The organism is Moritella sp. 28 (assembly GCF_018219435.1).
Taxonomy (GTDB): domain Bacteria; phylum Pseudomonadota; class Gammaproteobacteria; order Enterobacterales; family Moritellaceae; genus Moritella.
Genome location: NZ_CP056121.1, coordinates 3,632,302 through 4,093,674, shown reverse-complemented (window position 1 = coordinate 4,093,674; position 461,373 = coordinate 3,632,302). Strand labels below are relative to the sequence as shown.

Below are 461,373 nucleotides of genomic sequence, written 5' to 3'. Positions count from 1 at the left end.
CCTTAGACAGGCTTGGGGATAATCAATGCTTTGATCTCCCTTTAATTCTACACGATGCGCGTTCTTATACTCATCAGCATTAGCTGTTCCAGTATACAGTGCCAAAGTGACTAAGGCTGAGGTAGTTATAATGTTTTTTTTCACAATTTCTCCTGATGTTAAATTAGTTAATGGGGTTTGGTAGCAGAGTTGTTTGCATGCCTTAGCCATTGTTATTGCAGTTGAATTCGGAGAGAAATTAACAGTATTTATCGTTTGCTTGGAGTTGAATAAGCGATTAATCCTTTAAATAGAGGATTAATCAGTTCATTGTGAAGATGTTACCACTTAGTGGGTAGTTGTGGTTGGGTGATTATCCTGTTTAAAAGAAGCGTACTACGCAAGAAATATTTTAAATTCAGTTGAGTTGTCACGATGAAAAATTAAGTCCTCCTTATATAAGTACAATTTGGTTGAATTGATTCTGGGGGCCGATATATGAAAATAGTGTTAAGAAGGAAAGCGCATGAAATTTAATTTAGATCCTCTGCAGTGTAATGATTTTTTCATGGATGTAAGGGAAGGAGAGTTAATATTATTTTCTGAAGGGGTTGGGTGGCTATCATCAGCAAGGGGATTTTTTGAGTCGACCTTGATGTAATCGATATTGCCTTTCACGCGTAATTACGAGTGAAGGGCAATATTATGCGTGACGACTCGAGTATTTCCCTCGATAGATTTAACTAACTAAGTCGAGTAATTGAGTTGTACTGTCCACGTTACAGTAACCAAAATTCAATGCCGCCATAAATGCGCTATGAACATGGATTGCAGGGACGGTGACACCATTAAATTCAAGATCCAGCGTTGCACAAGCATCATGAGCGACATGACATTCATATCCAAGGTCAACAGCGGCACGGGTCACAGCATCGATACACATATGACTCATTGCACCCACAATAATCAGCTTCTCAACGTTAAGTTCTTTCAAGATATTATTTAATTCAGTGTCACGAAAACTGTTTATTTGATGCTTCAAAATTACGGATTCCCCTTCTATTGGCGCGACACTCGTATGAATTTTTGCACCTTCAGATTCTGGTAGAAAAAAGGGTGCATCATTTGAAGGGAATTCATGACGGACATGAATGACAGGCAAGCTTTGTTTACGGAATGCAGCTAATAAAGTCGCGGCATTAGATGCTGCAGTTTCAGTACCAGATAGTGCCCATTTAGCATCTGCATATGTTGAGTAATAGTCATTTTGAAAATCAATTAATAATAATGCTGTGTTAGACATAATAAGCTCTCTTGTGTTGTTTCGACGTTTTGTTAAGGCTATTATGCAAAATATAAATCAACGACACCTATGGCGTTATTGCCACAAAGTAGGGCAAAAGTGACAAGTAGTATCCGTATTGTAATTATCGACTACCCTAATGCATTGCAGAGTGCAGTTCATGGCCTTAAAGAACTATTTTTAATCGCGAATAAAATAATCATAGATAGTCAGTTTGATATGCAATTTACTGTGAGTGTTGTTCAGTCTGATAGCGAGTTAGGTCGTGATCGTCAAAGTGATATTGTGATCCTTCCTCCGAATTTGGATGGTCATTATTACCGTGCACCTAAACCAGAAGTATTGCAATTTCTGCATGATGCCCACAATAAGGGGGCTATATTATGCAGTGCTTGTGCTGGGGCATTTATACTGGCCAAAACGGGATTGTTAGATAACAGACCTGCGACGACGCACTGGCAGTTAGCCGAAGAGTTTAATTTTCTGTACCCTAAAATATCTCTTAACGTCGAGAGCTTGCTTATTAATGATGGGGACATCATTACGGCGGGCGGTCTTATGTCATGGATTGACTTAGGATTAGAGATAGTGGCACAATTTACTCGGCCACACATAATGCGAACACTTGGGAAATATCTTATTGTAGATACAGGGAAAAGAGAGCAGCGTTATTATGGTAGCTTTACGCCAAAATTTAATCATGGAAATCAACGGATTCTACAAGTACAACACTATATTCAAGCAAACTATAATCAATCATTAAATATTTCTTTGTTAGCGGGTTTAGCCTGTATGACTGAGCGAACATTTCTACGCCAATTTACTAATGCTACAAGCTTAAAGCCGATTAAATATATTCAAAAAGTGAGAGTTCAAAAAGCATGTGAGCTACTAGAGTCTACAACTCAAAGCTTTGAGCAGATTGCTCTGAATATAGGATACGATGATGTAAATAGTTTCCGTAAAGTGTTTATGACCATTATTGGGTTAAGTCCGTCGGCATTTAAAGCGAGATTTGTTTGACTCTATTCTGTGGATAAACGAATAAAGATCAGCGACGACTTTGTTGATGCTTGTAGCATGTTGGGCGAAATATGATATATAGAGAGATGGTGTAAGAGAGTCCTAGTGTCACGAGGGTCCCTAACTGTAATGTAAGGAAAAGCCATGACATAGGAGCATTCAGAGATAAGATAATGTAGACACAGTAGGTCGCGATCAATATATTTATTGCAGCGTAGATTTTGATATGTTTTTTTGTCCAAGATGAATTCGAAATCAACATACCTGCACTAACACAAGCTGTTAGCATCTCGTTAGTGAAGCCTTGTTCAACTTGAGAGACTAGCACCAAGGCACTAGAGAGAAACAAGAATAAGATATGGTGTATGTAGATAAGCAGATTACGCCGTAGGATCTTAAAGTCCATAAGCATGAAAATATTGCTTGATAATATCAGTCCATAGAGTACTTCGATGCTAGGAATTATCTGGCTGATAATCAGAACGAACGCTATCCAGAAATGAAGGACCAATGAAATAAATCGAACTCGTTTTAATGTCATAACCACTCGATGTATTAATGGTCGTTTGATTTCGCATTAGCTTAGCATGGTGTGAGCCAATATTATCCCAGTGATCCTTATATGTTTCTTATATATTTCTTATGCATTTCTTATGCATTTATTAATTGTGTATATCTCAAGATGCATCAACACCGAGTGTCTGTACTTCTGTAATTGCGGCTTTTATCTTGAGTTCAATAATCAGAAAAATACTATCGTCATTCAAGTTTGATTCAATGATTAGAATATCACTGCTTAGAAAGTCAACGGCATTTTTTACCCCTGATATTTTTTCCATTACTCCTCGGAAGTCTGTGCCCAGTAATTGACTGGCTGATTGCATTGTTTTTAGTGCGCGAATTTGATTGTTTAATGCATTGATTTGGCTTTCGTAATCGTTAACATCAGATTTCCATTTTAAATATAATCCGAGTGCAGTTGCTAAACCGATTAGACCGAAAGGACCTAAAGCGAGAAGATAATAATACTTCTTCTTTGTGGCCTCTTCTTTATCTTTAGCATAGTCTCGTTGCCCCTGTAATTTAAACATCTGTGTTGTTAAGTCAGACTCGATGGTTGCTAGTCGATTAAAATAGCTAAGTATTTGCAATGACGCTGTTTGTATTTGGTTAGTGGTTTCGTTTACGTCGGACTGTAATGTTATCGTTTCGTGTTTAACATTCTCTATTGCAGTCTGTATACTTGGTAACGATTGATTGTTCGCAAGCATGGCATCTATTTCATTTAGCTCGGGAACGGACTTTTTGACAAAGCTAATAATGGTATGTTGTGTGGTTTGAACTGTCGATAGTATCGATGAAATAAGGGTTATTGATTCTGCCTGTATTTTCTGGGCCGCGGATGGCAAGCCAGAAAGGTGTGAAATTTGTTTTTCAGTAGCCTGCAAGTTTGCAATTGCTTGTGATAAATAACCATTCATTTGTGAACCTCCTGTGTTTTATGGTCGCCACAAAACACGTGATCAATAGGAATTTGAATTATTTTATGAAGTATGGGGGAATGTACTTTTATTATTCGGATGAAGTTAGCATGCACCTACACTTGTAGGAACATGCTCAATTATTTATGCCGCGAGCGCTTCTGCAGCCTCAACGATTGCTTCACCTACTGTTTGCCCTGGTTTGGCTACGATAATGGTTACGCCAGCCATCTGTCCTTTTATGGTATCAATATCCTTAAGCACTATTTTTATTATGCCGTTAGTTGCGGTCAACATCATTTCGCGCACGATACCAGTACTTATGATCCCTAATTGTAAATCACTAATCATACTGCCTAGATCACTCGCTAGGGATCCCCAAGCATTTTTCATTTGAGTTGCGGCAGTAACCGCATTGTTAACTTGGTTTACTAGGCTTTGATAACTACTACTAATCCCCGAGGCTAATTTAACCTCTGCTTCAAGCATTGATTCTTCTCTTAATAAGCGGGCTTTTTCATCATTCAGGTTTTTCAATGTGATCGCAGCAGCTACCTCGCCACCTATACCTCCTGTTACCATTCCGATACCACCTACCACTAGCGGAGTGGTGGTTCCTGCCGTGACAAAGTCAGCAACACCGCCAACGACGATCATAAAAACACCGCCAGCAATAGTAAGACCACTCACGGCGATACCTGCAATTGCGCCATCTATTTTTCCTTGGATATTATCTAATTGTTTTTGATCTGACGCTAAGACACCATTATCTCCGTTAACAGCGGTATTAAGATTACCGACAGTTTTTGAAAAAGATTGGGAATCATGACTCAGATCCTTGGTTAATCCTTCCAGTGATGTTTTCACCCCATTTGCATCTTTCTGGTATTCTGCCGCTTTCACTTTGAGTACCGTGAGGAGCTCTACCCATTGCTCTTCTGTTGACCCTTCAGGCAATATTGTTGGAACTGCATTGTGTAGCGTGTAGTAATTATCAATATTGGCTATGTTCTTAATAATATTTGGTTGTATATTGTTTAAATAATTGGCTGCGTGGCCTTGGGCTGTTGCCAGTCCATCATTAATTTGTTTTTCGTAGAGCGCTAAATTTTGATTACCTGAAAAATCGACGCTTGGTTGCTCGTTAACGCTATTCGCATAGGTTTGGATGATAAGGGACTGGGCTGATTGCCCTTTGTTCGCTTTGTCTATATGACTTGCTGCGACACTTGGATTGCTTTTTTCGACACTTGGATTGCTTGTTACGACATTGAGATTAGACATATCAAATTCCTCTAGTAGCCTCGTATAGTGAATGGCTAGAGTTTCCTGAGGCCATTGGAAACTTAACCGTTGATTATCGTTGTGCGATATAAAAACTCTATTTTTCGTGGTGTTAATAACACTACACCCACTAACTATTTGAATGATATATTTATTTTGAATTCACATTAAAATTGGTTTATTAAACTGGATTTAACCGAGTTCCAAGTATTTGTGATCACTTATTCTCGCGCTTAGTGGTGTATAACTCCTCCAACCTCTTGGTTGATATCATTGGTTTTACGGTGCAAGCTAAAATAGTTTACCCAGAAATTGGGGCGAGTAGATATTTGGTTATCAGATGAAATATTTGATAAATAGAGAATGTTCGGTCTGGCAGGTAAATCCTTATAATAAAAAAGTCCTGCAATGAATGCAGGACTTTTTTATCCACTACGAGAATTAGAAATTTAGTATTGTGTCTAATAATTTTAAGAGTTCATTAATTAATTCAAGCATGCTTTTTCCGTTTAAGGCATTACGGCTTATGGGCGAGGATTCTAGCATGTGTCGTTATTCTGCCGCTATTTTTAATTAATTTGGGTTAGGGTGCACGGTTCGTTAAGATAAATTACTATTTTTCTTGTAGTTAATTTAAAAACTAATAGTATCAACGAAGTATGGTTTATCTGTCGCGAAGGTAGCCCCCTTTTTTAAATACATAGGAAGTAAATAATGACTAAATTAGCAGTGATTTTATCTGGATCGGGTGTTTATGATGGCTCAGAAATAAATGAAGCCGTTTTAACTTTATTGTCTATTGAAGAGTCTGGCTCGACTTACCAGTGCTTTGCACCAGATATGGAACAAATGCATGTCGTTAATCACTTAACTGGCGAAGTGATGGTTAATGAAAGTCGTAATGTATTAGTTGAGTCGGCAAGAATTACAAGGGGGGATGTAAAACCTATTACAGAATTAAATGCGATTGATTTTGACGGGTTAATCGTTGTAGGTGGTTTTGGTGCAGCTAAAAATTTAAGTGATTTTGCAATTAAAGGCGCAGAATTTTCAGCAATTAATGAGTTCATTAAAGTTGCCACTGACTTTAAAAACGCACAAAAAGTTGTTGGCTATATGTGTATAGCACCAATGCTACTGACTGCAGTATATGATGATATTACCCTAACGATAGGTAATGATGCTGATACCGCAAAAACACTTGAAGGACTTGGTGCTAAACACGAAGTGAAAGATGTGACCAGTGTTTCTATTGATATTGAGAATCGAGTTGTAACAACGCCAGCTTATATGCTTGCGAATAGTCTTTTAGAGGCAAGAGTAGGGATTAAAAATTTAGTTGATTCTGTTGTGTCGTTAAGTCAGTAATTAAAGTTTCCATTGTGTGATATAGATGGAAATAATTAACGCCGTAATCCTAAACTACGGCGTTAATCTATACCACTACACAATATTCAGTAATAGGGTATCGTTCCCACTCTCATCGTAAGTAACCTTTGTTTGCAATATTGAACTTGAACCCCCTAAGAGGTTAGAAAGCATATAACAGAGTCATATTCGTTTCAGTATCTGTGCTTTCTTTATCGTCGAGAGGGGAATCGTTATAACGCACAATAACGGCAAATTTCATTGCTAATGCGCCAATAATATTTGCTGTAATTGATGTTTCAGAGCGCCCTTCGAAATCTTCGCCATGCTCGACAACAAACATCTGCTTAAACTTAGAGCTTTTAGATATCTTAGTTTCAAAGTTCATTACTCCATGCGCAATCCAGCTGTCTTCAGTATCATAGCCGGCTTCAGCTGCACTCTCACTGTCTAAACGTTTATATTTATAACCAGGACCGACTTCAATATTAAGCTGAGTCTTGCCATTATCAATAAACTTATGGCCGTAACCGGAAGAAGCTGTTGAGGTAGATCTAAAACCGGTGAAGGGGTCTATTTCATGGTTTGCGGTCACAAATATATAGCTTAAATTGGATAATTTATAGTTGCCCTGGATCCGGCCAAAATAACGTTTTCCTGTGACTTCACCTGTATCCTCTTTGTATAAAGCTTCAATTAAATACTGATTTTCCCAGTTATCGAGTTCGTGCTTCATATCTAAACGGCCTTTTATTGAGGTCGTTTCTGTATTACCTGTGGTTAACGTCGCTCCTAGCTCTGCATCTCCACCAAAGACCTTGTTTTCCCCGACGAGACCTGTATTGGCTTGAGCTGAAAAAGGTGCCGCCATTAAAATAGCAGATGCTATCAAAATCTTTTTCATTGTGGTTTTACTCCGAAAGATAAAATCCCTTAAACCTTAGTTTGGTAAGTTTTTAATTATTTGTTTTTAATTATTTGTTTTTAATTTTGTTATCAGCGCTCGTAATCGTAATCGGTGAGATTAGATGGTGTATTTAGACGATAATCAACACAACCAAATATCTTTTCTGCAGTGGATGTACGGCCAATGATCACGGTAGTAATTAGTATTAATACCGATGGTAACAACCAACTTGCATTGGCATTATAAAGCGGCAGATACCGAACAAATAATGCATTAAATTCGAGAGGCATTTTACCCAAAATATTGATCGCATCTAGGGTGCCAAACAGGGTTGCAGTGATTAACATACCGCTGTGGGTAAGGCGTGATACTGTGAATATCGACGCAGTAAAAGAGGCCAATGTTAGTGCGATAGCAATCGGACATAATACTAAAATAGCAGGTAGACTAACTTTTAGGATTTCGTCTAGACCAAAGTTCGCAATAACACCAGTAAGCACGACAATGATTGCTGCTGTGAAACCAAAATGGGCTTTAAAGGTATCTTGGTAATATTCAGCACAGGCATTGGTTAAGCCTACCGTCGTCGTTAAACAGGCCATGATAATAATTGCGGCAAGTAAGTACTGACCATATTGACCAAATGCCTCTGCTACATAGCGCGTTAGAATAACGCTACCATTCATGCCGTGTTCTGCAATCGTGGCTGATGTTGCCCCAACATAGCCCATCACGATATAACAAGCACTCATTAAAACAGCATATATACCTGCAACCTTAATTGAGCTAGATGCAATATCTTGCTGGCTAGTGATCCCTTTTGCTTTGATTGCCTGGATTATAACCCAACCAAAACCCACTGCAGCAATTGCATCCATAGTCATATAGCCTTGAATGAGACCGCTAGTGACAGCGCTATGTTGATAATCGCCATACGGGGTAGTAGGCAGACCTAAAGGATGAATAAATGCGCTGAAACCTAATCCACACAGAAGTAAGATTAAGGCTGGTGTTATTATTTTTCCGATATAGGTAACAATATTGCCTGGCTTGAAGGCAAGTAATAAGGTAATAGCAGAAAAGATGATAGAAAATAGGAGAAGATGGTCGCTTTCTAAAAATGGTTTTATGCCCATCTCATAGGCAACTGTGACCGCTCTTGGCATGCCAAAAGCTGGGCCAATTGCGGTGAATAGTAACACCCAAAAAGTTGCCCCTAACCAGTTAGGTAGCGCTTTGGTTAGGTTACGAATATTACCAATACGCCCTAAAACAATGATAGTAAATGTGGGTAACCCAACGGCCGTGAGTAAAAATCCCCCCATTGCAGAAGATAATGATGTGCCAGCATTAAGTCCCATCGCTGGTGGAAAGATCAAGTTACCAGCACCGAGAAAGAGTGCGAAGGTCATAAGACCGATGACGAAAATGTCTTGAGTTTTCAAACGTTATACCTGCAAATTTTTGACGTTCTAGATAACCATCGGCAGTGTTTACACAATGGGCTATACGTCTGTGATTGAGTTTGATTCCGCAGATTTGCTGAAAAGAAGATATGTAATTTGATCGTATCCCCCGTCAGCTAGGCTGACGGAAGTTTACCCGCCAGCCTAGTAAATAATCACTAGGATAATAGCGGTAATAATTCGTTTTAGTTGTTTTATAGCCATAGTCGACGAGTCGGCCCAGCCATGTGTTACTTGGGTCGATGCTAAGTTTTTTTTAATTGTATGTTCAAACAAGTCTGAGTACATAACTTAACAACTTCTAATATGCTATCGAATTAATGTTATAACATATACAGAAAACGTAGAGTTGTATATAAGCTTTCATCATAATTTTGTTAAACGCCGTAATCCAAAGGACGACGGCGTTAATTTATACCATTACACAATATTCAGTAACAGATTATTTACCTTGGCTGAATAACCAGAGGTGCAAAGGTCGCCCTTGCATTACCTCCTGAACCATAGTGGTTTGTGTATGTTTCACCTTCTTGTAAGGTGTAATACGCATCCACAAAATCATCGTCATTAGTAAACCAAGCATCAGGTAACGCTTTGATTATTCCGTTAGTAATCGTGGCTATAATAGCAAAGCCTTGTACTTCAGGATCTGGGATCGATTTTAAAATTGTCTCGGCAGCAGATACAAGCAGTGTCGCAAGCTCTTTGTAATTAGTACCGTCATCATGCTCCATCAATATAATATCAGCTGCAGCCCAACGATAGCGCTCCCAATGAATGACGACTTGATTTGGGTAGTATTCTTTCTCTGCATAATCAAGATAAGGCATTTCAATGATATCAAGCACTGGCTCATCGCGGGTTGGGTTAACGCCATTCACTATCGCGTATACCTCAGCAGCACCTGATATCCAAGGTTCCTGATCGTCCTGTAAGCTTATCTGCTTAATTAAGGTCGTCGATATCGGCTTATCTCCAGATTTAGACGCGCTTCGCAGAGGATAGGCCGACTTGAGTTGTTTTTCTGAATTTGTGTTTTGAGCTAAGATCTCGCGCATTACCGCTAGCCCTTCACGTATCGTTTGTTGTTTATCTAATTCAACCACGAAAACTGGTCTGTCTGGCAGCTGATACACATCTAGCAGCTGAATATCACCATTTAGATCATAGGCTTCAATATTAGCCCAGTCTTTATCATTTCCTTCTGGCTCGAAGGCAAATAATGGTGATACGCCTTGCCGCCAGTCGCTCAGCATACTTGCATCTGCGAGACGAAATTGAACCAAGTTAGGATTATCACTGCCCTTAAAAGCAGATTTATTCAGCGCTTTATTCGATAAACCTTTTGCCGAACGAATTGCTTGCTCACTTTTATGTAATGCCTGAGTTGCAACCCCACTAGATTGCAATACTTGCTCCGCATTGACCGTTAAATTATATCGATTGATGTCAGATTGTAGAGTCGGCAAGACTTGAGTGTATTGTCGACTCAGCTCCAATGCTATTTCACGTTTAGCACTAGTAACACTGATACCGTAGTCTGGTCGCTTCTGAACTATTTGCTTTGTATCGCCAAGTTTTGCTGCAGAAACAAAAGAGGAATTAATTAAAGTGAAAGGCGCTACTATGATCAGCATCGCTAAAGTCATTTTTTTCATACAATGTCCTTATTAATTGTTACTCATTTAAACTACTTTTGAGTTCATCGCGAATCGTATTGATAACGATTATCACTGTCAAAGACTTTGTTTCAACTATGTTGATCTAGATTGTTTTTTCTGTATTTTGGACTTTTTAGTGTGATTAAAGTCTGTATTCACTTATGAGTACCTCTGGTTTGTATCCTTATATTTATACGCACTTTATAAATATAATTCCATAGCAAAAAATAAATGCCGAATAATAAATAGCGTTCATCTTATAGGCGGAAATATGAATAAAAACATTATTATTTGTTTAGATTATTCATGGAGCAAACCAGGCGCTAAGTTGGTATAGATTTACCAAGGACACAACCTGAACGATTGGGTTTAGGCGTATCAAAACGCTGTTATTGCAATTCATTGTGCATACAAATACTTACAAACTAATGATGGAGTTGCCCTCATTTAATCATTAAAATCGCCTACCTCAAAAATATGGGTGCATCGCTGCCCGTGTTAGAAAATACCAAAAGAGTTAATTATGTTGAAGAGAATTCTCGTTACTTTATGTGCTTTATCCCTTGTTGCTTGTGGCGGCGGTGGAGGTGGTGGAGGTACGATGACTGAATCCAAGAAATCGGAAAATCCAGAAGCAATAAATGTGTCATTCCAAAATTTAAACGGGGATGTGATTGAGCTTGGTGATGAATTGAAGGGAGCGTACACATTTTTTTCTGCAAGTATGCCTGTTGAAAAAGACGCATCGGATATATTTTGGGAGATAGGCGGTAACTTCGTGCATAGAGGTGAGCGCTACCGTATTCCAATGGATAGCAATTATGTCGGCCTTGAAATACGTTTTTGCGTTAACCCGATCAACCAAGGGGATCGTTTAAAAGGCAATAAGACCTGTTCAACACCATTACTTATCGATAGTAAATATGTACCAATGACGCCTAGAGTCTCAATTCCTAATGCAGTAACCAATAATACAGTTGGAGCGCCGCTTAATGTGTGGGTGTTTGATAGTAGTGATTATTCAACGTCGATTCAGTGGTACCGCAATGACAAACCTATTTTAGGCATAACGCAAAAGGAATACCTATTAACGAGAGATGATGAAGGTCAGGTAATTTCAGTTTGCGTGTTCGATAAAAAAACAAAAATTAAGTTAGCTTGCTCAAGTAAAACTAATACTATCCAACCTCAGTCTGGTGAGCAACCAGACGTTGATTTGACGCCGCTACCTCGTGATATTGAAGTAGGACAAAACTTATATTTAAATTATGATTTTTCAGACCGTGATGGTGATAAAGAAGATACCAGTAAAGTATCGTTTAGTTGGTATCAAAACGGAACTCGCATTGCCGCTACTCGCTCGTTAACGCTTAAAGAAAGCATGGTCGGAATTAAGATCAAGGGTTGTGTGACAGCGTATGCTCAAACTGGGTGGCCTAAAAACAGCGCTCAAACGTGTACACCTGAGGAAACTGTTTGGGCAGTGAAAGACTCAAAGCCACGTGCAATGGATGTGGCTATAGAGGGGCTGCGTTTTGGTGGTCATACCCTATCTGGTCAATACAAATATTTTGATTTAAATAATGATCCTCAAACCAGTAGTCAGTATGAATGGAGCATTATTAAAAATAGCATTGATACCCTTGTTAGCCGAGATCAGAATTACACTCTGGCAATGAGCGATGAAGGTAAAGATAATCAAATTCGCTTCTGTGTTACTCCTGTAAATGCAAAAGAGCAGGGGGACACTGAGTGTGTTACTCAAGATATAGCCTGGTTTGAAGGGCATGGTGAATTTAAAGAAGGCGGTATTATTACGCCTGAATTAGTTGGTTATCCTGATTTTTCACTCTCATATTGGAAATCAGCTTCAACAATGGTTCCGATGATTATTGCATTAGATTTTACAGATAATAAAGTGAAACCCTTGGCTGTGGATGACGCGAGTCCTAGTTTTAATAATTTCTATCCAATATCGCTGTGCGTTTCTGTTGATGAGGAAATTGAAAATAAAGATGATATTTGTCGAGAAATGACGGTGAATGATAAGCTAAAAGGTGGGATGGTTTTTGATTTGAAAGATACTCGTCGTGTAGGCATGAATTACAAGCGTGAAGTTTATGCTAGGGTAGCAGGTAAAGATTATCGCATTCGCCGTCCGTATACATGGACAGAGTTTAAGGAATTGAATTTAGGCAGCGAACCTGGATTCGATTCTGCTGAACCAAGTATTCTCCGAGAAGGACTTGGTACGGTAGAAGGCGTTAAAATGACGCCGATACAAGCTAACGATTTTTGTTTACGTACTTATGGTGCTCCAGGGCTGATTAGCTCCGATATTAATTTTAGTGACGGTACTATACCTGGGGGTAAACATCATTGGCCTCTTTACCTAACGATTCAAGGGTATGTTACAAAAGAGTCTGATGGAATATATGTTGTTGATTCGAATAAGTACATCCCCGCGGACATGAATAGAAAATATGCTTTTACATGCTTGACGTTGTAGATTAGTCTTTATTAAAATCGTTGCCTACTCTATCTTTTCACTCTTGTAGGCAACGTGTTGTGGCTAAGTCAAACGAGCCACAAGTTCACGTATCGTTGGTCGTATGTATTATGCTGTTGCTATCGAGCCATTGCTGGTTTGGGGTATAATTGTGTAACCAATTTGGGAACTCAGTGGCTGGCATAGGTCGGGCAATGCCATAACCCTGCGCCGCATAACATCCCATTTTTAGCAACATCAAACCGTGTTCCGTTGTTTCAACACCTTCTGCAATAACTTCGCGATTAAAGGAATCTGCTAGCGCCAGCACGCCATTAATAATGGCATAATCATCAGGGTCGTCGAGCATGTTTTTGACAAAATTCTGGTCGATTTTGATCGTATTAGCAGGCAAGTTTTTTAGGTGAGTCAGTGAGGAATAACCCGTACCAAAATCATCCAGAGCGATATTAACGCCTAATATATCCTGACAGGTATTGAGAATGTTACGGATTGTATTGAGGTCCCCCAGTGCGCTGCTTTCCAATATTTCTAATTGTAAATATTTGGAGTTTAAATTGGGGTGGCTTGCTAACGCATTTTCAAGTTGAGTCAAGAATGTGGATGAGAGCAAGTGATAGGACGCGATATTGACACTCACCTCAATAAAAATACGTTGTTTTTGCCATGCCACAATTTGTTTTAATGCTTCATTAATAACCCAATCTCCGATCCGGTTCTCTAATTTAGACCCTTCAATGATCGGTAAAAATTCAAGCGGTGGGATCAATCCTTTCTCAGGATGCAACCATCGAATTAACGCTTCAACACCAAATACTTCTCCGGTATTCATATTGATTTTGGGTTGGTAATACAAAACAAGTTCATTATTTGAGAAGGCTTGCTGTATCTCATCAAGTTGCAGGTGTTTTTGAATGGTCAGTTGATCGTGCTCGGGATTAAACAGATGGAAGCGATTTTTTCCGGCTAACTTTGCTTGATACATCGAATAGTCAGCGTGACGTAATAAAGTATCCAAATCGGCATCATCACTTGGATATAGCGTGACTCCAATCGAGACACTGATATTAAAAGTATGTCCAGCGATGATATAAGGGAGGGCAAGAAAATAATTAATCCGTTGCAGTATCTCGTTACAGTGATCAGATGATTCTATATCACCCAGCAGCAAGACAAATTCATCACCTCCCTGGCGTGACGCGGTATCTTCATCTCTGATATTGGTTTTGAGACGTTGGGCGACGGCGATGAGTAATTGATCGCCTATGTCATGGCCATAGCTATCATTGACGGGTTTGAAATTGTCCAAATCGAGAAAACAAACACCGAGCATAGTGTCAGTTTGTTTACTGTGGATGATGCTAGACCTAAAACGGTCAGCAAGCAGTGAGCGGTTAGGTAACTTGGTGAGCATGTCATAATGCGCCATCAATTCCAGCTTTTGTTGCTGTTGCTTAATCTCGGTTATATCAGAAAATAAACCCACGTAGTGTAACGTCTCATCATCATCATTCGTGAGGGAAGAAATAGACAGTCGCGCCGCAAAGAGTTCGCCGTTTTTCTTTTTATTCCAGACTTCACCATACCAGTGGCCTTGCTCAATGAGGTTATGCCACATTTCAATAAAGAAAGCAGGACTTTGCTTGTCAGAAGACAGGATATTCGGGGTTTGACCTAATACTTCGTGGCGGCTGTAACCAGTGGTTCGAGTGAAAGCTGGGTTGATATCAATAATTTTACCCGTCGAATCAGTAATCATCAGCCCTTCATTGGTATCGCTAAATACACGGGAAGAAAGCCTGATCTTTTTATCCGACAGATTTCGTTCAATCGCGATCACACTGAGCTGAACTGCGAATTCGAGCAGTTTGAAATCGTGTTCTGTTGGCGTACTTGGCTTACGTTGGTAAATTGCAAAGGTACCAAGCAGTTGGTTGTTTGACCCGATAATCGGTTCAGACCAACAAGCGGCTAGTTGAGCGTTGGCTGCTAACGCTTTAAAATCAGCCCAATAGGGATGAGTTTGGATATCCTCTACAATCACTCTTTTTTTGGTGAATGCTGCAGTACCACAACTGCCGACGCTATCTCCTATTTCAATGCCATTAACGGCTTCACTGTAATCATCTGGAATGCGGGACGATGAAAATCCAGCATTAAGATGCGTACCTTGTGCATTTGCCAGTAGCACAGAACACAGTGTTCCCGTTTGCTCTTGTTCGATAAAATTAACGATATGTTCCAAAATGATGTTTAATGGTTCGCCTTTTAATAATTTTTCTAACACGGCACTGCGTGCATTATCACGTAGCTCTATGTGTTTTCGCTGCGATATATTGGTATGAACGCCTGTGCATCTGATCGGTTTTTGATGTGTATTCCTCTCTGTAAACTCACCGAAGGTGTGGATCCATAACCAGTTTCCATCTTTGTTTTTTCTTCGGTATTCAAGTTCAAATGGAATGCCGGTTACTAAGGCTTTTTGATATCGATTGGACGCAGATTGAAGATCATCAGGATGAATTTTTTCTCGCCATTGCGCCAAGGTCGATTGAATATTGGCTGGCGTGTACTCTGACAGTTGTTCGTATTGGCCGCCAAATAAAATTTCACCGCTCTGTACGTTTAGCTCAAACCAAACTTGACCTGCTGACGTTAGCGCCAAGTTTAAGCGTTGTAAATTATCGCCCAATTCTTTAGTACGTGCCGCGACAATATTTTTAAGCGACGCTTGGCTATGCTTTATACGCATGATTAATATGGCGAAAAAGGTGGTTAAAATCGTAAATATCACGCCGAACAGAGACATTACGACAATCGACGTGAAGTGAACCCAGCCATTGATGGGGGAGACTTTTAACATCCAAGTTACGTTGGCAATGTTGATACTATTTGCGACAGGATTCGCTAATAGTGGTTCTGGTGAGTGCGATAAAATTTGAATTTTTTCGGTGTCTGGATGTATATGAGATAACTGATATGCGAACCCAGCCTCTACCAGTGCTGGTAGGTCTGCAATTTCAAATACGTCTGGAAAGTGCATTAAAACAGTCACGAAACCCCAAAAATACGCTTCACCGTTTGGGCGGTCTAAATAGATAGGTAACCGTCCAACGGCTCCATCCCCTCCTTGGATTAAATTAGAAGGTCCAGCTAGGGTCAATTTACCGCTATCTCTGGCAGCAAAAGCCTCTTTATTCCGACTCGGGGAGCTGAGTAAGTTATACCCAATCGCTTGTTCATTCCCTGTTAACGGCGCGATATATTGGATAATACCATCAGGAGCAAGTTGGAGTGCCGCGATGCCAGGATAGAAAGGCAATATTTCAGTTGCGAACCGAGTAAAGTCAGCTTCATCAACATGTTTATTTTGGATCAAGGCTGCAAGTGGGAATGTGGCAGATAATACCTGATTGATATGACCCTCAATGATACTGGCATAACTGCTCGATAAGTTTTGAGCGGATAAGCGTTGTTGCTGATGTTTGTAACTATGAATTGCGTAAATCGTAATAATAGATAGCGCGATTGAGACGGCAAAGATAAGTTGTATGATTAGTGATGTTTTTATTTCTTTCCACATTTTATTATTTAAGGCGCGCAACGCCAGTCCTTGCTCTATGGTTACAGAAAATTATGCTCCTATTCTTTCCCTTTCTACACGGATATTGTCAGTTTTAATTGCGTTTCTTGTCTAATTTTATCGGAGACCGTTTGTTATTAATACCATGATGACGCTGAGGATTGTAGAGGTATTCAATATCATTAAAGATATTTGAGTTGAAACTTTTGGTTTTAAACTGTTTTATGTCGTTTGTTTAACGGCTTAGGGTTTGAATTCATTCTGTTTACCATTGATAGAGTATGAGAGTAATGTTAAGTGAATTCACACTATTGATTGAGTTTCAAATGATTGTAATAGGATCTAGGTTGTAAAATTCTTGAAGGTTGTGTGACTAATGTCACTTACAATCTAAATCTAGCGATGCTTTATGTAATGATATGAAAATAAAGTATATTCCAGACTGTTATTTAATAATTAATTATTATTATAAATAAATATTTGAAAAAATATAATTCGATTATATAAAATAGTTGTCAAGGGAGGCGTTTCACTGAAAGCCCCCTTTACAGCACTTTTACTTATTTTGTATTGCTTCTTTTGGAGGATATATTATGAACACAATCGATTTAACCCCTCTTTACCGCAGCACTATTGGTTTTGACCGATTAGCACCTTTGTTTAGTCGCGTATTGGGTGCTGATAATACTGTACCAACTTATCCACCTTACAATATTGAGATTCTCGACGAAAATAAATATGCGATTACAGTCGCAGCTGCTGGATTTTCTGAGAGCGAACTCGATATCAATGTAGAAAAAGGTCTCCTTACTATTTCCGGAAATAAAGTAGATAAAGAGGAACATAAATACCTTTATCAAGGCATTGCTAATAAGGCATTTAAACGTAAGTTTGATCTTACTGATTACGTAGAAGTAACAAGTGCCAATCTTGAGCACGGGTTATTAACTATTCACTTGGTTAAAGAAATTCCTGAGGCTATGAAACCTAAACATATTGCCATAAACCAAGAAGAAAAAGTAATAGAACATCAATCTGAGGAAAATGTGAAAATTAAAGCTGAAAAAACGGTTTAATTTAGCATAAGGGCTACGTAGTGGCCCTTTTTCCCCTCGTTTTTACCTTGATAAGGGAACTGATAATGAACGTAAAATTTTTTGCTAGCTTATTAATTATTTTTTGTGGCCTTTTCACACAAGTAACTGTCGCAGCACTCCCGAATGTTGATGCCAATGGCTCGGCACTACCTTCGTTAGCACCTATGTTAAAAAAGATTAACCCAGCAGTGGTAAATATTTCAACGTTTTCAACGCAACAAGACAGCTACAATCCATTATTAAATGATCCTTTTTTTAAACGGTTTTTTAATATACCTAAGCAAAATAAGTACCAAGCGCAACCAAAAAAGCGTCAACAAAGTGCGGGTTCTGGTGTGATTGTAGATGCTAAAAATGGCACCGTGATGACTAATTATCATGTTATTAAAGGTGCTGATGACGTACAGGTATCTTTGATCGATGGCCGGAGTTTTCACGCGAAGGTGGTTGGTTCCGATCCTGATTTAGATATTGCAATTCTATCTATTAAATCGGATAACCTTGTAGAGGTTAATATTAGTGATTCAAGAGAGCTCGAAGTCGGAGATTTTGTTGCGGCTATAGGAAATCCGTTTGGTTTAGGTCAGACAGTAACAACGGGGGTTGTAAGTGCACTTGGTCGAAGTGGCTTAGGTATCGAGGGCTATGAAAATTTCATTCAAACTGATGCGTCAATAAATCCAGGTAATTCTGGTGGTGCTTTGGTTAATTTAGCTGGTGAACTTGTGGGCATTAATACCGCAATTATTGCGCCTGCTGGTGGTAACATAGGTATAGGATTCGCGATTCCTGTCAATATGGCCAAGGTGAGTATGGAACAGATATTAGCGCATGGTGAAGTTAAACGAGGTGAAATTGGTATTGGTATTCAAGATCTTACCGAGGACTTACGTGACGTATTTGAATTAAGAAATGGACAATCAGGTGTATTGCTCACCAATGTCATAGAAGACTCACCAGCTTACGACGCGGGGTTAAAATCTGGAGATGTGATATTAGCTGTTGATGGTGATAATACTAAATCGACTGCTCAATTACGTAGTCAAATTGGCATGAAAATTATTGGGGATAGAGTAAAGCTAACTATATTGCGTGATGGCGTTCAAAAAGAGATCAAGGTAAAAGTTGGTAAACCTAGTTCGATGTTAGCAAGTAATGTTATATCACATCGTTTATTAGCTGGCGCACAATTTGAAAATAACTCGAGTGGCAAAGGTGTTTTGGTCAATAGCGTATTGCTTGGCTCACCTGCTGCCTACAGTGGTCTGCGTCCAAATGATATTATTGTTGGAGCAAATAAGCGTAAAGTTTACGACATTGAATCTTTTCAAAAATCACTAAAGCTAAGCGATTCATCAATGCTATTACAGATAAAAAGAAATGGTGTGTCGCTGTTTATTGTACTCCGTTGATAAATAACCAAAAGCGCCTATTTACGGCGCTTTTTTACAATAACATCGGATATAATAAATGCTGTGTGATAATTATTTAGTCTCTTGTTATACAGGCTCTGGCCCTAAACGTAGACGCGCTTCATAGTCGTCGTAATAATCGTTCTCTGCTAATAAAACAGTTAGCCTGTCTAAAGTGAAATCCTGATTGCTTATGCCATTTTCTAAGCGTTGTAAGCAATGACCAATGGCAGTTTGCTCGTCTTGCTCTAAATATTCACGGCAAAAATACAGTGGCGGCAGGCCATAAGCAAATGAGGTTAATTGGGCAATGTGCATCGCATCGAGTTGCTGCGTTAATTGTGCGAGTGAAATATTAGCAGTTGATTGATTTTCTTGACAGGTATTAGACATTGAAAGCGCTCGTATAAGAAAGACCTAAACAGTCTACAGTAAATCTATTTATTACTGTAGCGTATCTGTCGGTTTAGTCTGTTCGAGGCCTTTTCTACATAAGTTCATTGGGTAATACTCGCTATACTGCTTACCCTAAGCACATTCTTTTTCTTCTGGTGTTGGAATTAACACATAAATCATCGAGACAAGGATAAATGTTGCAAAAGTATACGCTTTTATTTGACCATTCCATTGATTTGCCCACGTCGAAAACCATTCACCACCGTTAACTGCAAAGCCTAGGTACCAGAGTGAAATGGCCACTGAACCACCAAATAAGAAGCATGCTTGACCCTGTGAAAATTCTGCTTTATTGATATTTTTGGCCATTACGATGCCTCCGATCAAACCAAAGATACCAGCCAATAGCTCAGCAATAATAATAACGACATAGCTGATGAGGTGAAAGGTTGGATTCGTTACAGTGCGATATTCAACGGCATTGGCGTCAAACATCGAATCCATCATCAAAGCATGCTGCACAAATTGATAATTAGCGTTGAAATCAAGCATATTATCGATACCGACAAGCAGGCATAAAAGACTAATAGACATACTAATAATTACTTTAGAAATTCGGTGAACGAGGGCGAGATTCATCATGGTATTAAACTCCTATAGGTCGTGGCGGTGAAATGAATTTATATTTCATACTATGCTTAATCGGTATTCTAACGATAATAATTAGTAAAATAGCCCTATTCACCAAAAGACAGCATTTACGGTGCGGTGCAAACCATGAGTATGTCACTGGGCGAACACAAGACTGCACTAAACAAATGGTGAGGAACCTGCAAACAGGTTCTCGTAGTGCAATTTCAACCATGGACATTTGTGCTGAAACCAGCGCTAGCACAGTGACGAAGTCACAACATGCATCCGAGGCCTTGGCTCAAATTGTGACTGCGCTAGAAACCATTTCATCAATGAGCCATGAAATCGCGACCGCAGCAGCAGAGCAAAGAGTGGTGGGCGAAGATATTGCGATGCAGGTGAATATGATTGAAGAAAGTAGCTGTAAACTATCAAGTACTGTTTCTAGTGGTGAGTAAAGCGCGGAAATATTAGTGAAACTAACGGATGATTTAGCCAGTTGGTTGAATAAATTCCAAGTGAAATAAGAAACTGGTTAAATGAGAGGGGCATAAAAACGATTATGCCCAATGGTTGTAACTTATTGCTTATCCAACATCTATCATTTGAAATCCATTAGTGATGTTATTCTTACTCATAACATAACAATAGGCTACCCCTACACTACGCTCAAGCAGCCCACCAGTTTTTATACCATAGCACACCTCTTGAAGGTTAAACGTTGGTATATTGTAATCGATATTGAGATCAAACGAGGCGGATATCACTCCGCTTAATGGACTAAGATCAAAACCGTAAACGTAATCCACCGTAGTTCCACCAACATCCTCAGGGGGATTACGGTTAAATCCGAACCACATGCCACCACTGACACCAGCATGCAAACCTATACCAGCGCCAACTTCAATAATCCATCGGCATTCAGTGAAATCCATTGCCAACGCTAATCCATAGCTGACCCCTATAACTTCGCCAACAACCTGTGATACATCTATCTCTCCTCCCAACAGGAATGTGGCGTATTGTCTTTTTCTGTAGACGTCAATAACACCTTTCAGCGGGTTCAGTAACTCGATAAGCCTAGCAAGGTCACCACCAAGTAGGGGTTCAAGCCCTTCCTCGCCGGCCATCATTCTTGCCTTTGTAGTTAAGACATCAGTAAGTACCGCATCAGCCCCATTTGCCATTAATTCGGGCAACTTTGACATGGCAAGTTGGTCCAATTCAGCATCTGATGGTTCTCTCCGAGCCATTACCTCCTCATGAGTTAATTTGCGCTGCTCACTAGCAATGTCTTTTGCCATTGTGAGCGCTTTCTCTAGATGGGGAGCAACGCTAAATTTTAATTCATATTCAGCTGAAAATGTTTCAAATATCGCCATACTCCAAGCATGTTCAGGGTTGATAGTCACAGTACCAAGGTCATCATCAGAAGTGATCATATCTTCATTAATAAGACGAATCTCAGCTTGATCTACAAATATCATTTCGTAATCTAATGTGGTGTGTAATCCAGTATTTAAACTGCCTTCATGAAATTTAGTCCACGGACCGTTATCGAGTCTAGATTCGAGTCTGTAATTGTCGTAACCCACATAATTATCGGTGTGGATACATCTTAACTCTGTAAGGTGAACTTGATTTACTATAGGCATTTATTAATCCAAATTGTAGTTAAAGTGGGGATGATAGGTGTTACCATTGTGTTAACACCTTGTTATCACTATATTACATGGGAAGGAGTGAATGCAACCGATACTATATAAAATGGGATAGACTCGTTTAACTGAAGAAGGCTTTAATTATTTAGATGCTGGTGGTCGTGTGACTCTTACTTCAGCCTTGTTGCACTTGTTATCGACCAACAGGTGCGGCTTATTCTACCGCGCCTCATAAATTCGATGATCCCTTAAGCGAAACTGCTGTGGTGTTAGGCCAAAGCGGTCTTTAAATGCTTTTATATAAGAGGAGTCATTGTGATAGCCCACCTGATGCGCCACGTTTTGTATTGAAAGTCCTGACTCTAGCAGAGGCAGTGACTGGATCAGGCGTAAATGTTGTCGCCACAAAGCAAACGAGGTATTGAACTCTTTAGCAAATATGCGAGAAAGCGTTCGTTCAGATGCTCCAACTATTTCCCCCCATTTTGATAATGTTAAATCGAGATCTGGTTTTTCAGTCAATGCCTCAAAGATCATCTTTATTCTTCGGTCTTTTGGAACTAATAATTTAAATTTGAAAGATTCACTTGTATGGATTTGGTCATACAGCACCTCAATTAAACGTAACGTATTACCATGAGATGTAGTAGTCCGCTCTGCTTGGTATTGCAGTTTAATCATTAATATCAATTCTTTGAGAAAAGGCGTCATCGAAACCTGCTTAAGTCGCTGCTCATTATTTATCTTTTCACGCTGACTATATTCTGGGTTGATATACAGACCAATAAACGTGGTATTGGTTATGGCAATTGATTCATGGCAGACACCAGCTGGAATAAAGATCGCAGTGGTATGGGGGACAAGGAACTGACATTGATCCGTTTCTGTTTGTATTAATCCTTGGATTGGAAATATAAGCTGGTGCCAGGTGTGATGATGTAGCTTGTCAACAAAGCCCTTATGCATTTCGATTGTTTTGACCAGCGCGAGGGCCTGATGATTTTGTTCTATTAACGTGTTCGCAGATAGTACTTGTCGGTTTGGCATGGTTATGTGTCTCAGTGGCCTTATCCAGTCATCATGGGGTGAGTGTAACATAAAGCCAATATTCAGAATCATTATAGAGGAAATATGAGAATTCATTTTATTGAACATGAATCTTACGAAGGGCCGGGGTATTTCATTGAGTGGGCACATCTAAATAACTATCAAGTCAGCTTCACTCGCGTTTACTTAAGTGAAGCATTAGTTTATGAAGATGAAGCATTTGATCTTCTTGTTATATTGGGCGGGCCGCAGAACCCTCGCACCCGCAAAGAGGAGTGTCCGCACTTTGATAGTCTTGGCGAGCAAGCATTCATTAAACAGGCAATCGCGAATAACAAAGCCGTTATTGGAGTTTGCTTGGGGGCGCAGTTAATTGGTGAAGCCTTAGGCGCTGCGTACCAAACAAGCCCTGAGCAAGAGATTGGTTACTTTCCTATTGTGATGACAGAGCATGGGCACATCGATTCCAAATTAGCAGAGTTTGATTTAGCAGAGGTTGTGGGTCATTGGCATAATGACATGCCGGGATTGACAAGTGACAGTGTGGTATTGGCGGTAAGTAAAGGATGTCCACGACAAATCGTGCGGTATTCAACGTTAGTTTATGGCTTTCAGTGTCACCTTGAGTTTATAAGTGAGCAGTTGCCTCCTTTGATTGAGCATGATCAGTTAGCATTTAATTCTGACTCAAGAGGTCAGTATATTCAAGATCCGAGTTCGATCCTTAAACATTCGACAGCACGCATGAATCAATTATTGGGTGGTTTTTTGGATAAATTAGTGCAGGCTTATCGTGATGGTTGATAACTGTTATTACGACACCATATCCGAGCCAGAATAGATAGCTTGCCCCGAGTAGTCTAATTACCTCAAATATAAATTCTGATTGCGTTGCCACAAACTTCTGCAAATTGTAGCGAGAGAACTCGACGAAATTACCGCTGTTCTGATAATCGGGGCACTAAGTAGTGCCCTGATTATGATTTACTTAAGTCGTATTTGTGATAAAGCCTTAAATAGCGCTTGTTTGTCTGCATCAGTCAAATAACGAGAATCTAGCGTGACTTTAAATGTTTCCCAGTCTTGTGCTGTAAATTTACCGCCTTCATTTAAATATAAAGCCAGTTTTGTATTGATTTCTTTCCCCAGTTTGATCAGTGCTGGTCTAATGACCGTTTTTAGATCTCGAGGTGTGTTGCTGGTGGTTTGACTTAATAAATCAGCGCGGTATCTATATTGAATGGCTTTTGCCGCCGAGATTTGGGTTTGGAAAAAACCAACCACGCTTTGTTTATCTAAGCCTACTTTTTCTGCTGATTTACTCGCTTTATCGATGACCACTTTCTCGCGTTCAATGTCTTCAATAGGTTTATTGTTATTTGCTTTATATAAGGCAACATCTTCCATGTAGCTCAATCGTTGATTTAGGGTTGAGAACAGTTCTGATGGTGTTGGTGTTGCGAATGCGCTGAATGAAAGTAGCGTGATCGCTATTAGTGTAAATCCTTTTAGCATTTAAGCCTCTTAATTGATTGATATTATGGGCATTCTAAGTCTGATTAAAATAAATGCAAGCTTATGTTTGTTTTACAGGGATGGCAATTCAATCTGGTTATCTCGTTGGGAGAATCATAGTATTTTATTTTTAACGGTATATGCGATTGTCGCAGCTCTTTAATTAAGCTCCCTTCTTGTTATATTTATGCTTATATTAATGTAATGTGAATACTTCCTCTATGGTCTACTCAAATTGTGGTATTAATTGTTTTATAATTACACTGTTATCATTATGTGCTTATTAAATATCATATAAATGCAATTTAAACATTGCGTTGTTTGCTTTATTAGAGAGATAATCTGAAGAAGGTTAATTGTTGATTTAATGTCGTTTAATTGATTCTACATAGATTATGTTTATTTCATTTTAACCACTTGAGTTATGGCTATAAAGGTTCTGCCATTTTCGCTGAATCAAAGAATATAGGTATTATATGCTAGACATTGTAATCATTGAGGATGATCTTCAGTTACGAGAAATGTTGTGTTATTTTCTTTCTGAAATAGAAGGTTATGATATCGACTGCCTTGATACTGGTGATGGTGCTGTAGAATTCATAATTGAAAAAAAACCCAAACTCGTACTCCTAGATATACAGCTTCCACATACTTCAGGATTAAGCGTACTCAAAGCGTTAAAAGATCTGGAATTTGAAGCGCCAATAGTAATGATGACCGCCAACGATACAGAGTTAACAGAGACAAACTCTCTACTTTTAGGGGCAAATGATTACGTCACTAAGCCGATCAGAACGAAAGTGTTAAGTGAAAGAATTAAGCGTCAACTAGACCTATACTTGGTTGAAAAGCAAGTTGACGAACAACAAGAAGAAAATTTAAGCCGTGATCAGTTTTATCTAAGTGCCCTGCATTCGAGTGTGTTTTACAATCAAATTCAGATTAAACTGATTCCCTCGGAATATGAATTATTAGAAATATTGTCAGATGCGGAACAGCCTATATCTGTCGCTGTATTATTCGAAAAAATTCATGGTTTTAGTTATCACGAAGAAGACCGTTCTATATATATGCGTATCTCTTCGTTGAGAAAGAAATTTGCTATACAACTACCGGGTATTGAGTTGATAAAAAATCGACGTTCAAAAGGTTTCTTTCTTTCTTACCCTATGATAAAGCGATGAAAACATTCATTACCCAAGTCTTTACCTCCGTGATATTGGGCTATATTGTCAGTTCAATTATTTCTGATATTTTCATCAACCCTCAAAAGGAAGCGCTTGAAGACCAGCTAAACCTTAATCGTGTCGAAATGGTGATAGAGGGTTTGGAAAACCATGACAACCATACTCATACCGATGCGGCTGTCTGGCAGTTTCAATGTAATATAGACTCTAATTACGCTGCAGATTTACCTTTGGACAACTTGCATTCGATTACAAGCAGTCATGATGATGTTAAGTTTATTCGAGCGACGTTTGATAGTGAAGCCTACGCGAATGCGCCTGTGGTAAAGGAACTAAAAACCATTGAATTAATAGATGATGCAATTCAAATTTTATGCACCTTGATGATTTTGTTGATATCGCTTCGAGCGTGGAGTAATGGGATCATGTCTCTTCACTTCTTATCCGAGAGCTATTCTGAGGGGAAGTTTAAGACCCGAGTGGAAGAAACTGGGCCTGAGTCGATTCGGAGTTTGATACGAAATCAACACAAGATGGCGAGTGCGATTGATGAACTGATTATTAAACAAAAAATGCTTTATGCAACACTACCACACGATATAAGAACCCCCTTAGCCGCTATTCAGCTAACCAGCGATATACTGGTGTCGAATAAAGGTAACAATGAATTTCTTTTAGAGCGTTTGGGTACGCAAGTCTGTAGCCTAAATACGCTGTGTGAAAGCAGTCTCCACCTCTTTAAACTGTTGAACAAAGAAGTGGTGTTGTGCCAAGAGAAAATCAATTTGGTTGATGTTTTGGAATCAACAATTTCAACGCTGGGAGGACATAAAAACTTCGAGTTAGTTAACTGTTCTAAAACAATCCAAAGTGATGCCAAGCTGCTTAAAATTCTATTTTTAAATATCTTATCTAATGCCGAACGTTATGCAAATGAAACGATTCTAATTTCACTTACATCCTACCCTAATGTGGATGTTGTGAAAATTAAGGACGATGGTAAGGGCTTTACAGAAAAAACAATATCAGCCGTTAATAACGGGGATATTGCTAATATTTTAAGTAAAGATGGATTTGGCATAGGCTTGGTTTTAATATTTGAATTAACGAAGCTGTTGAACGGGCAGGTCTTTCTTCATAATAATAGCGATGGTGGACAGGTTACACTGGTAATGAGCCACTAAACGGTTATCTCTCTGAATAATACGATCTCCCCCCTTTTTTTATAAATTAGGGGGAGATATCTTCGCGTAATACTCTATTTTTAACTCATGAATGCTTCAAATCGGTCAGATATTTAATTGTTTCTGATAGCTCAGCAATAGACTTATGTGGGCGCATATTTACTTGGTATGTACCATTTACAATGATGCTTGGAATTTGCATGATTGTGGCTTGTGCAGTCAATTTTTCTGAACGAGCCAGCTGTGTATTAACTTTCGCTTGCTGTTCTTCTGTTAGTTGACTGATAGGGTTAAGTTGGTAACGAGTAAACAGGTTCGCTACCGAGCTACCTTTAATTGGTGCTGATGCTTGAACAATTAAAAAGAGTTCGCGGATAAAATTCTCTGGAAGATTTTTATTTTGAACTGTCGCAGAGTAATACAGTGTTGCTGCGGATCGCGTTACATCATCAAATACGACATGTGTTTTATATATATGCTGCTGGCTCTGCTTACTGATATTAGGCAGCATCATACTTAACTTCCAACAAGGCCGACAAGTTAAAGAAAAAAACTTTTCAACGCCAAGGCTTTCTTCATAAAAATCATTTTTGATTTTATCGTAATGCTTACCTTTAATCGCTTCTGCATAAGCAATCGTATTCTGAGACAGTAGTAATGCGATGAACATTGATTTTAGTATTAAATAAACCCGTTTCATTATTTCTCCTAGCGTTGTTAATCGTGGATACCTTCTAAAGTGTAAGTAACCGGTAACTGCCAGTCTTTAAGGGAGTGTAAGCTGCGTTGCTTGTTAACAGTTTAAACTCCCTTGGTTTTCCTTAGTGTGTATTTTTTTCGTTATTTGATTAAATAGAATGAACTTAATCGAAGAGATCAAATTTAGATTCTCTGTATCAATTTCATTCACTATTAAGGTCGAAAATCATGATCACTAAATTATATGTAAAATCAGCTATTGCACTTAACGAGTTCAAAAAAGATCAACGTGGTGTTACCGCTATCGAATACGCAATTATTGGTGTAGCTATCTCATCTATCGTATTAGCTGTATTCAATGGTTCTTTGCGTACTGCACTGACTGACGCAATAACTACAATTACGACCAATATTTCATCAGCTAATACACCTAACTCATAAGTTATTTGATGGCATCTTATTTGTGGCTATTTTTAGCCACATTGTCCGTATTTATCTGTATTTCAGATTTTAAAATAAGGCACATATCTAATTTTAATTGCGTGTGCATATTTGTATTGTGCTTGCTGATTTTTATTAATAACTACGATTATTTGAGCATCATTAATTCAAGCTTGGTTTTAATCTGTGGGTTCATGCTCAATCGATTCAATATGATGGGTGGCGGAGATGCAAAACTACTGTTTGCTTTCTCAATTGCAATTTCCCCAAGTTATTTACTCTTGACCATTATGGTCATTGTTTTTATTGGTGGTTTACAAGCTGCAATACTCATTCTTTTTTCTTGGTACAAGAAAGAACCTTATACACGCGGTGTACCTTATGGTTTCGCTATTTGTGTAGGAGCTTTATTTGGTATCGCTGCATCAATTTAGGAACGCTGTGTGAAGTCTAAACTCATTTTAAGCCTTGCTATCGGGTTAATTATCATCGGTTTATATGGTATTGCTGGTAGCTTAAGTCGTCCGGAAACCAATATTCCCGTTATCGAAGCATTAGTCCAAGACACAGATGTCGAAAAGCTAAAGACCTGGTGGTTAAAAAACGATGTTGAGCGTGGTGACATTGTAAAGCGTAGTGATTTTGAAATTCGGTATTTACCCGAAGCAGAAGCGAATAAAAATGGGGTTGATACCGAGATGAGTATCAATTTTTCGTCTGGTGCTGTTTATAGTCAGAAGCTCAGTAAAAGTACCTTGTTATTTCCTGACATGCTGGTATCTCCACAAGACCAAGGATACATCGAGCTAGTGTTAGCTCCAGACCGTGTCCCTTATGTATTACGTGTACCAGCTGAAGCTGTTGTTGGCGGTGTCATTCGTCATGGCATGCGTGTGGATTTGGTAGCGCTAACATTACCGCAGTCACGTATGAGCATCGAATTCGGCGCTGCTGCATCAAAGACGGCAAGAATGATCGGTGTTAATCCGGTGCTTTTAAACATCAAAATTCTTAAAGTTGTAGAGCAAGTGCTTACCGACAACAGCGAGTTAGAAGATGTACCTGCCAATGTTGACATCATATTAGAATTGACAAGAAAGCAAGTTGCTAAGGTTACCGTTGCGAAGCGAATTGCTGAAATAGAGGTACATAAATCAATCGGGGATTATACTGCCGGTGATCTAAAGGCGGATGCTGGTGATGTATTACCAGATTTCAAATCCGTTACTGAGATGCGTGCTAATCATGTGGTAATAAAATAAATGAAAAATATAAAATTAAATATGCAGCTTCTATTTAGAATATTGACCGCATTATGCTTATTCACACTGCCTAACCTTGCTTATGCGGAAAAATGGATTTATATCGATAATGGTGATGCGCATACAGTAACAACTAAGCGTGAAATTGGCACTATATTTGTTAGCGATCCAAGTGTGGCTGATTACCAAGTTATTGATAAGAACAAAGCCATTATTTATGCCAAAAAACGTAGTCAAACACATCTTGTTATTTTTGACGAAGATGGAGAAATCATACTTAATTACAAAATAGTGGTTGCTCGTAATCTTGCCAGTATCAGAAACAAAATTCGTAAATTATTTCCTACGCAAAAGGTGACATTGACTAATGTGGATACACAGGTGTTGGTGCGAGGCATTGTCTCTTCTCAGGACGTGTCAGATAAGATTCTGAACCTTGTATCAAAGTCAATAAATGCACCTAATAGTGGAAATATAGCGGTATACGATACGCAGAATAAAATAAAGAAAAAAACGTACCCAGGTCTATTGAATGAACTTGAGTTGGCGGTAACCAAACAAGTAAATGTTAAGTTATCGATTGCAGAAGTTTCACATACTTTCCTTGAACATATCGGTGTCGAATATGGCTCAATATTAAATGCAAATTTCACGGCTGGCGAATTTGTTAAAAACTTAACCACAGGGGCTAGTAGCGATATTGTTTCTTGGCTTTCTGCGAGTGGAAATGACTCGTTGGGACAAATATTAGCTGAGCCTAATTTATCTGTGATTTCTGGTGAGTCTGCTGAATTTCTAGTCGGTGGTGAGCTACCTGTGATTTTCTATCAAGATGGTGGAACGAGAGTCACATATAAAGAATATGGCATCAAACTCACTGTCTCTGCTGAAGTACTGCAAGACAGTAAAATCAGACTATCTCTTGAGCCTGAAGTTAGTAATTTAGATACTCAGTTTGCTGATACTACATATGATTTACCTGCACTTAAAACACGTAAAGCAAGCACTACTGTTGAATTAGGCGATGGCCAGAGCTTTTTACTTGGTGGACTGATGAGCACTGAAGATAAAGAAGTATTAAAAAAAGTGCCTTTGCTTGCAGAGATCCCGCTATTAGGTGCGCTATTTAGGAAGACGGAGACAGAGCGTAATAAAACGGAACTCGTTATTGTTGCGACTGTTAATCTTGTTAAGCCTATCAGCGCAGAGCAAATTCAACTTCCGACGATGCGTAGAACTACAACCCTAAGCCGTTTCTTTGCTGTGGAGCAGGAATTTTCGGTTGAGAGTGCTAAATGGACTAAAGAGTTGTTGTCAAACGGAGGGTTTAAACTATGAAACATATTAAGGTATTGATTATTAGTAGTATCTTGTTTTTGACAGCTTGCGCTGACCGCGCCGATGTTACGAGTGGTATTGGCGTCGATATCACACCAATACATTATTCATTGTCGCTAAACTTGAACAAAAGTAAAAGTCTAGATGCAAAAAAGAGACTTGATTCGTTCCTTGTCGAGCAAAAAGATAACATCTTGTTTGGTCACATACAAATGTATGTCAGTAATAATACCGCGTACAAATTTGCTAAAAAAGTTGAATCTAAATTGCATGCACAAGGTATAGAGGCCTCTATGATAAGCATTGCCCGTGTTAAGCAGCCTATCAAGCAGCGTTTTGATTATGTTATTAGGGTAACGCGGCATCAAGTGACAGTACCCATTTGTCGTCCTGACCAATTAGGTGATTTTAATCATAATCAATTAGGTTGTACGGTCGATTCTATGCGTTGGCAGTTAATGAGTAATCCCGAAAATATGTTGAATCAATTTGAAATGGATACTCGTCCATCAAAGGCTTTGTAATGCTTGATATTGTAGATCTACTCAAATCAAAAAATGATGAAAAGGTAAAACATGAAGATACTTTTTCGGCGGTTTTATTTAACCAAACGGTAGAGTGTAAAGAGTTAGTAGAAGAAGCCTTTCGTTTTGAAGGTATTACTACGCCAGCGAGTATCGAGAATACCGATGAAAATATTCGTCGCCATGTCAGAGAATCCTCTATAGAAGTGGTGCTGGTTGATCTTAACCGAAGTCAAAATGTCACTAAAGATATGGAAAGGATCTCACACCTACTACCCAATCATGCCTCTGTTATTGTAATTGGTAGTGAGGATGCGATATCGACAATCCGAAATCTAAAGCAGATGGGGTTTTATTATTTATTTTGGCCAATTACGAAAGTTGAGCTTGTCGACTTTGTAAAACATGTTTATGAAAATCGTAAAAAACAAGCTGGGCTTGGCAAGAATAGAATCGCTAAAAAAGTGGCAGTTTGGGGCTCTAAAGGTGGTTTAGGGACGACCTTGTTAACCAGTGAAATTGGTTTAATCCTAAGTGACTTAAAAAATAGTTCATGCGTGATCGTCGATCATAATTTTTCTGGTGGTGATATTGATATATTTTTAGGTATTCCTGACTTTGAAAAAAGAATGGTTCAGAAAGGAGGGATGACGGCTGGAATGGACTTTAGTTATGCAACAAGCATGACGAGAAAAGTTAACGATATGCTGTCGGTATTATCTATTGAATCCGCCGAGCTGAATGAACTTGAGTTGAAAGAATATATTCGTATCTTTGCAACCGAATTAGCAAAACAGAACAACTTTATTCTAGAAGATCTTTCACGTTCAGTTAATAGTAAAAAGGATCTGCTTTATGTATCTCAGGAATGTGACATCTTTGTTTTAGTTATTGAACCAAGCGTGGCGAGTGTTAGAGAGGCCTGCCGTCTTATTTCTGAATTAGACAGAATTGGTTCACCACTGCGGTGTATTTTAGTGATGAATTACACCCGACCTGAAATGTCAGCCAGTATCAGCAGAGCGGAGGTCGAGAAGTGTTTAGGCCAAAAAATTGATATTGTATGTGGTTTTGATAAAAGTGCAGCGAAGGACATTATTGAAGGTAAGCATATTTATCAACTCAACAGCGCCTTGTCTAGTAATATCCATAAATTAACTGGATTGATCCTTGGTCAAGAGAGTCGTGTCACTAAACCCTTTTCAATTAAGCAGTTATTTAAGGGTCGAACGTAATGGAAATGTCTGTTTATGCCCGTTTGAGGTTACAAATTTTCGATGCGCTTGAAGTTGAAGCGGTTAATAGCCTTACTAAAGAGCAACTAGCAAAGCAGTTGTCGGGTGCTATTGATTTGCTGGCTGAACGACAAGGATTAGCAATAACTGTATTGATTCGAGCTGAATTTGTTAAAAACTTAATCGATGAGATTCATGGCTTAGGTCCTTTGCAATCTCTGATGGATGACGAGAGTATCAGTGACATTATGATCAATGGTGCGAACCAGGTTTATATTGAACGAAATGGCTTAGTTGAGCGTTCTGCAGCGTCATTTATTGACGAGGCACAGCTACTTCAAATCGCAAAACGTATTGCCAGCAGGGTGGGAAGACGTGTTGATGAATCACAGCCAACTTGCGATGCGCGTTTAGCTGATGGCAGCCGTGTGAATATTGTTATTCCCCCTGTGGCGATTGATGGTACATCTATATCAATTCGTAAATTTAAAAAAAGCAGTATTGGTTTAGAAAAACTAGCCGAATTTGGTGCTATGTCACCAGAAATGGCGCAATTACTGATGATCGCGGCACACTGTCGTTTGAATATTCTGATTTCAGGTGGTACGGGGTCGGGTAAAACCACGATGCTGAATGCACTTTCGCAGTTTATTTCTGAAAATGAACGAATAGTGACAATTGAAGATGCAGCCGAGCTTAAGCTTCAACAGCCTCATGTTGTAAGACTTGAAACAAGAACCGCTGGTATTGAAGGCAATGGTGCGATTACACAGCGTGACCTCGTGATTAACTCACTGCGTATGAGACCTGACCGGATCATTGTCGGCGAATGTCGTGGTAGCGAAGCGTTTGAAATGCTGCAAGCGATGAATACGGGACATGACGGCTCAATGTCGACACTACACGCGAATACGCCAAGAGACGCACTTGCACGTGTAGAAGCCATGGTTATGATGGCGACCAATAATTTACCACTTGAAGCAATTAGAAGAACGATTGTGAGCGCTGTCGATTTGGTTATTCAAATTAGCCGTTTGCATGACGGTAGCCGAAAAGTAATGAGTATTACTGAAGTTGTCGGTTTAGAAGGCAGTAATGTGGTGCTCGAAGAGATATTTCGTTTCCAACCTCAAGCTTCGCAGGGGCCGGGCGGAAAGGTGAGTGGTAACTTCATTACTGCTGGTTTGATGCAGCGTTCTGTATTGATGGAAAAGGCGCGCTTTTTTGGCCTTGAGGATAAATTATCTGCTGCATTTAGAGTCGGAGACCCCGTATTTAGAGCAGGGGAAACGGCATGATAGCCAGTTTATGTCTTTGTTTAGGTGGTATTTTAGTGCTAGTCGCATTGAAACCTAACCAGAAAAATAAACAAAAATACCTAGCGCATATAAATCGTTCTGTGCTGGTTAGCTCTATGGACGAAAATCAACAAGCATTAAATTTTAGCTCGCTGACAGCACTGGACTGGAAACAAAAGACAGTAAGGCTGGTGAATAACCTAAAGCGTTATCTTGGACAAGCTGCACCTCTAAAAGCAGCTTTGTTTATGATTATTATCATCGTTTTATCACTGTTTGTGAACAAAGGTTTTTTCCGAGTACACTGGCTATTTGTTTCTGTACCTATGTTAATAGTCTCTGTTGTTGTTGGTTATTCATGGCTTGCAAATCGGGCTAAGAAAAACTTTGAGGCTTCTTTTCCCGATGCGCTCAATATGCTCGCAAGTGCTGTGAGTGCTGGTGAAAGTATTATGCACGCGATTATTTTTGTTGGCCAATCGCTAGACAATGATGTCGGTCGAGAGTTTAAATTGATGGGGGAGCGACTCCAGCTGGGTGAAACACCTGATAAGGTTTTCCAAAAGTCTTGTGTACGCTATCCATATCCAACTTTCCAGTTTTTTGTCATTACATTGCGTGCAAATATGCAGCGTGGTGGTCAACTTAAAGAGATTATAACGCGACTTAATCGTTTAATTTTTGATTCGAACGCGATAGAAAAAAAGAAATATGCAATGACATCGGAGGCGAGGGCTTCCGCTAAAATTGTCGGCGCTATTCCATTTATATTCCTGTTTATCTTGCAATATTTAAGCCCTGAAAACTTTGAGTTTGTGATGTTTAGTGACTCAGGTAAACCAATTCTTTATTACGTATTGGTGAGCGAACTTATCGGTATGTCCATCATTTGGTCATTAATGAAAGGGGTGAAATAATGCTTAGCAGTCAAAATGAGTTGTTCTTATTACTGATATTAATCACGTCTGGCGTGGGCTTACTTGGTTTTTATACGTTTGTTTTGTGGAGGCGTAGCAGCAAGCTGTCGAAGCTTAACTTTGCTAAATCAGATGAAGGGGACATACCCTATATTAAAAAGGCTGAAGCTCAGATTCAAAAGGCACTTAATGATCGTAAAAAAACCACTAAAAATGCATTTGAGGCTGCAGGTTTTTATCATATTTCTTGGGCTGAGCATTATCTTAAGATCAAGTATGCTTTGCTTGTTATTGGTTTGTGCGGGTATTACTTTTTATCATTAAACCAGTCGATAGAGATGACTCAACATGTGGTATTTATTGCTGTATGGGTGCTGATATGTGTGGTTATACCCGATATATATATTGATTATAGAACGAAGCAGCTACGTCATAAAATTGCAAACAAGTTACCTTACTTATTAGACCTCATGGCTGTTTGTATACAAACAGGTATGACTATTGAGTCTTCTATGCGCTATTTATCTAAGGAGATGGCTGCATTCGACAGAGATATCAGCTATTTCCTTGATAAAACAAATGATCGTTCAAAGATTGTAAGTTTAGAAAAAGCATTAGATGAGCTGTATGAGTTAGTACCAAGCAATGAAATGCGCAGCTTTGTCGTCACCCTTAAACAGAGTCTTAGATATGGCACGTCTATATACAGTATTTTAACGACGCTGGCGAAAGACATACGTGAACTGCAAATGTTAGGCATGGAAGAGAAAATTGGTAAGTTGGCTGCAAAAATGTCAATCCCATTGATTTTATTTATTATGGTTCCGATTGTTATCTTAATCGCGGCCCCGGGTATTATGAGGTTAGTGCAAAGTGTATAGATATTTGACTTTTATATTGATACTGCTCGTTTCAGGTTGTGCCGCTAATAACAATGATTCGATCTCCAATTCACTCGATTTTTATGAACAAACTCAAAATAATCACAAAATGATTGAGCTATATAAGGCCGAGTTAAAGGCGGAAGAGAATGACATGCTCAGAACGAAGTTGGCGAATGCTTACTTATCGATTGATGACTATGAATCAAGCTTGTTTACGTTAGCGCCTTTATTGAAACAAGGTGAAGTCTCTATCGATATATTAGAGATAAAGGCAAAAGCATTATATAAAAGTGAAAATTTTGATAATGCATTACGTACATGTGAAGAAATAATAGAGAAAGTTGGCGTAAACCCTGAGATTGAAAACTTAATGGGGCTGATTTATGCCGAGAATAATAATTATGCGCAAGCAAGAATTTATTTTAATCGTGCGAGAGCACATTTTCATGACGATATTATTATTCAAAACAACTTAGCTGTTTTAGATTTACTTGAAGGAAATCCACAGGCTTCAATTACACGTTTAATGCCACTTTATACTAAAGATCCAAGTGATATTAAAATAAAGGCTAACTTGATCATTGCTTTCTCTCAAATTAATGATGTGAATGCTGTTAGAAGTATTTTAACTTCAAGTTATTCGCAAGATGAAATAGACGACATCGTCACCGCATTAATCGAACTGAAACCCCTACCGTGAGACCTCTATATGAATAAAGCATTAAGGACCCAGAATGGCGTAGCGACCATAGAGTTTGTTCTCGGGCTATTTCCATTTTGGTTATTAGTTTGTGTTTGGGTTGAAATGAGCTACGTGTCTTATATATCTGGATTAACCGACTTAGCATTGGCTGAATCTTCTCGGTCGGTGAAGAAAGATGAAGATGGCTATATGAATCAGTTTCGGCAAAGTATAAAAAGCAATAACACCCTCTGGTCGCAATTTCTAGATACGAGTAAGTTTAAAGTGTCTGTTCACTATATTGCTAGTTTGAGAGAGCTTAAGAATATCACGTCGGTTTGCGAACCAGGTGAAGATGAATTTAAAGAATGTGGTATCGAGGTGAATAGTGCCATTGCAATATACCGAGTCGAATATAACTATAACCCGATGTTTAACTATTTTTTAAGTGATGATCAACTCTTAGTTCGAGAATCAATTGTGATACAGGAATATGAGCGCGATGAATTTAAATTATAAACAAAAAGGTAATTTCACCGTTGAATTTGCAATTGTTGGTGTCGCTTTTTCCTTCCTTATTATATTTAGTGCTGATGTGATCGTTAAATTATCGCTGAAGGGAAAGCTTGACCGATTAAGTTATTCTGTGGCCAACATTCTTAAAGAGCGTACCCAGTTCTACAACGACAGTTACACACTATCAGAGGCTGAAACCAGTACTCTAAATACGATTGCAAAGCAAAGTATGCGCAGAACCTCACAGAATTTTGATGGCAAGCGATGGGGTATGCATATAGAAGCGTTGCAATTTAACAGTCGGGATGAGTCGGTTGTTGTTTCATTTCCTGAAGGAACTCAACCAATTACGCCGAGTATCGGCATGGATTCTCTGAGAAACTTGGCTGTGATGACGAGTTGGGGACGCAGAGCGAGCATATACCGGGTTACCATGGTTTACAGAACTGAAAACTGGTTTGGGGCGTTGATAGGTGAAGAGTTTAATACCGTATCATCTAGCGCAATAATGATAGGCCGATAATGATGAAAGCATATTATAAGCGCCAACAAGGGCATGCAGCATTACTGTTTGTAATGATAGTTCCTGTTTTGTTTGGTATTTTTGCTCTGGCGACTGACGGGGTGCGTGCTTTACAGAGTAAAGCACGGTTAGGGGATGCCGCGGAAGTTGCTATTTTAACAATCGCAGCAAAAAATGCTGATAACACTGATGTAGATTTTGATGGTGCTGGTTCAAAAGTAAATAGGGATATCGCTACTCGTGTTATTTCAAACTATTTTTATAATCAGGATACGATATTACCCCAAGACCTAAAAATTAGTAAATTAGCATGTAATGATATACCCGAATGTCTTGCAGGGTTAAGAAAAGGGGAGAACCGTTTTAACGAGTACCGTATCGAGGCTAAAACGAAACTCAATACATGGTTTCCTGGTAATGAATCTATTGTCGGCTTTGGTGATACGTTTACAGTTGGGCATGCAGCAAAAGCGCGGAAGTATGTGAATAAAACCGTTGATGTTGTGTTCGTTGCCGATTTTTCAGGGTCTATGAACTATCGTTGGAACGGCAGAGTAAAGATTGATACGCTTAAAAACGTCATGGGAAATATTGTAAAGGAAGTTGAAAAGTTTGATGAAGTTACTGACGGAAATAATATGGTCGGTATTGTCCCTTTTAATTGGTATACCACGGATGAGAAAGGACATAGTTTGCAAAATGCTGGTCTTTATCCGGATGTGACTATAAGGGAACTTTGGCATAAGGGGATCTATAAGAGTAGGCGTTACGATGATCGCTCATCTTTTCACGATATCCCATTAACCAATAACTATAAAAATTTTATTCACCAATTCAATAGTTTTCGTGCACATCATGGTACGGCTTCTTTCGAAGGAATTATTAGTGGTGCTCAGATGTTAAATGACGAGGGTAAGAATGCAAGACGATTACTCATCGTTCTTTCAGATGGAGACGATGGACATAAAACAGCTGTTCATAGGGCCTTAAATGATAGGGGCTATTGCAAACAAATAAAGCAGAGGCTTTCGGAAGGAAAAAACGAGAAGGGAGAAAGTCATACGGCTAAGTTGGCTGTTATTGGTTTTGGTTATCCACTAAGTGATAACGTAGAGCTAGCGAGGTGTGTCGGCATTGATAATGTTTATAAAGCCGAAAATGAACAAGAAATATTAGATAAGATCCTAGAGCTAATATCTGAAGAAATCGGTCATCTAAAGTAACTGTGAATGAATGGGAATATATGAAATCTAAAATAGTGTTGTCGTTATTAATATTATCAGCTTGTACAAGTGCCTATGCAAAGGCAATGAAACAAAACGAATTTATCTCTTACTGCTCTAGTGAGCAGCTAGAATATCAACTAGGTGTTCACATGGGCGAGGTAAATACGGTCCACGAAAAGCAAGGTCAAATGATGTTAGTTAAGGCTAGCAGCGAGACTGACTATGTGTTGAAACGCATGAAAGAGAGCTTCCGTGATTCGGGCTTAAAAGAAGAGTGCGCTGAATATTTATATAGAAATAGTGGTCTTAATTTTACTGAGGGTAGTGGCGATATTTTTGCTCGAGTTAACTTTTCTTTTGATGAAGACAAGTTAACAGGCGAAAGTCGACACATTTTAAATGAGTTAGCGAGTAGCCTGAAAGACTCAAATACTGGTTTACAATTGACTGGTCATACCGACTCTATCGGTAGGGACATCTATAACTATGAACTCGGTATAAAGCGTTCTGAAAGCGTGAAGACATACCTGATCGAAAATAGTGTTAATTCTCAGGGGATATTGCTAGATTCAAAAGGTGAAAAAAAGCCTGAATTTAACAATGATACTTCAGAGGGGCGTGAAAAAAATAGGCGCGTAGATATTGAGTTAACAGAACTCTAACTGCGGTTAATAAGAGTTGTGCTTGTATTGACGCAACTCAGTTTTATCTTTATTAACACTCGACAGGCTCGGGTTTACTTGGGTTTACTTACATTTACTTAAGATTACTTAAGTTTACTTAAAGTTTGAAAGGGTTAATCTCGATATACTCATAGACTTGGTCTAGTAAGTTAAGAGTAGTGGAGAGTGAAACCCTTATGATGAAGTCGATTTCTTTTATATTCAAGCAACATTACTTTTTCCCACTATTCTTTCTTATCTTTATAACTCCCTCTTATGCTACTTGTAGCACCAAACATGCTGTAACAGGTATGCTTCCTTATCAGAATGAAGCAATCAAAATTGGTGTTGTAAGCGGTAGCCTATACGCAAGAAAAATTGCGAATGGCGATTTTGCCTATAAAATTATAGAAAAACCACTAAAAAGCTGTTTAGGCGTTGAGACCCTCATTATTCAAAAGCCCCTAGCTGAATTGCTTGCATTGGCTAAGAGTGGGAAAGTAGATCTGATTTTTGATCTTGCTAAGAGTAAAGAACGAAATCAATATTTAGACTATTCAATAAGTGTTAGCGATGAAGCTCCCTATATAGTAAGCAGTAACTCGTTAACGAATAGCCTGAAATCAGGTCAGTCAATAGCGACACTTAAAGGTTCTGCTTGGATTGAAATGACCAAAGTTTTTTTAGAATCAATAGGGTTTGAAAATAATATAAAGCTAGTGGGATCTATTTCTGATTTGAACAAAGAACCGTTGTTTGTGTCGGGTAGTTCTCATATTACAAATTACCACGGTTTTAAAATGCCGATATCGGAAATTATGGGCAGCCATATTGCGGTTATAAAAAGCAAAAGTGACATATTATTGCCAGTGATAAATGAGATTATCGAAGGTATCGATAAAACTCAATTGGAGAAAGAAATTATCGGCTTTAATAATCAGTATTTGTCATTGTCGAATGCAACGTTACAGAATGGTAATGATATCAATGTATTAATGGATTTTCACTTATTTCCTTTTTATGCCGATAAATATAACAACCTGTTGATATTCAACAAGTATAAAAATCTTGCCGATGAGATCTATGGCATTAATCTTATTGATCAAGATTGCCATGATGATAACTGCTTTAAATTATATGGCGATGACGTAAAGATGGCTATATACGATAAAGAGAAATTGAGCGATAGGTGGCCCACTAATAGTTTAGGGTTAGTTCGTATTGTACTGTTCAAAAACACTGACATTAATGATGTAAAACGAATTGGTATAATGAAAGAGATGCCAAGTGACCTGCGTTCTCCGTCAAAAAAATATATAGAGTTTTTACATCAAGAAGAAATGGTCGAATACTTTATGCAAGGTGGTATTGATGCATTTATTTCGACAAATTTAGATGGGAAGCTGTTACTCGCGCAGAACCCAGGGTTAAACTTTACTGAAGAACAGTTGAGTTTTAAATCTGTTGTATTTTTAGTACCTAAAGAGCATCCAGACAGCAAAGCCTTACTGTCAATCCTAAATTCACTCATCGAGATATCCAATAACACAGGGTATGTTGCAGTCGATAAACATGCTAGAGAGCTTACTTTACAGTCTGTCATTGACGGTAAAAAGGAATTGAGATTAAGAGATTTTTATTCTTATATAATATTATCTATAATTTTCGTTGTTTATCTTTATTTTGTTTATAAAAAAGTGACTGTTGACCCCCTCACAAAACTATTAAATTCGAGCTTGATGAAAAAGTATCATAAGAAAAAAAGTTATAATTATATCACTTATATTAGTATATCGAATTTAGAAAGTATTAAGAAAGTAGAAGGCGTTGAATATGCTAATAACGTAATTAAGACTTTCTCAAGCATTCTTGTAAATAGTTTTCCTAAGGTTGATAAAATATTCAGGCTTTATGGTGATCACTTTGTTGTCTTTTCAAAAAATAGCTCAGTAGAAATTCTCGAATACAGATTGGGGATATTGAAGAATAACTCAGAGAAGCAAAAGGTGATATTTAATTGTGGTGTAAAAAAAATGACCTGCGATATTAAATTAGACCTGATAGCAAGTACTGAAGCTATGTATGCTAACTCTCTTAATGATGGCGCTTTATTTTATTCTTACGAAAATTCAAAAGAAGTACAAGATTACATCAATAAAAATGTAATTAAAGAGGTTATTACTCAAGCGTTAAAATACAAAAGTTTTAGTGTTAACTTTCAGCCTAAATTCGATCTGAAATTAGGTGTTATATACGGTGCTGAAGCCCTCGCTCGCCTCTATGTAAATGGACAGCATTACTCTCCCGCGGTATTTGTAAATTATTTAGAAAAATGCGGAAGAGTACCAGAGTTAGATTATCTGATTTTAGAAAAAACGATAGATTTCATTAAGATAAATAACATTTATGATGTTGTTTTTTCGGTTAATGTGAGTTCTGAAAGTATAGCTTGTGAGACGTTTAAGAAAAAATTCAGAGCGATATTGACTGAAAATGACATGATCAAAAATTTGGAACTAGAAATTATTGAATCAATAGCATCAGAGCATAAAAATGCGGTTATTAGTTTTATTACAGAAATAAGAAATGATTTTGGTGTGCAAATTTCATTAGATGATTTCACTACCGGTAACTCATCGATGATCCTGCTCAGTGAGTTCAGGTTTGACTGTATTAAATTAGATCGAAGTTTGTTTAATGCAATGCATAACAATGACAAGTTCAAGAGGTCGGTTAAAAATTTAATTAAAGAAATAAGAAATTTTAGTGATGATATTGTGTTTGAAGGGATAGAGAATGAGGAGGATGAGTCGCTTGTTATTGAACTTGGCGTAAATAAAGTACAGGGATGGAAGTACTCAAAGCCTATAAGCCCTAGTGATTTTATGATTATGATAATTGGCGAAAATGCTAACTTATAATCAATACCGAGACAACAGTAATGATGAAAAATAACCATGTTTAATAGAATGATTAATAACACTTTTGAAGAATTGTCAAAAAATATATACTTACGAGGACTGTGTAATACGTTTATTATGTTGTTACCAATTCCAGTTATTTCAGCATTATGTGAAGTTTTATCGTCTTTTTTTGCGGGGGGGGAATTTCATCGGTTTAGCTTGTTTATGGAACTTGTTTCCGAAAGTACACGCTCGCTATATCCAGTATTATTATTGACTTATTTTTCTTTATTTCTTTCTAAAAAAGAAGGTGTATCGCGCATTTTGGTAATCACTTCATCTTTAGTGATCGTTTTAATTATATGTAAAACGTGTAAAGTGATAGACAGCACTGCGTTGCTTAATATGAATATCCCATTTTTTATGGCCGTATTAATTCCAGTATTTGTTTCTAAACTTATCTTTTATATTCAGAGCAAAAAATGGTTTATGCGCTCTGAACTACCCTCAGTGATAGATCAGTCGATAAACCTTGTTGGCATCACTTTATTAGTGATTGTCATCATAGGGCTTCCTGCATTCTACTTGTCTTGTTTCGTGATGACTGAAACAGTGAATTGGTTTATTCATTATGATATTAACCCTATATTTAATGCGCTTATATTAGAAACAAGTCGGAATCTGCTTTGGTTCATTGGCATGAATGGCCATGCTGTACTTTCTGGTTCTTCTGCAGGTCTTGATTGCAGCCATTCGGTAGCGATTACTGACATTCAATGCCATTCTGTGCATATTGTGAATAGCCTTTTTTTGACCGCTTATGCGTCGATAGGTGGTGCTGGAAATTCGTTGAGTTTAGTTATCTGTATGTTATTAACAAAAAATAAAGGTTATCGTCGACTTGGTGCTGTGTCATTAATATTTAGTTTTTTTAATATTAATGAATTAGTGATATATGGCTTACCTGTCATGTTTAATCCAATTTTAATCATTCCCTTTATTATGGTTCCCATATTATCTCTGTCTCTTGCCTATTTAGTGACGACACTAGGTTTAGTCACTCCTGTTACGATTCCAATTAGTTGGATGACACCGACATTATTCAGTGGCTATTTATCTACAGATGGTGATATGAACGCAGTCGTGTTACAAGCGGTCATTGTCATTCTCGGTATTTTTATCTACTACCCATTTTTTCGTCGGATGGATAGTATAAAAATGGCAAATATTGTGTATTCCAAGTCTATTTCGGATAACTATTTTGATTATGATAAATCGGACGAAAGTAAATCGATAGGTGGCATGTTACCAGCAATGAATCAGAATATTCTCGCTCAGAATCGTATTAATAAACTGCAAAGGAGTGGGGACTTTGTATTATTTTATCAGCCTCAATATAATTTTATCACTAAAAATATTGTGTCTATCGAGGCATTGATTCGACATAGAGATCGTCAGGGTAAAATAACACCACCAATATTTATAGATGATTTTAATAAAGTGGGATTGGCTTCAGTACTCGACTTTTGGGTATTGCATCGGGCATTGACTGAAACCGCGACGATCATTAAGGAATTTGGCATTACAGTTTCAATTAATGTATCACCAGTGACATTTATTCGAAAAGATTTTTTTTATGCTGTAAAAGAAGAAATTGAAAAGGTGGAAGTCCCTTTTTCTAGCATCATTTTAGAAATAACCGAAGATGTATTGATTAAAGATGAGTTTAATACAGCTAAAACGATTAAAAAGTTTAGAGCTTTGGGGGTTAAAATTGCTTTAGACGATTTTGGTTCTGGTTATTCATCATTAGGTTATTTGTCTAAATACAAATTTGATATCGTTAAGATTGATCGCACGCTAACAATGAATACTTATAATAAAATAGGGGCGGAACTGTTCTCGTTAACATGCCAGATTGTAAGAACGCTAGGCGCCAAAATAGTTGTCGAAGGTGTTGAAAAACAATGTGAAGTTGAATTGATGAAAAAAGAACAGATTAATACTGCACAAGGATTCTTTTTTTCGAGACCAAAGCCAATAGAAAAGATAGATTTTACTGAAAATGTGCAGTTATAAATTTAATTTGGATGTATTATGAAAAATTTACTTTTTGTATTTTTAACTTTGTTAATAGAGGTTAATTGTGCTTATGCAAAAAGAGAAACCTATGATGTGGGTATTGTTAAACGAGACAAGATTAGTGCGTTTGTTTTCCAAAAAATATCAGATGAATTATTGATTGATTTTGATTTTCATTATTATGAAAGCTACGATGATATATTGTATTTGTTGAATACAGAGTATTTGGATTTTACTGCCGATATTACATATACATCTGAAAGATCGTCTTTTCTGGATTTTACTGCCCCTGTGCATACCGATTTATCGTACATTTTCACAAAAAATAAATTTAATAAATCAACTGTTAATAAATTTTTAACACCCAGTGGGTCAACATATCATGATTTTCTAAAATTACAGTTTTATAACAAGTCTTTTGCTACTTATCAGGATATTGATTCTGCATTTGATTACCTTCAGCATAACGATGTAGACGTCGTTATTGGCAATTCAGGGATGCTTGAACTTGCACTTAAAAAAGGTTTTAAAGCAGAGAGAGTATCAAGTGTTTTTGATATGACTCCCGTTTCGATTGCGACTAAACATGGAAAAAATGCCGATCTACTTGATGAGATTAACCGTCTGCTCAGTGAAAATAAGCTACAGCATCAGGTCGCGAATATTATTAATAAAAATGAGCACAATGTTAGACTAAAGTCGCTACGACAAAAGGTTACGAGTAGTAGTGTGGATACCAATCATGTCATTCAATTCAAAGTCGAAGATTTAGAAGAAGATGGAAGTGCACCAATCAATGGGTTGAGTCTTTCTCTTGTTAGGAGAGTTTGTTTTATACTCGGGTTTAAGTGCCAATTAGTGAATGGCGTTGATGAACCCTGGGCAGATATTTATAACGACTTAGATAAAAAATCAATTGATATGGTAGGGGCGATGACTATTACTGATTCTCGTAAAGAAAAATTCTATTTTAGTGAACCCTATTACAAACCTCATTTACTATTGATCAGTCGTGCTGGTTACAAAATAAATCAATATCATCAACTATCTGAATTAGTTGGTGAGCGGATAGGCGTTGTAGAGGCTGATTACTTCGACGATGTTATTACACAGCGATTACCTAAAAAACCTTTATCTAGATTTTCAAGCCAAGATAAGATGGTTGAAGCTTTACTTAATGGAGATGTAGATTACGTCCCAATAGGGGAAGGTAATTTCAATAAATTAATGACAACAGAGCGTAGAATTCTACCTGTATCTCAGGCTAAATCTATATCTACCGAAATCTCCACGGGTGTATCTATGGCCTTTCAACGTACAGCGCTGGGGAAAGATTACGCGATGCTGTTTTCTGAAGCGCTTCCTCTCGTTAATGTGAAGCACATAGTCAACTTTCATGGATTACAGCCTGATTGGAAATCTGCTTTGTTAGCAGAAAAAAAATATATTCGGTTTACTCAGGTTTCTTTTACTTGCGTTGTTATGTTCTTACTTTTATTTACCTATTATTTATATATTCAAACTACGACAGATTTGTTATCTAAACTAGGTAACCGACGAGCACTGACTCGTAGGTTCAAATCTGGGGTTAAAAGTGAGTGTGTTTTTGTCTATATGGATATTAATAATTTCAAAAGTATTAACGATAATTATGGTCATCATGTAGGAGACTTGGTGCTTGTCGCACTTGCTCAGCATATTCAACGTTATTGGCCAGGAAAAGCATATCGTATTGGCGGGGACGAGTTTGTACTTACCCTCAATAAAATAGTACCTGAAGTCTCTGACTCATTTACGCGTTTACAGCGATTCAGTTTCAGTATTAAAGAAACGGGTGAAAAGCTTGATGTCTCTGTATCTTCTGGTATCTCATTGAGGCGTGAGAGAACGATATCATTGCAGGCGTTATTACGCGATATAGATCATAAAATGTATAATAATAAAACATCAAAGCAGAATTAGTTAGTTTTTGTTATCGATTTAAATTAACTATTTAACGTCGGTAGTTCGTATATATTGATGAATGTGCTCCTAATAAATAATAAATAATAAATAAATAATAAAGATATAATAAAAACACATATAAATGGGTGTTTTTATAAGTGTATAATATATACGGACATTAATAATTATGCTCGAATATAAATATAACTATAGGTGTTTATTTAAAATGGAAGAAAAAGATAATAATGACTCTACATTTATTTCTTCAGTAGATATATGCATAATAAAAGAAATCGGAAGTATATGTTAGACATTGTGATCGTAGATGATGACCCGCAGTTTCGAGAAATGTTGTATTATTTTCTTTCTGAAATAGAAGGTTATAATATCGATTTTTTTGATACTGGTGATGGTGCTGTGGAGTTTATTATTGAAGCTCAGCCTAAACTTACTCTTTTAGGTATACAGCTTCCACATACTTCAGGCTTAAGTATACTTAAAACTTTAAAAGAGCAGTTTTTTGATGGCCCAATCATCATGGTGACTGCCTACGATACTGAGTTAGCTGAAATAAACTCACTTGCTTTAGGGGCTGATGATTACATTACTAAACCGGTTCGCATTAATGTTTTAAGCGAAAGAATAAAGCGCCAACTAAGACTGTATCATTTAGCATTAGGTTGATGCTCACACATCTTATATTTCCACGTTTATAGAAATATCCTTGACATAATTTACTTTCAAGTCTATATTTCCAATATTCTAGAAATATAGAGATTTGAGTTATGTTTAACATTACACAAGAAATGGTGATGGATACCTTAGGAATGTTTGGCTTCTTAGCCGCAGAGTTAACGGTACTTTTTTTACTTATTAGTTATGCAGTGGGTGTATTGCAAGAATATATTCCGCCAGCCAAGATCCAAAGTCTCTTGAGTGGTAAGTACGGCAAGGGCTATATCCTTGCTGGTTTGCTAGGGGCTATCACGCCGTTCTGCTCATGCTCAACAATTCCTTTTTTGAAAGGTTTGTTACGTGCTAAAGCTGGGTTCGGTACTATGATGGTGTTCTTGTTTGCCAGTCCGCTATTAAACCCCATTATTATCGGCCTGTTTGCTGCCACTTTTGGTATTAAAGTTACAGTTTTTTACTTTACCATCGCAATGGGGGTATCCGTTATTGCGGGTTATACCTTGGAAAAACTCGGTTTTGAAAAATATGTCAAGCCACAAGCGTATATTGAACCTGCACTTGTAGGAAAGTCGCAAGGGTGTGCATCTACCTGTGGCGGAAAACAAGCACCGATAAGCAAGTGGAAGAAAATTTGGCTAACTACATGGACTGACTTTAAGAAGGTATTACCTTATTTAATCGGTGGCATCGCACTGGGTTCAATAATTTATGGTTTTATGCCGACAGAATTTGTGGCTAGTATTGCTAGTGAAGATAATCCATTTGCAATTCCTGTTGCAGCCGTCATTGGTATTCCACTGTATATTCGTGCGGAAGCTGTAATTCCATTAAGTGCAGCGTTAGCAGCAAAAGGCATGAGTCTAGGTGCGGTAATGGCGTTAATTATTGGTAGTGCTGGCGCGAGTTTAACGGAAGTTATTTTACTTAAATCTATCTTTAAAAACCAGATGATCGCCGCATTCTTATTCGTGATTTTAGGGATGGCTGTAGGAGCTGGCTTCCTTTACCAATTCATTTTTTAACCTGTATTTTAATAAAGTGGGCGGCACTAGTTATGTTATAGTGCCAACCGTTTAAAATTTAGCAGAGACAAAAAATGGATTTTATTCATTCACAAAGAAATAACGGTTTTACACTCATAGAATTAGTTATTACTATTATTGTTCTTGGCGTACTTGCAGCCGCTGCGATCCCTCGTTTTATTGATTTACGTGGCGATGCGAAAAAAGCTGCGGTTGAAAGCTTTTACGGTAGCCTTCAGGAAACAGTAAAGCTACTGCATATGAAAGCGCAAATTAAAGATATATTGGGTGATAATGAAACAATCAAAACTGAGTATGGTAATTATCAGTTTTATCGTGGATACCCGGAAACTAAAAGTGAAGCCACAACGCCAAACCTTTACTTTATTGAAACCTTTCTTGCGTTAGGAACTCCTGACCACGTAACTAAAAATAATACGACAAGAACAGCGATTCATGCTGACGTTAGCGTATATGAAGACAATGGTCATTCGCGTATCGGTTATGGCACGGGTAATTTAATGAATGATCTTTGTTATGCAGAGTACCGTCATACCAGTTCAATTCAAGAATTTACCGTTACAACGAGTGGCTGCTAATTTTCAGAACTAACAACTTGTTATGAATTGATGCAGCAATCGGTATGGTCAACGAGCACACCACCGATTGCTTCCGTTATCACGACGTTAAAGCACCAACCAAGGTTAGCATCAGCTAGATGTGATCGCTTGAGTGATGATCTTGGGTTTACCTGCTTGTGTAGCCAAGCCTGTCCATATAATACTCATGCTAGCTGTGATAATTAATGGTATATCCCAGCTTCCAGTCATTTCATGCAGTGAACCAAAAATTATTGGGCTAGTTGCTGCAAATAGGTAACCTATACACTGCGCCATCCCCGACAATGCAGCGGCTTGATGCGCATCATGGGTCCGTAGACCTACAAATGATAAACCGAGAATAAAACCACCCCCACAGCTAAAACCAAACATCATCACCCAGATAATAGCGTATTGGGGCATCATGAGTAATCCAACAATACCAATGAATGCGAGAATCGTCATTGTTAAGCTAAGTGAGCGTTTATCTTTTAGTTTTGCCATTAATGGGATCAGTACGATAGCGGGTACTGCAGTTGCGAGTTGCAGGATACCGTGGATATAACCCGCTTGATGTTCAGAGTAGCCATTATCAATCAAAATACTGGGTAGCCAGGCGATAAAGGCATACATAATAAATGAGTTCAAAGCCAAGAACCCTGAAACTTGCCACGCTTCCGCAGAGCGCCACAGGTAGCTATGACTGTCAATTTCGGGGGTATCAAGGGTTGGTCTAGTGTGGCTGCTCATTTGTGGTAACCAAATCAACATGGTTACCACCGGAAGTATAATTGTACCAGCTAATGCGAATGCCCAACTTGGGATGACGGTAACATTAAGTGTATCAGCCAGATGAAGCATCGGGATTGTTGTACTAGAACTGATACTTGCGCCAACGCCCATCACCAATACGTAAATAGCGGTTAATGTGGGTACTTTATTAGGAAAGTCGCGTTTTAACAGGCTAGGTAAGAGTACATTACCTATCGCAATGCCGATACCGATGACACAAGTTCCTAAGTACAGGGTGAGCGTTGAGCCTGCAGAGCGAATGATAATACCGCTGGTGATGGCGAGTAGTGCTAGCATTAATGATGGTTCGAGTCCTATCTTGCGTGCTAACCCCGATGATATCGGTGAAAAAATAGCAAAGGCGAGCAATGGTAATGTGGTTAGCATACCTGCCTGTGTTGCGGATAAAGCAAGATCGTTAGAGATGAACTCTAAAATTGGTCCAATGCCGGTTATTGGGCCTCGGAGGTTACTGGAAATCAGTAAAATACCGATAATAACCAGTACGGGATGAACAATATTACGTGTATTCTTATGTGACATATTTCTGTCCTCTTGAAGCTATGCCACTATATTATCTCTATTCAATCATGCTGAATTTGTGTACATTGACATTTTATTGCTAAATTCGGACAGTATATGGCGTTACCTAATATCGCTTTAGATTTTGATTCAGACAGATACGTAGAAAGTGTCAATGCATTACGTACTTCAAGTTTTGAACGTGGTCAGGAAATGCCAGTTCATCAACACGTGAAGTGTCAGTTAGTGATGCCGTTGACAGGCTTTGTCCGTTGCTCAATTGCGGACGCTATATGGATGGTTCCTGCAAATTGCGCCGTATGGATCCCAAGCCAAGTGCTACACAGTAATCATATCTCGTTAAGTTCAGATGTTTGTATGTTATTTGTTGATCCTGATATTCCCGGCATACCCGATAAAAGTTGCACACTATCGATCTCTCCGTTACTACGCGAACTTATTATTAGCTTGGCAAGTAAGAATCAGGACTATGCATCTGATGACGCGACCGTGAGACTCACGCAAGTATTGATTGATGAACTGATCTGTATGCCGAAAGAGCACTTTGATTTTCCTATCCCCGCAGAACCGAGACTTAATAAGATTGCTCATCTGTTATTGGCTAATCCCGCGGATCGTAAAACAGTAGGGGAGTGGGCGTCGTTATTTGCAATGAGTGAAAGAACATTTTCTCGATTGGTGAAGAAAGAGGTCGGCATGACGTTTGGGCGTTGGCGTGGGCAACTTCATCTGGTCATGGCATTGCAAAAATTATCCTCAAATGAATCGGTACAGCGGGTATCAGAAGATTTAGGCTATGAGTCGGTCAGTGCCTTTATTACCTTTTTTAAGAAGACGTTAGGCAGACCACCGAAGCAATATATGAGACAGTCAGTTTAAATATGAAGGACTGGAAAGGGTAAACGATTATCGTAGTCACTGTTTAGCTTTAATGATTAAGGCTTATTTCAATAAGCCTTAATCTGGTTCAAGAGTTTGTTATTAATAATTATTTTTTAAATACCAGATTAATATTTAATGGAATGATATCAGAAAGGGCAAGACCACCGACCGTAGCTGAAAGCTTGGTTAAGTTTTCTGTTGGGATACTAAAATCACTGGCTCTCACGATAACGGGGGCGTACGAACTGACAGTGATGGCATTCTTGGTTTTAGTTATGATAACAGGAAAGTTAAATGTCTTTGTCTTACCGTAGAAAGAAACAGCGGCAGGTACAATCGCTTTTCCGATATCTTGCTTAAAAGTGGCTAATTCAAATTGTCCGTTAATCGCAATGGTTGGATTTATTGCAGAGTTAAAGAATAGTGAATTAAGGCGATCATTACGGATTGAAACACCAGTATCTACATTTACTACTGGCACTTTAACTTCAAATTTACCGCGTTCATCCAAGCTGCCTGTTAGTCCACTGATGGTTGCTGGTTCAACCACAAATTGTTTTTTAATCGTGGCAAAACTTACCGATGATAAGTCACTCACTACATTAAATGTGTCTGCGGCAAATGACTGAAATGAAAGCAATATGAAGGTTAAGAATATTTTAATTTTCATGTTTATGTTCCTTAATTAACATTATTAAAACCCTGAGTGTACAATGAAAGGTATAGTAAAGTCGTCGACCATTAAATAATAGGTAGCTTGGTCTCTATCGTTGACGGTATTTTAGGCATTTCATCCACGACCAAAACTGGAACAATATTTATTAGCTTCGACTTTTCGATATTAGTATATCCTTAACGTCTTACCATAACATCAGTCGATATTTTTGAGTAATATCACATGGTTATCTTTATATTGTGAACACTGTCAATTATATTCATGAAAGCAATATGGTTTTATTATGCTCTTATTGGTAATTTGTCTTTGTTCATTAAATGGGCATGGCTATCGAACAATCTTTTTAATTTTGGGGTTATGATGTTTTTGCAATATGGCCGTTTTGGATCGCTGTAGTAATAGTTTTGAATGGATTCGTCAGACAGTTTGAATTGGTTAAATGTATAAGCGCGAGTGATTAATGGCGTGTCAAATTCATCTTGGAGTAATGCGAGGTTGTGTTTTATTTCGGTCATTTGGTAGGGTTCCATTGCATATACAGCACTCCGGTATTTAGCTCGCATCGAATGGATTTTGGTACTGCTGTGAGTATGTAAGTGAATGGCAATTATATTTTTTAAGCTGATGACTTCGGGCATGTAAGTAACAATAATCCCTTCTGAAAACCAGTCGTGTTCACCAACGGAAGACAGCCAACCTTGTTCTACTTTTGTCACTCCGTGCAAAGATAAAAAGATAGCCTCTGTACACCAATAACATGTGCCACTGAGACCGATTGTTTTAATTGTATTATCCATCATCCTTCCTTGTTTAATCTTGTCTATATAACAAACCCTGTGGTTAATTGAATGCGAAACAAGGTTTAAACCCATTTAATTATGGACCATATAAATGTGACGGAATAAGGTTTTACTCAATTAGTTTTTATAAATCTGATTGCTCTGTCTCGAAATGGAGTAACATGAAACTGATCTCTGGATTTGAGGACGTTGTCTGAAAAATAAAATCTACGTTATGATGGTTAGTTGATGATCTTATATGGCGAGTGCTCTTTTGAATAACTACAAATTATTACCGGCGTTAATTGCGATATTACAAACGCGTAACCTGACCGAGTCTGCACGACAGCTCAATGTCACTCAATCGGCAATGAGCAAAGCCTTAATGCAAATTCGCGCGGCGTTTCATGACAAGATCGTGATCAGAGAGGGCAATCAGTTTGTATTGACACGTAAGGGCGAAGCGTTAAAAGCGCAATTACCCGTATTGATGCAGACGTTAGATAATTTGTATTTACCGAGTGAGATGGATCCAAGCCGATGCCAACGTCAATTTACCTTAGCTTCTAGTGATTATGTTGCGCAAGCGATCTTACCGTCAATATGTTGTGAGCTTGCTCTCAATGCCGCTAGTGCTAGTGTTGAATATCAATTGTGGCATAAAGACAAGTTAACCGAGTTGGCTGACATGCCGCTGGATCTGGTGAGCACGATTACGGATTTTGTGCCTGAGAACTTACATGGAAAAAGTATTGGTGAAGATCAGCTGGTGGTTGTATGTCGCCGTCAGCACCCTTTGTGTTTGAGTGATGAGTTATCGGTGACTGAGTATATCAATGCGAAGCATGTACTGATCAGTGGTGGTGGCGATAAAGACAGCCCCGTTGATTTAGCCTTGTCGACATTGGGTGAGCAGCGCCTGGTTTTTGCATCAGTACCCTTCTTTCAATCGGCGATTGAGCTGTTATTAAAAACTGATACCTTATTGACGACGCCACTACACATTGCGGCTGATTTTGCACAAACATACGATCTTCGGGTCATGCGACTGCCTATTACGCTTAAACCGCAGCAATATTACCTGTTATGGCATGCGAAACACCATCAAGATCCTGAGCATACTTGGTTCAGAGAATTATGTTTTCCCTTCTTAAACAAGCATCTTGAGCGTACCAAAATCATAGGTATGAAATTACTTCATGCTAATAAGTCGTAAACGCAATTTTAACTCATGCTTTGGCTGTATTAATATGAGGGTAGATAAGGGCAATTGATTATCCTTATATAACAATATAATAAACGAGGAGTTGGAATGGAATTAACTGCGTGGATGTCTTTAGCGCTGATCTGCATGATGGGGGCGATGACGCCGGGTCCGAGTCTGGCGGTGGTGTTAAAGCATACTATCTCGGGTGGTCGTGTTAATGGTGTTGCAGCCAGTATTGCTCATGGTGTGGGTGTTGGTGTGTATGCCACGTTAACAGTGGTCGGTTTGGCTATTGTGATCCAACAAACACCGTGGTTATTTAATGTGATCAAATATGCGGGCGTTGCCATGCTACTGCGCTTGGCTTACAAAGCGCTAACCTCAAAACCTACATTGGATGATGTGGATCAGCAAGAGGAAGCGGTGACCTTAAAAGAGAGTATTGTACAAGGCTTTATGATCGCGTTTCTTAATCCTAAATTAGCGATTTTCTTTTTGGCCTTGTTCGGTCAATTTGTCGAAGCGGATGCGGGTTGGTTACAAAACCTGATCATGGTGGGTACGGTATTTAGTATTGATACCTTGTGGTATTGCATCATTGCGATTGTATTATCGCAATCATCATTACTCGCTAAATTAAAAAATAATGTGCACAGGATTGATAAGGTCACTGGTGTGGTCTTACTGGCTGTCGCAGCTAGAGTCGCAATCTAGGCTTTATATAGAAATATAGAAATATAGAAATATAGAAATATAGAAACAAAAAAGCACCACAATTTTTCCTGTCAATAACAGTCGTTGTGGTGCTTTTAGGTATTTTAGGGTATTAAAACCGTCTGTATAATTACGCTGTTAAGGTTACTTTACCAACCGCTTTTCCTGATCCTAAGTGATTGTGCAACGTCCCAAATTGAATAGTCGATTTCATCAATAATTGGCAAAGATACTTTCGCCTATTTCAGCAATTGCTTTATTAAGTTGACTGATTGATTTTCCTGTTTGACCCAGATAGATAGTTATGATTAGTGGTTGGCGTTTACTTGACCAAACTGCCGCTGTAATGCCTCTTGAACCATGATTACCGTCGTATCCAGACCTATCGGCAATAGACCATTGCGTTGGTAAGACTACCCGTAGAAGTGAATCCGATACTTTATTATTCATCATCCATTGTTTTAATTTTTGTGTTGATTGTGTCGAGAGTGCACCGTGGTAGAGTAGTGCTGAAAGCGTGCTAGCCATAGCATTTGGGGTTGTTGTATCACGAATCTCATTAATATCTACGTTATTAAGAAAAGGTTCGATACGATCTAATCGGGTCGTTTGGTCGTTAAGCCCGCGTATGAATGATGTTAGCGCTTGAGGGCCTCCAATATGACTTAGGATTATGTTTGCGGCGGTATTATCACTGGTTAACATAGTTGCTGCGCAGATCTCGTCTAATGTCATGGTTTTACCGACCATCGTTTTGGTGATCGGCGCATAAGATAAAATATCAGATTGCTTGATAGTGACAGGAGTATTGATATTTATTTTTCCATTATCTGCGTCATTGAGTAATTTGGCACAAGCTAATGTTTTGAATGTACTCATTAACGGAAAACGTTTGTTACCATTGTAATGCCATTGCTGGCCTGTTTTGAGGTCGAGTACAGAAATACCAATACCTGAGCTATTTTTTGCATTTCCGATCAATTGCTGTTCCACTTTTTTTATAGTAGATAGTGATACGGTAATAGGGTTATCTGACGTGATTAAGGTTGCTGAAATTGCAGGTATTGAGGTAAACAGTATACTGATGAAGATAACACTATTTAAAAATGTACTAAAAATATGTCGAGAGTTCAAACTAATATCCTCTGATTTATGAATGTATAACGATATTATAAAGTATAAAAGTGGCAATGATGTGCCGAATTATGTCAGATTGTGTCAATTTTATGATTGATGTACGGTGTTGAATCACATTACACGGTTAGAGTGGTTTTATTGAAATTGAGTGAACTGCGAGACACAAATTTAAGTGCAAAGACTAAGCTCACCATCATGGTATAAATAATACTTGTCGCAGCAAGCACCGGCCACCATCCTCCGATTTGCCAACAGTAAATAAGAATAAAGCCACCAATACTACCGCCTGAATAGTACATGACAAGGTATAGCGCGGTTGCGGTTGATTTACCTTGTGTCGCACTGCGGCCAATATGGCTGTAAGCGAGAGCATGAATAAAGAATGCGCCAGCGCTTAATACTAATAAACCGATAATGATTGTCAGCATCGTTTGCTGCGATAGGATGATGAGCCCGACTAGGCTAATGCCGATCCCGAGTAATAGCCCGCTGAATAGACTATGTGCGTGCATCCAGCGTCCACTTAATTTTGCTGATAATGTGCCGCTGAGGTAACACAAGAACAGCAGTGATAATAAGCTGGCAGGTAAAGATATGGGCGCGGCAGATAACTTGAATCCCATCACTGAAAAAATATTAATGAATACCGAAAAGTTGAGCCCTCCAATCAACATTGCAAAAATCAGATTCGGGTTTTTAACATGCCTGACGATTTGTACTACATGATGCAGTAACCTACCTTGTCGGCCGATAAAGTGGCGTTGTTTTAATATCAGCGGAAATATAATGAGCAGTGCTATACCACTGAGTATCGACATCACAAGCATCGTCCACTGTATACCAATTGCATCGGTCATGACGCCGCCATATATGCGGCCAATAATACCACCTAACGTATTGGCACTGATGTAACCGCCAATTGCGATCAACATTGCTGGTGGCTCTAATTCTTCAGCCATATATGCCACTGCCACGGCAATAAATCCTGCCAGTGCAATGCCAAGCAATGCACGCAGTAATATTAATGTGTGTAGATCTGCGCTAATAAACATTAAAAAGTTAATACAGGGGATCAGTATTAAACTGCAACGCATAATCGGTCTGCGGCCAATTATTTCAGATAAGATTGCCCAAGGCAGTAAGGACAAAGCGATCGCTAAGGTGGTGCTAGAGAATAACCAGTTAACTTGTAATTCAGTGGCGTTAAACTTGACCATGAAATACGGCAGTAGCGGCTGAAAATAATATAAATTGCAAAACACCAGAAATGAGCCTAGTCCAAGCCCTAAGGTTACTTTTTTATAGTCTTGAGAATGCAGTGCAATCATTCATTAATCCTGCTGATAACTAAGGTAAATAGTTAAGGGAGTAGCATGATCTGCTTTATTAGGGTCATGCGGTACTAACAATGCTTATAGACTAGCGATCTAATGCTAATATGAAAAATATATAAATATCATGGAAGGTATCTATTTTAGTTATGCTTAATTCTAAAATACTGCATTATTTTGCCACGATTGTTGCACTGGGCAGTTATACCAAGGCGGCCGGACACTTGGGCATTGCTCAATCTGCGCTGAGTATTGCGATGCGTAAATTTGAAGATCAAATAGGTATGCCATTATTGATCCGCAGTAGTAAAGACACGTAGAACCAAAGCTAAGTTTCATGTTAATAATACTCCGCTATTGTGACGTTGCATTATCAATATATCGCTTCACTTCGTCAACCTTGTGTACCCAGTCGTAGGTACGTAAAGCATCATAGTCAATAGGATAATCCTTCATTTAAAGAGCTAATCGCTTATTTAACTTCAGGTTCACGAATGTCCTGATAGTGTAATTAATCTTATTTACTCGTTGAGGCTAGGTATTAATTTACCACTCCAAGTACCAGTCGATGAAAAATTAAAGGGAAGTTATAATGAAAAAGTTACAAATTATCAACCAGAAGGTTATTAAGTCAGGTTTTGCACTCTCGTTAATCGGCGCCAGTATCTTATTACCGGCCCAGGCGGAAGTTATCGTGGAACCAGTGGATTATGATACGGTTATTGGTGTAAATGGTCAGTTTATTGATCTGGACTCTGGTAAATTTTTACTATATCAGGAAGAGTGGTTTAAAATTCAGAGTTATGTTGAGGAAGCACTGCGTTTACCGATAACAAAAATATCGATGATAAATGCTTTTGGCATCCCGAAGGATGTTTCATTCAACACTTTTCAGGCGTTACTTGATGAGTATATTAAGGTTAATGCCACTGCCGATTCTTGGAACCGGAAGATTTATCCGAATATGGTCAGCCTCGCATTGAAGTTAAGTAACTATGCTGATGTCCATAGCCTGTTTATGGTGCCGCTGGTCAACTCCTTGGCTGCGATGCAGGATGCCGTTGATAATAAAAATTATGTTGAGGCTGAAAATAAGCGGGCGGTCGCGATTGCCCTGCTTAATATTCTGAAATCTTATGCTGAAACGCGCCAAACGGATACCGAGCAGGCCGAAGAGGATTTACTGGACTTTGCTGCTAAAATTGCCATGCAAAGCGGGCAGTTAAATACTTTGCGTTCTACCCATGCCGAATACTTAGAAGACGACGGTAGTGATCTTAAACAGCAGATTTCCGAAATTCAGACGCGTGTTGAGCAGCTGAATGCCGAATACGATAAATATGTTACTATTGCATCTACCACGGTAACATATGCTTGGGTGCCGTTTTACGGTATTTTTGCTGCAGTACCAGTTGCGGGTATTTATGGCGATAAGGCGGAAAGGGCACGTAAGGAACGTAACCAGTTAAAAGACGACATTAAGACGCTTCAAGAGAAGCTGAGTTACCGGGAAAAAATCTATATTTCTTACCAAGAGTCATATAATAACATGATTAATATAGAAAATAAGATCCGCGTTGCTATTCCTCATGTCAGTAAGCTAAAAGGACACTGGCAGGGAATTAATGCCGATTTTAACACTATGTTAGATTTGATAAGTTCTACTGAAGGTCCAAATGGTTTAGGTAATGCTACGGCGCTTGTTGCTAGCTTAACCGCCAATGCGTCAGTTGGCCAAATCCAGATAGAATGGCAAGAAATTTCTGACAAGGCGGCCAAGTTTGCGCAAAATGCCTACATAGTTGTTGGCGACGAACCATTGTAATTTATAAGCTTACAGCCATTGGGTGCCTATTAATTTGGGCGCCCGGTGGCGATATCAAATCAAAAAGTGCTTATTTTTTCCAGAGCAATAGCCCGTTTGCCATTATCTTTTAAAACTAATCGAGCCGGCGGAGGTTTTAACTCTAGAGTATCTACTTTAGGGCTTTTGCTTTGACCACGCGAAAGAGATTTTATTATGTTTAAATCATTTTTACCCTCAACGCTCGTTATTTCATGCCTGCTTTCTTATCATGTAGAAGCTACCGACTGGACCGAATTATATGGATTGAGCGAGCCCGCCAACTTGCCCCAGACATTTTTTACTAAAAACGAAGAGATTTCATCTACTGCTATGCTGGCTGCAGATCTGTATATCGATCTAACGCAAACTTTAGGTAATGCGCAAATTGGATCAAAAAAACCGACGACAATTGTTATTGTCGCCGATACTGTTGAAGTGTCAGACAACTTTGTCTTAACCCTAAAAAATCAGTCTTTGTTTATTTTTGCTAGGCGTATTATTGGCAGTGGCCGAGGTACCATTAGTCTAGATAGTAAAGGCACTGAACTGATCGGTGTTTTTGCCGAAGAAGTCAGTGCTAATCTCAGCGCACTGGTTGTATATTCTGATGGTCGTTATGAGCTGGATGCGATCGAAAGTAATAAAAGTGGTAGTGGTCAGTTGATCAGTCTTTATTCAGACAGGCACCAGGTGCAAACAGTTAGCGGTGATATCAGCGGATATCTACAGCAAAATCTAGAAGGACATCAGCAAGTCTTTGAAAAGGCATTTGATATGGCGGCGTCTGTATATGATCAAGATCCTACTTTGAGCATTGCCATGTTAACTTGGTTGGAAAAAACCTTACGTGCAGCACCTACGGTAATGGCAGAGCACCCTTTTATTGCCAATTTGTATCTGCAAAGTGTGAACCTGAAACAATTTACCGAATTTGCAAACAAAGCGAATAATTACGTGCCTTATCTGGATGCAAGCCTTTACCAGAACACCTATGCTGGTTATCTCGATACCATGGTCGATTATCAGACACAATTCGAACGTTTCTCTGATCAAAACAAAACAGCACAGGAGCGAAAAAATGCTGCAGGCTTAATGTCAGCCAATCTTGATGATGCTATCGCCGCTGAAACAGAAATTGTCGATCTAGTCCGTGATAAAATTACTAAAATAGAAAGTTCACGTTCCTCGATTGAGAAGCTGTTTTCCGCTCAAAAATCCAGTGTATTTCGTGCTAGATCTAATTTTTTGGTCGGCTTAGAAAACTGGAAGACGAAGCAAGAGTTATTGGTCGCATTAGAAGTATTTACTGCAGTGGCTACTCTGGGTTCAGCTGTTGCGGGATCTTTTGTGGGCTCTGCTGAGGGTCTAAATGCGCTAGCGAAAGATATTCCCGATACCGCTTATGAGCTGACAGAGTTGGCAATTAAGATCAAAACCGTAGCGGGTGTGCTGGAGAAAGTCACCAGTGCGGTCAAAGGCATGGCGGACCTGACCACTACCATCAAGCGTGATCTGAAATACGATAAAATTGCACAAAGATTTGAAGGTTTAAGTTTTGATATTCCGTCTTTGCATGAAAGTAATAATGCTTGGGAAATCTTGTTGATTGATGTCAGAACCCAGCTACGTTGGGCTGATAGTTTAGGTGTTGTCGGCGCTGCCAGTTATCTGGCTGAGCTGGAAAAACTAATCGTGTACGGTAAGTCTATCAATGCAGTTCAAATAGAGCTTGTACAGGAGCAATCTCGTATGGTTGAGCTGTTGATCGCTTCTGAAGTCAATACAAACCAAGTAATGCGTATCGAAGACCTTATCGCCGATATTGAAACTGATTCGCTAGTCTTGGCGGAGCTTGAAACGAAATTTTATCGCTCGTTAAACAGTTTAAAACGACCTATGTTTATTGCTTTGGCCAATTATGAAGCAGCATTTAATTACTGGGGACTTACATCAAGTAAGGTGACACCGTCGTTAAATAAAAGCTATCTAAATTACAAGCTGGATCTGGCAACCTTAAATGATGAATATACCAATGCTTTAAACAGCTTTTCACCTTCACCACAGGATTTCTACATCAATAGCATCGAAATTACCGATGAGCAGCAAATTGCTGATTTTGCCGCCGACGGCGCTTTGAGCGTTAATATTGCTCAAGACCATCCTGCTTTCAGTTTATTTGAACGTGTTCGTCTGGATACTGTGCGCGTGATCCTTCAAGGTGAAGCATTACCGACTTCACAGGATTATTTTATTGATATCAGAAGTAATGGCGAATATCAGGATCGCTGGCAGAACAATCAATTTACCTTTAATGCCAATCCATTATATCGCTTGTTCGGCTATCAGCTAGACAACGGCGCTGTCGATGATACCCAATTCAGTATCATTTCCGACGGCAGTGTGGCGGATAAGTTCGAATTTGCATATTTCGAGCCGACACCGTTTTCAACCTGGTCGTTTAAACTGCGCAATGCGCAAAATTTTGATTTAAGTAAAGTGCAAAGCATCCGCTTGGAGTTTTCGGGCAATGCTATTCCTAAAATGTAAGAGTCTGGGCAACAGCAGGTTCTATATTGCCCCGCATATTTATCAACCAGAAGGTTATTAAGTCAGGTTTTGCACTCTCGTTAATCGGCGCCAGTATCTTATTACCGGCCCAGGCGGAAGTTATCGTGGAACCAGTGGATTATGATACGGTTATTGGTGTAAACGGTCAGTCTATTGATCTGGACTCAGATAAATTTATTTTCAGCGACTGTGGTTGGACCTAAATGGGTATCATAAGTATGGATTTTAACTAACCCACTAACGGGAGAAGAGCCAATGAAATGTATAGTGATAGATGCGATGAATACACTTATACATTAGAACCCCCCTTTAATTTACTAATGTTTTATAAAACACAAGGTATGAGCGGCTGAAAATAATATAAATTGCAAAACACCAGAAATGAGCCTAGTCCAAGCCCTAAGGTTACTTTTTTATAGTCTTGAGAATGCAGTGCAATCATTCATTAATCCTGTGTATAACGAATATAATAGGGGAACAGGTAGCATGATCTACTTTATTGTGGTCATGCCGTGCTAACAATGCTTATAGACTAACGTTCTAATGCTAATATGAAAAATATATAAATATCATGGAAGGTATCTATTTTAGTTATGCTTAATTCTAAAATACTGCATTATTTTGTCACGATTGTTGCACTGGGCAGTTATACCAAGGCGGCAGAGCGTCTTGGTATTGCGCAGTCTGCGCTGAGTATTGCGATGCGTAAATTTGAAGATCAAATCGGTATGCCATTATTGATTCGCAGCAGTAAAGGTGTAGTCGTGACCAAAGAAGGGGAAGTTCTGCTTGCACACAGCAAGGGTATTCTTGCTCGTATTACTGATGCTGAAACCGCGTTACATGATCTACGGGGTTTAGATCAAGGGGAGGTTAACATTGGTATTCCGGGGATGATGGGCTCGTATTTCTTTCCCGAGATCTTAATGGCCTTTAAGTTTAAGTACCCGAATTTAAACTTAAGCATTATGGAAGGTGGCACGCAAACGATTAAAGAAAAGTTACTCTCGGGTGAGTTAGATCTTGGGGTGATTGTCGATGATCATATCCCTGACAGCTTACAAGTTCAGCGTTTTGTTCGTCCACAAATGGTCGCGGCAGTCGGCAGGAACCATGCCTTAGCAAATGCGAAGTCAGTAACTTATGCAGACTTTTTCACTCACGAATTAGTGATGTTTAAGGCCGGATATTTTCATCGCGAAGTGATTGATGGCCTGTGTAAGGCGAATAATATGACCGCCAATTACTCCTTTGAAACAAACTTGATCACCATGATCCTCAATATCGTTAAAAATGAATTTGCCATTACCGCGCTGCTTGAGTTAGTCACAGATCAAGAAGCGGATGTTAAAGGCATACCGTTTGATCCGCCTATTTATTTGGATCTGGCACTCGCGTGGCGTAAAGATGGGTATTTGTCTTTGGCTAATAGACGCTTTGTTGAATTTACCCTTGCGCAGGTGAGTGAATAGAAAATCTTTAATAGCCCATTTTTATATGCAGGTCTATTGACTGTGGTATTAAGTTTAAAGATAAAGAATACGTTAGCTGTGGTTTTTATAGGTATGTGTGCTTTCATGATACTTAGATTTACGCTATAAAGTAGTAAAGGGAGAAATATGCAGATCACGACTCAACGTTTAAGTATGTGTCAAATAACGGAACAAGATTGGCCGTTATTTTTACGTTTACATACAGAATCGCGTGTGATTGAAAAATGTTTTGATCAACCAAGTGACGATGATATTCGTGTTAAATTTGAATCACGTTTACCTAATTGGTCTGTTACTTCTGGTGCTTGGTTATGTTTGGTGATCACCGATGTTGAAACCAATACGGCAGTTGGTATCACGGGTTTTGATTATGATGGCCGATCTGCAGAAGTCGGTTATCTGTTATTACCGGAATACTTTGGTCTGGGTTATGCCACTGAGTCATTACTTGGCGTTATCGCTTGGGCAATGCGAGTGCACCTTATCTCAGTCTTTCAAGGTATCGTGACTGAAGGTAATGTTGTTTCAGAAAAGGTGTTGGCGAAGTGTGGTTTTAAGCTTGATGAAGTGATACCACAAGCATATAGCATAGGTGGTGTTTTATATGCAGATTGGATTTATAAACTAAATACAAGTTCACAAGCTTAATGTTGTGAACTTGTATCTAGCTGTTGAGTATGTTTTTAGCTAGTTTGCTCGTTTTTTATTATTGGATTCACCAGCCAAGGCGCTAAATTTGTCGCCATGGTTATTTCAGAGTCATCTAACCATTGGTATCGTTTAGTGTACATTTTACGTTTGGTTTTTTTCAATGTCAGTGGGTCTTTTCGTGGCGTAGACACAGACAAACCAAAAAAGTATGGGTCTATTTTTGTTGCTTCAAATTCGTCCCACAAGCCATCATAATCAAAGGTTATTACTTTTCTTTTCGAGATAATATAATTCAGTGCTTGATAGACATGACCTTTATTAGAAATAGCTTTGACTTCACTAATACCTAAAATACGTGCCAACATTAATGCCATTTCAACTAATAATGATTTGGTGCGTAATCCGTGTAATGATTTAGTTAGTTCTTTAATTAGCGCATGACGGTTTTCTATTTCCTCACTAGCACCTTGCAATGCCCCAATGTGCATTGTTTTAGTATGGGTACCGGAAATGTTACATGTTAAAGTATAAATATTTTGATATTTTTCGTTAACCAAACGAATACCAAGGCCACCTTCACGGCTAGACCCTTGATATAACATAACGTAATATTTCTGTCCGCTTAAACTTTCAAAATCTAAGATGCTAATACCTTTACTTGAAACCACAGTACTCGCGTGTGTGCCAAAAGTATCATCAATAAACAGATAATGTTCGGTTAAATATTTAATTCGTTCTGTACTTGACCAGTTAGCGCATATGTAGGGCTTTAGCGGCTTTTCCATGATTCTAGGGTTGTTTTTAAATACTGGTTTTAAATTATCTCGGGAAAAAAGATCTGCCATCGCATTGACTGATTTACCGTTTTTTAACGCCCAAAAAGAGAACCTGACTTTTTTTTGTATTTTTTTAATCCCTTTTGCATTCGGGTAAATCTGATCGGCTAATTCAAAGATGTTAATTGTAGACATCGATTTTTATTCCTAGTTGGGCTGTTATTTATACTTTAAAGTGAGGTTTATTACATTGTTCAGTATTAATGTCTTACGATATTAATACCTGATATGTAGAATTTATATGGAATCTAGCGCTACATTGATTTCATTTAACCTTCCCGTTATTCAGAGTTATTATACTAAAAGTGGTATTTTTAGCTAAGTGTAATTTTGTATGTTTTTGTAAATTTGAGGTCGCCTGTGCTTAATACATCCGAAAAACAGATGGAAACTAACTTTTAGTTATGTTTTTTCACTATAGAGTAGCCGTCACAATAAATATTTATAAAAGTATGGTTACGACAATGGGTGTGACATACAAATTGATGATGTGGAGAGCAAAAGATGAGAACAAGATTAGACCGTATTAGACATGCGATTTTATTTGAGATAATTGGCCTAGTTGTGATTATGGGTATATTAAGTCAACTCGGTTTTGATCTTGGTCATGTCGGTGCTATGGGCGTATTATTCTCGGTTGTGGCGACGGGCTGGAACTATGTATACAACATTGGTTTTGATAAATACATGTTGAAAAAAATGGGTTCAGTAACGAAAACAACCCTGATCCGTATTGTACATAGCATCGGTTTTGAAGGCGGTTTACTGTTTTTAACTATCCCGTTTATAGCGTGGTTTTTAGACTTAAGCTTATGGGATGCGTTTGTGCTTGATATCGGCATGGTTGTTTTCTATTTGTTTTACGCTTATGGCTATAACTTAGCGTACGATAAGCTATTTCCAGTGCGGCCTACCGCGGGATAATGGCACTAAAGTACATTTTAAACCTGACGAGAATGATGTTTACTTCACTTATGTTAAAAACATCTTGACCAAAATATGTAGAACGCTTAGTGTTATAGCTGTCTGGAAGTCCAGCTGTTCGGCCATCCATGGTGATTGTTGAATATAATTATGACCACGGTTGTCGAATATGAGGGAAAAATATGTCAAATGCCAAGATAAAAAATATCACTACAGCGGCAGTGAGAGCAGGAATAAATACAGATGAGCATCATGGTGCTGTCGTTGCTCCCATTCATTTATCAAGCACTTATTCATTAAAAGGTTTTAATGATAAACGTACGTTTGACTACTCTCGTACGGGAAATCCAACCAGAGCAACATTCGCACAAGCCGTTGCTGATTTGGAGCAAGGTAGCGTAGGTATTGTTACCAGTACTGGTATGTCAGCTGTGCATCTTCTATGTCAATTGTTGTCCACTGATGACTTAGTGGTTATTCCTCATGATTGTTATGGCGGTAGTTTCCGTTTATTTACTCATTTAGCTAAACGTGGTCAATTTAAACTCATTGTTGTTGACCAGAATGATCAAGCCGCATTGGCCCAAGCGTTAGTTGGAAAACCTAAGTTGGTGCTACTGGAAAGCCCAAGCAATCCATTGCTACGCTTAGTCGATATTGAGACTGTTACTAAAGCGTGTCACGAGGTTGGTGCCTTGGTTGCGGTTGATAACACTTTCCTTTCTCCTGCATTACAACAACCGTTAGGACTCGGTGCAGATATTGTTTTTCACTCTACGACTAAATACATTAATGGCCACAGTGATGTGGTTGGTGGTGTTTTAGTGACTAAAGAACAAGCCCTTGGTGAAGAGCTAGCTTGGTGGGCAAACTGTATTGGTATTACAGGTAGCGCTTTTGATAGCTTTTTAGCGTTACGAGGGCTAAAAACGTTACCTATTCGGATGAAACAACACCAAGAAAATGCTTTGCAAGTGGCGAGTTTTTTAAAATCTCATCATGCTATTGATACCGTGTATTTTCCTGGTTTTGAAGATCATCCTGGTCATGATATCGCTAAAAAGCAGCAGGCGGGTTTTGGCGCGATGCTCAGTTTTAATGTTAAAGGTGGCGAAGCGGCAGTGAAAAAATTATTTGCTAATCTAGAGTTGTTTACGTTAGCGCAGTCATTAGGTGGCGTAGAAAGTCTTATTTCTCATCCTGCAACCATGACTCATGCTGGTATGGAAGAAAGCGCTCGTCTTGTTGCTGGTATTACAAATTCGCTAGTAAGAATTTCTGTTGGTATTGAAGATATAGATGATATTTTAGCTGACTTAGCAAATGGTTTAGCTAAGAGTCAACAATAGTAGATAGTAGATAGTAGATAGTAGATAGTAGATAGGGTGATAACAATCACTCTATCTTATTGTGGGTCGTGCTGGATAGAAAATAGGATATAATGCCTACCTCTTATCTTTATAATAGAAACCCGCATGACACAACCAACCACCATGACCTTCTTTGAACGCTTTGAAACAGATATTCTTAGCGGTAAAAAAACCATTACCATTCGTGATGCATCTGAAAATAACTATGTCCCGGGTTCGATAGTGACTGTTTCTACGTTAGAAGGTGGACGTGAGTTTTGCCAACTATCTATTATCTCAGTAGAGCCTATTTTATTTACCGCGTTATCTGATTTTCATGCCGAGCAAGAAAACATGACATTAGCTGTGCTGAAAGCTGTGATCCAAGATATTTACCCGGGCATTGAACAGTTATATGTGGTGTCTTATAAGCTTGTTGCAAAGTCAGCTTTCGATGCAGACGCGGTGCCGATGACGTAAGCACCACCCCATTGGTGTTGTACTTGGTATACCGACATAATAAATTCCTTTTAATGATGAGATCTTACACTAATCTGCTGGTTTTATATTATCTATTGATACTTAAAATCGCGTTGATTATTACTGCTGAACAAGGATAATAGCGCTCTTTATCTGATATAGAATTTAGTTTAATGCGCCTTGATAAATTTGTTTGTAAAAGTACTGAGTTAAGCCGAAACGAAGCAACTTCGATGATAAGTGCTGGTTGTGTCGAGGTTAATAACGCAGTCATTTGTGATGTGACAACGCAGGTGCATGAAAACAATTATATTAGTTTAAATGGTAAGGCGCTGATAGCAAGAGCGTCCCGCTATATCCTCATGCACAAACCGGCTGATACCATTTGCTCTAATATCGATGAAGCTTACCCGTCATTATTTAATTATATCGATGTCGCTAACGCATCCGAATTACATGTAGCAGGGCGCTTAGATGCCGATACGACGGGGCTAGTACTGGTCACTGATGATGGGCGTTGGTCATTTAATATCATTACCCCAACCAAGCATTGTCAAAAGGTCTATCGTGTAGGCTTATCTCGACCGATTAGCGATGATGTTGCGGTTAAATTTGCTTATGGTGTGCAATTACAAGGCGAGCAGCAATTAACACGTCCGGCTATTTTAGAGGTTGTATCACCGAAAGAAGTATTATTGACAATTACCGAAGGTAAATTTCATCAAGTGAAGCGCATGTTTGCAGCTGTAGGGAATCGGGTGGTGAGCTTACACCGCGAAAAAATAGGTGCGATACAGTTGGATGTAGAAGTTGGGCTGTGGCGTTATTTAACCGATGATGAAGTGAATTCATTTACCTGTTGATGTCCTAACGTCTAGATAAATAAGCCTAAAGCGTTGCAGCTGGGACGATGACGAACGCCATTTTAGCTATGTCATTGCTCACTCTGAATATGATTTAGAGTATTATGTTTCAAATCAAACAATCAATAGAGTAAAGTTGATATGATTGGTACAATTAAAGCGTAAATATCTTTTATGCGATGGTATTAAGGCTTTTCTCTGTGTACACCGAACAATTTATGATGTTGCTGGCGGTATTTGAGCGCGCAGCACTGATGCTCATGGCATTATTTTTTTTAACACGCACCAATTTATTCCAACATATTGTTATCAAAACCCGACGACACCCCGTTGAAACAGCCCTCATCTCGATACTTTTCATTCTATTTGCTGTCTTTAGTAACTACACGGGTGTCAATGTTGAAGGGTCTCTTATCAATGTGCGCATTATTGCCGTCTTATCTGGTGGGATCATTTTTGGTCCTTGGGTGGCTATTCCTGCGGGCATTATTTCAGGTTTACACCGCTATATTATCGACATGGACGGACCAACATCATTAGCTTGTTTAATTTCCAGTACGATTGCGGGATTATTAGCAACTTGGATCCATTTTCGATGCCACAAAAAATCTTACGCAAAATGGGGCATTATTGTCGGTATGCTCTGCGAAACTTTAACCATGATTTTAATTGTGACCCTATCTGAAGATAAGGAACTCGCGTACACGATTGTTGAACACATTAGCGTGCCGATGATCGGTGGTGCTGTATGTATTGGGCTTATTATCAAATTGGTTCAAGATTTAGATGACGAAAAAGATTTAATCGCCGCTAAACAAGCAAAACTTGCCCTCGATATCGCCAATAAAACATTACCTTATTTTCGCAATAATCACCGCGACTCATTGATCAAAGTATGCAGTATTATTCGTAAAGAAACGAATGCAGACGCCGTCGCCATTACCGATGTAAAAGACGTATTGGCTTATGTTGGTGTTGGTCAAAAAAACTATTTGGATACTTACCACAAGATCAGTGAAATGACCCAGCAGGCGGTTAATACGGGCGAACAAATAATTAGTAATAATCTTAATGTACACGGCTTTCATTCGCTGTTAATTATCCCATTGTGGGAAAGCGGCGTAGTTAGCGGTACGTTTAAAATATTCTATCGCCAACCACACCGTATTCGACCGTCATTACGTGAAATGACCATCGGCTTATCGCAATTGATCTCCACTCAAATGGAAGTTTCACGTCTTGAGCAGTTGAAAACCATGACGAGTAAAGCAGAGCTTTCTGCATTACAAAGTAAAATTAACCCACACTTTTTGTTCAATACTTTGAATGCTATTTCCACGCTAGTACGTATTAATCCCGATAAAGCCCGTCAATTGATTGCCAATTTAGCCGATTTTCTACGTTATAACCTAGAACGTAATAATGACTTGATCGATATCCAAGAAGAATTACAACAAGTAAGGGATTATGTCGCTATTGAGCAAGCTCGATTTGGTGACAAGCTCGAAGTTATATTTGATGTTGATGATGTGCACCCAACTATTCCTTGTTTATTGATTCAACCCTTGGTAGAGAATGCAATTCAGCATGGAATTCAACCTTCTTGCCAGCCCGGTAAAGTCAATATTTCGGTAAAGCGAGATGCGCAGCGCTTCAAAATCACTATTCAAAATACTGGGATGGGAATTAGCCAGCACGTTATTGATAAGCTCTATAACGGCACGATGGAAAGCCATCATATTGGTTTAATGAATGTGCATCAGCGGATCTTATTATTATATGGTGAGGGTTTGTATATTAAACGTCTTGGGCAAGGTACTGAAATCGTATTTTACGTCAACGAATTGAAATAAAAGGTAACTGCATGTTGAAAGCCCTGATCGTCGAAGATGAATATTTAGCAAGGGAAGAGCTGACGTATTTAATTGAACGCTATAGTAATATCGAGATTCTTGCTACCTTTTATGATGGTTTAGAAGCCTTTAAGTATCTGCAAACTAATAAGGTCGATATCGCTTTCTTAGACATTAATGTACCATCAATTGATGGTATGTTACTCGCACGTAATATCCATCAATTTTCTGAAAAACCGCATATTGTGTTTACCACCGCTTATAAAGAATTTGCAGTGGATGCATTTGAACTAGAGGCCTTTGATTACTTATTAAAACCACTGAATGAAAAGCGTATTATTGGGCTATTAGCCAAGTTAGAAGCAACTCACCAATGCCAAGCCATCCAGCCTGAAGACGTCAGAGCTAAAACGATTAATTTGATTAAGGATAACCGTATTTTCGTTACCGCCATCGATGATATTTATTATGCGGTGGCTAATGAGAAGGTGACTAATGTGTTTACTAAAGAGGATGCTTTTATTGTCCCTTTTACCATGAGCGAATTAATTAATCGTTTACCTGAACAGCGCTTTTTTCGCTGTCATCGTTCTTACTGTGTAAACATAGATAAAATTCAGGAGATCATCCCTTGGCTGAATTGTACCTATCAACTCAAAGTACGTGACATCGGCAGTGAAATACCTGTCAGTCGCAGTAATATAAAAGAATTTCGTGAATTAATGAAATTGTAATTCATACCGTTATATTGCACTTCATACCGTACTTATTGCATCTCATTTTTTATTGTTTTCCGCCTATTGTTATCTCCTGCGGACCCCGTATTTTAGTGGCTTAACAAGGTGATCAATACTGTCGCCTTCATGCTTTTCAATTCGTTGGAGATTTACCTATGACGACTCAAATATCAAACCGAGATCGACTATTTACCTTGCTTGGCACTATCATCACCCAATTTGCGTTAGGGTCGGTGTATACGTGGAGTTTATTTAATTCACAATTGGCAGACAAGTTATCTGTGCCGGTTAGCCGCGTGGCTTTTTCTTTTGGTATTTTAAGTTTATCGTTAGCCATAGCATCATCATTATCAGGCAAACTGCAAGAACGTTTCGGTGTGCGTAAAGTGACTATTTGCGCGGGTTTATTACTGGGTGCGAGCTTATCGCTAACCGCCTATGCTTCGAACCTGATCTTGCTGTATGTATTCGCAGGTTTGTTAGTGGGCTTTGCCGATGGTACAGGTTACCTGATGACTCTATCTAATTGTGTGAAACTCTTTCCCGAGCGTAAAGGTTTGGTCTCTGCGTGTGCCATTGGTGCATACGGTTTAGGCAGTCTTGGTTTTAAATATATTAATATGTATTTCTTAACCAATAGTGGATTAGAAAGTACCTTTAATACTTGGGGGCTAATTGCCATGGTTATGGTTATTATTGGTGGTCTAATGATGAAAGACGCACCCAAGCAAGAACCACAAATGGCAGCTGCAACGCCTGTTCGTGATTACACCCTCGGAGAGGCTGTGAAAAGCTCACAGTTTTGGATGCTGGCATTGGTGTTTTTAACAGTTTGCATGAGTGGTTTGTATGTTATTGGTGTCGCTAAAGATATCGGCGAGGGTTATGAGCATTTACCTATGGCGGTTGCTGCCAGTTCGGTTGCGATTATTGCTATTGCTAATCTAAGTGGTCGTTTAGTACTAGGGGTGCTTTCAGATAGTGTTAGTCGTATTAAAGTGATCGCAATTGCACTGTTTATCTGCTTAGCTGGCGTATCTGCATTACTTTTTGCTGAGCAAAGTATGTTCAGTTTCTACTTTGCCTTGGTATGTATCGCTTTTAGTTTTGGTGGCACGATCACCGTGTTCCCATCATTGATCAGTGATTTCTTTGGCTTAAACAATCTGACAAAAAACTATGGCTTAATTTACCTTGGTTTTGGTATTGGTAGTATTATTGGTTCTATCGTCGCATCAGTGTTCGGTGGATTTTCGGCAACCTTCTATCTTATGTTAGGGCTATTAGTCATCTCGCTTATTATTACGCTCACGATCAAGTTGCCGGGCTCACAGCCAACCAGTCCTCTTCGCTCTCCAGCCTAGCCAGGTAAGGTTTAGTACGTCGCGAGCGCTGCATGAACGTTGACTATTTTAAGAGCGATATAATACGTGGTTTGTTATTGCAAATGAGATGTATTACTATTGAAGGGTCGTTATTATTAGGGTGTTATATGTCTACTTTTTCTCTGTTATGTTCTCCATCAGCACGTGTATTCAAAAATTATAAACGTAGTTTCATGAGCGTAGTACTTACTTCCGCACTTGTAGGTTGTGCGACTTCCCCATCCTTAAAAGAGACTGAACAAACTATTAACCCATCGGAAGTGACTACTTACTTCGGGTATGGCTTACAGTCTCCCTCTGGTCAGGATATTAACTTGAAACGCTTTGTTGCTGACATCCAAGGTGCCGATGTTGTGCTGGTGGGTGAATGGCATACTCATGCTGGTATTCATCGTTTTCAAACGGAATTATTACAAAGCATGATTGCGGAGAACGACAATGTAACGCTGTCGATGGAGCAGTTTACCCGTGATAAACAAGCTATTGTTAATGCTTATTTAGCGGGTGAAATAGGGGAGGGAACGTTAATAAAACAGGGTAATGCATGGCCAAATTATACCAGTGATTATCGTCCGTTAGTGGAGTTAGCCAAAGCCAATAAAATTGATATTATCGCGGCAAATGCACCTAAAAATATCATTCGTTGTATCGCCAAAGAAGGCATCAGTTATGTTGATAAATTACCAGTGGATGAACGTACTTGGTTAGCCGCGAATATTAATATCCAAGACTCGCCGTACAAAAACCATTTTATGGCGTCGATGCACCATGGTGATGAAAGTCAAAATGAGAACAAGTTTGCCTCACAAGTGACGTGGGATGAAACCATGGCGGAGAGTATTGTTAACTATTTAGCGCTTAATCCGAATAAACAAGTGATGCATATCGCGGGTAAATTCCATACCGAGAATGGTCTGGGAACGGCTGCGAGTATTCTTGCGCGTGCACCTGAATTAAAAGTGGTAATTGTCACCCCGGTTGATGTAAATGCTGATAACACCCTTACAGAACAAGCGACAAGTGATTATCGCCTGCAGGTTATTGCGCCACCCAAACAATTCGTGAAAGAAGCGAACATGATGGCGTCATTCAAAGGCTTATCTAAGCGTAATGATAAGTTAACGTGTATTGAATAAATGCGTTTAAAAGTATTTTTAACTGGTTTTAGTGATCGAGTAGGAAGGTGACTCCTGCTTGATACAGCGTGCTAAAATAGCGATAACAATAAAACCAAATACTAATCGTCCCCATAAAATAGACATTACATCTGCACCTAGTAGTAAGATCAAGAGCGTATCTTCAATTATACTGTGCGTTAAGCCTAAAAAGCAGACGGCGAGAAAAATATCACGTTTACTTATTTTTCCTGTACGCGCTTCATCAATTAATAACCCCGCACCAAAGCTTAATCCAAGCACTAAGCCAATCACACAGACATTGGTTGTTTCTTTACCTATGGTTAATGCTTTTAAAAATGGTGACAGCAGCGTTTGTATGAGTTTTTCGATCCCACACCATTTTAATAAGCGCAGTAAAATTATCAGTGCTGCAATGATGAAGAAGATAGAGGCAAGCATGGTTAATTGGGCTATCGCCCAATCCGGTATACTTGAAGATGCAGGGGTGGGTTGCCAAACGATGACAGCTGGTTGTTGCTGCCAATCCCCGAACTGATAAATTTGATTCGCGATCATACCAAGTATAAATCCACCACCTATACGTAACGGCAGGGTGATACGCCAAGACACACCTGATAACTTAGCAACAGCACCTTCGACGGGCAATGCGTGTGCGAGTAACATCATGATGCCAAGGACTGAGACCTGGGCGACGCTCAACGAACTATCACCCGCTAACTCAAAGAATACTGCCATGCCGGTATAGATATTGGTGAGCATTGCGGTCGCCCATACCAGCCCCATTTCGTCTGGCAAGCCTACTAGGTTCATGAAAGGAGATAAGAATGCTGCCAGCCATTGTGTGCCGCCAACAAGATCGAATCCTTTGACGATAATAAGTGCAGGAACCATGACTTTGAGCAGTGTTAGATACACACGCCAGACATCGAGTAATAATAATTTTAAGGTTGTTAACATGTGATGGCCTCCATGGCTGCGAAATAAATACCTGTTTGATGTCACTTATTATATTCAAGTAGATAGAAATAGTTTCAATGTTAACGTACAAATGTTTGTATAAATTTCTTATTTAACTTGGTTTGGTTAATTATGTTTCTTGATCGGCTTGATAAAGCGATATTACATCAGTTACAGCAAGATGCTTCGGTGAGTAATTTGCAGTTAGCATCACTCGTGGGTCTTTCTCCACCCGCTTGTTTTAAACGAGTGAAAAAATTAAAAAACGAAGGTGTTATTGCCAGTCAAGTAGTACTGCTTGACCAAGATAAGCTGGGTGCGTGTTTGCATATGATTGTAAATGTGGAGATGGAGCGAGATAGATTAGACTTGAATGATGGCTTTATTAAACATATCCGCACCGCTCCTGAAGTCAGAGAGTGTTATCAAGTCACTGGCGAAATTGATTTTGTGTTATTGGTGACGGTTGAAAATATGCAGCAGTATGACGACTTCTGCCGACGTTACTTATACAGCGAGCCGAATATGAAAAACTTTAAAACGCAGATATCGATGAACCGCCTCAAATACGATACCCGCGCCGTCATTCCTGATTAGCAGATTTAAGCGATTAAGATACCTATGCTAATACTTGTTTAATAAACATTGCCATATTATCTATGGTCTTTTGCAGGTGGGCTTGATGAGTAAAACCACTTTTAACTCTTGGTTTTAAATCATGATCGCCGTCTTCTAGCCATAACCATTCGATGTTATCTGGTAGGCCATAACTCGCTACTTCTTCTTTTGTGCCTAACTTGTCTCGCTCACCCTGAGCAATAAAAACCGCTTGTTTAATAAGTGGGAAATGTTCGGTACGTAGTGATTCTGGTTTATTCGCTGGATGGAAAGGAAAACCTAAACAGGCGATGCCTTTTACTTTTGAATTTACGGTCAACGCATCTGTCGTCGGATCGGATGCCACTAAACTTGCCATGCGTCCACCCATCGATTTACCCCCAATAACCATAGGTTGGTCAATGCTGGTAATAAGCTGTTGGTACTGGGCGATTAATTTAGGTGCACGTTCTGGTGGTCGGCGAGTACCGTTATCAACGCGTTGTTGCATATAAGGAAAGTTGAAACGAGCAACAAGAATACCGTGTAAGGCTAATCCTTTGGCGATTGCTTCCATAAAGTCAGCAGTAGCAGGCGCGCCAGCACCGTGAGCGAATACAAATAGTGGGCCATCAACAGGGCCGTTATAAATGAGTTCCATGATCTTCCTATGCCGTGAGTAGTATCTATGCGCGTTAACGCATTAAAAGACCATTATACGGTATGCATTGAAGCCTCGGCCAAATTTTTAGAATATTCTCGTTTTAAAGGCAATGATTTATCAACCCCTGTACCTGACTCAGACTTTAAAGGCTTACGGGCGGGTGATCGTTGGTGTTTGTGTGCGGCACGTTGGTTACAGGCGTTAGAAGATAATATGGCGTTACTTAAACCCTATGCAATGGATTTGAGTTAGTGTATTAATTCGGCCCTTTGTTGGTCTAGCTTGGCAACCCCCATATGTTTCTGCTAATATCGAAATATATGTTGTTAGGGGTTAGGCGGAGATAAAAATGGATATTGATATTATTGCGAAAGCACTGAAAGAACTTGGGCATCCAACACGATTAAGTATTTTTAAAAGCGTTATCCGTGCGGGTTATCAGGGGATCGCCGTTGGGGGGTTACAAACGCAACTATCAATTCCAGGATCGACATTATCACATCACATCTCTAGTTTAGCGTCAGCTGGATTACTCTCACAGCGTCGTGAAGGACGAATCTTGTACTGCGTGGCTGAATATGAAAAATTACAAGCTGTGATTGGTTTTTTACAAGATGAGTGCTGTATTGATGAAGTGAAGAACAATGCTGCAGAATCTGAACAGTAATTATTTATCACCTTTGACGAAAAACACTGTCCTTTAGGGCGGTGATGTAAGTCATTATTGCGTAGCAATAAGCACTTTTTTTTGTTATTAATATTGACATATTTGCACATAGAGTCTAAGTTTAGAACTTAGTGCTGTGTATATATACAGTCATGTAAGGTGCTGAAAATTGAAACTTATTGCGTATAAATACAGGTTCTACCCAAACAATGAGCAGGTAACAATACTTGCTCATACATTTGGTTGTGTTCGTTTCGCTTACAATTCAGCGCTTGGCTTCTCTAAAGCGCAATACGAATTGGGTAATAAAACCAATTATAACGATTGGAGTAAAAACCTCACTCAGCTTAAAAAGAATCCCAACTTTTCATGGTTGAAAGCTGTTTCTAGCGTGCCATTGCAACAATCACTAAAGCATCTCGATAAAGGCTTTAAGTCATTTTTTAAATCAGGTTTTGGTTATCCTAAGTTTAAACATAAACACGGTAATCAATCTGCTAGCTATATGAGTAACGGCTTCAAATGGAGCGCGGACAAGCAATTACTAATACTCGCCAAAATGAAGCAAGCATTAAAGATTAAATGGTCACGGCCGTTTACTGGTACACCCAGCTCATTAACGGTATCAAAGACAACATCAGGTAAATATTTTGTATCAATGCTTGTAAAAGAAGATGTTAAGCAGCTACCAGTCGTGAATAAGACCGTCGGTGTTGATGTCGGTATTAAAGACTTAGCGATTTGTTCGGACGGAACAAAGTTCAATAATCCACGATTAACCAATAAATACGCGAAAAAACTCGCCAAGGCATCACGCAGATTAGCCAAAATGAAAAAAGGCTCTAACAACTTCAATAAACAAAAATTGACCCTTGCTAAGATTCACGAAAAGATAGCAAATTGCCGTAAAGACTTTACCCATAAAATGACGACGACACTTATAAACGAAAACCAAGTGATAGGGATCGAGTCATTGAAAGTCAAAAATATGGTTAAGAACCGTAAGCTATCTAAACATATCCACGATGCTAATTTCGGTGAAATAGTAAGGCAATTAGAATATAAAGCGGATTGGTACGGGCGTAAAGTATCAGCTATTAGCCAGTGGTTCCCATCGTCAAAGATGTGTAATGAATGTGGCTCGCTGTATTCAGGTGAGTGGTCATTAGCGATAAGAAACTGGTCTTGTTCGTGTGGTGCAACTCATGACAGAGATCATAACGCTGCTATCAATATTCACAATGAAGGGTTGAGGATAGCAGCTTAAATAATTTGTGGCGGTAGGTAGTACCGACACATTAAATGCTTGTAAGAGGTTTTAGAAGTCTAAAGTGATTTAATATCACAATGCTTAAACCGTTGACGACAAGAATCACCTTGCTTTAGCTGGGTGAGCTTCAACATTGATATTCGTTCCGTAACTTAATATGAATACGGAACGCTATCTCGCGTAGAACCTACCTCTATGACTTAAATCATTCTTTTTAAAATACGCCTGCCCATCATTTCATGCTTTATTAACGCGGCTAAGTGACACACGACAAATACCGCTAATAATCGGCAGGTGTACAAATGCATCGTTTCAAAAAAATGAATACTGCTTTGCTGTTGCAGTAGCTGCGGGATGGTAAATAATTGAAACACAGTCACATCATGACCCATCATCAATACACCACTTACTAGAACCAATGAAACCAGTACATACAGTAAGGTATGTCCGACGTGGGCGAGTTTGACTTCTAATGTCGACATCGCGGGGTGTGCTTGGGGCGTACCCTGTTTTATTCGGTGGTAAATACGCCAGCAGAATAGTGGAATAAATACCGTTGTTATCGACACGTTGAAAATTAAAATTTGGGATTTAATATGTGTTTCTAGCTCGAAAAAGGCGATATATAACCCCGATATACTTGCCCATAAGATAACGAGAGCTGAAATCCAATGAAGATATTTCGCGGTTATATCAAATTTCTGGGTGAGTTTACTCATCTGCTTTCCTTCTTTTGACACGAAAAAAAACAGCGCAAATATGATTTACGCTGTTTTTCAAGTTATCCTTTTTTGAAAGGATAATGTGTTAACGACTTGTGTATGAGGGCTTATTCACAAGGGTTAACTTGGTGCTATGCACACGGTCCGACTAATACCCAGCCTGAATACTGTGCATCTGGTGCTTTGCCGCTATCTGTCCAACGTTCTGCACGGTAAACATTACCTTGGTAAGAGACTTCGTTACCTGGTTTGTATTGCTTGCTGATATCAATTGCTTGAATATCTTGGCAGTCGCCAGGGATGTCAGCATCAAGGATTTTGAAGCTATTTGACACTTGTAGCGATAGATTGCTGTTATCGTTTGAGTTGGCTATTGAGACCAGTTTAAACGTGCCAGCAGTTGCATTCTTGAGTGATATTGTAAAGTGCTCAACCGTGTCATTAACATTCTTAGATTTTGATGCGATGGCTGTGTTATTTGCATCAAAGATAGTATTGGTGACATTTAAGTTACCGACAGCTTCAATGCTAAACGTGACATCAACAGTATTGTTGTCAATTATATATTCATCTTCTAGACCTAAAACGGTAATGCTGTCATCAACAGGTACGTCACCTTTAATGATATCAACTTCAACAGAGCTAAGGTTAGAGCCCGCTTTTAAGTAGATAGGGTTATTACCGTAAATAGGGGTAAATATATCGTTGTCACTTTTCGCACCCGCTTGCGCATCGGTTTGATTAGCATTAATTGCAGTGGCCAGGTTGTAAGACCACGTATTTTTTTTACCATTGGCAGTGGAGTTAATTTCAATGATGGTTTGAGTGGTGAATGAACCTACCGATGAATCAAAGAAGCGGGCTTTTACTTTATCACCTACGGCTAAGTCTTCTTGTGGTACAATTGTGGTGCTTTGCTCCCAAGCATCGGGTGGTGGTGGTGGGGTTACACCGTCTTCAAATTCCACATCGATAACATCATAGAACGCATTCGCGGTATCGTCGATCGTCCAGACGGAAAGGATCACCTGATAGCCACTACGTTCTGGTACGTTACAGCTGTGTGCCTTGCCTAAATTTTTCAGTGGTTGTTGACCATCCATATCAATCACACAGAAAGGATTGGCTAAGTCAAAAGATGCGCGGGTTAGTGGTGCGTTTTGGTCCCAATCAGGTTTGGTGATGTAATAAACATAATTGGTGGTTTTATGATTAGCTGTGCTAAACCAGCGGAAGTCATTTAAGCCCGCTTGGATCTTAGTTTTATACCATTTATTTGATGATTGCAGATCAAGTACATCAAATGACCCGCCTTTTTGTGCAGATGCTATCTTACCGTCTACAGGACCTTTAGTTGGAAAGCCTTTTGGCGCTTCTAAGCTTTGTCTATCGTATGAAGCATTTACACAATCATTTTTAGCTCCATTGTCTGCATGACATAAATTAACGCGAGAAGGAAATGCACCTGCTACATACCCGTGTGCAATAGCGAATGTTGGTGCTAAAGCTGCGGATACTGCTAAGGCACTGAGTGACGTTAATATTATTCTTCTCATATGAGACTCCATGTTCATCAATTAAAAATGCGCAGGTATAGAGCATATGTGATGCCCGATTGTTGCGTGGTGTAGCATAACGAGTAGTTATATCTACCACCAGAGTAATATTTTATATATATGTATAAACATATGCCTAGTTGAGATGTCAATATCTATGCATGCTTCGCATGTAGGCATTTATTAAAATAAAATTAAAATTATTACTGTGGAATTAGTGCATACATGAGCATATATTTATAAATCTATTGTTTGGTGGCATTTTTATTTTTAACTTGGTGACGTTGAATAATGAAAGTAATTAGGTTTGTTATAACGGCATTCGATATAATTGGAAGTGAAGATGGTATATAAAATATACTCTTATCAAAAAGCTGTAATAATGAGGGTATTCTCAAGTTTTTTAAGGAAAGTGCGCACAGAACATGACCTTTCCCAAGAGGGCTTACGTGCCTTATTAAATGAGAGAAGCCATTCCTTTGATAGCTTAGATACTATCTCAATCAGTCGTTGGGAACGTGGTATCAACACACCTTCTTTAACGAAACAGTCAGAAATAGCAGAGATATTTGATGATGATCTGTTTAATATCTACAGTTCAAATGCAGACTTTGTAGAAGAATGTTCATCTTTTATTCAACTTTCGTCTTGCGTCAAGAATGATAAAGTTACTCACCCTTATTATAAGAATGAGCAATACTATACTCAATCAATGCGACCTGAGCATGCTGATTTTGAGTCGATGTTAGAGCTTTGTTTGGTGTATGAGGGGAATCCCCGCTTATTTCCAACACGTCAAAAAATTACGACTACAGAGTCGCTAAAACCACTCACTTTAGTAGCTGCTTTTTGTAGTTTGAACCAGTTAGTTGGACATTGCTTATTTTGCAAGGTAACCACGAAAGCATTATTTGAATTTATGAATAGCAGCATAGATATTCTGGAATTACTGAATATTGCGAAACAAGACCGGGCGAATGTATTGGTTGTACTCTCTTCTTTTGGTGTATCCCCACAAATTGATAATCATATGATGTCTGTCTACCTTAATCAGCTAGCGACAGATAAAGCGATTGAATATTTAAGTTTTAGTACTTGTGATAGCAAATTGAAACAAAAATTGATGCAGATGAAAATCCCTATGTTTAAAGTCAAACCAATTGAACACCAATCTAAAATCATTCAGAATTATTCGTTTATTATGAGTCGTTCTGAAGTCATGGCAAACCGAAATATGCTGATGCTTTCAGTTATACCAACACGAAAAATACAACCTACGAATGTCGGTATATAGCGGAGTAATTATGAATATTTTGATTGTCGATGACCAAAAATTTATCCGAGAAGCGATTAAAGCCGATCTTGTTGAGACTAGCGTCGAGCATGATCTTCAGATGTTTGAAGCTGAAGATGCAAATCAAGGTATTGAAACCATTGTTGCTACAGAAGGCAATATTGATTTACTGATCTTGGATTTAAAAATGGATAACAGCGATGGAATGGAGGTAATTAACTTCTTATCTGTGCATGCATGTTATTCCAATATACCACTTGCTGTCATTAGCTCTTCGGATAAACGGACTCTCGGGTTAGTCGGTAGTATTGTTAGTCGCTTGAAACTGAATTTAGTTGGGGTTTTTGAAAAACCGATTAATGTGGGCTTTATTTTAGCGCAAGCGACACGCTTACAAAATAAGTATGGCAATGAAATAGGAGTTAAATCACCTGAAAGTGTATCTGGTTATGATATAGATAAGCTGCTTGAAGATGAACAAATATTACTTTGTTTTCAACCTCAAGTGGATATGAAAAGTAAATGTATCATCGGCTTTGAAGTGTTAGCCAGAATGTACGATGAGAATGGTTATATTTATCCTGATACGTTTTTACCCTTGATTGATAAGGCTGGGCTTAATGTCGAATTTTCGATGATGATTATCGCCAAAGCATTCAAATTCTGGGAAAATGAAACGGGCGTTACTAACTATAGGTTATCGATTAATGTCACTGCTGAAGATTTGATTTGTGATAGCTTGATTGATTACATCATTAGTTATAAGAAGGCTCACACCCACATTAACTTAATCTTAGAGCTTACCGAGTCACAGAAAGTGATTAATCAAGCCTGTGTATTAAATTCGATCGCGCGACTGATTATTAATGATATCGGTATTTCACTTGATGATTTTGGTAAGAGTTATTCGACTTATGAACGTTTAGATACTATTCCTTTTAATGAAATTAAAATTGATCGCTCTTTTGTGTGTGATATTGATACAAACAAACAGCATCTCCTCATTGTTGAGTCCACGATCGCCTTAGCTAAAAAAATGTCTGTGAGTGTTGTAGCTGAAGGCATTGAGACTGAAAGTGTACTTAATATTTTAGATGAGCTTGGTTGCGATATTGGACAAGGATATTTATATAGCCCGCCAATTGAAGGCCGCTATTTAAAAGCTTGGGTTAATCGTTACGTGCATAAGGATACTGCTATTAATGAACATTGATATTAGTGACAGCCTACGTCACTTTTTTTGGGGGTATAGTGAAGCAAGACGCTTGCCTTTATACCGAGCATTGGTCGAAGAGTTGGTTAATATTCACCATCAAACGGCCTTAGTTGACAATGATGATAAGCTTAATGCACTAAAGCATCAGCTTAAGGGAATATGCCGCTATCTATCTCTTGCTCTTGATGAACAGATAAATATGATGGCTACTCTTGGGCAGTTACATTGTCTTGCTGACAACATTCACGGGCAAGTTGCAGCGATTGAAGATGAATTATAAGTTTAATATTCACATTTATATTTGTGTTTGTGTTTTATTTACTACGGTACTTGTTACTTCATTTGTCAGTTATAGTTTAGATGAATCTAAACATAACCATGATAAAAAAGTGGCAACGCTAATGGCATTTAGTCAAGAAAAGCATTTACAACATAAACTTATTATTAATGCGATTAAATCTTTTTTTAAATCATCTGTAAGGGTAAAAAAAAACGAGTTTTCTATTTTTACCCGAGAATTGTTGGGCACAAGAGAAGCGCTGATTTTTACCTTAACACCTGAGATGACGCTAGGTTATATTTCGGATGAAAAGTTTGTACCTGAATTGGAACAATTAAAAACCACTTTAGATGAACATGGCAAGCTTAGAGGGGAACTTGATAACTATGAATTGATCGGTGTGAATATTAATGATCCTCATATGCCGTATTTATTTTATGCTACACCAATAAAGCGTCTGTTATTTAACATCAATAAATTGAACGATACTTGTTTGCAATATTCGTCATCACAAGGATATGTTAAGAATCAAAGCTGTATGATGCAATCAACAAGTATGATATCTGAATTGTTTAGTCATAATACCAAACTGAAAATTAGTCTCCCAGAGTATGACTTTTATTATACGCTAAGTATCGGTTCGAGGGCGTCATCGCCAATGATCATTGAGTTTGTTTGCGTAATATTATCCTTGATATTTATCTGTTCGCTTATTTTTGTGTTGTTGTATTTTAAATTAGAGAATAAGCGTTTATTTAAACGTATTACGAGAGAAAATAAACTAAATGTCGCGATGGTATCAAGTATTAATCATGAAATTAGAACACCGATTAATGCGTTATTAGGCTATAGCCAGATGCTAAGAGATATGCCTCAGATCAGTGATGAACATAGTGTACTTATTGATAAGATGCAGTGGTCGGCTAATTTACTGTATTCAGTAGCAGAAAGCACCTTGAATTACAGTAAGTCAACTGCAGGGGCTCTAGTATTAAATAACGCTCCGATTAATACCTTACAATACATAGGTAACATCCAAGATTATTATAACAAGTTGAGTATTCCTGTCGGTAAAACATTAGATTTTCATGTTAGTGATAAGTTACCTGCAGTAATCAGTGTTGATAGTTCTAAACTATTTCAAGTTATCACTAACATGATTAATAACGCATTGAAATACAGTACGGGTAAGGCTGTACGCTGCCATATTGATGTTTGTCAGCGTGCAGGGTTTAACGAGGAGTCAATAATTCGAGGTCATTATGTACGTATTTTGATCCAAGACTCTGGGCTTGGCATGTCAACATTAACCAAAGAATTACTTATTAATCCTTTCAGTGTGGATACTGAGTCGAAATTCAAACATGTCTCGAGTATTGGGTTAGGACTTTATACCTGTAACCAATTATTAGCTCAAGTTGGTGGCAAGTTAAGGCTGCACAGTGTTAAAAATGAAGGTTCTAAAATCATGCTGCATTTTCCATGTCAGTTTGATTCATCAAGATTATCGCTGCGATTGAATCCGATAGATTACCGTGATGTGCGTATTTTAATTGTCGACGATAACCGCTTTAATCTGGAAGTATGCAATGCGATGCTGGCAGAAAAGCAGTTTAATACTGTTTGCGCGAATAACTCTGAAGTGGCGTTAACCCAATTTGTGAATGCAGAACCCGATGTTGTGATTGTTGATTATCAGTTAGATGAGATGAATGGCTTGGAATTGATTGCCAAAATGAAATGTATTCAAGCGAATGCGCAAACCCAATATTTTATCTTATCGGCTAATGATAAAAATGAGATAGTCGATAGTGAATTTCACTCCGATATTTATTTTATGCAAAAGCCGTTTAATACTGCGATATTTTTAAGTCGCTTGGGACGAGATAATTAATTCGCTTTTGTGGGGTGGTGTTTTACATCTTTCCACAAGCGCTAGTCATCGGTATTATACGGTGTTATTGAACGCATTAATTTCTGATTATCCCTAGGTGAAGCAATGGCTAAATACAAACCCGTCACTAAAATGCAAACATATGGCATTCATTCTCAATGGCAGAGCAAATCAAAAGACTTACCGAGTATTCAGCAGTTCACGACAAATATTCCTGCCGAAATTGATATTGAGTTTGGCTTTATCGTGAATATTAAAAAAGCCCGTGGTGCTAAGATCCGCTTTTGTATTACTCACCCTGGTATTTTAGATGCTGAAGGCAATGTGCGTATGCCATTTACTGGGGAGGTTCATGTGACGAATAACGATTGGCAATTTTACTTAGGTGATACAGTGTGGCAGCCGATTGCTGATAAATGTGGTGACTGGCGGATGACGATTGAACTCGATAATAAAATTTTAGCCGATAAAACTTTTAATATATCGCTGGAACACTGTTAAAATTCAACCTTCATTATTATGTATAACCAACAAAGGCAGTAACTGTGGACGTTTTTATTTCCAAAAAAATTGATGACTCAGCGTTAAGATCTCATCCGTGGACGAATATGGTATCGGATGAGTCGAGTGTATACATGGATTTTAAACGACAGCCTAAGTTGATCCGTAGTGCATTAGAAGATCTGCTGCCATTTAATACATGGGACTTTGTTGAACAGTTTTATAGCTTAATTGAGTGGGTAAATGGTTCAAGCTCGCTATTGGAAAGTAACGATTGTGTGTTTAATGCGGTAGAAGATAACCGAGATCAACAATATCTATATGCGAAAAAATGCAGCGCACGGTTAATGATCTTGTTTCGAGATATTCCCGAAAACTGTCAGGAAAAAAGCATTAATTGGTTAATGAATAATATTCAATCAATGGCATCGTCGATGAAACCGGGCTTCAACACTGGTGCGATTGGTTTATCGCAATCACCAACATGTTATTTAGCACTCGGTGATAAACCAGATAGTGGTGGCATGGGTCATCAAGTGACGCTAAACTTTTTTGCTTACGGCAATAATGAACAGGATTGTTATGAGAGCATGAAAGACGTATTAAAGATTGCCCAACATGCTCTATTACGTGTGAATATGCGTATTAAAAACGGCGAAGTGGATGCGCTTTACCGTTAAATATCACGCTTAAAATTTACGGCGTATTATGTTGGCAACTGAGTTAAATCAACACGTAATAAGCAGTTAAACTCCTTGCCAAAATCAACTGATACACGGGCGTGTACAGCGCCTTGTTTATCGGCAAATTCTTGTTCTCCTTCAATGGCAAATACGCCTTCATGCCAAATATCGGCATGTATATAGGCGCCGCGTTCACCACTGAAATAAAAACACACAAAATCTTGTGGTTTCACGTCATCGCCAGGCAGTGCTAGTGGCACTAAGAATGGCTGGTTAGATTTAGGATAAAACATCTGACCACCATCGGGGTGATAGTTGGCGTGCCATAAGATCAGCTGGCTTGGTTTGTCATTATGCGTATCTACAGCTATTTCTGGGCGTTGGTTATAACCGATAATATAATGGCCATCGACGGCTTTATTACGACCAAATAAGTAATCACCTTTCCAGGTACTAATAAAGGTCCCTTCAGTCACCCCACCTTCATCACCTGTATCTTCATCGACTTTTCGCCAACCTTGGGCTGGCCAGCGTGTGATCTCGATGTCAAAAGACTCAGGGTTGTCGACAAAAAAACCATAACCTTTTAGGCTTTCTGCAGTGGCTTCAATAATAGGAATATCCAATAAAGTCAGATCTGACGCGATATCAGGGTTGAGATAATTTGGAACGGTGTTTGAAACAGTCGATGTCATGTTAGTGCTCTATTTTAGTTGAATACACCATTAAACTAGCATCTGATTATTTAATTTTAATGACAAAATTTCATATTATCGAAATAATAACGGCATAAAACTGTCACATACCCAGTCTAGAATGTGCGTCATAAATACTTATCTATTGTGTAGAAAGTTATCAATTAATTTATCAATAAAGGATGTTATTGATGCACATTTTTAAACAGTCAATACTCACTGCAGCCATCATTTTAGGTGCTTCTTCTCCAGCGTTTGCGAAAGAGGAACTGACCGTTTATACCTCTTTTGAAACTGACCTTTTAGCCTTATTCAAAAATACTTTTGAAGAAACTCATCCCGATATCGATATTAAATGGGTACGAGATTCAACGGGGGTGATGACGGCGAAATTATTAGCTGAAGGTCAAAATGCGAAAGCGGATGTTGTGTGGGGACTGGCGGGTTCATCATTAGCATTACTTAAAGATAACGGGATTGTTAAACCTTATACCCCAGCTAATCTTGATGGTTTAAAAACGAGCATGATTGACCCAGAAGAAAACAAAGCCTGGTTTGGTAATGACGCCTTCTTTAATACTGTTTGCTTTAATACCATTGTTGCTAAGCAACTTGGTTTACCAAAACCGAAAACCTGGGAAGACTTATTAGATCCTGTCTACAAAGGTCACATCGTGATGCCTAATCCAGGTTCATCGGGTACCGGTTATACCCAAGTAATAGCCTGGTTACAAGGGATGGGCGAGCAACAGGGTTGGCAGTATATGGAGCAGTTGGATAAAAATATTGCGCATTATACCCATTCAGGTTCTAAACCTTGTGTTCAGTCGGCAATGGGGGAAACTGTGATCGGTATATCTGCGGCGATTCGAGGTTCGAAGTTGAAATCTCAAGGCGCACCGATTGACTTAATTTTACCTAAGGGCATAGGCTGGGATACGGAGTCTGTTGGCCTAGTAAATGCTAATTCTGACGCGGCTAAGAAGCTGGTGGATTGGTCGTTATCACTGGATGCGAACAAAATGTACAACACGATTTATCCTGTAGTTGGTCATAAAGACGTGAATGGCGCTGTTGCAAACTATCCAAACGTAGAGGATGCAATCGTCGATATGGACTTTGGTAAAATGGCTAATGATCGTAGCGCGGTACTCACTAAGTGGTCTGATAAATTTAATAATAAATCAGAATCGAAAGGATAATTTAACGCTATTTTTTATAGTTTCAATTCAACTCACTATTTTAGTTAAATCGGTGCAGTAAGAGATTATGATGATCTTATTGCATTGGTGTTTTTGATAACAGGATTTGTCTATGTTTACACTACGCGCTTCTCACCTTATTTATAATAATCAGCCTTTTCATTATTTTTGGTTAAAAGATAATTGTCGTTGTAACGACTGTTTACATTCGTCTGGGCAACGCTTGCAAGAAATCCTTGATTTAGATTTAGCGATAAAACCCGAAGTGGTTACTATTGAAAATGATAATTTAGTGATCACTTGGCAAGATGGACATTGCAGTCATTACAGTCAAGACTTCTTAGACAGTATGCAGAGTTGTGAGAACAAGGGGGTTGACGTCGATCATCGGGTATTGTGGGATGGGCAGTTAGCCGCATCAGACATCACCTTTAGCTATCCAGACGTACTGAGTCGTAATACGATTAAACGTGACTGGTTACGTGCTGTGGATCAATTCGGCTTGGCATTTTTACAAGATGTCCCAAATACCGATAAACAGCTATTTGAGGTCGTAAAGCAGTTCGGTTTTGTGAGAGACACCAATTACGGCAGCCATTTCGAAGTTATCTCTGAAGAAAATCCGGTTAATTTAGCCTATACCCCAAAACCATTAAGCCTGCATACCGACAATGCTTATCGCCATCCAGTACCGACATTACAGTTATTACATTGCTTAGTGAGCGCTGAACAGGGCGGAATAACCGCGTTAACGGATGGCTTTTATGCGGCGCAATTATTACAGCAACGTTATCCACAGCAGTATGAGTTATTAACCTCGACGCCAGTGACTTATCGCTTTAAGAATGATGAGACGCATCTTGAACATACCGGTTATATCATTGAGTTAAACAATAGTGGTCAACTCGAGCGTATCCGTTTAAATAACCGCTCCATCCAAGCGATCAAATTACCGTTTGTTGAGATGGCTGCATTTTATGAAGCATATCAAAACTTCAGCCGGATCTTACACAGTGAAGAGTGTAAGTTCTCGTGTACTCTACAACCGGGCGAACTGATGATCTTTAATAATGAGCGTATTTTACATGGCCGAGAAGTAGCGGCCGAAGGGGCGCGTCATCTACAAGGCTGTTACGCCGACATTGATTCTTTAAAAAGTACCTTAGCGGTACTTGAGACTAAGTTAGAGACGACGTTAGAAATTCAATTAGAGTCTAACGTGGAGATTAAATGATGGATATTATTGCGTTTATTAAACAGCAGTTCGAAGAAAATGGTCACGTTGCTTATGGTGAGCATATTTCCATGGGTGAGCATATGCTGCAGTCAGCCTATTACGCGGAGCAAAAAAATAGTAGCGATGCGATCATTACGGCGGCGTTATTACATGATTTCGGTCATTTGATCTTAGAACTACCAGAAGATATTACCGAAAACGGTATTGATGGTTATCATGAGGATGTTGGGGCTAAATTCTTAGCGCCGTATTTTCCGAAAAAAATTATTGATGGTATTGCACTACATGTGCAAGCAAAGCGTTATATGTGCGCTGTAAAACCCAAATATCATGGTCAATTGAGCCAAGCATCGCAAGATACACTTGCCGTACAAGGCGGTCCTATGAATCTTAAAGAGATTGCTGACTTCGAACAAGAGCCATTTTATAAAGATGCATTACAAGTACGTTTATTTGATGACCTTGGTAAAAATATTGAATTAGAACATCCTGACTTAACGCATTACTTACGTATTGCCGCGCAGTTTGTCGTGTAAATAATAAGTAAAGCCTTCGTTTTTTTATAAGATGATTTTAAAAAATCGAGGGTTTTGTATCTATGCTAGTGGCTTCTACGTGTCACATTATCTCTATAGCATAGGTAATGATATTTAGGCTAATGAATAAACTGACAAAATTTACACTCGCTGACCTCAATCTCCTCATTTTCTCCATATTTTCCTGCCTATTTTACGGTATTATACGATATCAAAATTTTAGACGCGCTATTCATGGATGAAAGCTGCCACGCTCATTTTTATAGAAGAGATATAATGTATAAACGTACTTCCCTTACGATAATTAGCGCTCTTATTTTTAGCTTCGTTAGCTATACGGCTCCCGTTCATGCCAAAGGTGGCAATGCTGGAAAAGGTGCTGAACGTGTGGTTTCTGTATATACGGATACCGTGCAATATCATGAAGTTTCACAATCAATTTCATTGATTGGTAAATTACAGTCAGATCAATTTGTTAGTGTGGCACCTGAAGTGGCAGGTAAAGTCGACAGTATTAAGATTCGAGCCAATCAAACGGTGGAAGTCGGGCAGCTGTTAGTGCAACTCGATGACAGTAAAGCACAAGCTGCATTGATGGAGGCAAACGCTTATTATACTGATGAAAAACGTAAGCTAAATGAATATTCAACACTGGTAAAAAGTAACGCTATCACGCAAACCGAAGTGTATGCACAAACGGCATTAGTGGCTATTGCAAAGGCGCGTTTAGCGGCAGCACAAGCGAATGTGGATGATCATTATTTAACAGCACCTTTCGCTGGTACGGTTGGTTTGTTAGATTTTAGCCGAGGAAAAATGGTGTCGGTTGGCACCGAACTATTAACATTGGATGACTTATCGACGATGCAACTGGATCTTGCAGTGCCTGAGCGTTATTTATCGCAATTATCAACAGGCATGGTCGTTACCGCAACAAGTCGGGCATGGTCTGGCAGCAGCTTTAAAGGTGAAGTGGTTGCTATCGATTCACGGATTAACGCCGAAACATTAAATCTGCGCGTTCGGGTAAATTTTGAGAATAAAGATAATCGTCTTAAACCGGGCATGATGATGTCATCAAGTGTGGTTTTCCCCGCAATTAATGAACCAATCATTCCAGTACAAGCGTTGGAGTATTCGGGTACTAAGCGCTTTGTGTATGTGGTTGGTGAAGATGCGCGAGTGACGCGTACCCAAGTATCGTTAGGTGCACGTATTGTTGATCAAGTACTGATTGAAAGTGGTTTAGAAATTGGTGATCGTATCGTTGTTCAAGGCTTAGTTAATATGCGCAATGGGCTGAAAGTGAATGATTTGACTGGCCAACAGGAGACTAACTAATGTGGTTGTCTGATACGTCAGTTAAACGACCGGTCGTCGCTATTGTATTAAGCTTATTGCTTTGTGTTTTTGGTGCTGTGTCGTTTAGTAAACTTGCGGTACGTGAAATGCCGGATGTTGAAAGCCCTGTTGTGAGCGTAATGACGCGTTATGAAGGTGCTGCTGCATCCATTATGGAAAGCCAGGTCACGTCTGTCATTGAAGATCAAATTACCGGCATTAGTGGTATAGATGAAGTAAGGTCAGTAACCCGTAATGGTATGTCGCGTATTACTGTTACCTTTGATTTGGGGTGGAACTTGACAGAAGGCGTCAGTGATATTCGTGATGCGGTTGCGAAAGCGCAGCGCAGCCTGCCAAATGAAGCGGATGACCCCATCGTATCGAAAGATAATGGCAATGGTGAACCCTCAGTTTATATCAATTTAAACTCAACGGAAATGGATAGAACTCAGCTGACGGATTACGCTCAGCGGGTATTAGAAGATCGTTTTAGCTTGATTTCTGGTGTGAGTTCGGTCGGTTTATCGGGTGGGTTATATCAGGTTATGTACGTTAAGTTGTTCCCTGATTTAATGGCTGGCCGAGCAGTAACAACCAGTGATATCGTCACTGCATTGAAAACTGAAAATGTCGAAAATCCAGGTGGTGAAGTACGTAATGATACCACGGTAATGTCAGTGCGTACGGCGCGATTATATGCGAAACCACAAGACTTTGAGTACCTTGTAGTACGTACTGCAAGTGACGGTTCACCTGTTTATTTACGCGATGTGGCACAAGTCTATGTCGGGGCCCAGAATGAAAGCTCGTCATTTAAAAGTAATGGTATCGTTAATCTTAGTTTAGGCATTGTCGCGCAATCGGATGCGAACCCACTCGATGTTGCGAAAGCAGTGCATGCGGAAGTTGATAAGATGCAAAGCTTCTTACCGAAAGGCATGAGCTTAGCGGTTGATTACGATTCAACGGTGTTTATTGACCAATCTATTTCGGAAGTGTACAGCACGCTATTCATCACGGGTGGTTTAGTTGTACTCGTCTTATACATCTTTATTGGTCAGGCGCGCGCTACCTTGATCCCCGCGGTTACCGTACCAGTATCGTTAATCTCGTCATTTATTGCTGCTTATTATTTTGGTTTTTCGATTAACTTAATTACCTTAATGGCACTTATTCTATCGATTGGTCTAGTTGTGGATGATGCTATTGTCGTGATCGAGAATATTTTCCATCACATTGAGCAAGGTGAGAAGCCACTGCTCGCTGCTTATAAAGGTACGCGAGAAGTTGGTTTTGCGGTAGTCGCTACGACAATGGTATTGGTGATGGTGTTCCTGCCTATCTCTTTTATGGATGGTATGGTGGGCCTGTTATTTACTGAATTTTCGGTATTGTTAGCAATGTCAGTGATTTTCTCTTCATTGATTGCACTGACACTAACGCCGGTACTTGCCAGCAAAATGTTAAAAACAGAACAAAAAACTAGCCGCTTTAGTTTATGGATGGAAGGATTATTCGAACGGTTAGAAAACGGTTATCGCGGTATTGTTGTTAAGGCTATTAAATATCGTTTGGCAGCGCCTGTGGTTATTATCGCTTGTGTTGCTGGCAGCTTTTTCTTGATGAAGCAAGTACCGTCACAGCTATCACCGCAAGAAGATCGCGGTGTATTATTTGCGTTTGTCAAAGGTGCGGAAGGTACGAGCTTTAACCGTATGACTGAAAACATGGATATTGTTGAAGCGCGCTTATTACCTTTAGTGGGGCAAGGTGTTATCAAATCCTTTAGCACGGAGGCGCCTGCATTTGGTGGCCGTGCCGGGGATCAAACCGGTTTTGTGATCATTATTCTTGAAGATTGGGCTGATCGTAGTGTCAGTGCTGGTGAAGCATTAGGCATGGTGGCAAAAGCGTTAAAAGATATTCCCGATGTGATGGTTCGTCCAATAATGCCTGGTTTCCGTGGCGGTTCGAGTGACCCAGTGCAATACGTACTCGGTGGTTCTGATTATTCGGAATTAGAAAAGTGGGCGGAATTACTAAAACAAAAAGCCGAGGATGCAGGTGTATTGGTTGGTGGAGACCTAGATTATTCTGAAAAAACCCCTGAGCTGGTGGTGAGTATTGATAAAGAGCGGGCTGGAGAACTTGGTATCAGCGTTGATGAAGTATCAACAACGTTAGAAATAATGCTTGGTGGTCGTAGTCAAACCAGTTATATCGAACGTGGTGAAGAGTATGATGTTTACCTGCGTGGTGATGAAAACAGCTTTAACAACGTCAACGATCTAAGCCAAATTTATATTCGTAGTGCCAATGGTGATCTGATTACGCTGGATACCATTACTACAATCGAAGAAGTGGCTTCAGCAAGTCGTTTATCACATAGCAATAAACAAAAATCTATTACCTTAAGCGGCAGTTTGGGTGACGGCTATACCTTAGGTGAAGTATTGGATTTCTTGGATGCACAAGCGATAGAATCATTACCGAGTGATATCTCCATTGCTTATTCTGGTGAATCAAAAGACTTTAAAGAAAACCAAAGTAGTATCTTAATTGTATTTGGTTTAGCTCTGCTGGTTGCTTATTTAGTATTAGCGGCGCAGTTTGAAAGCTTTATTAATCCGATGGTGGTGATGTTCACCGTGCCGATGGGGGTACTGGGTGGTTTCTTAGGCCTGTATTTCATGGGCGTTGGCCTGAATATTTACAGTCAGATTGGTATGATCATGTTAATTGGTATGGTGACGAAGAACGGTATCCTAATCGTTGAATTTGCCAACCAGCTACGTGACCGCGGCGTCGCTCTAGAGCAAGCCATTGTTGATGCGTCTGCACGTCGTTTACGTCCAATTCTAATGACGGCATTCACAACGTTAGCAGGCTCAATCCCATTAATATTATCCAGCGGGGCGGGTGCAGAAAGTCGTGTTGCTGTAGGTACTGTCGTGTTCTTTGGGATGGCGTTTGCGACCTTAGTAACCTTATTGGTTATTCCGGCAATGTATCGCTTGATTTCGGGAACAACGCATTCTCCGGGTCATGTTGAAGCTATGTTAGAGGCGGAATTAGCTGAGCAATCAGAAAAATTACGATCAGAACAATCAGCTAGACAAGTAAAAGGTGTGCATGTAGTGAAAGATGTTGCTTAACTATTCGTTGTAGATCTAATTGACGTTAATACTGACGATAAGGGCAAGCATAATCGATATTATGTTTGCCCTTTTTTGTGTTTAGTCGGCATGACCAAATAAAAATTCTTCTTTGTTTTCCAACCATTGTGGGTATTTTGCCATTGCTTTGGCAAATCGTTGATCTTGTAAATGTTGATTAAGCCAATTACGTAAATGTGGCAAGGGCGCTTGCAGATACCACTGGCGATCTACACGAGCAAATTGGCGGATCAGTGGTAAAATAGCGTAATCAGCTAAACTGACTTTCTCGCTCATTAAATAATGATGCTGACTGAGGCGTAATTCGAGCATAGTTACATAGTCAGCACATTGGTTTCGTAATTCAGCTTCATTATCTTCATGATAACGTACTGCATATTTGTATTTACTTAAGGCTGAAGTAAATACAGTATCGTGAATGTCAATTAGCGCTAACATTGCTGGATAAGCTTCTGGATCTTCACTGTGTAGTAAGTTCAATGGATCACTTTGATGTAGTGCCCAAATCATGATATCTAAACTTTCGTCAATTACACTACCGTCATCGAGTACTAATACCGGTACTGTTGCTTTAGGTGAAACCGCTAACATTTCTGTGGGTTTATTTTTCATGACCACGGCGCGTAACATGACAGGCTGCTGGGCGAGTAATAAGCCCAGTCGTGCGCGCATCGCATAAGGACAGTTTTGTAGTGAGTATAAAATTGGCAGTGACATTGACATTCCCTTCGTTCTCGTCACCGTATATTGATATCTAATGACGAAATTATTATTAGAAATCGATAGTAACGTATTCTCGATGGATGTCTAAATATACAGTATCACTTTAACTCAGTTAATTTTTAGCAATAAAAAAGCGAACCCTTAGATCCGCTTCGTCGTTTAAGATGCTGATAGCACTTCGTCATGATGCTGTTTTAATTGCTGATACAACACATCTTTTAACTTGGCTCGTCGTAATTTTAACTGTGTCATATGTCCATCATCAGTGGGGCTGCCATCCATTTCCAACTGGCGAATATCATAATCTAATAGGTGGTATTGCTTTGATTTCTCTCTGAATGTTTCATTTTTATAATTCAAATAAACGATATCTTGTTTTAATTCTGGAAAGTCAAAGATAAGTGCATGATTCTCATTTAGCATAAGGTTTCCTCAAGAATAAAAATAAACGACTTTCATAACTATAGCATTACTATGTACTGTAAACATCGACCTAATCACGTTTTTATAATTTACTAAGCATGTCAGTTTGACTTGATTTTGTAATTTTGAACAAATCTTATTTTTGCTGCTTAGCAGAGGCTTTTGATGATATTAGTTTGATCTTATCGACAAAAAGGTATGAATTGATGATGATATTTTTATAATTCTGTATAATTAATTTAAATCGCCTGATTATTGCTGCTTTGTTGGTGGAAAATATCCTTTTCGATTGGCTTTTTATGTTCGACGTTATGCCCCCTTTAATACTCCTGATAGGCTTGAGACATGCTTAATTATAGTAAAATAAATCAGATGTTTAACCAAGAAGAAGAGACTACGATTCATCTTGAGATGCTTTACAATATCGCGATTAATAATTATCAGGGACTATCTCGATTCTCAATTATTTTGATTAAAGACAATCAAGCCTCCAATTATTTTGTCCGTGATAGACTTGTAGCCGATTGTAATGGTGAAATTTTTACTCAAAAAGTAAATAAAGGGACCAGTCTTCCCAAAATGATAAAGTTAAATTCAGAACGTGTAGTGAACGATCTATCCAGTCTAAAATTAAATGCAAGAACCCTTTATTTATTAGAAAATGGTCATCGTAGTAGTTTTTCTTATCCCTTGGTGTTCAAGGGGCGTCCGATTGCTATTGTATTTTTTAATGCCTCAGAGCTTAATTTCTTTGCAGAAAATTCAGTACAGCAAGACATGTTATTTTTATCTATGCTCATTCGTTCTATCATGGTACGTCAATTTGAGAAAAAACAATTTATTAGTATTTCACTCGCGATCGCATTAGATATGGGTCATGCCAAAGATCCTGAAACAAAAGGGCACCTACATAGGATGGAGCGTTATAGCTCAAAACTTGCTTCTCTCTTAAGTAAAGAAAAAGGTATTTCCCATGAGTTTATTCGTTGTATCGAATCGTATGCGGCTTTTCATGATATAGGTAAATATAAGATCCCAGATGAGATTTTATTTAGTAGTACGATCTTTACCCCAGAAGAACGTAAAATCATGAATCAGCATTGTAGGCATGGGGTTGATATTATTAATGGTGTGCTTGGGTATTTTCCTGAGAATCTACGGCATGTTGAAGAATATCGTTTTTTAAAAAATATTATTCTTCACCATCATGAACATTTTAATGGTAATGGTTATCCGATGGGATTAAAAGGGGATGCTATTCCGTTAGAAGCTCGGATAGTAATGGTCGCAGATGTGTTTGATGCGTTATTAAGTAAACGTTTATATAAACAGGCTTGGAGCATTGATGATGTTGTTACCTATATGAAAGATAACTCAGGCATTATGTTTGACCCTGATTGCATCAATTCTTTAATCTCTAATCTACCTGAATTTATTGAAATTTATGAAGCTTATGCTGATTAAATTGAGGGCTAATATCTGCTATTGCAGGCCCTTGTAAACTATTCTGGTAGCCATCGTTCGTTAAATGTAATGGAAAGTGTAATTCTTGTTGGTTATGCCTCGCTATAATAGAAATTGAATCCGCTTGTAGTAGTGCTTTCAGCATTTCAGGTGGAATTTCTGCAAGTATTAAGTCATGAATATCATAATGTGTTTTACTCATACCGAATTCTTCTTGTAACGCATTCAGTTCAATTTCGGTTAAAACTTGATTGTCGGTATTTAATTTTGATTCATTAATTGGTTTTTTCATCGCATAACCTCGTAAGAAATAATCACTGTTACGGGACTAACGCAGTCATGATAGTCGTTTAACTAGACTACATTTAGTGTAATGTACGATAGCTCTATAGTAAGTCAGTCATTATTGTTAAAAGTTCGGTATTTTTTAATATTTAAACTTAAATTGTGAACAAGCTAATTGTGATTTTGTTTATTTGCTAAATGTTCAATTTTTATGAACGATAGGTTAATTTCATTCTAATGTTTTTAACTTATAGAGCAGGTTATACTATTGGCTCTTAGAAAGAGAGAGTCCAACATGTTCAAATTCGTTACCAATTCGTCATTTAAAAAAACAGACCTATTGTTTATCACTATCGGTTTATTGTGTCTAACACCGCTTATATCATCACCCGTGGCTTTAATATTGGGTTTTATGCTGGCCACGTTAGGTCTTGTTCCTCAAGGTATCAATTTAAGTGTCATCACTAAAAAAACACTGGCTTATTCTATTGTCGGTTTAGGTTTCGGTATTAACTTAGAAGACGCGATAATTGCGACGAAAGATGGGATTGGCATTATCGTTACGTCTATCTTCTTTACCTTAATATTAGGTTGGTTTTTAACTAAAGCGCTTAAAATTGAAAAAAAAACCGGTTATTTAATTTCTGCGGGTACAGCAATCTGTGGGGGGAGCGCGATTGCTGCTGTGGCGCCAGCCATTAATGCTAAAAATGATCAGACCTCGCTGGCATTAGCGACAGTATTTATTCTTAACTCTGTGGCATTATTCTTATTTCCTGTTATTGGTCATCTACTGGACATGAGTCAGCATGCATTTGGGGTATGGAGTGCGATTGCTATTCACGATACGTCATCTGTTGTCGGTGCAGCTTCAGCTTATGGTGATGAAGCATTATTAACGGCTACCACATTAAAATTGGCCCGCGCTTTATGGATCGTACCTGTGGCGTTTATTAGTGCCTTATTATTTAAAGGTGACAGTAAAAAATTAACAATTCCGTTTTTCATCTTATTCTATTGTTTTGCTATTTTTATTGCGTACGTATTGCCGGACTATCAGGTGTTTTATCAAGGTATTTTCAGTGTTTCTAAACACGTATTAGTCATGTGTTTGTTCTTGATAGGTGCGGGTATCACGGTACAAAAAATAAGAGATGCAGGTGTAAAACCATTATTGTTAGGTGTGTTACTTTGGATTGCTATTAGTGTCAGTTCACTGGTTTATATTTTGTTTTTTATGTAGTCGTATTGTTATAGATAGATAGATAGATAGATAGATAGATAGATAAAGCGTTTAAAAGAGAGGTTCTACCACCTCTCTTTTTTATGTGTTTGCTTTTTTTTCTGCTTTCTTTTTCCTTAATAGATAGGTTATCAATAATGAAAATGCGGTGAGATCTAATGCTGATGATATTAATCCACTCGTGAAAACGGACAATAGTATAGATAAACATACCAGTAGTATTATGAGTTTGTTGATAAGCATATTGGCTCCTTGCGATTACTTGTATTTGTATTATTGAAGTAATAAGAGCAAAATGGGAAATACCGTAAATTTATATCTAATAACTAATAACAATTCTTCGTGTATTCAACACGTTGTTTTCATACTTCTTGCACTATTCTTATGATGCTCAATTTACATTTGTGAGGTCGGTAATGAAGGAAATACCACATGGTTTAATTAAGGGTGAGGTTACTGGGCGTATTAATTGGACTGATAGCGAATTCAGTTTACAAGTCACCGCCGAAATATCTCGTTATACCGCAGGCCAATTTACTAAGCTAGCACTGTTCGATGAGGCTGGAGAATGGATTCGTCGGGCTTATTCATTTGTTAACTCACCTAATCAGGCGCAGGGTCAACAGGTGATGGAATTTTTGATTATCACTGTGCCTGATGGGAAATTATCGCCACGCTTAGATAAGTTACAGGTAGGCGATGAAGTATATGTAGGGAAAAATCCTGCCGGATTTATGACCTTGGATGAGATCCCGCGTTATACGAAAGATCTATGGTTGTTGTCGACTGGCACTGCGATTGGCCCTTTCCTATCATTACTTGATGAAATGGATACTCAGCAGCGTTTTGATAATGTGGTATTGGTGCATGCCGTGAGAACGTCTGTCGAGTTAGTTTATCAGGATAAAATTCGGCTACTTGAAGCGCGATATCAGGGTAAGTTTCATTATGTACCAGTCGTGTCTCGAGAAAATAGGAAAGAAACATTACGCGGTCGGATCCCTGCCTTACTGGAGACCGGTGAGTTGGAAAAAGTAGCGGGTGTACCATTGACTCCGGAACGTAGTTTTTTCTATTTATGTGGTAATCCGAGTATGGTTAAGGACACGAGTGAGGTGTTAAAGCAGCTCGACTATCAAAAACACTCACGTCGCAGTTCCGGTCACTTTAGTTCAGAGAACTATTGGTAGTTACTTTCTCGTCCTTTTTTCGTATGTTGTAAAGCGGCTTGTTGCTTTAACCAGACCTTAAAACATTCAATTGCGGGCGAGTGATGATGTTGGATCAAATAATATCCAGCTTGTGCATCGATAGGACTGAAGGGCGAGGCTAAACCAGCTTTGGCTAGACCCGCTGTGGTTAAATCATTATCAAGCAGTGCGCAGCGGGCTAATGCAACACCTAACCCAGCGGCTGCGGCTGCAATTGCCATATCTGTACGATTAAAATAATGCCCGTGTTTACTGAGCACATTCTTTCCTGTGTTTGCTTGTTTTGTTTTTGGCGTTTCGAGAGACATTTGCTGTAACCAAAATTTCCATTCAGCGTTTTTATCGGCATGCTGCCAAGGCATCGCATCATGTAAGAGCGTAATCGTTTTCCAGAAATTACAGCTGTCACTATCGTTAATTTGGTTATTATTCGCCATATCCCAATTAAATTTTTCCATATATTGCGGGCTCATCACAGGCAATAACTGCTCTGCCAATAACAATTCAGCGTTAATCTTCTTATCACTCGATTGATAGGGGCTTTGGCCATAATCAATTGCCAGATCAAAATTAGTATCGGTATGATCCACTAGTGCTCCTTCGGCAAAGGTATGGATCTTAATATCTGGGTATTGCTGATAGAAATCTTGTAAGCGGGGGACTAACCATTTATATGCAAAAGAGGGGGTGAGTTTAAGATGCACCTCACCTGCATGGCGATTAACTTGTTGTAACTGGCTAATGACATCGCCAATATCCGTTAAGCTTTGTTCGACGACTTGATGTAATTGATATCCTGCTGAAGTTAAACGAATACCACGAGAATGGCGTTCAAATAGGGTCAATTTAAGGTTTTGTTCCAACTGTTTTATTTGCTGGCTAATGGCACCAGTCGTTATATGGAGTTTTTCAGCGGCTTGAGTAAAACTATTGCAACTGGCCGTCGCCGTAAATGTCGCTAAACCGGATAATAGATTATCGTTAATTTTTATCATCAATGGCTCCAATCTCGATTTTGCGTTTAGTTTATCTAAAGGCTGATGTTAATACTTATGGATTGTTAAGTAAATGTAACCTCCTTATGCTAGCCGTATTATTTATTGGTGATGGTCGGTATAACATGAAAGTGATGGTATTAGGTTGTGGGGTTATTGGATTAACGTCGGCGTGGTATCTGGCAGAAGCGGGTCATGAGGTGACCGTCATTGACCGTCAGGCAAAGGGGGCTGAGGAAACCAGTTTTGCTAATGCCGGGCAGATTTCTTATGGTTATTCTTCGCCTTGGGCTGCACCAGGCATTCCGGTGAAAGCCATTAAATGGTTGGCACAAAAACACGCGCCATTAAAAATAAAACCAGGACTATCACCTGATTTGTATTTATGGGCAGCAAAAATGTTAGCTAACTGTAATCAGCAGCGCTATGAAATAAATAAAGCGCGGATGCTACGTATTGCTAATTACAGTCGGGACTGTTTGATTGAGTTACGTCAGCAGCAAGATATTCACTATGAAGGTCGGCAAAAGGGTACCCTGCAGGTATTTCGTCATGAATCCCAGTTATCAGGGATAGCGAAAGACATTAAAGTATTGGCGGATAGCGGGACTTCATATGAAGCGCTAGATGTTGCGGGCTGTATCGCGGTCGAACCTGGATTAGCTGGCGTTAAAGATAAAATTGTGGGCGGATTACGTTTACCCGATGATGAAACTGGTGATTGTTATCAGTTCTGTCAGCAGCTTACGGCATTAGCACAAGCGGCGGGTGTTAAATTTAAATTTGGGGTAACCGTTAATAAGCTCAATCAAAATGACGGCAAAATCAGCTCGGTGGATACCAGTGTCGGGGAATTAACTGCGGATGCCTATGTCGTCGCGATGGGCAGTTATTCATCTGCATTATTATCATCAACGCTGTCACCTTTCGGGTTAGCCCTGCCTATTTATCCGGTAAAAGGCTATTCGTTGACTGTGCCTGTTGTTGATAGTGCGCAAGCACCAGTATCAACCGTCATGGATGAAACCTATAAAGTAGCGATGACGCGCTTTGATCAACGTATTCGAGTTGCTGGAACGGCAGAGTTAGCCGGTTATAATTTAGATTTGACGGCTTCTCGTAAAGAGACCATCGCGATGGTTATCAAGGATTTATTTCCCAATGCTGGCGACATGAGCAAAGCTGAGTTCTGGACCGGATTGCGACCAATGACACCTGATGGCACACCTATTATTGGCAAAACGCCTGTGGCTAATTTATTCACTAATTGTGGCCATGGTACATTGGGTTGGACCATGGCATGTGGCTCCGCTCGTTATCTTGCTGATGTAGTCAGTGGGGTCACGCCAGATATCGATAGCCGTGATTTGGATGTTTACCGTTATGGTCATTAATGCTACCTAAACAAGGTGACATGATGACTTGCTAAAAATTGAGAACCCATTTCATAACCCATTTGATAATCGGCTGCTAATGCTTCATCACTGCTCCCTAAAATTCGACTTTCTAAAGCTTCGGGTGGGGCGATTTCGATGATCTTGGCATCTTCTGGTGGACTATGTATAAAGTCGATAGCTTCACTATATGAATTCTCATGGCCGGTAATAATATCCAGTACTTTCGGACAGCGTTGTGAACTGCATACCCAAGATTTCAGCTTATGTGCCCACGGTGAACGCGTATTATGGTGTGCAGGTACGGTGCGGATCACTATTATTTTTTTAGCGCCGCGATGATATGCTTCTTGAATTGGAATTGGCAGTGATACACCCCCATCGACGTAATGTTCATCGCCAATTGCGACGCCTTTTTTATATAAATAAGGTAATGCACTCGATGCTTTTAACATGGTAAGCCAATTGTCAGCGGTGGGCTCAAAAAAAGTAGGACTGAACCCACTGATGTTAGTTGCAGAAAAGAGCAGTTGACGGTTTTTTAGTTGTGCTTGTGCGCAATCCATATTGAGTTGGTGATCCGCATCATTAACCTTGTCAAAATACCAATCTAGGTTAACCGTATTGCGTCCCATCAGCGTTCGTTTCATATTAAAGAATTCAGGATGCTTGGATAGTTGCATGATTGAGCGTTTAGCATGCCCAGATTGTCTGGTCATGTAGCTTGATAAATTTTGAGCGCCAGCAGAAGTACCAATCAATAATGCGAACGGATTAAAATCTTGCGCTAACCAGCTGTCTAATACTCCGGCTGTGAAAATACCGCGTTGACCACCACCTTCAACTACCAGTGCCGCGTCTTTAATCGGTACGCTAGCGTTGCAACTGGCAATATTAATTAAGGTATTTTGGGTTATGCAGTTCATATTCAAGTCCTAAAGAAGGTAAGAGCTAAATTTATCGTATATATTAACATTTGTTAAATCGATTGAATGTTTCTAATTGATAGTATTTGGTTATCAATGGATTTTGTATCCTGGTTGTTTTCTGTTTTAAAATCTAAATTACTACCTTTTGAGTAATTATTTTAAATGCTGTTTTCTCATGCTTTTCTCATGCTTTGTCGATACTTTCGGTTTGCAGAAATAACGGCCTTTAGAATTTTTAAGTACAGTGTTATGCCATCCTTAAACATTGAAATTAAAAATAAAAACGATTGTTTATATGTGGTTACGTCTTTTTATGGTTTTTTTCATTAACTTTTTACTTTCGTATTTTAAATTTTCGCTGTATTTGATTGATGAATTAATTATCTTTTAAATTCACACTTCACCAATATAAATACTAAATCGACCCTTACTCCTAATACTCAACTTGGTACTTTATTAATACTTCCCTTTTTGTCAGATAGTGCAAAGTAATTGATGCGAGTCGCAAATATTTAGCTTAATAAACGGTTTATATTTGTTTCGAATAATCTGGTTGGAGAAGTTATATGTCTAAAATTAACAATGAAATAATTGTAAAAAATAGATTTATTCAAGGTGCGGTAGTGATTTCTGCGCTGTCATTTCAACCATTTGTGAATGCGCAGGTAAGCGCTCAGCTCGATCCCTCCCCGCAGGTATGTTTCTATGAACATGATGATTTTGCGGGTCAGAAAAATTGTTTTGATTCTACACAGCATACGGTTGGCAGTGAAAATGATACTTGGTCATCGGTAAAAGTCCCAAGCGGATCGTTGTTGACACTGTTTGAACATGATGACTATGGCGGTAAGCAATGGACACTATATCCAGGTGAATATACGAGCCTTTCAAGCCATAACTTTAACGATATAGTCTCTTCATTTAGCATTGACCCATTAGTTTGTTTTTATGGGAATGCGGACTTCCAAGGTACTCCATCTTGCTATAGCGCAAGCCATCAATCTATCGGTAAAGCGAATGACTCTTGGTCTTCGGTCACTGTCCCTGCAGGTTATAAATTGACGATTTATCAAGATGATCATTACAACGGTAGTCGTATCGAGATTAATGATGCTGGGCAGTCGCGTTTAGCCAATATTAACTTTGATAATAAAGTGTCTTCATTTTCACTGACCAAAGCAGATAAAACTTTTAACGAATATAGTTGGGTTGGCGCTCATAATGCGCATGCTTCGCAAAGCTATGTATTTGAAATCGGTTATATGAATCAATGGCTCGATATACCGGAGCAACTACGTGACCATAATGTGCGTTCATTATTAATTGATATTCGTTATGAAGATGGTCGCGTTGAGTTAACGCATGATACTGATAATGCTGGTGAGTTCATCGATAGAATGAATGATGAGATTGTTCCATTTTTGAAAGCGAACCCTGATGTGGTGCTTACTTTTGATGTTGAGGTGACGAATAACGTCTTAACGAAAGAGCAGCTGCAAGCGGCGATGGATAAAATGCCTGAATTCACTGCGATGATGTTTGATCCGAGAGACCCTGTGTGGGACGGTAAGCAAGAATGGCCGACATTAGAAGAGATGGCTGCTGCTAATCAGCGAATCATCTTCTACATAGATAAGTATGATGTGTCGGGTGATTATGGCGATTATTACGTGCTATATAGAAAAGATGTCACCATGGAGAACATGTGGGCTGTCACTGATTATGATAGTTGTGAAGAACGACATAAATACGGTGTGCCAACAGTTAATATACTGGGACATAAAACGTGGTCAAGATTATTCAGTATGAATCATTTTCCTAAGGTTCCTTTTTCTTGGGGCGCTGGATCGGATAATAACTGGGATGGACTTTATCCAAGAATTATTGATACATGCATGCCTGCCACCCTGCTAGACAAAAAGCCTAACTTTATCGCAGTTGATTTTATTGAGAAGGGCGATGTACAGGAAATAACGGAAGTGCTGAATGAAGGCGGGGTAATTTTTTATGAAGGTAATGGTGCTACACAGAATATAGTTTGCGGTATAGGCGGGGAGCAAACTCGCTATATTTCAAGTGGTCAGCACGGTTGTGAAAATGATGAAGCACGCTCTGCTAAACTCGTTGATGTACAGGCTGGCACCACGATAGTCGTGTACGACAGTCCTTCTGGTAATACTAATGATGACTATACGGTTATTCAGGTTAAGCATAACTTGTCTGAATATGTCATCAATTCATTCGAAAATAATGTCAGTAACGCAGCGATTAGCCAGTGGGCATTTCATAATAACGGATTAGATGGAAAGATTTCTTATTTTGAAGTGTTTAAGCCTGGTGATTATGAAACTACGCCTGAAATAATGCTTTATGAAGGGAATAACGCGACGCAAAATATCGTCTGTACATTGAATGTGTATGACCGTGAGTTTAATTTTAAGAAGTCAGGAAGTTGTGATAATGATGAAACGCGTTCAGCTAAATTAGTTGGTGTGAGTGCGGGAACACAGTTCACCGTTTATGATTCTCCAAATGGCGACAGAGGTGATGATTATACTCAGATAACGGTATTACAAGATATCTTAGGAACTTATGATATAGACAGTTATGAGCACAGTTATAGTGATGACTATGTACGTGTTAATTTCCATCGCCATAATGGCTTAGATGGCAAGGTATCTCGTATCAAGATCAGTGCACCATAAAGTGTGATTATAATAACCATAACTACTTTGTTATGAGCAAAAAAATAGCCCTTGTTAGGGCTGTTTTTACATATGGTTTTTTTATTTCATTGTTGGTTAGTTTAGGTAATCTTGCTGGTCTACGCTGTTTACTAACAACTCAGGTTTGATTTTTTGTAAACTCGCCGTAATAATTTGGCGTACACGTTCTCGAGACATAAATAGGCGCTCACCAATGGCGTGTAGTGTTTGTGGCTCTTCTCTACCTAGACCAAACCTTAGCTCGATGATCTCTCTATCACGGTCACATAAATGGCTTAATACTTCAGTTAAATAACTAGAAGTATCGGTATTTTCTACCTCATCATTGGGTTTACAAATAGAGCTGTCTTCAATCAGGTCAACGAGCGCAGTACTTGAGTCATTTTGGGTTTCAATGGTCCTATCTAAGCTCGCTTCTGTAAAATAATAAGCGAGCACACCAACAACGTCTTCAAACTCGATTTCGAGATTTACTGCAATTTTTCGTAGATCCTGATTACATTTCAGATCAAGTGATTCTTCACGAGCATTTTTTAAAATACGTTTGTAAGATTTACCTATATGGATAGGCACGCGGATGGTACGTGATTGATTCATGATGAAACGTTCAATGTTGTTCTTGATCCACCATACTGCATAAGTTGAAAAGCGAAATCCTTTTGTTGCATCAAACTTTTCGACGGCGTGGATTAATCCGGTATTACCTTCTTGAATGATGTCAACAAGTGACAATGACGTATGCTGATAACGTTTTGCAATATTGATTACTAATCGCAAATTAGATTGGATCATACGTTGACGTGCTTTTTGATCTCCTTCATGGACGGAAATAGCGGTATCGTATTCTTCTTCCTTGGTAAGTAAGGTGCTGTTTTTATTTACTTGTTGCATGTAAAGATCTAATGCGTTTGATTCGTTAAATAATTCCATTTTTTAACCCTCAACGTATTTTATTAGCGATACTCACTTATCCCTGTAAAAAATACGTAACTCTATGACAGATGAAGAAATTTATTTTCGTGACAGACTGTCTAATTATAATCTGCCAAATTTGAAAATATAGATAGTGATATGAATAAAAAAAGGGTCATATTGTGGATAGGTTAAAAGAACGGAACAAATAGGAGTGATGTCTGACCAGTTTTTTAGTAATTACTATCTATAATTAAGTATTTGAAATTAAATAAATTATTATATGGTCATCTGACTAATTAACATCCCTATTTACGCAGGTTGTACACTCAGGGCGGCTAGGAAGGAACCCTAATCAATCTAAGCTCCGAGATTAAGATTGAATAGGCTAGTATTTGAAAAAGTGCAACTTACATATGTGCTTTACGTTCTTCTTCGCATTCATACGAAGCCATTTCGAATATACGACATACCCAAGGTCTGTTTTCATAGATACTACACATCAAGGTGTCTCTATCGAGTGCAGCACACCAGCCATCATGGCTTTGCGCCATTACTTCACTTCCCCATTCATCTGTTGAAATGTAGCGTTTTGGCACACCAGTATCGGTTAAAATCATGACTTCTAAGCGACAACAGCAGGCTTCACAGTTAGAGCAAGTTATTTCGGTCGTTGGGAGGTTTGTTACTTCAATCGTCATTATTATGCCTTTTCTACCGGTTTAATACGGTTGTTAACAAACTCATGGGCTGAGGTTGCAATATCTGCACCTTCAGATCGTCGACCTAGATTGGCAGCTGCAATTAAGGTTGCGCCTGAACCGAAAAAGGGATCAATAACCAGATCGTCAACGCTTGAACTTTGGGTAATAAGTTTTTCAATTAATGGCACAGGTTTTTCGGTTGGATAGCCACGCCAAACCCGTTTTTCTTGCAACACATCAGGCATGCCTAAATCATGTAATTTACGTTTGCCTTTTTCGAAAAACAAAATGAATTCATAACGTGCACGATAATGGTAACCCATGCCAATTGCACATTTGTCCCAGACAATTGGTTTCCAAAACTTAAACCCGAAATCTTCAGCGATCGGTTTAATCACAAACATTGTTTCTTGATCGCAAAATAAATAAAAATGGCTGTTTTTTTTCAAGACGCGATAAATCTGTTCAATCAATGCAGGGAAATCACTGTTCGGGAAAATGCTAAACCATTGATTACTTGAGCCTGCGCTGTTTTTTAAACGCGTCGTGGTACCAATCTTTCGGTGTTTTTCTAAGGATTCATAAGGGGGATCTGTGATGACTAAATCAATACTTTCACTAGGAAGCGTTTTTAACCAGTCTACGGCATCAAGTTTATGTAGCTTCATTTATGTTATTTCAATCTTTTCGCAGTTATCTGCATGGCTTAGGGCGGCTATGTTATCAGGTAACGGCTGCAAACAGTAGTATTGCGTGTGTTATATCGAATAGACATATAAAGAGAGAGGGGTTAATCGAAAGGCATACCCCCAAGTAGCATGACGCGTATTTTGGGGATATGGATTCGGGCTATAGTGCCCTAGGTATTATTCTTCGCCGTAATCTAAATCTTCGTCTTCTTCATTGATCACGCGAATGCCATCTTTAACCAAAACTTCGACATAGAAAGATGCATCTTTGCTTAGGTCACCGCTATCAATAGATTTATTGATTTCAGACAGGTGAATAACCTGCGCTTCTTGTTCTGTTACACCATACTTACAATCAAAGTCCCAGTAATCGACACCTTTAGGTAGAACTTTATTACGTTCTCTTTTAATGTATTTTCTGATTTCGCTTTTGATAGATTCAACTTGGCGAGCTGGAACAATTTTTGGGTGGTTTAATACAAACGTTTTTTTCATCTTTACCCTTTAAGGAATTACGGAATATTTCATAACATAGGTTAATTATATCAGGGAAAGGAATAAATGTGGCAAACAGTACACTTTGTCTGCACTTTTAATCGGGTTAAGTTTTCTTGTGACGAATAATCGTGGAGTTGATTATGAAGTATGGTTTCTTAATTATCTTATTTCTCCTTACTTTTTCTGTTCAGGCAAGTTATTGCAGTGGCCGGAATTGGCGGGATGCTTATCAATTTTATACACATAATATCGACCTACTTAACTACCATATTGATCGCTATAATATATTGTTGGACAAACAATATTCGGTTAATGAAGATGATGAAAAATATACTTATTTGATTGTCAAACTATCGGTAGAAGAATTAGATAAACTCAGTATCGATGTCGAAATTTTAGAGACCAAATTTAATAAGGTAAAGCACCTGTGGCAACTGATCAGTGAACACTGCTTGCATGATGATGAGCTAGATTATAATAATATGGCGATTAAAAATGCACGAGGGGCAGATATTGGCCGACAAGAAGTGAATGATTTATTAGCTCGAATTAAATTTTTAAGACAGCGGTTTCGTTTATCGGCTCAATGAATGTTAGAAGTAATATTACTGAACATGAAACGAGGTCAATGACCTCGTTTCATGTATTTGTAAGAGACTATTTTTCAGCGACTTTGTCTGCGCGATATTCGAGGTAAAACTCCTTCATCCTTTCGTAAGGGTCAATGTAAGCTTGTTTAAAGGCTTCATAATCTCCAAGACTAAAGTATGTTGCATTTACCTTATCTACACCTTGAACAGCAAATGACAGTTTGTCAGGTTGTAAATAGGATAGTGGACTAAGGAAGTAATCCGCGCCACGCCCAACTGTATCTCTTAGGGTTGATGGGCCAAAAATTGGCCACACAATATAGGGACCATTGCCTATGCCGTATTTACCTAAGGTTAACCCCATATCTTGATTATTTGGTTGCCAATCCAAATAATCTGCAGCTGGGTCCATTACTCCTAACAAACCAACTGTCGAGTTAACAACAAAACGTCCTAGCTCAGTACCTGAGGATTTAATATCACCTTGGAATAGACTGCTGGTAAATCTGATCGGCATGGTTATATTGTGAAAGAAGTTGGCAACACCGACACGAAAAAACTGAGGCGTAATTGCCTTATAACCGATTGCCGTCGGACGCATTACCCAAAAATAAAGCTTATCATTAACATAGAACATGGTCTTGTTAAAGTAGTAGAAGGGATCTGAAACCTTATTGCTGTCATCTATCTCAGCGGGACTATCATCATCAAATGGGTCATCATCAAATGGGTCATCATCCTCTTCTGTAAATGGATCATCACCATCATCTTCTTCTGTAAACAGTCCATCATCTTCAATATAATCAGGTGTTGAACTTACGACAGTCGGGATAGATTGACTTTGTGGTAATTCGGAGTGAACTTCAGCGCTTTCTTTATTATTGCTTTTAGTTGTTGTACAACCGCTCATCACTAAGATGAGCAGTAATAACGGCACTGTAAAGAAACTGGAAAACTGATTATTCTGCATTACTTTCCGTATGAGCTAGGTTTTTTTCATTAAGTAATGTGAGTAATTCATCGGGTGTCTTTTTCAGTAATAATGCTGAATATTCCTTACGAAATGAATTAACTAAACTTCTGCCTTCCACTTTAATATCATAGATACGCCATTCATGATTTTTAAAGCGTAGTGAATAATCGATAGCTGTTTTGCTATTAATTAAGCTGTTTACACGAGCGCGTTGCATATTACGGATCGGTTTCATTGCAGATGAATCTGTGAGTGAAACTGTAAACTTACTGTCATTGTTTAGTCTGTCTAAGTATAAGTTACCAAGATGGATAGTAAAGGCGTCAGTAAACTGTTCTTGCTGGCTTTCTGTAAAACGACGATCGCTGTAATCACCAAGAGGGCGAGTCGAATCAGCTGCAAATTTCCCTAACGTCAACTCCGAGATTAATGTAAAGTCAAAATAAGTGGTCAAAACTGGCCATAATTTTTTACGTTTGACTTCAGTTGTGAGACTTGGATCATTAATAATCGTTAAGGATTTTTGCATTGCTCCATCGATTAATGCGGTTGCTTGGCTGATATTTGCAACGTGTGCGCGCACTGTACTTGTAAATAGTAGCAATGTTGAAATAGATAAAACGATTATTCTTTTCATGTGATTTCTCATAATGAAGTTGTTTGACATACTGTTACTCATCTTTGATATCATTATTTACTGTCGCCACTAAATATGTATTTACTAATAAGGTCTTCAATATCAAGCGCAGATTCTGTTTCTTCAATGCTATCACCTTCTTCTAGCAGTTCATCACTACCACCCGGGGTAAGGGATAAGTATCTGTCACCGAGTAATCCCGCTGTTTTTACCGATGCCATGACATCGACCGAGAGATTTATGCGCTTTTCAATTTTTAGTTTTACACGTGCTATTTTGATATTTGGTAGCAATATAATATCTTCAACTTGACCGATTCTCACACCTGCCATTTCGATATTAGCGCCACCTTTCAGGCCTGTCGCAGAATTAAAGTCTGCATACACACTATAGTAGTTATCACCTAACAGCTCCATTTTTCCGAGTTTAATAGTCAGGTAGCCGACGCAAAGTATACCTATCAGTACAAATATACCAACAGAGGTTTCGATGGATGATTTTTTCATAATAGTTCCAATTAAATAGGTTGATCGATTTTGAGTCACGATGACTCGTGGCCATGGACAAATTCTGAAATAACAGGGCTTTCATCATTGTTTAGTTGTTCAGGAGTACCTTGAAAAATAATGTCACCTTCATTAAGCACTGCAATGCGTTGAGAAATTGTAAATATCTCAGGAATTTCGTGGCTTACAATGATTCCGGTAAATCCGAGCTTACGTTGATAGTCTGCAATCATTTTATGTACTGCTTTTTTACGTATTGGATCTAACCCTGTCGTTGGTTCATCAAATAAGATAATTTCAGGTTCTGTGACGAGTGCGCGCGCTAGAGCGACCCTTTTCCGCATACCACCTGATAGCTGCCCTGGGTATTGTTGTTCTGTACCTAAGATATCTAGCTGTGTCATACGTTTTTCAACACGCTGTTGTATTTCTATTTTATTTAATTTACTTGCTTCTCGTAAGGGGAGAGCAATATTGTCATATACCGTCATTGAGTCAAACAGCGCAGAATCTTGAAACATGTAACTGAATTTTTTCTTTAAGTTATGTTGTTCTGTTTTTGCATGTTCGGATAAACTCTTACCATTGAATAATATTGAGCCAGAGTCAGGAGTCAATAAGCCGATAATATGTTTGAGTAAAACACTTTTCCCTTCACCACTTTTACCTATGATCGTCGTTATCTCGCCTTTAAAAACACTGAGGTTGATATTATTTAATACTTGAGTGCCATCAAATGCTTTACTGACATTACAAAATTGAATAAGTGGAATATTCATAGTTTTCCTATAATAAGACAGACGTTAAAATATAATCAATAACAAGCACGAGAATACTTGCTTGTACAACTGCTGTTGTTGTTGAAAATCCAACGCCTTTTGCGCCAAAGTTATTACGGCGAGTGTGGGTGTAATAACCGTGATAGCAGCATACCGTTATTACAGTAATAGAGAAAAATAATGATTTAATAAAACCTTCAATAACATCAGCCATGAGGACGCTGTTTTCTACACGATAGAAGTAAATCGCAGGATTAATACCTAATAATTGAGATCCAGTAAGGTAGCCGCCAAAAATGCCCACTGTATCGAAAATAGCGGTTAATAATGGAAAACTAATGAGTGCTGCAATGATGCGAGGGCTAACTAGAAATCGAATTGGGTCAATGGTCATCGTTTTAAGCGCATCGATTTGTTCTGAAATTCGCATAATTCCAATTTCTGCAGTCATTGCTGATCCTGCACGGCCGATAATCATTATTGCGGTCAACACGGGACCTAATTCACGAATAAGGGTAAGTGCGACAGCAGAACCTAATAAACCAGTCGAGCCAAATTGAGATAGGGTGTAATAGCCTTGTAACCCGAGCACCATTCCGGTAAACAGACCCGTTACACAAATAACAACAATTGACTTTGCTCCAATAAAGTAGAGTTGTTCAAGCACTCTTCGCCATTGCCAAGGACGAGAAAACATATGTGTTATCCCATGCAACAGAAATAGTGCTGCTTTACCAAAGCGTTGGAGTAAAGTCATGACTGCACGACCAAGTTGGGCTAATGGGCTAGTCAAAAAGATAGCTCGAGACATGCATATTCCTTAAGATATTTAGAGCCTGTTTGACGTTTATATTAATGATTGTCATCAAATCAGGGAATTTAAAATAGTATCAAATATTTAATCTGTCAAAAACGAACTGAAAAAGCGATCTAATTATTATTAATATGGGCACTCATTCAGATTTTATATTTTATATAATTTATTTTAGTTAATTTCATCGCAAATATATGACGGTGTACTATATTTGTAATTAGGTCGACTGGATATTTTATTCCTACTACCTTTGCAATATGTGAATAACGTGCATGGCAGATACGTGTAATTAAGATGAGTAACGTACGTGACAGGTACGACTTAGTAAAGTACGTAAGTGTAAGTAAATGTAGGTAAGAGTAAGTAAGTGTAAGTGTAAGTGTAAGTGAAGGCAAGTGTAAAGTAAGACAAATAACGTATGTGCAAGGTACGTGTAAGTGAAAGTAAGGTTAATAACGTATGTGAGAGGTACGTGTAAGTAAAAATGAAGACGAATAACGTATGTGAAAGGTACGTGTAAGTGAAAGCAAGTAAAAATGAAGACGAATAACGTATGTGAAAGGTACGTGTAGTGAAAGAAAGTGTAAATGAAGACGAATAACGTATGTAAAAGGTACGTGTAAGTGAAAGCAAGTGTAAATGAAGACGAATAACGTATGTGAAAGGTACGTGTAAGTGAAAGAAAGTGTAAGTGAAGACGAATAACGTATGTGACAGGTACGAGTAAGTGAAAGAAAGTGTAAATGAAGACGAATAACGTATGTGACAGGTACGTGTAAGTGAAAGAAAGTGTAAGGAAGTCTGTAAGTGAAGAAAGCAAGTAAATGTAAGAAGAAAAGTATTGCGAAGATAGAAGTAAGTATTTCAGTCGACCTTCTTTTCCAATATATGTAAGTCAGGCTAACAACCTGACTTTTTTTTTGCCTAAAATTCATACCCCATTGCCCTCAGCTAAATGATAATACCAATCAATGGTATAGGCCTGTCATACATATAGGTGTTATAACGTGATGATAGATTTGTCTTGGGTAGTTAGAGTATGGGCTGTTTAGGGTCTATGAAGTGTATATAAAGGGAGTAGCGAAGGGGTTAACATCCCGATATTAAAGTATATCGGGAATTAAAGTTGATAATGTCAGTTGATGTAATTAAACGTTTACTAGCATATCAATAAAGTTACGGCGTTCTGTTACTGTTGCAAGTTGAGCTGTTTTCTCACCTTGTGAATCAGTAAATGCTACTCGGTTTTTGTGAACTGAAATCGAGTGTACCGGTTGTTTAATTTGGATCTGTGTACCATTAAAAATAATAGTCATAATAAAACTCACTATATAAGGCGTAGCTTAAAGCTATCGCATAATTTGTAATAAGCTTCATTACCGTATAACGATAATATTCTGAAATCTAACTATTTTTATTATTTATAAATAGTTGATTTAGTAAGAAGTGTTTACAGCACGCAACATTTGCTGTATTTCGTTGTTCAATAATTTAGCTTTGTATGTTGGATTTTTTAATCTGGCTTACGGAGATTTTCTAGGTAAGGCTTAATCGTTGATTTTTAATTCGAGGATTGTTATTAAATAAATCTGAGCCGATAGTAACAGCGGATTTTATTAGTAGCAAGTTTATTTTTACTTATTTTTATTTATTGTGTAGGTAAATCACACTTTCAGCTATCATACCCCCCATACTGATTAAGATAACATGATGTTTTACTGATTGTTTATTTTTTAATCCACCTATGTAATTTATTGTAACGGCTAGCCGTTGGAGAAAAATATCATGAAGTACCAATGGATCTTGTTTGATGCCGATGAAACCTTATTCCATTTTGATGCGTTTAAAGGGTTGAAACTGATGTTTTCTCGTTTTGGTATTGATTTTAGTAGTGATGATTTTAGTCATTATCAGACAGTTAATTTACCTTTGTGGGTTGATTACCAAGATGGTCGAATCACAGCAACACAATTGCAAAATAAACGCTTTCAATTATGGGCGGATAAACTGAAGGTGACAACCCAAACTTTAAACAGTGCATTTATGACTGCAATGGCTGACATATGCAGTTTACTACCCGGTGCTCAAGCGCTTATTTCGGCATTAACTGGGAAAGTAAATATGGGTATTATTACCAATGGATTTACAGAACTACAGCATGTGCGTTTAGAAAAAACCGGTTTAAAAGATGTATTCGCACCACTTATTATCTCTGAGCAAGTGGGTATCGCTAAACCCGATATCGGTATATTTGAATATGCGTTAAGCCACATGGGTGACATACAGCGTGAGCAAGTGTTGATGGTTGGCGATAATCCGCATTCTGACATTTTAGGTGGGATAAATGCAGGTTTTGATACTTGTTGGCTTAATAGTGAGAATGCTGTATTACCGGATGGTATCAAGCCTAGTTATCAAGTTACGTCATTAATACAGCTGCAATCATTGCTATTAGCCGCTTAATTCGATTGTAGGCATCAAATGTTTATATTTTACGGAATGTTGCCGATATGCTTTTAGTCATCAATTTAAAATTTACTATTTAAAGTTTAATTTATTTATAGGGAAAGAAAATACATGTTTAAAGTTTCAACGCTTGCAAGCATACCGTTACTTATTGTTGCGCCAACACTGATGGCAGAACCTTTTGACCATAATAATGCGCAGCTAAGTTACCGATCTGGGCATTGGGCTGTAAATGTTGAACGTGCTATTACAGAGCGCTTTTATATGGCAGGTTTTTATCATCACACAGATGATATTGAACTAAATCCAGGTGTAAAAGCCAAAGCGAAAATACTTGGTGCAGGTTTAATGACATCAACAAATGCCGGCCATATGACAGAATTTTATGCCGGTGCGAATTTAATCCAAAGTTCAATAAGGGTATGGAAAAATGATACTCAGTCGCAAGATTCAAATTTTTACCCAAGTGTTATTGCGGGTGTAAAACTTTCTTCTAGCCCTAAATTTGAAGCTGACTTTAATGTTAATCGCGCGTTCAATGGTACAGAAGTGACATATGGTTACCTTGATTCTACGTCTTACACCCTAGGTGCTAAGTACTTTATCGATCAATCAATGGCGTTAGGTTTATCTTATGTGTGGACTCAAGATAAACCTAACGGTAAAGCAAGCAATTGGGATAATATTGGTGCGTCGTTTAGCTTATATTTTGAATAATACTAACGTGTAATAACAATTATATCCCTGTATGAAAAGACGAACATGAGGTTCGTCTTTTTTATGGTTCATTGGTAATTATTGCACTAATGAATAAAAGATCGCAGAGATAGAAATAATACCAATGAGTGTAATAAATATATTACTTAATGCCCCTGAATACTGGCGCATTGCTGGTACTTTGTGGATGGCATACATAGGCATAATAAAGAGTAATAACGCAATAATTGGTCCGCCTAGGCTTTCAATCATGTGTAAGATATTTGGATTAATAGTTGCTACTGCCCAGGCTGTTACCAGCATGAATACGGTCGTGAAGCTATTTAATACTTTCTTACTCACTTCCTTACCTTGAGTACGTGCTGCTTTAACAATTAAACCATTAAGGCCTTCACTTGCGCCAATGTAATGACCTAAGAATGATTTAGTAATAGCAATAATAGCCACGATTGGTGCCGCATAAGCAATAACAGGTGTATCAAAGTGGTTAGCCAAATACGTTAGAATTGATACGTTCATTTCTTTTGCTTCGGCAAGGTTGGCGGGTGTTAAACTTAGCACACAGCTAAATACGAAGAACATCACAGTGACTACCATCATTACATGTGCACAGAGTAAGATACGTGAGCATTTTTCCTCAGCCTCATCACCATACTCATTTTTCTTAGCCACGGCAAATGAAGAGATCACTGGTGAGTGATTAAAAGAGAAAACCATGACGGGTAAAATTAACCAAATAGCCATTATCACTGAGTTTATGCCTCTGTTGCTAGGCACCACTTGTTCGAATATTGCCGTATTCCAATAAGGGATAAGATAGAAAGCTAACATTAATAATACCGCAACAAATGGGAATACTAAGACACTCATCGTTTTAATGATTAACTGTTCACCCAATCGTACAATCGCAATTAAGCTAAGGATAAGTGCTAAGGCTAAAATAGCACGTGGTGGTGGCTGAATGTGCAGTTGGTTGAGCATGAAATCTTGTACTGTATTTGTGAGAGCGACACTGTAAACAAGTAGAATTGGGTAGATGGCAAAAAAATATAACAAAGTGATGAGCTTACCCATACCCGCGCCAAAATGCTCTTCAACAACTTCGGTTATATCAGCACTCGGTTTCGAACTTGATAGTACAAATCGAGTCATGCCTCTATGCGCAAAAAAGGTCATTGGTAATGCTAATACTGCCATGACTAATAGCGGGATCAAACCGCCAACGCCTGCAGTAATAGGAAGGAATAGGGTTCCTGCACCAACGGCGGTACCATATAACCCGAGCACCCACACAATGTCGCTTTTACTCCATGTTGAATGTGGCTTTGTTGTTGTATTTGCAGTCGAAATATTTGCTGTTAACGTATCCATTATGGATACCTCCTGTAAAAAACTGAATTTACAAAGAGTTATAGTCATCATTCTTCCGTGCTTCACCGTTACGGTGAACAAATGCACCACAATATACTTATTTGGTGCACCTCTATTTAAATACCTACTTAGTACTATAAACCCTGTTCTCAACTCCAAGTTATAAAAAATAGTTTAATCCGTCAAATAATTTTTAACGTCAAAGTGCAGGTGTGGATATGATAACTAAATAGTGTGATCCGACACTTGTTATGGGGGAGGGAGAAGAGTAATAATGATTATTAATTAATCATAAAATAGTTAAATAAGTTTAGATTGTGAAATGTACTGATATCAATGGCATAAAATAAATGCTCAATGGTTTCACCCGGAAATCGAGCATTATGATGCGTTAATTGCTACAATTGAGTCGCTATTGTTGATTTAAGCAAAGCATATTATCAATAGGTTGTGGCTCTCCAATGCCGTAGCCTTGTGCGAAATCGATACCAATAGCTTCAATTTTTTGTTTTATAGCATCATTTTCGACAAATTCCGCGACAGTTTTTAACTTCATTAAATGTCCTATTTCATTAATCGATTTTACCATTGCAGCGTCTATTGGATTAGTTAAAATATCTTTAATAAAGATACCATCAATCTTTAATGTGTTAACTGGTAGGTTTTTTAGATAAGCAAACGAAGATAAACCACTACCAAAATCATCCAGTGCGAATTGGCAGCCAAACTCACTTAAGGTATTGATGAATACTGTTGCGTTGGTAAGGTTACTAATTGCGGCTGTTTCGGTAATTTCAAACATGAACTGTTGAGGAGTTAAACCTGCTTGGGTTATATTCCGCATAATATGCTGCAATAGTTCATCATCGCCGAGTGAAGTGCCTGATAAATTAATACTAATATGGTCAAAAATATCCAATTGTTGGCTATGTTCTCGCATCCAATCTAATGTGTGATCAAATACCCAACGATCAATTGGTTGCGATAAGTTATAGCGCTCTGCGATAGGTAAAAATATGCCGGGCGCAATGATCTTGCCGTCTTTAGCTTGCATACGTAGTAGCACTTCAAAAACATGTTTATGTTCAGGATCGGATAATGCAACGATAGGCTGAGCGTAGAGTTCAAATCGGTCTTCATTAAGTGCTTCTTTTATCTCGTTTACCCAGCGGAACTCACCGTCACGAGTAGTAAGTAATTCATCATTATGGTGATAAGTATGTACTCGGTTTCGTCCTAAATCTTTAGCGGCGTAACAGGCTAAATCTGCATGAATAAGTACTTCGCTCGTGTTACCTGAATTACGGCTTATTTCTGCAACACCAATACTGACACCGATACTAAAACAACTTTTTTTCCATATGAATTGGAATTTTTTGACTTTTTCTAAGATTTCATTTGCGGCGGAAACCGCTTCAGTAAGTTGGCAGTTGCGCATTAATATGGCAAATTCGTCGCCGCCTAGTCGGGCTAATATATCGTTTGGTTTTAAGTTGTCGTCAATTAATCCTGCTACTTGGCGTAATAACTCGTCACCTGCAGCATGGCCACACGTATCATTAATTATTTTAAACTGGTCTAAGTCTAAAAAGAATAATACGTGGGTAAGTTGACTGCCTTGTGCGCTGCAAACAGCATCGGTTAATTGATGTTCGAATTCATAACGGTTAATTAATCCTGTTAGCATATCGTGTTTTGCTTGATAGGCTATTTGTTTAGCTATGATCCGAGATTCGGTAATATCTACTTGAATACCAATAAAATGGGTTATTTCGTCGTTAGCATTAGTCATTGGAATTATGGTGACTTTAGCCCAGTATAATTCACCATTTTTACGCTGGTTGTGAACTTCCTCAGACCATTCATTACCACTTGAAATACGGCTCCAGAGCGCCTTGTAAGTAGTATTGGTGGTTTCTATCGAACGGAAGAAATTGGCTTTCTCACCGATCGACTCTTTTGATGAATAGCCTGTGATTTGTGTAAATCGAGGGTTGACGTATTCAATAATCCCGTTGGTATTAGTGATCAGGATACCGTCTAAACTGCACTCAACGACTCGTGATAATTTTTGTAAATTAGACGTGTTTTGTTGTTGTAAGGTGATATCGTCACAAACCCCTACGCCACCATCTATCTCACCAGTACTTGAATACAATGGGACTAAATCAACTTCTAAGTAGGACTTTTTACGGTGTGATATTGAAATATATTCGCCTTCGAAAGTACTTATTTGTCCTTTCAATGAGGATTTCATTGCAGTGGCGAAAGGGGGATTTTTGATATTACTCAACATGTTGAAGCCAATCAGTCCATCTTTGTTCGCCCCAAATATTTTTTCAAAATGCCGGTTGGTTTTTAATAAGATCCCTTGTTTATTGTAATGGAAAATACCGACTGGAGAATGTTCAAAAATAGAGTTTAACTTTGCTTCACTTTGTACTAATTCAGCCGTTCTTTGCGCGATCTTATGACGTAGTTTTTTTAATTGTTGGCGATAGGTAATGGCCTGTATAAAAAATAGAGAAAATACAGAAAAAATAAAAAGAGCAGAGATTAGCATTATCTTATTAAAGTGTTGATTGAGTTGAAAAGAAATCGTATCAATAGTGATGTCAGCCGCCGCAATATAAACACTTCCGTCTGCGGCATAAATGGGAATGAAAATACTACGAAATCGACCCCATTTATCTTGGTATTCAATTAAGCGGGGTTGTTGATCGGTAAAAATATTATAAAGCTGGGTGTCTGCATCATTGTAAGCGGTTAAGAATTCGATATCATTGCTATCAAAACCATCGTCATCAATATTTGTGGTGCTTGCTGAAGTAAATAGGATCTGATTATCGCGCAGGATAAGCGTATATAAGTTGGATATATTTATATTTTTAGCGTAATTGGATAAGACAGTTCTGTTTATGCTATTTAGTTGCGTTGAATTTTTATCATAGGCCATTTTTTTTTGATGGAAATTGGCTGGCAATAATGAAGAGATCGTTAGGGCTGCCGTTTTTAATTTTAAATCAAGGGCTGTGTAAATGTGATTTTTCTCTTGGAGATAGCTATAAGTTGCCAAGCTAATAATAGATAAAATATAGAGTGTAATCGAAACATAAATCCGCTTATTTAATTCAAAATGCTGCATTTTTAGTGAACTATCTATGGTTGACGACTTTTAAATATGCCTGTTTTGAATATTGATTGCAACACGTTGACTGATTTTTTATACCTCTTAGGGTATAACTTTAAATTCTAGCACTTAGGTATAGCTATTGGTATGGGGAGTGTACGATTAATCGTGTGCAGGTTATATTTATCATTGACTTAGTGATTTAATTTACTCGATAAACATTAAGGACTTTACATAAATAAATAGTATATTTATATACTGTATTAATCGCACCTGTTTAGATTAAAATACCGCTCTAGGTCGTTTGGTTGATATTATCATCTGTACGTTCGACTTTCATGCAAATATTAAAGTGTCAGAAGTAAACGTTGAAAATGATAATACTTATCATTAGAATTCGTTTTTTTGCAGCGCGAATAAAGCTGACTCAATTCTGAGGGTAAATTTACGTGAAAAATATTAACTGGAAACGTCTTAATCGAAACACACATTATTGGGGGTCGATAATAATTGCGATTCCAGTGCTAATTATTATAATTAGCGGTATCTTGCTACTCATCCGATCTGAATTTTCCTGGATACAACCTACAACGATGAAAGGAATTGGCACAGAGCCTAAGCTCTCTTTTGAACAAATATTTGATATTGCATCCCAGGTACCAAACTCAGATATACACAGCTGGAAAGATATAAGTAAATTGGATGTCAAACCATCTAAAGGTATTGTTAAAGTAAGAGCTAAAAATAATATCGAAATTCAAATCGATAATACCAGCGGTCAGGTTTTACAGGTCGCTTATCGCCGTGTTGGAATTATCCAAGAATTACATGAAGGATCATTTTTTAATAAGCATATGCCATTATGGGTGTTTTTACCTGCAGCCTTTATTTTATTCATATTATGGGTAACAGGTATGTATATGTTCTTACGGCCTTATATTTTAAAACGAAAAAATAATAAGAAAAAAATAGTCTGCGAAAGTAAGAGTAGCTTACCAACTAATTAAGACAAGTACCAAATCTCAGCGCTGTATATCGACCGCGATGCAGACTAAAATATACTTAGCATATAAGTTTTAACGTTAATGTGCTTTTTTTGTTTTATTTCCTTTACATTTCGTAGGCTTAGGTAAGAATGTTACTTCTATTTCTTTTAGTCGTGGGAGTAACATGAATTTATTTTTTAGAATGTTGATTATTATTTTTCGTGCCCGTAAGCTGGATGCGGTGGCGCTTGTGAATAAACGCAGTGACGGCTTTCGGGTGTGGTTACATGATCTCGGCTGGCGCGACCATTTACCTAATTACCGTGTATTTAGTTTTATGGAATTAGGTCGTTTTGGTATCTGGCACTCTTCTCGACTCGCGTTATCTGGGCGTTATGGCTTACGCATGATTGCTGCACAAGATTTTATTTATCTAAAACCAATTCGTCCGTTTCAAGCGTTTACGATGACGACTGAAATTTTAAGTTGTGATGAAAAATATTTCTATTATCAGCACCAGTTCTTTTGTAACGACAAGCTCGTGGGTATTGGTTTAATCAAAGAAGCTGCATTGAAATCAGGAAAACCTGTTACACCACAATCATTGTTAATGGCTGATGCAGAACTTAACGGTTCGGTTATCAAGAATGTGGGAAATACAGAATTACACCCTATTGTCGAAAGTTGGCTGACGATGCAGCAAGCCATAAAAGAAAACAGCTAGATAACGACGTCATACTTTGCGGGCAAAAAAAGACCGAAGCGATGACTTCGGTCTTTTTATATCTGGATACTCGTTAATTACACCGTATACAGGGCAATGGATTGATCTAATGTTTTAGCCTGATTAGCGATGTCACTGGCTGCTTGTGCATTTTCATGGGCGATATGGGAATTTTGACTGGTAATATCTCGTATTGACGTTACGTTACGGCCAATTTCATCGGATACGACCGTCTGTTGCTCAACGGCGGTGGCAATCTGAGTGCTGGTATCCATGATGAGTTGCATATCAGACATTATTTGGCCAATCTTCGACTCTGCACTGTCAGCTTGTTCGACGCTTAATTCACCTTGTTCGTGGCAGCGGCTAATATGTACAACTACCTGACCCGTTTGCTCTTGTAACGTGGCAATAATGCTGGTGATCTCTTCTGTAGATTGACGTGTTCGAAGGGCGAGTGAGCGAACTTCATCTGCCACAACCGCAAAACCACGGCCTTGGTCGCCTGCTCTTGCCGCTTCAATTGCTGCATTTAGAGCAAGTAGATTAGTTTGTTCTGCAATTGAGCGGATCACATCAAGCACTGAGCCAATATTGTCGGACAGTGTTGATAAATTTGCGACTTCATTACTGGTTTTAGATAAGTCATCAGATAAAACACGTATACGATTCTTTGTTGCACTCACTTCTGATAAACCTTCTTGAGCGCCATTGTAACTGTTATCAGCATTGCTGGCGGCACTCTCTGTATTACCTGCTATTTCTTTGATTGTCGAACTCATCTCGGTGATTGCGGTTGCGACTGCATCGGTCTCGGCTTGTTGGCGGCTAATTGCTGTATCAGAATCCACACTACGGCCCTGTAACTGACTTGATGCCGAGCCTAGTTCATGTACAGCTTCTTTTACGTTGCTAACGAGTTCACGGAGATTGGTTAATAAGTAATTAAAATTACTTGCCATATGTGACAATTCATCATTGCCTTGTTCATCTGCAACTGCTGTTAAGTCATGACTTTTCGCTATCGTGGCCATCAAACTACTTAAGCTTTGTATGCGGCGTTGGATAGAGTTACTAATTAACCAAGACAGTGTAATGAGCGCTATTATCACGGCTAATACAGCCACAAGAATGATCGTTATAGTTTGTTGCTGTTGCTTGGCTATCTCGTCATTTAATTGTTGGCTGACATCTTTAAAAGTACGTTCAACTTGATGTGAATACCCTCGCATTTCGCCGCGTAATCCAACTTCGGGTGTATCACCTATCGTTTTGTATTGCTCTATGATTTTAGCCATCGTTGCGCGAAAATCGGTATAGCTGCTACCAAAATCAAGTGCAAGCTGTTGATCATAAAGTGTAAACTTAGCTTGATATTCTAGGTAATATTCATGATTTCCGAGTAATGCGAACATTTTTGCTGTTTGTGCAAGATCGGTCGTAATGAGAAGATTACGGTTATATCGATCTGCTGTTTGCAGTAAACGTTTATAGCTATTATTGAGGCGCTTTAGTAATCCTTGCTCAGGGGTAAGGCCAAGGGCTTGGTAATTATTGACCAGTGCAATCATACTGAGATTATAATCTTGCATTGATGCAGGTAAGGTTGCAACACTTGGCACTATAATATTAAGTGATGTAAGCTCTTTTTCTAGTTCGCTTAATTTCGTTTGAAATAATGCGTAGTTAGCTTTAAATTTGTCGAGATATTTGGTGTCTCGTCGCAGTAAAAAATCTTTTTCATTGCGGCGTAAATTTAATAGCGTAACTTCGAGTTGTTTTACATCGGTTGCGGCATTGTTAATATTCGTAACTTGTTTATTGGCAACCCAAGACATTCCAAGTACCAATAAGAGTGCACTTACCGAAATACCAGTAAGACCTAATAATTTATCTCTGATTTTCATCTTTTACGACATCCTAGCTGATTAACATTACCGATTTTACGGCTTACTCTAAGTTTCGGCTTGATGTGTAATAACTTTAAGGATAAATGGGGGTAAACAATACTATTTTCATTCTGTTGACATAAACATTTTTAAAATTAGTTTGTGATACATAAATCAATTTTAATTAATTTATGTATCTTGATATTGTCTGTTATTTTTAAGTTGACGGCGTATTCCTTTCGAGTGTTACTTATAGGTATTAATTTGGAGACTAAATGCAAAGTATTAATCTTCTGTATTAAACTCCAGTTCGAATAAACACGTTTCTAAGCCTGCTGGTAAATTCAATAAAAGTCGATCGGTATTAAGTTCAAACTCTATGTCGCTAAACTGTATTGCATCTAAAATACTAAGCTGCTCGGAAAATAGCAGTAATCCTGTGCTAACAAGAATAGCGTAATAGCATTGTCGTGACGCCGAGTCTTCTGTTTCCATTATGGTTTTAAATGTTTCTAAAAAAAGTATCAATATTTGTTCTTGTGTTTGATTACGATAAGACTCTTCAAGTTGAATTAATTGAGAGTAGGTGAGTGTAAACTGATGATTAAAGTTACGCATATTAATGCACACGCTATCTTCTTTCTTATTATCATTGAAATTCACGAATCGGGCTAAATTATCGCTTTTTATATCAATAAGAAAGCTCACATTAATATCGTTATACATTGATTTTTTGATCGCCTCAACACTAATACCTTCTTCGTGTAGCGCGCTAATATGATAGTTTAATATCGCTTTTATTAGTTCATCTTTACTTATACCTGCATGCAGCATTTGCTGATAAGTATCAGTAAGGTGGATACCTGCAATATCAGAAGATTGATTTTGATAAGCTGTGCTGCTGATAAAAGATGCGATCACTTGATTTGAAAATTCAAAGTCAAAGCCATTTAAATGAATATACATATCAACTCCTTATTAGCATTCGCTAAATCGGGGAGGAACAACGCAGTTGCTATAAGTATAACGGGTTATATTTGCTTAGTAAGGCAGATTAAGTATTGTCAGTATTTTAAGGTAAGTATAGTAAATCGCGGGAAATGGCGAGGAAGAATGGCTGTTTTTTTAGATAAATATAAAGAGTTGAGCAGAGAAAGTAAAAATTTCTCTGCCTCAACATAGCGTTAATAAGTTAACGTTATTTTAATTTTAGTGGCAGTGTTTCAAATTGAATGCCTGACCAGCCTGTGCGCATGAAATAACGGATGTTGGCATGATCATCACCCTCTGGATTATTTAATACGTCATCACGGTAATAAGTACCGAAACATTCTAACATTTGTTGTTTAGTGAATTTATTTAAACGACCTAATGCGAACAATTTGCATGAAGCTATATTTTCAGTAGCGTCGTTTTCTAGGTAGCCATTGTAAAATTTAGTGGGAGTGAAATCATAGCTTGCATCAATAACAGCGATGACATCGTCGAACTGAATAGTAGTTGGCTGTGCCGCTAGTTTATTTAAAAAGTCATTTAACATGGAGTGTCCCATTAATTTAAAGTATTTGCTATCTTTGCCTAATTTATCATAAATGTTAGTTAAATGAGTGATAATTTACCAATTAGTTTCAATGTTCACCTACTTATTCAATAAATGAGGGATGATATAGTACGCTTTCTCACTCAAATTGTGATTTTTTCGTGATAAGTTAAACCTAGTATTTGATGTATGCTTTACTTAGAAATAAGTGGTAATAAAAGGAATGATTATGGTCATAGATCCTGTAGAGCAATTTAGAACGGTGATTAAAGGAAACATAGAAGGTGTCGATCAAGGGGTTGCTTTACTAACCTCTATGACAAATGAGCAGTATTGCATGCGCGCCAAGCCTTATGTTAATAGTTGTATTGGTGAACATTTACGTCATGTATTAGACCTGTATTATGCGTTAAAAGAACACGTTGGGATTATTAATTATGATGTTCGTCGTCGTGGCGCATTAGTGGAATCTTGTCGTGTGACGGGATTATGTGAATTAAAGCAAATCAAGACGTGGCTACTCTCATTGCAGCCAAGCATGATGAATAATAAAATGATTATGTCGACAGAAATTTCTGTGGTTGATACGTTAGTTACACAAGTCGAGACATCATTAATTCGTGAACTTATATTTGTGAGTTCGCATGCTGTTCACCATTACGCATTGATGGATATATCTGCTAAATTGTGTGATTTTGATACACCTGATAATATGGGTATAGCACCTGCGACGCTCACGGCATTAAGGAATGATTCATCATGTGTACAGTAAGCTGGTTGTTGGCAAATGATGGCTATCAAGTTTTTTTTAACCGAGATGAACAAAAAGGTCGGGCATTAGCCTATTTCCCCAAATATTTTAATGAACGAGGGGTTAAATATTTAATGCCAGTGGATCCGGTCGGCGGCGGTACTTGGATTGCAATTAACCAAGCTGGCTTATCAATATGTTTACTTAATTATTACCAAAAAAATACCCACCGGAAAGATTTGATTAGCCGTGGTTTATTAGTTAAATCATTAATCAGTCATACATCCTTACCCAAGATCCGTTACGCACTCAGTAAATTGCCTTTACAGCGCTACGCTGCCTTTACGTTACTTGTGTTTCCGAGTCATCTTACAGCGCAAACTGGCGATGTTTACGCAGTACGTTGGGATGGTCATACGTTAACAACGGTTACTGCGGTATCGCCAATGATATCGTCATCAGTTGCATTGGCAGAAGTGACTAATTATCGCGAAGATCATCACAATTCTATTTTATTGCAGCATCAGGTCTTATTTTCAGGTGATGGTTGTAATGATGAGCTGGAAATTAAAAACACGCCTGATTTGTTAGAGCCGGATTGTGTAGAAGAGAATATTATTGAGTTGACGAACCTACGCCGTATCGAAGATAAAAACAGTTTAGCGCTGACTCGATTTCATGCCAGCCATGAACCCACACCGTCTTATTTATCTGTCTGTATGCACCGCGATGATGCTCACACTGTTAGTTTTACCCACCTTATCGCCACGCGTAAGCAACTTAAAATGAACTACGTATGTGGTTGTCCGTGCTCATCTAAGCAACATCAGTCTTATGCTTTGTATCCACAGCGAGAAGCTTACGTCGACGTTATTTAATATCGTAAGTTGGTTATACGCCGTAAACCGCTTAGGGTAATACGGCGTTATTGCTGATAGGCTTACTACTTTGCTGATAGAGCATATAAATAGCAATTAATGGTAATACTCCCCAGTAGACGTAGTTAAGGCTAACGGTAGTTACGTTAGACATAACGGTTAATCCTGTAAAAAACATCACAATGCCAAGCTGAGAATAGAGGCTCTTGCTGACTAAATACTGGTAATTAGCTTGTTGTTTCGCCTTATCATAAAAACGTTTATTGAAATATAAACGAAACAATGCAGTAGCAAATGCCACACTGAGTAAGCCTAACCCAATTGTAAAACTGCTCCAATCAGGAGAGATCCAACCGCGGACTAACCAACCACAAAAATAAAGTAATGTCGCGACTTGATATAGTCGGTATTGTGGCTGTTTGTCGATGGTATTTTTGATGAAATAAAAGATTAATCCCAAGGCTAAAGACAGTGCAATGACAGTTAAACTAAATTGACTGGTATCACTGTTGGTTAAATGATAAATACTCAGCACCCATAAATAGCTTTCGAGATACAAAAAAGGCCCATCAACAAGAAACACGATTTTATCACGGGTACTAATCACTGATTTAGCCTGAATATGATCACTACGCTCGTAAACAAATGTCTGCGTTGCGAGTGATTTTATAGTCATGATACAGAAACCGAGCGCTGCCATTATGCTTAACGACAATATAACCCAAGGTTGTGTTTGCATAAAATAGCCGCCAAACAAGATCCCCAGTTTTAAACTGAATCCTAATATTAGCTGTAAATTACCAAACAGTCGCCCGGTATTACTACTATTACGATTACGATTACGATTACCATTACCATTACCACTAGCACCACTGATGCTATTAAAAAGGATTCGTTGTAACATCCAATAGCTACAATTAAATAAGCCGTTGAGTAAGCCAAGTATGATTAAGTTAATGTTTGCTATATGAAAGAGCGCGACATAAATAAGCCCGATTTCTAAGGCGAACGATAAGATGATTAATGTGCGCCAGTAACCTCGGATGAATAATTGATGCCAGCCCCATAATGCCATAACGAACCCCGCGCCAGTCCAAGCGATAAATTCAGTGAGTGGTGCGAGTTCTTGATATTGCAGCCAAATCAGAATGGGAAGGAAGAAGGGCAGTAATCCGATCACAAAACTGTGAGTGGCTGAAAATAAAGTAAAGTGGCTGGCAGGTGTCAGCGTCGATATTGAGCGAGACATTAGAATATGTCTGCTTGTTGATTTTTTACTATCGTAATTAAACCAAGATGCTCAGAAAGATCGTCAGCTTGGCCATAACGTGGATAGTTATGCATGTTCAGATAAGGACGCGAATTTACTTCGAGGAAGATCAGTTTTTGATTGCGGGCATCATGTTCAATACCTTGCTCCATTATCACATCAATACCAAGAATTTCGGCGTCAAACAGAGCTAATACTTTGGCAAATAATTCATTATTGTATGCAGGGATAAGATCGCGCTGTATGGTTTCCACAACACCACCGGGTGCTAATGAAATACGATAAAATAAATCAATTTGTTGCTCTGTATCTGGAATCGACGATAAGGTCAAACCTTGTTTCGCCAGATAATGGATGGTTTGTTGACCCAGCGAAATAGGGTTGTTACACGGATATAGCCCCATTTTTTCACGTACATTATTTTCTGTATGAATCAAGGTACTGATTGTGCTGACACCGTCTCCTTTTACAAATGCAGGGTAGCGTTGTAAAACAGAGATAACACCGGATTTAGTCATCACTACGCGATAGTTTTTACCTTGTAAGTACTGTTCTACGACCGTTGTTGGCCACCATAATTTAGCAAAAAAGATAGCGCGCCACAGCTCTTTATAATTAAGGATCGGAAAATGGCTACCACGAGAGAAACCACTTACGTTTGGTTTGATGACTAATGGAAAACCATGTTCTTTGGCAAATTTAACCGCAGTGAAGGGATTGAAAAAGATTGTGCCTTTAGCGTGAGGAATATTACCTTCAGCAAATTTATCACGAGCTTGCTTCTTGGACCGACAACCGCGGCGAACTTCAAGGCTGTTATAATTACTACAACCGCCCATGAACTTGCTACTGATCCACTTGTAGATTACTTGTTTTATTAGTTTCATCTTGATTTAAAATCCTTGTATTACGACCCCGTTTAGCGGCGATCAACTTATTAAAAAAGATACCTTGTGTTACTTTTTTGCCGTTTAGCTGTTGCGCTAATTGAGCAAGAGAATACGTGGTGTTATACAGTAACTGGTATTTCTGTAACCGGGTCAAATTGTGACTTAATAAACTTAATGGCATAGGAACATAGAGATTTACTTCGACTAATTTAAATTGTCGCTGCAGAAGGGAATCTAATGAATCTGCCTTTAAGCTATATCGTGCAATCGTAAAGTCACCCATACGATTTAACTCTTTCCACAAGGCCTGTTGCTCTGTGACGGTGAGCTGGTCTGTAATATCCTGATATTGGGTCTCGGTATTATAAATACCATTAACGGGGAACTTATCAGTGCTGTTGTTAATGACTTGAGTTATCGACATCACCGAAAATTGACCGGTCTTTTGAGGGTCTTTAACAACAAACACTTCAAATTCGATATTGCCTGTTGCTGCTTCTTGAATTAAATAATTCTGAACCTGATAACCAGGGCTTTCTCGTAATGCTTTCAGCTCAGCATAATTACGGATACAGCTGACGCCCGTTGAATTTTGTCCCCATTCTGGTTTTGCGAATACGGGATAGCGCGTCGGAAGTAAATCACTTCTATCAATATACTGATTTAAACGCCATTCCTCAGGGGTGATAGCATCTAAATCTTGCTTCGAAAATATTTTCTTTTGATTATTGAAATATCGAGCATTAAGCTGAAAGTAACGCCATGGAATAGTCAAAAAGCGAAAGCAAAATGCGAGATAATGTAATATTAATAAGCCGCGTATAATCATATGATTACTCTGCTTTGATTAGTTTTAAGTTAATAGCGCATAATACTAAGCCTAAAATTAAGATTGATACGGCAGCCATAAATAATGAGCCGCCATCGCTTTTGCCTTCATGTAATACTTCAACACCCAGCGGGGTAAATAAGTGAAAGAAAACTGCACCAGCCATGATACCGGAAGACGCTAAACCACCCAACACGTGTATTTTTGCACGTAAACGCATGCTATTTTGACCTGATATTTTATCTTTAATCAACAAAACCAAAGGACTTAGCAAAAGTAGACTTGTGGCTAATTCTGCACTACCAACGACAATTGCACCGTATTGCGCAAAAAAAGTACCTAAATCGACAGATAAGGTTGCAGCCATCCATGAACCGATTGTAGAGAAAATATGCTCTGTATCTGGATGACCAGAGAATTTGTACGGGATGGAAGTCAGGAATATTTTAGCGATCCAAAAAACGATAGCCCAGCTTGCGATAATGTAAATACGTTTTTTTGTTAGCATATTAACAATCCTTTTAATTATGTTTAATACTGTCACTCAATTTATGATGATTTAGTTTAATACGTGAGGCCAGTTTTGGTCCGCTTTTACAATAAAGTTTAGTTTGTCTTTTAACCATTGCTGCCTGATATCTGCGTTGTAGTTTAAGTAAAGCTTACCGTTTACAATCGTCCATTGTGTAGGATCTGAAGAGGCGGTGTCATTTTTAGCGACTGCATAGGCACAATAACCGCCATATTGTGGCGCGTATTTTTCTGGTTCTTGTTTGAATAACGCGAGGTGTTGGCTATTACTAAAATACCAATCTTCCCCTTTATATTCGTAAGTGAATTTTTTTAAGCCTTTAACTGCTTTTGATTGGGTGAAATAAGCAACAGTGTCGTAGCCACTTACTGCTTTACTACTAAAATAACCCGTATAGATAGGCGCTTTAGCAAAACTGTTAAACGAGAATATTAGGCTGCTGATAACTAACAATTTAATTATATATCTCATGTCTATTTATCCTACTGCATTAAGTTGATCTAGTCAGGTATCTACTAGGTGTTGTATATACTATAGCGGTAATTAGATTTATAATTATCACGAAGTTATCACAATTTAATAGCAAAACAGCACATTGTGATATTGTAGCTCTGTTAGCATCCACTCTTTATTGTTTATAGTTTTTACCAAAGGTAATTTTATGGATTTTTATACGTTGGCCTTAGGTCTATTTATGCTGTGTCATGGTAGTTATATTTTATTCACGCGCGCTAAAGCAAAACATCAAAAAGCACGTTTAGACTTTATGACCAAAGCATTAGGTCGACCATTTGGTTTTACCATTTATTCGATTATTTATGTCATCTTACCTATTGGTTTTGGTGCATATATCGCGTACGCAGGTTTCAATAATGTGTCCTTGAGCACAATCTTTACTGGTTAATGGCCTGAGGAATACACATGTCTGTACAAGAAAAATCATATAACGTTAATATGTTGAAGCTTGTTAGAGAGGGTCTAACGGCACTTTCTGATGCGCAAGCACAAAAACGTAGCTTACAAAATCCAGTATCAGAAACTCACTTTCTCGGTAATTGGATTATTAGTGCGTTAAAAGAAAAACGTTTTGATATTATCCTCGCGGGTGATTTGAATATTTGGTTGCAAGAAAGCCGTACATTAGGGCCTAAAGCTAATTTTAAGCAGCGTTTTGAAAAAATAGAGCGAGTGTATACACAGATTTGTGAACTGGAATATAAGAATTTAACGCAGTTTATTTTAGAAGATATTTTGACTGAGTTAGATAATGAAGGCTGGTTGATTGAAACTGAAAGTAATGTGACGGATAAGTTTAAATTAAGCTCAAGCGGTGAAAATTCACTGGTTATTTGTGCTGAAGTTTATGATCGTGCTTTCTCTGATACCGATGGTGTATTAGAAAGCCCGCTTTCAGTCTTTATTCGTCATGGCGATCAGGTATTTATTGATAAAATGTTCTCACACGGCTATTTGGTGTTTGGTTCAACAAACCGTTCGATTGTGAAACGCCATAACCGTTATATTCTCCGTCCGTTTAATCACGCTAAAAAGTTAGCTATTTTACCGACACTAGCAGACTAAATTAGCATGATATGCAGGGATGATCTTGATTGATTATCCCTGTGTTATACGTGCTGTTAGTATCTTATTCATGCCCGTATTTTCGCTATTTATACTTTCAGTATCTTCTGGTGTTGTAACCGTTTTAGCAAATTGTTCAGGCAGAGGTTTCAACAAGCTAAATATTTGCGAAAACATGACAATCACAAACGTAATAAATAGATTGAAATGTTGAATACCGGGTAACGGTAATATCACGCTAAATAAAATGAAAATGAGTGCGAATTTACAAGCATGACCGAGGATCATAAAGGTATTAGCGCGCATTATATTGGCTGAGCCAGTATACAAAAATGACAATCGGGTAAAAATATATTGTGGCAGCAAGAAGATCATCCCACCTAACGCTGCGGAACGTGTCGACTTGTGATCTGTACCAAGATAAGTCGCTGAAACAATAAATAATACGAGCAACAACTGACCTAAAATGAGTTTTAGTGCATAACCTCTGATGGCTAATTCATATGCATTATGTGGCATTTACAGCTTACCCCCTATTAGATGAATTACACATAAGCGCTATTTTACCGTTTTCTCGCGAGTTATGCATGAAAATCTTTAGTTTTGAAGTGTAAATATTCTTAAATATACGAGTAACATTTTATCCAACCTCTACTCTTATTAGAAAATAAAGAGCATGCATTTAATGAAAAACAAAATGTACTCGTTGTTATGGTGCATAACTGAATTAGAAATTGTTACTTTAAAATAAATTAAAATGCGTAGTTATAGCCAACCGCAAAACTATCATCACTTGAATCGCCGTCATCTCCGCGATAAATCAGGGTTACATTTTGGCGATCTGTGAACTGGTAACCAAGGGTGAGGTCGTATTTAGCTTTAGCCATTTGTAAGCCGCCATCTGCGATATTATCAGACCAAGATTTACCTTGAATATCCGTGGTATAAGAGTAGCTACCAAGTGCCCACAGTTGGTCGGTGATCGCGTAACGCGCATACACCATACCAGTGATTACCGCTGAGGCAATATCAATACCGTCACTTGACATTGAGTTGTCCATCGGGAAGTGTTCACTGTTGTTTTCTACAAGTACACCGCCGACATACACGATAGGCCAAATGTAGAAACTGTCACCCACAGGAATTGTCATGTTTGGTCCTGTTTGTACAACCGTCATATTGCCAAAGAACGGGTGTTCTGCATTTACCGCATCAATTGACCAACCTAAACCATTTTCGGTGTTAATTGTGCCCCAACGCAGGCGATAAGAGCGGGCACTAACTTCGTCGCGTGTTAGTGGGTTAATTGCGTCAGCATCTTCATTAAGCATATTTTTAGCTTCAAAAATCACCCCTGTTTTTTGTGTCTCTGTGCTTGATAGCATCAGCATGCCTTTAAAGTCTAATCCCGCGGTACCGTAAGCTAGGCCCAGCGTGGTATATACATCGGTTGGATCTGACATGTCGAGTTGGGCACTTGTTTCGGCTGCTATTGCTGGAGACATAAAGGTTAGTACTGCAAGCGTCATGATCGTTTTTTTCATAATTGACTCCGTTCTAGATGAAATATTTATATGATTGAAAGCTATATTTTCTCTATATCGTTAATGGCATGAGATCATGCTGTGACTTTTGTGAGCTGACGTTGTTGCCATTTTTTACTGAAAAATAAGTAAGCATAAATACTATTGATAATGAAACTGGCGGCACCTGCGGCAAGCATTAACTCGTCATTACGTGGCATGACAACAACATTACTTTCAAACATGGCGGGGTTGCTGAAGTAATACATAAATGAACCGGCTAAGGTAAATGCACGGGCTTGTAACCAAGTGCCTTTTTTAATGAATAATGCGGGAATGGTTGCCGATATGAGTACCATCAATTGGGCTGTCGCTGAGCCTGGGAAATTTAAGTAAACAAAAACAATATTCCATACATCATAAGCAATGATCCAGAATGTTGTCATTGCAGGCCAGACCATGTCCCGCTCTTTACTTTTATCTGCTTGGATACTCATCCAGCCACTTAAAGTGATAATCGATAAGATACCGCCAATGGCATTCAGCACATTCGCCGTATTACCCATACTGAAGTCTTGCATGACTGCTTCGGAGATATTAATGGCGAGGAATGCTGCGGCACCAAATTTAGCCCATTTCATGTTACCTATTTTGGTAAAACGGATCAGGGTGAATAATGCAGCCGCACCGACTACCGAATAAAGTTTTACCCATTTAAACCAGTAAGTAACATCGTAGCTAGACCACAGAGGGATAAGTACAACAGGTAAAATAAAGAACAGTAAGTAGTTACTCCAAACTACGCGACGGCATATTTCGTTCAGTAGCATTAGACCAAGTAATACCAAGAGTACGTGCCCGTAGGAGCGGTATTCATACCATTTGTGGATGGTAAATGAATCACCATCTAGGTTAAAGCTAACGCGATCATCAGCGAAGAATGTTAGCGTTGCACCGTCAAAATCTTTAATTTTAGAGTCTTCGTTGCTGCTAATGATGATACGGTTATCTTGCTGCTGCCAAGTTTGCGGTTCGCTGTGGTTAAATCCCCCCGATTGTTTGATTACTTGTACTTGGTTATTATCTGCAAATTCTAAACGATAAAGCATGCTGCCTTCGCCTGGTTTACCATCTCGTGTACCTTGCCAAACCGTATTTTTAATGTCGGTTACGTAGCTTATATCATTATTGGTTGTGGTTGCATTTACGCCGCTAGCACAGAGCATCAGTAGTAATGTACACATTGCCATAAACATAGCGTTAATTCTGTTTGTCATCATCGTGCTCTCTATCATTTAGATTCAGGGACTGCGTCCATCCCATGGACGCGATTTGTTGAGTATTCACATTGATATAATCAAACCCTTATTTGTTTTCCTCTCATTGCAGGATCCAACTCCGTTCCCGCGTATTCGCTTATTAATGGTTGGTTTTTACCACAAGGTGGCTCTCCAGTCGGGTTGTTACGTTTTTTATTGAAGTACCAAATGGCAAATGGAACGTGTAGTGCAAGGTTGATCGCACCCCAGAACCAGAGCACTTGCTCATTGGCCCAGCTTGAAGAGTCCATTACAGGTGTGAAGATATCGGCGTTTGCACGTACTAGGATATGGAAAGCGAGCGTATATACACGTGCTATGATGTATAGCTCTGGGCGACCTTTGATTAGTGGATATAGCTCTGCGGCCATTAAGATACAGAATGAACTCGCAAAGAAACCCGGGTTTTCACCAAATACAAATGCCAGATTCCATGTTGTGTAAAGGAAGTTCCACGCTGCGGTAGAGTAAAATAGCAGGTCGTTAGGTTTATCACGACCGATCACCCAGTACATACGCTGGCCATTTTTGTAACGTGGAAATGGGATCGTAATACACAAGATCACACCACAAATAGCATTAAAGTGATTAGCTGTTGCGAAGTCTTTAACGGTGGCTTCGGCGATATTGAGGAAGAGTACTGCATAGAGCACTTTTAGTACCCAATCCCCTCGGAAGAAGGATAAGAACTTATTTGGATTATCGTGATATAGCCAAGCGATACGTGCACCACCCACCACAATTGCGGTTGGAATCAGCACACTGACAGTTTTAGCCCAGCGGAACCAGCCATCTAAGTTTTCTGCCCATAAGGGCGCGGTTAATAATGAGAGTAACCAAAATGCAGCGGTCAGTTTTGGGGTCCGGCGCATGCCTTCTACCATTAACAGTAGGAATAATATGTAACCACCCATGGATACAATATATTGCCAAGCAGGAATATTCATACTACCTCCAATCAGTTTATAACTTATTAATTAAGGTGTAGAGTAATGGCTCTAACTTGGTTTTATTATAATTATGTAGCGGTGTTTATTAAGCGATATTGATCACGGCCTACAATGTTAATAACCCTAAATGAGTACTGGTTGGCTACTCTGTGGTTCACATCTGATTTATGCTTTTTTTTTGCGATATGGCGCTGTTTTTCTCTTTCTATGTAGGTCAATCATTGATGTATTTACTGGGTGTGAGATACAGATAATAATATGTAATGTAAAGATAATGCTGACCGCTGTTCATTTTGCTAGCATAAAGTAATCATTATCAAGGAACTGATGAAAATGGACATAGAATCGAGTTACAACACTTTTACGTTAACAGTCGAGAATAGCGTTGCGCATTTACAATTTAGTCGACCTGATAAATTGAATTCAATGAATTTGGATTTTTGGCGTGAATTCCCTGCGGCTATCGCGGCACTTTCGATGACAGATGATTTACGTGTGTTGGTTATTTCGGCGCAAGGCCCACATTTTTGTGCTGGTATGGATTTAGAAGTATTCCAGAGCCCTGATAATTTCCCTATAGGTAAAGAGAAAGCCAGAGTCAGTGAAGCGATGCGTCGTTTTATCATGCAGTTGCAGCAAGTATTTACTGATATTGAACAGTTACGTATACCTGTATTAACGGCTATTCAAGGTGGCTGTATTGGTGGTGCTCTGGATCTTATTGCGGCATCAGATATGCGTTATTGCACGCAAGATGCGTTCTTCACGATTAAAGAAGTGGAGTTAGGCATTACCGCTGATCTGGGCACATTACAGCGTTTACCGAGTATTTTACCGCAAGGTATCGTGCGTGAACTCGCGTATACAGGGCGTAATTTTAGTGCCGCAGAAGCGGATAAATTTGGGTTGGTTAATCAGGTATTTGAAACGCAAGAAGCCATGCTAGATGGTGTGTTACAGATCGCTAGTCAAATTGCAGCACATTCACCATTGGCAGTAACAGGCAGCAAAGAGATGCTTAATTACAGCCGCGATCACGGTGTTGATGATAGCTTGAAATACATGGCAACTTGGCAAGCTGGTATGCTGTGTTTAGAAGAAACGATGACGATATTACAAGCCAAAAAACAGCGTGTAAAACCGGAGTTAAAACCATTACGTAAAGTGACTGGGTTGTTTAGCGGTTAAGCGTTAGCGACTGTATCAGAATTTAATCGGTGGTATTTAAATAGCCTCAAAAACTATAATCCATAAGGGATTGGTCTAGAGGCTATTTTGTTGTTGTCTGTTTATTCTTTAATTCTCGATGGTTGGAATTATCGCTGTGTTTTGCGCTAACGAAAACTCAATCAGTTCCAGCATCTTATCTTGGATCATCGGCAGGCTTCTTGCTTCTACGGCTGTCGCTAAAGGTTCGTTAAGTGCTGTGCTATAACTGCGATAACCTTTTCGAATAGGAATCGACATCGACATTGGAATGCCTTGAGCAACACCACCACCAATTAACTCGATTGCTTGTGCTGTAATTAACACGGTTTTAGGATCGTGAATCGGTTGGAAAATAATACCATTCTCATCTGAACGAACCATTATCCCTGATAGATCTGGTCTCCAAGTCTCATCTAATTGTGGCATGAAACGCCATGCACAATGCCAGTCTTGGCATACAGAAGGCCTTTTGGTATAGATTTTACAGCCACCTTTTTCCATCAAATTTTCACAGACTTGATCGGCAGGTTTTTTAAAATGTTCATCATCAATCTGAAGGACAACGCAGCAGGCTGTACACTCTCCACATTCTCGACCAGAAACTAAATGTGACTCGTTATTTTTACTCAATTCTTCCACCTGCATACGACAATTTAAAAATGATTGATATTTCTAGCAGCTCTTATAACTTAACATTCACTGTATTACTACTGTTCTTTGTTGTGTATAGCCCATCAGTCGCTAACCTATTGAAATAGGATAGCCTAATATTGAACAGGGGCAGAATAGGACTGTAAAAGTTTATTGCTTACTGAATTTTAGATACAAAAAAAGATGCGCTAAGCATCTTAATATAAATCTTTTAACAAAGAGAATGGCGGTGACGGAGGCAGTCTCCAGTCGCTCATAAACTACTGATAGATAAAGACTGATGCGTTTGTCATTACTATCGATGGTACATCTAGTGGTACAAAGCGAATTTGTCATGAAATAAAAATAATTTTATTTACAATTTTGATAGTCGACTTATCGCTTAGATACAGTTTATTCTACCATATTACTGCAATAAGCCATATCCGTTTGTCCTATGTTGATTGCTGTGCTTTTTTTAGCATCGTTTCGAACATTATTTGCATATTAAGGAGCAGTATAAGTGCTTGGTTTTGCCAATTTATTTAATAATTCAGCCTGTCGATAATCTGGCATATAACCATAACTATAACTATAGGCGTAGTTAATACGCCTTGATGCTCTAACTTTTGACTCTACGCCTTGTACTCTTCTGGGCTTTGGACTGCATGAGGGGATTTCTGTTCCACCTATATATACATAAGCAACACAGATTTTTTTATTATTATTTTTTGCCTTTTATGTTGATAACTGAGGCTTCTATTTTGATAACTGAAGTTCCTATTTTGATAACTGACTTCGTTTACGCACCAGCCAAATTCCGAACAATTAATAACTTTATTCTTAAAAAACAATGATTTGAAATATTTTGCAGTTACACTCAGAGCCTCTTAAATTTAACAGAACCAGAGGAAGGTACTAAATGCAGGGCTCACATAACTATGACTATTTGAAAGTATTTACCTTGATGCGAGAGTGCCACAGACGTCTTGATGAAACAGAATCACGATTCTTAAATAAGCTCACGGAACAGACGTACAAGCAGACCTATAAGCAAACTGCTTGGCTAGACCGCATGATTCACAAGTATGATGTCAGTGACTTTGATAACGCAGCGACAGACGCAATACTGGCCAGGGGGAAAAGTAAGGGCAAAGGTAAAGCAGCACAAAAGGCCAAGACTAGAAGGCGTGTCGACCCCCTCACTAAAAGCTACGTTAATACATGTCCAGCAACTAACTATGACAGCATCGCTGTAGAGGCGTTGAAGTCGAAGCACTTAGACAAGCTGAATGACTTTGAGAAGAAATTCTTAAATAATCTAATTGAGCAGCCTTTTGGTCAGACACTTAAGCAATCAGCTTGGCTAGACCGTATTTTTAAGAAGTGTGGTGCTAAGCGTGTAGGGACGTCTGAAGGCCATGCTGGGTCTGAGGATATGGAGCCAAAGCAACGGCAGGCAGCTTTAGTTAAATGGCGTAAGGAAAACGGCAAGTCTACACGAGCAGAAGAACGTGCAGCTTATGCCAAGGCCAACCCAAAGAAGAGCAAAAAGAAGAAAGTTAAAGCTAAGGCTAAGGCAAAACCTAAGACTTAGCAGGGGGCTATGCCGTCTAAAACCATGCGTCCGCGTGAATTATAGCTCCCGGTAGCACACGCTTTCATTTCGAAGGCATAAGTGATAGTAAATTTATTGTTACTTATGTCTTATTCCCTTTCAACTACAGGTGATAAGAGTTAACGCGATTCGCTTATTGCGGAGTACTACACCAACGGCACCGTTATTAAATGGGGTTCATCGTACTAATGTTGAATGGAGATGAAAAATCTTTAGAGCACAGGGCTATTAGGGTTATTAAAAGAACTTTAGCTACCCTAGGTATTACTGCAGGTTTAGTAATATTTGTATTTGGTTCTGCATGGGGGTTGCTGTAGCTATACCTGAGTACAAGGCTGAGAAGCAACAAGAACGCTTTGACGTAGTACTAGAAGAGGCATTAGACGGTGGTTGTAGGTTAGTGCATATCAAGACCAGTAGCAGCAGAGTAGAGCAGACGACCTATGCTAAGTCCCAGTGCGAGGATCTTGTTGTCGAATGGGGCGATCAGTAAGGGGATTAACAGACAATATAACAAACAAAAAACAGAGGACTTTAGCCGTTTACGCTCAAAGTTTTTATGCTCAATACAAAAGAAGCTCATAACATTAGCTATTAGCTATTAGCTATGAGCTATGAGCTTCTCTCAAACGAACTACATCGCACGTAAGTCGTTGTATATAAGGACTAGTGGTTTAGTTCTCAGGTTACATCATGCCGCCTGTAAACATTTAATACATTGATTTTAATTGATTTAAATTGACCATTAGAATAAATCCCCCTACCTATACCCTAGGCTTACTGATACTCTGTAATATATGAGTATTACCATCGGCTAGTACAATAACTCTAAGCCATAATGCCCCAAAGTGTATAGTGCTGTAACCCAATCATAATATGCGAATATAGGTTTGTCATAGATTTTCTTAATCCATCCAGAGCATTTACGCTTATCCAACTACCCTTTTTGTGTTTTATACCGTGTTATTTACTTTACTGAAATCTAATCACGTTTTGTCGATCTTGAACGCACGTACGCTTTCTCAATCACGATGGTTTTGTAATTAGTTATAATTAATATAAATTCAAATGGTTATGGGTAAATAGACAAACAGGCCTAATGAAAAGAGAGTGCACGCCATCATACAAATGTTAGTCATACAACTAGGATGTATTATGAATAAAACGATATCTATCATTATTTTAACTTTGATAGCTGGATGCTCGTTTGAAAATCAGCCATTATCTGAGAAAAGCGAATAGATAGCGCTGTTAGTACATTGCCGTCACGGTTGACCGATAAGTATTCTTCAATTGTTCCAAAAACTATTCGTAAACTGGAATATAAAAAGAAAGAAATATCTTTAGTTACTTTCTCTGTAGAAGGATATGACCAAGGGAATAATTTTCAACCGTTTATTGATGTTTTCAAAAATGAATATAAAAAACGTCAGAGCCACCATTTGATTCGTTCGGAGAGCTTATTCGTTTAGTAGTAAAAAATTATGACATCAATATTGAAAGTATTGACTAACAAAGCTAGCCAGAGGGACGCATTCAGCGCCCCTTTGGCTAACATTAACTGTAAAAGGCGACTTTGATGAACCGCCTATATTAAGATCAGAGAGCTAGAGTAAATACAACACTTACTAATACGGTTAAACCTATGTAAAAAGGGAAAATTGTTTTAGTAATGCATGCATCAACAACATGTTTGAATCCTGAGTATTTATTGTTTTCTATTTGGTTGTATCTTGAAATGTATAATGTCATATTTAAGCTAAAATACTCTTCGTTAGTAATCTTATCTTTAGCCACATAGTCATAGATTTTACGATATATTTTTTCTAAACTTAGAAAATAACCATCTAATATCCAGAAAGCTAATAAGGGAACATAGGCAATAAAAAAGAACAGCTTTGCTGTCCCACTTGCAGCTGATAACGCCATAAGTGCAGCAACTAAAGTTATTGTCCAACCTTTTATGGCAAAACTATTGCTTGCCATACGGGTAACTACATTCTGGATTAACTCAAGGTGAGTTCTTTTATCATCTTTGTCATAACTCATGTTATTTCACCTCACTTAAGGTTCTATCTGCATACACTAGTGTATCGCCTTTGATATTGTATAACTCTGTAAGTGCATGATATCCCTTTGAAGAATCATTTAAACTCCACGACTCTATGTTACTTCTATTGATAACTAGTAGCTGTTCTAAATCTAATTTGTAAAATGCGCTGAAGTCACGAGATCCCGCCTTCTCAAGGATCATTTCCATAGCATCTAAAGAACGAGATTCCAAGTTAGTAGATACCCTACGTATTTTAGGGTTTGAGCGTAATAATGTGCTTGTATTTAGCTCATGCATAATCCATGGTGAGGCTGTGTGAGTTTTTGAAGTGAAATTATCACTTTCTGTGGTATCAAGAAGTGAATTGGAACTTTGAATAAACATCAAGCATTCGCACTCATCAAGCATACGAGTTAATGAATTTGCTAACATTAAGTGTACGTGGGAGGTGGTAAAATTACGTTTATCATAATCATACGTTGTTTTACCTACTTGGAGGCAATGTTCTTCATCGATTTTCTTTTGTAGGTCTAAAGCGTAGCCCCAAATATAAGAATCAATAAACGCTTCAATGCCAAAATGGTGCTTTAACCAAATTGCTAGATTAGTTGCAAAGTCTTTATCTGCATGGGAATGTGAAATGAACACATGAGCCCCCTTAACCATTGGGAACCAACTTTGTTGTAATAAATCAGCGTCATAGCCAAAACCATCCACATAAGCTTGCTGTAGCCCCTGCGCAATTGATTTTTGCTTTTTTTCAATAGCTAATTTATGAATTAGGTAATCAAAGGTTGGGACGTCATTTTTTAGTGTATTTATTAGCTCTGACTCATTGAGTCTATATCGTCTAAACATAGTATTCTCCTTGTTAATAATCGTGTTATTGTAGCAGTGAACAAATGCAGCAGTATATGTTAATTACAGTTAACAAAATATTTAAACGGAATTAAAACAGTTGGTTACACTTATCCCCCTCAGTATTGCAACCAACTATTTTGATCCGCTTAATGCGGAGTTAGCTGTCTAAGGAGAGTCATGAGTAACTCAAAGGAATTCGAAATTGCATTATCTTTCGCAGGTGAAGATAGAGAGTATGTGGATCAGGTCGCAAACCTATTAAGAGATTCAGGGGTAAAGGTATTCTATGACCTTTTTGAAGAAGCAAATCTGTGGGGTAAAAATCTTTATGATTACCTGACTGACATATATATGAATAAAGCACTGTATACTATTATGTTTATTTCAGATGATTATTCTAAGAAGTTATGGACGGGACATGAGCGCCAAGCTATGCAAGCTCGTGCATTCCAAGAAAACCAAGAGTATATACTTCCAGTGCGGTTTGATGAAACTCCAATCCCTGGTGTGCTTCCTACAACTGGATACATTGACATTTCTGAAAAATCACCAGAAGAGTTTGTTGAGGTGATTCATAAAAAGTTAGTTAATAGTGGTAAAACAGTCCCAACGCAGAGTGTGCGAAAGTCCCTATTTACTACAAATACTATACCTAAGATTGATCCGTCAGTTTCAAAAATAACTGTAACGTCAACACTTGGAAACCCGATTGAAGGTGCTACTGTCGTAGCGATAGCGGATAATAATACTACCAAGTCTGCGTCGTCTGAAAATAACGGAATAGCTGAGCTAATTATCTCAACAAGACGAAATTATCAACTTATGGTTTCCCATCCTGATTATCCTGGGGCAATTGTTCAATCATGGGATTCTGCAGATGATCTAAAAGTTGTTTTAGCTTCTACTGATAATACAGGATCTGTCATCTGCATGAGTACGGGATATATTCCAGGTCTACAAGGTAGGTTAAATCCCATTTTAGACACAAGTAACCGAACATATTTGTATGCAGATAATATAGCTATTGATGGTGGTAAAAACCAACCAGTTACTTTTTCAATTGATGCTCCATTTGAGCTTGAAGATTGTGACGGTATAATCATGCAGGTAAAAGTTTTACACATACAAGGTAGAACTTCATTACTGCAGTTCGTACATGCCAAGTATGATTGCTAATAAATAAGGACAGAGTTCATGCCAACCTATGATGTGGTAATTTCTTTTGCAGGCGAAGACAGAAAGATTGCAGAAGCTATAGCTTCTAATTTAGTTACTAGAGGTATTAATGTTTTTTACGATGAGTATGAACAAGCAAACCTTTGGGGAAAAGATCTATATGTCCATCTAACAAAAATTTACCGAGATGAATCCAAATACTGCTTAATGCTCATTTCTGAAAACTATGCCAAAAAGCAGTGGACAAACCATGAACGTAAAGCTGCACAAGCAAGAGCATTTCAAGAAAATAGTGAGTATATATTACCTTTACGTCTTGATGATGCTGAAATAGATGGGATATTAGGAACTACAGGCTATATTGACTATCGGCACTGCTCACTAGAGAAAATAATTAGTATGCTTGCAGAAAAAGTCTTCCAATTTAATAAGCTAAATAACATTTATTATGATTTAGTTAGTGCGGAGAGTGTATTTAAAAAATCATTGGATTTTAAAGGCAAACAAGCATTTCAAGATAAAGATATGGTAACAGACTGTCCAACTTGTAATGAGCAACAAACTCTTGCCGAAGCAACCATGTCTTTAGCTGATGACGAAACGTTATACACTTGTAGAAATGGCTGCCAAGCTATTGTTGTAATTAGTCGTCCAGGTATCTCTGCATGGCCTGGAAGAGGATATCGATTAAAAGATTATGTAATTCGTAATGCGCGAGATATTACTATTAAAACGAATAGTATGGGAATGCCAATATTAATACCTGCTTCTAAAGCCGCTTTAATGAAGGCGCAAACGAGCAGCTAAAACAGTTGGCTAGGTTCCGCTTCGCTCCACATTATAGCCAACTTTTTAGTCCGCTTAATGTGGGCGTTAATCTCAGCTTCACCATACTTTCTGTTATGCGAACTGAACCATTTAAAGTGTCAACTTTAAGCTGCTTATGTCCAGCTGTGGCTTAGTCTAATAACGCTAAGCCTCGTTAGTTAGAAAGAGCCTTATAAACGGTTGTGCGAGAACAATTGAGCTGTTTAGCTATTTGAGATTTATTAGTGCCCATTTTTGCAAGTGTACGAATATTTTCATTTAACTCAATATTGACTGGCTTGCCTTTATATTTCCCTTTCTGTTTAGCTATCGCTATACCTTCACGTTGACGTTCAAGCATCATAGAACGCTCAAATTGATAAATCCCTCCTAACATAGTCAACATCAATTGCTGCATTGGGTTATCTTCGCCAGTGAACGTTAGGGATTCTTTGTGGAATATAAGTTTAACGCCTTTATCAGTTAACTCTTTAACAAGTGTGAGAAGGTTTTCGGTATTACGAGCCATTCTACTGATATCATGGACATGAACAGTATCGTCTTTTCTTACAAATTTTATAAGTTCCTTTAGAGCGGGTCGGTTTGTATCTTTACCGCTACACTTATCAGTGAAAGTTTCATCTAGTGGGATTTCATTTAATTGTCGTTCCGTGTTTTGTTCAATTGTCGAAACACGAATATACCCGATTTGTTTACCACTCATATTTATTCCTTTAAAGTGTTCACTTTAAGTCTAAGATATCATAACAATGTGCGTACAGTTAATTAAAAACAACTTAAAATGAACACAATAGCAATTGGTGATGAACGTACACTTTGACTATGATTAAAATGTACATTAAATATTAATATTTTGTGTTACACGGCTAAATCTCAATAATAAGAAAATATACGCATTAATGACCTTAGTGAAAAGCTGGTATCAAATAGAGGGATATCACATAAGTAAAGCATCACTAAGTTCAATCCCTAATTTATCGATACTAATATTGGATATGGAAAGCTGGTATCAACATACGACTGTTTTTTGATACCAGATAATCAGGTCAGTTGGATAGGTTTTATTTTTTCTCCATCATTTCTTGAAACATCATAAATTGCTTAAACTTATCTTCCATATCTGAAGGTACATTTTCAGCTGGCTCGGCTAATTTCCGCAATAGCGCGGCTTGTTTGTAATCTGGCACATCACCATAACTATAAAAAGTCGTTAATACTTTTTCATGCCCTAAATTCTGACTCCATGCTTTAAACTCTTCAGGCGTACGGCAAAGGTTTTCACCTAGCCTTACCAAAGTATTACGGAAACTGTGAGGATTAAAGTAAGGCAAATCAACTGCTTCAAAGGCTTGTTTAAAGACCTTGCGGATTGGATTTGCATTACTCCAATGCTCTTTAAGTAAACCAACAGCTTCAAATTGCTGATTTTTGTTGTGTGCCAACTTAGTTTTTGGAAACAACGGATCACTTTGCTTAAATCCAAGCTCTTTAGTCAAATACTCAATCCATTCAGTCACAATCTTTAATGGCAACTCATCCACAGGAAAAAAGTAAGTAGTGAAGGTTTTACTAAACTTTGTATTTACTTCCCTTGCATCCTGATAAAAGCTTTGTTCGGCAATATCAATGTGTTTAATCTTAGCTGAAGCAACAGCACTGTCTCTTGCGCCAGTTAGGGTAATAAAGGCAACTAAAGCTCTATCACGCTTTTCAATCTCAGTTGAACTAGGCATAGCCTCCAAGGTTTGCATGATCTGCTCCATTGTCGCCACATTCCTTTTACGCTTGGCATTTGCAATGCGAGTATCTTTTTCAGACAAATTGAAATATTCAATATCGCTGTAGTTGATTTTTGCTCGATAGCCTTTTTGTGTTACGAGATATTGGAAAAACATTTTTAAGTGGCGAGTTGCAGTAAGCACCGTTGCCTTACTTAATTTTCCTCCTGTCACAAGTGATTTTTGAGCAAGAAGATGCTTCTTAAACCCAATAGCGTGCTTTGCCTTAAACTTATTGAAATCAAAATAATTCGTATATTCTTCAAAGCGATTAATTGACTTCATTGCACCATCAATTGTCGAATGATCTTGGCGTTTTGCATCTCTCAAATACTTGATGTATTCATGCAGAATTCGAACATTATTCGCGCTACTTTTTTTCATCATCAAATACCATGGTTAAAGGATAATTTAAGAGAGCGTTTTCTCTCAGGTTTAAGTGTTTTTCAGCTATCGGTAATTTCCCTCCGAGTTTGAGCCAAATTTGGTTTACATCACGCCAAGAAGCGAACTTATTTTCTCGGTATCCACACTCGCCACAATGCCCAGTCATTCGAGCCATGCCAGCAGGCATCGCTATAAACCGAAGTGATTCAATACTTGGGTTTGTAGGTTGTTTACATCGAAGACAATACATTTCATCTAGCTCACATTTATGCATGTAAGTTTTGCGTTTCTGTTTTAAATAAATCTTTAAGTCAGCCCCACAAATTAAGAGTGGACGTTTTTCATCTACCACAGGTAAACCAACACGAATCCAATTACGTACAGTTTTGGGGTGAACGCCCAGTGTTTCACTAACATCAATCACGGTATAGCTGCGATGGATTTTGATACGATTAGGATTATTACGACTACTCATGGTTAGCCGCCTTAGATGCTGCGATACAATCTTCAAGCCATTCATTTATATCACTTTCAAGCCAACCTATAGCGCGGCTGCCTAATGAAATACTTTGGGGGAATTCGTCATTACTCATACGTAAGTAAATACTGCTACGTGATAAGCCTGTTTTGTTTTTTACTTCGGGTAAGCGGATGATCTTCTTAGACATCTTAAGTCCTCTTAGTCGCTTGTTGAATGTGACCAAGAGGTTATTAGATTTGCAGTGGGTAAAAACCGAATTTGGATTTAGGAATCCGAATTCGGTTTTAGTAAGGCCGTATTATTTACTTCGAGATTCTATCGCTGGGTCTATTTGTTTTACTATTTTAAGTACAGTGTCAGGGCTAAGAGGAGTCCCTGCTAAACTGGTCATTGCAACTAAAGATGATGTAATACCTCGTTGATTCCAGTCAACTTTAGCTTCTTTACATAATGTTGCTATTAAAACTAGCAGAGAATTTCTTTCGTTGGTAGTTAATGGTTTTTCTTCTTTATGCTCGTCTTCTAAGTACTCGATAAAGTGAGTGATTTCACTACTTCTAACAATCAATACACTACTAACTTCAGACAATTTATGACAAGGTACAAATTCTGAACCGAATTTATTGCGTCTAATATGCGGGGATACAATTGAAGGATCATTTTCCAAAGCCCTCATAGGTTCTTCCGCAATAGCACGTCGCCTTTCTTCTGACTCGTTGTATTTAGGATTAAATATTCTCTCACGATCAAAGTGTTTGTAAAGCTGGCAGGTAACATCATTTTGTTGTAATAAAATGCCATTTTCACTTAGTGTTGTAACCTCAATCCCTGAATTACTTTGTTCAAAATACCCTTTAACTTCCAGAGCCTCTTGACCTTGCATTGTTAAATCCCAAACCCCCTCCATACTGTGAACAGTACGCTCCTTTGTGTCAAAAGTTTGCTGTGCTAGCTGATTTTCAATATCACCAACGTTACACAGTTCTCCCGTTATACCATGAGCACTATTAACAAAATATACGGAAAGCTTTAACTTCCCCTCAAGTGCTGCCAGATATAAATCAGTAACAGTGATAGTTTCTTTAATCTCCCCAGAGATGTGTAGAGCTGCATCATCAAGCGTTAGCCATTTTTTCAAGTTTAATAATTTATTCATTCTTATTATTTTAATCCTTTCAGGTATTAAGTTATCTTTTGAGTTACTTGGTAGACAAGGGCTGATTTCTAAAGTAGATTTTTTATGGTTGAATATTAATTGCTTGAAAACCAAAATCAACGATAATACCTCTAAATTGGGATGATAGACTTTACAGCGTGCTATTTTTAACCATCTTAGATTCAGTCACGAATGAGAGACAATATGAGCTATTACAACCAAAATGCTAAAGAATTTTTCGATGGTACGATCAATGTCAATATGGCAAGTCTATATGGTGAGTTTCTTCCCCTCGTAAAGAAAGGGGGACTGATTCTAGATGCGGGCTGTGGGTCTGGTCGTGATGCGAAAGCGTTTAAGGTGTTAGGTTTTAGAGTTCATGCAATTGATGCAAGTGAAGAGCTTGCCAAATTAGCTGAACAGGTAATCAATCAACCTGTACATGTAACCACATTTCAGCAGTTTAAATCTCAAGAGAGCTTTGATGCAGTTTGGGCGTGTGCATCTTTGTTACACGTCCCTTTTTCTGAGCTTCCAGGCTCTATCCAAAAGCTTTCAACATCATTAAAAAATAATGGCGTATTTTATTGCTCGTTTAAATATGGATATGATGAAATAGAACGTAATGGGCGTAGATTCACGAATTTAAATGAATCTCTGTTACAAACCGTCTTATCTGGTTTGCCACTACGAACAGCTAAAACTTGGCTTACCTCTGATTTGCGTGAGGGCAGGGATAATGAAAAGTGGCTCAATGCTATCTTGATTAAGGGGTAAATATGGATTTTAGCAATGAAGATTTTTTTAAAGGTATCGTACTATTTGGTTTAAATGCTGCCACCTATAAAATGGGGTTAGCTCAAACGTTGATCAAGGCTTCTAGAAACCAGCAAAATGAAATTCAGTGGGGAGATCTATCCGAACACTACTTTGATGTATATTTAAATCGCTTATCAAGTAACCCTATGCCCCAACAAGGTAATCCTAATCGACTGACGAAAATGGAACGTATCGTAAAAGAGCATCAGTTAGGTGTTCTGAGCCGAATCGAAGCGATTCAAAAAGTCGGTGATACGGCTTTTGATGATGTAGTGCCTCGATTCCAGACCATCGGTACAGATAAGCGAATTGTAGCTAACCATTTTTACGAAATAGATACAGGCAAAAGGCTAATTCTAAAAGACTCGCTATTGGATTTAAATGTAAATCAATTAGACATGCTAGATGATGAAATTACGGCTAGGTGGGGGCTATTGGAAGGTGCGTTTAGCATAAACCAAACTGATTTTAAGCTAGCTAATGATATTCGTGAAATTTATCTCAAAGATGGTTATAAAAGAAAAACCCTGACAAATAATATTCCATTTTTATCAGGGTATCAGGGAAATACCTGCTTTTACTGTGCTGAACAGATGGGTAGTGATATCCATGTCGATCATGTTTTACCAAGGCAGGTAGTTAATCATGATGAAATTTGGAATTTGGTACTAGCTCATAGCGACTGTAACCTTTTAAAATCGGATAGGTTAGTGGGTGAGCATTTTATTAGAAAGCTGATTGCTAGAAATGAAAATATTATGGGAAGTAATCACCCGTGGAAGGCTCAAATACAGTTATCTTTAGGTTCAACGCCCAAGCGTAGAGCTAGTGGTTTAAGGCATCATTATGACAATGTAAAAACTGTACTTGGTCGTTATTATTGGGGTGGGGCTGACTCATATAATCCAGAGGCAGACCCGTTTTATAGAAGGTTGATTACTGTCTTAAATAATCGCTAGCACCACCAACATTATTGAGCGCATATTTAAGTGGCTTAGCAATACCTGAACTAATCTATAAGTTGTTAAATTAGCAATATCACTGAATTATTTGTGTCTAATTTCAATCTAACTTGGCCGATTAAATTGAAATTGGACAAAATCTAGATAGAGTTATTGTACCTGACGATAGTCACGGCACTGCAACATTAGTTTTCAACCTTCTTAAACTCTGTTTCTATAAACTGTATCATCCGTTTATCTTTTTTAAACCATTCAGTATAACCATCAAATGAATCTGTAAAAAGATGAGCTAGTTCAGGTTGTTTAAAGCCTCTTAAGTTTAGGCTGTCACCGAATTTATGGGCTTCTCCTTCTAATTTTAAGGCTACAACGCCGTCATCATGCCAATAGCTTTGAATAATCTTAAAGTCATTGAACTTATCATTTCGTCTAAGATCTTTAGCTCGTTGAAGTAAATTATTTGAAATGCCTATTTTTAGCAAAGAACCACAATTAGACTCTAGGATATATAAACAACCAGCACTATTTTTATTATACCCTCTTAAGTAGGAACAGGTCTGGCAACCTTGTAAACCGTGAATATGTTTAGTTGGTGTTTTATAGAAATCTCCATGAATGGGGCAGGTTATTATTAATTTTTTATCCGCACCTGTATAGATCGATTTTGAATAGTCATACATAGCTTTGCCATGAAGTAAGATCGACTCTACTTTAAATTGGCCTGTAGATTTGAACCTGGCTTCACCTTGAACCTTACCGAACGTCATAGATGCACATTTAGGACAACCACTACCGGCACTAAGGTGTGATGCTGCGTGTGGATTAAACTCCCCATGTACTGAACAGATGATAGTAATAGGTTTACTTGAACCAGTAAATATGGCTTTGCTGTAGTCATATTTATTTTTGTGTCGTTCGATAGCTGCAACAATCCACTCTTCCGTAGTGTATTGATGTGACTTACTGCATCGATTGCATCCTACACCTTGAATATGGGCCGAGGGTTTCTTATTAAACTCGCCATGAATAGGGCAGATAATAGTTACTTCTGTTAAAGAGTGCTTATATTTAACTTTCGAATAATCATATTTATCTCCGTGTATGGTTTTAGAGTCTTGAATAAATTGGTTTGTAGATTTGGTCGCATTTTCGAAAGCACATTTTCGACAACCCTTTCCTTTTAGGTGATTGTCAGGTGAGGAAGAGAATTGGCCGTGTTTTGAACAGGTTATTAATAATGGTGTTTTAGCTCTGATGTATACTGAATTTTCATAACTATAGAAGCTATTATGGACAACGTTTGCTTGTTTCACGAAAGTTGAAAGACTTTTACGTTGTTTGTCCGTGCTACAAGCTTTACAGCCTCTTACACCTTTCGTATGTAGGTATGGTTTTTGTTCGAATTCACCGTGCTTAGGACAGATTATTATTCCTTTTGTGGAATGATTAATGAACTCGAATTTACTGTAATCATAGGTGTTATTATGAGTACTATTAGCTGTTTCAATGAATTCTTCGAGCGTGCCGTTTAAGCATGAATTACAGCTGCTCTGTCCTTTTAAGTGGTTTTCTGGTGATTGCTTAAAGGAACTGTTGTGCTTACGACAAATAATAATTCCTCTTGTGTGACTATTAATATATTTAAACTTACTGTAATCGAACTTATTACCATGTTTTTTATGTGCATCCTTAATGAATTCATCAATGCCTTTAGATTGACTAATAGATCGCTTTTCATTAGCGCATTTTTTACAACCTCCACCTTGTAGGTGTGATGAGGGGGTGATCGGAAAGTCGCCATGCTTAGAGCAACTTATAATTACAGTTTTAAGAGTTCCTGAGTATAAAGTGTTTTCATAATTATATTTTTCCCCATGTATTTTCAATGCCTTAAGAACAAATAACTCTTTGTTGTCTGCCTTTGCTCTGCCAATGGTAATCAATGAACACTCTCGGCAGCCTTGTTTGCGAATTACATGATGATAAGGGTCAATATTAAATTCGCCGTGTTCATGGCAAATCACGGTGCTTTTTGTTTTCTTATTGATGTAGATAAATTTAGAGTAATCAAATTTACTGTTGTGGACCTTATTTGCAGCTGGAATAAACCAGTCTGAGCTTTGTGTGTGATGTTCTGATTTTTTTAATGAAGAGCATTGAACACACCCTAAGTTGCCTGCTATGTGGGATGATGGATTTTGCATATATTCGCCGTGCTGACGGCAAATGATAATTACGGCAGTAGATGAGTTAACGTATTTTACTTTACTGTAATTATTCTTATCACCATGAACAGACTTAGCTTTAATAATAAAGGAGTTTGTTGAATTTGCTTTTGATGTTCTTATTCGCTCAAAACCACACTTTTGGCAACCTTCAGCTGATTTTCCTGTGTGCTTTGATGGTTGTTTTAAAAACTTACCATGAGTAGGGCAAATAATGATTACTTTAGTGGAGCTATCAATGTAATCAACAAGACTGTAATCGAATTTATTACCATGTATTCTCTTGGATTTAACAAGGAATATTTCAGATCTTTGTTTTTTTGATAAGGTCATAATGAGTTACTCAATTTGCTATAGGATTAGTATGAAAACTCTTACTTCAATTAAAGGCACTTAAGTTATTACTATTAAAATATTATTTACATGTTTTGTAATACTGGGTGGTTGCTTTTATTCTTGGCAACACGCAGATTTCAACATTTAATTGAAACCTTGTCGTACATATCTAAAACGTGTAAAAATACAATAATTACTTTCAAAACAAATTGTTATAAATAGGTTGGATATGAGCAAAGACGCGATGGACAAATTATCTCCAGGAGATAAGCTGAACAACCAACAATTATGTGAAACGTTTGGCTGCAGCCCACAGGGGGGGATGAGAAAGTCTAACTCGACTAACTCACTTGTTATTGTCTCAAATCATATCAAATCTATTTATGATGATAGGTGGGATGGTGACACTCTGCATTACACCGGTATGGGTACCTCTGGTGATCAAAGTTTGGATTTTGCCCAGAACAAAACGCTCAACCAATCTACGACTAATGGTGTGTCTGTTCACCTTTTCGAAGTATTCCGAGATAAAGAATATACTCATGCTGGAGAGGTTTCTTTGGTAGCAGCCCCTTATGCCGAGCAGCAACCTGATCAGGATGGTTATTCTCGCCGAGTTTATGTTTTCCCTCTACAGCTTAAATCTAGATCTCATTTCGTTATAACCGAAGATAAGCAACATGTTTATGCCGTGAAGCAGAAGAAAGCTAAGCGACTAAGCCTAGAAGAGATAGCTAAGCGGGCTAACGAGTCGACTCGAAAACCGAGTACCTCAAAGCAAGTGACCACAACTTATGAACGTAATCCTTGGGTAGCTGAATATGCGAAAAGGTTAGCTAATGGGATTTGTCAGCTTTGCTATAACCCTGCACCATTTGTTAATAAAAAGGACGAACCCTACCTTGAAACTCACCATGCCGTGTGGCTATCACGAGGCGGAGATGATACACCTGAAAACACAGCCGCCCTTTGCCCTAACTGTCACAAAAAAATGCATGTTCTCGATTTACCAAACGATGTAGCATTGTTAACTAAACGAATTAAAGCCCTTTTGGGAGCATCGAAGTAATATGAAAAAACACATCGAAGTGGTAGCTGCAATTATTCAACGTAGCGGTAAATATCTTGCTGTTCAGCGCGGATCTGCAAAGCTTGATTACATCAGTCACAAGTGGGAGTTCCCTGGTGGGAAAGTGGAAGTGGGTGAATCACTAGAAACAGCAATCGAAAGGGAACTGCAAGAAGAGCTTAAAGTAGCTGTTAGTGGACTTAAATTACTTATTACCGTGAAGCATGAGTACCCAGATTTTCACATCACTATGCATTGCTTTCTTTGCCATTTAGAAACAAAGGATGTAACTCTTACTGAACATATTGATTCTCGATGGCTCAACGATAGCGAACTCTGGGATGTTGATTGGGCTGCTGCAGATATTTCCGCTGTAAAAGCGTTAATTTAAAAAGGGTATCAAATGGATTTGAGTAAAACGGGTTGGGCTGGAACATGGGCTGATTTTTTAGATATATCTAAAGACGGTTTTGTTAATGCTCTAGAAAGCTTCTATGCTGAGCTTCCTTGGACAAAAGAGCTATCACCAAGTCAACTGCATGCCTGGACCATTGAGTATGATGTAATGCAGGCTACGCTAGCTATGGTCACTTCAAATACCGGAATCAATTCAAGTTTATGCTGGGTCGCTTTCGAACAAGAGTTAGTCGGAGAGGGGGGGAAGCGGGCGGCTGATGTGAACATTGTATTGCCTACCGGGGATCTTTTCGTCGTTGAGTTCAAACATAAAGCGGTAGCTAGCCAACAAGAAGTAACGCGTGCATTGTTTGATTTACAAACTATGATCAACTTTCATAGCGAGTCCCATCAATTAACGGGACACTGCTATCTTGCGCTAACCAAGATTGATGCAAATATTTTTGAGCATGATTCTGTAATTTGCGATATGGCGAGCAATAGCATCCTCCCCAAATTAGCAGATGGTCTAGGTACTGCTTTACAGTCGAAGCATCACTATGATGTTAGCAAATGGCAGCATGGCACCTTTAATCGTCAGCCTAGTATTATTCATGGCACCGTTCGCGTGTTTTATGACAATGACATACCTAACCTTAAAACAGAGGCCGGCGAAAATATTGAACAGGCCCGAGAGAACCTAGTTAAGCTATACCAGCATGCAAAGGATAATAATCAGCGTTATGTTGTGGTCATCAATGGACGACCAGGTGCAGGTAAAACACTGTTAGGCATTAGCGCCGTTGCTGACTTAGTGACAAAGTACGGGGCTGAAAACTGTAAACCATTATTTTTATCAGGCAATAAACCTTTGGTACAAGTACTCCAGCACACCTTGGATTACTATGGTGCACTTTCTGGAAAGGAATTGCAGATAGATGGACGAAGTGTTATTCAGCACTTAATTGACTTTAAAAGAGATATTAAGAAAAAAGATATTAACAAAAATAGTCGAGAAGAGAATTTTGTTGTTTTTGATGAAGCACAGCGGGCTTGGGGAACAGTAAGTAGGGGAAGCAATGATTCTGAATTAGATGTGTTTTGTCGTTGGTTAGCGAATAAAAAATTTGGTGTTTTAGTACTGCTGGTGGGTGACGGGCAAGCCATACATAAAAATGAAATGTCTCTTGAAAATATGATGATATCACTAGGCGATGCAATTCGGCCTTTAAGGGATAAGCTCACCCCAATAATGCCTGCAATACATGCTCACTTTGTTGAAGATATAAATCCAAATAAAAGGGATATGTTTTATCTAGAAACGCCAATTAGACAAAACTACACTGACGAGCTTGATCATTGGATTGAAGCTGTACTCAATAGCAACGACCAAAAAGCTGATGAAATAGCAAAACGTATACGGAGCCATTACCCGCTTTATATAACCACCAGCAAAGGAGCGGCTGATGAATATGCTCGAACGCTGCAATTAGCGCTGCATGAAGATAATAAAAAAGTCGATGCGTTTAGAGTAGGTTGGTTGAAATCGAGTAAATCTAATAAAAATGATAGTGAGATAACCGAGCTTAAAGATAACCTTGGTTCGTGGTATGTCGATGCACCAAATTCACCACTATCTTGCTGTCAGCTGCAAACTGCATGTACTGAGTTTTCTTGCCAGGGCTTGGAGCTATCGATTGCTCTTTTAGAGTGGGGGCCGGATCTGCAGTACCGAAACGGAGCATTAAAGTTATCGGAAAACAGGTACTATCGTAGAGATATTGATGATTATACTTATGGCAGCTATCGAGTATTGTTAAGCCGTGGGCGCACTGGCTTAGTTGTGAAGTGCGGTGACCAAGATACTTATCAGTACTTACTTCGTTGTGGGATGGCTGAGTTATGCTAGGGCTTGACCGAGCATACAGTTTCTAACTCATTTCTGGACAGACAGAACCTTATTAGAGTTATTGTGCTAGGTAATACGCATTATATTTTGTAGGGTAAGTGAAGGAGTCTAATTGATGCTATCACTCCGGTTAACTATAAAATGCGTTATTCGCAGTGGTTTTAACTTTTTAGTTTGTGACTAAAATTAGCTATACCGCTAATATATTCTTGTCATTTGAAGATATTAGACATATATTTATCTCGAAAGCGCGAAACAATTTGGCCTCTCTGTCTATAAATTGCGTAGGGACATCACTATTAAGAGAGTGATAGCTGGTGTGAGACCTTTCATAAATTAGCAGCCTTTGGGCTGCTTTTTTGTTGTTGTGTATGACATTCCATATCCATTATCCTTGAGATAAATGCGTCGATATACGGCCTATTTAACCTAAAGGTGATTATGTGCATAACGATGACCGGAATTAAAATTTAAAAACGACTTGTCAAAATCAAGATTTAATTTTCGTACTTAGCTACAGCAGTAAAATACCTTTAATTATAACCGAAAGGCCGTAAATATTAACTCTATCCAAATTTTTAGGAGCTAAAATGAAAGATTATAACTTCCAAATAATGGTAACTGGGATTCAGATCAACACTAATGATGACATGGAACTCATAACGGATCTACTCGCTAGCGCAGGCTGCGATGATTCAGTTATCGGCTCATATAATAAAACACTATACTTGGATTTTGATAGGGAGGCAGACTGTTATGAACAGGCTATCATGTCAGCTATCAAAGACATTGAATCAGTACCAAATTTAAAAGCAGTATCGGTTGATGCGGGTGATTACGTGGATCTGAAGCGGTAGAATTAGCTGATATGACACGCTCAGCATTAAAGTGATTATGCGAATAAGGATGCTAATTACATTACGAAAGGGGGCTCTTCTCTATATTACGTGTTAATTGGATTAAGCCTTGGCTTTTTACCAAACAACTTACCATTTCTTGCATCTATTTCTCTACCTGACATTCCACAGTAAAATAACTCATTGCCATTCCAGATAGCATAAATACCGTCTGAGACCTTGGGTATCTCTTTGTTTGCCCAATCAGAAAACTTAAATCGTTAATAAAATTGCATAAATATCTCAAGTAAGTCGTAGGTATAACAACTCCCACTCAATATTAGCTGGAGCCGTTATAGGTAGTTATAGTTGGCAAGAAGTACAGATTGCTATTAATGATAAAACTCTAAACGGCTTTATGTAACTGAATTTCAGCGGTAACACTCAAGCTTCCCTTCGCACTGTTCTCAATATGATCTGACCACCAGCACATTAACTCAATGCGATGTTTTAAATACTCTGCGCGGTTATAGGCTTTACGTACGGCATTTTTATCAACATGAGCAAGTGCAGCTTCAATCACATCAGGGTTAAATTCCTGTTCATTAAGAGTTGTACTGGCTAATGCCCTGAAACCATGAGCTACTAAGCGGTTTTGATAACCAATGCGGCGTAATACTTTGTTTACCGTTTCCGTATTAATATGCTTTTTAGGCGCGTTGTGTGAGGGAAATAGGTAAGGGCTGTGAGTGCGCTTAAAGTTTTCTAACAGCGTTAATATGTCCAACATCTGGTTAGTTAGCGGTATGGTGTGTTCGCGTTTCATTTTCATTCGTGATGCTGGAATCACCCAAAGCTTGTTTTCTATATCTATCTCTGACCATTCAGCCTTTGCTGCTTCATTTGAACGAGTCATTGTATGTAATTGCCATTCGATTAATGCGCGCGTGATCATCTGCAAATTAGCTCGATTTAGCGTTAGCATTAGTTCAGGTAGTTCTTCAGGCTTGATCGTCGGCATGTGTTCACGTTTAGGTTTTTCAAACGCTGATTTTATGCCGCTTAATGGATTCGCATGGACTAAACCTGTATTGACGGCATAGGTCATAATTTCATTTAAGCGTTGGGCTAATCGTCTTACTGTTTCTAAATTACCAGCTTCGGCTACTTTTTTTAATACTGCTATAACCATGGGCGCAGTTAAGCTTGCGACGGGATATTTACCTAATGTAGGGAATAGGTGTAATTCAAGCGAGCGCCATATATCTTTGGCATAGTCGGTCGTGATTGCCGTTTCTTTTATACCAAACCAATTTTCTGCGACTACTTGAAAGCTATTGTTGTGCTTTTCCTGTTCCTTTAAATGCTCTTGGTCTTTGTAGTCCTTAGGATCAATATCTTGTGCTAACAGCTCACGGTATGTTTTACGTTTATCTCTGGCTTGAGCCAGGGATACTTCAGGATAGATGCCTAACCCTAGGTTGGTTCTTTTTTTCGTAAAGGGTTTCGAGTATTTAAATACCCAAGTTTTAGAGCCTGACGGTTTGATTTTTAGCTGTAGTCCATCGCCATCGGCAAGGATGAATTCTTTCTCGCAAGCCTTGGCCTGCTTGACTTGAGTATTAGTGAGCGGAGTAACTTTTTTAGCCATGATGTACCACCTTGAAAAACGAAGTTCTAAAAACTCGATGTGCCACCAGCTAGATAGAAGTACATAAGAAAAGGATGCTGGTACAAAGGATGGTACTAAAACTTTAGGATTCTGTAAAACGACTTAGGAAGTTAAAAGACGCTAGAGTCTTTGTTAACAGGGGTTGTAGTAGTATTTTGAATGGTTTGAAACGTTCTAAAACAAGAGAATGGCGGTGACGGAGAGATTCGAACTCTCGAAAGGTTGCCCTTTACACGCTTTCCAGGCGTGCTCCTTCAGCCACTCGGACACGTCACCTAATCAGATTGTTATATGGTATATAACGATGCGTACTTTAGGTAATCCTCTCTTAAAGGTCAATAAAAAATTCTTATTAGAGGTTTGATTGCTGCATTACTGAGCATCAGTATTCATATTAAGCATTGTGAGTACGATCAAAAAGTAATCTATAAGTAGCGTATTTCTCTATTTTTTTGTGCGACTACACGAAATTAACTAAAGTTGTTACCAGAAATGACGATATAAACCTTATAATGTTGGTGATGGAACATATCGCTATTCAAATATCATAAGGATTCATGGTCTGATGAAGATTCAATTCTCGAAATCATTGCTGTTGCCTTTTACGCTTGGCATTGCAGCCACAAGTTGTCAGTTATCTGCGACGGAGTTTGATGCTCGCTCATACGCAATGGGCGGCGTTGGTGTTACTACGGCGGATTACGTTACTGCGTCGTTTCACAACCCTGCAATGGCAGCTAAGCATGATGTGCGTGATGACTTTGGCTTATTAGCACCTGTGATTGGTCTTCAAGTCGATGATCCTGATGATTTATATCATGACGCTTCCAATATTTATGATGTTGTTTCTAAGGCTAACTTCCCTGATGATACAGCTGCAATTGATGCTGCGTTAGCGACAATTGCGGGAGATAAAGCCTATGCTGAAGCTGGTTTTGGTTTAGTTGCGTCTGTGCCGACACGCTATTATTCCACCAATGTGTTTCTTAAAGGCTACGCGGATTCTTTCGTCTTCTCTGATGTAGTCGCAGATGATACTGACAATGGTGTTATCGATTCTAAAATGAGTGTGTATGCGATCTCTGTGGTTGAATTCGGAATGACCTTTGCGCGTAAATTCGATACGCGTTATGGCGGCATGCATATCGGCATATCGCCTAAATACAATATTATTTCGACTTATAACTACTCACAAACAATTAATACATTTGATCCAGACAAATACAAAGATGGTGCAACCAGTGATAAGAAAGGCTTCAACCTAGATTTAGGGATGGAAGTTGGTTTGCAGCATGGACTAAGCGTGGGGGCAGCGGTTAAAAACTTAATCCCACAAAAGATCGATTTAAAACCGATGAATGGTTCAAGTGCGAGTTATAACTTAAACCCAATTGTCACTACAGGGTTAAGTTGGAGTCATGACTATCTAACGCTAGCCGTTGATGTTGACGTTAATGCCAAGAAGCGCTATGAAAATATAAACAGCCTATCGGGTGTTCAAGATGATTTTGATAATACCCAAATGCTGAGAATTGGTGGTGAAATTGGCCTACCGTCAGCAATGCAACTGCGTGCTGGTTATGTAAAAGATTTGCAAGACAATAAAAAACAAGTATTTACTGCAGGTATCGGTTTATCTCCCTTTAATGTTTTCCATCTTGATGTTGGTGCCAGTTATGGTGGTGCAAATAAATTTGGCTTAGTCGCACAAACCATGGTGTGGTTTTAAGATCTAATTTTCAGAAACTGTTTAAAAAGCAATAGTAACATTTTAAGTAAAATTTGTAATAGCTCCTATATTTGAATCTAAGTATTGTATTTCAACATAATCTGGGTATTTACTCTAAGCATATAAAAGCTTGAGATATGTCATAAATTTAAGTGACTCTTTATTCTACTATCTTGTGATACGATTTATTATTGAATCTAATACAAGGAGAGTTAGAAGATGCCAAGTAATCAAGCGGCCATACAAGCACCACGCGTAACTGTGGATATTAACGATGATGTCGCCATTGTTACGTTAAATCGAGGCCAAAAGTACAATGCATTAGACATGGATATGTTTTATGCATTAGATAACACAGCAACAGAACTTGCTAATAATAAAGCCATCCGAGCAGTCATTGTACGTGGTGATGGTAAGGTGTTCTGTGCTGGTCTTGATGTCAAAAGTATTATCAAAAATCCCCTCAATCCCGGCAAACTATTAAAACGTGAAGAAGGCGAACTTGCTAATCTGGCGCAAAAGGTCGGTTATCTTTGGCGTCAAATCCCTGTTCCTGTCATTGCTGTCACCCATGGTGTGTGCTTTGGTGGTGGACTGCAAATTGCGTTAGGGGCTGATTTCCGTTATAGCACCGCCGATTGTGAATTTTCTGTGATGGAAATTAAATGGGGACTCATTCCTGATATGAGTGGCATGATCACCATGCGTGAGCTCACCCGTATTGATATAGCCAAAGAGCTTACGATGACAGGGCGTAAGTTTAGCGGTATCGAAGCGGAGAAATATGGTTTGGTGACGCATGTCTGTGATGATCCAATGGCGGCGGCGATGACCTTTGTTGATAGCCTTAAAACGCGCTCTCCAGATGCGATTGTGGCGGCGAAATCATTACTTAATGATTCATGGGCGGCATCAGAACAAGCGGTATTAGTATTGGAAACTCAAACTCAAAGAAAAGTCATGGGAAAGTGGAATCAAATTATTGCAGTGACTCGTAATTTTATCAAAAAATCATTACCCTATAGAAAACGTAGTATTTAACAGGCGGTCTCATAACTATGTCCCAATTGAATATCAAAGCATTATTAGAACCTTCATCTATTGCCGTTATTGGCGCTAAAAATAGCCCAGAAAGTATTGGTTATTGGGTCGTTAAAAATTTAATTGCTAGTCAGTATGACGGTCCTATTATGCCGGTATCATTAAAATCGAACAATGTATGTGGGATTTTAGCGTATGAGAAACCAAGTGAGTTACCTATTGCACCTGATCTTGGCGCGATTTGTACACCGATTCGTTTTGTAACCAAGATCGTAAAAGAACTCGGTGAGGTAGGTTGTAAAGCGGTTATCTTATTTAGTGATGAGCCTTATGAAGGCAATGCCGAAATTTGGGAAAAAATTGGCTTAATCGCGGCAAAATACAATATTCGCGTATTAGGCCCAAGTAGTTTAGGAGTATTAAATCCGCGTCTTAAATTAAATGTCAGCTTGGCTCACGTCGCACCGCCTGCGGGTGATGTAGCGGTTATTTCACAATCCGCGGCGTTTGCTACATCTATGATCGACTGGGCTGAAACGCGTGGTGTAGGCTTCTCTTGTTTCATTTCGATTGGCACCCGTATTGATGTTAATTTTGCCGATTTAATCGATTATCTAAGCCGCGACCGTTTTACTAAATCAATTGCTTTGTATGTCGATAATATTATTGATACACGCCGTTTTATGTCGGCAGCGAGAGCCGCGGCATTTAAAAAACCAATTGTGGTGGTACGTTCAAGTTCAAATGTGAGCGGACCAACGGCGTTATTACAAGACCGACGCAATAAAATATCTTATAACACCGCTTATACAGCCGCATTCCAACGCTCGGGTATGTTACGGGTTAATGATACCTTTGAACTTCTGTCGGCAATCAAAACTATTGCGACGATCAAGCGCTCTGTACGTGGCGATAAAATGTTGATCATCTCGAATGGTGGTTCACCGGCGTATATGGCAACTGATGTACTGATTAAATCTGGTTGTAAGCTGGCTGAATTAAGTTATGAAACCGAGCAGAAATTATTAAAAGCATTACCGGGTAAAATTACCAGCATGAATCCTATTAATATACTCGGTGGCGTTGACGCAGAGGCGTACAGTAAAGTGATCGATATTGTATTAGAAGATGCACAGTACGATGCTTTATTGATTATTCATGCGCCACAGGTGACGGAAGTCTGCCATGTTACCGCCGAAAAATTGATACCACAACTGGTTAAAAATAACAAAAAAGGCCCGATTATATTTACTTCATGGATGGGGGAAACAAGTGGTCGCATTGCCCGCCAGACCTTGATTAAAGCTGGTATTCCGTCGTACGGTACACCAGAAGTGGCTGTGAATGCCTTCAATTATATTGTTAAATTTAGACGTCACCAAAAGCAGCTAATCCAAACCCCTGAAACATTAGCTGATTTGAATCCAGGTTTGATTACTGATGCTAAGGTGATGATCGACAAAGCCATGCGTAAAGGTGTGAAGGAGGTCAACGAAAAAGGTATCACCTTGTTACTCGCCGCATACGGGATTATGTCGGATACGACGCTAACTAAAGATGAAGTGAATAAATTCCGTATTGAAGTTGTCGACGATGCGGCCTTTGGTCCGATTATTTGCTTAGGTGAAGCTGGTGGTAATTGGGATATAGATCAAGATGCGGGGGTTGCGTTACCACCGTTGAATATGGCGTTATCCCGTTATCTTGTGGTGGGCTCCATCAAGCAGGGCATTATCCGTGAGCGTAGTTTATCTGTGCGTTTAAACATGGAAGGCTTGTGTGAAATATTAACCCGAATTTCTCAAATGATTATTGATTTTCCGATGATCAAATCTATTTCGATAGATCCATTAGAATTAGGGCGTAGTGGTTATAACATTAAAGTTGATAAGGTTAATATTGGTTTACGTGGTCGACGTTCACTGCAAAAGTTAGCGATTTTACCGTACCCGAAAGAGCTGGAAAGTATCTACACCATGAAAAATGGTAAAGCGGTGTTATTAAGACCGATCCGTCACGAGGATGAGCCACAACATCAGGCATTTGATTCATCGTTAACCGCAGATGATCGTTACCTACGTTATTTTGGTTCGCGTTCTAAATTCAGTCATTTCGAAATGGCGATGTTAACGCAAATTGATTATGAACGTGAGATGGCATTTATTGCCAGCGCTAAGAATCCAATGGGTCAGCCTGAAACCTTAGGGGTGGTGCAAGCTATCTTTGACTGGGATCGCGGCGAAGCTGAATTTGCTATTTCGGTACGCTCAGATTTGAAAGGGCAGGGCTTAGGTAAAGCACTTATGCTGAAAATCATTGCGTTTTGTCGTCAATTAGGCTTAAAAAATATGGTTGGTTTCACCATGCCAACCAATTCGGGGATGATTAAATTAGCAAAATATTGTGGCTTTAAGGTGACAATGGATTATCGTGAAGGCAACGCAGATTTAAAATTAAAACTAAATGATTAATTTACAACGCATCAACCTCAATTTATTAGTCAGCTTGCAGTACTTGTTACAAGAGCAGCAGGTCACTGCCGCTGCACAGCGTCAATACATTACTCAATCGGCAATGAGTAAAAATCTGGCGAAATTACGTGAGATATTTTCCGATCCGTTATTAATAAAACTGGACAATAAAAGTCAGTTAACCGAAAAAGCCAAGCAATTAAAACCAGTACTGGCACAGATCTTAAATAATATTGATGGCTTGTTAGTGACTGGAGGGTTTGATCCGCTGCAATCTCAGCGTGAGTTTACCATAGCGTCAACCGATTACGTGACCGACTATATACTACCTGCCGCCCTTGCATATTTATATCAACAGGCTCCGAACATTAAACTTAATCTCACCTATTGGGATAAGTTTACGTTAGCGGCGATGGAGCGTGGCGAGATTGATTTAGGGGCAACCATTATTCGACCCGAGCATAAACATCTTTCTTATTTACCGTTAGAAAAAGATAATTACGTGTGTATCATGCGCCAAGGGCATCCATTAGAAAATGAAGTGTTAACATTAGCGAGTTATACCCAATATCCGCATGGCATTATTACCTCGGGCTCAGACAAAGCGGGTGATATTGATGTCGCCTTATCTGCTCAAGGACTGTTTAGAGACGTGGCATTGCGTATTCCTTCTTACTCTTCGGCTTTTAGTATTATCGCTAAAACCGACCATTTATTGACCATACCTAACTCTATTGCAGATAAATTAATCATTGGTGAGCAATTTACGCGAAAAGAATTACCGATCAAATTACCTATTTTACAGGCTGCAATTATATGGCATCCCCGTTTTGACCATGATTTGGCACATAAGTGGCTGCGTGATGAACTACATGCGCAATTAAGCTGCAACATTCCTAGCGGGACTGCGGTAGAGTAGAAGAAGTCATTATATTCATTTCGATTAACGTTCTATGATTACCCTAACGCAATGGAGTGGTAATCATTATGTACGAAATTATAGTGTCTTTATTAGTAGTTAATTTTTTTGGCATGCTCAGTCCAGGCCCTGACATGATGTTAGTGCTAAAATACGGTAGCCTAAACGCTAAACGTGCCGCGTGGTATTGTGTTGGTGGTATTATTTCTGGTTTAGCCGTACACATGATGTTAGGTTTATTTGGTATTTCATTACTGATTTCGAGCCACCCAATGCTGTTCAATGTTGTGCGTTGGTTAGGTGCTGCTTATCTTATTTATATCGGTATTAAATCACTGCGTGCAGGTAAAAGCGACATTGAAGTGGATGCCGGTACATTGAACTATCGTCCAACGAAAGCGTATTTAGACGGTTTGTTGTGTAATTTATTAAATCCGAAGATCTTGATGTTCATGGTGGCGGCATTCAGTCAGGTTATTGCACCTGAAACACCAACATCAGACAAGTTATTAATTAGCTTATCTATATTTTTAGAAACGGCAGTAATGTGGTCGTGTTTCATCATATTGCTGAACCGTGGCGCACTTAAACAAATGCTCAATCGTTATCAAGATAAGATCAATAAAGCCACAGGTGGCCTTTTGATTACCTTGGGTGGTTTCATTGGTTTAAGCAGCTAACAAAAATTGCTTTAAAAAAGGCGCTGTGGGTTAATAACCGACAGCGCCTTTTTGCATTAATGGCGATATAAGCTAGAGTTCAAACACATTACTTTGTTGCTGGAAGGCTTCTACATCTGCAATATAGGTGCCTTCAAGCTTTTCTACATGATCTTCTTCGTATTCATCGTCATGTTTATTTACTTGGTTTATCGTAGACATGATCAAGCGGTCAGAGGTGCGAGATTTTAATTCCACCATAAAGCGAATAAGGTCGATGCGTTCTATTTTTTCTAATTCTTCTGCGATCCTCTCGGATTTATTAAAGGCTTTATCTTTAATACCAATGGCGTGCCACAGACGTTTACTTTTGCTGTTTATGTTGGCATCTGGTTCATGTAATTTAGAGATCAAGCCTTGTTTACTTGATTGCCATTGCTGTTCGGTAAACGAGATCATCCCGAACGGGAAGAAATCAATAAAGTCATTGATCGCATCCAACAGTTTCACTGGTTGAGTATGTGGTGACTGTACATAGAACATCAAACCCGCATGACGATTAAGCGGGATATTACCTGTACCAACGACATAACCCAATTGTTGTTGGGTGCGTAACTCATAGAAGAATTTAGACGACATCACATGATTAGCCAAACTGTAATAAGCGAGCTCTTTTGGTGATATCTCTGATGCTTGGTAATAAACAATCAGCGCGGCATCATTATGTTCAGTAGCAACTTCATGCACCAACGAACCTGTATCGCGAATGTCCACTAATTTACGTATTGTCTCTTTACCGGGAGAGCTAAATGGATGCAATTTATCTCTCACATACTGGCTTATTTCTAGCGCTTGAGATTGATGCCAGTCACCGTGTACGAATACTTCAACACTGATGTTTTGATATACTTTTTCCAAGTACTCAGGTAATTGCTCCTGCTTAATACTCACTAACGCTTTCGCTAAGCGCTCACTCGAGGGATTATTTGGTTGTAGCACCGAGGTGAGCGTTGAAAATAAGCGATTGATTGGTTTTGCTTGTTTCTGATTTTCCCACGAGATAAGCAGCTGATTACGAATACTCGAGAAGGTTTCACTATCAATCATTTGTAAGTGACGATGACCGATGATCAGTTTTAATAATTCGAACTGTTTCTGGGCAAACCCGGCAATGTGTAAGGTAAAGCCGCCTTGGTGCGCATAAATGTGGTAATTAATGCCAGCAATCTCGGCTTGATAAGTCAGGCTGTTTAATTGCTCCATCAAGAGTTCAACCGCTAATCGGGTCATCGCAATATTATGGGTATTGGCAATGGCATATTCACTGTCTATTGAAATGAAGATATTACCCTTAGGTAAATGGAACTGATGTTCTTGCATAAACCAAGTTTTAAAACCTTCACTCTGATCAATTAGCCTTGGTTGCTCAGTTAGGTTGGCTTCATCAAGCGAAAGGGCTTCTAAAGACGAGCTCATGAAGCGGTTTTTTATAGGCAGTGCCAGGCTTTCATCAATCTCTACATTCGCCCAGCGTTGTTGCTGGTAAGGTGTAAAGTCATCGACACGATAAGGGGTATCATACCAAGCGGCTGTTTTATTGGTGTCCAAGTTTGGTGCCGATACCATTAACCGCATATTCGTAGCATTAAACTGCTGTAAAAAGAAACGACAAGCCTCTATATCAAAGCCCGTCATCATGTAATCACCATAAATGACATGTTCAGGTGGATAAATATGTAAGTTTTGCGATAGGTGAGAGACATTTTTTATTGCCGGTATTTTTTCTTGGTAGCGAAATGCTTGCTCTAAGAAATTTTTCTTTTCGTCATAACGCCACGCCTGTAAACCTTGTTCTGCGATCAGTTTGATATATTGTAAACAGAATTCGACAATTTCGGTAATATGCTTAAAGCCATCGCTCGTTAAGCCCATAATGACATTGTAATCTTTAAAGTTAGCACCACTTTGACCACTACCTGCAGATAATGCGGTTACCCAACCTTTGCGTTTTAACAACGACAGTAAACTTCCTTCCGTTTCATCACCAAGTAACTGACTAATGTGACTCAATGGTTTGATTTGGTAGTAGGGCACAATATCACCGAGCGGAAAGCAGATGTATAATTTTTTGTGGCCACTGATCGATTCAACCCAAATGGCTTGTTGTAATTGCGCGTCGGTATATAAAGGGGTCGCTAAAGGGACCGCGTTTATGCCTCGGTTAGGGGTAGCTGAGAACATCTCGTTAAGCATGTGTTCTTGTTTATCGAGTGAAAGTTCGGATTGTATAACTAACTTCATTAAAGAGGCGCAGTAATGTTGTTCGTAAAATCGCAGCAGTTCTTCACGCAGGGTGTAGGTTTCTGTGTCCGCGAGCGTAGAGAGATTACCCACCGAAAATTTGCTAAATGGATGGGTTGGATTGACCGTTTCTTTATGAACTTGATAAAAACGGCGAACATCATCTTTTAGCTTTAGCTTAAATTCTGAATCAACAGCATGGCGTTCTCGGTCTAACAAGTCGGAATTGAAGCTGGGGGCGATAAAAAATTGAGCGAAACGATCCAACGCATTATGGAAATAGCTGTTGTTAATATCAAAGTAATAGTTGGTGTATTCGGTGCCTGTCCACGCGTTGTTGCTGCCACCATGCATGGAAATAAATGACTGGTACTCACCGGGGTTGGGATATTTATCGGTACCGAGAAAAAGCATGTGTTCGAGTAAATGCGCAAGTCCTTCATGTTGCTGGGGATCATCAAAGTGACCCACAGCGACAGACATTGAGGCGGCGGACTTTTTACATTGATCATCTTGGATCAATAATACCGCTAAACCATTTGGGAGCGTGATGTGACGATATTGTTTGGAATCATTAGGGCTAGTAATCAAGGCGAGTGCTCCATGTAATGGCTGCATAGAAAATAAATTAGATCGGCTTCAAAGAATCGCGAATCTAAAATGCAGTAATGAATACTGGGGTATAACCTTATTAACAATATAAAATCGTGCGATGACGATACTATTTGCTAATAATATATAAGTCAGTATGGCGCTAAAATAGCGGTAAGTAATTATTTTTTGAAAAGAATTTCAAAAAATATAAGCTAAACGTGGTTTTTAATATTTTTGTCATAAAGGCGCGTTATCATGCAATCGTTTTTTGGTGCTGTGTTAATATCTATAAGACTTCAATAGATAATGTAGCGTGGTGGTATGAAGATTTATATTATGCGACACGGTCAAGCAGGCTTATATGCAAACAGCGATGCGGAACGTGAGTTAACGGGTACAGGACGACAACAGTCTGTTGATATGGCCAGTTGGTTAAGTGCGATTGAACCAACTTTAGATTGTGTATTACACAGCCCTTATGTACGAGCTGCACAAACTTGGCAAGTTATCGGGAACTTATTTACCGTAAACAGTGTCGAAGTCTGTGACGATATAACCCCATACGGGGATGCAGAGTATATTGCTGATTATGTTCGTGCACTGGTTGAGCAATATAATTACCAAACAATCTTACTGGTTTCGCATTTACCTGTAGTGAGCTATCTCACTTCAGTATTGACAACCGGTAAGCAAATGCCAGCCTTCGCAACATCTGCGATTGCTTGCTTAGAATTAGATGAAAATAGTTGTAATTTGAAGTGGTTAGAAACACCCGCGAGTATAAAGTAACACACTGGTTTTTAATGACGTTTATAATTAGTGCTTACACTTTATACAAGGCTTAATGCAATGTTAAATATCTTTGCATTACCCTATTGTTAGTATATTATGCCGCCATCTGTTTAAGTACTTGGATGGTACTTATATAAGCGTATAAAGGAGTGCTAAATGCGTAGTTTTAAACAGTTTAACTCATTGCGTATCGCAAGATATGTAAAGAGTTTTTTTCATGGAACCCTCTATGTCACAGGTTTGGGATTGTTAGAGTTCCAGCAAGGTTTGTTAATCATGCCGAGCAATGCAGCGAATAATGTTAAAATGCGTATCTCGGAAGTAAATCGTGAAATTAAAGGATTTGCAGTTTAGCAAAGCGCGCTTGAAAGGTTAGTGTTATACACTAACCTTTTTTTGTGCCTGTCTTTTGGTTCAGTTGGATAGCGAGTTTTGCTCTTACCGATAAAGCATTTGATGTTAGGCGATAAACATCGACACATTAAAGCCTACTGTAATAGCTAAGCCAATCAGCATAATAATGATGACATTGTAACGCTTTAGAAAACTAAGCCTTGGGTGCTTTACGTTAAATATTGCAGCTTTGTCAGTCTTTACCCTTATCTCTTCTGCTTTTATTGCGTGTAATCTATTCTCTTCTATCATTGCTTCTTCAAGCTGCGCCAAACGCTCGTTATTTTCTTTTTCTAGCTCTGCAAACCAGAGATCTTGTTTATCGACCACCATTAATTCATTACCTTAAAAAGTCTTCTTTATTAGTCAACTCAACGAGAATTGATATTGCAGCACTGCCACCCCAAGTTTTGGTTGCTTGGTGAAATGCTTCAATATCAGGATGCTGGGCTAACCACATTGGCAATTGACGCTTAAGAATATTTTTGCCATGACCGTGCATGACATTACAACAGCGGATATGCTGTTTACGGCACTCTGCGATTAATGCAGATATTTCTACCTTGGCGATTTCTTGGGTTAAACCATGCAAGTCCAAAAGCAATTCGGGTTCGTAATCACCACGACGTAATTTCTTCAGCTCATAGGGTGAAACGCCATCACGTATATAACGGGTAGGGCCTTCGTCTGCAATGTGGGGCTCAAATTGATCGGAGAAAAAATGTTCACGTTGCGCTGATTCTTGGCGGATTGAATCATTTGCTTGTGTTTTCGGTTTATTAGCCCTGATTTTTGTTTTGCGTATGGTATCCTGTGTCAAAGGTTTTATACCTTTCATACTATCAGAAAAAAGAGCGTGTTCATCTGGTTTCAGCGCGGCTTGCGATACTTTCACTTGCGCAGCTTGTACCTGTTCTTTTGCTACATCTATTTGCAGCAACATCTTTTTTTTCATTTGTTTATTAAACATAATGTTAGTTACCCAAATTCAACTGCTAAGCTCAGTTGATTAAACATTTTGTTATTTTACCAAAATTGGAGTCAATTGTGGACAGGATTTTTATTGACGAAGCAGTCAAAGAGTTAACGACAATACAAGATATCATCCGTTGGGCGGTTAGCCGTTTTAACGATGCGGGTATTTTTTATGGTCACGGTACTGATAACGCGTGGGATGAAGCTGTACAGTTAATCTTACCGACACTACATTTACCATTAGATATTGACCCTCAAATTCGTCATGCGAAACTGCTTACTTCTGAACGCCAAAAATTGGTTGAGCTGATCGTTCGCCGTGTAAACGAGCGTATCCCTGCAGCATATTTGACTAACAAAGCATGGTTTGCTGGTTTAGAGTTCTTCGTTGATGAACGTGTTTTAGTGCCACGCTCACCGTTTGCAGAACTGATCATGAATGGCTTCCAACCTTGGTTAACACACGAACCTATGCGTATCCTTGATATGTGTACGGGCAGTGGTTGTATTGCCATTGCATTGTCACATGCATTCCCAGATTCAGACATTGATGCAGTTGATATTGAACACGGTGCGATTGAAGTTGCCGAAATCAATATTCAAGATCACGGTGTTGAAAATCAAGTAACACCAATTCAATCTGATTTGTTCTCGAACCTAACTGGGTTACGTTACGACATGATCGTATCGAATCCTCCTTATGTTGATCAAGAAGACATTGATAACTTACCAGACGAGTTCAAACACGAACCTGAAATCGGTCTACAGTCTGGTTTTGATGGACTAGAGCTAACGCTTAAAATGCTAGCACAAGCACCTGACATGCTAAACGACGGCGGTTTACTGTTTGTTGAGATTGGTAACAGCATGGTTCACATGCAAGAGAAATTCCCTGAAGTACCATTTACCTGGTTAGAAATGCAAAACGGCGGTCACGGTATCTTCGTGATCAGCAAAGAGCAGATCGAAGATTCAATGGCAGAATTTGCTCCGTTTAAATAAATAGTCGCTCCGTTTAAATAGTCGCCCCGTTTAAATAATGCGGTAACGAACTATTATTGGGTCTTTAACCCATGATAAACCTGTGATCATCTTATGATGATTACAGGTTTTTTTTATTCCTTTTTTAGCTATTTTCTATTGTCGCTAAGCCGCGGGTCTTGTATTCTCAAAGGTATTAGTCGGCATTATATAAAGGAAACGCTGTTATGGCAGGGAATAGTATTGGGCAATTATTTAAGATCTCCACATTCGGAGAAAGCCATGGTCCAGCACTTGGGTGCATCATTGACGGCTGCCCTCCAGGACTTGAAATCTCACTCGAAGATCTGCAGTTTGATCTCGACCGTCGTAAGCCTGGCACATCTCGCTATACCACTCAACGACGTGAAGCGGACGAAGTTCAGATCCTTTCTGGTATTTTTGAAGGTAAAACTACAGGTTGCTCAATTGGCCTGATGATCAAAAATACCGATCAACGTTCACAAGATTATTCAAATATTAAAGATACCTTCCGTCCAGGTCACGCTGATTATACTTATCATCAGAAATTTGGTCATCGCGATTACCGTGGTGGTGGTCGTTCATCGGCGCGTGAAACGGCAATGCGTGTAGCAGCGGGTGCAATTGCGAAGAAATATTTGAAAGAGCAACACGGTATTGTGATTCGTGGTTATTTATCACAACTGGGCCCAATCAAAGCAGAAGCACTGCAATGGGATCAAGTTGAACAAAACCCATTCTTCTTTCCTGATCCAAGCAAATTAGAAGCGCTTGATGAATACATGCGTGGATTGAAAAAATCAGGTAACTCAGTGGGCGCTAAAGTAACTGTGGTTGCTGAAGGTGTTCCTGTCGGTTTAGGTGAGCCGGTATTCGATCGTTTAGATGCTGAAATAGCTCATTCATTAATGAGCATTAATGCCGTGAAAGGTGTTGAGATTGGTGATGGTTTTGGCGTTGTAGAACAGCTTGGTAGTGAGCACCGCGATGAAATGACACCAGAAGATGGTTTCCTTTCTAATCATGCTGGTGGCGTACTGGGTGGCATTTCAAGTGGCCAAGACATCATTGCTCACATTGCGATGAAGCCAACATCAAGTATTACCATTCCCGGTAAATCAATTGATAAGTTTGGTAATGCAATTGAAGTGGTTACCAAAGGTCGCCACGATCCATGTGTGGGTATTCGCGCAGTGCCAATTGCTGAAGCACAACTTGCTATCACGCTAATGGATCACTTGCTAAGACATCGAGCGCAGAATCTACATGTAGTAACAGACACACCAAATATGTAGTTAAGCTCTCCCTTAAAGTAAAAGGGGAGGAGTTAAAATGTTATTATCAAATACCCATCAGCTTAGGTTGATGGGTATTTTTACATTTAATCGGCTACATAATTACGGTCAACAAATTTCACTTAGAATCCATTGTCTAAATGTTTCAATTTTTTTATTATCAATTTGATTTGTAGGTGTTTTTAAATAAAAACCTTCTGTTGTCGGTATCGTTTGCGAAAAGGGGGCTATTAACTCACCTTTATGTATTGATTTTTTTACCAATGAACTACGTCCGAGTGCAATTCCATGACCATATTTTGCCATTTCAAATGCCGATACTAACGTATCAAATGTCATCCCTTTATCAGTATTAATATCATGAAATCCAGTAGCGTTAAGCCAGTGTCCCCAGCCTTCTTCATAACCAATAACATGCAATAAAGAGTGATCATTAAGTTCACTTGGGCATTTAGGGATTGGCATACCACTTAATAATGTGGGGCTACATACTGGTATTAACTCATCCCAAGTCAACCTGTCAGATCTAAAACCGTCCCAATTTCCATGACCGTATCCCACATTAATATCTGAATCTTTATCAAGATCATCGGCCCAAATATTACTCGTAAAACGGATGAGAATATCAGGATGTTGTTCATAAAAGGATGCCATTTTAGGTGCTAACCATTGGCAAAAAAATACGAGGTTAGAACAGACTGTAATTTTTATTTTTTTGCTATCACCAAAAATCTCATTTGTTGTGGCTGCAAGTTTATTAATGGCTTCGCTAACGGGTGGAAAGTATGATTGTCCAGAATCAGTCAATGTTAAACCACGTGGTAAACGTGTAAATAGAGGCATACCTAAATTAGATTCTAAGCATTTTATTTGAGTACTAATTGCAGCTTGAGTTAAATTCAGTTCATTCGCCGCTTGTGTAAAATTCAAATGGCGAGCTGATGCTTCAAAAGAGCGTAACCAGTTTAAAGGTGGGAGATTTTTTTTCATTTTAGAACCATAAATGAGACATGTTGTCGCGAATGTTATCATGCTAAAATTAACTTTTATTAGACTTAGATCTAAGATAAAAACTTATATTAAGAGCATGCTCAACTTAATTTAATTCGGAATGAAAATAAAAAGTTAGATATGTTAATGGGTTAAAATATATTTTTATTGTTCAAATAATCTGTCTGTAGCACTAAACTTTTTTGCGGCTACAGACAAAAGATAAACAGGCTCGAACTTATTATTCGGCTTATTTTAATGTTGGCATTGCGAATTCAACATTTTCGCGCAGACTTGTTGAAGGCCAGCGCTGGGTAATTGTTTTTCGTTTAGTATAGAAACGAACACCATCTGGACCATACGCATGTAAATCACCAAATAAAGAACGTTTCCAACCACCAAAGCTATGATAAGCAACTGGTACAGGTAATGGTACGTTAATACCAACCATACCAACTTGAATATGATCAGAGAAGTAACGTGCAGCTTCACCATCACGCGTGAAGATACAGGTACCGTTACCGTATTCATGAGCATCGATTAACGCCATTGCTTCTTGCATTGTATTAACACGAATAACTTGTAGTACAGGGCCAAATATCTCGTCTCTGTAGCTCAACATATCTGTTGTTACGTTATCAATTAATGTACCGCCAACATAAAAGCCGTCTTCATATCCAACCACTTCAGGATTACGACCATCAACAACAATCGTGGCGCCATCTTTTTCTGCACTATCAATATACGCATTTACTTTTTCTTGATGTGCTTTTGTAATAACAGGGCCAAAATCATTTTTTGGATTGCTATATGGACCTACCTTTAAGTCTTGCATTGCAATCGTCATTTTTTCAACCAACAAGTCACCAGCTGTGTCGCCCACAGCAACAGCAACAGATAATGCCATACAGCGTTCGCCAGATGAACCAAATGCAGCGCCAACAAGCTGATTTACAGCGTTGTCCATGTCAGCATCTGGCATAATGATGGCGTGGTTTTTAGCACCACCAAGTGCTTGACAACGTTTACCATTAGCAGCTGCTGTAGAATAAATATATTCCGCAATCGGTGTTGAGCCTACAAAGCTAACGGCTTGAACACGCTTATCTGTTAATAGTGTATTAACCGCGGTTTTATCACCATTAATGACGTTAAGTACGCCTTTTGGTAAACCCGCGTCTTGTAGTAACTGAGCAATGAATAGTGTTGCGCTCGGGTCGCGTTCAGATGGCTTAAGAATGAATGTGTTACCACACACGATCGCCATTGGAAACATCCAGCAAGGTACCATCACAGGAAAGTTAAATGGTGTTATACCCGTTACCACACCAAGTGGTTGAAATTCGCTCCAGGAATCGATACTTGGTCCTACATTTTTACTAAATTCACCTTTTAGTAGTTCTGGCGCACCACATGCGTATTCCACATTCTCAATACCACGTTGTAATTCACCCATCGCATCATGAGAGATCTTACCGTGTTCTTGGCCGATAAGTTCGCAGATTTTTTCTGCATTCTGTTCCAATAATTCTTTAAATTTAAACATAACACGAGCACGCTTAATAGGTGCCGTATTACGCCATGCAGGGAATGCCGCTTGAGCACTTGTAATCGCAGCTTCAACAGTTGCAACACTGGCAAGATCAATATTCTTTTCTGACCTACCTGTCGATGGGTTGAAGATAGGCTGACTACGTTCACCATCAATAATCATTTCACCGTCAATCAGCTGACCAATAGTTGTTAATTCTGTGATTGTCGCTTGAGATTTATCCATTACTACTTCACTCATGAGAGATCTTCCCTTTTGATAAGCGAATATTCGCTATATTTAAATTAATATAAAATGCTACATGTAAAAGTTGGGTAGTTAATCAACCCAAATCTCTTTATATATCGCAATCATTTCGTCAATGCTTGGAACCCGAGGATTGTTATTTGGTGAGCCTGACGCTAATGCTTGTTTTGCCATTGTAGGCAGCAAATCAAAGTACTTAGCGCCCTCAATACCAAACTCAGCTGGTGTTGGTACGTTAAGCTCAACATTTAGAGCCTTAAGTTCTAGAATCAATTTTTCATTGGCGACATCAGTTGAATCTGTTTCACTTGCAATGCCCATGGCTTTTGCACAATTAGCATAACGTTCTGGTGCTGCAGGAATAGAAAATGCGGTAACTGCAGGTAATAACATCGCATTAGATAAGCCGTGAGGTACATGAAAAGCGGCACCAATGGGACGACTCATGCCATGAACAAGTGCAACCGAAGCATTTGAAAACGCCATGCCAGCAAGCGTAGAACCTAACATAATGTTTTCACGTGCCGTTTTATCATTACCGTCATGATATGTTTTACGTAAATTTGGCGCGATGAGCTTCATCGCTGAGATAGCTTGTGAGTCACTAAACGTATTCGATTTTCTACTTACATAAGCTTCGATCGCATGCGTTAATGCGTCAATGCCGGTATCCGCGGTAATTCGGGCTGGTAATGAGAGGGTTAACTCAAAATCAACCAATGCTGCAACAGGCATGAAACCAACGCCTGCGCATAACATTTTTTCATCATTCTTTTCATCGGTTATAATCGTGAAACATGTACATTCAGTACCAGTGCCAGCGGTCGTTGGAATTGCAATTAGGGGTAATCCTTGCTCGCTAACAACCCTCGGTACTTTATAATCACGCATTTCACCACCAAATTGTGACAAAACAGAGATTGCTTTCGCGCTATCAATCGGACTGCCACCACCCAGTGCGATTAAGCAATCAAAATCACCACTTTTAGCTTTATTGATACCATTTTGAATCGAAGCGACAGTCGGTTCTGGGACTGTATCATCAAAGATTTCAGCGGCTAAATTTGATAATGCTAATGCATTTTTGATTTGAGCTGCATAACCTAATTTGACCATCATTTTATCTGTAATTATCAAGGGTTTCGATACGCCCAAGTTATTTAAAACGTTCACTATATCTTTACTTGCACCAGCGCCAATTTGCATTATGCGTGGTAATATTACTTGTGATGACATGACTATCTTCCTATTTATAATATAGAGGGGAACCAATAACCCCTCGCTATTTGATTGTTATTACTTTAGCTCGGCAAGTGTTGCTGATTCAGTTGGATAATCCTCATGTAATGCACGGATTAAGCCTATAACAGAAAGTATAATAACGAACGAAAATGGTAGTGCGGCCAATACTGATGCGGTTTGCAATGTCTTTAAGCCTCCAGCAAGTAGCAGCACTGCTGCAGATGCGCCTATCGCACAGCCCCAGAAAATGCGGTATCTTGGTAATGGATTTTTTTCACCCATGCACACCAGTGAACAAATAACTAATGTCGCAGAGTCTGCTGAAGTGACAAAATAGGTCACAAGCATTACGACACAAATGACAGCCATTAAGATGGTAATTATTGAGCCTGAATCCATCGCTTCAATTGTTTTAAACAAGGCCATCGTCATGTCAGTGTTTACCGCATCGATAATACCTGCACCTGCTTGTTCTAAATAAAATGCAGTAGAGCCAAATGTGGTGATCCAGAACGCGCCCATTATCGTTGGTGCAACTAAAACTCCCGCTACAAACTCCCGAATCGTACGTCCTTTTGAGATACGAGCGATAAATACACCAACAAATGGTGCCCAAGATAACCACCAACCCCAATAGAAAATTGTCCAATCACCTTGCCAAGAGTCATCTGGATTAGTGTTAACCCAAAAACCAAGTCCGACAACATTTGTTAAATAATCACCAAAATTAAGTACAAATTCACTTAAAATATAAACCGTCGGTCCGAGTATCAAAAATAATACCAGGATGACAATCGTCAGCTTCATATTGATGGTACTAATGACTTTAATACCTTTATCAACACCTAGTAATACCGAGCCGATAGCGACTACTGACACAATGGCGATAATGATGATTTGATTGACTGTCGATACTTCAAAACCAAGTAAATAGCTCATACCCGCATTTATTTGTTGAGCGCCAAGGCCAAGCGATGTTGCAATACCAAATACAGTGCCAAACACGGCTAGATAATCTGCTGTGTGGCCTATTGGGCCATAAATTTTTTCACCAAATATCGGATACAATGCTGAACGTATCGTCAGTGGTAGTCCTTTATTATACGAAAAATAAGATAAGGCTAAGCCAATAAGAGCGAATATAGCCCAGCCATGTAATCCCCAATGGAAAATCGTCACTCGCATCGCAACTTGTTTTGCACCTTCAGGATCTATCGCGGCACTGACAAAGGGGTTTGATTGGTAGTGATATATAGGTTCTGCGATACTCCAGAATAGAATACCAATGGCGATACCAGCACTGAATAGCATCGAAAACCAAGCGAAATCACTATATTCAGGTCTATCAGTCTCTTTGCCTAAGCGTACTTTACCAAAGCGACTGAAAATCAACCAGATTGAGATAAATAAAAATATGCTCATTAAACCAATGTAATACCAGCTTAAATTATCTGTAATAAATTGTTTTGAATTGTTATAAATGGTATTGGCAAAATCTCCACCAACAATTGTAAAAATAATAAAAAATAAAATTAATAGCCCTGATCCAATCATCATGACTGGATTTGAACCTTTAAAAAATCCTTCCTTCGCGATCATATTTTGATGACTCACAAACAGCTCCTTAGATTATGTATCAATATTATTACCTACCAACAATGTCATATATCACCGTATTGTATTTCGGCTTTTAATACGTAATTTACAACAATGAAACCCCTGTCATAAATGTTAATAAAGTGATGCTGAAACTTAATTGCAGGTCATAAATTCAGTGTTTGCATTGTTAAGCAGTTACCTGTGATTGAAAAGTAATTTAAATCACCTCTATGGCCATAGTTTTTTTATAGTTATAAAACAGTTGCTTAGGGGTACCTCGTAGGTGGTACTTTATTGTTTTAAGAAAAATGTCAAAGATTTACAAGTAAGAATATGAGACTTGTCACTTTATTTTTAGCCATAAAAAAAAACACATCTAAGGTTAAATTTTTGTTGCTGGTCTGATTTTTATTTTGCTAATAGTATCCGTTTGAAAGAACACGATATTAATAATTCACATCATAAAATCGAAATTCATATAATTGGAATCTAATCATGACAACTCAAATTCAATTACCACTTAAAGGTATTTCTATTATCGATTTTGGTCAGCAAATAGCTGGCCCAGGTGCTGCAATGATTCTCGCTGACTTAGGCGCAACGGTCATTCACATTGATCCACCGACAGGCCCTCTTTGGGATCACCCTGCCAACGCCATATTGAACCGTAATAAGAGTTGTCTTCGTCTAGACTTGAAAGACCCAACCCAACAGAAAGAAGCGCTGAGCCTAATAGCAAAAGCTGATGTTGTACTAGAAAGCTTTCGCCCTGGTGTAATGAAAAAACTAGGCATCGATTTTGAAACACTACGCCAAGAAAATCCTGCTTTGGTTACATTATCTGTACCTGGGTTTGCAAGTAATGATGAACTGCGTAGTGGCTGGAAAGCAACGGAAGCAATCGTTTCAGCTGCATCCGGTGCGTTTAGTGATATGGGGTATAACCGAGTCTTGATGGGTTTAAATCCAAGTTTTTCTCCATTGCCATTAGGTTCTTCATACGCAACCGTACTTGCCGCAAGCGCTGTTATTTTGGCGCTTTATGCCAGAGAAAAAAGCGGCCGAGGTGATCATATAGAGGTGCCAATTGTTGCAGCGCTAATGGAAGGCTTATCATATAATTCTTATGTTGTTGAAAATTTACCAAATCGTTATAAAACAATGCGTGATCATGAAATTGAATATCGTCAAGCAAACAATATCGAAATGGATTTAAGTTACGAGGACCTTCAAGAGTACTTAGACCCATTTTACCGTACATATTTATGTGCAGATGGCCGCATGTTTTATTGCGTTTGCCCATCACATCGAAATCATGCAAAACGTGCATTAAAGGCATTAGGCATTTATGAAGAACTTATTAGTGATGGTTTACCTGAAGTTGAAAATCTACATTTACCAACAAATGAATGGGATGGAGAAACATCAATCGGTGTTTATCCACTACCTAAAAAATGGGCCGATATTATATCAACAAAAATGAAAGTGGCATTCCTTACAAAGACATCCGAAGAATGGGGGGGGATTTTTGGTGAAGGAAAGATTCCAGGTGCACCACATCGTACCACGCAAGAATGGGTAAACAGTGAACATTGCGAAAAATCAGGTCTTATTGTTAAAGTTGAAGACTCACAGTATGGTTTAATGAAACAGCCAGGCCCAATTGCATGGTTAGAAGAATGTGCAACAGATATGGTCACACCGACAGCACGTATGAATGTGACCGTTGCACGTGCTTTAGATTTATTATCAGTCAACGAAGCTGCGCGTAACTTACCCGAAGCTTCAACAATTGTTAGTCATAAAGGTTGGTTAGACGGTATTAAAATCCTTGATTTAACAAACGTTATTGCAGGACCACATGCTGCGGCATTACTCACACGTTTTGGCGCAGAAGTAACAAAAATTGATACTGTCTCTCCTATGTATGACCCACTGATCGGTACGTTTTTTACTTTCCTAACTAATATGGGTAAAAAGAGCGCGTTAATAGATATAATGTCAAACAAAGGTCGTGAAATATTCAATCGTTTAGTACAAGAAAGTGATATTGTTTTAATTAATGCGCCAAGCAGACAAATGGTACATTTAGGCCTAGATTCAGAAAGCCTATTAGCTATTAATCCAAAAATATTGTTCTGCCGTTTAGATTGTTTAGGTGGTCCATTGGAAGGCCCTAAAACAAACTATATTGGTTACGATGATATTATCCAAGCTAACAGTGGTATCATGAGCAGATTTGGTGGAATAGCAACGCCAGAAGAACATGCTCATCTGGGTACTCTCGATGTTAATTGTGGTTTCGCTGGCGGTTTAGCTATGGCAACATCGTTATTCCATTTACAACGTACTGGTGAAGTAAGCCGTGCAAGAACATCGCTTTCAGCTGTAACAAATTTAGCGCAACTCCCATTTGCTTTTGATTATGAAGGCCGAGCACCATTTAATGAACCGTCTGGTCGTGATGCACTTGGGTATAATGCTTTGTCACACTTCTATAAGACCCTAGACGGTTGGATTTTCATTGACTCTAACATGCAAGAGCAAGATAAATTAGCCACTATCTCAGGTTTAGAAAAACTGACTGATGCTCAAGATAAAAAAGTATTTTTAACAAGCATTTTGGTAACCAAAAAATCTCAAACATGGATCGATGCGCTACACCAGATTGATATTGCAGCCGTCATCCCCCGTAACATTGAAGATTTACGTAAACAATACAGTCGTGAAATTAATGGGACAGCAGGGATAGACAGGGGAAGCTATGCTTTTTCTATCTATCCAAATCACCCTAGTGGCCACAAATTAACACAAGTTGATCATTATGCTATTCGTCCAGTAGAAGCATTTATTAAATCTGTTACTCCAACTGAGAGGTTTGGTCATTCTACACAAGAGGTTTTAGCTGGCGTTGGTTATGATAAAGATGAGATTGCAGCTATGATCGAAGAAGAAATTGCAGGTTTGGGTTGGGGTAAAGAGTTTTTACCAAGTGATGGACTCACTGCAACTGAAAAGGTAGAAATTAGCGAAGCGTTACAACCAGCTTAATTTATTACTAATTACCTATCATTAATTATATTAATGGTAGGTAATTATGACAAAGTAAGAAATTGGAGTCTGTGTGTCAGATAGAAAAAGGCACTGATAATCTCAGTGCCTTCATAAGCTTATTCTAGAAGTAGTCTAGGTTTATTTTGTCGCTGAAGCTAATGTCTGCTTCGCTGTCGTTTCACCTTGTGCTTGCTTCTTTTCAAAGCGAGAGATCCACCACCATGCAATTGCAGAGAACACCATCGTCATGAATACGTTGATAAAGAATGCATTCACTAAATCAACACCTGTTGGGAATGCTGATGCTGTCATACTTACCACAAAGATAACGATAAGAATTGAAACAATAGTCATACCCACTTTACGAGAACCCATGCGGAAATCACGTGGTGTGTCATCGTATTTAAGACGGAAGATGAAGTAAGCAACCATAATAAAGATAGGCGGTAACATCGCTGTACCAGCAGTTAAGTTAATTGCTGTGCTCATCATCTCTTGTACCGATTCAGAACCGAAACCATTAACCACTAACATGATTACCACGAATGCGAACTGCCACCAAGCGGCACGTACTGGTACACCGTGCTCGTTAAGTTCAGTTGTTTTCTCGCCGTATACGCCTTTTGGAATTTCAGAAAAGTGAATTTTAACTGGTGCAGCTGTCCACATCATCATCGAGCCAAACATCGCAATGAACAGAATGATACCAACCAAGCGACCCACTACGTTTTCATTAACATTGAAGTATTGCGCCATACCGGTAAATATTTCAACCATACCGCCAGCATAAGTCAGTGACTCACGTGGAACGAATACGTTTACTAATAGAGAGCCAATTGCATACATAGCACCGATAAGGATACCTGCTGAGATGATCACGCGGATAAACGTTTTCTGACCGCCTTTCACATCTTTCAAATATGCAGCCGCTGTTTCAGCACCTCCTGCAGCTTGGAAGATCCAGCACATAATACCAATCGTTGCCCAGTTGATCGTCGGCGTCATTGCTTCCATCGTAATTGGTTGAGCCGGAACATGGTCACTACCGAGTGCCATTACCGCCCCAACAACATAGATACCAAACAGCGCGAATACACCGTAAGCCACAAGTTCAGAAATTCTACCTAACCAAGATGCACCCTTTGTCGAAATGTGCGTTGCCGCAGCAAACAAAACAATCGAGATAATAGAAGTTACCACTGGAGAGAAATTGTACTCATATCCAAGCATTGCATAAGACGCATAAGCAATTACGTTTGGTAGTAGTGATACAAACCAAAATAGGTTCACAAACCAATACAGGAACGAACCAAGGTAGGCATTCTTTGTGCCTAATGGTTTTTTCAACCAGTCATACATGCCTGATTCTGAATCTTTATTGGCAGATACAAATTCAGAAATAATAAACACGAATGGGATAAAGTAAACCAAGGTAGCCAGTAAAAATATAGGCGCTGAACTTAAGCCTAATTCGATATTATTATTAACAATGTTACGGACATTAAATACCGCCGCGAGAGTCATAGATAACAAAGCGAACTTTCCTATCGTGCCACGTACAGATTGAGACATAATTAACGTATCCTATATTAATTAAATTATTAAGTGATCTTTAGTAAATATCCAATTATTAGCTTTACTAAAAATTACTGTGGTTAAGTCATTAAACAGAAAATAAGCAACAGACCAAATGAGTATAATAGAACATGTCGCTGTGCTTACTTATCTGTGTTTAACAAAGGAAGCACCGATGTCACTGGTGCTTCATAATGTAATTCAACGCCTATAATTGAACTGCAGGTTTTGCTTCTTCAGCAAGTTCTTCGTGTGTCAGTGATTGTTCATACTTGTTGTATTTCCACCACGCGTAGCCAAGGAAAATAACAATCCCGCCAACGTTGTAGAAAATAATAGTCATGATGTCTGCGCCAGTTGGGAAGGTTGAAGCAAAGAACCCAACAGTAAAGATAGCGATAAGTACAGACACAATAGCGATACCGGTAAAGCGAGAACCCATGCGGAAGTCACGCTCGAGGTGATCTAATTTTAAGCGTAGGTTGAGGTAAGCAATCATGATGAACAGAGGTGGTAGCATAGACGCTGCCGCTGTCATGTTGATGATAGTGCTCATTAAGTCTTGCACCGTGTCAGACGCCAATGTTGGGATAAACATCAGTGGGATAACAATTAAGAATTGAATCCATGCTGCGCGTACCGGTACACCTTGTTTGTTGAGTGCCACCGTCTTTTCACCAAAAATACCTTTTGGAATTTCAGAGAAGAAGATTTTCACTGGTGTTGCCGTCCACATTAATAATGAACCCAACATGGCAGTAAACGAGATGATACCAACAAAACGGTTCATCATGATTTCTGGTAAACCGAAGTGTCTTGCAAGGCCTTCAAATACTTGCACAGAGCCGCCGGTAAATTTCAATGCTTCACGTGTCACAAAGACGTTCGCTAAGATAGAACCCACAGAGTAAAGTGCACCAATAAAGATACCTGCAAGGATGATGACTTTAACGAATGACTTGTGGCCGCCTTTAATATCATTCACATAAACAGCAACAGATTCTGCGCCACCTGCAGCCATAAAAATCCAGGTGATCACACCGAGGAATGCCCAGTTAAACGATGGTGTCATCGCTTCAATTGAAATTGGGTCCGCAGGTACAATACCGCCCATTAAAGCGCCAGCTGACAGGATGATGTAAGACAGTGTGAGTAACAGCATGAGTGACGATGTAACGGTCGTAATTGGACCCAGTAATTTGGCTCCGTTATTTGATACGTGTGTTGCAACCGCGAAAAGTAAGGTACTTAAAACCGCCGTTGTCATTGGGGTGAATATATACTCAAACCCTAAGAAGGCATACGACGCGTAAGCAATAATTCTTGGTAACAGTGACGTGAAAAAGAAGAGGTTAACGAACCAATAAGTATAAGCTGAGATGAACGCCCAGCGACCACCTAGCGAACTTTTTACCCAAGAGTAAACACCCGCTTCAGAACTTTTGTTGAGTGACACAAATTCAGCCACAATTAAGCAGAACGGGATAAAATAAAAGATGGTTGCGAGAAAGAACATAGGGGCAGACGATAAGCCTATTTCAATATTATTATTAATAATATTATTGAAGCTAAAAACCGCTGCAAAAGTCATGGACAATAGGGCAAATTTGCCTATCGTGCCTCGTCTAGATGTTGACATAAGGTACTCCGATGTATCGTGTTTCAAATGTAGGTAAGGAGGGATTTGGACGGTTAAGTTCCAATCCCTCTCTCATTTTTAGTTCTGGATACGTGCCCAGACTTTATTATTAAGCTATCTATTTGGTTACTGATGTAACTATTTATCTAGCTATTTATTCAACTACTTATTTAATTATTTATTCAAAAAATAGCCGTCTTCGATTGTGACTTTCAGTACCACTTTTCGCACTGTATTATCACCGTGGAATCGGTACGCTTTTGAGTTATCAAATACAGCGACTTGGCCTTCACAAAGTTGCTGTATTTCACCGTGACCTGTCAGGTATTCACGGTCAGTTTCATCGGAGTAAACTTGCACTAACTCAAGATCAGACTTGTCTGCTATTTCTACCGTTTCACGGCCTGCTAAGTAATAATGCACATCAAAGTAACGACGATTGCCTTCAAAGGTTTCGGTATTACGTGCGATGCCATCTTCAATCATGTACACCAACGAATCGCCGATAGAGTACATCACGCCATCTCTTAGATTGCCGATGTTCTCAATTGCTTCAATGCAGCGATGCCATTTACGGCCATCGCGATATACCACTTTGAATTGGTCTAAATTATCTAAAACGATCATTACTTATCTCCGCCAATAAGAGTGTGTGCTTGAATCGCGTCGTCCGTTGTTGTGAACGTATGATTTGCGAGTGCGCTTGACTTGCAACCACCCTGGTGAAAAGGGACTAGCGTTAATGCGTAGTTAAACTTATCCATGTACACACGGTATGAATCTAATACTTCCGAACCCCAAGAGTTTGACCCTAAGCCCATCAATTTGTGGTCAAGGTTCACGGTAATGTAACCGCTCTTTTCAAGTTCAATCGTGTGTTGTGCTTCATGGATGTTTTGGTTGGTGTAGAACCAAGCACTGAAGTTAATTTCTTGCTCTGGTTTCACAAACAAGCCAGTACCTTGGCGGTTTGCTAATGATGCCCAGCGTACATGTTGGCGGTTGCCGTTGTTTTGTGGGAACGGATAGTTCTCAAACATATCTGCAACTGTCGTTTTGTACACATCAATCATGTTAGCTTGCTGGCTGTCTTGGTAGTTTTCTTCAGGACCGCGACCGTAGTATTGCACTTGGTCGAAGTCATTATTGATGCCTAAATCTAAGCCAAGTACTGGGATAACATGTGGGTATTTACCGTAGCGTTCGCCGGCAAGTTGAATGTTGATTTGGCCTTCTTTATTCACTTCGTACACGTAAGTACAACGCATACCAAAATCAAATACCGGTGGTGCAATAATGCTGGTCACGGTGAAGATCGCTTTACCGTCTATTTCTTCAAGCGCAATTGAACGGAAGTGCTCTTGCATTATGTGCAAGTGAGCAGGTTCCCACAAACCATCGTGTTCTTGTTTGTGGTTATCAACCATAGGTTTGAAGAAATTCAGTTTTGGTGAACTGGCAATCAGCTCTTCGCCGTTAACCAACCATGATGTTAATTTACCGTTCACTTTAGAGAAGTTAACTGCAAAATTTAGCCCTTTAACCACATAATTTAAGCGAGATTCAACTACGTCTAATGCAATGGAATTGCTATTCGCGAATGTAGGTAGTTGTTGGGTGTTCTCTTTTAATTGTATTTGGTAAATTGCGATGTCGTGGTTTGCTTCGCTGTAACGCGTGCGAGAGTCTTTGCGTACCGTGAAATTAATGAATACTTCACGACCATCTAACTCTGGCAGGGTAATTTCAATATCACGGCTGCTGTTTTCTGCTAGTTCGATTACTTTAAATGTAGTGCTTTGTAGTGTTTCACCTTCGGCGCGTATTTCAGCTGTAATGGTGTAATCATCAAGGTTTGAGAACCACAGCTTGTTATCAACAGTGAAAATACCGTTTGTCGCATCTTTCGCGCGGATCTTCACAGGTGCAATTACTTGCTTGTATTCTTTTAACCCCGGACCCGGTGTTTGATCTGAATAAACCAGACCATCCATACAGAAGTTATAGTTATTTGGGTAATCACCGTAATCGCCACCGTATTTCAAAAATTCAGTGCCGCTTTCATCTTTAGCCAGAATTCCGTGGTCACACCATTCCCAAACAAAATGACCTTGAATAGAATCATGTTTGTAGAACACGTTTTGGTATTCCGTCAATCCGCCTGGACCATTACCCATAGCATGCGCATATTCACAAATGATGCGTGGTTTGTTATGTGGGTGTTCACCAAAGGCATTCATTAATTGCGCGCGAGAATACATGGTACTGATGATATCAACCACTTCGGCATCACGGTCTTCTTCATAATGCACTAAGCGTGTGTCATCAATTGCTTTTGCAGCTGCATACATAGCTTTGATGTTACAGCCATAACCAGATTCATTACCCAGCGACCACATGATGATAGAGGCATGGTTTTTTTGAGCATGGATGTGGCGTTCGATACGTTCAACGAATACCAGTTCCCAAGCTGGATCATTAGTGATACGGCTCAAGTCATCCACGTTAGCAAAACCGTGGGTTTCCACATCGGTTTCGGCCATCACGAATAAACCATATACATCACACAGCTCGTAAAAACGGGGATCATTTGGATAATGTGCGGTACGTACTGAGTTGATGTTGTGTTGCTTCATCAAGATGATGTCTTTCTCAACACGATCCATACCGACAGCACGCCCTTTTAGGTGATCGTTATCGTGGCGGTTAACGCCGTGTAACATGACGTATTTGTTATTGATGTAAAACAAACCATCGCGCACTTTAATATCACGGAAACCAACACGCTGCGGGATGATCTCAAGTACCTCGCCTTGTTCGTTTCTTAGTGTCAGTACTAATTGATACAAGTGAGGATTTTCAGCAGTCCAGTGAATAGGGTTAACCAGATCAATGGTAACGTTTACATTTTGAGTCGAAGCAAAATCCAATGACTTGATATTACCTTCTGCCAGCGCTGTTGCATCATCATATAAGGTATATTCGAGTGAATAATTAGCCACTGGATCCGGTGTTAAGTTTTCTAGCACCGCTTTACAAGACAGGGTCGCATTTTGGTAAGTATCATCAAAGTCAGTACAGACGGTAAGATCTTGCACGTGTACTTGTTCTTTACCCACTAAGTAAACATCACGGAAGATACCGCCTGTCCACCACATATCTTGATCTTCAATGTAAGTTGAATCAGCCCATTGCATTACACGCACGGCCAGTAAGTTTTCACCTTGTTGGGAAAATTCTGAGATATCAAATTCAGCCGTTAAGCGACTGCCTTTACTAAAACCAACATAGTGACCGTTAACGTAAACTTCAAAGTAAGTTTCAACGCCATCGAACTTGATGATGGTTTGCTTATTGCTCCATGTATCGCCCAACGTGAATGTACGTTGGTAAGCACCAGTTGGGTTATCACTTGGTACGAAAGGCACATCAATCGGGAATGGGAAACCTTCATCGGTATATTGAAGATCGCCATGGCCTTCCATTTGCCACATATTTGGAACGGTGATCTTGTCCCAGTTGATCATGTACTGAGAATAAAATTCGTCAGGTACAAGCAGCGGATTAGTGAAAAAGTTAAAGTTCCATTGGCCACTTAGAAGTTGATAGTGGCTGCTTAATTCACGTTGGAATGTTCTTGCTGTTTGTACTGAGTCGTATGAGAAAAAGTAAGCACGCGGTGCCATTCTATTTTCATTCAGGCGGAAGAAGTTTTCCCAATTGTTCACGTGTAGCCTCCAAGACGATAGCGATAGTTCTAAAAAATTTAGCAAATTGCTTCTGGTAAAGCATGTTAACTAAAGTTTTAGTAAAACAAAGCGGGGGGTTGTTTTACTTTTAACTGGATCACAGTAGATGCTAATTTTTGTGAGCTAGATAACGTTAACTCAAGGTTGTAATGTAACTAATTTGTATGCTGTAAAGTGAACGGGTAGAGGGAATGTTAAGAAGTCGCTTGAAAGGGGGTAAGAAAGAAGAGGGGGGGGGATAGCAGCATAGCGATATGCTGCTTTGATTTTAGTTCATGCTATTTCTTGGTGGTATCGCGTAAACGTAAGTTACTTGGAATATACGCATTAATCGGGATCACACGTTCATCTCGGCGGCGCTCAATCAATAAATTAACCCCTTGGCTCCCCATTAATTCTGAATGAATACGTACCGTTGATAACGATGGAAAAGTAAATTTAGCGGTCGGAATATCGTTAACACTGATCAAGGCTATGTCGTTAGGTATGGATAGACCTTGCTCATGAATAGCGCGTAATACACCGATGGCGATTGAATCTGACGCGATAAAAAAAGCATTCGGATAATCAGTTTCAAGCATCTTTTTCGCGAGTTTATAACCTGATGAACTTGAGAAGTCACCGCGGTATAAATCTGATTCCAATACGACGCCTTTTAGCTGACCATATTCGCTAAAGGCTTGTTCACGGATATCCGGTGTATCAATATCATCCTGACCACCAATAAAGCCAATGCGGCTATAGCCTTGATTGGTAAAGTGATTAATAACTTGCTTGCTGATTCTAGCTAGGTCGATATCGACAGAGTCAAAGGCTTCTTCATGATCTGTGTAATCAATATAAACAATGTTTTTAGTGAGTTTTTTTATCGCCGTTAGTTGTTCTTTACTTTGACGACCAATTAATAAGATCCCGTCTACTTGCGAGTTCTTAATATTGAGGTTGCTCTCGTAACTGTTGGTCAGGGCTATATCAAACTTATCACATTGAGTTTCTATGCCGTGACGAATAGCCAGGTAATAAGGGTCATTTATTTCAGTATCTTGCTTGTAATTATACAGGGCGAGAAAGTGCAGATGCTCTTTTATTTTCGCAGGTAATGCGCTTGCCAGTTTTCGCGTTGAACTGGTTTTGTATTCCAGCTTTTCTGCTATTTCAAAGATACGTCGTTTGGTTTCTTCTTTTACACTTAATGTTGGATCTTCATTTAATACACGCGATACCGTCGCTAATGAAACCTTAGCTTCGTTGGCTATTTCCTTTAATGTTGCCATTCATCCTCCAGCCCATTCATTATTGTTCTTTTATAGTGGGGTATTTTACGGAATAAATGAAATTTTTGATACCTAAATCTCATTTTTAGTAAAACTTTACTAATCGGCGGTTGTTTTTGTGGAAACGTTTACATTTGATCGGTAGGGTACTCAAATATTTTAGAGAACCACTGACTTCGTGTCTTAAAATTGCGGGAGAATTCGTTGTGAAAATATTGGTAACTGGTGGCATGGGCTATATTGGAAGCCATACATGTGTGCAGATGATTGAAGCAGGCATTGAGCCTATTATTATCGATAATTTAGATAACAGTAAATTGGCGGTACTCGATCGTATTGAAGCATTAACGCAGGTTCGCCCTATTTTTTATCAAGGTGACGTGCGTGACGAAACCTTTCTAGACCAAATTTTCACTGAACATACGATCGCATCGGTTATTCACTTCGCAGGGTTAAAAGCGGTTGGTGAATCAGTGCAAAAACCATTGGAATACTACGATAACAATGTAAATGGTTCACTCGTGTTGGCACGCTCAATGCGTAACGCCAATGTGAAAAGCATCGTATTTAGCTCTTCGGCGACCGTTTATGGTGATCCAGAGGTTGTACCAATTACCGAAGATTCCCCGACAGGTGCGACGACCAACCCTTATGGTCGCAGTAAATTTATGGTCGAGGAATGTTTTTCTGACCTTTTTGATGCTGAAAATGATTGGAGCATTACCTTACTACGCTACTTCAACCCGGTTGGCGCTCATCCGTCTGGCACCATGGGTGAAGATCCGCAAGGGATCCCAAATAACTTAATGCCGTTTATTGCGCAGGTTGCAGTTGGTCGTCGCGAATCATTGTCAGTGTTCGGTGATGATTATTCAACACCGGATGGTACGGGGGTTCGAGATTATATCCACGTTATGGATTTAGCCGATGGTCATATTGCCGCATTAACCGCGGTAGGCCAAAAATCGGGATTACATATTTATAACCTCGGCACAGGTAAAGGTTCAAGTGTATTAGAAATGGTGAATGCGTTTGCACAGGTATCAGGCCAACCAATTCCTTACCAATTATGTCCACGCCGCGCTGGTGACATTGCCGAGTGCTGGGCCAATACAGCAAAAGCCGAACAAGATCTCGGTTGGAAAGCCACGCGCACTGTGATGGAAATGAGTGCTGATACATGGCGCTGGCAGTCAACGAATCAACAAGGATATTAATCTCATGTCTAACTCTAAATATAAGTCGGAATCTAGCCAAGAATTTAATCCAATTGATCATCCACATCGTCGTTATAACCCATTAACGGGTCAGTGGATCTTAGTATCACCACACCGAGCAAAACGTCCGTGGAGTGGTCAAGGTGAAGAACCTGATACAGCCGAGTTATCGACGTATGAAAAAACCTGTTTTTTATGCCCGACTAACAAACGTATTTCCGGTGATGAAAATCCAAACTATGACGGCACATATGTGTTTAGTAATGATTTTGCCGCGCTCATGCCTGATTCACCTGAAGCGCCAAAATCAACTAACCCGTTGTTTAAGACCGAAGGTGTACGTGGGTTAAGCCGCGTTATCTGTTTTTCGCCGGATCACAGTAAAACATTACCAGAACTACCTGTTGAAAAAATCCGCGGTGTTATTGATACCTGGAATGAGCAAATTGAGGAATTAGGTAAAGATTACTTATGGGTGCAAGCGTTCGAGAATAAAGGCGCTGCGATGGGCTGTTCGCAACCGCATCCGCATGGCCAAGTGTGGGCGAATAGCTTTTTACCTAATGAAATTGAGCGTAAAGAAAAACTGCTTAAAGAATACCAGCAAGAGCATGGTTCGAGTTTATTATTTGATTACGTTGAATCAGAGTTAAAAGACGGTGAACGTACTGTCGTTGAAACGGAACATTGGCTTGCTGTTGTACCGTATTGGGCGGCGTGGCCGTTTGAAACCATGCTACTGCCAAAAACACACATTCGTCGTATGAGTGAATTAACAGATGAACAGCGTGATGACTTAGCGTTAGCCATTAAGAAACTCACTTGCCGTTATGACAACCTCTTTCAATGCTCATTCCCTTATTCAATGGGCTGGCATTACGCGCCATTCTTTGAGGAAGGGACGGATATAGAGCATTGGCAATTACATGCACTTTTCTATCCGCCATTACTGCGTTCTGCTTCGGTACGTAAATTCATGGTGGGTTATGAAATGTTAGCTGAAAGTCAGCGTGATTTAACGGCCGAGCAAGCCGCGCAAAAACTGCGTGATGTGAGCGACGTACATTATAAAGAACGTTTATAAACAGCGATGACTGATAGAAAATAGCTGTGATGAAAAACCGCCGTCATAATAAAAAAAGATAGTAAGTAAACTCGGTAAACGCAGTGTGATGATACTGCGCTCGACGAGAAACTCAGACCCCTACAAAGTGTGGAAGGCACCGATGACCAATTTAATTCAAAACGTAAAAAATGCATTCAATTCAGTTCTTAACTACGCACCGACTCATATTGTGCAAGCGCCAGGTCGTGTGAACCTGATTGGAGAACATACCGATTATAACGATGGTTTTGTATTGCCTTGTGCAATCAACTATCAAACCGTGGTGGCCGCTGCAAGCCGTGATGACAATATTGTACGTGTGGTTGCTGTGGATTACGGTAATGAAACGGACGAATTTGATATTACCCAGACTATTATGTTTCAAGACAATAAAATGTGGGCGAATTATATACGTGGTGTAGTGAAGTGTTTGCTTGAACGTGGTTTTGAATTTAAAGGTGCTGACATTGCGGTAACAGGTAATGTGCCACAAGGTGCTGGACTCAGTTCATCAGCTGCGCTGGAAGTGGTTATCGGTCAAACATTTAAAGATCTATATGATTTAAATATCAGCCAAGCAGAAGTTGCGTTAAACGGTCAGCAAGCTGAAAACGAATTTGTTGGTTGTAACTGCGGCATCATGGATCAAATGGTGTCGGCAGAAGGTAATGAAAATCATGCCATGTTACTTGATTGTCGTAGTCTTGAAACTACAGCGGTATCAATGCCAGAAAACATGTCTGTAGTGATCATTAACTCGAATAAAAAACGTGGGCTGGTGGATTCTGAATACAATACTCGCCGTGAACAGTGTGAAGAAGCGGCACGTATATTTGGGGTGAAAGCGTTACGTGATGTGTCTATTGAAATGTTTAATGCTAAAGTGCATGAACTTGATGTCATGGTGGCGAAACGCGCTCGCCACGTGATCACCGAAAATGATCGTACCGTTGAAGCGGCAAGTGTATTGGCTGCAGGTGATATTAAACGCATGGCAGAACTGATGGCTGAATCGCATGCATCAATGCGTGATGATTTTGAGATCACGGTAAAAGAAGTTGATACCTTAGTTAATATCGTGAAAGACGTTGTCGGTATTAATGGTGGTGTGCGTATGACGGGTGGCGGATTTGGCGGTTGTATTGTTGCCTTAGTGCCACCTGCATTACTTGATTCAGTGCGTCGTGCGGTTGAAGAACTGTATGAGCCAGCGACTGGTTTAAAAGAATCCATCTATGTGTGCCAAGCAAAAAATGGTGCAGGCTTAGTCGCAACACTTTAGATCGTGATAATAGGGCATGATGATGAATGAGCAAACAAACTTGTTCGACAGCATGACTGCTGAGGTGGCTGTTGATGGCCGCCCAGCTCAGTTGTTCGAACTGAAAAATAATAACGGTATGGCTATCGTACTCATGGATATCGGTGCTGCGTGGTTAAGCTGCAAAGTACCTGTAGATGGTGAATTGCGAGAAGTATTGCTTGGTCAAAGTCATATGTCAGACTTTCAATTACAGCAAAGTTATATGGGGGTGACCGTGGGGCGAGTAGCTAACCGTATCGCAAAAGGTCAGTTCTCTATTGCTGGGGTTGCGCATCAAGTCGATATTAATCAGGCTGGTAATACCTTGCATGGAGGCACTTATGGATTTGATAAACGCCGATGGATAGCGACGGATAATTCGGAAAAAAACAGTGGGGAAAACAGTGTTGAATTTGAGCTAGTTTCTCCTGATGGTGATCAAGGATTTCCGGGTGAACTCACAGTTAAAGTTAAATATCAGCTGACTGAAGATAATACGGTGGTGCTCAGTTATCACGGGAAAACCAGCAAAGCGACACCAATCAACTTAACCAATCACGCCTACTTTAATTTACTGGGTGCGGATAGTGGGCAATCAGCGTTAACGCATAGCTTAAGCATTAATAGTGGTGTCTTTGTGCCGACGGATGACGTCGGCATTCCGACTGGTGAGTGGCTGAGCGTTCAAGGCAGTCATTTTGATTTCATCACGACGAAGCTTGTTGCTCAAGATTTCATGCTAGATAAACATCAACAAGCAGCAAAAGGTTACGATCACGCGTTTGTGTTAGATAAAAGCTGTTTGCAAGGGGCGTTAGCGGCAAGTTTAACATCGCCAGATAATGTGGTGACTTTAAGTGTGTTTACCACTAAACCAGCGATGCAGCTGTATACCGGAAACTGGTTAGCTGGCACGCCAAATCGTCGTGGAGGCGAGTATCAAGATTACGCAGGTATTGCGCTAGAAACTCAGTTTGTACCTGATGCGGTAAATCATCCGCACTGGGACCATCCCAATGTAGTTCTTCAACCTGAAAAAACGTATCAACACCAGACGCGTTATCAGTTTACTGTATAAAGAGTTGCTCGCTAAGGTCGACATGTCATTTTTAGCTATAAGAATTATTAATTTTATAAAATGTAAGCACAAAAAAACCGGCGAGATGCTCGCCGGTTTCGTTTTGTATTAACTTAAGTACTGTTAATTGCAGTACTTTTCATTACAGTTAACAGCGGTTTAGAATGCGCCGTAGATAACTGAAGTGATAGCTAGTAGACCACAGATAGTAACAAAGATGTTTGCTGCTTTATTGCTAGCATATTTTTGCATCGCTGGAACTTTCTTGATTGCGTACATTGGCATTAGGAACAAAATAGCAGCAATCATTGGTGCGCCGATTGTTTCAATAAGGCCTAGTACACTTGGGTTGATAATCGCTACAACCCATGTAGTCAGTACGATGAATACGATAGAGAATGTACCGATTTTTTTCTCTGATGCTTTCGGCATAACTTGTTTAACTAGACCGTTTAGACCTTCTTGAGCACCTAAGTAGTGACCGAAGTAGCTAGACGTAATCGCTGCGAATGCTACGAAAGGACCAAAGTATTGAATTAATACTGAGTCATGTACGTTTGCAAGGTAAGACAGGATTGAGATGTTTTGTGCCTTCGCTTCTGCTAGTTGCTCTGGTGATAGTGATAACACACAAGAGAATACGAATAGCATAACGAAACCAAGTAGCATTTGACCTGCACGTTTACAGATAAGGTCTGATTTTACTACTGCGTTGTCACCGTAAGTTTCACGTTGTGCTTTAGCAAACTGGCTGATTACTGGTGAATGGTTGAATGAGAACACAATCAGTGGAATCGATAACCAGATAACAGGTAAGAACGAAGATGCTTCAGGAACAACTGTTAACATCGTTGTGTTCCAGCTCGGGATTAAGAATAAAGATAAACCGAACAGGATGAATACTAATGGGTAAACTAATGCTGATGTCGCTTTAAGCATTAACTCTTTACCGAATAGAATCAGTGCAGTCATTGCTAAAATTAGACCACCAGATAGTAACCAACGTGGAATACCGCTTACTTTATCCATAAGTTGAACACCAGCTTCGTTAAGCATCGGTGCACCATCAGCCGCTAGGCGTGGGATTTCAGTGAAGATATCAAGTTGGTGAACAATGAAACTTTCAAATGTATTTGTAATACCAACACCGTAGATTAATACGATAGGGTAGATAGCAAAGAAATAAGCAAACGTAATTAGTTTTGCTGCGCCTTTACCAAAATGTTCTTCAACAACATCTGTAATATCTGAATTTGGATTTTTTGATGATAGAACGAAGCGAGCAAGTGATCTATGCGCGAACCATGTCATTGGGCCTGCAATCAATGCTAGAAATACTAAAGGCCAAAAACCACCTAAACCTGCTTTAATAGGTAAGAATAAAACACCAGCACCTACTGCTGTGCCGAATAGACTTAATACCCATTCTGTGTCTGCTTTGTTCCATTTAGCAGCATTCGTAGTGCCGTTCGTGATTGTTGTAGTGGCTTGTTCTGACATTTCTCTTTCACCTGTAATATTGCGCTGTATCTTAATTGCTGCATAGGATAATGATCTGAATTTTATTTAAAGTGATGCAGATCGCTTTTTTGCCTCGAACCTAAAAAAATACCCGCATTTATCAAAATAATTTGATGTTTTACGTGTTTTTTATTAACCGTTACCGTATTTGTGTGTTTATTGAACTGTTTCTTGTGTTTACTCTGTATTTTTTGATTTTTTAAACTTAATTTAGTTATTTGTGCTTTGGAAGTTGTAAGTTGTGGTTTTATATTTGCTCATATAGTCATCGATAAATAACGTATATAGCTATAAATGGGTAGTTTATAGGTTTTTAACAATTCATTAGCAATTATTTTGTATGTGCAGATCACACTTATATTAAGGGGCTCAAATTAATTTTAGTGCTACTTTTGAGTGTTTCAGGTTAAAAACAATGAAACTGCCTAGTTTTGAATATCCATCTAGTAGTAATTGTGAGTTTTAAGCGGTTATCTCAGCATCTAAAGTGAATAGATGCTGAGATATTAATTAACAGTGTATTCTGCTGTTATTTTTCTGTTGGGTAGATAAAATACCCGCGAGCTGCGTAATGATCAGATAAGTCCCAAATCCCCCACAGTGATTCGGTTACTACGCGAGGCGCGAATATTTCTTGGCTTGCACTGATTGGCTGTAAATGGTCATTTCCTGTTAGTGTGTAATCAAGATATTCTAAATAAGGTTTTTCTGCCCAATAGTTAGTATTGGAATCAAAAGAGAGGTTGTGCCCTTTGTTGTCAGGTTCGGTGGCATTAAGAATATATTCCATTTGATCACGATCGCCGGGTAAGCCTATTTTGTTGACGTTGAAATCACCGGCTAAAATGACGGCTTCGTCAGCAGGGATATTTTGTGCTCGAATAAATGCTCCCATTTCTTCTAGCTGGGCTAAACGCGCAGATCGGTTGCTATCATCATCAGATGATTGGGTGTGAGTTGCAAACAGATGGTAAATGTGACCTTGCTTGTTAATGCGGGCATAAATAACACCACGGGTTGCGGCACACTGAATACCATTACAACTGGTATACTTTAGACTTTTCTCTTCTTCTACAGGCCAAGGCGTTAAAATACGCGTACCTGACAGCATGATTTTTCCTAATTTGAATATTTCGCTGCTGGTAAAACTATATTCTTTACTGAGCTGTTTAAGTAATTTTTTTGTTCTAATTAGATCAAAGACCTCTGTGAGTACCAAGGCATCATAACCGGACATAACTTCTGGCATTTCCGTTAGGCGTGTACCTACTTTTTTAGAACCGAATATTGTGGTCGCCCAAATGTTGTAGCTTAATAAGCTAAATTCATTACCAGGTCCAATAGTAGGTTTCTGATCATGCTGTTGTAATACGTAATTGATTTTGCCACCTTTATTTAGCTTTTCACTATTGAAGGCGATAGTATTTTTTCTGTTGGCAAGTTGGATCTCAAAACGCTGAATTGCGCTGTCCGTTTGTGGTTCGATAGTCAATTCATTACTGTCTAGACCAAAGGCAATCTCACCGCCAGTTACTTTTTGAGTTAAGCTAAAGCTGTAATCTGCGTTACTCAGTGAAATTGCAATATTATCTTCACTGCTTGTTCGGGTTATACCTGCTAGATCCACAGTGCTCAATGGCATCACTTCTGCTGTTAACAATTCGGTATTATTACCTTCTTCAATATACGCATACAGGGTATGTGGCGTGCTATTGGTGAATTGAATAATAGTATGGCGTTCTGTGGGTACTTGGCTCATTGCCATTAAGGCTGGGGTGATCATGTATAGCCCAAGTAAGACTGCTATTTTCCTTAACATAAATATCCTTATTGTTTTTATATTGTATTAAATTAAATACTACCTAGGGGTGAGTATAAATGATTGTTGTACATATTAAGTACGCATAGTAAGCAATTTTGATGATGTTTTGATTAAAGTATTATTTTTTATATTTAAGCGGATTGGTAATAGCTGCCATTTCAGCGATGAATCAATACTGTTCGCGCAATTAAATGTGAACACTTTTGTAAATTGGGGTTTTTAGTTGCTTCTAATTGCTATTTACCTGGAGTTTAACACTGCATTTCAACTACTTCTTGGTTTTTGGTTCCTTTTGTTTTGTCGTTTTTAGGTGTAAATTCTACCTTGAATTTAATTTGGCAAACTTGGTACGGATAAATGGCTGTAATACAGAATAATGATGGTGCATCTCGAGGCCATTTTGGTTCTCGTTTTGGTTTTATAATGGCTGCGGCAGGTTCTGCTGTTGGCATTGGTAATATTTGGGGCTTCCCTACGCAAGCGGCCAGTAATGGCGGCGGTGCATTTTTAATGGTGTATCTGTTTCTGATCTTTGTACTTGGTTACCCTATGTTAGTTGCTGAGCTAATGGTGGGTCGTCACGGTCAAACTAATCCAGCAGATGCGATGGCTAAACTAGGCCGATCTTCTGCAACAAAAATGATTGGTCGTTTGATTGGTCTCGCGTCAATTATCTGTGCTGTGCTGATATTCAGCTTTTATGCCATACTTTCTGGCTGGTTCGTCAGTAACACACTGGCACCGATTGCGGCTATGCTTGGTGCCGAGGAGGCAAGCCGTTGGTTAATCGACTTCTCATTATCTCGTAATATCGTATTTACCTTAGTATTTACATTAATGTCTATTTATGTAATTCAAAAAGGCGTACAAGATGGTATTGAAAAATGGTCAAAGCGTTTAATGCCATTATTATTTGCTATCTTGATTGCGAGCGTGATGTATATCTTGCTCCAACCCGGTGCGAGTGAAGGTGTTGCGGCGTTATTTACGATTGACTTTGAAAAAGTAATGCACTCAGATGTACTCATTGGTGCGCTTGGTCAGACATTCTTCTCGTTATCTATTGGTACGGGGGTGATGATGATTTATGGCTCATACCTTAAACCAAAAGAGAACATCGGTAAGTTAGCGGTACAGGTGACCTTTATGGATACAGGCGTCGCCTTCTTAGCGGCGATGTTAATCCTGCCTGCAATGTATGTAGCTAAGCATAACGGTGTCATTATCTTTGATGCTGACGGAAACTTACTAAGTTCAGATACATTGGTATTTACAGTTCTTCCAGCATTGTTTGCGACGATGGGCGCGGCCGAGCATATTGTGGCTACCATCTTCTTTGCGTTGATGTCAGTAGCTGCATTAACATCGGCAATTTCGGTAGTCGAAGTGCCGACCAGCTATATCGTGGACAAAACAGCCCTGCCACGTAAGAAAGTAACTTGGGTTGTTGGCGTCGGTCTGACAACACTAGCTATGGTTGTTGTGACTAATTTTGATTTGATGTTTGGCTTCATGATCACGCTATCAACCGAAATGATACAACCGCTTATATGTTTAGGTCTGGCTATCTTTACGGGTTGGGTATGGCATCGTAATAGCTTGTTGGCTGAAATTAAAGGTCAAGACGGCGCTGACGTAAATGGTATTTTCTGGAAGGTATGGCCATTGTATGTGAAGTTTGTTTGTCCTGTTTTAATTATGGTATTAATTAGTACATCGCTTTAATGAGACTCTGAGCCTAAATGCGTAACTAGGTTTAGGTTAGATAAAAGCCCAGTAGAGTGATCTACTGGGCTTTTTTGCTTCTAAAATTAAGATGTGGATCACCTTTTTATATCGCGCTGACGGTTTCAACCTCAATTTCATCGCTAAGGACTACTATTCATTGCTAATTGAGCAAAAGTCAGAAGTACGGTATTACCGATAATACTAAAACTTATAACTTGGTAATACGTCACCAATGCAACTTTAAAATACACAGGAAATAATCATGAAAAAGACATTATTAGTAACAGCAATACTAGCTAGTCTTGTTCCGACGGTACAAGCTTCTGTTAATGTATACAAAGATGATGCTCACCTGGTTGATTTGTATGGCCGTGCTTATGCTGCTTATCTTTACCAAGATGGTAAAGGAAAAAAAAGTGATGGTCGCTCAGATAGCTATTTTCGTACTGGTTTTAAGGCCTCTTCAAATTTAACGGAGGATTTAAATGCGCTTGCGCATATTGAGATGCAATTTGAATCCAGAGATAACAGTGACGCTAATTCAACCTCTAAAACGCGTTTGATTTATGCTGGATTAAAAAATGATTGGGGGCAGCTGACCTTTGGTCGTAACTATGCCGCAGATGAAATTATTGCGGATTGGGCTGATGCCGGTACCACTAACTATTCTGGTAATCCCGCACTAGGTAATTTAGGTCGACAAACCAATATTTTAAAACTAGAAACCAAGGTGCTTGATGATGCCCTTAGCTTAGTTGCACATATTCAACCGGAATCCAGTGTTGATGGTAGTAGTGGCAACAATAGTCAATCAAGTTATTCGATTGGTGGTGTTTATGCTTTCGACTTCGGTCTTGAGTTAGGGTCAACCTATACAGGTGTTATGACAAAAGATTATACTGCAGACCCAGATTATGATAGATCCACCTTTCTACTTGCAGCACGTTATAAGTACCAAGGGTTAACTGCCTCTATTGTTGGGGATAGTACCTCTGTTGATACACCAAATAACACATCTGCTAAGAATTCAGATGATTGGACTGCCTATGAGTTATCTCTCGCTTACACCTTGGATAAAATAACAGGCACCTTTACCTATAAACAACGTGATACGGATAATATAAGTAAAAATACCGTTGATGAAACAGCTCTTGGCCTTGCTTATAAGTTTAATCCCAACTTCCGAGTCGTTACTGAATATGCCATTTTAGGTGTTGATGGCGATGAAGATCAGCTGCACGTAGCTGCAAGGTATGACTTCTAGAGCTACGGATTCATTATTATTCACTACTAATAGCAGCAAACTCAGCATTGGTTAGCTGCTTTAGGTCTAACGGGCTTAGTTCGATTTCTAAGCCTCGACGACCTGCACTGACATAAATAGTCTCATGTGTTTCTGCTGAGCTATCAATGACAGTGAGTAAGCGTTTTTTTTGCCCCAAGGGACTAACCCCACCAAGTACGTAACCAGTCGAGCGCATTACATCATTCTTATCTGCCATTATCGCTTTTTTAGCTTTTGCCGCTTTAGCGATGGATTTTAAATTAAGCATTGCCGTTACTGGGACAACTGCAACAACGAGTTTCTTATCTCCGACATCCACCACTAGTGTTTTGAATATGCGTTCGGCGGCGACGGACATTTTCTCCGCCGCTTCTAAACCATAAGACTCTGCATTCGAATCGTGTTTATATTCATGGGTTTTATGGGCTACTTTTGCTTTTTTAGCTAATTTAACTGCTGGTGTCATACTATCTATTCTACCTTATCTATTTCGTTATTTAGCGCTGTTGCAGACTTGTCTCTATTTTTCATCACGTCTGCTAAGCTATCTTCGAGTTGTAAATACAGGTCACGATAAGCGGTATTAAACTTGTCGTCTTCACTGTTATTCAACCAGGTTTGATACAAGGTTGCTTTACTTTGTTTTTCTATTTCTTTAAAGGTGATCTTCAGGTCTTTTGCTTGTTGTTCACTGAAACCCAGGTTAGTCAGCGCGTGTGATCCAAGTATCAAGGCTGAATGGTAGGTCTCACTGACCACATGATCTGCCCCTGCATGACGCAGGGAATAGCCATGTCCACGGTCATAAGCACGCGCTAATATTTTGACTTGTGGATAATGTTGCTTGATGTAACGTACGAGATCAACAGCTCTGACTTTATCATCAATCGCGACGATGAATAAACTGGCGTTCGCGATGCCCGCTGTTTCTAGCAAACTGGGTTGAGTGGCGTCACCAAAATAACTTTTCATCTTAAATGATCGCACTCTTTGGATCATACTGACATCATGATCCAGTACCACTGTTTTAACTCCGTTAGCAACCAACAGGCGATTGACAATTTGGCCGAAACGGCCGATACCTGCCACGATCACATCACCTTGTTCATTGATATCATCGTTTGCTTGTTGATTGGTTTTATCGACGTAGCGGGGCTGGATCACGCGGTCATAAAAGATAAATAACGCGGGTGTTAAGAACATAGATAGGGCAACAGACAGCGATAAGGTCTGTGCTAGATCAATCGGCAGTACGTGGTTGTTCACGGTAAAGCCAATTAATACAAAGCCAAATTCACCCGCTTGCGCCAAGCTGAGGGCTAATAACCAACGGTCACTGCCTTTGATCTTAAAGACCAACGTTAAGATAAATAGCACTAAACCTTTGACCAACATTAACGCGAGTGTAATGGATAAAATGGTACTGGTTTCGTTAAACAAGATATTAAAATCAATACCAGCGCCCACGGTCATAAAAAATAACCCGAGCAACAGGCCTTTAAATGGTTCGATGGTGGCTTCTAGTTGGTGTCTAAATTCACTGGTTGCTAATACTACACCGGCTAAGAATGCGCCCAGAGCTGGGGACAGACCCACTAAGTTCATGATGGCAGCAATACCAATGACAAGCATTAATGAGGTAGCGGTAAAGATTTCTGGTACTTTAGAGCTTGCCACAAATTTAAATAATGGACGACTTAAGTAATGACCGCCGACCACTACGCCGGTGATGGCCACTATGATCACGAGGGCATAATAAATGCCGGAGATATTGGCGACTAAGGATAATTCTTCATGCTGCGTACTGGCTGCTTGTACGGCATGTTGTGCTTGTTCAACCAGTTCAGGAATGGCTAATAATGGGATTAGCGCCAGCATCGGGATCACGGCGATATCTTGAAACAGTAATACCGAGAATGCGGAGCGTGCCCCTTCGGTTTTGGTCAGGCCTTTTTCGTTAAAGGTTTGCAATACGATCGCGGTTGAGGATAGTGAGAATACTAAACCAATCGTGAGGGCAAGTCCCCAGTCTAAATTAAGCGCAAGGCCGATCCCCATTACTGCAGCCGTCGTTAAGCCAACTTGTAAGCCACCTAAACCAATAAGGCGATGACGCATATCCCAGAGCATACGGGGTTCTAATTCTAGGCCAACCAAAAATAGCATCATGACTACACCAAACTCAGCGAAATGCTGAATAGTAGCTGCTTCATTGCCAACTAGCCCTGTCACTGGGCCTATCATAACCCCAGCAATTAAATATCCGAGTACCGAGCCCAGCCCAAGACGTTTGGCAATCGGTACGGCGATAACCGCAGCAAACAGGTAGATGAATGCTTGGATGAAATAACCTGTCATGGTGCTTCCTTGTTCCTTGGTAGGTAATGCGATGAGTGATCTGTAGTATTAAAAAAGCCCTTAGAGCCATTTTATATAACCATCGTATTGCGATAGCATAATAATAGGCATTAAGGGCTTAATTGGTAAAGTGTTATACCCAAGTATCTTGAAGTAGCTTGGGTATATATTTTGTTTATGCTCGACTATTTAATTGTTGCGGCTTTCATTGGCGTCACGAACTCAGCGAGTTCTTGTAGCATTTTCGTATTGTCATTAAGGTTTTTCTCAATGATGTTTACAATCGCAGAACCTGAAATAGCACCCGCAGCACCCGCTGCAACAGCTTGTTTAACTTGTTCTGGTGATGAGATACCAAAACCGAGCAGGCAAGGTGCTGCATTAAACGATTTCAGTTTTGCTAATAATGGACCTACTGGCATTTCAGCTTTGGTTTCTGCCCCTGTGACACCTGCACGGCTAAGTAGGTAAGTATAACCAGAACCTTGCTTTGCCACTTGCTGTAGCGTTGCTTCATCGGCATTTGGCGGTGCGATGTAGATACTTTCGATACCGACTTTATCGCCTGCTTCTTTAAATTGTTGGCCGTATTGTACTGGCACGTCGGCAATCAATAATGAGTCAACGCCAGCAGCAGCAGCTTTAGCCATAAATTTATCGGTACCATTACCGTAAACAAGGTTGGCATACAATAATAAACCAATTGGCATGTGCGGATGTTTAGCACGTATTTCGGTCAGCATTTCAAAACAGGCATCTGGGTTTATACCTGCGTTTAATGCACGAGAGGTGGCTTTTTGGATCGTAGGGCCATCAGCTACCGGATCTGAGAATGGAATACCCAGTTCTAATGCGTCAGCACCAGCTGCTATTAGCGTCTCGATGATCGCCATTGATTGTTCGCGGTTTGGATCGCCAATCGTTACAAATGGAACGAAAGCGCCTTCATTTTTTTCTGCAAGTGCTGCAAAAGCTTGTTGATAACGTCCCATTATAATGCTCCTTCACCTTCTAGAATATCTGCAACGGTAAAGATATCTTTGTCACCACGACCTGATAAGTTAACCACTAAAATTTGTTCTTTATCCATATCCAGTTCCATCATCTGTAGTGCATACGCCAATGCGTGAGATGATTCTAGCGCAGGGATAATACCTTCTTGCGATGATAGTAACTGGAATGCTGTAAGTGCTTCTTCATCTGTTACTGACGGGTATTCAGCACGGCCAGAAGTATATAGGTGTGCGTGCTGCGGACCAACAGATGGAAAATCTAATCCAGCAGATACCGAGTATGATTCTTGGATCTGACCATAGTTATCTTGCATCAATAGTGAATGCATACCAAAGAAAATACCGTTGGTACCTTCGGCAATTGGCGCACCGTGTTCACCTGTCGAAATCCCTTTACCCGCAGGTTCAACACCGTAAAGTTTGACACTTTCTTCTTCGATAAAATCATTGAACATACCAATCGCGTTAGAACCACCACCAACACAAGCAATAACAGCATCGGGTAAGCGACCTTCTGCTTTTAGAATCTGTTGCTTGGCTTCTTCACCGATCATTTTTTGGAATTCACGTACGATAGTTGGGAAAGGATGTGGGCCTGCCGCAGTACCTAGTAGGTAATGAGCATTCTCGTAGTTAGCAGACCAGTCGCGTAATGCTTCGTTACAGGCATCTTTTAATGTGCCTGCGCCAGAGTCAACACCGATAACTTCAGCGCCCATTAACTTCATGCGGAATACGTTTGGCTTTTGGCGTTCCATGTCTTTCACACCCATATAGATGCGACATTTTAGACCCAGCAACGCACACGCTAGTGCTGATGCAGTACCGTGTTGACCTGCACCTGTTTCAGCGATAATTTCAGTTTTACCCATGCGTTTAGCCAGTAGTGCTTGACCCAATACTTGGTTAGTTTTGTGCGCGCCACCGTGTAATAGATCTTCACGTTTTAGGTAAATCTTAGTTTTCGAACCTTTGGTAATGTTACGGCATAGTGTCAACGGCGTTGGACGACCCGCGTATTCATTTAACAGTTGCTGGAACTCTGCTTCGAAGGCAGGATCATTTTGTGAATCGATAAATGCATCTTCTAATTCATCTAATGCAGGTATTAAAATTTGCGATACGTATTGGCCGCCAAATTCGCCAAAAAAGGCATTAAGTTTTGCCATGATAACTTCCTTTAGTAATTTCTAAGCGCGTTAAATGCCGCGATAATTTTGTCTGTATCTTTAATACCGGGTGCTGATTCTAATCCTGAGTTTAGATCCAGCCCTAAGCAACCGAGTTTTGCTGCGTCTTGCACGTTGTCTGGAGTTAATCCTCCGGCCAACATGATTTGACTGCAATCTTCAGATGTTAATAACGACCAATCAAATGGCTGTCCTGTGCCACCTGATTGTCCCGCTACCTTACTATCAACTAAATGACGATCAACCTTGGTCAGACTTAAATCGGGTGCTTGTTCGCTAACCCCGTGTGCTTTCCAAATTTGTATGTCGTTATTGAGTAAGGTTTTTAATATCGCAATGTAGCTTGCATCTTCGCTACCGTGTAATTGTACAGCGGCCAAATCGAGATGATTAGCAAGCTGGGCAACGACGGTTACTTGTTCATTCACAAATACCCCCACGTAAGCCAGTGGTGCTGCTGCAATGACCTCTTGCGCTGTTGCTACGTTAACACAACGTGGTGATTTTGGCGCAAAGATAAGTCCACCATAGATAGCGCCTTGTTCATGTACGACTTTTGCATCTTCTGGGCGGGTAAGACCACAAACTTTATTGTCACCTAAAATTAAACGACGGCAAGCTAAATCGACGTTGTCTTGTGACATTAACGAGCTACCAACTAAGAAGCCGTTTGCGTAGTTCGCTAAATCACGTACTTGTTGGTTATTGTAGATGCCCGATTCTGAAATGATAATACGATCATTTGGGATCTTCGGAGCAATCTCTTTGGTACGGTTTAAGTCAATTGATAAGTCGCGTAGGTTACGGTTATTAATACCGATCACTTTTGCGTCTAGCGCAATCGCACGGACTAATTCTGCTTCATTACTGACTTCGGTAAGCACGCCCATGTTTAAGCTGTGGGCGACTTTAGCTAAGGCAATATATTCAGCGTCATCGAGTACCGATAACATTAACAGCGTTGCATCGGCTTGGTGTAAACGGGCTAAGTAAATCTGATATTCGTCAATGATAAAGTCTTTACAGATCACCGGCTGAGTCACGACATTACGTACTTTAGTGATGTAGTCGAAGTCACCTTGGAAGTATTTCTCATCCGTTAATACAGAGACTGCAGCCGCATAGTTTTTATAGACGCCAGCAATTAAATCTAAATCAAACTCAGGGCGGATTAGCCCTTTTGATGGTGATGCTTTTTTACATTCCAGAATAAACTTGGTTGGTTTACCCGATAACGCGGCATAAAAATCACGATCTGTCGGTACTAAATCAGCAATAAAACTCGCTAATGGTTGACTGGCTTTACGCGCTGCAACCCAAGCCACTTTATCGTCAACAATATTACCGAGAATGGTTTGCTGTAATTCTTGCGTTAACATTTATGTTTCCTTCCTTTCGTTAAACTAAGGCTAAGACCAAGACTAAACTTGTTGACTTTTTACTGCTAGTTGGTGGATCAAGGCTAATGCACGGCCATCATCAATTGCTGTCATTGCTAATTCAGTACCGTGTTTGAAGTCTTTGGCTATTTCAGCAACCACTAATAATGCCGATACGTTGATGGCCACTGCGGCTTTTTGTGCGTCAGTACCGTTACCTGATAGCAGGCGTTCGATAATGACTTTGTTTTCTGCTGCATCACCACCGCGTAGTTTGGCTACGTCATAACGTTCAACACCAAAATCGGCAGGGCTTATTGTGAACTCGGTGATCATGCCATTATTTAACTCGGCAACTTTAGTTTCACCGTGTAGGGCGATTTCATCTAAACCACTGCCGTGAACGACTAACGCACGCTGCACACCTAGTTTATCCATGGTTTCGGCGATTGGGCGAATTAAACATTTATCATACACACCCATTAACTGAACTTGTGGGCGAGTCGGATTCAGCAGTGGGCCTAACACATTAAAGATGGTGCGGGTTTTAAGAGCTTGGCGTACAGGCATCGCATGGCGAATACCTGCGTGGTATTGTGGTGCGAATAAAAAGCAAATACCCAATTCATCAAGGCAGGCTTTTGCTTGCTCTGGGGTTTGGGTTAAATTAATACCAAACGCTTCCAATAAGTCTGACGAGCCCGATTTACTTGATACGCTGCGGTTACCATGTTTAGTCATTTTTAACCCACAAGCAGCAGCGACAAACGCAGCTGTTGTTGAGATATTAATGGTATTCATGTTATCGCCACCTGTCCCACAACAATCGGCATGTAGGCCTTCTACTGCTGGAAAGGGGGTTGCTGCTGCTAATAATGCTTGCGCAGCACCTGCAATCTCATCAGGTTGTTCACCGCGTATTTTTAATGCTGTTAGCACTGACGAAAGTATGATTGGATCCATTTCACCTTGTACTACAGCCGTAAATACCGTTTCTGATTCTTCAAGAGTCAGTACTTGGTTTGCGTATAACTTTTCTAGAATCGCTGTGATTGTTGCTGGTGCCGTGTTTTCCGATACTATTTTTTCCGGTACGATGTTTGATTCTGCCATGACCTACTCCTTAGGGCTTGTGACCTATGCTGTTGCCCATGCTAGGGTGTTTTTTAACAGCTCGGCGCCTTCACTGGTTAATATTGATTCTGGGTGAAATTGAAAACCAATGACTTTATCTTCTGGTTGAATGATTGCCATTGGCATTCCGTTAAATTCTGCATTAACGGTTAAGCTGCTCGGTACTTCAGTTGCGACTAATGAATGATAGCGTGCAACAGGTAAGGGCTGACTCAAACCGGCAAACATTAACTGACCATCATGGTTAATCGATGAGGCTTTACCATGCATGATCTCTTCTGCACGGCCAACTACGCCACCATACTGTTGTACCAGTGCTTGGTGTCCTAAACAAATGCCAATCATTGGATATTGACCGCGACACAAGCGGATCAGTTCCAACAAACAACCGGCTTCTGATGGATTACCAGGGCCCGGCGAAAGCACCACAACGGGGTTGTTTTCACATTGGTCTATTTGCTGTTTAATTGCTTCGGCACTAATACTGTTACGGTAAATTTTAACCTCATGCCCTAGGCTGCGGAATTGATCCACTAGGTTGTAAGTAAAAGAGTCAAAGTTGTCTAATAAAAATAAAGTATTGTTCATGTTGTCTCCGTTACTTAGCGTTGTGAGTTGTTGAGTTAGCTTCTGCCTTCATGATGGCAGCGAATGATGAACCTTGTGCGAGGGCTACGGCGTTTAATACTGCGGCTGCTTTACTGCGGGTCTCTTCGGCTTCGGCTTGTGGGTTTGAATCGTAAACTACCCCCGCACCAGCTTGTACATATGCAGTGCCATCTTTAACAAATGCAGAGCGAATAACAATACAGGTATCCATGGTGCCATCACCCGTAAGGTAACCAACGGCACCGCCATAACTACCACGGCGTTGCTGTTCTACTTGACGAACCAGTTCCGCGGCGCGGATCTTAGGTGCGCCAACTAACGTCCCCATGTTCATGCACGCTTGGTATGCATGTAGGGCATCAAGGTCATTGCGTAGTTTTCCTTTTACACGAGACACTAAGTGCATCACGTGGCTGTAACGATCGACGTTTAATAAGTTAGCCACATAACGTGTACCAGGCTGACTGATACGGGCTACGTCATTACGTGCTAAATCAACCAGCATGATGTGTTCGGCAGTTTCTTTCTTGTCTTGGCGCAATTCTAATTCGATACGGCCATCTAAGTCAGGGCAAATAGAACCATCTGCACGGAAACCACGACGACGAGTACCGGCAATCGGATAAATTTCTACATCATTAGTTTGCGCATCATATTTTAATGCACTTTCTGGAGATGCACCAAATAACACAAAGTCAGAATCGTTTAGGTAAAACATGTACGGACTTGCGTTCGTTTGTTTTAGTTTGGCATAAGCGGCTAACGAATCTGGACAAGGCAAGCTAAAGCAACGTGACGGTACAACTTGGAAAATGTCACCTCTACGGATGTAATCTTTTAAATCTTCAACTGTCGCGCAGAACTCACTGTCACTAATATCGACGTTGAGCATTAGTGCTGCTGCTTTAGAGTCTGGTATTGCTGTTAAGACTGTCGCACATTCTGTTTGGATTCGGGCTAATTTTGCTTCTGTTTCGTTAAGTGCAGTTGCAAAGTACTCACCACCAAAGACACTACCGATTAATTTTGATTGTTGAGTTTGGCGATCAATCACAATTAATGTTTCGGCAATATAGAATACAAAATCAGGACAGATATTGGCGCCATCCGGCACACTTGGTAATTCTTCAACACTGGCAATCATGTCATAAGCAAAACAGCCTCCGAGAAATAATGCTTCATGAAAAGGCGTTTCGGGGATGACACGGTTGATAATAGTGCGTAAAGCGTCGAAAGGTGATGATGACTGTAAGCGGGAATCTTCATCAAGGCTATCGTCAGTCGGGGCGAATATTAAAGCTAGTTTGTTATGACTCAGAGACGTAATGGCATCGTTGCCAAGTTGGGTTTTAAATTCATCGGCTAAGAATGGGAGAAGGTTTTCACCATTCAGGGTTAATGCTGTGAATTCAACGGTACGCCCAAAACAGGCGATTTTAACCGCCGCATCGAGCAAAATTAAACTTTGCAGTGCGGTTTTTGTGACTATATCAGCCGACTCTAATAATAAGCTGTTACCGCTTGGGCGATACATGTGGCGATAGAAGGCAAGGGGATCGTCAATATGAGGGCAATCTTGCTGAATCGAATGTAATTTTCCTGGCGCTAATCGTTGCGTCATCGCACTTTCCTTGCTCTAGTTTGTCTAAATTTCCAATAAAAAAGCCCGCTTCAATGAAACGGGCTTTAATGTTTGTTATTTTTTGTAGATTTACATTTACTGCAGATATCACAAAATCACATGCCCGTTTAGAGAGGGATGTGCCACCACCAACTGATTGTTTGGTTTGTAATATTTTGCATTGCGTTTGAGCCATAAAGTTATCTAAGTAGGTTAAACTTAGGCGTTTAGGGCTATTATTGTCAATACATTTATTAATTTTTGTGTGAAATTGTTAAATAAAACTTATAATAGGGCCTTATTGTGCTTTTTTTTGAATTTTTATCGCTGGATACGCTTTATTTTTATGATATACGATTTACATTCTCATACGACAGCCTCTGACGGTTCTTTAAGTCCAGCTGAACTAGTCCAACGTGCGGTTCTACATCGCGTTGATGTGTTAGCGATTACCGATCACGATACTACGGCTGGCCTCCAAGAAGCCCATGATACGATTGCAGCCAATCAATTACCGCTTACTTTAGTTAATGGTGTTGAAGTTTCAACCAATTGGCAAAACCATGAGATTCATGTGGTTGGCTTAAATGTTGACCTCGAGAACCCTGTGTTGCAGGCATTCTTAGCAGAACAGCGTAATAAGCGTGAAGAGCGCGCGGTTGAAATGGGTAATCGTTTAGCCAAAGCGCGTATTCCAAATGCGTATGAAGGCGCGAAAGCACTTGCTGGCGATGCCAGTATTACTCGCAGTCACTTTGCTAAATATTTAGTTGAGCAAGGCGTTGAAAATACCTTTCAAAATGTATTTAAACGTTTCTTAGCTAAGGGAAAAACTGGCTATGTGCCACCCAACTGGGCAACAATTGAACAAACGATCGAAATAATTCATCAATCTGGTGGGCAAGCTGTACTGGCTCATCCGCTGCAGTATAAACTGTCAACTAAATGGTTTAAAAGATTATTAGCTGCCTTCGAAGAAGCGGGTGGTGATGCTTTAGAAGTGGGACAGCCACAACAAGGTATTACCGAACGTACTCAGTTAGCCAGTTATGGTCGTGATTATAATTTGTCTGGGTCTGTTGGTTCTGATTTTCATCGGCCAAGCAGCTGGACTGAATTAGGTCGAAATTTATATATCCCTAAGGATTGTACCCCAGTGTGGTCGTCTTGGCCTGAAGGTGATGCGAAACTTGCCTCCACTGTGGAGCAAGGCGCTTAAGTTTACCAAGTGGTAATTAAGCTGTGTCAACGATGGTCACTAAACAGTTAAGGAGTAATAATTTATGAGTCAATTTTTCTATATACACCCTGATAACCCGCAAGCGCGTTTAATCAGTCAGGCGGTTGCTATTTTACGCAATGGTGGTGTGATCATCTATCCAACAGATTCTGGCTATGCGCTAGGCTGTCATATTGGTGATAAAATGGCGTTAGAGCGTATTTGTAAAATCCGTAAGTTAGATAAAGAGCATAACTTTACTTTGTTATGCCGTGATTTATCGGAGTTGTCGTTATACGCACGCGTTGATAATCAAGCTTATCGCGCGCTTAAAAATAATACCCCGGGTCCTTTTACGTTTATTTTTAAAGGAACCAAAGAGGTGCCGCGTCGTTTAGTGAATCCTAAGCGTAAAACAATCGGTATTCGTGTGCCAGACAACACAATTGCATTGGCATTATTAGATGCACTCGGTGAACCTATGATGTCGACGTCGTTAATCTTACCGGGTAACGAAGGTGCAGAATTTGATCCAGAAGCGATCCGAGACCAACTTGAAAACCAAGTGGAGCTCATTATCAATGGTGGTTACTTAGGCGAGCAAGCGACAACGGTTATTGATTATTCGGAAGGTGATGCCGTTATTCTTCGTCAAGGTGCCGGTGATGCATCTTCTTTCGTGTAACCTGTGGTAGAGTCTAGCACTGCGATTGCCAAGGTTAATGGCGAGTTATTACGTAAAGTTCCCAAGGATTTGTTTATTCCGCCAGATGCGCTGAGTGTATTCTTAGACGCATTTGAAGGACCGTTAGATTTATTGTTGTATTTAATCAAAAAGCAAAAACTCGATATTTTACAGCTACCGATGCAAAAAATCACCGCGCAATACATGGAATACGTGGATCTGATGACTACGTTGAAAATTGAACTTGCCGGTGAGTATTTGGTCATGGCAGCTTTGTTGGCTGAAATTAAATCACGGTTATTACTCCCTAAACTCGTGGTGGCAGAAGAAGAGTTGGACGATCCGCGTCTCGTGCTGATCCGACAGCTACAAGAATATGAAATCTTTAAGAACGCGGCAGAAAATCTAGATAAGCATCCAAGGATCCAGCGCGATATTTTTGTTGCTAACGCCGAACTGCCAGAAAATATTACGACAACCCCGTTATTAGCTGAAGTATCTCTGCGCGACTTGGCGTATAATCTGCAAAAATTACTCAAGAAAGCAGAACACTTCGAGCATCATCAGATCCAACGTGAAGTATTAACCACGCGTGAAAAGATGACCCATATACTGGCATTACTGCAAGATGGTAAGGTGCGAACTTTCCATCAAGTACTCGATCTTAAAGAAGGTCGACGTGGTATCGTGGTGAGTTTTCTGGCGATCCTTGAGTTACTTAAAGAGTCTTTAATTAGCCTTATCCAGAATAATCCTTTGGGTGAGATATACTTAAGTTTAGCCGAATAAGTATGAGACCTGAGTGTGAATACAACACCTTATAAACAGATTATTGAAGCGGCTATTTTTGTTGCGAAGAAACCGTTATCATTAGCGGCTTTATGCCGTGATGTTCTTGCCGATGAAGGCTTAAGCCGTCAACAAGTGACCGCCTACATTGCCGAGATAAGCGCCGATTATCATGATAAAGGTATCGAGCTGGTGGAAGTAGCCAGTGGTTATCGCTTTCAAGCGCGTTCACATTTAACGCCTTGGTTGCAGCGTATGTTGCAAGATAAGCCCGCGAAATATTCGCGCGCGACATTAGAAACATTAGCACTGATTGCTTATCGTCAACCCGTAAGTCGGGGTGATATTGAAGCAGTTCGTGGGGTTGCTGTGAGTAGCCAAACGATCCATACGCTTGAAGAGCGTGAATGGATCAAAGTGATTGGCCGCAAAGAAGTACCGGGTAGACCGGCTTTATATGCGACAACGACCCAATTTTTGGATTACTTTGCTATTAAAAGTATCCAAGAGTTACCCCCATTGGACGAAGCGTTATTGGCTAAATTAGCCGCCATGGACGAAGAAACATTGTTAGATATTTAACAGTATCAAATAAAAATAACTGTGTTGGGTATCTGAGGATATCTGGCACATACAAAATTTTTTAATTGCGAAATAAGATCGTAACTTAATATTTAGGAAAACTGATGAGTGAAAAGCTACAGAAAGTACTAGCACGTGCTGGTTTAGGTTCCCGTCGTGAGATGGAAGCTGTGATCGCAGAAGGCCGTGTCAGCGTTAATGGTGAGATTGTGACATTGGGTACCCGTGTTGAAGATACGGACAAAGTTCGTTTGGATGGCAATCCGGTACACGTGATCACTGAAGAAGAAAACGTTTGTCGTATTCTTGCATACCATAAGCCTGAAGGTGAGTTATGTACACGTAAAGATCCAGAAGGTCGTAAGACAGTATTCGATCGTCTACCACCATTAAAAAGCGGCCGTTGGATCGCGATTGGTCGTCTAGATATCAATACATCTGGTCTATTGTTATTTACGACAGATGGTGAGCTAGCAAACCGTCTAATGCACCCTAGTCACGAAGTAGAGCGTGAATACTCTTGTCGTATCTTTGGTGAAGTAACACCAAAAATTATTCAAAACCTACGTATGGGTGTTGAATTGGAAGATGGCCCTGCCAAATTCCAAAAGATTAAAGGTGTTGCAGAGGGGACTGGTGGTGAAGGTCTTAACCAATGGTACAACGTATTATTGAGTGAAGGTCGTAACCGTGAAGTACGTCGTTTATGGGAATCTCAAGGTATTCAGGTAAGTCGTCTTATCCGTATCCGTTATGGTTCATTAGTACTTGATCGTCGTTTACCACGTGGCGGTTGGTCTGAACTTGCACTAAACGAAATTAACTACTTACGCGTACTTGTGTCATTACCACCAGAAACGACTGCACGTAACTTAGATCGTAGAGAAACTCGTATTCGTCAAGGCCGTATCCGTCGTTCATTGAAAAATAATGACGCACGTCAAAAGCCGACTAAAAGCGGTCGATTGGGTAAAGAGATCGAAGAAACCAATGAACCTCGTGGTAAAGGTCGTACTAAGCCTACGGGTTCTGGTATACCAATCCACAAAGGTAAGAAAGGCCCTGCTAAACAGCAGCGAGGCCCTAAAGCGAAAAAACGTACTCGTATCTAATAAGACGTTTTTAATTGCAACGCGCTATTTATAACAAAATAGACGTGACTGTATAACGCGTTATCCCTGCCTGCAATCGGCATTGGGTTAACGCGTTTTTTTATGCCTGCGACTGACACTGCTTTATCAGTGACTGTATATCATTGCCACTGGGTTGCTGAAAAGCGTGTAGGCCAAATGCAGGTAATACCGAGAAGATATGATCAAAGATATCTGCTTGTATGTCTTCATAAAAAGCCCAACGTGTTTCATCGGTAAAAATATAGATCTCGATTGGCATGCCTTGTGTCGTAGGTGCTAATTGTCTTACTAATAATGTCATGTCTTTACGTACTTTCGGGTGCTGTTGTAAGTAAGCTAACAAGTATGTGCGGAATGTTCCTATATTGGTCAAACCACGGCCGTTCACCGCTTTCTCGTCTTCATTGAAGTCGAGATTAAAAGTATTGATATCAAAGCTTTTATCCGCAAGGTAGTTTTTTAATAAATGAACCTTACCAAGACGTTGTAACTCATCTTTGGTTAAAAAATTGATGCTTTGAATATCAATAAAGAGGCTACGCTTGATACGGCGGCCGCCTGACTCACTCATACCACGCCAGTTTTTAAACGCGTCAGAGACCAAAGCATAAGCTGGTAGCATGGTAATTGTTTTATCAAAGTTACGTACTTTAACTGTGGTTAACGATACTTCTTCAACCGTACCGTCTGCACCGTATTTATCCATTTGGATCCAATCGCCCTTGGTGACCATCTGGTTCGTGGCTAACTGGATACCGGCGACAAAACCTAAAATGGTATCTTTGAATATCAGCATGATGAAACCAGTCGCTACACCCAAGCCGCTTAAGAAATAAATTGGTGTTTGGTTGGATAAAATAGAGACAGTAATAATGGCTGTTATAAAAAATAAAAACAGTTTAATTAATTGAATAAAGCTAGTGATGGGTAAGCGTTTTGTTGCTTTGTGCTCATCGGCTATTTGTGCAATAGCATTCAATACAGCATAAATCGCGCGTATAAATAAAATCACTAACAGAGCAGTAAGAAGGCGACCAAGAATATCGGAAACAAACGGAGACCATACAGAGAACAGAGGTAGTAGTAGCTCAATAACCAGTAGTGGCACTAATAATGCGAACTTCTCTAAGACACCATGTGCAACAAATTTATCATCCCAAGTCGCTTTGGAGCGAGCTGATATGACTTTCATTGCTTTAATCACGACACGTTTCACTATTACATAAGATATCCCCGCTAGACTCAAACATAATACGAGTAGTATTAGGTTGTAAGTATTTGCCCCTGTATTATTTAACGTATCGCTCTCTGAGAGCCATTGTGAAATCATTAACCTTAGTTCTTTATCCAATGTCATTATCCTACTACGGTAATAAAACGATATGATATTCATTATATTTAGTGATTAGCAATAATTATTATCAAATTCCTCTTCTATCCTGTATTTTTTCATTGATGAAGAACATAAAAATCACCATTAGTTCGCTAAAATTGATATTGCCAATAGCTAAAAACAGTTTTATAACATACATTACACAAGTTTTTATCATTTTGAGAGGGAAGGCACACAACATGGCAATGAAGCTTATTTTAATTATCTTGTTTGGATTAGCACCTGCAACGTTTGCGTTTGCATCAGGTGGCGGTGGAGACATTGTTGATCTTACTGCGTCCAGAATAGGCTATTTTGCTGTAATTATCTTTACCTGCGCATACTTGCTGGTAATGGCGGAAGAGCATTTACATTTACGAAAATCAAAACCTGTCTTGGTGGCAGCAGGTATTATTTGGGCTCTCATTGGTTGGCACTATGCTAGCTTAGGCATGTCAGATGTAGCTGAGGCTGCGTTTAGGCATAATCTGTTAGAGTATGCTGAACTATTGCTGTTCTTACTAGTCGCGATGACTTACATCAATGCGATGGAAGAGCGTCAGTTATTTGATGCACTGCGCAGTTGGATGTTAGGTAAAGGTCTCGATCTGAGGGGCTTATTTTGGCTAACGGGTATTCTCGCATTCTTTATTTCTCCGATTGCCGATAACTTAACCACAGCACTGCTTATGTGTGCGGTGGTAATGAAAGTTGCAGGGGAAGATAAGAAGTTTATTAACCTTGCTTGTATTAATATCGTTGTTGCCGCAAATGCGGGTGGTGCGTTCAGTCCATTTGGTGATATTACAACCCTAATGGTATGGCAAAAGGGCATGGTCGAATTTAATGAATTCGCTGCGTTATTCTTACCATCTGTGGTTAATTTCATCGTACCAGCTACGATAATGACGTTCTTCATTCCTAAAAATGCCAAGTTATCTGGTGTACAAGAAATCGTATATACCAAACGTGGTGCGAAGCGTATCGTCTTGTTATTCCTATTGACAGTTACATCAGCTGTTGCTGCACACAGCGTGTTACACATGCCACCAGTATTAGGCATGATGACTGGCCTGGGTTATCTGCAATTCTTTGGTTACTTCCTGCGTAAAACGCTGCCAATCTCGTTAGAGCGTAAACGTGCAAAAGCAGAACTTGCTAACGACGAAAAAGCCTTGCAACAGCTTGGTGGTGTTGTGCCATTTGACGTATTTAACAAAGTTGCTAAAGCAGAATGGGATACCCTATTATTCTTCTACGGCGTGATCATGTGTGTGGGTGGTCTAGGCTTTATGGGTTACCTCAGCCTAGCTTCTGGCATTATGTATGGCACGTGGGATACGACAATGGCAAACGTGGCTGTTGGTGTCTTGTCGGCGATCGTTGATAATATTCCGGTGATGTTTGCGGTATTAAGCATGGAACCAGATATGTCTTTGGGTCAATGGTTATTAGTGACCTTAACAGCGGGCGTGGGCGGTAGTTTACTGTCTATTGGTTCGGCTGCTGGTGTGGCGCTAATGGGTCAAGCACGTGGACTGTATACTTTTGCAGGTCATCTACGTTGGGCTCCAGTGATTGCACTGGGTTACATAGCTTCTATTTTTTGCCATTTATGGCTGAATGGCGGTTTGTTTTAACTGATTAGTTTTACTTTGGGCATTAATCAAATACATTTATTGTATTGATTAATGCTCATTTCACTTTGTTATACATAAACCATAAAATTAGCGCTATAGCTTATCTGTGTATTTTGCTATAAATGCTTGCAGTTTAGGAATACCGGATTCTCCTATCTGCTCTGATTTCCAACATTGAAAAATAGCTGTTTCATGGTCTGCAATAAGCTGGAATGTTTCGAATTCTTGAGTGGTTTCTATCACCCATAAGCGATATTGACGCTCGTAAGGCTCTACCCAATTAATCAATGTGTCAACGAGTTCTGACCAAGGTAGGTTTATCCAAGCACTGGCATCTTTGATGCCTTTAGCATTCATTAAGCTATCGTTTCGGTCATATTCTATGTTGTTTTTATTCAAGCTTATTTCTAGAAGGTCTGCAGTTAAGCGCTCAACTTGGATTAAGGAGTGCCATAATGCTATTAATGACTTATTTGTATAATTGTTTGCAAAGTGAGTGAAAAAAGAAATACCATAAATTTCGCCTCTGTAAGCACTATGAATACGTTTTTCCATGAATATTCCTTAACGATTAATGACTAAACGATAGTAGTATTTTGCCATCAAAATGAAAGAAATAATAGTGGCTAACTATTCTTATCAATCTCATCTGCTTGCGTTTGTACTGCATATTGTAGTTGCTCTTCTAGTTCATCATGTTCTGGTTTATCCTTGATCGACACACTCAATTCGCTGTCATCGAACACGTCAGAGCATTGTAAGATCTCGACCATATCAGAAGCGATATCAGGAACTGAATCAACCATAGTACTGGCGATATCAACGGCATATTCAGGGATAGTTTCTGCAATTTGAGTGACGTATTCATTGACCGCAGTTTCGATATTAGCTGTGGTATCACCCGGTGCAGCTTGCTCTGCTTCAATGAGGTTAGCTACGTACGCTTCGGCGACCACGTTCGATGATTCTGGTAGCGCTTCTGATACTGCTAAGGCTAACTCGGCAGACTGTTCAGGTGATACGTCTGTTAAACGGCTATACAACTCAGTTGCGGTCTGTTCAGATGCGGCAGCAGCACGATCGACAGGACGCATTTCATCTAACGAATTAGATAGACTGGTCATGTATTGATCTGTCATTTCTAACAATTCTTCTTGGTGATCTTCAACCATATTTTCAGCCGCAACTTCCATTACATCAATACCGTTGTCTGGCATTGAGTTGGCGATGGCAACAATAATATTGGTAAATTGGTCGGGACGTTCGGTGGTGATCCAGTCGACTAATTCTTCAGCTTGTTCAGGCGAGGCATTGGTCAGTGCTTCTGCGATATGAAGACTCATCTCTGGTGCGGCTGCTGTGATGGCGCGATACAGACGGCTAATATCAATTTCGTCAATGGTACTTAATGCTGCGGCTAAGTTCGAGGCATCATTTGGATCGCGCATAGCTAAAGTTTTTGCCATGTTCACGGCGGCGGCCGGATTGTTAGCGGCTAAACTAATCGCCACTTCAACTTCTGACGTTGGTTCAAAAGAAGGTTGTGCATACTGGGTTCGTGGATCCAGTTCTGATGCAACACCTGAGGGGGTTTGCATGATGAAGTTTTCTTGTTCATCGCGTGGTAATGCGGTCTGATTGACCATATTACCAATGATCAAAGCCAGTAATGTCATGGCCGTCATGCTCGTAAATGAAAACAATGCAGCACTGCCAAACATGTTCATGGCGATTGACGCTAGATTGGGACCCAGAATACTACCCAGTGCGTAAATGAGTAGTAAGGATCCCATTGCTGCTAGGATTTGTTCTCTTAATACTTTATCGAAGGTTTCTGACATGCTCATTGGGTAGAGGCAAGCGGTTAGCCCCATCACGATCGCAATCGTTAGCAAGGTGAGATTAAATTGTGATGAACTAATCAGTTGCGGTATTAATAAAGACAATGCTGCAATGGTTAATACCATACCGATCATGGTTTTACGACGGTCAAAATGGTCGGATAAATAGGCGATAGGGTATTGGAAAATGATGGCGCCAAAGATAGATGCCCCCATGAATATGGATAAACTGAAACCTTGAATACCATTATCATTGGCAAAAATAGGCAGCATGTTGACTAAGCCAGCATAAAGAAAACCGCCATAAAAACAGCAGATAACGCCGAGCGGTGACAGCTTCATAATGGTCATTAAGGACATGGACTGACTGTCTTCAATCTGCGGCCCTTGATGCTTACTTATCACCATGGGGGTTATAGAAAGGCTAAATAGAATACCGGATATCACAAACAAGGTGACATCGCTAATCGGTGCCACGTTCAACAAAAATTGACCAGAGAACAGCGCAGACATGATCACCATCTGGTTAATTGATAATATTCGTCCACGGCTTTCTTCTGTAGCGCTATGGCTTAACCAGCTATCGAGTGTGGCATTGGCACAGGCCATACAAAACCCAGTGAGCATACGCATTGCAGCTAACATTAACGGCTCTGGATACAGGCCTGAAAGCAAGATTGCCACCGAAGTTAAGCTACCGCACATGGCAAATATACGAATGTGGCCAACCCGCTGTAATAGTGTTCGACTATAGAGAGCACCTAGTAAGAAGCCCACTGACAGCATAGATAAGATGATACCTATGTTGTCGACGCTGATACCGTCATTTTGCATGCGTACAGGCAATAGAATATTACTTAAGCCATAGCCAAGCATGAGCAAAAAGCCACTGACAAGTAGCAATATGAAAGGTTTCAAGGTCGTGGTCACAAGTGTGTTCTCTTTTCTATTTTATCTAAAATTGTTAATTAGTAATTCCAGTAAGCTTTATAACATATAACTAACAAATGATGGCATCAGATTACGACTTTGTGTAAATATTTTCACGCCTCTAAAAATGCTGTACACTTAACCAGTCTTAAACAACTTTTTCTGGTTAATTTTGTCTGCTACATATCTGGGTTTTTTATTATCGCGCCATAGCCGTGATCGTAATGGTAACAATGAATTAAGCTACTGGTTAGCATCTGAAATGGGTGCGGTTAAACTGATCCCGGCAACTCAGCCGCTGGTGATGTTCATTCCTCAAGATCAACTTACCACAGCATTAGCTTGTTTAAGTGAATTGAATCCACGTTTTACTTATAAAAATCTGAAAATGCGCAGTTTTGATTTAGAATTCATGAGTGCCTTTTATTTCCGGACTTCGCATGATTTTCACCGCGCACAAGAGTTATTAAGACGTAAGCTGGTCACTGTATTAGAAGCCGATATTCGCCCGCCTGAGCGTTACTTAATGGAGCGTTTTATCAAAGGCGCAGTCGAGTTCATGGGCACGCCTGTACAACGTAAAGGCTATGTTGAATTTCAACAAGCGCAGCTTAAACCAGCGGAACTGCCTGATAACTTAGTCGATAAAATAAAACAGATCTCACTGGATATCGAATGTTCAGAACACGGTGAGCTTTACTCTATTGGTTTGTATTCATTAAGCCCAGCCTATTGCCCTGATGGTCAGCCCTTTAAACGGGTATACATGATAGGTGAGCAGCCTGAGCGCGATTTAGCACAAACTCCTGAAAGCGAGCCGTTAATCCATTGGGTTGCCGACGAGAAAAGTTTATTACTGGCGCTGCAAGCCTTTGTGATCAGTTACGATCCCGACATCTTTATTGGTTGGAATGTAATTAACTTTGATTTCCGTTTATTAGCCCAACGTGCCACATTCCATAATCTTAAATTAGCATTGGGTCGAGGTGGGCAAAACCTGCATTGGCGAGATGGCCGTACCCCACAACAACAAGGCTTTCTGACTTTACACGGTCGTGTTGTCGTTGACGGTATTGATAGTCTAAAAACCGCAACTTATAGCTTTCCCAGCTTTAGTTTAGAAAACGTGGCGCAAGAGATACTTGGTGTCGGTAAAGATACTGACGATGTGGATAACCGCATGGAACAGATCAACCACGATTTTTATTTTAACAAGGTCAAGCTAGCGAAATACAACTTGCAAGATTGCGTCTTAGTGTGGGATATTTTTGTTAAAACCCGTTTGTTGGATTTCTTGTTATTACGCTCACAGTTAACCGGTTTAGAGCTAGATCGTAACGGTGGATCGGTATTGGCGTTTACCAACGTATACTTGCCTAAGTTACATCGAGCGGGTTATATCGCGCCAAATCTGCGTGAGAGTGGGGTAATGGCAAGTCCTGGCGGTTATGTGATGGATTCATTTCCTGGCTTGTATGATCATGTCATCGTACTGGATTTTAAAAGTCTGTATCCGTCAATTATTCGCACCTTTAAAATTGATCCGGTAGGGTTACTAGAAGGGGTTCAAAACCCGACTGAGGCGATTCCGGGTTTCCGTGGTGGTTTGTTTGATCGTGAAAAGCATTACCTTCCCGATATTATTACCGAACTGTGGTCGCAGCGCGATCAAGCCAAACTCGATAAAGATGCTGCCCGTTCACAGGCCATTAAAATCTTAATGAATTCGTTTTATGGTGTGTTAGGGTCGGGCGGTTGTCGTTTTTATGATACCCGTTTAGCCTCGTCGATCACCATGCGTGGGCAAGAAATCATGCAGACTACCGCAAAATGGATCGAAGAGCAGGGATATAAGGTGATTTACGGCGATACCGATTCCACCTTTGTATTACTCGATGCCGCCAAGTTTACCGAGGGTGATCGTAGCGAACAAGCCGATCGCATGGGCAAAGAGCTGTCAGAATATATTAACCAGCAGTGGCAACGACACCTACGTGAAGATTACGATATCGACTGTTTCTTAGATATTGAATACGAAGTGCATTATCACAAGTTTTTAATGCCGACTATCCGTGGATTAGATAAAGGCAGTAAAAAGCGCTATGCCGGATTAGTGAATACCAAAGACGGTGAAAAACTGATTTTCAAAGGGCTGGAAACCGTACGTACCGATTGGACTGACTTAGCCAAGATGTTCCAAATGGAGTTATACCATCGGGTATTTCATGGCTTAGCAGTCGAAGATTATGTGCTGGAAATTGTAGAAAGGACCTTAGCTGGTGAATTTAACGATAAGTTGGTTTATCGTAAGCGTTTACGCCAAGAATTGTCTGCTTATGTGAAGAACGTGCCGCCACATGTAAAAGCGGCGCGCGCTGCTGATGAGAAGAATCGCCAATTAGGGCAACCGTTACGTTATCAGCATAAAGCGTGGATCAGTTATGTGTTAACCCTGAGTGGCCCTGAAGCTGTCGAGCATCAACATTCGGTACTTGATTTTGAGCATTACATTGAAAAACAAATTAAACCTATTGCTGATGGTATCTTGCCATTTATTGGCTTGAGTTTTGATTTGATAACCGATCAACAAATGGGATTATTTTAATCCTACCACAACTCCCCCTGACAGTACTTTACCCGCATTTGTGAAACGTATCCTGACATATTAAGACAAACTAGTTTATCTTAATATGTTATGGATTTATCAACATGGGTTATTCAGTCATCAATATTAGTTATGCTCACTATAAATGACGGCTAATTGCTTTGACATAATATCGGCAATCTTAGGTTGTGCAGTGCGGTTAGGGTGAATACCGTCATTCTGCATTAAGCTTGGGTCGATAGCGATCTGCTCCATGAAAAATGGTAACACGGTAATGTCTTTTTCACTGCCAACCTGCGTAAATACATCGGTAAACATTTTGCTGTAGCGTGGACCATAATTAGGTGGAATACGAATATTCATCACATACACAGGAATATTCTGCGCGTGTGCTAGCTCTATCATCTTAGTCAGATTTTTTTTGATTAACTTGGGTGGAAAACCACGTAAACCATCATTAGCACCGAGTTCGATAATCAGTGTATCAATTGATTGCTTAGCTAAAATACCCGGTAACCGAGACAGGCCGCCAGCGGTAGTTTCACCACTGATACTGGCATTGATAATATTATACGGGGCATTTTGCTTTACTAACTGTTGATTAAGCAGGGTTACCCAGCCTTCACTTTGTGTCATACCATAACTGGCACTAAGGCTATCACCCAATAACAAAATTTTATGGTTAGCTGTGGCATGTGCTGCAGGTAACAAGGTAACCATCAATAATAATACTTTAAAGGCATTTTTAAACATGAAGCTAAATTCCGACGTTATATTAAAAGTAAGTGCCTTAACTAAATCAGTTAAAACAGAGGCTAAAACCCTCGATATATTACATCCGATGGATTTAACTGTGGTAGCAGGTGATTCATTAGCGATTGTTGGTGCGTCTGGCTCTGGTAAGTCTACCCTATTGTCTATTATAGCGGGACTCGATTTACCTTCGAGCGGTGAAGTTTTTCTTAAAAATCAGCCATTGCACCAATTCAATGAAGAAAAACGAAGTGCGGTTCGTGCGAAACATGTTGGTTTTATTTTTCAGCAGTTCTTACTTATAAATAGCTTAACAGCATTGGAAAATATCATGTTACCGGCTGAGTTAGCAGGTATGAATAATCCCGAACAATTAGCGCGAGAATTATTAGCTAAAGTTGATTTAACCGACAGAGCCGAACATTACCCGTCACAATTGTCGGGTGGGGAGCAGCAGCGAGTGGCGATTGCCCGTGCCTTTATTTCTAAACCCGACATACTTTTTGCCGATGAGCCTACAGGTAACTTAGACACCAAAACGGGATCACACATTGCTGAGTTGTTGTTTGAAATTAACAAGCAAGAGGGTACCACCTTAATATTAGTCACTCACGACCCTAAATTAGCCGCACGTTGCCAGCGCCAAGTGAGCATGGACAGTGGCGAGTTAACAGAAGCGAATGTTGAGTCTTTAGTTACAGAGCCTTTAGCGACAAAACAGCAGTTAAGTGAGTCGTTATGAGTTATTGGCGAAACCACTCCCTGCGTTTATTAAAACACGAATTAAAACGCGGTGAATTGACCATTATCTTACTGGCGATTGTATTAGCTGTGTCTGCGGTATTTGCTTTATCGGGTTTTTCTAGTCGTGTTAAACAAGCATTAACCGCCGAGAGTAGTACCTTTATTGCAGCGGATCGAGTATTGGATACCGGCAGTGTTATTGATCCTGCGGTATTAGCCAAAGCAACAAGTTTGGCGTTAATCCAAGCTCAACAGATACAAATGTCATCGATGGTATTCACTGATGATCAGATGGCGTTGGCGGCCTTATCGGCGGTATCGGATACCTATCCATTACGCGGTGAATTATTGGTAAGTCCGTCGTTAGATGCCTCACAAGCGGTTGCGGCTAATTCACCGAAATACGGTGAAGCTTGGTTAGAAGCTAAAGGATTAAGACAGTTAGGCATTAAGCTTGGCGATAGCATTGAAGTCGGCGTCATGCGTTTTAAAGTCACTGGGGTGATCACGCAAATACCGGATGCGTCGTTTAGTGTGTTTAGTTCTGGTCCTGTGGTGTTTATTAATACTCAAGATGTACAGCGAACCGAGCTTATTCAACCGGGTAGTCGACTAAGTTATAAATACCTGTTCGCCGGAGAAGCCGACAATATTACCGAATTTGAGCAATGGTTCAAACCACAGTTGACTGATAACCAGCGTTGGTATGATATCAAATCACAAAATTCACCCTTGGCGAGAGCGTTAACTAAAGCGGATAAATACTTGTCATTAGCCAGTATGCTGGGGATTGTTTTAGCCTCTGTTGCAGTTGCGGTTGCAAGCCGTCGTTATAGTCAGCGTCATCAATCTGTGGTGGCGGTGTTCAAAGCCATGGGTGCATCCAAGCGTTATGTGACTAAACTATATTGCCTGCATTGGTCGCTATTGAGTGTACTGAGTATCAGTTTAGGGCTAATTGTGGGTTATCTGATATTGAATATTGGTTTGTATGCCATGCGCGATTATCTTGATACCTCGACCACGGGTAATATGGCGTATCCCTTCTTAGTCGCGATTGTTACGGGCATCATTTGCGCTGTGGCTTTTGCTATCACGCCATTAAGAGAGTTAGTAAATACTTCGCCGATGATCCTGTTACGCGGTCGTGATAGTGGCGCTGAAAATAGTTTGTTGACGAGGTTAATGAGTCCGCTACCTGCGATATTCGCTATTTTTACGCTGCTGTATTTGTTTAGCCAAGATGCAGTGCTGAGTGCGGCGTTATTAATTGGCGGTATGCTGGTGGCATTCGTACTGCTCGTTATTGGTCGTCTGTTTATGTCTGTGGGACGTTCTGCGGGTAGTAAGGCTGGAAAATCTTGGCATTTAGCGTTAGCCAATTTGAAACGTCGTGCTAATGAAAATGCGGTGCAATTGATTAGCTTTACTATCGCTATTCAACTGCTATTGATTATTGTGGTCATGAAGAATGGCCTCATTGATGACTGGCAGAAGCAATTACCGGATAACAGTGCCAATCGATTTTTAGTCAATATTACTGCCAGCCAAGTCGAGCAAGTGGACAATTTTGTTGATGCGTTAGGCATTGAATCCAGCGGTCTATTTCCCGTCGTCCGTGGTCGATTAACCAAAATTAATGATGACCAAGTGACTAAACGTGTGAGTAAGGAAGAAACTAAGTCTGCTGATAATGGCCGCCGTGGTGTGGGTCGAGAGCTAAACCTGACTTGGCGTGATGCGATCCCTTATGAAAATAGTTTAATTGCTGGTAGCTGGTGGCAGCCAGAAGATACCCGCGCGTTAGTGTCTATCGAATCGACATTAGCAGATAAGTTAGATGTCGCTGTCGGGGATAACTTAACGTTCCAATTGGGGAGTGAAGAAGTACAAGTGATGGTGAGCAGTATTCGTAAAGTGAACTGGCAAACGCTGCAGCCTAACTTTTACATGATTTTTAACCAGCATGTGCTATCTGATTTCCCTGTAACTTATATTTCATCGTTATATGTACCAGATGATGCAACTGATGCTTTGCAGGATTTCTTGAGCCAGTATCCGACCATTACCTTAATTGATGTGGACGCTATTATTACCCAGCTAAGAAGTGTGATAGGGCAGGTCTCTATTGCCATTGAGTTTATTCTGGTGCTGGTGGTACTGGCTGGCAGCTTAGTATTAGTGGCGCAGGTACAAGCGAGTATGGAAGAGCGTGAACGTGAACTTGCTATTTTACGTACCCTTGGTGCAAGTGGCCGCTTACTTCGTCATAGTGTGTTATTTGAATTTGTAGCCTTAGGCGCATTAGCTGGATTGATGGCGAGTATTGCCATGGAGCTTGGCGTGTATATTTTACAAAGTCGTATCTTCGAGATGCCAGGGACGTTCCATTTTCAGTATTGGTTGTTAGGGATCGGTGCAGGTGCGGGCTTTGTTGGTCTGATTGGTTTGCTTAGTTGTTGGCGTTTATTAAATATGTCGAGTGTGACGCTAATTAGGCGGACCATGTGATTTGAACTTATTCAACACCGCATCTCAATTTTAACTAGGAAAATGAAATTTAATAAGGAAGTCGTAATGAATAAAACGGTAATTAAATATGGCCTCATATTAGCTGCGCTGGTTAATATTGGTGGAGTACTGACGTTCTCGCAATTGTTTAGTAATACGGCCATTAATGATGCAGACCCTGTTGTGATGTCTAACTTTGGTTTAGTCATGATCATGGTATGGGGACTGGCATATTTTGCTGCCGCGATGACCAAGGGTAATATTCGTTTGTTAGTCTCAGTTTTTGCGATAGAAAAATTGGTATACGTGGGCGCATGGGTGTATTGGCTAAGCACGCATAATTTATTTAGCCTGTATGAAACAGACTTATTTGCCGGTATATTTTATACCATCTACGGCTTAAATGATTTGCTGTTTATGGTGTTCTTTATCAAGGTTGCTATGTATAAAGGCACTGATGTTTAACGATAAATGAGCGTGAGTTGAAGCTAATAATCGTAATGACAGTGCCTTTTTATTTAAAACGATTAACCGACTTGATCTAACTGTGCGTTGCGATAAGTCACAATATCTTCAATCGTTAATACTGGTAAGTCGTGCTTTTCACCAAAAGTAATGATTTCTGGTAAACGTGCCATTGTACCGTCAGGATTGGTTACTTCACATAATACACCTGCAGGTTTTAGCCCCGCGAGTTTCATTAAATCAATGGTCCCTTCGGTATGGCCACGGCGTGTTAATACACCACCTGGTTGTGCGCGTAGCGGGTAAACATGACCTGGACGTGCCAGATCACTTGGCATTGCATCATCGGCAATCGCAGCTTTAATTGTGGTAACGCGATCAGCAGCCGATACGCCTGTTGTTACGCCAACGGCCGCTTCGATACTCACAGTAAACGCAGTACCATACTGGCTTGAGTTGTTCTCAACCATAGGTGCAAGCTCTAAATGTTTAACACGCTCGTCAGGCAGACAAACACAAACAATACCACTGCCTTCTCGGATCAGTAATGCCATTTGTTCATTGGTAAGCGATTCAGCCGCGTACACCATATCGCCTTCATTTTCGCGGTCTTCATCATCAACAACTAAAACCCCTTTGCCTAAACGTAATGCTGTTAGTGCTGTTTCAACACGCGTGATCGCGTTGCCAAAAGGGGAAAGTAAAGACTGATTCATGGTTTAAATCCTTAATATACAACTATATAAAATATTGGGTTCCAGAATCAGGGCGTGCAGAATTAGAGGTGCGTGATTAATCATCTACCAAGGCAGATGTTAACGCATCTTACATTCTCTCTCATCCGGACTTAGCCATACATGATATGTATGTACATTACCGTCGGCTCTGGACTAGGCTATGGGGCATAGCGTTCACCAGATCTGCTGACCCTAAGTGACTTATGTTTATTAAATCAGAAGACTTTATAAACATAAGTCACTTAGGCGCTCGCGGGCTGAAATAGGTGACGAATAAATCGACCGCCTGATTATTACCGCCGGTGGGGAATTACACCCCGCCCTGAGAATTTAATCGATTAATGATCATGTGATCACCGTCGACAAGGTTATGTTGCCTTGATTTGAGATAAATAACAAGTGTTTAAAGTGATGGTTAGTTTAGCGCTTACGTGGGATGATTAGCCGCCTGCGAGTTTTACTGTGTAGCCTTTTTTCTCTAAAAATTCTTTTGCCATGTCACGCTGATCACCTTGGATTTCGATGATGAAATCTTTGACACTGCCACCAACACCGCTTTTCTTTTTCAATTCTTTCGCTAGCGCTTTTAATTCTTTTTCAGGTAATGCTATACCGCTAATCGTCGTCGCGCCTTTACCTTTACGGCCTTTGGTTTCGCGGCGAATACGTACAATACCATCACCTTCAGGTGCCGTTTCAACGTGTTTTTCTTCTTTAATACGGCCGCTTTCGGTTGAGAAAACCATGCGGATATTGTCATCGAAATGCATATCAATACTCATTAACAGTCAATAAAAGGGATTATACCAATCCGAATAAATAGATTATTACTTATTTAACGCATTGGTATCATCAGCAACGCTGAGTAGGAGATTATAGCAAATAAAAGTAAAAATGATAACGCTAGAAATGAGCCCGTCCTAAACTGTATTGGTGAGTTTAAGGCGGATTATTCATTCTGAAATTACGTTAGCTATTATCATATTCATGAATGATATGATTGAGCAGGCTACCTTCCAATAGCGCTTTTCGGACTAACGCTACGCCGGCCATAGAGGGTTCATTTTGAAACTGTGCTTCGTTAATCACTACGTTTGGTACAAAACTACCTAAAGCATGTTGTTGTACACTGTGTTCAATAATCGGGAAGATTAATTCTTTTGCTGCGACAATCTCGCCCTTGATTAACAATTTTTGTGGATTGAACAAGTTAACGATGATTGCGATTGCTTGACCGAGTAATTTACTCACGCGTTGCAATACTTGTATGGCTAATTCGTCACCGCTATTTGCGGCACTACAGATGCCTTCGATAGTTAAGCCTTCGATCGTGAGGCTGGTTTCGTGACCTTGATTAATTAACCCTGTTATCTGTTTAAGGATCGCTTCATTAGAGGCTATCGTTTCTAAACAACCATGGCTGCCACAATGACAAGGTAAACCGAGAGGATCAATGCGAATATGTCCTATTTCACCTACTTGATTATTGTGGTTGGTAAAGATTTTACCGTTATTAATGATACCCGAACCAACACCATCATGAACGGACAGTAACACACTGTCTTGGCAATCTTGCGCTGCACCAAAGTACAACTCAGCTAATGACAGCGATTGGGTGTGGTTGGCAATATACGCGGGAACACTAAACTTTTTGGTGAGTAGGCTTCCGAGTGGAATATCTTTTAGATTGTGTTTTGGTAGATACACTATGGTACCTGATTCACGGTCGATCAAACCGGGTGATGTCACTGCAATGGCGATCAAACGTTGTAAATCAGTATTGATATTAGCGTCGATGAAATCGGCAATCTGTGCTAATAAAAATGGGATCACATTGTTGTCTGGTGCAGTGTCTAAAGCAACACGGTAAGTAGTGAGCTTAGTCCCTGCAATATCATGCAATGCGATGGTTAAATTGTTACGACCAAGTTTACTACTTACAAAGACAAATTTTTCTATCTCGCAGGTCAGTGATATCGCTGGTCGACCACCTGTCGAGGCTTGCTGTGCAATTTCTTTAATTAACCCTGCCGCCATTAATTGACGTGCCATCTTCGTAATACTTGCAGGCGCTAGCTCGCTTAGTTTTGCTAAAGCGACACGTGAAATTTGCTTTTGTTCATCGATAAGGCGATAAACAGAAGCGGTATTTACTTGTTTAATAAATTCAATATTGGCGACTGGGCTATGTTTCATAATTAGAAGCTTTTCACTTTTCCGTTTACAATCGTTTTGATAACGGTGAAGTCGGCATTGAAGGCTGTTAAATTCGCAACTTTGCCTTTTGCAATGCTACCAAGTTTATCTGCTACACCAATTGCTTTTGCTGGGTATAGGTTTGCCATACGCAGTGTTTCTGCCAGCGGTAAGCCAACATATTTCACTGTATTTTCAACTGCTTCGATCATCGTTAATGCTGAACCGCCTAGTGTACCATCGGCACCAACACATTTACCATCACGATAGAACACTTCTGTGCCAACAAAGTCAAAAGATTCGATGTTGGCCCCCGCTGGCGCGACGGCATCAGTCACTAAGACTAATTTTTCGCCCATTAACTTATGGCTCATACGTACATTCGCGTAATCGACATGGTGGCCATCAACGATAATACCGGCGTATACCTCTTTATGATCGTAAATTGCGCCAACAACACCTGGATCACGACCCGTAATTGAGCTCATGGCATTAAACAAATGCGTCGCAAAACGCGCACCAGCTTCAAAACCTTGCATGCATTCGGTGTACGTTGCGTTCGTGTGGCCAACTGATACTAATACGTCTGCAGCGGTTAACTGTGCAATGTGTGCCGCGTCAGTATTTTCTGGCGCTAAGGTTACTTTGCTGATTACTGCACTATTGGTACAGATATGGTCGATCATCGTTTGTTCACTGCGACGAATAAGGTTAATACTGTGAATGCCTTTCTTCGCTGTAGACAGGTAAGGACCTTCTAAATGCAAGCCGAGTGCTTGGTTGCTGTGTTTTTCTAAATACGCCGTCATCGTATCAATCGCAGACTTCATTTCTGTATCGGTAGCCGTGATCAATGTTGGCAAGTAGCTAGTACAGCCAAAGCGCTCGTTGGTTTGTTGCATGATTTCAAGGGTGTTAATACTGATATCCGTATTAAACAATACACCACCGCAACCATTGAGTTGTAAATCAATAAAACCAGCAGTTAAGCTTGCACCGGCAAGGTCAATACGTTCGATATTTGCTGGGCAATCTGCGACAGCAACCAGGTCATGAATGTATTCACCATCGACAATTACACAGTGCTCAGTTAACACACTGTCGTTTGTATAGATAGTGCAATTAGTGAGTGCATACATGGACTTACTCCGTAATAAAGCTTTGAATGTTTTCCGCTTCTAGCTCTTTAAAGTAGCGTACAGTTTTCACTTTTAATTCCATCGTTGCTGGTTCGTCACACGCAATGATTGATTTAGGGTGTAACTGTAGTGCAGAGATTGTCCAAAGGTGGTTAACACTACCTTCGACAGCCGCTTCAAGTGCTTGGGCTTTATTATGACCTGTGATTAACACTAAGATTTCTTGTGAGTCTAATAGTGTGCCTACGCCAACGGTAAGCGCGAGTCTTGGCACTTGGCTAATATCGTTATCGAAGAAACGTGAATTCGCAATACGCGTGTCTTCTGTTAGTGTTTTGATGCGAGTGCGTGAAGCCAGTGATGAAGCTGGTTCGTTAAATGCGATGTGACCATCAACGCCAACGCCACCCATGAATAGGTTAATTTGACCGTAGCTCTTAATTTTGTCTTCATAACGCTGGCATTCAGCATCCAGATCGTCAGCATTACCATTCAGTAAGTTAACGTTTTTATCTTGAATGTTTACGTGATTGAAAAAGTTGCTGTACATGAATGTGCGGTAGCTTTCTGGGTGATCTTTATCTATACCTACATATTCATCCATGTTGAAAGTAACAACGTGTTCAAAGCTAACTTCACCAGTTTGGTGTAACTTGATTAGCTCTTTATAGGTTGTTAGAGGAGTTCCGCCAGTTGGTAGACCTAATACAAACGGCTTGTCTGCAGTTGGGTTGAATGCGTTAATCTTGTTAGCGATGTAAGCAGCGCTCCAGCGACCAACTTGAGCAGGGGTAAGTAAAGGAATTAATCTCATGCGTTACTCTCTATAATTTTTTAATGGTAATTGATACTTTTTTTAAATTGTAAATTAAGTTTTAGGATCCAGCCATCAAAACTTGTCTTTTTATGCTCAAATGGTTGAAATAGATCACAGTGTAATGAATTAAAGGTGAATTACGTTTGTCATTCAATCGTTCTTACTTTACATTACGAAATAAGTTATGGCGTAAGTAAAAAGTCTGTTCTTTTAATGGAACTTGAACAGTTTCATAACAAGAACAAAACATTGATTTGGATTTAAACTTAAATAAGGATAATGGCTGTATGTTTAGCTATTTACAAAAAATCGGTCGAGCACTGATGGTTCCTGTAGCAGTGCTACCTGCTGCTGCTATATTAATGGGTATTGGTTATTGGATTGATCCAGTTGCTTGGGGTGGTGACAATATATTTGCTGCATTCTTTATCAAATCAGGCGGCGCTATTATTGATAATATGGCCCTTCTATTTGCTGTCGGTGTTGCTTACGGCATGTCAAAAGATAAAGACGGTTCAGCGGCACTTGCTGGACTTGTTGGCTTCTTAGTCGTAACCACATTGCTTTCACCGGCTGCAGTAGCTGCAATCCAAGGTGTGGATGTTGATCAAGTTTCCGCTGCATTTGCTAAAATTCAAAACCCGTTTATTGGTATTCTAGTGGGTGTTATTTCAGCTGAATTGTATAACCGTTTCAGTGAAGTTGAATTACCAAAAGCCCTCACGTTCTTCAGTGGTCGTCGTCTTGTTCCTATCGTAACATCTTTTGTTATGATGGGGGCTTCATTCGTGCTTATGTATGTATGGCCAATGATTTTTGATGGTTTAGTGGGTTTCGGTATTGGCATTAAAGATATGGGACCAGCGGGTGCGGGTCTTTATGGGTTCTTTAACCGTCTGCTTATTCCTGTTGGTCTTCACCATGCATTAAGCTCTGTATTCTGGTTTGACGTAGCAGGTATTAACGATATACCTAACTTTTTAGCTGGTTCTAAATCAATTGCAGAAGGCACGGCTGTACCGGGTGTGACAGGCATGTATCAAGCTGGTTTCTTCCCAATCATGATGTTCGGTCTATTAGGTGCTGCATTGGCTTTCATTCATACTGCTAAACCTGAAAATAAAGCAAGCGTTACCTCAATCATGATGGCAGCTGGCTTTGCGGCATTCTTCACGGGCGTAACAGAACCAATTGAATTTTCATTCATGTTTGTTGCTCCTGTACTCTATGTAATACATGCCGTGCTAACGGGTCTCTCGCTATTCATCGCAGCCTCGATGCATTGGATGGCCGGTTTTGGTTTCAGTGCGGGTCTGGTTGACTTAGTATTGTCTTCAGGTAATCCATTAGCAACACAATGGTATATGTTACTTGTTCAAGGTGCTGCATTCTTCGTAATCTACTACGTAACATTCCGTACTATCATTGTTAAGTTTGACCTTAAAACACCGGGTCGTGAAGACGCTGGTGACGAAGCGGCGGCTCCTGCTAAAGCGGGTAAAGCTTCACATGCTGACGTTGCAGGTAAAGTTTTAGAATTGGTAGGCGGCAAAGATAATCTTGTCCATATTGATAATTGTGCGACACGTTTACGTCTTGAAGTTAAAGACTCTGGCCTAGTCAATGATGCTGAACTTAAGCGCCATGTTCCGGGTGTAATCAAGCCAAGTAAAACAGCAGTACAGGTTGTGGTTGGCCCACAGGTTGAGTTTGTTGCGAACGAACTTAAAAAATTAGTGTAATTATTGTTTACGACTTGCTAGTTCGTTATTTTATTCATGGGTTACATGCTATTGATTAACGAATTAGTAATTGTGCTTTAATTTAAGAATCAAGTTTAAAGAAAGTATGGCAGTAAATGTCATGCTTTTTTTTTGCCTCGATTATACTGTCCTATTTTCTGTTATTACGGCCCTTAACTGCACTCCAGATTTTCCTTACCTAACTCTATATAAAAGCCATTTAGCCATTCTATATACTTATAAATTCATTATTGATAGAATTAAATATCAAATATTGCATGTCGATCACCTTTTTTGTGGTTAAATGTAACCAAAGTGTGACGTGTGTTAACTATTCATCAGCAGTAAGGTATAAAATGCGAACTAAAAATCTCATCGAATTAAGCGGTGTCGCTTTTTCTGACTCGGATAAAAATACGTTTAGACGTCGTAAGTTCCGCTGGTTTTATCGCTTGAAGTTTGTATTACAAGCACTTGCATATCGTTCTCATTTCCATAAACTACAAGCGGCAATCAAAGCACCTTACCTTGATTTATTATTAGAACAGCACCCTAAGTATTTACAAAAAATATTTCGTCCTTACGTCGATATCACGAATGGGACTGTTGAACGAATTAATCTGATTTGTGAGCACTATGATTTTATTACTGAACAGTTACCGGAAAAAACGGCTCTCACTATGTACAGTTCAGCGCAAGGGTTAGAAGTCACCCGATTTCTTGTTGGTGAGCAAGAGTATAGTGTTTCACTTGGCTATTGTGCAAAGAATCACAAAGAAGGTGATTTGGGTTTAAAGTTACTCGATGAGACTGGCAACGTTTTCTATGCGCTCACCTTCAGTGTGAGTGATAATATTGGTGAAGGTAGAACGATAATAGTGGGTGGCTTACAAGGCCCTAAGAGTTCGCCAGAAATAAATGAACGTATCAAATACTTTACTAAGCAGCATCACGGGCAAAGACCCAAGGACATGATGATTAAGATGCTTACCATCATTGCCAATGTTTGGGATGTAAAGCGTCTTTTACTGGTCAATAACAAAGCTCATATATACCAATGCAACCGATATAAAAAGAAAACCGTCACTTCTAATTATGATGCGCATTGGGAATCATTGGGTGCCGAAAAATATAATGAAAGCCTTTATGAATTAAGTCCTCTAGAAATACGCAAAAATCTAGAAGACATTAAACGTACTAAACGCGCGATGTACCGTAAACGATACGAATGGCTGGATGCATTAGCGGAAGAAATCGCACGTAAACTGGCACTGTCTAAGGTGATGTAGCCGATAGAATCACTGAACTAAACGTCTTCTAACTAAAATCGAGAGCATATTTGTTATGCTCTCGATTTAGTTTTTTCAACTGTGTCTAATCAGATCTAATACCTGCTGATAAGGATAGGCTTGCAGCGCGGCAAAATTACTGATCTTCTTCGCTTTCATTTTCATAAATAACGGTGTACTTATACCGGATAAGAAACGCGTGATTAATACTGGCGTAGGCTGTTTGTCGCAAGCATTAATAAATGCTTGGCTTAGTTCGACAACGTGCTCTATTGATAGTGGAGGCATGCTGGGTGGTTGCGGCAATTGTGCAATACGCCCCTGACAGACAGAGCAAGTACCGCATTTTTCTGGCGCATTATCATCACCAAAGTAGGTTGATAAACCTTTACTCAAGCATTGTGAACTCTGAATATATTGGCCTACCGCATGCACGCGTTTTATTTCACTTTGTTCTTTATGCAAAAATTGTTGATGCAGAGTTTCGGCTAATTGCTGGCTATCAAAACGAGAATTCAATATCTGATATACATCGGTCATTAGCTTGCTTTCAAGGACAATATTATTGCGTTCATGTAAAAATTCCAGCGCGGTGATCACGCGGCTCCGCTGTTCTTGGTAACCTTCACTCATACGTTCGAAGTTAACCGTTGCCCAAGTTCGTTTCGCTGGTGATGCGTTAAATATTTCTTCAATAAACACGCGTTTTTCATCAGTGAACTGGCTGAGTATTTGCGCCGGTTCTTTCAAAAATTTAAAGCGGTACTCGGCAAAATACGAATACAGAGGCTTGATGATGCCTTGCATTTCTAAATACACCAGTAAGGTTTTTAATGGGGCTTGGCGCAAGTTACTGCTCATCGATAACCCGTATAAAGTATGTTCCCATTCAGTCCCGGTGGCTTGGATCTCGGCAAGTACCGTTTCAATGCCATTGAGCTCGGGTGTATCACCGTAAACGAAGTTTTCGAGAATGCTTTGGTTATCTAGATTCGCTAATACTAAGCATTGTGAATCATTACCGTCACGACCCGCACGGCCAATCTCCTGACTGTAGTTTTCGATGGATTTAGGCAAATCAAAATGCACGACGTTACGGATGTTGCTTTTATCGATACCCATCCCGAAGGCGATGGTTGCAACAATACAGTCGATGCCATTACGCATGAAGTTTTGCTGTACTTCTTCGCGTATCTCGGTGGGCATGCCTGCGTGATAAGCCACGGCTTCAATACCTGTTTGTTGCAGGGCACTGGCTAGTTCTTCTGCGGTTTTTTGCAAGGTGACATAGACAATGGATGCTTGTCCGGCCTTTTTACCTAGCCAGCGAGTTAGCGCATGTAGTTTTTTGTCTTGGGCAATAGGGTGCATTAATAAGCTAAGGTTAGCGCGATGAAAACCAGTTTGTATAATATCTTCTGGCTTGATATTAAACTTAGTTTCCATATCTTTAATCACTGCAGGTGTCGCAGTTGCCGTTAATAATAAAGCTTGTTTAATGTTTAGCTCTTTTTGGTACTGCGGTAGTTTTAAGTAATCGGGGCGGAAGTTGTGTCCCCATTCTGAAATACAGTGGGCTTCATCGATCACCAATAATGAAATTGGTACTTGCTTGATGAATTTACGAAAGCGTTCATTCTTCAAGCGTTCAACCGAAATCATTAAGATCTTTACTTTGCCCTCACGAACTTTTGACATGGTATCTCTGACTTCATCGACTGACATGCTCGAATCAATTTTAGCTGCCGCGACGTTATGTTTCTTTAAAAACAATAGCTGGTCTTGGATTAGGGCTAATAAAGGTGAAATGACCAAGGTTAAATGAGGTAAGTGTAAGGCTGATACCTGATAGCATAATGATTTACCTGAGCCAGTTGGAAAGATTGCTGCACTTGAATTGCCACTGACAATACTGTTAATGACAGCTTCTTGGCCTTCTCTAAATTGATCATAGCCAAAATAGTGTTGTAACGTCTGGTGCAGCATATCTGTCTCTCGTATTATGAAACCAAAGGGCGGTTGAGCAGGGGAGTATATAGTTTTTTGTTGAAAAAGTGATCCTGTAGATGAGGATAAAGCAGTGGCAATGCTATATTTTTAACAGTCAATCACGATATTACAGGGTGTATTATGAAGTATAAGCAACAATTTGGTGCTGATTTAATGTGGCAAGGGCAAGTTAACATGGGCGCAAAATCGGCATTCTAGACTATCCTCAATTAATGTTTTGACACTATTATATGGATTTAATCATGACGTTAACAAAAAAGCTGGCTGCTGAGTTTATAGGCACATTTTGGTTAGTTCTAGGCGGTTGTGGTAGTGCTGTGTTAGCCGCTGCATTTCCAGATGTCGGTATCGGATTATTAGGAGTGTCACTGGCATTTGGTTTGACCGTATTAACCATGGCGTTTGCGATTGGGCATATCTCGGGTTGTCATCTAAACCCTGCTGTTTCAATCGGGCTTTGGTCTGGCGGTCGTTTTTCTGCTGCAGAGCTTGGGCCTTATATTTTTGCGCAAGTATTAGGGGGTATTGCCGGAGCTGCAATCTTATATTTGATCGCAAGTGGTCAAGTTGGTTTTGATGCTTCTGCTGGTTTTGCATCAAACGGTTATGGTGAACATTCACCAGGAGGTTATACGCTAGTGGCGGCATTAGTGACAGAAATCGTCATGACGTTCATGTTCTTAATCATCATCCTGGGGGCAACGGATAAACGTGCGCCACAAGGCTTTGCACCGATTGCAATTGGTCTTGGTTTAACCTTGATCCACTTAATCACTATTCCAGTCACCAATACCTCGGTTAATCCTGCTCGTAGTACTGGTGTCGCGATTTTCCAAGGCGATTGGGCACTGTCGCAGTTATGGTTATTCTGGGTTGCACCGATCGTCGGCGCTATCTTAGCGGGTATTGTGTATCGCTGGTTTGAAAGCGAAGATACAGCTTAGATATCTATTTGGTTTATGCTTTAGCGGATACTGATTTTTTCGCTGTTACTAGTCCTGAAATCACTATGGTGATTAACCCAGCCGTAATGCCCCATAATTCCGAGCCAATATGCCACAAGGTAAAATCAGATGCGGTGACTAAAAAGGTCATTAGTGCCGCTTCTTTATAAGGTGATTCAACAAAAGCTTGTTGCAAACTACTGCCAATTGTAGAGAAGAGGGCTGTCCCGGCTAATGCATATATTAAGGCTGAGGGCATGGCTTGAAATAAGGTCATGAGGCTTAACGCACAAACTCCCATTAACAAATAGAACGCCCCTGCACTCACCGCTGCCCAATAGCGTTTTTTCGGATCTTGGTCTGCTTCTTCTGACATACAGATTGCCGCGGTGATCGCGGCTAAATTAATACCGAAACCACCAAAGGGCGCAATGAGCATATTGGTCATGCCTGTTACCGTCATTAATTTGGATACCGGCGCGTGATAACCATGGGCTTTTAAAATGGCGATGCCGGGCATGTTTTGGGTTGCCATCGTGACCAGAAACAAGGGTAAACCGATATTGATTAGCGCGGCTAAGTTCCATTCAGGTTCAATATAAATAAGTTGTCCGAAACTCCATTCTAAATCTGGTACGATAAAGAATCCTTGCATCGATGCAGACATAATTCCCACAATTAAAACCGCGAGCATGGCAAATCGCGGGATCAATGATTTACTGACTAAGTAGGTAATAAACATGAGACCGACAAGCTGCGGGGACTCGTTCATAACATTAAATACATCGATGCCAAACGACAGTAAGATCCCAGCCAGCATGGCACTGGCGATTTGTAAGGGCACGCGATTCATTAACTTCTCAAATAACCCGGATATACCTGACAGTGCGATTAAGCAGGCTGAGAAAATGAAGGCTGCGATAGCTTCGTTAATGCTAAAGCCTTGGGTACTGGTGATTAATAGTGCTGCACCGGGTGTCGACCATGCGATTAACAAAGGGGTGCGGTAATAGAGTGATAGGCCAATAGAGGAGAGCCCCATACCAAGCCCCAACGCAAAGACCCAACTTGATATCATCACTATGTCTGCACCGAGGTTCGAAGCCGCTTGGTATATTAAAGCGATAGAGCTGGTAAAGCCGATTAAAGAAGCAATAAACCCCATGTTTATTCTATTTAAAATTGTGCTGGTCATTGTCACCGCTTCTCCAATTATCGATTTCGTGATAAAGTCTTTGTGCGCAATAACGCACGCCCCATCTCGATAAAGTAACACTGTATGTTATAACGCACAATGGGTTGTGCTATCACAAAGGACATTATTATCAATATTCATGCATCTTTAGGCTCGCGTCTTAAAACTGCGCGTAGTAACAAAGGCTGGAGTTTAGACAAAACCAGTCAATACACTGGCGTATCAAAAGCCATGCTAGGGCAAATTGAGCGCGGTGAATCAAGTCCAACTGTGGTGCGATTATGGAATATTGCCAATGGTTTTGAGTTACCACTTTCTTACTTTTTGACTGATTTGGCACAAACACAGCCGGCCAATAAACCGATAAATAAATTGGAAAATAGTGAGCAAGATATTCACATAGTGACACTATTCCCTTATGACGCACTGACTAAGATTGAAGTATTCCAGATCACGTTAGATCCCCAACGATCGCATATCTCGGCACCGCATAATACAGGGGTAGTTGAGCATATTATTGCTGTTGACGGTGCGATGGAATACTTCTTAGCGAAGACTCCAGAGGGTACTGAACTGGAATGGCATATTTTGAAGCAAGGAGAGAGTATTAAGTTTAATGCTGACCAGCAGCACGGTTACCGTAATATGACGGGAAAGCCTGTGACAATCCACAATATTATTAGTTATACCCAAGCCTAATTAAACTGAGATGGACCGAACCATAACCGAATGTCCAGCTTCGGACATTTGCCTGCTATCTTGTATCTAAAATATCTTCTTTTCTTCCGCCTAGATCAAGGCCGCTCTCTTTTTTATGCAATATTGTCGGATTTACCTTGTTCGAGGTATTAATAAATCCTAGTATGGAGATATATTAATTATCTAGGGCGAGAGACAAATGTTCACATTAAATGTTGATCCAGACTTACAATTAGCGATTGTGCAGCCTTCATTCGCTCGTCGTTATTTAGATATTGTTACGGCGGAACGTGCGTATTTATCAACATGGTTACCGTGGGCGACTAATGCCGATAATGAAGCCTTCTTTCTTGAGTTTGTCCGTAAATCCTTGCAAGGATATGCAGAAGGTAAGTCGATGAGTTGTGCGTTGGTTTATCAGCATACGGTGGTGGGTAATATCAGTTTTAACCGTATTGATCAGGAGCTTAAAAAAGTTGTAATTGGCTATTGGTTAAGTGAAAAATACCAAGGTATGGGCATAGTGACTAAAGCGGTGAGTTTTTTAATTGAATACGCATTCTCTGAGTTAGGTATGGACAAAGTCGAGATATGTGCCGCTGTCGACAATATCGCAAGTCGTCGAGTATGCGAGCGTTTGAATATGGCGTTAGAAGGCATTATTAGTAACGCTGAAAACGTTAATGGCGAGATAGTCGATCATGCGATTTACGGTATTCACCGTACAGATCTGCGTTAAAATCATCAGATTAATACATGATTAAAGACAGAGACAGAAACAAAAAGAAAGCAAAAGGGACCTAGGTTGAACAATTATTTTGAAAGCCCGTTTGTGGGTAAATCACTAAAAGAACAGGTGACAAACCCAAATATTATTGTTGGTGAACACAGCTATTATTCTGGCTATTATCATAATCATAGCTTTGATGACTGCGCGCGTTATTTATTACCTGATCGCACTGACGTTGATAAGCTAATTATCGGCAGTTACTGTTCTATTGGTTCGGGTGCAGTGTTTATGATGGCAGGTAATCAAGGCCATCAACATCAGTGGGTCAGCACCTTTCCGTTCTTCTATCAAAGTAATGAAAACTTTGCAGATGCAAAAGTCGGCTTTCAACGTGCTGGTGATACTGTGATTGGTAATGACGTTTGGATTGGCTCCGAAGCGATGATCATGAGTGGTGTTAGAGTGGGTGACGGGGCGATTATTGCCAGCCGGGCCGTGGTGACTAAGGACGTTAAACCTTATTCTATCGTCGGCTCAAACCCAGCTAAACACATTCGTTATCGATTTACCGAGCAGAAAATTGCGATATTACTCGAGATCCAATGGTGGACGTGGACGGAAGAACAGCTGAAAGGTGCAATGCCGCTTATGTGTTCAGAAGATATCGACGGATTACACCGTTATTGGCAAAACCAAGTTCGTAGTTAGGGATACTTATTATATGGAGATAACGGAGATATGGAAATAGCAGCTTATTCACCGCAATATTTACCGGCTTTACGTGCGCTTTATATGGCATCAAGGACATCTACTTTTACTTGGCTGGATTGCAGTGGCTATCAGTTAACGGACTTTGATACGGATACTACCGATGAAGCTATTTATTTAGCCGTTACTGGTGATAAGGTTCTGGGGTTTATCAGCGTTGATGAACCGGACAATTTCATCCATCACTTGTTTGTTGCCGATGATGCGCAGGGTATGGGCGTTGGTTCTAAATTACTCACAATGCTGACAGAGCTGAATGGTCGACCGCAGACGTTGAAATGCATGGTCAAGAATGAAAACGCCAAGCAGTTTTATCTTGCTAAAGGGTTTGTTGAGATAGGTAAGGGTACTGGGACTGTGGGAGATTATTTAGTGTTACGAAATAAATAAGCAGGCCATTGACCTGCTTATTCATTATTACTCGTTTAAAGCGAGCTTCTAACTAACACGTTTTTCACTTACTTTATCTACCAGATACAATATCGAGCGATATTCAATACCACTGTGCTCTGATAAACCAATCTCACAAGTACGGCTATTCGAATAACCTTCACTGCAATTACTCGGTACTTGACGTGCTAATGGTGACAAGGCCGATGCGTTAAGCTCTGGCGTAGTAAAGCCTTTATCACCAGCAAAACCACAACATTGAATATCTTCTGGAATAATCACTTGTTGTGCACAAGCACGACTGACTTTTTCCATTACACCCGCTAAACCTTGCTTACGTGAGGTACAGGTAATATGCAACATCACAGGCTCTGGTTGCGGGATAATATCAACATGCTGCATCACGAACTCAGCCACAAAGCGGAATGGTTCATAAATCGAGATGTCTTTGGTCATCAGCTCAATACTGGTACTCGCACACGGGCTAGTATCCATTAATATCGGTAATTTACCTTGCTCTGATGCTTCCCATAATGCGGCTTCTAACTGCGCTGATTTGCTCAAGGCTGTATCCACAAAACCTTTACTCTTATACGGCATACCACAGCATTTTTCTGATAACTTGCTTGGCATAACGACTTCGATACCAGCTTTTTGTAATACAGCTTGCGTCACTTCAGCAAGTGGGCGGTTATCCATGGCATTCTTCGCAGTGCCCATATTACGTGCTGCACAACTTGGAAAGTAGACGACTTTTTTATGCGCCAGACCATCACTTGCTAATAACTTCACTTTACCTGCTGCTTTTGGCATGCTCGGCGTCCATAATGGTACTGCGCCGCCACTGAGTTTACGGGTGGTTTTGGTAACAGTGCGCATTGCCTTGGACCCTAAAACAGTATGAATACCGTTAGCCACACTAAGTCCAGCTTGCGTGGCAGTGGTTAACCCAGCAAAGTGATCGCTACTCCAACGCGCGATAACATTGGCGATTGGGGAATGCTGTTGGCGTAACTTACGGATCAGGTCTCCAGTATTAATATCCACTGGGCAGCGTTCTGCACATAAACCTGTTGCGGCGCAGGTATCAATACCTAAATATTTAAATGACTTCTCTAATTCGGCCAGACGTGCTGGATCGTCTTGGCTGCGTTGTAAGCGGCTGATCTCACGATATACGGTATTACGTTGTCGGGGCGTTAACGATAATTCTCGTGAAGGGCAAACCGGTTCACAGAAACCACATTCAATACACTTATCAATAATATCATCTGCTGCTGGCATGATTTTTAAATCGGTGATGTGGCTGTCTTTATTATCATTTAAGATGACACCAGGGTTTAAAATTCCCGTTTTATCAAAGATGCGTTTGATCTCTTGCATCAAGGCATAACCTTCGCTGCCCCATTCAAGCTCGACATACGGTGCCATATTACGGCCTGTACCGTGCTCGGCTTTTAATGAACCTTGATACTCGACCGCGACTAACTGGGCCACATCGTCCATGAAACCGCTGTAACGATTAATCTCTTTTTCTGTTTCGAATGCTTGGGTAAATACAAAGTGTAAATTACCTGCTAACGCATGACCAAAGATGATTGCTTCATCATAATGGTATTTTTTAAATAGGATCTCTAAGTCACGTACCGCTGCGGCCAATTGTTCAATAGGGAAGGCAACATCTTCGATGATTACGGTTGTACCCACTTCACGTACCGCGCCCACTGCGGGGAATAGCTCTTTACGGATTGCCCATAATTGATTATAGATCTTGGTATCGGTACTAAACTCAACCGCTTCAGTAGGATTGAATTGATTAATCAAAGTGCTGATTTCAGCGATTTGTTGATTTAACGATGTTTCGTTTTCAGCGTGGATTTCAACCAATAATGCCGCGGCTTCGGTATTATGTTCAGCGGCAAGTTGGGTAATAAAGTCTGGCATCCCAGGTTTGTCTGCAACTGAATTTAAGGCGCGGTTATCCATTAACTCTACAGCTGCAATGCTGGTGTTAGCAAGTGCGCTTACGGCTAAACAGGTTTGTTCAATATCGGCAAACAAATACAGACCTGTGGCTTTAAAGCTATGGTCGATCACCGTATTATAAGTAACGTCGGCAATGAAGCCCAATGTGCCTTCCGAGCCAATAAACAAATGCTGTAATATATCAATTGGATCGCTGTAATCGGTTAATGAGTTAAGGCTATAACCAGTGGTGTTTTTAAGGCGATATTTGTGGCTGATCTTGTCTGCCAATGCGGTATTGTCTTTACATGCTTGCGCTAGTTTAGTCAGATCATCAAGCATCTCGCTATGACTCATTTTAAACTGTGCAACACTGTAATTGTCTAAGGTATTCAGTACCGTACCGTCGGCTAGTACAACTGTCATGCCCGCTAAGGTTTGGTAACTGTTTTGCGCAGTACCACAACACATACCTGATGAATTGTTTGCAGCAATACCACCAATTTTACAGGTGTTGATAGAGGCTGGATCTGGACCGATCTTACGTTGGTAAGGGGCTAAGATCTTATTCGCTTCGGCTCCGATAATGCCTGGTTGTAACCAGATCTGTTCGCCGTTGTTTAATACTTTATGTTCGCGCCAATCAGAGGTAAGCATGATCAGTACTGAATCTGACAAGGCTTGTCCTGATAAGCTAGTGCCTGCTGCGCGGAAGGTCACTGGGATCGCCATGTCATAGCAAGTCTTAATTACCAATACCACTTCGTCTAAATTAGCGAGTTGTAAGATCAATTTTGGGATTAAACGATAAAAACTGGCATCCGTACCGTAAGCTAGGGTGAGCGTCGGGTCGGTGATAATACGCTTTTCATCAATGGACTGGCGTAATTTGCTAATCAGTATGTGGTAAGGGTCAGACATTGCAGGCTCCTAATAACGCGGCTATGTTATTTTTATTTTATTGTTAATTTGCCACATTATGTTTGTTTAATTTTGTAATGATGCGGTTTAGACAAATCACTTATGTGATCTTAGATATAGTACCGAACTAACACTGTTTGATATACTAGCCCGATTACACATGACTGTTTCATAAAGTGGACCAATAATGCGAAGTACCGACGATTTTTTAATTTTTTATCACCTAATCGAACAAGGTTCTTTTAGTAAAGCGGCTGATATTGTTGGTTTAACTAAGTCTGTGGTGAGTAAACACATTACCCGTTTAGAAAAAGAAATGGGTGTGCAGCTGATCTTTCGTACCACGCGTAAATTAACGCTAACGGAAGCCGGTAAAGTATTTTTTGAACATGCTAGAACCATTTATCAATCGGTGCAAGGTGCTGTTGATGCCATGAATGGATTAGGGGATAGCTTGTCGGGTTCTATTCGGTTAACTGTACCGACTGTGTCTGGCGAAATTATCTTAGCCGAAGCCATTGCCGATTTTAGTGCCTGTTATCCCGATATTCATGTACATATGGACCTAGATAATAGCTTTGTTGATTTAATTGATAACAACTTTGACTTGGCAATTCGTACTGGCGCATTACAAGATTCGAGCTACATTGCCCGCCGTCTAGTTCAAGCACAATGGGTGATCTGCGCATCACCAGCCTATTTAGCTAAAAATGGCACACCGAAGCGCACTCAAGATTTAGACAAGTATAATTGTTTAGCTTACAGCCATCAGGAAAGTGGCGCTAATGACTGGTTGTTTAAAGGCAGTGAAGCAGACTACAGCGTGAAAATATCAGGTAACTTCAGTACCAATAATTCTGCCGCCTTACGCAAAGCTGCGTTATTTAATTTAGGTTTGATATACGTGCCTAAAGTGCTGGTGGCCGATGATTTACAAGTCGGTACCTTGGTTGAAGTATTGCCAAAACAGGTGGCTAAGTCGTTAGGTATTTATGCGATTTATCCGTATACCAAACTTCAGCCGTTAAAAGTGAAGCTGTTTATTGAGCACATTTATCAGTTTTATCAACGCCAAGCAGATAACTTTAGCTAAGCGTTGACGAACGACCAACAGAATATATGTAAACAAAATATAAGAAAACAGCAAGGATGATAATGATGCTTAAATACAGTGAGATGTTACTTGATCGTGCATCTAATCAACGCAAAAGCCCCGAATGGCTAGCGATCCAAAAGAATAACAATAGCCGTTGGGTATTGACCCATTCTGATCAAAACTATTTTAAGCAAGCGGATAACGCGCCGTTATTTTTAATGCTTGAGGCTGTACAGCACCTTGATTTAGAGGCTGCTGTGTTTTTAGGGGTTGATGAAAATAATGATAATACACCTTATTTTGCGTTGGATTTAACCCATACTGATGACGCGTTATTCGCTCCTTTATTGGTCGAAGGTGAGTTTGGCGACTTGCGTAAAGTTGCGGTGATACTGGATAACCAATCGGCTTCATTATTGGCACTGGCGCGTGGTTTAGGTTTTTGGCATCGTTCGCATTGTTTTTGTGGGCGTTGTGGCAGTGCTAATAAATCGGTATCTGCAGGACATGCACGATTATGTACCAATCCAGATTGTCAGCATCAAACATTTCCACGTACCGATCCTGCGGTGATCATGATTGTGCGAAAGCAGTTTCCTGATGGTATTGAACGTTGCCTGTTAGGCCGCCAAGTCGAATGGCCAGAAGGCGTTTACTCGACCTTGGCGGGTTTTGTTGATCCCGGTGAAACATTAGAAACTGCTGTTGTCAGAGAAGTACAAGAAGAGTCGGGTATTCGCGTTACCAATGTGCAGTACTTAGCCTCACAACCTTGGCCATTTCCATCATCTATTATGCTCGGTTTTATTGCCGATGCCAGCAGTGATGATATTCAGGTTGATAAGCATGAAATAGATGACGCCCGCTGGTTTTCCCGTACTGAATTACAATCGTTTGGTGATTGGGGCGATGATACACCTGGTTTGAAAGTACCAAGAGTTGATTCAATTTCGCGTTATTTAATTGAACATTGGGTTAGTTTAGGGGATTAATTTTTGTCGTGGTGGGTTACTAGCACATAGCCTACGCCGTCTATTCGCGTAATAAGTATTTGAACTGGTTAAAGAATGTAAAGAAGCTTGTGGTCAAATATGACTTAAAGTCATAATTGAGACTGGCAAATTAAAAGAAGCACATTTATTAAACGTGCTAGCGGAATTTGTATCGATCCAGCTGCGAACTAATTGTCGATGCTTCTATTGGTTTCATAGTCTTTACCGTAGAAGAAAATAATAAATCCTTTATGTAAAATCCCACTTATTTGCAGTAAGTGGGATTCTTACTCTCGCTAAAATAATGTATTTCCCTACACGATATGATGGCATTGCAACCATTGTTACTGATTTTATCAAAATACTTTATTTTGATTTCACCCTCAATCAATTCCAATCAATTCTGTGTCGCCTAAGGTCGCCGCTTTTCTCTGAGTCATCCCAGATACTAGGGATGGACGATTATCTGGTATTTTTACGAGTTACGGAGCATTGGGTTAATCCATATACTATCGCAAGCAAGGCTAAATACGCGTGCTATAGCTGAGGGTATTAATGACGCTCATAGATAGCGATGGCGTAAACTTGCTTTTAATCAGCGATTTAAAAAGTTATTTAACTATTGACTAAACAAAATTGGAATTGTTCATGACAAAAATAAATAAAGCATTATCTCTCACATTAGCAGCTATTGTATCTATGCCAACTCTTGCAGAGAGCGTAAATACCGACGATTTTTCTTTTGGAGGACGTGTTGAAGCTAGGGGCGTGCTTGCAGACAGCGATTTTTCAGATGCATCTCGTGTTCGTTTAAACGGTCAAGGTAAACATCAAATCAATGATGATGTAACGGCGGTTGGTAAATTTGAATTTGAATTAACGCAGGATAACGATACCGCTGATACGACAAACCAAACTAAGACTCGTTATTTATACGTTGGTGCCGAAACAGCTTACGGTACAGTAACATACGGTACTCAAGATAATGCTGTTACCTATCTGACTAATTTCACTGATATGGCTGAATTCTTTAGTGGTTATACAAACGAGAACATTACAGCCAGTGGCGACAGAGCAGAAGATACTATTCTTTATAGCGTGACCAAAGGTGATTTTAAATTTAATGCATCAGCTAACCTTAAAGCTACGGAAAATGGCGGTGGTGTGATGGTTGCTTATCAATTACTTCCAAATATTGAAGTGAGTGCTGGTTATGCGGCCACAGAAGGTTTTGAGAAAAATTCATCTAAGATAGTAGGTATTGATGAGACAGAATCATCAGATGTATACATGCTCGGTGCTCGCTATACTAAAGATGGATTTTTACTTGCTGGCTTAGTACAAGGTGGTAGCTATGGTGGTTCTGACTTCAATGCTGTTGATGCATATGCCGCTTATGCATTTGGTGAAAACAATGTGAATGTTTCATATAACTACTACAGTGTCGATGATACAAACGAGTTAGATATTAACTTCGTTGCATTTGAATATGCCCGCTATATTGGTGACGTAGCAGCATATGCGAGTTATAAAGTTGCACTAAATACGGATACTTCAGCTGGACATGGTAATAATAACAGTGCAGATGAATTTGTTCTGGGTGCTCGTTACTCTTTTTAAGCGTGTGATTAATCATTCGCATTAACAGCTTCTGTCGGTTTCTTAGTCTTTACCGGAGAAGAGAATAATAAATCCTTTATGTAAAATCCCGCTTATTTGCAGTAAGTGGGATTTTTTTGATCGTTTAATATCGGTATTACTGTAACATCCCTCCACAACCGAACCCTATAAAGCTGATATTTGGAAGTAGTACTCAAGATATGATCGAGATTGAATATGCTATTGGTGAAATTAAAACGTCGATGTTTGTCGTAGAGGATTACGTTTTATCGCTTGTGACTAAGCAGTGGATAAAAGCGCGAGATCTTAATGTGGGTGACAGCATAGCCGCCTGCGATGGAGCTACTGCTGAGATCGTCCACATCAATAAAACCGAAAATTTACACTCTTGTCCCGATTTAAAAATCATTCACAATCATAATTATTTTGTGACTAAAGGGCGCCTTTCTACGCATGACAAAATCAATGATAATGCTCCAAGCGATCCACTGGAACAAATTCCGTATCAGTTGGCCAATAAGCCTTCTAACTTCCCTGATGGTACACCAACGGGCGAGCATGCTGGACCTTGGGCTGCAGCCAAATATTTAAGCTGCGATACAAGTGAGGACATTATAGGCTGGGGTCGTGCAAGTGATCATATGTGTGCAGAAGATGCGGCATTCCATGATTTAAGGAATAAACTGGATGATGCTATTGAATTAGACCGTAGTAATGTCAGTATTTCACATGCTTACGTGAGAAAGTATACGAAAAAAGGGCGATTCGTGAATACAATGAGCCCTTGTATTCACTGTCGTGACAACTATGGCAGCGCACTCAATGATGTCACTATGGGAACGAGTAATGTCGTTAAAGAGGGGCGAGGGTATTTGGCTCCTTCTCGGATATCTGACTGTTTGCTTACAAAGCCTTACAGTAATTTCCCTCATACCTCTAGATAATAGCGTCATAAAGCAAATTTAAGCGTGTAATTAATCATTCACGTTAACAGCTTCTGTCGGTTTCTTAGTCTTTACCGGAGAAGAAAGTAATAAATCCTTTATGTAAAATCCCGCTTATTTGCAGTAAGTGGGATTTTTTGACCGTTTAATATCGGTATTACTGTAATCCCCCTGCGAACCACTGGAAAAAATTCCGTATCCGTTGGCTAATAAATCTTCCAGTCACCATAAAAGTCGATTGCTTTCATTTGATGGCAAATAACAGGACTTTAAAGGTTGTTTGTAATTATTTTTCTATATAAGTTGGTTTAATGTATTGCGTTGGTATGTCTTATTTATCTTGAAGTTAACTTATTTTAGTTGGCTTATTCTAGGATATCATGACTGCTCGCTTACAAAACTTTACAGTAATTTCCTCATACCTCTAGATAATGGCGCCACAAAGCAAAGGTATAACTTATCTATTTAGCTTTCAACTTTGCAAGGGTTTATCTTATTTTTCGCAATAAGTTTAAATTAAAGCTACAACTAAATTGGAAACTTACTATGAAAAAAATAACGCTATTGATACTAACCATGATATTAGGATTGCAAGGTTGCAACAGTTCATCTGACGGTTCAAATAAAACAAAAAATCCACCTGTTGTGCCAACTAAGCCAACGACTCCGCCTGTGGTTCATATGATAAAACCAAGTGATGTGGCTAATTATATTGATGACTTTAAGTTAGAGCAGCGACGTCTAGAATTGGTTTTTAATAGTGTTACATCAAAGATAACCTATGTTGAAAAGACTAAAGACTCTATCATATTGAAATATGACCAAGGTCTAGCGGTTTTGGGATATGATTCTGACAAGGACAAACTATTACCTTCACTCACACTACTTGAAGGTGATACGTCGGATTTAGATAACTTTAAAAGTACGCGTACATTAACTAGCTCTGATATTAGTGTAGATGGAGATGATCACCTTACTATATACACTGGTACTGTTCAAGATGGCGAAAGTAAAGGCTTATACTCAATTAGTATACAAATTAACGAGTCAATACTCGAAGCAGGTGATAGCAAACTCGTTATTAACGGAAGCAAGGCGACATTATCGGGGACGTTAGGAACATCAACATACATTCAGATACAAAAGATGATTAAGACCACGAGTGTTGATACATTAATACTAAGCAATATCCCTGGCTCAGTTAATGATGCTATTAATATGCACACTGGACGATTAATTCGAAACGCTTCATTGGCCACTGTTATTCCAAAAGATGGTGATGTAAATTCAGGTGGCGTTGATTTATTTGCCGCAGGTATACTACGTGTTTATCAAGACGGCGGTAAAGTTGGCGTACATTCTTGGTGCTGTACTGCCGATGGTAAAGACGCTGGTCAATTAAGTAAAGATGATAAAGCGCATGGCGCGCAGCTTACTTACTTTAGAGAAATGCTAGGTGCTAAGAAAGGCCCTGAGTTTTACTTTTTTACTATTAAGGCTGCTCCCGCTAAAGAGATACATTTAATGACGTCGCAGGAAATGGCGAAATATAATTTAACTATGCCTTAGTCACGCTTAAGCAATAGAGTGCAACCCTCACGAACAAAACCTGGTTACAAAGTATAACCTTATGATTCAACGTTTATTTTAGCGTAAATGTAACGTGCCACCCATTTTCTATATGAACTGTGGTTATTCTGACCTATGTCAGAATAACCATTTTAGCTATTAACTGAAAAAGAAATAGGATTAGCACTGAGCAAGTCGTCAGTCTTAATGCTAAGTCCGAATACTTGCCTATCGCTGTGTCATATTTCCATTCCTGAATCGCTACTATCGTGTAGAAATGATATGTAATAAATAAGAGAATGATAATTTGCGTAGCGATATGGCTAATTTCTAATATTGTATCGGTATTCATCGTGAAGCCTCAATAATTTAGTTTTAACTAAACCTAGCTAACAATGTCGATTTTTAATGGGATAGTACGCTTTCTTTGATAAAAATGTGACTGGATAGGTTCATGATTTTTTGAGATGTGAGCTTTGTGCTAGATACAATATCTCCTTAGGATGTTTGGTGGTAACTACATGCCTTGAATAAACAAAAAACCAACAGCTCTCACTGTTGGTTTTTTATTTAAACATTAATCACGCAGGGCTATTCCTCTGCATGTGACACTTATAAAAATGTGCTCATTACTGCTGCAATCAGTCCGTAGATAATCATTGGAGTCACCGTACGTTTAATGATGTAACCTTCTTTGTTCGAAATACCTAAAATAGTCGATACTGCAATGATGTTGTTAATACAGACCATGTTACCCATAGCGCCACCAACAGATTGCAGTGCCAGTATAGTTGTTTCAGGTAAGCCAACTGTGGTTGCGATTGTTTGCTGAATACCACCAAATGTTAGATTAGATACCGTTGCTGAGCCCGAGAAGAATGCACCCAATGCGCCAAGGTAAGCAGAAGCAAACTGCCAGTTAGTACCCATCAAATCAGAGAACGCCATACCAATGATTAGGATAGGTGAGTTCTCACCGCCAGCCATCATCAGTTTCACCATTATCAATGCACCAATCAAGGTAATGAATGGCATTTTGATACTGCGACCTGTTTCGCTAAATACTTGCTTAACCATGCTGCCTTTAAGCTTAAACAGTGGGATAGAAATCAATACCACTAATAAGAAAGGAACAAGTGCTGGCACATAAAGCGCTTTGTATGCCCAAGCCACGTTAGTTCCTAAAATGTTACTTAGCTTGAAGATTAACGCTTGGCTGATACTAAAGTCACCAAAGTAACCTAACGATACTGATAATGCTTCAGTTGCATCCGTCAGCATTGATTTAATACCAAGCTGCTTAATACGCGTCACAATTAAGATAATAATTAATAGTAGTGTTGGTGTCATGGCTTTGAATATCTCGCCACGGCTCATTGTCGCTAATGTTACCTTGTTGTCACTCTCATTCGCGGCTATTTTACCAAGCCCGATGTTTAACTTCGCTAAACCAACAGAGATAGTCAGACCAATTGCGCCACCCACTAATGCAGGGAATTCATAATTCCATTGTGCGAACAAGAAGTACGGAATAGTACACGACAGGGTACTTAATAGAATGAAGATGTAATTACGACGAATCTCAGTCCAAGACGTGACAAAGCGTAATGCTAATACCGGGATAGCAAAGGCAGCAAAGAAGTGGATAATTGCTGTTTGTTGACCAATTTCTAATAACTGGTTATCGGTTAAGCCTAAGCCTGAGAAACCAAACCAGGTCGGTGTACCAACCGCACCAAATGATACAGGTACCGAGTTCATCACTAGCGCTAACATTGCTACTTGTAATGGTGGGAAACCCAAACCAACTAAGATCGGCGCTGCAATGGCCGCTGGCGTACCAAATCCTGATGCACCTTCAATCATAAAGGCAAACGCCCAACCAATGATCATTAACTGAGCAACTTTATTACGGCTAATGCCTTCTAACCAGCGACTGATCGTATTTTCAGCCCCTGATAGACACATCATGCGGTTCATCAAAATTGCCCCGGCAATAATCGATATTGGGGTAATGGCTGACAAGCTACCAGCGATTACATTTGCCCAGATTAATGTCAGGTCTGTTTGGAAATAAAAGATTTGCAGTGCTGCCACAAAGAACGCCGTTAACGGCAGTGCAATGTACGAGGGTACACCATTATTTTTGGTCATCATCCATATTAGGACTATAATTGGCATCATTGCCAAAATTAGGGATGTCATTGCTACCCACTCCATCTGTGCTCAGGCTATACGTCTATCTATCTTACTTATTATGATAGTTATGCATGAGTCTATTTATTATATTATTTGAATGTATTGTTGATAAAGTACAAGTAAGTAAATGCCTGTGCTTTCCTAAATACCCGTATCGTGTGGGGAATGGATTGTAAGAGCTTAAGCTTCAAACTCCACCCCTCTTTTTAGGTATGTAATTAGGGCTATGGGTAACAAATGTGATATAAATAACAGTGTGTAAAATAATGTAAAGTGTCAATTGTCTTAAAATCAACGGCTTATACTTAGTGGGCTGAGTCGCGGTAAATGATTATAGCGGTATTAGAAACAGTGATTGTCATAATTCACGGTAATAAAAAGACATGTCACTATCGATAAAGTAACCGGTTTACGTGTTTCTTGTGATGTGATAATTTTTTATGGTGAAAATTAACTACAAAAAGTAGGGTTTATAGCTTTGCTCCCATAGTTCCGTTATTTTATTACATGTAAGAATCCTTATTGCCTCTCGCGTGGCAGTCCGTTGCTGCTGACTAATTACACTAAATTGAAAAATGGCTTATTACCGTTAATGTCGAACTTCATTGTTTCCATATGTGATCTAATAATACCTATCATAATTCCTACATTAAAATATAACCGATTGTTTTAAATTAATTTATTTATTCTTACAAAAAATTAAGATCACGCAAATACCGATATTAAGATATTTATTGGCATTAATCACGTTCGTTTTTTGCTGTGCTTGCTTATATCATGCTCCAAAAAATAAGCTCGGTGAGCAAGGTGAGATGATGAAAGTTAATTTTTTTGTAACCTGTCTATGTGATGTCGTTAAGTCAAACGTCGCTAAAAAAACAGTGCTATTACTGGAACAGTTAGGCTGCGAAGTATTGTTTCCTAAAGATCAAGGCTGCTGCGGTCAACCGTCATTAAATAGCGGGTATATCGAATCAAGCAAGCCAGCGATGAAATCATTAATTCGTGCCTTTGAAGGTAACGAGTATCCAATCGTAACACCTGCAGGTTCATGTGCGGCAGCGGTAAAGAAATACCCTGAATATTTAGCGGATGAGCCTGAATGGGCGGCGCGTGCACAAGCTGTATCAGATCGTTTGTTCGAACTGACGCAGTTCATTGTGAATGAACTTAAAGTCGAAAATGTTGGCGCGAAACTACCTGGTCGTGGTGTTTATCATCCGTCTTGCAGTCTTATTCGTAAGTTAGGTGTGCGTGAGGAACCGCTTAAATTACTGGGTAATGTCGAAGGTCTAGAGCTTGTTGCTATTAAAAACCAAGAAACCTGTTGTGGTTTTGGCGGTACCTTCTCAATCAAAATGTCAGAGATTTCTGGTGAAATGGTGAAAGAGAAAGCGACAAACGTAACTGCTGTAACACCTGATTATTTAATTGGTGCTGACGTCAGTTGCTTAATGAACATCGCCGGACGTTTATCACGTGAAGGTAAAACAGTCAAAGTGCTACATATTGTTGATGTGCTAATGAGCAACATTGTTGATAGCCTTACCGTGGAGGTTAACTAACATGTCGATGAAAACCAGTGATGTGATCTTTAAACAGCGTATTAAAGAACAAATGCAAGATGGCTTTATGCGTAAATCGGTGGCTAATGCCCAAGAACGTATGTTTACCAATCGCCAATTAGCGGCAGACAAACTCGGTAACTGGGATGAGTGGCGTGAAAATGGCATGGCGATCCGTAACCATGTATTAGACAACCTTGATTATTACTTACATCAGTTAAGTGAAAACGTGCAAAAGACCGGTGGTCATGTATTTTTTGCCGAAACCTCGCAGCAAGCAACTGACTACATTGAAAATATCATCAAAGAAAAAAACGCGAAGAAAGTTGTTAAATCTAAATCGATGGTGACAGAAGAGATTGGCTTGAACGAAGTCATTCAACGTAATAATTGTGAAGTGATTGAAACAGATTTAGGTGAATACATTTTACAAGTGGATGATTGCGATCCACCGTCACATATTGTTGTGCCTGCGTTACATAAAAACCGCGAACAGATCCGTGATGTATTCGAAGACAAGATAGGCTATAAAGGCAGTTCTGATCCTGAAGAAATGACACGTTTTGTACGTGAACATATCCGTCATGACTTTATCGAAGCCGATATCGGTATTACCGGTTGTAACTTTGCGGTTGCGGAATCGGGTTCAATCAGTTTAGTGACCAATGAAGGTAACGCACGATTAGCGACGTCATTACCAAAAACGCACATTGCGGTAATGGGCATGGAGCGTATTGTCCCGACATTTGAAGAACTCGATATTATGGTGAGCTTGTTATGTCGTAGTGCGGTTGGTCTGCCATTAACCGGTTATGTGACGGCGATTACTGGTCCAAGAGAATCGAATGATATGGATGGTGCTGAAGAGTTCCATTTAGTGATCTTAGATAATGGGCGTTCAGATATTTTAGCGTCAGAGTTTAAAGACATCTTACGTTGTATCCGTTGCGCAGCCTGTGTTAATACATGCCCTGCTTATCGTCATATTGGTGGTCAGTCTTACGGTTCTATCTATTCGGGTCCAATCGGTGCGGTACTATCACCATTACTGGGCGGCTATGAGGATTTCCAAGACTTACCGTATGCGTGTTCGTTATGCCAAGGTTGTAATGATGTGTGTCCGGTTAAGATCCCGTTGTCTGATTTAATCTTAAAACATCGTGAAAAGATGGTGATTAAGAAGATCACACCATTGGCAGAACGATTAACGGTATCTGCATTTAACTACCTGAACTCAAGTCCAAAGTTGTGGAATATGAGCATGAAGATTGGTGGCAAAGTTGCCCCTAAAGTGATCAAGGACGGTAAGTTACCGATTAATGTTGGCGCGATAGCTGACTGGACGGAAGCCCGTGATTTACCACAACCCGATGGTGAGTCATTCCGTAGCTGGTTTGCTAACCGTGATACCGCTGCTGTTACAGGTATAGTTAAAGCAAAAGTTAAAGCTAATAAGAGTGAGAAATAATCATGCAAGGTAAGATACATAACCGCGATACTTTTCTAGGCTCACTGGCTAAAAAACTGGGTCGTGAACTGAATACTCAAGGTGTAGAACGTCCACCATTACCACATCGTCCTCATCATGATGTGATGGCGGGTTTTAGCCAGCAACAACTTGCAGATGTATTTTTAGAATACACCAAGAACAACTTAGGTTCGTTAGGGCTGAGCTGTAACAAAGATGAATTACATGAAACGCTCACTAGCATCTGTACTGGTTTTAGTGCAGGTAAAATTGTGGTATCCGGTGATCGTCGCTTAAGCGAATTACAAGTGACGAATAATCTTAAGCTGCAATTTGATGATGTTTATACTTGGGATACAGACCAAGCGCATGACATTAATATCAAGCAAGCGGAGCAGGCGAAAGTGGGTATCGTATTCGCTGAACAGGCTTTGGCAGAGTCGGGAACTATGGTATTACACAGTGCTGCGTCCCATGGTCGTTCGGTTAGTTTGTTACCAGAAACATCGGTGTTTTTGATACCACAAAGCCAAATTGTGCCGCGCATGACCCAAGCGACTAAGCGTTTACATGATAAGGCGCAGGCAGGGGAACGTTTACCGTCTTGTGTTAACTTTATCTCGGGTCCAAGTTCGACAGCCGATATTGAGTTGATTAAAGTTATTGGTGTGCATGGTCCTATTCATGCTGCGTATGTCGTGATTGCAGATATGTAGTCTAAGTGAAGTTAATGAGGTTGGGTCTATTCAACCTCATTGTATCTATCTACTATCGTTGCATCTATTGAACCTCGTTACATTCATTGACTATCGTCTAATGCTACGATTTAAGTGTATAATTACAGGTTAATCCCCCCAAAAAATTAGCTGAGAATGGCATGCCGCAAATTGATGATTTAGTGTTATTTACCCAAGTAATAGAACAAGGTTCGTTTAGCAAAGTTGCCGAAGCGAACAAGGTCACTAAGTCTGTGGTGAGTAAACGTATCAGTCGATTAGAGGAAGACCTTGGCGTACAGCTAATCTTCCGTACCACGCGTAAACTGACATTAACCGAAGCTGGCGAGATGTTATTTTATCGCGCTAAAGGTATTGCCCAAACCGCGAAGAATGCTTTTGATACCGTGACGAGTTATAGCGAAACCTTAGCGGGTCATATAAAAATGTCAGTGCCCACTATCTCGGGCGAATTATTATTAGCGAGAGCCGTGGCTGAATTTTGTGAAAAACATCCTGGACTCACTGTCGATATGTCGATGAACAATGACTTTGTCGATCTAGTCGCTGATGGCTATGATTTGGTGATCCGTACTGGCCATTTAGAAGACTCAAGCCTGATCGCGCGTCATATCTTTAATTCGCGTTGGATGATCTGCGCCAGCCCTGAATATTTAGCGCAACAAGGTGAGCCCCAATTCCCAGAGCAGTTGGCACCATATAATTGCTTAGGCTATACTTGCCAAACTAGCGGTGCATTTAATTGGTTATTTACTCGTGATGACGCCACGTATAAAGTTAAAGTATCGGGTAATTTTAGTTCTAACAATGCCGTTGCACTTAAGCAAGCGGCGCTGGCAGGGAAGGGTTTGGCTTATCTACCAAAATGTTTGGTCTATAACGAACTTGATAGTGGCAAGTTGGTGGAAGTTTTGTCACAGCAAACAGCGAAGGTAATTGGTATTTATGCAGTGTATCCTTATACCCGTAAACCGGCGAAAAAAGTACAGCTGCTCATTGAGCATATTCGTACTTGTTATCTAGAAATGAAAGAAAACTTTTAAAGTGTTGGTATCGATCCATAATTTATAACGGGTGATCTACATTATAGATCGATGACCTAATCAAAATGGAATAATAGCGTGTGTAATCGCTATACTAAATTTTCCATATTGTTTTTTCTTTGTCTTCTTAGCATGCCCATACTTAGAATCCCCAATCCTAAGAATGCAACCGTTGTTGGTGCTGGTACATTGATGATTTCCTCTACTTTAATATCAACAAAAGCATTGGTAAATGAAGTCGCGGTTAGGCCACCTGCTCTAAGTTGATTTAAATCCCATGCTGCCCCACCAGTATCAAGTGCTAAATTAACGTAATCAGCGATTGAAGAACCTGTACCAGTCGTTGCAGTTGCTCCAGTACAAGTAATAAATCCTCCACTACCATCCGCTTCATAGCCTAGGGTGTTAGTCATACCAAGTGCTGTGTTACCGTTGCCACATTCGAAATTGACATTAATAACAGCGTTAAGTAATGCATTTGCGTTCGCTAGACTCGCTGCTGCATTTGCTACACCGAATGACCCATCACTGTCTTCGTCGGTTACTAATATTATGTTCTTGACTGCACCGCCTGTGAACGTATAACTAGTGAGGGCATAGTCGATTGCTTGGAGACCATCTTCATGAGCACCTGTGAGAACTAACCCGCCCGTTGCTGTATCGAATTGAGCAGCTGAGCCTAATTGACCCCCACCGACGGTATGTTGATGCCCAGCTATAGCGTGACCTCCGCTACCCGATGCACCATAACCTGTTAAGCCATAGCTAGCGCTGAACGGATCACCAGCGGTAGCAGCGAGTAACGCTGCATCTAAACTTGTTATCATCGTTCCTAACCAGGCGTGCTCGGTACTCATTGAACCGGATTCATCTACAACTGCGACAACGTTAGTATTAATTGGTGTTGCCTTTACTGGTGCTATCATCACTGCCATTGTAGATAATACCGCTGTTGATAATATGCTTTTAAATACTTTATTGTGTTTCATGACGCTTGTCCTTGATACCATTTTCATAAAGTTGAAAGTGAATTGAAGACTACTCATACTTAGCATTTAGGAGCGAGCATACCCTATGCCACATTAATTTTTATCTTTCAAATCAGTTGGATAACTTTTGGTTGTAAATCTTTTTTTAATATGTTGTAAAATTTTTCGACAGTCTTTTCGAGGGCTTAATGCTCTAGGTGGTTTATATTTATAAAATGGGTTGGGATTGTTTACGCACTAGCTCGGTTGCAGTCTAGTGAGTCAAATAAACCCTAAAGTAATATTTCCTCTTATTCATTTATGTTTACTAATCAGACTACGTGATTTACGTCACATTAGATGCTATACTCCGCCAACTTAAAATTCAGTAATTTATATTTAGTCCACTTTTTGGACAGGAGCGTTCCCTATCATTAGCACAGCAAATATTACAATGCAGTTCGGTGCCAAGCCACTTTTCGAAAATATCTCAGTTAAGTTCGGTGGCGGTAATCGTTACGGTTTAATCGGTGCTAACGGTTGTGGTAAATCAACATTCATGAAAATCCTAGGTGGCGATTTAGATCAAAGCTCTGGTAACGTGAAGCTTGATGAGAACGAACGCCTAGGTAAATTACGTCAGGATCAATTCGCATTCGAAAACAACACCGTTCTTGATACCGTGATCATGGGTCACGCAGAAATGTGGGCTGTGAAAGAAGAGCGTGACGCAATTTATGCTAACCCAGATATGTCTGAAGCAGACGGTATGCGTGTTGGCGATCTAGAAAGTGAATTTGCAGAGATGGATGGCTACACAGCTGAATCTCGTGCAGGTGAACTACTAATCGGTGTTGGTATCCCAGTAGAACAGCATTACGGCCTAATGAGCGAAGTTGCTCCAGGTTGGAAACTTCGTGTACTACTAGCACAAGCACTATTCTCTGATCCAGATATCTTATTACTTGACGAACCAACGAATAACTTGGATATCGCAACGATTGACTGGTTAGAAGAAACACTAAACGCACGTCAAAGTACAATGGTAATCATTTCGCATGATCGTCATTTCTTAAACAGTGTTTGTACTCACATGGCTGACCTTGATTTCGGTGAACTACGTGTTTACCCTGGTAACTATGATGATTACATGTTTGCTTCTGCGCTAGCACGTGAACAGCTGCTAACAAGTAACTCGAAAAAAGAAGCACAAATGGCAGAGCTTAAAGCATTCGTTGCTCGTTTCTCTGCAAACGCATCAAAAGCAAAACAAGCATCATCACGTGCTAAACGTCTTGATAAAATTGAGCTTGATGAAGTTAAAGTTTCTAGCCGTCAAACACCATTTATTCGTTTTGAGCAAGAAAAACAGCTTTACCGTAATGCACTAGAAGTTCAAGGTCTAACAAAAGGTTTTGAAGAAGGTCCATTATTCTCGAACTTCAAGGGTATGGTTGAAGTTGGCGAACGTATCGCGATTATCGGTACCAATGGTGTTGGTAAAACAACATTAATGCGTACATTAGTAAGCGAATTAACACCAGATGCTGGTGAAGTTAAATGGTCTGAAAACGTAAACATCGCTTATTACGCGCAGGATCACGAAGCATTATTCGAAGAAGATCTAACGCTTATGGAATGGATGAATCAGTGGAAAGAAAAAGGCGATGACGATCAAACTGTTCGTGGTTTCCTAGGTCGTTTACTGTTCTCTAATGATGACATTAGCAAGAAAGTAAGTGTACTATCTGGTGGTGAAAAAGGCCGTATGCTTTACGGTAAACTAATGATGCAACGTCCAAACGTATTATTAATGGATGAACCAACTAACCACATGGATATGGAATCAATCGAAGCATTGAACATGTCTCTTGAGAAATATGAAGGTACTTTACTATTCATCTCTCATGACCGTGAGTTCGTATCTACAGTTGCGACACGTATCTGGGATATCACGCCAAACGGCATCGTTGACTTCGACGGTACTTACGAAGAATATATCGCAAGCAAATAATAATTTGGTAAATTGAACTAGTTTAGTAAACAAATAATTGAGTGAATTATAAAAAGGTTATCGCTGTAAAGTGATGACCTTTTTTTGTATCTGCCAGACCCATTCTAAATAATACTAATTGCAAAATTAACGTATAACGCTTATCAACCGTTCGTCATTAAACGGGGAGTCCTCGGCCAAGTTACTGAAAGTGTTAGCTATGTCGAATGCAGCTGCTGATTTAATTTATGGAATTAGAGATATAATTTCAATTTTCAATGTTAATGTATTGATCGAAAGTGAAACAATAAATCAACATTTGAATTAGTTTATTCAATTCAATTCAATTCAATAAGGTAAAGAATATGATTAAAAGGATTTTAACATTATTTCTAGCTACCAATATGGCATTATTTTGTGCAAATGCCTGGGCAGAAAGCGATATATATTTAACTAATAATACGCTTCAAACAGTAACGTTAAGTATCAAACAAAGTGGCCATCATTTAAATGAAGGTGAGCATTGGAGACAACTCGCATACTCAGTGCCTCCGTTAGCAACCGTTCGCTATTTAAATTTGAATCGTAATCAGGGCATTGTATCGGGTGATGACTATTACTTTGATACAACTGTTACGGCCGAAGATGGTAGCAGTACCACTCTTAAACAAAAATTAATTGGTACTTGGACTTTTAGTAATATTTGGCACGGTGCTAATAATTCCTCTTGGTATGATGATCGGGGTATTTATTCTGTTAACCAAGATTTTATAGGTGAAAATACAACTATCGCTTTTAAGGCAGAGTATGCATCCCCCACTGGGGATGATTTTTATTATATCATTCATCCTAAACAACCAAGTGCATCGCGTGGTTTAAACAATAATCTTAATGTATTGGCTTACAATGTGTGGGCGTTAATACCAGGTTTTGCATCTCATAGCGTACCTGAACGTTTAAATCAGCTTAAACATAAAATAAACGGTTATGATGTCATTATATTTTCTGAATTATTTGACAATAGTAACCGAAAAATATTTTTAGACGGATTAAGGGCTGAGTATCCTTATCAGACTCAAGTCGTTGATAAACCAGGCTTCGAAGATGGTGGTGTATTAATTGTGAGCCGTTGGCCAATTGAAAAAGAAGTGCAAATGACTTTCGATGAATGTGATAAAGAAGATTGTTTGGCTGCAAAAGGGGTTATGTATGCCAAAATTAATAAGGGAGGAAATCCTTACCATGTTTTTGGTAGCCACACTCAGGCATGGGCAAACCAAGACAATCAAGAAACACGTGTTAAGCAATTTACTCAAATGCGTGAATTTATTGATAATCAATATATTAGTGGGGCAGAGCCAGTCATTATTGGGGGCGATCTTAATGTTGATAAGAATAAGTATCCGCATGAATATGACAAGATGTTAAGTATTCTTGGTGCGGAAGAGGTGCTAAGAAACGGTGGCTATGAGTATACCTATGGCGGTACTGTCAATAACTGGGCGAGCGGTGGAAACGAAAATCTAGATTACGTCTTATATTCAAATTCACATTTGGCTCCAGTGTCGTCGTCGTCTAAAGTACTCGTTCCGCGTAGTCTCCATGCGGATGTATTTACAAAGTATGATCTTTCTGATCATTTTGCTATCACAGGTAATTTAACATTCGATACGCCTGAAGGTGATAAAGACACCGCTGATTAGTCCTGCACATTCATGTAATCGATTACTTACTTTTGATAAAAGGCCATCACGTTAAAGAGATGGCCTTCTTTCTTAAACAGTTTTTACTAACGCTTGGTTCAGACGTGTACTTTACTGGCACAAAGCGGCTCAGTATTAAAGATAAACAAGCAATAGCGGCACCTGCGTAAAATACTAATGACGGATCATATAACCAGATCATGCCAAAAATCACCGGGATAACTACGGCAGCAATATGATTAATAGAGAAACTTACGCCCATGCTCCCTGCAATGTCTTTCGGATCAGCGATCTTCTGGAAATAGGTCTTTAATGCAATAGCGACTGCAAAGAACAGGTGATCAATAATATACAGCACGGCGGCAAACTCTGCTGACTCTACTAAGGCGTAACCAATAAACACAAAGATAAGTCCGGTATATTCGAATGTTAATGCGCGACGCTCACCTACACGTCCAATCCATGCGCCGATTTTAGGCCCTAAATATAGATTAATAACATGGTTAAGCATGAATAGCGCGGTGATCTCTGGAACACCGTAACCGAATTTTTCAACCATTAAGAAACCAGCGAAGACGACAAATATTTGTCGGCGAGCACCCGCTAAAAACGTCAGCAAGTAATACAAACTGTAGCGCTTACGCAAAATGAGTTTCTTGTGTTGTACATGCGTGTTTTGGGTTTTAGGCTTATGTGTTGCTAACCATGCAGTGATCGCTAACCCGAGTAATCCAAATGTCACATATACGGTAATATAGTCAGCCTTAAACACACTGAACGCCAACCAGATAGCCGCAAAGGTAAAGAGGGCTGCAAATGATTTCACCGCGAGTAGTCTACCCAATTGCGCAGGTGCTTCGGTTTTACTAAACCATTGCAGACTTAATGATTGGTTGATGGTTTCGTAATAATGGAAGCCCACAGACATAAGTACGGTTGTGGCATATAAGCCATAAACTGAGGGGAAAAATCCCGTTATCGCCACACCAATCGAGAGTAAGGATAAGGCTATAATAGCAAAAACTTGTTCCTTTAATATCAGTAATACAAACGCTGCCGTGAAAGCAAGTAACCCTGGGATCTCGCGTATAGATTGTAAGGTACCGATTTCGGCTCCAGTAAACGCGGCATTCTCTATAGCAAAGTTATTCAGCAGTGCGTTCCACGCCGAAAAGGTCATCGACATGACAATACCAGCAAGGGCGAGAAAGACGAAAGGGCTGTCTTTAGAGAGTGATTTAGGTAATGGCTTCATGATGATTTACTGCTAATTGGCTGAGAGACTGTTAGATTAGCATTGTTATTGTGAAAATAAAAAGACCATCATGTTGAAATTATGGTCTTTTTTAGTGTGATTTTAATTTTCCTTTTTATCTTTCTTTTTAGAACATGTGATGATCAAAAGAATCATATTAGCTCCTTAATAAAAGTGGCTTTCCAGCCACTTTTAATTGAATTACCAGTCAAGGCTGTAGGCAAGACCAAAGACACGTCCAATACCTTTTGCATATTGTGCATCACGGTTTCTGAACTGTGATTCGGCAGTGTAATAATCGTGGTTAAATAAATTTGCCACAGAGAAAGTGACTTGACCTACTGGCATCTGATAACGGCTAACAAAATCAACAACGGTGAAAGATTCTACCTTGCCTTCGGCGTATTGACGTTTAACTTTATCGCTCGGGTCGACATCGGCTGCTGCATTGTTATCTGCAAATTTATCTCGATTTCCTGAATAAAGTACATCTAATTGGTTATACCAATTTTCGCTCGTTTGATTTGATATAAATGCGGTGATTTTAGTGGGAGGAATACGTTCGCCAGTTAGGTAATCGTCATAATCCCCATTGTCTTTAGAGTCTGACTTTCCTTCTTGCCAGCTAAATGTACCGCCAGTGTTCCAGTCATTACTGATGTTGTAATTCAAGGCTAGCTCTATACCATAGATTTTTTCTGGTTCACGTTTAGGGCTGAAATTAGTATCGTTGGCATCACCTACAAAACGTAGGCCTAAATCAGAAGTGTTATAAAATACGGCAATATTCGCATCAATATTTTGCCATTGGCTTTTGCTACCAATTTCATAGTTTTTCACTCGTATTGGTTCAGGGTTTAGTAACGCGACGCTACCTGCACCACCATCACGTAAAATCCTGCCAACATCAGGTAAAGAGAAACCTTCCGAATAAGAAACGTAAACAGAGTGAGTATCGCTAATAAGATAGGTTAAGCCAGCATTATAAGTGGTTGCAGAATAGCTTAAATCACCACCAGTGACTGTATCGCCTTTATTTTTTCCAAAATTCACTTGGAAGGTATCAATATCTAAATCAAAAAGATCATAACGCGCCCCAAAACGTAAGATCCAGTTATCTGTTAGTTGTAAACGTACATTCGCAAAAGGGGAGATAGTTTGTTGTTCGAGATTAGGCGACCAAAGTCGGCCGTCTGTCATATATTGGCCTGCTTTTTCCTGTGCTAAATCAGAGCCCCAAAAAACAGAACCATTAACGAAGCTTTCAAATTCAGTATTTACAGTAAGGCGTAGGCCTAATTTGTCTGAATCGGTTACAGACTGCGCTTTGTTTTTAGTATTGTATTTATTTGTTGCCTTGCTGCCTTGCGCGTACGCCTGCAAGGTTAACTGGCTGCCCATTAGATCATCGTGGTGATATTTACTGTTAACCGACCAATTTTCATTCTCTTGTCCGATCGCATTTTTCTCTGGCCCATCGCCCTGTGTCGCTTTGTCTTTACCGTACTGGCCATTAACCGTGTGATAATTATTTTCTTGTGCTAAGCGTGAGGTGATTACTGATAACTCTACACTTTGATTGTCATCTAGATAATGGACTATTTTCCCGTATAGGTCGTAGTCTTCAGAATCACTGACCCCACCTTGACCATGCGGACTGACTGGGATTGCATCACCTTCTGCATCATAAAATAATCCAGTGCTGGCATACTTTGCTGAAGCAATATAGCTGGTGTCTTCGCTCGCAGCACTAATCTGTTGGAAAATGTCAGCGGATGCGCTTTTACTAAAGTTTTCACTTTGTGCATGTGTTGACACTTTAGTTGTGAAGGCAAGTGCCTCTGATGAGGCTCTACGGGTAATAATATTGATAACACCACCTGCTGCACCTTGGCCGTAAATTCCTGTCGGCCCACGTAATATTTCCACTCGTTCTACCATATCAGGAGAAATATTGACTAAATCTCGTGATGAGCCTCTTAATGAACCTGATTGCGGTACGCCATCAATTAACACTTGTATCTTACGACCACGAATCGTTTGGCTATAATTAGACATACTTTGTGAGCTAGTTGCCATACCGGGGACAGTTTTAGCTAAGATTTCTCCTAAGCTAGTGGCGTTGGATGACAGGCTTTCTATTTGTTCTCGATCAACAATAGTGACTGAATTGGGCAGGGTTAAATTTTGTTCTGGATTGCGGGTGGCCGTAATTACCGTATATCCAAGATTATCTTCTTGTTGGGTAATCGACGTCTCTGCTAAAACTTGTTGACTCATTAACAAAGAAATTACAATGATGTTTAATTTAAAAGGGGTATTTGTTACTAACATTATGTCTCCATACATTTTGTTATACAAGTAGATAATCATTATCTATACACGCTATTACTGTCTTTATTCATCGGGATAATATAACTAAATTTGAGGCATTATAAATACATACGACTCAAATGCAAATCATTATCATTACCATGTGTTGTTTTGTCGAGAGAAAATGGTTATATAAATCACTTAGAGTGAACATTTTGTTTTTTATTACCAATTCTCAACACTTCTTAAGTGTGCTCAATTTTTGATACAGATATTATCCGTTGAATATCATTAAGAAAACCCAGAACTAGACACCGACTTTATAAACAGAAAACGTAAATTTTCTTTCTTTATCAAGTATCTTTCTTGATCATATGTATATGTTTTAATTATCTAATAGTGGTAAATGAAAATTATTTTTATTTGCGTTTACTACTTGGTGGTTATGTAGTAAATTTGCAACGTTTAATTTAAAGGCGCTAGGATAATGAATGTAAGATATGGAAATATGTCGAAGCTAAGTTATTAGCTTGACACTTTAGGTGCGCCATCCAACTTATTGCTTACTTATAGTAATTAATTTAAATAGTTATGCATTCAAATAAAGGGCGATAACGTTAATTAATGAGACGGCTTATTTTGCTGATTTTTTTAGTTTTACCTAATGTAGGTAAGGCTTTTGTGGTTTCAGACCTGAGCGGCAGACAGGTCATATTCGAGCAACTACCAAAGAATATAATTCTTTCTGAAGGGCGTATGATGTACTTGGTGATGGCGCTGCAGCCTCAGAATCCAGGACATAATATTCGCGCTATGGCTGATGATCTGGCTAAAGCCGATCGAGGCACTTGGCAAAAACTCACTGAGTTGTATCCATCATTCCTTAATAAGCCAACTGTGGGGAGATCTAACACTGGTCAATTTGACGTTGAGCAAGCCTTTAGCTTAAATGCAGACTTAGTCATATTTAGTCTTAATTATCGGGAAAGTTTACAGCAATCGGAAACATTAAACCGTCTTGATGCTTTGTCTATACCCTATTTATTTATTGATTATCGCCATGATTTAAGTAGTAACCTTTTACCGAGTATGAATATTCTCGGGAAGGTTTTAGGGCGCCAAGCGCAGGCACAAAAGTTCTCTAGTTTTGTGCAAAAGCAATTGGATATTGTCGAACAAAGGTTAGCGGAAAATAAATATAAGCAACCCCTAGTATTACTTGAACGTGCAGCTGGAATTAATGGTCCGGCTTGTTGCCGCATTTTTGGTCAAGCCAATTTTGGTGCATTTGCCGAGATGGCTGGCGGAAAAAATTGGGGAAGTAGCAAAACCTCGGGTGTTTCCGTGGATTTAAACCCGGAAACCCTGCTGGTAGAAGATTTTGATATCATTATCGCCACAGCAGGTGACTGGACCCATAAAAAACAGAGTATTTCTCCGCCACTGGGTTATTCGGCGCAGCAAGCACTGGTCGACTCAGGTATGCAAGCCTTAGTACAGCGAACTGGTTGGTCACAAATGCCAGTGGTAAAAAATAAACAGGTATATGTAATATGGCATCAATTTTATAATCACCCGGGTTATTTTGTCGCTATTCAGATGATGGCTAAGTGGATGCACCCGAGCTTGTTTACCGATTTGAATCCACAGCAAGTTTGGCAAGAATATCATAAGCAGTTTATGCCATTTCAATCTTCAGGCATTTTTTGGAGTCAATTACCGTGAGCAGTTCTCAGCTTGTTATCACTCAGCAGCATTTTTTCTATCGTCGCCAGCGTTTAATTAAGTCATTTATTTTATTGGCATTAAGTGTTTTATTAGTATTTAGTTTTATTTGGGATTTAAGCTCAGGGCCAAGCAGTTATGGCTTGCTTGAGGTCGGTGCCTGTTTAGTGGACTGCCCAGATCCTAAATTAGATTTAATTCTGTGGCAAATACGCATGCCCATCGCCCTGATTGCTATGTTGGTGGGGGCCATGCTGGCTTGTGCTGGTGCGCAGATGCAAACTATTTTAAATAATCCGTTGGCAGATCCCTTTACCCTCGGGATCTCTGCTGCTGCCGCCTTTGGCGCTGCTTTAACTTTTGTTTTGGATTGGGCTGTGTTGCCTGTTGCTGGCATATACATCGTATCGGTTAATGCGTTTCTATTTGCCATGCTCAGTGCTTTGGTGTTGTTTGCCATCAGTAAGATGCGTGGCGTGGGTTATCAAACCTTGGTATTAGCCGGAATTGCCTTGATGTTTAGCTTTAATTCCTTGTTAGCTTTTTTACAATACATCGCCAGTGAAGATGCCTTACAACAATTGGTCTTTTGGACCTTAGGGTCTCTTGCACGGGCCAGTTTTGAAAAAGTAATGATTTGTCTTGTGGTATTACTCAGTATGTTGACCTTTTTTTTCTGCTACCGAGACCAATTAACTGCGTTACGTTTTGGTGATGAACAAGCCAGGAGTATGGGGGTTAATGTGGATAGGTTACGTTTATTTTCCTTGTTGGCTTGTGCGTTATTAGCCTCGGTTGCCGTGGCATTTGTTGGCACCATAGGTTTTGTTGGTTTAGTGGCCCCTCATATAGCACGTTTATTACTCGGTGAAGACCAACGTTTTTTCCTACCTGGCAGTATTTTAGTTGGGGCGAGTCTATTATCGCTAGCTAGTGTCCTTAGTAAATTAGTAATTAGTGGTGCTTTGTTACCCATAGGTATCACCACATCCTTGATTGGTATTCCTTGTTTCTTCATTTTAATTTTTACAATAAGGCAGAAATAAAAATGGCTTTATCAATGTCAAATATCAACCTTAGTTACGGTAAAAAGAAGGTCTTAAATAACCTTAATATAGCAAGTGTTAACCGAGGCGTATTAACGGCATTAATTGGCGCGAATGGTACGGGGAAATCGAGCTTGTTTCGTTTGATTGCAGGTATTACCAAAAACCGTAGTGGAAAAATAATGCTAGAAGGTCAGGACCTCGATCGAATACCTAGCAAACAGCGTAGTTTAGCGGTTTGTTATGTGCCTCAGCTAACGGATTACCATATTCGCTTGACGGTTTTTGAAGGCTTAATGCTTGCCCTTAATCTAGCATCTGAATCAATAAATCAACAATCGAAAGAGAAAAAAGTCAGTGATATTATGCAGCTTCTTAATATCAGTGATTTAGCGAATCAATTTTTAGCGGATTTAAGTGGTGGTCAAAAACAACTCGTGGGCATTGGTCAGGGCTTGATCCGTAATCCCGATGTATTGCTTTTAGATGAACCTACCAGCGCCTTAGATTTATCGCGGCAGCTGCAGGTAATGATGTTATTAGCTGACTATATAAAACAGCATAATATGCTGTGCATTATAGCCATTCATGACTTAAATTTGGCTAGTCGTTTTTGTCCGCAAATGATAGCGTTGCACCAAGGGGCTTGTTTTGCTCAAGGGCCTACACCAACTACTTTAAATTCTCAGTTAGCTGAGGACATGTTTAATATTAGGTTAAACAAGGTTGCTTCGAACTCAGGCTACGATTTACTCGATGCGCAGTATATCGCTTAGTATTACTTTCATCCTAATTTTAGATCTTTAGTTATTCGTGTGCGTTATTGTGTGGGATGTATTGGCAAGGGTACTTACGGAGACGAATTAAGCTGTGCATTAAGATAAAACACCAGACCTCGCAAGTGTACTTGTGTATCTGGTGCTTATCTCAATATTGATATCCGCTTATTAGATTTATTTAGGGCGCGGATTATCGTGTAGGTGTATGGCGTTCGATTTCTTCTTATTTTTCGTGAACAGCTTTTGTTATTGCTTTAATCTTTTTGCTAATTTCACGGCGCTCTTTAGATAGTTCAGCACCGGTAATGATGTGGTCATCTACACGGTCTTCATAATCTGACTTCATGTTCGCAATGATTTCAACAATCTCTGCTTGAGTCATTTCTGGTGTAAGATAATCAAGTAGATTATCAAGTAGATCGACACGTTTTTGGTTATCACGGATCTTTTTCGCGTTATCGAGGATCTCACGTTTTAGCTTGTTTTTACGACGAGCACTTTTTACTGCATCAAAAGCATTATTCATTTGTACACCCATATTGTATGAAGAGTTATGTAAATTGATGAAAAGCTATTAAAATAAATCCTCTTTAATTTAACAGGATAATGTCCTAAAAGCTCTGTGTTTTTGACCTAATTAGAGTCAACTTTCAAATTTTTGCACTAAATCAAGAATGGTTATTTTATAAACCGCGCAGTTAAAATGCGGCTTGTGTTATTATTACTTGATAACTTATTGAAGGAATTACCATGCAATATCAAGATCTAACTCAGCAGTGGCCTGCATTCTCTAAAGCGATTTTAGCATTCTCACATACACTTGGTTTACTTGAGCAATCAAATTTAAAAACTGATGCGTTATGGTGCGATCATGTCGCACTGCGGGTGAATGATATTGCAACAGCAGAGTCACTACTGGCTGAATTAAAACAACGTGGTAAGGTTATTTCTGACAGCATTATTAACGGTCGACCGATATATATAATAGTATTAGATGAGCCGTTAACGTTAGGTGATTGGCAGATTGATTGTGTCGAACTACCGTTTCCTGCCAAGCATTATCCCCAACAAGGTTGGGAACACATAGAGTTAGTGTTACCGGGTAATGCGACTAATATGGCAGAGTTAGAACTGGCATTACGTTTGATTAATCCAGATATTGATGCCTTATTAGCTAATGACAGCAGTATTAAAATTAAACGCTCAGCCCCACAAGTTGAAGGCGAAACATTAGCAAATCCTACGATTGCATTTAAACAAGGTGATATCTGCATCAAGGTACATAGCGAAGGCATTAAAGCTGTTGTTGCGAGTGAATCTACGGCATAATGTTGTAATTGATAATCATTCGCAACAGCATCAAGGTAAGTGTGGTTTTATATAAATTATGATAGAAGAAAATACTCAATTTAAATCGCAATCTCAGCAAGCACAGCAACAAAACAAAGGTACGCGGATTAGCTGGGGCTTGATCCGTCAACGTGTATTACGCCAAAAGAAACCATTAATTAGTGCCCATATCATTGCCGTTTTTGCCACCTTAGTCAGTGTCCCTATTCCGCTGATGATGCCTTTACTCGTAGATGAAGTATTGTTAGAAAAACCCGGTTCGGCGGTACAGGTAATGCAAAATATGTTCCCTGAATCGTGGTGGGGGCCGCAACTGTATATTCTGGCGATCCTTGGTTTTGTAGTGTTGTTACGCTTGTCCAGTTTAGTCTTGTCGGTATGGCAAGCGAGACAGTTTACGATCATTGGTAAGAATCTAAGTTTTTATATTCGTAATAAATTAATGCACCATTTACCGCTGGTATCCTTAACCGAATATGAAACACAGGGTTCGGGGGGGATCAGCTCTCGTTGTATCACCGATGTTGAAACTATCGATAAATTCTTAGCAGAGACCTTATCTAAGTTTCTAGTCAGTATGCTCACCATTATCGGTACGGCTGCTATCTTGTTATGGATTGATTGGCAGTTAGGTTTAATTATCTTATTGTTGAATCCAGCAGTTATCTATTTTTCTCGTTCGTTTGGTAAGCGGGTTAAAAACTTAAAAACACGTGAAAATGCCGCCTTTGAAGCATTTCAAGAAGCGCTAATTGATACCTTAGATGCAATCCAACAGTTACGTACAGCACAACGTGAGAAGCAATACTTCAGCCGTGTTATTGATGCGGCGAGTGAGTTACGCCATAGCGCGATCCAATCACAATGGAAAACCGATGCGGTTAACCGTTTAAGTTTCACTATCTTCTTAATTGGTTTTGAAGTGTTCCGTGCGATCGCTATGTTGATGGTCGTTTTTGCTGATCTGACTATCGGTCAGATCTTCGCGGTATTTGGTTACCTGTGGTTTATGATGGGACCAGTACAAGAGTTATTAAGTATTCAATATACCTACTTTGCAGCTTCGGCGGCATTGAAACGATTAAATGGTGTGTTTGAGTTAACGCAAGAGCCACAATATTCGTGTGTGGTGGACCCGTTTGCGAGTCAAGATGGGGTTGCTGTAGAATTCAAAGACGTGTGTTTTGCTTACAATAGTGAAAACAAAGTGATTCGTAATGTAAACTTAGTGATCCCGAAAGGTAAAAAAGTCGCGATTGTTGCGGTGAGTGGCGGCGGTAAGTCAACACTGGTGCAGCTGTTATTAGGTTTATATGAGAAACAACAAGGCGAGATCTTAATTAACGATGTGCCGCTAAACCAGATTGGTTATGATAAAGTACGTGAGAATATTGCCACGGTATTACAGCAACCTATCTTGTTTAATACCTCGATACGTGAAAACTTATCTATGGGTAATAGTTTTACCGATGATGAATTATGGCAAGCGCTACAAGTTGCCGAAATGGCAGAAACAATTAAACAACTGGGTCATGGATTAGATACCTTAGTCGGACGTAATGGTGTGCGTCTCTCTGGTGGTCAACGCCAGCGTTTAGCGATTGCGAGAATGGTATTAAGTAAACCACAAATGGTGGTCTTTGATGAAGCAACATCGGCATTAGATACCGAAACCGAAAGTCGTTTACACCATAACCTTAGCGAATTTTTAGAAGACAGAACGACATTAATTATTGCCCATAGACTCAGCGCAATTAAACAAGCTGACTTGATCTATGTGCTCGACGATGGCGAAATAAGCCAGTCAGGACAACATCATGAATTATTACAGGTTGAAGGGCTTTATCAAACATTGTACGGCCGCTTACAATCTACTCATTAACCGTGAGGATAAAAAGAGTATGAAGAAAGAGATAAAAAACACAGATAAAAGCAGTATTAGAGTGACTAAAACTGATGCCGAATGGCAAGCTGAGTTAACGGATGAAGAGTTTCACGTGTGCCGTAAAAAAGGCACAGAGCATCCTTACACGGGTACGCTGTTAAACAATGAGACGGTGGGTGTTTATCACTGTAAATGTTGTGGTAGTGAATTATTTACCAGCGATAGCAAGTTTAATTCGGGTTGCGGTTGGCCAAGCTTTGATAAAGAGATCAAGTCGGGCGCGGTGGTTTATACAGAAGATAATAGTTTAGCCATGCAACGTATTGAAGTGACGTGTAGTCACTGTGACTCTCACTTAGGGCATGTATTCCCCGATGGGCCAACAGAGACGGGTCAACGTTTTTGTATTAACTCAATATCAATGGGTTTTAAAGCCGATAGCAAAGACTAGGTCGTTAAGCTAGATCGCGAAAGCAATCGTCACAAAATAGTCGATGAAGCATATACCCAAGTTGTTGTTAGGTGTTGAACACAATACCATGCAATAATTTGGGTATATTTATATAAAGCCTTAACCGCAGGGATAATCCGTGAGCATCGTTAATAAGCCAGTAGACAGCCATGAACAAACCGGTAGGCTTGATAAGCTGACAAGTATTGATTCACTGAACTGTGATAATCACTATGCGACGTTGCCCGCACATTTTTATAACAAGCAAATGCCAGATGGGATCAGCGACCCGAAAATGGTCAGCCTAAACCCGCAAGTATTAGCCTTGTTAGATTTAGATAATGCTGTTGCTGATAGCGATGCATTACTGCAGCTATGCTCTGGTAATTATCTACCAAGCTGTTTCGACCCCCTGGCAATGAAGTATACCGGTCATCAATTTGGTCACTATAACCCTGATCTTGGTGACGGTCGTGGCTTGCTATTAGCGCAAGTTAAAGGTAATGATGCTCGTGGTGATAGTAACAATCACACGACTTGGGATCTGCATTTAAAAGGTGCAGGCCGAACGCCTTATAGCCGTCAAGGTGATGGTCGCGCTGTATTGCGTTCAAGTATTCGCGAGTATTTATGCAGTGCGGCAATGCAGGGGTTAGGTATTCCAACTACACAAGCATTAAGTGTGGTTGTTGGTAGTGATACGGTGATGCGCGAGCAAGTTGAACAAACCGCCATGGTCGTGCGTGTTGCTGAATCGCATGTGCGTTTTGGTCACTTTGAACATTTTTATTATACCCAGCGTTTAGACGATTTGAAGCTGATGCTGGATTATACCCTGAGCAAGCATTTCCCTGATGCCCTAAATGCAGAAGTACCTTACTTGGCGTTTTATAAGCAAGTGATGACCACTACCGCAGAGTTAATGGCACATTGGCAAGCGGTTGGTTTTGTTCATGGGGTGATGAATACCGATAACATGTCTATCTTAGGGCAAACCTTTGATTATGGTCCGTTTGCGTTTCAGGATAATTTCGATCCCGCTTATGTTTGTAATCACACCGATTATTCGGGTCGTTATGCCTTTAATCAGCAACCACAAGTGGGTTATTGGAATTTAATGGCGTTAGGTCGTGCCCTGACTCCGTTTGTTGATATCGATCCGTTAAATGCAGTGCTACAAACTTATGATGATATATTCTTAGCGAAATTGCGTGAGTTGATGCGTGGAAAACTCGGTTTACAACAAGTGCATGATACGGATGGTGAGTTGATTAAACACTTGTTGGAAATATTGGCCGGTAGCGCAGTGGACTATACCTATTTTTTCCGCCTATTAAGTGATTTTAATAGCGCTGAGGATGTTGATAATAGCCTAATACGCGATCAGTTTGTCGACCGAGAGGCATTTGATGCTTGGGCGGTGAAATATCAGCAGCGTTTAGTCTTAGAATCGAGCGTAGATGAGCTGCGTAAAGTGAGCATGAACCAAGTTAACCCTAAGTATATTTTACGTAATTACTTAGCGCAGCAAGCGATCACGCAAGCAACTGACTACGACTACAGCTTGGTGAATGAGTTACTTGAAGTATTAGCGGATCCGTTTGCCGAACACCCTGAGTTTGAAAAGCTCGCTGCATTACCTCCTGAGTGGGGACGCAAGATGGTACTGAGTTGCTCGTCATAGTTATCCCCTTATTGTTTACGTATTATATTTTCCGGTTTAGTTACCACAAGGATTTAATGATGAATTTAGATAAAGCAAAAAAACGTATTGAAAAGCTAGTTAAAAAAGGCTTTAAAGGTTATCCGTTAGTATCGCTAGCGTACTTTGGTGAAACGAAGGATACTGCAACCGAAGTTGTTGTGACGTTCACGTTAGAAGAGGGCGCGGAACCACAAGCACAAAAATTTGTGAGTAAAAGTGACGCACGAGAAGATGAAACGATTCAATCCGTGCTTGTTAAAACAATCGAACGAACCAATGCGAGTTCTGTTGCGCAAGTCGACGGTGTTTCGATTATTAAATAATGTATTAAGACTACATTAGTAAAACATGAATGTAAAAATGAGGGCCGATCATCAAATTTTCGGCCCTCGGCATATGTACTTATTGTAATACGAGTAATGAGTTAACTAGTTAAGAAAATGGATCACATTAGGGTTTAGCGTTGTTAACAATCGGCCGCCAACGAGTGTATTATCCACTGTATCAATAATATCAACTCCAGGTGTAGCTGGGTTGATCATGCTTAGCCATAAAAAGCCTTTTTTATCTAACCCTAGATAATTGATATGTTCATTACCTGTGCCTGCAACTTCGCTTTTAATAACATCGCCTGTTGTCGGGTTAAATTCATACAGGGTTGAGATTTCACCATACACTGGTGTGAAGACAACTTTACCTGCATAAAAATAACCTTTGTTTGTTGATACTTGTACACTCGCATTGATAAATTTACTTACATTACTGTCAATATCTGCTGCGGTCAAAATAGTACGCAACGCATAGGTACTTGGGTCTATGACTTCAATTCTACTGTTGCTAAGCGTTGTTGAAGCGTAAACATCATGAGTACTGACATAGACTTTACCGTCTGAGCCAGTCGATAGACTATTTTTAAGCGGATTTATCCCTTTAAGTAAAATACCTTTTAGGTTATCACTGGGTGCTGAATTGGTTTCAATTTCGGTATTTGTCGCGACATCAAAAACGGCCACGTATGCTGGATTCGCTGAAAAGTAATCCGATAATCGCTGCATGGTGATAAATAGTTTGCCCTGACTGATGATAGCGGCTGCAGGGCTTGGCGTACCACTGCTATTATCAGCAGGAACATAAGCAGAGAGATCTATTTCATCAATTTTAAAACTAGCGAAGTCTTTTGCATTCGGATTTACAATCCATACTTTTGATGAGCCATAACGGATTAAATAGGCTTTGTTATTATTTGCAAAGACGAGGCTGTAAGGATTACGGCTAATAGAGTCTTTGTTGTCTTGAGTCGTGAATGACCATGCTGGATTATTATAATCTTGAGCGGCGTACTTATCGATTGTATCAATACCGTAACGACCAATATGGTAGATATCACTGTTGTTGGTAGCCAGTGTGTAATCAGATTTAGTCTTACTGTAATAAGGGCTACTCACTTGTTGATTAGCCGAGTCTAAAAACAGTACTTCGGAGCTGATGTAACTCGGATCGACAGTCTGCACGACAGCTGATGCAGCTGGCTTATGAATAACGGGATCTGTGTCAGTGTCAGTATCAGTGTTAGTATCAGTATCAGTATCAGTGTCAGTGTCAGTATTAGTATCAGTATTAGTGTCAGTATTAGTGTCAGTATTAGTGTCAGTATTAGTGTCAGTATTAGTGTCAGTATTAGTGTCAGTATTAGTGTCAGTATTAGTATTAGTATTAGTATTAAGATACGTATTATCACAACCTGACAGTAGTGCGATGCTGACTAACAAGGTGAGTGTAAATAGGTATTTTTTCATTACGGTTAGCATTTATATTTCCTTTATTGCTATTTTAAATTGGATATTTCGACCTTGCGCTGGTCTGTTGGCGAGATCCTGATATTCATCATCGAACAGGTTGTTTATCGCTAGAAGCGAGGTGTAACGTCCCTTTTTCCAACCCAGTTGTAGGTCGGTTGTAAAACGATTAGCAGGGTTTTCAGTATCATTACCGACGCTGTTAAAAACATTCGCACGGTTAAAATACAGCTCATTGTCGATATTGCTATTGAGGTTAACCTGCCAATGTTCTGTGATGGCATAGCCTATACCTGCGCTATATTGCTGATGATAAATACCCGGTAGTCGCTTGTTGTTATAAGCTGTGTATTTTGATTGACTATTACTGTCGATAAGGTTGGCTTGCAGCATCAATGACAGGTCGGTACTGACTCTATAGTTGGCTTGTAACTCTAATCCAGTTAATTCAGCATGACTGACATTAGCGTAGCTACCTACGTTACTTGAGTTGAAAATAGCGACAATAGAATTAACTAATTGTTGATGATAGACAGCACCTGTAAACGACACGTCGGAGTAACTGAGCGTACTGCCCAGTGATAAGGTTTCAGCCTCTTCAGGCTTTAGGCTAGGGTTGCCTTTAAAGCTGCCTCGATCACCAAACATTTCAAATAGAGTTGGGGCTCGAACACCATTACTCCAGGTTAAAAATGCCGAAAAATCAAAACGGTCATCAACGACTGCATTGAATTTATTTGGTTGATAAGTAATACCGAATTCTTGGGTTGTATAATCTTGTTTATCGACGTGCTTAGTGCCGCTTTGATTCAAAACAGAATTTGTATTTTTATCTTGTGATTGGCTGATTAATACATAGGGAATAAGTGCAAGCTGTGTAATTGGCCATTCTAACCGTGAACCATAGTTAAGCTGAAGCTGACTCGCCGTGACATCACAGCTGTTAATCCCGTTACAAGGTGTTATTTTCCCTTTTAAAACCGTCGTAGATTCGAATGTTTGATGGTTGACATTGATAAAGGGAGTCATGGTCAAATCACCGATATTCAGCGTCGGCTTTATACTGGTAAAGCTTTTCACCGTTTGGTAATTTGAACGCTTGTTCATCACGCCTATCGGTTGATCTAAATAGATCTCATCAGTGAATTGTGTGTACGCTTCAAATTCAATCTGTTCTAACCAAACATTGGATGATTGCCAGTTATGTAAATAACCAAATCGCCAACTGTCGCTACTTATTTCACTGGCGTTTTCTGGTGAATTATTTTGATAATTAGCCAACTCTTTACGTTGTTCAGTGTATTGCATATTAAATCGCAATAGGTGCTGGCCGATATAGATCTCACTATTGAGATGCAGCGTATTTTTGCCGTAGGCGTTGTTGGCAAGTTTTTCTTCTGCTGAAACCGAAGGGTTTGTGAAGCTTTGTGGTACCAAGTAGTCGTAATTATTTTCACTTTGTACATGGCTAAATCCCGCGGCAAGGGTGTAGTTGGTAAACCGTTTGTTCGCCGTGATGTTCACTTCTCGGTAGCCAAATGAGCCAGTCGCGAGGCTCATTCGCGCACTGTCTATTTGAGGATTGTAAGTATTAATGCGGATCACGCCACCAATGGGAGTTGATCCTGTGCCTAGTGCCTGACTTTTGCTAATTTCAATACTGTCGATTTGTTCTGTTGGCAGCTGGTTAACATCAAAGCCGCCAAACTGACTATCGTTAATAAGCTGTCCATCGATATATAGCTGCACTTGCTTGCTACTTGAACCGCGGACAGATACGGATGCTGGATTACCTAAGCCACTGATTTGTCGGATCTGAATACCGTTAATTTTTTGGAGTAGATCACCAAGGGTTTGTGATGAGTCAATAAAATCTTCACGATACAAAATCTGATAGTTTGGTGTGTTAAGCGCATTGAGATCCGTTTCTGCTGTCGCGGTTACGACAGTCGTCTCTGTGGTATTCTCTGCCTGTGCAGAGGATAAATGTAGCAGTGATAGGCACGCCGCTAATACGGGTGTTGGTCGTCGAAATAACATGGGTTCCCCAATGATGTTGGGGATGGCAGAATACAAAAAAACCATGTATGTGTTTATTGCCAAAAAGCAAAACAGAATAGGATTTTTCTATTCCGCTATCGCCCTCCGCAATACGGTAATATTTCAATAGGCCGGTATCGGGCTCTCAACATTCGTTGATTACCGTTGCGGGGGCAGCGTTGGTTTCACACCAAACTTCCCGTTTAACTCAATCCTTAATTGCGGTCACACGCTGTTTAATATTGAGCACCTACTGTAAGTCGCGGCACTTTAATGATAAACAATAATAAAAGCAACGCTGTTAACAATATAGATATGCAGTTGCATAAATTTTGTACGACTTATCAAGCACTAAGGTATTTAAAGTCGAATTGGTCATTGTGATCATCGTACTCGGCATCACCTGGGTAATGGTTATTATTAATCGACGGTTACCCTTAAGGCTGGGCTATGCTGTTTGTACCAAATGGTAAATCAGTGAGGGACCAATGTTATGCATTTTATGCATTCAGGGTGAACAATGGAATTGTCGTATACAATGAAGTATCTAGAATTGAAGACGGGTGTTAGTTTTATTCGCGCTATTTCATTTGATGATTTTCTGGTAAAAAATAAAAATAAAAATAAAAATAAAAATAAAAAGGGGAGAAACACATGTGGTTTCTCCCCTTTCGTTTATCTTATACTAACTAACAGCTATTTTGTTAAAAATGAATGCCGTTCTCTAGTGAACTAATACGTGCTAATGACAAGGTATCAATGCCTTTTTCTGCCAGCATTGCTGCGCCACTTTGGAACGACTTTTCGAATAAGATACCGACACCGACTAATTTAGCTGTGGTTTGCTCAAGAATCGCTAGCGTCCCTTCAACCGCATTACCGTGTGCTAATACATCATCAATAAATAATACGCGGTCATTGTCATTAATGTGTTCAACATTGCAGTTCAATTCGTATGAGGTATTTTTAGTAAAGCTGAATACGTTAGTCGTTAGTACATTCTCTGGATCTAACATGCTACGCTTTTTCTTCATGACCACTAATGGCACATTGAGTTTTAAAGCCACCAATGTCGAGATCGCAATACCACCGCTCTCAATCGTTAAAATACGGTCGATCTTAGCATCTTGAAAGTGGATCGCTAATTGTGATGCACACCAGTCTAAAATCTGAATATCGATTTGCTTTGTTAAAAAGCTACTAGCGTCTAGCGCTACGTTCTTTACTGATTTTCCGTGTTCTAAAATCGCTTTTTCTAATAAATTCATGTGTCAGTCCCTAAATTATGAAATTGCTAAATAAACAATAAATAGTAGTGCGAGTGAGTAAATAATCGGGTGAACTTTTTTGCCGTCACCTTGTACTAACATAACGAAACAATAACTGATGAACCCCATTGCCATGCCGTTTGCAGGTGAGAAGGTTAACAAGCTAAATACCATAATAAAGAATACAGGAATTGCTGACTCTTTCTTATCCCAGTTAACGTTTGCCAAATTCTTAATCATATAAATACCGATAACAACCAGTGCAGGTGCCACAATCGCCGAGGTAAAGATTGAGAATACAGGAAATAAGAACATAGATATTAAGAACATCACGGCCACCGTGATCGCACTGATACCTGTTTTAGCCCCCAATGATGACGCGACTGCAGATTCTGAATAAGCGGTAATTGACGTCGTTCCTAATATTGTACCAATGATCGTACCGCCTGAATCAGCCACTAATGCCGATTTCGCGTTTGGTACTTTACCGTCTTTACCGATAATACCTGCATCACGGCCGACACCGACAATCGTACTTAAACCATCGAAAAAATCGACAATAAAGAAGATCACAACTAAGAAAATTAAATCAGTCAGTTTTGGCATTGTTAGTTGTGACAAATCAAAGATAGCACCGAATGTAGGCGCTAAACTTGGCGGTATAGAAAATACTTCAGTTGGTAAGGTAATTAAGTTACTACCCAGGAAGTGGTCGCTTAATAAACTTAAAATTATAGATGAGATGAACGAAATAACAGTCGCGAGTTTCATATCGCGGACTAAACAGCCAATCGCAATAAAGATGCTGAACAGGGCGATAAATACTTTGGGATCGCTAGCATCACCCATACTGACTAAGGTAAACGGGTTACTTACAATGATACCGGCGTTACGTAAACCAAGAAAAGAAACAAATAAGCCCAGACCAACTGCAATACCGAGTTTTAAATCTTCAGGAATCGCATCAATCATCACCTTACGAGCTGGTGTTAAGCTTAAAATTAAATAGAGACAACCAGAAAGGAAAATAGCAAAGAGTGCTTCATGCCAAAGTAACGAGATACCGCCACCGAGTAAGATAGCTTTAAAGAAGCCGTTCATCGACATACCCGGCGCTAACATAATTGGGTATTTAGAAAACGCACCCATAATAAATGTTGCGATAGCTGCAGACAGTGCTGTCGCGGTAAATACCGAGCCTTTGTCTATCCCTTCGATGCTTCCTAAGATTGCCGGATTCACTGCTAAGATATAACTCATCGCTAGAAAGGTAATTAAACCCGCGTAGATTTCATTTTTTACAGTTGCGCCACGCGCAGACAGGAGGAAGTACTTGTCCATTAAACACCCATTACTATTTAGTTGGTTGATTTAAAATGACAATATTCCGAAGTATAAACTTGGGTAGGGGAACCATACCAGAAAAAAGGTACAATTATCCTGCTTCATTGTAGGTCTGAAATTTACGGTTTCAGAGTAGAGACTTAAGGCCCATATTGCCAAAATTATACAACGTCACATTGCTTGCGGGGCATCATAAAGATGTTGACGCAGTTGTCAATTTTTTTGTGCGATGCAATGATTCAAAACAGGCCGGTATCTATGCTATAAACAGCCTGTATTGTTAGGGCGGACTGCTACTTATAGGGCTTTGAAGGGATTTAGGTATATAATGGGATAATATTAAATGTTTTTAATTTAACTGACCTTTTGGTCAATATTCGAACAAGACGATAATATGCTTTATATGTTCATATTTGACTAAATATTGGTGAACTTGTTGTTAATTTGAACTTTATTATGTCCTGAAACGAAAAATGGTGAGCCTAGGCTCACCATATCTATCAACTTAAAAGAACCACTTTAACTTTTAAAAGAATTACTTTTTAAGTTCAGCAATTGCTTTAGTTAATTCGTCAACTTTAGCATTTAGCGTGTCAACTTTAGTGCTATCAACACCAGAGATTTTAGTGAACACTTGGTTTACGCGAGTTTCTAAAACATCTGTAGAGATTTTTTTATCAGATAATTTTGCTTTTGCTGATTCTTCAATCTTAGCGCCTTTAGCAACAAGTTCTTCGAATAATGTTGAAGATTTGTCTGAAACTCTGTTCGCTTCATCAATGCTTTTACCGTATGCACCAAGACCTGCTAGCCAAATATTTTTAGCGATTTCGTCTTTGCTGCTCCAAAGTTTTTTAGCTGTATCAACTACGTTTAATTGTGTCATGGTACTTATCCTTTCTGGGTGCGTTTCGATTTGATGTGGCCAGAATATGGTTTTAAATTAGAAAATGCATACAAATTGTGGATTTACTTTTATGAAAATAAAGATTAATTTAGAATGGTTTTTCAGTCTAATTATGCTCCACTTATTTGGTCGTCACCTGATTTTTGTATTCGTAATTCAAACATGTATTTGTGTGATTATATGTAGGATGAGTGAAAGGGTGATGGGAACGATTTTTTATTCATATAATACTTATCAAGGCTCATAACTTTTGTTTATACATATTGTTAGTTATTAATTGAACAGCTATCTTATTATTAATGACTATTATGCTGTTTTTATGAACCGTTGCATTGTTACAACGAAAATTTAATTATATTCAATTCTGCTTTTTGAGGATGGTGACTATAATTCGGCGACTTAAATTTAATTGAGAGGCTAACAGTGGAATTTCAACAATTAATAAAAGATGGTCTGGCGCTTGTGTCACGGGTAAGACAAGAGATTAGTTTTATCCGTGGATGTAATTATACGCAAGCAAGTTTAGACATCTTACACACAGCTTCTTATAATTTGGCTTCTGCTGAAGATTTACTGAATTATGCCGATGAACTTGCCTTAAAACAGAGCGATGCCGCAGGCGAGAAAGTGTTGATTGCCAGTGATGCGATTAAAAAAGTACAGTCAATGTTATCCCGTAAATTTGATGCAGAACTAGACTGCGAAAGCCAACCTTGGTTTGATGATGTAAGCCGTCATATTGGTATATGCGCTTAACGAAAGATTGTCACATTCAAGTTAAAGTACGCGATCACCGTATCGATAAAAGCCAGTTACATTTTGTTTCTGGCTTTTTTGTGTGCGTCATTCTCCGTTAGTGTGCGCTAGTCACTTAATTTGTGACGCTCGGTTAAACCAAAGTCATCTAAGATGCCATAAAAAGCTGGTAGAATTAAGATCACTAACATGGTGGATGCTAGCAAACCAAAAATCAACGCCACAACCAGTGGAATAATCACCTGAGCTTGGATACTTTGTTCAAGTAATATTGGCATTAAGCCCGCTGCCGTTGTCGCTGTGGTAATTAAGATCGCACGAATACGGTGAGTTGTTGCATGTATTGCTGCTTGTCTAATGTTATTACTCTTGACTAAATCTTCTTTGATAAACTGTACTAACAAGATGGAGTTATTTACGACGATCCCGGCCAATGACGTAAAGCCCAGCATTGACGGCATAGTCAGATCATAATTCAGCATGTAATGACCCCAGAATACCCCAATGAGTGCCAGTGGGATCGCAAGCATAACAATGACAGGTTCAACATAACTGCGGAACTGGAAGCTTAAGATCGCAAAGACCACGAACAGACCGATTGAGAAACTTTTTACCATTGAAGTACCAGTTTCAGCGGTGGATTCAACTTCCCCGCCTAAACGCACTTCAATGCCAGGGTATTTCTGTGTCAGGCTAGGGACGAAATCTTTCTGCATCTGCGTCATGAGTTCTACGGTATTGGCTTTTTCTTTATCAATGTCACCTTTTAACGACATCGTCCGGATATTATTAATACGGTTCAACTGACTGACACCACGGCCCCATTCTACTTTCACAATACTGGCAAGGGGGATTTGGCTACCATCAGCAAGTGTAAAAGGGAAATCTTCATAGTAAGCCAGATCAGAGCGGTAACGCTCGGCCAGCCTCACGTCTAATTCGACATTTTCACTGCCGATTTGTAACTCATCGACGGTGACACCAAAAAATGCCGCGCGCAGTTGTATCGCAATATCCTGCCCAGTGACACCAAACGTTTCAGCGCCAGGCAGCAGTGACATTCTCAGCTCGGGTTTACCATCACGAAGATTGCTGATAATGTTACTCACACCATTAAATTGTGACAGGTATTGTGCCAATTCATTACCTGCATCTTTCAACGTTTGAATACTAGGATGGCTGAGTTCAATATCAATCGCACGCCCCGCTGGTCCGATTGCTGGCTCGCGGACAATCAGGTTTGTCACACCGGGAATCACACCAATCTGTTGTTGCAGTGCAGCTAAATAATCGGCCATACGTGTCGAGCGTTTTTCTGATGTTAGCAGGTCAACAAAGATCGTGGCGACATGTTCACCTGTTTCGCCTGCGTCTGGATTCGCGCCACTTTGTACCGTGATATATTTCAGCAATGGTTCATTATCGGGTTGTTCCCCAAACTGGGAACTGGTGATCTTAATATCTTTGCTGATACGGGTCACCACTTTATCAGTTTTATGGAGAGGGGTGCCGGGCGGCATTAATACGGTGATCTGTACCCAATCACCTTCCACTTCGGGAAAGGCCGAGAAGCGCAACATGCCACTGGATGCCAGTGATATTGTACCGATGAATAAGACTATTATGCCTGCTGTGACCATATAACGACGGTCGACAATGGCACCAATTACTTTAGGTAAAATCGTAAACTGGAAGTATTCGAATTTTCTATTAAAGCGACCTTTAAAACTGCTTTCTGCTACCTTGTCATCGGCATCTTTAATAGATGCGTACAAGTGATGCGGCAAGATTAAAAACGCTTCAACCAAGGATACACTTAAGGTGATAACTAAAGTTATTGGGATAACTTTAAGTACTGCGCCCATGTCCCCTTCAAGAAATGCAAGCGAACCAAAGATCGCGACTGTGGTTAAGAACGATGAAAACACCCCATTTTTAACTCGGTTAACCCCTTTGACTATACCTGCAAGTTTGTCTTCGGTTTTACTGAGTTCATGAGCGATACTTTCGGATAATACAATGGCATCATCCATTAACAGGCCGATAGCCACTAGCAGCGCCACCATTGACATCAGGTTTAAGCTAATGCCCACCAATGACAGTACATACATACTGGCAAGGAAGGAGACTGGTAAGCCCATTGCAACCCAGATGGCGTAGCGCCAAGGGAAAAATAACCACATCACCAAGAATACTAAAATGAACCCCTGCCAACCGTTTGATAACAGAAGATCCAGGCGATCTTTCGCGATCGAGGCAATGTTTTTTGTGAGCGAAAATTCAATATTATCCGGTGTGTTCAGTTTTTCGCTTACAATAAATTGTTGTACTTCTTCAAGTACATCCAGTGAGTCATCGGCTTTCGATTTTTTGATATCGAGCATGGTACCTTCTTTACCATTGACCGATATTTTTGATTCGTCTAGTTCAAAGCGTCGGGTGATTGTAGCTATGTCTTTTAACTGAACTTTACTACCATCTTCATTACTTAAAACAATGATCTCACCCAGTTCGCGTGGGGTATAACGTTGTGCATCGAAACGTAATAAGATTGTGCTGCTAGGGGTATTTAGGTTACCACTGGGCATTTTCACATTTTGTTTGGCGATCTGGTTTGCCACGTCCTGTACTGATACGTTGAGTTGGCGCAGGGCGATTAAATCAAGTTCGACGCGCAGTTGTGGATCAGAGAAACCATTGATCTCAACTTGGGCAATACCTTTTAAGTGTTTTAGACGGCGCTTAACATCTTCTGCATACAGTTTGAGTGCTTGTTTATCCATGTCACTGTAAATAACCAGACTGACCACACTGTCATATGTCAGGAGTTCTTTTACAATGGTCGTTTCTACTTCATCAGGGAACTGGTCAATGGCATCGACTTCGGTTTTAATATCTGAAATAAAGGTTGTGCCATTACCGTCATGGGTCATTTCCGCAGTCGTTACCGCTAAACCTTCACTGGCACTACAGGTGAGTTTTTTGAGGTTGTTTATCCCATCAAGGGCATCTTCCATTGGCAAACAAATTGCCTGTTCTACATCTTCAGGGCTTGCGCCTGGGTAGGGTACAGTAATTTGTGCGATAGTTACTGAAAAGTCGGGAAAGGTTTCACGCTTCATATCTGAAATAGTGATAGCACCGAGCGCTAAAAACATCGCCATAATTAAGTTGGCAGCAGTTGGATGTCTGGTAAAGAATTGGATCATTATTCTTTATCCTCTGTCCACACTGTCGGCGCGAGTTTTAAGCCATTGGCAACAGGGATAATGTCAGATAACACCACCTGTTGACCGGCTTTAAGGCCATCTGCTTTAATGGCGGCGACTTGATCGCGAATAAACAGCACATCAACGGTTTGTAATTGGAGTCTGTTATTTTTATCCACCAGATATAAACGATTATTATGCAGGGCTGCTAATGGCACGGTTAATTGCGGTTGAACTTGGCCATTTACGGTCACTTCAACAAACATACCCGAGATGATCGGACTGTCATTGGGATCATTACGTTTAATGAATTCAAGGACATCAAAGTCAGCTTCAACGACTAAGCCTGCAGTGCCTAAGCGCGAATCAATTTCACCTAGAATTCGGGTTACCTTACCTCGCCAATGGGTTTCTGATGATGAATTACGTAATGTAATATGTGCCGTTAAATTCGCGGTAGCGATATCAGGGACAGCGTTAAGATTATCTAATACCCCCCGGTCTTGTTTTAAGCTGTGTATTAGGCGGCTGAGCTGGCTGGTGGGCATTTTCGCTTCGACTTCTAATTTCGACACGTCATGGGCCAAGATTAGACTGGTGCCAGCAGACACAAATTGTCGCAGTTCGGCGTTAACATCAATAATACGACCGTTAAATGGCATGGTAATGATGGTATTGTCTAAATCCAGTTGTGCTTGTGCGATTTGGATTTGCGCTTGAGCTACTTGTGCTTGTAGTGCTTTTTTACGGGCTGGAAGTTGACTTACTTGTGCTTTTAAATCATTTAATTGTAGTTGGGTATTGTATACGATACGTTCTTGCTGCTCTAAGCTTGACGCCGAGATAGTACCTTTTTTGTTTAGTTTGATATTACGTTGGTATTCTTTTTTTTCCAGCGCAAGGGTTTTGCTTTCGACTTGGTATGAACGCGTTAAGCGCAGTTCTTCAATATCGAGATTTTCAACTTCAGCGTTAATACTGTCTAAGTTCGCGTGTGCAGTTGTTAGATTTAACTTATACGAGGCCGGGTCTAGGCGCAGTAGTTCCACACCTTTATTGATGAACGTACCACGTTGTAATCGTTCGTTTTTGTAAATCAATTTGCCGTTGACTTCGGAGATACCTTGCCACTTGTTTTTCGCGATGACATGACCATAACCTTTTACTGTGGGAGCAATGCTCAGAACTTGGACCTGAGTAGTATAAACACTGTGTGCAGGTTCGAGCGTTTCTAATACAACGTTTTTTTCCATGATGAAGTTATTAATGGCCATGATACCTAGCCCTGCAGCAATGCCGAGTGGTAGCCACAGTAGCTTATACTTCTGCATTGTATTGATCCGTTGTAATTGAATTGATTAACATATTATAGTTCTGTTGGGCGAGATTGTGATAAAACTGCATGTCTAAATCAGTGGGGGTTAATTGTTGTAATAAAGGTTTAAATGCACAAGGGAAGACACATAAACTTAGAATTTGAATCGTTAATAACTCCGGATCTAGTTCCGATTTTATATCACCTTTAGTTTGCAGTTTAGTGAGCATCGTTTTGATTAATTTGAAGGATTGCTGTGGCCCTTCTTGAATAATATGCGCTTTAAGCTGCGGGTTGTCGTTACTGGTCATGTTACGTCTGATGATGTGGTGTAAGCTTTTATTTTCTTGAACCGTCGTATAATAAAGTATAAATATATCATGTAGATTATGTAATGTTGGCTTGGCGACATGCTGTTTGAAAATATCTAATATTGGCTGGCGATATTGCGACATAGCGGCATGAAACAACCCTTCCTTATTTTGGAAGTAATAGCGGATCATCGCTGGAGTCGTATTGGCTGCGATTGCAATTTTTCGGGTACTGATTTGGTTGTATTCATTATCGGCGAATAGCTCAAATGCCACCGTCATTAAATGTTGGCGGACATTGGTGTCGGAAGATTTTGTGGGTCTACCTATGTGACGAATCGGGGGCTTATTTTTACTATCGTTATTATCCATTTCTGCATCACCATTAATTAGTCAGATGGATAATTCTGAACTTGTTTGAATAAATTATCCAGATGATTAATTTCCCATTTTTACCGTTTTGGGTGAATTAGTTCGTTAGCTGGTGATTTTAAGTAAATGCCGAATACGTCGAGATACCAACTTTTCAATACCTGTGCTAATTAATTTTTTATCATCTTTGACGAAAACATTGTCCTTTAGGGCGGTGATATAAGTCATCATTGCGCAGTAATAAGCACCCTGTGCTGTTAGTAATATTGACATATTTGCATATCGAACCTAGGTTTATAACTTAGCCTCTATCTATGTATGGATACCGTTATCTAAGGCGCTGAGAATTGAGACTTATTACGTATAAATACAGGTTCTACCCAAACAATGAGTAGGTGAAATATATGTACGTAATGTTCGTTAACTCACCTGAGGTAAGCTTTAACTTTATGATTTAAAATAACAAATCTTTATTTTAAGAACTGTAATTGTAAAGAAAGTTTAATTACAGTCAACTTCTGTAAAGTAAGGTAATTGTCATTTTACAAAGAGGATCTAGCGAGTTTTTTTTTATTTATTTTAATCTTTATTTTTTATTAGTTTATCTTCCATCAATCCTAAATTTTTGGATTATTAACTACCGAACCTAATATGAGCGCCTCTTGATATGTTTTTTTTTAAGACTAAGCTTTGAAAGTGAAATAACAACTCAAAAACAAATTAGGAAAACTAATGAATATAAGTAAACATACTATAGTCGCTTCATTGCTATCCTCACTTCTTATGGGTTGTGGCGGAAGTGGTGGTGGCGGCGGAAGTAGCACTACAGACTCTGATCGTGTCCTTCAGTATAACTTTGATAATATAGCTTCAGAATTTTTAGGCGCAGATATAGATTATGAGTTGACAACGGGGCTACAATTTAACTCGGGGTGGAATGGAGAGACGGTGAAAGCGTATAACAAGCAAGGAGTTCAAGTTGAATCTTTTAGTATAACTCCAACCATACTAGCGAGTAATACATGTGCTCAAAAACCAGAACCGTTGAATTTAGGTAAACAAGGTGGTCCTCGCTTTAATATATCACCTATTGGTAGTGATGGTTCTCGCCACGTCGTTAACTTTGAGGGCTTACCAAAAAAGTATCAACCTAATTTTACAGATAAATGTGAGTACCAAAATTATAGTCTTCATGGACGGTATATTATCGGAAGTTCAAACGAAAAATTAACTGATCTAGGTGACAAAGAAGAGATAGTAAACCCTACTGATTTGGTGTCTTTAGATGATATGAGCAGATTACTATCTGTTTCTATACCTAATTTGGAAGAACCACTTTCAAAGTACGTGAGCAGAAAAGTAAATATGTCTGATCATGAATTTATTGTCAACAATGATAGTGGTGCTGTAAGAGTATTCGATACTGATCTTAACCAATATGTTAATCTTGACGGTACAAAAGGTAAAAAATGGCAATTTTATGGTAACAACTATCTAATTTCAACATTCATAGGTGGTAGTGTATATGTTTATGACATTAAAAATAAACAACTTATCGATGATGCATCCTTTGAAGTAGCCGTAAATTTTAAGGCTAGCATAAAAGATTTAGCGGATGATAAAATCGTAATTAGTTATGGTATCTTTCCTGATGAAAATAATGTTAAAGGATTACCTTTTAAATTTGTCTACGATAAAGCTAATACTGAGAATAAAGTATATGTACTTAAGCAGGGTGAATGGGTAATAGCTAGTGAAGAAGCTGATCGACTTCCATTATTAACTGTTTATTTTGCAAGTTTAAAAAGTGGTGATGTATCACAATTTGATTATGATTTAACTAATGATAACTTTTATGCAACATATAATCTGAGTGGTGGTGGATTTACAGTTAAGGTTAGTACACTAGAGAAGTTAATAAGTACAGGTAATATAGATGGTATAGCTGATATCAAGATTATTACTGGTTTTCCTGATGAGAAAACAGGTATACAGAAGATTAACGGTAGTGTGGTCGTGAAATCACGGAATGTCGACTATACCTTGAACAAAAGAACGGACACTTTTTACATGATTAAGGATAATGATAAATCTCGTCTTGGTGGTATTAGTACTGACAATATGAAGAGTATTGAAGCTTCATCTCACAATTAAAGATGAAAAGCAAGTAACTGTGTTTCCTACGGTTTAGGAAACACAGTTACTCTTGAAAAGAATATTCAGTCGTTTAAGCACCTAGCCAATCACAAGTTTCGTTTCTGCGTAGCGCAGTTTTTTTGCTCTTGGACTCGCGAGAAAGTAAGCGAGTGTTAATGGCCCCAAGCGTCCCATAAACATCATGAAAATGATAATGAGCTCACCTGATTCGGAAAGGTTGCCTGTTAAACCTCGGGATAAGCCGACGGTACCCAAAGCGGAGACAGCTTCAAAAACAATATCAATCATGGGGGCATCCTCACTGAGTAACAATGCAAAAATGGCTAACCAAGTGACCCCCACCGATATCATCGTCAGCGCCAGTGCTTTACTCACAGTGTCTTTAGCTATTTCACGTTTAAATACATAGATCGATTCATCACGACGTAAATAACTATATGTCGCCATAATCAGTAACATAAAAGTGACTACTTTTATTCCGCTGGCAGTACTTGACGACCCCCCACCAATGAACATTAATACTAGCATTATGGCTGTGGTTGCATCCTCAAGCTGGTCAATCGCTAAGGTATTAAAACCTGCTGTACGAGGACTCACAGCCTGAAACCAAGATGCTAACCACTTTCCCAGTTCGCTGAGTGGCGCTAAGGTATTTGGGTTATTGTATTCAATTAGATAGATGGTAATAACGGCGAACGCATTGATGAATATTGTACCTGTAATCATCATTCGGCTATAAACTGTCAAACGTGACCAGCGTCGGTTACGGCGTAGATCCGTCCAGACTGAAAACCCAAGACCGCCGATAATGAGTAGCCCTGTAATTGTCAGGTTAACAACAGGATCTGCGACATAAGGCATTAAACTATCAGCACTCAAGGCAAAACCAGCATTGTTAAATGCGCTGATAGTATAGAAAAATCCATGGAACAAACTGGTTGTCCAACCCAATTCGCCACTCCAGTATACCGAGAGAATCACCATACCAATCAGTTCTACGAATAATGAAAAAGCCAATACCGACTTGGCTGTGGATGCTAATGTTGAGGTGTCGGTTTGGTTAAAGGCTTCTCTTGCCACTGTGCATTGCAAAAAACCGATTTTTCCACCTAAGGCAATCAGCGTGACAATCGCGAACGTCATTAACCCCAGACCACCACATTGGATCAGTAGCGCAATAATGGTTTGACCAAATGGCGTGAATGCCGTTCCGGTATCAACCACAACCAACCCAGTGACCGTCACTGCTGATGTTGCTGTAAAAAGACTTTGCAACCAAGAAATAGGTTCTATTGTTGCGATCGGTAATTTCAGTAAACAGGTTCCAAGCAGAATTAAAAGTGCAAAACTGCCACTCAAGATGAGCGGTGGTGCGCCAAGTAACTTTTTACCCGCTTTGGGCTTACGCTCAACGGGTGACATTGAAGGGTGCCATAACACCACGTTACACCAACCTTGGAGCTATGCTCTTTAGTTCAGTTCGTGTACCACACAACAATAGCGTGTCATTCACATGCAATACAAAATCATCATGAATGTGAGTGAAAACTTCCTGTTCTCGATTAACTAAAACCGCACGTACATTACTTCGAATATTACCAATCACTTGCGAGATAGGCTTATCATGCAGTGCGGATTTTATGTGAATTTCGACTACATAAAACCCATGGCCGATGGATAGATAGTTATTCACCATTGGGTAATTAAGAGCCTGTGCTACGCGAACCCCCATTTCTTCTTCTGGGTGAATTATCCGTGATACCCCGAGTTTGGACACTATCGTATGGTGTGCTTTGGTACTTGCTTTAACCCAGATGCCTTTTACGCCAAGATTCTTTAATGCGAGTGTGCAAAGCAGGCTGGACTGCATGTCTTTCCCTATTGCAACCAGCACGGCTTCACTGTTTGCGAGGTCTAATTCACTTAGCACACTTTCGTCGGTCGCATCACAGATAACTGCCTGAGTCAGTTCTTCTACGTATTTTTCAACAATTTTCGGGTCTGTGTCGGCCCCTGTTACCGTGTGGCCAAGATGAATTAATTCCAAGCTGGCAGAGATGCCAAATCGCCCCAAACCAATAACTGTAAAATGAGCCATAATGACTGCCTTTTCTATTTTCCAAAAGTGATAAAGAAGCCCCCGAAAGCGCTGCTCGGTATCGTTATGTTAAGTAAATAAAATGAAACGTGTTTAAGGATTAATGAAGCCTAGAATTATCTGATATTAATCGATAACCCAGTCCTGACTCTGTCTTTATGAGTTGTTGTAGATCGGCACTATCGCTGAGTTTTTTACGCAGCTGGCTCACTAAAATTCGCAGATAATGAGTATCAGTGCGATGTGAGTGCCCCCAAATGTCCTCAAGTAACTCCGTTTGCTTCACTAGTTTCCCGGGCTGGTTCATTAGCTTTTCAACGAAAGCAAATTCCTTTTTTGTTAAGGCGACCTCTTTACTGTCCAGCCATACTTGATTAGTGCTTTTCTGTAATTGAAGTCGGTCACTGACGAGTATATCTGAGCAAGACGCTTCATCGACCAAATCACGAACAAGCACTTTAATGCGCACGATCAGTTCTTTAATGCCGAATGGTTTGCTCAAGTAATCATTAGCTCCTGCTTCTAATAGGCGTACTTTTTCTGCTTCCTGATCTCTTGCTGTTAGGATGAGCACAGGTGTTTTAACGGTTTGACGAATAGACTGCAAAAATTGAGTACCATCCCCATCAGGTAGTCCTAGATCAAGCACAATAATATGCGGTTGCTCCCGATGGAAAATATCCAGCGCTGATTTAATCGATGTTGCACCAATATAGTCGAAACCTTCCGCTGCTAATGAGATACGAATAAAAGTATGAATTTGTGGTTCATCATCGACCACCAATACTTTATAAGTCATTTATTGATCCTCTTTAGTGATGGGTAAACGTATACGAATGAGACAGCCATGAGTCACGGGTATCGCTTCAACATTACCGTTATGAGCGGTCAGAATACCCTTAGCGACGGCTAACCCTAGTCCGGTGCCACTATCATTATTTTTGTGCGTATTCTCGCTATAAAACAAGTCAAAAATATGTGCCGCTTGATCAATCGTAATACCGTCGCCTTCATCTTGAATATCTAAAATGACCTCATTACCTACTTGGTAGGCGTTGATATTGACCATGTTGTCTGAAGGGGTGTAACGGAGTGCATTATCTAATACATTAAAGATAGCCTGTTCAATCAAGGAACTACTTATCTGCAACGTGGATAATGGCGTTACTGCGATGAGTTTGATACGTTGTCGTGATTCAGGAAAGCGATCGATAGTTTGGCTAACGACGTTTAAAATGGAATCGGCACTTTTATTGAATCTAAGTGCGCCGTGCTGCAATTTGGTTGCCTGCAGCAGATTTTCTATGTATTGATGCAGTCGATGGCTTTCTGCTGTTGCACTGTCTAACAACTCTATTTTTTCGCTCTCACTGAGTTTTTCCATATACTCTTTTAAGGTCGTTAGTGTACCTATGATAGTCGCTAATGGTGTGCGTAAATCATGTGAAACCGAGAGTAGGATGCTGTTTCTAAGCTGCGCTTGTTTTAACTCATTTTTCTGATGCTGGTAATGATCCGCCAATTGACTTGCTGTCAGTGCGACAATGACAAATACCAGCAGGTTCACTATATCGTCCATATTAAACATCTGTAATGAATAACGCGGAGTCGTGAATAAGAGATTGAAACTCACGGCTTCGAAGATAGCAGCAAAATAAGCAAACTTCGCGTTACATCGTAAGGCTACAATCACCACGGCTAACTGCAAAATAAGTAATACTGCAATCGTTGCACCGAACAGCAGATCAATGATAACGCTACTTAATAGCGCGCTAATTAATATAACGAACGTGAAAAACACGAGGTTAGAACGCCAATACTTGTACATCATACAAACAGGCCATAAAGAATGATTTGTAAATACTGTAGCAAATTAGTGCCAGTTGTTCGCGTAAAGAAAGCGTAAAATTAGTGATTCTTCATGATGTCAATCTGATAGTTAAACACGTGCAATCGTTGTTATTTAATAATTAATTATCGATAATCGATAATTAATTATTGAAATGCACTTATTTCTGCCTTAGTATCCAGTTATCTACTTAACAGGAACACTCATTATGTCCAAGATTCAAAAGCAAAGCCGTCGTGCTCGTATATTTTTTCAAAGCCTTTTTGTTTTCACCCCAATAGCGGTATGTTATTACTGGCTAACGGTTGAAACATCATATGATTTTCTTACATCGTTAGGGGCCATTCAAATCACGCATAACATCGATAGTTACACACAATTACCGCTAACGTTAACAACGCGAATATTAGCCATGATCGCTAGCTTATTTTTATGCAGTATCATTATGTATGCGCTTAAGGTACTGATTAATTTATTTCGTAGCTACGAACGGAATGATATTTTCACACTCGATAATGTGATGAGCTATCAAAAACTAGGCTACAGCTTATTCTATTGGGTTGGTGCTTCTGTCGTTTACGGCACAGTAATGTCGCTTATCTTGTCATTTAATAATCCTCCTGGCGAACGTATGATTTCAGTTGGATTTCTAGGGGTGGATTTTTTAACATTAGTACTTGGCTTTATTATCTTGATTATTTCATGGGTGATGAAGGAAGGTTATATTCTTGCCGCTGAAAATAGCCATACAATTTAAGGAGCCGAGATGACTATTTGTATTAATTTAGATGTAATGATGGCTAAGCGAAAAATGCGCTTAAAAAGCTTGGCTGAAGCTGTTGGTATCACAGAGGCAAACTTGTCGATTTTAAAAAACGGTAAAGCGAAAGCGGTCCGGCTATCAACACTCGACAAGCTTTGTGAAGTACTAGAATGCCAGCCTGGCGACATTCTTGAGTTTGAAGTTAACAAAAGCGATAACGCCAGTTCAGAAACGGTTTAAACCGGAGCTATAGATGACAGTTTTAAAAATGAAAACTAAATTGTGGCTTGGGTTTTATCTATTTATCATAGGTATTCTCGCAGTCGGTATTCATATTCAAATGACCAAAGCAGGAGTTAGTTATCCTCAATGGGAACCGCCTGAGTGGGTACCACTGGCGTTGTTTGTATTGCAAAATATTGGAATACTATGGTTGAGCAAACGAGTTAAAGAGTGGAGAGTATCGCCAAGCTTTATCAAGCAGTGGTCTATGGTTTTTATTACGACGGCGGCTTTGCTGGAACTATTTATACGTTTACCACTAACAGCAGGTTATACAGTTGATCAGCAATATCTGTTTTTATGGGTTTACAGCTATTTACCTGAATTGTTAATTACGTTAATGATTACTGGGGTTATTGTTGCTATTAGTCGAGGGTCAGCACTAAACGGTAAGGTGATTAGTATTTTGTTAGTTATTATTTTTAGTGTACTGGCTTTTTACTTTGCTCTGCCGGTATTAAAAGAAATAACTCAGCCGCTACTTCAATATTTAGCAGAACCAGACCCCGCTGGTGTTTTAGTATCGCCATATCCGTGGCAGGTAGAGGTGATTGCCTCTGTTACTTTTATTGAACCAGTGATGGCATCATTCTTTATTTGTTATTTGATTTATTTGAACCGTTATTTAGGACTCAGTAAATTGATTTTACAGACTATTATCGCGTTAATGGTATTAACGCAGAGTGGTGCAAAATTTGTATTTTATCTGTATTACTCAACTATTGAGTCTTATATTGAGCGTATTTTGAGTATGGGTCAGTTTACCTTGGAGTGGGTATTTATCGGTGTAGCTGTGAGCTCAGCTATTGTGTATTTGACACGTAAACAACGCTTTTCCACTGTTTAAATGGATGATTTGTGGGTGTAACAACCCACAAATTAAGTGTTCATTATAGCCTTATCCCTTCAATAAATTTAAAGCATAGGAATAATGGAGGCGAGTAACAATCCGGCCATGCTGTAGTTGAAGAGCTTTATTCTGTTTGGTGCTTGTAGGCTGGCTTGTAGCTTTTTCCCTGCCGCCGTCCACAGACTAACAGAAGGTAGATTAACAAAAGCAAATATCAAAGATACGATCAAAATATCTTGCTGTGCATTTGATGAGGCATAAACGGTTATTGCGGTTAGTGCCATTGTCCATGCTTTTGGGTTGACCCATTGAAAGCTAGCTGCTGACATAAAACTCATGGGTCTATAGCTAGATACTTCGCTGGTCATGTTTTTACTCTTGGCAATTTTCACGGCTAAATACACAAGATAAATCATACTGACTATACGTAAACCTTGCTGGACCACAGGATAGGCTGTAAATAACCCCATTAGGCCAAAACCAACCAAATAAACCATCAGGCTAAAGCCAAAAGTAATACCCAGCATATGAGGGATAGTACGCATAAAGCCAACGTTCGCGCCAGAGGTCATCAACATAATGTTGTTTGGCCCTGGTGATACGGTTGAAACAAGTGCGAAAGTTATTAGTGCTATAAGTTGTTGATATTCCATATTTATCCATATTGTCGTTTCGATTTGTAGTTGTATTTTAAGCAAATACGAGGTAAATTTTGTGTCTATATTTGCTCTCACTAAAGAAAATTCACAAGGAATGGTCGCTATGGATAGGTTTGACGAAAGAATATTGCGTGAGCTTAAATTGAACGGTAGATTGTCGAATGTAGAGCTTGCAGAAAGGATCGGATTATCGGCTTCTGCGACATTACGCCGTGTGCAAGAGCTAGAACGCAGTGACCTTATTCAAGGCTATCGTGCCGTGCTAAATTCAAAAAAATTGGGTATTGGCTTTATCGCTTATGTTACTATTGGGTTGTCGAGCCACAGTCAAAAATCTCAACGCGGTTTTGAAGAGCAGATCATGGATGTGGAGCAGGTGACTGAGTGCCACAATGTTACTGGCGCCAATGAATATTTACTGCGAGTCGAGACTGCTGATCTGACCGCTTACAAACGTTTTCATTCTGATGTACTCGGCGAGATCCCACAGGTAAATTCAATTACAACGCTGGTGGTGATGGAAACAGCGAAGGACGCACGGGCGTAGTGCGTTGACTGCCGAAAAATTGATGCTGTCTATTGCTAAGGTATTAAGGCGTAAATGATAAACTTAGTTAAACTGCGTCTTTACTTTAAAGTTAAACAAAGTGTATCATAGCGCTGTTTTATTATATGTTTCGTACAATTATACATTTCAAATCCAGGGTACAGAGATGACGCCGCCATAACCTTCAGACTACCTCCTCTATGCAATTTGTATGACTTTTCTGTCTAATATCAGGTTCTTGCACATCGTAAGATTAGTATAAATTGAACTTTATCAGCACGAGCTAGTATGTCTATCGAAGATACTACTGCTAATTGTTGATGCTCTCTATTTCCCTGAAATATTTTAGGCTGCTCAATCAGCTCCCGTGTCTGCGTGACAAATAGCATTATTTAAAGCAGGAGTCCTTCAATCATGGCATCATTGCCATCGCCATTTATCGTTTAAAAGTACACTACATTGAGTGTGGATACCTTCGTGGATGTTTTCTTCTTGGAGGTCATTGACTGTGCCTAAAATAGCATAATCCCCACGATGTAATGGCTTACCTAAACGAAATATCCGTGCATCATCACGTGTTTTCACGTGCCTTGATCAGGATTATTTTAGGAATTTTAATGTCAGGTAATCACCACTACTATTCAGCACACCGTTCCCAAGAAAATCGAGATTACAGTGTTAATAAGGCTAATCCTATTGCGCTTGTTGTCGAGGGGGGTGGTCAAAAAGGTATTTTTACTGCGGGGGTGCTAGATGCTTTTCTTAAAGAAAAATTTAATCCGTTTTCATTATTAATTGGTACCTCGGCAGGCGCATTAAATCTTGCCTCCTATATTTGTGGGCAATATCGGCACGCCTATCGCGTGATTACAGAAGCCACAATGCATAAAAGCTTCTTTAACATGCGTTCTTTTTTATTCGAGAGTAAAGGTATGGATCTTGATTGGTTGATTGAACAAACAAAAACAAAGATACCGCTTGATTGGAATCGTGGTTATGAAAATATGACAAACCGTGTAGTGTTAGTGACGGCTACTCAAGCTGATAATAACCAAGTGGATTATTTTGATTTATTTGGGGCCGGTTGGGAACTGGCATTAAAAGCGAGTTGTTCTATTCCTGGCATTTATAATACGCCAGCTACACTCGATAAATATCATTGGTTAGATGGTGGAGTGCAGGCGCCAATACCGTTAGAAGAGGTGTATCGGCAAGGCTATAAACATATTGTCGTGATTAGAACTGCACCGCCAGAGGTCAAATATGAACATAAACTTTTAGCTAAATTAACACCGTATATTAAAAATTTAAAAGCCAAAGAAATAATGAATAACTTAATCGATCATGAAGAATCGTATCTTAAAGCTCAGATGTTTTTAGAGAGTCCACCTGAAGATGTTTCCATATACGAATTGCATCCAACTCGGTTATTAAAATCAAAATTGATTGGTAGCAAAAAGACATCGCTTGATTATGATTATCAACAAGGGTTTGATTGTGGTCGACAATTTTTAGAATCTTATCAAGGGATTGATATGTATCGATGATGTGTCTAAATCCACTATTCCCTGACTAGGCTAAACATGCCAAAGCGTTATAATAGACTGAAAAATAAGTATTAATCTTGATGTTTGTGTCTTTTAGGCCTAAGTTTTCAACATTTCCTCGCAACCTTCTATTTCCCCTTGTGTTGCATGTGTACATTTTATAAGGTGATAGGTTACTTTGGCGTGTTGAATATCTAGCGTCATCGTGTTTCACGCTACACCTGAATGGATTCAAACGATTTGGAGCTAGCTCTTATTTACATATTAAGGAAGAAAGTGATGATTGATGATTATTGGGAAGCGAGTGACTATGCAAATCATGCTAGCTACGTATCACAGATGAGCCAGCAGGTTATGCAGGACCTAGCACCGAAAAAAGGTGAGAGAATTCTTGATTTAGGCTGTGGTGATGGCGAGTTAGCTAAAGTGATGGTTGATTTAGGCTGTGAAGTCATTGGCGTTGATACGAGTCAAAATTTGATTGATGTTGCTCGTAGCCGAGGAGTTGAAGCTCGTCAAATAGATGCGCAAGCTATTGATTTCGAGTCTACTTTCGATGCGGTATTTTCCAACGCTGCATTACACTGGATGCCTAAACAAGAAGAGTTGATACATCGGGTATATAGGGCGCTTAAACCTGGAGGTCGATTTGTAGTTGAAATGGGCGGGCAAGGAAACATCGCTATATTATGCTCAGCGATGACTGTCGCACTTTCCGAAATAGGTAAAGACTTTTCCTCACGCAACCCTTGGGTTTTTCCTTCACCGGAAGAGCACAAAAAATTATTAACCTCAGCAGGATTTAAGGTAGAAACAATAACGTTGCGTGATAGACCTACATTGTTGCCTACAAATGTGCGAGGCTGGTTTTTGACTTTTACACAGGAAATTCTTAGTGATCTAGGTGAGTCTTCGAGAGCCTCTGTGATTAAGCGAATGGTCGATTTGTGCAGACCTAAACTTTGTGACAGCAATGAGCAATGGACGGCTGATTATAAACGATTGAATTTTGTTGCGATAAAAGAAGGATAGGCGTAAGACGCCAATACGCTTAGCGTTAAAATAAACGTATACCTCAAAGTGCAATACATTCCAGCGATAACGCAGTTAGTCAGGTATAACATTGATTGCCGGCTTTCTTGCCGTGTGTCTTCAGCATCACTTCTATAGGCGAGTTTTAGCCTCGCCTTCCACCCAGTACTACGCCTCTTCACAACATGTAACTTATTATTTATCGTTTTTTATTAATGTTTTATGGGAAATGGTCGATACGCTGCATTGTGTCATTGATGGATTATTCAGAATATTCTCATTGTTAGGAAGTAATAAATAGAGAATGAAGGACGTAACGAAGAGTATGAGGTTAATTTAAAGCATATTCTAAGTTTGTTAGACACTACTGCAGTTAATTTTATGGATGTAAATTATCTCAGCAGTTAATCTCTGATCTATCTAATTGTGGAATAAAAACAATGATAAAAAATTTAGGATTTAAAAGGCTCATCATATTGTCGGTAGTTATTTTACTGACCGCTATTTTACTTGTTTCGAATATAATTTCTTATAATATAATTAAATCTAAAACAATTGAAGATGTGAACCTGCTGTCGAGTTCAATCGTAAGCTACGAAGCTAAAAAAATTGAAGATTGGTTTACAACAAAAACGGATGCGCTTAATGCTATGTCCCAAAAATATAAGTCAAATAGCCTTGGTGATGATTACGTCACAATTGCGCGACTTATAAAAGAAACCAGTGGTTTTGCTAGCGTCTTTTTCTCATTTGATGACGGTGTCACGTATTCTACAGCTCAAAATTCAGACTGGGTTAATGGCGTTGCGATTATAGAACGTTACGATGCGCGTAAACGCCCTTGGTATACCAAAGGTAAGAACACAGCAACGCTAGACGTGACGGATGTTTATAATGCTAGGAGTACTGGTCTTCCGGTTATTTCAGTCGTACGTAATATCGGTAATGGTGTGCTGTTAGGTAATATTGGTTTAGAAATTCTTGAAAAAACCGTTAAAAATGTTAATTACCCTGGCTCTGTGACTGCTATTATGGATAGCGATGGTAAGGCATTAGCATCCAATTCACTTACATTGAAAACGGGTGTTAATTTTTCTGATATCGGTATGGGTGATGTTAAAACCGGTATGCTAAGCGAAAGAGCACATACTACCGCTTATACTTTAGGTGGTGTCGATAAGTTAGCTTTTACTCAAGAAATCACACTTACTAATGGTAAGCGATGGTACTTATTTATTGGTGTTGATAAGTCTGTCGCTTATGCTGAAGTTGATGAGGCGTTAGAAAGTGCGATTGTGGTCTCTGCTATTATGCTCGCAATTGGCCTATTCTTGACTATTTTCGTATTGAATATTGTTTACCGTCCAATTGTATCATTGAAAGCAGTTGTCATGGATTTATCGAAAGGTAATGGCGATTTAACGCGTCGTTTACCGGTTGAAAGTAACGATGATTTAGGTGATATTTCGGGCGGTATTAATGCCTTCATTAAGAACCTACAAACCTTAATGCTTGAGATCGATAACTCTTCACAGCATATTTCTGAAAGTGTAGGAAAGCTAGAGCAGCAAACGACAAGCAATAACCAAGTATTGGATGCTCATTCAATTGAAACAGACCAAATCGCAGCGGCAGTCGAAGAAATGAGTGCAACGGCAAATGATGTTGCCAGTAATGCAGAGGAAGCTTCACAGTTTACAGATGCAATGAATAAGCAGGTTGGTTCGTCGAAAGTGACGGTAACAACGACCACATCAACCGTGTCTAAGCTGGTTGACAATGTAGAAAGTTCATCAAAAAGTATCCAAGACATTGAGAAAGATACGCAAGCTATCACTAAAGTACTTAATGTGATTGGTGAGATTGCAGAACAAACAAATTTACTTGCGCTTAACGCGGCAATTGAAGCTGCGCGAGCGGGTGAGCAAGGTCGTGGCTTTGCTGTTGTTGCTGATGAAGTTCGTGCGCTAGCGGCGAGAACGCAAGTGAGTACGGCTGAAATCAAAGAGACGCTGGATGCATTAACTATGGGGTCAAGTTCAGCTATTTCTGCTATGGATATGACACAAATAACTTGCCAGCAGGCCGCTGAAAGTACGTATGCAGTAGCTGAAGACTTAGATAATATTGCTAGTTCTGTCACTCAGATAAATGATTTAAATACGCAAATTGCAACCGCAGCTGAGGAACAGAGCAGTGTTTCGAGTGAGGTGACTCGTAACATGACTGCGATCCGTGAAATGGCGCAAGAGCTAGCTCTAAACGGCCAGTCTACCGCACAAGAATCGATCAATGTTGCTGTTGCCAATGAGCAACTGAAATCAATTGTGGCTCAATTTAAACTGAAGTAATCTCGTTTCGTCTTATTTTAGTGAATAAAAAGCCATTAAGTATTCATGCTTAATGGCTTTTTTATCACCTTCGGATTTTTAACTAATTAGTACTTACGCTTACATATCCTTACACTAGTTTACTTACGCTTAAGAATAACCTTATGGTAGATTGTCGACATATAAATCTTGATCTAGATCAAGAAATGTTTTTATGGCTCGTAATCTAACGTGCCAAGCAAACCATAATTATGAGGTTAATAATGTCGATCACTTTCCAAGGAACACCTGTTTCAGTATCTGGTACTTTCCCACAAGTTGGCCAAGTTGCACCAAGCTTCACGCTTTGTGCTGCAGACCTGAGCGAGCTAAGCCTTGATAGCCTGAAAGGACAGCAAGTTGTGTTGAACATTTTCCCAAGTATCGATACGCCTGTATGTGCTACTAGTGTGCGTGCTTTTAACGAAAAAGCAGCGAGTATCGACAACGTAACTGTGCTTTGTATTTCTGCTGACTTACCGTTCGCAACAAGCCGTTTTTGTGGTGCAGAAGGTATTGAAGGTGTTAAAACTGCTTCTTTCTTCCGTTCACCAACGTTCACAGAAGACTATGGTGTTAACTTAAATGAAGGCGCACTTGCTGGTCTTGCAACACGTGCTGTTATCGTTTTAAACGAAGAAGGCAAGGTTGTTCACAGTGAATTAGTATCTGAAATTACAGATGAAGTAAACTACGATGCTGCGATTTCTGTTTTAGGATAATACGATGAAAAAAATAGCTATATTATTATCTGCTTTACTTTCAACTAGTGCGTTTGCACAATTTGAAACGACAAAAGAGAGTGCGAGTTTTGGTACTGGTCAAATCGTAACACTTGAGCAAAGCAACAAGTTTGACTTGACTGGTAATGCACTAAAAGTTGGTGACTTTATGCCATCAGTTGTACTTATGACGTCTGGCTTAAAGTCTTACGACACTAGTGCTGAAAGCAAAGGAATCAAAATATACAGTGTTTTGACATCTGTTGACACGCCAGTATGTGTACAGCAAGCTGTTGACCTATCAAGCTATGTTAACTCAAATGATAATTTGAAAGGCATTGAATTCTACGCACTTAGCGCTGATACACCTTTTGCTCAACAACGCTTTATCAAGGACCATAATCTTGATGGTGTGACTTACTTATCAGATTCTTTAGATCATAAATTTGGTCAAAAAACGGGTTCATTGATCAAACAACTTGGTTTGTTAGCACGTAGTATTATCGTAACAGATAAGAACAATCAGATTATTTATCTTCAGCGCGTACCTGAGCTGACGACAATTCCTGATTTAGAAGCAGCAGTTAAGATTGCGCAAAGCCGTCTATAAAATAAACCCTGTTTTATGTGATAGCGAATTTAATTTAGCCTCCTCATTGGAGGCTTTTTTGTATCTAAAGCTCTCGTTATAAAACAAATGTATTTGGAACAAAACACCTAAATGCGGTTGGCGCGGTAAACCTGATTATCAACTTTTGATACAACCCAAATAACCAACGACACTTGCCCATGAGCTGTAATATGCTAAGTAGCATAATTGGCCTAAGCTTAGGTGTTGAGTAAGCTGGCATCCTTGCTTGGTGCTGGTAGGATTACTATAGGACGGTTAGCTGTTACTTAATTAACCGCGAACAGAGCAGACTACGTTTATAGACATAGTAAAAAACAGTATAGAAAAATTATAATTGCGTGGTTACAACGACCTGTATCATGACAGCGTTGTACATAATTAGGAAATAGACATGTTTTTGCTAAATAACATACATAATAAAAATTACAAAAAATGCTATCCAACAGAATCAGATGTCATATTTGATATCTCGGAAAAGCAATTAGGAAATGTTAAAAATGCTGCTTGGAAAGAGCTTCGAGAAGGAAGTATCGTTTGTGTAGTGACAAGCACAAAAAAGGTGAGCACTTTTTGCAAAGTGACTGCGATTAAGGGCCTTGGAGACAATGATCCGGATTGTGGCGAAACATTTCTTTTATTTGGTGTCGTAATCGCAAAACTTATGCCTGAAAGTAATATGGGCTTACTGCTTAGTAAATTCAGTGTGAAGCATCAATATCTTACCAATAGTAAATTTAGCATTGGATCTAATGTGGTTGAATTGGGCACAGTGTTAGATACCTTAGAAGTAAAGACCAGACGCGGCATTAAAAGCATTAGTGAGCTTAAAGCGAGCGCATAACAAATGTACTCGCCTTAAATATGAACCGTATTAGCTTAATTTAAAACGTGCAACCAACGCTGCGAGTGTCTCGTTTTCGTCGGTAAGACTCTGCACACTTATCTTTGTTTCTTGACCGTTTTGACTTAACACTTGCACCATCTCTTGGATGGTATGCATATTACGTGTGATTTCTTCAGTCACAGAGCTCTGCTCTTCAGATGCGGTTGCAATTTGCGTACTTAAATCATTAATTTCAACGATAGATCCTGTCATACTATCTAGGCTCTTTGTTACTAATGATGTGTTTTCTGCCACTTTCTGACAGCTCCCGGTAGTATTGTTCATTGCGGTGACGGCTGAGCTGGCTCGAACAGTCAGGCTTTGCAGCATATCATTAATTTTAGCGGTACTATCTTGGGTTAAGGCTGCTAAAGAACGCACTTCATCTGCCACAACGGCAAAACCACGACCTTGTTCACCTGCTCTTGCGGCTTCAATTGCGGCATTCAATGCTAACAAATTCGTTTGATCAGCAATGCCCCCAATGACTTCTAATACCGTTGCAATATTCTTCGTACTTTCATCCATCGCGTGGATACTTTTTGCCGTATCATCCATTTCAGTCACTAAAGACATGACACTATTTGATGCCTCGATAACCGTCACTTTCGATGCTTTCGCGTCATCATTTGCGACTTGTGTACTGGTTGCTGTTTGGAGTGCATTTTGGGCGACAATGTCAGCGGTTGTGCTCATCTCGGTAATAGCCGTTACTGCTAATTCCGTTTCTGCACTGTGATTATCCAGCGCTTGTGTATTACGCTCAGACTGTGAATGAATATCATGAATACCACGTGTAATATTTTTTGAAGCGCCGGAAATATCTAACATCATCGATTGTAAGTAACCAATAAAGTTATTTACAGAATGGCTAATATCGGCGACCTCATCATTCCCCTTAATAACTAATCTCGAAGTCAAATCTGCTTCACCAGTCGATAAATTATCAATACTTAATTTCAGCACAAGTAATTCACGAATAATTCGGTTGATAATCCAAAGTGAAAGCACAATAGCAAAAATGAAAAGTGCAGTTGCGAATTTAAAGTTATTTATTATTTCAGTATCGAAAATATCAGTTGTTGCTGTCGTTAAACTATCTTCAATTGTTAATATTTCACTCTCATAAGTACCAGTACCTAGTGACCAGCCCCAATCAGGGAAGATGTTACGTATATACAGGATCTTATTTTCTACTTTATTGGTTTCTTCATTTTTAAATGTCGCAGACATAAAAATATCAGACTTATTTTGAAGGCTGTTTGCAGCATTACGGGTAAAGTCCGCAGTCGTACCGATTAACTTGGCGTCTGGATGCATAAGGATTTTACCGTTTGCATCTTGAATCCAAAAGTAGCCATCTTTACCATACTGAGTAAGACCGACCGCATTCAACGCCATATCAATTTTGCTTTGTTTTAATCGGCTCGTATATTCACCTGTCGCAATAACAAGGTTAAGTGGCTCAAAATAGAAAGAAGCCGACATTTTTTCTTCAACTTTATCCGATGCAGGGTTTAGAAAATAATATTGGCTATAACCAATGGTTGATTTTTTAGCACTATTGATAATATCTCGAGCGTAGTAATTGCCTTTTTTATCTTGCGAATTATAACTAGACGTCCCAATAATGCGATGGTTTGCACCATTTGCCATGTATTCAGATGAATCCGCATCATAAGCAAAAATGTAACGTCCACCATTCCAACGATAGTTATCTATAAAGGCATAGATATTTTCTTTTGCATCGTCGTCCGACGGTGCGTCAGAATACATATCTGCAATTGTTTTTTTGAATGTTAATATCTCAGTGCGGAGTTCTTGCCTAATATTATTGCTAGAAGATGATTCATATAAACTGGCTAAAGAGAAGCTAAGGTTGTCGGTTTGACCTTGTAAGTTATTCTTTATTAAGCTTTCGACTTTCGTACGAATGTTAACTTTCTCTGCCTCTAGTACTGTCTTTTCTGTCATAAAAATACTGGTAATAAAGAATCCATTAACAAGTAATAGCATTACGCAAATTGTCAGTGTTAATTTAATTTTGATTGTTATTTTCATTAGACTCAATTTCGGAAAAGCGTGATTTAATATAAATCACTGAGATCACAGAAAAATAACATATAAATTACACTTTTCAACATCTTTGTTTAACTTTAAAGGGGTAGGTTGTAACAGCGTGACTCACTGGATTTTTCATTAGTAACAATTAAACAACTGAATTAACTATATATATCAACACTAAAGCAGATGTTAAGGTTTAAAATGGGCATCTAAAATGCGCAATTGATATCTGTTAAATCGATATTTAATATTGTGCTGAATATTTGTTCATTTACATTAAAATCTTATTATTCATTGAGTTTGTCGCTATTGGCCGCGGGAAACTGATAGGTAGTCTGTTTAAACCGAAATACACCACTAGTGGTAGGTTTACCAAAGTGGTGTGCTGATTTGTCGGAATTTATTGTTATTGTTGCGGCCTGTTGGCTTTCATTTTTTTGATGATTTACCGTGATGTTCTTAACCGCTTTATCACCTAATAATGGATCATGGAAAATACCAACATAACTAAAGGGTTCTTCACGTTGGCAGTAGTGCCAGTTAGTCCTTACTACAGTAAGTATAAATCTTCAAATCAATATAATCCTGTACTGCCTCTGTTTAAGCAAGATCCATTCGATTTGTTCAACTACTCATACTTTTTACATTTTAAAATTACTGATACTGAGCGTGTTTTAAATCAAGGTATTTTTCACTGTTTTGAGTAGATTGGTTGGATAATTAAAAAAATAATACAATGTGAGGCTGTAATGATAAATGTTACGTTCAACGGAGAACTATTTCCGGTAAATGCTCAGAGAAACCTACTTGAAGCAGCATCAGACTGTGATATTGAAATACCGTCACTATGTGGCTTGAATAAAAATGGCGAGAAAGTTCCATGTGACCTTTGTGTCGTCGATATTACAGGGCAAGGCATTAAACGCGCTTGTGAGGTAACACCTCTTGAGGGTATGGTTGTCACTACAACATCTGAAACCTTGTCTTCATTACGCCAAAAATCATTAAACCGTATTCTTTCCGATCACTACGCTGATTGTGAAGCACCTTGTCAGACAGCATGTCCTGCAGGTGTTGATATTCAATCTTATCTTTATCATATATCCCAAAACGATCATGCTAAAGCGGTAGAAGTGATTAAACGTACCTTACCTATGCCGTTATCGATTGGTCGGGTTTGCCCTGCATTTTGTGAGGCGGAGTGTCGTCGTGGTTTAATAGATGAACCGCTAGCAATTCGTCAATTGAAGCGACATTCTGCAGATATCGATTTGGAATCGCAAGAACAATATATTCCACTAAAAAAATCAACGAAAGGTATGTCAATTGCGGTTGTTGGTAGTGGTCCTGGTGGCTTGACCTGTGGTTATTATCTTACCAACGAGGGTTATGAGGTTACCGTATTTGAATCTATGCCACATGCGGGCGGTTGGTTACGTTATGGTATTCCTGAATATCGTTTACCAAAAGCCATTCTTGATAAAGAAATTGAGATCATGTGCCGTAACGGTATGCAAGTTCTGACTAACAAAAAATTAGGTAATGATTTTACCTTAACTCAACTAACCCAAGATTACGATGCGGTGTGTTTGGCTGTTGGTGCTTCGCAAGCAGTTGACATGCAATATACCGGTAGTGATTTTGACGGTTGTTATTTAGGCGTTGATTACCTAAAAGATTACGTCACTGATGGTAACTACACTACAGGTAAAAAAGTAGCTGTTATTGGTGGTGGTAATACGGCAATTGACTGTGCGCGCACTGCAGTGCGAGATGGTGCTGATACCACCTTGATTTACCGTCGTACTCGCGCAGAGATGCCTGCAGAAGATTATGAAATTCTGGAGGCTGAACACGAAGGGGTTAAGTTCCACTTCCTGACGAACCCTGTTGAAAACATTGCCAATGAAAACGGGCGCGTATGTGAAGTTAAATTAGAAAAAATGGCGTTGGGTGAACCGGACGCTTCAGGTCGTCGCCGCCCTGAGAAAACTGGGGAATACTTTATCGAAGCATTTGATACTGTCATCGCAGCTGTTTCGCAAAAGCCTGATTTGAGCTTCATGGATAAAGAAACCTTAGACTTGCCGCTAACACGCTGGAATACTCAAGATGCTGATCCAGATACGATGCATTCTGGTGTTGGTAATGTTTTTAGTATTGGTGATTTTCGTCGTGGTCCTGCAACGGCAATTGAAGCTGTTGCAGATGGTCGGATTGCGGCAGAAGCGATTGACCGTTACTTTGACGGTGATATGGAAAACATTCCAGTTAAGCAATTTAACTCACAAAAAGCACCTAAGCTAAAGCAGGTTGATACTGCGCAGTTTGATCACATTAAACAAGTGATGCGTTCGGTGATGCCAGAGTTAAGCACACAAGAACGTGAACTGAGCTTTGCTGAAGTTGAAACTGGCTTTGATAATGATGACGCGATGCGTGAAGCGGCGCGTTGCTTGGAGTGTGGTTGTCAGGCAAATACCGACTGTCAATTACGCGATTTTGCTACTGAGTATGAGGTTGCTGATACCAAAGTAAGTCAAGATGGCTGTCAGAAATTTGCTGTCGATGATAGTTCGGAATTCATAACGTTTGACGCCAACCGCTGTATCAGTTGCGGTCAATGTGTGGATGCATGTAACAAGCAAGCCGTTCATGGTGCGCTTAGTTTCATGAAAAATGAAGATGGCACATCAGCTAGTCGTCCTGAATGTCGCCCAGGTTTTGAAAAAGGCTTCAGCATGGGGGATTCAGATTGTGTGCAATGTGGGCGTTGTGTGCAAGTGTGCCCGACGGGGGCATTGGTTGATAGTCGTGATAAATCACAAGGTCGCATTGAAATACTGAAACCAGTCGATACCATTTGTACCTATTGTGGCGTGGGTTGTAAGCTGACCATGTTTGTTGATGAAACGCAGAATAAGATCCGTTACGTGCAAGGCGTGAAAGACTCACCTGTAAACCAAGGTATGTTATGTGTTAAGGGGCGTTTTGGTTTTGATTTTGTTAGTAGTATAGATCGTTTAACTACGCCGTTGATCCGTAAATATGGTGAGCTACAACCTGCCAGCTGGGAAGAAGCTATTACGCTGGTAGCGGATAAATTTAATGCCATCAAAGCTAACCATGGTGGCAATGCACTGGCTGGTTTCTCGTCAGCAAAAACGACCAACGAAGATAACTTTGCCTTCCAGAAGTTTATTCGTTGTGAATTAGAAACAAACAATGTCGATCATTGTGCGCGTTTGTGTCACGCCTCTACTGTAACAGGGCTTGAAGCCTCAATTGGTAGTGGTGCAATGACCAATGATATTCCAAGCATTAAGTATTCTGATGTGGTGTTTATTATTGGCTCTGATACTACTTCTGCACATCCGATTATTGCCTCGCATATCAAGCAAGCTGTTCGTTATGGTAAAGCGCGTTTGATTGTTGCAGATCCAAAACGTATCGATATTGCAGACCATTCGGAAGTATATGTAGCCCACCGCCCGGGTACTGATGTGATGTTGATGAACGGCATCATGCAGCAGATCATCAAGAATGGTTGGCATGATAAAGCTTATATTGCAGAGCGCACCGAAGGTTTTGATGCGTTAGAAGCTGAAGTTATGTCTGATAATTATGCGCCAGATAAAGTTGAATTGATCACTGGTGTAAAAGCGCAAGATGTTATCAAAATAGCAGAGATGATTGGTACTGCAGAGCGCACTGCTGTGTATTATTCTATGGGAATAACACAACATACCACGGGCCATGATAATGTGCGTTCAGTTGCTAACTTACAAATGCTGTGCGGCAATATAGGTATTGAAGGTGGTGGTATTAACCCGTTACGTGGTCAATCTAATGTGCAAGGTGCATGTGATATGGGGGCTTTACCAAATAATTTACCTGGATATCAGAAAGTTAATGTATCAGAAGTTCATGCTAAATTTGCTAAAGCGTGGAACAAACCAAACTTGCCAAAAGAAGCAGGCCTGACGCTGACTGAAATTATTGATGCTGCGTGTAATGGTAAAGTCAAAGGCCTGTATGTTATGGGGGAAAATCCGGTATTGAGTGATCCTAATCAAGCACACGTTATTGAAGGTATTGAGAAATTAGACTTTTTAGTCGTACAAGATATTTTCTTAACGGAAACAGCGCAATATGCTGATGTGGTATTACCATCATGCTCATTTGCAGAGAAGTCAGGTCACTTCACCAATACTGAACGTCGTGTACAACGTATTTCACCAGCTGTGAACCCTCCGGGTGAAGCAAAAGAAGATTGGGCTATTATTCAAGATATTGCAAATGCAATGGGCAGTGACTGGGCGTATAAATCTGTTGAAGACATTACTGAAGAGATCACCCAGTTGACGCCACAATACGCGGGTATCCATTGGGATCGAGTTGGGAAAGATGGATTACAATGGCCTTGTGCTGATAAGGTATCTCAAGGTACACGAGTCATGCATACCGAGCAGTTCACTCGTGGTAAAGGCGAGATGGTGGCTATCCCATTCCGTTATGCGGCTGAACTACCAGATGACGAGTATCCATTGATTCTGACTACGGGTCGCCTGCTTGAGCAGTTCCATACTGGAACCATGACACGTAAAACGAAGGGGTTAGATAATCTTGCGGGTCCACGAGCGATGATCTCTGTGGCGGATGCTGAACAATTAGGCGTTCGCAATGGTGACATGCTAACGGTATCAACACGCCGAGGTAGTATTGAAACGCCTGCTTTTGTTACTAAACGTATGCAAGAAGGTGTGGTATTTGTGCCATTCCACTTTGCTGAGTCGCCTGCGAACCGTTTAACGACCACTGCAACCGATCCACATGCAAAGATCCCTGAGTTTAAGGTTGCTGCTGTGAAGATCGAAAAATCGTTGTTGGAAACAATGCAAGCGAACACGGGGGATGTTTTAACCAAGCAATCGGAAGAAGTCATACTATAACATTATTCTTGGTGTATATTTTTAGTTAGAAATACTAAGTTGCAGTTGCTACATGCGCTGGCAATTGCAACCTGGTTATGTAATTATAATTTAACTGATTTTACAGTTATCATCATTTGAACGCTCGATGATATTTAATTTTGTGAACAATTCACCAAAGCCACCGCTTAATATTACCAGTATTAAAAAGAACCGGTTAATGTAATTCGCGATGACTTAAGCTGAATTGAGGTTAGTGATCTGACAACAGGTCAGGATTATTCACTAAGTTTCTCACTCCATGTGCATAATGCTCGTCAAAAACATTGTTTTTTAGCCACGTACCTACGCTATTTATATTCACCTTCATTACTTGTGGACGAACGCTCCAGCTAACCTGAAAAGGAGAGCCTATTTCGTTATAACTCGGTCCAGTTGTTGAACCTGCATACTGTACTGGAGTACCTGTATTACTTGGAATATTGACTGCTTGATTAACACCATTGGCCATACCGAGCTTAGTTAACTCAATAAAGTTGTTCGCTTCTGGATCGTTAACAAGTACGTAAACTTGAGTCTCAACTCTAAGTTGTGGGTTTTTATTTGTATCACTGAAACATGAGCCTAAAGTTGGACCAGGGCTTACTTGAGCAGTTGAATAGACATAGTGAGCTTCAATTGTATCGCCAGGGTATAAACTGCCGTGCTTACTTGCACCGACTTCATATTTAAGTGGAGATAATTCTTGTTGGGTTAATATACCTGAGTATTTATAACCGCTGTGATAGCCTTGACCGTCTCCGTTACCTGCATATTGGGTAAATTCCCCGCCTTTATGCTCTGCATTTTTATGAAAATGGATATTACAGAGGTTCATTTTTGTGTATTCAGGCGCTTGTGAAAATACTTGTTTGTTTCGGCCTTGTATTAGGTCAATATCACGTGGTGACTGAGGACCGAAGCCTTTACTCTGAGTATTGTCTGCTAAGGCTGATCTTTGTTCTTTTATTTGTTTATCTGAAACATGAGAAGTAACCTCTTGCTCAGAAGCTGCACTTGCAAAAAGTGGGGAAAATGCAGCTATGCTAAATAGTAATGTCTTGTTATCCATGTTCATCCTTTACTAATCAAAAGTTAAAATATACAAAAATAGTTTTCTGTGTAACTAAGAGTATTAATATATATCAAAGAGGTTTCAAGGTATCGGACAAGCTTGAATACTCAGTTCTAAAGCTATGCGTCAGCACCATTATACCTTGATATGATTCTGGTGCTAAATATTAGTGTATTCCTCAGACCAAACATCATGTATTTCAGGCCAACCCCAGACATTTATCGACACACCTTTGAGCACCCCTTGAAAATATAAGGTCTGCCTGTGATGCAGCATGGGTATCATCCAGTGCTCAGTAATCATTGCTGTGCTAATCGATTCCAACTCGGTAAGATAATGGGTTAATGGCTGTTGTTGGCGGATGTTGATTAATTTAGTTTGCAACCAGTCTCTGGCGTCAACAGAAAGACTGTGATTTAGAACCGCATTCGATAACATCCAGTGAAATACCGACGTTGGCAGGTTGTCGTCTAAATCCAAACTTATCAATATAAGGTCTTCCATTAGTGTATTGGCACTGGCCTTTTGCAGTAACTCCTCAAAGGAATAGACGTTAATTTCGCATTCAAATCCCGCTTGTTCAAGTAACACCCTCATCGCCTGTGCACATTCCTTTAAGGTATGGTGCTCGAATATTGCGATCGTCAGTTTGCTTGGCAAAGGCTGCGCTGTTGTGCCTGTCGACGTTATTTTTAACCAATTGGAAAGCAGATTGTATGCTGGAATGGCTTCAATCGGGTTGGTTGACTTACTTAATTCTGCCATTAATTTATCAGCCGCAAGCAGTTGGCTAAGGTATTTACGCTGTAATAATGAAAGCTGAGTTTTATTGTTTATCATCGCCAGCAGGCAGCCATATTCTATTCTGCTTTTTTGATCGCTTTCAATGGCCTGATCATTACTTGAAGTCCCCTGTTGAAGACTGCCGATTTCTTGCTCAGGGCTATTTTCCTGTTCAAGACTGTTAATGTCTCGTTCAAGGCTGCTAATTGCATAATTTGAACGGATCTGACTGGTTTTATGTACCACATTTGCCTGTATTTCCCTGATACACGAAGGACTGATTTGTGGTGACGCTACTTGCCAAATAGTGACGGTATCGGTAAGTGCGCGATGGCCATAATAGTTGTCGTATGCCTGCAATCGCAAATACTGCTGTGTGTGTTCCTGTACCCTAAATGCACCACTACCGACGATAGCCGTGGTTGCGTTAAGCTGAGAGTAAGGTTGAATTGAGTACTTAACATCAGCAACGAGTCCTGCAAATCCAGGGTCTGGTTGATCTAATTGAAAATCGATACAGAGCGGGTTTATCGCTGATATATGGATGACATGTGCCAGTTCAGTTTTGTATGTCGCTAATCGTTTTAGGCGATTAAATAATTCCGCTATCTTATCGGCATTAATGGTACTGCCGTCATGAAAGGTAAGCGCTGGGCGCAGATAGAATCGCCAGCGCTGTAACTCTGCGTTGTAAACCCAGTGGTGGGCTAGTTGGGGGCTGATAACTCCGTTCTTATCGCACTGTACCAGGCAGCAATAAACCTGGCGTAACAAGAAACGTTCGCTGTTTCTTAATGCAATATGCGGAAGTAGGGCTGAAAAAGAACGCGCGTAAGTCAGTTGAATGTGTAATCGACCTTCACGTTGTACCGCGCCAGAGGTGTTTTGCAGCAATTGCCCAAATAACAGTTGATCATGGTCGATAAGCGCCAGTGCTTTCTCGTATTTACCTACGGCGATCATCTGCTGCGCTAGTTCTGCTTTCAGCTCATCGACAGCATAAACGAGATAGAGCCGAGAACGTTGGTTACGGCCTGCTTTTGGTGTCCATTCTAACCAGCGTAAATCACGCATCTCGTTTAATAAGGTACGGCAATGTCGGGAACTGGTAAACATTACTTCAGCCACTTCATGCAGGGTGATCGCTATTTCTTGCTTAACACCTAACTTACTTAACCGAGAGAAATACAGCATTTTCTTATCATTGTTCAAAACGGGCACCATATCGTCATCTTGACTTCCTTGTTTAGTGAGGAAATCGGGTAAAAAAGACATTATAGGTAAGATTACGACTTTAACCGGAAGTAAACAATATAATTCAATCTGTTTTTTACTTCCCTTTATTGGGTGATACTTACCTCAGTGCTTAAACAAACAGAGGAATTAACATGCTAGAGATAATCAAGAAAATATTACTAAATACATCAAGTAATGCACTTACTGAGTATTATCAGTCTCGGTTGAAAACAAGTAACAGTGCCGTTGAAGTAGAAGCGATTCTTAGCATGGAGTCGTTAATGACATTTAGTGAGGAAGAAGATCAGCAACGTGACGGGGTTAAATGAGAATCGAACATGTGGCGATTTGGTGCAAAGATCTGGAAGAAATGAAACATTTTTACACGCACTTTTTTAATGCTACAAGTAATGAAAAATACGAAAACCGGACCAAAGGTTTTCGTTCTTATTTTTGACTCTGTCAGGTGGTCCGCGTATCAAGTTGATGGATTCGGTTTTAATATCTCCATCTGCTACCCCTTGTTGCATGTCAGTATTTTTTACACCTAATAAACCGATAACGATATGCCGTTCTTGAAATTCACTAAAGTGACATAAAAACAGTAGGTTGCTGGTATTGGAATGATACGTGCTTAAAGTAGTTTAGTGCTGATTTATATTTCACATAATTCTCAAGCAATATTTTAGGAGATCTGAATATGAAAATTAAAAAGATCGCAAGTTTCTTACGGAACTCTATTGTTGTAGTCAGTTTGTGCGGCATGGCAGCCACTGCTATGGCAACTATCATTGATTTCGAAGATGTTGCTGTTACTCATAATACACACTTAATTGTTAACAGTTTTATAGCCAATGATTTCGTGCTTTCCAGAGATGGGAACGGCCATATTGATCTTGGTAATGATGAGGTGTTGTATACAAACAACGGCACACAGGTTGCTTTTGTGCATAATGGGTCTTTTACCATCAATGTGGATTCTATTTCCGAAGACACGTTTGAGATTTCCCAGTTTGACGGTGCGGAGTTTTGGAGAGACGGACAGGCAAATGCAAGCGCAATAACACTCGATGGTATTACTGACCTAGGGATTAATGTCTCAGAAAATTTTGTGTTGGACGGTATTTTTGATGGCCGTAACGGCGTTGATGACTTTGAACTATTTACAGTCTCTAATGCCTTTCAAAATTTAGTTCATGCTGAATTTTCTGGCGGTGGAGCAGCCTTCTCTATTGATAACATCATCGGTTATACCGCTAGTGAAGTTCCTGAGCCATCTATCTTGTTTCTTTTAGGTATTGGCATCGTATTTTTTGCTGCAGGGCGTAGAAAAATACGCATAACGGATTAACTGATTTTTATGCCTTTATCACCTTTGCTATAAATTAAAATAATAATAGAATCAGTTGTATATTTGTCATTGTTAATTATTAACCGGACTTGAAAATAAATAACAGGAACGCACATTATCTTAGTGTCGATTTTAATATCCGATTGATGTGGGAATCGAGATGACCTGCTATACAAATGTTATATTCTAAAAGGGCTGTTCATGATAAACCTATTTAAAGTTACCTTGATCACAAATCTATTGGCTGCTTTAGCTGTATTCGTTCTCTTTAAGTATGTCGATGCTTTTGCTTCAACAACTCTTATAGATTACCTGCATTTTTAGGTTCTATCCTGGGTTGGATCTTCTCGTCCACGGTTAAAATCAAGAACAGAAAATATGGAATTATCTCTGTTCTCAGATTTAGATCACTATTTAGCATACTCATCAAAGTCTAACCTAAATAAATACATAAACCATGATGTTACGCCTAGGTTTTAATGGTGTAAGCGATAGAAGTTTAAGTGCATTTAAAGTTTAGCGCTGTTTAATCTATTCAGACATCCAAAACCAAAAGGCGACACAATAATTGACATGCCCATATCAATGCTCGCCTTTGTTAGCTTAAATACGCAGCTCTAGACCTACATACCTCATTTATTCTTTACCGAATACGCTGTTTTCTTGCTCAAGTACGCGGACAAAGGTAGTTCGTTTGTTTAGCTCGAAGCCATTCTTAGTATGAATACGTTTATGACATTTAATGAGGACGAAGAGCCGAAAAATGAGGAATCAAAATAAGAATTGAACATGTAGCTGTGGGTGTTAAACGCGACCGGGTCGACAGTTGATGGTTATAAATAAATATGTATTTAATGCTATGTTAACGAAAATAAATAGGCAATATTTTATCAATTAAAAAATAAAAAAGGGTAATGATATCAACTGATTAATGTTCATGGTTTTTTCGGCTTTAATGGTTTATTTGTCGTGCCGAAGTCATCTTGACTTAACTCAATGCTTGGGTACTATTAATTAAATCGTATGTTCTATTTACATTATTTAAGGATAAAAAATGTATTCTTTTAAAAAATTAAAACGTGGTCGTTTAATGTTGAGTGTTGCTCCGCTATTGTGTATTGCATCTAGCATGAATGTATCCGCTACTGAATCAGATTATACAGTAGGGACTAGATATTCTGGTGGTATTACTGTTATCGATAGTGCTAGGGTTAATCAACTATGCGCCGATAATAATGGCTGCAAAATTAAGATTTCGGAATATAGCGAGATGTCTGGAGATCGATGGCTAGTTGCTGTTAGTGAAAAAGATTTTAGTACAGAACAGCGCTCTCAGTTTTCCAATGTTGCTTCTGCCCATTTTAGTCACTCTCGAGATAGATATGAAGATCGAGAGGGTGTTTATACTTTTACCAACTCACATAAACCTGACACTACACTTACCTTAGATAATTTCAATTTCTACAGTTCCAACAGTGATGGTATTATATCAGATATGGTCGTTACAGAAAGTGGAGGTTGTGTATTCAGTGATGCAGATACTTTCCCTGCAACAAAACCAACATACTATGATGACACTGTTTGGGTGGCTCACGGTGATTATGACAATACCAATGGAAGACAAGACATTACTCCTAACTACAGCATTATGGAGAGTGTCATGATCAAAGTGAAAGAGACTTATAGTTTAGCTGGTTGGCGTGTGAAGGAAATATTTATGGCGCAAGAAGATGATGCAAGAGGATGGTGTGTCGTAACGATACAAGATTAGGGGGCTTAAGCTTATCGCTCAAAAGTCTGGTGTTTTCGAAACAGATCTTTGTTTTTGTTAAACGAGAAAACGGATAAAATAATAAAGGCGAGACAATAAGGATTATGATCCAAAATTGTGACTCGCCTTTTTTAGCTTAAATATGTAGTTCGTTTGCTTAGCTCTTTTAATGATGCTGCGCCAGCAGGATAAGTTCTTCTGTGATTTCACCAGTAACCAGGTTACCAGCCATATTATTTAAAGTATATATCACAATCATCTTGAGCTGGATCTTCTCGTCCACGGTAAGAATCAAGAACAGATCGTTCATGGTTAGAATCAAGAGCAGAAAATATGGAATTATCTCTGTTCTCAGGTTCACACCAATATTTAGCATATTCATCAGGTTTCGATGGGTCGTATTCATGGTAGGCGCATGATGCTAGCAAAGTCGTTAATAGAGATATAACTAGAGTTTTTTGTATACTGCCCATTAAAGTCCAACCTAAACTCATAAATAACGATGCTACGTCGACGTTGTCATAGTGTAAACAATTAAAAAGGCGACACAATAATTGACATGCCCATATCAATGCTCGCCTTTGTTAGCTCAAATGAGTATAAGGTTTCAGGTGATACTTGATATAACAGATATCCTATAGGTGATAGCAATACACTATAGAATATCGGCTAACCACTTAACTTTATTCGTTATCGAATTACACGATTAAATGTTTCTATCATTTGATGCTTTTTATTATTGTCATCAACATAATTATATTCTATTTGGATTGCTTTACCGCTACTATCAAAAGTGATTGGCTGTGAAGTGATATTTCCATTACCAGCTGGATAGAATAATGTAGTGACCTTTTCTCCGGTGAAGGAGTTAGAAATGTCTAGCGTATCACTAATTACTCCTAAGCCAAAACCATCTATATCAGTGTAAGATTCAATGTCTTGCTCACTAGGTGATAATTTATAGCGACCCATTCTAAGTGTACTAACTGTCGTACCATAATACATGAGGAGCTCAGTGGCACTTAAGTAAAAAGACTCCTTTACTGTACAATCTGAGTTAATGTCGATTCGTTTATCGTTCTTCACCGAATCCCAAGTACCGACTAGCATAGCTGGTATTTTAACGCCGTTATCACATGTCTTCATTTCTGTTGCAGCTGCATTAAAGCTACATGCGATAACAAGCGAACTTAGCATAATCTTTTTCATGATTCTTTTACCTAATTTATAATATGTGGCTAATTGCCTTTATTTTTCCTACACTTTCTCTAAAAGCCTTAAGGTTTAATTTTAACCTATTGATATAAGGGTTGAATTAGTGTGGAAGCTCAGGGGGGATAGTGTCATACTCCCAGATAAAATAAATTATAAAACCATTAATTAATCCTTAATGAGTAATCATTAATGAGTAATCATTAATGGGTGTTTGTAAGGAGGGCGTTGAATGGGAAAGATATGGGACGAAACGTTGGTGTTTATAACGCTAATAAGTAAGGCTAGAAGATGAAAAATAATTTCCCAATAAACAATAAACAATAAACAATAAACAATAAAAGCGAGACAATTATGGATTATTATCCAAAATTGCGACTCGCCTTTGTTAGCTTAAATATGCAGTTCTAGACCTGCATACCTAATACTAATTTATTCTTTATCGAATACGTTGTTTTCTTGCTCAAGTACGCGGACAAAGGTAGTTCGTTTGCTCAGCTCTTTTAATGATGCTGCGCCAGCAGGATAAGTTCTTCTGTGATTTCACCAGTAACTAGGTTACCAGCCATATTATTTAAAGTATATATCACAATCATCTTGAGCTGGATCTTCTCGTCCACGGTAAGAATCAAGAACAGATCGTTCATGGTTAGAATCAAGAGCAGAAAATATGGAATTATCTCTGTTCTCAGATTCACACCAATATTTAGCATATTCATCAGGTTTCGATGGGTCGTATTCATGGTAGGCGCATGATGCTAGCAAAGTCGTTAATAGAGATATAACTAGAGTTTTTTGTATACTGCCCATTAAAGTCCAACCTAAATCAATTCACAATGTTGCACTTAGGTTACAGTCGCGCTGCCATTTGTAAAGGGTGCGTGCGTAAGTGTGTGTAAGATTTGTTGTTCAATCATTCATAAAACTGTCCTGACAGCAGGTCTCGATTATTCACTAAGTTTCTCACTCCATGTGCATAGTGTTCGTCAAAACATTGTTTTCTGTGTGATGAGGAGTATTTATATATATCAAAGAGATTTCAAGATATATAACAAGCTTAACTAAGGTTTTGTGAGGTGTTGGTTGATGTTATTTTCAATTATCTCAATATCGTACAGTTGTTAAATTATAGTTTGTGATCCTTGTTGCATCATTATGATCTTTAATAGATTTTTAATAAAATTTAAGGGTGCTCTTGTGGTATTTGTTTTAATGTCTTTTTACAATGTATTTTTACTTAGTTCATTAGTCGTAGGCCTATCATATGAAAAAAATATCACTTCTTGCTGCCACAGTATTATTAACAGCATGTGGAGGAGGAGACTCAGCTGACCCAACTCCAACTCCAGCTCCAGCTCCAGCCCCAGCCCCAACCCCAGCTCCAACTCCAACTCTAATAAGTGCGGTTACATATGATTTCAATAAACCGTTTAATACCGTATTCCCTACTGAGTTTAAAATAGCTAAGGATGCTGGTTATGACTACTTCATACAGCTTCCACTTACTAGCAACAAGAGTAAAGCTATAACTATCTTGGCAACAAATGAAAGTGATGAAGATCTTCGTTATGCTATAGGTATTCTTATTTCTTTCTTGACAGAAACTGGAGAGAATACTGAATTGACAAAGCAGGCCGTGGCAGAATCCATAGCTGATAGAGGCGCTGTTCTAAATCTTGCTGCAACGGAAGGAAAAATAGGGGATTTAACTCAGAAAATTATTGATGAGTTAAAAGCAACTGGCGATCCTAGACTATCGGGTATTGATGAAGATTCTTACATACCAATACTTGTAGGAAGCTCGGATTTGTTACAAAAGTATGATTGGATTGTACGAGCCCAATCTCTTGGCTACGACGAAACTATTTATCCAGGTGAAGCCCCATTTTTTACTGGATATGGAAAAGGTCAGGTTAGAGATGCGTCAGTAGAAGAAATCCTACATTTTGTTCAAGCCCACGGCATTTCGCCTCTAACTTCTGATGGTAATTATGGCGGATTACAAAAACGCATAATTGATCATGCTTTGTCTATTTATAAGGATTGGAAATTTAATCCAATAACAGGGCTATATATTTATGATGATAAGGATGCTTCGAACGATTATATAAATAAAAGCTCCATTTGGAGTCCTGAGGGGAATGGAGCAACTAATGATCAAAAGCGTAAGGCTCAGTGGGATGATGACTGGGGTGGGGATGATATACCTAAAAATATACCTAGTGAGCATGTTATGGGGCAAACTTTTTCTCATGAATATTTTGCTGCTGTTGCAGATGCTTACTATGGTATGTATGAAGGCTTTAGAGATGAGTATGAAGGGATGGATAATTACCGATATATTACTCGTGAAACATTACCTTCAGATGCGAATGGTTTCGTTTTTGCAAATGAATTTTTGCCCAAGTGCCATGAATTTACAGTGCGTTTAGACAGTGTTGGCATTAATAAAAACCTCAGTACAAATGAGTTTAAACTTGTTCGTTCTGATGATGCGAATGAAAAGTACACATTTAAATCACAATATTTTAAGAATGTTAAAATCGTAGGCAATGAAGCATTGAATATTTTAGGTAATGCGCAAGACAATCAAATCGAAGGTAACAGTGCCGATAATGTAATCGACGGTGGTCAGGGTAATGATACGTATAAGGTTTCAGGGGTGTCAGGGAGTTACACGACTAATACATCAAGTTCTGGCCATACGACCATTTCAGGAAGTGATATTGGTAGTGATAAATTAATTAATATTGAAAATATTCTTTTTAGCGATAAAAATATAAAGATATAAGTTTAATATCAAGTAGTTCATCAATAATAGGTCTTGTGATTGGCCTATTGTTGGGACTGTGTATGATTCTAGTATTAATGTATTCTCCAGAGCAAGTATCGTGTATCTCATATTATTATCATAAATACTGGAGTATGAAAAGCATCTGATTTTTCACTTTAGATAAAATCTATTCAAATTCCAAAAAACGAAAAGGCGAGCATGATGATCAAATCAATGCACGCCTTTGTTAGCTTAAATATGTAGTTCTAGACCTACATATTTAATAACTAATTTACTCTTTACCGAATACGTTATTTTCTTGCTCAAGTACGCGGACAAAGGTAGTTCGTTTGCTTAGCTCTTTTAATGATGCTGCGCCAACGTAAGTACAAGTCGAACGAACGCCACCTAGGATATCGAAAACAGTGTTTTCGATTGGACCACGGTAAGGTACTTCTACAGTTTTACCTTCTGAAGCACGGTATTTCGCAACACCACCTGCGTGTTTGTTCATCGCAGTGGTAGAGCTCATGCCATAGAATTTCTTCGTTTTCTTGCCATCAACTTCACACAGCTCGCCGCCACTTTCGTCGTGACCTGCTAACATGCCGCCAAGCATAACGAAGTCTGCGCCGCCGCCGAATGCTTTAGCAACATCACCAGCGCAAGAACAACCACCGTCACCAACCACCATGCCACCAAGACCGTGTGCAGCATCTGCACATTCGATGATTGCAGACAGTTGTGGGTAACCAACACCTGTTTTAACACGTGTTGTACATACTGAACCTGGGCCGATACCAACTTTGATGATATCTGCGCCAGACAGGATAAGTTCTTCTGTGATTTCACCAGTAACTACGTTACCAGCCATAATCGTTTTAGAAGGGTACGCTGCACGTACTTTACGTACGAAATTAATAAAAAATTCTGAGTAACCATTAGCTACATCGATACAGATAAACTGTAAACGCTCATCTAATGCTAGAACTTGTTGAAGTTTTTCGAAATCTGAATCTGATGTACCAGTAGATACAAAGATATGGTCAAAGATTTCTGGGTTTGCTTCTAGGAACTCTTTCCATTGGGCAACAGTGTAATGCTTATGTACAGCTGTTAGCATTTTGTGTGCAGCAAGTTCTTTTGCCGCTTCAAATGTACCTACAGTATCCATGTTTGCAGCAATAACTGGTACACCTGTCCAAGTGTACTTGCTGTTAGGGAAAGTGAATGTACGCTCTAAGCTTACTTGTGAACGACTCTTTAGAGTTGAACGTTTTGGGCGGAAAAGTACATCTTTAAAACCTAGCTTCAATTCTTGTTCTATACGCATGACATCTATCTTCTGTTTGTTTGCACAGGCTCTTATTCTTACGCTACGGTATATTGCAGGCGCAAGAAAAACCCTAATTCAATGGGTTCAGGATGGTACTGTGCAAAAAATTATAAGGATTTTAGTTTAAGCGGTACAAGCGAATCGTGTGTGCGGGTAAGCCGCGTTTATCCAACGCGCTTATACGGGTAGATACTAGTCTAAGGGTCGTTATCTTGTAAAGGCTTTATTTTGGGCTGAAAGGGCGGATAGATTAATTTCCTGACCTGAAAGTCAGTATTTACGCGGGTCTAGACAGTGTTTAACTTTTTTTAAAATCATGAAAATAATTTTTAAGTGAATTAGGGCCATATTTTAAACAGGAGAATGTAATCGCTTGTTAAACAAAAAAGACCAAAACCCCAACGGCATTACAGTGCTTACCGTGGGTGTTTTGGCCAAAGGCTTATCAACTATTAATAACGACCAACTAGCCGCGACAGACTAGGGTGCTGTTTTTTTAACAGGGTATATACCGTTTATAGTAACGAGAATAAGTTTTTCACATCATCCAGTTCAGGGATCAATTCCATTTCGCTGCCGATGTTATGTTGCTTAGCTAGCTTGTAGATCAAACGTAGTACTGAGTAATCTTCCAATGCAAAACCTACTGAGTCATACAAGATAGTGCCGTCTGTAGCAACGTTCAGTGTTTTTTCGCCTTTCACAATTTCGTGTAGTTCAGTACAGGTAAAGTCAGGACCCAGTTGTTGGATCTCACCTTCAACGCGTGATTGTGGTAGGTATTCAACAACAATCGTTGCACTTTCTACTAACTCTTTTTCAATTTCTGTTTTACCAGGGCAATCACCGCCAAGACCGTTAATGAATACGTCTTTGCTGATCATGTCCTTGGTTAATACTGTTTGGTATTTCTTGTCTGCTGTACATGTGGTAATTAAATCAGCACCTTGAACCGCTTCTCTTGCGTCTTTACATGGTGTTAGGCGAATGTCGAAACGCGCCATGTTCTGTGCAAATTTACGCATTGCTGCAGGATCTGTATCAAAGTAACGTACTTCTTTTAAATCAAAGATGAACGAGTATGCTAAGAATTGGAATTCACTCTGTGCGCCAGTACCGATTAACGCTAATACTTCTGAATCTTTTTTTGCTAGATGCTTGGCAGCCATTGCTGATGTTGCAGCCGTTCTGAAACCTGTAAGCAGAGTCATTTCAGAGAACATAAGCGGTTCGCCAGTCTCAGTTAACGATAGTTGACCTGTCGCCATTACTGTCATTTTGTTTTGCGCTGGGTTTTTTGGGTGGCCATTTACATATTTAAACGAGTACATTTCAGCATTAGAAATCGGCATTAATTCGATAACACCATCGTCAACATGGTTGGCAACACGTGGACATTTATCAAAGTCGTGCCAATTTTTATAATCTTCAGTCAATGTATCATTAAGCTGTGCAAAAAAGTCTTGGTAGCCAACTTTCGCAATTACCGCTTTAATATCTTTTATCTCTAAAACAATCATGGTGATCCTTGTTAAATTCCGTCTAAGGTAAAAGAGAAAAATCGAATTTTTCCATTACATTCATGATTACAATAATCAATGAGTGGTTTATCTAATACGTTTAATAATGAGATACACATCAGTTATGTGCATCGGGTTAAGTGCTATTTTCATTCGGTTTAGCTTAATAAATTGCCAGCATCACGCCCTAGGGGTATGATTAATTTTCGTCGAATAGACTCACCTTATACTTAAATACGGATTAAATACCTGCCTATGCCAGCGAAAGGAACGAAAGGTAAAAACCGTAAACAAGAGTTAATCAATGCCACACTTGATTGCATTGCTAACGAAGGTTTACAAAAAACCACTGTACGTAATGTGGCTGAATATGCGAACGTGACCAACGGTCTGATCCGTTTTTACTTTTCCGGTAAAGACGAACTGATCCGTGCGGCGTATTCGGCATTACTCGAGATTATGTACGTTAATGCTAGGTGCGACATTAACGACCAAGACGTTTGCGCCAAAACTCGATTACAGCATTTTATTCAAGCGACTCTATCAGAGCCTATCGTGTCACCACGTACCGTATTGTTATGGGCCAATTTCTTGCCGATGACGTACATCGACCCTGAAATGGCTGCCATTCGTACTAATGAATATGCTAAAACAACCAAAATTTTAGAACCGTTAATTCGTGCTGCATTAGCCACCGAAGACATTTCAGTTGATCATCATGAATGTGAAGTACTAGCCATAAAAATCAATGCATTAATTGATGGTTTATGGTTAGAAGGCAGCATGGCCTCGTACAAATTCAAAGATAATGAACTGGTCAATATCGGTATCGACAGTGCGTCTTCGATCTTGTCAATTTCGTTAGAAAAAATTTAACGCAGATCTTATAGAATACACACTGCCGTCTTAATTTTTAGTGACGTTCTAATGGGAACGTCATGCAGTGTGGACCACCGCCGGTTTTCAAAATCTCGGTAGAGTGCAGTTCAAATACAGTGAAACCACGTTCGCGTAATTGCGCGTTTACAGCTGTATTTGCACTTAACGAAATAATGCGCTTGTTACCCAATGCTTGTAGATTACAGAAGTGCTTAAACACCCCTTCTTCTTCAATTTTAATCAGGTCATAGCCCGTTTCATCAAGGTAGTTTTTGAATTCTTGTGGTAAACCGTCGTAATAAGTCACGGCAGTCTTTTCACCGACAATATTAAAGATCATGTCGAGATGTAGATATTCTGGTTTCGAGTTAACCGAAATAATCGTATAACCTAATGGTTCAAGCTGTTCACGAATACTTTGGATGCCTTTTTCATCAGAACGCTGTAACGTACCAATGGCTAAGGTCTTTTCATCCAGCTGCCAGAAGTCACCGCCTTCTAATACACCTTCATGACAAGTGGCAATGATTGGTACACCAAGCTCGGCGAGTTTTTCTGCATACAGTAGGCTTTCTGCGTGGCGAATTTCTTCTTTAAAACGGCCTAGTACATAACCTTCTTTGATGTTGAAACCAAAGTCACGGGCAAATACTTGACTTGATAAATTTTCAGTCGGCGTAAGTACTTCGACATTAATGCCGTTTTTCTCGTAGATATCAATCAACTGTTGGTGTTCTCTTAGGCATTTTTGTTGATCAATCTGTTCGCCTTTCTCTAACCAATCTTCAGCAATTTTGTTGATTGGTGAGAGATTCAGGTAAGTAGGAGAGCAAAGTAATACTTGCTTCAATTCACCTGTCGCTGATTTTACATAACTGGTTTCCATAACCTTTTCCTTTTCCATAAGCCATATCTTCTATATTTTGTTACTGCTAAATGTGTTTTTACGTTCGTGGGCTTAAGTGGATCCCTGCGATCATGCAGCGGATCGAACCACCTGCTAACTCAATAGTTGGCACGCTAAAACTGAGTATCTTTGAATGTTGTTCGATGCGTGAAATTTGCTCGGTTGTTAAAGCATCTCTCGCTCGTTGTGACATAACCAAGTGGCTACTGCCATTGCCTGTGAGTTCGATAGCATTACCAGCAAAGTTATCAACTTGGTCAAAGCTCAGTTCAATTACTGCAATGCCTGATTCTTCTAAACGCTGTCTAACCGCTTCGCGACGTGCTTCATTTGGGATCATGTCCAAACAAATAAGGGCGTATTTAGAGCCAACACACATCATCACATTGGTATGATAAATCGCAGTGCCTGTAGCATCAGCCGTTTCAAACGCCATTGGCTCGTATTGGAACGTGGTACAGAAGCGTTCAAGGATCACTTCGTTAGAACGGTTTGATTTAGCTGTGTAGGCGATCCGATTAACGTTATCTAATACCATCGCGCCAGTGCCTTCAAGAAACAGGTTATCCCACTCTAAACCAGAGAAGTCGATAACATCTTGTACGCGGTAATTGGCTTTTAACATTTCAATAATGTCACTGCGACGTTCACGTCGGCGGTTTTGTGAAAACATTGGGTACAATGCAACATGACCACCACTGTGGGTCGAGAACCAGTTATTCGGGAATACTGAATCTGGGGTTTCTTTTTCCCCAAAGTCATCAAATACGTGGACGTTGATGCCATTTTCGTTTAATCCTGCTACGACGATATCAAATTCGTTTTTTGCTTGTAGTGATATGCCAGTGCGATCTAACTCAAGTGAGTCTTGCTCATCGAGTCCGGTTTTTTGAAATGCATTATCAACTGCGGTTTCTGGATTCGAGAAAAATTTCCACGGTCGAACCATTACAACTGAATTTGGCGCTTGGATTAAAGCCATACAACTTCCTTTTATTAAAACAATATCATTAACAAATTATTCATTCTGCAAAACTATGCAACTGCATAAACAATATGCCAGAGATTGATTAAAGTCAATTAACGGAGAGTATGAGAACACCATTTCACTGCACTGAAAAATGCCTCTATGAGTATATGAAATGTGTTAATGTATTGTAAATACTGAGTTTTACTGTTTGTTAATAAATTATAAAATTTGTTATGGAATGTGATGGGGTTATCGGTTTTTTATATGGTTACTAGCGGATGATATGAGGGTATTTAGGTGATAACTGGGTAGAATACAGGTTATTATTTCATAAAAAATTCATGTTGACGGAATAAATGATGGCTTATTAGGGTGATAACAAGCCATCATTTTTCTAGCGTTAATTGTTATTGTGCGAGTAGCTTAACCAGCGTTTTCTCGTATATTTCCGCTAATTGCTCAATATCTGTAATCTTCACACATTCATTCACTTTGTGAATGGTCGCGTTTACAGGGCCTAATTCGACAACTTGTGCACCCGTTGGTGCGATGAAACGACCATCTGATGTACCACCTGATGTCGACAGCTCTGACGCATAGCCACATACATCCTGGATTGAATCAGTAATAGCATTTAGCAAGTTGCCTGGTTCTGTTAAGAAGGGCTGGCCACTGTGGATCCAGCTGATCTCGTAATTTAAACCGTGTTTTTCGAAAATGCCTTCAATGCGGTATTTGATTAGATCCGCAGTCAGCTCGGTAGAATAACGCAGGTTAAACTGACAAGTTGCTTCACCTGGTACGATATTACTTGCACCTGCACCACTACGGATGTCGGTGATTTGTAAGGTTGTAGCAGGGAAGTAGTCATTACCTTGATCCCAAACCACTTGGCTTAGTTCAGATAATGCAGGCGCGAGTTTATGAATTGGATTTTCGGCAAGGTGTGGGTAAGCCACGTGACCTTGAATACCTTTCACGACGATGTCGCCAGTTAAAGAACCGCGACGACCATTTTTAACAATGTCACCGACTTTGTTGGTGCTTGATGGTTCACCCACAATACACCAGTCAATTTTTTCGTTACGCGCTTCTAAAGTATCAATCACACGCGTTGTGCCATTGATGAACGGGCCTTCTTCATCACTGGTGATCAATAATGCAATTGAACCTTGGTGATCTGGGTGTTCGTTCACGAAGTCTTCGACAGCGACTAAGAATGATGCGATAGAACCTTTCATGTCTGCTGCGCCACGACCGTGTAAATAGCCATCAATAATAGTGGGTACAAACGGGTCGGTATCCCAATCTTCGATTTTACCTACTGGTACAACGTCGGTATGACCGGCGAAGCAAAATACCGGAGCTGTGGTACCGCGACGAGCCCAAAGGTTAGTCGTGTCTTCAAATACCATGGTTTCGATAGTGAATCCGAGGTTTTCAAGGCGTTCGATGATCATTTGCTGACAACCGGCATCTTCGGGTGTCACTGATTTACGACTAAGTAGATCTTTGGCAAGTTGTAATACTAAACTGTCTGACATGAGTAATTCCTTTTTACAGCATATTTTGAGCACTGGCTTACTGTTGAGGCCAGCGCTGGAAATTCTTTGATGTTTGCCCTTGGAGGTTGAAATCCTCTAGTATTGTGAACATAAATAGAGATCATAATTATTGACCAAGAGTTATTAGATTGAGTATTAGTTTACTTAATATTTAACCGAAAACAACCTAAAGATACACTTGAAATTACCAGTTAACCAATCAAAATTACACGCTATTTCAACGCTATATATCACAGCATCCTTACTGTAAATTCTTGCAATATATAATAGTATCGTAGTATTCTAATTTAGATTACTATTTCAAATAAATTAGGGTATGAGAATCAATGAATAAGACCGAAGTGGGTATGAACGCAGGTAAACCTGGGTTTACAGGATTGACGCGTATTATTAAAGCAACCGGGTATTCATTTCAAGGATTACGAGATGCATTTAAATACGAATCGGCAATAAGACAAGAGTTACTATTACTGATTATTTTAACTCCCGTTGCCCTGTTATTAAATGTAAGTAATGTTGAAAAAATATTATTGATTGCCCCTTTAGTTTTAGTGTTTATTGTTGAATTATTAAATTCAGCTATTGAAGCCGTTGTTGATCGTATTGGCTCAGAACATCACATATTAAGCGGTCGTGCTAAAGATATTGGATCTGCAGCCGTATTTGTTAGCTTGTGCCTAACGGCATTTATTTGGTTTATGATTGTATTTCTATAATAATGAGCTGACGTTATAATTACCATTGATTATCACATCTTTAATTTTAAATAGTGCAATTATCTATTATTTTATGATAACGTGCTGAAAATTAATCAAATATAAGTGTATATGTTCAAGGTGAAGAAGTCGATTTCAGTGGCGGTATTATTGTACGTGGGTCAATTACTGGCTTTAGTTATGGTCGCCTATAGCACATCCCGACTGTGTTTTTATTTGTATAATCAAAGTGGGTGGGATGGACAAAGTTCAGCCGATATATTTAAAGCTTTTATTCATGGTTTAAGATTTGATTTATCAGCTTTAATGGCGATCAACGCATTATTAATTATAGTTTTATTGTTGACATCTTTTTGGTTTGAATTTAAATCACGTCATATGAATATTATTCGTGGATTGTTTTGGATTTTCAATCTACCTATGTTGCTAATTAATTTTGCTGATATCATTTACTACCCTTTTAGCGGGCGGAGAAGTGGTGTAGAAGTTTTTGATTATATGAACGATTTTTCAGAACAGTCGGGGCAGATTATTCAGCAGTATAGCGGTATGGTAGCCGCTTTAATCATATCATGCGTTCTGGTTATACGATTTTTCAAACCTAAATATATACAAATATCGCTTACGCGTATCAAGTACCTCTTTGTTATTTTAGTTTCTTTTATCATTATCATCGTTAGTATTCGTGGTGGTTTGCAGCGTAAACCGTTGTCGTTATATCACTCGATGGGCTGGTCGTCATCAGAATTATCAGATCTTGTATTGAATACGCCTTTTACCTTGATAAGGAAAAAGCCCTCTAATATTCAGCGCAAAGACTGGTTTGTCAGCAAACAAGAAGCCTTTAATATTGCACAACCGGAATCATTTCAGCTGACTCAAGATTTACGCAGGCAGCAAAATGTTGTCGTGATTATTTTAGAAAGTTTTGGCTTGGAATATGTTAAAGATTTACCTGGAAGGAAAAGCTATACTCCTTTTTTAAGATCATTGGCTGAAAAGGGCTTATATTTTGAAAATGGTTTTGCTAACGGACGGATCTCTATTGACTCGATTCCTTCAATTCTAGCTGGTTTGCCTGCACTAATGGATCGAACTTTTGTTCGCTCACCATATAATTCAAATAAGTTATATCCATTACCAAAAATATTACATAATTATGGCTATACGAATATGTTTTTCCATGGTGGTAATAATGGATCTATGTATTTTGATGTCATGGCCAGTCAATTTGGTTTTGATGAATATTATGGTCGTAATGAATATAATGATGACAGTGACTTTGATGGCAAATGGGGTATTTTTGATGAACCATTTTTACAATTTACGGCACAGAAACTAAATCAAGCCGCTCAACCTTTCTTTTCTACCATTTTTACCATTAGTTCACATAATCCTTATACATTACCAAAAAAGTATGAAAGCATTATTCAACCGGGTCAAATACCGATGCACCGTGTTGTGCGATATAGTGATTTAGCGTTAGAGAAGTTTTTTTCACAAGCACAAAAAATGCCTTGGTTTGAAAATACTTTATTCGTGATAACAGCGGATCATACGTCAGATAATTATGAAAAGGCATTCTCGTCAAAAATAGGAAAACATCGTATTCCTATTATTTTGTATAGCCCATCAGGCTTGGTTCCGCAGAAAAAATCGAAAAAAATAGTTCAACAATTAGATATACCGGTAACGGTATTGGATTATTTAGGTATTGCAGCACAAGAGACTAATAAACTTTCACCTTTTGGGCGCAGTATGTTGAATGACGATGCGCCAGGTAAGGCTTTATTTTATGAAGATAGTTTATATTGGTTAATCAGCGGAAATTCTTATACGACGTTAGATCAACGAGGATTAAATTCTGTGACAAAGGTTTTAGATGAGCCTTTCCTTAACGTGCCTGATAGTAACAATTCATCACAATCCGATTTACAACAGCTAAAAGCAAATTTACAGATGTATAATAATGGATTGATCGATGATAAGTTTTATCTAAATATGTAAGGTTGTACTCAGAGGATATCTTAACGGTATATAAAACACTGAACGTAAAAACGTTCAGTGTTTTCTTTTAATGGTTTCAGATTAAGTATTGATACCATAAATAGCAGCATACTCATCAGCTTTAAAACCCAGCGTTAATGCACCATCGACATCTAGGATTGGACGTTTGATCATGGCTGGTTGTTCAATTAACAGTTCGATAGCGGTGGCTTCTGTTAGATCTGCTTTTTGCTCATCGGTTAATTTGCGGTAAGTTGTGCCACGTTTATTTAGTACTTGTTCCCAGCCAAGTGTTTCACACCAACTGATCAGTTGTGCTTTATCTAAGCCATTAACGCGGTGATCGTGAAATGTGAATTCCAGTTCGTTTGCTTCTAACCATTTTTTGGCTTTCTTAATGGTGTCGCAGTTTTTAATTCCGTACATCACAGTCGTCATTTCAATTCCTATTTTCGTGGTTTTTTTCTTTAAACATTATATCGCCAGTATATACCTAAGTTACTTCAAGATGCTATATCACAGACAAGCAGGAATATCAGAATAAGGCGCAATATGTAGATAATTGGTCGTATAAAACGAAATTAGGTCTGTGGATCCGCTATGTCTGGAATTTGCGAGCTAGCTCCTTTTCAATCGACACTGTTTTTCTTACCCTGTCTGCATTGTTTATTTATACAAGGACGTAGATTATTTATGTCACAACAATCAGTTATTCAAGTCGCTTTAATTGAAGATGATGAGATTGTTCGTTTGGCGATTAGTCAACGACTACAGCTAGCTGGCTATGATGTTATTGAATGTGCAGATGGCGAGTCGGCATTAAGCCTTATACCAACAGCCTTTCCAGGTATCGTGATTTCTGATGTGCGTTTACCTGATATTTCTGGCTTAGCGTTGTTACCGAAATTATTGGCTAACAACCCTGAAATGCCGATTATTTTGATGACGGGTCATGGCGATATCAATATGGCTGTGAATGCATTACGTGATGGTGCCTTTGATTTCTTGGAAAAGCCTTTCGATCCCGATAAATTAATTGAAACTGTCGGTTGTGCAATTGAAAAACGCCAGTTACAACTTGGTGCGAATAAGCGTGAGGAATACTTACAGCAGGCACAAGGTTTAGATCAGATCCTGATTGGATCTAGTCCGGCTATGGTGGAGTTACGCCAACAACTGGTTAAAATTGCCAAGATAGATACCAACGTCATTATCTATGGTGATACCGGTTGTGGTAAAGAACTGGTCGCCGATTGCTTACATAAAGTGAGTGCACGCTCGAAGGGAGACTTTGTTGCTTTAAATTGTGCCGCTATTCCTGAAGCATTATTTGAAAGTGAGCTATTCGGTCATGAAGCGGGTGCCTTTACTGGCGCAATAAAAAAGCGAGTGGGTAAGCTAGAATATGCTGATAAAGGTACACTATTCTTAGATGAAGTAGAAAGTATGCCTATTAACATGCAGATCAAGATGCTACGTATTTTACAAGAACAGGTCATAGAGCGTGTCGGTGGGAATAAATCGATTGCGATTGATATACGTGTGATTGCCGCAGCCAAAGAAAGCTTGAAAGACAATCAAGCATTTCGCCAAGATCTTTTTTATCGCTTGAACGTTGCCCAGTTATATTTACCCCCATTGCGTGAACGCGGTGAGGATATTTTGTTGTTATTTGAGCACTACATTAATCTAGCCTGCATTAATGCTAAACCGTTATCTGGTATGGATGAAAAAACCTTATTGGCGTATGGCTGGCCTGGTAATGTGCGTGAGTTGATTAATGTAGCGACCCGTTTCGCGTTAGATGAGTCGTTAACCGTAGCTGATATTTTAGTGACTAAACCGCTTTCAGTTATTGATACTAGCGCTAGCGAGTTGTCACTCGCAATGCAAACTCAAAACTTTGAGAGGAAGGTCATTGCTGAAGCGTTGAGGTTACATAAAGGCAGTATCATCGAGGTAATGGATATACTTGATTTACCACGCCGTACTTTAAATCAGAAAATGCAAAAGTATGACCTGCATCGAGCGGACTATATTTAATCAAAGTGGCAATATCTTGCTTATTGCCATTTATTTATCCTACCTATCTCATTTCACATAACTCATTACGGCTTTTCCATTACCTCTTTAGTATGTGTTTGTTGCCTGCTTATATTATATTTTAAACTCGTATTATAAATGGAACATGTTTTTATATTGTTAATGTGATGTTTATCTCCTTACTGTGGCTATGCGCTATTTCTTGCTTATCAAAAATCGCCATATAGGCATGATCTTGCTTATCTATCGTCATATTTGATATTTTAATTATAGTTAACAATAGCTTAACTTTGTGGCATTGTTGTTGCTACATGTCATTCATAAAGGAAGTGATGACATTGCCTTGTGCTGATAAACGATATGCAATGCAATTTTTATAACAATAAAACAACAAGGAAAGACCATGTTTAAAGGAATGTTAAAAAAATCATTATTAGTAAGTAGTGTACTGCTTAGTTTGGCAGCGACCTCTGCAATTGCAGAAGAGAAGCGCAGTTATATTTTAGCGACTGCATCGACGGGAGGCACTTATTATCCAGTGGGTGTCGCACTCGCGACGTTGAGCAAGATTAAACTTGAGCCTAAATACGGCTTCTCATTAGCAGCTATTAGCTCTGCGGGTTCGGGGGAAAATATAAAATTGCTGAGTGATGATGAAGCGCAATTTGCCATTCTACAAGGTTTGTATGGTGCATGGGCTTGGCAGGGGGAAGGGCAATTCAAACAAACTGGTCCACAAAAAGACTTACGCTCAGTCAGCATGCTATGGCAAAACGTGGAACATTTTGTTGTGCGTAGCGCGTTAGTTGAAACGGGTACAATGAGTGATCTTCGCAATTTAAAAGGTAAAAAATTCTCAATTGGTAAGAAAAATTCGGGTACTGAGCACTCGGGCCGTCAGATCATGAATGGCGTTAAGGTAGATGTAAATAGCTTTAACCTTGCGTATTTAGGCTACAGCTCAAGCACCGATGCCATGCAAAATGGTGCGATTGATGGCATGAATATTCCAGCGGGTATGCCAGTAGGTGCGATTACGCGTGCATTTGCTGCGATGGGTGATGATATCTCATTATTGCAATTTACTGACGAACAAATTAAACAAGCAAACAGCGAGTATCCGCTGTGGACTAAATTTACGATCCCTGCAAATACTTACCCAAGTCAAAGCAAAGCCGTGACGACGATTGCTCAGCCTAATTTCTTAGCAGTACGTGATGATGTATCTGAAGAAGATGTGTATCTATTAACCAAAAATATCTATGAAAACCTACCTTTCTTAAACAGTATCCACAAAGCAACGAAAGCGATGGCTGTCGATAAAGCCATTAAAGGCTTGCCAGTACCATTACATCCTGGTGCTGTGCGTTATTACCAAGAAATCGGCTTAACAATTCCTGCAGAATTGCTACCAGCTGCACTGTAACAAACAACATTAAATATTGATAAGGACTGCTGTCGTGATGGCAGCAGTCAACAAGGAGTTTGTTATGGACAAGCAGGTCGAAGAAAAATTAGAACAATTTGAGTCAGTTACCCGCACTGATTTTCCCTGGGTAACCGCGTTTATATCAGGGTGTGGTGTGGTGTTGTCGATATTACACATCTGGTTTAATACGTTTGCAACGATCCCTGAATTATGGGCTTCAGCGACTCACTTTGCTGGGTTTTCCGTTATTTGTGCACTTTGGTATCCAGCACATAAAAATTTAAAAAGCAGTAAGTTGGCACTCGGTGTTGATATCATTATTGCGCTTGCGGCACTTGCTTGTTTAGCATATATCCCCTTTGCTGAGGATGCGTTGTATGCACGTGGCGTGCGCTTTGTTACCAGTGATTGGGTATTTTCAATCATGGCTATTATCATTGTATTGGAATTGATCCGCCGTACTATTGGTTGGTTTATTCCAATGCTAATTATGATTTCATTGACCTATGTGGTGTGGTGGGGTCAGTTAGTACCAGGTATGTTCCATTTTCCTGGTTTAAGTGTCGAAACATTATTGTATCGTAGCTTTTATAGCTCAGAGGGTATGTTTGGAGCAATCTCGCGTATCAGCTGGAGCTTTGTATTCATGTTCATTTTGTTTGGTGCTTTTTTAGTGCGTTCGGGTGTGGGTGATTATATTATTAACCTTTCTCGTGCGGCGGCAAACAAGGTGATTGGTGGACCTGGTTTTATTGCCGTATTGGCCTCTGGACTAATGGGATCTGTATCTGGATCAAGTGTGGCGAATACGGTCTCGACAGGTGTTATTACCATACCACTTATGCGTAAAGCTGGTTTCCCTGCTCGATTTGCTGCTGGTGTTGAAGCCGCTGCATCAACCGGTGGGCAAATCATGCCGCCAGTGATGGGGGCAGGTGCGTTTATTATGGCCTCTTATACGCAAGTTCCTTATGTAAATATTATCGCGGTATCGGTTGTACCTGCGCTAATATATTTTCTTTCTGTTGCATTTTTTGTTCGAATCGAAGCGAAGCGCAGCAACATCCAACAAGTCACCGCCTCTGACGATTCATTCTCAAAAGTGTTTTTAGCGGGTTGGTATAACTTAATTCCACTCGGTGTATTGGTTTTTTTATTAGTCTCTGGATTTACCCCAACTTATTCTGCTGGTTTATCCATTATTTCAGTGGTTGTTGCATCTTGGTTTTCACCCAACAAAATGGGGGTTAAAGCGGTCTTCGAAGCCTTAGAACAAGGAGCTCGTAATATGGCGACGACAGCGGTATTACTGGTTGGTATCGGCCTTGTTGTTAATGTCATTAGTACGACAGGCGTTGGAAATACTTTTTCGTTAATGATCAACGAATGGGCGGGTGGTAGCTTGATGCTGATGCTAGCCTTGATTGCGTTGGCGTCATTAATCCTTGGCATGGGCTTACCTGTGACAGCGGCTTATATTGTGTTAGGGACACTATCGGCACCTGCACTCTATACGCTATTAGCAGAAAGCCAATTAATTCAAATGTTAATGGATGGGCAACTACCAGTACAGGCACAAGGCATATTCATGCTCGCTGCACCGGACCAAATGGCAGCATTAACGCAGCCTATGTCGCAGGTTCAAGCTGAAACCTTATTAAGCTTAGTACCGGTTGATTTTATGGGCACCTTGTTAGAGCAAGGGTTAGGGCTAGAACAAGTAGCGTTAGCCTTGTTATCTGCTCACTTAATTATCTTCTGGTTATCACAAGACAGTAACGTCACGCCGCCTGTTTGTTTAACTGCATTTGCCGCGGCGACAATTGCAGGTACACCGCCAATGCGTACAGGTTTAACAGCATGGAAGATCGCGAAGGGACTTTATCTAGTACCGATTTTGATGGCTTATACCTCACTCGTGAGCTGGGATGTGATGACGGTTATCACAGTAGGTTTTTTTGCCATCATAGGTACTTATGCCTTTATAGCTGGTATCGAAGGTTATTTAGAAAGTGAACTGAATATTTTCTTACGTGGTTTGTCCTTATTACTGGGCTTAGCAATGACATGGCCTGATTTACCGTTAGTAGTGAGAATTGTTGCAATGCTGACTTTTGTTGGTTTATTTATTTACACTAATCGCCGTTATAAACCTGTTGTGACGACTCCTGCAGTCGCTGTTTATTAAGGTAAAGATAAGGATAATGAAAATGACTTTTACTACACGGGGTTCTGATAATAGCGTTTATGATTATATTATTATCGGTGGCGGTATTGTGGGTGTATCAACTGCGTGGCAATTACAGCAGCGAGAGCCTGAAAAACGGATATTATTAATCGAAAAGGAAGGCAAGTTATCACAACACCAAACGGGGCATAATAGCGGTGTGATCCATGCTGGGGTTTATTATGAGCCGGGGAGTATGAAAGCTAATTTTTGTAAGGAGGGCGTTGCTGCTACGAAAGCATTTTGTAATAAACATGCTATTCCCGTTGAAAATTGCGGCAAACTTTTAGTCGCAACCAATGCATTGGAATCACTACGGATGGAAACGCTTTATAAACGCTGCCGTGATAATGGCATCGACGTTGAATTATTAGATGCAGCGGGACTCGCTGAAAAAGAGCCTAATATTACAGGGTTCGGCGCTATCTTTGTCCCTTCAACCAGTATCGTTAATTACCGCTTAGTGACGGAGAAAATGGCGGAAGAGTTCTGTGTGCTCGGTGGTGAGATAGTTATGGATACTGAGGTGACTCACTTAATCGAAAAAAGTGATCACATTGATGTACAGTGCCACCAACAAATTGCATTGAGGAGCTCACTCGAGAACCGTGATTATGTCGCCAAATTTTTAATTACCTGTTCTGGCTTAATGGCGGATAGGGTGACTAAGATGCTGAATATTGATACTGAATTTCAAATCATTCCATACCGGGGTGAATACTACCGTTTACAGTCTCAGCATAACAATATTGTGAATCATTTGATTTACCCCATTCCTGATCCTGAATTGCCATTTTTGGGGGTACATTTAACCCGCATGATTGATGGTTCGGTGACGGTAGGTCCGAATGCGGTACAAGGATGGAAGCGAGAAGGTTATGGTAAAGTAAATATAGATTTACGTGATATTTGTGACATGATTAGGTTTCCTGGATTTTGGCGAGTGAGTGCAAAAAATTTAAAAACAGGGTTAATTGAAACCAAAAATTCGTGGTGGAAGCCGGGTTACTTAAAACTCGTCAATAAGTACTGCCCGATATTGAAGGTGAAGGATTTGGAAGACTATCCTGCGGGTATTCGTGCACAAGCGGTATTGAAAGATGGCAGCCTAGTGCATGACTTCTTATTCGCAGAAAGTCCACGCAGTTTACACGTTTGTAATGCACCATCGCCTGCAGCAACGTCTGCGATCCCAATTGGTGATTATATTTGTAATAAAGTACGTGATAAGTCCCTAACGCTGGTATCAGATGCATATTATTAAGTATATTATATGTCTAACTGGATATTCGAACTAATCAAAAATGGAATCAATTTTGCAACGATTAAACTATAAAAACCTCTGTTTAATGTCTCTCATTCTTTCTTTTAGTTATCAAGCAGAAGCTGCAACAGAAAGTGAGTGTATTGAAAAGCAAGTCGCTAATAGTGCTGCAGAAGTTACATTAGGAGAGATAAGAACGATATGTAAAGCGCAACATAGCCTCGAAGAAGACGGTTCAGTCATTATCCGCGGTAAAAAAGTGAAAGCAGGGCTACTGACAAAGCGAATTATTGAAGAGCGTCAAAATGACACATCTGAATTTGTACTCACTCCACACAGAATGAACTATATTCTACCTGTTTATAGTACTAATCAAATGAACCCTGAAGCCTATCGTACTCTAAATTCCCTTGGCGACGGCTATAAAAAAGTCGAATCTAAATTTCAATTAAGTCTGAAACTGCCGTTAAGCTATAGTTCATTATTCGTTGACGGTGATCGCATTTATGCTGCTTTTACCCTCGAGGCTTGGTGGCAAGTTTATGCGAAGGAAATTTCAAGTCCCTTTAGAGAAACGAATTATAGACCTGAAATATTTTATATCGCGCCATTAGATTGGCACCCTAATGATGCTAATACGGCAGTCTCGGTTGGGTTTGAGCATCAATCCAATGGCCGTGCTGGATCATGGTCTCGTTCATGGAATCGTGTTTATACCGAGTTTATTTATGAGCAGGGTAACTTAGTGTGGAGTGTTAGGCCTTGGTATCGTTTACCTGAAGATACCAAAACGGATCCGACTAGCCCTAATGGTGATGATAATCCGGATATTACAGACTATATGGGACATGTTGAGTATGGTATCGGTTATGCTTTTGGGAAATATGAATTGAGTGCCGAAATGCGCCAGAATTTTTCAACGAATAAAGGCTCTGTAAAGTTAAACTTAACAACGCCTTTATATGGCAAGCTGAAAGGCTATTTCACTATATTTAATGGGTATGGTGAAAGCTTGATTGATTATAATCACAGTCAAACTCGTTTCGGTATCGGGGTCGCGCTTAATAATTTGTTTTAAGGGGATCCCCCTAATCTCGGAAGTTGTTACCGATTAATAGCTACTACTGGCCTGAAGCGAGAGTGTAAAGGTCATTCCTGCTTGATGAAGGTTGTTATGAGTCGTGATTTCACCTTGCATATCGCGCATGATATTGGCGGTTATTGCGAGGCCGAGCCCAAGCCCTTCGCCGATTTTTTTGCTGGTATAAAAAGGTTCGAATAAATGTGCTAACGCGTCATCATCCACGCCTGAGCCATTATCAGTGACCTTGATGTAAATAATGCCTTTAATTAAACTTGCGTTAATGAATAATTGTGGCTGTGAAGTATGTTGCATCGCTGCGGCTGCATTACTGATTAAGTTTGCAAATACTTGATGTAATCGATGCGGCTCAGCTAAGACTTGTGGCAGAGAGTTAGGCACATCAACCTTAATATCAATACTGGCTAGCTTAGACTCTTGGAGCGTGAATACCTCTGTTAATATGTCGGTTATTGACGTTGCAATTAAGCGCTCAGGACGATTGAAGGCAAATACTTTAAGCTGTGCCGTCATCGATAACATACGTGTAACGAGCTTATCGATTAAAGCCATGTTGGAACGCAGTACCTTGGTATTCCCTTGCTCCAAAAATAACATATTACTTGATAGTAAGGTTCTGATGCCAGTGAGTGGTTGATTTAACTCGTGGTTGATTGCGCTGGACATACGACCGAGAGCAGCCATCTTACTGCTTAGCAATAATTCTTCTTGGGCAGTGTAAAGTTTTGCAGTTGTCTCTTGTACTCGCGTTTCCAGTTGTGCATTGGCTTGTGAAAGTGCGTGTTCTGCGCGTTTACGTTTGCTGATATCAACAAATGTCATTAGCGAACCACGCTGTTGTGACCAAGCTAGTGGGGTGATAGACAGTAACGCGGGAAAGCTATGTCCCTGATGATTATGCGCGAAAACTTCAATGCCGGTCAGGGTTGGAATCACTGATAGATCATTTAATTGTTCGATGATTTTTTTATTATCATGTTGTTGGCTGAGTAGCTGGCTCGCATATAAGCTTTTGTCATCATTGTTTAACCCAAAATAATGCATTGCGGTTGGATTAATATAACTGATACTGCGATCGTCATTCAGTAAGACTAACCCGACATTCGTCCCTGTAATCATCTGTTTTAATGCGGCTTTCGAATAGAGTTTTTGCCTACGTTCATGGCGGTATAGTAGAATTGACAGTAATAGTGACATTAAAATAGCGGTAATAAACCCGGCTATATCAACGGTTTTATATAGATTACTTAATGGGGTTAGGAAATAAATATGCCACTTTAGATCGTCCAGTTGAACTTGCTGCACTTGATAATCGTTATTATTAATTTTCCAGTGAAAGATATTCGCGTCATTGCTGAGTTGGCGAGCTTTAATACCGTTCGTTCCTCGCTTATTCATTTCTGTCGCCGAAATCTGTGGATGACTAGACAAAAAGAACTGGTCTTTAGTATTACTAATGAGAATAAATTCATTGGCGGCAAGCCAAGGTTCACTTAATGCGGTTAAGTCGACTTCAATAACTGCAATTCCAATCAGTTTGCCGTTGTGGTTGATTGGTAAACTTAAATAATAATTAGCCGTGCCATTGGCAATATAGCTGGATGTTAATACGCCTTTGTCATTATCTAATTCACCGTTTTTATTACGTAGATTAGCGGTAATGCTTGCCGCTTTATGCGCATCCCAATTGGCATTATGGCGGCTCGATATTAATAGCGAACCATCCGGTTTAAGTAAATACCAGCCCTTGGTATTGGCCGCTTTATCAAACTGCGTTAATGTGCGTTTCAGCGGTGTCATTGACGCTTGGGGGTTAGTGAGCACTGCAGTGACACTTTCTTGTTCTGTTATAAGGTAGGGAAGGTATTTGTAGCTAGCGAGTACTCGTCGAATATCCACTACGTAGGTGAGTAATTGGTTTTCCGCTTGTTCACGAGCGGAGTCTAAAAGCCAATCTCGACATATTTCACGTACTGTGAATGTTGTTGCTATCACGCAGCCTAAAATGACACTGGCTATAATTTTAAACTTATTTGACACTCGACATTCACCACAACAGAAAACACAGTTAAGTTAACAATTTATCGTCCATAAAACTGGACCTGTAATCACATTTAACCTTATTAACACGATCCTTCTCCATATTAATGTTCTTCAATTAAGTGGGGATTTATAGGTTTAAGTATATAGTGGGGTTATCTTGTTCTAGCTATGACCCATTTTAGGCTAATAGCAGATGCTGTTGGAGTAACGATAAAGTGAAAATGATTTCCGGTCTTAAAGACATTATTAACGAGTTTGATACTTTCATCTTGGATCAATGGGGCGTACTGCATAATGGCGGTGATGCGTTTCCAAAAGCGATTGAGACATTACAATGTTTAAAACAGCATGACAAAAAAGTCGTGATCTTATCGAACAGTGGCAATACGCATCATTTTTCTTATCAGCGTTTAACCGATTCGGGTATCAGTCGCGATCTGTATATCGATGTACTGACATCGGGCGATCACATGCGTCATAATTTTAAGCTGGGTAAATTTGACCACTTAGGCACTAAAGCTTTGGTGTTTGGTTGGGGCGAAGGTATTAATGGTGCTGTGCTAGAAGACTGTGGGTTAACTAGTGTGGGTATAGAAGACGCGTCATTAATCATGTGTTACGGTGTTGGTCGTGGTAGCGTTTCAGAATATCAAGATGACCTTAATATTGCTTATGCGCGCGGGCTGGAAATGGTGGTGAGTAATCCTGACCTCGTGGCGATGAGCCCAGATGGTGAATTAAAATTGTGCCTAGGTTCAATTGCTAATGCTTATGCAACAATGGGTGGAAAGGTACATTGGCACGGTAAACCACAAGCTGAAGTCTATGACATCTGTCATACCTTATTAGGCGGTTGGGACAACGCGATTGCGGTTGGCGACAGTTTAGAGCATGACATCCGTGGGGCTAATACAGCAGGTATATCTAGTTTGTTTTTAACGACGGGTATTCATGCTGAAGATCTTACCGCAAAAATGGCGACCAAAGACGATGTGATTACAGCGTCTGTGGTTGCTGATTTAAGCCGTGAGTTTGATGTTATGCCAAGCTATTATATTGATTGGTTTCAAGTCAATTAATTGATGTTTATGGTTTGTGAATTCTCGTTTCGAAGGGTAACCTCTAGTTAATATATCAATTAAGGGGTATCTGATGGTGATGGATGTTCGACAAACCGTTATTATGGCGATTTTGGTGTTGTTTTTAGGTAAATACCTGACACGCAAAGTCGCTTTTTTACAAGAATATAATATACCAGAGCCTGTTTCTGGTGGCTTAATTGCATCCATTCTATTTGCTATTCTTTATGGCGCATTTGATATCGAATTACAGTTTTCATTAGCGGTACGCGATAATTTACTTATTGTGTTTTTCACCATTATTGGCCTGTCATCTCGGATTACGACCTTACTTAAAGGCGGAAAACCGTTAATCATCTTATTGGTTATCGCGGTGATTTATCTGTTTTTACAAAATTTTACTGGTTTAACGGTGGCGCAGTTTACCCAGCAATTACCGGAAGTAGGGCTCATTGGCGGTTCGATATCACTCAGCGGCGGGCACGGTACCGCAATTGCGTGGGCCCCTTTGTTTGTTGACAAATACAATATCAGTAATGCCATGGAGATAGGGATTGCTTGTGCGACATTTGGTTTAATTCTGGGTGGTGTGATTGGCGGTCCTATTGCCAAGTACTTAATTAGTCATTATAAGCTTGAGCCAAGTAAAGAGCCTGAATTGACTGTTGGTACGCTTCATCAAAGCAAGCTGCAACCTAAGAAAAAACCGACAGCGCCCCAATCTATTGTCGCGCCAATTGACTATCACCACATGCTTAACTCCATATTAATTATTAGTATAAGCATTGGCTTAGGACTGGGACTTAATGTGATTATTTCCAACTTGGGCTTACATTTGCCTGAATTTGTCACCTGCTTATTTGCTGGCATAATTGTGATTAACCTTGGTCCCTTGATTATGCCTAATCTTACTTGGCCTGAGCGTAGCCGTTCATTAGCATTGATCTCCGATTTGAGCTTAGGGCTGTTCTTAGCAATGTCGTTAATGAGTTTACAGTTGTGGACCTTAGGTGGGTTAGGTGGGCCCATTTTAATCATGCTCGCAGCGCAAGTTGTGATCGTTACTGGCTTTGTTATATTTGTGGTATTTCCACTGATGGGTAAGGATTATGACGCGGCGGTAATGTCTGCAGGTTATGCGGGGTTGGCGTTAGGGGCAACCCCGACCGCGATTGCTAATATGACGGCAGTAACCGAAACGTTTGGTGCGTCGGCAAAAGCCTTTGTCGTGGTGCCGCTGGTGGGCGCTTTCTTTATTGATATAGCTAACGCGCTTATTATTCAATTCTTGTTAGATGTTTTTACGTAGTAACATCTGTTGTAAGTGGTTCTATCTCTCCGAGAGTTGTTATAAAAAGGGCATTCCGTACTGGATATGCCCTTTCTTTTATCTTGGAAAGTATAATGTCCTAAATACGCTTAGTTAGTATGGTCCCAAATATTAACTGATTCTGTTAAGCCTGCGCCAACTGTGGCGTCAGGAGTGATATAAACATGACTGTCCTTGTTGGCTGCGGTTACTTGACCGTTTGCCAGTGGCATTAAGATGTCGTTAATAAATGGCGTTAAGTAATGGCTGTCGGCTGGGTTTAAACCTGCGGCTTTCGGGAAATAAATCATGTTTTCGTTATGACGGCCCGACATAGTCGCGACTGGATCTTTTTCTCGTACCATATTAATCACGTTGTTGTAACGCATTTTATTGGCAAACGCATGAATGTATTTTTCAATGATACGCGTTGCTGGAGATGAGAACACACGTGTTAAAACGCCAGTTCTCACGCCTGCATCAATCGCGGTATACGCACCAAGTGAGTGACCTGTGAGTACAACGTTATAGGTCTTTGCTGCTGACGATGCTTTATAACCACGGGTTAACGACGCTGTGTTAGCGGGGTATTGCGCTAGGATCTGTTGAGTAAACTGATATGCTTCAGCCTGCCAGTCTTCATCCGTTTCAGAGAGGTTAGCAAGCATGAGCTCGGCATCTTGCATCACATCATTACCACTGCTAGTACCTTTAAAGGAAATAATGATTTCTTCTTTTAGGTTTTTACTTGGCACTGCAGGTACTTTAATCGCCACACCGTGAACACCGCTATCACCCGCATAAGTTGCAATAATATTCAGCTCGGCGCTGTTGGAATCGACCATTAATTGCTGGAATGTTGCGTTGTCAGTAAATGAGAAAGGATCTGCCCCTTGCTCTGTGCTGTAGACATAACTTGATGCAAACGCATAACGCAGCATGTTGTTATACGCGACGGGTAATTCGGTATTGTTGATTGCTAGCGCATCAGCTTCGGTTATGACTGGGTATTCAAAACCGTAAGAATTGTTTGAAGCAAAATAAGTGATATTGCTAATAAATTCGTCGGAATACTTGTTGACTAGCGTATTACTACACATGCTGGTTAATACACTGTGTACTTGCTCTGAAGTGACTGGTACTGAATCAATGGCTTTCACGATAAAGTAGTTTTCGGTATCGGCATTATAACTATTGTCTTTCCAGTAACCGTCAAGTTTCAAGTATTGGTTGTTAGGGTTGACTGCCCATGATTTCTTAATTAAATCTGAGCGTGACGCGAAACTGTCTTTCACACCATAGCATTGTAAATAAGTGCTATCGAGGGCAAAACAGTTAAAACTAAGTGCAGATATTAGTAGTGTAAAAATAGTGCGCATTTGTAGCTCCAAGCATTATATATCGTAATCGAACAACTGTTATTGATGATTTCGAATGTTAATTAATTGTTATTGGATTTGAAGGCTATCGCATTTGTTTAATGTTTTTTTCAGCGTAGATCACGTTATCACTTAATATCACGCCATTTCGTGACAAGTGGTCCTATATGTGATCACTTTGTGATCTTGATGTGTGGTTGAGCTTACAGGTGTGACTCATGCTGGTGTTGGTTTTATATGTCGTGCATAAGGTAATTCTGGTGAATTACTCTGTTGGTGTGTTTTGGGTGAATAAGACTAATTACAAGGAGGTAACATAAAGGGATTTTGTTGCTTATGGTGTTTTCTTTCTGTTAGTCACGGCTACGAATCGGTAGAAGTATTCTCTGTATCCCACTCAGCTAATGGTTTCGGGCGAGAATAATAAAAACCTTGTGCATAACGACAGCCCAGTTGTTTTAAATGTTGAGCTTGTTCGGCGGTTTCGACACCTTCGGCAACAATTTCAGCATTGAACTTACTTGTCATCGTTGTAATAGCGGCCACGATAGCCGCGTGGCTTTCACTATTGAGCATTTGGCTGACAAAGGAACGATCAATTTTTAATGCATCAAACTGCAATTGAGTGAGGTAGGCAAGGGAGGAATAACCCGTACCAAAATCATCAATCGCAATCTGTATGCCTAAACTGCGTAATTGGCCAAGCAGTTGATTGGTGAGTAATGGTTGACTGACTAACCGCGATTCGGTTATTTCGAGTGTTAAATTGGCGGCGGGCAGTTGAGTGATCGCCAAGACCTTTTTTACTGTTGAGATATAATCAGGGTGCAGTAATTCACGTACAGACATATTCACGTGTAACGCAAAGTTTACTGGCCACTGACCACGCTCTATTTGTGATTTAGTATCTGAACATGCCTGTAATAAGATCTGTTTGCCTATGTCTACAATCATCCCCGTGTCTTCTGCTACTGGGATGAAATCTAGCGGTGATACGATGCCACGAATTGGACTGTGCCATCGAACCAAGGCTTCTGCACCTGCAATTGTGTTGTTTGTTAGATCAATCACTGGCTGGTAGTACACGGCAAATTCATTGTTGGTGATCGCACGTTGTAAATCTGTGGTTAATCGGGTTTGCTCTTGCGAGGCTGTTATCATGTATTCTTGATAGTGACAACGCTGTATTTGTTCTTGTTTTACCGCGTAGGTTAATGCGAGACTTGAGTTACGTAGCCATTCATCCATGTCTATGTCGTGGAACTTACCACTCATTATGCCTGCGTTAGCGCCCACTAATACTTCTGTATCATTAATCGTGAAGGGGCGATTAAAGTCGGTTAATAGGTTTTCGGCAAACGCATGGCTGTGCTCTAGATCTTGGAAGTTCGGGGTGAATACGGCAAAAGTATCTTTATCAATACGGCTAATGGTTACGTTGTCTGCCACGTTTTTTTGTAAACGTGAGGCTATAGTAATAAGTAACTGATCACTCTTGTTTTGACCTAAGCTGTTATTGGTGTGACGAAATGAACGTAGTCCTAGCAAGACAAGGATACCTTGTTGTTGCGAAATCGGATTATTCAACTTTTCAACAAAACCATCACGACTTAATAAGCCAGTAAGACTGTCAAACAGTAGTTGTTTACGTAATGTAGTAAATGAGCTTTCTAAACGGGATGACATCGATTTGAAGGCAGAAATAAGTTGGGTCGTCTCATGGAGTTTGATGTCTTCTCTAATCGTTACATCCCAGTTATTATGATCAAGTTGCTGTGATATTGCGGCAATATCCATAATGGGTTGGGTAATAATACGCAGTAAATATAAACCCATTAATAGGCCAAAAAAGGCCAGTGTCAGTGCGGCTACTAAACCTAAGCGTTGTTGATTCGGTAGCCCATCGAGTAATACATTTTCTGGTAAAGTAACGATAATAAACCATTGTAAATTATTGTTGCTGTAAGCGGTAATACGGCTAAAGTAACGAATACCATTTTGGTCAAATTCAAACGTCGCTGGTGCATGTTTATTCTGCAATTGTCTATTGGCAATATATAGACCATTAGCAGCAATAACAGCATTGTGACTTTCTTTTGCTTGGATGCGGTTATTATCATTATCTGTTAACGATGCTTTGAGTGAGCTCGCAATGAGTTTATTTTGATTATCAGTGATGTAAGTAATGCCTTTGAAATGGTGGTTTTCAGGTTCTATAAAATGAGACAAATGGCGAAGATTGATGTCAGTAGCAACGATGCCAACTAATGTGTCGTCATTTATTACTGGTGAAATACTGGAAATGGTAAAGGTATTTTTTTCATCGGCATTACTGTATATCTTCGCCCATCCTGCGGCTTTTTCTTTTGCGAAGGGGGCGTACCATGGTCGAATTGTTGGGTCGTAATTACTGATACTATAATCGACAATATCATCACTGCTCTCCCCATGATAAAACTCTAGCTCATAGTTAGTACGCTTATCTTGTAAAATCAACGAAACATCTTGATCTTCGTTTTTACGAAACCCGACATAATCTTTATTTTCACTACCAAATGAGATGGTACTGATTTGTTTTTGTTGATAGTAGATATCGCTGATAGCAGAGTGTAGATAATCTTCTACTTTGGTTAGATCTGATGCCTGGTAGAGTTGATTACGTTGAATATTATCTGCGATAGCGAGCGTTGTGTCGAAAGGCTGCTCTAAAAAATGATCGAGATTAGTTTTAATATTTTCTGAGTATGAAGTTAGCAATTTAGCGCTAATCTTTGACTGCATTCTTTCGTAACTGTTATTTTGAACTAGCGTTATGATGCCAACTGTAAGTAAAAGCAATAATGTGAACGGTAGCATGACCGCACTACGGAGAGTGTGAAGTTTTGGTTTCATCATGACTGTATTGTGAGATCATTATGCCGCTTAATATTAGGCTCATAGTTACTTATTTTTTGATGTTATGCAAAGTTTCAGATTTATATTTAGAGGCTCATCACAAAACTGATGGTTAGCATCACGAAACTATAATGGGTTTAACTTACCGTTATTAAACCGATTTAATAATTATTTATGCTTTTGTTTTGACTTAAGTGCGCTTATTACGCGTTAAATGAGCGCACTTAGTCGAGGTTAATAGCGATTTCTTAAATTGGGTACATCAGTATTATATTGTACAAACTCAACTTCGTACCCATTGGGGTCTAGGAAGTAAATATTTTGGCGATATTCATCGTCCATTCCATCTTTTGCAATGCTAAAACCGGCATCGGCTAGACGTTTTATAACGCCTGTAATATCGTCGGTAACATAGGCGAAATGAGCAAGACCTACTTGGTGCCCAGCTAAGTCGCGATTTTCACCGACACCGTTATCACCAAAAGCTAAATATTGATAATCATCACCAAAATGGATCCAGTTTCTTGGTTTTCCTGACCATTCTCCTTTGTCACCCCCACGCACTGACCAATGCGGAAATGCGGCACGATAAAAAGTGAGTGTTTCTTCGATGTCGCGTACGATTAAATTCACATGCTCAAGATGTATCATAATAATATCCTTTTATTGTTGTTATAAATATTTGTGCTTACATTGCGTAACTGTATTTTTCTTGCTGGGAATAAGGTTGCTGTTGTTGTAACTGACGAACTTGTCCTAATGCATGGCTGTATTGATGTAATGTATGCAGGCTGTAACCAATACGATGTCTAATACTGTCGTCACGTTCGCTGATTGCCATATTATCCGTACCTGCATTTAATACATCGCCGACGTTACGAATGATTAAGTGATCTGGTATCGCCACTAACTTATTATTTTTACAGCCATTCATTCTTAATTCGGCGATGGGATTCGCACCATTAATGCCACTGACAACAGAAACAAGTAGTGCCGGTTTATGTGCTGTTTCTTTATGCTCACACATCATTAAAAAGTTCTTCAAAATGGGGGGCGCCATCCCATCCCACTCTGGAGTGATAAGCACCAATGCATCTGCTTGCATTATTGCTTCACTGATCAGTGGCCAATCACAGCCTGGCGCTGATTTACTTTCATTATCACCATCCCAAAAGGGTAGTTGGTATTTACACAGCTCGATATGTTGAACTGTTTTAAATTGGTTTGCTGCGCTGGCGATGTAAGCCGCTACTTTTGCACTTTCAGAATGATGTCGCTGACTACCACTAATAATAACTAATTCCATGTTAAGTAAACCTTTTTGTTTATTAATTATTTAATAAAGTAAACCCTTTACTTAAGATTGTAAAGGTCAAAGCTAAAATAAAGTAAATAAAAAAGTTTACTTAATATTTGTATCGGTAATAATACTCAGTATGAAAGCATCTGAAGGCACGTCGAATGTGCCTGTCGTCAGGTAACGCGGAGTCAAAATGAAAGAAAAAACCAGTGAGAAAATTCTTAGCCTGTTAAAAGTTGAGGGTGCGTTGACCGCTAAAGTACTTGCTAGTGAATTAGGTTTAACGACCATGGGAGTACGCCAACATTTGCAAGCGTTGGAAGATGGCGGTGACATCAGCTTTGAAGATAAAAAGGCCGTGCGAGGTCGTCCAACCAGATATTGGTCACTGACAACGCAGAGTAATAGTCACTTTTCAGACCGTCACGAGGAACTTTCGGTACAGCTGATCGATTCAGTCAAAGTAATTTTTGGTGATGAAGGGCTTGAGCAACTTATCGCGCATCGAGAACAAATTTCATTGGCGCTTTATAGCGACAGGCTGGCGAGTAAACCAGATTTATTAGGTAAACTTGAAGCGCTAGCTGAGTTGCGCAGTGAAGAGGGCTACATGGCGACAGTGGTTGTTGATAGCGACATCGATGATAAAAATACTGTGTATTGGTTAATGGAAAACCACTGCCCCATTTGTGCAGCTGCATCGAGATGTCTTAATTTTTGCCGTTCAGAATTGAATTTATTTCAAACCTTGTTGGTCGGCATTGCGACAGTTGAGCGAGAAGAGCATATTGTCGAAGGAGCAAGGCGTTGTGCGTATAAAGTGACGGCGCTAGAGACTGAATAGATAAATGTTCACGTCAATAAAAAAGCCCACATTAAGATGATTAATGTGGGCTTTTTTCATTGTGTAAGTAAACGATTAGATGCTTGCAGCTTCTTCATCTGTTAAAAAACGCCATTCACCTAGCTCTAGTGCAGGGTCTAGTACAATCGCACCAATCTGTTCACGGTGTAAACCTACAACGCGATTACCTTGGCTAGCAAACATACGCTTAACTTGGTGGTATTTGCCTTCTTGGATGGTAAGCAGTACTTCTTTTTCGCTTAAGATCTCTAATTTAGCAGGTAGGCAAGGTTTGTCTTCGCTACGCAGCTGGATACCGGCTTCGAAATCAGCTACTGCTGTTGGTGCAATTTGATCGGCAAGTTGAACACGGTAGCGCTTGTTGCACTCACGCTTAGGTGATGTAACGCGGTGTGACCATTGGCCATCATCGGTGATCAATACTAAACCAGTGGTATCAACATCAAGGCGACCAGCGATATGCAATTCGTCACGCTTGTCTGCTTCGATCAGGCTGATCACTGATTGGTGTTCTTCATCTACGGTTGAGCAAATTACATCTAATGGTTTATGCATCATGATATAACGCGGTGGGCGTTGGCTTAATGATTTACCACCAAACCAAACATCCATGTCTGCTGTTACTTTATGGTCTGCTTTACGTACAACTTCGCCATCAATTTTCACGTTGCTGCGTGCAATCTCACGCTTGGCAAGGGTACGGGTCAGGTTAGTACTTTGGCAAATAAACTTATCTAAACGCATTTATGTTCAACTTTTGTCATGGTGTTATAGGAATATATCCAAACGAGTCGGTAACCCGTTTGGATAGGTGGGCTGATTATCTGCCTTTTTCGCTATAAGCGCAAAGTATAGTGAACAATTAATACCCAAGCTACTTCAAAATGCACAATCATAAAACAGAAAAGTTAGTATATTCAATGCATTAAGTCAAAGATTTAGTTGTTCTAAATCAAGGCTTAATAACGCCGAAGATACCTTCTTTCGGCTTGTCCTACGGGAGGCTCGCTGATATAGCATTTTGAAGTAGCTTGGGTATACCCGTTAAGCACTCAGTAATTCGCTAATTCGTGTATCTGCGTTGTTTAATACATCATCTGCCGAGTTCATCGCTAGGCCTTCTGCAAAGATAAACTCGACTTCTGGTATACCGATAAACTTAAGTACTTGTTCTAACCAAGGCGCTTGAGTATCTGCTGGTGTGTTGGCATACATACCACCGCGGGTTGCTATCACATAAGTTTTTGGCATTTTCAGTAATGGTTTTGGGCCTTCTGATGTGTAGGCAAATGTCTTACCTGCACGTGCGATGTGGTCAATCCAAGCTTTCAGGGTTGAGGGTACACCAAAGTTATACATAGGAACGGCGATAACTAAGATATCACTGTTACTTACTTCATCAATTAATTGGTCTGATATTGCAGCCGCTGCTTGTTGTTCTATTGTACGCTCTGCTTCGGGTGTGTGGAACGCACTAAAAATAGCGTCGGTTAAGTGTGGAACTTGCGATACATTGAGATCTCGATAGGTGATTTGTTGCTGTTGAGCATTATTTACATCTAATTTGTCGATTAGTTTTTTTGCAATCTTTGATGATGTTGAATTGCTGGCTTGCAGGCTGCTGTCTATGTGTAATATTTTCATTTTTCGATTCCTCGTTTATGTTGTAGAGTAAGCATACGGGAATTTAAAAATTAATTAACCGGGTAAATAAAATCTATATCATCGAAATTTTAGATGAATTAAAACAGCTATTTTATATACGTGTTAAGGATCATGATGAAAGTGCCAACGGTGAGTTTAGAACAATGGTATATCTTTAAGGTCGTAGTCGATCAGGGCAGTTTTCAGGGGGCGGCTGATTACTTAATTAAAAGCCAAAGTTCGATTAGTTATGCTATCCAAAAGCTGCAAGAGAATCTGGGTGTGCGTTTATTTGAACAACAGGGTCGTCGCGCAGTCGTCACAGATATGGGTAAGAAGATGTTGATCCAAGCGGATGAGTTATTAATGCAAGCGGCAAGTATCGAGCAATTGGCGGGGGAGTATAGTGCAGGTTGGGAACCGTTGCTAAAAGTGATGACGACACAACTTTTTCCACCGCAATTGTTAACTGAGGTTCTGGCCTTATTTGCTCAGCAATGCACGGTGACCAGCATTGATTTTCAGCAAGGTACGTTATCAGGGGTGACGGACGCTGCGACCTATGGCACGGCAGACCTGATTATTAGCAGTCGAATTCCCACTGGATTTACGGGAGAAAAATTGTGTCATGGGCAGTTATCACGTGTTGTACATCACCAGCATCCGTTAGCCTTGTTAAATCGACCATTAACGCTTGCAGAATTAAAACCCCATGCCCAAATTGTGATGAGTGATTCGAGTGCGCATCGCAGTGTCGATGCTGGTTGGTTAGGCTCGCAGCAGCGTTGGACGGTGAATAATTTTCATGAATCACTTAGTTTGATTAAACAGGGGGTTGGACATGCGACTTTACCCATTAGCCGCATCCAAGATGAATTAGCGAATGGTGAGCTGGTGGAACTTATCATTGAAGATCATGTGCGCTTTGATTTGTCGTTATACTTGGTATACGCCAATAAAAAAACCTTAGGCCCTGCTGGCTTGCTGTTTTCAAAACTATTAAAACAACAAGCCAAACAATACGTAATCGATGCTTAGATCATGCGAGGTTGCGATACAGACTACTGGCGATTAACCACATAATACAGCCGACCGTGATGTCGATAACACGTTGTATTTTGGGTTGGTTGAGCCAGTTCGAAAACTTAGCTGCGCTAAAGGCTAGGCCATAAAACCACAAGATTGAGGCTAAAATCGTCCCCGCGGCAAAAGCTAATCGGTTATCGCCACTAAATTGATTACCGACACTCCCTAACACAACCACAGTATCTAAATACACATGCGGGTTAAGTAAGGTGACCGCTAGCGTTGCCATTACCACCATTTTACGGGATTTATGGATGCCATCTAATTCGGTTTTTCCGTATTGATATTGCCATGCACTGCGAAATGACATTACGCCATAACTCGATAAAAACACGATGCCACCCCAAGTGATTATTTGTAGTAAATCGGGATTTAATGCCAACAAACTACCCGCACCAAACACACCAGCACTGATTAGTAAGGCATCACAAATAATGCAGATACTAGCGGTTAAAAAATGATGGTTACGTTTGATCCCCTGATTTAAAATATACGCATTTTGCGCGCCGATAGGGATGATCATACTACCGCCAAGCAGTAGCCCTTGAATTGTTGCTGTTAACATAATGAACCTCTAGAAAATAGGCTGTCGAGATTACAAAAAATTAAGTTATAAGTATAATTAATGTTTTTTATACTTGATTAGTTAAACTTATATGGCGTGTTGAGCGTTCAGAATTGTCATGATGAATGCTCAATATTGGAATCATAAAGAAGGGATAGTGCGCAGTGGATTATAAATTATTACATGCTTTGCAAGTGGTGATAGAGCAGCAAAGCTTTGAACGAGCAGCCAATGTTTTGTGTATTTCACAGCCAGCAGTATCACAGCGTATCAAGTCGTTAGAAGAATATGTGGCACAGCCAGTGTTGATCCGTAGCCAACCGATTGTGGCGACCGATATTGGCCAGCGCTTATTAAAACATTATAAACAAGTGCAGCACCTAGAAGCTGAATTATTACCGAGTATCAGTGCGGCATCGACTGATAAGGCTGTGGTGATGGCCATTGCAGTGAATGCTGATAGTTTAGCTACCTGGTTTATTCCTGCCTTGGCACCGTTGTTAAAGCAATATCCGATTGAACTGAATTTACAGATAATGGATGAGGCTAGAACGCTTGAAAAAGTGAAAGCTGGAGAGGCGTTTGGTGCGCTGAGTTTACAAAAGAAGCCATTGCCGGGTTGTGAATCAACGTTATTGGGTGAGCTGAACTATGCCTTAGTGGCAACGCCAGCGTTTGTGCGACAGTATTTACCAGAAGGTATAACTCAGAAAGCCCTGCGTAAAGCACCAGCGGTGTCATTTGATCATAAAGATGACATGCACATTAAGTTTATTCAACAACATTTTAGTTTGGCTGGTGGCAGTTACCCTTGTCATATTGTGCGCTCGTCAGAAGCTTTTGTCGCAATGGCTAATGCAGGTGTGGCATATTGTTTGATCCCAGAGTTACAAATCAAAGATGAACTCGCATCGGGTCAATTAGTTAAGTTGACTGATATACAACTCACCATTCCTTTGTATTGGCATCGTTGGATATTGCTAAAAGGTTTGTATAAGCAAGTATCAGAACAGGTTATTCTCGCTGGAAAGCGAGATATCCCTTGTTAATTGGATGGTGAGATATAAACATATTGATAAATTGTATTTAATATAATACTTTGCTATTAACCTTCGATTTTGAATGAGATAACTTAGATATTAAAGTTAGTGGTAACTGTTCAGGAATGGTTAAATTAACAAGGATGGAGACAGTAGCTATGGATAGTAAAGAAAGACAACACTTAGATGAGACTTGTTCGGAACAAGAAAAAACACAGTTGATCATTAGAGAGTTAAATGAACAAATTAAACGTATGACTGACTATGTTGAGCAACATAGTCAGTCATATACTACTGCGCTGTATAACACGCTAAAAGCGACTATACGTTATCGTGACAGTTTAGTTGCAAGCCTTGCACGCCAAACTTAGTATTTGCTTAAGCGCTTAAGTTTTAACTAGCAACCTGGACCACAATCCATACAATGCTTAATCATATCTGGGCCTAAATGCAGTTTTGCATTGAGGTCTCGTAGCGCTGTTCTTACACCTTCTTCAATAACGGGGTGATAAAATGGCATATCTAGCATTTCTGATACGGTCATTTTTTGTTGATGTGCCCATGCTAATAAGTGCGCTAGATGTTCGGCATCAGGACCAATCATTTCAGCCCCTAAGAAAAGACCTGTTCCGTGTTCTGCATATACATGTAACAAACCTTTATTACGTAGCATTACACGTGATCGGCCTTGGTTTTCGAATGATACAGTCCCCGTTTCAAAACAACCACAGTTACCTAGTCGTTCGATGATCTGTTTATATGTTTCACCTACCATAGCAATCTGCGGGTCTGTAAATACCGCTGATATAACGGAGCGACGTAATCCGGCTCTGATTTGTGGGAAACGTCCTGCGTTATCACCGGCAATACGGGCTTGGTCGGCTGCTTCGTGCAATAGCGGGATTTGATTACTTGCATCACCCGAAATAAAGATACTTTCTACGGATGTTTGCATGGTGTAATAATCTGCCGTTGGTACTCCGCGTTCATCCAGTTCAAGGGTGGTATTTTGTAGGCCAATTTTATCCACATTTGGACGACGTCCAGTGGCTGCTAGAACGTATTCAACATTAACCGTTTGTAGTGCTTGCTGATGATCTAAATACTTAATTTCAACATGGTCACCTTGACGTTTCATGCTTTCAACTTTTACATCGGCATCGAGGTAGAATTCCTCATTAAATGATTTATTCGCATATGCCATGACTGATGGGTCTGTTAATGGACCGACTTGGCCACCAAGACCAAACATGATCACTTCAACACCAAGGCGCTTTAATGACTGACCTAGTTCCAGGCCTATGACTCCAGGGCCAAACACCGCGATTGATTTTGGTAAATCATCCCATTCAAATACATCATCGTTGATAACAAGGCGGTCGCCTAATTCGTTCCATATAGCTGGATAAGCAGGACGTGAACCTGTTGCTATCACAATACGTTTAGCATTTATCTGTGTATGGTCATCAACAAGTAATGTCGTATTGTTTAAGAATTTTGCATAGCCAGACACTTTGTCTTGAGCTGGAATTTCATCAACACCCTCGACGACAAAACCAACAAAACGGTCGCGCTCACTTTTAACTCGTGCCATTACTTCTACACCGTTAATGACGGTTTCGCCTTGTGGGTGAATCCCAAATCCTGGCGCCTTTTGAATGTGGTGTACACTTTCGGCTGCAGCAATCAGTAGTTTTGATGGCATGCAGCCAACACGCGCACAAGTTGTTCCATAAGGGCCACCTTCGATAATCACGACACTATCTGAGTGTGCTTTCGCTGCTCGATATGCGCCTAGTCCTGCTGTACCACCACCAATTACTGCTACATCTACATTTATTATATTCATAATTCAGCCTTAAAAAATGTTATGGCGAAAACGAAGTTTGTTTGTCGCACTTATTTTATATTCAAATTTGGGGGGACGAAGTGTCTGCCTCGTCTTGATGTAGCTATTATGCAAAAAGCATGTAAATAGTTACAATCGATTGTTTGTTTGCATTTAATAGGTTTTAGCTATCGCGCATTTGAAATACTTGCGACAAAGAAATTTAACTTTTATATGCGGAATTCTAGGAGAGTGTTACTTATGCTCAAGTCATGCAGGAAGGCTGTTATTACAGAGATATTTGATAGTGGTTTCTATGGACAAACAGTCAGTTAGTTTGGTTTTATTGATTTTAGATAGAGTTTTTTAAAACCTAGCAGATAAAATGCACATTTAAATTGCACATTTAAATTGCATATTATTTAATCATTCATCCAGATTTTATTGAGGTAGAGTAAGTAAATGTGATCTAAATCACTGTGTTAAATAAACGTTAATTAAATATTATGTATATATGTAGGTATCATTTGTTGGCACGGTTATAGTATTTACTCTACTTTATATATTTTAGTACTTTTTTTAGGTGTCCAGGGACCGTTATGAAATTTTCAGATGTTTCGTTTAAACATAAAATTATTATGCTGCTAGCTTTACCTATGTTGGGATTTTTATGGCTAAGTTTTTCTTCTATTTCACAGAACATCATAACCAGTAAAGAAATGTCGATATTAACTCTGAACACCCAGCTTTCTGTTGAGTACAGTGAGTTAGTACATGAAATACAAAAAGAACGGGGAATGACAGCTGGATTTATTGGTTCTAATGGCAGTAAGTTTAGCGCTAAATTACGTAAACAGCGTGCAGATACTGATGCGAAGCAAGCAAAGATGATGCGTTTCTGGCAGCTGCACGAATTTTCAGATAGCCAAATACAGCGGCTACAAGCAAGTATTCAGCAAGACCTTTCTATGCTTACCGGTATTCGTAACAAAGTGGATGCGCAAAACATTCAACTCACATCGGCATTACGTTATTACACGCAGTTAAATACAAAATTATTGAGTGTGTCAGGATTGATTGTTGATATCAGTTCAGACGCAAGTATTACCGCTGAAACAATTGCTTATTATAATTTTTTACAAGGTAAAGAGCGTGCTGGAATAGAGCGTGCAGTGTTAAGCAATGTGTTTTCAAAAGGTCATTTTGAGAAAGGTGATTTTGTTAGATTTATTGAATTAGTTGTCGAGCAAGATACTTATTTTGCGAATTTTGAAGCATTTGCAACAAGCCGTAATGATAATTTCTTTGCTGAGCAGTTAAATACACCAGCAGTAAAAGAGGTGGTAAAGTTAAGAAATATAGCTAAAACTAAATCAATGAATTTTAATATTGATAGTGAATATTGGTTTAGTCAGGCCAGCGGTCGTATTGGTCAATTGAAAAAAATCCAAGATGAACTTGAGCATTCTTTGCTAACGTTAGCGAGTGCTCATCATAATAGTGCTATGAGCACGCTGACGATGAACATTGTGTTTAGTTTATTGATTATTACTATTGTCGCTGTAATTAGCTTTATTACTATTAGAGATTTAATGTCGAGAGTAAATGAGTTAATGGATGTGATGACCGAGGTACGTGACAATAATGACTTAACAGTGCAAACAAAGCTTGCTGGTGAAAGTGAATTGGGGCAAATAGCAACAGCTCTGAACCTCACGTTATCGCAATTTGCGGGTGCGATGGATAACATCTCAACATCAAGTATTACGCTTGCATCTGCGGCAGAAGAAACAGCACAAACATGTGACTACAGCTCAAAGTCGCTAGCTGAGCAGCAAGATGGGATTAGCTTGATTGCTACCGCGATTGAGGAATTGTCTGTAACGGTCAAAGAAGTGGCTGAGAATACGCAACTGACAGCGGATTCAGCAAAAGAAGTCGATCTACAAGCGGTGAGTGGTTTTGACATTGTACAGCAATCATCATTGTCTATTGAAAATTTAGCGAGTGAAATTGATGGATTAGCGCAGCGTATTAATAATCTACATACGAGTAGCAATAATATTACTAATATGGTTGATGTTATTAAATCTGTTGCGGACCAAACTAACTTATTAGCGTTGAATGCAGCGATTGAAGCGGCTCGAGCCGGGGAGCAAGGACGTGGTTTTGCTGTCGTAGCAGATGAAGTGAGAACATTAGCTAAGCGCACTCAAGAGTCAACAGCAGAAATAGAAAGCTTTATTAGTGCGCTACAAGCCGATGCAGATGCAGCGTTTAATGTGATTGAAGTTAGCCAGACAAAAGCATCTGAAGCAGTGAGTAATTCTCAAGCTGTAGCCAAAACATTGCAGGATATAACCGTTTCCATCAATCAAATATTCTCAATGACTGAACAAGTGGCAACCGCGATCGAAGAGCAATCTGTGGTGACACAAGATGTTGCTCAGAATGTTGTAACGATAAAACAAAAATCGTTGGAGTCAGCAACGGGGGCCACTCAAATAGCGATGACAGCAAAAGAGCAAGCTCAGTTAGCTACGTCGTTACAAGATATTGCTAAAGTATTTAAAATCTAAAAAGGGTAAACATGAAAATAATAAACAAAGTAAAAGTAATTGGATTTTAGCATTAATCGCTTTAGTTATTAGTGGTTGTACATCCGAAAAAACGGCGATAGAGAAAGGGGATGTCGTTCTTGGTATGAGTAAAGATGCCGTTATCACCAGTCGTGGTTTTCCGCCTGCACATAAAACCGCAAGTCTAAAATTAGATAGCTGGATATTTTGTTTAACAGAGCTTAAAACGAAAAAGGAAGCATCGCTGCTTCCTTTTTTATTGCCCACGAATAACGGCATGTGAGACACGCTATCCGGTAATATAATTGTAGCTGATTATTAAGCGAAGTGTGCTTCTAACGCTTCACTTCCACCTATATGTTTACCACCAATATAGATTTGCGGCACTGTGCTGCTACCTGTTACTGCACGTAGGCTGACTGTTGTTGCGTCTTTACCTAATACCACTTCTTCGTAGTTTAGGCCTTGGTCGATTAAGGTTTGTTTTGCTTTTGTACAGAACGGGCAACCCGGTTTAGTAAATACGGTGATTGACTCTTGTACTTTGTACTCAGGGGCCACATAACCTAGCATAGTATCTGCATCAGAAACCTTGAACGGGTCGCCTGGTTCGTCAGCTTCGATAAACATTTTTTCTACCACGCCATTTTTAACCAGCATGCTGTAACGCCATGAACGTTTGCCAAAACCGATGTCAGATTTGTCGACCAACATGCCCATACCTGCAGAAAATTCACCGTTACCATCTGGAATGAAGGTAATGTTTTCTGCTTCTTGGTCATCTTTCCATGCATTCATTACAAAGGTATCGTTAACTGATACACATAAAATGTCATCCACACCATGTGCTGAAAATACGTTAGCTAACTCGTTGTAACGTGGTAAATGGCTTGAAGAACACGTTGGTGTGAATGCGCCTGGCAGGCTGAATACAATCACAGTTTTGTTTGCAAATAGCTCTTCTGTTGTACGGTTAACCCATGCGTCACCTTGACGGATTGGGAATGTAACTTGTGGAACCGCTTGGCCTTCTTTCGATACTAATGTCGTCATAATATATTCCTTAACGTCGCTATTAATTAAGCTAACTTATGTTTGTTATAAAGAGGTTTGATATAAATTGTTCTATAAAAATAAATAGGGTGAAGACGTTGTGCCTGTGTCGTCTTGATGTAGCTATTATGCAATAAACATCGTTGTAGGTATAATCGATTGAACTTTGGGATTTGATAGGTTTTGGTTATCGTAATTGCTGGTGTATGGATTTGGCGTATTTGATTTCCGTAGGTTATTGAGCTGTAGTAAAGATAATAGTTCGGGTAGTCGTTATTCAACTAATCTACTTGATTAACATGCGGTTGTACGGTAAATTCTCTGCGTTGAATCGTTAATGAAGTATCACTTTTTAGAGTTTAATTAATCCCATGCCCTTATCCATATTAGACCTATTTTCCATCGCAATATTCACCGCTTTTGGATTATTATTTCTGGCGATTATTATGGTGTGTATTTGGATTGGTAATCGACGTTATGAGGGCGTAAGTAATTGGCTCGTCGCGACCTCCATTATATTAGCTTTTGCGTTTATTATCGCTGAAGAACTTTGGTACTTGAAACTGGATGGTTATAGCAATAATGCATGGTTAAATATCATGTTCCCCAATATTCTATTGTGTTTTGGTGTATGTCAAATTAGTCATGGTTTCCATCGCTTTCTTCAGATAAAACAATCTTTATTTTGGCTCTATGCTTGCCAGCTCCTGATTATTGGTCCCTTGTATGCGTATGGATTATCAGTCGAAACACCGATTTTATTCAGTATTATAGTACTCACGTTATCAGTAACAATAAGCCTGTGTTTTAACTGTTATTATTTATTTAGCGATCAAGGTAAGCAGTATGGTCGCACAAGGTATATTTGTATTCTGGCGTGCGTATTGGCAATGTCTCTAAACGTGACACGTATACTGCTGTTATATCGTGAGCCTGATTTAATGTGCACTATTGAATTCTCTACTGCGCTAGCTTGTATCAATCTATTAATGAGTCAGTGTTTTCTTACATTTTGTTATTTAATGTTCTGTACTCAGCGTAATGCATTTTCATTACAACATATGTCTTTTATTGATCCGTTAGCGAATATTTATAATCGTCGTGGCTACCAGCATGCGATCGCAGCCTTGGCACCGCATAAAGAAGCAGCTGTTATGATCCTTGATATCGACAACTTTAAACGTGTGAATGATGAGTATGGTCATGCGACAGGCGATTTAGTCATTAAAAATATTGCGATGATTATTGCTAAAGAGTGTGGTAGTACCTGTATATATGCGCGTACAGGTGGCGAAGAGTTTAGTATCTATTCTCCATTAACTTCAGCCAAAGCAGCTGAAAGTATTGCTGAAAGCGTCCGTCTTAGAATCATGAAGCATGCTGTTAAAAAACAAAATTTATCCATTAATGTGACAGTCAGCATTGGCATCAGTATTGGTAAAAGCGTTAATATATTTGCGTTGGAAGAAGAGGCTGATAAAGCGCTTTATCAAGCAAAAAGAGATGGCCGAAATTGCACTGTGATGCAATTGTTTGTAGCCTAAACAGCCTAAACAGCCTAAAGAGTAGGAGCAGTGTGATTTGTGAATTCACGTTAGTCGTAAGAAAATACGGGCGAAAAAAAAGAGCTATCAATAGCTCTTTTTTGAATACTTAATGCGTAGTTAAAAACGAATCTCTAACTATTTTAAGTACTAGTCCTTAATAACTTTAAGAACAATAGTTTCACCTAGTGCAACTGAACCAGAGAATTTCTCCATGCTCTTAATTTCATCCATATTTGAGATGATGCAAGGCGTGATTACTGATTTCGCTTTTTCAGTTAGTAGTGCTAGATCGAATTCAATGATAGTTTCACCAGCATTGATATGTTGACCTTCTTCAGCAATACGTGTGAAGCCTTCACCGCGTAATTCAACTGTATCTAAACCGAAGTGAACGAGCACTTCTAGGCCTTCGTCTGAGCGAATTGCGAATGCGTGGTTAGTTTCGTAAATTTTTACGATCTCACCTGTTACTGGAGCAACTAGTTTGTTACCTGTTGGGTTGATAGCGATACCGTCACCAACAATTTTTTCAGCAAAGATAACATCTGGCACATCTTCGATAGCAACGATTTCACCGGCAAGTGGAGAAACAATGTGTAACGTATTGCTGTCTTTACTGTCGTCTGAAACCAGTTTTTTTAATTTATCGAATAATCCCATTTTTAACTCCTAGAATTTGGTAGACATAGTCATTGGTGATGAACAAGTGTATAACCAATGACTTTACATTGTTATCATAACATTATCTTACAAGATTAGATGCTATGACAACTGAATTAATTAGCAAGCAGCGCGCTGTTTAGTGAACTGAGCCACTAACTCCGCTATTTCGCCAGCTGTTGCACAGCTTAATGCTTGGTCTGCTAACTGTTTAACGTCAGTGAAATTAGCATTACGAATCGTCTTCTTCACTTTAGGAATTGAGATCCCGCTCATAGAGAACTCATCTAAACCCATGCCGAGTAGTAGCAGTGTTGCAGTTTCGTCACCCGCAAGTTCACCACACATACCTGTCCACTTGCCTGCAGCATGTGAAGCATCGATAACCTGCTTAATCAGCGTTAGTACCGCTGGCGTCATTGGGTTATACAGATCTGAAATCATTTCGTTACCACGGTCTACCGCAAGTGTGTACTGCGTTAAATCGTTAGTACCAATACTAAAGAAGTCTACTTCTTTAATAAGGTGATGTGCAATTGCAGCAGCTGCTGGTGTTTCAACCATGACACCTGTTTCAATTGCGTTATCAAAAGCGTGACCTTCAGAGGTTAATTCGGCTTTCAGAGTCTCAAGAATATCCTTAAGGCGACGTACTTCTTCTACAGAAATAATCATCGGGAACATAATGCGAACTTTACCAAATGCAGATGCACGTAAAATAGCGCGTAGCTGTGCGTTCATGATTTCTGGACGGTCGAAACAGATTCGGATCGCGCGCCAACCCAAGAATGGGTTCATTTCTTTTGGTAAGTTTAGGTATGGTAGATCTTTGTCGCCACCAATATCCATAGTACGAATGATCACACCTTGACCATTCATGCTTTCTGCAACCGCTTTGTATGCTTCGAACTGTTCATCTTCAGTTGGTAAGCTATCGCGATCCATAAATAGGAATTCGGTACGGTAAAGACCAACGCCTTCGCCGCCATTACGAATTACACCAGCACAATCTTTTACTGTACCAACATTACCACACACTTCTACGTGATGACCGTCAAGCGTGATTGCAGGTAAGTCTTTCATTTTAAGCAGCTCAGCTTTGTCAGCAAGATACTGTGCTTGAGTTACTTTGTATTCTTTGATTACGTCTTCTGATGGGTTAACAATAACGTTATTGTTAATGGCATCAAGAATAACGAAGTCACCTGATTTGATTATTTCAGTTACGTTGCCTGTACCAACAACCGCTGGTAGCTCTAATGAGCGCGCCATGATTGATGTATGTGCAGTACGGCCACCTAAGTCAGTCACGAAACCTAAGATTTTATCTAGGTTAATCTGTGCTGTTTCTGACGGTGTTAAATCGCTTGCGATTAGAATCACTTGCTCTTCGATTGCGCTTAGTGACACGATTTCCATGCCTAGCGCATTTTTTACGATACGGTTACCGATATCACGGAAATCCGCAGCGCGTTCTCTTAAATAAGGGTCATCTAATGCAGCCATCATTTCAGCATTTTCTTCAATGATGCTGTGAATTGCAAAATCTGCCGATACTTTATTTTTTTTAATAAAGGTTACGATATCTTCTTCAAGCTCTTCGTCTTCAAGTAACATCATGTGTCCCTCGAAGATTTCAGCTTTCTCGTCGCCAAATGTTTGGCGTGCCATTTCCGTAATAGCTTCAAGCTGTATAGCAGACTTATCCCTAGCAGCTAAAAAGATAGCTATTTGTTCATCGATCTGTGCCGTTTCAATAGTTTGTTGGTTAAGAACAATTTCTTCGTTAATGAATAGTTGTGCTTTACCAAAAGCAATACCTGGTGAGGCGAGAATGCCTGATATCATAACCTTTCCTTACTTCAATACAAAAAATACATTAATAACGGATGGGATTTATTCTAAAACATCCATAAGCGCTACTAGCGCTTCAACAGCCGCTTGCTCGTCAGTACCTTCAGCAGAAATAGTCATTGTTACACCTTTAGAAAGGCCTAACGTTTGTAGTTTAAATAAGCTTGTAGCACTTGCAGATTTACCGCCAGCTTCAACAGAGATTTTTGATTCGAATTCTTTTGCTTTTTTTACGAAAAGAGCAGCAGGACGAGTGTGAAGACCGTTTGGTGCGATAATTACAACTGATTTTTGATACATAACTTTTCCTTAAAATAACGATTCTAAAAGAGTGTTTACTATAACCATAAGTGTAATTGTAATCTAATTTTACAGTGTAAAATAACTTTTTTTCATACAAAAAATGGGTATAGATCATGTTTTTGTAAGTTTTACGACAAAACAATGCGATGTCAGTATATTACCCCTAATTTAGCCCTGTGTTGTAGTTTAATTACAACAAAAGGAGCAAAGTGTGACCGCTATCAATAGGAATAAAAAAAGTGGCTTGTACAAAAAAAAGCCGCTAGTGCGGCTTTTGTTAATCTTGTTAATTTGATGTAACTACAAGATTACGGTTGTAACTATAACAACACGGTTGTAACTATTGTTGGAGTTCTTGCTCAGTAAATACACCATCAAATAATGCAGTACTTAAATAACGTTCGCCTGACGATGGCAGGATGACGACAATGTTCTTATCTGCAAATTCAGGTAACGCAGCTAAACGGGCTGCAACAACAACAGCTGCACCTGAAGAAATACCGGCTAAGATACCTTCTTCTTTCATTAGACGTTGTGCCATTTCGATAGATTCTTCATTAGACACGGCTTCTACACGGTCGACCATTTCTAGATCAAGGTTACCTGGGATGAAACCTGCGCCAATACCTTGAATTTTATGTGGACCTGGCGTTAATGCTTCACCGGCTTTCGCTTGACTGATAACAGGTGAATTAGTTGGTTCAACAGCAACAGATAAAAGTTCTTTACCTTTATTTAATTTAATATAGCGGCTTGTACCTGTAATCGTACCGCCCGTACCTACACCTGATACTAAAATATCGACTTTACCGTCGGTTGCTTCCCAGATTTCTGGACCCGTTGTTTGTTCATGGATTGCTGGGTTAGCTGGATTTTCAAATTGTTGTAATAAAATCGTAGTTTCAGGATTTGCGTCACGGATCTCAGTCGCTTTATCAATCGCGCCTTTCATACCCTTAGCACCATCCGTTAGAACGAGGTTTGCGCCCAATGCTTTAAGCAATTTGCGACGTTCAAGGCTCATTGTATTTGGCATTGTTAATGTGAGCTTATAACCACGAGCCGCAGCTACAAATGCTAATGCAATACCGGTATTACCACTTGTTGGCTCAACGATATCAATTCCTTCTTTTAAGAGACCGTCTTTTTCTGCTTGCCAGATCATGTTAGCACCGATACGGCACTTAACACTTGCACTTGGGTTGCGGCTTTCTATTTTTGCAAAGACGTTACCTGTTGTTACACGGTTTAAACGAACTAAAGGTGTGTCACCGATAGACAATGAATTGTCTTGTAAAATTTGGCTCATGAGATTTCCCTATATAAATGAATACTCGTAACTTATAACTAACTAATTTATAGCTTAAGCATACTGATTAGTTTGAAAATTGAAAATTCTGTTTTGTTATATCGTTAGGTTCTAAAATGATAAGCACTTATAACTATTGGTTATGCGTGATGCTTAACAACATAGTGTCTAAATTTGGTTTAATCAACAAATTAATTCTATTTAATAATTTATTAATTTTATTTAATGATTTATTAATTTATCGCGTTGAGTCCACTCTATATATAGACCAAATACGATAGGTTAGTTCCTTGTTACTTATGTAATTTAGTGTTTGCTTCGCAATTTTAACCCATGTTATTTGATAACAGGGTGTTATTTTTTCATTTTGTCGGATAGGTAACTAGATCTAGCTAACTGTTTGCTTTATTTTAGTGGTCACTGTATCCAACTTAGTTGATAGTAGCTAAAGCTAATTAGTCGATAAAGGACAATGTAATGAGTAATGTAGTAATTAGTGGTAGCGGTTTATTCACCCCTCCTGATGTAATTAGTAATGATGAATTAGTAACGAGCTTTAATTGCTACGTTGATAATTTTAATACAGACAATGCCGTTGCGATTGAAGCTGGCGAATTAACTGCCAAAGCGCATTCAAGCAGTGAGTTTATTGAGAAAGCATCAGGCATTAAAAGTCGTTTTGTGATGAGCAAAGCGGGTATTTTAGATCCAGCTATCATGCGTCCGGTATTTCAACCTATTGCTGACGATGAACCTAGTATTACGGTACAAATGGCGTTAGTTGCCGCCAAACAAGCATTAGCTGCAGCCAATAAAGAAGCACAAGATATCGATTTAATTATTTTTGCAGCGTCTGGTTTCCAACGCGCGTATCCGGCAATGGCTGTTGAGCTGCAACACTTCCTTGGCGCTAACGGTTTTGCTTATGATATGAGTGTGGCGTGTTCATCGGCTACATTTGCTATTGCTAGTGCCATGGACGCGGTTAAGTCAGGACGTAGTAAAGCAGCGTTAGTGGTTAACCCTGAAATTTGTTCTGCGCATTTAAACTTTAAAGATCGTGACAGCCACTTTATTTTTGGTGACGTGTGTACAGCTGTCGTGATTGAAGATAAAGCCACAGCAACGAGTGAACATTGCTACGAGATCATTGATAGTAAGTTGTTTACCCAGTACTCAAATAATATCCGTAATAACCTTGGGTATTTAAGCCGCAGTGAAGGCGTTGATATCAATGCTGACTCAAGTTTCTTTATGCAAAATGGGCGCAAGGTATTTAAAGAAGTATTACCTACTGTTTATAACTTGATCACAGAACAGTTAAACGGTTTAGAGTTGCAAGCAGGTGACTTTAAACGTTTATGGTTACATCAAGCGAATATCAACATGAATAATTATTTAGCAAAGAAGCTATTGGGTCGTGATCCATCGGCTGCAGAAGCGCCTATTATTCTAGATGAGTATGCGAATACTGCATCGGCCGGCTCAATTATTGCCTTCCATTTACATCAAGACGGTGTGGAAAGTGGAGATCTCGCGTTAATCTGTTCGTTTGGTGCTGGTTACTCTGTGGGTTCTTTAGTACTAAAGCGCTGTTAATTCGTTACGAGTGATCGAGTAAACGATATAGTTGTCGTTATTAAAGAATATATGAAACAAAAAGACCCCGTTAATGCGTTAACGGGGTCTTTTATTTTAACGAACATCATCTCTATGCGTTGCAGTGTCTACTTATCGCTGCTATCAACCCACATTGCTGTTGCGCCACATACGGCAACAGGCATAACGATGAAATTAACCACGGGAATAGACTGACACAGTGCCACCATAGAGCCAAAACTTAACGACTGCATACGGTTTGATGATAGTTCGCTGCGCATCTCGTCAAAGCCAACTTTATTGTTATCAAAGGTGTAATCGGCATATTGAATGGCCAACATCCACGCGGTAAAGATAAACCACAATACTGGCGCCACGGTCTGACCGACAACTGGAATGAAAAATAACAGCAGTAAACCAATGGCACGGGGAATGTAGTATTTTATCTTTTTAAGCTCGCGCGTCAGTACTCGGGGAATATCTAATATAATATCTTTAATGCTACTTTCTGGCATCGGCTTATTACTTAATAGCAGTTCGGTTTGTTCTGCTAATAGGCCATTAAACGGCGCGGCAATAATATTGGCAATAGCACCAAAAAAGAACCCGAATAATAGCAGTATAAGGATAAAGGCGAGGGGTTTGATGATATAAACTAACCAGCTTAACCAGTCTAGGCTTGCTTCGAGTTGCATTAGCCACACATCGATTTGTTGAAATAAGAAATAAAAGCTAACCGAAAACAACATGAGGTTAACTAATAGCGGGATCAATACAAAAGGTCTTAGCTTAGGTTGACGAATTAAGTCAAAACCTTGCAAGAAATATTGAAATCCCGATAACGATGGTTTTATTGAAAGCATATTCTATGGCGCCTTATGGGTGGTTTATGTAGCACAGCTTATCATGTGGTTACTGTGGTGCATCTATCATTGCACTAAAAGAGACCCCGATTGAGGTAAAAAGTGCAGTAAAAAGCAGCAGCTTTTCCATTCTGTTCAGACGAATCTTTAATATTGCAGATACATCTGCTAAAGTTTTCTGGTTATTCTATATGCGTTGTTTGATATGTACCTTAAAAAGATCAAAATATCTGGCTTCAAGTCATTTGTTGATACTACAGAATTGCTTTTTCCGCACGATATGACCGCTGTTGTAGGCCCTAATGGTTGTGGTAAATCAAATATTATTGATGCCGTACGCTGGGTGCTGGGCGAAAGCTCGGCGAAGCACTTGCGCGGTGATGCAATGTCTGACGTTATTTTTAACGGTTCAGTGGCGCGTTCTCCTGTCTCAAGAGCCAGTGTTGAACTGCTATTTGATAATGCTCAGCAACGTATTGATCATGCTTTATTACAATATAATGAAGTGTCTATTCGTCGTGAATTATACCGTGATGGTACTAATCAATATTACCTTAACGGTAAAAAGTGCCGTCGTAAAGATGTGACTGAACTGTTTTTAGGCACAGGCTTAGGCCCACGCAGTTATGCGATTATCGAACAAGGCATGATCTCACGTTTAATCGAGTCCAAACCTCATGAACTGCGCCACTTTATTGAAGAAGCCGCGGGCATTTCTAAATATAAAGAAAAACGTCGCGAAACTGAATTACGTATTAATCAAACTAAAGATAACCTAAATCGACTTACTGACATTCGTATTGAATTGGGTGCGCAAATCGATAAGTTGAAGGTGCAGTCGGTTGTCGCGCAACAATTTAGATCGTTAAAACAGCAGCAGCGAGAAGCGAAAAGCCGTCTTGGTTTAGTGCAAATATATGATGTAGAGCGCTCGATTAACCAACTGACTCAGCAAAAATTAGTGTTAATGAGTGAGCAGGAAAAATTTACAGCAACCGCCACTAAACTTCAGACTCAAATAACAGATTCTGATGTGCAGCTAAATGAATTAACGATACTTATTGAAAACCAGCAACAAGCGTTTTATTTACAAGGTACAGAGCTAACCAAGATAGAACAGAAAATACTGCATCACAAAGCGCGTAAGCAAGAGTCCGCAGGTAAGCAACAAGAATATCAGCAGCAAAGTGAAAAGTTACAAATCTTACTGAAAGAAGAGCAAACCCAATTACAAGTGCATCAGCAGCAGGCGTCATTGACTGAGACTGACTATAATCGCATGACGGCCGAATTATTAGTGATTGAACAATCATTAGCATCTGCCACCATCAGTAGCGACCAAGCTATGGCACAGCATGCGGTATACCTTGATAAGGTACAACGTTTTAGTAGTAAACTTGATGTATTGACCAATGCATTACAAAGTGCAGAATCAGTACTTAATAAAAGTAAGCTGCAACGCATTGATCTAAAAGAAGAACAGCAGCAGCTCGAGCTGCACAGCAAGCAAGTACTTATCGCGGATAAAACCACAGAGCAGCAACAGTTACAGTCTCAAGAAACGCGCTTAGCCCACGAACTCGCTGGGTTGAATAATGGTTTTCAAGGGATCAACAAACAAGTTTCAGAACTTGAGATTTATATTCAGAAAAACGTGACTGAACAAACTGAAATAAAAGCATCATTGAGTGTTATCACGGAGTTATTACGTAAAGCGGAACATGCAGACCACGCGCATACTTGGTTAGAATGTAATTTCGAGTCAATACCGTTAAAATTATTACAACAGTTAGATGTAGAATCCGGTTGGGAAGCTGCAGTAGAGAAAGTGCTCGCAAATTGGCTTGATGCTTACTGCATTAGTGACGAGCAACTTGCACAATTTGATCTGGCTGAGTTACCTGCTTTGCAATGGTTCAAACCGAGCCATTGTGTTGCACGCGCTGGTTCGTTAGCAAGTAAGGTTAAAAATAACTTATTTAATCGACAGCTAAATCAAGTGACTTGTGTGGCAACGATTAATGATGCGCAAGTGGGTGCTAATAGCCATGGAGAGTACAGTTATATCACTGCCCATGGAGATTGGTTTACCGATGAAGGTGTATGGTTATCACAGCATGCGAAAGCCAATGTGTCTTCTGCGCAAGGCCGGATTGAAATGCAATTGCAAGCATCGCAGCAACAGGCGCGTTTACTTGTGATTGAAACAATGATTGCTACGCAGCATAATCAATTAACGGCGTTGTCGGTGACACAGGGTGATTACCAAGATCAAATCGATAAGGTTCAAGCTAATCTTACTTTAAAACAAAGTGAAGTATCACAATTAACGATAGAATTGGACTTATTACAGCAACAGCAAGCCCAATGGCAGCTTAATCACGACCAGTTAAATACACGTTTATCCACACTTGATAATTTATTGGCGATTGAAGCAGAAGAAGTACAGCGTTTTAATGAACAGATAATCTCGACTCAGGTGACGATTGGACAGCTTGCTAATGATGATGGTTTGATTCAAAAATCAGAAGCGGCAAAAGCAGATAAAGCGCGATTTTTACAAGAACAGAAAGTACTTGAAAAACAAGTACAGCAATTGCTTTTAGTTAAAACCAAGTTTGCGGTCGAAATTGAGAAACAGCAGCAATTAATTGCTAAAACAGATTCTCAATACCAAACTATTTTACAAGATATTGCTGCATTAGGTGACAACTCATTATATGCTGAAAACTTGCAACAGTTAGAAACGGCGCGTGCGATTGCTGCAGAAAAACAAATTGCGATTGAAAATGATAATAGCCAAAAGAAAACAACACGCGCTAAACTACTTAATGACAAGCGTGATGTTGAAGAAAAACGTGCTAGGATAATGGCAAGTTGCTTAAAAGTTAAAGACAAAATACAGCAGCTTGATTTAAAACAAGCGAACAATAAAGCAAAAGAACAACTATTATATCAACAGATTGCGGATGATAATGTGGATGTAGACACATTAAAACGTGAGTGTGTTAACATATTAACACTAAAAGAATATCAGCAGCAGCTAAAACAGTTTGAAGTACAGTTACAGAAGATTGGTGCTGTCAACCTTGCTGCAGTCGAAGAATATGAACAACAATCGCAGCGTAAGCAGTATTTAGACGAGCAAACCGATGACTTAGAAAAAGCCATTGCTACGTTAGAAGCCGCGATTGTTAAAATAGATAAGCAAACTCGGGCGCGTTTTGCGACTACGTTTGAAAAAATTAATGATGATTTTAAAATGTTATTTCCTAAAGTGTTTGGCGGTGGTGCAGCTTGGTTAGAGCTAACATCGAGCAACTTATTAGACACGGGAGTAACCATTATGGCGCGACCGCCAGGGAAAAAGAATGCACGAATTTCTTTACTTTCCGGTGGTGAAAAAGCATTAACGGCACTGTCATTAGTCTTTGCTATATTTAGATTAAATCCAGCGCCATTTTGTATGCTAGATGAAGTTGATGCACCACTCGATGAATTAAATGTCGGGCGTTTTTGTAAACTGGTTCAGGAGATGTCAGAAACAGTACAATTTATTTATATTAGTCATAATAAGTTAGCCATGGAAATGGCTCAGCAATTAATAGGGGTGACCATGCATGAACCAGGGGTCTCTCGAATAGTCGCCGTCGATATTTCGACTGCGATTGAACTTACAGACAATTAACATTAAGAGATAGGCTGTTATGCAAGATTTGCGACTTGTTCTCATCATTTTAGGGTTTATTGCAATTGTTGCTTTAATTACCCATGGCCTTTGGTCAAATAAAAAGAACCAAGTAAAACCATTAAAAGACAAACCATTAAGTAAAGTTGACGCTAACGTTAAAGATAAGCAAGGATTTGACCTTGATGGTATTGGCGAAAAACGTGTTGTTAGTCAGCCTGGAGAAGAGAACATCAATGTGCCTAAAGCGCCAGTTGAACCAACGGCGATAACCGTTGAGAAAATTGAGCCTCAGTTTGGTGCATCGAAAGCAGCGGAAGACGCTACTGTGCTAACGGGTTCGTTTACTGCCATGGATGTAAACACTCCTTCATCAAGGGATGATACAGCGATGAATGATGTCAGTTATGATGTTGTTGATACGCTAGAAACGTCAGCGGCTGAAGTTAAATCAGAACCTGGGCGACAAGAGCAAGTGGTTGTTGAAAGTCAGACGCAAGACGAACAGAACAATCTTGATCATAGCGGTGACGATATCGCCGACAATACAAATGCTAGCGCAGCAAGGGTACAAGAAAAACCAATTGATGATACTGCGGATGAAGCGGTATTTGTGATTAATATTATGGCTCGTGAAGGCAAGCGTATTGCCGGTGCTGAATTGCTACAAGAATTATCAGCGCTTGGCTTTAAATTTGGCGCGATGAATATTTTTCACCGTCATGTTGATGCCGCAGGTAAAGGACCCGTTATCTTTAGTTTAGCTAACATGGTTAAACCGGGTGTTTTTGATATTGATATAATGGAGCAATTTGAATCACCAGGTGTATCATTATTCATGATGTTCCCGTGTGCAGGTCAAGCATCTCACAATTACAACCTAATGCTAAATGCTGCAGAGCGTATTGCTGAAGGTGTTGATGGTCTATTAATGGATGCATCACGTAACCCATTTACAGAAGAAGCCATTGAGCAAGAACAAGCGTTCATTCGCAAGTTAGAACATAAAGCATTAGCGAAATAAATAATGTTATCCAGATAAATGCCTCACTTCGGTGGGGCTTTTTTTGATCTTCGGAATTTTTTATCTTTGGAAGTAAAGATGACAGAACAAGTAAAACAAATTCAAACCTTAACACTGCAACTTGAAGAATATAATCACCAATATTACGTATTAGACAATCCCACCGTACCGGATGCGGAATATGACCGTTTATTACGTGAGCTAAAACAGCTCGAAATCGAGTTTCCTGAGCTTGCATTAGCCACATCTCCAACTCAAAAAGTGGGGGGGGAAGCTTTAACTGGCTTTAGCCAGATTCAGCATGAAATGCCAATGTTGTCATTGGATAATGTGTTTTCTGAAGAAGAGTTGTTAGCGTTCGAAAAGCGTTTACAAGATCGTTTATTAACGAAAGCAGAGATTAAGTTTAGTTGTGAACCAAAGCTCGATGGTCTTGCAGTGAGTATCCTGTATGAGAATGGTGACTTTGTTCGTGCTGCCACCCGTGGTGATGGTCAAATCGGTGAAGATATTTCTGAAAATGTAAAAACCATCAAATCAATCCCATTACGCTTACGTGGTGATGACTTTCCTGAACGTTTAGAAGTACGTGGCGAAGTCTTTATGCCAAAAGCAGGTTTTGAGCAATTGAATATCAATGCCAAAAAGAAAGGTGAAAAGACCTTTGTCAATCCGCGCAATGCCGCCGCTGGTAGCTTACGTCAGCTTGACCCTAAAATTGCCGCAAGTCGTCCGTTAGCCTTTAATGCCTATTCATTAGGTGTCGTGGAAGGTGAGGTTGAAGGTAAAGGCTTATCAAATTCGCATGCCGAAAATTTACAAAAATTGAAGCAATGGGGTTTACCTGTTTGTGCAGATGTAACGGTTGCTATGGGTTATCAAGGCTGCTTAGACTTCTATGAACAGATAGGTAAGCGCCGTGATTCACTGTCGTATGACATTGATGGTGTCGTGTATAAAGTCGATGATTTAGCCCTACAGAAAACATTGGGTTTTGTTGCGCGAGCACCACGTTGGGCCACGTCACATAAGTTTCCTGCGCAAGAAGAGATAACGACATTATTGGATGTTGAATTCCAAGTTGGCCGTACTGGCGCCATCACACCGGTCGCACGTCTAGAACCTGTGTTTGTTGGTGGTGTGACAGTAAGTAATGCCACACTACATAACTCTGATGAAATTGCCCGTTTAGGCATTAAAATTAAAGATCAGGTGATCATTCGCCGTGCGGGTGATGTTATTCCGCAGGTTGCGCGTGTGATGCTAGAGCGCCGCCCTGATGATGCCCAAGATATCGTATTCCCGGCAAAGTGCCCAGTGTGTGATTCAGAAGTAGAGCGTATCGAAGGTGAAGCAACAGTGCGTTGTACCGCTGGTCTGTATTGTGGTGCACAACGTAAAGAAGCGATTAAACATTTTGCATCGCGTAAAGCGCTAAACGTTGATGGTTTGGGTGACAAGCTTGTTGAGCAATTGGTTGATGCTGATTTAATTAAAACCCCAGCCGACCTATTTACCGTGACTTTTGGGAAGTTAACCCTGTTAGATCGCATGGGGCCAAAGAAAGCCACTAACTTATTAGAAGCATTAAAAGTAGCAAAACACACCACGTTAGCCAAGTTCTTATATTCACTGGGTATTCGTGAAGTAGGGGAAGCGACAGCGGCTAACTTAGCCAATGATTTGTTAACTTTAGACGCAATCAAAAAAGCCTCTGTAGAACGTTTAATTCTGATTTCGGATGTCGGTGATATTGTTGCTAAACACATTTACTACTTCTTCCGTGAAGCGCATAACCTTGAAGTGATTGACCAGCTAATTGAAGCGGGCATGAGCTGGGATGATGTTGCGGTTAAAGAAGAAAGTCAGCAACCCTTGTTAGGCACTATTTATGTGATCACCGGAACGTTAGTGAATATCTCTCGTGCCGAGGCTAAAACACGGTTACAAGATTTAGGCGCAAAAGTGGCTGGTAGTGTGTCGAAGAAAACGACGGCGTTAGTGGCAGGTCCTGCAGCAGGTTCTAAGCTCACTAAAGCGCAAGAGTTAGACATAGATATTCTGACTGAAGATGATTTACTGGCACTCTTAGCTACACATAGTTAATTAATAGTGGTACATCGTTCGTTAATGATAGTTCGCTGTTGTTAGTTTTATCTTTAGTGGTAAAATGCGCAGCATCATGTGCTTAACCTGCTAGTAGGTTAAGCGAATCAAATAATGTAAAAGGTATTGTGAGACTTATGACTGTTAAGACTCGTTTTGCACCTAGCCCAACTGGCTACTTGCACGTAGGCGGCGCACGTACAGCGCTTTATTCTTGGTTACATGCAAAAAGCCAAGGCGGTGAATTTGTATTGCGTATCGAAGATACTGATATAGAGCGTTCTACTCAAGAAGCGGTTGACGCGATCTTAGAAGGCATGAAATGGGCTGGTCTGGATTGGGATGAAGGTCCTTATTTCCAAACGCAACGTTTCGATCGTTACAATGAGTTAGTTGATCAACTAGTTTCTGAAGACAAAGCATACAAATGTTATTGTTCACGTGAGCGTCTTGACGAATTACGTGAAAAGCAAATGGCTGCTAAAGAAAACCCACGTTACGATGGTAAATGTAGCCATGGTGACATTGAAGACACCGGTGCTGATTACGTTGTACGTTTCCGCAATCCGAAAGAAGGTTCTGTTATCGTTGATGACAAGATCCGTGGCAAAGTTGAATTTGCTAACACTGAGCTAGATGATCTGATTATCCGCCGTACTGATGGTTCACCAACTTACAACTTCTGTGTTGTTGTTGATGACTGGGATATGGGCATTACTAATGTTGTTCGTGGTGAAGATCACCTAAACAATACGCCACGTCAAATTAACATCTTAAAAGCACTTGGCGCACCAGTACCTGAGTACGCACACGTTGCAATGATTTTAGGTGATGACGGCGCTAAACTGTCTAAGCGTCATGGCGCTGTTGGCGTTATGCAATATCGTGATGATGGTTACCTGCCTGAAGCACTGCTAAACTACTTAGTTCGTCTGGGCTGGTCACATGGCGATCAAGAAATCTTCAGTACTGAAGAAATGATCAAATTGTTTAGCCTAGATGCAGTAAACAAAGCGCCATCAGCGTTTAATACTGAGAAGCTACAATGGGTAAATCAGCATTACATTAAGACACTAGCACCTGAATATGTTGCATCTCACCTTGAGTGGCACATGGCAGATCAAGGCATTGATACAACTAATGGCCCTGAGTTAGCTGAGATTGTTAAAGTACTTTCTGAACGTGCTAAAACGTTAAAAGAACTTGCTGCATCTAGCCGTTATTTCTTTGAAGACTATGCTGAATTTGATGCAACTGCGGCGAAGAAACATTTACGTCCAGTAGCGAAAGAAGCATTAGTTAAAGTGCAAGAGAAGTTAGCTGCGATTACAGATTGGAGCGATGCTGAAGTTCTACACGCTGCTATTAACGAAACAGCGACTGAACTTGAAGTTGGCATGGGTAAAGTAGGTATGCCACTACGTGTTGCTATCACTGGTGCCGGTCAATCTCCGTCATTAGATGTAACGCTAAAGCTTATCGGTAAAGAACGCAGCCTTGCTGGTATCGACAAAGCGTTAGCATTTATTGCTGCACGTGAAAACGCCTAAGGGTGTGTAAATAATATACTTTCTGTCGTTTGATGTTGATTTTTAAATTATAGATATTGACAGTTAAACGGCAGATGCATATTATTCTCTGCAGTAGCGAACGCTGCTGTAGAAATGGGGCCATAGCTCAGTTGGGAGAGCGCGACACTGGCAGTGTCGAGGTCATCGGTTCGATCCCGTTTGGCTCCACCATTTCTGCTTCAAACATTATTTTCAAAATAACATCTTCAAAATAACATCTTCAAAATAACATCTTCAAAATAACATCTTCAAAATATCTTATTTCAAATCATAGTTATATTCACTGCATTTAATTCCTTGTTTAGCATGCGATTGCAAATATTCACAATCTAATATTATTAGTGTTTTAACCTTGTTAAGGTTATATTCATCAATCACGTCGTAGAATACTGGCGACTATTAGCGCCCAGTAGCACCTTAATGAGTAACTATGAAACTAATTTTAAACGAAAATAGCCAGATGCGTAATGTGGGGATGATAGCCGCTGTGATCATTATCCTCGGTGGTATCAAAATAGCCACGCCGATTATAATTCCATTTTTGCTTGCTGTGTTTATTGCTATTATTTGTAATCCGTTGGTCAATGTGATCACTCGTTGCCGTATCCCTCGTGCAATAGCCATTTTTATGGTGTTGATTGTAGCTATCTTGATTGGCTTGACGATCACCAGTGTCATTGGTTCGAGTGTACAACAACTAACGAGTAATATTGGTGATTATCAAAGCCAAATTAGAGGACATTATGGCGAGCTAGTCATATTCTTAAATAAATACAATATTCAAATATCATCAGACACTTTATTGGAATACTTCAATCCAGGCACCGCTGTTACTATGGTATCTAGCATGGTGAGTAGTTTGTCTGGGGTGATGGCCAATATCTTCCTGATCTTATTAACTGTCGTCTTTATGTTGTTTGAAGGTGATGTATTACCGAAGAAACTACATTTAATGTTTAAAGACCCTGACTTCAAATTAGCACAGCTAGACAAGTTCTTAGATTCAGTGAACAAGTACGTAGCGATCAAAACGCTAGTTAGCATGGCGACGGGTATATCTGTTGGTTTAATGTTGTTTATAATGGATGTGGATTTCTATCTTCTGTGGGGATTGATTGCATTCCTACTCAACTACGTACCTAATATCGGTTCTTTAATTGCCGCAGTACCGGCAGTGATTCTAACGACTTTACAGCTGGGTCTACCACAAGCTGGTGCAGTCGCTGCTGGCTATGTCACAATTAACTTGATCATGGGTAACGTTGTAGAGCCACGCTTCATGGGTAAAGGACTGGGATTATCAACTTTGATTGTATTCTTATCATTAATCTTCTGGGGTTGGTTACTTGGCCTTGTTGGTATGCTACTCGCTGTACCGCTAACCATGATTGTTAAAATTGGCTTAGAAACCATTAATGATCAGAACTGGATGTCGATACTGATCAGTAGTGATGTTGATGTGAAAAAATAACCGATCCGCTTGATCGCATTTTAGTGCTAATCAAGTATAATGCGGTGAATTGAATAAAGGGATGTACAGTGTGCATCCCTTTTTATTTTGTAAAATTAATTAAGGTGAACAAGATTGTGACTGTTGCTATGTCTGAGGCTGATGTGAAATTGCCGCTTGAATTTATTGATTTTTCTGCTGCAGCAGAAGATGCTTGTCGCTTGTTCCATGGTCGTGGCCATACGTATGCTGGTTTTGAACACATGAACATTGATTGGCTACCACCAGTTGCACTTATTACGCTATACAAAGAAGAAGAAAACGATTACTTATTATTGTTAGCTGAATCGCTTCAAGCACAACTTGGTGAGCAATGTAAAACTGTACTCGTGCAATTCCGCTGTCGTGAACGTGCACCTACAGCATTGTTCCTTGGCGAAGAATGTCACCGTACCGAAATCACTGAAAATGGTATGACTTTCAATTTAGAATTTGGTCGTGCGCAAAATACAGGATTATTCCTAGATATGGCGAATGGCCGTCAGTGGGTGAAAGAGCATGCAGAAAATGCCAATGTATTAAATTTGTTCTCATATACATGTGCTTTCTCTGTTGCCGCTTTAGCGGGTGGCGCAGACAAGGTGATGAACGTTGATCTTAGCCGTACCTCATTAACCATGGGTCGTGATAATCACCGCAGTAATGGTCATGATCTTAAGCGGGTTAAATTTGAAGGTGTTGATATCTTTAAATCATATGGTCGCTTGCGTAAGCACGGTCCTTATGACCTGTTGATCTCGGATCCACCGTCATTCCAAAAAGGCAGTGTTGATATTAAACGTGACTACAGCAAGATCATTAAGCGTATCCCACAGTTGATGAAACCGGGTGGTAAAGTGATGTTATGTTTAAATGCTCCGGAGCTTGGTGAACAGTTCTTATTTGATAATGTAGCAGAGCATTGCCCTGATTGTGTGTTTCAAGAACAACTTGCGCCGCCAGCTGTATTTAAAGAAGCAGAAGTGGGTAAAGGTCTTAAAGTACTAATCTTTATTTACTCGCCTAAAGCAGAATAGTTGCAATGATGGAGTGATTGTTAAAGTCACTCCTATCACTGTATAAACAGAGTCTGTTACGTAATTTCCTAGCCAACTCCTTTTCTTGTCAATTCATTGATGTGCTGATATTAGCGTCAAAAACCCTCTATATTACTTTTTGATATAACTTATATTAAGTTGTTCTATTTTGTTTATTTTTGTTCAGTTTTAGTCACCTCCTTGTATTTGAGGTAATGGTTCCTTTGTTATTTCGTTAGTTTACTTTCATATGAAGAGCTGATAATCAAAATGTTGATAAATAATTACAAAATAGATTTATTGACCATGATCAAACTTTTCATCCAGATCAACAAATATTGCAGACTGAAAATGCTGTGTTACGATTAATACATGAGCTGAACAAAGGGTTGTTCGGAGAAGTGTGATAAGCAGGTTATCGATTATCGACATATTTAACGATGTACTATTTGGTACAAGTAAGGTGGTTATGATGGACTATAATGAAAACGATTTATCGTATTATCAACTTCAAGACGAATTACAACAAGAATTAGAAGCGGAATTACGCAAACAACTTGAAGATGAGTCAGGCGTAAACTAATCAGCTCAGACTGAATAGTTAACGACATATACTGATGATAAAGAAGCCTCGTTTGAGGCTTTTTTTATGCCTCACACGTTATACACAAATATTTCCGCATTGTGTATATATCTCCTTAGCATTACTCCTGTTGTGCATAACTTTAAGCATAAAAACGCGGTTGTGGACTAAATTAGGCATATGATTGGATTATCCTACCAATAATAGGTATTTTAATCAGGTTATCCACAGATTCTGTGGATAACCATGTGTGTTAACTGGGGTTTACATTTTAAGTGGTTGTATTTAAAGAGTTTTGACTCTGATTTTTAATGTATATTCAAAAATCAAGGAAAAATTAGAAATTAAAAACAACTAAGGACTGACGGTTTTAGTTGTTTTTGTTATATAAAATAACGTCCTCAGAAGCGCTGAGCACGTTATTTTTTATTTGAGACTAAGACGTTAATTACTTAATTTTAATCGCTGTAATCGCGATTTTGTAGATATGTCGATACACAAGCTTAAAAGAGGATTTTGATGAGCTAAAACCTCACTTTGCATAACCATAAGTTAACGATTACTTAACTATTGTGTGATTATTATTTACAATAGTTGTGCGAAGTTTATTTGATTTCGTATGCGGTATTGATGTTGACCACTTAATGGCAAAAGCGTATCTGCAGGCGTTAGAGAGGCACAGAATTTACCGTCAGCGTTAATTGATAAGTTGAAAAATCAGATCTAAGATAAGTGATGTAGCGGGAGGAGGTGTATAAATACCATTCTCAATATTAACCTTGCCAGTATAAATTTGGGAAATTGACCAGTATTGATATACCAAACACCAGTAAAGTGTAAATGATGAACCGAGCTTTAATTGCAAGGACTTGCTCGAGGGTGAGCGGTTTCCCTATTGTGATAGGGTGTTGCTGGTGTACACGATAAAATATACCGATATAGGTGACTAATAATAAGAGTAAATGGGTAACAATGCTCACTGATGACATAGGCGTTTCTTTTACTGTTAAATACGTATTAAAAATAGCAATAAAGTGAATTTAGGCATTTTTCTTAGAGGATGGGGCTGGAAACTGTGAGCGAGCTTGTTGTTATGGAGATTAAGGCGTGATGTATATATCATTTCGTCGCTATTATTTGATAACGATAGCGACGTTTATTTTTCTATCAGCTTCTTGCCTATATTTTAGAGTCGGCAGCTGACTCAGATGGAGTACAGGTGCCCCCTGGAGAGATATAACATGTTTTCGTTGTTGTCGTGCAACCTTGGAGTGCAATACTTACTAATATCGTTATGATCAGTTTATTCATGTTTACCTCATATCTATATGCTATTAATATATAACAAAAGTTAGGTTATCATGCTGCCATTTTTTTGTGTATGAAATTCAGTGTCATTACTTAATTAATCGTTTTAAACGTATTATCTACTTAAATATTGGTATATATTGCTATTTTTAATTGCATTCAGTCATTTAAATTTAGTTTACGGAATTCCGTAAATACACCGTTATAAGGAGTATTGCTTTAAATGGATTCACCAGAATTATCTATTCTATTATTAAACCTAATTATTATTTTAGTGGCGTACCTTTCTATCTATCCGAAGTTAGCTGGTGACAGCTTGAACAAAATTTCAGTTTATGACCTTTTTGTTTCAGCTTTTTCTTTGCTAGTCGTTGGCCTGCATTATTGGGGTAGTGGTCATGAATTCAATTTGTTCATTATGAATGTTAATTGGGTTTGGTTTACGCTCATTACTTATGGCTTAATCGAAATACCTATTTTAATTTGGTACATCAAAAAGCAGAAAGTTGAAGCTAATAAACAGGGCTCGTAACGCTAGCGATCATCACAATAGGCTTTTCCTCCTATAGTGACTTACATCACATATCTCAAAAGTATTAGACATAAGTATTTAAATTAGGATCGCGCGAAAGAGGGATGACTAAGACAGTGCAAGATTATCCATCTATAATTACTGAGTAAAATCGCTATAAAAGGCTAAAATGAGGTTTAGGGGACATTTTGAGCTGAGTGGTATTACACATTGTCACCTTTGTGTTCAATCGGTCGTATATGGACGATTTAGTCGATAGATCAAAAAGTTCTTACTAAAAAATATTATCAACCGATAGACGCCGAGCAACTAATTAGATGTTTTTCAAAACTTTAAATAGGTGTATTGTTAACTGCCCACACGTTAAAAATAAAGAATGTAACTGTATAAACAAAACTACAACTTAAGGATGTCTTATGAAAGTAATAGTAGAGTTTCTAGAAACAGGTCAATATAAAGATAGAGTATGGGAACCTTCATTCCATGGAGAGAAAGGGAACGTTCGCGCGCTATCACCGTCTTATGCTGCACGGTTAATAAATGAATCTAAAGCAAAGCTTTATATTAACGAAGAAGGTAAACCTGAAGTCGAGCAATAATCTAGACAATAACTCTAACAAGGTGTTGTCCAAATATAAGAGAGAACAGACTAACTTAGGCAACCAAATTAGTCTGTTTCAGATTTAGCTCAAATCCAAACGTCACATCTTCTGCCCAGTCCAAACCACACGTCCTATAAGCGTAAGCTCTTCACCGTCCAATTGCGATGTTGTGATCTCCTTCAGCCAATAATTCAACGCCTGCTGATGCTGAAATTTCGTAGTCGGGGAGGGCGATCAAAAAAGGCTCCCGAGGGAGGCTTTTACACACCCCATGTAATAGGCTTTACCAGCTATTACAGGGCTTTAGCTTGGCTGTGTCGAGCAGTAAATAGCACCTGAACATACTAATTGGGTCATAATGTGGACACTGGATTAAATTCCATTGCTTCGTTTAGGTAGTCTGGTGCAAGGTGGGCGTAAGTCATCGTTTGCGTTATTGTTGAATGCCCCAAGATCTTTTGTAGCGTTAAAATATTGCCGCCATTCATCATAAAGTGGCTAGCAAATGTATGCCGTAACACATGCGCAGCCTGACCCTTTGGCAAGTCAAAATCTTGCTCCTTTAGTACACTATAAAATGTAGCGTAAGACCCTTTGAATAAACGGCCATTCTTTCCGTTATGGATCTCACTCAGTAATTCGCGGGTTATTGGCACCGTTCTATTCCTACCATTTTTGGTATCACTAAACGTCACTCGACCATGCACAATATCACTGCCTCTTAGGTCTGCAGCTTCGGTCCAACGCGCACCAGTTGATAAACATAACTTAGCAATATGTAATTCATCACCACTTAGGCTGTTTAGTAGCTGCTTTATTTCAGGCTTACTCAAAAATCCCATTTCTGATACACGTTCCTTTAACTTACTTAGCCCTTTAAGTGGGTGCTGATTATGAAACTCTTCAGCTTTGATCAATGCGGTAAACACGCTGCTTAATCTCGTTTGATTTCGATTAATCGTTGTCGCCTTTTTACCTTCTGCCATTTTATCTGCGCGATATTGAGTAAATAATTGTCGCGTGACTTGGTCTGCCCTTGGGTGGCCTAAGTCGGAGTCGAGAGCGACTAGGTGCTTAAGCTCTTTTTTACCCGTCTTAAGCTGCTGGCCATGGTAATGGTACCAAAGGTTTATTAGTTCAAGCAGGGGGCGTTTATCGGCAGACTTTTCAACCCAGTTTTTCTGATTCTGAGTCGACAACAGCCAGCGTTCGTACTTCTGTGCTTCACCTTTGGTTGTAAACTTCTTTCTGTAGCGCTTGCCGTTTCGACCTTGTGGGCGACAATCGACTTCATAGCCGTTAGCAATAGATTTAATCGACATGAATTCGCCCCTAAGGTTACTGGTGTTTTATACAGTGTTAGTGCTACATCATAGGACTTAAATTAGATGTGTTCAATGTTTGTTTGTTGTTATTAGATACACACCTTAAAAATATGTATCTACTTGAAGTATATTGAAAAAGGTTCGATAGGATGACTTTATAGAATATAAGTTGTTTATTTTTCAGTTCAGTCACACTTTGCCAGAAAATAGTCTTGTTTTTCCTTGCTATAAAATTAAATGTCAATAAAATCAATCGCATATTTGTAATTTTGAATGATTAACAGCACTGTACGATTTCTCAGAGTCTGATTTAATGTCAGATTGCTATTTGATCCTATTTTTCATCTGATTAGTTACGATCTACTAGGGTTAATAGATTTGGGGAGTTGAGAGTCCTGTTATACAAATGTTAGGTGTTTAGGTGATAACAAAGGAGGTTTAGTGGACAATTTTGATGAACAGATCAGCTCTTTTACTGCAGTACATGCGCTTTTCGGGCTTCTAGATGATTATCACGCAAAGCAATATCTCGACAATTTAGAGTATCGAGAAAATACGGAGTCAGAACTCGCTAACTATCTTGCAGCGGCTAATAAGTCGATGTCTGAAATGGGTGAAAACTACGACTATCATAATTACGACTATGGGAGAGAACAAGAATTGCGGCACGAAGAAATGGCTGCGCTTGCACAGCAATCGTTTTTTGCAGAGACAAAAGAACTTCACTCTTTGGCTATTGTCGAGATGAAAGTGATGTTTTTATACAAAGAAGTTGAAATTAGGTTAAAGAAAACTATTTCAACTAGGTATAAGAAAAACACAAACAAATTATCAAGTTTAAAGATGTTAACAGATTACTTCGCATTAAAAAAAGTGAACATAGATCAAATTACAGAATACATTGCAGTAGAGGAACTTAGGTTAGTCACTAACGATCTTAAGCATTCTTTGAAAATTAATACTTCTAATGAGGTTCCTGAATTTATGGGGGAAAATGAATTCAGTAGTGAAGTATTGGGTGTGTATCTAGATCGAGTTGCTTACGAAATAGCCGGCTTTTTTGAAAAACTAGTAAAGTTAGTCAATGGGGAAGTGGTTAATAGTGGGTCTGATGAATTTATTGGGGATATCCCATTCTAACACACGCACCTAGCAAAGCATTTAAGGGGGATTCTCAACGTTTGGCATTTTTTGTTCTATCGTTGGGTTTATGTTTACACTGTAATAGTTTAGGTTAGGTGGAGGCGTTGCTCACACCTTAATGCGGCGTTGGTATTTTGATTTGGAAACATTGTGAAAAATAAAGTTATATGGCTTTGCTCTATTTTACTCGTACTAGTCGGGGTGATAGTCGGTATTAATATTACCAACGCGGATAGCGTGACTTCATTCTTATCAACTTCTGCAACCATTTTAGGTGGTTTCGTAACGGTAGTCGCGTTTGCTTGGGCATTTATAAGCTATACCGATTGGCAAAAAACTCAAAAGAATAGTGAATATGAAGCAATCATCGAGCTTGGTAAGTCCTCACAGATGTTACTGACTTCAACAACTAACCTGTTCAAGGTTATGGTTGTTATTGGGTATCAATTCGAGGAAATGACGGATTTGGAACACAAACTAAGAGATGGAAAAATAAGTCATTCAGTTTCAATGTTCGAAAAAAGTTACGAGCGTTACTCCGATGCTAGAGCTTCAACTTCTTTTCTGGATAGTAAGTCATGCACCATTAATGACTACGAAAACTTAGATGAGTTTATTGCTGTTGTTGTTGATTGGTTTTGGATGTTTCGGTACCAAACAGTAAAAACTGCGATGGTATTAGGTGAAAAGGTTGATAAGGGGACAGCGCTTCATTGCGGGGTCGTAATTCCAGATGAACAAATGGAACTCATGTCATCGATCGGACTCGGAACTACCGTTGCACCATATCAATTTCATAGGGCTTTATCCGATAACATTGATCTATTGATTAAAGATCTTTTGCATAAGGTGGCAACAAATTAATATAACAACCTGTTTGACGTGGTTGTGGCCAAGTTCAACAAGCGATTTAAACCATACAAAGAACACAAATACTAAGACGTTAGTGACTAGTTCACCTTAAGGGAGATGCATAGAGTGTTAGATTGGATTATCGAAAATAAAGAATGGTTGTTTTCAGGTGTAGGAATTTTAGTTCTTACCACTGCTTTTAGAATGATGTCTAAAAAAGGGCAAAGTAAAAAAGAGGTAAAAGCAAAAACTGGCGGTATTGCGATCGGTGATAATGCGAATATACAGGGCTCATTTAACTCTACAACTAAAGGTGATTAACGTGTTCACCAAAAAAGAAATAAAAGCAGAAACTGGAGGTATTGCATTCGGTGATAACGCGGAGATAAATGACTCATTTCATACTATCAATAACATAACAATAAGCGAAAAATCAGACAAACTTGCAGATCTTCTAATTGGTTCTGTTGTGATTAATGGTAAGGTCGAACTTATAGATAGATGGCTAGATTATCACGGTAAGTTATTTGCGGCTGTATGTGGATCTAGAGCAAGCAACAATCCAGTAATAATAGCTCAAGCCATAGACGAAACCTTACCCATAGGTAGGAAAATAAAAGCTAGTTTTAAGCTACTAAAAATGGAAAGCTGTTCTAAATCATTTGCTAGATATACTAATGCACTAATATTGATTTCAGGGCTTCACTGTTCAATTTTTTACAGAGACAAAGATCTAATAGAAAAAGAAAAAGAAATTCATAACATTGTAAATAATGGACTTAAAAACTCAGTAGTTGGTACAACATATGGAGACCTTAACCTTGATGAGTTAAGTAAGGATCAAATAAAAATTCTAATAGGCAATGTACAGGAAATAATAAAAGACGTGGCTCGAGATATAGATAACGAATTAGGCATATAGTATTGCTGATGATCATACCCTTTTAGGAATTGAAGACGGTAAGTTGCATGTTAAGCATGATTTAGGTTCTGATTTCTTAAAGTATCATTCATGGATATGGAAAATAAAAATACATTAGATGCTCTTTTCTGAATACCGGTTAAATAGATGGCCTGTTCAAGATTTGATAAGTGAAGAGAAAAATAGAATTACTGTATAAATTCTAATATTTAGACAAGAGTACACTATTAAAGATAGTGTACTCTCTCTCCTGCAATAAATTTCAAAAGGACTAGAAAGTGGAAACAATTATCAACTTCTTATCATCGAAAGAAGTCGTATCTGCATGCGTATTTATAACCACCGTTTTCTCTATGTATTTCACATGGAAATTTAGAACGTATGGAACGATTAAAGCAAAAATTGAAATGCTACCAGAGTTAACAGAAATAGAGGCAACTTTGGCAGGGGCTAAAATTGAAGGCCAGCTCGCTAAATTAGATAAATTAGAAATAATTGAAAAATCGTTAGAAAAAGCTAGGTTTGATGTACAAATGGAACGTATAGATGAAATTTTAAAACTTGAAAAAGCAAAGTCTGAAGGTAGTGGCAGCGTAGAGTTTAAATATTATCAGCGTAAAGAAGATTCAGAAAAAATAATGGTGTTTGCCGAAAAAATAACTCAAGCCAATGCAATGATTAAAAATGAAAGTCATAAATCATTAAAAAAATGCGCTGAAATGTATGGTTTAGTGCGTAAAAGCGATCTTAATACAAGTAAGATGATTTTAAGAGATGCGGAACCACTAGTAAATCTTGATGAATTTAGTTCATTACAAAATCAGGTTTTAATTATGTATAAACTTTATTTTGAGAACTATGAAAATAGCACGAAATTTAAATACTGCGTTAACAATTGGAATGGTACGGTGACCTCAATGATTTCGTTAACGCTGAGTACCGCACAAGAGATAAGAACGGCTGTATATAATGAAACAAACAAAGAAATCATGAATGATAAAATCAGTCTCGCGTTAATAAATAGAAATGATAAATTCTACGATATCCTATCAAATTTAGATGCAACTGAAAGACATCTAATGGACTCGTTAAGTGAAATAATAAAAGAAATTCGCCATAAACAGATATAAAACCACTGCGCATAATAGCAACGTGATTATGTTGATTATATTTAAGTATGTATCATTATGTGGTGATATAATATTCTTTTATATCAATATCTTTAGGAGCTTATTTATGAATATCACCACAGAAATTAAATGCCCAGGTTGTGAAACTGAAATCAAAGTAGAAATATCTAAAATGTTCTCTGGTAACACTATTGATTGCCCAAAACCTGATTGTAACTCTAAATTAGAATTTGAAGGTGATGATGGCCGTGATATGCAAGATGCTCTTGATGGCCTCAGTAAGACTTTAAAGAATTTTGGTAAAAAATAACCTTAGTATTCTAAGAGTACACAATCTTTAATAGTGTACTCTTGTCTAAATATTAGACTTTATCCAGTGGTTAGTGGTTAGTGGTTATTGGTTATTTGTTATTTGTTAAGATCCCTTTTTCACTTACTTTGGTTTTTGTATTTTCGTTCGTGCTTATTTTGCTGCGTTTACTCCTATATTTTGGTCTTGCCCATTTTTTTCATCTGGACAGTTTTCTGTATCTATTTGATTGCTTTCTTCATCGGAGATAATTTAGTCTTCACTATCCATTATTTTTTCATTGTTCATGTGTTTTTAATTCCCTTTTTAAGATTAACGAAATTTTGATTTTAGCCACCCGTACTGTCTCACGGGGCTAACTTGTCCTTAACATTGCGACTTAGTGATCTCCCAAGGGTCATACATAGAATTATCAGACTTAACGCGGATAATGCCGCCAGGTAACATCTGCAATCGCTTCACCAACAAGTTATTGTCATAACGCATGACATAAATCCCGTCAGACAAGTTATTTACATCCTTATTAACCATGATCATAGAGCCGTTCTTTAATGTCGGCTGCATACTATCGCCTTCAACTAACATCAAAAATAGATTCGTCGGACACACCAACTTCACTACGTAACCAATTAGGCTCAAAGCTAATTGTTTTAGGCTGTTCTTCTACTTCTGCTAATAAACCAACGCCAGCAGATGCTGAAACTTCATAAAATGAGAGATGAAAATATCCCTCAGAGCTCCAGTCTTCCAACTGAAGTACCTTATTTTCATCATCTGAAAGGAGATAATTGTCTTGCCGTAGCTGCTTCCAACGTAATGAAAGCGGCAGATAAAGGCGACTTTGCTGCATATGTAATGGCGCAGGGTGGGCCGTTTGTATCACGTAAGGACTTACTCATTCGTAATGATTATGACACGGCAGAGATGGGTAACGAATATGGTGAGTTCGTTTCTAAGATCCAAGGCTTTCACGTTGTCGGCGATGACGCCGTTAACACGCGCATACGTAAGTGGACGATACAACCCAAGTCACAAGCATTGCTCGATAGTGAAGCAAGCACCAGTAGCACCGAAGGTGCTGAGGTTTTGAATGGACCCGAAGGGTCTTCTCGGAGTTCTGTCACTAACTGTACGCCCTCCAGACGAGACAGGTTAAATGCTGGAATTAAAGCACTTTTGAAAAGGCGTGGTATTCATTTAGATGATCACCTGGTCAATGTTATGGGCCAAGGTGCACAAATCAGAGTTGATAAGGACCACATCGTGAAATTGAGGCAGGGCTATTATGCCGATAGCCAATATCACCCGCCATACTGGTCGATGTTAAGTCAGATAAACCCAATATTTGGAGTGGTTGGAATAGTCCGGGCTTTGAAAGTAAAGATACATCTGATTACATGCCAGGTTGGGAAAGTTGGAGTCGTGGGATTGGGGTTAAAGATAGATAACCGGAGTATAATCAGGTGCTTCTATAAATTATTTGTGTGTCCATGCTAATAAAATATATGTTATGTTTACTCATCAGAGTCGTAATATATTTTATATAAAAATATATTACGACTCTGATGCTGAAACGAACCTACGGAGTTGGATTTAGTACTTAGTAGGGGGTCATTATTTATGTAAAAGGAGATTACTATGGATGAAGCTAGGGTTGTAAAATCTGGTGATATTGTTACTGCTGAAGATTTATATTTTATGGATAAAGTTAGTTCTACAGATTTTTGCTGTGATGAATGTGATATTCCTTTAGTTCCTTGTTCATACATTAAAAATGTGAATTTGAGGAAGCCTTATTTTAAAATTTACACTAGTCACAATCATGAATCTTGGTGTAATACAGAAGCAGCAGCAAAGATTAAAAAGAAGGGGCAGAGTACAAAACTTACATCAGACGAAGGTTTTCCATTTATTTATCCAAATAGATTTAAACTAAGAAATGAAAATACGATTGAACCCTCATTACCACCTAGTATTCTAGAACGTAAAAATAAACGTGCAAGAATAAGAAATGATAATGAATTGAATGAAACCAATCGAAAATCAAATTATGAAACTAGCTCATTTAAGAGCATCGTGAATGAATATTTTGATTTTCCACATGACCGAGATAGAACGCTTAATTTTGAAGGTGTAGCAGCTGATACATATAACACAGTATTTAAACGATTAGAGAATACAATAGGTAAACAGAAATTTCGTATACAAGGCGAAGAAAAAAAAGTTTATTACGCAACAATGTCATGGAAAATAACTGAACCAGAAAACGACATACTTCACATAGAATTGTCTCGCGGTAAGTGGGTGGATAAGAAAAATGAAAGACCTTATTACGTAGAAATTGATATGTGTGAATGGCCAAAGCAAAGTAAAACAAAATTTTTTAATCGTTATAAAGAAGTTGTTGAAATGGTCAGAGGGACAAATAGAAAAGCACTTATCTCTTTTGTCGGACATCAAGATATAGCTGATGATTACTTCAAGTTCCACGCTGAGAACCGTTTTCTTATTGCTTTCAATTTATTTCACGATGCCTGATTTAAGTGAAACTCTAGGTTTATTTTAATTTCGCTGTTTTAAATTATAAAAAGAATTGTCATGTTTGGAATGTTGAAATAACTGAAATGATCACTAAATGTCGCTTACCAAGCTTTAAGGCCTAACTTTTTATTGGCTGTTACTGACGTAGAATATGTGTGTGAATTATTTAATAACTTTGAATGGATGACAAATTGGAAGCTAAATATTATGTGGGTGATTATTAGTCAATCGCGACAACTGAAGTTTTACGGACTTACAAATAGTGAACAAGCTATAGAGATTGATGGGATTAGTTATTTTATTGAGAAAAAAGGGTATTCCCCTGAAATTAAGTTTGACCATAACTTTGCAGTGGAAAAGTTATTATTGAGTGGTGTCCCGTTATTTATTACTAAGTCCGACGCAAGAAAAGAAGCTGTAAAGTTGGGTCTAACCGGATTTAAATATTTAAACTTAAGCCCATCAATTATTAAATTAACTTAGCTGAGGTATACATGTCAGAGTTAAAAACAAGAGTCGAGGAGGCTCAAAAAGAAGCTGTAACGCATAGTATTACTTGCTATAAACTAATACAGAATGAGGGACTTAAAGTTGCAATCGAGTATTGTGAATCTAAAGGAATTGCTCCCCCACAATGTTCCCTATCAGCAAATACCTGTCATGCAGAGAAAATGAGAAGTATTGCTGCAAGGATGCTTTCAGAAACAAAGTGGTGGAAAAGACGATTAAAAAATAAAGAATGGCAAGAATTTGAAGCTGAACAGAGAGCTAAGGGGTTAGTCACAAATGTGATTTCAAAAGAGTCGCTGGTGTATTACAAAGCTAATAAAAGATAGGAAAGATTGACTATTAATGATTTAGATAAGCAAAAAATAGATTCCTATTTTATTTACACAAAACCCCCAAACATGGCAGGGTCTACGTTCTTTACGATGCACTATCTAAATCCTGTAAAATTGGTAGTAAAAGAACTAAATATCTTCAAAGGTGTAACACTCAAATTACAGGTAGAACAACAAAATTGTTCTTTCTGTATGGATTTTGTATTGATAACTTCCGTCAAATTGAAACTCACTTACATCGTCATTTTAAGAAGAATAGATTAATGGTGAATGGTTTAAGGCTAGACCAATAGAAATACTTAAGTACATGGACTGTTTAACTATTTCACATAAAGTTAGTTTATTTATAGTAATACTATTCAAGACTTTTTAATTTATCAAGGTGATGTTATAAGTTTTGATTCTGAATATAAAGCCTGATAATAGAAATTACTTAATGGGAATGAGAAATTGGAACAACCTAATAAAGTTTACCGCTATCAAAAGTTTAGTGAACTAAGTATCAATGCTTTATGCCATGATCAGTTATATTTTTCTGATCCTAAAGCATTTAATGACCCGCTTGACTGTCAACCACATGTTGAATCAGATTCTCATATAAATGAATTACGTTTAGTGCTGGAAAAACAAATAGAGCTGAGGGTAGAAGCTGAGACTATATCATCACTTACTAGTGCAAAAGTTACTGGCGAAAGTGCTATTCTACATGCGAAAGCAACAGCAAAACAAATTGCACAAAATGAATTAACCCGTATCGCATATTATACAACTGATCCTGACTATAAAGATGATCCTGTGGAAGTCGAATGTAGATTACTGACATATGGAATACAGAATGAGCTATTAAAGCAATATGATCGTGGCATATGTTGCTTTGCTTCCTCAGGTGATAACCCTCTGCTTTGGAGTCATTACGGAGATCAACATCGTGGTCTTTGTGCTGGTTACAGCTTAAATAGGAAGCCAAAGCCAAATATGCATAGAGTCCTATATGGCAGTAATCGAATAATTCATACAAGTGCAATAGTCAAAGCAATACTTCAAAAGAACGTTGAATATCAAAAAATATTAGACCAAGATGTACTTCTTCGAAAAGCATTACCTTGGAAGTACGAAGAGGAGTGGCGTTTGTTAGGAAAGCGAGGGATTCAAAGTTCGGTTTTAGAACTTAAAGATATTACATTTGGTCTTCGTTGCCCTGCTGCTGTTAGACATATGGTTATTGCAGCGTTCAAAGATAGGGATCGTGGTATCGATTTTTACGAAATATACCAAATACGAGGAAGTTTTGATTTAAAAAAACGAATTATTGATGCTGAAGATTTAAGAGGATTTCCCCGTATAGCTATGTCTGGTATTGAAATGTTTGGCCCAATTCCTACTGGGGAATAATTATGGATGTTTTGCATTATAATTAATGGGAACTTATGGCGGGGCTTAAAAGAAAAGTGAACTTATTAAAAAACCCTCAATGTGAGGGTTTCGTTTACCTACAACATTGAAAGTTGTTGCTTAAGTTCTTGCTGTTGGGTAGGGGCTAGAGCTCTCAATAAGTCAAAGGCTAATTGACTCGAGCTTTTAGCTGATGGGCTTAACGTATGGCTAAAACTAAGGTTCATCACAAAAAATGGGCACACTCGGCACTATTACAACTGCAATATAAATCTGTATAGCTATTCGAAATTTTATTCGTTTTCTGGATACGCCTTTTAACACCGCACTCTGGGCAAACTATTCTCATAACACATCCACTCAATTCGCATACAGACCTGTAAATTACACGATATTAGGCTGTTATTTTATACGGTTGTTTATGGTTCCCGTTATAATACATTGCTATTTCTAACGGGTGGGGGAAACATTTAATCATTCGGGCGAGGCCACGATAAATTCACTCCTCTTCGCCTACCGCGTTTTCTCAATTTCTTCACGTTTTTGACACAGAATGACAGGCCACTCAGGTTTACCTAAGAGATAAACATCAATCCGCCCCAATCAGTTAACTGATGTTAATTTTATGAAGTTTTGATAAAAGAATGATTTAACCATGTTGAATTGTATGAGAGGTGTTAAAGGCTTGGAATATATAAAATATAGTGTTATTTATGTTATTTATGTTATTTATGTTATTTATGTTATATTAGAAAATAGCTTTCGGATAAGCTAGCTGCCCGCATTTGGCAAAATCTCTGTAGGGATAATCCACATAAAAAAATTTAACTTAAAATATCTAGAGGTAAATGGTATTTATTAGCGGGCAATAATTTTCATTTGCTAATCAAGGTATTATTATGAGATTAAGTGAAAAAAGTTTTAAAAAAGATGCTAAAAAATTAAAAAAAGTAAACCCCAACCTCACCACAACAGAATCTCTTGATAGGATAGCTAAAGATAATAACTATCAATCATGGATTCATGCCAAGAAATGCTTATCTATATTAAAAAATAATTCTGACTTCCACGAACAAATGAAATCTGAAGATGTAGCCTATTTATGCTCAAAATATCAGGTGTATCTTGATAGAAAAGATGATGAGAAAGCTTTTTATATTTTATGCCGTTTATTTGAAGTTGTAGGCATTTCATTTAAAGAGAGCCGTAATATGATTAGAATCCAGGATAGATATTTAGGCCCTGCAGATGAAGAGGAAAGGTTTAGGTCTCTATCGACTCTTAATTTGTATATTCATACAAATCTTGCATGGCACCAAGCTCTTGGACAAGGATGTGAAATTAAATTAGAAGAGGCCAAACGACTTTTTAATGATTCATGTGTTTTGGGAAGGAACTGCGATGTAGCTTATGGAGTATATTCTTATGCTCGTTTTAATGAACTACAAGAAAACTATCATGAAGCTGAGAAACTATACTTGTATATAATTGAAAAATATCTTCAAAATGCAGGTTCATATTATCAATTAGCAAAATTACATTTAGAACGTAGAATTAAAAATGTGGATATTACAGATGGGGATCATTTTTTAAAAAAAGCCAAGAAAAAAGGACATCCAGAAGCTAGAGATACACTCGATAGATATAATAAAGTTAGATCTAAAGCTCCATTTAGATCTTTTGAAGAGTTTCATGATCGAATCATAAGCGAGGGCGTTTTTTCTAATCATGATGACTGTAGACCAGACGCTAATATTTTAATTAAAGCTCTTAATTCTGTTGGCTGTATGATTTAAAAGAGCTTAATGTAAGGGGCTAAGGCTCCTTAATTTCCTTACTTCCCCAGAACGCTCGAAACAAGCGCATTAACCCAAGCGTCGAAACTGCAGTTCCCACAATCACAAATTCAAAGTACTAGGGCGCACCTTCATACCCCATAGCCTGCCAACCTGCCGCCATATACGGCTGCAGCTGTGGTATGAAGTGGGTAATGAATAACCCCAAAATACCGTAATAATAATTTCATCCATCAACGATTCACGCCGGTTCTTCAGTACCTGCAAGTTATAATCAGAATCGTTACCTTCTTGGTTAGCTAACCGTTTGGCTTCTGCATCCAGCTTGGCCAGTTTAAGGTTACCTTCCGCAATGTACGCCGACAAAATAGCCATCAATCCTCACTCCTCGGGTTTAAGTCGGAATACGCTGGCTCTGTGAACATGCTCAAGCGTCAGTATTCGCGAACGCGATGGTTGATGAGGTTAACGAGAATGCAGAGGTGAATGTAATTGGTGGTAGTTCGGCGGGGAAGTATAAGGTTAGTTAAAATCTGTGGTCAGTATGTGGACATTGAAAAATGAAAGTTATTATATTTAAATGGCTTGGTTAACTAAAAAAGGCTCCCTAAGGAGCCTTAATACACGTTTATCAGGTTTTCAGACTAAGACGTTAATTGCTTAGATTGAATCGCTGTAAGTGCGATTGTGTAAACGATATCGTCTACTAATGCGCCACGTGATAAATCATTTACTGGTTTACGCATGCCTTGCAGCATTGGACCAATAGAGATTAGGTTTGCAGAACGCTGTACCGCTTTGTAAGTTGTGTTACCAGTATTAAGATCTGGGAATACAAATACAGTTGCTTTACCAGCAACAGGGCTGTTTGGCGCTTTGCTTTTCGCAACATTTTCCATGATAGCAGCATCGTACTGTAATGGACCGTCGATGATTAGATCAGGGCGACGTTCTTGTGCGATTTTAGTTGCTTCACGTACTTTCTCTACATCACTACCTTGGCCAGATGAACCAGTTGAGTAAGAGATCATAGCAACGCGAGGATCAATACCGAATGCTTTAGCAGAATCAGCAGATTGAATCGCGATGTCAGCCAGTTGAGAAGCATTTGGATCTGGGTTAATTGCACAATCACCGTACACTAACACTTGATCAGGTAGCAACATGAAGAAGATCGAAGACACTAGGTTTGAACCCGGTGCAGTTTTGATCAACTGTAGTGCTGGACGGATTGTGTTTGCTGTCGTATGAACGGCACCAGATACAAGACCATCAACTTCGTTTTGTTCTAGCATCATAGTTGCTAGTACAACGTTGTCTTGTAACTGTTCACGTGCAACTACTTCTGTAAGGCCTTTCGCTTTACGTAGTTCAACCATAGGAGCAACAAATTTTTCAACACATGTTACTGGATCTACGATTTCGACGCCGTCAGAAAGTACGATACCTTGGCTTTCTGCAACACGTTTAATTTCAGCTGGGTTACCAACAAGTACTGGAATCGCGATACCGCGTTCAGCACAGATGTTAGCTGCTTCAATTGTACGTGGCTCTTCACCTTCAGGTAGTACAACACGTTTCTTCGCTTGACGCGCTAATTCAGTTAACTGGTAACGGAATGCAGGCGGTGATAAACGACGAGTACGTTTAGTACCAACTGTTAACGTTTCAATCCATTGCTTGTCGATGTGACTTGCGATGTAATCTTGAACTGCTTCGATGCGTTGTTTGTCATCTGCAGGGATATCAAGATTGAAGTTTTGAAGCGTTAATGCAGTCTGCCAAGTATTCGTTGTAGTCAACATGATCGGTAGACCAGTTGCCATCGCTTGTTGACAAAGTTTTAATACGCTTTCGTCTGGACGAGCATCACCAGTTAATAGTAATGCGCCAATTTTAACGCCGTTCATTGCAGCAAGACATGCAGCAACGATAACGTCTGCACGATCGCCAGAAGTAACTAATAAGCCACCTGGACGGAAGTGCTCAAGCATGTTTGGAATCGAGCGTGCACAGAAAGTGATACCTAGTAGACGACGTTCTTCTAGTTCGCCTTTATTTAAGATTTCAGCTTTTAAGTGGTTAGCAAGATCTTTTGCACGTGGTGCAATTAGCTCTGCGCTCCAAGGGATACAACCAAGGATTGGCATTGGGCTTTTGCCAAATACTTGTAGCACTTCTAGGTTATGGCTAGCATTACCTGAGTTTGCTTCAAACATTTCTGCAAGATCTGGACGGCTACGACCAGCTTCATCAAGTGGTGCGCCAACTTTGTTGATCACACAACCAATGATACGTTTGTTTTTGCTGCCACCGAAGTTCGAGCAAGCGATTTCTAAACGATCTTTAAGCTGTTCTGAAGAATCTGTGCCTGGGTTAGCCACAAATACCATTTCAGCATCAAGTGCTTTCGCGATGTTGTAGTTTACGCTGTTAGCAAATGGTTGTTTTGATGTTGGTACTAGACCTTCAACAACAACGATTTCAGCATCAACCATGTGTGATTCGAAACGCTCAACGATATCTTCAAGAAGTACGTCAGTTTTACCAGCACCGATTAATTTTTCAGCATGTGATAAAGTGAACGGCGTTGCAGGTGATGCATTCGTTCCTTGACGGATAATTTCAGTTGATAACTCTGGACCTTTTTCGCCTTGGCGAGGTTGAGCTACAGGTTTGAAAAAGTTAACGTTTAGGCCGTTGCGTTCAAACGCACGAACCATACCTAGACTAACAGAAGTTACGCCTACGCCTACGCCAACTGGGATAAGCATTATAGTGCGAGCCACTAGCGTCCCCTTATATTGGGATTGAGAAGAAAGAAAGGTGCGGTTACACCTTTCTTATTTAAAAATGAAACTTATTTAGCGAACAGTCTTAGCTGATTAAGCTTACTGCATCTTGTGCAATAACAAGTTCTTCATTAGTCGAAATAACCATAGCTTTAATTTTACTATTTGCTGTAGTAATTGTACCTTCAGAACCAAAACGTGCTGCTGTATTCGCTGCGTCGTCAACTTCGATACCGAAGATAGAAAGTTGGTTTAATACTAATGCACGGATAACGTCAGAGTTTTCACCGATACCACCAGTAAATACGATAGCGTCAATACGGCCTAAAGCAGCTGCGTATGAAGCGATGTATTTAGCTAGACGGTAGCAAGAAAGTTCCATTGCACGAACTGCGCCAGCTTGTTTTTCTGCATAACCATCTTCGATAGCACGGCAATCGCTAGAAATTTCAGACACACCTAGTAAACCACTTTCGTTGTTTAGCATGCTGTTCACTTCTGCAAGTGTGTAGTTACACTGTGTAACAAGGTGGTTGATGATGCTTGGGTCAAGATCACCACTACGTGTACCCATTACTAGACCTTCAAGTGGAGTCATACCCATGCTTGTGTCTACTGATTTACCATCTTTAATTGCACAGATTGATGCGCCGTTACCTAGGTGACAGTTGATGATGTTAGTTTCTTCAACTTTTTGACCTAGAAGAGCAGCTGCTTCACGACCGATGAATAGGTGACTAGTACCGTGCATGCCGTAACGACGGATGCCATTTTCGCGGTATAGTTTGTACGGTAGTGCGTATAGGTATGCTTTTTCAGGCATAGTCTGGTGGAACGCAGTATCAAATACAGCAACTTGTGGAAGCGTTGGGAATGCAGCTTGTGCAGCACGGATACCGATTAGGTGAGCTGGGTTATGAAGCGGTGCTAATGTTGCACAGTCTTCGATACCTTGCATTACTGAATCATCAATGATTACTGATGAAGTGAATTTTTCGCCGCCGTGTACAACACGATGACCGATCGCAACGATTGCGTCGCTCATTTCTTTTTGGTCTTTAAGAATGTTATTTACGATGTATGCTACAGCTTCTTTATGTGAAGCGCCTGCGCCTAGATCGGCTGTGCCTTTATTGCCGTCAAGTTTCCACTTGATGCGTGCGTTGTCTAAATTAAAGCATTCAGCAAGACCTGATAATTTTTCATCACCAGATACTGAATCAAGAACTGCAAATTTAAGAGAAGAGCTACCACAGTTCAGAACTAGAACGAGTTTATTCATGCGTAAAAACCTATTATGAAATAATCAATAAAATAACTGATAACAATCCTAGCGATATTGGCTTAGGTATCGTATCTTTATTAAAGCAAAGAAATATATCTGTGCTTACTAAATTGGCTGACACTGTCATTTTTACGTACGAAATCGTATTGGGTACGACTAATGTTCGTTACTAAGTATCCATCTTAAAGAAATGACGACTTTTTAAAACTGTGAGTCATGTCACTCACATTTTCCCTTAAAGTGTTAACTGCCTCATAGTTTACTTGCAATGAGACGATATCTCAAAGTATATTTATAATAATGTTGATCTAGAGCATTAGCTTAACATCTATATAGTATTTTACCTGCACTATGACATGGTGTATGGTTGGGGATATAGAAAATTTCAATCTATTAGGGGGATGCTGATGAGTGTATTTACAGATACGCTTTATAAAGGTCAACATTATATGCAGCGCTGGCCGATGAAAAAAGAACTGGCCGCACTTTTTCCTGAGAATAGAGTTATTGCCGCCACGAAACTTGGCTTTAAGACTATGCCGCCATTAGCGATTTTAACTGTGATGATGCAGTATCTCTATGGTGATATACAGCAGCTACCAGCGAGTATTGCGGTTGCATTATTACTTATTACGCTACCGATGCAAGGTGTGTTCTGGTTAGGTAAACGTTCGAGCGAGTTATTACCCGTGTCACTAGCAAATTGGTATCATGAACTTTATCAAGGGCTAGTTACGCAAGGTTGTGATCTTGAGCCCGCAGTGAAAAAGCCACATTACAGTGAATTGGCTGATATTTTAGAAAATGCATTTAAGCGAATGGATAAAGCATTTATGGTTAAGTAATACACGATCACACTTTATTCCGATAATCATTAATACCGATATTAAAGCTAATATCGGTATTTTTTTGTCTTTTAAACGGCGAGGGCGTTAGAAAAACTACGCAGTACGTTTATAAAGCGTGATATTAAAGTCGAGCGTTAGGGTTAAATCTGCCGCATATATCTCTGCTTTTTGTTCGTCGCTCATCTTCCACGCTAATGGTGTCATTTCTAATAAGTTCTTGCTGTCTTTAGCTTGCGTCAGGGTGATCTGGTCGGTTAAACGTTGCTGTTCAATCAGTTCAAACCCGGCAATATCTTCAATCTTCATGTCGTGTTTTTCAGGGGTTTGGTAAATCTTTTGCTTTAGCTCGAATAAATGCTCGGCAGCTGGAGTCACTGTGAGTAAGTAACCCTCGGTTTTGATTATACGGGCCAGTTCAGCATCTTGTGATGGTGCATAAATACGCGTCACCAAGTCTTGGCTCGCATCCGCGAATGGAGTGTTGTAAGCACTTGCCACACAAAAACTGATCGTTTTATAACGTTTTGCTGCATAACGGATCGCTGATTTAGAAATATCGAGTCCTGCGATTTGTGGCGTTGTATTAGCATCATTAAGAGCCGCCAAAGCCAGTGCTAAGCGGTGGGTGTAATACCCTTCGCCACAGCCTAAGTCGAGGATGTTTGGTGCGTTGACAGCCGTTAGCGCTTGCTGAGCAATGTTATTTACCGTGTCAGATAGTGATTGATAGAAGCCTTGGTCAAGAAACTCTCGACGGGCTTGCATCATTTCTTTGTTGTCGCCAGGATTTTTTGATTTTTTGTTTTGCACTGGGAGTAAGTTGACGTAACCCTCTTTTGCTAGATCAAATTGATGGCGTTGATCGCAAGTGAGGCTTTTGTCTTGTGCGGATAAAGGGCGTGCGCAGATAGGGCAAAGGTAGTTCATGTGATCTCGTTATTCTTATATGAAGGTTAGCAAAAGGCTAAAACAAAAAACCGATCATAGCATAGAGCTAGGATCGGTTTGCAATAGAATGCTGTTTGGGCGATTAATACATCACATTATCTTTATATTCTAATAAGATATTTTTAATGCGGTCCATGGTGTCTTTACTTGGTGGGGCAACACCATCAAGAGGGTAATCAAAGCCCATTGTTTTCCATTTATGCAAGCCTAATTCGTGATAAGCCAGCAATTCTACTTTTTCAATATTATCCATATGTTGAATAAACTGACCAAGTTGATGCGCTGATGCATCATCATCGGTATAACCGGGTACCACAACATAACGTATCCATGTTTTTTGATTACGTTTTGCTAAATATTCGGCAAACTCGAGGGTACGTTTATTGCTAACACCAACTAACTTCTGATGGATCTTGTCGTTCATGTGCTTTAGATCTAGCATGACTAAATCAGAGACATCGAGTACTTCATCAATGACATCTGTGTATTTACGAATATAGCCATTGGTATCTAAGCAGGTGTTAACGTCTTGGGCTTGGGCCGCAGTGAAAAAATCACGCACAAATTCAGGTTGTAGCATCGCTTCGCCACCGGATGCAGTGACACCACCCCCCGTCGCTTGCATAAAGGCCTTGTATGAAACTAGCTCACGAATTAATTCATCAACGGTGGTTTCTGTACCAGCATGTAGGTCCCATGAATCACGGTTATGGCAATATTGGCAACGCATTAAACAGCCTTGCATGAAGACGATGAAACGGATGCCTGGGCCATCAACTGTGCCACAAGATTCGGTAGAATGAATGCGTCCTACTGTGCTACACAACTCGGTAGAATCAATAGGTTTAATAAGCGGCATAATATCTCCAAAAAATAGGGCTATACGATCATTATAAATACAAAAGCCTTACAGGCGTAAGGCTTTTGTGTCTTGCTACTATAAAAACAAACAATTGTTATATTTTATAGTGTAATTCTCGTCAGTCTTAGAATGACTGTTGGAATGTACGTGTGATTACATCTTGCTGCTGTTCAGGTGTTAGCGAGTTGAAACGTACCGCGTAACCAGACACACGAATGGTCAGTTGTGGATATTTTTCAGGGTGCTTAACAGCGTCTAACAACATTGAACGGTCCATCACATTTACGTTTAAGTGCTGACCACCTTCAATTACACTGCTGTGCTTGAAGTAACCATCCATTAAACCAGCGAGGTTAGTACGACGAGTATCGTCTGTTTTACCCAGCGCGTTTGGTACGATAGAGAAGGTATAAGAGATACCATCTTTTGCGTATTCAAACGGTAGTTTTGCAACTGAAGTCAGGGCTGCGATTGCGCCTTTCTCATCACGACCATGCATTGGGTTTGCACCTGGTGCGAATGGTGCGCCAGCAGGACGACCGTCTGGTGTAGTACCCGTTTTCTTACCGTATACAACGTTTGAAGTAATTGTTAGCACTGACTGTGTTGGTTTCGCATCACGGTACATTTTGTGACTAGACACTTTCTTCATGAAGGTTTCAACTAGGTCACAAGCGATTTCATCAACACGTGAATCGTTGTTACCAAATTTAGGGTAGTCACCTTCGATTTCAAAGTCGATTGCAATACCATCTTCGTCACGAATTGGTTTCACTTTTGCAAATTTGATTGCAGAAAGTGAATCAGCAGTAACAGATAGACCCGCGATACCACATGCCATTGTACGTTCAACGTCGCGGTCATGCAGTGCCATTAGTGATGCTTCATACGAGTATTTGTCGTGTGAATAGTGAATTGAGTTAAGCGCAGTAACATAAGTTGTTGCTAACCAATCCATCATCTTATCTAAACGTGCAGCGATATCTTCGTAGTTAAGTACTTCATCAGTGATCTTGTCTGATTTAGGACCAACTTGGATTTTCAGTTTTTCATCTACGCCGCCATTGATTGTATATAACAATGCTTTAGCAAGGTTACTACGTGCGCCGAAGAACTGCATTTGTTTACCAACAATCATTGGTGATACACAACAAGCAATTGCATAGTCATCATTGTCGAAGTCGGTACGCATTAAATCATCATTTTCGTACTGGATTGATGAAGTATCAATTGATACTTTCGCACAGTAGCGTTTGAAGTTTAATGGTAGGTTTTCAGCCCACAATACAGTGATGTTTGGCTCTGGTGAAGGACCCATAGTGTATTGTGTATGTAGTACACGGAATGATGATTTAGTTACTAATGAACGACCATCTGTACCCATACCTGCGATTGTTTCAGTTGCCCAGATTGGGTCACCAGAGAATAATTCATCGTATTCAGGTGTACGTAGGAAACGCACCATACGTAGTTTCATTACGAGGTGATCAATCATTTCTTGAGCGTCAGTCTCAGTAATGAGACCAGCTTGTAAATCACGTTCAATGTAGATATCTAGGAACGTTGTTACACGACCAAAGCTCATTGCTGCGCCATTTTGTGATTTAACTGCAGCTAGGTAGCCGAAGTAAGTCCACTGGATCGCTTCTTTCGCGTTTGTTGCTGGGCCTGAAATATCGAAACCGTAAGTTGCCGCCATCGTTTTGATGTCGTTTAGTGCACGGTACTGTTCTGAAATTTCTTCACGTAAACGCATTGTTGCTTCTAGGTCTTCACCTGAGTAGAACTTCGCTTCCAATGATTGTTGTTGTGCAAATTTGTCTTTCATTAGGAAGTCGATGCCGTATACAGCAACACGACGGTAATCACCAATGATACGACCACGGCCATATGCATCTGGTAAACCTGTTAGGATACCTGACTTACGACATTTCATGATGTCACTTGTGTAAACGTCAAATACACCTTGGTTGTGTGTTTTACGGTATTCAGAGAAAATTTTGTTTGTTACTGGATCAAGCTCTTTACCATATGCTTTACAAGAACCTGCAACCATACGGATACCGCCATTAGCGATGATTGCACGTTTTAATGGTTTTTCAGTTTGTAGGCCAACAATTGTTTCTAAACCTTGGTCAATGTAACCAGCGGCATGTGATGTAATTGTTGATGGCAAAGATGTATCAAAATCAAGCGGCGCGTGCGTGCTGTTTTCGATTTTAATGCCTTCCATCACATTGCTCCAAAGCGTATCTGTCGCTTCAGTTGCATCGGCTAGGAAAGACTCATCGCCTGTAAACTCCGTGTAGTTCTTCTGGATAAAATCACGTAGGTTAACGTCGTTAGTCCATTCGCCAGTTGTAAAACCTTGCCACGCTTGATCAAATATTGTTTGTTCAGTCATAAGTACACCTAATCTATTAATATTCTAAAAATGTAATTTCAAAGTTTGTTATCTGCTGTGTTTACAACAGATATTAAGATTCTTTTTTGCAGTAAATAATCCAGTACGTCATACCAACCAGTAATCCGCCACCAATTATATTGCCGATGGTGACAGGGATAAGATTGTTAAATACAAAATTAGTTAACGTTAAATCGGTAAAGTCAGCAGGGTTCGCACCGGTTGCTAGCCAAAATTCAGGGCCTGAAAAGTTCGCAATAACATACCCGAGTGGGATCATAAACATGTTAGCGATACTGTGCTCGTAACCTGATGCGACAAACATACTCACAGGTAATGCCACTGCAACAAATTTATCGGTAATAGAGCGCGCGGCAAAACTCATCCAGACACCAAGACAAACAAGTAGGTTGGCTAGGGTGCCAAGCGTGACCGCTTGAATAAAAGTATGATGCAGTTTGTGTTGGGCAATCTTCATGGCATTTAGACCCCAAGCGCCATCGGCGGCGAGGTGCTGCTTAGCTAATATCATTAACGCCACAAAGAAGAGACAGCCGATAAAGTTACCGACGTAGACCACTGCCCAGTTTTTAGCGAGTTGTGCGGTTGTTATCTTGTTATTTGCACGGGCAATAATGGTTAAGATTGAGCTAGTAAATAGCTCGCCGCCACAAACAACAACAAGTAGTAGGCCAAGACTAAACGCAAACCCCCCAATGAATTTTTTTAAACCATAAGCAACATCCGTTGTTCCTGTTGTTACCGTGGTATAGAAAGCAAATGCAATGGAGATGAATACACCAGCAGTAATCGCAAGCATGAACGCTTGTTTAGGGGCCTTAGTTGCTTTTGCGACACCGATAGATTCTGCTTTTTTTAGCAATTCTGGTGGTAGGATTGCATCAAATTGGTTTGCTGTTTTCATTACTTAGTCTCAATAAATCACTTATGCTTATTATTACCCCACTAGTGGTACCTTTAATGTGATCTAGATCAATTCCATGCTGTTTTTTTGTTTTTTTATTACGAGATTTGATACTTTAAACTTAAATACCCCTAACTAGGTGTAACTAAATTACAGTAACCGCGTATTTACATGTACTTTATTTTAAATATAAAACAAAAGTTCAATTAACTATTTAAAGTAAAGTAAGCAATCATAAATACCAATATAGCGGTAGTGTCCTATACTGTCTTTTGAGATTCATTAGCGCTGCATCGTTTGTTTTTGTGGGTTATAAATCTGTCAAACAGCTACTTTTTAGGCTTTAAATCTAAATTATAGTGGTTTCATGTTATCTGAATGACTAATTTGTTATGTTGAATGTTGTATTTATGTTGCAATATTTAGGGTTGGTTTGAATTTAAATATTGCGCATGTCTTAATTGTTATAAATCGAATTTAGGATGAATAGAATGAGTAGCAGTCCCACATTAGACATCAAAAATTTGCATAAATCATTTGGTGACAATGAAGTCTTGAAAGGTATCGATCTGACTGCAAATAAAGGTGATGTAATCTCTATTATTGGTTCATCTGGATCTGGTAAAAGTACCTTTTTACGTTGTATTAATTTATTGGAAATGCCTACTTCAGGTGACATCTCCGTAAATGGCGAATTAATCGAAATGATTGATGGTCGCGACGGCAATAGACTAATCGCGAATAAAAAACAAGTTCAACGTATTCGTTCACGTCTCGCTATGGTGTTTCAAGGCTTTAATTTATGGTCGCATATGACGGTCATTGAAAATGTGATCGAAGCACCAATTCATGTTTTAGGACTCTCTCGTCGCGACGCGAGGGCGAGTGCAGAACAATATCTGAAAAAAGTCGGTTTATGGGAAAGAAAAGACTATTACCCAAGTCAGCTATCTGGTGGTCAAAAGCAGCGTGTGGCAATCGCCCGTGCATTAGCTGTAGAGCCGGAAGTATTACTATTTGATGAACCAACATCCGCATTGGACCCTGAATTGGTAGGTGAAGTTTTACGCGTAATGCAAAGCCTAGCGGAAGAGGGTCGAACCATGCTGGTTGTTACTCACGAAATGGCGTTTGCACGCGATGTATCGACCAAAGTTATATTCTTACACCAAGGTCAAATCGAAGAGCAGGGCGATCCGAAAGAATTATTTGATAACCCGAAATCAGAGCGTGTGCAGCAGTTTTTAGCACCAAAATATTAGCGTCTAGTAGATTCATTCGCGTAATGATAAAACCAGAATTATAAAAATATAACTATAAAAATAAAACGACTACAAACACAAGATCATTGATTGATCTCATTATAATAATAGGGAAATACTTATGAAAAAATTAGCCTGCGTAATTGCAACAAGCTTATTGCTTTCTTCAGCCGTAATAGCAAAAGAATGGACTGATGTTCGTTTAGGTGTTGATTCACCTTACAAGCCATTTGAATATAAAACCCCTGATGGCGAGCTAACTGGTTTTGAAATCGATTTAGGTAACGAAGTGTGTAAACGCGCTAATTGGAATTGTACTTGGGTTGTACAATCTTGGGACGGTATTATTCCTGGTTTATTATCACGTAAATACGATGCTATTTTCTCTTCAATGTCGATCACAGATGCGCGTAAGAAGAAGGTTCTTTTCTCTGAACCTTACTACAATACACCAAGCGCTTGGTTTGCAGCAGCAGACTTTAAACTTGATGTAGCAGATAAAACAGCATTCAAGAAATTACGTATCGGTGTACAGCGCGGTACAGTTCAAGATACACACGTCACCGATAATTATGCAAGCAAGAATACAATTAAGCGTTATAACACCAGTGGTGACTTATTGCTTGATCTTGAAGGCGGTCGTTTAGACATGGTATTACTGGATTTCCCTGTCGGTGATAGCACGTTACTTATCCCTGAGAAAAAAGGCGCTTATGCAGCTGTTGGCGATACATTCCAACTGGGTGAGGGCATGGGTGTTGCACTGCGTAAACGTGATAAATCACTTGCAGCAACGTTCAATAAAATATTGGCAGAAATTAAAGCGGATGGTACATACGAAATTATCCAAGCTAAATACTTTAGCTACAGTATTAAAATGTAGTCTCTTTATCTATGATAAAAATGGGCGCTTAGTTAAGGCTATTAGTTAGGACTATTAGTTAGGACTATTAGTTAGGGCTAGGTGCTCACTGCTTTCTGGGAATGTTATGTTAGATCTCCAAGGTTATGGGCCAGGTATATTTAATGGCGCTATATTGACCGTTAAACTCGCCATTTTTTCATTAATCATCGCAGTGCTACTCGGTCTGATTACCGCGGTTGCACGTTATTCCGGTGGTAAAGTTGCTTCTGTATTAGCTGTGTCTTATACCAGCTTAGTCCGTGGTGTGCCGGATTTGGTCTTAATGATGCTGATTTATTTTGGCTTACAAGTCGGATTCAATAATTTTTCGGAGTGGTTGTACGAATTACATGAAACCTATGCCATCAATGAATTTTATATCGAACAAGGATGGTTAACATTATCTGCGTTTTATGAAGATGGTATGTATTTCAATATCGATGAATTCGGTGCTGGTGTGGTGACGATTGGTTTCATTTTTGGCGCTTATATGGGCGAGACGTTCCGTGGTGCGTTATTGTCTGTGGATAAAGGCCAATTGGAAGCTGCAACCGCTTATGGCATGTCAGATTGGCAAGTATTCCACCGTGTCATGTTTCCACAGATGATGCGTTTTGCGCTACCGGGTATTGGTAACAACTGGTTAGTACTGGTGAAAACAACCGCGCTCGTGTCGATTATCGGCTTATCAGATATGGTTAAATTAGCGAAAGAAGCGGCAATGACAACATATGAACCGTTTCTGTTTTTCATTCCTGTTGCGTTTGTGTATTTGGCAATTACAACCGTGAGTGAAATTGCACTGAAATATTTAGAGCGTCATTTTAGCAAAGGTATAGAAGGTCATTAATATGTTAGATCAACTGATTGCTTTGCTTGAGCAAAATGAAATGTTTACTCCGAGTACCTTAAATGAGTATTGGGATGGTGCGGTATTGACGGTACAGCTGACGTTCTTGTCTGTTGTCATCGGTTTCTTTTTGGCCGTGCCGTTGGCGATCATGCGTACGAGTCAGTATGTATGGTTATCACGTGGTATTTGGGTATTTACTTATGTGTTTCGTGGTACACCGTTATTGATCCAGTTGTATCTGATTTATTATGGTGTGACCATGATTGATGGTATTCAAGACAGTTCAATATGGTTTTTACTCGAAGATGCATTTTACCCTTGCTTGTTAGCGTTTGTATTAAATACGGCAGCATACAGCACCGAGATTATTCGTGGTTCATTGGTGACAACCGATAAAGGTGAAATTGAAGCGGCACAAGCATATGGCATGAGCTATTGGCAGATTCTGCGTCGTATCATTTTACCGTCGGCGTTCCGTCGTGCGTTGCCAGCTTACAGTAATGAAGTTATTTTTATGCTGCATGCAACGTCAATCGCCAGTGTCGTGACCTTGGTTGATATCACAGGGGCTGGCTACAATGTGTATTCACGTTTCTATGCTCCCTTTGAAGCATTTATTTTTGCGGGTGCTATCTATCTGTGTTTATGCTTTACTATTTTCGCCGTATTCAAAAGGTTAGAAAAACGCGCATTTAGGCATCTTGCTTAACGATTTACATCGCTACAGTTAATAAATTAAATAGGAGGTCGCTTTGTATCAACATAGCGGCCTTTGATTAATGACTGCTTCTCTTTGCTTACTGAGTATTGCTAGCAATTTTCTGTTGCGCTATCTGTGTATCGTTGATTGTATAACGTGAGGCTAGCAAATAAGTGATGTAAAACTTATAAATGTTGTTTACGTAATTCACCGTTTCTTTACCTATGGTCTCTGCGGCTATTTTCTCGACATGATTAAACCAAATGTTGGGGTTTAATCCTTCTTTTAAAGCCCGTTTCCTTAATTGTATTAACTTCGCTGGTCCAGCGTTATAGGCGGCAGAACTCAATAATAGCGAGTCTAACTTGGCAATATCCTTATGGCTAAAGTAACGCTGTTTCATAAAATGTAAGTACTTAACTCCTGCATGGATATTACTGTCTACGTCGTTGATGTTTTTAATATTGACGTAAGGTTCATTCGCCGTCGATGGTAATATTTGCATCACGCCGACCGCACCTCGATGGCTAATGGCCTTTTGATTAAGCCGAGACTCCTGATAGGCTTGCGCAAGAATAAACTGCCAATCGAATTCATACTGTTCGGCGTATTTTTTAATGATTGTTTCAGTTTCTAAATAGCGTTTTTCAAACTGCTGATGGATGACTTTATTCAGCCAACGATGGCTAACTAAATAGCGACGGTGCAGAATGTTGCCTATTTTAGTGCCTTTTTTATGCTTATGGATAAACTGATTTAAACTGCGCGTTAATTGTGGCGTGTGATTACGTACCGCCCAGGTACTTGGAATATTATTACCGATGACTAATCGTGAGTGTAGTTTTATGTTTTTATATAATTTTTGCCATAATCGTAAACCATGGTTAGAGATCATCGTCATGAAAATTTGATTGTTGTCGACCATATCTAATAGTTCGTAATCTTCGAGTTCATCAGCCACGATATTGATGTAAATAGGTTGTTTATTGAGTCGGAATAATTGCTGGTTGATGATGTCTAATTGCTGATGATAAATACTATTACGACGTATCCAAATTTCCTTGCCTGATAACTGATTTATATTCTTATACTCATCCATAGAGTCATGGCTGACGAGCAATAATTGATTGTTGGTGTATATGGGCTCTGTATGGGTTACTTGGTTTTGTTGGCGTAAAGGCGTCATTAATGGGCCAATTGCAATATCACCATAACCCTGCGCGAGTAAGTTGATTATTTGGCTACTAGGCACCGGAATAAACAAAATATTGAGTTTCAACTTGGTTTTTTTGAAGTATTTACGGTTTAGGTGTTTTTCGTATTCACGCATCATGTCATAAGCAAAACCACGCGGACGACTTTGATAAATGAAATAATAAGCGGGGTGATTAACGACTAAGACTTTGATAGTACGTTTTTTTAATAGCAGGGGGAGGTCTTCAAAGCTGGGCTGGCTGTGAATATTCATTTGTTGTTGCGCGACAGAGTTTGAAAATGTTGAGCTTGCCAAATTAGAGTCAGTATTAGCGGAATATTGAGCATTACTGGGTGATATGTTTACGACGATACTGAGAAGTAAGCTATTTGTTGCTGTTACGCATATCTTAGTCCACTGCATAGCCATCATCGCTTTTGGTATGTGAATGTCGAGGTAACACTAAGATTAGACACATATTTCTAAAATGCGGTTTTGAGACTTTAAATAGCTTAGGGATATGCTCCTAAGCTATTGTTATCGGGTAACAATTTTATTCGCTAAATGTTGTCCAGATTGGCGCGTGGTCTGATGGCTTTTCAATGCCACGCAGTTCGTAATCTACATCACTCTCAACTACTTTTGCGTTCAATGTTGCCGTCGCTAAGATCACGTCAATACGCAGTCCACGGTTGTCTGGGAAACCTTTTGAGCGGTAATCAAACCAGCTATAACGATCTGTTACTTCCGGCTTAATGGTGCGGAATGTATCGTGTAAGCCAAACCCTTGCAGTTTTGCTAACCATTCACGTTCTTCTGGTTGGAAGCTACATTTACCTGTTTTTAACCAACGTTTCGCATTTGGTTCACCGATGCCGATGTCTTTATCTGCTGGAGAAATGTTGATGTCGCCCATTACGATCACATCGTCTTCTGCCGTGTGGTTGTCGTTAAGGTATACGTTTAGGTCTTGATAGAATTTACGCTTGTTCGGGTATTTCGTCTCATGGCTAATGTTTTCGCCTTGTGGGAAGTAACCGTTTAACACTGTGATCGGTTTGCCTGATGTTTGGTCAAACGTCACCATTATCATACGTTTTTGCGCTTCTTCGTCATCGGTAGGGAAGCCATATTGCACTTTAATTGCTTCTACGTCTGCCACTGTGCTTTTCTTCACCATCATAGCAACACCGTAATGTGCTTTTTGACCGTGGAAAAATACGTGATAACCCATGTCTTCAACCGCTGCTACAGGGAACATTTCGTTGTGAACTTTAATTTCTTGTAGGCCAATTACGTCAGGCGAATGCTTGTCTATGATAGCTTGTAGCTGATGCAATCGAGCGCGAAGGCCGTTAATGTTAAATGAGATTATTTTCATTGGTTTTTTAACCCTTTGTTATTTGCAAACCTTTATACCTATAGCTTCTATTATTCGCGCGCCAGTTGCGAGGCAAATTTTAATAATTTGTGTCACTTGTGCAGAAATGGGGCTGTTTTGAACGAATGTTAATAGTTCTGCTACTTGGTCATGGCTATGGCATTGTGACAGAGGCGGTGAGCTGGTATCGCAAGGCCGCAGAGGGCACAAAATACTTGGTTTTATGTATGATGAAGGAAATGAGTTGCTCTGGATAAGGGAGACGCATTGAATTGGTATCATGGTAGTACCAATATTGGACTCGATCAATCGTTAAAATACGTTTGTTTTTGACGTGAATGTAGATCAGCATGTAAATCGAATATTCTACATAGTCAGCTATAGTTTGTCATTTCTATGTCTAATATTTAGCGTACTGATCATGTGAGCTATTCGACGTTTATCTAGATCATTTAATAATGAAAATTTTGTAATTATAGATTCGATATCTTCGTCTATGCTTTCATTCATATTCTGAATATCGTATTCGACTACCTCTAGTTCATGAGTCCGCTCATCGAACGTATCCCCATATGTTTCATGTAATGCAATCATTTCTTCATCATTTATTATATTTTGTATCATGAAATTACCATTATAAATGGATAGCCTGAATTAATAGTACGCCTTTGATTTTATTTAAGATATCGGACGAGATAGGTAAATAATCCCCCAGTCTTGATAGACGATAGGTATTAAACAAATCCTTATTACCTCGACTAAAAGTTAAAAGCGCCTTATTGGAGATTTTTGATGTAATTGAATGATTCACGTACCTAATTGATGCTGGTTGTGCAGCACTACGATTTAAAGTATTTATCACTCTCATCAAAGTCCAACCTAAATAAATTCACAAATTACAGTGTTTCATTAATTTTACAGTTTCATTTAAGGTTGTAAATGAAGGGCGTGTAAGAGCATGTAAATACGTGTAAATGTTGTCAATGTATGTAAGTATGCGTCTAACTATAAATACTTATCTTGATATATTGCTGTATGTACTAGGCTGGTCTTGGCGTTAAATACAGATTAAAATTTAAGTAGCTGATAAGTTACGTAATCATTAACTAATCAGGCTTCATAACGCTGAAGGTGCTTTCATTTGGTTTGCCATGGATTTCATCATCCAAAAATAAATCTCGTTGTAACGGTTTCCCAGGATGGCAACTGTATGCATCGAAGTCTTTAACACCTTGTGCACGTAACACATCTTCATCAAGATAAAAGCCATTTTGATGCTCTGAAGGTAACTGGCTAATCAAAGCGAGACACGCATCCGCCATGATACTTGGTTTGCGGCAGCCCCCTTCAATCAATTTTCCCGCCATCATGTTTTCGACCGCGGATGTTGCGATCGCTGTTTTCGGCCACAAAGAACTCACGGCAATATCATCGGCTGCGAACTCTTCGGAAAATGACTGACTCAATAATGACATCGCATATTTCGATGTCGTGTATGTTCCGTATTGTTTAAACCATTTTGGGTCGAGATTGATCGGTGGAGACAAAGTCACTACGTGGGAATGTTGGCTACGGCGCAAGTGCGGTAAACAGGCCTGTGTCAGTAAAAATGTCCCTCTGACATTAATACAAAACATCAAATCAAACTTTTTCACGGGCGTATGTTCAATCTGATCCAGATGGATCGCACTGGCATTGTTGATTAAAATATCGATACCACCGAACTCATCAACAGCTTCATCCACCGCGCGTTGGACCGCGATTTCATCACGTACATCAAGCTGAATAGCCATGGCTCGCCCAGCACAAGACTGATTAATCGCCTCCGCGGCGGTATAAATGGTGCCTGGTAATTTAGGGTGTGGGATCGTGGTTTTTGCAGCTATCACCACATTCGCGCCAGCCTTAGCACACGCGGTCGCAATGGCTAAACCAATTCCCCGCGACCCACCGCTGATCAACACCGTTTTTCCAACAAGCGTATCTACATCCGACAAAGGCAAGGGCGAGGGCGAATAACTCGCTTCCTCGCCGCGTACTTTACGTAGACTGAGGGTTTGACTCACAATTTCAAGTCGAGTGATCACTCGGCGAGCAACATCAAATAAAGAGGCCATTGTCTTCCTTATATCAGCATCTCACGGTTAAAAGTACTGCATTTAGTATAGGAAGAATAAAAGGCTTTGCGCTTAGATTCATGTTTTTATCGACCAAGCTGCAGCTCCACGAGTCTTTCTCTTTCATCTCATTTCATTTCATCTAAATGTAGTGATGCAGTAAATTTGTCTGCATACTATATTCGATTATGACTGCGTATTAGTAAGCCAGTCCAATGCTAAACGACGGTCACTGAAGATTTTGATATTCCATGGCATTGGCCTAGGAACGTCCACAAGACTTTCTGTACATTTTTTTGTGACAGAGCTATAAGCAACTACAGCCATTGAACCTATTTGAGCTAGTGTTGCTAAATGTTGTTGAGCTTCAAAGGTATAAGTGTATTGATGGACTTTATTGATTAACAGATTAAAAGGGTGTTCAAGTTTGGAGAGTAAAAATTCATGGTATTCTCCAACCATTTCTAAATCCATTTCGATATTATTGTCGACTATCACTTCAGCTAAATTTGGCTTCAGTATAATTATTTCACCAAACGATAATTTATATTTAGACATTGGGATCCGTCCCTGTTAATTATTAATAAAAAAACATACAATTGATTCTATTATTATTTTTGTTTACAGCAAGGAAAAGCAAGACTATTTTTTTACAAATTGTGACTCAGCTGATAAATAAAAATAATACAGTATAAAATAATCGTTCTTGATTAAAAACTGCGGCAGAATAGCTGCGTGGAATAGCTAGAACAGGCCATATATTGACGATTCCGCCAAGATACGTATACTGAAAATAGGTATTTTTATAGTAATATCAAGTAAGATTTAGCTTGTTTTTGATAACAACCCTACAATATTCATCATATTCTAGGGTCTTGTATAAAAGGTAATAACGCATGTATTCGTACGTAGCTAGACAACCGATTTTAGATACAGATAAAAATACAATTGGTTATGAATTGTTATTTCGGGATGGTCCAAAAAATTCATTTCCCGATATAGATGCAGAGCAAGCAACCAGTCGCTTGCTATCAGATCAGTTCATGAATTCATGTTGGAATACGACAGGGAATAAACTTGCTTTTATCAATTTTCCATACCGTAGCTTAATTAGGTTAATACCGACCTTACTCCCCAAAGATAAACTAATTATTGAGATTCTGGAAGATTGCGAGCCGACAGATGAACTATTACAAGCGGTCGTTATTTTTTATAAAAAAGGCTACAAGATGGCCCTTGATGATTTTATCCCAGATGCTCGCTGGGACAGGTTCTTACCTTACATCGCCTTTATTAAGTTTGATATCCAACTTTACCCACTCCCTGAAGCAAAGTCTTTTATTCATAATAATCGCAATTATAAGATAAAATTCTTAGCGGAAAAAGTAGAAACCTACGAAGAATTTCAGCAAGCAAAAAAAATTGGATTTAATTACTTCCAAGGCTATTTCTTTAGTAAACCAGAAATGGTGCAGCAACGGACTATTGAACCATCAGAACTGGTCACATTGCAATTGTGCACTGAAATTGCCACTCCAGAACTGGACTATGATGCGATAGGGAAATTGATAGCCAGCGATGTTACCCTATCTTATAAACTCCTGAAATATGTAAATGCATCGTCTGCTATTAGCAAAACCATCACTTCATTTAAGCATGCTCTGATTTATCTAGGGCAGGACAAGCTGCGCCGATTTATTTCTTTAATGACAGCCGCTCATGCCAATCAGCATAAACCTCAGTCTCTCTATGTTCTGTCTATCCAACGGGCGCGAATTTGTGAACAGCTCGTTACTAAAGGGTCATTTAAAACAGAGCCAAACCAAGCCTTTTTAATGGGGATGTTTTCTTTGCTGGATGCTTTATTGGATAAACCTCTGTCTCAGCTTTTAACTAATTTACCCCTCAGTGAGGAACTTAAATTGGCATTGAACGAAGGTAAAGGAGAGCTTGGGCACCTGCTTAATGCAGTAAAAGCCTATGAGAACGCTGATTGGGAACAAGTCAATAATCATTGTCACGTACTTGGTATTTCGGAAGAACTTTTTGCCAGTCAGTATGCTGATTCGATCAAATGGGGCGATGACTTCACTATCTAAGTTTCACCATCTAAATCTAATAAATAACAGTTTGATGTAGGTTCCGCTTCTTCTTGAGCGGAACTAACTACCTAGTGTTGAGTAAACCACCAATGGTAGGTATCTAATTTGTATTAGTTTTTTTAAAAGCCATTTATAAATTCATCCTATCTATATGATAAATAGAGTTAAGTTTACATACGTGTAGTAATTATTGTATGTCTGAAAAATATAAATTAATGAATACACCAAACAACCTAAAACTACTTAAGTCAGTCATAAAAGCCATTGATTATTCTGAAATATATCATTCAGATGGGGCGTTCACCATCATTCGATCGAAATTACATTTAAACATGCTATATCAACAGGTGATGCTCATCATGTAGCAATAGCCTATATTTGTGATAAGTGTGTAAAAAATAAGTTAATTATCAATATTTTGGTGCTCATAGTGATGGCTACAGCACTGGGGACGATCTTGCAGCTTCTCATGTCGCACAATTTACAAATCAGTTAAAGCGGCGATTTCAAATGGACTAAAGTTAGAGTGTGCCTGATTCATAAATATTAATGCTATCTATTTAAAACATTAAATGGCCTGTAAATGTGTGGCATATCTACTAATCCTGCAAGAGGAGAGCGAAAAATGGAAAAGAGCATTTTTCAATTTATCTGGAAGTATTCAAAAAGAAATCAGCTGGCTCTAACAGCGACCACGCTCCTGACTTTTCCTATTTTGTACGCTTCACTGGAGTTACCTAAGCGCATTATTAACGATGCCATTGGTGGAACAGGGGAAGACGTTTTATTGCTGGGCATGAACCTAAGTCAGACCCAGTTTTTGATGCTTCTTTGTGTCGGTTTTCTATTATCTGTATTAGCCAACGGGTTATTGAAAATGCACTTAAACACCATGAAAGGTGTGTTGTCGGAACGTTTATTACGACGATTTCGCTTTAAACTTCTCACCCGGATGTTGAAGTTTCCACGTTCATATTTTCGCACCACAAGTCAAGGTGAGTTGGTCTCTATGGTGACATCTGAAGCGGAACCCATGGGGTCATTTATGGGAAATATGCTATCGCAACCTGTCTTTCAGGCTGGGCAGATGCTGACAATTCTTGTGTTTCTATTTGCCCAGAGTTTCTGGTTTGGGGTAGCGTCCATAGCGCTTATTCCATTGCAAGCATGGATTATTCCTAAATTACAGCGCCAGATTAATGTGTTGAATAAAGAGAGGATAAAAGAGGTTAGAAAATTTGCTGCTGATATTGGTGAAACTGCAGCAGGTGTGAGTGATATTCGTATGAACGGCAGGGCACGTCATAGATTGTCATTGTTTTCTAATCGTTTGGGGAACTTGTTCAGTCTTCGTTTTAAGATTTATCAAAAGAAGTTCTTTATGAAGTTTTTGAACAACTTTATCAATCAATTGACCCCCTTCTTTTTCTATTCTGTTGGTGGTTACTTAGCGATTAAAGGCGACGTAACAGTAGGTGCTTTGATTGCTGCGCTCGCAGCTTACAAAGATCTGTCGTCGCCTTGGAAAGAGCTGCTAGCTTATTACAACCAGACCCAAGATATGGCACTGCGTTGGGAGCTCGTAATCGAACGTTTCGCACCAAAAAATTTGGTGACAGAGACTTTGTTTGATGGCGAATCTACTACGTTGACTAGCCTTAGTAGAGACATCGATCTTGTGCATGATAAAGATAGGCATTCGATATTGGAAGGTATTAGCTCGACCATTCCAAAAGGTGCGTTTTCTGATGTATTAACGCGTGAGGTTACTCCACAGAAGGGAACCGTGAAGATTGCTGGGCATGAGATGAATGATTTACATCAAACCCTTGTTTCTAATCGCATCGGCGATGCCAGTTCCAAGCCTTATGCAGTCGGTGAAAACCTATTCATGCCATTTAATGATGAGCAAGCTTTTGGTGAGGATATATTGGTTGATGTGGCTGACTGGGTTGCTCCTCAAATGGCGTGGGCTCAATCATGTGATGAGAGCCAGGACTGGTTGCTCCCGTTGGATAAAGCAACGGGTACCAACAATACCATGGTGCGTAGAGGTCGACGGACACGTCTTGCTCCAGATACTCAGCAAGTAAATAACTTCGTTCAGATGTTGCAGGGTGAAGCGCTTTATCATCGGCTTAGAGTAATCGCGCCACTTCTGTATAATGTAGTGACGACTCAGGGAGGTGAACATCTTTTCGCTGTTTTCAGGGATCGCAGGCGCCCGTGCTTTAACTCGTGAATGAACTCGTAAATTGATGACTGATACCATCCTAGTTTTCATTGAAAACCTTGCTAGGATAAGTACCCTAACAAGGTTTAATCTAAACTGAACAGGGATTTTTGGTGTTGTATTAAGAGCTTGAGCCTTGACCAAGGTCACTGTTTATTCCACTGCGTGTCAATTTTAGCCCTACAAGCATGCAGGCGACTAGCCCACATATAAGTAAAGTGATGGCGAGGCTACCAAAGTCACTGGCAGCATGTAAACCGAAACCAATGAGGAGATAGTAGAATAGGCCAAGTAGCGCCCCGGCACTGCCCAAGTGATCATGGTAATTCGTTAATGCACCACTTAGAAGGTTGGGTATTGCTAGCCCAAAAGATAAATAAACCATTACCATTGGAATGAAAAACCATACTGAATCCTGCAGAAGGTACACACATATAGCACTGAGTAAAAGTAAAGCGCTCGCAAGACTAATTATACGATCATGGCTTAAGTGGTTGCGGATTAATTTCATGTTGATAATTGACCCTACAATAGAGCCTGCAGCAAGTAACAAACCAGTATAACCAAAATACTCAATACTGACTCCAAGCTTTTCAAACATAAATGGCGCAATACTGTAATATGAAAACAATGCAATATTAAAAACAGCGACCATAAGTGAGATATACCAAATATGGCCATCTTTTAACATTTTCAGAGCGACAGCTAATAAGCTATCGCGATGGTTGTTCGCTGGCTTAGTTTCAGGCAGTCGAATAAATGACCATATTAAGAGCGGTGCGACAAATACGACCATGGCAGCAAAAATCCAAGTATAACCACCATGTATTGTTAGCCAGCTGCCTGTTAACATGCCAATAACAGGACTCAAACCAACTGAAGTCCCAACGATAGAGAAAACATGTGAAAGCTCCATACCTTGGTAGCCATCACGAATAATGGTTTGGATACAAATTGAACATACCGCTGCTCCAAAAGCGCAACAAGCAAACCCCAGTAGTAGCATATTGAAGCTTGGCGATATCAAGGTAAACACGGCTGATACAATGAATACAATTAAGCCTGCTAATGTTGAGGTACGCCGGCCAATAACATCACACATACGACCCCAAAAAATAACCCCAGCAGCAAAAGCAATAAAAAAAATCGATAATGCTTGTGCGGCTGCGGCAGCTGATACACCAAAATGATTTTTAATGGATGTCAGTGCTGGACTGTACATGGTTTCTATAATTTGCGGCAACATCAGTAATATGACTGCTAAAGGAATTGAAATCTTTTTTACGTTTGTATTCATTATTACTCCTACTTTTTATGTGTCATAAAGCACATAGTTATGACAATGGAAGCATATAATATGTAGGCTACAGGTAATGTTAATATTGAGACAATAAACATCGATTTAAGGACAGGGTGAGAAAATGGCTTTTATTTTAAAGCCATACATTCTAGAAATAGCATCGCTCCGAGTACAAACAATAGGTCTGAGAATAAGAATAAGAATAAGGATGAATATACCTATTCAGCTGTTATGGTTAAGTTAAACGAAAAGTACCGTAATATTTGCGGCACTTTTCGTTTTATAGTGAGTTATAAATCGATATCCTTAAGGTCAATGTTTATTAAATTGCGTGCTAATTTTAATCCTATAAGTATACAGGCGAGTAGCCCACATATAAGTAAAGTGATGGCGAGGCTGCCAAAGTCACTGGCGGCATGTAAACCAAAGCCAATCATGAGGTAGTAGAACAGGCCAAGTAATGCACCTGCGCTGCCTAAGTGATCACGGTAATCCGTTAATGCGCCACTTAGTAGGTTGGGTAACGCGAGTCCAAAAGACAAATAAACCAACATCATTGGGACAAAGAACCATACTGAGTCTTGTAGAAGATAGACACAGATACCACTGAGTAAAAGTAAGGCTGTCGCAAGACTAACTATACGATCATGGCTTAAGTGGCGGCGTATTAATCTCATGTTGATCATTGACCCCACAATAGAGCCTGCAGCAAGTAAAAAACCTGTATAACCAAAGTATTCAACACTGACACCAAGCTTTTCAAACATAAATGGCGCAATACTGTAGTATGAAAATAGCGAAATATTAAAAATCGCGACCATAAGCGAGATATACCAAATATGGCCATCTTTAAGCATTTTAAGACCAACAGCTAATAAGCTATCACGGTGGTTGTTCGCTGGTTTCGTTTCTGGCAGTTGAATAAACGACCATACTAAAAGCGCAGCGACAAATATTACCATAGCGGAAAAGACCCAAGTGTATCCACCGTGTGTGGTCAGCCAGCTACCTGTTAGCATACCTATTACAGGACTCAAGCCAATAGAAGTTCCCACGATTGAGAAAACGTGTGAAAGTTCCATACCATGGTAGCCATCACGAATAATGGTTTGGATACAAATTGAACCTACCGCTGCCCCAAAAGCGCAACAAGCAAACCCTGCAAGCAGCATGTTGAAACTTGGCGCCATTAACGTAAAAACGGCCGCTACAATAAAAACCATTAAGCCTGCTAATGTTGAGGTACGTCGACCAATGACATCACACATACGACCCCAAACAACAACCCCGACAGCAAAAGCAATAAAGAAAATAGATAGTGCTTGTGCGGCAGCTGCAGCCGAAACACCAAAATGATTTTTAATGGATGTCAGTGCTGGACTGTACATGGTTTCGATAATTTGCGGAAACATCAGTAATATGACCGCTAAAGGAATTGAAATCTTTTTTACTTCGGTATTCATTATTTTTTCCTACTTTTTATTGCCTCTTTATCGCTAGTGCAAACTAACGTTAGAGAATTTACTTTATGACTCAGAAATCACATTCGTTATGATAATGAGAATTATATAGTACGTAGAATGGTGTTAATGTTAACATTGGAACAATAAACATCAATTTAAGGACGAGGTGAGGAAATGGCTTTTATTTCGAAAACATCTGACTTCAATGTCGACGAACATTCAGGTTTAGTCGTTGGTGTTGCATCTATTTCCCGTGATCATGATTCGGGCCTACATACACATACAAAAGATCAATTAATGTTCTCTCAGCGTGGTTGTATAGTGATAACAATGGCTGGAATGAAGTGTGTTCTTCCTCCTATGCGTGCTGCTTGGATCCCTGCGGGTATTGAGCATAGTGCTCAAATGACGAACGTAAGCCATTATCGGTCACTGTTTTTTAATGAATCGTTACAACCTAAATTATCACGTGAAATGAGGATCTTGGATGTTAACCCGTTATTTTTAGCCTTGATTGAGAGAATGGCAATGTGGCCATTTGATAAACCAGAAGATGAAATGATTAATTCTGTGAATCTACTTATTGAAGAATTGAATGCCGCTAAAGATACACATTTGAATTTGCCCTTACCTCATGATTATCGATTAAAAGGTTGGCTACTTAAGATTAATAACGAAGACTTCCTCGCTCCTACATTGGCACAATTAAGTACAGAGGTGGGAGCCAGTACTAAGACGATCACGCGTATTTTTACCAAAGAGACTGGGATGCCTTATCAAAGTTGGCGTCAACAATGGCGGTTACTAGGGGCAATAGAGTTATTATCAAAGCAGTTACGTGTTACTGATATTGCTTATCGTCTCGGTTTCTCGAGCGATAGTGCTTTTATTAGTTTTTTTCGTCAGAAAACAGGGTTTACGCCGCTTCATTTTATCGCGAAATCGACAAAAGATTAACGCTAGCATCAAACATCCCATTTTTACAATCGGTGACTTTGTTAACTTGCCTAGCTTTAATATCTAAACGGAGTTTTAATGATTGCTATTCCACTGCCTTTTATTATGTCACTGTTGCTGGTGATTATTGCAATTACTTTATTTGCTAAGAAACCAGTTGAGGGAAAAAGGGCTTCTTTATTTATCACTTTATGTGCGATAAGTACGGCTGTAGTTGGGCTTCGCTGGACTTTTGACATCGCCATTTTCAGGTGCTTACAGCCTATTTTTGCATCGTTTTTACCTGTGATGGCTTGGTGTTGTTTTTCTAAAACATACAATGCGGGACGCCTTTCATGGTTACATCTTTCTGGTCCCCTTGTGATTATTGTATGTTCGTGGTGGCCCGAATTATGGTTGAACGCGATAGATGTTATTTTGACTATGCTCTATCTTAGCTATGGCACTTTACTCATACGTTCATCATTCGTGATGCCGGAAGATGTTCGGCTTTCTCATGTTGAGCGGGTGCTCTTTGCGCAGCGTGTTGCAGGTATCACCTTACTTGTATCTGCCTGCATTGATGGCGTACTGTCTTTTGATTTTATGGTGTATGGTGGAGAGCATGCGCTATATATTTTATCGCTCAGCTATCTAATCCTTATTCCGAGCGTCGTTGTTGCTGTGATTATTGTTGGCTTTAGTACATTAAGTACGGAGTCAGAGGTATTGTCAGATGTAGAGGAAAAGTCGTTGCGAGAGGCTAGCATCGCCCCCCCTTCGAAAAGTGTTCGATTATCTGAACAGGATGCTAAGGACATCGTGAGTAAAATTGATACCTTGATGAAGGATAAAGAAGCGTTCCGCGATATGAATTTAACCTTGGGTCGTTTGTCGCGAAAAGTCGGCATTCCTACGCGGCAAGTTTCTATGGCTGTAAATCAGATATGCGGAATGAATATTTCGAAAGTACTGAATGAATACCGAATTACTTATGCGAAAAAGCGGCTTGTAGACAGTGAAGATAGTATCACTGATATCTATCTTAGCGCTGGCTTTCAGACCAAGTCTAACTTTAACCGTGAGTTTACGCGCATCACAGGTCAAACACCCAGCACATATAGAAATGACGCTTAGTACTTTGCGAAAAATAATAGTATAAGGTCAATGCAGGGCACTATCCGGTGAAGAGAGTGCCTTGTATATTAGATTATTTTACTATGCACGAGTGAGGAAGTTAAAAATATCCTTAAACATTTGCTGATGGAGCATGAGTCGACTTGTACCAGAAGCGTCCTTACATATAATACCATCCCCGGGTACTTCTTCCTCTAAAAGAGCGATAGCGCCAGGCTTACACACTTGTAAAAAACTGAAATGCATTGCTTGTTCATACACCTTATAATGACGATTAAATAATGGCAGATGTTCGGCCAGATAACCAGATTCCATTGCTTGAGGCAAGTCTCCAATATCGATCCCTGCACCTAATATCAGCACGGGTGTCTCCACTTTTTCCATACTTTTTAAAGAGAAGCTACGTGCACCACCGAGATCTAAAATCACCGCTTTTTTGATTCGTGGATCATAGAAATCAAAGGATTTTGGTTCTCCTGGTTGTGATGATGTGAGTCCCAGTTCGTCTGCTAGGCCACATGTTTTGGGATTGGGGTACAGTTGGCACTGCGTTTTAAATGCGTCGCGGTCAAGTTGTGCGCCGACTAATTGCATCACACTCCAGCCTCCTAAAGAGTGACCGATAGCAGATACGTTTTCTGCATCAATTGAGGTGCGCCAAATTTCATCTTTTAGTAGGTAATCCAATACGCGCACCAAATCGTGTGGGCGTTTCCACCACTGCGATGCCTGTAGTCTAGAATGATTAAATGTTGTGGTTCCAGGATGGTTGAGAGCTGCGACCACATAACCTTTTAGTGCCAACGAGTTTGCAAGCCAGCTTTGATTTTTCCAGTTTCCGCGATATCCATGTGAGAGTAATACAAGAGGATGCTTTGTGGGGAAAACCGAAGCATCTTTTATCACCTCAGATCCAATAAACGCTATATTTTCGGCAACTGATTCTGAGGGGGTATTTTGAGAGGTGGGATACCAGAGGCTGACTTTTAATGGGCGGCTAGTATCACTAGCTAACTGAAACTGTTGAAATCCAACAGACTCTGCGAAGGCTAGCTTACTAATACATAGAAATAAAACACTAAGGACGATAGGTAACTTCATTTAACGATTCCTGATTTAGGCTAAAAGTGACGCTAGTATGTCAATAAGCATGGTTGTAGACGCCCTAGAATATGATTTAGGACGACCTAAAACAGGTTTTAGTACCTATTTTCTTGCGTTTAATGTACAGAACCATAGAATCAGTCTGATATTTAGGTTCGTTGATGAATGCAACAGACTTAAATCGTGTTTACTTTAATTTATGGTATATCAGAATGAAAAGTTTAGTTTTAGCAATGATGGTTTTATTGTCTTTCGGGAAGGTAAGTGCAAGCGAAGTTTCCGATGCTGCTGCATTTAAGGATCTAAAAAAAGAAGTGCGGATGCTTAGAAAAGACATTCGAAGATTAGAAACGTTAATTATAAGGTTATCAGATAAAATTGATGACGATGAAGATGACACTGTTCCTACTCCTACGAAGAAAGATGTATGGGGATGCTATATCAAGGATATTACTGCAGGAGCAGTATATGGTACAGGGCGTACAGAAGCAGAAGCTAAAGGTAAGGCATTGGAGAAATGTGAGTTAAAAGGTGGAGCGTGTTGGGAGAGCAATTTAAAATGCTCTTCTGATAACTCGTAAAATTGAGACAAGCGCTATATAACTATTTTGGCGCTTGTCTAAATTTATTATTTTAATAAGTGCTGACGATCATGTTCACTGGCGCCTATTAGAACTTAAATTGTTTCAGTTTAGAGCCTGATATTTGTTCGGCAATTACCTTATGAGTTTTTGTTGTCGGGTGAGTCACCCCCCAGAAAACATAATTATCAGAGCCATCCGAATTGCACTCACTTGTTAATGCATGACTTGTAAAGTAATCGACAGTTGATGACCTGTTGATGTTTAAGCAGGCATCTTTAGCATTACTAAAGCCATATTTTTCAGGTGTATTAATTATGTTTTTAATTAATGTATTTGTATCAAATAGGACTATATTTACACCTTTATTTTGATATTCATTAATTAATTTTTTAATAAATAGGTTAAAACTTGTGATCTTTTGTTTTACTATTTTTGCATGTTCCTCAGTACTGTATTTAAATTGAGGAGATTTTGTCGCGTCAGGTAAGTTGAGAATAAGAATGTTCTGTGCACCATTATCCGTTAGTACCTTCAATGCGTAACTAAAGTCATTACTTACATCGATGACTGAACGGTCATAGTTTACAAAATCATTAAGCCCGAACTCGAGTGTAAATAGGCTATTTTCCGGCTGATAATTTTTTGCCATCGCTACATAGTTAAGATATGAGTCTATTTGGTCATGGATACCTGACAGTACTTTTTTTTGTGTATTTCCTGCAGCCCCACCAACAGCCCATGTGTATAGAGGTAGCGCCTTTTCTTTTGCAAGGTACTCTGTCCATACAAAACCGTTAGTGAAGTGACCTAAAAACCATGAATTTATATTTGGAGCTTGCCATTGTGCGCCATTAAAGAAATTCCCTGTATCTGAGATACTATCGCCAAAGCTCACAATTTTATTGATCGCATCTGGTTGTGCATTGCTGTCATTTACCCAAATTGAGTGATTATAAGAGTACTTATTATCAGCAGCGAAATACGTAATATCTGCGGTGTCGTGAGTAACATCTAAAGTTTCTGCGCATCTCTCCATAATTTGTTTTTGAGGTGATGTGGTATAGAACATATTCATAAATGAAGTTGACGAGTACCAGTAACCAGATATGGTGTAATAGCTGCCATTTTCATTTAATGCCCATTTCCAATCTGTTGCTGGATCGTCATGATTATAATGAGGACGATACCAGCACCTCACATAAGTATAAGTCTCAGAGGATTGAACATATTTAATGTCTTCAGGGGTTATGCTTTTAATTCGTTCATCGCCAGATGCAAAAGCAGCAACGGGTAAAAGTAATAATGTGGCAAGTATTATTTTTTTCATATTGGTATTTCTCATATTATATTTGTGGTTAAGCATATACAGAAATCTAAAGATTTTTTGTAATGCTCAATTATTGGTAAATATGTTCGCTAAGAATAAAGTATCTTGTAAACATGCCTATGTTAATACAGTAATTAGCATGCCCATTAAAATTAAAGTTAATTAATAATTAAAAATCAAATAGTTAGGTGTTCTTAACAGAGTGGGAGGACGTGAGGTGATACGGGTCACGTAATGTAGTGTTTATAATTGATTAAGGATGTAATTGAATTCTATATCACTAGCTTAAAAGCTATATATAGTGGTAACGCGTGGCCTTCTAATTAAATCTTAGATTATATGTATTTTGCCTCAGTGCGGGAGTGGCTATGTGACCTTATTACTTCTAGCGCAGTAAGCCAGAATGGTCCCCCCCGAACCATCGGGACGAGTAATGCTTTGGTTTTTACTATCCTAGTTGCAACCCCTTTTTACTTATCCCAATAACCTGAACCTCCGCCTAATTTATTGTGCATAAACTCGATGAATACTCTTACTTTTTCAGGGAGGTGTTTTCTCTCGGGATAGACTGCATATATTGCATGCTTTGGGAGAGTATATTCGTCCATGATTGAAATAAGTTTGTTTGATTTCAAGTGCTCTGCGACGATAAAGGTTGGCATCTGGCAAATACCGAGTCCATTCAGTAATGCCTCTAAAATCGCATCACTATTATTAACGATAAAGTTGCCTTTAGGTTCTATTTTTAGTTTTTTACTGTCTTTGTAAAAGGTCCATTCAGTTCCAGCCTGAAATAGACTGTAGTAGATGCAATTGTGGTTAGATAAGTCTTCAGGTTTTGATGGTATGCCATGTTTCGAGGTATATTGTGGTGAGGCGCAGAGTACGCTTTTACAATCAGCAAGTTTTTTAGCGATCAGCGAGGAATCTTCAAGTTCACCGATTCGAATCCCAAGATCATAACCCCCTTCAACTATGCTTACAATTCGGTCATCCATACTCAGTATTACTTTTACGTCAGGGTAGGAATCTAAGAACTCTTTTATATAAGGAACGATATGTAAACGCGTAAACGTCATGGGGGCGTTTATTTTCAACGTTCCTTTCGGTGTATTTTGTAGATTATGTAGTGTTGCAAACCCTTCGTTTGCAATAACGACACTGTTCCTAGCATAATCTGAAAACCGTTCGCCAGCTTCGGTTAGCGTTATGCTCCTTGTCGTTCGATTAAATAATCGCACTCCTAGGCTATCTTCTAAGACAGATATTCTCTTACTTACTCCTGACTTTGTCATGCCTAGCTTTTCTGCTGCAGACGAAAAACTCCCTTTTTCTACTACTGCTACAAATACTGGAATTGCGGAGAAATTATCTTTCATATTGTCAACTTTTACTCACCAATGATTCAACTAGAACGATATTATCATCCTTTTTATAATCAGTTAAAGTATTCTCAAACAAGAGAGAGGGTAATATGCAAAATATAAATAGATATTCAATATTGGCTATTATTGGAGGTGGTTTGCTGGCTATGATGATCCATATCAATAGCCAACTTGCGCTAGAAACATCCGCAATAAACGCTTCATGGTTGGCGCATGGTTTAGGTGGTCTGCTGGCGTTGGGACTTTACCATGTGGTCATTAAAGCCGTAAGTTTACCTACTCCAATTAAAAGTGATGTACCTAAGTTATTTTACTTAGGGGGATTACCCGGCGCACTTACCGTTATCCTTGCTTCGGTAACCGTGAATAGCGCTATTGGCTTATCAGGAACACTGGCTCTAGGATTAATCGGACAACTTATCTGTTCTATTTTCTGTGAAGCATTAGGATTATTTGGATTAAGAAAAAGGAAATTAACTCTTTTAGAATTGCTTCCTATCTCATTGGTAGTTTTCGGTTCAATACTCATTATTTCTCAGAGGTATTAAAATGACCCTTTATATTTTTATCGCATTATTGAACGGATTTTGTATCGCGATAAGCCGTATATTGAACGGACAATTAGCCACCTACAGTGGAGCATTTAGGGCTTCATATATAAATCACCTAACAGGTTTTTTATTTCTTTCAATTGTAATGTTTGCATTGCGAGAGACTCCTCAACTTTCGAGCGGTTCAAATATGGTCGTTTACTTTGGAGGGTTTATTGGGGCTTTTTATGTGGTAATTAATAGCCTTGTCATGAGCCATCTAGGTTCTACGAGTACAATGATTTTAGTTATTGCTGGTCAAATGTGCTTTGGTTTGTTTTTGGACTCATCGTCAAGCTCAACCAGTGAACTACTTATTAAAGTACTTGGTGTTATTTTTATTGTTATAGGGGTTTCTCTAAAGGAAGTAATAAAATACAAGCACACGAGTCTTGCGCCTTAGTCATAGCGCGCTTTATGTTAGGTAAAGTCTAAGTTGATAACAGACTTAGATTTTGTTTGCTCTTTTCTTCTCTTGCATACGCTGGATGTTGAACTCTTTTCTCAATTCTGTTTTACGCTCTGCTTGTTGTTCAGATAGTGGGAAGTTTTCTAGCTCGGTAAAGGTATCGGCTATTTTCTTGGTTACTTCTGGCCATGGTCGCTCGACTTTGACGAGTAGCGCGATACACACTTGCACTTTATTCAGCGCTGCACCAGTATTGAGTGGCGCGATAGAAAGTGCGGTTTCAAAGTGTTGTAATGCAAGGTCAAGTTTACCTTCAGTAAATGCTTCAATACCCAGTTTGTTGTGGTGCTGAAATTGAACCTCTTTACTGTCTTCTTCACCACTGATACTAGCAAGTAACTTTTCGCTGTGTACGTTAGAGTGTTGAATATAAGGCTGCAGCTTTTCAGCAAATTCAAATTCTTCTAACTCGACAAGTAGATTAACCAGTTGTGGCCCTAACCATTCTGGTGTGCCTTCGGGTTCGGTTAAATACGCTTCATTACTTTTTAGCAGGGTGTGTTTCGCTTTAACTTGGTTGCCTTTCACATTATGAATAGACGCTAAACTGTAACCTTCCAATGCCAATAATTCATCTTCTTCTACATAGGGGTGTTGTTGCGAAGAACGGTGAAACAAACCGCTAATCTCTTGTAACAAGCGGCCTTGTTTAAATTTGTCTTCTTCATTTTTCGCGACAAGAATAATAGCTTGAACATAATTAATCAGATGTTGGGGAGCTTGATGTATGGTGTTTTTGGTCTGCATTAAAATAGCGAAAAAGGCTTCTTTGGCTATCGTATTCATATTTGTATCAAGTGCCAATTCTGCGAGTAGTCCTTGACGCTCTAATGACAAGTGGGAATGTTTGATCGCGCGTTGCACAATTTGCAGTGCTTTTTCACTGTCGCCACCATCCCTAAAGCAATGCGCTAACCAATCATAACCATCTAGCAGCATCGGATTATACTTAATGATGTCTGATAATAGTGGGATCGCTTGCTGGTAGTTTTTCTCTAGATAATATACTCGACCTAACAGCAATTGTGCTTGGGTATGCGGGTGGTCCTCTATAAACTCTTCTAAGATAGTACGCGCTTCAGCGTACTTTTCCTTTTCAATTAATAGCTCTGCTTTAAACAAACGACAGAAATTACGATAGCGTGCAGAGTAGATTATTGCGTTATCACATTCTTCCATTGCCTGAGCAAAATCGTCATCCTTAATTGCTTGGTAGATCGGCAGCAGAGCCTCTTTTTTATTGAATGCTTTTTGAATACGTAAATTAAGTTCGTTTTGTGAAAACGGCTTCATTAAATAATCATCGGGTGTCATTTGAATTGCGCTTAATACAATCGCTTTCGAATTATCACCTGTGACTAAGAAAAATACGGTATGGATAGGTAATAAGTTATCCATTTTTAATGTTTCAAATAGCTGACGTCCATTAAGGCCAGAGCCAAGATTGTAATCAACTAACAGTAAATCATAGGTATTGTGACGGCATAATTTTAATGCGTCTTCGGCACTTCCCACATGTGTGACATCTTTTGCCCCGAAGTTAAGCAACATGGTTTTGAGCATGATCTGAAAAGCACGTTGGTCATCAACAATGAGTACGTGTTTGTTTCGATAGTCAAAATTTTGATTCATGTTTATTTAAAACTCAAGGGTTATGGGTAAATTTAGACGTGAATGATTAGCATTCACCACAATAACAGGTATGCATAATACTGTCTTGAGAGGAGCGCTATTTTGTTAATCAGAACTGTCAACTGGGTGTTTTTTGTGCGAAGGAATTATCACAAAACCATACTGTTAATTGCCTTATTAAGCAAATAGTATTGAGAAAATCATTGTGTTATATAGTGGTTTTATTGATGTTTTAGAAGGTATATTACAAAGATAAGATGTGCTAATTAGCATTGGTGGGAATAAATCGTATAGAGAGTGGTGGAGGGAGAAGGATTCGAACCTTCGAAGGCTGAGCCGTCAGATTTACAGTCTGATCCCTTTGGCCACTCGGGAACCCCTCCACATTATTCTCTATTTTTGTCATCTATTACTAGATGGATATTTTACGATGATGACTGTTTTTACATTGACCAGAATGTAAAATCATCAAAGTAGAATGATGGTGGAGGGAGAAGGATTCGAACCTTCGAAGGCTGAGCCGTCAGATTTACAGTCTGATCCCTTTGGCCACTCGGGAACCCCTCCACAAGTAATGCTTTTTCATCTACTCGCATTGGTAGATGTTGTATTCACTTTGTCGATGACTTTAAGACCTATTTTAAGGCATATTTAAGATATAGTACATTGGCCACAACGTACTTCTTATTTCAAGTTATCAGCAAAGCTAAATGATGGTGGAGGGAGAAGGATTCGAACCTTCGAAGGCTGAGCCGTCAGATTTACAGTCTGATCCCTTTGGCCACTCGGGAACCCCTCCACAAGTAATGCTTTTTCATCTACTCGCATTGGTAGATGTTGTATTCACTTTGTCGATGACTTTAAGACCTATTTTAAGGCATATTTAAGATATAGTACATTGGCCACAACGTACTTCTTATTTCAAGTTATCAGCAAAGCTAAATGATGGTGGAGGGAGAAGGATTCGAACCTTCGAAGGCTGAGCCGTCAGATTTACAGTCTGATCCCTTTGGCCACTCGGGAACCCCTCCACAAGTAATGCTTTTTCATCTACTCGCATTGGTAGATGTTGTATTCACTTTGTCGATGACTTTAAGACCTATTTTAAGGCATATTTAAGATATAGTACATTGGCCACAACGTACTTCTTATTTCAAGTCATCAGCAAAGCTAAATGATGGTGGAGGGAGAAGGATTCGAACCTTCGAAGGCTGAGCCGTCAGATTTACAGTCTGATCCCTTTGGCCACTCGGGAACCCCTCCACGAGTAATTCTTTTTTCATCTAAAGGTTAGATGTTATTATTATGTCGACTTTTATATCATTTTAAAAATGAGTTTTATGTAATCAGCATAACGTAAATATTGTGGTGGAGGGAGAAGGATTCGAACCTTCGAAGGCTGAGCCGTCAGATTTACAGTCTGATCCCTTTGGCCACTCGGGAACCCCTCCACAAGTACGAAACGGATAGTATCAGAAAATGTCTGTATGTGAATAAAAAAATCGAATAAATAGCTAAATATTTATAAAAACAGGTCGATAACTTACTAGTTGATTATTTCGTGGCAAAATTTGGTTGTTCTGCGCGCAATATTGTTCAAGAGGTAACTTATTTACGTTCAATCGATACGACAACATGCCTTAATTGATGAGCTGCAACTTGGCCAGCAGTTAAACAAATGTACTTTAAATGGTGATAGAGCGAAGTTTTCTCTGTTATTAAGTATGTTGTCATCTGATATTACAGATCAGAAACAAATCGAAGTTAAGCATACTGCCGTTGATACGTCAGCGTATGATGCTGCGCGAATCGCAAGGTTAAATGAATACGCTGCAAACAGTAATATGGCCGCATTGCGTTTAGAGATCTGCTTTTCACCTGAAGTCGGTACAGGGGTGGGTGATGCTAAATATGTGGCAGAGTCTGTACTACAAAACAGTTCTCACTTATTACAGCAAAAATTAGCGCACGATTCGCTAATTAAACCAACGGCGAACGAGCGGGCTCAAGCAGCGCAATCTACCACTTCCACTCAAGATCTTGTATTACCACTGGAGAACCAATCGAGTATGGCAAGCTTGTTAGATGTATTAAATAGTTATGATGCTGATAAGCCGCTAAAAATAACAGCGTTTGGTTAGTCTTTTTCAACACCTTACTGAATTTTAGTTTATCACCAGATTGTGAATAAAATCACGATGCTTATATAAGAAAGGTTTAATATAAAAAACGAGTCTAAAGCAAGACTTGCTTAACATTATGATTAAGATTTATTATGGTCACCAAGGTGATGGGGTGCCACCTACTTAACCGCCAATTGTTGGCTGATGACTCCTATTAAATTTGAAAACAAGTGAATCTGTAAAATAGCATTAACTGAATAGTGACGACATTTATTTGTTGGTACTATTATTTGTTGGTACTGTTATTTACACCACGATGACACCTTGTTTTCCTAAATCTAATAGGAAAATTGTATGCACTACTCTTCTGACATTCAATCAATGTGCCCGATTCAACGCGGCGATCTCCATGCATCTGCTCCCATCCCAATTGAAGGCCGAATGGTCAATCCTAAAGAAGTTATTGCGATTTCAGGCTTAAGTCACGGTGTCGGAACTTGTGCGCCTCAGCAAGGTGCTGCCAAACTCACTCTCAATGTTAAAGAAGGCATTATTGAAGAAGCCTTAATTGAAACAATTGGTTGTTCTGGCATGACTCAATCAGCTGCGATGGCTGCGGAAATTATAACTGGCAAGACGATTCTTGAAGCAATGAATACTGATTTGGTGTGCGATGCTATCAATGTTGCAATGCGTGAGATCTTCCTCCAGTTTGCTTATGGTCGTAGTCAATCCGCGTTTTCTGAAGGTGGACTAGAAATTGGTGCGGCTTTAGAAGATCTGGGCCAAACTCAACGCAGTCAAGTTGGTACTAGTTATGCGACAAGCGCAAAAGGCGTTCGTTACATGGAAATTGCAGAAGGTTACGTTACTAAGTTAGGGTTGGATGAAAATAATGAAGTGATTGGTTATGAATATGTAAACCTTGGGAAAATGATGAAATCCGTCAACAAAGGTGTCCAAGCAGATGATGCCATGAAATCTGCTGCAGGTACATATGGTCGTTTTGACGACGCCGTTAAAACGATCAATCCACGTGAAGCTTAATCTAAGGATACTATTATGACTAATCGCACTATTACAAACCCAATTACAGCACTACTAAACGAAATGAACTTGTCTTCAATTGAAGATGCTTATCAATATTGCCTCGCTAAAGGAATTGACTCTAAATTTTTAGTGATGGAAACGCAGCCTATCGCATTTGATAGTGCCGCTGATGCTTATACCGTTGGCACTGCATTGGCATTATATCGTCAAGCAAGTTCAGCTGAAGAGGCTGCCAATATTATTGGTGAAGGACTGCAATCATTCACAAAAGAGGGGAGTGTTGCTCGACAACGTCAAGTCGGTATTGGGCATGGTGCACTTGCTGCTCGATTATTGAATGAAGAAAGCCAATGTTTTGCATTTCTTGCTGGTCATGAGTCTTTCGCTGCAGCAGAGGGGGCGATCAAAATTGCGCTGAATGTGAATAAATCTCGTCAATCACCCCTTAAAGTTATTTTAAATGGTTTGGGTAAAGATGCCGCATATCTGATCTCTCGTATCAATGGTTTTACGTATGTCAGAACTCAATTTGATTATCAAACGGGTGAGTTAAAAGAAGTTCGCCGTCGTTCATTTTCAACTGGTCCTCGCGGTGACATTCTTTGTTATGGCGCTGATGATGTACGTGAAGGTGTTGCTATTATGCATGCCGCTGGTGTTGATGTGAGTATTACGGGTAACTCCACAAATCCCACTCGATTCCAACACCCTGTCGCGGGTATTTATAAATCAGAGTGTATCCGAGCGGGTCATCCTTACTTCTCGGTAGCCTCGGGTGGTGGCACGGGTCGTACTTTACATCCTGATAATGTTGCTGCAGGCCCTGCGTCATATGGTATGACTGATACAATGGGACGTATGCATGCTGATGCACAATTTGCTGGTAGTTCGTCGGTGCCATCTCATGTTGCTATGATGGGGTTTATTGGCATGGGTAACAACCCAATGGTTGGTGCAACGGTAGCATTAGGCGTTGAGGTTGATCAGTTACTAAACCGATAAAAATAGATAACGGTAAACGTAAATCGCTCTCTCCTCAAAAACGGAATTTCAGGTTAAAAATTGTTTTCAATTTTTTTAAGATAGTATACAAAATAAGGCTAGATTGTTACACAGCGTTAACATATTATGACTTTATATCAATAAATGTCAGGTTATAGCGGTACTTAGTTGTATTGAGATAACTAAATTGGATTAACAATGGTGAAAATAATGTCTGAGCTAAGTAGTTCTGTAGAAACAGAAGGCAAGTCAGGCTCAATGGCTCAAGATGATATCGTCTATGCACATATCTTTGATGCCATTCTTGAACGTCGTCTTCCGCCTGGAACAAAATTAAATGAAGAAGCATTGGGTGATATTTTTAGTGTAAGTCGCACTATTATACGTCGTGCATTATTACGCTTGTCACACGAACAAGTGGTGGTGATCCGTCCTAACCGCGGTGCTATTGTTGCATCGCCTTCTGTCGAAGAAGCAAAACAAGTCTTTATTGCTCGGCATACACTCGAAGATGCTATTACTAAGCTTGCTATTGAGAATGCATCAAATAAGCAGATCACGCATTTACGTCAATTAATAGTGGAAGAAAATGAAGCCTCCAAACAAGGTGATTTAGGTAAAGCGATCCGTTTATCGGGTGAATTTCATCTAAAGTTGGCTGAAATGTCTGGTAATGTGCCTTTATTTAATTTCCAGCGTAGCTTGGTATCGTTAAGCTCGCTGATTATTGCGCAATACGAAGTCGCGACGAGTACGCATTGTGTATTGGATGAGCACAGTGAGTTACTCGATGCGATTGAAGAAAAAGATGCTGAAAAAGCCTGCTTATTAATGCGTGAACATTTAAAACATATCGAGTCTAAACTGAATTTAGATGGCGAGACCGTTTCCAGCGATCTACATGTTGTCTTTTCTAATGTGCTAAATAAAAAATAAAATAACGCTAATTTTTATAATATTGTATACAAACAATGCCAAGTTCGATGTAACTTGGCATTGTTATTTCTGCCTGCCATACCTATAGCCTTATCTAATCTTCACTATAATTGTATATATAACCCTTAAATTATTTTATTAAATTGTTTCTCAATTGTTATTTTTATGTGACAATAAGTTGACTTTAGAGTCAGGTTTCTAATTTAATAGGCTCAATTAGTCAGTCAAAACACAGCTAGAAATAAAAAATAATAGCAATTAATGTGAATGTCAATGTTACGGAATAACGCAGGAGGTACGATTTGATTAAGTTCCTACTTAACCAAAAGATGTGTCAGGTATCTGACCTTTCACCTAACACCACGGTACTCAACTTCTTACGTCAGGAAGAAGCGAAGAAAGGTACTAAAGAAGGTTGTGCATCAGGAGACTGCGGTGCATGTACCGTTGTACTTGGTGATGTTGTCGATGGGCGGATCCGCTATACATCAGTAAATGCGTGTATTACGTTTATATCCGCATTGCATGGTAAGCAATTGATCACGGTCGAAGATCTTAAATCAAAAGACGGTGCCTTACATCAGGTGCAACAAGCACTTGTTGATTTTAACGGTACCCAATGTGGTTATTGTACCCCTGGATTTGTAATGTCGATGTTTGCATTAAGCAAGAATACCCCGTCAGCCGACAAGCATGCTATTTTTGAAGCATTAGCAGGTAACCTATGTCGTTGTACTGGTTATCGTTCAATTATTGATTCGGCAATAGCGTTAGCAGAGCAAGAGCATATTGTTGATGCGTTTGAATGCCTAGAAAGTGAAACGGTTGCGAAACTTAGTACCATTGAGCGCAACGGGACACAAGAATTAACGGGTAACGGCCAATCATCTTACTCGCCTGATAATGTGGCTGAGTTGGCGGCGTTATTAGTGAAACACCCTGATGCTAGTATTGTTGCCGGCGGTACAGATTTAGCCTTGGAAGTGACCCAATTCCATCGTCCTATTAATACCTTGATTTCGGTTGGCAACGTGGCAGAGATGAAAGATATCAGTGTGACTGATACCCATATCGAAATTGGTGCTGCACGCAGCTTAACGGATAGTTACAGTACTTTGGCATTATACTTCCCAGATTTTGGTGAATTATTACATCGCTTTGCTTCGCTGCAAGTCCGTAACCAAGGAACGCTCGGTGGCAACATAGGTAACGCATCGCCAATTGGTGATACACCGCCAGCATTAATCGCGCTGAATGCACAAGTTGAATTACGTTGCGGTGATGATGTGCGCTTAATAGATTTAGAAGATTACTTCATTGGTTATAAGATAACAGCGCAAAAAGCAGCGGAATTTATTACCAAAATTGTCATTCCATTACCGACGTCAGAACAAGTATTCGGTATTTATAAACTATCAAAACGTATTGATGATGACATTTCAGCTGTGTTAGCTGCATTTAATATAACCTTGAAAAATAATGTTATTACGGATGTGCGCTTAGCATTTGGGGGGATGGCTGCGACGCCGATGCGTGCGCAACATGCTGAGAAGGTATTACTGGGTGCAGTGTGGGAATACGACAGTATTTATACGGCGATGCAAGCGTTAGATGAAGACTTTTCACCCTTATCTGATTTTCGTGCAAGTAAAGAATATCGTTCACTAGCAGCTAAGAATCTACTGAAGAAATTTTATTTAGAACAGCAAAGTACAACAATTGAAACGCGGGTAACGTCTTATGTCTAATCACAATAAAGTGCAACCATCACAGCAGCAATTGTTAGTGCAAGCGAATCGTTCAATCAAGACTGGTGTGGGTAAAAATGTAAAACATGAAAGTGCCGGTATTCAGGTGACGGGCGAAGCGGTTTATGTCGATGATCGTCTTGAATACCCTAATCAGTTACATGTGTATGTACGCATGAGTGATGTGGCACATGCCAATATTACGAAAATTGATTTAACACCGTGTTATGAATTTGACGGTGTGGAATTAGCGATTGAAGCCAAAGATGTTCCGGGCGAGCTCGATATCGGTGCTATTTTACCGGGCGATCCATTATTAGCCGACGGTAAAGTGGAGTACCTTGGTCAGGCTGTGATTGCTGTCGCGGCCAATTCGATGGAGATTGCCCGTCAAGCGGCACAAGCGGCAATTATTGAATACGAAGAGCTACCTGCGATTTTAGATGTGGAAGAAGCATTAGCCAAAAAGAGCTTTGTGACTGAATCGCATCAACAAAAACGCGGTGATTCGGCTGCGGCATTGTCAGCAGCTAAGCATATTTTAGAAGGTAGTATTCATATTGGTGGCCAAGAGCATTTCTATTTAGAAACGCAAGCTGCGTCAGTGATGCCAACAGAAGATGGTGGTATGATCGTTTATGCGTCTACGCAAAATCCAACTGAAGTACAAAAATTGGTTGCCGAAGTAATTGGTGTACCTATGCATAAAGTCGTGATTGATATGCGCCGTATGGGCGGTGGTTTTGGTGGTAAAGAGACCCAAGCAGCAGGTCCTGCGTGTTTATGTGCGGTGTTTGCTAAGTTAACGGGGCGGCCAACTAAGATCCGTTTACCGCGTGTTGAAGACATGATGATGACAGGTAAACGTCATCCTTTCTTTAATCAATACAAAGTTGGTTTTAATGATGATGGTCAAATAAATGGTATTGAAATCATCGTGGCGAGTAACTGTGGTTATTCACCGGATCTATCAAGTTCGATCACTGACCGTGCGATGTTCCACTCAGATAATGCCTACTATTTAGGTGACGCGACAATCATTGGTCACCGTTGCAAAACTAATACCGCATCAAATACTGCATTCCGTGGCTTTGGTGGCCCTCAAGGTATGATAACGATTGAACACATTATGGATGAAATTGCCGGTAAGTTAGGTAAAGATCCATTGGATGTACGTAAAGTGAATTTTTATGGCACCGAAGACAGAAACGTTACGCATTACTATCAAAAAGTAGAAGACAATTTTATTCATGATTTGGTTGCAGACCTTGAAGCAACAAGTGAGTATGCCGCGCGTCGTGAAGCGATTGACGAATACAATAAAAATAGCCCGATTTTGAAAAAAGGTATCTCGTTAACACCGGTTAAATTTGGTATTTCGTTTACTGCTACCTTCTTGAACCAAGCGGGCGCATTACTGCATGTTTATACTGACGGCAGTATGCAGTTAAGCCATGGTGGTACCGAAATGGGCCAAGGGCTTAATACTAAAGTGGCGCAAATTGTCGCGCAAGAATTCCAAGTAGATATTGAGCATATTCAAATTACCTCGGCGAATACCAGTAAAGTACCGAATACTTCACCGACAGCTGCATCGTCAGGTACGGATTTAAATGGTAAAGCGGCACAAAATGCGGCTCGTACTATTAAGCAACGTTTGATTGATTTTTGTGTAGCGCACTTTAGTGTGACAGACGAAGAGATTATCTTTAGTAATAATACGGTGACGATCCGTGAACAGGTCATGACATTTGCTGACTTAATCCAACTCGCTTATTTTAACCAGATTTCGCTATCGAGTACTGGCTTCTATAAAACGCCTAAAATCTATTATGATCACGGGACAGCGAAAGGGCGCCCATTTTATTACTTCGCCTATGGTGCATCGTGTTCAGAAGTGCTGGTGGATACCTTAACGGGTGAATATAAAACGCTGCGTGTAGATATTCTGCATGATGTTGGCGCGTCACTGAATCCAGACATTGATATAGGCCAAATTGAAGGTGGCTTTATTCAAGGCATGGGTTGGTTAACCACCGAAGAGTTGGTATGGAATGACAAAGGTAAGTTAGCGACCAATGGCCCTATGGGTTATAAGATCCCGGCGATTGCAGATACGCCAATTGATTTTAGAACACACTTGGTTGAAAACCGCAGCAACCCAGAACAGACAGTTTACAACTCAAAAGCAGTGGGTGAGCCGCCATTTATGCTAAGCATGTCAGTGTGGAGTGCATTGCGTGATGCGGTGGCGAGTGTGACTGACCATCAGTATGTACCGCACCTAGATACGCCAGCAACACCAGAGCGTGTGTTATGGGCTGTACAGGATGCAGAGCATTATAAGCTTGATGAGGCTAAGCGCACTCAGGTTGTTGAGTCCGAAGTAGTAGGTGTTATTGCGTAGCTTTTAATCGCGTAGCCTGTTAATCATGTAAGAGTACTGTTTAACAAGGAGATTGGTGATGTTTAAAGACAATTGGATTGATCCACTTGCAGAATTAAAGCAACGTGGTGAAGTGTGTATCATGATCACAGTACTTGAACATCACGGTTCAACCCCCCGTGATTCCGGTACGAAAATGCTGATCACGCCGGACCAACAGTATGCCACCATTGGCGGTGGTCATTTAGAGCATCTCGCGACTAAAATGGCGCGTGAGATGCTAGCTGAAGGCAAAGATGCACTGGCCGTGGAGCGTTTTGATTTAGGTGCACGCTTAGGACAATGCTGTGGTGGTAGTGCGACCTTGATGTTTGAACCGATTGGGCAGTCACTACATCATTTAGTGGTGTTTGGTGCAGGACATGTGGCTAAAGCCTTGCTGCATGTTGTCGCGACACTGCCATTTAGGGTCACTTGGATCGACCAACGCGAAGAACAATTTCCGGCGCAGTTACCTGATAATGTCACTAAGTTAGTCAGTGATGATCCTGCAGGCGATGTTCTCGATATGGCAAAAGACAGTTACTATCTAGTGATGACGCATAATCATCAACTTGATTTTGACTTAGCCAAGGCAATTTTGAAGCGTGGTGATGCGAAATATTTTGGCATGATTGGTTCGCAAACAAAGAAAAAACGTTTCCAATATCGACTACGGGCACGTGATTTTACTGATACCCAAATAAATCAAATGATCTGCCCGATTGGGATTAGTGCGGTGGTGGGTAAACATCCCGCTGAGATCGCGATTTCGGTTGCTGGTGAATTAATTGCAACCTATCAAGGCAGAGCGTTAGAAAACAAACAAAAACCTAACCTAGTGCAAGTCAACAGTGAGATTGCTAAGTTAGCCTAAGTATATACAGTGTATTATTATAGACACGCTATCATCAGAGTATTAGGATAGCGTGAGATATAATGCAGAAGCATAATGAAGGAAATTTTTAAATGAGTACAATTCGAACAGCATACCGGTCAGCAATATTACATAGTATTGGCGATCCTGATAAAATCGGTATGGAAAATTCGTACGAATATTTTGCTGACGGTGCCATGATTATTGAAAATGGTGTCGTACAAGCAATCGGTAACGCAGATGAAATCCTAGCGAATGAAAACAGTGATATTGATGTTAAAGTGTATGAAAATAAGATCATCACATCGGGCTTCATCGATACCCATGTGCATTACCCACAAACGGGCATGATCGCGTCGTATGGTGAACAATTACTGGATTGGTTAAATAATTATACTTTTCCTGCTGAGGGGAAGTTTGATGACCCCGAGCATGCGACTAAAGTTGCTGAAATCTTCTTACAAGAGTTAATGAGTAACGGTACAACGACCGCGTTAGTATTCGGTACTGTACACAAACAATCGGTTGATAGCTTCTTCACCCAAGCACAGTTGCGTAATCTACGTATTATCTGCGGTAAGGTCATGATGGATCGTAATGCGCCTGATTTCTTAACTGATACCCTTGAAAGTTGCTATGAAGACAGTAAAGAGCTCATCGAGCGCTGGCATCAAAAAGGGCGTTTACACTATGCGGTTACGCCTCGGTTTGCACCGACAAGTACCCCTGAGCAGCTTGATGTAGCGGCGCGTTTGTTAAGTGAATATCCAGACCTGTATATGCACACGCACTTATCAGAAAACTTAAAAGAGATTGAGTGGGTTAAAGAGTTATTCCCTGAACGCGCTAATTATTTAGACGTTTACGACCATCATGGCCTGCTAAGTGAACGTTCGGTATTTGCCCACAGTATTCATTTGTGTGACAGCGAATGTCAGCGTTTAGCGGATACGGGATCTGCGGTTGCATTTTGTCCAACGTCAAACTTATTCTTGGGTTCAGGTTTATTAGATTTACCACGTCTAGAAGCGTTTGGTATTAATGTGGGCGTGGGTACGGATGTAGGCGCGGGTACGTGTTTCTCATTATTATCAACAATGAACGAAGCGTATAAAGTATTACAGCTGCAGGGCAAGGCGTTAAGTCCGTTTAAATCATTATATTTAGCGACATTAGGCGGTGCGAAGGCATTACGCTTAGAAGATAAAATTGGTAACTTGGCAGTCGGTAAAGAAGCTGATTTTGTGGTATTAGACTTGGCGGCTACGCCGTTACTTAAGTTCCGTATGGAAAACTCGACGTCATTAGAAGAAACCTTGTTTGCATTAATGCTAATGGGTGATGATCGTGTTGTGTGCGAAACTTATGTGTATGGTGAGAATCGTTATAGCAGCCTTTAGTCGCTAAGCATTCATATTTAAAAATGAAGGTACAAGCGTATACTGGAAGGTGTTCGCTTGTATCTTATCTTCAGGTTATCTTACACAGTTTTCAATCCAATGTGACAGGCTTTTTGCTTGATTCAATGCATCAAAATTATTTTCTATATTTAATCGTGCCAAGCGTCCCATATCTTGACGTTTTTCTGCTGGGTAGTTGATAAATTCGGTGATCGCTTTACTCAGCGCTTGGGGATTTTTTTGTTTTACGATTATCCCTGTACCTGGTGCGACAATTTCTTTGCAGCCCATTAGGTCTGTTGTTATTACTGGAATACCAACTGCCATCGCTTCTTTAAGCACGAGAGGTCCTGTATCGACACAACCAGATCGTGAAATACAAAATGGCGCAACTAAACAATCAAACCTAGAGAGATTATGACTAACCCAGCGCGGTGATTTAGAACCAAGGAAATGTACAAATTTTGATAAGCCTAAGTGTTCGACTTGTTGTTTTAAATTTGATAATTGATCCCCATCACCAATAATATCCAATGTGACTAAGTAATTATGATGTAATTCGTGCAGGCTTTGAATCAGGTAATTAATCCCTTTTTGCTCTACCAATCGGCCTAGAAAAACCAGTCGTAGTGGTACTGGTTTATGCTGTTTTTCTGGGGTTAATAAGGACGGTTTAAATTCATTTATTTTTACGCCGCAATGCAATAGCTTTATTTTATCGTGGTTGATTTTTTTTAGATCTTCTTCCATGTCTTTGCAAACGGCTACGACAAAGTTACTGTTATGTATTTTTAAATTTACATCATAAGGCGTTTCGTAAATATCGTGACCATGGGCAACAAAAGAGCAGGTGATATTCATCATTTTTGCTGCCACTATTGCGTGGGCGCAGGTGTGCTGAGCAAAGTGTGCATGAGCATGACTGACGCCTTCTTTACGCATTTGGAGCGCGAGTCTTAAGCTGTATCGAAATAAGGATAATTTGGGCATTGCACGTTGCTTTGCAATAAAGTGTAGGGCTCTCATTATACCGATTGGACTGAGTGTGGAGATTAATGAGAAATAAGCTTTTGCACCGATAACATGAATATCATATCCAAACTCGCCGCAGTCGTGGTATTTGGTAAATGTCATGACGCAAACTTCATGGCCATATGCACTTACCGAGTCAACTTCGGTACGAATAAATGTTTCTGTGAGCACTGGGTATGAAGGGGCTAAAAATGCCACTTTTTTCATTCTAATACCCCTACCTTTTGCATTTAAACGTCCTTACTTTTATTCCAATGAATGTAATACTGCTGTTTTGCATTCAAAAATAAATTTCTTAACTACTCTTAATTTGATCGTCAAAGTAAAGCCTATACCGAATGATAGTCTATATAAATGCGATTGTTTCTTTAGTGAACTGAAAATAGGGTGTTGGTAAATAGCATAAGGAGTGGTGTTATGGTTTATACAGTCTCTGTAATTATTCCTAGCTATAACTGTTTGGAATACTTGCCGAAAGCGATAAGTAGTATTTTTCAGCAAAATAGAACCGATATTGAAATTATCATTGTTAATGATAATAGTAGCGATGGTAGCGCAGAATATCTTGCTGCGTTAAGTCAGAAGGAGCCTTGCGTTAATGTTATTACGGCTCACGGTGTGGGTGCGGCTGGGGCGCGTAATCTTGCAATAGAAGAAGCGAGTGGTGAGTACATCGCTTTTTTAGATGCTGATGATTATTGGTACCCTAATAAGCTATTAGCCCAGCTGGCATTGCATGCGGAAAATCCGAACGTTGCGATGTCGTTTACTAACTATGATCATGTTAATGAGCAATATCAATATACTGTTGATTGTTTTGGTTATTGGAATCAATTTACTGACATTAGCACGCCGACTCATCATATCAATCAACCGTTAGCGCAAGTATTAGGCCATAATGTCGTAGGTACATCGACTGTGATGGTTAAAGCCTCTGTATTTGAGACTGTTGGTTTGTTTGATACCAGCATGAGTTATTGTGAAGATTGGCAATTGTGGCTAAAAATATGTGAGAACTTTGACGTCGCGGTATTAACGAAAAGCTACACTGGTTATCTTGTGCGTAGAAACTCTATTACTCAGACAGATAGTAAACGTTTACAGCACCTTGAATGTATTGAGCATATTATTACAGGCTATAAGCAACGTGATGTCGGGTTAAGTCGACATACATTTGCATTGGCCGATGCAAAATTAAAAGAAGGTTATGCCGACTATTATCGTACGCAAAATAAATTCATTAATGCGCTGTGTTATGAGGGTTATGCTTTTTTGCTTAACCCTCAAATTAGACGCTTTAAAAATGGTTTGGGAGACATTAAAAAACTAATTCTGAGCCCAATTACTTAGTGTTACTCAGTCTGTGCCGTTACTTCGTCACAAGACTTCACATTGCAGCCTTTTAGGACAAGTTGACTAATCAGCTGTGCAGCGTCGTCATAGTCACTTGCTGCCAGTGATGTTTTTCCCATTACAGCATTGATCTGCCAACTAAAGTCAGCATAAGTTTGGGTCGAAGACCAGATCATGAATAACAGATGGTGCGGTGATACATTGTCCATTTGACCAGCTTCAATCCACTGCGTAAATTTATCAAGTAAAAACGTACTCTGATTCATTAAACGCTGTCTTATTTCAGGAGAAAGTAATGGCGAACCACGCATGATTTCATTCGCGAATACTTTGGAAGCATAAGGATAATCTCGAGAGATGATTAGCTTTGTTTTAATATATTCGGTTAATGCGACTGCGGGGTTATTGATGGTTTCGATAGGGTAGGTTGCACTGAGTAATGGTTCGATGATTGTTTCCAGTACTGCAGAGTATAAAGTCTCTTTATTACCAAAATAATAATAGACGTTGGCCTTAGGCACACCGGCAAGTTTCGCGATATCAATGGTTTTTGTTGCTGCATAACCTTCACTGGCAAACACTTGACTGGCAGCCTTTAAAATCTTTCCTTCGTTTTTCTTCCGTATGGTAGACATTCTTATATTCATCCCTTCGCAGTTATTTTATAGAAAGTTATAAAAATTAACGTCACAAACAACTTGACCCTGGGGTCGCTTTTTGTTTAATAGTTTTGGCTCTAATACTCAAGCTTTACATGGGCTTTGAGTATTATATTTACTTATTTGGCAACGATATTTCATTCCTTTCTACCTATTGCCTAGCTATCGCTCTTTGAATTTTTTATCAAAGAAGTAAGTATACTTTATCCTGTAATTTCCAGCTAGCTTGGATATATAGCGGGCGTAATATTAGAGGGGTAAAGTATATCTATTGATTTATCGTATTTTATTTACCGATTAATTGGCTACTATCCCACTGCTGGCTGAACTCGATAAACGCTGTAATTAATTCGCTTTTGAATTTTTGTTTATGCATAATGATTTTGTATTGGCGTTCTAGCTTCGTATCAAGTGGTAATATTTGCACCCGGTTGTTTGCTAAAGCGTGCGTCGCACTGAATTTAGATACACAGGCAAGCCCGAGTCCTGCTGCGACAAAGTTGAGTTGTGCTTCGATTGAATTTAACTGGTACGCGAGTTGCCACTGTTGAATCTCGGAGACGATATTATTATCGAAAAATGCACGACTGCCTGAGCCTGGTTCACGCAATACCCAAGTATTATCGGCTAAGTCTGTTAACTGTAATGCTGATTTTTTTAGTAGTGGATGATTAGCTGCCACAATTATACACATTTCGTCTTTTAACCAAGGGGTAGTTTCGATGTCATTATGCCTAACATCACCCTCGATAAGTCCTATATCTAATTGATAACTTAATATCATTTCCGCAATTTTTTCACTGTTACGGATATGTAACGTTTGCTGAGTGTGTTCTGTTTGTTGTCTAAATTGTGCGATCAACCAAGGACATATTTGGTTGCCAATCGTCTCGCTTGCACCAATGGCGAGATCGCCAATTAGCTGTCCTGATTGCTGAAACAAGGTATCAATACTGGCCGCGCGGTGCAGTAACTCATCGGCGATAGGTAATAAACGTTGACCATATGGATTGAGGTGTAAGCGGTTATTAGTACGATCAAATAACTGCTGATCTAATTGATTTTCAAGCTCGCTTAATGCCATGCTTACGGCGGCTTTGGTTAAGAATAAGCTTTTTGCAGCGTGGGTGATACTTTGCTGCTGGCTGACAGCAACAAATACACGTAATTGTTTTAATGATAAATTCATATGCGTTCAACTTTTATTAACTATAGGTTAAAAATATACAGGTTTAATTAACGAATGGCTATGTTTATAATGTCTGCATCAACTAGAGAGGTGCATTATGTTAAATCAAATTAGAATTAACTTTAAGTTATTACCAACGCCAGCAGCAGGTCTTGCCCTAGGAATATCATCATTGGGTGCATTGTGGGAGTCGGTTTATGATTTTAATGGTTATATTCAGACTGCTACGGCGGTGGTTGCAGCTGCGATCCTATTTTCCTTGTTGTTGCGTTTTATTATCTATCCAAAAACGTTGTTGAATGATCTTTCTCATCATGTTGTAGGGAGTGTTGTTCCAACATTTGCAATGGCGACTATGGTGGTATCAAATTCGTTAATTACCTCATCACCAGCGCTATCTACAACTATATGGCTGGCTGCTATCGTGGCACATTTGGTATTTTTAGTCGTGTTTCTTTATCATCGTGTTAAAGATATGCAATTACAACATATGGTTCCGAGTTGGTTTGTGCCACCAATTGGTTTGATTGTTGCTGTATTTACCTGTCCTCAACCAGAAAAATTTGAATCTCTTTGTTATGCAATTTTGGTTTTTGGTATAGTTAATTATGCACTGTTATTGCCAGTGATGCTTAATCGCCTTATTTTTGGTGAAAAAATTCAGGCTGGTGCAAAACCGTCAATTGCCATATTAGCGGCGCCAGCGAGTTTATGTCTAACTGGATATTTAGCCTTTGTTTCTGAGCCATCACCAATTATTGTTGCTGTTTTATTAGGTATAGCAGTGTTGATGACTATGGTTATCTATATGGCGCTTCTACATTTATCTCGCTTAACTTTTCACCCTGGTTTTGCAGCCTTTACATTTCCGTTAGTGATTAGTGCTAAGGCTTTATATAGCATTGGTGATTGGCTTGAAAAAGTCGGTATTTCTGAGCATTACATCTCTCAATTACATGTTGTTGCTTTATTTGAATTAGGGGGAGCAACCGTAGTCGTTGCTTGGGTTAGTGCATGCTACATAAAATGTTTAGTCGTTAAATTGCAAAATATGTATATCGCGCATAAAACGCAGATAGCAGTAACTGTATAAAGTCAGTGGTTTGTTATTTGGTATATTTACACGTTATATGGTGATAGAGTAGCTTTTGCTAAAACGTTCCCTTTCTTGAGTTACATATAATGCTTATAGAACAAGATATTACCTGTATTACTATTGGTGCTTACATCGAAAAAATAACCCTTCAAACAGGTAGTTTCAGACTTACTCAACCTGAATGGGTGAAAAACGAGGTAGTGCTTAATAAGCTTATTGAGCTGGGAATCAAGCGCGTATTAGTTAATACTGACAAATTTGATGCGAAAATGGCGGCTACAGCTGCCTCTGAGACGTCAATCACGACAAAGCGAAAGCAAGCGTTTAATGTAAAAATGATGCACGCTAAGGCGCTAGTTTTAACGTCTAAAGATATACAGAGAAAGATATTTCAGCATATTGAAGAGGGGTCTCAAATTGACCTTTGTTCAGTAAGAAACCTCACAACAGAACTAATCGACACCCTATTTACCAATTCTGATGCGCTAATGTGCGCGATAAACATTCGTAATAAAGATGAATATTTATTAGAACACTCCTTTGCTGTTTCTATGTTAATGGCGCTATTTTCTCGTTATCTTGGTATTGAAAAAACAGTGATCAGAGAGTTGGCTATCGGTGCTTTTTTACATGATATTGGTAAGATCCGAACGCCTGATTATATTCTTAATAAACCGGGTAAATTGACACCCGATGAGTTTGGAATTATGAAATTACATGTAAATCATTCCATCGATATTATTAAATCAATTCCTGGTATTTCTAAAATCAGCTTGGATGTTGCGGCCATACACCATGAAAAGTTAAATGGTGAAGGCTATCCATATGGTTTGATGGGACAACAAGTATCTCGATTTGGTCGTATGCTTTCTATCTGTGATATCTATGATGCACTAACTGCAAACCGCTGTTATAAAAAAGGTTTAACCCAGCTAAAATCATTCGGTATTCTGCGTAGTCTGGCTCAAGACGGGCAATTGGATTTGGACTTAGTTCATGCTTTTATTAAATGCATGGGAATCTATCCCGTTGGCTCACTGGTTAAGCTAAATTCTAATCGTTTAGCGATTGTCGAAGGTTATAACAAAGCAGATCCGATTAGACCTAAAGTGAATTCGTTTTATAGCTTAGATAAACGGGATTTTGAGCTAACGAATCAGATTGATTTGTCTATGGTTGATGATGAAATTTCAGCGTCGGTGAGAGCAGATGATTTTGATTTAGATATGGAAGAGATCATGCGATTTTTAGTCAGCGAAGCGTAATAACCAGCAACCGCAACGTGCTGCTGGTTTCATTATTCGCTTCTTATTTATAGAATTCGCCCTGCTAAACGATCACTAATGGAAATAATAACGTTATAACAGCTGGCTAATTTATGTCGAATAGAATGTACCATCATTGCTGAGAGTGCACCGATAATAGCTGCCCCAGCAATGTCGAAAGGGAAATGAACGCCAATATACACACGAGATAGCCCACCAACAACGGCCAGTGCTGTTAACCCGAATGCCAATTTTCTTGTTGCCCGATGAAACAATAAACTAAATGCAATGCAAAACATAAATGTGGTGTGATCAGAGGGAAACGACGAATTTGCAGCGTGTTCAACAAGTGTTGTCCCCAAATTATCCATAAAAGGGCGAGGGTGGAAATAAACCTGAGCAATAAGTGTATTAATCGTGATGCCAACAACAGAAGTCAGCGTCGCCCCAATAAGATAACGCTTCGATTGCTCTTTACTGCGAAACCATAAGATCACGACCAATGCGATAAAGACATAAGGCATTGCTTCTGCGAATAAAATGAAAAGGTAGTCCAAGAGTTGGTTTTGGCCTGCAAATTGATTAATTGCGGAAAAGAGTAAATTGTTTAATTGTTGCATGAAATGGTCTTACCTAAATGAATATCAACGATAAGACCATTATTCTGAAGTAATGTTCATTCTAAACATAAATATCTATATGAAAGGGAGTACTCAGTTCATTCATCATCAACTGAGCACTCATCCTATTATTGGTTAGTGCTTATATTTTTGCGCCTTGGTTTATCCAGTTAATCACGACGATACGTTCATCATCGGTCATTTTGGTTATATTACCTTGGGGCATAACGCGGTTACGCACTGCAGATAACACTCTGTCTGAATTAAGTTTTATGTTTTCAGCTGTATCAAGGTGTACGCCAGCCATAGGCGCAACACCTGCGGTCGCGTGACATACAGCGCAACGTTCTGCGACAATACTTTGCACTTCACTAAACGCGACTTGTGGTGCGCTGTTATCTACTGTTGGCTTAGTGATAAACGCTAAGGTGATCATCGCAAAAGCGGCAAACGGTAATGTCCATGCGTATTTCTGATGCTGGTGACGCGTATTGAAATAATGGCGCACTAACACACTGATAATTGACACTGCGGCTAATATTAACCAATTGTACTCACTCCCATAGGTACTTGGGAAGTGATTACTGATCATGATAAATAACACTGGTAATGTCAGGTAGTTATTATGACGCGAGCGTAGTAGTGCTTTTGCAGGATCTTTCGGATCGGGTTGTTCACCTTTCGATACTGCCGCAACCATTTTTCGTTGACCCGGCATAATCACAAAAAACACGTTGCCAACCATGAGCGAACCGATCATAGCGCCAACATGGATATAGGCTGCACGGCCTGTGAATACCAGTGATAGACCATATGCCACGGCAATGATCATGAGCATCAGTACTGCGCCCATTAATGCGGGTCTCTGCGCTAATGGTGACTCACATAATAAATGATAAACAATCCAACCAACCACAATTGTCGCGATTCCAATAGCAATACCTTGCCATTCAGTTAAGCCTGAACCGGGTGCGATAAGCATCGATTGCGCATTAAAGTAATATACGACGGTTAACAGTGAGATACCGCTAAGGAAAGTTGTGTACGCTTCCCATTTAAACCAATGTAGTGTTTCAGGCATTTTTTCTGGTGCAAGTTTGTACTTTTCTAAGTGATAAATACCACCGCCATGAATAGCCCAAAGGTCACCAGCTAAACCCGTTTTTGGGTTGGTGCGATTAAGATGGTTTTCTAGCCATACAAAATAGAATGAGGCACCGATCCAAGCGATACCAAAAATCATATGCATCCATCGAATCGCAAGATTCAGCCATTCCGTAATATGCGGATCCATAAATACTCCCTGTTATTATAGTTGCGTACTGAGTACGTCTTTATTAAATATACGTGTTTCAGCATCGGTAAAATGTACTTCTTCGCAGTTATTACCCGGTCCAGCGCGATCGACGATCAAAAACTTATCTTGGTTTGTTAACGCGAGGATAGGGTGGTGCCAAACACCTTTGTGATAATTAATACCCTGTGAACCATCGCTGATAAAGCCACGAATGGTTTGGCTATCTAACCGTTCTTGCTTTAAATCACCAGTTGGTGCGGCTACTAAAATTAAATACGCATTGCCAAATAAAGGAATAAACGCCTGTGAACCTAGCGGGTGACGCTCCATCATGCTTACCGATAATGGATAAGTTAATGGTGTTGCCTGAAAGATACTGATGATCGTACGGCCACCCTCCATTTCGGTGTCGACATCGGCAAGCTGATGGTAGCGACGCGTAGAACCATTGTTGATCATGAAATAATCACGATTCGTCGTTGCGATCACATCCCCGTAAGGCTTAAACGCTTCAGCAGTTAATGGTTCAAGTGTAATAATGTTAGTCATCAGCAAGTCCTTTATATTGATAATATAGTCGTGATTATTTAGATACACTACCGAACAGTCGTACCCGGCTAATACCACCGTCTGGATAAATATTTACACGAATGTGAGTAATATCACCAAGCGAGTTCACTTGTTTTTCAAAGTGATGAATATTATCTGCAGATAGTTTTTGTGCTGGTAACAGCTCGCGCCAGAATAAGCTTTGTGCTTGGATTTGTTCTTCGGTACCGCCTGTCACACAAGCTGCTTGAATGTTGACTGAATCTGGAAAATTACCTTTAAAGTGCGCAGTATCGATTTCGATACGATTAATAGTGCCTTTATTACCTAATGCGATAATTACCCAATCATTACCGGGTGTACGACGACGTGCAGTTTCCCAGCCATCACCCATGTTTACACCACGACCTGGATTCAATAAATTACCCATCACACCAAAGTGTTCATCGTTACAAGCAATCGCACGACCGCCGTTTACGGTTGCGGCTAAATCAATTTCTTGATCGGCGCTGATACTATCCCAGTTAATACTTGGCTTTCCGTAAACACGTAAACGTGCAACACCTCCGTCAGGATAAATGTTAAGACGTACGTGGGTATAAGCAGCATCGCTTGTTAGACTAAAGAAATGCTCACTATCACCTTGTAATGATTCTGAACCGAGAATTTCTGTCCATACTGTTTCTGTTTGTGGATCTTGACCATCAGCGACAAAGCAGGCGTCAACAGAGGCTGAAGGTGCATAGTTACCAGTAAAGTTTGATGTATCAATGTTCAAACCTTCAATTGAACCGGGTAAACCCAAACGGACGATACAGTAATCATAACCTTCATGGCGCTTACGGCGAGACTCCCAACCGTCCATCCATTTACCATTTTCATCATATAAGTCGGGTATAAATACCGCGGCTTCTGTTTTTAGCATTCGTTGCTTATCAGCAAAAAAATCATCTGTCGCAAAAATAGCTTCTGCACCGAGCTTTTCATCTGCAAGGTTAATATGGCGGTCAAAGCTTAATTCAGTAGTCATTGTAGTCGTCCTTGTTATAAATCGTTTAAACGAAATGCGGCTATTTTGTTTATTTCTAATAATGCTTGTTTAAACTCGGTGTCGATATTATTTTGAATTCGACGTTTAAAGTCGGCTAGGATTAAAAAACGGTTAGCACCGCGCACAGCTTTGATGAAAGGGAAATTAAATTTCGCTTTATAGGCATCATTGAGTTGTGTGAAATGGGTAAACTCTTCGGCTGTACATTGATCTATTCCTGCACCAGCTTGTTCAGAGGTTGATGCGGAAGTAAGTTCCCCATTAACTGCTGCGCTGCCTGCTAAATCAGGGTGGGCATTGATTAATGCAAGTTGTTGATCAGGAGCCGCCGCAAGTAAAATGTCCGCCATGCATTGCTGTAATGTGGCAATGTTATTGATATCGCCATCAATACCTTGCTGTTGGTATTGTTGATAGGCTTCTTCTGCTACCCAAGGGCTGTGTTCATAGATATCAGCAAACACCGCCACAAAATCGGATTGCGATAGTTGACTTGGGATGCAGGTATTAAAACGTGTCATGTTACGCGTCCTCATATGGGTGATGTTTGATCCAGTGATTTGCTATTTGCTCTCGGGTACATAGCCATACATCATCATGCTGTTGTACGTAATCTAAGAAGCGCTTCAGTGATGCCACGCGACCTGGACGGCCGATTAAGCGGCAATGCAGTCCCACTGACATCATTTTTGGTGATGTTTCGCCTTCAGCATAGAGGGTATCGAAGCTGTCTTTTAAGTATTGAAAGAATTGCTCGCCACTATTAAAACCTTGCGGAGTTGCAAAGCGCATATCATTCACATCTAGGGTATAAGGGATCACTAAGTGCGGTTGATTACTGGCTTTAACCCAATACGGTAGATCATCATCATAGGCGTCCGAGTCATACAAAAAACCACCTTCTTCAGCGACTAAACGTCGGGTGTTAGGACCCAATCTGCCTGTATACCAACCCGTCGGACGTTTCCCTGTTAGCGTTTTGATAATGTCGATAGCTTTATGTAAGTGTTCGCGCTCTTCGGTTTCATCGGTATATTGATAATCAAGCCAGCGATAACCATGGCTGCAAATCTCGTGGTTCGCGGCAACAAATGCTTTGGCGACATCAGGGTGTCTTTCTAATGCCATTGCGACGGCAAATATAGTGAGCGGTATTTGGTAGTCTGAGAATAAGCTTAATAAGCGCCAAACACCCGCACGGCTGCCATACTCATAGCAAGACTCCATACTGAGATTACGCACACCTTGTAGGGGCACTGCGCCGGGCATTTCGGATAGAAAAGCTTCTGATTCACTATCGCCATGTAATACGCAACGCTCGCCACCCTCTTCATAGTTAAGCACAAATGAGATCGCTAAGCGTGCTTTGTTAGGCCAGTTGGCATTTGGCACATTTTGGCCATAACCAATAAGATCTCTGGGATAGGCAACAGTCATCATGACTCCTTATTATGCGTATATTTCGCTAATCACTCTTTAAATTATAGATAAGTAATCACGTTGTTATACAATTATTACAAGTATTGTATACAAGATCTACATAAATGTGTAACAAGTTTGTAAAGGTTGTTCTTGTACCTAAAACGGGGTGGGGTGTTAGTGTATTCTTGGTTTTTTCTATTTATTAATGATTATTATGGGGTTAATTAGGTATTTTTTTTGTGTTTTTAAAACAAAAACCAGATTAATAATTTAACTTTCGAGTGTTTTTCTGTAATCATGTGAAACATAAACTTAACATATTGTATTAATCTATGTATTGAATTTGTAGTTTAGACGATATTTAAGCTGTGATAGTTAATGGCGACAGTAAGGTATTTTTGATTATGAGTGGACTCAGTACACATGTACTTGATACAGCCAATGGTGTTCCAGGTGTTGGTATCAGTATTAAATTATTTAAGGTAGAAGCAGATCAATTAGAGTTAGTCGCTTCAGCTGTTACTAACAGTGATGGGCGAACGGATTCTTTATTATTAACCTGTGATGAACTGCGTGTTGGTAAGTATCAACTACAATTTGATACGGCTGATTATTTCCGTGCTCGTGGAGCGATTGTACCAGAGACTGCTTTCTTAGATGACATTGTGATCCGCTTTGGTATTAGCGATACACAAGCGCATTACCATGTCCCCTTGTTGGTGTCCCCATTCAGCTATTCGACTTATCGTGGTAGCTAGCTGTTAAATCTAAATATTATAAAAACGTAAAATCGGTAAAACCGAATACAATAAGGGAAGTATGATGGATAAAACACAACAAGGATCTGAGTTGCAAGGATCACCTAAAGATGGCTTATTGGAGCGGTTATTTAAACTCTCTAAGCATGGCACTACGGTGAAAACTGAACTTATGGCAGGTTTAACAACCTTCGTTACTATGGCTTACATTATTTTTGTAAACCCAGACATTATGGCCAAGACCGGTATGGATAAGGATGCATTGGTTGTTGCTACCTGTATTGGTGCTGCAATTGGCTGTATGTTGATGGGTCTATATGCAAACTGGCCAGTGGGACTTGCGCCGGGTATGGGGCTTAATGCTTTCTTTACTTATACTGTCGTATTTGACATGGGTTACACTTGGCAGGTTGCGATGGCGGCTGTATTTGTTTCGGGTGTACTCTTTGCGTTAATGAGTTTTTACAAGATCCGAGAATGGATATTGGACAGCATACCGCAGAGTTTGCGCTATGCGATGACAGCTGGTGTAGGTCTCTTTTTAGGTATCATTGGTTTTAAAAATGCGGGAATCGTTGTTGCTTTTGAACCGACTCTGACTACATTAGGTAATTTTAAAGAGCCGAGTGTATTACTTGCCGCATTAACTTTCCTCATTATAGGTTCATTATTCCGTCGAAATCTATTTGGTGCGGTATTAATCGGTATGTTAGTGACAACGCTTGCAGGTATTCCTCTGGGGCTAGTTTCTGCTCCCGCGTCAATTATTTCTACACCACCAAGCATTGCGCCATTATTTATGGCAATGGATTTTGAACACTTGTTTTATAGTGCTGAAGGGCTGTTTAATGTTGGTATGGTAAGTGTCATTATTTCGTTTCTATTTGTGAATATGTTTGATACGGCTGGCACACTAATGGGGGTCGCGGATAAAGCTAATTTAGTTAATGAAAAAGGTGAAATTGAGAACCTGAAAAAATCACTGAAAGCGGATTCTGTATCAAGCGTATTGGGTGCATGTGTGGGTTGTCCGCCAGTAACGTCTTATGTTGAAAGTGCGTCTGGTGTTGCAGCTGGTGGTCGAACGGGTTTAACAGCTGTGACGGTCGGTGTGTTATTCTTAGCGGCGACCTTCTTTACTGATATTGCGTTAATTATTCCAAGTTATGCGACTGCGGGCGCTCTTATTTTCGTTTCTTTCTTGATGATGAGTGGCCTGAGTAAAGTGAATTGGGATGAGTTTACCGATTATGTACCAGCATGTATTACTGCAATTATGATGGCATTTACATTTTCTATTGCTAACGGTATTGCACTTGGTTTTATTGCTTATACTTTCTTGAAATTAGGATCGGGTAAAGCGAGCGAAATTTCAATTAGTATCTGGGTACTAACTGCAGTGTTTGTAGCTAAGTTAGCATTTATGTAAACACGGATTTAAACTAAATAAGAAAGCCACTGATGTTGTCCAATAAATAGGAAACTTATCAGTGGCTTCTTTGTTTGTACGGTTTAGGTATACCGTACAGCTATATCACGTTATCACTATTTTGCGTTGTAAATCGTGGTATCTAATTCTTTTTCTGATTTAGCAATGATCACCGAAGCTGCGATATCACCAGAAATATTAACGGTAGTACGTGCCATATCCAGGATACGGTCGATACCGGCAATCAGTGCGACACCTTCAACAGGTAGACCAACAGTAGTAAGTACTAACGTTAGCATGATAAGACCCGCACCTGGTACACCGGCAGTACCAATCGATGCTAATGTCGCTGTTAAGATAATTGTGATGTATTCAGGCATGCCTAAATCAATACCAAATGCTTGTGCAACAAATAGTGTAGTTACACCTTGATAAAGCGCCGTGCCATCCATGTTGATTGTGGTACCCAGTGGTAATACAAAGCTTGATACGCCTTTTGATACACCGAGCTTCTCACGTGCACACTTCATTGATACTGGTAATGTTCCTGCACTTGATGTCGTGGTGAAAGCAACAATTTGCGCATCAACAATACCGCGAAAATATTGTACTGGACTTAGTTTTGCAATGAATACAATCAGTGCGCTATAAACACCTAACACATGCAAGATGCTACCAAGGTAAACCGCGCCAATGACTTTCATTAGTGGTAATAGTAGCGCTAAACCAAATTTACCAGCCACCCATGCCATTAATGCAAATACACCGTACGGTGCGAGTTTCATCACGAGATCCGTTAGCTTGTACATTGCTTCTGCAAGGCTTTCGAAAACCGCGATCGCTGGTTTTCCTTTTTCACCAATCAGGGTCAGTGATATACCAAGTGCCACGGCAAACACGATGATTTGTAGGATATGACCTTGAGCTAGTGCACCTACAGGGTTAGTTGGTACTAGTGCGACCAGTGTATCAGCTAATGACGTTGTTTCTTTTACTGTTTCAACTTGTTGAGCGACTAAGCCTAGACCTGTGCCAGGTTGTAACACATTACCCAATAATAGGCCGATGGAGATCGCAACAGCAGTAGAAAGGAGATAGAACATCACAGCTTTAAAACCAATGCGTCCCATTTTACTGGTATCTTGCATTGAAGTTATACCAACAATGATCGAGCAGAAAACCAGTGGCACGATTAGCATCTTAATGGTGTTAACAAATAATGACCCGATTGGTTTTAGAATGACAGCATCTTCACCAAAGGTAATACCCACGGTAATACCGAGGATCATACCGATAACAATTTTCTGCCAAAGGGGTAAGTTAAACCATAATTTTTGGCTTAAAGTTGGGGTACCTACTGATTCAGTATTACTCAAAATTGACGTCCTCTACTTTTTCTATCGTAATGTGGAGCATAACCTGCTGTGAATTCATTCAGCACAGTTGAGAGCGGTCAGTTTATCGGTCATGTTGTAAATGTAAAGCCATTCATGCTTTCCTTTTGGTAATATTTAGTTATGTGTGCTGTATCATGCATTTTTATTGGTTTTCTTGTTGCTAAAGTGAACTTTACATAACCAAAATGAGTTACTGTTGACGATTCTATTGTTACTGTGTAATTATTTCATTATCTTTTTAACATCAGTAATCAGTGATTTATAACCATCGGTAATTAACATAACTATCGTATCTTTTGAGTTTGGCTTGAGTGCTTTTTGCTTAATGTAAACAACCAAGGTAACACCAATAAAGAAAGAAATAAGCATAATTAGAAAGCCCTATATAGAGTGTGAGTTAGGTTATTGATAATAACATAATCAGATAACCACGAAATACTCGAGTGGTACTATAAACATTATAAAGGAATGTAATGTATAAATTTTTAATAACTAAGACAGCCCAAAAGATTTACTTTGTGCTGGCTACCATGCTGATTATTGGTACGTTCATCGTATCTTTACAGCCAAATACAGTGGTAAGTTCAAATCCTACGATCAGTATCGAACCTGCTATTCAGTCTATTGTCACTAACAATTCTTCTATAGTGGCAACCAACGATGTGATTCCTGATGTCGATATTGTACCCATTCCACCAGTCGCCGTGTCAATTCAGAAGGTATTACGTGTGTTAACGTGGGCGGGCGGTGAAATTATTTTCCCTCGTCGCGGGCACCCACAAAATATTGAATTAGAGTATCTGCAACGATTTGCTGACGAAAACAATTTAAAAATTGAAAAAATTCGTGTTAAAAAGTTTGTTGATCTTATTCCTATGCTGCTAGGAGGCAAAGGCGATCTTATTGCTGCAAATCTAACGAAGACACGTGGTCGAGCTAAATTGGTTAATTTTACAGAACCTTATTTACTTACTAAAGAATATTTGGTGATGGGTAGCCAAAGTAAAAGTTTAAACTCAGCTAAAGACTTGAATGGTCGTGAAATCGTTATTCAAAAGGGGAAGAGTTACGAGTCGACTGCGTTAGGATTACAAAAAATATATCCTAAGCTTAAAGTTCGTTTAGTTGATAGCGCTATTAGCCACGAAGCCTTATACGATAAGCTAGCCAGTGGTGAGTACGATATTACCATCCAAGATAAAAACTTAATTAAGTCAGCAATTGCTTATCGTGATGACATTAAAATGAGCTTGCAGGCAAGTGTGACGCGTCAACTTGGTTGGGGTGTTGATCCAAATAACAAGACGTTGTTAAAACAACTAAATCAATTTTTAAAAGAACAAAATTTGATTGCTAACGTTAAGCGAAAATCAAAACATAGTAATAAAACCCAATGGCAGAAAATTCAAGAATCTAGAACAGTCCGCTTTGTATTACGTAATAACCTTTCTTCTTATTATATTTGGCGTGGTGAGTTACTTGGTTTCCATTATGAATTAGCAAAACGCTTTGCTAAAGAGCATAAGCTGCGCTATGAAATTATTGTCGCACCGAACAATGTCGCTTTACTTGATTATTTGCTTGAGGATAAAGCAGATATCGCATTGGGATTTTTAACTCCGACGGTACAGCGACGAGATAAGGGGATCGCTTTCTCTCGCCCGTATCATTACGCTTCTGAGTTAGTAGTCGCCCATAAAGATCATCCTGAAATTAGTTCTACCGTCGAACTCGCTAATAGTAATATTTATATTAGACCATCGAGCTCGTATTGGGAGAGTGCTGTGGAATTGAAAAAAACGGTCAAAAATATTAATTTGATTGGCGTACCAGAAAGTCAGGAAACAGAATCAATCATTGAAAAAGTGGGGGATAAAGAATACGAGATGACGATCGCAGATAGTCATATTGTTGATATTGAAATGACATTTCGTGATGATATTCAGTCGTTAATGGCATTAGGTGCACCTAAATCCCAAAGCTGGGCGGTTACATCGGGAAATAATAAGCTATTAGAAAAATCGAATGCCTTTATTAAGAAGCATTACAAGGGGCTATTTTATAACGTTATTTACAATAAATACTTTAAAAATCAAAGACGTTTAGATACCCACTATAAAGATTACGTTCGTCAAAATAATTCCGGCGTATTATCACCTTATGATGACATTGTGAAAGAATACGCGAGCCAATATGATTTTGATTGGCGTTTGTTAGTATCACAAATGCATCAAGAAAGTCGTTTCAATCCTAACGCTAAATCAATGGCGGGCGCGAAAGGTTTGTTCCAATTAATGCCGCGTACAGCGAAAGAATTAGGGATCAGTAATGTGCATGTTCCTAAGCAGGGTATTAAAGCCGGTGTTTTGTATATGAATTGGGTGCGTGAACGTATGCGTAAAGATGAGGTTAAAGATAATCAGTTAATCTGGTTCACGTTAGCGTCATATAATGCCGGGGCTGGGCATGTTCGAGATGCAATGCGTTTAGCTAAACAAAAAGGATGGCGTGATGATGTCTGGTTTGGCCATGTAGAGAAAGCCATGTTATTGCTGTCTCAATCTAAATATGCAGCTAAAGCGCGTTATGGGTATGTGCGTGGACAAGAGCCTGTGCATTACATTCGTGAGATTAAGCGACGTTTTGAAACATATGATAATATTTTGAGAAAAGAGCGGTTTACGAGTAAATAATCGTTGGTTATTACACTAAATATTGCGTAAGGTCATTCTATTTGGGATGACCTTTTTTATCCCCTTAATAAAAGTGGACATCACTAAAGGGGTATTTTATGCTGGTTTCATTCTCTTTTTACGCCGTTAAATACTATGAATTCATTATCCTCTTGGTTTCTTGTTACACGTCCAAAAACGTTACTGGTCGCACTGGCGGTTATTTTACTTGGGCAAACGCTAGCTTGGGTCGACTCCCCACATAATTTCAGTTTTTATATCGCCATTCTTTGCATGATTTGCTGCATGACATTACAAATTGCGGTTAACCTTTCTAATGATTATTTCGATGGTAAAAATGGTGTCGACGGTGATGATAGACTCGGTCCTGCTCGTGCGTTGCAAAAAGGGCTCATATCGGCTGAACATTTGCGCGCTGGTATCATTACCATGTGTATTCTGGCTATTGTCAGTGGTTGTTATCTTATCTATGTGGGTGGCTGGATTTATGTTTTGTTAGGGTTGCTATCACTAGTTGGTGTGTATATTTATAGCGGTGGCCCTCGACCACTGGCTTCACATGGACTTGGTGAGGTGGCTGTTTTTCTTTATTTTGGTTGGCTTGCCGTTGTCGGAAGTTACTATCTGCAGGTACAAGTGCTGACTATCGATGTCTTTATTCCGGCTAGTCAGATAGGCTTTCTCGTTGTCGCAATTATGCTGGTGAATAACATTCGTGATATTACTTCCGATCGTCGCGCGAAAAAATTTACCTTAGCAACCCGCTTGGGCGTGAAAGCAAGTAAGCACCTTTATTGTATAACTATGCTATTACCTTCGTTATTAATGACTGTGGACAGTTACCCTGTACTCATTATGATTTTAGTATTGCCAGTGCAACTCGCATTGTGTATCGCTATTTATCAACGTAATGGCAAACAATTAAATTTGCAGTTAGCGCAAACCTCGATGACGGTATTATTGTGGGGGATATTGTATTCGGCGGATTTAGTCATTGGTTAATGTAGAATAGATAGGTTATTAATGAGTGAAAAATACCGAGTTGGGATGTAACTCGGTATTTCTATTTTAGGGTATCTTCAAATACGGATGTACTTAATAGCGTGTTTTTTGGACGCGAGTTGGCATTGACGATGTATTCTTATATAACTCAAAAACGCGTTTAAAATCGAGCTCTAGCTCTGTTGCGTATACATCTTCATTAATAGGGTAAGTTTGCACCACTCGTGCACCACGGATGATACCGGATACTGATGCCTCCATTTTCTCGCCTTGCAGCGTTCGCGATCTATAGTTGGTATCACTATAAATCTCTTGGCCACTGACTTGCTCTGCTAACTCTCGATAAGCATCTAATTTAGATGCACGCATTGCATTAAGCATGCGTTCACTTTCACTATTGCCTGGCTGAGAACTCAACGCAGCATAGCCAACTGCTTTGAGTACAGGGAAGGACTTTGGTTCTTTGATATCATAAACCGTATTTTTTTCTAATAGTGTACAACCTGTTAAACTAACCAGAGTTACAAGCATAAGCAAACGCAGATATTTCATTGATAAACCTTAATTAGTAATACGAACAGAAGGCGCTGAACCAGTACGATAAATATAACGACCACGGCCTTCGAGTGGCCCCATACTATTTGAACCACCAATCACCAAATGGTTAGGGATAATGCCTTGCGCTGTTGACTCAACAAAACCTGATTCCATATTAATGACCCGCATATTAACGATCACACCTTCACTGTTACGTGACATGGTGCCCGTTAGGATGCGTGATACAGGTAATTGACCGCGTAATTTTTTCCAATCACGGGTGAATACAAAATCACCCTGACCAGTCACACTGATAGTACCTGTGGTTTTATAGTCAATCACTGGAATACGGCGAATGGTTAATTCGTGAATAAAGGATTCCGATAGCGATTGGCCGAGCCAATTTGTTGTCGACAGATCGTCAAGGTTGACGAAAGAAGTGACGGCAATCGGTTCATTATTGGGAATAATAGACAAATCATTGACGATCAATTGATCCGCTAAACCACGGATGATAAAACTTAATTCTTGGGTGTAGTTTATCGGCTGGTTTGGTAACAAACTTCTTGGATATTTTGGCTCATAAGAATTACCACCCCAAGTTGAATGAGGCGGTGTTTCTTTATCCTCGTCAGGGGTACTAGGTGGCTGTTTTAATGCACAACCGTTGAGTAAGGTAATTAGGCTGATAGCTATGACTGCCTTTTTCATATTACTTCCTTAAGTGCTTTTAATTATTGTCGTTAAACCGTTATTTTCCGCTGGTTGAGGTGTCTCGGCGGTAAGGATAGGTATAAGGACTTCTGAATATATTATTGTATTGTTCTTTAGTAAGCACACTTTGTGCCATATTGGCATTTGGCTGGTAAACAGGTTGAACAATAATCTGTTTAATAACGACAGGCTGTACTTTGGTATTTGCGCCCGTTAATAAAACATGTCCAGGTTCTTCTATCACTGTGCATGCTGAAGTCAACACAACCGCTAATGACGGTAGTAAAAAACGCTTCATATTTGTTCCTAAAGTTGCGCGATACGTGATTATAGATAAATACAAGCAAATTACTTGCCAATAAGGTAGGTTCGGTATTATTTATTATTATAATAGCGTTTTATCTATATAACTTAACCTCGATACTGTTTTATTTTTATAAAAATTTGATCTGGTACAAATTTTGCTTTTAAAATAGACATATTCAGAATTAATATGCGATTAAAAATGAAAAACGTTCTCCTACTATTATTAGTTTGTTGTTCTTTCACTCTACATGCGGAATGGTATGAGGTTGAGGGTGAGGCTATTATTATTGATGGTGATGTTGATATTGCTCGCGAGTTAGCAGTACGTAATGCATTGAAACAAGCACTGTTATATGCTGGCGCGTCGGTTTCAAGCTTACAAAGCTTTAATGGTGGGAAAATATTATCTGATCGATTTCAGGTCCGTATGGATGGCGAAGTGAGAGATATTCGCTTAAAAAGTGAGTCGGTAAAGCTGGATAAAATCAGCGTTCAAATTGTCACTGATATTGTTGCAGACCGTAATAAATGCTTGAGTGCAGGGTATCAAAAATCTGTGTCTTTATTGCGTTTTGGTATTAGACATCGTGAACAAGCCAGTTATGGTGGTATCTATAACATAAACGAATCTTTCAGTCGTTTGTTGTACCAAAGTTTACGTAAAAATAGTCAAACATTTGATGCGCGTGAATTTATTAATCAAAACATTGGTTTTAGCGGCAGCTCTTTGCCGCTGCGAGGTAATTTAACAGCACAAGAAATTAAGCAAATTAGTAAGTCAGCAGATAGCCAATATATTATTTTGGGCTCGATTACCGACTTATCGACATTTAAACCAGTTGTGAATGGTATCGCGAAGATATTTGCCGGTGACTTACCAGATCGTAATTTCCGGCTGAATATACAAGTTTTTGATGGCTTTAATGGCAATTTATTGTTTGATCGTAACTACAGTAAAGTGGCAAAGTGGGAGTTTGCTAAGCACCGTATTGTGGATACGAATACGTTAAAATTTTGGCGCTCTGAGTTTGGTGCATCTTTACAACTAATTATTGACGATGTATTGTTTG

402 protein-coding genes, 8 tRNA genes, 2 pseudogenes and 4 riboswitches (2 of these 416 cut by a window edge) are annotated in these 461,373 nt (G+C 39.6%); of the genes and pseudogenes, 224 read left to right on the top strand and 188 right to left on the bottom strand.

Annotated features, from left to right (window positions below):
- Positions 1-144, bottom strand: partial view of a hypothetical protein gene (locus HWV02_RS18050; protein ID WP_211689070.1) — the 5' end (the start) only. Its footprint begins 1,164 nt before the window's first position; 144 of the gene's 1,308 nt are visible here — the first part of the coding sequence; the start codon lies at positions 142-144; the stop codon falls past the left edge of the window.
- A gap of 361 nt (positions 145-505) precedes the next feature.
- Between HWV02_RS18050 and HWV02_RS22915 the strand changes: the two genes are divergently transcribed.
- Complete coding sequence (locus HWV02_RS22915) at positions 506-640, top strand: hypothetical protein (protein ID WP_255550537.1); 135 nt, start codon at positions 506-508, stop codon at positions 638-640.
- Between the two features lie 78 nt (positions 641-718).
- Here the strand turns inward: HWV02_RS22915 and HWV02_RS18045 are convergent, their stop codons facing one another.
- On the bottom strand, positions 719-1,282 hold the full coding sequence (locus tag HWV02_RS18045) for a cysteine hydrolase family protein (RefSeq protein WP_211672801.1): 564 nt from the start codon (positions 1,280-1,282) through the stop codon (positions 719-721).
- Positions 1,283-1,381: 99 nt separating this feature from the next.
- Here HWV02_RS18045 and HWV02_RS18040 point away from each other — a divergent pair, with 99 nt between their 5' ends.
- Positions 1,382-2,305 carry a GlxA family transcriptional regulator gene (locus HWV02_RS18040; protein WP_255550536.1) on the top strand — a complete coding sequence of 308 codons (924 nt, stop codon included), beginning with the start codon at positions 1,382-1,384 and terminating at the stop codon, positions 2,303-2,305.
- A 677-nt stretch (positions 2,306-2,982) separates the two neighbouring features.
- Here the strand turns inward: HWV02_RS18040 and HWV02_RS18035 are convergent.
- Together HWV02_RS18035 and HWV02_RS18030 are read right to left on the bottom strand one after the other, a co-directional pair.
- Positions 2,983-3,786 carry a hypothetical protein gene (locus HWV02_RS18035; RefSeq protein WP_211677062.1) on the bottom strand — a complete coding sequence of 268 codons (804 nt, stop codon included), beginning with the start codon at positions 3,784-3,786 and terminating at the stop codon, positions 2,983-2,985.
- A gap of 144 nt (positions 3,787-3,930) precedes the next feature.
- Entirely contained in the window at positions 3,931-5,070 is a 1,140-nt protein-coding gene (locus HWV02_RS18030; RefSeq protein ID WP_211689065.1) for an HBL/NHE enterotoxin family protein, read from the bottom strand.
- A 714-nt stretch (positions 5,071-5,784) separates the two neighbouring features.
- Here HWV02_RS18030 and elbB point away from each other — a divergent pair.
- On the top strand, positions 5,785-6,438 hold the full coding sequence (elbB, locus tag HWV02_RS18025) for an isoprenoid biosynthesis glyoxalase ElbB (protein ID WP_211689063.1): 654 nt from the start codon (positions 5,785-5,787) through the stop codon (positions 6,436-6,438).
- Positions 6,439-6,601: 163 nt separating this feature from the next.
- Here the strand turns inward: elbB and HWV02_RS18020 are convergent, their stop codons facing one another.
- From HWV02_RS18020 to HWV02_RS18010, 3 genes are all read right to left on the bottom strand, one after another.
- A complete protein-coding gene (locus HWV02_RS18020) occupies positions 6,602-7,342 on the bottom strand; it encodes a YdiY family protein (protein ID WP_211689061.1) in 741 nt (246 codons plus the stop codon).
- Between the two features lie 92 nt (positions 7,343-7,434).
- Positions 7,435-8,790: a branched-chain amino acid transport system II carrier protein gene (gene brnQ, locus HWV02_RS18015; protein WP_211689059.1), complete on the bottom strand. Its 1,356-nt coding sequence runs from the start codon at positions 8,788-8,790 to the stop codon at positions 7,435-7,437.
- A gap of 467 nt (positions 8,791-9,257) precedes the next feature.
- Complete coding sequence (locus HWV02_RS18010) at positions 9,258-10,469, bottom strand: DUF3103 family protein (protein WP_211689057.1); 1,212 nt, start codon at positions 10,467-10,469, stop codon at positions 9,258-9,260.
- Between the two features lie 526 nt (positions 10,470-10,995).
- On the opposite strand from HWV02_RS18010, the gene HWV02_RS18005 reads away from it, so the two are divergent.
- On the top strand, positions 10,996-12,981 hold the full coding sequence (locus tag HWV02_RS18005; protein WP_211689055.1) for a hypothetical protein: 1,986 nt from the start codon (positions 10,996-10,998) through the stop codon (positions 12,979-12,981).
- A gap of 85 nt (positions 12,982-13,066) precedes the next feature.
- Here HWV02_RS18005 and HWV02_RS18000 read toward each other — a convergent pair whose 3' ends face one another.
- Positions 13,067-16,585, bottom strand: coding sequence for an EAL domain-containing protein (locus tag HWV02_RS18000; protein WP_255550535.1), 3,519 nt, complete (start codon positions 16,583-16,585; stop codon positions 13,067-13,069).
- A 572-nt stretch (positions 16,586-17,157) separates the two neighbouring features.
- Here HWV02_RS18000 and HWV02_RS17995 point away from each other — a divergent pair.
- On the top strand, positions 17,158-17,640 hold the full coding sequence (locus HWV02_RS17995) for an Hsp20 family protein (protein WP_211677055.1): 483 nt from the start codon (positions 17,158-17,160) through the stop codon (positions 17,638-17,640).
- Between the two features lie 65 nt (positions 17,641-17,705).
- The gene (locus HWV02_RS17990; protein ID WP_211689053.1) at positions 17,706-19,073 is read left to right on the top strand and encodes a Do family serine endopeptidase; all 1,368 of its coding nucleotides are present in this window, start codon (positions 17,706-17,708) and stop codon (positions 19,071-19,073) included.
- An 87-nt stretch (positions 19,074-19,160) separates the two neighbouring features.
- Here the strand turns inward: HWV02_RS17990 and HWV02_RS17985 are convergent, their stop codons facing one another.
- Together HWV02_RS17985 and HWV02_RS17980 are read right to left on the bottom strand one after the other, a co-directional pair.
- Entirely contained in the window at positions 19,161-19,466 is a 306-nt protein-coding gene (locus HWV02_RS17985; RefSeq protein ID WP_211677053.1) for a hypothetical protein, read from the bottom strand.
- Positions 19,467-19,601: 135 nt separating this feature from the next.
- Entirely contained in the window at positions 19,602-20,111 is a 510-nt protein-coding gene (locus HWV02_RS17980; protein ID WP_211689051.1) for a DUF2165 domain-containing protein, read from the bottom strand.
- 32 nt (positions 20,112-20,143) lie between these two features.
- On the opposite strand from HWV02_RS17980, the gene HWV02_RS17975 reads away from it, so the two are divergent.
- The gene (locus tag HWV02_RS17975) at positions 20,144-20,560 is read left to right on the top strand and encodes a methyl-accepting chemotaxis protein (RefSeq protein WP_255550534.1); all 417 of its coding nucleotides are present in this window, start codon (positions 20,144-20,146) and stop codon (positions 20,558-20,560) included.
- 129 nt (positions 20,561-20,689) lie between these two features.
- On the opposite strand, the gene HWV02_RS17970 is transcribed toward HWV02_RS17975, so the two are convergent.
- Entirely contained in the window at positions 20,690-21,757 is a 1,068-nt protein-coding gene (locus tag HWV02_RS17970; RefSeq protein WP_211689050.1) for a hypothetical protein, read from the bottom strand.
- A gap of 225 nt (positions 21,758-21,982) precedes the next feature.
- On the bottom strand, positions 21,983-22,810 hold the full coding sequence (locus HWV02_RS17965) for a helix-turn-helix domain-containing protein (protein ID WP_211689048.1): 828 nt from the start codon (positions 22,808-22,810) through the stop codon (positions 21,983-21,985).
- 84 nt (positions 22,811-22,894) lie between these two features.
- Between HWV02_RS17965 and HWV02_RS17960 the strand changes: the two genes are divergently transcribed.
- A complete protein-coding gene (locus tag HWV02_RS17960; RefSeq protein WP_211689046.1) occupies positions 22,895-23,614 on the top strand; it encodes a glutamine amidotransferase in 720 nt (239 codons plus the stop codon).
- A 180-nt stretch (positions 23,615-23,794) separates the two neighbouring features.
- On the opposite strand, the gene HWV02_RS17955 is transcribed toward HWV02_RS17960, so the two are convergent.
- Positions 23,795-24,325, bottom strand: coding sequence for a chorismate mutase (locus HWV02_RS17955; protein ID WP_211689044.1), 531 nt, complete (start codon positions 24,323-24,325; stop codon positions 23,795-23,797).
- Positions 24,326-24,801: 476 nt separating this feature from the next.
- On the opposite strand from HWV02_RS17955, the gene HWV02_RS17950 reads away from it, so the two are divergent.
- Positions 24,802-25,509 carry a response regulator transcription factor gene (locus HWV02_RS17950; RefSeq protein WP_211689042.1) on the top strand — a complete coding sequence of 236 codons (708 nt, stop codon included), beginning with the start codon at positions 24,802-24,804 and terminating at the stop codon, positions 25,507-25,509.
- A complete protein-coding gene (locus HWV02_RS17945; RefSeq protein WP_211689040.1) occupies positions 25,506-26,696 on the top strand; it encodes a sensor histidine kinase KdpD in 1,191 nt (396 codons plus the stop codon). Before HWV02_RS17950 ends, HWV02_RS17945 begins: the two co-directional genes overlap by 4 nt.
- Positions 26,697-26,781: 85 nt before the next feature.
- Here the strand turns inward: HWV02_RS17945 and HWV02_RS17940 are convergent, their stop codons facing one another.
- On the bottom strand, positions 26,782-27,396 hold the full coding sequence (locus HWV02_RS17940; protein WP_255546901.1) for a hypothetical protein: 615 nt from the start codon (positions 27,394-27,396) through the stop codon (positions 26,782-26,784).
- A 227-nt stretch (positions 27,397-27,623) separates the two neighbouring features.
- Between HWV02_RS17940 and HWV02_RS17935 the strand changes: the two genes are divergently transcribed.
- From HWV02_RS17935 to HWV02_RS17840, 20 genes are all read left to right on the top strand, one after another.
- The gene (locus HWV02_RS17935) at positions 27,624-27,836 is read left to right on the top strand and encodes a Flp family type IVb pilin (RefSeq protein WP_211689038.1); all 213 of its coding nucleotides are present in this window, start codon (positions 27,624-27,626) and stop codon (positions 27,834-27,836) included.
- An 8-nt stretch (positions 27,837-27,844) separates the two neighbouring features.
- Positions 27,845-28,270 carry a prepilin peptidase gene (locus HWV02_RS17930; protein ID WP_211689036.1) on the top strand — a complete coding sequence of 142 codons (426 nt, stop codon included), beginning with the start codon at positions 27,845-27,847 and terminating at the stop codon, positions 28,268-28,270.
- A gap of 9 nt (positions 28,271-28,279) precedes the next feature.
- Entirely contained in the window at positions 28,280-29,098 is an 819-nt protein-coding gene (cpaB, locus tag HWV02_RS17925; RefSeq protein WP_211689034.1) for a Flp pilus assembly protein CpaB, read from the top strand.
- Positions 29,099-30,436 (top strand): type II and III secretion system protein family protein, encoded by a 1,338-nt coding sequence (locus tag HWV02_RS17920; RefSeq protein ID WP_211689032.1) that lies wholly within the window; start codon positions 29,099-29,101, stop codon positions 30,434-30,436.
- On the top strand, positions 30,433-30,960 hold the full coding sequence (locus tag HWV02_RS17915; protein WP_255550533.1) for a hypothetical protein: 528 nt from the start codon (positions 30,433-30,435) through the stop codon (positions 30,958-30,960). Before HWV02_RS17920 ends, HWV02_RS17915 begins: the two co-directional genes overlap by 4 nt.
- Entirely contained in the window at positions 30,960-32,195 is a 1,236-nt protein-coding gene (locus tag HWV02_RS17910; protein ID WP_211672762.1) for a chromosome partitioning protein ParA, read from the top strand. The genes HWV02_RS17915 and HWV02_RS17910 overlap by 1 nt, the downstream gene beginning before the upstream one ends.
- Entirely contained in the window at positions 32,195-33,493 is a 1,299-nt protein-coding gene (locus tag HWV02_RS17905) for a CpaF family protein (protein WP_211689030.1), read from the top strand. Before HWV02_RS17910 ends, HWV02_RS17905 begins: the two co-directional genes overlap by 1 nt.
- Positions 33,490-34,410 carry a type II secretion system F family protein gene (locus tag HWV02_RS17900; RefSeq protein WP_211689027.1) on the top strand — a complete coding sequence of 307 codons (921 nt, stop codon included), beginning with the start codon at positions 33,490-33,492 and terminating at the stop codon, positions 34,408-34,410. Before HWV02_RS17905 ends, HWV02_RS17900 begins: the two co-directional genes overlap by 4 nt.
- On the top strand, positions 34,410-35,291 hold the full coding sequence (locus tag HWV02_RS17895) for a type II secretion system F family protein (RefSeq protein ID WP_211689026.1): 882 nt from the start codon (positions 34,410-34,412) through the stop codon (positions 35,289-35,291). The genes HWV02_RS17900 and HWV02_RS17895 overlap by 1 nt, the downstream gene beginning before the upstream one ends.
- 4 nt (positions 35,292-35,295) lie before the next feature.
- Positions 35,296-35,994, top strand: coding sequence for a lipopolysaccharide assembly protein LapB (locus tag HWV02_RS17890; protein ID WP_211677037.1), 699 nt, complete (start codon positions 35,296-35,298; stop codon positions 35,992-35,994).
- A gap of 9 nt (positions 35,995-36,003) precedes the next feature.
- Entirely contained in the window at positions 36,004-36,495 is a 492-nt protein-coding gene (locus HWV02_RS17885; RefSeq protein WP_211689024.1) for a TadE family protein, read from the top strand.
- A complete protein-coding gene (gene tadF / locus HWV02_RS17880) occupies positions 36,479-37,015 on the top strand; it encodes a tight adherence pilus pseudopilin TadF (RefSeq protein ID WP_075471057.1) in 537 nt (178 codons plus the stop codon). The genes HWV02_RS17885 and tadF overlap by 17 nt, the downstream gene beginning before the upstream one ends.
- On the top strand, positions 37,015-38,238 hold the full coding sequence (locus HWV02_RS17875) for a pilus assembly protein (protein WP_255550532.1): 1,224 nt from the start codon (positions 37,015-37,017) through the stop codon (positions 38,236-38,238). The genes tadF and HWV02_RS17875 overlap by 1 nt, the downstream gene beginning before the upstream one ends.
- Positions 38,239-38,258: 20 nt before the next feature.
- Positions 38,259-38,903, top strand: a complete 645-nt coding sequence (locus tag HWV02_RS17870) for an OmpA family protein (protein WP_211677034.1) — start codon at positions 38,259-38,261, stop codon at positions 38,901-38,903.
- Between the two features lie 197 nt (positions 38,904-39,100).
- Positions 39,101-41,824: an EAL domain-containing protein gene (locus tag HWV02_RS17865; protein ID WP_255550531.1), complete on the top strand. Its 2,724-nt coding sequence runs from the start codon at positions 39,101-39,103 to the stop codon at positions 41,822-41,824.
- Positions 41,825-41,860: 36 nt separating this feature from the next.
- Positions 41,861-43,885 carry an EAL domain-containing protein gene (locus HWV02_RS17860; RefSeq protein ID WP_211689022.1) on the top strand — a complete coding sequence of 675 codons (2,025 nt, stop codon included), beginning with the start codon at positions 41,861-41,863 and terminating at the stop codon, positions 43,883-43,885.
- Positions 43,886-43,903: 18 nt separating this feature from the next.
- Positions 43,904-45,850 carry a GGDEF domain-containing protein gene (locus HWV02_RS17855; RefSeq protein ID WP_211689020.1) on the top strand — a complete coding sequence of 649 codons (1,947 nt, stop codon included), beginning with the start codon at positions 43,904-43,906 and terminating at the stop codon, positions 45,848-45,850.
- Between the two features lie 285 nt (positions 45,851-46,135).
- A complete protein-coding gene (locus HWV02_RS17850; RefSeq protein WP_211672755.1) occupies positions 46,136-46,516 on the top strand; it encodes a response regulator transcription factor in 381 nt (126 codons plus the stop codon).
- Between the two features lie 101 nt (positions 46,517-46,617).
- Complete coding sequence (locus HWV02_RS17845) at positions 46,618-47,547, top strand: permease (RefSeq protein ID WP_211689018.1); 930 nt, start codon at positions 46,618-46,620, stop codon at positions 47,545-47,547.
- A 74-nt stretch (positions 47,548-47,621) separates the two neighbouring features.
- Positions 47,622-48,146: a type II secretion system protein gene (locus tag HWV02_RS17840; RefSeq protein WP_211677030.1), complete on the top strand. Its 525-nt coding sequence runs from the start codon at positions 47,622-47,624 to the stop codon at positions 48,144-48,146.
- 111 nt (positions 48,147-48,257) lie between these two features.
- Here the strand turns inward: HWV02_RS17840 and HWV02_RS17835 are convergent, their stop codons facing one another.
- Complete coding sequence (locus HWV02_RS17835; RefSeq protein ID WP_211677029.1) at positions 48,258-49,481, bottom strand: CynX/NimT family MFS transporter; 1,224 nt, start codon at positions 49,479-49,481, stop codon at positions 48,258-48,260.
- Between the two features lie 192 nt (positions 49,482-49,673).
- Between HWV02_RS17835 and HWV02_RS17830 the strand changes: the two genes are divergently transcribed.
- Positions 49,674-50,360 carry a helix-turn-helix domain-containing protein gene (locus HWV02_RS17830; protein WP_211690619.1) on the top strand — a complete coding sequence of 229 codons (687 nt, stop codon included), beginning with the start codon at positions 49,674-49,676 and terminating at the stop codon, positions 50,358-50,360.
- A gap of 109 nt (positions 50,361-50,469) precedes the next feature.
- Here HWV02_RS17830 and HWV02_RS17825 read toward each other — a convergent pair whose 3' ends face one another.
- On the bottom strand, positions 50,470-51,033 hold the full coding sequence (locus HWV02_RS17825; protein WP_211677028.1) for a YceI family protein: 564 nt from the start codon (positions 51,031-51,033) through the stop codon (positions 50,470-50,472).
- A 287-nt stretch (positions 51,034-51,320) separates the two neighbouring features.
- Positions 51,321-51,839, bottom strand: a complete 519-nt coding sequence (locus HWV02_RS17820; RefSeq protein ID WP_255550530.1) for a peptide-methionine (S)-S-oxide reductase — start codon at positions 51,837-51,839, stop codon at positions 51,321-51,323.
- A 238-nt stretch (positions 51,840-52,077) separates the two neighbouring features.
- On the opposite strand from HWV02_RS17820, the gene HWV02_RS17815 reads away from it, so the two are divergent.
- Complete coding sequence (locus tag HWV02_RS17815; RefSeq protein WP_211689016.1) at positions 52,078-53,034, top strand: LysR family transcriptional regulator; 957 nt, start codon at positions 52,078-52,080, stop codon at positions 53,032-53,034.
- Positions 53,035-53,130: 96 nt separating this feature from the next.
- Positions 53,131-53,739, top strand: a complete 609-nt coding sequence (locus HWV02_RS17810) for a LysE family translocator (RefSeq protein ID WP_211689015.1) — start codon at positions 53,131-53,133, stop codon at positions 53,737-53,739.
- Positions 53,740-53,952: 213 nt separating this feature from the next.
- Here HWV02_RS17810 and bla read toward each other — a convergent pair whose 3' ends face one another.
- Together bla and HWV02_RS17800 are read right to left on the bottom strand one after the other, a co-directional pair.
- Positions 53,953-54,804: a class A beta-lactamase gene (bla, locus tag HWV02_RS17805; RefSeq protein ID WP_370629438.1), complete on the bottom strand. Its 852-nt coding sequence runs from the start codon at positions 54,802-54,804 to the stop codon at positions 53,953-53,955.
- A 188-nt stretch (positions 54,805-54,992) separates the two neighbouring features.
- Entirely contained in the window at positions 54,993-56,204 is a 1,212-nt protein-coding gene (locus HWV02_RS17800; RefSeq protein WP_211689011.1) for an MFS transporter, read from the bottom strand.
- 152 nt (positions 56,205-56,356) lie between these two features.
- On the opposite strand from HWV02_RS17800, the pseudogene HWV02_RS17795 reads away from it, so the two are divergent.
- From HWV02_RS17795 to HWV02_RS17765, 7 genes and pseudogenes are all read left to right on the top strand, one after another.
- Positions 56,357-56,518 (top strand): annotated as a pseudogene (locus HWV02_RS17795) (LysR family transcriptional regulator); the annotation flags it as partial.
- Between the two features lie 281 nt (positions 56,519-56,799).
- The gene (locus tag HWV02_RS17790; RefSeq protein WP_211689008.1) at positions 56,800-58,032 is read left to right on the top strand and encodes an alpha-xenorhabdolysin family binary toxin subunit A; all 1,233 of its coding nucleotides are present in this window, start codon (positions 56,800-56,802) and stop codon (positions 58,030-58,032) included.
- Between the two features lie 195 nt (positions 58,033-58,227).
- Positions 58,228-60,600 carry a hypothetical protein gene (locus tag HWV02_RS17785; protein ID WP_211689006.1) on the top strand — a complete coding sequence of 791 codons (2,373 nt, stop codon included), beginning with the start codon at positions 58,228-58,230 and terminating at the stop codon, positions 60,598-60,600.
- Positions 60,601-60,626: 26 nt separating this feature from the next.
- On the top strand, positions 60,627-60,824 hold the full coding sequence (locus HWV02_RS17780) for a hypothetical protein (RefSeq protein ID WP_211689004.1): 198 nt from the start codon (positions 60,627-60,629) through the stop codon (positions 60,822-60,824).
- A gap of 390 nt (positions 60,825-61,214) precedes the next feature.
- Positions 61,215-62,093: a LysR family transcriptional regulator gene (locus HWV02_RS17775; RefSeq protein WP_211689002.1), complete on the top strand. Its 879-nt coding sequence runs from the start codon at positions 61,215-61,217 to the stop codon at positions 62,091-62,093.
- A gap of 42 nt (positions 62,094-62,135) precedes the next feature.
- Positions 62,136-62,222, top strand: coding sequence for a hypothetical protein (locus HWV02_RS23055; RefSeq protein ID WP_370629437.1), 87 nt, complete (start codon positions 62,136-62,138; stop codon positions 62,220-62,222).
- Between the two features lie 18 nt (positions 62,223-62,240).
- On the top strand, positions 62,241-62,762 hold the full coding sequence (locus HWV02_RS17765; RefSeq protein ID WP_211689000.1) for a GNAT family N-acetyltransferase: 522 nt from the start codon (positions 62,241-62,243) through the stop codon (positions 62,760-62,762).
- Positions 62,763-62,797: 35 nt separating this feature from the next.
- Here HWV02_RS17765 and HWV02_RS17760 read toward each other — a convergent pair whose 3' ends face one another.
- Positions 62,798-63,736: a VirK/YbjX family protein gene (locus HWV02_RS17760; protein ID WP_211688998.1), complete on the bottom strand. Its 939-nt coding sequence runs from the start codon at positions 63,734-63,736 to the stop codon at positions 62,798-62,800.
- A 369-nt stretch (positions 63,737-64,105) separates the two neighbouring features.
- Here HWV02_RS17760 and HWV02_RS17755 point away from each other — a divergent pair, with 369 nt between their 5' ends.
- The 8 genes from HWV02_RS17755 to HWV02_RS17720 all read left to right on the top strand — a co-directional run bounded on the left by HWV02_RS17755 (position 64,106) and on the right by HWV02_RS17720 (position 72,328).
- A complete protein-coding gene (locus tag HWV02_RS17755) occupies positions 64,106-64,525 on the top strand; it encodes a PACE efflux transporter (protein WP_211688996.1) in 420 nt (139 codons plus the stop codon).
- Between the two features lie 182 nt (positions 64,526-64,707).
- Positions 64,708-65,874, top strand: a complete 1,167-nt coding sequence (metB, locus tag HWV02_RS17750) for a cystathionine gamma-synthase (protein ID WP_211688994.1) — start codon at positions 64,708-64,710, stop codon at positions 65,872-65,874.
- A gap of 126 nt (positions 65,875-66,000) precedes the next feature.
- Positions 66,001-66,354, top strand: a complete 354-nt coding sequence (gene yqfB / locus HWV02_RS17745; protein ID WP_211677016.1) for a N(4)-acetylcytidine aminohydrolase — start codon at positions 66,001-66,003, stop codon at positions 66,352-66,354.
- 173 nt (positions 66,355-66,527) lie between these two features.
- Positions 66,528-67,217: a pseudouridine synthase gene (locus tag HWV02_RS17740; protein ID WP_211688992.1), complete on the top strand. Its 690-nt coding sequence runs from the start codon at positions 66,528-66,530 to the stop codon at positions 67,215-67,217.
- Between the two features lie 221 nt (positions 67,218-67,438).
- Positions 67,439-69,070, top strand: a complete 1,632-nt coding sequence (locus HWV02_RS17735) for a LytS/YhcK type 5TM receptor domain-containing protein (RefSeq protein ID WP_370629436.1) — start codon at positions 67,439-67,441, stop codon at positions 69,068-69,070.
- An 11-nt stretch (positions 69,071-69,081) separates the two neighbouring features.
- On the top strand, positions 69,082-69,804 hold the full coding sequence (locus HWV02_RS17730; RefSeq protein WP_211688988.1) for a LytTR family DNA-binding domain-containing protein: 723 nt from the start codon (positions 69,082-69,084) through the stop codon (positions 69,802-69,804).
- Positions 69,805-69,962: 158 nt separating this feature from the next.
- Entirely contained in the window at positions 69,963-71,171 is a 1,209-nt protein-coding gene (locus HWV02_RS17725) for an OFA family MFS transporter (RefSeq protein ID WP_211688986.1), read from the top strand.
- 128 nt (positions 71,172-71,299) lie between these two features.
- Positions 71,300-72,328 carry a ChaN family lipoprotein gene (locus HWV02_RS17720; RefSeq protein ID WP_211688984.1) on the top strand — a complete coding sequence of 343 codons (1,029 nt, stop codon included), beginning with the start codon at positions 71,300-71,302 and terminating at the stop codon, positions 72,326-72,328.
- 18 nt (positions 72,329-72,346) lie between these two features.
- Here HWV02_RS17720 and HWV02_RS17715 read toward each other — a convergent pair whose 3' ends face one another.
- Complete coding sequence (locus tag HWV02_RS17715) at positions 72,347-73,288, bottom strand: hypothetical protein (RefSeq protein ID WP_211677013.1); 942 nt, start codon at positions 73,286-73,288, stop codon at positions 72,347-72,349.
- Between the two features lie 132 nt (positions 73,289-73,420).
- Here HWV02_RS17715 and HWV02_RS17710 point away from each other — a divergent pair, with 132 nt between their 5' ends.
- Positions 73,421-73,885 (top strand): Lrp/AsnC family transcriptional regulator, encoded by a 465-nt coding sequence (locus tag HWV02_RS17710; protein ID WP_211672733.1) that lies wholly within the window; start codon positions 73,421-73,423, stop codon positions 73,883-73,885.
- Positions 73,886-73,907: 22 nt separating this feature from the next.
- Here the strand turns inward: HWV02_RS17710 and HWV02_RS17705 are convergent, their stop codons facing one another.
- Complete coding sequence (locus HWV02_RS17705) at positions 73,908-74,546, bottom strand: alpha/beta family hydrolase (protein WP_211688982.1); 639 nt, start codon at positions 74,544-74,546, stop codon at positions 73,908-73,910.
- Positions 74,547-74,573: 27 nt separating this feature from the next.
- On the opposite strand from HWV02_RS17705, the gene HWV02_RS17700 reads away from it, so the two are divergent.
- The 3 genes from HWV02_RS17700 to HWV02_RS17690 all read left to right on the top strand — a co-directional run bounded on the left by HWV02_RS17700 (position 74,574) and on the right by HWV02_RS17690 (position 76,483).
- Positions 74,574-74,801: a DUF2237 family protein gene (locus HWV02_RS17700; RefSeq protein ID WP_211688980.1), complete on the top strand. Its 228-nt coding sequence runs from the start codon at positions 74,574-74,576 to the stop codon at positions 74,799-74,801.
- Between the two features lie 97 nt (positions 74,802-74,898).
- Positions 74,899-75,216: a helix-turn-helix transcriptional regulator gene (locus HWV02_RS17695; RefSeq protein ID WP_211688978.1), complete on the top strand. Its 318-nt coding sequence runs from the start codon at positions 74,899-74,901 to the stop codon at positions 75,214-75,216.
- A gap of 169 nt (positions 75,217-75,385) precedes the next feature.
- Positions 75,386-76,483, top strand: coding sequence for an RNA-guided endonuclease TnpB family protein (locus HWV02_RS17690; RefSeq protein ID WP_211677026.1), 1,098 nt, complete (start codon positions 75,386-75,388; stop codon positions 76,481-76,483).
- Between the two features lie 203 nt (positions 76,484-76,686).
- On the opposite strand, the gene HWV02_RS17685 is transcribed toward HWV02_RS17690, so the two are convergent.
- Positions 76,687-77,205 (bottom strand): cytochrome b, encoded by a 519-nt coding sequence (locus HWV02_RS17685; RefSeq protein WP_211688976.1) that lies wholly within the window; start codon positions 77,203-77,205, stop codon positions 76,687-76,689.
- Positions 77,206-77,339: 134 nt separating this feature from the next.
- Positions 77,340-78,764, bottom strand: a complete 1,425-nt coding sequence (locus tag HWV02_RS17680; protein WP_211688974.1) for a lytic polysaccharide monooxygenase — start codon at positions 78,762-78,764, stop codon at positions 77,340-77,342.
- A 412-nt stretch (positions 78,765-79,176) separates the two neighbouring features.
- On the opposite strand from HWV02_RS17680, the gene HWV02_RS17675 reads away from it, so the two are divergent.
- The 6 genes from HWV02_RS17675 to HWV02_RS17650 all read left to right on the top strand — a co-directional run bounded on the left by HWV02_RS17675 (position 79,177) and on the right by HWV02_RS17650 (position 84,629).
- Positions 79,177-80,058, top strand: a complete 882-nt coding sequence (locus tag HWV02_RS17675; protein WP_255550528.1) for a helix-turn-helix transcriptional regulator — start codon at positions 79,177-79,179, stop codon at positions 80,056-80,058.
- A 10-nt stretch (positions 80,059-80,068) separates the two neighbouring features.
- Complete coding sequence (locus HWV02_RS17670) at positions 80,069-81,271, top strand: EAL domain-containing protein (protein ID WP_211688971.1); 1,203 nt, start codon at positions 80,069-80,071, stop codon at positions 81,269-81,271.
- Positions 81,261-81,554, top strand: a complete 294-nt coding sequence (locus tag HWV02_RS17665) for a hypothetical protein (RefSeq protein WP_211688968.1) — start codon at positions 81,261-81,263, stop codon at positions 81,552-81,554. The genes HWV02_RS17670 and HWV02_RS17665 overlap by 11 nt, the downstream gene beginning before the upstream one ends.
- Positions 81,544-83,448 carry an ATP-binding protein gene (locus HWV02_RS17660; protein WP_211677006.1) on the top strand — a complete coding sequence of 635 codons (1,905 nt, stop codon included), beginning with the start codon at positions 81,544-81,546 and terminating at the stop codon, positions 83,446-83,448. Before HWV02_RS17665 ends, HWV02_RS17660 begins: the two co-directional genes overlap by 11 nt.
- A gap of 105 nt (positions 83,449-83,553) precedes the next feature.
- The gene (locus HWV02_RS17655; RefSeq protein WP_211688966.1) at positions 83,554-83,949 is read left to right on the top strand and encodes a DUF3859 domain-containing protein; all 396 of its coding nucleotides are present in this window, start codon (positions 83,554-83,556) and stop codon (positions 83,947-83,949) included.
- A 44-nt stretch (positions 83,950-83,993) separates the two neighbouring features.
- Positions 83,994-84,629: a hypothetical protein gene (locus HWV02_RS17650; protein ID WP_211677004.1), complete on the top strand. Its 636-nt coding sequence runs from the start codon at positions 83,994-83,996 to the stop codon at positions 84,627-84,629.
- A gap of 26 nt (positions 84,630-84,655) precedes the next feature.
- On the opposite strand, the gene HWV02_RS17645 is transcribed toward HWV02_RS17650, so the two are convergent.
- Positions 84,656-85,327, bottom strand: a complete 672-nt coding sequence (locus HWV02_RS17645) for an ureidoglycolate lyase (protein WP_211672723.1) — start codon at positions 85,325-85,327, stop codon at positions 84,656-84,658.
- Positions 85,328-85,518: 191 nt separating this feature from the next.
- Here HWV02_RS17645 and HWV02_RS17640 point away from each other — a divergent pair, with 191 nt between their 5' ends.
- The 5 genes from HWV02_RS17640 to HWV02_RS17620 all read left to right on the top strand — a co-directional run bounded on the left by HWV02_RS17640 (position 85,519) and on the right by HWV02_RS17620 (position 92,801).
- Positions 85,519-86,529: a putative 2-aminoethylphosphonate ABC transporter substrate-binding protein gene (locus HWV02_RS17640; RefSeq protein ID WP_211688964.1), complete on the top strand. Its 1,011-nt coding sequence runs from the start codon at positions 85,519-85,521 to the stop codon at positions 86,527-86,529.
- Positions 86,530-86,641: 112 nt separating this feature from the next.
- Positions 86,642-87,763, top strand: coding sequence for a TauD/TfdA family dioxygenase (locus HWV02_RS17635; RefSeq protein WP_211677001.1), 1,122 nt, complete (start codon positions 86,642-86,644; stop codon positions 87,761-87,763).
- Positions 87,760-88,302, top strand: coding sequence for an HD domain-containing protein (locus tag HWV02_RS17630; protein WP_255546894.1), 543 nt, complete (start codon positions 87,760-87,762; stop codon positions 88,300-88,302). Before HWV02_RS17635 ends, HWV02_RS17630 begins: the two co-directional genes overlap by 4 nt.
- 276 nt (positions 88,303-88,578) lie before the next feature.
- Positions 88,579-89,643, top strand: coding sequence for an efflux RND transporter periplasmic adaptor subunit (locus tag HWV02_RS17625; RefSeq protein ID WP_211688962.1), 1,065 nt, complete (start codon positions 88,579-88,581; stop codon positions 89,641-89,643).
- Entirely contained in the window at positions 89,643-92,801 is a 3,159-nt protein-coding gene (locus HWV02_RS17620) for a multidrug efflux RND transporter permease subunit (RefSeq protein WP_211676999.1), read from the top strand. Before HWV02_RS17625 ends, HWV02_RS17620 begins: the two co-directional genes overlap by 1 nt.
- Positions 92,802-92,882: 81 nt before the next feature.
- Here the strand turns inward: HWV02_RS17620 and HWV02_RS17615 are convergent, their stop codons facing one another.
- Both HWV02_RS17615 and HWV02_RS17610 read right to left on the bottom strand, forming a co-directional pair.
- Positions 92,883-93,539 carry a glutathione S-transferase gene (locus tag HWV02_RS17615; RefSeq protein ID WP_211672718.1) on the bottom strand — a complete coding sequence of 219 codons (657 nt, stop codon included), beginning with the start codon at positions 93,537-93,539 and terminating at the stop codon, positions 92,883-92,885.
- A gap of 165 nt (positions 93,540-93,704) precedes the next feature.
- A complete protein-coding gene (locus HWV02_RS17610) occupies positions 93,705-93,968 on the bottom strand; it encodes a YdcH family protein (RefSeq protein WP_211672717.1) in 264 nt (87 codons plus the stop codon).
- A 345-nt stretch (positions 93,969-94,313) separates the two neighbouring features.
- Between HWV02_RS17610 and HWV02_RS17605 the strand changes: the two genes are divergently transcribed.
- Positions 94,314-95,432 (top strand): HD domain-containing phosphohydrolase, encoded by a 1,119-nt coding sequence (locus HWV02_RS17605; protein WP_211676998.1) that lies wholly within the window; start codon positions 94,314-94,316, stop codon positions 95,430-95,432.
- On the opposite strand, the gene HWV02_RS17600 is transcribed toward HWV02_RS17605, so the two are convergent.
- Complete coding sequence (locus HWV02_RS17600; protein WP_211676997.1) at positions 95,401-95,724, bottom strand: hypothetical protein; 324 nt, start codon at positions 95,722-95,724, stop codon at positions 95,401-95,403. The two genes, HWV02_RS17605 and HWV02_RS17600, sit on opposite strands and share 32 nt — an antisense overlap.
- A 288-nt stretch (positions 95,725-96,012) precedes the next feature.
- Between HWV02_RS17600 and HWV02_RS17595 the strand changes: the two genes are divergently transcribed.
- Together HWV02_RS17595 and HWV02_RS17590 are read left to right on the top strand one after the other, a co-directional pair.
- Positions 96,013-96,960, top strand: coding sequence for a YeiH family protein (locus HWV02_RS17595; RefSeq protein WP_211672714.1), 948 nt, complete (start codon positions 96,013-96,015; stop codon positions 96,958-96,960).
- A 416-nt stretch (positions 96,961-97,376) separates the two neighbouring features.
- Positions 97,377-98,150: a ferredoxin--NADP reductase gene (locus HWV02_RS17590; protein ID WP_211676996.1), complete on the top strand. Its 774-nt coding sequence runs from the start codon at positions 97,377-97,379 to the stop codon at positions 98,148-98,150.
- On the opposite strand, the gene HWV02_RS17585 is transcribed toward HWV02_RS17590, so the two are convergent.
- A complete protein-coding gene (locus tag HWV02_RS17585; protein WP_211676995.1) occupies positions 98,141-99,166 on the bottom strand; it encodes a LysR substrate-binding domain-containing protein in 1,026 nt (341 codons plus the stop codon). The two genes, HWV02_RS17590 and HWV02_RS17585, sit on opposite strands and share 10 nt — an antisense overlap.
- An 86-nt stretch (positions 99,167-99,252) precedes the next feature.
- Here HWV02_RS17585 and HWV02_RS17580 point away from each other — a divergent pair, with 86 nt between their 5' ends.
- Positions 99,253-100,560 (top strand): D-amino acid dehydrogenase, encoded by a 1,308-nt coding sequence (locus HWV02_RS17580; protein ID WP_304610873.1) that lies wholly within the window; start codon positions 99,253-99,255, stop codon positions 100,558-100,560.
- Between the two features lie 2 nt (positions 100,561-100,562).
- Here the strand turns inward: HWV02_RS17580 and HWV02_RS17575 are convergent, their stop codons facing one another.
- The gene (locus HWV02_RS17575; RefSeq protein ID WP_211688960.1) at positions 100,563-101,486 is read right to left on the bottom strand and encodes a patatin family protein; all 924 of its coding nucleotides are present in this window, start codon (positions 101,484-101,486) and stop codon (positions 100,563-100,565) included.
- A 569-nt stretch (positions 101,487-102,055) separates the two neighbouring features.
- Here HWV02_RS17575 and HWV02_RS17570 point away from each other — a divergent pair.
- The gene (locus tag HWV02_RS17570; RefSeq protein ID WP_211688958.1) at positions 102,056-104,194 is read left to right on the top strand and encodes a peptidase inhibitor family I36 protein; all 2,139 of its coding nucleotides are present in this window, start codon (positions 102,056-102,058) and stop codon (positions 104,192-104,194) included.
- Between the two features lie 96 nt (positions 104,195-104,290).
- On the opposite strand, the gene HWV02_RS17565 is transcribed toward HWV02_RS17570, so the two are convergent.
- The 4 genes from HWV02_RS17565 to HWV02_RS17550 all read right to left on the bottom strand — a co-directional run bounded on the left by HWV02_RS17565 (position 104,291) and on the right by HWV02_RS17550 (position 107,015).
- Positions 104,291-105,145, bottom strand: coding sequence for an RNA polymerase sigma factor RpoD/SigA (locus HWV02_RS17565; RefSeq protein WP_211676992.1), 855 nt, complete (start codon positions 105,143-105,145; stop codon positions 104,291-104,293).
- 392 nt (positions 105,146-105,537) lie between these two features.
- Positions 105,538-105,828, bottom strand: coding sequence for a YkgJ family cysteine cluster protein (locus HWV02_RS17560; protein ID WP_211676991.1), 291 nt, complete (start codon positions 105,826-105,828; stop codon positions 105,538-105,540).
- Between the two features lie 2 nt (positions 105,829-105,830).
- Positions 105,831-106,499: a site-specific DNA-methyltransferase gene (locus HWV02_RS17555; protein ID WP_211688956.1), complete on the bottom strand. Its 669-nt coding sequence runs from the start codon at positions 106,497-106,499 to the stop codon at positions 105,831-105,833.
- A gap of 198 nt (positions 106,500-106,697) precedes the next feature.
- Positions 106,698-107,015 carry a DUF6172 family protein gene (locus HWV02_RS17550; protein ID WP_211676989.1) on the bottom strand — a complete coding sequence of 106 codons (318 nt, stop codon included), beginning with the start codon at positions 107,013-107,015 and terminating at the stop codon, positions 106,698-106,700.
- A 143-nt stretch (positions 107,016-107,158) separates the two neighbouring features.
- Here HWV02_RS17550 and HWV02_RS17545 point away from each other — a divergent pair, with 143 nt between their 5' ends.
- The gene (locus HWV02_RS17545; RefSeq protein ID WP_211676988.1) at positions 107,159-107,608 is read left to right on the top strand and encodes a hypothetical protein; all 450 of its coding nucleotides are present in this window, start codon (positions 107,159-107,161) and stop codon (positions 107,606-107,608) included.
- A gap of 67 nt (positions 107,609-107,675) precedes the next feature.
- Here the strand turns inward: HWV02_RS17545 and HWV02_RS17540 are convergent, their stop codons facing one another.
- The 6 genes from HWV02_RS17540 to HWV02_RS17515 all read right to left on the bottom strand — a co-directional run bounded on the left by HWV02_RS17540 (position 107,676) and on the right by HWV02_RS17515 (position 112,633).
- Positions 107,676-108,578 (bottom strand): VacJ family lipoprotein, encoded by a 903-nt coding sequence (locus HWV02_RS17540; protein WP_211676987.1) that lies wholly within the window; start codon positions 108,576-108,578, stop codon positions 107,676-107,678.
- Positions 108,568-109,218 (bottom strand): phospholipid-binding protein MlaC, encoded by a 651-nt coding sequence (locus HWV02_RS17535; RefSeq protein ID WP_211672704.1) that lies wholly within the window; start codon positions 109,216-109,218, stop codon positions 108,568-108,570. The genes HWV02_RS17540 and HWV02_RS17535 overlap by 11 nt, the downstream gene beginning before the upstream one ends.
- Before the next feature lie 53 nt (positions 109,219-109,271).
- Complete coding sequence (gene mlaD / locus HWV02_RS17530; protein WP_211676986.1) at positions 109,272-109,724, bottom strand: outer membrane lipid asymmetry maintenance protein MlaD; 453 nt, start codon at positions 109,722-109,724, stop codon at positions 109,272-109,274.
- A 35-nt stretch (positions 109,725-109,759) separates the two neighbouring features.
- Positions 109,760-110,503: an ABC transporter ATP-binding protein gene (locus tag HWV02_RS17525; protein ID WP_211676985.1), complete on the bottom strand. Its 744-nt coding sequence runs from the start codon at positions 110,501-110,503 to the stop codon at positions 109,760-109,762.
- 7 nt (positions 110,504-110,510) lie between these two features.
- Positions 110,511-111,314 carry an ABC transporter permease gene (locus HWV02_RS17520; RefSeq protein WP_211672701.1) on the bottom strand — a complete coding sequence of 268 codons (804 nt, stop codon included), beginning with the start codon at positions 111,312-111,314 and terminating at the stop codon, positions 110,511-110,513.
- Positions 111,315-112,465: 1,151 nt separating this feature from the next.
- Complete coding sequence (locus HWV02_RS17515) at positions 112,466-112,633, bottom strand: hypothetical protein (RefSeq protein ID WP_211672700.1); 168 nt, start codon at positions 112,631-112,633, stop codon at positions 112,466-112,468.
- Between the two features lie 469 nt (positions 112,634-113,102).
- Here HWV02_RS17515 and yjjG point away from each other — a divergent pair, with 469 nt between their 5' ends.
- Complete coding sequence (yjjG, locus tag HWV02_RS17510) at positions 113,103-113,780, top strand: pyrimidine 5'-nucleotidase (RefSeq protein ID WP_211676984.1); 678 nt, start codon at positions 113,103-113,105, stop codon at positions 113,778-113,780.
- A gap of 114 nt (positions 113,781-113,894) precedes the next feature.
- On the top strand, positions 113,895-114,500 hold the full coding sequence (locus tag HWV02_RS17505) for a hypothetical protein (RefSeq protein ID WP_211676983.1): 606 nt from the start codon (positions 113,895-113,897) through the stop codon (positions 114,498-114,500).
- 78 nt (positions 114,501-114,578) lie between these two features.
- Here HWV02_RS17505 and HWV02_RS17500 read toward each other — a convergent pair whose 3' ends face one another.
- Together HWV02_RS17500 and HWV02_RS17495 are read right to left on the bottom strand one after the other, a co-directional pair.
- Positions 114,579-115,871 carry a serine/threonine transporter gene (locus HWV02_RS17500; RefSeq protein WP_255550527.1) on the bottom strand — a complete coding sequence of 431 codons (1,293 nt, stop codon included), beginning with the start codon at positions 115,869-115,871 and terminating at the stop codon, positions 114,579-114,581.
- Positions 115,872-116,283: 412 nt separating this feature from the next.
- Entirely contained in the window at positions 116,284-119,016 is a 2,733-nt protein-coding gene (locus HWV02_RS17495; RefSeq protein WP_211688954.1) for an EAL domain-containing protein, read from the bottom strand.
- 434 nt (positions 119,017-119,450) lie between these two features.
- On the opposite strand from HWV02_RS17495, the gene HWV02_RS17490 reads away from it, so the two are divergent.
- Complete coding sequence (locus tag HWV02_RS17490; protein WP_211688952.1) at positions 119,451-120,008, top strand: PepSY domain-containing protein; 558 nt, start codon at positions 119,451-119,453, stop codon at positions 120,006-120,008.
- 163 nt (positions 120,009-120,171) lie between these two features.
- Positions 120,172-120,711 (top strand): thioesterase family protein, encoded by a 540-nt coding sequence (locus HWV02_RS17485; protein WP_211676980.1) that lies wholly within the window; start codon positions 120,172-120,174, stop codon positions 120,709-120,711.
- Between the two features lie 77 nt (positions 120,712-120,788).
- On the opposite strand, the gene HWV02_RS17480 is transcribed toward HWV02_RS17485, so the two are convergent.
- The 3 genes from HWV02_RS17480 to HWV02_RS17470 all read right to left on the bottom strand — a co-directional run bounded on the left by HWV02_RS17480 (position 120,789) and on the right by HWV02_RS17470 (position 124,140).
- The gene (locus HWV02_RS17480; protein ID WP_211672694.1) at positions 120,789-122,618 is read right to left on the bottom strand and encodes a methyl-accepting chemotaxis protein; all 1,830 of its coding nucleotides are present in this window, start codon (positions 122,616-122,618) and stop codon (positions 120,789-120,791) included.
- 267 nt (positions 122,619-122,885) lie between these two features.
- Positions 122,886-123,566 carry a hypothetical protein gene (locus HWV02_RS17475; protein ID WP_045109401.1) on the bottom strand — a complete coding sequence of 227 codons (681 nt, stop codon included), beginning with the start codon at positions 123,564-123,566 and terminating at the stop codon, positions 122,886-122,888.
- 232 nt (positions 123,567-123,798) lie between these two features.
- Positions 123,799-124,140, bottom strand: coding sequence for a HopJ type III effector protein (locus tag HWV02_RS17470; protein WP_211676979.1), 342 nt, complete (start codon positions 124,138-124,140; stop codon positions 123,799-123,801).
- Between the two features lie 229 nt (positions 124,141-124,369).
- Here HWV02_RS17470 and HWV02_RS17465 point away from each other — a divergent pair, with 229 nt between their 5' ends.
- Together HWV02_RS17465 and HWV02_RS17460 are read left to right on the top strand one after the other, a co-directional pair.
- Positions 124,370-124,912 carry a hypothetical protein gene (locus HWV02_RS17465; protein WP_211676978.1) on the top strand — a complete coding sequence of 181 codons (543 nt, stop codon included), beginning with the start codon at positions 124,370-124,372 and terminating at the stop codon, positions 124,910-124,912.
- Positions 124,900-125,769, top strand: coding sequence for an NRDE family protein (locus HWV02_RS17460; RefSeq protein ID WP_211676977.1), 870 nt, complete (start codon positions 124,900-124,902; stop codon positions 125,767-125,769). The genes HWV02_RS17465 and HWV02_RS17460 overlap by 13 nt, the downstream gene beginning before the upstream one ends.
- Before the next feature lie 31 nt (positions 125,770-125,800).
- On the opposite strand, the gene HWV02_RS17455 is transcribed toward HWV02_RS17460, so the two are convergent.
- The 5 genes from HWV02_RS17455 to HWV02_RS17435 are packed head-to-tail and all read right to left on the bottom strand — an operon-like array spanning position 125,801 to position 129,761.
- Complete coding sequence (locus HWV02_RS17455) at positions 125,801-127,018, bottom strand: hypothetical protein (protein WP_211688949.1); 1,218 nt, start codon at positions 127,016-127,018, stop codon at positions 125,801-125,803.
- A complete protein-coding gene (locus tag HWV02_RS17450; RefSeq protein ID WP_211688947.1) occupies positions 127,018-127,926 on the bottom strand; it encodes a cyanophycin synthetase in 909 nt (302 codons plus the stop codon). The genes HWV02_RS17455 and HWV02_RS17450 overlap by 1 nt, the downstream gene beginning before the upstream one ends.
- Positions 127,886-128,758 carry a hypothetical protein gene (locus tag HWV02_RS17445; RefSeq protein ID WP_211688945.1) on the bottom strand — a complete coding sequence of 291 codons (873 nt, stop codon included), beginning with the start codon at positions 128,756-128,758 and terminating at the stop codon, positions 127,886-127,888. Before HWV02_RS17445 ends, HWV02_RS17450 begins: the two co-directional genes overlap by 41 nt.
- Before the next feature lie 4 nt (positions 128,759-128,762).
- Positions 128,763-129,266 (bottom strand): hypothetical protein, encoded by a 504-nt coding sequence (locus HWV02_RS17440; RefSeq protein ID WP_211676973.1) that lies wholly within the window; start codon positions 129,264-129,266, stop codon positions 128,763-128,765.
- Positions 129,267-129,317: 51 nt separating this feature from the next.
- Positions 129,318-129,761 (bottom strand): YHS domain-containing (seleno)protein, encoded by a 444-nt coding sequence (locus tag HWV02_RS17435; protein WP_211672685.1) that lies wholly within the window; start codon positions 129,759-129,761, stop codon positions 129,318-129,320.
- Positions 129,762-129,951: 190 nt separating this feature from the next.
- Between HWV02_RS17435 and HWV02_RS17430 the strand changes: the two genes are divergently transcribed.
- Together HWV02_RS17430 and HWV02_RS17425 are read left to right on the top strand one after the other, a co-directional pair.
- Entirely contained in the window at positions 129,952-130,194 is a 243-nt protein-coding gene (locus HWV02_RS17430; RefSeq protein ID WP_211672684.1) for a hypothetical protein, read from the top strand.
- Between the two features lie 17 nt (positions 130,195-130,211).
- Positions 130,212-130,871 carry a DUF2913 family protein gene (locus HWV02_RS17425; protein ID WP_211676972.1) on the top strand — a complete coding sequence of 220 codons (660 nt, stop codon included), beginning with the start codon at positions 130,212-130,214 and terminating at the stop codon, positions 130,869-130,871.
- A gap of 33 nt (positions 130,872-130,904) precedes the next feature.
- Here the strand turns inward: HWV02_RS17425 and HWV02_RS17420 are convergent, their stop codons facing one another.
- The 4 genes from HWV02_RS17420 to HWV02_RS17405 all read right to left on the bottom strand — a co-directional run bounded on the left by HWV02_RS17420 (position 130,905) and on the right by HWV02_RS17405 (position 134,660).
- Positions 130,905-131,390, bottom strand: coding sequence for an ATP synthase subunit I (locus HWV02_RS17420; protein WP_255546891.1), 486 nt, complete (start codon positions 131,388-131,390; stop codon positions 130,905-130,907).
- Between the two features lie 233 nt (positions 131,391-131,623).
- Positions 131,624-132,415 (bottom strand): hypothetical protein, encoded by a 792-nt coding sequence (locus HWV02_RS17415; RefSeq protein ID WP_211676971.1) that lies wholly within the window; start codon positions 132,413-132,415, stop codon positions 131,624-131,626.
- Positions 132,416-132,489: 74 nt separating this feature from the next.
- Complete coding sequence (locus HWV02_RS17410) at positions 132,490-133,674, bottom strand: DUF5692 family protein (RefSeq protein WP_255546890.1); 1,185 nt, start codon at positions 133,672-133,674, stop codon at positions 132,490-132,492.
- A gap of 77 nt (positions 133,675-133,751) precedes the next feature.
- Positions 133,752-134,660, bottom strand: a complete 909-nt coding sequence (locus tag HWV02_RS17405; RefSeq protein WP_211688943.1) for a hypothetical protein — start codon at positions 134,658-134,660, stop codon at positions 133,752-133,754.
- 336 nt (positions 134,661-134,996) lie between these two features.
- Between HWV02_RS17405 and HWV02_RS17400 the strand changes: the two genes are divergently transcribed.
- Positions 134,997-135,851, top strand: coding sequence for a crotonase/enoyl-CoA hydratase family protein (locus HWV02_RS17400; protein WP_211680291.1), 855 nt, complete (start codon positions 134,997-134,999; stop codon positions 135,849-135,851).
- 108 nt (positions 135,852-135,959) lie between these two features.
- Here the strand turns inward: HWV02_RS17400 and HWV02_RS17395 are convergent, their stop codons facing one another.
- Positions 135,960-136,502 (bottom strand): hypothetical protein, encoded by a 543-nt coding sequence (locus tag HWV02_RS17395; RefSeq protein WP_211688942.1) that lies wholly within the window; start codon positions 136,500-136,502, stop codon positions 135,960-135,962.
- A gap of 922 nt (positions 136,503-137,424) precedes the next feature.
- Between HWV02_RS17395 and HWV02_RS17390 the strand changes: the two genes are divergently transcribed.
- A complete protein-coding gene (locus HWV02_RS17390; RefSeq protein ID WP_211688940.1) occupies positions 137,425-138,099 on the top strand; it encodes a hypothetical protein in 675 nt (224 codons plus the stop codon).
- A gap of 1,620 nt (positions 138,100-139,719) precedes the next feature.
- Here HWV02_RS17390 and HWV02_RS17385 read toward each other — a convergent pair.
- Together HWV02_RS17385 and HWV02_RS17380 are read right to left on the bottom strand one after the other, a co-directional pair.
- The gene (locus HWV02_RS17385; RefSeq protein WP_211688938.1) at positions 139,720-140,169 is read right to left on the bottom strand and encodes a hypothetical protein; all 450 of its coding nucleotides are present in this window, start codon (positions 140,167-140,169) and stop codon (positions 139,720-139,722) included.
- 1 nt (position 140,170) lies between these two features.
- Positions 140,171-141,031 (bottom strand): toll/interleukin-1 receptor domain-containing protein, encoded by an 861-nt coding sequence (locus HWV02_RS17380; RefSeq protein WP_211688936.1) that lies wholly within the window; start codon positions 141,029-141,031, stop codon positions 140,171-140,173.
- A 180-nt stretch (positions 141,032-141,211) separates the two neighbouring features.
- Between HWV02_RS17380 and HWV02_RS17375 the strand changes: the two genes are divergently transcribed.
- Together HWV02_RS17375 and HWV02_RS17370 are read left to right on the top strand one after the other, a co-directional pair.
- Complete coding sequence (locus tag HWV02_RS17375) at positions 141,212-142,210, top strand: TIR domain-containing protein (RefSeq protein ID WP_211688934.1); 999 nt, start codon at positions 141,212-141,214, stop codon at positions 142,208-142,210.
- A gap of 18 nt (positions 142,211-142,228) precedes the next feature.
- Positions 142,229-143,017 (top strand): toll/interleukin-1 receptor domain-containing protein, encoded by a 789-nt coding sequence (locus tag HWV02_RS17370; protein ID WP_211688932.1) that lies wholly within the window; start codon positions 142,229-142,231, stop codon positions 143,015-143,017.
- Positions 143,018-143,192: 175 nt separating this feature from the next.
- Here HWV02_RS17370 and HWV02_RS17365 read toward each other — a convergent pair whose 3' ends face one another.
- The 5 genes from HWV02_RS17365 to HWV02_RS17345 form a co-directional block, all read right to left on the bottom strand.
- The gene (locus tag HWV02_RS17365) at positions 143,193-143,741 is read right to left on the bottom strand and encodes a recombinase family protein (RefSeq protein WP_211688930.1); all 549 of its coding nucleotides are present in this window, start codon (positions 143,739-143,741) and stop codon (positions 143,193-143,195) included.
- Positions 143,742-144,099: 358 nt separating this feature from the next.
- A complete protein-coding gene (locus HWV02_RS17360) occupies positions 144,100-145,203 on the bottom strand; it encodes a site-specific integrase (protein WP_211688928.1) in 1,104 nt (367 codons plus the stop codon).
- Positions 145,187-145,678, bottom strand: a complete 492-nt coding sequence (locus HWV02_RS17355) for a helix-turn-helix domain-containing protein (protein ID WP_211688926.1) — start codon at positions 145,676-145,678, stop codon at positions 145,187-145,189. Before HWV02_RS17355 ends, HWV02_RS17360 begins: the two co-directional genes overlap by 17 nt.
- Positions 145,671-145,871: an AlpA family transcriptional regulator gene (locus HWV02_RS17350; protein ID WP_211688924.1), complete on the bottom strand. Its 201-nt coding sequence runs from the start codon at positions 145,869-145,871 to the stop codon at positions 145,671-145,673. The genes HWV02_RS17355 and HWV02_RS17350 overlap by 8 nt, the downstream gene beginning before the upstream one ends.
- 111 nt (positions 145,872-145,982) lie before the next feature.
- Positions 145,983-146,960 (bottom strand): hypothetical protein, encoded by a 978-nt coding sequence (locus HWV02_RS17345; RefSeq protein WP_211688922.1) that lies wholly within the window; start codon positions 146,958-146,960, stop codon positions 145,983-145,985.
- Positions 146,961-147,044: 84 nt separating this feature from the next.
- Between HWV02_RS17345 and HWV02_RS17340 the strand changes: the two genes are divergently transcribed.
- Positions 147,045-147,617, top strand: coding sequence for a bifunctional 2-polyprenyl-6-hydroxyphenol methylase/3-demethylubiquinol 3-O-methyltransferase UbiG (locus HWV02_RS17340; RefSeq protein WP_255550526.1), 573 nt, complete (start codon positions 147,045-147,047; stop codon positions 147,615-147,617).
- Between the two features lie 2 nt (positions 147,618-147,619).
- Entirely contained in the window at positions 147,620-148,618 is a 999-nt protein-coding gene (locus HWV02_RS17335) for an HNH endonuclease (RefSeq protein WP_211688919.1), read from the top strand.
- A 188-nt stretch (positions 148,619-148,806) separates the two neighbouring features.
- Here HWV02_RS17335 and HWV02_RS17330 read toward each other — a convergent pair whose 3' ends face one another.
- Positions 148,807-151,179, bottom strand: coding sequence for a GIY-YIG nuclease family protein (locus HWV02_RS17330; RefSeq protein WP_211688917.1), 2,373 nt, complete (start codon positions 151,177-151,179; stop codon positions 148,807-148,809).
- A 232-nt stretch (positions 151,180-151,411) separates the two neighbouring features.
- On the opposite strand from HWV02_RS17330, the gene HWV02_RS17325 reads away from it, so the two are divergent.
- The 4 genes from HWV02_RS17325 to HWV02_RS17310 all read left to right on the top strand — a co-directional run bounded on the left by HWV02_RS17325 (position 151,412) and on the right by HWV02_RS17310 (position 155,413).
- Positions 151,412-152,251 carry an HNH endonuclease gene (locus HWV02_RS17325; protein ID WP_255550525.1) on the top strand — a complete coding sequence of 280 codons (840 nt, stop codon included), beginning with the start codon at positions 151,412-151,414 and terminating at the stop codon, positions 152,249-152,251.
- Between the two features lies 1 nt (position 152,252).
- Complete coding sequence (locus tag HWV02_RS17320) at positions 152,253-152,642, top strand: (deoxy)nucleoside triphosphate pyrophosphohydrolase (RefSeq protein WP_211688915.1); 390 nt, start codon at positions 152,253-152,255, stop codon at positions 152,640-152,642.
- Positions 152,643-152,654: 12 nt separating this feature from the next.
- A complete protein-coding gene (locus HWV02_RS17315) occupies positions 152,655-154,556 on the top strand; it encodes a DNA/RNA helicase domain-containing protein (RefSeq protein WP_211688910.1) in 1,902 nt (633 codons plus the stop codon).
- Between the two features lie 590 nt (positions 154,557-155,146).
- A complete protein-coding gene (locus tag HWV02_RS17310; RefSeq protein WP_211688908.1) occupies positions 155,147-155,413 on the top strand; it encodes a hypothetical protein in 267 nt (88 codons plus the stop codon).
- Positions 155,414-155,798: 385 nt separating this feature from the next.
- Here HWV02_RS17310 and HWV02_RS17305 read toward each other — a convergent pair whose 3' ends face one another.
- Together HWV02_RS17305 and HWV02_RS17300 are read right to left on the bottom strand one after the other, a co-directional pair.
- Complete coding sequence (locus HWV02_RS17305; RefSeq protein WP_211688906.1) at positions 155,799-157,043, bottom strand: integrase domain-containing protein; 1,245 nt, start codon at positions 157,041-157,043, stop codon at positions 155,799-155,801.
- A gap of 209 nt (positions 157,044-157,252) precedes the next feature.
- Positions 157,253-157,340, bottom strand: a tRNA-Ser gene (locus HWV02_RS17300).
- Between the two features lie 289 nt (positions 157,341-157,629).
- Between HWV02_RS17300 and traF the strand changes: the two genes are divergently transcribed.
- The 5 genes from traF (at position 157,630) to HWV02_RS17275 (ending at position 163,904) form a co-directional block, all read left to right on the top strand.
- On the top strand, positions 157,630-158,793 hold the full coding sequence (traF, locus tag HWV02_RS17295) for a conjugal transfer protein TraF (protein WP_211688904.1): 1,164 nt from the start codon (positions 157,630-157,632) through the stop codon (positions 158,791-158,793).
- A gap of 219 nt (positions 158,794-159,012) precedes the next feature.
- Positions 159,013-159,834, top strand: coding sequence for a crotonase/enoyl-CoA hydratase family protein (locus tag HWV02_RS17290; RefSeq protein ID WP_211676967.1), 822 nt, complete (start codon positions 159,013-159,015; stop codon positions 159,832-159,834).
- Between the two features lie 17 nt (positions 159,835-159,851).
- Positions 159,852-162,305 carry a bifunctional acetate--CoA ligase family protein/GNAT family N-acetyltransferase gene (locus HWV02_RS17285; protein ID WP_211688902.1) on the top strand — a complete coding sequence of 818 codons (2,454 nt, stop codon included), beginning with the start codon at positions 159,852-159,854 and terminating at the stop codon, positions 162,303-162,305.
- Entirely contained in the window at positions 162,298-163,224 is a 927-nt protein-coding gene (locus HWV02_RS17280; RefSeq protein ID WP_211688900.1) for a LysR family transcriptional regulator, read from the top strand. The genes HWV02_RS17285 and HWV02_RS17280 overlap by 8 nt, the downstream gene beginning before the upstream one ends.
- 68 nt (positions 163,225-163,292) lie before the next feature.
- Positions 163,293-163,904 (top strand): LysE family translocator, encoded by a 612-nt coding sequence (locus HWV02_RS17275; protein WP_211676964.1) that lies wholly within the window; start codon positions 163,293-163,295, stop codon positions 163,902-163,904.
- A gap of 72 nt (positions 163,905-163,976) precedes the next feature.
- Here the strand turns inward: HWV02_RS17275 and HWV02_RS17270 are convergent, their stop codons facing one another.
- Entirely contained in the window at positions 163,977-166,802 is a 2,826-nt protein-coding gene (locus HWV02_RS17270; protein ID WP_211688898.1) for an insulinase family protein, read from the bottom strand.
- Between the two features lie 312 nt (positions 166,803-167,114).
- On the opposite strand from HWV02_RS17270, the gene sixA reads away from it, so the two are divergent.
- Together sixA and HWV02_RS17260 are read left to right on the top strand one after the other, a co-directional pair.
- Positions 167,115-167,567 carry a phosphohistidine phosphatase SixA gene (sixA, locus tag HWV02_RS17265; protein ID WP_255546885.1) on the top strand — a complete coding sequence of 151 codons (453 nt, stop codon included), beginning with the start codon at positions 167,115-167,117 and terminating at the stop codon, positions 167,565-167,567.
- A gap of 159 nt (positions 167,568-167,726) precedes the next feature.
- Positions 167,727-167,924, top strand: a complete 198-nt coding sequence (locus tag HWV02_RS17260; RefSeq protein WP_211672671.1) for a DUF1107 family protein — start codon at positions 167,727-167,729, stop codon at positions 167,922-167,924.
- Between the two features lie 105 nt (positions 167,925-168,029).
- Here HWV02_RS17260 and HWV02_RS17255 read toward each other — a convergent pair whose 3' ends face one another.
- Together HWV02_RS17255 and smrB are read right to left on the bottom strand one after the other, a co-directional pair.
- Positions 168,030-168,296 carry a hypothetical protein gene (locus HWV02_RS17255; protein WP_211676961.1) on the bottom strand — a complete coding sequence of 89 codons (267 nt, stop codon included), beginning with the start codon at positions 168,294-168,296 and terminating at the stop codon, positions 168,030-168,032.
- Between the two features lie 7 nt (positions 168,297-168,303).
- On the bottom strand, positions 168,304-168,933 hold the full coding sequence (gene smrB, locus HWV02_RS17250) for an endonuclease SmrB (RefSeq protein ID WP_211676960.1): 630 nt from the start codon (positions 168,931-168,933) through the stop codon (positions 168,304-168,306).
- Positions 168,934-169,010: 77 nt separating this feature from the next.
- Here smrB and prmB point away from each other — a divergent pair, with 77 nt between their 5' ends.
- Positions 169,011-169,940, top strand: coding sequence for a 50S ribosomal protein L3 N(5)-glutamine methyltransferase (gene prmB / locus HWV02_RS17245; protein WP_211688896.1), 930 nt, complete (start codon positions 169,011-169,013; stop codon positions 169,938-169,940).
- 206 nt (positions 169,941-170,146) lie between these two features.
- Positions 170,147-171,235 (top strand): chorismate synthase, encoded by a 1,089-nt coding sequence (gene aroC / locus HWV02_RS17240; RefSeq protein WP_211676959.1) that lies wholly within the window; start codon positions 170,147-170,149, stop codon positions 171,233-171,235.
- Positions 171,236-171,343: 108 nt separating this feature from the next.
- Here the strand turns inward: aroC and gcvA are convergent, their stop codons facing one another.
- From gcvA to HWV02_RS17220, 4 genes are all read right to left on the bottom strand, one after another.
- On the bottom strand, positions 171,344-172,225 hold the full coding sequence (gene gcvA, locus HWV02_RS17235; RefSeq protein ID WP_211676958.1) for a transcriptional regulator GcvA: 882 nt from the start codon (positions 172,223-172,225) through the stop codon (positions 171,344-171,346).
- A 250-nt stretch (positions 172,226-172,475) separates the two neighbouring features.
- Positions 172,476-174,017, bottom strand: coding sequence for a CoA-acylating methylmalonate-semialdehyde dehydrogenase (locus HWV02_RS17230; protein WP_274609796.1), 1,542 nt, complete (start codon positions 174,015-174,017; stop codon positions 172,476-172,478).
- 78 nt (positions 174,018-174,095) lie between these two features.
- Positions 174,096-175,259 (bottom strand): iron-containing alcohol dehydrogenase, encoded by a 1,164-nt coding sequence (locus tag HWV02_RS17225; protein WP_211676957.1) that lies wholly within the window; start codon positions 175,257-175,259, stop codon positions 174,096-174,098.
- 60 nt (positions 175,260-175,319) lie between these two features.
- Entirely contained in the window at positions 175,320-176,879 is a 1,560-nt protein-coding gene (locus HWV02_RS17220; RefSeq protein WP_255546883.1) for a BCCT family transporter, read from the bottom strand.
- A gap of 480 nt (positions 176,880-177,359) precedes the next feature.
- Here HWV02_RS17220 and HWV02_RS17215 point away from each other — a divergent pair, with 480 nt between their 5' ends.
- The gene (locus tag HWV02_RS17215) at positions 177,360-179,915 is read left to right on the top strand and encodes a CoA transferase (protein WP_211676956.1); all 2,556 of its coding nucleotides are present in this window, start codon (positions 177,360-177,362) and stop codon (positions 179,913-179,915) included.
- A 141-nt stretch (positions 179,916-180,056) separates the two neighbouring features.
- Here HWV02_RS17215 and HWV02_RS17210 read toward each other — a convergent pair whose 3' ends face one another.
- The 5 genes from HWV02_RS17210 to ebgR all read right to left on the bottom strand — a co-directional run bounded on the left by HWV02_RS17210 (position 180,057) and on the right by ebgR (position 188,155).
- The gene (locus tag HWV02_RS17210) at positions 180,057-181,490 is read right to left on the bottom strand and encodes an amino acid permease (RefSeq protein WP_211676955.1); all 1,434 of its coding nucleotides are present in this window, start codon (positions 181,488-181,490) and stop codon (positions 180,057-180,059) included.
- A 211-nt stretch (positions 181,491-181,701) separates the two neighbouring features.
- Positions 181,702-183,132 (bottom strand): amino acid permease, encoded by a 1,431-nt coding sequence (locus HWV02_RS17205; RefSeq protein WP_211676954.1) that lies wholly within the window; start codon positions 183,130-183,132, stop codon positions 181,702-181,704.
- A gap of 174 nt (positions 183,133-183,306) precedes the next feature.
- Positions 183,307-183,759, bottom strand: a complete 453-nt coding sequence (locus tag HWV02_RS17200) for a beta-galactosidase subunit beta (protein WP_211676953.1) — start codon at positions 183,757-183,759, stop codon at positions 183,307-183,309.
- On the bottom strand, positions 183,759-186,860 hold the full coding sequence (ebgA, locus tag HWV02_RS17195; RefSeq protein WP_211688894.1) for a beta-galactosidase subunit alpha: 3,102 nt from the start codon (positions 186,858-186,860) through the stop codon (positions 183,759-183,761). The genes HWV02_RS17200 and ebgA overlap by 1 nt, the downstream gene beginning before the upstream one ends.
- 299 nt (positions 186,861-187,159) lie before the next feature.
- Positions 187,160-188,155, bottom strand: coding sequence for a transcriptional regulator EbgR (ebgR, locus tag HWV02_RS17190; RefSeq protein ID WP_211676951.1), 996 nt, complete (start codon positions 188,153-188,155; stop codon positions 187,160-187,162).
- 206 nt (positions 188,156-188,361) lie between these two features.
- On the opposite strand from ebgR, the gene galE reads away from it, so the two are divergent.
- From galE to galM, 4 genes are all read left to right on the top strand, one after another.
- Positions 188,362-189,372 (top strand): UDP-glucose 4-epimerase GalE, encoded by a 1,011-nt coding sequence (gene galE, locus HWV02_RS17185; RefSeq protein WP_211676950.1) that lies wholly within the window; start codon positions 188,362-188,364, stop codon positions 189,370-189,372.
- A 4-nt stretch (positions 189,373-189,376) separates the two neighbouring features.
- A complete protein-coding gene (locus tag HWV02_RS17180) occupies positions 189,377-190,456 on the top strand; it encodes a UDP-glucose--hexose-1-phosphate uridylyltransferase (protein ID WP_211688893.1) in 1,080 nt (359 codons plus the stop codon).
- Between the two features lie 142 nt (positions 190,457-190,598).
- Positions 190,599-191,759 carry a galactokinase gene (gene galK / locus HWV02_RS17175; protein WP_211688891.1) on the top strand — a complete coding sequence of 387 codons (1,161 nt, stop codon included), beginning with the start codon at positions 190,599-190,601 and terminating at the stop codon, positions 191,757-191,759.
- Between the two features lie 16 nt (positions 191,760-191,775).
- On the top strand, positions 191,776-192,858 hold the full coding sequence (galM, locus tag HWV02_RS17170) for a galactose-1-epimerase (RefSeq protein WP_370629411.1): 1,083 nt from the start codon (positions 191,776-191,778) through the stop codon (positions 192,856-192,858).
- A 159-nt stretch (positions 192,859-193,017) separates the two neighbouring features.
- Here galM and HWV02_RS17165 read toward each other — a convergent pair whose 3' ends face one another.
- Positions 193,018-194,358, bottom strand: a complete 1,341-nt coding sequence (locus HWV02_RS17165; protein WP_211676947.1) for an aromatic amino acid transport family protein — start codon at positions 194,356-194,358, stop codon at positions 193,018-193,020.
- Between the two features lie 550 nt (positions 194,359-194,908).
- On the bottom strand, positions 194,909-196,198 hold the full coding sequence (locus HWV02_RS17160) for a sphingomyelin phosphodiesterase (protein ID WP_211688889.1): 1,290 nt from the start codon (positions 196,196-196,198) through the stop codon (positions 194,909-194,911).
- A gap of 360 nt (positions 196,199-196,558) precedes the next feature.
- On the opposite strand from HWV02_RS17160, the gene HWV02_RS17155 reads away from it, so the two are divergent.
- Together HWV02_RS17155 and HWV02_RS17150 are read left to right on the top strand one after the other, a co-directional pair.
- Positions 196,559-197,926: a sodium-dependent transporter gene (locus HWV02_RS17155; protein ID WP_211676945.1), complete on the top strand. Its 1,368-nt coding sequence runs from the start codon at positions 196,559-196,561 to the stop codon at positions 197,924-197,926.
- 265 nt (positions 197,927-198,191) lie between these two features.
- Positions 198,192-199,193: a porin gene (locus HWV02_RS17150; protein WP_211676944.1), complete on the top strand. Its 1,002-nt coding sequence runs from the start codon at positions 198,192-198,194 to the stop codon at positions 199,191-199,193.
- A 16-nt stretch (positions 199,194-199,209) separates the two neighbouring features.
- Here HWV02_RS17150 and ybaK read toward each other — a convergent pair whose 3' ends face one another.
- From ybaK to HWV02_RS17105, 9 genes are all read right to left on the bottom strand, one after another.
- Positions 199,210-199,680 (bottom strand): Cys-tRNA(Pro) deacylase, encoded by a 471-nt coding sequence (gene ybaK / locus HWV02_RS17145; RefSeq protein WP_211676943.1) that lies wholly within the window; start codon positions 199,678-199,680, stop codon positions 199,210-199,212.
- Positions 199,681-199,685: 5 nt separating this feature from the next.
- Positions 199,686-201,572, bottom strand: coding sequence for a monovalent cation:proton antiporter-2 (CPA2) family protein (locus HWV02_RS17140; RefSeq protein ID WP_211676942.1), 1,887 nt, complete (start codon positions 201,570-201,572; stop codon positions 199,686-199,688).
- Between the two features lie 185 nt (positions 201,573-201,757).
- Positions 201,758-202,564 carry a tryptophan synthase subunit alpha gene (trpA, locus tag HWV02_RS17135; RefSeq protein WP_211676941.1) on the bottom strand — a complete coding sequence of 269 codons (807 nt, stop codon included), beginning with the start codon at positions 202,562-202,564 and terminating at the stop codon, positions 201,758-201,760.
- Positions 202,564-203,754: a tryptophan synthase subunit beta gene (trpB, locus tag HWV02_RS17130; protein ID WP_211676940.1), complete on the bottom strand. Its 1,191-nt coding sequence runs from the start codon at positions 203,752-203,754 to the stop codon at positions 202,564-202,566. Before trpB ends, trpA begins: the two co-directional genes overlap by 1 nt.
- Before the next feature lie 11 nt (positions 203,755-203,765).
- Entirely contained in the window at positions 203,766-205,154 is a 1,389-nt protein-coding gene (gene trpCF / locus HWV02_RS17125) for a bifunctional indole-3-glycerol-phosphate synthase TrpC/phosphoribosylanthranilate isomerase TrpF (protein ID WP_211676939.1), read from the bottom strand.
- A gap of 42 nt (positions 205,155-205,196) precedes the next feature.
- Complete coding sequence (gene trpD, locus HWV02_RS17120) at positions 205,197-206,267, bottom strand: anthranilate phosphoribosyltransferase (protein ID WP_255550519.1); 1,071 nt, start codon at positions 206,265-206,267, stop codon at positions 205,197-205,199.
- A gap of 24 nt (positions 206,268-206,291) precedes the next feature.
- Complete coding sequence (locus HWV02_RS17115; RefSeq protein ID WP_211672646.1) at positions 206,292-206,876, bottom strand: aminodeoxychorismate/anthranilate synthase component II; 585 nt, start codon at positions 206,874-206,876, stop codon at positions 206,292-206,294.
- A 10-nt stretch (positions 206,877-206,886) separates the two neighbouring features.
- Complete coding sequence (locus HWV02_RS17110) at positions 206,887-208,518, bottom strand: anthranilate synthase component 1 (RefSeq protein ID WP_211676938.1); 1,632 nt, start codon at positions 208,516-208,518, stop codon at positions 206,887-206,889.
- Positions 208,457-208,714: a hypothetical protein gene (locus HWV02_RS17105; protein ID WP_211672644.1), complete on the bottom strand. Its 258-nt coding sequence runs from the start codon at positions 208,712-208,714 to the stop codon at positions 208,457-208,459. The genes HWV02_RS17110 and HWV02_RS17105 overlap by 62 nt, the downstream gene beginning before the upstream one ends.
- 150 nt (positions 208,715-208,864) lie before the next feature.
- Here HWV02_RS17105 and HWV02_RS17100 point away from each other — a divergent pair, with 150 nt between their 5' ends.
- The 5 genes from HWV02_RS17100 (at position 208,865) to rluB (ending at position 212,905) form a co-directional block, all read left to right on the top strand.
- Complete coding sequence (locus tag HWV02_RS17100; RefSeq protein ID WP_211672643.1) at positions 208,865-209,737, top strand: PHP domain-containing protein; 873 nt, start codon at positions 208,865-208,867, stop codon at positions 209,735-209,737.
- 64 nt (positions 209,738-209,801) lie between these two features.
- Positions 209,802-210,422, top strand: a complete 621-nt coding sequence (locus tag HWV02_RS17095; RefSeq protein ID WP_211676937.1) for an L-threonylcarbamoyladenylate synthase — start codon at positions 209,802-209,804, stop codon at positions 210,420-210,422.
- 3 nt (positions 210,423-210,425) lie between these two features.
- Entirely contained in the window at positions 210,426-211,211 is a 786-nt protein-coding gene (locus tag HWV02_RS17090) for a ScpA family protein (protein WP_211676936.1), read from the top strand.
- A 15-nt stretch (positions 211,212-211,226) separates the two neighbouring features.
- The gene (scpB, locus tag HWV02_RS17085) at positions 211,227-211,793 is read left to right on the top strand and encodes an SMC-Scp complex subunit ScpB (RefSeq protein WP_370629410.1); all 567 of its coding nucleotides are present in this window, start codon (positions 211,227-211,229) and stop codon (positions 211,791-211,793) included.
- 104 nt (positions 211,794-211,897) lie between these two features.
- Positions 211,898-212,905 (top strand): 23S rRNA pseudouridine(2605) synthase RluB, encoded by a 1,008-nt coding sequence (rluB, locus tag HWV02_RS17080; RefSeq protein WP_211676935.1) that lies wholly within the window; start codon positions 211,898-211,900, stop codon positions 212,903-212,905.
- Between the two features lie 100 nt (positions 212,906-213,005).
- On the opposite strand, the gene HWV02_RS17075 is transcribed toward rluB, so the two are convergent.
- Positions 213,006-214,277 carry a mechanosensitive ion channel family protein gene (locus tag HWV02_RS17075; RefSeq protein ID WP_211688887.1) on the bottom strand — a complete coding sequence of 424 codons (1,272 nt, stop codon included), beginning with the start codon at positions 214,275-214,277 and terminating at the stop codon, positions 213,006-213,008.
- 221 nt (positions 214,278-214,498) lie between these two features.
- Here HWV02_RS17075 and nhaD point away from each other — a divergent pair, with 221 nt between their 5' ends.
- The gene (gene nhaD / locus HWV02_RS17070) at positions 214,499-215,938 is read left to right on the top strand and encodes a sodium:proton antiporter NhaD (protein WP_211688886.1); all 1,440 of its coding nucleotides are present in this window, start codon (positions 214,499-214,501) and stop codon (positions 215,936-215,938) included.
- Between the two features lie 93 nt (positions 215,939-216,031).
- On the opposite strand, the gene HWV02_RS17065 is transcribed toward nhaD, so the two are convergent.
- A complete protein-coding gene (locus HWV02_RS17065) occupies positions 216,032-216,493 on the bottom strand; it encodes a hypothetical protein (protein WP_211688884.1) in 462 nt (153 codons plus the stop codon).
- Between the two features lie 71 nt (positions 216,494-216,564).
- Entirely contained in the window at positions 216,565-218,709 is a 2,145-nt protein-coding gene (locus tag HWV02_RS17060) for an MFS transporter (RefSeq protein WP_211688882.1), read from the bottom strand.
- Between the two features lie 172 nt (positions 218,710-218,881).
- On the opposite strand from HWV02_RS17060, the gene HWV02_RS17055 reads away from it, so the two are divergent.
- On the top strand, positions 218,882-221,314 hold the full coding sequence (locus HWV02_RS17055) for a DNA polymerase II (RefSeq protein WP_211676931.1): 2,433 nt from the start codon (positions 218,882-218,884) through the stop codon (positions 221,312-221,314).
- Positions 221,315-221,440: 126 nt separating this feature from the next.
- Here the strand turns inward: HWV02_RS17055 and HWV02_RS17050 are convergent, their stop codons facing one another.
- Complete coding sequence (locus HWV02_RS17050; RefSeq protein ID WP_211676930.1) at positions 221,441-222,067, bottom strand: arylesterase; 627 nt, start codon at positions 222,065-222,067, stop codon at positions 221,441-221,443.
- Here HWV02_RS17050 and HWV02_RS17045 point away from each other — a divergent pair.
- The 3 genes from HWV02_RS17045 to HWV02_RS17035 all read left to right on the top strand — a co-directional run bounded on the left by HWV02_RS17045 (position 222,066) and on the right by HWV02_RS17035 (position 225,787).
- Positions 222,066-222,809, top strand: coding sequence for an ABC transporter ATP-binding protein (locus HWV02_RS17045; protein ID WP_211688880.1), 744 nt, complete (start codon positions 222,066-222,068; stop codon positions 222,807-222,809). The genes HWV02_RS17050 and HWV02_RS17045 overlap by 2 nt on opposite strands.
- The gene (locus HWV02_RS17040; protein ID WP_211676928.1) at positions 222,806-225,322 is read left to right on the top strand and encodes an ABC transporter permease; all 2,517 of its coding nucleotides are present in this window, start codon (positions 222,806-222,808) and stop codon (positions 225,320-225,322) included. Before HWV02_RS17045 ends, HWV02_RS17040 begins: the two co-directional genes overlap by 4 nt.
- 66 nt (positions 225,323-225,388) lie before the next feature.
- Positions 225,389-225,787: a hypothetical protein gene (locus tag HWV02_RS17035; protein ID WP_211672629.1), complete on the top strand. Its 399-nt coding sequence runs from the start codon at positions 225,389-225,391 to the stop codon at positions 225,785-225,787.
- 62 nt (positions 225,788-225,849) lie between these two features.
- Here the strand turns inward: HWV02_RS17035 and ribB are convergent, their stop codons facing one another.
- From ribB to nagB, 5 genes are all read right to left on the bottom strand, one after another.
- The gene (gene ribB, locus HWV02_RS17030; protein WP_211672628.1) at positions 225,850-226,503 is read right to left on the bottom strand and encodes a 3,4-dihydroxy-2-butanone-4-phosphate synthase; all 654 of its coding nucleotides are present in this window, start codon (positions 226,501-226,503) and stop codon (positions 225,850-225,852) included.
- 109 nt (positions 226,504-226,612) lie between these two features.
- A riboswitch (FMN riboswitch) is annotated at positions 226,613-226,858 on the bottom strand.
- A gap of 106 nt (positions 226,859-226,964) precedes the next feature.
- Positions 226,965-227,306 (bottom strand): stress response translation initiation inhibitor YciH, encoded by a 342-nt coding sequence (gene yciH, locus HWV02_RS17025; protein ID WP_249185352.1) that lies wholly within the window; start codon positions 227,304-227,306, stop codon positions 226,965-226,967.
- Between the two features lie 187 nt (positions 227,307-227,493).
- Positions 227,494-228,720 (bottom strand): ROK family protein, encoded by a 1,227-nt coding sequence (locus HWV02_RS17020; RefSeq protein ID WP_211676925.1) that lies wholly within the window; start codon positions 228,718-228,720, stop codon positions 227,494-227,496.
- 2 nt (positions 228,721-228,722) lie between these two features.
- Positions 228,723-229,859 (bottom strand): N-acetylglucosamine-6-phosphate deacetylase, encoded by a 1,137-nt coding sequence (nagA, locus tag HWV02_RS17015; RefSeq protein WP_211676924.1) that lies wholly within the window; start codon positions 229,857-229,859, stop codon positions 228,723-228,725.
- 4 nt (positions 229,860-229,863) lie between these two features.
- Positions 229,864-230,673, bottom strand: a complete 810-nt coding sequence (nagB, locus tag HWV02_RS17010) for a glucosamine-6-phosphate deaminase (RefSeq protein ID WP_211676923.1) — start codon at positions 230,671-230,673, stop codon at positions 229,864-229,866.
- A gap of 290 nt (positions 230,674-230,963) precedes the next feature.
- Between nagB and nagE the strand changes: the two genes are divergently transcribed.
- Positions 230,964-232,418 carry an N-acetylglucosamine-specific PTS transporter subunit IIBC gene (gene nagE / locus HWV02_RS17005; protein ID WP_211676922.1) on the top strand — a complete coding sequence of 485 codons (1,455 nt, stop codon included), beginning with the start codon at positions 230,964-230,966 and terminating at the stop codon, positions 232,416-232,418.
- 356 nt (positions 232,419-232,774) lie between these two features.
- Positions 232,775-233,707 (top strand): VirK/YbjX family protein, encoded by a 933-nt coding sequence (locus HWV02_RS17000; RefSeq protein WP_211688878.1) that lies wholly within the window; start codon positions 232,775-232,777, stop codon positions 233,705-233,707.
- A 75-nt stretch (positions 233,708-233,782) separates the two neighbouring features.
- On the opposite strand, the gene HWV02_RS16995 is transcribed toward HWV02_RS17000, so the two are convergent.
- Entirely contained in the window at positions 233,783-235,693 is a 1,911-nt protein-coding gene (locus HWV02_RS16995) for an ATP-dependent DNA helicase RecQ (RefSeq protein ID WP_211688876.1), read from the bottom strand.
- A gap of 266 nt (positions 235,694-235,959) precedes the next feature.
- On the opposite strand from HWV02_RS16995, the gene aqpZ reads away from it, so the two are divergent.
- Positions 235,960-236,661: an aquaporin Z gene (gene aqpZ, locus HWV02_RS16990; protein ID WP_211676919.1), complete on the top strand. Its 702-nt coding sequence runs from the start codon at positions 235,960-235,962 to the stop codon at positions 236,659-236,661.
- Positions 236,662-236,674: 13 nt separating this feature from the next.
- Here aqpZ and HWV02_RS16985 read toward each other — a convergent pair whose 3' ends face one another.
- On the bottom strand, positions 236,675-237,856 hold the full coding sequence (locus tag HWV02_RS16985; RefSeq protein WP_211688874.1) for a benzoate/H(+) symporter BenE family transporter: 1,182 nt from the start codon (positions 237,854-237,856) through the stop codon (positions 236,675-236,677).
- Positions 237,857-237,955: 99 nt separating this feature from the next.
- Here HWV02_RS16985 and HWV02_RS16980 point away from each other — a divergent pair, with 99 nt between their 5' ends.
- The 4 genes from HWV02_RS16980 (at position 237,956) to HWV02_RS16965 (ending at position 240,443) form a co-directional block, all read left to right on the top strand.
- Positions 237,956-238,555, top strand: coding sequence for a helix-turn-helix domain-containing protein (locus HWV02_RS16980; protein WP_211688872.1), 600 nt, complete (start codon positions 237,956-237,958; stop codon positions 238,553-238,555).
- Between the two features lie 199 nt (positions 238,556-238,754).
- On the top strand, positions 238,755-239,294 hold the full coding sequence (locus HWV02_RS16975) for a GNAT family N-acetyltransferase (protein ID WP_211688870.1): 540 nt from the start codon (positions 238,755-238,757) through the stop codon (positions 239,292-239,294).
- A 66-nt stretch (positions 239,295-239,360) separates the two neighbouring features.
- Positions 239,361-239,993 carry a type B chloramphenicol O-acetyltransferase gene (catB, locus tag HWV02_RS16970; protein ID WP_211688868.1) on the top strand — a complete coding sequence of 211 codons (633 nt, stop codon included), beginning with the start codon at positions 239,361-239,363 and terminating at the stop codon, positions 239,991-239,993.
- 30 nt (positions 239,994-240,023) lie between these two features.
- Complete coding sequence (locus HWV02_RS16965; RefSeq protein ID WP_211688866.1) at positions 240,024-240,443, top strand: GNAT family N-acetyltransferase; 420 nt, start codon at positions 240,024-240,026, stop codon at positions 240,441-240,443.
- A 48-nt stretch (positions 240,444-240,491) separates the two neighbouring features.
- Here HWV02_RS16965 and HWV02_RS16960 read toward each other — a convergent pair whose 3' ends face one another.
- Positions 240,492-243,329 (bottom strand): FAD-binding and (Fe-S)-binding domain-containing protein, encoded by a 2,838-nt coding sequence (locus HWV02_RS16960; RefSeq protein ID WP_211688864.1) that lies wholly within the window; start codon positions 243,327-243,329, stop codon positions 240,492-240,494.
- Between the two features lie 187 nt (positions 243,330-243,516).
- Here HWV02_RS16960 and HWV02_RS16955 point away from each other — a divergent pair, with 187 nt between their 5' ends.
- From HWV02_RS16955 to HWV02_RS16935, 5 genes are all read left to right on the top strand, one after another.
- Positions 243,517-244,422, top strand: a complete 906-nt coding sequence (locus tag HWV02_RS16955) for a LysR family transcriptional regulator (RefSeq protein ID WP_211676914.1) — start codon at positions 243,517-243,519, stop codon at positions 244,420-244,422.
- Positions 244,423-244,487: 65 nt separating this feature from the next.
- Positions 244,488-245,417: an NAD(+) diphosphatase gene (nudC, locus tag HWV02_RS16950; protein WP_211680281.1), complete on the top strand. Its 930-nt coding sequence runs from the start codon at positions 244,488-244,490 to the stop codon at positions 245,415-245,417.
- 648 nt (positions 245,418-246,065) lie between these two features.
- Entirely contained in the window at positions 246,066-247,037 is a 972-nt protein-coding gene (locus HWV02_RS16945) for a porin (protein WP_211688862.1), read from the top strand.
- A 200-nt stretch (positions 247,038-247,237) separates the two neighbouring features.
- The gene (locus HWV02_RS16940) at positions 247,238-247,981 is read left to right on the top strand and encodes a hypothetical protein (protein WP_211676912.1); all 744 of its coding nucleotides are present in this window, start codon (positions 247,238-247,240) and stop codon (positions 247,979-247,981) included.
- 546 nt (positions 247,982-248,527) lie between these two features.
- Positions 248,528-249,550, top strand: coding sequence for a hypothetical protein (locus HWV02_RS16935; protein ID WP_211676911.1), 1,023 nt, complete (start codon positions 248,528-248,530; stop codon positions 249,548-249,550).
- 612 nt (positions 249,551-250,162) lie between these two features.
- Here HWV02_RS16935 and HWV02_RS16930 read toward each other — a convergent pair.
- On the bottom strand, positions 250,163-251,755 hold the full coding sequence (locus tag HWV02_RS16930; protein ID WP_211676910.1) for an L-lactate permease: 1,593 nt from the start codon (positions 251,753-251,755) through the stop codon (positions 250,163-250,165).
- Positions 251,756-252,561: 806 nt separating this feature from the next.
- On the opposite strand from HWV02_RS16930, the gene HWV02_RS16925 reads away from it, so the two are divergent.
- From HWV02_RS16925 to HWV02_RS16910, 4 genes are all read left to right on the top strand, one after another.
- Positions 252,562-253,314, top strand: coding sequence for a (Fe-S)-binding protein (locus tag HWV02_RS16925; RefSeq protein WP_255550498.1), 753 nt, complete (start codon positions 252,562-252,564; stop codon positions 253,312-253,314).
- A gap of 1 nt (position 253,315) precedes the next feature.
- A complete protein-coding gene (locus tag HWV02_RS16920) occupies positions 253,316-254,782 on the top strand; it encodes a LutB/LldF family L-lactate oxidation iron-sulfur protein (protein ID WP_211688860.1) in 1,467 nt (488 codons plus the stop codon).
- 2 nt (positions 254,783-254,784) lie between these two features.
- Positions 254,785-255,498: a lactate utilization protein C gene (locus tag HWV02_RS16915; protein ID WP_211688857.1), complete on the top strand. Its 714-nt coding sequence runs from the start codon at positions 254,785-254,787 to the stop codon at positions 255,496-255,498.
- A 161-nt stretch (positions 255,499-255,659) separates the two neighbouring features.
- Positions 255,660-256,562: a LysR family transcriptional regulator gene (locus HWV02_RS16910; RefSeq protein WP_211676907.1), complete on the top strand. Its 903-nt coding sequence runs from the start codon at positions 255,660-255,662 to the stop codon at positions 256,560-256,562.
- Positions 256,563-256,651: 89 nt separating this feature from the next.
- Here the strand turns inward: HWV02_RS16910 and HWV02_RS16905 are convergent, their stop codons facing one another.
- On the bottom strand, positions 256,652-257,551 hold the full coding sequence (locus tag HWV02_RS16905; RefSeq protein ID WP_211688856.1) for a PEP-CTERM sorting domain-containing protein: 900 nt from the start codon (positions 257,549-257,551) through the stop codon (positions 256,652-256,654).
- 409 nt (positions 257,552-257,960) lie between these two features.
- On the opposite strand from HWV02_RS16905, the gene HWV02_RS16900 reads away from it, so the two are divergent.
- Positions 257,961-259,544, top strand: a complete 1,584-nt coding sequence (locus tag HWV02_RS16900) for an ABC-F family ATPase (RefSeq protein WP_211680279.1) — start codon at positions 257,961-257,963, stop codon at positions 259,542-259,544.
- A gap of 344 nt (positions 259,545-259,888) precedes the next feature.
- Positions 259,889-261,226, top strand: a complete 1,338-nt coding sequence (locus HWV02_RS16895) for a sphingomyelin phosphodiesterase (protein ID WP_211688854.1) — start codon at positions 259,889-259,891, stop codon at positions 261,224-261,226.
- 46 nt (positions 261,227-261,272) lie between these two features.
- Here the strand turns inward: HWV02_RS16895 and HWV02_RS16890 are convergent, their stop codons facing one another.
- Both HWV02_RS16890 and HWV02_RS16885 read right to left on the bottom strand, forming a co-directional pair.
- Positions 261,273-262,481: an MFS transporter gene (locus HWV02_RS16890; protein WP_211688851.1), complete on the bottom strand. Its 1,209-nt coding sequence runs from the start codon at positions 262,479-262,481 to the stop codon at positions 261,273-261,275.
- A gap of 201 nt (positions 262,482-262,682) precedes the next feature.
- Entirely contained in the window at positions 262,683-264,815 is a 2,133-nt protein-coding gene (locus tag HWV02_RS16885) for a TonB-dependent receptor (protein ID WP_211688849.1), read from the bottom strand.
- A 603-nt stretch (positions 264,816-265,418) separates the two neighbouring features.
- On the opposite strand from HWV02_RS16885, the gene HWV02_RS16880 reads away from it, so the two are divergent.
- Genes HWV02_RS16880 through HWV02_RS16870 form a run of 3 tightly spaced genes read left to right on the top strand, consistent with a single transcriptional unit; the run spans position 265,419 to position 268,341 of the window.
- Positions 265,419-266,519 (top strand): ABC transporter substrate-binding protein, encoded by a 1,101-nt coding sequence (locus HWV02_RS16880; protein WP_211688847.1) that lies wholly within the window; start codon positions 265,419-265,421, stop codon positions 266,517-266,519.
- Complete coding sequence (locus HWV02_RS16875; RefSeq protein WP_211688845.1) at positions 266,516-267,565, top strand: iron ABC transporter permease; 1,050 nt, start codon at positions 266,516-266,518, stop codon at positions 267,563-267,565. Before HWV02_RS16880 ends, HWV02_RS16875 begins: the two co-directional genes overlap by 4 nt.
- Positions 267,566-267,579: 14 nt before the next feature.
- Positions 267,580-268,341 carry an ABC transporter ATP-binding protein gene (locus HWV02_RS16870; protein WP_211688843.1) on the top strand — a complete coding sequence of 254 codons (762 nt, stop codon included), beginning with the start codon at positions 267,580-267,582 and terminating at the stop codon, positions 268,339-268,341.
- Positions 268,342-268,567: 226 nt separating this feature from the next.
- Here HWV02_RS16870 and HWV02_RS16865 read toward each other — a convergent pair whose 3' ends face one another.
- Positions 268,568-268,870, bottom strand: a complete 303-nt coding sequence (locus tag HWV02_RS16865; RefSeq protein ID WP_211676898.1) for a DUF496 family protein — start codon at positions 268,868-268,870, stop codon at positions 268,568-268,570.
- Positions 268,871-269,094: 224 nt separating this feature from the next.
- Here HWV02_RS16865 and HWV02_RS16860 point away from each other — a divergent pair, with 224 nt between their 5' ends.
- The 5 genes from HWV02_RS16860 to HWV02_RS16840 all read left to right on the top strand — a co-directional run bounded on the left by HWV02_RS16860 (position 269,095) and on the right by HWV02_RS16840 (position 274,058).
- Positions 269,095-269,673, top strand: coding sequence for a VOC family protein (locus HWV02_RS16860; RefSeq protein ID WP_211676897.1), 579 nt, complete (start codon positions 269,095-269,097; stop codon positions 269,671-269,673).
- A gap of 58 nt (positions 269,674-269,731) precedes the next feature.
- Positions 269,732-271,576 carry an ABC transporter ATP-binding protein gene (locus HWV02_RS16855; RefSeq protein WP_211688841.1) on the top strand — a complete coding sequence of 615 codons (1,845 nt, stop codon included), beginning with the start codon at positions 269,732-269,734 and terminating at the stop codon, positions 271,574-271,576.
- A gap of 19 nt (positions 271,577-271,595) precedes the next feature.
- Positions 271,596-272,030, top strand: a complete 435-nt coding sequence (gene msrB, locus HWV02_RS16850) for a peptide-methionine (R)-S-oxide reductase MsrB (protein WP_211688839.1) — start codon at positions 271,596-271,598, stop codon at positions 272,028-272,030.
- Positions 272,031-272,169: 139 nt separating this feature from the next.
- Entirely contained in the window at positions 272,170-273,714 is a 1,545-nt protein-coding gene (locus HWV02_RS16845) for a YdiU family protein (RefSeq protein ID WP_211688838.1), read from the top strand.
- 59 nt (positions 273,715-273,773) lie between these two features.
- Positions 273,774-274,058, top strand: coding sequence for a hypothetical protein (locus tag HWV02_RS16840; protein ID WP_211690611.1), 285 nt, complete (start codon positions 273,774-273,776; stop codon positions 274,056-274,058).
- A gap of 105 nt (positions 274,059-274,163) precedes the next feature.
- Here the strand turns inward: HWV02_RS16840 and HWV02_RS16835 are convergent, their stop codons facing one another.
- The 5 genes from HWV02_RS16835 to HWV02_RS16815 all read right to left on the bottom strand — a co-directional run bounded on the left by HWV02_RS16835 (position 274,164) and on the right by HWV02_RS16815 (position 281,069).
- Complete coding sequence (locus tag HWV02_RS16835) at positions 274,164-275,543, bottom strand: cadherin repeat domain-containing protein (RefSeq protein ID WP_211688836.1); 1,380 nt, start codon at positions 275,541-275,543, stop codon at positions 274,164-274,166.
- Complete coding sequence (locus HWV02_RS16830) at positions 275,544-277,571, bottom strand: TonB-dependent receptor (RefSeq protein ID WP_211688834.1); 2,028 nt, start codon at positions 277,569-277,571, stop codon at positions 275,544-275,546.
- A gap of 112 nt (positions 277,572-277,683) precedes the next feature.
- Positions 277,684-277,825, bottom strand: a riboswitch (cobalamin riboswitch).
- 450 nt (positions 277,826-278,275) lie between these two features.
- Positions 278,276-278,839 (bottom strand): xanthine phosphoribosyltransferase, encoded by a 564-nt coding sequence (locus HWV02_RS16825; RefSeq protein WP_211676891.1) that lies wholly within the window; start codon positions 278,837-278,839, stop codon positions 278,276-278,278.
- A 15-nt stretch (positions 278,840-278,854) separates the two neighbouring features.
- The gene (locus HWV02_RS16820) at positions 278,855-280,180 is read right to left on the bottom strand and encodes an NCS2 family permease (RefSeq protein ID WP_211676890.1); all 1,326 of its coding nucleotides are present in this window, start codon (positions 280,178-280,180) and stop codon (positions 278,855-278,857) included.
- Between the two features lie 90 nt (positions 280,181-280,270).
- Positions 280,271-280,372: riboswitch (purine riboswitch) on the bottom strand.
- A gap of 346 nt (positions 280,373-280,718) precedes the next feature.
- Complete coding sequence (locus HWV02_RS16815; RefSeq protein ID WP_045109495.1) at positions 280,719-281,069, bottom strand: phasin family protein; 351 nt, start codon at positions 281,067-281,069, stop codon at positions 280,719-280,721.
- A 444-nt stretch (positions 281,070-281,513) separates the two neighbouring features.
- Here HWV02_RS16815 and HWV02_RS16810 point away from each other — a divergent pair, with 444 nt between their 5' ends.
- Positions 281,514-281,846, top strand: a complete 333-nt coding sequence (locus HWV02_RS16810; protein ID WP_211676889.1) for a hypothetical protein — start codon at positions 281,514-281,516, stop codon at positions 281,844-281,846.
- A gap of 107 nt (positions 281,847-281,953) precedes the next feature.
- Here the strand turns inward: HWV02_RS16810 and HWV02_RS16805 are convergent, their stop codons facing one another.
- From HWV02_RS16805 to HWV02_RS16790, 4 genes are all read right to left on the bottom strand, one after another.
- Positions 281,954-285,055: an efflux RND transporter permease subunit gene (locus HWV02_RS16805; RefSeq protein ID WP_211688832.1), complete on the bottom strand. Its 3,102-nt coding sequence runs from the start codon at positions 285,053-285,055 to the stop codon at positions 281,954-281,956.
- Positions 285,055-286,386 (bottom strand): efflux RND transporter periplasmic adaptor subunit, encoded by a 1,332-nt coding sequence (locus HWV02_RS16800; RefSeq protein WP_211688830.1) that lies wholly within the window; start codon positions 286,384-286,386, stop codon positions 285,055-285,057. Before HWV02_RS16800 ends, HWV02_RS16805 begins: the two co-directional genes overlap by 1 nt.
- Entirely contained in the window at positions 286,373-287,053 is a 681-nt protein-coding gene (locus tag HWV02_RS16795; protein ID WP_211676886.1) for a TetR/AcrR family transcriptional regulator, read from the bottom strand. The genes HWV02_RS16800 and HWV02_RS16795 overlap by 14 nt, the downstream gene beginning before the upstream one ends.
- Before the next feature lie 105 nt (positions 287,054-287,158).
- Positions 287,159-287,326 (bottom strand): hypothetical protein, encoded by a 168-nt coding sequence (locus HWV02_RS16790; RefSeq protein WP_211688829.1) that lies wholly within the window; start codon positions 287,324-287,326, stop codon positions 287,159-287,161.
- A gap of 459 nt (positions 287,327-287,785) precedes the next feature.
- Here HWV02_RS16790 and HWV02_RS16785 point away from each other — a divergent pair, with 459 nt between their 5' ends.
- Positions 287,786-289,207, top strand: coding sequence for a hypothetical protein (locus HWV02_RS16785; RefSeq protein WP_211688827.1), 1,422 nt, complete (start codon positions 287,786-287,788; stop codon positions 289,205-289,207).
- Positions 289,208-289,288: 81 nt separating this feature from the next.
- On the opposite strand, the gene HWV02_RS16780 is transcribed toward HWV02_RS16785, so the two are convergent.
- The 4 genes from HWV02_RS16780 to HWV02_RS16765 all read right to left on the bottom strand — a co-directional run bounded on the left by HWV02_RS16780 (position 289,289) and on the right by HWV02_RS16765 (position 293,136).
- Positions 289,289-290,653 carry a TrkH family potassium uptake protein gene (locus HWV02_RS16780; RefSeq protein WP_211688825.1) on the bottom strand — a complete coding sequence of 455 codons (1,365 nt, stop codon included), beginning with the start codon at positions 290,651-290,653 and terminating at the stop codon, positions 289,289-289,291.
- A gap of 1 nt (position 290,654) precedes the next feature.
- A complete protein-coding gene (locus tag HWV02_RS16775) occupies positions 290,655-291,308 on the bottom strand; it encodes a TrkA family potassium uptake protein (protein ID WP_211688823.1) in 654 nt (217 codons plus the stop codon).
- Between the two features lie 100 nt (positions 291,309-291,408).
- Positions 291,409-292,107 carry a response regulator transcription factor gene (locus tag HWV02_RS16770; RefSeq protein WP_211688821.1) on the bottom strand — a complete coding sequence of 233 codons (699 nt, stop codon included), beginning with the start codon at positions 292,105-292,107 and terminating at the stop codon, positions 291,409-291,411.
- Positions 292,108-293,136, bottom strand: coding sequence for an ATP-binding protein (locus tag HWV02_RS16765; protein ID WP_211690610.1), 1,029 nt, complete (start codon positions 293,134-293,136; stop codon positions 292,108-292,110).
- A gap of 229 nt (positions 293,137-293,365) precedes the next feature.
- Between HWV02_RS16765 and HWV02_RS16760 the strand changes: the two genes are divergently transcribed.
- The 3 genes from HWV02_RS16760 to HWV02_RS16750 are packed head-to-tail and all read left to right on the top strand — an operon-like array spanning position 293,366 to position 295,049.
- Positions 293,366-293,914, top strand: a complete 549-nt coding sequence (locus HWV02_RS16760; protein ID WP_211688819.1) for a DUF2975 domain-containing protein — start codon at positions 293,366-293,368, stop codon at positions 293,912-293,914.
- A 9-nt stretch (positions 293,915-293,923) separates the two neighbouring features.
- Positions 293,924-294,160 (top strand): helix-turn-helix transcriptional regulator, encoded by a 237-nt coding sequence (locus HWV02_RS16755; RefSeq protein WP_211672575.1) that lies wholly within the window; start codon positions 293,924-293,926, stop codon positions 294,158-294,160.
- Positions 294,161-294,173: 13 nt separating this feature from the next.
- Positions 294,174-295,049 (top strand): hypothetical protein, encoded by an 876-nt coding sequence (locus HWV02_RS16750; protein WP_211688817.1) that lies wholly within the window; start codon positions 294,174-294,176, stop codon positions 295,047-295,049.
- 68 nt (positions 295,050-295,117) lie between these two features.
- Here HWV02_RS16750 and HWV02_RS16745 read toward each other — a convergent pair whose 3' ends face one another.
- Positions 295,118-295,705 carry a LysE family translocator gene (locus tag HWV02_RS16745; RefSeq protein WP_211688815.1) on the bottom strand — a complete coding sequence of 196 codons (588 nt, stop codon included), beginning with the start codon at positions 295,703-295,705 and terminating at the stop codon, positions 295,118-295,120.
- A 109-nt stretch (positions 295,706-295,814) separates the two neighbouring features.
- Between HWV02_RS16745 and HWV02_RS16740 the strand changes: the two genes are divergently transcribed.
- The 7 genes from HWV02_RS16740 (at position 295,815) to HWV02_RS16710 (ending at position 303,400) form a co-directional block, all read left to right on the top strand.
- A complete protein-coding gene (locus tag HWV02_RS16740; protein ID WP_211690609.1) occupies positions 295,815-296,258 on the top strand; it encodes an Lrp/AsnC family transcriptional regulator in 444 nt (147 codons plus the stop codon).
- Between the two features lie 539 nt (positions 296,259-296,797).
- Positions 296,798-297,805, top strand: a complete 1,008-nt coding sequence (locus HWV02_RS16735; protein ID WP_211688813.1) for a patatin family protein — start codon at positions 296,798-296,800, stop codon at positions 297,803-297,805.
- A gap of 279 nt (positions 297,806-298,084) precedes the next feature.
- On the top strand, positions 298,085-298,837 hold the full coding sequence (locus HWV02_RS16730; RefSeq protein ID WP_211688811.1) for a trans-aconitate 2-methyltransferase: 753 nt from the start codon (positions 298,085-298,087) through the stop codon (positions 298,835-298,837).
- Between the two features lie 440 nt (positions 298,838-299,277).
- A complete protein-coding gene (locus HWV02_RS16725; protein WP_211676876.1) occupies positions 299,278-301,188 on the top strand; it encodes a methyl-accepting chemotaxis protein in 1,911 nt (636 codons plus the stop codon).
- Between the two features lie 239 nt (positions 301,189-301,427).
- Positions 301,428-301,928 carry a thiol peroxidase gene (tpx, locus tag HWV02_RS16720; RefSeq protein WP_249185555.1) on the top strand — a complete coding sequence of 167 codons (501 nt, stop codon included), beginning with the start codon at positions 301,428-301,430 and terminating at the stop codon, positions 301,926-301,928.
- Between the two features lie 4 nt (positions 301,929-301,932).
- The gene (locus tag HWV02_RS16715) at positions 301,933-302,538 is read left to right on the top strand and encodes a peroxiredoxin (RefSeq protein WP_211676874.1); all 606 of its coding nucleotides are present in this window, start codon (positions 301,933-301,935) and stop codon (positions 302,536-302,538) included.
- Positions 302,539-302,950: 412 nt separating this feature from the next.
- Positions 302,951-303,400 carry a hypothetical protein gene (locus tag HWV02_RS16710; RefSeq protein WP_211672567.1) on the top strand — a complete coding sequence of 150 codons (450 nt, stop codon included), beginning with the start codon at positions 302,951-302,953 and terminating at the stop codon, positions 303,398-303,400.
- 30 nt (positions 303,401-303,430) lie between these two features.
- Here the strand turns inward: HWV02_RS16710 and HWV02_RS16705 are convergent, their stop codons facing one another.
- Complete coding sequence (locus HWV02_RS16705) at positions 303,431-305,503, bottom strand: methyl-accepting chemotaxis protein (protein WP_211688809.1); 2,073 nt, start codon at positions 305,501-305,503, stop codon at positions 303,431-303,433.
- Positions 305,504-306,255: 752 nt separating this feature from the next.
- Between HWV02_RS16705 and fdhF the strand changes: the two genes are divergently transcribed.
- Complete coding sequence (gene fdhF / locus HWV02_RS16700) at positions 306,256-310,458, top strand: formate dehydrogenase subunit alpha (RefSeq protein ID WP_255550482.1); 4,203 nt, start codon at positions 306,256-306,258, stop codon at positions 310,456-310,458.
- Positions 310,459-310,690: 232 nt separating this feature from the next.
- On the opposite strand, the gene HWV02_RS16695 is transcribed toward fdhF, so the two are convergent.
- Complete coding sequence (locus tag HWV02_RS16695) at positions 310,691-311,548, bottom strand: delta-class carbonic anhydrase (protein WP_211676872.1); 858 nt, start codon at positions 311,546-311,548, stop codon at positions 310,691-310,693.
- Between the two features lie 162 nt (positions 311,549-311,710).
- Positions 311,711-313,558, bottom strand: a complete 1,848-nt coding sequence (locus HWV02_RS16690; RefSeq protein WP_211690608.1) for an SgrR family transcriptional regulator — start codon at positions 313,556-313,558, stop codon at positions 311,711-311,713.
- Between the two features lie 164 nt (positions 313,559-313,722).
- On the opposite strand from HWV02_RS16690, the gene HWV02_RS16685 reads away from it, so the two are divergent.
- From HWV02_RS16685 to HWV02_RS16670, 4 genes are all read left to right on the top strand, one after another.
- Positions 313,723-313,899 (top strand): hypothetical protein, encoded by a 177-nt coding sequence (locus tag HWV02_RS16685; RefSeq protein ID WP_178138014.1) that lies wholly within the window; start codon positions 313,723-313,725, stop codon positions 313,897-313,899.
- On the top strand, positions 313,896-314,027 hold the full coding sequence (locus HWV02_RS23050) for a VOC family protein (RefSeq protein WP_370629409.1): 132 nt from the start codon (positions 313,896-313,898) through the stop codon (positions 314,025-314,027). Before HWV02_RS16685 ends, HWV02_RS23050 begins: the two co-directional genes overlap by 4 nt.
- A 243-nt stretch (positions 314,028-314,270) precedes the next feature.
- Positions 314,271-314,921, top strand: a complete 651-nt coding sequence (locus HWV02_RS16675) for a PEP-CTERM sorting domain-containing protein (protein ID WP_211688807.1) — start codon at positions 314,271-314,273, stop codon at positions 314,919-314,921.
- 1,054 nt (positions 314,922-315,975) lie between these two features.
- Positions 315,976-316,692, top strand: a complete 717-nt coding sequence (locus tag HWV02_RS16670) for a hypothetical protein (RefSeq protein WP_211688805.1) — start codon at positions 315,976-315,978, stop codon at positions 316,690-316,692.
- A 166-nt stretch (positions 316,693-316,858) separates the two neighbouring features.
- Here the strand turns inward: HWV02_RS16670 and HWV02_RS16665 are convergent, their stop codons facing one another.
- Both HWV02_RS16665 and HWV02_RS16660 read right to left on the bottom strand, forming a co-directional pair.
- Positions 316,859-317,074 carry a hypothetical protein gene (locus HWV02_RS16665; RefSeq protein ID WP_211688803.1) on the bottom strand — a complete coding sequence of 72 codons (216 nt, stop codon included), beginning with the start codon at positions 317,072-317,074 and terminating at the stop codon, positions 316,859-316,861.
- A gap of 308 nt (positions 317,075-317,382) precedes the next feature.
- Positions 317,383-317,901: a hypothetical protein gene (locus HWV02_RS16660; protein WP_211688801.1), complete on the bottom strand. Its 519-nt coding sequence runs from the start codon at positions 317,899-317,901 to the stop codon at positions 317,383-317,385.
- 1,267 nt (positions 317,902-319,168) lie between these two features.
- Between HWV02_RS16660 and HWV02_RS16655 the strand changes: the two genes are divergently transcribed.
- The gene (locus HWV02_RS16655; RefSeq protein WP_211690644.1) at positions 319,169-320,695 is read left to right on the top strand and encodes a hypothetical protein; all 1,527 of its coding nucleotides are present in this window, start codon (positions 319,169-319,171) and stop codon (positions 320,693-320,695) included.
- A 274-nt stretch (positions 320,696-320,969) separates the two neighbouring features.
- On the opposite strand, the gene HWV02_RS16650 is transcribed toward HWV02_RS16655, so the two are convergent.
- Complete coding sequence (locus HWV02_RS16650; RefSeq protein ID WP_211672556.1) at positions 320,970-322,010, bottom strand: GMP reductase; 1,041 nt, start codon at positions 322,008-322,010, stop codon at positions 320,970-320,972.
- A gap of 518 nt (positions 322,011-322,528) precedes the next feature.
- Positions 322,529-323,533, bottom strand: a complete 1,005-nt coding sequence (locus HWV02_RS16645; protein WP_211676849.1) for an ornithine cyclodeaminase — start codon at positions 323,531-323,533, stop codon at positions 322,529-322,531.
- A 255-nt stretch (positions 323,534-323,788) separates the two neighbouring features.
- Between HWV02_RS16645 and HWV02_RS16640 the strand changes: the two genes are divergently transcribed.
- Positions 323,789-324,409, top strand: coding sequence for a TetR family transcriptional regulator C-terminal domain-containing protein (locus HWV02_RS16640; RefSeq protein ID WP_211676848.1), 621 nt, complete (start codon positions 323,789-323,791; stop codon positions 324,407-324,409).
- A gap of 37 nt (positions 324,410-324,446) precedes the next feature.
- Here the strand turns inward: HWV02_RS16640 and HWV02_RS16635 are convergent, their stop codons facing one another.
- The 3 genes from HWV02_RS16635 to dapE form a co-directional block, all read right to left on the bottom strand.
- Positions 324,447-325,298, bottom strand: coding sequence for a dimethylarginine dimethylaminohydrolase family protein (locus tag HWV02_RS16635; RefSeq protein WP_211676847.1), 852 nt, complete (start codon positions 325,296-325,298; stop codon positions 324,447-324,449).
- A 58-nt stretch (positions 325,299-325,356) separates the two neighbouring features.
- A complete protein-coding gene (gene ctlX, locus HWV02_RS16630) occupies positions 325,357-326,301 on the bottom strand; it encodes a citrulline utilization hydrolase CtlX (RefSeq protein ID WP_211672552.1) in 945 nt (314 codons plus the stop codon).
- A 395-nt stretch (positions 326,302-326,696) separates the two neighbouring features.
- Entirely contained in the window at positions 326,697-327,833 is a 1,137-nt protein-coding gene (gene dapE, locus HWV02_RS16625) for a succinyl-diaminopimelate desuccinylase (RefSeq protein WP_211688799.1), read from the bottom strand.
- A 347-nt stretch (positions 327,834-328,180) separates the two neighbouring features.
- Here dapE and HWV02_RS16620 point away from each other — a divergent pair, with 347 nt between their 5' ends.
- Together HWV02_RS16620 and HWV02_RS16615 are read left to right on the top strand one after the other, a co-directional pair.
- Complete coding sequence (locus tag HWV02_RS16620; protein ID WP_211688797.1) at positions 328,181-328,570, top strand: diacylglycerol kinase; 390 nt, start codon at positions 328,181-328,183, stop codon at positions 328,568-328,570.
- 156 nt (positions 328,571-328,726) lie between these two features.
- On the top strand, positions 328,727-330,577 hold the full coding sequence (locus HWV02_RS16615) for an LTA synthase family protein (protein ID WP_211688795.1): 1,851 nt from the start codon (positions 328,727-328,729) through the stop codon (positions 330,575-330,577).
- 81 nt (positions 330,578-330,658) lie between these two features.
- Here HWV02_RS16615 and HWV02_RS16610 read toward each other — a convergent pair whose 3' ends face one another.
- Complete coding sequence (locus HWV02_RS16610) at positions 330,659-331,015, bottom strand: ArsC family reductase (protein WP_211676843.1); 357 nt, start codon at positions 331,013-331,015, stop codon at positions 330,659-330,661.
- Between the two features lie 255 nt (positions 331,016-331,270).
- Here HWV02_RS16610 and HWV02_RS16605 point away from each other — a divergent pair, with 255 nt between their 5' ends.
- The 5 genes from HWV02_RS16605 to HWV02_RS16585 all read left to right on the top strand — a co-directional run bounded on the left by HWV02_RS16605 (position 331,271) and on the right by HWV02_RS16585 (position 338,618).
- Entirely contained in the window at positions 331,271-332,620 is a 1,350-nt protein-coding gene (locus HWV02_RS16605) for a sigma-54 dependent transcriptional regulator (RefSeq protein ID WP_211688793.1), read from the top strand.
- A 403-nt stretch (positions 332,621-333,023) separates the two neighbouring features.
- On the top strand, positions 333,024-334,046 hold the full coding sequence (locus HWV02_RS16600; RefSeq protein WP_211676841.1) for a TAXI family TRAP transporter solute-binding subunit: 1,023 nt from the start codon (positions 333,024-333,026) through the stop codon (positions 334,044-334,046).
- A gap of 64 nt (positions 334,047-334,110) precedes the next feature.
- Positions 334,111-336,237: a TRAP transporter permease gene (locus HWV02_RS16595; protein ID WP_211688791.1), complete on the top strand. Its 2,127-nt coding sequence runs from the start codon at positions 334,111-334,113 to the stop codon at positions 336,235-336,237.
- A gap of 22 nt (positions 336,238-336,259) precedes the next feature.
- A complete protein-coding gene (gene lhgO, locus HWV02_RS16590; RefSeq protein ID WP_211688788.1) occupies positions 336,260-337,540 on the top strand; it encodes an L-2-hydroxyglutarate oxidase in 1,281 nt (426 codons plus the stop codon).
- A 40-nt stretch (positions 337,541-337,580) separates the two neighbouring features.
- The gene (locus HWV02_RS16585) at positions 337,581-338,618 is read left to right on the top strand and encodes a phospholipase A (protein ID WP_211688787.1); all 1,038 of its coding nucleotides are present in this window, start codon (positions 337,581-337,583) and stop codon (positions 338,616-338,618) included.
- 33 nt (positions 338,619-338,651) lie between these two features.
- Here HWV02_RS16585 and HWV02_RS16580 read toward each other — a convergent pair whose 3' ends face one another.
- Complete coding sequence (locus HWV02_RS16580; RefSeq protein ID WP_211688785.1) at positions 338,652-340,682, bottom strand: ATP-binding protein; 2,031 nt, start codon at positions 340,680-340,682, stop codon at positions 338,652-338,654.
- A gap of 224 nt (positions 340,683-340,906) precedes the next feature.
- Here HWV02_RS16580 and HWV02_RS16575 point away from each other — a divergent pair, with 224 nt between their 5' ends.
- Entirely contained in the window at positions 340,907-341,764 is an 858-nt protein-coding gene (locus HWV02_RS16575; protein WP_211690607.1) for a TIGR01459 family HAD-type hydrolase, read from the top strand.
- Positions 341,765-341,837: 73 nt separating this feature from the next.
- Entirely contained in the window at positions 341,838-343,073 is a 1,236-nt protein-coding gene (gene gltS / locus HWV02_RS16570) for a sodium/glutamate symporter (protein ID WP_211688783.1), read from the top strand.
- 110 nt (positions 343,074-343,183) lie between these two features.
- On the opposite strand, the gene HWV02_RS16565 is transcribed toward gltS, so the two are convergent.
- From HWV02_RS16565 to HWV02_RS16550, 4 genes are all read right to left on the bottom strand, one after another.
- Positions 343,184-344,452 (bottom strand): hypothetical protein, encoded by a 1,269-nt coding sequence (locus tag HWV02_RS16565; protein WP_211688781.1) that lies wholly within the window; start codon positions 344,450-344,452, stop codon positions 343,184-343,186.
- 363 nt (positions 344,453-344,815) lie between these two features.
- On the bottom strand, positions 344,816-347,233 hold the full coding sequence (locus tag HWV02_RS16560) for an EAL domain-containing protein (RefSeq protein WP_255550474.1): 2,418 nt from the start codon (positions 347,231-347,233) through the stop codon (positions 344,816-344,818).
- Between the two features lie 348 nt (positions 347,234-347,581).
- Entirely contained in the window at positions 347,582-347,998 is a 417-nt protein-coding gene (locus HWV02_RS16555) for a VOC family protein (protein ID WP_211676834.1), read from the bottom strand.
- Positions 347,999-348,035: 37 nt separating this feature from the next.
- Positions 348,036-348,653, bottom strand: a complete 618-nt coding sequence (locus tag HWV02_RS16550; protein ID WP_211688777.1) for an NADPH-dependent FMN reductase — start codon at positions 348,651-348,653, stop codon at positions 348,036-348,038.
- Positions 348,654-348,840: 187 nt separating this feature from the next.
- Here HWV02_RS16550 and HWV02_RS16545 point away from each other — a divergent pair, with 187 nt between their 5' ends.
- Entirely contained in the window at positions 348,841-349,491 is a 651-nt protein-coding gene (locus tag HWV02_RS16545; RefSeq protein ID WP_211688775.1) for a metalloregulator ArsR/SmtB family transcription factor, read from the top strand.
- Between the two features lie 75 nt (positions 349,492-349,566).
- Here the strand turns inward: HWV02_RS16545 and rsuA are convergent, their stop codons facing one another.
- On the bottom strand, positions 349,567-350,256 hold the full coding sequence (gene rsuA, locus HWV02_RS16540; RefSeq protein WP_211688773.1) for a 16S rRNA pseudouridine(516) synthase RsuA: 690 nt from the start codon (positions 350,254-350,256) through the stop codon (positions 349,567-349,569).
- A gap of 300 nt (positions 350,257-350,556) precedes the next feature.
- The gene (locus HWV02_RS16535; protein ID WP_211688771.1) at positions 350,557-351,156 is read right to left on the bottom strand and encodes an FMN-dependent NADH-azoreductase; all 600 of its coding nucleotides are present in this window, start codon (positions 351,154-351,156) and stop codon (positions 350,557-350,559) included.
- 132 nt (positions 351,157-351,288) lie between these two features.
- Between HWV02_RS16535 and HWV02_RS16530 the strand changes: the two genes are divergently transcribed.
- Positions 351,289-352,194: a LysR family transcriptional regulator gene (locus tag HWV02_RS16530; protein ID WP_211688769.1), complete on the top strand. Its 906-nt coding sequence runs from the start codon at positions 351,289-351,291 to the stop codon at positions 352,192-352,194.
- A 1-nt stretch (position 352,195) separates the two neighbouring features.
- Here HWV02_RS16530 and lysE read toward each other — a convergent pair whose 3' ends face one another.
- Positions 352,196-352,807, bottom strand: a complete 612-nt coding sequence (gene lysE, locus HWV02_RS16525) for an L-lysine exporter (protein WP_211688767.1) — start codon at positions 352,805-352,807, stop codon at positions 352,196-352,198.
- A 164-nt stretch (positions 352,808-352,971) separates the two neighbouring features.
- Here lysE and HWV02_RS16520 point away from each other — a divergent pair, with 164 nt between their 5' ends.
- Positions 352,972-353,856 (top strand): LysR family transcriptional regulator ArgP, encoded by an 885-nt coding sequence (locus HWV02_RS16520; RefSeq protein WP_211676828.1) that lies wholly within the window; start codon positions 352,972-352,974, stop codon positions 353,854-353,856.
- Positions 353,857-354,005: 149 nt separating this feature from the next.
- On the top strand, positions 354,006-354,218 hold the full coding sequence (locus tag HWV02_RS16515) for a hypothetical protein (protein ID WP_255546877.1): 213 nt from the start codon (positions 354,006-354,008) through the stop codon (positions 354,216-354,218).
- Between the two features lie 26 nt (positions 354,219-354,244).
- Here HWV02_RS16515 and HWV02_RS16510 read toward each other — a convergent pair whose 3' ends face one another.
- Positions 354,245-355,696: a dihydrolipoyl dehydrogenase gene (locus tag HWV02_RS16510; protein WP_211688765.1), complete on the bottom strand. Its 1,452-nt coding sequence runs from the start codon at positions 355,694-355,696 to the stop codon at positions 354,245-354,247.
- A gap of 578 nt (positions 355,697-356,274) precedes the next feature.
- Here HWV02_RS16510 and HWV02_RS16505 point away from each other — a divergent pair.
- The gene (locus tag HWV02_RS16505; protein WP_211688763.1) at positions 356,275-358,254 is read left to right on the top strand and encodes a methyl-accepting chemotaxis protein; all 1,980 of its coding nucleotides are present in this window, start codon (positions 356,275-356,277) and stop codon (positions 358,252-358,254) included.
- On the top strand, positions 358,232-358,537 hold the full coding sequence (locus HWV02_RS16500; RefSeq protein ID WP_211680391.1) for a hypothetical protein: 306 nt from the start codon (positions 358,232-358,234) through the stop codon (positions 358,535-358,537). Before HWV02_RS16505 ends, HWV02_RS16500 begins: the two co-directional genes overlap by 23 nt.
- 35 nt (positions 358,538-358,572) lie before the next feature.
- On the opposite strand, the gene HWV02_RS16495 is transcribed toward HWV02_RS16500, so the two are convergent.
- Positions 358,573-359,307 carry a glutathione peroxidase gene (locus tag HWV02_RS16495; RefSeq protein WP_211688761.1) on the bottom strand — a complete coding sequence of 245 codons (735 nt, stop codon included), beginning with the start codon at positions 359,305-359,307 and terminating at the stop codon, positions 358,573-358,575.
- A gap of 446 nt (positions 359,308-359,753) precedes the next feature.
- Here HWV02_RS16495 and HWV02_RS16490 point away from each other — a divergent pair, with 446 nt between their 5' ends.
- A complete protein-coding gene (locus HWV02_RS16490; RefSeq protein ID WP_255550466.1) occupies positions 359,754-360,851 on the top strand; it encodes a GGDEF domain-containing protein in 1,098 nt (365 codons plus the stop codon).
- Positions 360,852-361,001: 150 nt separating this feature from the next.
- On the opposite strand, the gene crr is transcribed toward HWV02_RS16490, so the two are convergent.
- The 4 genes from crr to cysK form a co-directional block, all read right to left on the bottom strand.
- Positions 361,002-361,514, bottom strand: coding sequence for a PTS glucose transporter subunit IIA (crr, locus tag HWV02_RS16485; protein WP_211672527.1), 513 nt, complete (start codon positions 361,512-361,514; stop codon positions 361,002-361,004).
- A gap of 120 nt (positions 361,515-361,634) precedes the next feature.
- Positions 361,635-363,362 carry a phosphoenolpyruvate-protein phosphotransferase PtsI gene (gene ptsI / locus HWV02_RS16480; protein WP_211676822.1) on the bottom strand — a complete coding sequence of 576 codons (1,728 nt, stop codon included), beginning with the start codon at positions 363,360-363,362 and terminating at the stop codon, positions 361,635-361,637.
- Positions 363,363-363,410: 48 nt separating this feature from the next.
- On the bottom strand, positions 363,411-363,668 hold the full coding sequence (locus HWV02_RS16475; RefSeq protein ID WP_211676821.1) for an HPr family phosphocarrier protein: 258 nt from the start codon (positions 363,666-363,668) through the stop codon (positions 363,411-363,413).
- Positions 363,669-364,011: 343 nt separating this feature from the next.
- Positions 364,012-364,980 (bottom strand): cysteine synthase A, encoded by a 969-nt coding sequence (gene cysK / locus HWV02_RS16470; protein WP_211676820.1) that lies wholly within the window; start codon positions 364,978-364,980, stop codon positions 364,012-364,014.
- Positions 364,981-365,457: 477 nt separating this feature from the next.
- On the opposite strand from cysK, the gene HWV02_RS16465 reads away from it, so the two are divergent.
- Positions 365,458-366,579: a beta-ketoacyl-ACP synthase III gene (locus tag HWV02_RS16465; protein ID WP_211676819.1), complete on the top strand. Its 1,122-nt coding sequence runs from the start codon at positions 365,458-365,460 to the stop codon at positions 366,577-366,579.
- Between the two features lie 128 nt (positions 366,580-366,707).
- Here the strand turns inward: HWV02_RS16465 and cysZ are convergent, their stop codons facing one another.
- Positions 366,708-367,442: a sulfate transporter CysZ gene (gene cysZ / locus HWV02_RS16460; RefSeq protein ID WP_211676818.1), complete on the bottom strand. Its 735-nt coding sequence runs from the start codon at positions 367,440-367,442 to the stop codon at positions 366,708-366,710.
- Between the two features lie 205 nt (positions 367,443-367,647).
- Here cysZ and smc point away from each other — a divergent pair, with 205 nt between their 5' ends.
- The 9 genes from smc to HWV02_RS16415 all read left to right on the top strand — a co-directional run bounded on the left by smc (position 367,648) and on the right by HWV02_RS16415 (position 381,379).
- The gene (gene smc / locus HWV02_RS16455; protein WP_211688758.1) at positions 367,648-371,130 is read left to right on the top strand and encodes a chromosome segregation protein SMC; all 3,483 of its coding nucleotides are present in this window, start codon (positions 367,648-367,650) and stop codon (positions 371,128-371,130) included.
- Positions 371,131-371,149: 19 nt separating this feature from the next.
- The gene (gene zipA / locus HWV02_RS16450; RefSeq protein ID WP_211688756.1) at positions 371,150-372,154 is read left to right on the top strand and encodes a cell division protein ZipA; all 1,005 of its coding nucleotides are present in this window, start codon (positions 371,150-371,152) and stop codon (positions 372,152-372,154) included.
- 78 nt (positions 372,155-372,232) lie between these two features.
- Positions 372,233-374,260: an NAD-dependent DNA ligase LigA gene (gene ligA, locus HWV02_RS16445; protein ID WP_211676815.1), complete on the top strand. Its 2,028-nt coding sequence runs from the start codon at positions 372,233-372,235 to the stop codon at positions 374,258-374,260.
- Between the two features lie 137 nt (positions 374,261-374,397).
- Positions 374,398-375,810: a glutamate--tRNA ligase gene (gltX, locus tag HWV02_RS16440; RefSeq protein WP_075473592.1), complete on the top strand. Its 1,413-nt coding sequence runs from the start codon at positions 374,398-374,400 to the stop codon at positions 375,808-375,810.
- Positions 375,811-375,926: 116 nt separating this feature from the next.
- Positions 375,927-376,002: transfer RNA gene (locus HWV02_RS16435), tRNA-Ala, on the top strand.
- A 259-nt stretch (positions 376,003-376,261) separates the two neighbouring features.
- Entirely contained in the window at positions 376,262-377,302 is a 1,041-nt protein-coding gene (locus HWV02_RS16430) for an AI-2E family transporter (RefSeq protein ID WP_211676814.1), read from the top strand.
- A 116-nt stretch (positions 377,303-377,418) separates the two neighbouring features.
- Positions 377,419-378,357, top strand: coding sequence for a class I SAM-dependent methyltransferase (locus tag HWV02_RS16425; protein WP_211672516.1), 939 nt, complete (start codon positions 377,419-377,421; stop codon positions 378,355-378,357).
- A gap of 2,114 nt (positions 378,358-380,471) precedes the next feature.
- Positions 380,472-380,780: a hypothetical protein gene (locus tag HWV02_RS16420; RefSeq protein WP_211676813.1), complete on the top strand. Its 309-nt coding sequence runs from the start codon at positions 380,472-380,474 to the stop codon at positions 380,778-380,780.
- A gap of 416 nt (positions 380,781-381,196) precedes the next feature.
- Positions 381,197-381,379 carry a hypothetical protein gene (locus tag HWV02_RS16415; protein WP_211676812.1) on the top strand — a complete coding sequence of 61 codons (183 nt, stop codon included), beginning with the start codon at positions 381,197-381,199 and terminating at the stop codon, positions 381,377-381,379.
- Positions 381,380-381,735: 356 nt separating this feature from the next.
- Here HWV02_RS16415 and HWV02_RS16410 read toward each other — a convergent pair whose 3' ends face one another.
- On the bottom strand, positions 381,736-382,704 hold the full coding sequence (locus HWV02_RS16410; RefSeq protein WP_211688754.1) for a tyrosine-type recombinase/integrase: 969 nt from the start codon (positions 382,702-382,704) through the stop codon (positions 381,736-381,738).
- A 444-nt stretch (positions 382,705-383,148) separates the two neighbouring features.
- Here HWV02_RS16410 and HWV02_RS16405 point away from each other — a divergent pair, with 444 nt between their 5' ends.
- From HWV02_RS16405 to HWV02_RS16380, 6 genes are all read left to right on the top strand, one after another.
- Positions 383,149-383,847 (top strand): hypothetical protein, encoded by a 699-nt coding sequence (locus tag HWV02_RS16405; RefSeq protein WP_211688752.1) that lies wholly within the window; start codon positions 383,149-383,151, stop codon positions 383,845-383,847.
- A 153-nt stretch (positions 383,848-384,000) separates the two neighbouring features.
- Positions 384,001-384,714 (top strand): hypothetical protein, encoded by a 714-nt coding sequence (locus tag HWV02_RS16400; protein WP_211688750.1) that lies wholly within the window; start codon positions 384,001-384,003, stop codon positions 384,712-384,714.
- 114 nt (positions 384,715-384,828) lie between these two features.
- Positions 384,829-385,023 carry a hypothetical protein gene (locus HWV02_RS16395; RefSeq protein WP_211688748.1) on the top strand — a complete coding sequence of 65 codons (195 nt, stop codon included), beginning with the start codon at positions 384,829-384,831 and terminating at the stop codon, positions 385,021-385,023.
- A 1-nt stretch (position 385,024) separates the two neighbouring features.
- Entirely contained in the window at positions 385,025-385,624 is a 600-nt protein-coding gene (locus HWV02_RS16390) for a hypothetical protein (RefSeq protein ID WP_211688747.1), read from the top strand.
- Positions 385,625-385,902: 278 nt separating this feature from the next.
- A complete protein-coding gene (locus HWV02_RS16385; protein ID WP_211688745.1) occupies positions 385,903-386,754 on the top strand; it encodes a hypothetical protein in 852 nt (283 codons plus the stop codon).
- A gap of 106 nt (positions 386,755-386,860) precedes the next feature.
- Entirely contained in the window at positions 386,861-387,064 is a 204-nt protein-coding gene (locus tag HWV02_RS16380; protein WP_211688743.1) for a hypothetical protein, read from the top strand.
- A 366-nt stretch (positions 387,065-387,430) separates the two neighbouring features.
- Here the strand turns inward: HWV02_RS16380 and HWV02_RS22910 are convergent, their stop codons facing one another.
- From HWV02_RS22910 to HWV02_RS16370, 3 genes are all read right to left on the bottom strand, one after another.
- The gene (locus tag HWV02_RS22910; RefSeq protein WP_255550455.1) at positions 387,431-387,628 is read right to left on the bottom strand and encodes a S24 family peptidase; all 198 of its coding nucleotides are present in this window, start codon (positions 387,626-387,628) and stop codon (positions 387,431-387,433) included.
- Positions 387,629-387,638: 10 nt separating this feature from the next.
- Complete coding sequence (locus HWV02_RS22905; RefSeq protein ID WP_255550454.1) at positions 387,639-387,947, bottom strand: hypothetical protein; 309 nt, start codon at positions 387,945-387,947, stop codon at positions 387,639-387,641.
- Between the two features lie 85 nt (positions 387,948-388,032).
- A complete protein-coding gene (locus HWV02_RS16370) occupies positions 388,033-388,188 on the bottom strand; it encodes a hypothetical protein (RefSeq protein ID WP_211688740.1) in 156 nt (51 codons plus the stop codon).
- Between the two features lie 514 nt (positions 388,189-388,702).
- Between HWV02_RS16370 and HWV02_RS16365 the strand changes: the two genes are divergently transcribed.
- From HWV02_RS16365 to HWV02_RS16350, 5 genes are all read left to right on the top strand, one after another.
- Complete coding sequence (locus HWV02_RS16365) at positions 388,703-389,602, top strand: hypothetical protein (protein ID WP_211688738.1); 900 nt, start codon at positions 388,703-388,705, stop codon at positions 389,600-389,602.
- A 132-nt stretch (positions 389,603-389,734) separates the two neighbouring features.
- The gene (locus tag HWV02_RS16360; RefSeq protein WP_211688736.1) at positions 389,735-390,088 is read left to right on the top strand and encodes a hypothetical protein; all 354 of its coding nucleotides are present in this window, start codon (positions 389,735-389,737) and stop codon (positions 390,086-390,088) included.
- An 11-nt stretch (positions 390,089-390,099) separates the two neighbouring features.
- A complete protein-coding gene (locus HWV02_RS16355; RefSeq protein ID WP_211688734.1) occupies positions 390,100-390,441 on the top strand; it encodes a hypothetical protein in 342 nt (113 codons plus the stop codon).
- Between the two features lie 119 nt (positions 390,442-390,560).
- Positions 390,561-390,740 carry a hypothetical protein gene (locus tag HWV02_RS23045; protein WP_370629435.1) on the top strand — a complete coding sequence of 60 codons (180 nt, stop codon included), beginning with the start codon at positions 390,561-390,563 and terminating at the stop codon, positions 390,738-390,740.
- A gap of 157 nt (positions 390,741-390,897) precedes the next feature.
- Positions 390,898-391,839, top strand: a complete 942-nt coding sequence (locus HWV02_RS16350) for a DUF2971 domain-containing protein (protein ID WP_211688732.1) — start codon at positions 390,898-390,900, stop codon at positions 391,837-391,839.
- 226 nt (positions 391,840-392,065) lie between these two features.
- Here the strand turns inward: HWV02_RS16350 and HWV02_RS22900 are convergent, their stop codons facing one another.
- Positions 392,066-392,188: an ogr/Delta-like zinc finger family protein gene (locus HWV02_RS22900; protein ID WP_255550447.1), complete on the bottom strand. Its 123-nt coding sequence runs from the start codon at positions 392,186-392,188 to the stop codon at positions 392,066-392,068.
- Between the two features lie 550 nt (positions 392,189-392,738).
- On the opposite strand from HWV02_RS22900, the gene HWV02_RS16340 reads away from it, so the two are divergent.
- Positions 392,739-393,635, top strand: a complete 897-nt coding sequence (locus HWV02_RS16340; RefSeq protein WP_211688731.1) for a sel1 repeat family protein — start codon at positions 392,739-392,741, stop codon at positions 393,633-393,635.
- A 19-nt stretch (positions 393,636-393,654) separates the two neighbouring features.
- On the opposite strand, the pseudogene HWV02_RS16335 reads toward HWV02_RS16340, so the two are convergent.
- The 3 genes and pseudogenes from HWV02_RS16335 to HWV02_RS16325 form a co-directional block, all read right to left on the bottom strand.
- Positions 393,655-393,986: pseudogene (locus HWV02_RS16335) on the bottom strand (hypothetical protein); the annotation flags it as partial.
- A gap of 293 nt (positions 393,987-394,279) precedes the next feature.
- Positions 394,280-396,409, bottom strand: coding sequence for a phosphate acetyltransferase (gene pta / locus HWV02_RS16330; RefSeq protein WP_211690606.1), 2,130 nt, complete (start codon positions 396,407-396,409; stop codon positions 394,280-394,282).
- Between the two features lie 103 nt (positions 396,410-396,512).
- Entirely contained in the window at positions 396,513-397,709 is a 1,197-nt protein-coding gene (locus HWV02_RS16325; RefSeq protein ID WP_211672467.1) for an acetate kinase, read from the bottom strand.
- A gap of 410 nt (positions 397,710-398,119) precedes the next feature.
- Here HWV02_RS16325 and yfbV point away from each other — a divergent pair, with 410 nt between their 5' ends.
- Positions 398,120-398,557, top strand: a complete 438-nt coding sequence (gene yfbV / locus HWV02_RS16320; RefSeq protein ID WP_211672466.1) for a terminus macrodomain insulation protein YfbV — start codon at positions 398,120-398,122, stop codon at positions 398,555-398,557.
- Between the two features lie 96 nt (positions 398,558-398,653).
- On the opposite strand, the gene rlmA is transcribed toward yfbV, so the two are convergent.
- From rlmA to focA, 4 genes are all read right to left on the bottom strand, one after another.
- Positions 398,654-399,487, bottom strand: coding sequence for a 23S rRNA (guanine(745)-N(1))-methyltransferase (gene rlmA, locus HWV02_RS16315; RefSeq protein WP_211676805.1), 834 nt, complete (start codon positions 399,485-399,487; stop codon positions 398,654-398,656).
- Between the two features lie 103 nt (positions 399,488-399,590).
- Positions 399,591-400,367: a pyruvate formate lyase 1-activating protein gene (gene pflA / locus HWV02_RS16310; protein WP_211676804.1), complete on the bottom strand. Its 777-nt coding sequence runs from the start codon at positions 400,365-400,367 to the stop codon at positions 399,591-399,593.
- Positions 400,368-400,494: 127 nt separating this feature from the next.
- The gene (gene pflB, locus HWV02_RS16305) at positions 400,495-402,774 is read right to left on the bottom strand and encodes a formate C-acetyltransferase (protein WP_211688729.1); all 2,280 of its coding nucleotides are present in this window, start codon (positions 402,772-402,774) and stop codon (positions 400,495-400,497) included.
- 73 nt (positions 402,775-402,847) lie between these two features.
- A complete protein-coding gene (gene focA, locus HWV02_RS16300; RefSeq protein WP_211676802.1) occupies positions 402,848-403,699 on the bottom strand; it encodes a formate transporter FocA in 852 nt (283 codons plus the stop codon).
- 491 nt (positions 403,700-404,190) lie between these two features.
- Here focA and HWV02_RS16295 point away from each other — a divergent pair, with 491 nt between their 5' ends.
- From HWV02_RS16295 to HWV02_RS16280, 4 genes are all read left to right on the top strand, one after another.
- Positions 404,191-404,961: an ABC transporter ATP-binding protein gene (locus HWV02_RS16295; protein ID WP_211672461.1), complete on the top strand. Its 771-nt coding sequence runs from the start codon at positions 404,191-404,193 to the stop codon at positions 404,959-404,961.
- A gap of 121 nt (positions 404,962-405,082) precedes the next feature.
- The gene (locus tag HWV02_RS16290; RefSeq protein ID WP_211676800.1) at positions 405,083-405,844 is read left to right on the top strand and encodes a transporter substrate-binding domain-containing protein; all 762 of its coding nucleotides are present in this window, start codon (positions 405,083-405,085) and stop codon (positions 405,842-405,844) included.
- A 106-nt stretch (positions 405,845-405,950) separates the two neighbouring features.
- Positions 405,951-406,715 (top strand): ABC transporter permease, encoded by a 765-nt coding sequence (locus HWV02_RS16285; protein WP_211676799.1) that lies wholly within the window; start codon positions 405,951-405,953, stop codon positions 406,713-406,715.
- Position 406,716: 1 nt separating this feature from the next.
- Positions 406,717-407,427, top strand: a complete 711-nt coding sequence (locus HWV02_RS16280; RefSeq protein ID WP_211676798.1) for an ABC transporter permease — start codon at positions 406,717-406,719, stop codon at positions 407,425-407,427.
- 88 nt (positions 407,428-407,515) lie between these two features.
- On the opposite strand, the gene HWV02_RS16275 is transcribed toward HWV02_RS16280, so the two are convergent.
- The 5 genes from HWV02_RS16275 to HWV02_RS16255 all read right to left on the bottom strand — a co-directional run bounded on the left by HWV02_RS16275 (position 407,516) and on the right by HWV02_RS16255 (position 412,669).
- A complete protein-coding gene (locus tag HWV02_RS16275; protein WP_255550439.1) occupies positions 407,516-409,036 on the bottom strand; it encodes a lytic transglycosylase F in 1,521 nt (506 codons plus the stop codon).
- Between the two features lie 130 nt (positions 409,037-409,166).
- Positions 409,167-409,994, bottom strand: a complete 828-nt coding sequence (xthA, locus tag HWV02_RS16270; RefSeq protein WP_211676796.1) for an exodeoxyribonuclease III — start codon at positions 409,992-409,994, stop codon at positions 409,167-409,169.
- 378 nt (positions 409,995-410,372) lie between these two features.
- Positions 410,373-410,618: a hypothetical protein gene (locus tag HWV02_RS16265; RefSeq protein ID WP_211688727.1), complete on the bottom strand. Its 246-nt coding sequence runs from the start codon at positions 410,616-410,618 to the stop codon at positions 410,373-410,375.
- 482 nt (positions 410,619-411,100) lie between these two features.
- Complete coding sequence (locus HWV02_RS16260) at positions 411,101-412,111, bottom strand: NAD(P)-dependent oxidoreductase (RefSeq protein WP_211688725.1); 1,011 nt, start codon at positions 412,109-412,111, stop codon at positions 411,101-411,103.
- Between the two features lie 186 nt (positions 412,112-412,297).
- Positions 412,298-412,669: a hypothetical protein gene (locus HWV02_RS16255; RefSeq protein ID WP_211688723.1), complete on the bottom strand. Its 372-nt coding sequence runs from the start codon at positions 412,667-412,669 to the stop codon at positions 412,298-412,300.
- 338 nt (positions 412,670-413,007) lie between these two features.
- Between HWV02_RS16255 and HWV02_RS16250 the strand changes: the two genes are divergently transcribed.
- Together HWV02_RS16250 and HWV02_RS16245 are read left to right on the top strand one after the other, a co-directional pair.
- Positions 413,008-414,210, top strand: a complete 1,203-nt coding sequence (locus HWV02_RS16250; RefSeq protein ID WP_211688721.1) for an EAL and HDOD domain-containing protein — start codon at positions 413,008-413,010, stop codon at positions 414,208-414,210.
- Positions 414,211-414,838: 628 nt separating this feature from the next.
- A complete protein-coding gene (locus HWV02_RS16245; protein ID WP_211688719.1) occupies positions 414,839-416,455 on the top strand; it encodes an ABC transporter ATP-binding protein in 1,617 nt (538 codons plus the stop codon).
- A 112-nt stretch (positions 416,456-416,567) separates the two neighbouring features.
- Here HWV02_RS16245 and HWV02_RS16240 read toward each other — a convergent pair whose 3' ends face one another.
- A complete protein-coding gene (locus HWV02_RS16240) occupies positions 416,568-417,743 on the bottom strand; it encodes an MFS transporter (RefSeq protein ID WP_211676788.1) in 1,176 nt (391 codons plus the stop codon).
- Positions 417,744-418,036: 293 nt separating this feature from the next.
- Positions 418,037-419,209 (bottom strand): multidrug effflux MFS transporter, encoded by a 1,173-nt coding sequence (locus HWV02_RS16235; RefSeq protein ID WP_211688716.1) that lies wholly within the window; start codon positions 419,207-419,209, stop codon positions 418,037-418,039.
- Between the two features lie 174 nt (positions 419,210-419,383).
- Here HWV02_RS16235 and HWV02_RS16230 point away from each other — a divergent pair, with 174 nt between their 5' ends.
- On the top strand, positions 419,384-420,166 hold the full coding sequence (locus HWV02_RS16230) for a helix-turn-helix domain-containing protein (protein ID WP_211672448.1): 783 nt from the start codon (positions 419,384-419,386) through the stop codon (positions 420,164-420,166).
- A gap of 56 nt (positions 420,167-420,222) precedes the next feature.
- Here HWV02_RS16230 and HWV02_RS22895 read toward each other — a convergent pair whose 3' ends face one another.
- Positions 420,223-420,486 carry a hypothetical protein gene (locus HWV02_RS22895; RefSeq protein WP_255550436.1) on the bottom strand — a complete coding sequence of 88 codons (264 nt, stop codon included), beginning with the start codon at positions 420,484-420,486 and terminating at the stop codon, positions 420,223-420,225.
- A 103-nt stretch (positions 420,487-420,589) separates the two neighbouring features.
- Here HWV02_RS22895 and HWV02_RS16225 point away from each other — a divergent pair, with 103 nt between their 5' ends.
- Positions 420,590-421,282 (top strand): AraC family transcriptional regulator, encoded by a 693-nt coding sequence (locus tag HWV02_RS16225; protein ID WP_255550678.1) that lies wholly within the window; start codon positions 420,590-420,592, stop codon positions 421,280-421,282.
- An 81-nt stretch (positions 421,283-421,363) separates the two neighbouring features.
- On the opposite strand, the gene HWV02_RS16220 is transcribed toward HWV02_RS16225, so the two are convergent.
- Entirely contained in the window at positions 421,364-422,383 is a 1,020-nt protein-coding gene (locus tag HWV02_RS16220; protein WP_211676784.1) for a prolyl oligopeptidase family serine peptidase, read from the bottom strand.
- Between the two features lie 164 nt (positions 422,384-422,547).
- On the opposite strand from HWV02_RS16220, the gene HWV02_RS16215 reads away from it, so the two are divergent.
- Positions 422,548-422,967, top strand: a complete 420-nt coding sequence (locus HWV02_RS16215; protein ID WP_211676783.1) for a hypothetical protein — start codon at positions 422,548-422,550, stop codon at positions 422,965-422,967.
- Between the two features lie 88 nt (positions 422,968-423,055).
- On the opposite strand, the gene HWV02_RS16210 is transcribed toward HWV02_RS16215, so the two are convergent.
- Both HWV02_RS16210 and HWV02_RS16205 read right to left on the bottom strand, forming a co-directional pair.
- The gene (locus tag HWV02_RS16210; RefSeq protein WP_211688713.1) at positions 423,056-424,297 is read right to left on the bottom strand and encodes an SGNH/GDSL hydrolase family protein; all 1,242 of its coding nucleotides are present in this window, start codon (positions 424,295-424,297) and stop codon (positions 423,056-423,058) included.
- A gap of 470 nt (positions 424,298-424,767) precedes the next feature.
- Complete coding sequence (locus tag HWV02_RS16205; protein WP_211688711.1) at positions 424,768-425,676, bottom strand: LysR family transcriptional regulator; 909 nt, start codon at positions 425,674-425,676, stop codon at positions 424,768-424,770.
- Positions 425,677-425,771: 95 nt separating this feature from the next.
- On the opposite strand from HWV02_RS16205, the gene HWV02_RS16200 reads away from it, so the two are divergent.
- Together HWV02_RS16200 and HWV02_RS16195 are read left to right on the top strand one after the other, a co-directional pair.
- On the top strand, positions 425,772-426,230 hold the full coding sequence (locus HWV02_RS16200; protein WP_211688709.1) for a DMT family transporter: 459 nt from the start codon (positions 425,772-425,774) through the stop codon (positions 426,228-426,230).
- Position 426,231: 1 nt separating this feature from the next.
- Positions 426,232-426,675 carry a DMT family transporter gene (locus HWV02_RS16195; RefSeq protein ID WP_211688707.1) on the top strand — a complete coding sequence of 148 codons (444 nt, stop codon included), beginning with the start codon at positions 426,232-426,234 and terminating at the stop codon, positions 426,673-426,675.
- 45 nt (positions 426,676-426,720) lie between these two features.
- Here HWV02_RS16195 and HWV02_RS16190 read toward each other — a convergent pair whose 3' ends face one another.
- The 7 genes from HWV02_RS16190 to HWV02_RS16160 form a co-directional block, all read right to left on the bottom strand.
- Positions 426,721-428,373: a response regulator gene (locus HWV02_RS16190; RefSeq protein WP_211676781.1), complete on the bottom strand. Its 1,653-nt coding sequence runs from the start codon at positions 428,371-428,373 to the stop codon at positions 426,721-426,723.
- Positions 428,374-428,671: 298 nt separating this feature from the next.
- Positions 428,672-428,756: transfer RNA gene (locus tag HWV02_RS16185), tRNA-Tyr, on the bottom strand.
- A 99-nt stretch (positions 428,757-428,855) separates the two neighbouring features.
- Positions 428,856-428,940 (bottom strand) — tRNA-Tyr (locus tag HWV02_RS16180).
- Positions 428,941-429,087: 147 nt separating this feature from the next.
- Positions 429,088-429,172 (bottom strand) — tRNA-Tyr (locus HWV02_RS16175).
- 147 nt (positions 429,173-429,319) lie between these two features.
- Positions 429,320-429,404, bottom strand: a tRNA-Tyr gene (locus HWV02_RS16170).
- A 147-nt stretch (positions 429,405-429,551) separates the two neighbouring features.
- Positions 429,552-429,636: transfer RNA gene (locus HWV02_RS16165), tRNA-Tyr, on the bottom strand.
- Positions 429,637-429,739: 103 nt separating this feature from the next.
- Positions 429,740-429,824 (bottom strand) — tRNA-Tyr (locus HWV02_RS16160).
- 159 nt (positions 429,825-429,983) lie between these two features.
- Between HWV02_RS16160 and HWV02_RS16155 the strand changes: the two genes are divergently transcribed.
- The 8 genes from HWV02_RS16155 to guaD all read left to right on the top strand — a co-directional run bounded on the left by HWV02_RS16155 (position 429,984) and on the right by guaD (position 439,934).
- Complete coding sequence (locus tag HWV02_RS16155) at positions 429,984-430,514, top strand: VC2046/SO_2500 family protein (RefSeq protein ID WP_370629434.1); 531 nt, start codon at positions 429,984-429,986, stop codon at positions 430,512-430,514.
- A 136-nt stretch (positions 430,515-430,650) separates the two neighbouring features.
- Positions 430,651-430,717, top strand: a riboswitch (Fluoride riboswitch).
- A gap of 133 nt (positions 430,718-430,850) precedes the next feature.
- Positions 430,851-431,543, top strand: a complete 693-nt coding sequence (locus tag HWV02_RS16150) for an iron-sulfur cluster assembly scaffold protein (RefSeq protein WP_211676780.1) — start codon at positions 430,851-430,853, stop codon at positions 431,541-431,543.
- Positions 431,544-431,558: 15 nt separating this feature from the next.
- Positions 431,559-432,548, top strand: coding sequence for a GGGtGRT protein (locus tag HWV02_RS16145; RefSeq protein WP_211688705.1), 990 nt, complete (start codon positions 431,559-431,561; stop codon positions 432,546-432,548).
- Between the two features lie 210 nt (positions 432,549-432,758).
- Positions 432,759-433,484 carry a GntR family transcriptional regulator gene (locus tag HWV02_RS16140; protein WP_211688704.1) on the top strand — a complete coding sequence of 242 codons (726 nt, stop codon included), beginning with the start codon at positions 432,759-432,761 and terminating at the stop codon, positions 433,482-433,484.
- Between the two features lie 302 nt (positions 433,485-433,786).
- Positions 433,787-435,232 carry a xanthine dehydrogenase small subunit gene (gene xdhA, locus HWV02_RS16135; protein WP_255546869.1) on the top strand — a complete coding sequence of 482 codons (1,446 nt, stop codon included), beginning with the start codon at positions 433,787-433,789 and terminating at the stop codon, positions 435,230-435,232.
- A complete protein-coding gene (gene xdhB / locus HWV02_RS16130; RefSeq protein ID WP_211688702.1) occupies positions 435,225-437,639 on the top strand; it encodes a xanthine dehydrogenase molybdopterin binding subunit in 2,415 nt (804 codons plus the stop codon). The genes xdhA and xdhB overlap by 8 nt, the downstream gene beginning before the upstream one ends.
- A 58-nt stretch (positions 437,640-437,697) precedes the next feature.
- Positions 437,698-438,534: a xanthine dehydrogenase accessory protein XdhC gene (gene xdhC, locus HWV02_RS16125; protein WP_211688700.1), complete on the top strand. Its 837-nt coding sequence runs from the start codon at positions 437,698-437,700 to the stop codon at positions 438,532-438,534.
- A 92-nt stretch (positions 438,535-438,626) separates the two neighbouring features.
- Positions 438,627-439,934, top strand: a complete 1,308-nt coding sequence (gene guaD, locus HWV02_RS16120; protein WP_211676775.1) for a guanine deaminase — start codon at positions 438,627-438,629, stop codon at positions 439,932-439,934.
- A gap of 75 nt (positions 439,935-440,009) precedes the next feature.
- Here the strand turns inward: guaD and HWV02_RS16115 are convergent, their stop codons facing one another.
- Positions 440,010-441,173: a glycosyltransferase gene (locus HWV02_RS16115; RefSeq protein ID WP_211676774.1), complete on the bottom strand. Its 1,164-nt coding sequence runs from the start codon at positions 441,171-441,173 to the stop codon at positions 440,010-440,012.
- 210 nt (positions 441,174-441,383) lie between these two features.
- Between HWV02_RS16115 and HWV02_RS16110 the strand changes: the two genes are divergently transcribed.
- Positions 441,384-442,316: a glycosyltransferase family A protein gene (locus HWV02_RS16110; RefSeq protein ID WP_211688698.1), complete on the top strand. Its 933-nt coding sequence runs from the start codon at positions 441,384-441,386 to the stop codon at positions 442,314-442,316.
- Between the two features lie 2 nt (positions 442,317-442,318).
- On the opposite strand, the gene HWV02_RS16105 is transcribed toward HWV02_RS16110, so the two are convergent.
- Complete coding sequence (locus tag HWV02_RS16105) at positions 442,319-442,954, bottom strand: TetR/AcrR family transcriptional regulator (RefSeq protein WP_211688696.1); 636 nt, start codon at positions 442,952-442,954, stop codon at positions 442,319-442,321.
- 310 nt (positions 442,955-443,264) lie between these two features.
- The gene (locus tag HWV02_RS16100) at positions 443,265-444,167 is read right to left on the bottom strand and encodes a LysR substrate-binding domain-containing protein (RefSeq protein ID WP_211676771.1); all 903 of its coding nucleotides are present in this window, start codon (positions 444,165-444,167) and stop codon (positions 443,265-443,267) included.
- Between the two features lie 97 nt (positions 444,168-444,264).
- Between HWV02_RS16100 and HWV02_RS16095 the strand changes: the two genes are divergently transcribed.
- Together HWV02_RS16095 and HWV02_RS16090 are read left to right on the top strand one after the other, a co-directional pair.
- The gene (locus HWV02_RS16095) at positions 444,265-445,260 is read left to right on the top strand and encodes a TDT family transporter (protein WP_211676770.1); all 996 of its coding nucleotides are present in this window, start codon (positions 444,265-444,267) and stop codon (positions 445,258-445,260) included.
- An 89-nt stretch (positions 445,261-445,349) separates the two neighbouring features.
- Positions 445,350-446,528 carry an HD-GYP domain-containing protein gene (locus HWV02_RS16090; protein WP_211676769.1) on the top strand — a complete coding sequence of 393 codons (1,179 nt, stop codon included), beginning with the start codon at positions 445,350-445,352 and terminating at the stop codon, positions 446,526-446,528.
- A gap of 47 nt (positions 446,529-446,575) precedes the next feature.
- Here the strand turns inward: HWV02_RS16090 and HWV02_RS16085 are convergent, their stop codons facing one another.
- The 6 genes from HWV02_RS16085 to puuE all read right to left on the bottom strand — a co-directional run bounded on the left by HWV02_RS16085 (position 446,576) and on the right by puuE (position 451,482).
- Positions 446,576-447,148, bottom strand: a complete 573-nt coding sequence (locus HWV02_RS16085) for an undecaprenyl-diphosphatase (protein ID WP_211676768.1) — start codon at positions 447,146-447,148, stop codon at positions 446,576-446,578.
- 142 nt (positions 447,149-447,290) lie between these two features.
- Positions 447,291-448,442 carry a urate hydroxylase PuuD gene (locus HWV02_RS16080; protein ID WP_211688694.1) on the bottom strand — a complete coding sequence of 384 codons (1,152 nt, stop codon included), beginning with the start codon at positions 448,440-448,442 and terminating at the stop codon, positions 447,291-447,293.
- A gap of 15 nt (positions 448,443-448,457) precedes the next feature.
- Positions 448,458-448,994, bottom strand: coding sequence for an ureidoglycolate lyase (locus tag HWV02_RS16075; RefSeq protein ID WP_211688692.1), 537 nt, complete (start codon positions 448,992-448,994; stop codon positions 448,458-448,460).
- A gap of 34 nt (positions 448,995-449,028) precedes the next feature.
- Positions 449,029-450,024 (bottom strand): allantoicase, encoded by a 996-nt coding sequence (gene alc / locus HWV02_RS16070; RefSeq protein ID WP_211688690.1) that lies wholly within the window; start codon positions 450,022-450,024, stop codon positions 449,029-449,031.
- Between the two features lie 14 nt (positions 450,025-450,038).
- On the bottom strand, positions 450,039-450,566 hold the full coding sequence (gene uraD, locus HWV02_RS16065; protein ID WP_211676764.1) for a 2-oxo-4-hydroxy-4-carboxy-5-ureidoimidazoline decarboxylase: 528 nt from the start codon (positions 450,564-450,566) through the stop codon (positions 450,039-450,041).
- A gap of 1 nt (position 450,567) precedes the next feature.
- On the bottom strand, positions 450,568-451,482 hold the full coding sequence (puuE, locus tag HWV02_RS16060; protein WP_211680264.1) for an allantoinase PuuE: 915 nt from the start codon (positions 451,480-451,482) through the stop codon (positions 450,568-450,570).
- Positions 451,483-451,871: 389 nt separating this feature from the next.
- Between puuE and uraH the strand changes: the two genes are divergently transcribed.
- On the top strand, positions 451,872-452,225 hold the full coding sequence (gene uraH, locus HWV02_RS16055; RefSeq protein WP_211676763.1) for a hydroxyisourate hydrolase: 354 nt from the start codon (positions 451,872-451,874) through the stop codon (positions 452,223-452,225).
- Between the two features lie 64 nt (positions 452,226-452,289).
- Complete coding sequence (locus HWV02_RS16050) at positions 452,290-453,654, top strand: NCS2 family permease (RefSeq protein WP_211680262.1); 1,365 nt, start codon at positions 452,290-452,292, stop codon at positions 453,652-453,654.
- A 116-nt stretch (positions 453,655-453,770) separates the two neighbouring features.
- Here HWV02_RS16050 and HWV02_RS16045 read toward each other — a convergent pair whose 3' ends face one another.
- Positions 453,771-455,030: a dicarboxylate/amino acid:cation symporter gene (locus tag HWV02_RS16045; protein WP_211676762.1), complete on the bottom strand. Its 1,260-nt coding sequence runs from the start codon at positions 455,028-455,030 to the stop codon at positions 453,771-453,773.
- Positions 455,031-455,524: 494 nt separating this feature from the next.
- Between HWV02_RS16045 and HWV02_RS16040 the strand changes: the two genes are divergently transcribed.
- Positions 455,525-457,744, top strand: coding sequence for a transporter substrate-binding domain-containing protein (locus tag HWV02_RS16040; RefSeq protein WP_211676760.1), 2,220 nt, complete (start codon positions 455,525-455,527; stop codon positions 457,742-457,744).
- Positions 457,745-457,879: 135 nt separating this feature from the next.
- Positions 457,880-458,746 (top strand): 1,4-dihydroxy-2-naphthoate octaprenyltransferase, encoded by an 867-nt coding sequence (menA, locus tag HWV02_RS16035; RefSeq protein ID WP_211688688.1) that lies wholly within the window; start codon positions 457,880-457,882, stop codon positions 458,744-458,746.
- 93 nt (positions 458,747-458,839) lie between these two features.
- On the opposite strand, the gene HWV02_RS16030 is transcribed toward menA, so the two are convergent.
- From HWV02_RS16030 to HWV02_RS16020, 3 genes are read right to left on the bottom strand one after another with little or no spacing between them, the layout of a single operon-like run.
- Entirely contained in the window at positions 458,840-459,298 is a 459-nt protein-coding gene (locus tag HWV02_RS16030; RefSeq protein WP_211676758.1) for an LPP20 family lipoprotein, read from the bottom strand.
- Positions 459,299-459,307: 9 nt separating this feature from the next.
- Positions 459,308-459,994, bottom strand: coding sequence for a FlgO family outer membrane protein (locus HWV02_RS16025; RefSeq protein ID WP_211672415.1), 687 nt, complete (start codon positions 459,992-459,994; stop codon positions 459,308-459,310).
- A 40-nt stretch (positions 459,995-460,034) separates the two neighbouring features.
- The gene (locus HWV02_RS16020) at positions 460,035-460,295 is read right to left on the bottom strand and encodes a hypothetical protein (RefSeq protein WP_211676757.1); all 261 of its coding nucleotides are present in this window, start codon (positions 460,293-460,295) and stop codon (positions 460,035-460,037) included.
- A gap of 207 nt (positions 460,296-460,502) precedes the next feature.
- Here HWV02_RS16020 and HWV02_RS16015 point away from each other — a divergent pair, with 207 nt between their 5' ends.
- Positions 460,503-461,373 carry the 5' portion of a flagella assembly protein FlgT gene (locus HWV02_RS16015; protein WP_211676756.1) on the top strand. Its footprint extends 293 nt past the window's final position, so 871 of the gene's 1,164 nt are visible here — the first part of the coding sequence; its start codon is at positions 460,503-460,505; its stop codon lies beyond the right edge, outside the window.

Coding starts and splice junctions, on each gene's coding strand:
- HWV02_RS22915 (WP_255550537.1), top strand. CDS start 506: ATGAAATTTAATTTAGATCCTCTGCAGTGTAATGATTTTTTCATGGAT.
- HWV02_RS18045 (WP_211672801.1), bottom strand. CDS start 1,282: ATGTCTAACACAGCATTATTATTAATTGATTTTCAAAATGACTATTAC.
- HWV02_RS18035 (WP_211677062.1), bottom strand. CDS start 3,786: ATGAATGGTTATTTATCACAAGCAATTGCAAACTTGCAGGCTACTGAA.
- HWV02_RS18030 (WP_211689065.1), bottom strand. CDS start 5,070: ATGTCTAATCTCAATGTCGTAACAAGCAATCCAAGTGTCGAAAAAAGC.
- elbB (WP_211689063.1), top strand. CDS start 5,785: ATGACTAAATTAGCAGTGATTTTATCTGGATCGGGTGTTTATGATGGC.
- HWV02_RS18020 (WP_211689061.1), bottom strand. CDS start 7,342: ATGAAAAAGATTTTGATAGCATCTGCTATTTTAATGGCGGCACCTTTT.
- HWV02_RS18010 (WP_211689057.1), bottom strand. CDS start 10,469: ATGAAAAAAATGACTTTAGCGATGCTGATCATAGTAGCGCCTTTCACT.
- HWV02_RS18005 (WP_211689055.1), top strand. CDS start 10,996: ATGTTGAAGAGAATTCTCGTTACTTTATGTGCTTTATCCCTTGTTGCT.
- HWV02_RS17995 (WP_211677055.1), top strand. CDS start 17,158: ATGAACACAATCGATTTAACCCCTCTTTACCGCAGCACTATTGGTTTT.
- HWV02_RS17990 (WP_211689053.1), top strand. CDS start 17,706: ATGAACGTAAAATTTTTTGCTAGCTTATTAATTATTTTTTGTGGCCTT.
- HWV02_RS17985 (WP_211677053.1), bottom strand. CDS start 19,466: ATGTCTAATACCTGTCAAGAAAATCAATCAACTGCTAATATTTCACTC.
- HWV02_RS17980 (WP_211689051.1), bottom strand. CDS start 20,111: ATGATGAATCTCGCCCTCGTTCACCGAATTTCTAAAGTAATTATTAGT.
- HWV02_RS17975 (WP_255550534.1), top strand. CDS start 20,144: ATGAATTTATATTTCATACTATGCTTAATCGGTATTCTAACGATAATA.
- HWV02_RS17970 (WP_211689050.1), bottom strand. CDS start 21,757: ATGCCTATAGTAAATCAAGTTCACCTTACAGAGTTAAGATGTATCCAC.
- HWV02_RS17965 (WP_211689048.1), bottom strand. CDS start 22,810: ATGCCAAACCGACAAGTACTATCTGCGAACACGTTAATAGAACAAAAT.
- HWV02_RS17960 (WP_211689046.1), top strand. CDS start 22,895: ATGAGAATTCATTTTATTGAACATGAATCTTACGAAGGGCCGGGGTAT.
- HWV02_RS17955 (WP_211689044.1), bottom strand. CDS start 24,325: ATGCTAAAAGGATTTACACTAATAGCGATCACGCTACTTTCATTCAGC.
- HWV02_RS17950 (WP_211689042.1), top strand. CDS start 24,802: ATGCTAGACATTGTAATCATTGAGGATGATCTTCAGTTACGAGAAATG.
- HWV02_RS17945 (WP_211689040.1), top strand. CDS start 25,506: ATGAAAACATTCATTACCCAAGTCTTTACCTCCGTGATATTGGGCTAT.
- HWV02_RS17940 (WP_255546901.1), bottom strand. CDS start 27,396: ATGAAACGGGTTTATTTAATACTAAAATCAATGTTCATCGCATTACTA.
- HWV02_RS17935 (WP_211689038.1), top strand. CDS start 27,624: ATGATCACTAAATTATATGTAAAATCAGCTATTGCACTTAACGAGTTC.
- HWV02_RS17930 (WP_211689036.1), top strand. CDS start 27,845: ATGGCATCTTATTTGTGGCTATTTTTAGCCACATTGTCCGTATTTATC.
- HWV02_RS17920 (WP_211689032.1), top strand. CDS start 29,099: ATGAAAAATATAAAATTAAATATGCAGCTTCTATTTAGAATATTGACC.
- HWV02_RS17915 (WP_255550533.1), top strand. CDS start 30,433: ATGAAACATATTAAGGTATTGATTATTAGTAGTATCTTGTTTTTGACA.
- HWV02_RS17910 (WP_211672762.1), top strand. CDS start 30,960: ATGCTTGATATTGTAGATCTACTCAAATCAAAAAATGATGAAAAGGTA.
- HWV02_RS17905 (WP_211689030.1), top strand. CDS start 32,195: ATGGAAATGTCTGTTTATGCCCGTTTGAGGTTACAAATTTTCGATGCG.
- HWV02_RS17900 (WP_211689027.1), top strand. CDS start 33,490: ATGATAGCCAGTTTATGTCTTTGTTTAGGTGGTATTTTAGTGCTAGTC.
- HWV02_RS17895 (WP_211689026.1), top strand. CDS start 34,410: ATGCTTAGCAGTCAAAATGAGTTGTTCTTATTACTGATATTAATCACG.
- HWV02_RS17885 (WP_211689024.1), top strand. CDS start 36,004: ATGAATAAAGCATTAAGGACCCAGAATGGCGTAGCGACCATAGAGTTT.
- tadF (WP_075471057.1), top strand. CDS start 36,479: ATGAATTTAAATTATAAACAAAAAGGTAATTTCACCGTTGAATTTGCA.
- HWV02_RS17875 (WP_255550532.1), top strand. CDS start 37,015: ATGATGAAAGCATATTATAAGCGCCAACAAGGGCATGCAGCATTACTG.
- HWV02_RS17870 (WP_211677034.1), top strand. CDS start 38,259: ATGAAATCTAAAATAGTGTTGTCGTTATTAATATTATCAGCTTGTACA.
- HWV02_RS17865 (WP_255550531.1), top strand. CDS start 39,101: ATGATGAAGTCGATTTCTTTTATATTCAAGCAACATTACTTTTTCCCA.
- HWV02_RS17860 (WP_211689022.1), top strand. CDS start 41,861: ATGTTTAATAGAATGATTAATAACACTTTTGAAGAATTGTCAAAAAAT.
- HWV02_RS17855 (WP_211689020.1), top strand. CDS start 43,904: ATGAAAAATTTACTTTTTGTATTTTTAACTTTGTTAATAGAGGTTAAT.
- HWV02_RS17850 (WP_211672755.1), top strand. CDS start 46,136: ATGTTAGACATTGTGATCGTAGATGATGACCCGCAGTTTCGAGAAATG.
- HWV02_RS17845 (WP_211689018.1), top strand. CDS start 46,618: ATGTTTAACATTACACAAGAAATGGTGATGGATACCTTAGGAATGTTT.
- HWV02_RS17840 (WP_211677030.1), top strand. CDS start 47,622: ATGGATTTTATTCATTCACAAAGAAATAACGGTTTTACACTCATAGAA.
- HWV02_RS17835 (WP_211677029.1), bottom strand. CDS start 49,481: ATGTCACATAAGAATACACGTAATATTGTTCATCCCGTACTGGTTATT.
- HWV02_RS17830 (WP_211690619.1), top strand. CDS start 49,674: ATGCCAGTTCATCAACACGTGAAGTGTCAGTTAGTGATGCCGTTGACA.
- HWV02_RS17825 (WP_211677028.1), bottom strand. CDS start 51,033: ATGAAAATTAAAATATTCTTAACCTTCATATTGCTTTCATTTCAGTCA.
- HWV02_RS17820 (WP_255550530.1), bottom strand. CDS start 51,839: ATGATGGATAATACAATTAAAACAATCGGTCTCAGTGGCACATGTTAT.
- HWV02_RS17815 (WP_211689016.1), top strand. CDS start 52,078: ATGGCGAGTGCTCTTTTGAATAACTACAAATTATTACCGGCGTTAATT.
- HWV02_RS17810 (WP_211689015.1), top strand. CDS start 53,131: ATGGAATTAACTGCGTGGATGTCTTTAGCGCTGATCTGCATGATGGGG.
- HWV02_RS17800 (WP_211689011.1), bottom strand. CDS start 56,204: ATGATTGCACTGCATTCTCAAGACTATAAAAAAGTAACCTTAGGGCTT.
- HWV02_RS17790 (WP_211689008.1), top strand. CDS start 56,800: ATGAAAAAGTTACAAATTATCAACCAGAAGGTTATTAAGTCAGGTTTT.
- HWV02_RS17785 (WP_211689006.1), top strand. CDS start 58,228: ATGTTTAAATCATTTTTACCCTCAACGCTCGTTATTTCATGCCTGCTT.
- HWV02_RS17775 (WP_211689002.1), top strand. CDS start 61,215: ATGCTTAATTCTAAAATACTGCATTATTTTGTCACGATTGTTGCACTG.
- HWV02_RS17765 (WP_211689000.1), top strand. CDS start 62,241: ATGCAGATCACGACTCAACGTTTAAGTATGTGTCAAATAACGGAACAA.
- HWV02_RS17760 (WP_211688998.1), bottom strand. CDS start 63,736: ATGTCTACAATTAACATCTTTGAATTAGCCGATCAGATTTACCCGAAT.
- HWV02_RS17755 (WP_211688996.1), top strand. CDS start 64,106: ATGAGAACAAGATTAGACCGTATTAGACATGCGATTTTATTTGAGATA.
- metB (WP_211688994.1), top strand. CDS start 64,708: ATGTCAAATGCCAAGATAAAAAATATCACTACAGCGGCAGTGAGAGCA.
- yqfB (WP_211677016.1), top strand. CDS start 66,001: ATGACACAACCAACCACCATGACCTTCTTTGAACGCTTTGAAACAGAT.
- HWV02_RS17740 (WP_211688992.1), top strand. CDS start 66,528: ATGCGCCTTGATAAATTTGTTTGTAAAAGTACTGAGTTAAGCCGAAAC.
- HWV02_RS17735 (WP_370629436.1), top strand. CDS start 67,439: ATGTTGCTGGCGGTATTTGAGCGCGCAGCACTGATGCTCATGGCATTA.
- HWV02_RS17730 (WP_211688988.1), top strand. CDS start 69,082: ATGTTGAAAGCCCTGATCGTCGAAGATGAATATTTAGCAAGGGAAGAG.
- HWV02_RS17725 (WP_211688986.1), top strand. CDS start 69,963: ATGACGACTCAAATATCAAACCGAGATCGACTATTTACCTTGCTTGGC.
- HWV02_RS17720 (WP_211688984.1), top strand. CDS start 71,300: ATGTCTACTTTTTCTCTGTTATGTTCTCCATCAGCACGTGTATTCAAA.
- HWV02_RS17715 (WP_211677013.1), bottom strand. CDS start 73,288: ATGTTAACAACCTTAAAATTATTATTACTCGATGTCTGGCGTGTGTAT.
- HWV02_RS17710 (WP_211672733.1), top strand. CDS start 73,421: ATGTTTCTTGATCGGCTTGATAAAGCGATATTACATCAGTTACAGCAA.
- HWV02_RS17705 (WP_211688982.1), bottom strand. CDS start 74,546: ATGGAACTCATTTATAACGGCCCTGTTGATGGCCCACTATTTGTATTC.
- HWV02_RS17700 (WP_211688980.1), top strand. CDS start 74,574: ATGCGCGTTAACGCATTAAAAGACCATTATACGGTATGCATTGAAGCC.
- HWV02_RS17695 (WP_211688978.1), top strand. CDS start 74,899: ATGGATATTGATATTATTGCGAAAGCACTGAAAGAACTTGGGCATCCA.
- HWV02_RS17685 (WP_211688976.1), bottom strand. CDS start 77,205: ATGAGTAAACTCACCCAGAAATTTGATATAACCGCGAAATATCTTCAT.
- HWV02_RS17680 (WP_211688974.1), bottom strand. CDS start 78,764: ATGAGAAGAATAATATTAACGTCACTCAGTGCCTTAGCAGTATCCGCA.
- HWV02_RS17670 (WP_211688971.1), top strand. CDS start 80,069: ATGAATATTTTGATTGTCGATGACCAAAAATTTATCCGAGAAGCGATT.
- HWV02_RS17665 (WP_211688968.1), top strand. CDS start 81,261: ATGAACATTGATATTAGTGACAGCCTACGTCACTTTTTTTGGGGGTAT.
- HWV02_RS17660 (WP_211677006.1), top strand. CDS start 81,544: ATGAATTATAAGTTTAATATTCACATTTATATTTGTGTTTGTGTTTTA.
- HWV02_RS17655 (WP_211688966.1), top strand. CDS start 83,554: ATGGCTAAATACAAACCCGTCACTAAAATGCAAACATATGGCATTCAT.
- HWV02_RS17645 (WP_211672723.1), bottom strand. CDS start 85,327: ATGACATCGACTGTTTCAAACACCGTTCCAAATTATCTCAACCCTGAT.
- HWV02_RS17640 (WP_211688964.1), top strand. CDS start 85,519: ATGCACATTTTTAAACAGTCAATACTCACTGCAGCCATCATTTTAGGT.
- HWV02_RS17635 (WP_211677001.1), top strand. CDS start 86,642: ATGTTTACACTACGCGCTTCTCACCTTATTTATAATAATCAGCCTTTT.
- HWV02_RS17630 (WP_255546894.1), top strand. CDS start 87,760: ATGATGGATATTATTGCGTTTATTAAACAGCAGTTCGAAGAAAATGGT.
- HWV02_RS17625 (WP_211688962.1), top strand. CDS start 88,579: ATGTATAAACGTACTTCCCTTACGATAATTAGCGCTCTTATTTTTAGC.
- HWV02_RS17620 (WP_211676999.1), top strand. CDS start 89,643: ATGTGGTTGTCTGATACGTCAGTTAAACGACCGGTCGTCGCTATTGTA.
- HWV02_RS17615 (WP_211672718.1), bottom strand. CDS start 93,539: ATGTCACTGCCAATTTTATACTCACTACAAAACTGTCCTTATGCGATG.
- HWV02_RS17610 (WP_211672717.1), bottom strand. CDS start 93,968: ATGCTAAATGAGAATCATGCACTTATCTTTGACTTTCCAGAATTAAAA.
- HWV02_RS17605 (WP_211676998.1), top strand. CDS start 94,314: ATGCTTAATTATAGTAAAATAAATCAGATGTTTAACCAAGAAGAAGAG.
- HWV02_RS17600 (WP_211676997.1), bottom strand. CDS start 95,724: ATGAAAAAACCAATTAATGAATCAAAATTAAATACCGACAATCAAGTT.
- HWV02_RS17595 (WP_211672714.1), top strand. CDS start 96,013: ATGTTCAAATTCGTTACCAATTCGTCATTTAAAAAAACAGACCTATTG.
- HWV02_RS17590 (WP_211676996.1), top strand. CDS start 97,377: ATGAAGGAAATACCACATGGTTTAATTAAGGGTGAGGTTACTGGGCGT.
- HWV02_RS17585 (WP_211676995.1), bottom strand. CDS start 99,166: ATGATAAAAATTAACGATAATCTATTATCCGGTTTAGCGACATTTACG.
- HWV02_RS17580 (WP_304610873.1), top strand. CDS start 99,253: ATGCTAGCCGTATTATTTATTGGTGATGGTCGGTATAACATGAAAGTG.
- HWV02_RS17575 (WP_211688960.1), bottom strand. CDS start 101,486: ATGAACTGCATAACCCAAAATACCTTAATTAATATTGCCAGTTGCAAC.
- HWV02_RS17570 (WP_211688958.1), top strand. CDS start 102,056: ATGTCTAAAATTAACAATGAAATAATTGTAAAAAATAGATTTATTCAA.
- HWV02_RS17565 (WP_211676992.1), bottom strand. CDS start 105,145: ATGGAATTATTTAACGAATCAAACGCATTAGATCTTTACATGCAACAA.
- HWV02_RS17560 (WP_211676991.1), bottom strand. CDS start 105,828: ATGACGATTGAAGTAACAAACCTCCCAACGACCGAAATAACTTGCTCT.
- HWV02_RS17555 (WP_211688956.1), bottom strand. CDS start 106,499: ATGAAGCTACATAAACTTGATGCCGTAGACTGGTTAAAAACGCTTCCT.
- HWV02_RS17550 (WP_211676989.1), bottom strand. CDS start 107,015: ATGAAAAAAACGTTTGTATTAAACCACCCAAAAATTGTTCCAGCTCGC.
- HWV02_RS17545 (WP_211676988.1), top strand. CDS start 107,159: ATGAAGTATGGTTTCTTAATTATCTTATTTCTCCTTACTTTTTCTGTT.
- HWV02_RS17540 (WP_211676987.1), bottom strand. CDS start 108,578: ATGCAGAATAATCAGTTTTCCAGTTTCTTTACAGTGCCGTTATTACTG.
- HWV02_RS17535 (WP_211672704.1), bottom strand. CDS start 109,218: ATGAAAAGAATAATCGTTTTATCTATTTCAACATTGCTACTATTTACA.
- mlaD (WP_211676986.1), bottom strand. CDS start 109,724: ATGAAAAAATCATCCATCGAAACCTCTGTTGGTATATTTGTACTGATA.
- HWV02_RS17525 (WP_211676985.1), bottom strand. CDS start 110,503: ATGAATATTCCACTTATTCAATTTTGTAATGTCAGTAAAGCATTTGAT.
- HWV02_RS17520 (WP_211672701.1), bottom strand. CDS start 111,314: ATGTCTCGAGCTATCTTTTTGACTAGCCCATTAGCCCAACTTGGTCGT.
- HWV02_RS17515 (WP_211672700.1), bottom strand. CDS start 112,633: ATGACTATTATTTTTAATGGTACACAGATCCAAATTAAACAACCGGTA.
- yjjG (WP_211676984.1), top strand. CDS start 113,103: ATGAAGTACCAATGGATCTTGTTTGATGCCGATGAAACCTTATTCCAT.
- HWV02_RS17505 (WP_211676983.1), top strand. CDS start 113,895: ATGTTTAAAGTTTCAACGCTTGCAAGCATACCGTTACTTATTGTTGCG.
- HWV02_RS17500 (WP_255550527.1), bottom strand. CDS start 115,871: ATGGATACGTTAACAGCAAATATTTCGACTGCAAATACAACAACAAAG.
- HWV02_RS17495 (WP_211688954.1), bottom strand. CDS start 119,016: ATGCAGCATTTTGAATTAAATAAGCGGATTTATGTTTCGATTACACTC.
- HWV02_RS17485 (WP_211676980.1), top strand. CDS start 120,172: ATGAATTTATTTTTTAGAATGTTGATTATTATTTTTCGTGCCCGTAAG.
- HWV02_RS17480 (WP_211672694.1), bottom strand. CDS start 122,618: ATGAAAATCAGAGATAAATTATTAGGTCTTACTGGTATTTCGGTAAGT.
- HWV02_RS17475 (WP_045109401.1), bottom strand. CDS start 123,566: ATGTATATTCATTTAAATGGCTTTGACTTTGAATTTTCAAATCAAGTG.
- HWV02_RS17470 (WP_211676979.1), bottom strand. CDS start 124,140: ATGTTAAATGACTTTTTAAATAAACTAGCGGCACAGCCAACTACTATT.
- HWV02_RS17465 (WP_211676978.1), top strand. CDS start 124,370: ATGGTCATAGATCCTGTAGAGCAATTTAGAACGGTGATTAAAGGAAAC.
- HWV02_RS17460 (WP_211676977.1), top strand. CDS start 124,900: ATGTGTACAGTAAGCTGGTTGTTGGCAAATGATGGCTATCAAGTTTTT.
- HWV02_RS17455 (WP_211688949.1), bottom strand. CDS start 127,018: ATGTCTCGCTCAATATCGACGCTGACACCTGCCAGCCACTTTACTTTA.
- HWV02_RS17450 (WP_211688947.1), bottom strand. CDS start 127,926: ATGAAACTAATAAAACAAGTAATCTACAAGTGGATCAGTAGCAAGTTC.
- HWV02_RS17445 (WP_211688945.1), bottom strand. CDS start 128,758: ATGATTATACGCGGCTTATTAATATTACATTATCTCGCATTTTGCTTT.
- HWV02_RS17440 (WP_211676973.1), bottom strand. CDS start 129,266: ATGCTAACAAAAAAACGTATTTACATTATCGCAAGCTGGGCTATCGTT.
- HWV02_RS17435 (WP_211672685.1), bottom strand. CDS start 129,761: ATGAGATATATAATTAAATTGTTAGTTATCAGCAGCCTAATATTCTCG.
- HWV02_RS17430 (WP_211672684.1), top strand. CDS start 129,952: ATGGATTTTTATACGTTGGCCTTAGGTCTATTTATGCTGTGTCATGGT.
- HWV02_RS17425 (WP_211676972.1), top strand. CDS start 130,212: ATGTCTGTACAAGAAAAATCATATAACGTTAATATGTTGAAGCTTGTT.
- HWV02_RS17420 (WP_255546891.1), bottom strand. CDS start 131,390: ATGCCACATAATGCATATGAATTAGCCATCAGAGGTTATGCACTAAAA.
- HWV02_RS17415 (WP_211676971.1), bottom strand. CDS start 132,415: ATGAAAAAAACGATCATGACGCTTGCAGTACTAACCTTTATGTCTCCA.
- HWV02_RS17410 (WP_255546890.1), bottom strand. CDS start 133,674: ATGATGACAAACAGAATTAACGCTATGTTTATGGCAATGTGTACATTA.
- HWV02_RS17405 (WP_211688943.1), bottom strand. CDS start 134,660: ATGAATATTCCTGCTTGGCAATATATTGTATCCATGGGTGGTTACATA.
- HWV02_RS17400 (WP_211680291.1), top strand. CDS start 134,997: ATGGACATAGAATCGAGTTACAACACTTTTACGTTAACAGTCGAGAAT.
- HWV02_RS17390 (WP_211688940.1), top strand. CDS start 137,425: ATGCAGGGCTCACATAACTATGACTATTTGAAAGTATTTACCTTGATG.
- HWV02_RS17385 (WP_211688938.1), bottom strand. CDS start 140,169: ATGAGTTATGACAAAGATGATAAAAGAACTCACCTTGAGTTAATCCAG.
- HWV02_RS17380 (WP_211688936.1), bottom strand. CDS start 141,031: ATGTTTAGACGATATAGACTCAATGAGTCAGAGCTAATAAATACACTA.
- HWV02_RS17375 (WP_211688934.1), top strand. CDS start 141,212: ATGAGTAACTCAAAGGAATTCGAAATTGCATTATCTTTCGCAGGTGAA.
- HWV02_RS17370 (WP_211688932.1), top strand. CDS start 142,229: ATGCCAACCTATGATGTGGTAATTTCTTTTGCAGGCGAAGACAGAAAG.
- HWV02_RS17365 (WP_211688930.1), bottom strand. CDS start 143,741: ATGAGTGGTAAACAAATCGGGTATATTCGTGTTTCGACAATTGAACAA.
- HWV02_RS17360 (WP_211688928.1), bottom strand. CDS start 145,203: ATGATGAAAAAAAGTAGCGCGAATAATGTTCGAATTCTGCATGAATAC.
- HWV02_RS17355 (WP_211688926.1), bottom strand. CDS start 145,678: ATGAGTAGTCGTAATAATCCTAATCGTATCAAAATCCATCGCAGCTAT.
- HWV02_RS17350 (WP_211688924.1), bottom strand. CDS start 145,871: ATGTCTAAGAAGATCATCCGCTTACCCGAAGTAAAAAACAAAACAGGC.
- HWV02_RS17340 (WP_255550526.1), top strand. CDS start 147,045: ATGAGCTATTACAACCAAAATGCTAAAGAATTTTTCGATGGTACGATC.
- HWV02_RS17335 (WP_211688919.1), top strand. CDS start 147,620: ATGGATTTTAGCAATGAAGATTTTTTTAAAGGTATCGTACTATTTGGT.
- HWV02_RS17330 (WP_211688917.1), bottom strand. CDS start 151,179: ATGACCTTATCAAAAAAACAAAGATCTGAAATATTCCTTGTTAAATCC.
- HWV02_RS17325 (WP_255550525.1), top strand. CDS start 151,412: ATGAGCAAAGACGCGATGGACAAATTATCTCCAGGAGATAAGCTGAAC.
- HWV02_RS17320 (WP_211688915.1), top strand. CDS start 152,253: ATGAAAAAACACATCGAAGTGGTAGCTGCAATTATTCAACGTAGCGGT.
- HWV02_RS17315 (WP_211688910.1), top strand. CDS start 152,655: ATGGATTTGAGTAAAACGGGTTGGGCTGGAACATGGGCTGATTTTTTA.
- HWV02_RS17310 (WP_211688908.1), top strand. CDS start 155,147: ATGAAAGATTATAACTTCCAAATAATGGTAACTGGGATTCAGATCAAC.
- HWV02_RS17305 (WP_211688906.1), bottom strand. CDS start 157,043: ATGGCTAAAAAAGTTACTCCGCTCACTAATACTCAAGTCAAGCAGGCC.
- traF (WP_211688904.1), top strand. CDS start 157,630: ATGAAGATTCAATTCTCGAAATCATTGCTGTTGCCTTTTACGCTTGGC.
- HWV02_RS17290 (WP_211676967.1), top strand. CDS start 159,013: ATGCCAAGTAATCAAGCGGCCATACAAGCACCACGCGTAACTGTGGAT.
- HWV02_RS17285 (WP_211688902.1), top strand. CDS start 159,852: ATGTCCCAATTGAATATCAAAGCATTATTAGAACCTTCATCTATTGCC.
- HWV02_RS17280 (WP_211688900.1), top strand. CDS start 162,298: ATGATTAATTTACAACGCATCAACCTCAATTTATTAGTCAGCTTGCAG.
- HWV02_RS17275 (WP_211676964.1), top strand. CDS start 163,293: ATGTACGAAATTATAGTGTCTTTATTAGTAGTTAATTTTTTTGGCATG.
- HWV02_RS17270 (WP_211688898.1), bottom strand. CDS start 166,802: ATGCAGCCATTACATGGAGCACTCGCCTTGATTACTAGCCCTAATGAT.
- sixA (WP_255546885.1), top strand. CDS start 167,115: ATGCGACACGGTCAAGCAGGCTTATATGCAAACAGCGATGCGGAACGT.
- HWV02_RS17260 (WP_211672671.1), top strand. CDS start 167,727: ATGCGTAGTTTTAAACAGTTTAACTCATTGCGTATCGCAAGATATGTA.
- HWV02_RS17255 (WP_211676961.1), bottom strand. CDS start 168,296: ATGGTGGTCGATAAACAAGATCTCTGGTTTGCAGAGCTAGAAAAAGAA.
- smrB (WP_211676960.1), bottom strand. CDS start 168,933: ATGTTTAATAAACAAATGAAAAAAAAGATGTTGCTGCAAATAGATGTA.
- aroC (WP_211676959.1), top strand. CDS start 170,147: ATGGCAGGGAATAGTATTGGGCAATTATTTAAGATCTCCACATTCGGA.
- gcvA (WP_211676958.1), bottom strand. CDS start 172,225: ATGAAAAAAAATCTCCCACCTTTAAACTGGTTACGCTCTTTTGAAGCA.
- HWV02_RS17230 (WP_274609796.1), bottom strand. CDS start 174,017: ATGAGTGAAGTAGTAATGGATAAATCTCAAGCGACAATCACAGAATTA.
- HWV02_RS17225 (WP_211676957.1), bottom strand. CDS start 175,259: ATGTCATCACAAGTAATATTACCACGCATAATGCAAATTGGCGCTGGT.
- HWV02_RS17215 (WP_211676956.1), top strand. CDS start 177,360: ATGACAACTCAAATTCAATTACCACTTAAAGGTATTTCTATTATCGAT.
- HWV02_RS17210 (WP_211676955.1), bottom strand. CDS start 181,490: ATGTCTCAATCTGTACGTGGCACGATAGGAAAGTTCGCTTTGTTATCT.
- HWV02_RS17205 (WP_211676954.1), bottom strand. CDS start 183,132: ATGTCAACATCTAGACGAGGCACGATAGGCAAATTTGCCCTATTGTCC.
- HWV02_RS17200 (WP_211676953.1), bottom strand. CDS start 183,759: ATGATCGTTTTAGATAATTTAGACCAATTCAAAGTGGTATATCGCGAT.
- ebgR (WP_211676951.1), bottom strand. CDS start 188,155: ATGGCAACATTAAAGGAAATAGCCAACGAAGCTAAGGTTTCATTAGCG.
- HWV02_RS17180 (WP_211688893.1), top strand. CDS start 189,377: ATGTCTAACTCTAAATATAAGTCGGAATCTAGCCAAGAATTTAATCCA.
- galK (WP_211688891.1), top strand. CDS start 190,599: ATGACCAATTTAATTCAAAACGTAAAAAATGCATTCAATTCAGTTCTT.
- galM (WP_370629411.1), top strand. CDS start 191,776: ATGATGATGAATGAGCAAACAAACTTGTTCGACAGCATGACTGCTGAG.
- HWV02_RS17165 (WP_211676947.1), bottom strand. CDS start 194,358: ATGTCAGAACAAGCCACTACAACAATCACGAACGGCACTACGAATGCT.
- HWV02_RS17160 (WP_211688889.1), bottom strand. CDS start 196,198: ATGTTAAGGAAAATAGCAGTCTTACTTGGGCTATACATGATCACCCCA.
- HWV02_RS17155 (WP_211676945.1), top strand. CDS start 196,559: ATGGCTGTAATACAGAATAATGATGGTGCATCTCGAGGCCATTTTGGT.
- HWV02_RS17150 (WP_211676944.1), top strand. CDS start 198,192: ATGAAAAAGACATTATTAGTAACAGCAATACTAGCTAGTCTTGTTCCG.
- ybaK (WP_211676943.1), bottom strand. CDS start 199,680: ATGACACCAGCAGTTAAATTAGCTAAAAAAGCAAAAGTAGCCCATAAA.
- HWV02_RS17140 (WP_211676942.1), bottom strand. CDS start 201,572: ATGACAGGTTATTTCATCCAAGCATTCATCTACCTGTTTGCTGCGGTT.
- trpA (WP_211676941.1), bottom strand. CDS start 202,564: ATGGGACGTTATCAACAAGCTTTTGCAGCACTTGCAGAAAAAAATGAA.
- trpB (WP_211676940.1), bottom strand. CDS start 203,754: ATGGCAAAACTTAATGCCTTTTTTGGCGAATTTGGCGGCCAATACGTA.
- trpCF (WP_211676939.1), bottom strand. CDS start 205,154: ATGTTAACGCAAGAATTACAGCAAACCATTCTCGGTAATATTGTTGAC.
- trpD (WP_255550519.1), bottom strand. CDS start 206,267: ATGGCAGAATCAAACATCGTACCGGAAAAAATAGTATCGGAAAACACG.
- HWV02_RS17115 (WP_211672646.1), bottom strand. CDS start 206,876: ATGAACAATACTTTATTTTTATTAGACAACTTTGACTCTTTTACTTAC.
- HWV02_RS17110 (WP_211676938.1), bottom strand. CDS start 208,518: ATGACGCAACGATTAGCGCCAGGAAAATTACATTCGATTCAGCAAGAT.
- HWV02_RS17105 (WP_211672644.1), bottom strand. CDS start 208,714: ATGGCTCAAACGCAATGCAAAATATTACAAACCAAACAATCAGTTGGT.
- HWV02_RS17100 (WP_211672643.1), top strand. CDS start 208,865: ATGATATACGATTTACATTCTCATACGACAGCCTCTGACGGTTCTTTA.
- HWV02_RS17095 (WP_211676937.1), top strand. CDS start 209,802: ATGAGTCAATTTTTCTATATACACCCTGATAACCCGCAAGCGCGTTTA.
- rluB (WP_211676935.1), top strand. CDS start 211,898: ATGAGTGAAAAGCTACAGAAAGTACTAGCACGTGCTGGTTTAGGTTCC.
- nhaD (WP_211688886.1), top strand. CDS start 214,499: ATGGCAATGAAGCTTATTTTAATTATCTTGTTTGGATTAGCACCTGCA.
- HWV02_RS17065 (WP_211688884.1), bottom strand. CDS start 216,493: ATGGAAAAACGTATTCATAGTGCTTACAGAGGCGAAATTTATGGTATT.
- HWV02_RS17045 (WP_211688880.1), top strand. CDS start 222,066: ATGAAGCTAAATTCCGACGTTATATTAAAAGTAAGTGCCTTAACTAAA.
- HWV02_RS17050 (WP_211676930.1), bottom strand. CDS start 222,067: ATGTTTAAAAATGCCTTTAAAGTATTATTATTGATGGTTACCTTGTTA.
- HWV02_RS17040 (WP_211676928.1), top strand. CDS start 222,806: ATGAGTTATTGGCGAAACCACTCCCTGCGTTTATTAAAACACGAATTA.
- HWV02_RS17035 (WP_211672629.1), top strand. CDS start 225,389: ATGAATAAAACGGTAATTAAATATGGCCTCATATTAGCTGCGCTGGTT.
- ribB (WP_211672628.1), bottom strand. CDS start 226,503: ATGAATCAGTCTTTACTTTCCCCTTTTGGCAACGCGATCACGCGTGTT.
- yciH (WP_249185352.1), bottom strand. CDS start 227,306: ATGAGTATTGATATGCATTTCGATGACAATATCCGCATGGTTTTCTCA.
- HWV02_RS17020 (WP_211676925.1), bottom strand. CDS start 228,720: ATGAAACATAGCCCAGTCGCCAATATTGAATTTATTAAACAAGTAAAT.
- nagA (WP_211676924.1), bottom strand. CDS start 229,859: ATGTATGCACTCACTAATTGCACTATCTATACAAACGACAGTGTGTTA.
- nagB (WP_211676923.1), bottom strand. CDS start 230,673: ATGAGATTAATTCCTTTACTTACCCCTGCTCAAGTTGGTCGCTGGAGC.
- nagE (WP_211676922.1), top strand. CDS start 230,964: ATGTTTAGCTATTTACAAAAAATCGGTCGAGCACTGATGGTTCCTGTA.
- HWV02_RS17000 (WP_211688878.1), top strand. CDS start 232,775: ATGCGAACTAAAAATCTCATCGAATTAAGCGGTGTCGCTTTTTCTGAC.
- HWV02_RS16995 (WP_211688876.1), bottom strand. CDS start 235,693: ATGCTGCACCAGACGTTACAACACTATTTTGGCTATGATCAATTTAGA.
- aqpZ (WP_211676919.1), top strand. CDS start 235,960: ATGACGTTAACAAAAAAGCTGGCTGCTGAGTTTATAGGCACATTTTGG.
- HWV02_RS16985 (WP_211688874.1), bottom strand. CDS start 237,856: ATGACCAGCACAATTTTAAATAGAATAAACATGGGGTTTATTGCTTCT.
- HWV02_RS16980 (WP_211688872.1), top strand. CDS start 237,956: ATGGGTTGTGCTATCACAAAGGACATTATTATCAATATTCATGCATCT.
- HWV02_RS16975 (WP_211688870.1), top strand. CDS start 238,755: ATGTTCACATTAAATGTTGATCCAGACTTACAATTAGCGATTGTGCAG.
- HWV02_RS16965 (WP_211688866.1), top strand. CDS start 240,024: ATGGAAATAGCAGCTTATTCACCGCAATATTTACCGGCTTTACGTGCG.
- HWV02_RS16960 (WP_211688864.1), bottom strand. CDS start 243,329: ATGTCTGACCCTTACCACATACTGATTAGCAAATTACGCCAGTCCATT.
- HWV02_RS16955 (WP_211676914.1), top strand. CDS start 243,517: ATGCGAAGTACCGACGATTTTTTAATTTTTTATCACCTAATCGAACAA.
- nudC (WP_211680281.1), top strand. CDS start 244,488: ATGCTTAAATACAGTGAGATGTTACTTGATCGTGCATCTAATCAACGC.
- HWV02_RS16945 (WP_211688862.1), top strand. CDS start 246,066: ATGACAAAAATAAATAAAGCATTATCTCTCACATTAGCAGCTATTGTA.
- HWV02_RS16940 (WP_211676912.1), top strand. CDS start 247,238: ATGATCGAGATTGAATATGCTATTGGTGAAATTAAAACGTCGATGTTT.
- HWV02_RS16935 (WP_211676911.1), top strand. CDS start 248,528: ATGAAAAAAATAACGCTATTGATACTAACCATGATATTAGGATTGCAA.
- HWV02_RS16930 (WP_211676910.1), bottom strand. CDS start 251,755: ATGACATCCCTAATTTTGGCAATGATGCCAATTATAGTCCTAATATGG.
- HWV02_RS16925 (WP_255550498.1), top strand. CDS start 252,562: ATGATGAAAGTTAATTTTTTTGTAACCTGTCTATGTGATGTCGTTAAG.
- HWV02_RS16920 (WP_211688860.1), top strand. CDS start 253,316: ATGTCGATGAAAACCAGTGATGTGATCTTTAAACAGCGTATTAAAGAA.
- HWV02_RS16915 (WP_211688857.1), top strand. CDS start 254,785: ATGCAAGGTAAGATACATAACCGCGATACTTTTCTAGGCTCACTGGCT.
- HWV02_RS16910 (WP_211676907.1), top strand. CDS start 255,660: ATGCCGCAAATTGATGATTTAGTGTTATTTACCCAAGTAATAGAACAA.
- HWV02_RS16905 (WP_211688856.1), bottom strand. CDS start 257,551: ATGAAACACAATAAAGTATTTAAAAGCATATTATCAACAGCGGTATTA.
- HWV02_RS16895 (WP_211688854.1), top strand. CDS start 259,889: ATGATTAAAAGGATTTTAACATTATTTCTAGCTACCAATATGGCATTA.
- HWV02_RS16890 (WP_211688851.1), bottom strand. CDS start 262,481: ATGAAGCCATTACCTAAATCACTCTCTAAAGACAGCCCTTTCGTCTTT.
- HWV02_RS16885 (WP_211688849.1), bottom strand. CDS start 264,815: ATGTTAGTAACAAATACCCCTTTTAAATTAAACATCATTGTAATTTCT.
- HWV02_RS16880 (WP_211688847.1), top strand. CDS start 265,419: ATGAGACGGCTTATTTTGCTGATTTTTTTAGTTTTACCTAATGTAGGT.
- HWV02_RS16870 (WP_211688843.1), top strand. CDS start 267,580: ATGTCAAATATCAACCTTAGTTACGGTAAAAAGAAGGTCTTAAATAAC.
- HWV02_RS16865 (WP_211676898.1), bottom strand. CDS start 268,870: ATGAATAATGCTTTTGATGCAGTAAAAAGTGCTCGTCGTAAAAACAAG.
- HWV02_RS16860 (WP_211676897.1), top strand. CDS start 269,095: ATGCAATATCAAGATCTAACTCAGCAGTGGCCTGCATTCTCTAAAGCG.
- HWV02_RS16855 (WP_211688841.1), top strand. CDS start 269,732: ATGATAGAAGAAAATACTCAATTTAAATCGCAATCTCAGCAAGCACAG.
- msrB (WP_211688839.1), top strand. CDS start 271,596: ATGAAGAAAGAGATAAAAAACACAGATAAAAGCAGTATTAGAGTGACT.
- HWV02_RS16840 (WP_211690611.1), top strand. CDS start 273,774: ATGAATTTAGATAAAGCAAAAAAACGTATTGAAAAGCTAGTTAAAAAA.
- HWV02_RS16835 (WP_211688836.1), bottom strand. CDS start 275,543: ATGCTAACCGTAATGAAAAAATACCTATTTACACTCACCTTGTTAGTC.
- HWV02_RS16830 (WP_211688834.1), bottom strand. CDS start 277,571: ATGTTATTTCGACGACCAACACCCGTATTAGCGGCGTGCCTATCACTG.
- HWV02_RS16825 (WP_211676891.1), bottom strand. CDS start 278,839: ATGAATTTATTAGAAAAAGCGATTTTAGAACACGGAAAATCAGTAAAG.
- HWV02_RS16820 (WP_211676890.1), bottom strand. CDS start 280,180: ATGGACAAGTACTTCCTCCTGTCTGCGCGTGGCGCAACTGTAAAAAAT.
- HWV02_RS16815 (WP_045109495.1), bottom strand. CDS start 281,069: ATGACACAATTAAACGTAGTTGATACAGCTAAAAAACTTTGGAGCAGC.
- HWV02_RS16805 (WP_211688832.1), bottom strand. CDS start 285,055: ATGATCCAATTCTTTACCAGACATCCAACTGCTGCCAACTTAATTATG.
- HWV02_RS16800 (WP_211688830.1), bottom strand. CDS start 286,386: ATGCAGAAGTATAAGCTACTGTGGCTACCACTCGGCATTGCTGCAGGG.
- HWV02_RS16795 (WP_211676886.1), bottom strand. CDS start 287,053: ATGGATAATAACGATAGTAAAAATAAGCCCCCGATTCGTCACATAGGT.
- HWV02_RS16790 (WP_211688829.1), bottom strand. CDS start 287,326: ATGTCAATATTACTAACAGCACAGGGTGCTTATTACTGCGCAATGATG.
- HWV02_RS16785 (WP_211688827.1), top strand. CDS start 287,786: ATGAATATAAGTAAACATACTATAGTCGCTTCATTGCTATCCTCACTT.
- HWV02_RS16775 (WP_211688823.1), bottom strand. CDS start 291,308: ATGGCTCATTTTACAGTTATTGGTTTGGGGCGATTTGGCATCTCTGCC.
- HWV02_RS16770 (WP_211688821.1), bottom strand. CDS start 292,107: ATGACTTATAAAGTATTGGTGGTCGATGATGAACCACAAATTCATACT.
- HWV02_RS16765 (WP_211690610.1), bottom strand. CDS start 293,136: ATGTACAAGTATTGGCGTTCTAACCTCGTGTTTTTCACGTTCGTTATA.
- HWV02_RS16760 (WP_211688819.1), top strand. CDS start 293,366: ATGTCCAAGATTCAAAAGCAAAGCCGTCGTGCTCGTATATTTTTTCAA.
- HWV02_RS16755 (WP_211672575.1), top strand. CDS start 293,924: ATGACTATTTGTATTAATTTAGATGTAATGATGGCTAAGCGAAAAATG.
- HWV02_RS16750 (WP_211688817.1), top strand. CDS start 294,174: ATGACAGTTTTAAAAATGAAAACTAAATTGTGGCTTGGGTTTTATCTA.
- HWV02_RS16745 (WP_211688815.1), bottom strand. CDS start 295,705: ATGGAATATCAACAACTTATAGCACTAATAACTTTCGCACTTGTTTCA.
- HWV02_RS16740 (WP_211690609.1), top strand. CDS start 295,815: ATGGATAGGTTTGACGAAAGAATATTGCGTGAGCTTAAATTGAACGGT.
- HWV02_RS16735 (WP_211688813.1), top strand. CDS start 296,798: ATGGCTTACCTAAACGAAATATCCGTGCATCATCACGTGTTTTCACGT.
- HWV02_RS16730 (WP_211688811.1), top strand. CDS start 298,085: ATGATTGATGATTATTGGGAAGCGAGTGACTATGCAAATCATGCTAGC.
- HWV02_RS16725 (WP_211676876.1), top strand. CDS start 299,278: ATGATAAAAAATTTAGGATTTAAAAGGCTCATCATATTGTCGGTAGTT.
- HWV02_RS16715 (WP_211676874.1), top strand. CDS start 301,933: ATGAAAAAAATAGCTATATTATTATCTGCTTTACTTTCAACTAGTGCG.
- HWV02_RS16710 (WP_211672567.1), top strand. CDS start 302,951: ATGTTTTTGCTAAATAACATACATAATAAAAATTACAAAAAATGCTAT.
- HWV02_RS16705 (WP_211688809.1), bottom strand. CDS start 305,503: ATGAAAATAACAATCAAAATTAAATTAACACTGACAATTTGCGTAATG.
- fdhF (WP_255550482.1), top strand. CDS start 306,256: ATGATAAATGTTACGTTCAACGGAGAACTATTTCCGGTAAATGCTCAG.
- HWV02_RS16695 (WP_211676872.1), bottom strand. CDS start 311,548: ATGGATAACAAGACATTACTATTTAGCATAGCTGCATTTTCCCCACTT.
- HWV02_RS16690 (WP_211690608.1), bottom strand. CDS start 313,558: ATGGTGCCCGTTTTGAACAATGATAAGAAAATGCTGTATTTCTCTCGG.
- HWV02_RS16685 (WP_178138014.1), top strand. CDS start 313,723: ATGCTAGAGATAATCAAGAAAATATTACTAAATACATCAAGTAATGCA.
- HWV02_RS23050 (WP_370629409.1), top strand. CDS start 313,896: ATGAGAATCGAACATGTGGCGATTTGGTGCAAAGATCTGGAAGAAATG.
- HWV02_RS16675 (WP_211688807.1), top strand. CDS start 314,271: ATGAAAATTAAAAAGATCGCAAGTTTCTTACGGAACTCTATTGTTGTA.
- HWV02_RS16670 (WP_211688805.1), top strand. CDS start 315,976: ATGTATTCTTTTAAAAAATTAAAACGTGGTCGTTTAATGTTGAGTGTT.
- HWV02_RS16665 (WP_211688803.1), bottom strand. CDS start 317,074: ATGAATATGCTAAATATTGGTGTGAACCTGAGAACAGAGATAATTCCA.
- HWV02_RS16660 (WP_211688801.1), bottom strand. CDS start 317,901: ATGAAAAAGATTATGCTAAGTTCGCTTGTTATCGCATGTAGCTTTAAT.
- HWV02_RS16655 (WP_211690644.1), top strand. CDS start 319,169: ATGAAAAAAATATCACTTCTTGCTGCCACAGTATTATTAACAGCATGT.
- HWV02_RS16650 (WP_211672556.1), bottom strand. CDS start 322,010: ATGCGTATAGAACAAGAATTGAAGCTAGGTTTTAAAGATGTACTTTTC.
- HWV02_RS16645 (WP_211676849.1), bottom strand. CDS start 323,533: ATGATTGTTTTAGAGATAAAAGATATTAAAGCGGTAATTGCGAAAGTT.
- HWV02_RS16640 (WP_211676848.1), top strand. CDS start 323,789: ATGCCAGCGAAAGGAACGAAAGGTAAAAACCGTAAACAAGAGTTAATC.
- HWV02_RS16635 (WP_211676847.1), bottom strand. CDS start 325,298: ATGGAAACCAGTTATGTAAAATCAGCGACAGGTGAATTGAAGCAAGTA.
- ctlX (WP_211672552.1), bottom strand. CDS start 326,301: ATGGCTTTAATCCAAGCGCCAAATTCAGTTGTAATGGTTCGACCGTGG.
- dapE (WP_211688799.1), bottom strand. CDS start 327,833: ATGTCAGACAGTTTAGTATTACAACTTGCCAAAGATCTACTTAGTCGT.
- HWV02_RS16620 (WP_211688797.1), top strand. CDS start 328,181: ATGAATAAGACCGAAGTGGGTATGAACGCAGGTAAACCTGGGTTTACA.
- HWV02_RS16610 (WP_211676843.1), bottom strand. CDS start 331,015: ATGACGACTGTGATGTACGGAATTAAAAACTGCGACACCATTAAGAAA.
- HWV02_RS16605 (WP_211688793.1), top strand. CDS start 331,271: ATGTCACAACAATCAGTTATTCAAGTCGCTTTAATTGAAGATGATGAG.
- HWV02_RS16600 (WP_211676841.1), top strand. CDS start 333,024: ATGTTTAAAGGAATGTTAAAAAAATCATTATTAGTAAGTAGTGTACTG.
- HWV02_RS16595 (WP_211688791.1), top strand. CDS start 334,111: ATGGACAAGCAGGTCGAAGAAAAATTAGAACAATTTGAGTCAGTTACC.
- lhgO (WP_211688788.1), top strand. CDS start 336,260: ATGACTTTTACTACACGGGGTTCTGATAATAGCGTTTATGATTATATT.
- HWV02_RS16585 (WP_211688787.1), top strand. CDS start 337,581: ATGGAATCAATTTTGCAACGATTAAACTATAAAAACCTCTGTTTAATG.
- HWV02_RS16575 (WP_211690607.1), top strand. CDS start 340,907: ATGATTTCCGGTCTTAAAGACATTATTAACGAGTTTGATACTTTCATC.
- gltS (WP_211688783.1), top strand. CDS start 341,838: ATGGTGATGGATGTTCGACAAACCGTTATTATGGCGATTTTGGTGTTG.
- HWV02_RS16565 (WP_211688781.1), bottom strand. CDS start 344,452: ATGCGCACTATTTTTACACTACTAATATCTGCACTTAGTTTTAACTGT.
- HWV02_RS16560 (WP_255550474.1), bottom strand. CDS start 347,233: ATGCAGTCAAAGATTAGCGCTAAATTGCTAACTTCATACTCAGAAAAT.
- HWV02_RS16555 (WP_211676834.1), bottom strand. CDS start 347,998: ATGATACATCTTGAGCATGTGAATTTAATCGTACGCGACATCGAAGAA.
- HWV02_RS16550 (WP_211688777.1), bottom strand. CDS start 348,653: ATGGAATTAGTTATTATTAGTGGTAGTCAGCGACATCATTCTGAAAGT.
- HWV02_RS16545 (WP_211688775.1), top strand. CDS start 348,841: ATGAAAGAAAAAACCAGTGAGAAAATTCTTAGCCTGTTAAAAGTTGAG.
- rsuA (WP_211688773.1), bottom strand. CDS start 350,256: ATGCGTTTAGATAAGTTTATTTGCCAAAGTACTAACCTGACCCGTACC.
- HWV02_RS16535 (WP_211688771.1), bottom strand. CDS start 351,156: ATGAAAATATTACACATAGACAGCAGCCTGCAAGCCAGCAATTCAACA.
- HWV02_RS16530 (WP_211688769.1), top strand. CDS start 351,289: ATGATGAAAGTGCCAACGGTGAGTTTAGAACAATGGTATATCTTTAAG.
- lysE (WP_211688767.1), bottom strand. CDS start 352,807: ATGTTAACAGCAACAATTCAAGGGCTACTGCTTGGCGGTAGTATGATC.
- HWV02_RS16515 (WP_255546877.1), top strand. CDS start 354,006: ATGGATAGTAAAGAAAGACAACACTTAGATGAGACTTGTTCGGAACAA.
- HWV02_RS16510 (WP_211688765.1), bottom strand. CDS start 355,696: ATGAATATAATAAATGTAGATGTAGCAGTAATTGGTGGTGGTACAGCA.
- HWV02_RS16505 (WP_211688763.1), top strand. CDS start 356,275: ATGAAATTTTCAGATGTTTCGTTTAAACATAAAATTATTATGCTGCTA.
- HWV02_RS16495 (WP_211688761.1), bottom strand. CDS start 359,307: ATGACGACATTAGTATCGAAAGAAGGCCAAGCGGTTCCACAAGTTACA.
- HWV02_RS16490 (WP_255550466.1), top strand. CDS start 359,754: ATGGTGTGTATTTGGATTGGTAATCGACGTTATGAGGGCGTAAGTAAT.
- crr (WP_211672527.1), bottom strand. CDS start 361,514: ATGGGATTATTCGATAAATTAAAAAAACTGGTTTCAGACGACAGTAAA.
- ptsI (WP_211676822.1), bottom strand. CDS start 363,362: ATGATATCAGGCATTCTCGCCTCACCAGGTATTGCTTTTGGTAAAGCA.
- HWV02_RS16475 (WP_211676821.1), bottom strand. CDS start 363,668: ATGTATCAAAAATCAGTTGTAATTATCGCACCAAACGGTCTTCACACT.
- cysK (WP_211676820.1), bottom strand. CDS start 364,980: ATGAGCCAAATTTTACAAGACAATTCATTGTCTATCGGTGACACACCT.
- HWV02_RS16465 (WP_211676819.1), top strand. CDS start 365,458: ATGAGTAATGTAGTAATTAGTGGTAGCGGTTTATTCACCCCTCCTGAT.
- cysZ (WP_211676818.1), bottom strand. CDS start 367,442: ATGCTTTCAATAAAACCATCGTTATCGGGATTTCAATATTTCTTGCAA.
- smc (WP_211688758.1), top strand. CDS start 367,648: ATGTACCTTAAAAAGATCAAAATATCTGGCTTCAAGTCATTTGTTGAT.
- zipA (WP_211688756.1), top strand. CDS start 371,150: ATGCAAGATTTGCGACTTGTTCTCATCATTTTAGGGTTTATTGCAATT.
- ligA (WP_211676815.1), top strand. CDS start 372,233: ATGACAGAACAAGTAAAACAAATTCAAACCTTAACACTGCAACTTGAA.
- gltX (WP_075473592.1), top strand. CDS start 374,398: ATGACTGTTAAGACTCGTTTTGCACCTAGCCCAACTGGCTACTTGCAC.
- HWV02_RS16430 (WP_211676814.1), top strand. CDS start 376,262: ATGAAACTAATTTTAAACGAAAATAGCCAGATGCGTAATGTGGGGATG.
- HWV02_RS16420 (WP_211676813.1), top strand. CDS start 380,472: ATGGATTCACCAGAATTATCTATTCTATTATTAAACCTAATTATTATT.
- HWV02_RS16415 (WP_211676812.1), top strand. CDS start 381,197: ATGAAAGTAATAGTAGAGTTTCTAGAAACAGGTCAATATAAAGATAGA.
- HWV02_RS16410 (WP_211688754.1), bottom strand. CDS start 382,704: ATGTCGATTAAATCTATTGCTAACGGCTATGAAGTCGATTGTCGCCCA.
- HWV02_RS16380 (WP_211688743.1), top strand. CDS start 386,861: ATGAATATCACCACAGAAATTAAATGCCCAGGTTGTGAAACTGAAATC.
- HWV02_RS22910 (WP_255550455.1), bottom strand. CDS start 387,628: ATGCAGCCGACATTAAAGAACGGCTCTATGATCATGGTTAATAAGGAT.
- HWV02_RS16365 (WP_211688738.1), top strand. CDS start 388,703: ATGGATGAAGCTAGGGTTGTAAAATCTGGTGATATTGTTACTGCTGAA.
- HWV02_RS16355 (WP_211688734.1), top strand. CDS start 390,100: ATGTCAGAGTTAAAAACAAGAGTCGAGGAGGCTCAAAAAGAAGCTGTA.
- HWV02_RS22900 (WP_255550447.1), bottom strand. CDS start 392,188: ATGAGAATAGTTTGCCCAGAGTGCGGTGTTAAAAGGCGTATCCAGAAA.
- HWV02_RS16340 (WP_211688731.1), top strand. CDS start 392,739: ATGAGATTAAGTGAAAAAAGTTTTAAAAAAGATGCTAAAAAATTAAAA.
- pta (WP_211690606.1), bottom strand. CDS start 396,409: ATGCTTATCCCAGTTGGCGTAGGCGTAGGCGTAACTTCTGTTAGTCTA.
- HWV02_RS16325 (WP_211672467.1), bottom strand. CDS start 397,709: ATGAATAAACTCGTTCTAGTTCTGAACTGTGGTAGCTCTTCTCTTAAA.
- yfbV (WP_211672466.1), top strand. CDS start 398,120: ATGAGTGTATTTACAGATACGCTTTATAAAGGTCAACATTATATGCAG.
- rlmA (WP_211676805.1), bottom strand. CDS start 399,487: ATGAACTACCTTTGCCCTATCTGCGCACGCCCTTTATCCGCACAAGAC.
- pflA (WP_211676804.1), bottom strand. CDS start 400,367: ATGCCGCTTATTAAACCTATTGATTCTACCGAGTTGTGTAGCACAGTA.
- pflB (WP_211688729.1), bottom strand. CDS start 402,774: ATGACTGAACAAACAATATTTGATCAAGCGTGGCAAGGTTTTACAACT.
- focA (WP_211676802.1), bottom strand. CDS start 403,699: ATGAAAACAGCAAACCAATTTGATGCAATCCTACCACCAGAATTGCTA.
- HWV02_RS16295 (WP_211672461.1), top strand. CDS start 404,191: ATGAGTAGCAGTCCCACATTAGACATCAAAAATTTGCATAAATCATTT.
- HWV02_RS16290 (WP_211676800.1), top strand. CDS start 405,083: ATGAAAAAATTAGCCTGCGTAATTGCAACAAGCTTATTGCTTTCTTCA.
- HWV02_RS16285 (WP_211676799.1), top strand. CDS start 405,951: ATGTTAGATCTCCAAGGTTATGGGCCAGGTATATTTAATGGCGCTATA.
- HWV02_RS16280 (WP_211676798.1), top strand. CDS start 406,717: ATGTTAGATCAACTGATTGCTTTGCTTGAGCAAAATGAAATGTTTACT.
- HWV02_RS16275 (WP_255550439.1), bottom strand. CDS start 409,036: ATGCAGTGGACTAAGATATGCGTAACAGCAACAAATAGCTTACTTCTC.
- xthA (WP_211676796.1), bottom strand. CDS start 409,994: ATGAAAATAATCTCATTTAACATTAACGGCCTTCGCGCTCGATTGCAT.
- HWV02_RS16265 (WP_211688727.1), bottom strand. CDS start 410,618: ATGATACAAAATATAATAAATGATGAAGAAATGATTGCATTACATGAA.
- HWV02_RS16260 (WP_211688725.1), bottom strand. CDS start 412,111: ATGGCCTCTTTATTTGATGTTGCTCGCCGAGTGATCACTCGACTTGAA.
- HWV02_RS16255 (WP_211688723.1), bottom strand. CDS start 412,669: ATGTCTAAATATAAATTATCGTTTGGTGAAATAATTATACTGAAGCCA.
- HWV02_RS16250 (WP_211688721.1), top strand. CDS start 413,008: ATGTATTCGTACGTAGCTAGACAACCGATTTTAGATACAGATAAAAAT.
- HWV02_RS16245 (WP_211688719.1), top strand. CDS start 414,839: ATGGAAAAGAGCATTTTTCAATTTATCTGGAAGTATTCAAAAAGAAAT.
- HWV02_RS16240 (WP_211676788.1), bottom strand. CDS start 417,743: ATGAATACAAACGTAAAAAAGATTTCAATTCCTTTAGCAGTCATATTA.
- HWV02_RS16235 (WP_211688716.1), bottom strand. CDS start 419,209: ATGAATACCGAAGTAAAAAAGATTTCAATTCCTTTAGCGGTCATATTA.
- HWV02_RS16230 (WP_211672448.1), top strand. CDS start 419,384: ATGGCTTTTATTTCGAAAACATCTGACTTCAATGTCGACGAACATTCA.
- HWV02_RS16225 (WP_255550678.1), top strand. CDS start 420,590: ATGCTCTATCTTAGCTATGGCACTTTACTCATACGTTCATCATTCGTG.
- HWV02_RS16220 (WP_211676784.1), bottom strand. CDS start 422,383: ATGAAGTTACCTATCGTCCTTAGTGTTTTATTTCTATGTATTAGTAAG.
- HWV02_RS16215 (WP_211676783.1), top strand. CDS start 422,548: ATGAATGCAACAGACTTAAATCGTGTTTACTTTAATTTATGGTATATC.
- HWV02_RS16210 (WP_211688713.1), bottom strand. CDS start 424,297: ATGAAAAAAATAATACTTGCCACATTATTACTTTTACCCGTTGCTGCT.
- HWV02_RS16205 (WP_211688711.1), bottom strand. CDS start 425,676: ATGAAAGATAATTTCTCCGCAATTCCAGTATTTGTAGCAGTAGTAGAA.
- HWV02_RS16200 (WP_211688709.1), top strand. CDS start 425,772: ATGCAAAATATAAATAGATATTCAATATTGGCTATTATTGGAGGTGGT.
- HWV02_RS16195 (WP_211688707.1), top strand. CDS start 426,232: ATGACCCTTTATATTTTTATCGCATTATTGAACGGATTTTGTATCGCG.
- HWV02_RS16190 (WP_211676781.1), bottom strand. CDS start 428,373: ATGAATCAAAATTTTGACTATCGAAACAAACACGTACTCATTGTTGAT.
- HWV02_RS16150 (WP_211676780.1), top strand. CDS start 430,851: ATGCACTACTCTTCTGACATTCAATCAATGTGCCCGATTCAACGCGGC.
- HWV02_RS16145 (WP_211688705.1), top strand. CDS start 431,559: ATGACTAATCGCACTATTACAAACCCAATTACAGCACTACTAAACGAA.
- HWV02_RS16140 (WP_211688704.1), top strand. CDS start 432,759: ATGTCTGAGCTAAGTAGTTCTGTAGAAACAGAAGGCAAGTCAGGCTCA.
- xdhB (WP_211688702.1), top strand. CDS start 435,225: ATGTCTAATCACAATAAAGTGCAACCATCACAGCAGCAATTGTTAGTG.
- xdhC (WP_211688700.1), top strand. CDS start 437,698: ATGTTTAAAGACAATTGGATTGATCCACTTGCAGAATTAAAGCAACGT.
- guaD (WP_211676775.1), top strand. CDS start 438,627: ATGAGTACAATTCGAACAGCATACCGGTCAGCAATATTACATAGTATT.
- HWV02_RS16115 (WP_211676774.1), bottom strand. CDS start 441,173: ATGAAAAAAGTGGCATTTTTAGCCCCTTCATACCCAGTGCTCACAGAA.
- HWV02_RS16110 (WP_211688698.1), top strand. CDS start 441,384: ATGGTTTATACAGTCTCTGTAATTATTCCTAGCTATAACTGTTTGGAA.
- HWV02_RS16105 (WP_211688696.1), bottom strand. CDS start 442,954: ATGTCTACCATACGGAAGAAAAACGAAGGAAAGATTTTAAAGGCTGCC.
- HWV02_RS16100 (WP_211676771.1), bottom strand. CDS start 444,167: ATGAATTTATCATTAAAACAATTACGTGTATTTGTTGCTGTCAGCCAG.
- HWV02_RS16095 (WP_211676770.1), top strand. CDS start 444,265: ATGTTAAATCAAATTAGAATTAACTTTAAGTTATTACCAACGCCAGCA.
- HWV02_RS16090 (WP_211676769.1), top strand. CDS start 445,350: ATGCTTATAGAACAAGATATTACCTGTATTACTATTGGTGCTTACATC.
- HWV02_RS16085 (WP_211676768.1), bottom strand. CDS start 447,148: ATGCAACAATTAAACAATTTACTCTTTTCCGCAATTAATCAATTTGCA.
- HWV02_RS16080 (WP_211688694.1), bottom strand. CDS start 448,442: ATGGATCCGCATATTACGGAATGGCTGAATCTTGCGATTCGATGGATG.
- HWV02_RS16075 (WP_211688692.1), bottom strand. CDS start 448,994: ATGACTAACATTATTACACTTGAACCATTAACTGCTGAAGCGTTTAAG.
- alc (WP_211688690.1), bottom strand. CDS start 450,024: ATGACTACTGAATTAAGCTTTGACCGCCATATTAACCTTGCAGATGAA.
- uraD (WP_211676764.1), bottom strand. CDS start 450,566: ATGACACGTTTTAATACCTGCATCCCAAGTCAACTATCGCAATCCGAT.
- puuE (WP_211680264.1), bottom strand. CDS start 451,482: ATGACTGTTGCCTATCCCAGAGATCTTATTGGTTATGGCCAAAATGTG.
- uraH (WP_211676763.1), top strand. CDS start 451,872: ATGAGTGGACTCAGTACACATGTACTTGATACAGCCAATGGTGTTCCA.
- HWV02_RS16050 (WP_211680262.1), top strand. CDS start 452,290: ATGGATAAAACACAACAAGGATCTGAGTTGCAAGGATCACCTAAAGAT.
- HWV02_RS16040 (WP_211676760.1), top strand. CDS start 455,525: ATGTATAAATTTTTAATAACTAAGACAGCCCAAAAGATTTACTTTGTG.
- menA (WP_211688688.1), top strand. CDS start 457,880: ATGAATTCATTATCCTCTTGGTTTCTTGTTACACGTCCAAAAACGTTA.
- HWV02_RS16030 (WP_211676758.1), bottom strand. CDS start 459,298: ATGAAATATCTGCGTTTGCTTATGCTTGTAACTCTGGTTAGTTTAACA.
- HWV02_RS16025 (WP_211672415.1), bottom strand. CDS start 459,994: ATGAAAAAGGCAGTCATAGCTATCAGCCTAATTACCTTACTCAACGGT.
- HWV02_RS16020 (WP_211676757.1), bottom strand. CDS start 460,295: ATGAAGCGTTTTTTACTACCGTCATTAGCGGTTGTGTTGACTTCAGCA.